At 52.9% G+C, this 370,458-nt stretch carries 336 protein-coding genes, 10 tRNA genes and 2 pseudogenes (1 of these 348 only partly in view); 126 read left to right on the forward strand and 222 right to left on the reverse strand.

Annotated features, from left to right (window positions below; translation table 11 throughout):
• The 4 genes from OGX96_RS08510 to narP all read left to right on the forward strand — a co-directional run.
• Positions 1–26 carry the 3' end of a YejL family protein gene (locus OGX96_RS08510; RefSeq protein ID WP_003027506.1) on the forward strand. 202 nt of this gene lie to the left of the window's left edge, so the window shows 26 of its 228 coding nt (coding positions 203–228); the start codon falls outside the window, past its left edge; the stop codon is at positions 24–26.
• 31 nt (positions 27–57) lie between these two features.
• Positions 58–1,818: an LPS biosynthesis-modulating metalloenzyme YejM gene (yejM, locus tag OGX96_RS08515; protein WP_057066518.1), complete on the forward strand. Its 1,761-nt coding sequence runs from the start codon at positions 58–60 to the stop codon at positions 1,816–1,818.
• A gap of 74 nt (positions 1,819–1,892) precedes the next feature.
• Positions 1,893–1,969 (forward strand) — tRNA-Pro (locus tag OGX96_RS08520).
• Positions 1,970–2,177: 208 nt separating this feature from the next.
• Positions 2,178–2,825, forward strand: coding sequence for a nitrate/nitrite response regulator protein NarP (gene narP / locus OGX96_RS08525; protein ID WP_003834605.1), 648 nt, complete (start codon positions 2,178–2,180; stop codon positions 2,823–2,825).
• Positions 2,826–2,921: 96 nt separating this feature from the next.
• On the opposite strand, the gene OGX96_RS08530 is transcribed toward narP, so the two are convergent.
• The 15 genes from OGX96_RS08530 to napF form a co-directional block, all read right to left on the reverse strand.
• Positions 2,922–3,971, reverse strand: coding sequence for a cytochrome c-type biogenesis protein CcmH (locus OGX96_RS08530; protein ID WP_125112613.1), 1,050 nt, complete (start codon positions 3,969–3,971; stop codon positions 2,922–2,924).
• Complete coding sequence (gene dsbE / locus OGX96_RS08535; protein ID WP_096889796.1) at positions 3,968–4,525, reverse strand: thiol:disulfide interchange protein DsbE; 558 nt, start codon at positions 4,523–4,525, stop codon at positions 3,968–3,970. Before dsbE ends, OGX96_RS08530 begins: the two co-directional genes overlap by 4 nt.
• Positions 4,522–6,477 carry a heme lyase CcmF/NrfE family subunit gene (locus OGX96_RS08540; protein ID WP_079937667.1) on the reverse strand — a complete coding sequence of 652 codons (1,956 nt, stop codon included), beginning with the start codon at positions 6,475–6,477 and terminating at the stop codon, positions 4,522–4,524. The genes dsbE and OGX96_RS08540 overlap by 4 nt, the downstream gene beginning before the upstream one ends.
• The gene (ccmE, locus tag OGX96_RS08545) at positions 6,474–6,953 is read right to left on the reverse strand and encodes a cytochrome c maturation protein CcmE (RefSeq protein WP_003834619.1); all 480 of its coding nucleotides are present in this window, start codon (positions 6,951–6,953) and stop codon (positions 6,474–6,476) included. The genes OGX96_RS08540 and ccmE overlap by 4 nt, the downstream gene beginning before the upstream one ends.
• Positions 6,950–7,162, reverse strand: coding sequence for a heme exporter protein CcmD (gene ccmD, locus OGX96_RS08550; protein ID WP_048215892.1), 213 nt, complete (start codon positions 7,160–7,162; stop codon positions 6,950–6,952). Before ccmD ends, ccmE begins: the two co-directional genes overlap by 4 nt.
• Positions 7,159–7,896 carry a heme ABC transporter permease gene (locus tag OGX96_RS08555; protein ID WP_003027538.1) on the reverse strand — a complete coding sequence of 246 codons (738 nt, stop codon included), beginning with the start codon at positions 7,894–7,896 and terminating at the stop codon, positions 7,159–7,161. The genes ccmD and OGX96_RS08555 overlap by 4 nt, the downstream gene beginning before the upstream one ends.
• Positions 7,897–7,972: 76 nt before the next feature.
• Positions 7,973–8,632 carry a heme exporter protein CcmB gene (gene ccmB / locus OGX96_RS08560; RefSeq protein WP_048215891.1) on the reverse strand — a complete coding sequence of 220 codons (660 nt, stop codon included), beginning with the start codon at positions 8,630–8,632 and terminating at the stop codon, positions 7,973–7,975.
• Positions 8,629–9,249, reverse strand: a complete 621-nt coding sequence (ccmA, locus tag OGX96_RS08565) for a cytochrome c biogenesis heme-transporting ATPase CcmA (RefSeq protein WP_008785298.1) — start codon at positions 9,247–9,249, stop codon at positions 8,629–8,631. The genes ccmB and ccmA overlap by 4 nt, the downstream gene beginning before the upstream one ends.
• 20 nt (positions 9,250–9,269) lie before the next feature.
• On the reverse strand, positions 9,270–9,872 hold the full coding sequence (napC, locus tag OGX96_RS08570) for a cytochrome c-type protein NapC (RefSeq protein WP_003027548.1): 603 nt from the start codon (positions 9,870–9,872) through the stop codon (positions 9,270–9,272).
• 9 nt (positions 9,873–9,881) lie between these two features.
• A complete protein-coding gene (napB, locus tag OGX96_RS08575) occupies positions 9,882–10,331 on the reverse strand; it encodes a nitrate reductase cytochrome c-type subunit (RefSeq protein ID WP_003834627.1) in 450 nt (149 codons plus the stop codon).
• Entirely contained in the window at positions 10,328–11,191 is an 864-nt protein-coding gene (napH, locus tag OGX96_RS08580; RefSeq protein ID WP_286582728.1) for a quinol dehydrogenase ferredoxin subunit NapH, read from the reverse strand. The genes napB and napH overlap by 4 nt, the downstream gene beginning before the upstream one ends.
• Positions 11,178–11,873, reverse strand: a complete 696-nt coding sequence (gene napG / locus OGX96_RS08585) for a ferredoxin-type protein NapG (RefSeq protein WP_003834629.1) — start codon at positions 11,871–11,873, stop codon at positions 11,178–11,180. The genes napH and napG overlap by 14 nt, the downstream gene beginning before the upstream one ends.
• A 6-nt stretch (positions 11,874–11,879) precedes the next feature.
• Complete coding sequence (gene napA / locus OGX96_RS08590; protein ID WP_286582730.1) at positions 11,880–14,366, reverse strand: nitrate reductase catalytic subunit NapA; 2,487 nt, start codon at positions 14,364–14,366, stop codon at positions 11,880–11,882.
• Positions 14,363–14,626 carry a chaperone NapD gene (gene napD / locus OGX96_RS08595; RefSeq protein WP_048215888.1) on the reverse strand — a complete coding sequence of 88 codons (264 nt, stop codon included), beginning with the start codon at positions 14,624–14,626 and terminating at the stop codon, positions 14,363–14,365. Before napD ends, napA begins: the two co-directional genes overlap by 4 nt.
• Complete coding sequence (napF, locus tag OGX96_RS08600) at positions 14,616–15,107, reverse strand: ferredoxin-type protein NapF (RefSeq protein ID WP_003027564.1); 492 nt, start codon at positions 15,105–15,107, stop codon at positions 14,616–14,618. The genes napD and napF overlap by 11 nt, the downstream gene beginning before the upstream one ends.
• A 413-nt stretch (positions 15,108–15,520) precedes the next feature.
• Between napF and eco the strand changes: the two genes are divergently transcribed.
• Entirely contained in the window at positions 15,521–16,018 is a 498-nt protein-coding gene (gene eco / locus OGX96_RS08605) for a serine protease inhibitor ecotin (protein ID WP_048216405.1), read from the forward strand.
• Positions 16,019–16,114: 96 nt separating this feature from the next.
• Here the strand turns inward: eco and mqo are convergent, their stop codons facing one another.
• Complete coding sequence (mqo, locus tag OGX96_RS08610; protein WP_003834639.1) at positions 16,115–17,776, reverse strand: malate dehydrogenase (quinone); 1,662 nt, start codon at positions 17,774–17,776, stop codon at positions 16,115–16,117.
• Between the two features lie 278 nt (positions 17,777–18,054).
• Between mqo and OGX96_RS08615 the strand changes: the two genes are divergently transcribed.
• On the forward strand, positions 18,055–19,302 hold the full coding sequence (locus OGX96_RS08615; RefSeq protein WP_198801528.1) for a SulP family inorganic anion transporter: 1,248 nt from the start codon (positions 18,055–18,057) through the stop codon (positions 19,300–19,302).
• Here the strand turns inward: OGX96_RS08615 and mgtE are convergent.
• From mgtE to OGX96_RS08645, 6 genes are all read right to left on the reverse strand, one after another.
• On the reverse strand, positions 19,265–20,701 hold the full coding sequence (mgtE, locus tag OGX96_RS08620; RefSeq protein ID WP_057066402.1) for a magnesium transporter: 1,437 nt from the start codon (positions 20,699–20,701) through the stop codon (positions 19,265–19,267). The genes OGX96_RS08615 and mgtE overlap by 38 nt on opposite strands.
• Before the next feature lie 105 nt (positions 20,702–20,806).
• A complete protein-coding gene (locus OGX96_RS08625) occupies positions 20,807–22,450 on the reverse strand; it encodes a multidrug ABC transporter permease/ATP-binding protein (protein ID WP_003834645.1) in 1,644 nt (547 codons plus the stop codon).
• A 75-nt stretch (positions 22,451–22,525) separates the two neighbouring features.
• Complete coding sequence (gene alkB, locus OGX96_RS08630) at positions 22,526–23,176, reverse strand: DNA oxidative demethylase AlkB (protein WP_198801526.1); 651 nt, start codon at positions 23,174–23,176, stop codon at positions 22,526–22,528.
• Entirely contained in the window at positions 23,176–24,240 is a 1,065-nt protein-coding gene (gene ada / locus OGX96_RS08635) for a bifunctional DNA-binding transcriptional regulator/O6-methylguanine-DNA methyltransferase Ada (protein WP_198801525.1), read from the reverse strand. The genes alkB and ada overlap by 1 nt, the downstream gene beginning before the upstream one ends.
• A 79-nt stretch (positions 24,241–24,319) precedes the next feature.
• A complete protein-coding gene (gene apbE / locus OGX96_RS08640; protein WP_079934557.1) occupies positions 24,320–25,372 on the reverse strand; it encodes an FAD:protein FMN transferase ApbE in 1,053 nt (350 codons plus the stop codon).
• 114 nt (positions 25,373–25,486) lie between these two features.
• The gene (locus OGX96_RS08645; RefSeq protein ID WP_057066398.1) at positions 25,487–26,587 is read right to left on the reverse strand and encodes a porin OmpC; all 1,101 of its coding nucleotides are present in this window, start codon (positions 26,585–26,587) and stop codon (positions 25,487–25,489) included.
• 737 nt (positions 26,588–27,324) lie between these two features.
• Here OGX96_RS08645 and rcsD point away from each other — a divergent pair.
• Both rcsD and rcsB read left to right on the forward strand, forming a co-directional pair.
• A complete protein-coding gene (gene rcsD, locus OGX96_RS08650) occupies positions 27,325–29,994 on the forward strand; it encodes a phosphotransferase RcsD (protein WP_060683514.1) in 2,670 nt (889 codons plus the stop codon).
• Between the two features lie 16 nt (positions 29,995–30,010).
• A complete protein-coding gene (gene rcsB, locus OGX96_RS08655) occupies positions 30,011–30,661 on the forward strand; it encodes a response regulator transcription factor RcsB (protein ID WP_003027592.1) in 651 nt (216 codons plus the stop codon).
• A 118-nt stretch (positions 30,662–30,779) separates the two neighbouring features.
• Here the strand turns inward: rcsB and rcsC are convergent, their stop codons facing one another.
• A complete protein-coding gene (gene rcsC, locus OGX96_RS08660) occupies positions 30,780–33,626 on the reverse strand; it encodes a two-component system sensor histidine kinase RcsC (RefSeq protein WP_008785313.1) in 2,847 nt (948 codons plus the stop codon).
• A gap of 54 nt (positions 33,627–33,680) precedes the next feature.
• On the opposite strand from rcsC, the gene OGX96_RS08665 reads away from it, so the two are divergent.
• Both OGX96_RS08665 and OGX96_RS08670 read left to right on the forward strand, forming a co-directional pair.
• On the forward strand, positions 33,681–33,944 hold the full coding sequence (locus tag OGX96_RS08665; protein WP_198801524.1) for a hypothetical protein: 264 nt from the start codon (positions 33,681–33,683) through the stop codon (positions 33,942–33,944).
• Positions 33,945–33,994: 50 nt separating this feature from the next.
• On the forward strand, positions 33,995–34,750 hold the full coding sequence (locus OGX96_RS08670) for a MurR/RpiR family transcriptional regulator (protein ID WP_048224672.1): 756 nt from the start codon (positions 33,995–33,997) through the stop codon (positions 34,748–34,750).
• A gap of 94 nt (positions 34,751–34,844) precedes the next feature.
• Here the strand turns inward: OGX96_RS08670 and OGX96_RS08675 are convergent, their stop codons facing one another.
• From OGX96_RS08675 to gyrA, 5 genes are all read right to left on the reverse strand, one after another.
• Complete coding sequence (locus OGX96_RS08675) at positions 34,845–35,861, reverse strand: Gfo/Idh/MocA family protein (protein WP_048224675.1); 1,017 nt, start codon at positions 35,859–35,861, stop codon at positions 34,845–34,847.
• An 11-nt stretch (positions 35,862–35,872) separates the two neighbouring features.
• Positions 35,873–36,889, reverse strand: a complete 1,017-nt coding sequence (srlE, locus tag OGX96_RS08680; protein WP_048224678.1) for a PTS glucitol/sorbitol transporter subunit IIB — start codon at positions 36,887–36,889, stop codon at positions 35,873–35,875.
• Positions 36,870–37,268 (reverse strand): PTS glucitol/sorbitol transporter subunit IIA, encoded by a 399-nt coding sequence (locus OGX96_RS08685; protein WP_048224679.1) that lies wholly within the window; start codon positions 37,266–37,268, stop codon positions 36,870–36,872. Before OGX96_RS08685 ends, srlE begins: the two co-directional genes overlap by 20 nt.
• A 9-nt stretch (positions 37,269–37,277) precedes the next feature.
• Entirely contained in the window at positions 37,278–37,799 is a 522-nt protein-coding gene (gene srlA / locus OGX96_RS08690) for a PTS glucitol/sorbitol transporter subunit IIC (RefSeq protein ID WP_006683705.1), read from the reverse strand.
• 358 nt (positions 37,800–38,157) lie between these two features.
• On the reverse strand, positions 38,158–40,797 hold the full coding sequence (gene gyrA / locus OGX96_RS08695) for a DNA topoisomerase (ATP-hydrolyzing) subunit A (protein ID WP_128317415.1): 2,640 nt from the start codon (positions 40,795–40,797) through the stop codon (positions 38,158–38,160).
• Positions 40,798–40,955: 158 nt separating this feature from the next.
• Here gyrA and ubiG point away from each other — a divergent pair, with 158 nt between their 5' ends.
• The 4 genes from ubiG to yfaE all read left to right on the forward strand — a co-directional run bounded on the left by ubiG (position 40,956) and on the right by yfaE (position 45,884).
• The gene (gene ubiG / locus OGX96_RS08700) at positions 40,956–41,684 is read left to right on the forward strand and encodes a bifunctional 2-polyprenyl-6-hydroxyphenol methylase/3-demethylubiquinol 3-O-methyltransferase UbiG (protein ID WP_048234860.1); all 729 of its coding nucleotides are present in this window, start codon (positions 40,956–40,958) and stop codon (positions 41,682–41,684) included.
• A 419-nt stretch (positions 41,685–42,103) separates the two neighbouring features.
• Complete coding sequence (gene nrdA, locus OGX96_RS08705) at positions 42,104–44,389, forward strand: class 1a ribonucleoside-diphosphate reductase subunit alpha (RefSeq protein WP_286582740.1); 2,286 nt, start codon at positions 42,104–42,106, stop codon at positions 44,387–44,389.
• A 110-nt stretch (positions 44,390–44,499) separates the two neighbouring features.
• Positions 44,500–45,630, forward strand: coding sequence for a class Ia ribonucleoside-diphosphate reductase subunit beta (gene nrdB, locus OGX96_RS08710; protein ID WP_003834668.1), 1,131 nt, complete (start codon positions 44,500–44,502; stop codon positions 45,628–45,630).
• Positions 45,630–45,884 carry a ferredoxin-like diferric-tyrosyl radical cofactor maintenance protein YfaE gene (gene yfaE, locus OGX96_RS08715; RefSeq protein WP_003027609.1) on the forward strand — a complete coding sequence of 85 codons (255 nt, stop codon included), beginning with the start codon at positions 45,630–45,632 and terminating at the stop codon, positions 45,882–45,884. Before nrdB ends, yfaE begins: the two co-directional genes overlap by 1 nt.
• Before the next feature lie 3 nt (positions 45,885–45,887).
• Here the strand turns inward: yfaE and OGX96_RS08720 are convergent, their stop codons facing one another.
• A complete protein-coding gene (locus OGX96_RS08720; protein WP_048234859.1) occupies positions 45,888–47,078 on the reverse strand; it encodes an MFS transporter in 1,191 nt (396 codons plus the stop codon).
• 160 nt (positions 47,079–47,238) lie between these two features.
• Here OGX96_RS08720 and OGX96_RS08725 point away from each other — a divergent pair.
• A pseudogene (locus tag OGX96_RS08725) lies at positions 47,239–48,116 on the forward strand (LysR family transcriptional regulator).
• A gap of 61 nt (positions 48,117–48,177) precedes the next feature.
• On the opposite strand, the gene glpQ reads toward OGX96_RS08725, so the two are convergent.
• Both glpQ and glpT read right to left on the reverse strand, forming a co-directional pair.
• Positions 48,178–49,245, reverse strand: a complete 1,068-nt coding sequence (glpQ, locus tag OGX96_RS08730; RefSeq protein ID WP_008785318.1) for a glycerophosphodiester phosphodiesterase — start codon at positions 49,243–49,245, stop codon at positions 48,178–48,180.
• A 3-nt stretch (positions 49,246–49,248) separates the two neighbouring features.
• Entirely contained in the window at positions 49,249–50,607 is a 1,359-nt protein-coding gene (glpT, locus tag OGX96_RS08735) for a glycerol-3-phosphate transporter (protein WP_286582742.1), read from the reverse strand.
• Positions 50,608–50,877: 270 nt separating this feature from the next.
• Here glpT and glpA point away from each other — a divergent pair, with 270 nt between their 5' ends.
• The 4 genes from glpA to OGX96_RS08755 all read left to right on the forward strand — a co-directional run bounded on the left by glpA (position 50,878) and on the right by OGX96_RS08755 (position 56,043).
• Entirely contained in the window at positions 50,878–52,506 is a 1,629-nt protein-coding gene (glpA, locus tag OGX96_RS08740; protein WP_032944055.1) for an anaerobic glycerol-3-phosphate dehydrogenase subunit A, read from the forward strand.
• Entirely contained in the window at positions 52,496–53,755 is a 1,260-nt protein-coding gene (gene glpB, locus OGX96_RS08745) for a glycerol-3-phosphate dehydrogenase subunit GlpB (RefSeq protein ID WP_071445255.1), read from the forward strand. Before glpA ends, glpB begins: the two co-directional genes overlap by 11 nt.
• Positions 53,752–54,942 (forward strand): anaerobic glycerol-3-phosphate dehydrogenase subunit GlpC, encoded by a 1,191-nt coding sequence (gene glpC / locus OGX96_RS08750; RefSeq protein WP_286582745.1) that lies wholly within the window; start codon positions 53,752–53,754, stop codon positions 54,940–54,942. Before glpB ends, glpC begins: the two co-directional genes overlap by 4 nt.
• A gap of 183 nt (positions 54,943–55,125) precedes the next feature.
• The gene (locus OGX96_RS08755) at positions 55,126–56,043 is read left to right on the forward strand and encodes an Rpn family recombination-promoting nuclease/putative transposase (protein ID WP_198801520.1); all 918 of its coding nucleotides are present in this window, start codon (positions 55,126–55,128) and stop codon (positions 56,041–56,043) included.
• Between the two features lie 38 nt (positions 56,044–56,081).
• Here the strand turns inward: OGX96_RS08755 and OGX96_RS08760 are convergent, their stop codons facing one another.
• Together OGX96_RS08760 and OGX96_RS08765 are read right to left on the reverse strand one after the other, a co-directional pair.
• Positions 56,082–57,278 carry a nicotinamide mononucleotide deamidase-related protein YfaY gene (locus tag OGX96_RS08760; RefSeq protein ID WP_286582749.1) on the reverse strand — a complete coding sequence of 399 codons (1,197 nt, stop codon included), beginning with the start codon at positions 57,276–57,278 and terminating at the stop codon, positions 56,082–56,084.
• Between the two features lie 79 nt (positions 57,279–57,357).
• Positions 57,358–57,900: a YfaZ family outer membrane protein gene (locus tag OGX96_RS08765; protein WP_048215871.1), complete on the reverse strand. Its 543-nt coding sequence runs from the start codon at positions 57,898–57,900 to the stop codon at positions 57,358–57,360.
• A gap of 317 nt (positions 57,901–58,217) precedes the next feature.
• Here OGX96_RS08765 and nudI point away from each other — a divergent pair, with 317 nt between their 5' ends.
• The 8 genes from nudI (at position 58,218) to arnF (ending at position 66,314) form a co-directional block, all read left to right on the forward strand.
• Positions 58,218–58,643, forward strand: a complete 426-nt coding sequence (gene nudI, locus OGX96_RS08770) for a nucleoside triphosphatase NudI (protein ID WP_198801611.1) — start codon at positions 58,218–58,220, stop codon at positions 58,641–58,643.
• Positions 58,644–58,937: 294 nt separating this feature from the next.
• Positions 58,938–60,077 carry a UDP-4-amino-4-deoxy-L-arabinose aminotransferase gene (arnB, locus tag OGX96_RS08775; protein WP_198801518.1) on the forward strand — a complete coding sequence of 380 codons (1,140 nt, stop codon included), beginning with the start codon at positions 58,938–58,940 and terminating at the stop codon, positions 60,075–60,077.
• A gap of 2 nt (positions 60,078–60,079) precedes the next feature.
• Complete coding sequence (arnC, locus tag OGX96_RS08780) at positions 60,080–61,063, forward strand: undecaprenyl-phosphate 4-deoxy-4-formamido-L-arabinose transferase (protein WP_008785329.1); 984 nt, start codon at positions 60,080–60,082, stop codon at positions 61,061–61,063.
• Positions 61,060–63,042 carry a bifunctional UDP-4-amino-4-deoxy-L-arabinose formyltransferase/UDP-glucuronic acid oxidase ArnA gene (gene arnA / locus OGX96_RS08785; RefSeq protein WP_128611962.1) on the forward strand — a complete coding sequence of 661 codons (1,983 nt, stop codon included), beginning with the start codon at positions 61,060–61,062 and terminating at the stop codon, positions 63,040–63,042. Before arnC ends, arnA begins: the two co-directional genes overlap by 4 nt.
• A complete protein-coding gene (arnD, locus tag OGX96_RS08790; RefSeq protein ID WP_103285577.1) occupies positions 63,039–63,941 on the forward strand; it encodes a 4-deoxy-4-formamido-L-arabinose-phosphoundecaprenol deformylase in 903 nt (300 codons plus the stop codon). The genes arnA and arnD overlap by 4 nt, the downstream gene beginning before the upstream one ends.
• Positions 63,938–65,596 carry a lipid IV(A) 4-amino-4-deoxy-L-arabinosyltransferase gene (gene arnT, locus OGX96_RS08795; RefSeq protein ID WP_137377523.1) on the forward strand — a complete coding sequence of 553 codons (1,659 nt, stop codon included), beginning with the start codon at positions 63,938–63,940 and terminating at the stop codon, positions 65,594–65,596. Before arnD ends, arnT begins: the two co-directional genes overlap by 4 nt.
• Entirely contained in the window at positions 65,593–65,928 is a 336-nt protein-coding gene (gene arnE, locus OGX96_RS08800; protein WP_003834709.1) for a 4-amino-4-deoxy-L-arabinose-phosphoundecaprenol flippase subunit ArnE, read from the forward strand. The genes arnT and arnE overlap by 4 nt, the downstream gene beginning before the upstream one ends.
• Positions 65,928–66,314: a 4-amino-4-deoxy-L-arabinose-phosphoundecaprenol flippase subunit ArnF gene (gene arnF, locus OGX96_RS08805; RefSeq protein ID WP_153687463.1), complete on the forward strand. Its 387-nt coding sequence runs from the start codon at positions 65,928–65,930 to the stop codon at positions 66,312–66,314. Before arnE ends, arnF begins: the two co-directional genes overlap by 1 nt.
• Positions 66,315–66,316: 2 nt before the next feature.
• On the opposite strand, the gene pmrD is transcribed toward arnF, so the two are convergent.
• From pmrD to OGX96_RS08850, 9 genes are all read right to left on the reverse strand, one after another.
• A complete protein-coding gene (pmrD, locus tag OGX96_RS08810; protein ID WP_128611958.1) occupies positions 66,317–66,580 on the reverse strand; it encodes a signal transduction protein PmrD in 264 nt (87 codons plus the stop codon).
• A 95-nt stretch (positions 66,581–66,675) separates the two neighbouring features.
• Positions 66,676–68,100 (reverse strand): o-succinylbenzoate--CoA ligase, encoded by a 1,425-nt coding sequence (gene menE, locus OGX96_RS08815; protein WP_198801517.1) that lies wholly within the window; start codon positions 68,098–68,100, stop codon positions 66,676–66,678.
• Entirely contained in the window at positions 68,097–69,059 is a 963-nt protein-coding gene (gene menC / locus OGX96_RS08820) for an o-succinylbenzoate synthase (RefSeq protein ID WP_198801516.1), read from the reverse strand. The genes menE and menC overlap by 4 nt, the downstream gene beginning before the upstream one ends.
• Positions 69,059–69,916 carry a 1,4-dihydroxy-2-naphthoyl-CoA synthase gene (gene menB / locus OGX96_RS08825; protein ID WP_003027671.1) on the reverse strand — a complete coding sequence of 286 codons (858 nt, stop codon included), beginning with the start codon at positions 69,914–69,916 and terminating at the stop codon, positions 69,059–69,061. Before menB ends, menC begins: the two co-directional genes overlap by 1 nt.
• Before the next feature lie 14 nt (positions 69,917–69,930).
• On the reverse strand, positions 69,931–70,689 hold the full coding sequence (gene menH / locus OGX96_RS08830) for a 2-succinyl-6-hydroxy-2,4-cyclohexadiene-1-carboxylate synthase (protein WP_186413144.1): 759 nt from the start codon (positions 70,687–70,689) through the stop codon (positions 69,931–69,933).
• Positions 70,686–72,356, reverse strand: coding sequence for a 2-succinyl-5-enolpyruvyl-6-hydroxy-3-cyclohexene-1-carboxylic-acid synthase (menD, locus tag OGX96_RS08835; protein WP_286582758.1), 1,671 nt, complete (start codon positions 72,354–72,356; stop codon positions 70,686–70,688). Before menD ends, menH begins: the two co-directional genes overlap by 4 nt.
• Positions 72,357–72,443: 87 nt before the next feature.
• Positions 72,444–73,742, reverse strand: coding sequence for an isochorismate synthase MenF (gene menF / locus OGX96_RS08840; protein WP_057066387.1), 1,299 nt, complete (start codon positions 73,740–73,742; stop codon positions 72,444–72,446).
• A 104-nt stretch (positions 73,743–73,846) separates the two neighbouring features.
• Positions 73,847–74,152 carry a stress response protein ElaB gene (elaB, locus tag OGX96_RS08845; protein ID WP_003027683.1) on the reverse strand — a complete coding sequence of 102 codons (306 nt, stop codon included), beginning with the start codon at positions 74,150–74,152 and terminating at the stop codon, positions 73,847–73,849.
• 63 nt (positions 74,153–74,215) lie between these two features.
• Entirely contained in the window at positions 74,216–74,677 is a 462-nt protein-coding gene (locus tag OGX96_RS08850) for a GNAT family N-acetyltransferase (protein ID WP_008785342.1), read from the reverse strand.
• 67 nt (positions 74,678–74,744) lie between these two features.
• On the opposite strand from OGX96_RS08850, the gene rbn reads away from it, so the two are divergent.
• Together rbn and OGX96_RS08860 are read left to right on the forward strand one after the other, a co-directional pair.
• Entirely contained in the window at positions 74,745–75,662 is a 918-nt protein-coding gene (gene rbn, locus OGX96_RS08855) for a ribonuclease BN (RefSeq protein ID WP_198801515.1), read from the forward strand.
• A gap of 64 nt (positions 75,663–75,726) precedes the next feature.
• A complete protein-coding gene (locus tag OGX96_RS08860) occupies positions 75,727–76,731 on the forward strand; it encodes a chemotaxis protein (protein WP_032944079.1) in 1,005 nt (334 codons plus the stop codon).
• Positions 76,732–76,789: 58 nt separating this feature from the next.
• On the opposite strand, the gene nuoN is transcribed toward OGX96_RS08860, so the two are convergent.
• From nuoN to lrhA, 14 genes are all read right to left on the reverse strand, one after another.
• Positions 76,790–78,247 carry an NADH-quinone oxidoreductase subunit NuoN gene (nuoN, locus tag OGX96_RS08865; RefSeq protein ID WP_003027689.1) on the reverse strand — a complete coding sequence of 486 codons (1,458 nt, stop codon included), beginning with the start codon at positions 78,245–78,247 and terminating at the stop codon, positions 76,790–76,792.
• A gap of 6 nt (positions 78,248–78,253) precedes the next feature.
• Positions 78,254–79,783 (reverse strand): NADH-quinone oxidoreductase subunit M, encoded by a 1,530-nt coding sequence (gene nuoM, locus OGX96_RS08870; RefSeq protein WP_003027692.1) that lies wholly within the window; start codon positions 79,781–79,783, stop codon positions 78,254–78,256.
• Positions 79,784–80,034: 251 nt separating this feature from the next.
• Positions 80,035–81,876 (reverse strand): NADH-quinone oxidoreductase subunit L, encoded by a 1,842-nt coding sequence (nuoL, locus tag OGX96_RS08875; RefSeq protein WP_003834744.1) that lies wholly within the window; start codon positions 81,874–81,876, stop codon positions 80,035–80,037.
• A complete protein-coding gene (gene nuoK, locus OGX96_RS08880; protein WP_000612644.1) occupies positions 81,873–82,175 on the reverse strand; it encodes an NADH-quinone oxidoreductase subunit NuoK in 303 nt (100 codons plus the stop codon). The genes nuoL and nuoK overlap by 4 nt, the downstream gene beginning before the upstream one ends.
• Positions 82,172–82,726 (reverse strand): NADH-quinone oxidoreductase subunit J, encoded by a 555-nt coding sequence (nuoJ, locus tag OGX96_RS08885; RefSeq protein WP_003028059.1) that lies wholly within the window; start codon positions 82,724–82,726, stop codon positions 82,172–82,174. The genes nuoK and nuoJ overlap by 4 nt, the downstream gene beginning before the upstream one ends.
• 11 nt (positions 82,727–82,737) lie before the next feature.
• Entirely contained in the window at positions 82,738–83,280 is a 543-nt protein-coding gene (gene nuoI / locus OGX96_RS08890) for an NADH-quinone oxidoreductase subunit NuoI (RefSeq protein WP_003028062.1), read from the reverse strand.
• Between the two features lie 14 nt (positions 83,281–83,294).
• The gene (gene nuoH, locus OGX96_RS08895; protein ID WP_003028063.1) at positions 83,295–84,272 is read right to left on the reverse strand and encodes an NADH-quinone oxidoreductase subunit NuoH; all 978 of its coding nucleotides are present in this window, start codon (positions 84,270–84,272) and stop codon (positions 83,295–83,297) included.
• Complete coding sequence (nuoG, locus tag OGX96_RS08900) at positions 84,269–86,995, reverse strand: NADH-quinone oxidoreductase subunit NuoG (RefSeq protein ID WP_071445283.1); 2,727 nt, start codon at positions 86,993–86,995, stop codon at positions 84,269–84,271. Before nuoG ends, nuoH begins: the two co-directional genes overlap by 4 nt.
• 80 nt (positions 86,996–87,075) lie before the next feature.
• Positions 87,076–88,413 (reverse strand): NADH-quinone oxidoreductase subunit NuoF, encoded by a 1,338-nt coding sequence (gene nuoF, locus OGX96_RS08905; protein WP_003834753.1) that lies wholly within the window; start codon positions 88,411–88,413, stop codon positions 87,076–87,078.
• Positions 88,410–88,910, reverse strand: a complete 501-nt coding sequence (gene nuoE / locus OGX96_RS08910) for an NADH-quinone oxidoreductase subunit NuoE (protein ID WP_003028069.1) — start codon at positions 88,908–88,910, stop codon at positions 88,410–88,412. The genes nuoF and nuoE overlap by 4 nt, the downstream gene beginning before the upstream one ends.
• 2 nt (positions 88,911–88,912) lie before the next feature.
• Complete coding sequence (nuoC, locus tag OGX96_RS08915; RefSeq protein WP_003834757.1) at positions 88,913–90,715, reverse strand: NADH-quinone oxidoreductase subunit C/D; 1,803 nt, start codon at positions 90,713–90,715, stop codon at positions 88,913–88,915.
• An 85-nt stretch (positions 90,716–90,800) separates the two neighbouring features.
• Positions 90,801–91,463 carry an NADH-quinone oxidoreductase subunit NuoB gene (gene nuoB / locus OGX96_RS08920; protein ID WP_003028075.1) on the reverse strand — a complete coding sequence of 221 codons (663 nt, stop codon included), beginning with the start codon at positions 91,461–91,463 and terminating at the stop codon, positions 90,801–90,803.
• A gap of 15 nt (positions 91,464–91,478) precedes the next feature.
• Positions 91,479–91,922, reverse strand: coding sequence for an NADH-quinone oxidoreductase subunit NuoA (gene nuoA, locus OGX96_RS08925; protein WP_003028077.1), 444 nt, complete (start codon positions 91,920–91,922; stop codon positions 91,479–91,481).
• Positions 91,923–92,549: 627 nt separating this feature from the next.
• Positions 92,550–93,488, reverse strand: coding sequence for a transcriptional regulator LrhA (gene lrhA, locus OGX96_RS08930; RefSeq protein ID WP_003834760.1), 939 nt, complete (start codon positions 93,486–93,488; stop codon positions 92,550–92,552).
• Between the two features lie 927 nt (positions 93,489–94,415).
• Between lrhA and alaA the strand changes: the two genes are divergently transcribed.
• The gene (gene alaA / locus OGX96_RS08935) at positions 94,416–95,633 is read left to right on the forward strand and encodes an alanine transaminase AlaA (RefSeq protein ID WP_003028082.1); all 1,218 of its coding nucleotides are present in this window, start codon (positions 94,416–94,418) and stop codon (positions 95,631–95,633) included.
• An 83-nt stretch (positions 95,634–95,716) separates the two neighbouring features.
• Positions 95,717–96,316, forward strand: a complete 600-nt coding sequence (gene yfbR / locus OGX96_RS08940) for a 5'-deoxynucleotidase (RefSeq protein WP_003028083.1) — start codon at positions 95,717–95,719, stop codon at positions 96,314–96,316.
• A gap of 63 nt (positions 96,317–96,379) precedes the next feature.
• Here yfbR and OGX96_RS08945 read toward each other — a convergent pair whose 3' ends face one another.
• From OGX96_RS08945 to yfbV, 4 genes are all read right to left on the reverse strand, one after another.
• Entirely contained in the window at positions 96,380–98,212 is a 1,833-nt protein-coding gene (locus OGX96_RS08945; protein ID WP_286582764.1) for an SLC13 family permease, read from the reverse strand.
• A 77-nt stretch (positions 98,213–98,289) separates the two neighbouring features.
• A complete protein-coding gene (locus OGX96_RS08950) occupies positions 98,290–98,967 on the reverse strand; it encodes a sugar phosphatase (RefSeq protein ID WP_008785348.1) in 678 nt (225 codons plus the stop codon).
• Entirely contained in the window at positions 98,960–99,454 is a 495-nt protein-coding gene (locus OGX96_RS08955) for a YfbU family protein (protein ID WP_003028086.1), read from the reverse strand. The genes OGX96_RS08950 and OGX96_RS08955 overlap by 8 nt, the downstream gene beginning before the upstream one ends.
• Before the next feature lie 83 nt (positions 99,455–99,537).
• On the reverse strand, positions 99,538–99,993 hold the full coding sequence (gene yfbV, locus OGX96_RS08960; RefSeq protein WP_198801514.1) for a terminus macrodomain insulation protein YfbV: 456 nt from the start codon (positions 99,991–99,993) through the stop codon (positions 99,538–99,540).
• 339 nt (positions 99,994–100,332) lie between these two features.
• On the opposite strand from yfbV, the gene ackA reads away from it, so the two are divergent.
• The 3 genes from ackA to yfcC all read left to right on the forward strand — a co-directional run bounded on the left by ackA (position 100,333) and on the right by yfcC (position 105,475).
• Positions 100,333–101,535: an acetate kinase gene (gene ackA / locus OGX96_RS08965; protein WP_003834770.1), complete on the forward strand. Its 1,203-nt coding sequence runs from the start codon at positions 100,333–100,335 to the stop codon at positions 101,533–101,535.
• Between the two features lie 75 nt (positions 101,536–101,610).
• Complete coding sequence (pta, locus tag OGX96_RS08970; RefSeq protein ID WP_008785351.1) at positions 101,611–103,755, forward strand: phosphate acetyltransferase; 2,145 nt, start codon at positions 101,611–101,613, stop codon at positions 103,753–103,755.
• A 199-nt stretch (positions 103,756–103,954) separates the two neighbouring features.
• Positions 103,955–105,475 carry a putative basic amino acid antiporter YfcC gene (yfcC, locus tag OGX96_RS08975; protein ID WP_198801513.1) on the forward strand — a complete coding sequence of 507 codons (1,521 nt, stop codon included), beginning with the start codon at positions 103,955–103,957 and terminating at the stop codon, positions 105,473–105,475.
• A gap of 56 nt (positions 105,476–105,531) precedes the next feature.
• Here the strand turns inward: yfcC and yfcD are convergent, their stop codons facing one another.
• From yfcD to yfcF, 3 genes are read right to left on the reverse strand one after another with little or no spacing between them, the layout of a single operon-like run.
• Positions 105,532–106,086 carry an NUDIX hydrolase YfcD gene (gene yfcD, locus OGX96_RS08980; protein WP_003834775.1) on the reverse strand — a complete coding sequence of 185 codons (555 nt, stop codon included), beginning with the start codon at positions 106,084–106,086 and terminating at the stop codon, positions 105,532–105,534.
• A gap of 56 nt (positions 106,087–106,142) precedes the next feature.
• Positions 106,143–106,694 carry a phosphodiesterase gene (yfcE, locus tag OGX96_RS08985; protein ID WP_048215855.1) on the reverse strand — a complete coding sequence of 184 codons (552 nt, stop codon included), beginning with the start codon at positions 106,692–106,694 and terminating at the stop codon, positions 106,143–106,145.
• A gap of 55 nt (positions 106,695–106,749) precedes the next feature.
• On the reverse strand, positions 106,750–107,394 hold the full coding sequence (gene yfcF, locus OGX96_RS08990; protein ID WP_003834778.1) for a glutathione transferase: 645 nt from the start codon (positions 107,392–107,394) through the stop codon (positions 106,750–106,752).
• A 134-nt stretch (positions 107,395–107,528) separates the two neighbouring features.
• On the opposite strand from yfcF, the gene yfcG reads away from it, so the two are divergent.
• From yfcG to OGX96_RS09010, 4 genes are all read left to right on the forward strand, one after another.
• A complete protein-coding gene (gene yfcG, locus OGX96_RS08995; protein WP_020996685.1) occupies positions 107,529–108,164 on the forward strand; it encodes a GSH-dependent disulfide bond oxidoreductase in 636 nt (211 codons plus the stop codon).
• A 54-nt stretch (positions 108,165–108,218) separates the two neighbouring features.
• On the forward strand, positions 108,219–108,581 hold the full coding sequence (gene folX, locus OGX96_RS09000) for a dihydroneopterin triphosphate 2'-epimerase (RefSeq protein WP_003028107.1): 363 nt from the start codon (positions 108,219–108,221) through the stop codon (positions 108,579–108,581).
• Between the two features lie 20 nt (positions 108,582–108,601).
• The gene (locus tag OGX96_RS09005; protein ID WP_286582770.1) at positions 108,602–109,495 is read left to right on the forward strand and encodes a TIGR01777 family oxidoreductase; all 894 of its coding nucleotides are present in this window, start codon (positions 108,602–108,604) and stop codon (positions 109,493–109,495) included.
• A gap of 71 nt (positions 109,496–109,566) precedes the next feature.
• A complete protein-coding gene (locus tag OGX96_RS09010) occupies positions 109,567–110,082 on the forward strand; it encodes a GNAT family N-acetyltransferase (RefSeq protein WP_071845290.1) in 516 nt (171 codons plus the stop codon).
• 33 nt (positions 110,083–110,115) lie between these two features.
• Here the strand turns inward: OGX96_RS09010 and hisP are convergent, their stop codons facing one another.
• The 15 genes from hisP to pdxB all read right to left on the reverse strand — a co-directional run bounded on the left by hisP (position 110,116) and on the right by pdxB (position 124,396).
• A complete protein-coding gene (gene hisP, locus OGX96_RS09015; protein ID WP_003028114.1) occupies positions 110,116–110,889 on the reverse strand; it encodes a histidine ABC transporter ATP-binding protein HisP in 774 nt (257 codons plus the stop codon).
• Between the two features lie 13 nt (positions 110,890–110,902).
• On the reverse strand, positions 110,903–111,610 hold the full coding sequence (gene hisM, locus OGX96_RS09020; RefSeq protein WP_003028116.1) for a histidine ABC transporter permease HisM: 708 nt from the start codon (positions 111,608–111,610) through the stop codon (positions 110,903–110,905).
• A complete protein-coding gene (locus tag OGX96_RS09025; protein WP_003028118.1) occupies positions 111,607–112,293 on the reverse strand; it encodes a histidine ABC transporter permease HisQ in 687 nt (228 codons plus the stop codon). The genes hisM and OGX96_RS09025 overlap by 4 nt, the downstream gene beginning before the upstream one ends.
• A 186-nt stretch (positions 112,294–112,479) precedes the next feature.
• Positions 112,480–113,262: a histidine ABC transporter substrate-binding protein HisJ gene (hisJ, locus tag OGX96_RS09030; RefSeq protein WP_003028120.1), complete on the reverse strand. Its 783-nt coding sequence runs from the start codon at positions 113,260–113,262 to the stop codon at positions 112,480–112,482.
• 247 nt (positions 113,263–113,509) lie between these two features.
• Positions 113,510–114,292 carry a lysine/arginine/ornithine ABC transporter substrate-binding protein ArgT gene (argT, locus tag OGX96_RS09035; RefSeq protein WP_006683634.1) on the reverse strand — a complete coding sequence of 261 codons (783 nt, stop codon included), beginning with the start codon at positions 114,290–114,292 and terminating at the stop codon, positions 113,510–113,512.
• A 287-nt stretch (positions 114,293–114,579) separates the two neighbouring features.
• A complete protein-coding gene (locus OGX96_RS09040) occupies positions 114,580–115,149 on the reverse strand; it encodes a UbiX family flavin prenyltransferase (RefSeq protein WP_003028125.1) in 570 nt (189 codons plus the stop codon).
• A gap of 96 nt (positions 115,150–115,245) precedes the next feature.
• Positions 115,246–116,763 (reverse strand): amidophosphoribosyltransferase, encoded by a 1,518-nt coding sequence (purF, locus tag OGX96_RS09045; RefSeq protein WP_003028127.1) that lies wholly within the window; start codon positions 116,761–116,763, stop codon positions 115,246–115,248.
• 33 nt (positions 116,764–116,796) lie between these two features.
• Positions 116,797–117,285: a colicin V production protein gene (gene cvpA, locus OGX96_RS09050; protein WP_003028129.1), complete on the reverse strand. Its 489-nt coding sequence runs from the start codon at positions 117,283–117,285 to the stop codon at positions 116,797–116,799.
• A 213-nt stretch (positions 117,286–117,498) separates the two neighbouring features.
• Positions 117,499–118,167 carry a cell division protein DedD gene (dedD, locus tag OGX96_RS09055; RefSeq protein WP_003834793.1) on the reverse strand — a complete coding sequence of 223 codons (669 nt, stop codon included), beginning with the start codon at positions 118,165–118,167 and terminating at the stop codon, positions 117,499–117,501.
• Positions 118,157–119,425, reverse strand: coding sequence for a bifunctional tetrahydrofolate synthase/dihydrofolate synthase (folC, locus tag OGX96_RS09060; RefSeq protein ID WP_137377455.1), 1,269 nt, complete (start codon positions 119,423–119,425; stop codon positions 118,157–118,159). Before folC ends, dedD begins: the two co-directional genes overlap by 11 nt.
• A gap of 192 nt (positions 119,426–119,617) precedes the next feature.
• Complete coding sequence (gene accD, locus OGX96_RS09065; protein ID WP_167820162.1) at positions 119,618–120,532, reverse strand: acetyl-CoA carboxylase, carboxyltransferase subunit beta; 915 nt, start codon at positions 120,530–120,532, stop codon at positions 119,618–119,620.
• Positions 120,533–120,681: 149 nt separating this feature from the next.
• Positions 120,682–121,341, reverse strand: a complete 660-nt coding sequence (locus OGX96_RS09070; protein ID WP_003028140.1) for a DedA family protein — start codon at positions 121,339–121,341, stop codon at positions 120,682–120,684.
• Positions 121,342–121,365: 24 nt separating this feature from the next.
• A complete protein-coding gene (gene truA / locus OGX96_RS09075) occupies positions 121,366–122,178 on the reverse strand; it encodes a tRNA pseudouridine(38-40) synthase TruA (protein WP_003028142.1) in 813 nt (270 codons plus the stop codon).
• On the reverse strand, positions 122,178–123,191 hold the full coding sequence (locus tag OGX96_RS09080; RefSeq protein ID WP_008785360.1) for an aspartate-semialdehyde dehydrogenase: 1,014 nt from the start codon (positions 123,189–123,191) through the stop codon (positions 122,178–122,180). Before OGX96_RS09080 ends, truA begins: the two co-directional genes overlap by 1 nt.
• Before the next feature lie 68 nt (positions 123,192–123,259).
• A complete protein-coding gene (gene pdxB, locus OGX96_RS09085) occupies positions 123,260–124,396 on the reverse strand; it encodes a 4-phosphoerythronate dehydrogenase PdxB (protein ID WP_198801511.1) in 1,137 nt (378 codons plus the stop codon).
• A 108-nt stretch (positions 124,397–124,504) separates the two neighbouring features.
• Here pdxB and flk point away from each other — a divergent pair, with 108 nt between their 5' ends.
• Complete coding sequence (gene flk / locus OGX96_RS09090) at positions 124,505–125,506, forward strand: flagella biosynthesis regulator Flk (RefSeq protein WP_008785362.1); 1,002 nt, start codon at positions 124,505–124,507, stop codon at positions 125,504–125,506.
• Here flk and OGX96_RS09095 read toward each other — a convergent pair.
• On the reverse strand, positions 125,503–126,681 hold the full coding sequence (locus OGX96_RS09095; protein ID WP_198801510.1) for an MFS transporter: 1,179 nt from the start codon (positions 126,679–126,681) through the stop codon (positions 125,503–125,505). The two genes, flk and OGX96_RS09095, sit on opposite strands and share 4 nt — an antisense overlap.
• A 230-nt stretch (positions 126,682–126,911) precedes the next feature.
• A complete protein-coding gene (fabB, locus tag OGX96_RS09100; protein ID WP_008785363.1) occupies positions 126,912–128,132 on the reverse strand; it encodes a beta-ketoacyl-ACP synthase I in 1,221 nt (406 codons plus the stop codon).
• 159 nt (positions 128,133–128,291) lie between these two features.
• Here fabB and mnmC point away from each other — a divergent pair, with 159 nt between their 5' ends.
• Entirely contained in the window at positions 128,292–130,292 is a 2,001-nt protein-coding gene (mnmC, locus tag OGX96_RS09105) for a bifunctional tRNA (5-methylaminomethyl-2-thiouridine)(34)-methyltransferase MnmC2/FAD-dependent 5-carboxymethylaminomethyl-2-thiouridine(34) oxidoreductase MnmC1 (RefSeq protein ID WP_198801509.1), read from the forward strand.
• Between the two features lie 114 nt (positions 130,293–130,406).
• On the opposite strand, the gene OGX96_RS09110 is transcribed toward mnmC, so the two are convergent.
• Genes OGX96_RS09110 through prmB form a run of 6 tightly spaced genes read right to left on the reverse strand, consistent with a single transcriptional unit; the run spans position 130,407 to position 134,957 of the window.
• Complete coding sequence (locus tag OGX96_RS09110) at positions 130,407–130,682, reverse strand: YfcL family protein (protein WP_003028163.1); 276 nt, start codon at positions 130,680–130,682, stop codon at positions 130,407–130,409.
• Between the two features lie 32 nt (positions 130,683–130,714).
• The gene (locus tag OGX96_RS09115) at positions 130,715–131,263 is read right to left on the reverse strand and encodes an elongation factor P hydroxylase (RefSeq protein ID WP_003834819.1); all 549 of its coding nucleotides are present in this window, start codon (positions 131,261–131,263) and stop codon (positions 130,715–130,717) included.
• Positions 131,263–132,072 (reverse strand): sulfite exporter TauE/SafE family protein, encoded by an 810-nt coding sequence (locus tag OGX96_RS09120; protein ID WP_003834821.1) that lies wholly within the window; start codon positions 132,070–132,072, stop codon positions 131,263–131,265. The genes OGX96_RS09115 and OGX96_RS09120 overlap by 1 nt, the downstream gene beginning before the upstream one ends.
• Entirely contained in the window at positions 132,072–132,896 is an 825-nt protein-coding gene (gene mepA / locus OGX96_RS09125; RefSeq protein WP_032944099.1) for a penicillin-insensitive murein endopeptidase, read from the reverse strand. Before mepA ends, OGX96_RS09120 begins: the two co-directional genes overlap by 1 nt.
• Before the next feature lie 3 nt (positions 132,897–132,899).
• A complete protein-coding gene (gene aroC, locus OGX96_RS09130) occupies positions 132,900–133,985 on the reverse strand; it encodes a chorismate synthase (protein WP_003834825.1) in 1,086 nt (361 codons plus the stop codon).
• A gap of 39 nt (positions 133,986–134,024) precedes the next feature.
• Complete coding sequence (prmB, locus tag OGX96_RS09135) at positions 134,025–134,957, reverse strand: 50S ribosomal protein L3 N(5)-glutamine methyltransferase (protein WP_003028173.1); 933 nt, start codon at positions 134,955–134,957, stop codon at positions 134,025–134,027.
• A 166-nt stretch (positions 134,958–135,123) separates the two neighbouring features.
• Between prmB and smrB the strand changes: the two genes are divergently transcribed.
• Positions 135,124–135,675: an endonuclease SmrB gene (gene smrB / locus OGX96_RS09140; RefSeq protein ID WP_003839296.1), complete on the forward strand. Its 552-nt coding sequence runs from the start codon at positions 135,124–135,126 to the stop codon at positions 135,673–135,675.
• A gap of 74 nt (positions 135,676–135,749) precedes the next feature.
• On the opposite strand, the gene sixA is transcribed toward smrB, so the two are convergent.
• The 4 genes from sixA to OGX96_RS09160 all read right to left on the reverse strand — a co-directional run bounded on the left by sixA (position 135,750) and on the right by OGX96_RS09160 (position 140,363).
• On the reverse strand, positions 135,750–136,235 hold the full coding sequence (gene sixA / locus OGX96_RS09145) for a phosphohistidine phosphatase SixA (protein ID WP_003028179.1): 486 nt from the start codon (positions 136,233–136,235) through the stop codon (positions 135,750–135,752).
• Positions 136,236–136,443: 208 nt separating this feature from the next.
• A complete protein-coding gene (gene fadJ, locus OGX96_RS09150; RefSeq protein WP_198801508.1) occupies positions 136,444–138,591 on the reverse strand; it encodes a fatty acid oxidation complex subunit alpha FadJ in 2,148 nt (715 codons plus the stop codon).
• Positions 138,591–139,901, reverse strand: coding sequence for an acetyl-CoA C-acyltransferase FadI (fadI, locus tag OGX96_RS09155; protein ID WP_063940574.1), 1,311 nt, complete (start codon positions 139,899–139,901; stop codon positions 138,591–138,593). Before fadI ends, fadJ begins: the two co-directional genes overlap by 1 nt.
• 177 nt (positions 139,902–140,078) lie before the next feature.
• A complete protein-coding gene (locus OGX96_RS09160; RefSeq protein WP_003834838.1) occupies positions 140,079–140,363 on the reverse strand; it encodes a YfcZ/YiiS family protein in 285 nt (94 codons plus the stop codon).
• Between the two features lie 371 nt (positions 140,364–140,734).
• On the opposite strand from OGX96_RS09160, the gene fadL reads away from it, so the two are divergent.
• Positions 140,735–142,066 (forward strand): long-chain fatty acid transporter FadL, encoded by a 1,332-nt coding sequence (gene fadL / locus OGX96_RS09165; RefSeq protein WP_020996688.1) that lies wholly within the window; start codon positions 140,735–140,737, stop codon positions 142,064–142,066.
• 59 nt (positions 142,067–142,125) lie between these two features.
• On the opposite strand, the gene mlaA is transcribed toward fadL, so the two are convergent.
• Complete coding sequence (gene mlaA, locus OGX96_RS09170; protein ID WP_003028190.1) at positions 142,126–142,881, reverse strand: phospholipid-binding lipoprotein MlaA; 756 nt, start codon at positions 142,879–142,881, stop codon at positions 142,126–142,128.
• 288 nt (positions 142,882–143,169) lie between these two features.
• Here mlaA and OGX96_RS09175 point away from each other — a divergent pair, with 288 nt between their 5' ends.
• Positions 143,170–144,111: a formate/nitrite transporter family protein gene (locus OGX96_RS09175; RefSeq protein WP_003834842.1), complete on the forward strand. Its 942-nt coding sequence runs from the start codon at positions 143,170–143,172 to the stop codon at positions 144,109–144,111.
• Between the two features lie 75 nt (positions 144,112–144,186).
• Positions 144,187–144,261, forward strand: a tRNA-Arg gene (locus OGX96_RS09180).
• A gap of 46 nt (positions 144,262–144,307) precedes the next feature.
• On the opposite strand, the gene OGX96_RS09185 is transcribed toward OGX96_RS09180, so the two are convergent.
• On the reverse strand, positions 144,308–144,940 hold the full coding sequence (locus tag OGX96_RS09185) for an ECs1377 family protein (RefSeq protein ID WP_186413131.1): 633 nt from the start codon (positions 144,938–144,940) through the stop codon (positions 144,308–144,310).
• A 186-nt stretch (positions 144,941–145,126) separates the two neighbouring features.
• Positions 145,127–147,025, reverse strand: a complete 1,899-nt coding sequence (locus OGX96_RS09190; RefSeq protein WP_267445400.1) for a methyl-accepting chemotaxis protein — start codon at positions 147,023–147,025, stop codon at positions 145,127–145,129.
• A gap of 372 nt (positions 147,026–147,397) precedes the next feature.
• Between OGX96_RS09190 and OGX96_RS09195 the strand changes: the two genes are divergently transcribed.
• Positions 147,398–147,937, forward strand: coding sequence for a DUF2058 domain-containing protein (locus OGX96_RS09195; RefSeq protein ID WP_020996692.1), 540 nt, complete (start codon positions 147,398–147,400; stop codon positions 147,935–147,937).
• Between the two features lie 105 nt (positions 147,938–148,042).
• Here OGX96_RS09195 and pgtA read toward each other — a convergent pair whose 3' ends face one another.
• The 3 genes from pgtA to pgtC are packed head-to-tail and all read right to left on the reverse strand — an operon-like array spanning position 148,043 to position 152,485.
• Positions 148,043–149,290 (reverse strand): two-component system response regulator PgtA, encoded by a 1,248-nt coding sequence (gene pgtA / locus OGX96_RS09200; protein ID WP_286582779.1) that lies wholly within the window; start codon positions 149,288–149,290, stop codon positions 148,043–148,045.
• Entirely contained in the window at positions 149,280–151,274 is a 1,995-nt protein-coding gene (gene pgtB, locus OGX96_RS09205; protein WP_172111188.1) for a two-component system sensor histidine kinase PgtB, read from the reverse strand. Before pgtB ends, pgtA begins: the two co-directional genes overlap by 11 nt.
• An 11-nt stretch (positions 151,275–151,285) precedes the next feature.
• Positions 151,286–152,485 (reverse strand): phosphoglycerate transport regulator PgtC, encoded by a 1,200-nt coding sequence (gene pgtC, locus OGX96_RS09210; protein WP_286582941.1) that lies wholly within the window; start codon positions 152,483–152,485, stop codon positions 151,286–151,288.
• Between the two features lie 415 nt (positions 152,486–152,900).
• Here pgtC and pgtP point away from each other — a divergent pair, with 415 nt between their 5' ends.
• Positions 152,901–154,292 carry a phosphoglycerate transporter PgtP gene (gene pgtP, locus OGX96_RS09215; RefSeq protein ID WP_286582782.1) on the forward strand — a complete coding sequence of 464 codons (1,392 nt, stop codon included), beginning with the start codon at positions 152,901–152,903 and terminating at the stop codon, positions 154,290–154,292.
• A gap of 109 nt (positions 154,293–154,401) precedes the next feature.
• On the opposite strand, the gene OGX96_RS09220 is transcribed toward pgtP, so the two are convergent.
• Positions 154,402–154,644, reverse strand: a complete 243-nt coding sequence (locus OGX96_RS09220) for a DUF2545 family protein (RefSeq protein WP_008785383.1) — start codon at positions 154,642–154,644, stop codon at positions 154,402–154,404.
• Between the two features lie 440 nt (positions 154,645–155,084).
• Here OGX96_RS09220 and lpxP point away from each other — a divergent pair, with 440 nt between their 5' ends.
• Positions 155,085–156,005 carry a kdo(2)-lipid IV(A) palmitoleoyltransferase gene (lpxP, locus tag OGX96_RS09225; protein WP_020996694.1) on the forward strand — a complete coding sequence of 307 codons (921 nt, stop codon included), beginning with the start codon at positions 155,085–155,087 and terminating at the stop codon, positions 156,003–156,005.
• Between the two features lie 41 nt (positions 156,006–156,046).
• Here the strand turns inward: lpxP and OGX96_RS09230 are convergent, their stop codons facing one another.
• Positions 156,047–156,661 (reverse strand): lysozyme inhibitor LprI family protein, encoded by a 615-nt coding sequence (locus OGX96_RS09230; protein ID WP_286582784.1) that lies wholly within the window; start codon positions 156,659–156,661, stop codon positions 156,047–156,049.
• 343 nt (positions 156,662–157,004) lie between these two features.
• On the opposite strand from OGX96_RS09230, the gene ypdK reads away from it, so the two are divergent.
• Positions 157,005–157,076, forward strand: a complete 72-nt coding sequence (ypdK, locus tag OGX96_RS09235; RefSeq protein ID WP_010723117.1) for a membrane protein YpdK — start codon at positions 157,005–157,007, stop codon at positions 157,074–157,076.
• 67 nt (positions 157,077–157,143) lie between these two features.
• On the opposite strand, the gene alaC is transcribed toward ypdK, so the two are convergent.
• Positions 157,144–158,382 (reverse strand): alanine transaminase, encoded by a 1,239-nt coding sequence (alaC, locus tag OGX96_RS09240; RefSeq protein WP_008785386.1) that lies wholly within the window; start codon positions 158,380–158,382, stop codon positions 157,144–157,146.
• A 387-nt stretch (positions 158,383–158,769) separates the two neighbouring features.
• Here alaC and OGX96_RS09245 point away from each other — a divergent pair, with 387 nt between their 5' ends.
• The 3 genes from OGX96_RS09245 to OGX96_RS09255 all read left to right on the forward strand — a co-directional run bounded on the left by OGX96_RS09245 (position 158,770) and on the right by OGX96_RS09255 (position 162,386).
• Entirely contained in the window at positions 158,770–160,467 is a 1,698-nt protein-coding gene (locus tag OGX96_RS09245; protein ID WP_008785387.1) for a sensor histidine kinase, read from the forward strand.
• Positions 160,468–160,481: 14 nt separating this feature from the next.
• On the forward strand, positions 160,482–161,216 hold the full coding sequence (locus tag OGX96_RS09250) for a LytR/AlgR family response regulator transcription factor (protein ID WP_003834866.1): 735 nt from the start codon (positions 160,482–160,484) through the stop codon (positions 161,214–161,216).
• A gap of 123 nt (positions 161,217–161,339) precedes the next feature.
• The gene (locus OGX96_RS09255; RefSeq protein WP_286582787.1) at positions 161,340–162,386 is read left to right on the forward strand and encodes a hypothetical protein; all 1,047 of its coding nucleotides are present in this window, start codon (positions 161,340–161,342) and stop codon (positions 162,384–162,386) included.
• A gap of 2 nt (positions 162,387–162,388) precedes the next feature.
• On the opposite strand, the gene glk is transcribed toward OGX96_RS09255, so the two are convergent.
• A complete protein-coding gene (gene glk, locus OGX96_RS09260; protein ID WP_286582789.1) occupies positions 162,389–163,354 on the reverse strand; it encodes a glucokinase in 966 nt (321 codons plus the stop codon).
• A 204-nt stretch (positions 163,355–163,558) separates the two neighbouring features.
• Between glk and OGX96_RS09265 the strand changes: the two genes are divergently transcribed.
• Positions 163,559–164,794, forward strand: a complete 1,236-nt coding sequence (locus OGX96_RS09265) for an ion channel protein (protein ID WP_286582792.1) — start codon at positions 163,559–163,561, stop codon at positions 164,792–164,794.
• Here OGX96_RS09265 and OGX96_RS09270 read toward each other — a convergent pair whose 3' ends face one another.
• On the reverse strand, positions 164,795–166,447 hold the full coding sequence (locus tag OGX96_RS09270) for an alpha-keto acid decarboxylase family protein (protein WP_286582795.1): 1,653 nt from the start codon (positions 166,445–166,447) through the stop codon (positions 164,795–164,797).
• 183 nt (positions 166,448–166,630) lie between these two features.
• On the opposite strand from OGX96_RS09270, the gene mgrA reads away from it, so the two are divergent.
• Both mgrA and ypeC read left to right on the forward strand, forming a co-directional pair.
• Positions 166,631–167,620 (forward strand): L-glyceraldehyde 3-phosphate reductase, encoded by a 990-nt coding sequence (gene mgrA / locus OGX96_RS09275; protein WP_128316372.1) that lies wholly within the window; start codon positions 166,631–166,633, stop codon positions 167,618–167,620.
• 137 nt (positions 167,621–167,757) lie between these two features.
• Positions 167,758–168,084: a DUF2502 domain-containing protein YpeC gene (gene ypeC, locus OGX96_RS09280; protein WP_003028268.1), complete on the forward strand. Its 327-nt coding sequence runs from the start codon at positions 167,758–167,760 to the stop codon at positions 168,082–168,084.
• A gap of 32 nt (positions 168,085–168,116) precedes the next feature.
• Here the strand turns inward: ypeC and OGX96_RS09285 are convergent, their stop codons facing one another.
• Positions 168,117–169,355, reverse strand: coding sequence for an Nramp family divalent metal transporter (locus OGX96_RS09285; protein WP_137377444.1), 1,239 nt, complete (start codon positions 169,353–169,355; stop codon positions 168,117–168,119).
• Positions 169,352–169,426: a hypothetical protein gene (locus OGX96_RS22675; RefSeq protein WP_418219455.1), complete on the reverse strand. Its 75-nt coding sequence runs from the start codon at positions 169,424–169,426 to the stop codon at positions 169,352–169,354. The genes OGX96_RS09285 and OGX96_RS22675 overlap by 4 nt, the downstream gene beginning before the upstream one ends.
• A gap of 273 nt (positions 169,427–169,699) precedes the next feature.
• Here OGX96_RS22675 and nupC point away from each other — a divergent pair, with 273 nt between their 5' ends.
• Entirely contained in the window at positions 169,700–170,902 is a 1,203-nt protein-coding gene (gene nupC / locus OGX96_RS09290) for a nucleoside permease NupC (RefSeq protein ID WP_003834893.1), read from the forward strand.
• A gap of 139 nt (positions 170,903–171,041) precedes the next feature.
• Here the strand turns inward: nupC and OGX96_RS09295 are convergent.
• Together OGX96_RS09295 and OGX96_RS09300 are read right to left on the reverse strand one after the other, a co-directional pair.
• Positions 171,042–171,117, reverse strand: a tRNA-Ala gene (locus OGX96_RS09295).
• A 42-nt stretch (positions 171,118–171,159) separates the two neighbouring features.
• Positions 171,160–171,235, reverse strand: a tRNA-Ala gene (locus OGX96_RS09300).
• Positions 171,236–171,456: 221 nt separating this feature from the next.
• Here OGX96_RS09300 and OGX96_RS09305 point away from each other — a divergent pair.
• Together OGX96_RS09305 and OGX96_RS09310 are read left to right on the forward strand one after the other, a co-directional pair.
• Positions 171,457–171,819 carry a YfeC-like transcriptional regulator gene (locus tag OGX96_RS09305; RefSeq protein WP_003028277.1) on the forward strand — a complete coding sequence of 121 codons (363 nt, stop codon included), beginning with the start codon at positions 171,457–171,459 and terminating at the stop codon, positions 171,817–171,819.
• A gap of 1 nt (position 171,820) precedes the next feature.
• A complete protein-coding gene (locus tag OGX96_RS09310) occupies positions 171,821–172,213 on the forward strand; it encodes a MerR family transcriptional regulator (protein WP_003834896.1) in 393 nt (130 codons plus the stop codon).
• A gap of 56 nt (positions 172,214–172,269) precedes the next feature.
• Here the strand turns inward: OGX96_RS09310 and gltX are convergent, their stop codons facing one another.
• Complete coding sequence (gltX, locus tag OGX96_RS09315) at positions 172,270–173,685, reverse strand: glutamate--tRNA ligase (RefSeq protein ID WP_008785393.1); 1,416 nt, start codon at positions 173,683–173,685, stop codon at positions 172,270–172,272.
• Between the two features lie 258 nt (positions 173,686–173,943).
• Here gltX and OGX96_RS09320 point away from each other — a divergent pair.
• From OGX96_RS09320 to OGX96_RS09345, 6 genes are all read left to right on the forward strand, one after another.
• Positions 173,944–174,019 (forward strand) — tRNA-Val (locus OGX96_RS09320).
• Between the two features lie 46 nt (positions 174,020–174,065).
• Positions 174,066–174,141, forward strand: a tRNA-Val gene (locus OGX96_RS09325).
• A gap of 47 nt (positions 174,142–174,188) precedes the next feature.
• Positions 174,189–174,264: transfer RNA gene (locus tag OGX96_RS09330), tRNA-Val, on the forward strand.
• 47 nt (positions 174,265–174,311) lie between these two features.
• Positions 174,312–174,387, forward strand: a tRNA-Val gene (locus OGX96_RS09335).
• A 47-nt stretch (positions 174,388–174,434) separates the two neighbouring features.
• Positions 174,435–174,510, forward strand: a tRNA-Val gene (locus tag OGX96_RS09340).
• 4 nt (positions 174,511–174,514) lie between these two features.
• Positions 174,515–174,590 (forward strand) — tRNA-Lys (locus OGX96_RS09345).
• Between the two features lie 150 nt (positions 174,591–174,740).
• Here the strand turns inward: OGX96_RS09345 and OGX96_RS09350 are convergent.
• The 7 genes from OGX96_RS09350 to OGX96_RS09380 form a co-directional block, all read right to left on the reverse strand.
• A complete protein-coding gene (locus OGX96_RS09350; RefSeq protein ID WP_032944129.1) occupies positions 174,741–175,625 on the reverse strand; it encodes a LysR family transcriptional regulator in 885 nt (294 codons plus the stop codon).
• Between the two features lie 98 nt (positions 175,626–175,723).
• Positions 175,724–176,980, reverse strand: a complete 1,257-nt coding sequence (locus OGX96_RS09355; RefSeq protein ID WP_286582810.1) for a nucleoside permease — start codon at positions 176,978–176,980, stop codon at positions 175,724–175,726.
• A 57-nt stretch (positions 176,981–177,037) separates the two neighbouring features.
• Positions 177,038–177,871: a xanthosine phosphorylase gene (gene xapA / locus OGX96_RS09360; protein ID WP_286582814.1), complete on the reverse strand. Its 834-nt coding sequence runs from the start codon at positions 177,869–177,871 to the stop codon at positions 177,038–177,040.
• A 325-nt stretch (positions 177,872–178,196) separates the two neighbouring features.
• A complete protein-coding gene (locus OGX96_RS09365; RefSeq protein ID WP_008785396.1) occupies positions 178,197–178,466 on the reverse strand; it encodes a YdgH/BhsA/McbA-like domain containing protein in 270 nt (89 codons plus the stop codon).
• 230 nt (positions 178,467–178,696) lie between these two features.
• Positions 178,697–179,092 carry a DUF302 domain-containing protein gene (locus tag OGX96_RS09370; protein WP_174771266.1) on the reverse strand — a complete coding sequence of 132 codons (396 nt, stop codon included), beginning with the start codon at positions 179,090–179,092 and terminating at the stop codon, positions 178,697–178,699.
• Positions 179,093–179,169: 77 nt separating this feature from the next.
• Positions 179,170–180,261: a YVTN family beta-propeller repeat protein gene (locus tag OGX96_RS09375; RefSeq protein ID WP_286582821.1), complete on the reverse strand. Its 1,092-nt coding sequence runs from the start codon at positions 180,259–180,261 to the stop codon at positions 179,170–179,172.
• Positions 180,262–180,689: 428 nt separating this feature from the next.
• Positions 180,690–181,616 (reverse strand): LysR family transcriptional regulator, encoded by a 927-nt coding sequence (locus OGX96_RS09380; protein WP_003834913.1) that lies wholly within the window; start codon positions 181,614–181,616, stop codon positions 180,690–180,692.
• Positions 181,617–181,705: 89 nt separating this feature from the next.
• Here OGX96_RS09380 and OGX96_RS09385 point away from each other — a divergent pair, with 89 nt between their 5' ends.
• Positions 181,706–182,704, forward strand: a complete 999-nt coding sequence (locus OGX96_RS09385) for a bile acid:sodium symporter family protein (protein ID WP_286582825.1) — start codon at positions 181,706–181,708, stop codon at positions 182,702–182,704.
• On the opposite strand, the gene OGX96_RS09390 is transcribed toward OGX96_RS09385, so the two are convergent.
• From OGX96_RS09390 to zipA, 3 genes are all read right to left on the reverse strand, one after another.
• Positions 182,701–182,919, reverse strand: a complete 219-nt coding sequence (locus tag OGX96_RS09390) for a DUF3820 family protein (RefSeq protein WP_003038102.1) — start codon at positions 182,917–182,919, stop codon at positions 182,701–182,703. The two genes, OGX96_RS09385 and OGX96_RS09390, sit on opposite strands and share 4 nt — an antisense overlap.
• 1 nt (position 182,920) lies before the next feature.
• Positions 182,921–184,936 (reverse strand): NAD-dependent DNA ligase LigA, encoded by a 2,016-nt coding sequence (ligA, locus tag OGX96_RS09395; protein WP_286582827.1) that lies wholly within the window; start codon positions 184,934–184,936, stop codon positions 182,921–182,923.
• A 71-nt stretch (positions 184,937–185,007) separates the two neighbouring features.
• Complete coding sequence (gene zipA, locus OGX96_RS09400) at positions 185,008–186,021, reverse strand: cell division protein ZipA (RefSeq protein WP_286582829.1); 1,014 nt, start codon at positions 186,019–186,021, stop codon at positions 185,008–185,010.
• A gap of 230 nt (positions 186,022–186,251) precedes the next feature.
• Between zipA and cysZ the strand changes: the two genes are divergently transcribed.
• The 5 genes from cysZ to crr all read left to right on the forward strand — a co-directional run bounded on the left by cysZ (position 186,252) and on the right by crr (position 191,112).
• A complete protein-coding gene (gene cysZ, locus OGX96_RS09405; protein WP_057066948.1) occupies positions 186,252–187,013 on the forward strand; it encodes a sulfate transporter CysZ in 762 nt (253 codons plus the stop codon).
• A gap of 163 nt (positions 187,014–187,176) precedes the next feature.
• Positions 187,177–188,148 carry a cysteine synthase A gene (cysK, locus tag OGX96_RS09410; protein WP_003038091.1) on the forward strand — a complete coding sequence of 324 codons (972 nt, stop codon included), beginning with the start codon at positions 187,177–187,179 and terminating at the stop codon, positions 188,146–188,148.
• Positions 188,149–188,531: 383 nt separating this feature from the next.
• A complete protein-coding gene (gene ptsH / locus OGX96_RS09415; RefSeq protein ID WP_002913505.1) occupies positions 188,532–188,789 on the forward strand; it encodes a phosphocarrier protein Hpr in 258 nt (85 codons plus the stop codon).
• Positions 188,790–188,834: 45 nt separating this feature from the next.
• On the forward strand, positions 188,835–190,562 hold the full coding sequence (ptsI, locus tag OGX96_RS09420; RefSeq protein WP_008785405.1) for a phosphoenolpyruvate-protein phosphotransferase PtsI: 1,728 nt from the start codon (positions 188,835–188,837) through the stop codon (positions 190,560–190,562).
• Positions 190,563–190,602: 40 nt separating this feature from the next.
• The gene (gene crr, locus OGX96_RS09425; RefSeq protein ID WP_000522253.1) at positions 190,603–191,112 is read left to right on the forward strand and encodes a PTS glucose transporter subunit IIA; all 510 of its coding nucleotides are present in this window, start codon (positions 190,603–190,605) and stop codon (positions 191,110–191,112) included.
• Positions 191,113–191,260: 148 nt separating this feature from the next.
• On the opposite strand, the gene OGX96_RS09430 is transcribed toward crr, so the two are convergent.
• Positions 191,261–191,500, reverse strand: a complete 240-nt coding sequence (locus OGX96_RS09430; protein ID WP_008785406.1) for a hypothetical protein — start codon at positions 191,498–191,500, stop codon at positions 191,261–191,263.
• Complete coding sequence (pdxK, locus tag OGX96_RS09435; RefSeq protein WP_286582834.1) at positions 191,497–192,363, reverse strand: pyridoxine/pyridoxal/pyridoxamine kinase; 867 nt, start codon at positions 192,361–192,363, stop codon at positions 191,497–191,499. The genes OGX96_RS09430 and pdxK overlap by 4 nt, the downstream gene beginning before the upstream one ends.
• A gap of 82 nt (positions 192,364–192,445) precedes the next feature.
• Between pdxK and ptsJ the strand changes: the two genes are divergently transcribed.
• Together ptsJ and OGX96_RS09445 are read left to right on the forward strand one after the other, a co-directional pair.
• Entirely contained in the window at positions 192,446–193,738 is a 1,293-nt protein-coding gene (gene ptsJ / locus OGX96_RS09440; protein ID WP_286582836.1) for a MocR-like B6 salvage transcription factor PtsJ, read from the forward strand.
• A gap of 13 nt (positions 193,739–193,751) precedes the next feature.
• Positions 193,752–194,468: a type 1 glutamine amidotransferase gene (locus OGX96_RS09445; RefSeq protein ID WP_286582839.1), complete on the forward strand. Its 717-nt coding sequence runs from the start codon at positions 193,752–193,754 to the stop codon at positions 194,466–194,468.
• Positions 194,469–194,549: 81 nt separating this feature from the next.
• Here OGX96_RS09445 and cysM read toward each other — a convergent pair whose 3' ends face one another.
• From cysM to OGX96_RS09495, 10 genes are all read right to left on the reverse strand, one after another.
• Positions 194,550–195,461, reverse strand: a complete 912-nt coding sequence (gene cysM / locus OGX96_RS09450) for a cysteine synthase CysM (protein WP_048215810.1) — start codon at positions 195,459–195,461, stop codon at positions 194,550–194,552.
• A gap of 67 nt (positions 195,462–195,528) precedes the next feature.
• Positions 195,529–196,626 carry a sulfate/thiosulfate ABC transporter ATP-binding protein CysA gene (gene cysA, locus OGX96_RS09455; protein WP_003038066.1) on the reverse strand — a complete coding sequence of 366 codons (1,098 nt, stop codon included), beginning with the start codon at positions 196,624–196,626 and terminating at the stop codon, positions 195,529–195,531.
• Positions 196,616–197,491, reverse strand: coding sequence for a sulfate/thiosulfate ABC transporter permease CysW (gene cysW / locus OGX96_RS09460; RefSeq protein WP_003038064.1), 876 nt, complete (start codon positions 197,489–197,491; stop codon positions 196,616–196,618). Before cysW ends, cysA begins: the two co-directional genes overlap by 11 nt.
• Positions 197,491–198,324, reverse strand: coding sequence for a sulfate/thiosulfate ABC transporter permease CysT (cysT, locus tag OGX96_RS09465; protein ID WP_003038061.1), 834 nt, complete (start codon positions 198,322–198,324; stop codon positions 197,491–197,493). The genes cysW and cysT overlap by 1 nt, the downstream gene beginning before the upstream one ends.
• Positions 198,325–199,341 carry a thiosulfate/sulfate ABC transporter substrate-binding protein CysP gene (gene cysP, locus OGX96_RS09470; protein ID WP_003835019.1) on the reverse strand — a complete coding sequence of 339 codons (1,017 nt, stop codon included), beginning with the start codon at positions 199,339–199,341 and terminating at the stop codon, positions 198,325–198,327.
• 157 nt (positions 199,342–199,498) lie between these two features.
• Positions 199,499–200,290: an SDR family oxidoreductase UcpA gene (ucpA, locus tag OGX96_RS09475; protein WP_003835020.1), complete on the reverse strand. Its 792-nt coding sequence runs from the start codon at positions 200,288–200,290 to the stop codon at positions 199,499–199,501.
• Positions 200,291–200,462: 172 nt separating this feature from the next.
• Entirely contained in the window at positions 200,463–201,362 is a 900-nt protein-coding gene (yfeX, locus tag OGX96_RS09480) for a porphyrinogen peroxidase (RefSeq protein ID WP_048215808.1), read from the reverse strand.
• A gap of 93 nt (positions 201,363–201,455) precedes the next feature.
• Entirely contained in the window at positions 201,456–202,031 is a 576-nt protein-coding gene (locus OGX96_RS09485) for an RpoE-regulated lipoprotein (protein ID WP_032944164.1), read from the reverse strand.
• Between the two features lie 59 nt (positions 202,032–202,090).
• The gene (locus OGX96_RS09490) at positions 202,091–202,540 is read right to left on the reverse strand and encodes a DUF2919 domain-containing protein (protein WP_003835027.1); all 450 of its coding nucleotides are present in this window, start codon (positions 202,538–202,540) and stop codon (positions 202,091–202,093) included.
• Positions 202,527–202,952, reverse strand: coding sequence for a GNAT family acetyltransferase (locus OGX96_RS09495; RefSeq protein ID WP_003038048.1), 426 nt, complete (start codon positions 202,950–202,952; stop codon positions 202,527–202,529). Before OGX96_RS09495 ends, OGX96_RS09490 begins: the two co-directional genes overlap by 14 nt.
• A 212-nt stretch (positions 202,953–203,164) precedes the next feature.
• Between OGX96_RS09495 and amiA the strand changes: the two genes are divergently transcribed.
• Together amiA and hemF are read left to right on the forward strand one after the other, a co-directional pair.
• A complete protein-coding gene (amiA, locus tag OGX96_RS09500; protein ID WP_003038046.1) occupies positions 203,165–204,034 on the forward strand; it encodes an N-acetylmuramoyl-L-alanine amidase AmiA in 870 nt (289 codons plus the stop codon).
• A gap of 2 nt (positions 204,035–204,036) precedes the next feature.
• Positions 204,037–204,936: an oxygen-dependent coproporphyrinogen oxidase gene (gene hemF / locus OGX96_RS09505; protein ID WP_048224960.1), complete on the forward strand. Its 900-nt coding sequence runs from the start codon at positions 204,037–204,039 to the stop codon at positions 204,934–204,936.
• 95 nt (positions 204,937–205,031) lie between these two features.
• On the opposite strand, the gene eutR is transcribed toward hemF, so the two are convergent.
• The 18 genes from eutR to maeB all read right to left on the reverse strand — a co-directional run bounded on the left by eutR (position 205,032) and on the right by maeB (position 222,331).
• Positions 205,032–206,084, reverse strand: coding sequence for an HTH-type transcriptional regulator EutR (eutR, locus tag OGX96_RS09510; protein WP_003835032.1), 1,053 nt, complete (start codon positions 206,082–206,084; stop codon positions 205,032–205,034).
• 48 nt (positions 206,085–206,132) lie between these two features.
• Entirely contained in the window at positions 206,133–206,663 is a 531-nt protein-coding gene (gene eutK, locus OGX96_RS09515; protein WP_137378136.1) for an ethanolamine utilization microcompartment protein EutK, read from the reverse strand.
• A gap of 11 nt (positions 206,664–206,674) precedes the next feature.
• Positions 206,675–207,334, reverse strand: coding sequence for an ethanolamine utilization microcompartment protein EutL (eutL, locus tag OGX96_RS09520; RefSeq protein WP_003838537.1), 660 nt, complete (start codon positions 207,332–207,334; stop codon positions 206,675–206,677).
• A 9-nt stretch (positions 207,335–207,343) separates the two neighbouring features.
• Positions 207,344–208,240, reverse strand: coding sequence for an ethanolamine ammonia-lyase subunit EutC (eutC, locus tag OGX96_RS09525; RefSeq protein ID WP_008785418.1), 897 nt, complete (start codon positions 208,238–208,240; stop codon positions 207,344–207,346).
• A 20-nt stretch (positions 208,241–208,260) separates the two neighbouring features.
• Positions 208,261–209,622 carry an ethanolamine ammonia-lyase subunit alpha gene (eutB, locus tag OGX96_RS09530; RefSeq protein ID WP_003038029.1) on the reverse strand — a complete coding sequence of 454 codons (1,362 nt, stop codon included), beginning with the start codon at positions 209,620–209,622 and terminating at the stop codon, positions 208,261–208,263.
• Positions 209,623–209,633: 11 nt separating this feature from the next.
• Complete coding sequence (eutA, locus tag OGX96_RS09535) at positions 209,634–211,037, reverse strand: ethanolamine ammonia-lyase reactivating factor EutA (RefSeq protein WP_153752511.1); 1,404 nt, start codon at positions 211,035–211,037, stop codon at positions 209,634–209,636.
• Entirely contained in the window at positions 211,034–212,266 is a 1,233-nt protein-coding gene (gene eutH, locus OGX96_RS09540; protein WP_286582846.1) for an ethanolamine utilization protein EutH, read from the reverse strand. The genes eutA and eutH overlap by 4 nt, the downstream gene beginning before the upstream one ends.
• Before the next feature lie 119 nt (positions 212,267–212,385).
• The gene (gene eutG / locus OGX96_RS09545) at positions 212,386–213,573 is read right to left on the reverse strand and encodes an ethanolamine utilization ethanol dehydrogenase EutG (RefSeq protein WP_008785420.1); all 1,188 of its coding nucleotides are present in this window, start codon (positions 213,571–213,573) and stop codon (positions 212,386–212,388) included.
• A complete protein-coding gene (gene eutJ / locus OGX96_RS09550; RefSeq protein ID WP_286582849.1) occupies positions 213,563–214,402 on the reverse strand; it encodes an ethanolamine utilization protein EutJ in 840 nt (279 codons plus the stop codon). Before eutJ ends, eutG begins: the two co-directional genes overlap by 11 nt.
• 12 nt (positions 214,403–214,414) lie before the next feature.
• Positions 214,415–215,818, reverse strand: a complete 1,404-nt coding sequence (locus OGX96_RS09555) for an aldehyde dehydrogenase family protein (RefSeq protein WP_003835050.1) — start codon at positions 215,816–215,818, stop codon at positions 214,415–214,417.
• 11 nt (positions 215,819–215,829) lie between these two features.
• The gene (eutN, locus tag OGX96_RS09560; RefSeq protein WP_003038011.1) at positions 215,830–216,117 is read right to left on the reverse strand and encodes an ethanolamine utilization microcompartment protein EutN; all 288 of its coding nucleotides are present in this window, start codon (positions 216,115–216,117) and stop codon (positions 215,830–215,832) included.
• A 114-nt stretch (positions 216,118–216,231) separates the two neighbouring features.
• Positions 216,232–216,525 (reverse strand): ethanolamine utilization microcompartment protein EutM, encoded by a 294-nt coding sequence (eutM, locus tag OGX96_RS09565; RefSeq protein ID WP_003835054.1) that lies wholly within the window; start codon positions 216,523–216,525, stop codon positions 216,232–216,234.
• Positions 216,526–216,561: 36 nt separating this feature from the next.
• Positions 216,562–217,578 carry a phosphate acetyltransferase gene (gene pta, locus OGX96_RS09570; RefSeq protein WP_032944169.1) on the reverse strand — a complete coding sequence of 339 codons (1,017 nt, stop codon included), beginning with the start codon at positions 217,576–217,578 and terminating at the stop codon, positions 216,562–216,564.
• Complete coding sequence (gene eutT, locus OGX96_RS09575) at positions 217,575–218,378, reverse strand: ethanolamine utilization cob(I)yrinic acid a,c-diamide adenosyltransferase EutT (RefSeq protein ID WP_286582853.1); 804 nt, start codon at positions 218,376–218,378, stop codon at positions 217,575–217,577. Before eutT ends, pta (OGX96_RS09570) begins: the two co-directional genes overlap by 4 nt.
• 9 nt (positions 218,379–218,387) lie before the next feature.
• The gene (gene eutQ / locus OGX96_RS09580) at positions 218,388–219,086 is read right to left on the reverse strand and encodes an ethanolamine utilization acetate kinase EutQ (protein WP_103285614.1); all 699 of its coding nucleotides are present in this window, start codon (positions 219,084–219,086) and stop codon (positions 218,388–218,390) included.
• Positions 219,064–219,543: an ethanolamine utilization acetate kinase EutP gene (gene eutP / locus OGX96_RS09585; protein WP_003037998.1), complete on the reverse strand. Its 480-nt coding sequence runs from the start codon at positions 219,541–219,543 to the stop codon at positions 219,064–219,066. Before eutP ends, eutQ begins: the two co-directional genes overlap by 23 nt.
• Before the next feature lie 12 nt (positions 219,544–219,555).
• Positions 219,556–219,891 (reverse strand): ethanolamine utilization microcompartment protein EutS, encoded by a 336-nt coding sequence (gene eutS / locus OGX96_RS09590; RefSeq protein WP_286582857.1) that lies wholly within the window; start codon positions 219,889–219,891, stop codon positions 219,556–219,558.
• 160 nt (positions 219,892–220,051) lie between these two features.
• A complete protein-coding gene (gene maeB / locus OGX96_RS09595; RefSeq protein WP_003835063.1) occupies positions 220,052–222,331 on the reverse strand; it encodes an NADP-dependent oxaloacetate-decarboxylating malate dehydrogenase in 2,280 nt (759 codons plus the stop codon).
• A 280-nt stretch (positions 222,332–222,611) separates the two neighbouring features.
• On the opposite strand from maeB, the gene tkt reads away from it, so the two are divergent.
• The gene (tkt, locus tag OGX96_RS09600; RefSeq protein ID WP_286582861.1) at positions 222,612–224,606 is read left to right on the forward strand and encodes a transketolase; all 1,995 of its coding nucleotides are present in this window, start codon (positions 222,612–222,614) and stop codon (positions 224,604–224,606) included.
• Here the strand turns inward: tkt and OGX96_RS09605 are convergent.
• From OGX96_RS09605 to aegA, 3 genes are all read right to left on the reverse strand, one after another.
• A complete protein-coding gene (locus OGX96_RS09605; protein ID WP_008785425.1) occupies positions 224,596–225,639 on the reverse strand; it encodes a DUF1176 domain-containing protein in 1,044 nt (347 codons plus the stop codon). The genes tkt and OGX96_RS09605 overlap by 11 nt on opposite strands.
• 123 nt (positions 225,640–225,762) lie before the next feature.
• Positions 225,763–226,338 carry a GDP-mannose pyrophosphatase NudK gene (gene nudK, locus OGX96_RS09610; protein WP_008785426.1) on the reverse strand — a complete coding sequence of 192 codons (576 nt, stop codon included), beginning with the start codon at positions 226,336–226,338 and terminating at the stop codon, positions 225,763–225,765.
• Between the two features lie 156 nt (positions 226,339–226,494).
• A complete protein-coding gene (gene aegA, locus OGX96_RS09615) occupies positions 226,495–228,474 on the reverse strand; it encodes a formate-dependent uric acid utilization protein AegA (protein ID WP_008785428.1) in 1,980 nt (659 codons plus the stop codon).
• 260 nt (positions 228,475–228,734) lie between these two features.
• Here aegA and narQ point away from each other — a divergent pair, with 260 nt between their 5' ends.
• Positions 228,735–230,432: a nitrate/nitrite two-component system sensor histidine kinase NarQ gene (gene narQ, locus OGX96_RS09620; protein ID WP_286582863.1), complete on the forward strand. Its 1,698-nt coding sequence runs from the start codon at positions 228,735–228,737 to the stop codon at positions 230,430–230,432.
• A 184-nt stretch (positions 230,433–230,616) separates the two neighbouring features.
• Entirely contained in the window at positions 230,617–233,730 is a 3,114-nt protein-coding gene (gene acrD / locus OGX96_RS09625) for a multidrug efflux RND transporter permease AcrD (RefSeq protein WP_079935150.1), read from the forward strand.
• 75 nt (positions 233,731–233,805) lie between these two features.
• Here the strand turns inward: acrD and ypfM are convergent, their stop codons facing one another.
• On the reverse strand, positions 233,806–233,865 hold the full coding sequence (gene ypfM / locus OGX96_RS09630) for a protein YpfM (RefSeq protein ID WP_001386977.1): 60 nt from the start codon (positions 233,863–233,865) through the stop codon (positions 233,806–233,808).
• 389 nt (positions 233,866–234,254) lie between these two features.
• On the opposite strand from ypfM, the gene OGX96_RS09635 reads away from it, so the two are divergent.
• The 3 genes from OGX96_RS09635 to OGX96_RS09645 are packed head-to-tail and all read left to right on the forward strand — an operon-like array spanning position 234,255 to position 235,970.
• A complete protein-coding gene (locus tag OGX96_RS09635; protein ID WP_003835078.1) occupies positions 234,255–234,611 on the forward strand; it encodes an ArsC family reductase in 357 nt (118 codons plus the stop codon).
• Positions 234,612–234,614: 3 nt separating this feature from the next.
• On the forward strand, positions 234,615–235,742 hold the full coding sequence (gene dapE / locus OGX96_RS09640; protein WP_003037976.1) for a succinyl-diaminopimelate desuccinylase: 1,128 nt from the start codon (positions 234,615–234,617) through the stop codon (positions 235,740–235,742).
• A 27-nt stretch (positions 235,743–235,769) separates the two neighbouring features.
• Positions 235,770–235,970, forward strand: a complete 201-nt coding sequence (locus OGX96_RS09645) for a YpfN family protein (protein WP_003835080.1) — start codon at positions 235,770–235,772, stop codon at positions 235,968–235,970.
• 103 nt (positions 235,971–236,073) lie between these two features.
• On the opposite strand, the gene ypfH is transcribed toward OGX96_RS09645, so the two are convergent.
• From ypfH to dapA, 6 genes are all read right to left on the reverse strand, one after another.
• The gene (gene ypfH / locus OGX96_RS09650; RefSeq protein WP_219988388.1) at positions 236,074–236,772 is read right to left on the reverse strand and encodes an esterase; all 699 of its coding nucleotides are present in this window, start codon (positions 236,770–236,772) and stop codon (positions 236,074–236,076) included.
• A gap of 73 nt (positions 236,773–236,845) precedes the next feature.
• A complete protein-coding gene (locus OGX96_RS09655; RefSeq protein ID WP_286582867.1) occupies positions 236,846–238,861 on the reverse strand; it encodes a tRNA(Met) cytidine acetyltransferase TmcA in 2,016 nt (671 codons plus the stop codon).
• Positions 238,862–238,876: 15 nt separating this feature from the next.
• The gene (gene ypfJ, locus OGX96_RS09660; RefSeq protein WP_003037967.1) at positions 238,877–239,743 is read right to left on the reverse strand and encodes a KPN_02809 family neutral zinc metallopeptidase; all 867 of its coding nucleotides are present in this window, start codon (positions 239,741–239,743) and stop codon (positions 238,877–238,879) included.
• A 128-nt stretch (positions 239,744–239,871) separates the two neighbouring features.
• On the reverse strand, positions 239,872–240,585 hold the full coding sequence (gene purC, locus OGX96_RS09665; RefSeq protein WP_003835086.1) for a phosphoribosylaminoimidazolesuccinocarboxamide synthase: 714 nt from the start codon (positions 240,583–240,585) through the stop codon (positions 239,872–239,874).
• Positions 240,586–240,696: 111 nt separating this feature from the next.
• Positions 240,697–241,731, reverse strand: coding sequence for an outer membrane protein assembly factor BamC (gene bamC, locus OGX96_RS09670; RefSeq protein WP_003835088.1), 1,035 nt, complete (start codon positions 241,729–241,731; stop codon positions 240,697–240,699).
• A gap of 16 nt (positions 241,732–241,747) precedes the next feature.
• Positions 241,748–242,626 (reverse strand): 4-hydroxy-tetrahydrodipicolinate synthase, encoded by an 879-nt coding sequence (dapA, locus tag OGX96_RS09675; RefSeq protein WP_003037957.1) that lies wholly within the window; start codon positions 242,624–242,626, stop codon positions 241,748–241,750.
• Positions 242,627–242,771: 145 nt separating this feature from the next.
• Between dapA and OGX96_RS09680 the strand changes: the two genes are divergently transcribed.
• Both OGX96_RS09680 and bcp read left to right on the forward strand, forming a co-directional pair.
• Positions 242,772–243,344: a glycine cleavage system transcriptional repressor gene (locus OGX96_RS09680; RefSeq protein ID WP_003037954.1), complete on the forward strand. Its 573-nt coding sequence runs from the start codon at positions 242,772–242,774 to the stop codon at positions 243,342–243,344.
• A complete protein-coding gene (bcp, locus tag OGX96_RS09685; protein WP_003835095.1) occupies positions 243,344–243,814 on the forward strand; it encodes a thioredoxin-dependent thiol peroxidase in 471 nt (156 codons plus the stop codon). The genes OGX96_RS09680 and bcp overlap by 1 nt, the downstream gene beginning before the upstream one ends.
• 107 nt (positions 243,815–243,921) lie before the next feature.
• Here bcp and iadA read toward each other — a convergent pair whose 3' ends face one another.
• The 4 genes from iadA to OGX96_RS09705 all read right to left on the reverse strand — a co-directional run bounded on the left by iadA (position 243,922) and on the right by OGX96_RS09705 (position 247,450).
• Positions 243,922–245,085 carry a beta-aspartyl-peptidase gene (gene iadA / locus OGX96_RS09690; RefSeq protein WP_286582869.1) on the reverse strand — a complete coding sequence of 388 codons (1,164 nt, stop codon included), beginning with the start codon at positions 245,083–245,085 and terminating at the stop codon, positions 243,922–243,924.
• An 11-nt stretch (positions 245,086–245,096) separates the two neighbouring features.
• A complete protein-coding gene (locus OGX96_RS09695) occupies positions 245,097–245,558 on the reverse strand; it encodes a YjiG family protein (protein WP_003835099.1) in 462 nt (153 codons plus the stop codon).
• A 1-nt stretch (position 245,559) separates the two neighbouring features.
• Positions 245,560–246,219, reverse strand: a complete 660-nt coding sequence (locus OGX96_RS09700; protein WP_198802781.1) for a nucleoside recognition domain-containing protein — start codon at positions 246,217–246,219, stop codon at positions 245,560–245,562.
• 166 nt (positions 246,220–246,385) lie between these two features.
• On the reverse strand, positions 246,386–247,450 hold the full coding sequence (locus OGX96_RS09705) for an AI-2E family transporter (protein WP_003037941.1): 1,065 nt from the start codon (positions 247,448–247,450) through the stop codon (positions 246,386–246,388).
• A gap of 226 nt (positions 247,451–247,676) precedes the next feature.
• Between OGX96_RS09705 and bepA the strand changes: the two genes are divergently transcribed.
• The gene (bepA, locus tag OGX96_RS09710) at positions 247,677–249,140 is read left to right on the forward strand and encodes a beta-barrel assembly-enhancing protease (protein WP_008785438.1); all 1,464 of its coding nucleotides are present in this window, start codon (positions 247,677–247,679) and stop codon (positions 249,138–249,140) included.
• Positions 249,141–249,262: 122 nt separating this feature from the next.
• Positions 249,263–249,622 carry an arsenate reductase (glutaredoxin) gene (gene arsC, locus OGX96_RS09715; protein ID WP_003037937.1) on the forward strand — a complete coding sequence of 120 codons (360 nt, stop codon included), beginning with the start codon at positions 249,263–249,265 and terminating at the stop codon, positions 249,620–249,622.
• 35 nt (positions 249,623–249,657) lie between these two features.
• Here the strand turns inward: arsC and OGX96_RS09720 are convergent, their stop codons facing one another.
• From OGX96_RS09720 to OGX96_RS09735, 4 genes are all read right to left on the reverse strand, one after another.
• Positions 249,658–250,359 carry a DnaA inactivator Hda gene (locus tag OGX96_RS09720; protein ID WP_233097529.1) on the reverse strand — a complete coding sequence of 234 codons (702 nt, stop codon included), beginning with the start codon at positions 250,357–250,359 and terminating at the stop codon, positions 249,658–249,660.
• Between the two features lie 95 nt (positions 250,360–250,454).
• Complete coding sequence (gene uraA / locus OGX96_RS09725) at positions 250,455–251,744, reverse strand: uracil permease (protein WP_003835107.1); 1,290 nt, start codon at positions 251,742–251,744, stop codon at positions 250,455–250,457.
• Positions 251,745–251,840: 96 nt separating this feature from the next.
• On the reverse strand, positions 251,841–252,467 hold the full coding sequence (gene upp / locus OGX96_RS09730) for a uracil phosphoribosyltransferase (RefSeq protein WP_003835110.1): 627 nt from the start codon (positions 252,465–252,467) through the stop codon (positions 251,841–251,843).
• 183 nt (positions 252,468–252,650) lie between these two features.
• Positions 252,651–254,081, reverse strand: coding sequence for a 6-phospho-beta-glucosidase (locus OGX96_RS09735; RefSeq protein ID WP_198802785.1), 1,431 nt, complete (start codon positions 254,079–254,081; stop codon positions 252,651–252,653).
• A 295-nt stretch (positions 254,082–254,376) separates the two neighbouring features.
• Between OGX96_RS09735 and purM the strand changes: the two genes are divergently transcribed.
• From purM to ppx, 4 genes are all read left to right on the forward strand, one after another.
• Positions 254,377–255,414 carry a phosphoribosylformylglycinamidine cyclo-ligase gene (gene purM, locus OGX96_RS09740; RefSeq protein WP_286582872.1) on the forward strand — a complete coding sequence of 346 codons (1,038 nt, stop codon included), beginning with the start codon at positions 254,377–254,379 and terminating at the stop codon, positions 255,412–255,414.
• Complete coding sequence (gene purN, locus OGX96_RS09745; protein WP_008785442.1) at positions 255,411–256,052, forward strand: phosphoribosylglycinamide formyltransferase; 642 nt, start codon at positions 255,411–255,413, stop codon at positions 256,050–256,052. The genes purM and purN overlap by 4 nt, the downstream gene beginning before the upstream one ends.
• A 216-nt stretch (positions 256,053–256,268) precedes the next feature.
• Positions 256,269–258,335 (forward strand): polyphosphate kinase 1, encoded by a 2,067-nt coding sequence (gene ppk1, locus OGX96_RS09750; RefSeq protein WP_032944192.1) that lies wholly within the window; start codon positions 256,269–256,271, stop codon positions 258,333–258,335.
• 4 nt (positions 258,336–258,339) lie between these two features.
• On the forward strand, positions 258,340–259,881 hold the full coding sequence (gene ppx, locus OGX96_RS09755) for an exopolyphosphatase (protein WP_032944195.1): 1,542 nt from the start codon (positions 258,340–258,342) through the stop codon (positions 259,879–259,881).
• On the opposite strand, the gene OGX96_RS09760 is transcribed toward ppx, so the two are convergent.
• Positions 259,861–262,131: a bifunctional diguanylate cyclase/phosphodiesterase gene (locus OGX96_RS09760; RefSeq protein WP_125363141.1), complete on the reverse strand. Its 2,271-nt coding sequence runs from the start codon at positions 262,129–262,131 to the stop codon at positions 259,861–259,863. The two genes, ppx and OGX96_RS09760, sit on opposite strands and share 21 nt — an antisense overlap.
• Before the next feature lie 350 nt (positions 262,132–262,481).
• On the opposite strand from OGX96_RS09760, the gene OGX96_RS09765 reads away from it, so the two are divergent.
• The 7 genes and pseudogenes from OGX96_RS09765 (at position 262,482) to OGX96_RS09795 (ending at position 268,398) form a co-directional block, all read left to right on the forward strand.
• Positions 262,482–262,685, forward strand: coding sequence for a YfgG family protein (locus tag OGX96_RS09765; protein WP_198802787.1), 204 nt, complete (start codon positions 262,482–262,484; stop codon positions 262,683–262,685).
• 363 nt (positions 262,686–263,048) lie between these two features.
• On the forward strand, positions 263,049–263,927 hold the full coding sequence (gene mscS / locus OGX96_RS09770; protein ID WP_008785447.1) for a small-conductance mechanosensitive channel MscS: 879 nt from the start codon (positions 263,049–263,051) through the stop codon (positions 263,925–263,927).
• 281 nt (positions 263,928–264,208) lie between these two features.
• Positions 264,209–264,724, forward strand: coding sequence for an outer membrane lipoprotein (locus OGX96_RS09775; protein ID WP_198802789.1), 516 nt, complete (start codon positions 264,209–264,211; stop codon positions 264,722–264,724).
• A 15-nt stretch (positions 264,725–264,739) separates the two neighbouring features.
• On the forward strand, positions 264,740–265,279 hold the full coding sequence (locus tag OGX96_RS09780) for a DUF5384 family protein (RefSeq protein ID WP_198802791.1): 540 nt from the start codon (positions 264,740–264,742) through the stop codon (positions 265,277–265,279).
• 374 nt (positions 265,280–265,653) lie between these two features.
• Positions 265,654–267,123, forward strand: coding sequence for an AAA family ATPase (locus OGX96_RS09785; RefSeq protein WP_198802793.1), 1,470 nt, complete (start codon positions 265,654–265,656; stop codon positions 267,121–267,123).
• Positions 267,124–267,207: 84 nt separating this feature from the next.
• A pseudogene (locus tag OGX96_RS09790) lies at positions 267,208–267,534 on the forward strand (integrase core domain-containing protein); the annotation flags it as partial.
• 93 nt (positions 267,535–267,627) lie between these two features.
• Positions 267,628–268,398, forward strand: a complete 771-nt coding sequence (locus OGX96_RS09795; RefSeq protein ID WP_198802795.1) for a response regulator — start codon at positions 267,628–267,630, stop codon at positions 268,396–268,398.
• Between the two features lie 301 nt (positions 268,399–268,699).
• Here the strand turns inward: OGX96_RS09795 and guaA are convergent, their stop codons facing one another.
• Both guaA and guaB read right to left on the reverse strand, forming a co-directional pair.
• Complete coding sequence (guaA, locus tag OGX96_RS09800; RefSeq protein WP_198802797.1) at positions 268,700–270,277, reverse strand: glutamine-hydrolyzing GMP synthase; 1,578 nt, start codon at positions 270,275–270,277, stop codon at positions 268,700–268,702.
• Between the two features lie 63 nt (positions 270,278–270,340).
• Positions 270,341–271,807 (reverse strand): IMP dehydrogenase, encoded by a 1,467-nt coding sequence (gene guaB, locus OGX96_RS09805; RefSeq protein WP_003037756.1) that lies wholly within the window; start codon positions 271,805–271,807, stop codon positions 270,341–270,343.
• 160 nt (positions 271,808–271,967) lie between these two features.
• On the opposite strand from guaB, the gene xseA reads away from it, so the two are divergent.
• A complete protein-coding gene (gene xseA / locus OGX96_RS09810; protein WP_198802799.1) occupies positions 271,968–273,341 on the forward strand; it encodes an exodeoxyribonuclease VII large subunit in 1,374 nt (457 codons plus the stop codon).
• On the opposite strand, the gene OGX96_RS09815 is transcribed toward xseA, so the two are convergent.
• The 13 genes from OGX96_RS09815 to OGX96_RS09875 all read right to left on the reverse strand — a co-directional run bounded on the left by OGX96_RS09815 (position 273,338) and on the right by OGX96_RS09875 (position 293,065).
• Positions 273,338–273,553, reverse strand: a complete 216-nt coding sequence (locus tag OGX96_RS09815; protein WP_198802801.1) for a zinc ribbon domain-containing protein — start codon at positions 273,551–273,553, stop codon at positions 273,338–273,340. The genes xseA and OGX96_RS09815 overlap by 4 nt on opposite strands.
• Positions 273,554–273,605: 52 nt before the next feature.
• Complete coding sequence (locus OGX96_RS09820) at positions 273,606–274,688, reverse strand: Gfo/Idh/MocA family oxidoreductase (RefSeq protein ID WP_198802841.1); 1,083 nt, start codon at positions 274,686–274,688, stop codon at positions 273,606–273,608.
• A 63-nt stretch (positions 274,689–274,751) separates the two neighbouring features.
• Entirely contained in the window at positions 274,752–276,293 is a 1,542-nt protein-coding gene (locus tag OGX96_RS09825; protein ID WP_003835166.1) for a peptide MFS transporter, read from the reverse strand.
• A gap of 300 nt (positions 276,294–276,593) precedes the next feature.
• Entirely contained in the window at positions 276,594–278,066 is a 1,473-nt protein-coding gene (gene der / locus OGX96_RS09830; protein ID WP_286582881.1) for a ribosome biogenesis GTPase Der, read from the reverse strand.
• Positions 278,067–278,184: 118 nt separating this feature from the next.
• The gene (gene bamB, locus OGX96_RS09835; RefSeq protein ID WP_008785453.1) at positions 278,185–279,363 is read right to left on the reverse strand and encodes an outer membrane protein assembly factor BamB; all 1,179 of its coding nucleotides are present in this window, start codon (positions 279,361–279,363) and stop codon (positions 278,185–278,187) included.
• A 10-nt stretch (positions 279,364–279,373) separates the two neighbouring features.
• Entirely contained in the window at positions 279,374–279,994 is a 621-nt protein-coding gene (locus OGX96_RS09840) for a YfgM family protein (RefSeq protein ID WP_003835172.1), read from the reverse strand.
• Between the two features lie 13 nt (positions 279,995–280,007).
• The gene (gene hisS / locus OGX96_RS09845) at positions 280,008–281,282 is read right to left on the reverse strand and encodes a histidine--tRNA ligase (protein WP_003835173.1); all 1,275 of its coding nucleotides are present in this window, start codon (positions 281,280–281,282) and stop codon (positions 280,008–280,010) included.
• Between the two features lie 110 nt (positions 281,283–281,392).
• On the reverse strand, positions 281,393–282,511 hold the full coding sequence (gene ispG, locus OGX96_RS09850; RefSeq protein WP_003037720.1) for a flavodoxin-dependent (E)-4-hydroxy-3-methylbut-2-enyl-diphosphate synthase: 1,119 nt from the start codon (positions 282,509–282,511) through the stop codon (positions 281,393–281,395).
• A 26-nt stretch (positions 282,512–282,537) separates the two neighbouring features.
• Positions 282,538–283,536 carry a cytoskeleton protein RodZ gene (gene rodZ, locus OGX96_RS09855; protein ID WP_286582883.1) on the reverse strand — a complete coding sequence of 333 codons (999 nt, stop codon included), beginning with the start codon at positions 283,534–283,536 and terminating at the stop codon, positions 282,538–282,540.
• A 283-nt stretch (positions 283,537–283,819) separates the two neighbouring features.
• Positions 283,820–284,986 (reverse strand): dual-specificity RNA methyltransferase RlmN, encoded by a 1,167-nt coding sequence (gene rlmN / locus OGX96_RS09860; protein ID WP_008785455.1) that lies wholly within the window; start codon positions 284,984–284,986, stop codon positions 283,820–283,822.
• Positions 284,987–285,237: 251 nt separating this feature from the next.
• Positions 285,238–285,669 carry a nucleoside-diphosphate kinase gene (ndk, locus tag OGX96_RS09865; protein ID WP_003037710.1) on the reverse strand — a complete coding sequence of 144 codons (432 nt, stop codon included), beginning with the start codon at positions 285,667–285,669 and terminating at the stop codon, positions 285,238–285,240.
• A gap of 148 nt (positions 285,670–285,817) precedes the next feature.
• Entirely contained in the window at positions 285,818–288,130 is a 2,313-nt protein-coding gene (pbpC, locus tag OGX96_RS09870; protein ID WP_286582887.1) for a peptidoglycan glycosyltransferase PbpC, read from the reverse strand.
• Positions 288,131–293,065, reverse strand: a complete 4,935-nt coding sequence (locus OGX96_RS09875) for an alpha-2-macroglobulin family protein (RefSeq protein WP_286582889.1) — start codon at positions 293,063–293,065, stop codon at positions 288,131–288,133.
• A 206-nt stretch (positions 293,066–293,271) separates the two neighbouring features.
• On the opposite strand from OGX96_RS09875, the gene sseA reads away from it, so the two are divergent.
• A complete protein-coding gene (gene sseA, locus OGX96_RS09880) occupies positions 293,272–294,117 on the forward strand; it encodes a 3-mercaptopyruvate sulfurtransferase (RefSeq protein WP_048234730.1) in 846 nt (281 codons plus the stop codon).
• Between the two features lie 43 nt (positions 294,118–294,160).
• Here the strand turns inward: sseA and sseB are convergent, their stop codons facing one another.
• The 11 genes from sseB to trmJ form a co-directional block, all read right to left on the reverse strand.
• The gene (gene sseB, locus OGX96_RS09885; protein ID WP_198802808.1) at positions 294,161–294,937 is read right to left on the reverse strand and encodes an enhanced serine sensitivity protein SseB; all 777 of its coding nucleotides are present in this window, start codon (positions 294,935–294,937) and stop codon (positions 294,161–294,163) included.
• Positions 294,938–295,007: 70 nt separating this feature from the next.
• Positions 295,008–296,291, reverse strand: a complete 1,284-nt coding sequence (pepB, locus tag OGX96_RS09890; RefSeq protein WP_008785461.1) for an aminopeptidase PepB — start codon at positions 296,289–296,291, stop codon at positions 295,008–295,010.
• Between the two features lie 61 nt (positions 296,292–296,352).
• Positions 296,353–296,553, reverse strand: a complete 201-nt coding sequence (iscX, locus tag OGX96_RS09895) for a Fe-S cluster assembly protein IscX (RefSeq protein WP_198802810.1) — start codon at positions 296,551–296,553, stop codon at positions 296,353–296,355.
• A gap of 11 nt (positions 296,554–296,564) precedes the next feature.
• Positions 296,565–296,900: an ISC system 2Fe-2S type ferredoxin gene (gene fdx, locus OGX96_RS09900; protein ID WP_003037690.1), complete on the reverse strand. Its 336-nt coding sequence runs from the start codon at positions 296,898–296,900 to the stop codon at positions 296,565–296,567.
• Position 296,901: 1 nt separating this feature from the next.
• Positions 296,902–298,752, reverse strand: a complete 1,851-nt coding sequence (hscA, locus tag OGX96_RS09905) for a Fe-S protein assembly chaperone HscA (RefSeq protein WP_286582893.1) — start codon at positions 298,750–298,752, stop codon at positions 296,902–296,904.
• A gap of 15 nt (positions 298,753–298,767) precedes the next feature.
• Positions 298,768–299,283, reverse strand: coding sequence for a co-chaperone HscB (gene hscB / locus OGX96_RS09910; protein WP_003835201.1), 516 nt, complete (start codon positions 299,281–299,283; stop codon positions 298,768–298,770).
• A gap of 108 nt (positions 299,284–299,391) precedes the next feature.
• Positions 299,392–299,715: an iron-sulfur cluster assembly protein IscA gene (iscA, locus tag OGX96_RS09915; protein ID WP_003835203.1), complete on the reverse strand. Its 324-nt coding sequence runs from the start codon at positions 299,713–299,715 to the stop codon at positions 299,392–299,394.
• A gap of 20 nt (positions 299,716–299,735) precedes the next feature.
• On the reverse strand, positions 299,736–300,122 hold the full coding sequence (gene iscU, locus OGX96_RS09920; RefSeq protein ID WP_002913991.1) for a Fe-S cluster assembly scaffold IscU: 387 nt from the start codon (positions 300,120–300,122) through the stop codon (positions 299,736–299,738).
• A 26-nt stretch (positions 300,123–300,148) separates the two neighbouring features.
• A complete protein-coding gene (iscS, locus tag OGX96_RS09925; protein WP_003835233.1) occupies positions 300,149–301,363 on the reverse strand; it encodes a cysteine desulfurase in 1,215 nt (404 codons plus the stop codon).
• Positions 301,364–301,475: 112 nt separating this feature from the next.
• Positions 301,476–301,967 (reverse strand): Fe-S cluster assembly transcriptional regulator IscR, encoded by a 492-nt coding sequence (iscR, locus tag OGX96_RS09930; RefSeq protein ID WP_003037674.1) that lies wholly within the window; start codon positions 301,965–301,967, stop codon positions 301,476–301,478.
• Between the two features lie 239 nt (positions 301,968–302,206).
• Positions 302,207–302,938 carry a tRNA (cytosine(32)/uridine(32)-2'-O)-methyltransferase TrmJ gene (gene trmJ / locus OGX96_RS09935; protein ID WP_153687424.1) on the reverse strand — a complete coding sequence of 244 codons (732 nt, stop codon included), beginning with the start codon at positions 302,936–302,938 and terminating at the stop codon, positions 302,207–302,209.
• Positions 302,939–303,056: 118 nt separating this feature from the next.
• Here trmJ and suhB point away from each other — a divergent pair, with 118 nt between their 5' ends.
• The gene (gene suhB, locus OGX96_RS09940) at positions 303,057–303,860 is read left to right on the forward strand and encodes an inositol-1-monophosphatase (protein WP_003835237.1); all 804 of its coding nucleotides are present in this window, start codon (positions 303,057–303,059) and stop codon (positions 303,858–303,860) included.
• Between the two features lie 103 nt (positions 303,861–303,963).
• Here suhB and OGX96_RS09945 read toward each other — a convergent pair whose 3' ends face one another.
• Both OGX96_RS09945 and OGX96_RS09950 read right to left on the reverse strand, forming a co-directional pair.
• Positions 303,964–304,944, reverse strand: a complete 981-nt coding sequence (locus OGX96_RS09945) for a nickel/cobalt transporter (RefSeq protein WP_048234728.1) — start codon at positions 304,942–304,944, stop codon at positions 303,964–303,966.
• On the reverse strand, positions 304,935–305,573 hold the full coding sequence (locus OGX96_RS09950) for a DUF1007 family protein (RefSeq protein WP_032944224.1): 639 nt from the start codon (positions 305,571–305,573) through the stop codon (positions 304,935–304,937). Before OGX96_RS09950 ends, OGX96_RS09945 begins: the two co-directional genes overlap by 10 nt.
• Positions 305,574–305,993: 420 nt before the next feature.
• Between OGX96_RS09950 and OGX96_RS09955 the strand changes: the two genes are divergently transcribed.
• The 7 genes from OGX96_RS09955 to csiE all read left to right on the forward strand — a co-directional run bounded on the left by OGX96_RS09955 (position 305,994) and on the right by csiE (position 314,962).
• Positions 305,994–306,977 carry an autoinducer 2 ABC transporter substrate-binding protein gene (locus OGX96_RS09955; RefSeq protein WP_003037665.1) on the forward strand — a complete coding sequence of 328 codons (984 nt, stop codon included), beginning with the start codon at positions 305,994–305,996 and terminating at the stop codon, positions 306,975–306,977.
• Between the two features lie 103 nt (positions 306,978–307,080).
• Complete coding sequence (locus OGX96_RS09960; protein ID WP_008785466.1) at positions 307,081–308,589, forward strand: sugar ABC transporter ATP-binding protein; 1,509 nt, start codon at positions 307,081–307,083, stop codon at positions 308,587–308,589.
• The gene (locus OGX96_RS09965) at positions 308,582–309,571 is read left to right on the forward strand and encodes an ABC transporter permease (RefSeq protein WP_008785467.1); all 990 of its coding nucleotides are present in this window, start codon (positions 308,582–308,584) and stop codon (positions 309,569–309,571) included. Before OGX96_RS09960 ends, OGX96_RS09965 begins: the two co-directional genes overlap by 8 nt.
• A 1-nt stretch (position 309,572) precedes the next feature.
• A complete protein-coding gene (locus tag OGX96_RS09970; protein WP_003037658.1) occupies positions 309,573–310,526 on the forward strand; it encodes an ABC transporter permease in 954 nt (317 codons plus the stop codon).
• A gap of 17 nt (positions 310,527–310,543) precedes the next feature.
• Positions 310,544–312,181, forward strand: coding sequence for an FGGY-family carbohydrate kinase (locus OGX96_RS09975; protein WP_286582897.1), 1,638 nt, complete (start codon positions 310,544–310,546; stop codon positions 312,179–312,181).
• Entirely contained in the window at positions 312,178–312,780 is a 603-nt protein-coding gene (locus OGX96_RS09980) for a KpsF/GutQ family sugar-phosphate isomerase (protein WP_125363479.1), read from the forward strand. Before OGX96_RS09975 ends, OGX96_RS09980 begins: the two co-directional genes overlap by 4 nt.
• A 904-nt stretch (positions 312,781–313,684) precedes the next feature.
• A complete protein-coding gene (gene csiE / locus OGX96_RS09985; RefSeq protein WP_032944230.1) occupies positions 313,685–314,962 on the forward strand; it encodes a stationary phase inducible protein CsiE in 1,278 nt (425 codons plus the stop codon).
• On the opposite strand, the gene OGX96_RS09990 is transcribed toward csiE, so the two are convergent.
• The gene (locus OGX96_RS09990; protein ID WP_153687423.1) at positions 314,957–316,105 is read right to left on the reverse strand and encodes a 3-phenylpropionate MFS transporter; all 1,149 of its coding nucleotides are present in this window, start codon (positions 316,103–316,105) and stop codon (positions 314,957–314,959) included. The genes csiE and OGX96_RS09990 overlap by 6 nt on opposite strands.
• Before the next feature lie 493 nt (positions 316,106–316,598).
• Between OGX96_RS09990 and OGX96_RS09995 the strand changes: the two genes are divergently transcribed.
• The 4 genes from OGX96_RS09995 (at position 316,599) to OGX96_RS10010 (ending at position 321,564) form a co-directional block, all read left to right on the forward strand.
• Positions 316,599–317,177, forward strand: a complete 579-nt coding sequence (locus tag OGX96_RS09995) for a fimbrial protein (protein WP_153687422.1) — start codon at positions 316,599–316,601, stop codon at positions 317,175–317,177.
• Between the two features lie 83 nt (positions 317,178–317,260).
• Positions 317,261–317,953: a fimbrial biogenesis chaperone gene (locus OGX96_RS10000; RefSeq protein ID WP_153687421.1), complete on the forward strand. Its 693-nt coding sequence runs from the start codon at positions 317,261–317,263 to the stop codon at positions 317,951–317,953.
• Positions 317,954–317,995: 42 nt separating this feature from the next.
• The gene (locus OGX96_RS10005; protein WP_286582902.1) at positions 317,996–320,491 is read left to right on the forward strand and encodes a fimbria/pilus outer membrane usher protein; all 2,496 of its coding nucleotides are present in this window, start codon (positions 317,996–317,998) and stop codon (positions 320,489–320,491) included.
• Positions 320,482–321,564: a fimbrial protein gene (locus OGX96_RS10010; RefSeq protein ID WP_118262731.1), complete on the forward strand. Its 1,083-nt coding sequence runs from the start codon at positions 320,482–320,484 to the stop codon at positions 321,562–321,564. Before OGX96_RS10005 ends, OGX96_RS10010 begins: the two co-directional genes overlap by 10 nt.
• A gap of 4 nt (positions 321,565–321,568) precedes the next feature.
• Here the strand turns inward: OGX96_RS10010 and hcaR are convergent, their stop codons facing one another.
• Complete coding sequence (gene hcaR / locus OGX96_RS10015; RefSeq protein WP_270423334.1) at positions 321,569–322,450, reverse strand: DNA-binding transcriptional regulator HcaR; 882 nt, start codon at positions 322,448–322,450, stop codon at positions 321,569–321,571.
• A 135-nt stretch (positions 322,451–322,585) separates the two neighbouring features.
• Between hcaR and hcaE the strand changes: the two genes are divergently transcribed.
• Genes hcaE through hcaD form a run of 5 tightly spaced genes read left to right on the forward strand, consistent with a single transcriptional unit; the run spans position 322,586 to position 326,803 of the window.
• Entirely contained in the window at positions 322,586–323,947 is a 1,362-nt protein-coding gene (gene hcaE / locus OGX96_RS10020; protein ID WP_032944240.1) for a 3-phenylpropionate/cinnamic acid dioxygenase subunit alpha, read from the forward strand.
• Entirely contained in the window at positions 323,944–324,462 is a 519-nt protein-coding gene (gene hcaF / locus OGX96_RS10025) for a 3-phenylpropionate/cinnamic acid dioxygenase subunit beta (protein ID WP_128611200.1), read from the forward strand. Before hcaE ends, hcaF begins: the two co-directional genes overlap by 4 nt.
• Complete coding sequence (hcaC, locus tag OGX96_RS10030; protein ID WP_032944244.1) at positions 324,462–324,782, forward strand: 3-phenylpropionate/cinnamic acid dioxygenase ferredoxin subunit; 321 nt, start codon at positions 324,462–324,464, stop codon at positions 324,780–324,782. Before hcaF ends, hcaC begins: the two co-directional genes overlap by 1 nt.
• Positions 324,779–325,591, forward strand: a complete 813-nt coding sequence (hcaB, locus tag OGX96_RS10035; protein ID WP_286582909.1) for a 3-phenylpropionate-dihydrodiol/cinnamic acid-dihydrodiol dehydrogenase — start codon at positions 324,779–324,781, stop codon at positions 325,589–325,591. Before hcaC ends, hcaB begins: the two co-directional genes overlap by 4 nt.
• Positions 325,592–325,600: 9 nt before the next feature.
• Entirely contained in the window at positions 325,601–326,803 is a 1,203-nt protein-coding gene (hcaD, locus tag OGX96_RS10040; RefSeq protein ID WP_286582910.1) for a phenylpropionate dioxygenase ferredoxin reductase subunit, read from the forward strand.
• A 92-nt stretch (positions 326,804–326,895) separates the two neighbouring features.
• Here the strand turns inward: hcaD and glyA are convergent, their stop codons facing one another.
• Positions 326,896–328,149, reverse strand: coding sequence for a serine hydroxymethyltransferase (glyA, locus tag OGX96_RS10045; protein WP_003835277.1), 1,254 nt, complete (start codon positions 328,147–328,149; stop codon positions 326,896–326,898).
• A gap of 326 nt (positions 328,150–328,475) precedes the next feature.
• Between glyA and hmpA the strand changes: the two genes are divergently transcribed.
• Entirely contained in the window at positions 328,476–329,666 is a 1,191-nt protein-coding gene (gene hmpA, locus OGX96_RS10050; protein ID WP_003037624.1) for an NO-inducible flavohemoprotein, read from the forward strand.
• Positions 329,667–329,767: 101 nt separating this feature from the next.
• On the opposite strand, the gene glnB is transcribed toward hmpA, so the two are convergent.
• The 5 genes from glnB to purL form a co-directional block, all read right to left on the reverse strand.
• Entirely contained in the window at positions 329,768–330,106 is a 339-nt protein-coding gene (gene glnB, locus OGX96_RS10055) for a nitrogen regulatory protein P-II (protein WP_002914032.1), read from the reverse strand.
• Positions 330,107–330,166: 60 nt separating this feature from the next.
• Entirely contained in the window at positions 330,167–331,501 is a 1,335-nt protein-coding gene (gene glrR / locus OGX96_RS10060; RefSeq protein WP_304502732.1) for a two-component system response regulator GlrR, read from the reverse strand.
• On the reverse strand, positions 331,501–332,244 hold the full coding sequence (qseG, locus tag OGX96_RS10065; RefSeq protein WP_286582912.1) for a two-component system QseEF-associated lipoprotein QseG: 744 nt from the start codon (positions 332,242–332,244) through the stop codon (positions 331,501–331,503). Before qseG ends, glrR begins: the two co-directional genes overlap by 1 nt.
• A gap of 22 nt (positions 332,245–332,266) precedes the next feature.
• The gene (gene qseE / locus OGX96_RS10070; protein WP_103286014.1) at positions 332,267–333,697 is read right to left on the reverse strand and encodes a two component system sensor histidine kinase QseE/GlrK; all 1,431 of its coding nucleotides are present in this window, start codon (positions 333,695–333,697) and stop codon (positions 332,267–332,269) included.
• Between the two features lie 649 nt (positions 333,698–334,346).
• Positions 334,347–338,234 (reverse strand): phosphoribosylformylglycinamidine synthase, encoded by a 3,888-nt coding sequence (gene purL / locus OGX96_RS10075; RefSeq protein WP_137377899.1) that lies wholly within the window; start codon positions 338,232–338,234, stop codon positions 334,347–334,349.
• 257 nt (positions 338,235–338,491) lie between these two features.
• Between purL and mltF the strand changes: the two genes are divergently transcribed.
• Positions 338,492–340,042: a membrane-bound lytic murein transglycosylase MltF gene (mltF, locus tag OGX96_RS10080; protein ID WP_286582915.1), complete on the forward strand. Its 1,551-nt coding sequence runs from the start codon at positions 338,492–338,494 to the stop codon at positions 340,040–340,042.
• 40 nt (positions 340,043–340,082) lie between these two features.
• On the opposite strand, the gene tadA is transcribed toward mltF, so the two are convergent.
• The 4 genes from tadA to murQ are packed head-to-tail and all read right to left on the reverse strand — an operon-like array spanning position 340,083 to position 343,554.
• Positions 340,083–340,619: a tRNA adenosine(34) deaminase TadA gene (gene tadA / locus OGX96_RS10085; protein WP_071941323.1), complete on the reverse strand. Its 537-nt coding sequence runs from the start codon at positions 340,617–340,619 to the stop codon at positions 340,083–340,085.
• Positions 340,620–340,647: 28 nt separating this feature from the next.
• Positions 340,648–341,283 carry a phosphatidylglycerophosphatase C gene (gene yfhb, locus OGX96_RS10090; RefSeq protein ID WP_286582918.1) on the reverse strand — a complete coding sequence of 212 codons (636 nt, stop codon included), beginning with the start codon at positions 341,281–341,283 and terminating at the stop codon, positions 340,648–340,650.
• Positions 341,284–341,286: 3 nt separating this feature from the next.
• Complete coding sequence (locus OGX96_RS10095) at positions 341,287–342,651, reverse strand: PTS transporter subunit EIIC (RefSeq protein ID WP_008785492.1); 1,365 nt, start codon at positions 342,649–342,651, stop codon at positions 341,287–341,289.
• 9 nt (positions 342,652–342,660) lie between these two features.
• Complete coding sequence (murQ, locus tag OGX96_RS10100; protein WP_032944255.1) at positions 342,661–343,554, reverse strand: N-acetylmuramic acid 6-phosphate etherase; 894 nt, start codon at positions 343,552–343,554, stop codon at positions 342,661–342,663.
• A gap of 117 nt (positions 343,555–343,671) precedes the next feature.
• On the opposite strand from murQ, the gene OGX96_RS10105 reads away from it, so the two are divergent.
• Positions 343,672–344,520, forward strand: a complete 849-nt coding sequence (locus OGX96_RS10105) for a MurR/RpiR family transcriptional regulator (protein ID WP_032944256.1) — start codon at positions 343,672–343,674, stop codon at positions 344,518–344,520.
• A gap of 55 nt (positions 344,521–344,575) precedes the next feature.
• Positions 344,576–344,836 (forward strand): YfhL family 4Fe-4S dicluster ferredoxin, encoded by a 261-nt coding sequence (locus tag OGX96_RS10110; RefSeq protein WP_003037590.1) that lies wholly within the window; start codon positions 344,576–344,578, stop codon positions 344,834–344,836.
• 106 nt (positions 344,837–344,942) lie between these two features.
• On the opposite strand, the gene acpS is transcribed toward OGX96_RS10110, so the two are convergent.
• The 12 genes from acpS to rseD form a co-directional block, all read right to left on the reverse strand.
• The gene (gene acpS, locus OGX96_RS10115; RefSeq protein WP_003037588.1) at positions 344,943–345,323 is read right to left on the reverse strand and encodes a holo-ACP synthase; all 381 of its coding nucleotides are present in this window, start codon (positions 345,321–345,323) and stop codon (positions 344,943–344,945) included.
• Positions 345,323–346,054, reverse strand: coding sequence for a pyridoxine 5'-phosphate synthase (gene pdxJ, locus OGX96_RS10120; RefSeq protein WP_008785494.1), 732 nt, complete (start codon positions 346,052–346,054; stop codon positions 345,323–345,325). The genes acpS and pdxJ overlap by 1 nt, the downstream gene beginning before the upstream one ends.
• Positions 346,055–346,069: 15 nt before the next feature.
• Positions 346,070–346,780: a DNA repair protein RecO gene (recO, locus tag OGX96_RS10125; protein ID WP_008785495.1), complete on the reverse strand. Its 711-nt coding sequence runs from the start codon at positions 346,778–346,780 to the stop codon at positions 346,070–346,072.
• Between the two features lie 134 nt (positions 346,781–346,914).
• Positions 346,915–347,820 carry a GTPase Era gene (gene era / locus OGX96_RS10130; RefSeq protein WP_032937937.1) on the reverse strand — a complete coding sequence of 302 codons (906 nt, stop codon included), beginning with the start codon at positions 347,818–347,820 and terminating at the stop codon, positions 346,915–346,917.
• Complete coding sequence (rnc, locus tag OGX96_RS10135) at positions 347,817–348,497, reverse strand: ribonuclease III (RefSeq protein WP_003037579.1); 681 nt, start codon at positions 348,495–348,497, stop codon at positions 347,817–347,819. Before rnc ends, era begins: the two co-directional genes overlap by 4 nt.
• A gap of 269 nt (positions 348,498–348,766) precedes the next feature.
• On the reverse strand, positions 348,767–349,741 hold the full coding sequence (gene lepB / locus OGX96_RS10140; protein ID WP_003835329.1) for a signal peptidase I: 975 nt from the start codon (positions 349,739–349,741) through the stop codon (positions 348,767–348,769).
• 15 nt (positions 349,742–349,756) lie between these two features.
• On the reverse strand, positions 349,757–351,556 hold the full coding sequence (lepA, locus tag OGX96_RS10145) for a translation elongation factor 4 (protein WP_003037577.1): 1,800 nt from the start codon (positions 351,554–351,556) through the stop codon (positions 349,757–349,759).
• A gap of 270 nt (positions 351,557–351,826) precedes the next feature.
• A complete protein-coding gene (gene rseC, locus OGX96_RS10150) occupies positions 351,827–352,291 on the reverse strand; it encodes a SoxR-reducing system protein RseC (protein ID WP_003037576.1) in 465 nt (154 codons plus the stop codon).
• Positions 352,288–353,244 (reverse strand): sigma-E factor regulatory protein RseB, encoded by a 957-nt coding sequence (gene rseB / locus OGX96_RS10155; protein WP_003835334.1) that lies wholly within the window; start codon positions 353,242–353,244, stop codon positions 352,288–352,290. The genes rseC and rseB overlap by 4 nt, the downstream gene beginning before the upstream one ends.
• A complete protein-coding gene (gene rseA / locus OGX96_RS10160; RefSeq protein ID WP_008785497.1) occupies positions 353,244–353,894 on the reverse strand; it encodes an anti-sigma-E factor RseA in 651 nt (216 codons plus the stop codon). Before rseA ends, rseB begins: the two co-directional genes overlap by 1 nt.
• A 31-nt stretch (positions 353,895–353,925) precedes the next feature.
• Complete coding sequence (gene rpoE, locus OGX96_RS10165; protein WP_003037573.1) at positions 353,926–354,501, reverse strand: RNA polymerase sigma factor RpoE; 576 nt, start codon at positions 354,499–354,501, stop codon at positions 353,926–353,928.
• Positions 354,498–354,662, reverse strand: coding sequence for a rpoE leader peptide RseD (gene rseD / locus OGX96_RS10170; RefSeq protein ID WP_122973798.1), 165 nt, complete (start codon positions 354,660–354,662; stop codon positions 354,498–354,500). Before rseD ends, rpoE begins: the two co-directional genes overlap by 4 nt.
• 263 nt (positions 354,663–354,925) lie before the next feature.
• On the opposite strand from rseD, the gene nadB reads away from it, so the two are divergent.
• The gene (gene nadB, locus OGX96_RS10175) at positions 354,926–356,548 is read left to right on the forward strand and encodes an L-aspartate oxidase (protein WP_003037572.1); all 1,623 of its coding nucleotides are present in this window, start codon (positions 354,926–354,928) and stop codon (positions 356,546–356,548) included.
• Here nadB and trmN read toward each other — a convergent pair.
• The gene (trmN, locus tag OGX96_RS10180; RefSeq protein WP_198802833.1) at positions 356,533–357,270 is read right to left on the reverse strand and encodes a tRNA(1)(Val) (adenine(37)-N(6))-methyltransferase TrmN; all 738 of its coding nucleotides are present in this window, start codon (positions 357,268–357,270) and stop codon (positions 356,533–356,535) included. The genes nadB and trmN overlap by 16 nt on opposite strands.
• 130 nt (positions 357,271–357,400) lie before the next feature.
• Here trmN and srmB point away from each other — a divergent pair, with 130 nt between their 5' ends.
• Positions 357,401–358,729 (forward strand): ATP-dependent RNA helicase SrmB, encoded by a 1,329-nt coding sequence (gene srmB, locus OGX96_RS10185; protein WP_003835340.1) that lies wholly within the window; start codon positions 357,401–357,403, stop codon positions 358,727–358,729.
• Positions 358,730–358,746: 17 nt separating this feature from the next.
• Here srmB and OGX96_RS10190 read toward each other — a convergent pair whose 3' ends face one another.
• Positions 358,747–359,643: a LysR family transcriptional regulator gene (locus OGX96_RS10190; RefSeq protein ID WP_100247265.1), complete on the reverse strand. Its 897-nt coding sequence runs from the start codon at positions 359,641–359,643 to the stop codon at positions 358,747–358,749.
• Between the two features lie 102 nt (positions 359,644–359,745).
• Here OGX96_RS10190 and eamB point away from each other — a divergent pair, with 102 nt between their 5' ends.
• Positions 359,746–360,333, forward strand: a complete 588-nt coding sequence (gene eamB, locus OGX96_RS10195) for a cysteine/O-acetylserine transporter (RefSeq protein WP_008785502.1) — start codon at positions 359,746–359,748, stop codon at positions 360,331–360,333.
• Between the two features lie 79 nt (positions 360,334–360,412).
• Here eamB and grcA read toward each other — a convergent pair whose 3' ends face one another.
• Positions 360,413–360,796 (reverse strand): autonomous glycyl radical cofactor GrcA, encoded by a 384-nt coding sequence (gene grcA, locus OGX96_RS10200; RefSeq protein WP_003037563.1) that lies wholly within the window; start codon positions 360,794–360,796, stop codon positions 360,413–360,415.
• Between the two features lie 317 nt (positions 360,797–361,113).
• Here grcA and ung point away from each other — a divergent pair, with 317 nt between their 5' ends.
• Positions 361,114–361,803 carry a uracil-DNA glycosylase gene (ung, locus tag OGX96_RS10205; RefSeq protein WP_286582921.1) on the forward strand — a complete coding sequence of 230 codons (690 nt, stop codon included), beginning with the start codon at positions 361,114–361,116 and terminating at the stop codon, positions 361,801–361,803.
• 33 nt (positions 361,804–361,836) lie between these two features.
• On the opposite strand, the gene OGX96_RS10210 is transcribed toward ung, so the two are convergent.
• Positions 361,837–362,916 carry a tRNA/rRNA methyltransferase gene (locus tag OGX96_RS10210; RefSeq protein WP_071446854.1) on the reverse strand — a complete coding sequence of 360 codons (1,080 nt, stop codon included), beginning with the start codon at positions 362,914–362,916 and terminating at the stop codon, positions 361,837–361,839.
• Between the two features lie 207 nt (positions 362,917–363,123).
• Between OGX96_RS10210 and trxC the strand changes: the two genes are divergently transcribed.
• From trxC to OGX96_RS10240, 5 genes are all read left to right on the forward strand, one after another.
• The gene (gene trxC / locus OGX96_RS10215; protein ID WP_008785506.1) at positions 363,124–363,543 is read left to right on the forward strand and encodes a thioredoxin TrxC; all 420 of its coding nucleotides are present in this window, start codon (positions 363,124–363,126) and stop codon (positions 363,541–363,543) included.
• A 69-nt stretch (positions 363,544–363,612) separates the two neighbouring features.
• A complete protein-coding gene (tapT, locus tag OGX96_RS10220; protein ID WP_003835347.1) occupies positions 363,613–364,311 on the forward strand; it encodes a tRNA-uridine aminocarboxypropyltransferase in 699 nt (232 codons plus the stop codon).
• A 36-nt stretch (positions 364,312–364,347) separates the two neighbouring features.
• Positions 364,348–367,008, forward strand: coding sequence for a bifunctional acetate--CoA ligase family protein/GNAT family N-acetyltransferase (locus OGX96_RS10225; RefSeq protein WP_137377893.1), 2,661 nt, complete (start codon positions 364,348–364,350; stop codon positions 367,006–367,008).
• Positions 367,009–367,122: 114 nt separating this feature from the next.
• On the forward strand, positions 367,123–368,478 hold the full coding sequence (gene pssA, locus OGX96_RS10235) for a CDP-diacylglycerol--serine O-phosphatidyltransferase (RefSeq protein ID WP_003835350.1): 1,356 nt from the start codon (positions 367,123–367,125) through the stop codon (positions 368,476–368,478).
• A 32-nt stretch (positions 368,479–368,510) separates the two neighbouring features.
• Positions 368,511–368,846: a YfiM family lipoprotein gene (locus OGX96_RS10240; protein ID WP_153687927.1), complete on the forward strand. Its 336-nt coding sequence runs from the start codon at positions 368,511–368,513 to the stop codon at positions 368,844–368,846.
• Here OGX96_RS10240 and OGX96_RS10245 read toward each other — a convergent pair.
• Positions 368,843–370,141 carry an MFS transporter gene (locus tag OGX96_RS10245; protein WP_186413089.1) on the reverse strand — a complete coding sequence of 433 codons (1,299 nt, stop codon included), beginning with the start codon at positions 370,139–370,141 and terminating at the stop codon, positions 368,843–368,845. The two genes, OGX96_RS10240 and OGX96_RS10245, sit on opposite strands and share 4 nt — an antisense overlap.
• Positions 370,142–370,458 lie beyond the last annotated feature (317 nt).

Raw genomic sequence — 370,458 nt, forward strand, 5'->3', positions numbered from 1 at the left:
CGGTAAACGACGACCAAGCGCATTAAGAGCCTGCTCCGGGGAAACGAACAACAGTTTATGGTAACTCATCGTCAGCGCTACCGTGAGAAAGTCTCCCAGATGGTTAGCTGGGGGCACTGGTTTGCCTTGTTCAACATTCTGTTGGCCATGGTTCTCGGTAGCCGTTACCTGTTTGTCGCCGACTGGCCGACAACCCTTGCAGGTCGTGTTTATTCCTACCTGAGCGTTGTCGGGCATTTTAGCTTTCTGGTGTTTGCCACCTATCTGCTAATCCTGTTTCCCCTGACGTTTATCGTCATGTCCCAGAGGCTGATGCGATTCTTATCAGCTATTCTGGCGACAGCTGGCATGACGCTGTTGTTAATCGACAGCGAAGTTTTCACCCGCTTCCACCTGCACCTTAACCCGATAGTCTGGGAACTGGTCATTAATCCTGACCAGAACGAAGCGGCGCGTGACTGGCAACTGTTGTTTATCAGCGTGCCGGTTATCCTGCTAATAGAAATGTTGTTTGCGACCTGGAGCTGGCAAAAGCTGCGCAGCCTGACGCGTCGTCGCCATTTCGCCAAACCGTTAGCGGCATTCTTCTTCGTTTCTTTTATCGCCTCGCATGTGGTGTATATCTGGGCAGATGCCAATTTCTATCGCCCAATTACCATGCAGCGCGCAAACCTGCCGCTCTCCTACCCGATGACGGCGCGTAAGTTTCTGGAAAAACATGGCCTGCTGGATGCGCAAGAGTATCAGCGTCGCCTGATCGAACAGGGTAATCCGGAAGCGGTTTCCGTGCAGTACCCTCTCAGCGAACTGCACTATCGCGATCTGGGCACCGGCCAGAATGTTCTGCTGATCACCGTAGACGGCCTGAACTACTCACGCTTTGAAAAACAGATGCCTGCGCTGGCTGAGTTCGCCGGGCAGAATATCTCCTTTACGCGTCACATGAGCTCAGGCAACACCACGGATAACGGGATCTTTGGCCTGTTCTATGGCGTATCACCAAGCTACATGGACGGCATTTTGTCGACCCGAACGCCTGCGGCGCTGATCTCTGCACTGAACCAGCAGGGTTATCAGTTAGGGCTATTCTCCTCGGATGGCTTTACCAGCCCGCTTTATCGTCAGGCGCTACTGTCAGATTTCTCCATGCCGAGCGTGCAAACGCAATCAGACGAACAAACCGCAAGCCAATGGATTAACTGGCTGGGACGCTACGCGCAGGAAGATAATCGCTGGTTCTCCTGGGTCTCCTTTAACGGGACAAACCTTGATGACAGTAACCAGAAGAACTTTGCCAAACGCTACGCCAGCGCCGCTCAGGATGTGGATGCCAATATTAACCGTGTTCTTAGCGCCCTGCGCGACTCGGGTAAACTGGACAACACGGTGGTGATTATTACCGCTGGCCGCGGTGTGCCACTGACTCAGGAAGAGAACAACTTTGCCTGGTCGCGCGGTCATCTACAGGTTCCTCTGGTGATTCACTGGCCGGGAACACCTGCCCAGCGTATCAATAGCCTGACCGATCATACAGACCTGATGACGACGCTGATGCAGCGCCTGCTGCATGTCAGCACGCCGGCTAACGAATACTCGCAGGGGCAGGATTTGTTCAATGCTACACGTCGCCATTACTGGGTGACCGCCGCTGACGGCAGCACGATGGCAGTGACTACGCCAGAGATGACGCTGGTGCTGAACAACAACGGAAATTATCAGACCTATGATTTACGTGGCGAGAAAATAAAAGATCAGAAACCGCAGCTCAGCCTGCTGCTACAGGTTCTGACGGATGAGAAACGATTTATTGCTAACTGATTAATTATAAATCAGTTAGTGAGGCATCCTCTTGCATTCTTAGCGGAAAGCAGTAGTATTAACAGCCATAGCGTCGGCACGTAGCGCAGCCTGGTAGCGCACCGTCATGGGGTGTCGGGGGTCGGAGGTTCAAATCCTCTCGTGCCGACCAAAAATCCCTAAAAAAACCAACCCTTGTGGTTGGTTTTTTTATGTCTGCGATTCCGCATTCCTGAGTTTTACAGCAGCCTTCAGCACAGGTTTTACTACTTACCCATGCACAAATTGGGGTAAAATTCATCCTCTCATCAGCGCGATGAATCTGGACGATTGATGCGCTGAAAACAATAATGATACTAATAAAAGCTCAGGAGAATAGTATGCCTGAAGTAACGCCTTTTCGGGTGCTGATTGTCGACGACCACCCACTCATGCGGCGGGGAATTAGTCAATTATTGCAACTGGATCCCGCATTTGACGTAGTCGCTGAAGCTGGCGACGGCGCAAGTGCTATCGATCTGGCAAACCGTCTGGACCTTGATGTGATCCTGCTGGATCTCAATATGAAAGGTATGAGCGGGCTGGACACCCTGAATGCGCTGCGTCGGGACGGCGTCACCGCGCAAATTATTATTCTTACCGTATCGGATGCCGCCAGCGATGTGTACGCCTTAATTGATGCCGGCGCGGATGGTTATTTACTGAAAGATAGCGATCCTGAAGTCTTGCTGGAAGCCATTCGTAACGGTGCCAAAGGTGGTAAAGCGTTTAGCGCTCGCGTTAGCGAATATCTGCGCGAACGTGACCTATTTGGTGCGCAGGAAGATCCATTCAGCATTCTCACCGAACGTGAACTGGATGTATTGCATGAACTTGCTCAGGGACTGTCGAACAAACAGATTGCATCAGTGCTGAATATTTCTGAACAGACGGTGAAGGTGCATATTCGCAACCTGCTGCGCAAACTCAATGTGCGTTCTCGCGTTGCTGCCACCATCCTGTTTTTGCAAACGCGCGGCATGCAGTAATCAATGAGATGCCGGATGACGACGCAGCAGCGTCTTATCCGGCCTACAAAGCTCGCACAGGCCCGAAAGCAGCACGCCTTCGGGTAATCTGGACTCTTACTTCTCCTGCGGCGTTAGCTGCTCCATCGCCTGCTTAATGCTGCGTTCTATCACCGCCCGACGGGTATCATTGGCCGGTAATAATTTCAGCATCATCTCCCATGCCGCAACCGCCTCACCAAAGCGTTGCTGTTCAAAAGCGTTAAACGCGTACATGCTGAGAACCCGCACGTTGGCATGCTCGCCGCGCACCAGCTGGCGTAACAGCTCCCCTCCCCGGCGGTTATCGTCAGGATCGGATGAACGGGTCAGTGCTTCCGCATAACCCAGCGCCGCATCGCTGTTTTTAGGATCCAGTCGATAGGCATTGGCATAGGCTTCAGTGGCCGTACTGGCGTTACCGAGTACCATGCCAATACGCCCAAGCATGATCCAACCTTCAACGTTTGTAGGATCGGCTTGTAAACGCGTGCGCAGCCCCAGCGCCAGACGTGTCATATCTTCTTCATTGAGCGGGTCAGCTTTCGGATCCAACGCGCGTTCCAGCAGCGCCGGTGCCTGAGCGGTGGCCTGATGCCAGACCTGAACCTGCTTATAGCTGCCGGTTTCATAATAGCTCACCGCGCCAACGATCAGCGCCACCACGATGCCGGGCACAAACAACCCAAATCCACCGCGTTTGCCATCCGGGATAACGTCGTCAGGAAACTCTTCCAGCTTCACCCGGACGCGTCGGCGAGTACGGGCAAAAATAATCCAGCCGCCCAAACCAATCGCTACCACCGGCATCACCCACAAAAGCACTGTAAGCGGCGTCAACGGTGGATCGTAGGTGACGAAGTTGCCGTAGCGCGCCACCATGTAGTCGACAATCTCTTTCTGACTTTTTCCTTCCTGCATCAGTTCGTACACTTTCTGGCGCAGGTCAGTGGCAATCATCGAGTTAGAATCGGCGATACTGTTGTTCTGACATTTAGGACAGCGCAGCTGTTCGGTAAGCTGACGGAACTGCTGCTCCTGCGCTTCATCCTTAAACTGCATCACATCGATGGTCGCCAGCGCAGATCCCGAGATAACCAGCATCAGCAGGCCCAGTAAAAATCTCATTGCGCAGCCTCCTTACTGTACTTATCCCACAACGGTTTGATCTCGCTCTCCCACACCCTGGCATTCAAATCACCGGCATGGCGATAGCGAATAATACCTTTACCGTCGATCAGGAACGTTTCCGGCGCGCCGTACACGCCAAGATCCAGACCGAGCATACCGTCGCCGTCAAACAGGCTTAATGAGTAAGGATTGCCCAGCTCTTTCAGCCAGACAATGGCTTTCTGACGATCGTCTTTATAGTTCAGACCCACCACCCGCACGCCTTGTGCAGACAGCTGGTTCAGATACTGATGTTCGGCGCGACAGGTCGGACACCAGGTCGCCCAGACGTTCAGCAGTACCGGTTTGCCCTGGGTCAGCACATCGGCCTGATAATGCTGACCCGGATTTTCCAGCGACTCCAGGCGGAATGTCGGAACGGGTTTGCCGATCAGCGCCGATTCCAGATTCGTGGGATCGTCTCCCTGAGCGTTACGCGCCAGCTGCCACAGCAGCGCCGCCGCAATGACCAGAAAAATAATAAACGGAATTAACAGTGCGTTGCGCTTCATACAGCCTCCGACGCATTTTTTTGCACCGCGGCGCGAGGACGCGTGCGCTGACGATAGCGTGGATCAAACAGGCAGAACAATCCGCCCAGCGCCATCAGCAATCCTCCGGCCCAAATCCAGCGAATAAACGGTTTGTAGTACAGACGCACAGCCCATGCGCCGTTATCCAGTTCTTCACCCAACGCGGCGTACAGATCGCGCGTAAACCCGCCGTCAATTGCCGCTTCGGTCATCATCGAACTGGTGCTGTTATAGAAGCGTTTTTCCGCATGCAGCGTGGCTTCCGGTTTACCATCTCGGGTAACGCCAATAATGGCGACACCGCCCCGGTAGTTAGGTCCGGTAATATCTTTCACTTCGCGGAACGTGAACTGATAGTTATGGATACTAACGCTATCACCTGCTTTCATGCGCACATCGCGTTCAACGCTGTAGTTCTGGCTGAAGGCAATACCGACAATAGTAATCGCCAGCCCAACGTGGCCCGACACCATGCCCCAATAGCTTGGTGTTAATTTCGTTCCGCGGGAAACACGCAGGAACGCTTCGGACATCGCCAGCACAAATATCCAGCATGCCATCGCCAGCCCTACCACCGTCATAGCGGCAATGCGATCCTCAAACAACCACGGCAGCAGCAGCGACAGAACAAGCGTGGTGACAAACGCGATAATCAGTAACGTTTTCAGTTTACGCGGTCGGTCACGGCCCCAGCGCACTAATGGCCCAATTCCCAGCAACAGCGCGAACGGCGCCATCAGCCAGGTAAACATGGTGTTGAAGAACGGTTCGCCAATCGAAATGCTGCCCAGACCCAGCTGTTTGTGCACCAGCGGCAGCAGCGTGCCCAAGAGCACTACCAGCATGGCGGCAATCAGCAGAACGTTGTTGCCCAACAGCAGAGATTCACGCGACCACAGCGCGTTGTTTACCCGTGAACGGACCTTGTGACCGCGCACCGCAAACAGCAGCAGGGAGCCGCCAATCACCAATACCATAAAGGCCAGAATAAACATCCCGCGCGACGGATCGGAGGCGAAGGCATGCACTGATACCAGCACGCCGGAGCGCACCAGGAAAGTACCTAACAGGCAAAGCGAGAATGCGCAAATTGACAGCAGCAGCGTCCAGGCTTTAAAGCTGGCACGCTGTTCGGTTACCGACAGCGAGTGCATCAGCGCCGTTCCCACCAGCCATGGCATAAACGAGGCGTTCTCAACCGGATCCCAGAACCACCAACCGCCCCAGCCCAGCTCGTAATAGGCCCAGGCCGAACCGAGCACAATACCCAGCGTCAGGAACACCCACGCCGCCAGCGTCCACGGACGCGAAAAACGGGCGAAGGTACTGTCCAGTCGTCCGCTCATCAGCGCGGCAATCGCAAACGCGAAGGCTACCGAGAAACCGACATACCCCATGTACAGCAACGGCGGATGGAAAATCAGCCCCGGATCCTGCAACAGCGGGTTCAGGTCGCGCCCTTCAATAGGGAAGTTGGGCAACGTACGGGCAAACGGGTTGGAGGTAAACAGAATAAACAGCAGAAAGCCAACGCTTACCATCCCCATTACCGCCAGCACGCGGGCAACGATGTCCAGCGGCATACGCTGGCTGAATGCCGCAACGGCGAACGTCCAGCCGCTCATCAGCAGCACCCATAGCAACAGCGAGCCTTCATGGGCCCCCCAGGTTGCTGCCACCCGATACCAGACCGGAAGCTGGGTATTGGAGTTGCTGGCAACGTAGGTGACGGTAAAGTCATTAACCACGAAGGCGTTGACCAGAATCAGGAACGCCCCCATCACACAGATAAACAGAACCCAGGCAAAAGGCCGCGCGGAGGCCATCATTCGCACGTCGCCGCGCGCTACGCCCCACAGCGGATAGACTGACAGTAGTAACGCCACGCCGAGCGCAAGGCACAACAGCGCATTGCCAATTTCAGGCATCATGACGTTTTATCCTTATAAACACTTTCCGGGCGACGATGGTTTTCCTGCATCGCTTTTTCGACTTCCGGCGGGGTGTAATTCTCATCATGTTTGGCAAGAACCTCTTTGGCCTGCACATGATTTCCCTCGTCCAGTTCGCCCTGAACAACAACACCCTGCCCTTCGCGGAACAGATCCGGCAGAATGCCTTCGTAGGTGACATCCACCACACCTTCGGCGTCATAGATACTGAAATTCACCTTCAACGACTGCGGATCGCGCTTTACGCTACCGGGCATCACCATTCCGCCCACGCGCAGGCGCTGACCGACTTCGGGCATCTGCTGCGTTTCGCGCTTACCGTAGAGTATCTCTCCCGGCGTATAAAACAGGTCAATATTAGAACGCAGCGCATAAAGCACCAGCGTAATGGTCAACGCCAGACCCGCCAGTACCGCACAGGCTATCCATAACCGATTTTTACGTCGAATATTCACGCCGCCTCCCGTTGCACTTGCGCCGCACGCATACGCGCTTCTCTCGCCCGCTGCTGCGCCACACCGCGTAAAATTGCGCGATGTTGTAACGTGGAATGCAGTACCAGCACCACCAGCGGGATAACACTCATCGCTACGGCAAGCCAGACATACAAGGCGTAGCCGCCCATCGCGAAAAAATCACTCCATGATGCAAATGCAGGGGTCATTGTCGGCCTCTTTTTAAGATCAGTTCGCTCACCCACGGGCGGCGTTTTTCCATCATCAAAATCAGGTTACGCATGCGCATCAGCGCCAGCGTGACAAACAGTAACAGGTAGCCGACGATCGCCAGACGCAGCGGCGTACGCATCGCCGGATCGATGCTTTGCTGCATGCGGGTAGAACCCTGATGCAGCGTATTCCACCACTCAACCGAGTAGTGGATAATCGGTAAGTTGACCACGCCAATCAGCACCAGAATACCGGCGGCACGACCTGCCAGACGGCGGTCGTCAAAGGCATGCCACAGCGCAATGGCGCCCACGTAGAGAAACAGCAGCACCAGTTCAGAGGTGAGTCGGGCATCCCAGACCCACCAGGTTCCCCACATCGGTTTGCCCCATGCGGAGCCGGTCACCAGCGCAATAAAGGTAAACACTGCACCAATCGGCGCCATCGCAGCCAGCGCCAGATTGGCCATTTTCATCTGCCAGACCAGGCCGATAAACGCGGCAACAGCCATCGAGGCATAAATGCCCATCGACCAGATTGCCGCCGGAACGTGCAGATAAATAATGCGATAGCTCTGCCCCTGCTGATAGTCTGCAGGCGCAAAACCAAAGCCCCAGACCCATCCCGTTATCAGTACCACCGCGCTGGCAATCGCCAGCCACGGGATAAACCAGCCACAGATCTGATAGAGCCGAGGGGGCATCGCCAATTGATGAAGTGTTTTCCACATAGTTCAGTCACCAGACTCCATAAATTAAAATCCGTTGTGCCAGAGCACCTTGCCCGGCCTACACATCTAATTCTCGTTACTGCACGCTTATCCGTAACGCCGCAGCTGTGGCAAACGGGCTTAACGTGGCGCTGCCGACCAGCAACGCGCCCAGAATTGCCATGTACCCTTCAACCGGTAAGTGCATAGAAGCCGCATCCATCGCGGCGGTTGCAAAAATCAGTAAGGGTATGGTGAGCGGGAGCACCAGCACGCTTAACAACACGCCGCCGCGCTTTAAGCCCACCGTCAGCCCCACACCCGGCGCACCGAGGAAGCCCAGCGTCGGCGTTCCGAGTAACAACGTCAGCGCCATAATTTTCCAGCTGTACATATCCATGCCCAGCAGCAGCGCCACTAGCGGCGAGAGAATCAACAGCGGCAGGCCGGTCACGACCCAGTGCGCCATCACTTTCGCCAGCACCACGGCCGGTAGCGGTAACGGCAGCAGCATCAGTTGCTCAAGGCTGCCGTCCTGCAGATCATCACGAAACAGGCGTTCCAGCGCCAGCAATGACGCCAGCAGCGCCGCAACCCAAATGATGCCCGGCGCAATGCGCGCCAGTAGCTGCGGCTCCGGCCCAATGCTCAGGGGGAACAGCGTAATAACAATCAGGAAGAACCATAAAGGATTGGCGATTTCCGCACTATGACGAAACGCAACTCGCAGTTCTAAACGGAAGATTCGCCACATCATTGCGTTGCCCTCTCGCTGGTCAGCGCAATACGTCGCACTTTATCGGTTTCGACATTGAGCGGTTGGTGGGTGGTGAGAATAACAATACCGCCCTGCTCCGTATGCTGCGCCATACGTTGAGTCAGTCGCTCAACGCCGTTCACATCAATGGCGGTAAAGGGTTCATCGAGGATCCACAGCCGGGCGCGGGTCAGCCACAAACGGGCCAGCGCTACGCGCCGCTGTTGTCCGGCGGAGAGCTGGTTCACCGGGATATCTTCATATCCGGCAAGTCCCGCCTGCGCCAGCGCAGCCAGACACTGTGCAATGTCGCCGTCATGATGAAAGAAACGCAGGTTCTCCAACGCCGAAAGCCGGGTTTTTATCCCCGGCTGATGTCCGATCCACAGCAGTTGCTGATGGTAGCTGTCCCGCACGTGATGCAGCGGCTGCTCTTGCCAGCAAACCTCCCCTGCATCGGGACGCGCCAGCCCGGTAAGCAACCGCAGCAGAGTGGTTTTCCCTGCGCCGTTGCTGCCGGTAATTTGTACCCATTCCCCTGCGTTGACGCGAAATGACAGATTGCTGAACAGTATTCTGTCATCTCGCTCGCAAAGTAATTCTCTGGCTTCAAGCATACCTGGTTATCTACATCCTGTTAAAAGCCCGGTTTGACTTCGCGCATATCAGGCAGTTTGTGCGCTATCCCTTTATGACAGTCAATACAGGTTTGCCCGTCTTTCACGGCCTGGTCGTGCATTTTGGCCGCAACGCCTTTCTGGGCGGTTAAATCCATAAACTCGAAGTTGTGACAGTTTCGGCACTCTTGCGAATTATTATCTTTCATACGCCGCCACTCATTTTGCGCCATCGTCAGACGATGGTCTTCAAATTTCTGCGGTGTATCTATCAGCCCCAGTGCTTTCGCGTACAGCTCTTTACTGGCCTTGATCTTACGAATCATTTTCGGGCCCCACTCATGCGGGACGTGGCAATCAGGGCAAGTCGCTCGCACACCACTGCGGTTGTTGTAGTGTACGGTTTCCATGTATTCCTGGTATACCGTATTGCGCATTTCGTGACAGCTAATGCAGAACTCTTCTGTATTGGCCTTTTCCATACCGGTATTAAAGCCGCCCCAGAAAATAATGCCGCCCACAAAGCCGATTAACAACAGCGTGCCGAGCGCCAGACGGCTGGGGCGACGCCACCATTGCCAGACGCGCTTAATCCAGCCTGGTTTACGGTTAGAATTTTCCATAATGACCTCTTATTTCCCGTAACCTTTCGAGGGGGTGAAGGTATTTTCAACAATCGGCGCGGCGTCAGCCTGCGGAACGTGACATTGCAGGCAGAAATAACGACGCGGCGCAACTTCAGCCAATACCTTGCCGTCGCTGTCCATAAAGTGCGTCGGACTGATGCGCGGCGCACCAGTAGTGCGATAGCTTTCCACACCGTGGCATTGCAGGCAGCGGTTAGTGTTAGTCGTCACCTGATACCCTTCAACGCTATGCGGAACCATCGGCGGCTGATTCACATAGTTCAGCGGCATGCGCTCTTGCTCTTTCGGCATGCGAATCGCCCCTTCCTGTGTTCCTGAGACTTCCGGTGACTGGCTCAGATCCACTCCATTTGCAGCCCAAACGGCCCCACTGACGACCAGGGCAAGCAGGGCCGTCCATTGACACAGCGTCTTAATCAGGTCATGGCTTTTCATGATTTCGCTCCCGAACTCCATCGTGTTGTTATTGTAAAAACATCCTCAGAACAGACATCCACGCAGCGACCGCAGGCCATGCAATCGCGGCTGGTTACCTGCACCGGACTTTGCTCATCCAGCACCGGCGCACGTAGCACATGCGGTTCCGGGCAAACATGAAAACAATCCATACAGCGGTTACATCTGTTACGTTCTTTTGCCGAAACGGTTAATGCCCCTTTGCTTCCCACCACGCTATACAGCGCACCCAGTGGGCAAAGATGCCCGCACCAGCCATGCTCAACGACCAGTAAATCAAATAAAAACAGCGCGAGGATCAGCAGCGCTCCGCTACCGAATCCCATTACCAGGCTCCGTCCAAGCAGAGAGACTGGATTTATCCACTCCCACAACAGCGTACCGGTCAGGGCGGAACCGACCAGGATAACCACCAGCAGGACGTACCGTATATGGCGTGGCAGGGTTGCGGACTGATTCAGGTCAAACCTTCTGCGCAACCAACTGGCTAAATCGGTAACCGGGTTCATGGGACAAGCCCAGCTACAAAACAGCCGCTTACCGGCCAGGGCATACAGCACCGTGATGATAGCTGCTCCCGTTAACGCCACCGTCGCCGGCAGATGCCCGCTGGCCAGGCTTTGCAGAGTAATCAGCAGATCGGTGAACGGGATAGCGTCCAGCAACAGGCTGCTACTGTAGTTGCCATGCAGGATCCACACGCCAAGCCACGGGCCGCTGAGGAACATCGCCAGTATCAGAAATTGACTCAAACGACGCAGCAGCAGCCAGCGATGACTCTTCCACCATCCTTTTTTTGCCTGAGCTTCACGCCCGGCATCACGTTTACGATTTGCCATTGTTCCCCTCCAGCCAACCGAAGCGGTAATGGTGTCCTAACTCCCCTTTCGCCAGCGACAGCGGCAGCACTTTTATTGCTGGCTGTTCCAGTACGCAGACTTTTTCGCATTTCCCACAGCCGGTACAGGCATCGCTGTGCACGGTCGGAATAAACCGCGCATGCTTGCCGGTACGCATGTTGCGGTCCAGCTCCAGGGTGATCGCCTCATCAATTTTCGGGCACTCGCGATAGCAAACGTCGCAGCGTAATCCCTGATAGTTGAGGCAGTTTTCGTGATCCAGCAGTACCGCCAGCCCCATACGCGAATCGTCAATGGATTCAATTTCCCTGTCCAACGCACCGCTCGGGCAGACTTTGGCACACGGAATGTCCTCACACATTTCGCAGGGAATATCACGGGCGACAAAATATGGCGTACCGGCCGCCAGCCCGGAGGCCAGCGTTGCCAGCTTCAGCGTGTCATAGGGACATGCCTGAACGCACTGACCGCAACGTACGCAGGCGCTGGCGAATGCCTCCTCGCTCAGTGCACCTGGCGGGCGCAACCGCACGCCGGTTGCGCGTGCGGTTTGTTGTTGCAACCCCAGCGCCACGCCAACGACGGCCAGCCCGCCCGCTGCGCGAACCATATCGCGCAGAAAGCGGCGGCGGCCATTTTGGGGTTTTGCTGACCGGGACATAACGCGTTACACCTTCGCCAGTTTCACGGCGCACTTCTTGAAATCCGTCTCTTTGGAGAGCGGATCCGTCGCATCCAGCGTCAGGTTATTCACCAGCTGTGCGGCATCGAAGAACGGCATGTACACCAGCCCCTGCGGCGGACGGTTACGACCGCGTGTTTCAACAATCGAAATCACTTCGCCACGACGGGAAATCACTTTGACCTTATCGCCACGGCGCAGATCGCGTGCTTTTGCATCCAGCGGGTGGATAAACAGCACGGCTTCCGGGAAAGCACGGTGCAGTTCAGGCACACGACGCGTCATACTGCCGGTATGCCAGTGTTCCAGCACACGTCCGGTAGACAGCCACAGGTCATATTCTTTATCCGGCGCTTCAGCAGCAGGCTCAAATGGCAGCGCGAAGATAACCGCTTTACCGTCCGGTTTACCGTAGAACTTGTAGCTTTCACCTGCTTTCACGTAAGGGTCGTTGCCTTCGCTGTAGCGCCACTGGGTCTCTTTACCCTCAACGACCGGCCAGCGTAAACCGCGCGCTTTGTGGTAATCGTCAAATGGCGCAAGATCGTGCCCGTGACCGCGGCCAAACCAGGCGTACTCTTCGAACAAGCCTTTTTGCAGATAGAAGCCCAGCTCGCGGGATTCATCGTTCAGTTGATCTTCAGCCAGTTCAGTCACTGGGAATTTCGTTACTGCTGGCGTAGCAAACAGCACGTCATACAGCGTTTTACCGCGCAGTTCCGGTTTTTGTGCCAGCAGCTCTTCCGGCCATACTTCTTCTGTTTTGAAGCGACGAGAGAACTGCACCAGTTGCCACAGATCCGATTTCGATTCGCCCGGCGCTTTAATTTGCTGACGCCAGAACTGTGTACGGCGTTCCGCGTTACCGTAGGCGCCTTCTTTCTCTACCCACATCGCGGTCGGCAGGATCAGGTCAGCCGACAGGGCGCTGATCGTCGGGTACGGATCGGAGACGATGATGAAGTTACGCGGATCGCGCCAGCCCGGCATACGCTCTTCGTTGATGTTCGGACCGGCCTGCATGTTGTTAGTACACATCGCCCAGTAGACATTGAGCTTGCCATCTTTCAGCGCACGGTCTTGCGCCACGGCGTGCAGACCAACTTTTGCCGGAATGGTCCCTGACGGAATATTCCAGTGCTTCTCGCAGATATCGCGGTGTTTTTCGTTCGTTACCACCATGTCCGCAGGCAGACGGTGGGAGAACGTACCGACTTCACGCGCGGTGCCGCACGCTGAAGGCTGGCCGGTCAGAGAGAACGGGCCGCAGCCTGGCTGGGAGATTTTGCCAGTCAGCAAGTGCAGGTTATAGACCAGGTTGTTGGCCCACACGCCGCGGGTGTGCTGGTTAAAGCCCATCGTCCAGTAGGAGATGACTTTTTTCTTCGGATCGGCATACAGCTGCGCCAGCTGTTCCAGCTGATCTTTCGGCACACCGGTCATTTCGGCGGTTTTATCCAGCGTGTACTCAGCAACGAAGGCTTTGTAATCCTCAAAGCTCATCGGTTCAGAAGCATCGGATCCCGGGTTTTTCGCCGCTTTTTCCAGCGGATGGGTTGGACGCAGACCGTAGCCGATGTCCGTCACGCCTTTACGCAAGTTAACGTGCTTGCTAAAGAAATCCTGGTTAATCGCATTGGTTTGAATAATGTAGTTCGCGATGTAGTTGAGGATCACCAGATCGGTTTGCGGCGTGAAGACCATACCGTTATCCGCCAGCTCAAAGCTGCGGTGCTGGAAGGTGGAAAGAACCGCGACGTTAACATTAGGATCGGACAGACGACGGTTGGTGATGCGCGACCACAGGATCGGGTGCATCTCCGCCATATTCGCGCCCCACAAGACGAAGGCATCCGCATGTTCGATATCGTCATAGCAGCCCATCGGTTCATCCATACCAAAGGTACGCATAAAGCCGACTACCGCTGAGGCCATGCAGTGACGTGCGTTCGGGTCGATGTTATTGGAACGGAAACCCGCTTTAAACAATTTGGCAGCGGCATAACCTTCCCAAATCGTCCACTGGCCAGAGCCGAACATACCGATAGACTCAGGGCCTTTCTCTTTCATCGACGTTTTGAATTTCTCTTCCATCACGTCAAAGGCCTGGTCCCAGCTAATCGGGGTGAACTCGCCTTCTTTGTGATACTTGCCGTCTTTCATGCGCAGCATCGGCTGCGTTAAACGGTCTTTTCCGTACATGATTTTCGGCAGGAAGTAACCTTTGATGCAGTTAAGCCCACGGTTAACCGGCGCATCCGGATCGCCCTGGCATGCCACAACACGCCCTTGCTGCGTTCCGACCAATACGCCACAGCCCGTCCCGCAAAAACGGCACGGGGCTTTGTCCCATTTGATGGCTTCTTGCTGACCGACTACCGCGCGGGCAACGCCCGGCACGCTTAACCCGGCAGCCGCCGCAGCGGCCGCAACGGCGTTAGCTTTCATAAAGCTACGACGACTGAGTTTCATGGTGTTTCCTCACCTTGCTCATCCTGCTGGTGGTAAACCAGCGACACCGCCAGTACGCCCGCAACGTTGCGTACTGACTCAATTGTTTTCATTAGCGTTTCACTTTGCTCAGCTTCCACCACCACAATCAACTGACCACTTTCCACATCGCTGAGTGCAACTTCGCAACCGGAAAAGGAACGCAACTGCGTGGCGATATCGTTGATATGCTGGCTTTTGGCCTGAACGACCAGGCTGCAGACCTGCCAGTTATTGTCCATGGTTGTACTCCGCGTTAATGGCTGATACCGGGCAGATAGCGACACAGGCGCCACATCCGTTACAGTCCTGATTGTCGAGCTGCGGCTGATAAATGCCGGAAAGCGTGGGGCGAAAGGTTATTGCCATGGGCTCACAGCTATCCTGACAGCGGTGACATTCAACGGACTGATGTGCGAGACAGTTTTCCCCAATCGTAAAATTCAGATCCCATGCCCTGGTGTGGCGCGGAAGAAAAAGTGATTCGGGACAGGCTTCTGCGCAGGCATAGCAAAAGCTGCACTCGCCGTGTTTGAAATTTACGCTCGGGTAACCACCCTGGCCTCGCTGCAGGATGTCGGTTTCGCACGCCTGGATGCAGGCGTCACAACGGAGGCAATGGGCCAGAAAGTGAGAGTCTTCCTTGCTCCACGGCGGACGAATCCCTGCGCTGGCGTTTCGCCAACTGCCTGTCAACATGCCTCGACGGGATAAATCAACCATGACATTGTCCTTCCATAATGACGCCCTCCCTCGGCGGGTTGAACGACATAAAAAACTGCACTATTTATGAGTAGTTATTTTTAGCCGTAAGATATTTCAGGATGTGTTAGAGGTGCATACCCCAATTGGGGTAAATGCTGTTGCCGGATCAAAGGAGTGTTGAGTTGGCGGGAAAAAATGCGCTTTTGCTCACATTTCAATGAGTTATATAACGATGTATATAACGACTTACTCAAAAAGACAAAGATCTCAATATTAGGATAATTCCTAGGATATATCGCTACCATGGAAACGAAACGCTACCTAATACACTTTAAATATAAGTAAATCCAGATTAATAGATTATCCAAATATGTTAACCTGCTACAGACTCGTTCATAAGACAGAAGAAAGGAAACACTGTGAACAATAAGATGAAGACAATTGTCCCTGCCGTACTTTTCGCCGCCTTTGCCAGCACCTCTGCATGGGCTGCCAGTAACGATACCGCCGCTCAGCCGCTGGAAAAAGTCGCCCCTTATCCCAAGGCGGAAAAGGGTATGAAGCGCCAGGTTATCCAGCTTACCCCTGAGAAAGATGAATCTACTCTGAAAGTAGAACTGCTGATCGGACAAACGCTGGAAGTTGACTGTAACCAACACCGCCTGGGCGGAGAACTGGACAGCAAAACGCTGGAGGGTTGGGGATATGACTACTATGTCTTTGACAAAGTTACGTCTCCGGTTTCAACCATGATGGCCTGCCCGGACGGTAAGAAAGAGAAGAAATTCATTACTGCGCATCTGGGTGATGACGGCATGCTGCGTTACAACAGCAAGTTGCCGATTGTGGTCTATACCCCGGAAAACGTGGACGTTAAATACCGTATCTGGAAAGCGGAAGACAAAATTCAGGACGCAGTCGCGCGCTAAGTGAGAATGTGCCGGATGGCAGCGTACCGCCTTATCCGGCCTACAGACGCATAAACAATGCCGGATAAGCGCAGCAGCGCCATCCGGCATTTTATTTTACAGCGCGATATCCGCGACGGCTTTCTGTTCAGGCTGCGGTTGTGCCTGAGGTTTCAGCTGTGGTTTCGGCGCTTCATCAGCAACCTGCGGCTTGTCATATTTCAGACCCAGAACCTCACTGGTGTACTGCAGCTCTTGTTCCGTAGCCTCAACGTTACCGTTCAGCTTAGTACCATAAGACGGAATAATGGTTTTCAGCTTCGCCTGCCACTCGGGGCTGGCTACTTTATCTTTAAACACTTTTTCCATCAGATGCAGCATGATCGGTGCCGCGGTTGATGCGCCCGGAGAAGCTCCCAGCAACGCAGCAATCGTGCCTTCTTTATCGCTGACGACCTCAGTGCCCAGACGCAGCACGCCGCCCTTCTCCGCATCGCTTTTGATGATCTGCACACGCTGGCCCGCCTGCCATAAACGCCAGTCTTCTTTTTTCGCCTGCGGATAGTACTCTTGCAGCGCAGCAAAACGGTCGTCGTCGCTGAGCATCACCTGGCTCACCAGATATTTCACCAGATCGAAGTTATCCAGACCCACGTTGACCATAGGCATAAAGTTCGAGGTGGTGGTCGAGCTGAGCAGATCCCACAATGAACCGTTTTTCAGGAACTTGGTGGAGAATGTCGCGAATGGCCCAAACAGCACAACGCGCTTGCCATCAAGGATACGGGTATCGATATGCGGTACAGACATCGGCGGCGCGCCAACGGAGGCCTGACCGTACACTTTCGCCAGGTGGCGATTGACCACATCCGGATTTTCTGCAACCAGGAACTGCCCGCCAACCGGGAATCCGGCATAGCCTTTCGCTTCCGGAATGTCGGTTTCCTGCAACAGCTTCAGCGCAGCGCCACCGGCACCGATAAAGACAAACTTCGCCTTGATATCGTGTTCCGCTTCGTTATTTTTCAGATCGGCGACTGTGACAGTCCAGCTATTGTCGGCATTACGCTTAAAGCCACGCACTTCGGTGCTCAACTGCAGCGCAAAGTTAGGCTTTTTCTGTAATGAGGTAATCAGTTGGCGCGTGATTTCGCCGTAGTTCACGTCAGTACCAATCTCGGTACGCGTTGCCGCGACTTTCTGCTGCGGATCGCGACCTTCCATGACCAGCGGCGCCCACTCTTTGATCTGCGCGTGGTCTTCGGAATAGCGCATACCACGGAACAGCGTGCTCTGCTGCAGTGCGGTGTAACGGGCACGCAGGAAGTTCACGTTCTCGTCACCCCAGACAAAACTCATGTGCGGAACGGTGGTGATAAACGAGCGTGGTTCATGCATTACGCCATTATTGACCTGATAGGCCCAAAACTGGCGGGAAATCTGGAAGGCTTCGTTAATTTCGACTGCCTTTTCAATGCTGATGCTACCGTCGGCCTTTTTAGGCGTGTAATTCAGCTCCATCAGTGCGGAGTGGCCGGTTCCGGCGTTATTCCAGCCGTTTGAGCTTTCCTGCGCTACACCATCCAGTCGCTCAACCATGGTCATTGACCATTGCGGCTCCAGCTCCTGTAAATAGGTTCCCAGCGTGGCGCTCATGATGCCGCCGCCAATCAACAGTACATCCGTTTCCTGCTCTTCCGCCGCTTTCGCTTTTGCCGCCATCGAGACAACATTCAGCCCAACGGCCATGGTGAAGAGCATGGCAGTCACTTTTTTCATAATGTTAATGCCTTACTTTTAGTATCGCTTTTTTGCTTTTAATGCAGGTGAAAATCGAGCGGCACCAACGGTAACACTTAAGTAAAAATAATTAAATAAAGTTTATAAATTATATTTAATTTTTAAAAATGTTATTAATACGTTGATAGTTTATGCGGTTATTGACAATCATTTCTGGAAACCGGTCCATCTGACGGGTACTATGCTGCGCTTTGCTATTCACCGCACGGATGCCTGTCGGTCTGCTGTATCAGGCCATTTTTGACCTGAGTGTAACTATGTCTGCAACTCAACATTCCTCTGCCGCAGTCGCTGAACACGCGACCCGTGCCGTGCTCCGCCAACCCCGTCTGCTGGTTCGCGAAACGCTGGCCGGTGTGGTAACCGCCCTGGCGCTGATCCCGGAAGTAATCTCGTTTTCCGTGATCGCAGGCGTTGATCCTAAAGTCAGTTTGATCGCCTCTGTCGTACTGTGCCTGGCGATGTCTTTTTTAGGCGGTCGTCCCGCAATGGTTACCGCCGCTGCAGGATCGGTCGCGCTGGTGATTGGTCCGATGGTGCATCAACACGGCGTGCAATACATCCTGCCTGCAGTGGTGCTGGCCGGGATGATTCAGATCCTGTTTGGTGTATTGGGAATGGCACGTCTGATGCGATTCATCCCTACGGCCGTGATGACCGGTTTTGTTAACGCGCTGGGTATATTGATTTTCTTTGCCCAGGTCCCGCATTTCTGGGGCAAAAGCCCGCTCATCTGGGGGCTGTTTGTCCTGACGCTGCTGATTGTGCTGTGGGTTCCGCGGTTTATTAAAGCAATTCCCGCACCGCTTATCGCCATCGTGCTGCTAACCGTGTTCACTGTCACCAGCGGGCAACTGTTACCGACCGTCGGTGATGAAGGTTCAATGAGCGGCGGCCTGCCGGGTTTCACCCAGTTGTTGGTTCCGCTCAACCTGCAAACGCTGGCGATTATCTGGCCCTGCGCGCTGAGTATCGCTTTTGTTGGTTTGATGGAGTCGCTGTTAACCGCCCGTCTGGTGGATGACCTGACGGTGACGCCGTCGAATAAAAATCGCGAGAGTGCCGGGCTGGGGATAGCCAATATTCTGGCCGGATTTTATGGCGGCATCGCCGGGTGCGCGATGATTGGTCAAACTATCGTTAACGTCGAGATGGGCAAAGGACGCAGCCGCGTCTCGACGGTTGCCGCCGGACTGGTATTACTCCTGTTAGTCACAGGGTTAAGCGAAGTGATGGCAGAAATACCCATGTCGGTGCTGGCAGGTATTATGGTGATTGTGGCGGTAAAAACCTTCAGTTGGCACAGTATCCAGCCCGCCACGCTGACGAAACTCCCCGTCACTGAAACGCTGGTGATGCTGGTGACCGTCGCTGCCACGGTTTCTACCGGCAACCTGGCGATTGGCGTGGTTGCCGGGGTGATGACGATGCTCATTCTGCCGCGTATCATCAGACGCAAACGGGCGACTACATCAGAAACAGCGTTGCCAGACCGAGAAAAATAAAGAAACCACCAGTATCAGTGATAGCGGTTATCATGACGCTCGAGCCGACCGCCGGGTCGCGCCCGAGCTTCACCATCGTCATCGGAATGATAACCCCCATCAACGCCGCCATCAGCAGATTGAGCATCATCGCCAGAGTCATCACACCACCGAGCGCCATATCATCGTACAGCCACCAGGTAATGCCACCCATAATCCCGCCCCACACGAGGCCGTTGATTAGCGCCACGCCCATCTCGCGCAGGATGAGAAACGTCAGGTTCCCCGGCTGAATATTTTGCAGCGCCAGCGCGCGGACGATCATAGTGATAGTTTGATTCCCGGTATTGCCGCCGATACCCGCCACAATCGGCATCAACGAGGCCAGCGCCACCAGTTGCGAAATCGTATGTTCAAAACCGTCGATCACCCGCGAGGCGATAAAGGCGGTACAGAGGTTAACGGCCAACCACGCCCAGCGGGTTTTTACCGCTTTCGTAACAGGCGCAAACACGTCCTCTTCAGCGCTTAAGCCCCCCATTCGACGCAGATCGGTGTCGGTTTCTTCATAAACCACATCAACGATCTCATCAATGGTTAAGCGGCCCATCAGTTTACCGGAAAGGTCAACCACCGCGGCGCTGACCAGGTTGTCGCGTTCGAAGGTACGCGCAGCGTTTTCGGCGATATCTTCAGGAGAAAAGGTGAGCGGGTCATCTTCCATCACCTCGCTGACTTTTCGCTGCACATCATTGAGTAAAATGCAGGTTAGCGTCAGTTCGCCAACCAGCACTTTATTGCGGTCGGTCACGAAAAGTTTATCGGTGTTCTCCGGCATTTTCCCCAGCCGCCGCAGATAGCGTTGCACCACTTCCAGCGTCACGTCCGGACGCACAGTGATGACCTCGAACTCCATGATCGCGCCGACGCTATTTTTCTCGTAGTGCAGCACCTGGCGGACGCGCGTCCTCTCCTCTGCCGGTAACGTCGCCAGCAGACGACCGGTAAGGTTACGAGGCAAATGCTGCACCAGGTAAATCTGTTCATCGATATCGAGATATTGCAGCGCATCCAGCAGCTCGCGGTCGCTCATCTCATCGATCAGGTCGTCCCAGACGTTTTCAGACGCCTCAAGCAAGACGTTACCGCGCTTTTCATTTTCGACCAGTCGCCACAGGGCGTGGCGCTCTTCAGAGGGCAAAGCTTCGAGGGTATCGGCGAGGTCAGGCGGTGGCAGGTGGGCCACCAGCGCCCCTACCTCAGCAATATCGTCGGCTAACGTACCGACGTCATATTGCTCAGCCAGGGTAAGCTTGCCCAACAGCGTTGAAATAATGGCTTTATCAGTGGTCAGCAGCCAGATGAGGCGCGCACGCTCTTCATCACGCAGTCTGGCGCTGTTTTTGTTTATTACGGACATTAATCATAAATCCATGATATGAAATATCATTAATCATGATGCCGATTTATGTAAATAACAATAAACAGTGCCGCCGGGTGGCTAAAAAACCGGCGGCACGATGGATCAGGCTGTGCGAGCCACCGCGTCGCGCGAGGCGGCGTCACGTTCATCGCCCAACAGTTCACTCAACTGTCCGTTGCGCATTTCCAGTAGACGATCGGCGTGAATAAAATAGTGATCGTCGTGGCTGATAGCGAAAATGGTTTTCCCCATTTCCTGCATCAATGGCAATAACACCTGATAGAACTCCCGGCGGAAATGGGGATCCTGATCGGCAGCCCACTCATCCAGCAGAATGATGTCGCGCTCCTCCGCCAGGGCCAGCAGCAGCGCCACGCGTTTCTTCTGCCCTTTCGACAGCTTCAGATTGAGGATACGACCATCGCTCAGCTCCAGCTTATGACCCATCTTCAGATGTTCCAGCCACTTCGCGACCAGCTGCGGATTAGCCTCTTTACCTTCCGGCCCCAGCAGTTTGTCGAACAGCCAGACGTCGGTAAACACGGCGGAGAAGAGCTTGCGGTAGTCTTCCGGTTTTTCAACGGCAACGGCCTTACCATCAAGCAATATTTCGCCTGACTGCGGCTGGTACAGACCGGTCAGTAACATCGCCAGCGTAGATTTCCCGCTACCGTTACCGCCAATCAGAAAGATCAGTTCACCGCGATGAATCGTCAGATTCACCGGCCCTACGGAAAACGCATTATCCTGATAGTGGAAAACCACGTTGCGCAGCTCCAGCGTTTGCCAGTTAGGAAACGCGGTTGGGCGTGGGAATTCGGCCTTAAAAGGTGCCAGTGCGAATTTATTCAGCTTGTTGAACGCCACCTGCGCGGTAAGCAGCGTCGGCAGCGCGCCAACGGCAGAAAGCAACGGTGTTCGCAGGAATAACAGCGTCAGAGAATAGGTCGCTGCCACGGCGGTATCAGCCCATCCCAGACTGTTAGCCATCCAGAACACCAGGCCAATGGCACCCAGCATCATAATGTTCGACCAGTTAACCGCGCTCAGGTGGAAGGTATCGGCACGGATAATATGGTGGCGATACTCTTTGGCATCCGGGACGTACATCTGATTAAAGATATGCTCGGCGCGCTCGCGGTTAAGCGTCAGCTCTTTGCGCCCTTCCAGCACCGTCTGATAATCGTTGTACAACTTGTCTTCAGTTTCGCGCAAGGTGGCCATGTGTTTATACACCCGCGCCACCAGCACAAATCCGCCCCAGATGGTGATTGCCATCCAGATTGCCGTTACCAGTAGCATTTTGGTCGACAGCATCGCCAGATACGCCGCCGATCCTATGGTCAGGATAATCCCCTGCACCAGCTCAGGCAGACGAACAAAGGCGATGGTGATGTTGCGGATATCACTGGTTAAACCGGCCAGCAACGAGGCGCTGCCAAGCTGTTCAATACGCTCGACGTGAGTATCCAGAATTCGTTTGATAAATTCGCTACGCAGGCGGTAGACAAAGTGGTGACCCAGCGTGGTCAACGCCAGCTGAGAACCGAGGGTGACAACCATCAACAACAGCAGCAGGCCAAGAAACTCCGGTAGCACCATCAGCGTGGTGTCGACCGTTTCGATCAAGCGCTGGTTGATAAACGCAATCAGCCCAATCCCCAACGCGGCGCTGGCGAGGCTGAGCGCCATCACGCTGATAAATGGCCAGCGATACTGCCGCCAGACAAGAAGTAAAAGTTCCATGCAAACAACCCGGACAAGTAATAACAGCCCGCAGTTTAAACATCTCTTCGTCGACAGCAATAATAATTCTTATTTTTATTCTTTTTTACCCGCCAGACGAAACGTCAGGTTGTAACGACAGTCTCCGGTTAATGGGTGATACCCTGTTTTAAGCGGCTGGATCCCATGATAAAACAGCCGCGAATTACCGCCCCATACCACGACATCGCCATGTTCCAGCAGCAAACGCTTTAAAGGGTCATTACGGCGCAATCCGCCAAATTGAAAGATGGCTGGTAGCCCCAGCGATACAGAGACAATCGGCGCCCGCAGGTCGGGCTCGTCTTTATCCTGATGTAAGGACAGTTTTGCCCCTGGCGTGTAGCGGTTAATCAGGCAGGCATCGGGTTGAAAATCAGCATAGCCCGCCGCCGTCGCCGCCTGTTGGCACAAATCAGCGAACGCATCCGGCAGCGGCGGCCAGTGCGTGTCGGTGAGTGGATCAAACGGAGAATAAAGATAGCCATGCTGATCCGTCGTCCAGCCCAGATGGCCGCAGTTGGTCATCGCCACCGACATTGTATAGCCGCTGGGCGTCACCATCTGGCGAAACGGCGACTGTCTGGCGACAGCCGCTATTGCCTGAAGTAAAGTGGGCGCGGAGTCAAAAGCGAAACGTCGCAGAATAACCGCACCTGACGCCAGCGGTTCCTGCCAGGGTTTAGCATCCGCAAAGAGATCGAGCATTATGTTTCCTCGCCAGTAGTTTCCCGTTGCAGTAACTGCGCCTTGCGCGCAATACCCCATCGGTAGCCCGAAAGTGCGCCATCGCTACGGATCACCCGGTGACACGGGATAACAATCGCCAGTTTGTTGGCCCCACAGGCACTGGCCACCGCGCGCACCGACTTCGGTTTGCCGATGGCGCTGGCCAACTGTTGGTAACTCACTGTTTCACCGCACGGAATTGCGCACAGCGCCTGCCACACCTGCTGCTGAAAGGCTGTTCCCCGAATATCCAGGGGTAGCGATAGCGACGCGTCACGCGAGTTGATCGCGACGATCACTTCGCGCACGCGCTGCTGAAAATCGGCATCTGCAGGTACATCCTGCGCGGCGGGAAACAGCGCATGAAGATCCGCAACCAACGTAGCGTCATCATCGCCAAGCAAGATCGCGCAGATACCCCGCTCGCTTTCCGCCACCAGACAGCGACCCAGAGCGCAATCTGCGAGGGTATAGCGTACAGATACGTTATCGCCACCTTTACGAAATTGCTTTGCCGTCATGCCTAATGCTTGATCGGCTTTGCGGTAGTAGCTGCTGCTGTCGGGGAATCCGGCGTTGAGAATCGCCTGTGTAACCGAAACACCTTTCGCCAGGGCATCACGCAGACGGCGAGCACGCCATGATTGTTGCCACACTTTCGGGGTCATGCCCGTCGTGGCTTTGAACAGACGATGCAAGTGATACGGGCTCATTGCCACCTGCTGTGCCAGCTCGTCCAACGTAAGAGGTGACTCTTGCTCCAACAACTGACAGGCGCGGGCAATTTTATCCAGCCGATGCTGTTGCGCGCTGTCTTTATCCGGCTGGCAGCGCTTACAGGGACGAAACCCGGCATCCTGTGCCTGCTGGGCATCGGCGAAAAAACGGACATTTTTGCGCAGCGCATGTTTTGCCCGACAGGACGGACGGCAGAAAATACCGGTAGTCTGGACGGCAAAAACAAACTGACCGTCGGCGTTAACGTCGCGATCCACAACGGACTGCCAACGGTCATCGTCAGTGATGCGTAAACGATTTTTCATTTCGGACTCCTTTGTTAAGCATAGCGCTTAGCCTCAGTGTGTCCCCATCGTCGGGCATAAAAACCCGCAATCTTGCTTTTTAATTTTTTTCGCTGACCAGAAAGCTATTAAACTGCGGCGACATCCAGGTTTTAAACCCCTCACCCTCTTTCACAATCATATAGACCGCCAGCCCTTCACGACGCACGACTTCTTTGGCCTTTTCCGGGCCGAGCACCATCAATCCGGTATCCCAGCCATCGGCTTCCAGCGCCGTTGGCGCAATCACCGTTACGGACACCAGATTATGTTCGATCGGGCGACCGGTTTGTGGATCGATAACATGGGAAAGGCGCTTACCGTCCAGCTCATAATAGTTCCGGTAGCTGCCGGAGGTGCTAATGCCGTGCCCGTTAATGTCGACAATCGCCTGCACCGCGTTTTCACGATCGGTGGGTTTCTGGATTGCCACTCGCCACGGATGCCCTTCAGCATTCATTCCCCTGCTGTTCAGCGCACCACCAACGGAAACCAGATAACGGGAGATCCCCTCTTGCTCCATCAATCGAGCCAGATGATCGGCGGCGTACCCTTCACCAACGGTAGAGAGATCAACATACAGATCCGGCAAGTCTTTTTGCAGGTAGTTCTGATGCGCTTCATTCACAACTTTCAGATGAGAAAGTCCGGTTTGCGCTTTTGCAGCGTCAATTTGCGCTTGGGTGGGAATATGCAACGGCTGCTGATCCGGGCCAAAGCCCCACAGGTTGACTAACGGCCCCACGGTGATATCCATGGCCCCATCGGTTTTTGCACCAATGCGTAGCGCCGAAGTCACGATATCCGCCATGGCGTCGTTAACCGGCCACGGCGACAGGCTTTTCGACAGGTTAAAGCGCATTAACGCAGAATCGTTTTTATAGGTGGAGAGCAGTTGATCATCGGCATCAAGCTGAGTCTGGATCTTGGCCTGCAGTTCCCTGGCGCGTTTGGCATCTACGCCTACCACACTGACCCGCCAGAAAGTGCCCATCGTTTTACCTTCCAGAACCGTGGCAGGAATTGTGGTCTGAGCAGGTTTCGGGGCCTCATCGCACCCGACAAAAAAGATCGTCACAGCCAGCAGTGCTGCGCGATAAAAATTCATTTCCATACGTAATTATCCTCATGCGAACGGGCGCAAGAGTACACCAAAAATCGTTGTTTGTACGGCGAAAAAACGGCATTAAAAAAGGCCCCGCAGGGCCTTTGATAGACATAATGTAGATTAGAACTGGTAAACCAGACCCAGTGCTACGATGTCATCGGTGCTGATGCCAGCATCACGAGTGAACTGGTTGTCATCCAGCAGGTTGATTTTGTAATCAACATAGGTGGACATGTTTTTGTTGAAGTAGTAAGTCGCGCCAACATCAACATATTTCAGGATATCTTCGTCGCCATAGCCGCGGCCCAGGTCTTTACCTTTGGACTGCAGGTAAGCCACGGACGGACGCAGACCGAAGTCGAACTGGTACTGAGCAACGGCTTCGAAGTTCTGTGCTTTGTTAGCCCAGCCCAGGGAGCCCGCACGCGTTGCGTTGTAGGTCTGGGTGTACTGTGCTGCCAGGTACACGTTGTTCGCGTCGTATTTCAGACCACCAGTGTAGGTTTCAGCACGGTCGCCAGTACCGAAGTTCAAACGGTTCTGCTCGTCAGTACGTTTGGAGCTGGTGACAGCAGTACCCAGTGCGAAGCCTTCACCGATATCATAAGTGATAGATCCGCCAACGCCGTCGCCGTTTTGACGCAGCGCATCACGACCGTTGCCGGTCACACCAGTCATACCTTCGCCTTCCGGGCTACCGTTTTTACCCTGGTACTGCAGGGCAAAGTTCAGGCCATCAACCAGACCGAAGAAGTCGGTGTTACGGTAGGTCGCGAAGCCGTTACCACGCTGCTGCATGAAGTTGTCAGAACCGTAGGTGTCGCCACCGAATTCTGGCAGGACGTCGGTCCAGGACGTTACGTCGTAAACTACGCCGTAGTTACGACCGTAGTCGAAAGAACCTACGTCAGCGAATTTCAGACCCGCAAACGCCACACGAGTCCAGGAGTTGTTCTCAGATTCAGGCGCGTTACCCTGAATCTGGTATTCCCACTGGCCGTAACCGGTCAGTTGGTCGTTAACCTGAGTTTCGCCTTTGAAGCCGATACGCATATAGGTCTGATCACCATCTTTAGAAGAGTCATCAGAGAAATAGTGCAGACCGTCGACTTTACCGTACAGATCTAATTTGTTGCCGTCTTTGTTATAAATTTCAGCCGCATTCGCTGCGCCTGCTACCAGCAGTGCTGGTACCAGGAGGGACAGTACTTTAACTTTCATGTTATTAACCCTCTGTTATATGCCTTTATTGCTTTTTTATGCCACTGCATACTGATTAAGGTCATTAACCAGTCGGCAACTTCATTCTCCGCAAAAACACAGAATAATCCAACACGAATATGATACTAAAACTTTTAAGGTGTTTCATTTATCGGCATAGATGTTTCTAAATGTTAATACAAGGGAACTTTTTTAAAATCAAAAAACAGTCGAAATAAGCACAAATAATCAAGAATCATTTCAATTTTCTTTAAAATCAATGCATTATACAAAAATATCTTATAGCACTGAATGACAAAACAAAATCTTCACTCGCAACTAAAATAGACCCGCTATCATCATTAACTTTATTTATTACCGTCATTCATTTATGAATGTCTGTTTACCCCTATTTCAGCCGAATGCTCAGCGTTCGGTTTTTTTTTACCCTTCTTTACACAAAGCTTACCTTTCTGTGCTACCGATGAAAAACTATAACGACTATTAACTATCTCGGGCGTCACGATCAGATATAAGTTTGATAAATAATTTCTTGTTATTTAATGCTAAATGTATACATTCCGTACGAATATTTGTACCCACCTTTATCCACTGTACACCTTTGCACCGCCATGACTGCAACAAAATCAGGCGCAAAGAATGCAGGCCAGGCGGCGCGGTGTAAGTGTGGTAATTCATACATTACCCTTTATACTGCCCTTTCATCTTTCGCGTCGTTTAACAGGTCATAAACACGAATGAGTCAGTCTGACACAACGGTTTCCACCCGATTCTCCCTGTTACCAGGAAGTATTACCCGTTTCTTCTTATTACTGATCGTTGTGCTGTTGGTGATGATGGGTGTTATGGTCCAGAGCGCCGTCAACACCTGGCTAAAGGATAAGAGTTATCAGATTGTCGATATTACCCATGCCATTCATAAAAGGGTCGATACCTGGCGATACGTGACCTGGCAAATCTATGACAATATTGCCGCTACAACCAGTTCACCAGGCGCAGATGGGCTACAGGAAACGCGTCTGAAACAAGATATCTATTATCTTGAGAAACCCCGCAGAAAGACTGAAGCGCTGATTTTCGGCTCGCATGACAGTTCTACACTGGAAATGACCCAGCGCATTTCAACGTATCTGGATACGCTGTGGGGCGCGGAGAATGTCCCATGGTCAATGTATTACCTGAATGGTCAGGATAACAGCCTGATCCTAATCTCAACGTTACCACTGAAAGATCTTACCTCCGGTTTTAAAGAATCGACGATTGGGAATATTGTCGATTCCCGACGCGCTGAAATGCTGCAACAGGCTAATGCGCTGGATGAGCGTGAAAGCTTCTCTTCTTTGCGCCGCCAGGTCTGGCAGAACGGACATTACTTCACGCTACGTACGACCTTTAATCAGCCAGGGCATTTGGCCACCGTTGTCGCCTTTGACCTCCCCATTAATGACCTGATCCCTCCCGGGATGCCGTTGGACGGTTTCCATCTGGAACCTGATGCCACCTCAACAACCGAGCATGTTACTGAAAAAGAGTCACCAGACAGCGTCAGTATCAGCTTCAACAATGGCAAGATTGAAATCTCTTCAGCGCTGAATTCAACGGATATGCGACTGGTATGGCAAGTTCCATTCGGTTCCTTGCTGCTGGATACGCTGCAAAACATTCTGCTGCCGCTGTTATTGAACATTGCGTTACTGGCCCTGGCGCTGTTTGGTTATACCACCTTTCGCCACCTCCCTGCCCGTTCGACTGAAGTGGCGCCAAACCTTGCGGCAAATAATGAGCTGCGTGTTCTGCGCGCAATCAATGAAGAGATTGTTTCCCTTCTGCCGCTGGGATTACTGGTACACGATCAGGAAGCAAACCGCACGGTTATCAGCAATAAAATTGCCGACCACCTGCTGCCGCATTTAAATCTGCAAAACATTACCAATATGGCAGAGCAGCATCAGGGAGTGATTCAGGCCACCATCAATAATGAACTGTATGAAATCAGACTGTTTCGCAGCCAGATCTCCCCGAGAACGCAGATCTTTATCATTCGTGACCAGGACCGCGAGGTGCTGGTCAATAAGAAACTGAAGCAAGCGCAGCGGCTGTATGAGAAAAACCAGCAGGCCCGCGCGGCCTTTATGCAGAATATTGGCAGCGCGCTGAAAGACCCCGCGAAAACGCTGGCTGCTAATGCCGCCGCGCTCAATACACCAGACAGCCAGAAACTGGCCAATCAGGCCGACGTTCTGGTGCGCATGGTGGACGAAATCCAGCTAGCCAACCTGCTGGAGAACGATGCCTGGAAAGGTGAATCCACACTGTTTTCCGTGCAGGCATTAATTGACGACGTGGTTCCGGAGGTTCTGCCGGCCATTAAGCGTAAAGGGCTGCAGTTGCTGATTAAAAATCACTTAAGCGCCCATGACGAACGCCGTGGCGATCGCGATGCCTTGCGCCGTATTTTGCTGCTGTTGATCCAATATGCGGTAACCACCACGCAGATTGGTAAAATCACGCTGGAAGTCGACCAGGATGAGTCAGAGGCCGAACGCCTGACCTTCCGCATTCTGGATACCGGGGAAGGCGTCACATTAAATGAAGTTGATAATCTCCATTTCCCATTCATTAATGACACGCAGGGCGATCGGTATGGCAAAGCCAACCCGCTGACGTTCTGGCTGTGCGATCAGTTAGCCCGCAAGCTTGGCGGACACTTGAATATTAAAGCGCGGGAAGAACTTGGAACACGTTACATCGTCCATGTTAAAATGCCGCTGCACGATCAACATGCTGATAGTGAAGAGCGCCTGTTGGATGACGTCTGCGTAATGGTTGATGTCACCTCAAATGACGTACGGAGCATTGTATTACGTCAGCTGGAAAACTGGGGGGCAACCTGCATCACGCCTGATGAACGGTTGAATAGTCAAGAATATGATCTCTTTTTAACGGATAATCCGTCTAATCTTACTGCCTCGGGCTTGCTTTTAAGCGATGATGAGTCTGGCGTACGGAAAATTGGCCCCGGCCAGCTGCGCGTCAACTTTAATATGAGCAATGCTATGCAGGAAGCTGTCCTTGAGCTGATTGAAGAGCAGCTGGCACAAGAAGAGTTCCAGGAACTCCCCCTCGGCGGAGATGAAAACGCCGAACTTCATGCCAGTGGTTACTACGCACTCTTTGTAGACACAGTACCGGATGATGTTAAGAGGTTGTATACTGAGGCGGCTATCAGCGATTTCGCTGCATTAGCCCAAACGGCCCATCGCCTGAAAGGCGTGTTTGCCATGCTTAATCTGGTACCCGGCAAGCAGTTATGTGAAGCGCTGGAACATCTTATTCAAGAGAAAGATGCTCCAGGTATAGAAAAATACATCAGCGACATTGACGTTTACGTCAAGAGCTTGCTGTAGCAAGGTAGCCCAATACATGAACACTATGAACGTAATTATTGCCGATGACCACCCGATTGTACTGTTCGGTATTCGTAAATCACTTGAGCAAATCGAGTGGGTAAATGTTGTCGGCGAATTTGAAGACTCCACTGCACTGATCAACAATTTGCCTAAGTTGGATGCGCATGTGTTGATTACCGACCTCTCCATGCCGGGAGATAAATACGGTGATGGGATCACGTTAATTAAATATATCAAGCGCCATTTCCCGAGCCTGTCGATTATCGTTCTGACCATGAACAACAATCCGGCTATCCTGAGCGCGGTACTGGATCTCGATATTGAAGGGATCGTACTGAAGCAAGGTGCGCCAACCGACCTGCCAAAAGCGCTGGCCGCGCTGCAGAAAGGTAAGAAATTTACCCCGGAAAGCGTGTCTCGTCTGCTGGAGAAAATCAGCGCCAGCGGCTATGGCGACAAACGTCTGTCACCGAAAGAGAGTGAAGTTCTGCGCTTGTTTGCCGAAGGTTTCCTGGTTACTGAAATCGCTAAAAAGCTCAACCGCAGCATTAAAACCATCAGCAGCCAGAAAAAATCGGCAATGATGAAGCTCGGTGTGGAAAACGATATCGCACTGCTGAATTACCTCTCCTCCGTGACGCTGAGTCCGTCAGACAAAGAATAATTCTTTATCACGTCAAAATGCCTGATGGCGCTGCGTTTATCAGGCCTACGAACACACAGCATCGTGCACTTTTCGTAGGCCGGATAAGACTAACGCCGCCATCCGGCTCTTTTATCCCCTATCCCCGCGTTTTTCTCACTCTTTCCGCATAGACCGCCAGCGTTTGCTTCAATACGTCTAAGGTCACCGGCTTGGACAGACAGCTATCCATACCTGATTCCAGACAACGCTGCTTCTCTTCGGCAAGCGCGTTTGCCGTTACCCCCACAACAGGCAGCGTTAACCCTAGCTGGCGGATACGCTGCGTCAGGCGATAACCATCCATATTTGGCATGTTGACGTCACTCAGCACGATATCGATATGGTTTTTGCTGAGTACGTTGAGCGCATCCACACCGTCATTCGCCGTTTTACACTGATATCCCAACGATCCCAGCTGATCGGCCAGTAAGCGCCGGTTGATAGGGTGATCGTCAACAACCAGGATCATCATGTCATCGTTCGTCGCACCGGCTTTATCCGGGGCTGGCAACGCCGTGGAGAGATCTTCACTCCCCAGCTCTACACTGTAGATATGCGCCAACAGCGCAGGCAGTTCGTGCGGTGACGCCACGCTGTGTACCCATTCTCCAGGCTCTCTTTCCAGCGGAATGCCAATATGGCGGCGGCAGAAAATTACCGCTGCCCGTCCCTGCCAGGCCTGTTCCAGCACATCGTCGGCCACCAGCAGGTCATCCGCATCGGGCTGTTGTCCCTCATATCGCAGCACCGTCATCCCGTTACGCGTCAGGCTGGATTCGAGAAATTGGTACAGTGACGCATTGCGTACTGCCAGCCAGCAACGCGTGCCAGCCAATCCTTCTACACCCTTTTTCAACGGATACTGTGCGCCATAAAGCGGAATACGCAGCGTAAACTGACTCCCCATTCCCGGCTCGGAATCGACGGAAATATCCCCATCCATCATGCTGATCAGTTTTTCACAAATCGCCAAACCGAGTCCCGTTCCCTGGAAATTACGCTGTACGCCAGTCCCCACCTGGAAGAAAGGATCGAACAACCGAACCACCTCTTTGGCAGGGATCCCTACACCGGTATCACGCACTCGAATGCTCAGGTAGTCGCCGCTGCACTGCACGTGCAGCACAATACAACCGGTATCGGTAAACTTGATTGCGTTACTCAGCAGATTAGAAATCACCTGTTGTAAACGCATCGGATCGCCATTCAGCGCCACGGGCACATCCGGGTCGATAAAGCAGTACAACCCCAACTGCTTGCGGACCACCAGCGGCAAATAGTTAGCCGTAATATGGTTCATGACTTCACGCGGTGAAAACTCTCGCGGCTCAATCTTCAGCTGTTCAGATTCAATTTTTGAGAAGTCGAGAATATCGCTGATAATTTTCAGCAGCAGGCTGGAAGAGTTATTCATCGCCGTTACCAGACGATCCACCCCACTCGGTAACTCTTTGGTTTGCAACAAATCAAGGTTTCCGATAATGCCATACAACGGTGTACGTAGCTCATGGCTCACCGTCGCAAGGAACATCGATTTGGACTGACTAGCCTGTTCCGCCGCCTGTGCCATCTCCTGCAACGACTCTTCCATTTTAACGCGCGCACTGACATCAACCAGGACACAAATTGCCACGTTTTCATTGCGATAGCGCGAGTGCACAAAGCTGATTTGCAGATTGGTATTGTTGCTGGTCAGTACATCAACAAAATTGACCTGTTGGCCGCAAATAATTTGCGTTAACCGCTGACGGTCTTCATGCGTCAGCATGTTCAGATAGGTGTGCGCCAGTTCGTTACTCAGGATGTTAATCCCATCCATCGTGCGCAGAATACAAATACCCACCGGCGCAGAAGCTACGATTTTACGGTTAAACTGCTCATGTTCTTCCAGCCGCTGAGCATCGCTTTCCGCTGGAATAAAAATGCGCCGTTCATACATGCGCGTGAGCATAAACAATGCCGCGCCAACCAGCACGTTCAACAAGATAGCGTTCAGGATCATCATGCGGATCCGCTCCAGCACCAGATCGACCGGAACGGAATAGACGATGCTCAGGGAGGACGGAGGCAGATTCTTCTTCAATACCAGCTCGCGGAAACCCGGCGTGTAACCAAACCAGGAGCGTTCCTGCATCCAGTGGGGCTCAGCCTTAATATTCCCTTCAGGGCCAGTGAGCGAAATCAGCGCATGCCCATTTTCGTCGAGGATGGTCACGCCCATCGGTAAACTGCCCGGCGTGAAGAAATTCTCCATACGAATAGGCTGCTCTACGCCCAACAGCGCCTGGAGGCGATTGGCGAGGTAAACCGGCGTCAGCGCATAGAAATACCCTACTCCCGGACGTGGCCCCTGGCTGATCCAGAACAGGTTGTTGCCGTTTTCATCTTGCGTAGCATTGCGATACTTAATAATGCGCTCATGCAACGCCTTCAGGGCCTCGTCACGTTCGACGGGCATATCACGCAAGCCGAAATTGGCCATACAGAGGTTGTCGCTGCCGATCAGGAACACTCGATTTAAATCATAGGCGGCGGAAAAGTTGTCGCGCCAGTAGCGCATAAACCAGGCCAGTGATTCCAGAGAACCTCGCCAGGCGTTGCCCATGACAGAACAGTCGGAGTCGGCAAACAGCGGCTCAAAATTTGGCACGACGGTTTTATCATCTCGCGCCCGCAGCGACATCACGCCGTTTTCTGCCGTTAAGCGATTCTCGGCAATGTATTTCAGTTCTTTAATGACATCAGATGTGCGCTGAATGTAGCGCTGGGCCTGATCGGAGCTGAGATTAAGCTCCTGATGGATCTCAGACTCTCGCTGATGCAGCGCATTCACAATGTAGAACACGGAGGCGAACGCAATCAGACACCAGATAACGAGCGCCAACGCTCTGAACAGGTAGCGTGAAACTTTTAGGGTTGAATGAACGGAAGCAAGGTATTTCAAAGGGGCGAAGCTCCGCCTCAGGGCATTAATAGAGTGTGGTTAAGGTAGCGGTAAATGTCCGGCGTCGCAATGCCCTCTCTTTACGGGAATATGATACACCGCTCTGAAACCCTTGCCTTAACCCCGCAATATTTACACAACCAAATGGTCATTGTGTCGATAATTCCACATGTTTATAGCGTAGAAATCACAGGCCGTTCAGCAGTCTTATCTGAAAATGAGAAAAAACGCTTTGCTGCTTGCCCTGCTCAACGTTATGCGGGGGAAGCGCCGTCAATCCTCTTCACGTTAACCACTCGCCAGGCAACACAGAGGTAACTTGAAGGAAAAAGTGTATATGTCATAATAAACAAAACCGAGGGACCTCAATGAACATTATCGAACAACTTCAGTTACTGGTGAAAACTGGCTCACACACGGAACAAACTATTAGTCGTTACATTCTGGCTACATTATCAGGCGCAGAAAAACTGACATCGACAGCAATTTCAAAAAAGACTCAGACCAGCCAACCTTCTATTGTTCGTTTTGCTCAAGCGCTCGGTTATACCGGTTTTACTTCTTTTAAATATGATTTAATTAAATGTCTACGCAGTGAACCTGCAGTGCTGCTTCCAGCACAGGCAACAAAGAACAATGTTATTCTCAGTGAATTTATCAACAATAATAACCCAGCAGCAATTAATACTTTCTTTGAAATTATCAGCTCCAGCCGCAACCTTTATTTTTGTCACTCCCGGGAACTAGGCTCTTTACTCAGTAATATCATTCAGGACTACAGTGATATTGGTAAGGTCTGTATTCCCGTTGAGTATCAAAATGCCGATTCGCTGTTAGCCAACAGCCTGACAGATTGTGATTCCGTAATCTTGCTACCGGGTCCCAAAGATGAACCGGATAACCAGTTGATTACATTGATTCGCGAGCATGAGGCTGCCTCGCTGGCTGTCGCCTGCCACCAGAGCGGCACATCGCTTGCCGATGTGACCCTGTACACTCCTCAATCCAGCGTCAGTCCTCTGAGTTTTGCCGCATTGAAAATGTCACTGCATACGCTTTTCTTTCATGCCCTGCAATATTGTTATCTGAATATGAATAATGAAAAGACGCCCCATAAGCGATGATCATTGGCAGGGTTGGGGGGAATAAGACACCCTACTTTAATCATAGAAATTTAAGTCAAAGAAAAATACTTATGAGACGTAAAAAAAAGATTAATTACAAGTGCACAATATTTCCTGTTGATAGTGAATGATGTACTGCCTCGCAAATTAACGTAGCCTGTAAGCCGTCTTCTGCCGTTGCCAGATAAGGTGTATCAAATAATATATGCTCCACAAAATCATGTATTGGCTGAATTCCGTATCCGCTGGCCTTGTTATTAACATAATTGATAAAGTTATAATTTGGTGTCGCGCTACGTTGTGGTGTAAACATTTCATAGCCGCGCAACTGCGCATCTGCTCGATAATAGTTATTTTCAGTAATAACAAAACTACGACCATCATTTGCTTTGGGGAACGTAGAGGGCAGACACCATCCCACCTCCACCGTCCATTGCGCACCATTTTCAAACGTAACAAAAGACTGAATGGTGTCCCAGGAGTCGATACCTTCAGCAACCAGTTTCTTTTTCTGCCCTATCGCATAGACGCTCACTGCGTTGGCACCGTTCATATAGTATCGAATTAAATCGAAACAGTGAGTGCCGAGAAAATGGACGGGTGAGCTTTCATTCGCCCACGATAACCAGTTTTTTGGCACATCGATGATGTCATCCATGCTCATATAGCCACGTAGTACCTGACCGGTTTCAGGCTTCAATAGCTCATGATGAATATGTTGCGCCATTCCGTCCCAACGCTTGTGGTAATCAACACCAATTTTCACCCCATACTCTGTAGCGCAACGGATAATCTCCCGACATTCCGCCGACGTTGTTGCCATCGGCTTTTCAATCAGCACATGTTTTCCAGCGGTAATGGACTCAATTGTTGCATCAAAGTGGAAAGGATCCGGGGTGGCTATCGATACCAGATCAACTTGCGTAGCGGCAAACAGTTCTGCCAGCGATGCAAAGCCGGGAATATGAAACTCCTGAGCTACGCTGGCCCGAATGTCCGGGTTGATTTCGCAAAACCCGACCAGATTCACCCACGGATTATAGTGGTAAGCATTGATATGGTGTTTGCCATAAATTCCCGCGCCAACCACCGCGGCATTGATTTTATTCATTACATGATTCCTCAGTTAAACAAACCAAAAGAAAACAGATAGCCGATAGCCACCGCCAGAGGAGCGGTAATCATTCGTGATAACAGGAAGGCAGGAACGCCAAGACGAATGGTCTTCTCTTTCGCCTCCTGCATGGAAAGCCCGACAGGAATAAAATCGGCCCCTACCTGAACATTTATCGCGAACAGTGCCGGCAACGCCATCAGTGGAGAAACCACTCCGCTACCGATTAATGTTCCCACCAACACACCCACAACCTGTGCTATGGCCGCGCCAGGAGCCAGAATGGGTGAGATAAACGGTAAGCCGCAGATAATCGCGATGACAAACAAGCCAGTTAACGACCCGGCAAGCGGTGATAGCGCATTCCCGGTCCACTGACCAATTGCCGTTTCCTGCACCAAAGCAATTAACACAGAGATAAAAGCCATAAACGGGATAACGTTTTTAATGCACAGCTCAACCGACTCACGCGCAGAGGTATACAGCAGGCTGACAAAATTACCGATACTCGTAGCAAATCGGGTCATCAACTCCAGCGCAGTGTTGGTTGCTGAACCGCTTGGTTTTGTGTCAACCTGGCGGCTGACAACCGCCGAAGCATCACCTGCGGGCAAAGGTTCAGCAAGATTAACCTCTTCGTGTGCATTGACCGGTTGGTTAAGCGTTTCAATCAACGATAGCGATTCGCTGCTGACATCAGAAATATAGATATCCTCAGTGATATACTTCGCCAGCGGTCCCATCGCGCCGGTAGGGAGGATGTTGATGGTCTTGATTCTTTTTTGCGGGTAGATGCCGCAGCGCAATGAACCACCGCAGTTGATCACCACGCAGAGGATTTTCTTATCATCTGGCATTGCATCAAAGCCGTTAACCACCGGCATCTCGAGCATTTCACCCAGTTTTTTTGCAATAGGGTCAATGCTTTTCCCGGTGAGCGACAAGATTACTTTGCTGGTATCGCGAGATAAATACATGTCATCGCCAATTCCTGAATGACCTTTTTTAATCAGCACGGTTTTCATTGGTTTTCCTCATTATTGTCAATGGGCCCGTTAATTCATTAACGGAAGGCGAGAAACCGCTTTTAACGTGTAATGAACCATAGGCAATTGGCTTTTCTGCCCCGTCAAATACCACTGTAATATGACCCAGCTCACATAGATTTTGCCACGCAGCATCTCCCCAGCAGGTGATATTCCATATCTGGTTATTAATCTGTAAAACATAGTTCGCTGTTTTTTGTAACGGTGCGCTATCAAAAACAATATTCTTTATAACCAGCACATAATCGAGATAATCTTCCGGTGCGCGATCGTTAAACGTTATGAGCATGCCATTAAGCAGCCCTTCTTCTACTTTCTTTCCAGCTTTTACGACATCAGCCGAAAATAGCACTTTCATTGTCTTTCCTTATTCCTGATTAAGTTCGCGTTTTTCCAACCTTGTGAAGATATATTCGGTAAGAAAACCGCGGATAAATCCAAGCAGAATACCTGCAGCGATATAACGCAATGCCAAGTCGGCAACAGGAAGGTCGAGTCGGGTAATCCCCGCCGCCACTCCCAGCCAGATAAAGAGTTCCGATGGTACGATGTGGGGAAACAGCGAGGTCAGTGGATGTACGGTACTGCCCAGTGCATCCTGATAAGCGGGCTTACACCGTTCAGGCAGGAACTTACCCATTGTCAGCGCGCCGGGGCTGCTAAGGAAGAACCAGGCAAAACTGGGCAATATTCCGTATGTTAATATTTTTGATTTCCCCATCAGGGTCGCGACTTTTTCCATTCGCTGTTGACCTATTAACTTCATAATGAAATTAACCGTCAGAATTAATGTTATCAACATCGGAATGGTACTGACGATCATCCCAGAGAATATCTTCCCTGCACTCTGAAAAAGATGGATAAAGCCTTCCGCAATTTCAACTATCATAGTTAACTCCCAACGCCGAGGTAAAAGTATATTCATCCGTCAGAGATGAACTGACAGACTGAGGCAGCCAACGCATTTTTCTTTCACACTTCAGGTGCTTTTTCTTAAATAGTTTGCAGGTCTCCTGTTCATAGCGGATGTTAAAAAATCTTTTATTGGGCAGAGAAAAGTTAGCGGTAAAAGAGTGAACAAACAGTGAGCACTCTCACAGAGTTATAATTATTCATTTATTTTTGTATTTTTATACAAGAAGCGGGTGGACGGTTAGAAAAAGATAATGAGCTGATGGGTAAGGGATTATTCAGGACGTAAAAAAGGGAGGCAAAGCCTCCCTTGTGCACAGTACTACAATGTTTAATTACTCGTCAGCGTCATCCGCTGCTACATCGTCATCGCTTTCCGCTTCAGGCGCGATATCCTCGTCGCCCTCAGCGGCACTTCCGTCGATGGAGTCGAGCTCTTCATCATCAACCGGTTCAGCAACGCGTTGCAGACCCACGACGTTTTCGTCTTCCGCAGTACGGATAAGGATCACACCCTGGGTATTACGCCCTACCACGCTGATTTCCGACACGCGAGTACGTACCAGCGTACCTGCGTCGGTGATCATCATGATCTGGTCGGTATCTTCAACCTGCACAGCGCCAACAACGGAACCGTTGCGCTCGGTAACCTTGATGGAGATAACGCCCTGGGTCGCACGAGACTTGGTCGGATACTCTTCCGCCGCCGTACGTTTACCGTAACCGTTCTGAGTAACGGTCAGGATAGCGCCTTCACCGCGCGGAACGATCAGCGATACCACGCTATCTTTTTCCGCCAGCTTGATACCGCGTACACCGGTCGCGGTACGACCCATTGCACGGACAGCATCTTCTTTAAAGCGCACCACTTTACCTGCCGCAGAGAACAACATGACTTCGTCACTGCCGGATGTCAGATCTACACCAATCAGTTCGTCGCCTTCGTTCAGGTTAACCGCAATAATACCTGCAGAACGCGGACGGCTGAACTCGGTCAGCGCCGTTTTCTTCACGGTACCGCTGGCGGTTGCCATGAAGACGTTCACGCCCTCTTCGTACTCACGTACTGGCAGAATTGCGGTAATACGTTCGTTAGCTTCCAGCGGCAACAGGTTGACGATTGGACGTCCACGTGCGCCACGGCTTGCTTCCGGCAACTGATAGACCTTCATCCAGTACAAACGACCACGGCTGGAGAAGCAGAGGATCGTGTCATGGGTGTTGGCCACCAGCAGGCGGTCAATAAAGTCTTCTTCTTTAATGCGTGCTGCTGATTTACCTTTACCGCCACGACGCTGCGCTTCGTAATCGGTTAACGGCTGATATTTCACGTACCCCTGATGAGACAAGGTTACGACTACATCTTCCTGGCTAATCAGATCTTCGATGTTGATGTCAGCGCTGTTCGCGGTGATTTCGGTACGACGAGCGTCACCGAACTGTTCACGAATCAGCTCCATCTCTTCACGGATAACTTCCATCAGACGATCGGCGCTGCCCAGAATGTGCAGCAGTTCAGCGATCTGTTCCAGCAACTCTTTGTATTCGTCGAGCAGTTTTTCGTGCTCAAGGCCGGTCAGTTTCTGCAAACGCAGATCCAGAATAGCCTGGGCCTGCTGTTCAGTCAGATAGTACTGACCGTCACGCACGCCAAATTCAGGCTCCAGCCATTCAGGACGCGCGGCGTCATCACCGGCACGCTCCAGCATGGCGGAAACGTTGCCCAGTTCCCACGAACGCGCAACCAGCGCAGCTTTCGCTTCAGCCGGGGTCGGCGCGCGGCGGATCAGTTCAATGATCGGATCGATGTTCGCCAACGCAATCGCCAGCGCTTCAAGGATGTGCGCACGGTCGCGGGCTTTACGCAGTTCAAAGATAGTACGACGGGTAACGACTTCACGGCGGTGACGTACGAACGCGGCAATAATATCTTTCAGGTTCATGATCTTCGGCTGGCCATGGTGCAATGCAACCATGTTGATACCGAAGGAAACCTGCAGTTGGGTCTGGGAATAGAGGTTGTTCAGAACCACTTCCCCGACCGCATCACGTTTCACTTCAATCACGATGCGCATACCGTCTTTGTCAGACTCGTCACGCAGCGCGCTGATGCCTTCAACGCGTTTGTCTTTTACCAGCTCGGCGATTTTCTCAATCAGGCGCGCTTTGTTTACCTGATACGGAATTTCGTGAACGATGATGGTTTCACGACCCGTTTTGGCATCCGCTTCGACTTCCGCGCGTGCGCGAATGTACACTTTGCCACGACCGGTACGGTAGGCTTCTTCGATACCACGACGACCGTTGATGATCGCGGCAGTCGGGAAGTCCGGACCCGGAATATGTTCCATCAGCCCTTCAATGCTGATGTCTTCATCGTCAATATATGCCAGACAGCCGTTGATCACTTCGGTCAGGTTGTGCGGCGGAATGTTGGTCGCCATACCTACCGCGATACCGGACGAACCGTTCACCAGCAGGTTAGGAATTTTGGTCGGCATGACGTCAGGAATTTGTTCGGTGCCGTCATAGTTGTCGACGAAATCAACCGTTTCTTTTTCCAGGTCAGCCATCAGCTCATGGGCGATTTTCGACATACGGATTTCCGTATAACGCATCGCCGCTGCGGAGTCGCCATCGACAGAACCAAAGTTACCCTGACCATCTACCAGCATGTAGCGCAAGGAGAATGGCTGCGCCATACGAACAATGGTGTCGTAAACGGCGGTATCACCATGAGGGTGGTATTTACCGATTACGTCACCAACGACACGGGCAGATTTTTTATAGGCTTTATTCCAGTCGTTGCCCAATACGTTCATGGCGTAAAGTACGCGACGGTGAACCGGTTTCAGGCCATCTCGGACGTCCGGCAGCGCACGGCCAACAATGACCGACATCGCATAATCCAGATAGGAGCTCTTCAGCTCTTCCTCAATGTTGACCGGTGTAATTTCTCTCGCAAGGTCGCTCATCTAACCGCTATCCCTCTACTGTATCCCGGATTCAAAGGTCGCAAATTATAACACATCCGTGCAGATTCAGGTAAATGGATTCCCCCTGACAGAGGCTTTATTCATCCCGTCAGGCTGATATACTCATTTGCAACGCAAATTTAGGAGTAGAAGCCCCAATGAATGCCGAAAAACCTCCGGTAGCTCACAACGTTGACCATGAAGAAATTGCCAAGTTTGAAGCAGTCGCGTCACGCTGGTGGGATCTTGAGGGTGAATTTAAGCCGCTGCACCGCATTAACCCACTGCGTCTGGGCTATATTACTGAGCGCTCAGGCGGCCTGTTTGGTAAAAAGGTACTCGACGTCGGATGCGGCGGCGGTATTCTGGCAGAGAGTATGGCGCGCGAAGGTGCCACCGTTACCGGACTGGACATGGGTTTTGAACCGCTGCAGGTAGCAAAACTGCATGCACTGGAAAGCGGTATCCAGGTAGAGTACGTACAAGAAACCGTCGAAGAGCATGCGGAAAAGCATGCACATCAGTATGACGTTGTCACCTGCATGGAAATGCTGGAGCACGTGCCAGACCCACAGTCAGTGGTCAGAGCTTGCGCCAGGTTGGTCAAACCGGGTGGTGAAGTATTTTTCTCCACGCTTAACCGCAACGGCAAATCCTGGCTGATGGCGGTGGTCGGAGCGGAATATATTCTGCGCATGGTGCCGAAAGGCACGCACGATGTGAAAAAGTTTATTAAGCCTGCTGAATTATTAGATTGGGTTGACCAGACCGTACTGAAAGAGCGCCATATGACCGGCCTGCATTACAACCCCATCACCAACACCTTCAAACTTGGCCCGGGCGTTGATGTGAACTATATGGTACATACCACCGCCAAGGTTGATTAACCGCTCCTGTAGGCCGGATAAAGCGTGCAACGCCGCCATCCGGCATGCTTACTGGAACCATGCCTGTTGACGTTTCGCTTATCAGGCCTACAAATCCTGTGCCAGATCATAAGAACTTTCCTTGCCTTAGATGAAGAAATCAGCACTCGATCAAATTTTCTATTTTTTTTCTCAATTATTGACATCCCCGCCAGGCCTTATAAGACGCGCACTTAGCGATTATCACCCTTTTGCAACCTCAATTTAACCTCAAAATCAACTCTTGTGCTGAAAAGAATCCCTACTAGAATACTCACCATATAGCGTCTATTTTATCAAACAACCCCTACATATAGTATTTATCCACAGACTTAGTCACAACATGACTCTGTGGATAATATGGGGGATATTTTTTCTTTCACGGACAGGTAAAAAACCACATGAATCAGAGTCTGCTGGTGACAAAGCGTGATGGTAGTACAGAGCGCATCAATCTCGACAAAATCCACCGAGTTCTGGATTGGGCGGCAGAAGGACTGAATAACGTATCGATTTCTCAGGTCGAGCTGCGCTCCCACATTCAGTTTTATGACGGAATCAAGACCTCCGACATCCATGAAACAATCATCAAAGCAGCCGCCGACCTGATCTCCCGCGAAGCGCCGGATTATCAATATCTGGCTGCCCGTCTGGCGATTTTCCATCTGCGTAAAAAAGCGTACGGTGAGTTTGAACCGCCAAAGCTGTTCGACCATGTCGTGAAAATGGTTCAAATGGGCAAATACGACAATCATCTGCTGGAAGACTACACGGAAGAAGAGTTCAAGCAGATGGACTCGTTCATCGTACACGACCGTGATATGACCTTCTCCTACGCTGCGGTGAAGCAGTTGGAAGGTAAATATCTGGTGCAAAACCGTGTTACCGGTGAGATCTATGAAAGCGCACAGTTCCTCTACATTCTGGTAGCGGCTTGCCTGTTCTCTAACTATCCGCGTGAAACACGTCTGCAATATGTAAAACGTTTCTACGACGCCGTTTCTACGTTCAAAATCTCGCTGCCGACGCCAATTATGTCCGGCGTGCGTACCCCAACGCGTCAGTTCAGCTCCTGCGTACTAATCGAGTGCGGCGACAGCCTGGACTCCATCAACGCAACCTCCAGCGCAATTGTGAAATACGTTTCTCAGCGTGCCGGTATCGGCATTAACGCTGGTCGCATCCGTGCGCTGGGTAGCCCGATTCGCGGTGGTGAAGCGTTCCACACCGGCTGTATCCCGTTCTACAAGCATTTCCAGACTGCGGTGAAATCCTGCTCTCAGGGTGGCGTACGCGGTGGTGCAGCCACGCTGTTCTACCCAATGTGGCACCTGGAAGTTGAAAGCCTGCTGGTCCTGAAAAACAACCGTGGCGTCGAAGGCAACCGCGTTCGTCACATGGACTATGGCGTACAGATCAACAAGCTGATGTACACCCGTCTGCTGAAAGGCGGCGACATCACCCTGTTTAGCCCGTCCGACGTCCCGGGTCTGTATGACGCGTTCTTCGCCGATCAGGATGAGTTCGAGCGTCTGTACACCCAATATGAAAACGACGACAGCATCCGCAAACAGCGCGTGAAAGCGGTTGAGCTGTTCTCACTGATGATGCAGGAACGTGCCTCGACCGGTCGTATCTACATTCAGAACGTTGACCACTGCAACACCCATAGCCCGTTTGATCCGGTTGTCGCGCCGGTACGCCAGTCCAACCTGTGCCTGGAAATTGCTCTGCCGACCAAACCGCTAACCGACGTTAACGATGAAAACGGCGAAATCGCACTGTGTACGCTGTCCGCATTTAACCTGGGCGCTATCGAAAGTCTGGACGAACTGGAAGAGCTGGCTGTACTGGCGGTACGTGCGCTGGATGCGCTGCTCGATTACCAGGATTATCCGATTCCGGCCGCCAAACGCGGTGCGATGGGTCGTCGTACGCTGGGTATTGGCGTGATCAACTACGCTTACTGGCTGGCGAAAAACGGTAAACGCTACTCTGACGGCAGCGCCAATAACCTGACTCACAAAACCTTTGAAGCGATTCAATATTACCTGCTGAAGGCTTCTAACGAGCTGGCAAAAGAGCAAGGCGCATGCCCATGGTTTAACGAAACCACCTATGCGAAAGGTATTCTGCCGATTGATACCTATAAAAAAGATCTTGATGCTATCGCTAACGAACCGCTGCATATGGACTGGGAACAGCTGCGTGAATCTATCAAGACTCACGGCCTGCGTAACTCCACGCTGTCAGCCCTGATGCCGTCCGAGACCTCTTCGCAGATCTCCAACGCCACCAACGGTATTGAACCGCCACGCGGTTACGTGAGCATCAAAGCATCGAAAGATGGGATTCTGCGTCAGGTCGTGCCGGACTACGAACACCTGCACGACGCATACGAACTGCTGTGGGAAATGCCAAACAACGACGGCTATCTGCAGCTGGTAGGCATCATGCAGAAATTTATCGATCAGTCGATTTCCGCCAACACCAACTACGATCCGTCGCGCTTCCCGTCCGGAAAAGTACCGATGCAGCAGTTGCTGAAAGACCTGCTCACCGCCTACAAATTTGGTGTCAAAACGCTGTATTATCAGAACACCCGTGACGGTGCGGAAGACTCTCAGGACGATCTGGTACCGTCCATTCAGGACGATGGCTGCGAAAGCGGCGCATGTAAGATTTAATCTTTTGCCGGGTGGCGTAACGCTTACCCGGCCTACAAATTAATTCGCGGTATTGTAGGCAGGATAAGCAAAGCGCATCCGGCAGTACATTCCAGACAGGATTCACATCAATGGCATACACCACTTTTTCACAGACGAAAAATGATCAGCTTCTGGAACCGATGTTCTTCGGCCAGCCGGTGAACGTCGCCCGCTACGATCAGCAAAAATATGACATCTTTGAAAAACTGATCGAAAAGCAGCTCTCTTTCTTCTGGCGTCCGGAAGAAGTCGATGTTTCTCGCGATCGTATCGACTTCCAGGCATTGCCGGAACATGAAAAACATATCTTCATCAGCAACCTGAAGTATCAGACGCTGCTGGACTCCATTCAGGGACGTAGTCCTAACGTCGCGCTGCTGCCGTTAATCTCGATCCCTGAACTGGAAACCTGGGTGGAAACGTGGGCGTTTTCTGAAACGATCCACTCCCGCTCTTACACCCACATCATCCGTAATATTGTTAACGATCCGGCGGTGGTGTTTGACGATATCGTCACCAACGAGCAAATCCAGAAACGCGCAGAAGGCATCTCCAGCTACTACGACGAATTGATCGAGATGACCAGCTACTGGCATTTGCTCGGTGAAGGTACGCATACCGTTAATGGTAAAACGGTTGTCGTAAACCTGCGTGAGCTGAAGAAGAAGCTGTATCTGTGCCTGATGAGCGTGAACGCGCTGGAAGCGATCCGCTTTTATGTCAGCTTCGCCTGCTCTTTCGCCTTCGCCGAACGTGAACTGATGGAAGGCAACGCGAAAATTATTCGTCTGATCGCCCGCGACGAAGCCCTGCACCTGACCGGTACTCAGCATATGCTGAACCTGCTGCGCAGCGGCGTGGACGATCCGGAGATGGCGGAAATTGCCGAAGAGTGCAAACAAGAGTGCTACGACCTGTTCGTACAGGCCGCGCTGCAGGAAAAAGAGTGGGCGGACTATCTGTTCCGTGATGGCTCAATGATTGGCCTGAACAAAGACATTCTGTGCCAGTACGTTGAGTACATCACCAACATCCGTATGCAGGCTGTTGGACTCGATCTGCCATTCCAGACACGTTCTAACCCGATCCCTTGGATCAATACCTGGCTGGTGTCTGACAACGTCCAGGTTGCGCCGCAGGAAGTGGAAGTCAGCTCTTATCTGGTCGGCCAGATCGATGCCGAAGTCGATACTGACGATCTGAGTAACTTCCAGCTCTGATGGGCCGCGTGACTCTGCGCATCTCTGGCACGCAGTTGCTGTGCCAGGATGAACACCCTTCCCTGCTTGCCGCGCTCGAGTCGCACGATGTTGAGGTCGAATATCAGTGTCGTGAAGGCTACTGCGGTTCCTGCCGTACCCGCCTGGTGGCGGGACAGGTTGACTGGATTGCAGAACCGCTGGCCTTCATTCAGCCCGGTGAAATATTGCCGTGCTGTTGCCGGGCAAAAGGCGATATTGAAATAGAGCTGTAGTGTTTAGTGAACTTCATGCGCGGAGACCAGTACCACGTCTCCGCGTTTTTTCATCTGCATGATATACAGCGCCCCGGCCAGTACCACCAGCAGCGCACCCACCAGATAAATCGCCCGATATCCCACGCCCTCGACCATCATCCCCATGATAAACGCGCCGATTGCCATTCCCGCATCCATCGCATTGAAAAACAGCGAATTGGCGATACCAATTTTATGCGGTTCCACCGAACTAATAATTTGTGTCTGAAATACGGGTGTGACCGAACCATAACCGATGCCAATTAATCCACCGGAAATAATCATCATAATGCTGCCGTTAGTATAGCCAAGCGCCACCAGCCCGACGGTGAAAGCCAGCAAACACGGATAGACCACGTATTTCGGCCCTTTTTTATCACAAACATTGCCGGTAAAGGTTCGACAGATCATCAGGCAAATGGCGTAGCACAGCAGGAAATTACTGGCGGCGGCCATCAGATCGAGCTCGCGTGCATACAGTGCGAGAAAAGCGGAAACGCCCGCGTAGGAAAAAGTCATGAAAAACGTCACCATTGCGAAAGGCAGTGCGGCGCGATCAAACATTGCAGCAAATCCCAGCTTCGGTTTTGAGCCGTCAGCATGACGGATAACCGGCGGTACGGCGACAATCAATGACAGGATAATACCCAGTACGGCAACCGCGCTACACAGCCAGAATGCAGTGGTAAAAGCTTCCCAGCGTGCCATGTTCAGCCCTACCCACGGCCCCACAACCATTGCCAGTCCCATGGCTAACGAGAAAAAACTGATGCCCTCCCCACGTCGGGAGGCCGGTATCAACCGCGCGGAAATCGTTCCTTTTACCGTGGTAATAACGCCAAACGTTACACCATGAAGCACCCGAATCAACAGCAGTGATTCAATTGAGTGGCAAACAGGATACAGCGCAGTGACCACCAAAAAGGCCAGAGAAGAGAGCACCAGAATTGTTTTATTCGAATATTTTCCTACCCATTGTCCCGCAAACGGGCGCACAACAATTGCGGCCCCCAAAAAGAAGGTGACTAATAATCCGGCCTTATCTGGAGTGGCATGCAGGCGATCCGAAATATAGATCGGTAACAGCGTGAGCAGGACATAAAAAACAAAAAATATAATAAAGCTGATTATCGTTATTGCCCAAAAATCTTTCGTCCACAGTTTTTCTTTCATATTCGACAACCTGTCCAGACGGCGCACGCAGGCAACGCTCAGCTCAACTGAACTACGGACAGGTGCGTCGAAGTGTGATTTTACGGTAGACCGCAAGTATAAACAGGTCCATTATATTAGAGAAATTAATCGTTTTAATATTGTTGATTAGAGGGAGCTAATGACATTAACCCAGATCCACGCCCTGCTTGCCGTACTTGAGTACGGTGGTTTTACCGAAGCCAGCAAGCGGCTGTACATGACCCAATCCGCCGTTAGCCAGGCAATTTCAGCGCTAGAGGAAGAGCTAGGGGTTGATATTATTATCCGCGAACGCCGCAAAGACATTCAACTTAGTCCGGCCGGGAGTCGGATCGTTTCACACCTGCGGACGATCGTGTCTGAAACCAACGCGGTGAAAGAGATTGCCGAGCAAGAGCGACAAAACCCGGCCAGAGCCCTGCGAATCGGCTGCTTTCCCAGCGCCTGTGCCTGTATTTTGCCCGGTATCATCCACCACTTCGAGCAGCACCACCCGCATATCAAAATTATCCCTTATGAGGAAAACAGCACGGCAATCGTTGATTCCCTGCGCAGTGGGGATATCGATGCGGGATTTGTACATTTCCCGGTAAATGGCATGTACTGCGTACCGGTGTATCGCGACAAATTTACCGTTGTAGTTCCTGAAAGCCACCCGCTGCGGCCAATAGAACGATTTCAGTGGAACAACTGGTTGGAGAACCGCTCATTATCAGCAAAGGTCGCTATGAATTAAGCATCATGGCGCTATTTAAAGAGAAGGGAATTGAACCGGTCATTAAATACGAGTTTAACCATCCGGATACCGCGATGAGCTTTATTCGTCAGGGGCTGGGTATAGCGTTATTACCGGAATTAACGCTGAAGGCGGTTGGTGGGAAAGTACGCTCAGTCCCGCTGGAACCGACGTTCTATCGACAGATATCCTTACTGGCAAAAGAGCCGCCGGTGGACGGCAGCCCTTTATTTCTCCTGCAGGCATGTATGGAAACGTTGACAGCAGACGGCCTTATCTAGCAGTTAAAACGTTTCATCCATTAAGGCCTGTGACCGGAGGTGCATCACAGGCCTTACGCCATCACTCTTTATTCAAGAATTTCACTGCTTTGTCGGGGAAGTCGGTGAACAGCCCGTCCACGCCCGCCTTGTTATAAAGAATGTCATACAGCTGGTTTACGTCAGTGGTGTAATCCGGCAGTTGATCGGCGCGAACGGTATAAGGATGCACAACCATCTTATTCTGATGTGCGTCCTGTACCATGCCAGTTAACGAGATATTGCCCTTCTTCGACTTCTCATCAATCAGCATGTGGTAGTCCGGCCCAATGCCGTCCGCATACTGCGCAACCTGCTTCATGGCACCCGGTTTAAACATCCAGTCGTAGTTGTAATTAACCCAACTACCGTCCGGCTTTTTCTCCTGGGTTTCATTCCAGTCAGTGTACGCAATCAACTGTACCAGATTGAGATCCATCCCCATCTTCGGTTCCAGTTCATTTTTAATGCGCTTCAACTCTGCAACATCAAAACACTGTAGATAGACCTTGTCGTTCTTGTCGGTATACCCGTACTTTTTCAGTACTTCCAGCGTTTTAGCCGCAATGTCCTTCCCTTCCTGGTGATGGAACCACGGCGCTTTCATTTCCGGGTAAATACCGATGTTTTTACCGGTGGAATGATTTAATCCCTGAACAAACTCAATCTCTTCTTCGAACGTGTGCACGCGGAAATCAGATTTACCCATCGGGAAGCGCCCTGGGTAGGTCTGGACCTTTTTGCCATTTTCGATATCGAAGCCTTCGGTAAATTTCAGCGATTTAATTTCATCCAGCGTAAAGTCGATGGCGTAGTAACGCCCATCTTTACGCGCACGATCCGGAAAACGCTCGGCAACATCGGTGACGCGGTCAAGATAGTGGTCATGCAGGACGACCAGATGGTCATCCTTGGTCATAACCAAATCCTGCTCCAGATAATCCGCCCCCTGGGCATAGGCCATCGCCTTTGCTGGCAGCGTATGCTCCGGCAGATAACCGCTGGCGCCACGATGCGCAATCACGATTTTATCTGCGGCAACAGCTGCACTGCTGACCACCATACCTGCGAGCATCAGCGCCACGCTGAGACTTTTCAATGTGGTTTTCATCTATTAGCCCCCGTTACGCTTCAGTTCCATCTCTTCGTGATGGCGTTTTTCGCCAATCATGACGACTACCAGCAGAATAACCGCCAGCACGCTACCGCCAATCATCACCATAAAGCCGCCGTCCCAACCGAAGAAGTCAACGGTGTAGCCAACAATGGCGCTCGCGGCCACAGAACCGCCGAGATAACCGAACAGACCGGTAAAGCCAGCCGCCGTTCCCGCCGCTTTTTTCGGTGCCAGTTCCAGCGCGTGCAAACCAATCAACATTACCGGACCGTAGATCAGGAAGCCGATGATGATCATACAAGCCATATCCACGTTCGGGTTGCCTGCCGGGTTCATCCAGTAAACGATGGTCGCAATAGTTACCAGCGTCATAAAGAACACCCCGGTCGCGCCACGGTTACCACGGAAGACTTTATCCGACATCCAGCCGCACAGCAGCGTGCCTGGAATACCCGCATACTCATACAGGAAGTAGGCCCAGGATGATTTGTCCAGTGCGAAATGCTTCACTTCTTTCAGGTAGGTTGGTGACCAGTCCAGGATGCCGTAGCGCAGCAGATAAACAAACACGTTGGCGATAGCGATGTACCACAACAGTTTGTTCGGCAGTACGTACTGCATGAAGATCTGCTTCGCAGTCAGCTCTTCTTCCGCTTTCTCGGTGTAATCGTCCGGATAGTCGTTCTTATACTCTTCGATAGGCGGCAGACCACAGGACTGCGGTGTATCACGCATCAGGGCAAAAGCAATCAGCGCGACGACGATCGCACCGAAAGCAGGCATATACAGCGCCGCTTTCCAGTCATTGAACCAGGCCATACCCAGCAGGAACAACAGCGGAGGCAGACCGCCACCCACGTTATGCGCACAGTTCCAGACGGAAACAATGCCTCCACGCTCTTTCTGCGACCACCAGTGCACCATGGTACGACCACACGGCGGCCACCCCATCCCCTGGAACCATCCGCAGAGGAACAGCAGCACAAACATTATCGCAATGCTCGATGTCGCCCACGGCACAAAGCCCATAAACAACATCACTGCGGCAGCCAGAATCAAACCTGCTGGCAGGAAAACGCGCGGATTCGAGCGATCCGAAACGGACCCCATGATGAATTTCGAAAATCCGTAAGCAATGGAGATACCGGACAACGCAAAACCCAGATCGCCACGCGAGAAACCTTGTTCAACCAGATACGGCATCGCAAGGGCAAAGTTCTTACGTACCAGATAGTACGCGGCATAACCAAAGAAAATCCCCAGAAAAATCTGCCAACGTAATCGACGATATGTCGGGTCGATCTCCGCTGCAGGTAAACGCGCCGTGTGTGACGCTGGTTTAAAAATGCTCAACATAGTGTAGCCTCCGTGGCCGTCTTTCATTCGAAGTAAACACTGCAGTTCGTCATTACTACCCTACCGCTCCCAGTGTGGCCGCGATGTTAAGGAAAGATACATAACAAAAATGTGAAACGCAGCACATATTGTTACAGATTTATGACAAATGTTCATAAAGGCGCACGAAATCACGTTTCATTTTCGAATAATGAGCGATTATGCGCGAAATCAAACAATCCATGTTTTTTATGTGGCTAAATGATAAAAAACGAACTGTGAGGAAAAACAATGAAAACTCGCGACTCGCAAACAAGTGACGTGATTATCATTGGTGGAGGAGCAACAGGTGCAGGGATCGCACGTGACTGTGCGCTGCGCGGGTTGCGCGTCATCTTAGTGGAACGCCACGATATCGCCACAGGTGCGACCGGACGCAACCACGGCCTGCTGCACAGCGGTGCACGCTACGCCGTCACCGACGCTGAATCTGCCCGTGAGTGCATCAGCGAAAACCAAATTCTGAAACGTATCGCCCGTCATTGCGTTGAGCCAACGGACGGTCTGTTTATTACTCTGCCGGAGGATGAGCTTTCCTTCCAGGCCACCTTTATTCGCGCCTGTGAAGAGGCGGGGATTCGCGCAGAAGCGATTGACCCTCAGCAGGCACGTATTATCGAACCTTCTGTGAATCCACAGCTGATTGGTGCAGTAAAAGTACCAGACGGCACGGTCGATCCTTTCCGCTTAACAGCAGCTAACATGCTGGATGCGCGTGAGCATGGCGCGGTTATCTTAACGGCGCATGAAGTGACGGGACTGATCCGCGAAGGCGCAACGGTTTGCGGCGTTAACGTGCGCAATCATCTGACAGGCGAAATGCAGTCCCTGCATGCACCGGTTGTCGTCAACGCCGCTGGGATCTGGGGTCAACGCATTGCGGAATATGCCGATCTGAGCATCCGTATGTTCCCGGCCAAAGGTTCGTTGCTGATTATGGATCATCGCATTAACCAGCATGTCATTAACCGCTGCCGTAAGCCCTCTGACGCCGATATTCTGGTGCCTGGCGATACCATTTCACTGATCGGTACCACCTCACAGCACATTGATTACGACGATATCGACAGCAACCGCGTCACCGCAGAAGAGGTCGATATTCTGCTGCGTGAAGGCGAGAAGCTGGCGCCGATTATGGCGAAAACGCGCATTTTACGCGCCTACTCCGGCGTACGCCCGCTGGTGGCCAGCGACGACGACCCAAGCGGTCGTAACGTCAGCCGTGGGATTGTACTGTTCGATCACGCTGAACGTGACGGACTGGAAGGGTTTATCACCATTACCGGCGGCAAACTGATGACCTACCGCCTGATGGCGGAATGGGCCACCGATGCCGTTTGCCGTAAGCTGGGCAATACCCAGCCTTGCACAACGGCAGACACCGCGCTGCCTGGCTCACAGGAATCTACCGAGCATACGCTTAAACGTGTGATCTCATTGCCAGCTCCACTGCGCGGCTCGGCGGTCTACCGTCACGGCGATCGCACCCCTGCATGGCTTAGCGAAGGCCGTCAGCACCGCAGTCTGGTCTGTGAATGCGAAGCAGTCACCGCAGGCGAAGTGCAATACGCCGTCGAGAATTTAACCGTCAACAGCCTGCTCGATTTGCGTCGCCGTACCCGTGTTGGAATGGGGACCTGCCAGGGCGAATTGTGTGCCTGTCGCGCCGCAGGTTTGCTGCAACGTTTCAATGTCACTACCGCAGCGCAGTCCATTACCCAGCTTTCCGACTTCCTCAACGAACGCTGGAAAGGCGTGCAGCCTATCGCCTGGGGAGATGCGCTGCGCGAAAGCGAATTCACGCGCTGGGTTTATCAAGGGTTGTGTGGTCTGGAAAAGGAGCACCAGGATGAAATTTGATACCGTCATTATCGGCGGCGGCCTCGCCGGACTGCTATGTGGCCTGCAACTGCAAAAAAGCGGACTGCGCTGCACGATTGTTACCCGCGGCCAAAGCGCCCTGCATTTTTCCTCCGGCTCACTGGATTTGCTCAGCAGCTTACCCGATGGTCAGCCGGTGACGGATATAGAAGCGGGTTTGAATGCGCTGCGCACTCAGGCACCCGCACATCCGTATAGCACCATCGGAACGCAGAACGTTCTGGAACTGGCCCAACAGGCGCAAAATTTACTGGAAGAATGCGGAACGCATTTGCAGGGCAAAGTGCATCAGGCACATCAACGTGTTACCCCGCTGGGCACCCTGCGCTCAACCTGGTTAAGTTCCCCGGAAGTGCCGGTCTGGCCACTGTCCGCGCAGCGTATCTGCGTTGTAGGGATTAGCGGGTTACTGGATTTTCAGGCGCATCTCGCCGCGGCGTCATTACGCCAACGCAATCTCAGCGTCGAGACGGCAGAAATCGAGCTACCGGAGCTGGATGTCCTGCGTGATAACCCAACCGAGTTTCGTGCCGTTAATATTGCGCGCCTGCTGGATAACGAAGATAAATGGTCGCTGCTCTATGACGCATTGCTGCCAATGGCAAAAACCTGCGACATGATAATCATGCCGGCATGCTTTGGTCTGGCCGATGAGCGGCTCTGGCAGTGGCTTAACGAGCGCCTCCCCTGCTCGCTGACACTATTACCGACCCTACCACCTTCGGTACTGGGCATGCGTTTGCACAACAAATTACAGCGCCAGTTTGTGCGCCAGGGCGGTGTGTGGATGCCGGGTGATGAAGTGAAAAAAATCACCTGTCAGGATGGCGTGGTCAGCGAAATCTGGACCCGAAATCATGCCGATATCCCCTTGCGGCCACGTTTCGCCGTGCTCGCCAGCGGCAGCTTCTTCAGTAGCGGGCTGGTCGCCACGCGTGAGGCAATCCATGAACCAATCCTGGGACTGGATGTACAGCAAACAGCGACCCGCGCCGAGTGGTATAAGCGTGATGTTTTCGATCCACAACCGTGGCAACAGTTTGGCGTAACAACCGATTCCGCATTGCGTCCATCACTGGCGGGAAAAACGATAGAGAACATGTATGCCATCGGTTCCGTCCTCGGCGGATTCGACCCTATCGCCCAGGGTTGCGGAGGCGGCGTGTGCGCAGTTAGCGCCTTACATGCCGCGCATCATATTGCGAAACGTGCAGGAGGACAGCAATGAGCGACACACGTTTTGAAAGTTGTATCAAATGTACGGTGTGCACCACCGCCTGCCCGGTAAGCCGCGTCAATCCGAGCTACCCGGGCCCTAAGCAGGCCGGCCCGGACGGTGAACGTCTGCGCCTGAAAGATGGCGCGCTATATGACGACGCGCTGAAATACTGCATCAACTGTAAACGCTGCGAAGTGGCCTGTCCGTCAGACGTGAAAATCGGCGATATCATCCAGCGCGCGCGCGCCAAATACGACACGACGCGCCCATCGTTGCGTAACTTTGTCTTAAGTCATACCGATTTAATGGGCAGTGTATCCACCCCCTTCGCCCCTATAGTGAATACCGCTACCTCATTAAAACCGGTGCGTCAACTGCTGGATTACGCGTTAAAAATCGATCATCGCCGTACGCTGCCGAAGTACTCCTTTGGCACCTTCCGCCGCTGGTATCGCAGCGTTGCCGCACAGCAGGCGCAGTACCAGGATCAGGTCGCCTTTTTCCACGGCTGTTTTGTGAATTACAACCATCCCCAGCTCGGCAAAGACCTGATCAAGGTGTTGAATGCGATGGGTACTGGCGTGCAACTGCTGAGTAAAGAGAAATGCTGCGGCGTACCGCTGATTGCCAACGGTTTTACCGATAAAGCGCGTAAGCAGGCAGTAAGCAACGTGGCCTCACTCAGAGAGGCGATTGATGGCAAAGGCATTCCGGTGATCGCCACCTCATCAACCTGTACCTTTGCGCTACGTGATGAATATCCGGAAGTGCTGGATGTCGACAACTCAGGCCTGCGTGAACACATTGAACTGGCAACCCGCTGGCTGTGGCGCAAGCTGGATGAAGGTAAAACGCTGCCGCTGAAAACGCTGCCGCTGAAGGTGGCCTATCACACGCCATGTCACATGGAGAAAATGGGCTGGACGCTCTATACGCTGGAGCTACTGCGACAAATTCCAGGGCTGGAGCTGACGGTGCTGGATTCTCAGTGTTGCGGGATTGCCGGGACTTACGGCTTTAAAAAGGAAAACTACCCGACATCACAATCGATTGGCGCACCGTTATTCCGCCAAATTGAAGAAAGCGGCGCTGATATCGTCGTCACCGACTGCGAAACCTGTAAATGGCAGATTGAGATGTCAACAAGCAAACGCTGCGAACATCCTATCACCCTGCTTGCCAAAGCGTTGGGTTAACTCTGTTGCCCGGTGGCGTTTGCTACCGGGCATTTTTGCGTAGCCCGTTCCGCTTAATTGAATACGTTGCAGTCGGACGTATTTATCTCTGATTCACCCACGCAAAGAACCCATTTCCCGCATGCAGCGCATATTAAAAGTGGATACCGTCACGCCATCTTCTCTTTCTGGTGACGGACTACCATGGCTAAATCCACTACATCTACACCACATGATGCCGTTTTTAAAAAGATAATGTCTTACCCTGAGATGGCTCGGGATTTTCTGGATATACACCTTCCTATCGCATTACGTGAGATATGTGATTTACAAACGCTGAAGCTGGAGTCCACCAGTTTTATCGAACAAGATCTCCGCGCATACTACTCCGACGTAGTGTGGTCACTAAAAACCCGCGAAGGTCAGGGCTATATTTATTGTGTTATTGAACATCAGAGTACCGCGGTACCGCATATGGCATTTCGCCTGATGCGTTATGCCACCGCGGCGATGCAGCATCATCTTGATGCCGGGAATAAAACGCTGCCGCTGGTGATCCCCATGTTATTTTATCACGGTCAACAAAGTCCCTATCCCTGGTCGCTCAACTGGCTGGATGAATTTGATAATCCGCAACTGGCGCGACAACTGTATTCAGAGGCTTTTCCGCTGGTCGACATTACCGTAATACCTGACGATGAAATCGCGCAGCATCGCAGGGTTGCGCTGCTTGAATTGATGCAAAAACATATCCGCGATCGTGACTTAATGGGGTTAGTGGATCGACTGGTCTCGCTATTAGTTACAAGCACTGCTAATGACAGCCAGCTACAAACGCTATTTAATTACCTGATACGGTACGGCGACGTTTCTCGCGTCAGCGAGTTTATCCGCGAAGTTGCCGAACGATCCCCCCATCACAAGGAGAAGCTGATGACAATTGCAGAGAGGCTCAGGCAGGAAGGCCACCAAAATGGACTGCAAGAAGGGATACAGCAAGGGGTGCAAAAAGGTATGCAAGAAGAAGCCTTACGTATCGCTCACATAATGCTGGAACAAGGTATTGATCGTGATTTAGTTCAGTTAATTACCGGGCTATTGCCTGGCGATACCACCGCATGAGCCAGATTGGGAAGGCATTTAGCCTTCCCAATCTGTGATTAAATCGTCAACGACTCAACCACTTCGATCCAGCCGTGTTCGCTAGCGATATCCTGATTGTTAAGCCAGCGGCGCAGCATATTTAGCGCCATCATCGCGCACACTTCCTGACGAATCGCCAGGCTGTAGCGATTTGCATTCAGCCGTACGCGCAAGGCGTGTGTCCCATCAGCTGTGGCCAGCGCAAAGTTAATATGTTCGTTTTCGAAAGCCGATATCGCGAGTGCTAATCCAGCATAATGCTTGCTGCGTCGCTCGGTTATCCAATGCGCCGTTTGCGCCAGCGTTTCTTCCTGAGGCGGAACCACTTCACTCGCCAACAGTGGCGCATTCGCACGAGAAAGCTGCAATGCCACCAGACCACCGGTGAATTGTTCGCTCAGCGTCAGGCTGAATTGCCGTTCTTGCAACGTGCGGGCGATTTGCGCGGGTAAGCCTTCCGTACCTTCAAAAATCATATTCTGCCCGGCAACCCGCTTAACTTCTGGCCACAGTGCCAGCATCGCTTCCCGTTGGGAGTCCGGCCCGGTCAGCTTCAGCTCAATAATTGGCATTGAGGAGCGATAACCCATTGTTACTCCCGGAGGCAACGGGAGCGGATCCAGGCTCTGCGCCAGGTCGCTTTCAGAACGGCCAAAGGTGGTTAATCGCAGGCATAACGGGGGCTGAGCCAAAGAGAAACGCTCACGCAAACGAGGCAGGATCTCATGCTCCACCATGACTTTGAATTCTGACGGTACACCCGGTGTAAAGAACATCAGGCAGCGGTTAAGCTTCAGGGCGAACCCACACGCGGTACCCACCGGATTATTGATAAACTCAGCGCTGGCCGGAAGTTCAGCCTGTTTGCGGTTGCTCGGCGCCATCACGCGGCCACGATCGCGGAAATATCGCTCCATCTCGGCCAGCCATGCTTCATGCAGCACCAACCCTTCGCCTTTTGCCGTTGCCGCTGCCAGCGCGCTCAAATCATCGCTGGTAGGTCCCAGACCGCCATTAACGATCAGTACATCGGCGTGTTCGCTACGCTCACGCAAAACGGTGACTAAATCGTTAAGATTGTCACCTACCGTGTTGCGGCGTGTTAGCGGTAAACCCTGATTAAAGAAAAAATCGGCCAGCCAGGCGGCATTGGTGTCGACGATTTGTCCGTGCAACACTTCATCCCCTGTGGATAGCATCTCCACGTTTAACATCGTGTTCTCCTGCTTTTATGATGAAAACACTATAACGCATGGAGGGGGGAAGGCGCGACTGAACGCCGCGCCAGAAATGTTAGAAGCTGGCGTTAACCCCAACGTACGGGCCATCAGCAATCGCGTTATCACGGTTGCCGTCTTTGCCTGCCAGGTTCAGGTAACGATAACCGGCTTCGATGCTCAGCGGACGCATAATGGTCAGACGCGCACCGGCATTCGCTTCTTCATAGCTGTCGATACCGCTGGAAAGTGAATCAGGAGAGTAATAATACTCACCAAACAGACGGAAGCTATCGCCAATTGGCCATTGTAAACCACCACCGACAGCAGCAGCATAACCTTCATCGCCATCGTTTGGATTAGTATAAACACCTTTACCACCAACGGTCGCCATCAGCGGCCCCAGTGGGATATTCAAACCTAAACCCAGCCCGGCAACATCACCGTCGTCATCGTTATGCATCCAGTTACCGCTGACGGCCAGACCAGTACTCTCAGTGCCCATACCGAAGCCCAGGTTGGTGTAGTCTTCGCCAGCCTGGCCGCTGATGCTAATCGCGCTAGCCGACGCGGAAACAAACAGCATTCCGGCAAAACCCAACATTAAACTTTTTTTCATTTTCTATCCTTTCCAGCAAGAATCAAAACATAGCCCCAAAACCGATGAATTGTACTGTCAGATGGCGAGGAATCAATGAGCTAAAAAAGCGATGCAATGACATATTGTAACTAAATACTACTCACAAGATTTATTTAAGGTTAAATTCTTGTGCCAATTACACAGTTGGACGTCCCAGAACGTCATTTTCAACAAACATCCTGTTTTCCCTGCCAAAGCGCTCTTAATCACCGATGAAACATTTTTTCTGCCGCCAGCAAAAGGTAAGATGCGTGCATGACGGAATTTTCTCTACTTCCCCAACAAGGACTCGAATGATGCGCCAAAGAACGATTGTATGCCCATTAATTCAAAACGATGGCTGTTATTTACTCTGCAAAATGGCTGATGACCGCGGTGTGTTTCCCGGCCAGTGGGCGCTTTCTGGCGGCGGTGTTGAACCAGGTGAACGTATTGAAGAAGCTCTGCGCCGTGAAGTGAGGGAAGAGCTGGGCGAACAATTGGTGTTATCAGAAATTACCCCCTGGACCTTCAGTGATGATATTCGCACTAAAACCTATGCTGATGGCAGTCAGGAAGAGATTTACATGATTTATCTTATCTTCGATTGTGTCGCGGCAAATCGTGAAGTGAAGATTAACGAAGAGTTCCAGGCATTCGTCTGGGTTAAACCAGAAGATCTCAGTGCCTACGATTTAAATATCGCCACACGTAAAACGTTGACCTTGAAGGGGTTACTTTAAGTTATCATTATAATAGCGACATAAATATTCCCCTCTTAATAGCGGCATTGCAGCCACCTGTCTACAGTAAGCAGCAGTGTCGCCAAGACAACATAATCCCCATAAAAGTTATTTACTATCAAATGTATATAGAGAGAATGTCGCTATTTTCTTGCCTCTCTCAAACCTTAAACTCTTAAGGATAAATTAACCTTCAGTCATTAACCTTTGTAGCCTGATGAAATAATTAACGACGCCCCTGTTTATCACTAAAAATAAAACTTCGGTGGCGTTAAATGGCTTGAAGGAATAATGATGTCTGACTTTTTGCCTTTCTCTCGCCCGGCCATGGGCGCTGAAGAACTTGCCGCAGTGAAGGCGGTTCTGGACTCTGGATGGATAACCACCGGCCCGAAAAATCAACAGTTGGAAGAGGCTTTTTGCCAACTCACGGGGAATAAGCATGCCATCGCCGTTTGCTCCGCCACGGCAGGAATGCACATTACGCTGATGGCGCTGGGCATTGGTGCAGGCGACGAGGTCATAACGCCGTCGATGACGTGGGTTTCTACCCTCAACATGATTGTGCTGCTGGGTGCATCGCCCGTCATGATCGACGTCGACCGCGATACGCTTATGGTGACACCTGAGCAAATTGAAGCCGCTATTACCCCACGAACCAAAGCCATTGTTCCAGTACATTATGCTGGCGCCCCCGCCGACCTCGACGCAATTTATGCCATTGGCGAGCGTTATGGAATCCCGGTAATAGAAGACGCAGCCCATGCCGTAGGGACATTGTATAAGGGCCGTCATGTCGGTGCTCGCGGCACGGCAATCTTCTCGTTTCACGCTATTAAAAATATCACCTGTGCGGAAGGTGGACTGATCGTTACCGACGACAGCCAGCTCGCTCAGCGGCTTCGCAGCCTGAAGTTTCACGGTCTGGGCGTTGATGCTTTTGATCGACAAACCTACGGCCGGGCACCACAAGCCGAAGTGCTTGCACCTGGATACAAATACAACCTGACGGATATTAACGCCGCTATTGCGCTGGTACAGCTCAATAAGCTGGAGCAACTGAACTCACGCCGGGCGCAAATTGCCCAGCACTATCAAAAAGCGCTGGCCGATACGCCATTCCAGCCGCTGAGCCTACCGCAGTGGTCGCACGTTCATGCCTGGCACTTATTCATCATTCGTGTTGATGAAACGCGCTGCGGGTTGAGCAGAGATGCCCTGATGGAAGCGCTGAAGACCAAAGATATCGGCACCGGTCTGCATTTTCGTGCGGCCCATACGCAAAAATATTATCGCGAACGCTTCACTACCCTTTCGCTCCCAAATACTGAATGGAACAGCGCGCGCATCTGCTCGCTGCCGTTATTCCCTGACATGACCGATGATGACACTCAGCGGGTCATTACGGCGCTTCGCGAGATAGCAGGACAATGAGCATGTTTGAAGCCACACCGATTAAAAAAGTCTCGGTTGTTATTCCCGTTTTTAATGAACAGGAAAGCCTGCCAGAGTTAATCAGACGCACCAGCGACGCCTGCGAGAAATTGGGCAAAGACTATGAAATTCTGCTAATCGACGACGGCAGCAGCGACCGTTCCGCTCAGTTGATGATGGACGCCTCTCAGGCACCGAACAGCCATATTGTCTCTATTTTACTGAATCGTAATTACGGACAGCACTCGGCGATTATGGCCGGTTTCAGCCATGTCACCGGAGACTTGATCATCACGCTGGATGCCGATTTGCAAAACCCGCCGGAGGAGATCCCTCGGTTGGTCGCCACTGCAGATGAGGGTTTCGATGTGGTAGGCACGGTACGCCAGAACCGTCAGGATAGCGTATTTCGTAAGACCGCCTCACGAATGATCAACCATCTGATCCAACGAACCACCGGTAAAGCAATGGGCGACTACGGCTGCATGCTACGCGCCTATCGCCGTCACATCGTCGATGCCATGCTGCATTGCCAGGAGCGCAGCACCTTTATCCCTATTCTGGCCAACATTTTTGCCCGTCGCGCCACGGAGATCCCGGTACATCATGCAGAGCGTGAATTTGGTGACTCCAAATACAGCTTCATGCGTCTGATCAACCTGATGTATGACCTGGTGACTTGCCTTACCACAACACCGCTTCGCATGTTGAGCCTGTTGGGCAGCGTGATCGCCGCCACGGGCTTTACCTTATCAGTCCTGCTTGTTGTTCTGCGCCTGACGCTCGGCCCACAGTGGGCAGCGGAGGGGGTATTCATGCTGTTTGCCGTCCTGTTTACCTTTATCGGCGCACAGTTTATTGGCATGGGTTTACTCGGCGAATATATCGGTCGCATCTATAACGATGTCCGCGCCCGCCCCCGCTATTTTGTTCAACACGTTATCCGCCCACAAACTACGCAGTCAACCGAGGAAAACCGCGCATGAAAGCCGTCGTATTTGCCTATCACGATATGGGATGTCAGGGTGTCCAGGCCTTGTTGGATGCAGGTTATGAAATCGCTGCCATTTTTACGCACACCGACAACCCGGGTGAAAAAGCGTTTTTTGGATCTGTTTCCCGCCTCGCGGCCAGCGCCGGTATTCCGGTTTACGCCCCAGACGAGGTTAATCATCCCCTGTGGATTGAGCGCATTAGCCAACTGGCACCCGATGTTATCTTCTCGTTCTACTATCGCCATTTACTGAGTGATGAGATCCTCAGTCTTGCCCCTAAGGGTGCATTTAATCTGCACGGCTCGCTGCTGCCGAAATACCGTGGTCGCGCGCCATTGAACTGGGTATTGGTCAATGGTGAAACCGAAACGGGCGTCACACTTCACCGCATGGTCAAACGCGCGGATGCTGGTGCCATAGTTGCCCAGCAGCGCGTTGCTATTTCACCGGATGATGTGGCGTTAACACTGCACCATAAATTGTGCCAGGCTGCGCGTCACCTGCTGGAGCAGACACTGCCGGCCATCAACGCGGGAAGTTACTCCGAATTCCCTCAACAGGATGCAGATGCTACCTGTTTTGGTCGCCGTACGCCGGAAGATAGCTTCCTCGACTGGAACAAACCTGCCGCGGAGTTACATAACCAGGTCCGTGCCGTCAGCGATCCGTGGCCGGGCGCATTTAGCTATGTTGGCACGCAAAAGTTCACCGTCTGGTCATCGCGCGTTTGCACAAACGACATTGCGGCCCAGCCGGGTACCGTCATCTCCGTGTCTCCTTTACTGATCGCCTGTGCCGATGGCGCACTGGAGATTATTACCGGACAAGCTGGCGATGGTATTGCAATGCAGGGTTCACAACTGGCGCAAGTTCTGGGTCTGGTGCCAGGTTCTCGCCTGAACAGCCAGTCAGTGACCACCAGCAAACGCCGTACTCGCGTACTGATCCTCGGCGTTAACGGCTTCATTGGTAACCATCTGACCGAGCGCCTGCTGCAAGAAGATAATTACGAAGTGTATGGACTCGATATTGGCAGCGACGCCATTGGGCGTTTCCTGCAACATCCGCGATTCCATTTCGTCGAAGGTGATATCAGCATTCACTCCGAATGGATTGAATATCATGTGAAAAAATGCGACGTTGTGCTGCCGCTGGTAGCGATCGCAACGCCTATCGAATATACCCGCAACCCGCTGCGCGTATTTGAGCTCGATTTTGAAGAGAACCTGAAAATCATTCGTTACTGCGTGAAATACCGCAAGCGCATCATTTTCCCGTCAACCTCCGAAGTCTACGGCATGTGTACCGACAAGGTCTTTGATGAAGACAGTTCGAATCTGATCGTCGGTCCGGTCAATAAACCACGCTGGATCTACTCCGTATCCAAGCAGCTGCTGGACCGTGTTATCTGGGCATACGGCGAAAAAGAGGGATTGCGCTTCACCCTGTTCCGCCCGTTTAACTGGATGGGACCGCGTCTGGACAGCCTTAACGCCGCGCGTATCGGCAGCTCACGCGCCATTACACAGCTGATCCTCAACCTCGTGGAAGGTTCACCGATCAAGCTGATTGAAGGCGGTAAGCAAAAACGCTGCTTTACCGACATTCGCGATGGTATCGAAGCCCTGTACCGCATCATTGAAAACGAAGGCGGCCGCTGTGACGGTGAGATTATCAACATCGGTAATCCGCAGAACGAAGCAAGTATTCAGGAACTGGCAGAAATGCTGCTTTCCTGCTTTGAAAAACATCCGTTGCGTAACCACTTCCCGCCGTTTGCCGGTTTCCGTGACGTCGAAAGCAGCAGCTACTACGGTAAAGGTTATCAAGACGTTGAGCATCGTAAGCCTAACATTCGCAATGCAAAACGCTGCCTGAACTGGGAACCGACCATTGAGATGCAGGAAACGGTAGAAGAGACGCTGGACTTCTTCTTACGCAGTGTGGATATCACGGAACACACATCATGACCAAAGTAGGCTTGCGCATTGATGTCGATACATTCAGGGGGACGCGCGAAGGCGTGCCCCGCCTGCTGGAGACATTAAACCGACATAACGTTCGGGCAAGTTTTTTCTTTAGCGTTGGGCCTGACAACATGGGACGCCATCTCTGGCGTCTTGTGAAGCCGCAATTTCTGTGGAAAATGCTGCGTTCAAACGCAGCATCGCTCTACGGATGGGATATTTTATTGGCGGGAACCGCATGGCCGGGAAAAGAGATCGGCCAGGCCAACGCGGCAATCATTGCACAAACCGCCCAGATTCATGAAACCGGTTTGCATGCCTGGGATCATCACGCCTGGCAGGCGCGAAGCGGAAACTGGAATGACAAACAGCTGATTGATGATATTTCGCAAGGTATCATCGCACTTGAAGCCATCATCGGTCAGCCAGTCACCTGCTCTGCCGTTGCCGGATGGCGTGCCGACAACCGTGTCGTCCATGCCAAAGAAGCATTCCATCTGCGCTATAACAGTGACTGTCGGGGAACGTCGTTATTTCGTCCGGTGCTGGAATCCGGGAAAACGGGGACGCCACAAATTCCCGTCACCCTACCAACATGGGATGAAGTGGTTGGTCAGGAGGTCCAGGCGGTGGACTTCAACTCCTATATTCTCTCCCACATCCAGATGAGCAGAGGAACACCGGTGTACACCATTCATGCGGAAGTTGAAGGTATCGCCTTTCATCAGAATTTTGACGAGTTGCTCATTCGTGCTGCCGATATGGGGATGACATTCTGCCCGCTTGGCGAGCTGTTACCTGACGACATCAGTACGCTGCCGTTAGGACAGATAGTACGTGGAAAAATACCCGGCAGAGAGGGATGGCTCGGCTGCCAACAACCGGTGAGTGTGACACCATGAAACCTGCTGCCCGCTACACTCTGGCATTTATCGCTTTAATCGCACTGTATTTTATTTTACCTATCAACAGCCGTATGCTCTGGCAGCCTGATGAAACGCGCTATGCTGAAATCAGCCGGGAAATGCTCAACTCTGGTGACTGGATCGTTCCACACTTTTTAGGGCTGCGTTATTTTGAAAAACCAATTGCCGGATACTGGTTGAACAGCATCGGACAATGGCTGTTTGGCGCAAACAATTTTGGTGTCAGAGCGGGTGCTATTTTTGCCACTTTGTTGACCGCATTACTGGTAGCCTGGCTTGCCATGCGGTTATGGCAGGATAAGCGTACCGCCGTACTCTCCTCCGCTATCTTTTTAACGTTTTTTTCGGTTTACAGCATCGGCACCTACGCGGTACTTGATCCCATCATAGCGCTTTGGCTGATGGCGGGCATGTGCTGTTTTTGGGAAGGCATGCAGGCCACCACCAGAACACGCAAAATCATCGCTTTTTTGCTGCTTGGGCTGACCTGCGGTATGGGTGTAATGACCAAAGGTTTTCTGGCACTCGCCGTCCCTGTGCTTAGCGTATTACCCTGGGTTTTTGCACAAAAGCGTTGGAAAGACCTCATTCTCTACGGTCTGCTGGCGGTGATCGGCTGCATCGCGATCGTACTACCGTGGGGTATAGCGATTGCACAACGCGAACCGGATTTCTGGCATTACTTCTTCTGGGTTGAACATATTCAGCGCTTTGCGCAGGATGATGCCCAGCATAAGGCTCCTATCTGGTACTACATCCCGATATTTGTGGCAGGCACATTACCGTGGCTCGGTCTGCTTCCCGGCGCGCTGCGTACGGGCTGGCGTGAGCGGGATGTTCCGCGCAGTGCTCTGTACCTGTTAAGCTGGATTATTATGCCAATCCTGTTTTTCAGCATCGCGAAAGGAAAACTGCCGACCTATATTCTTTCCTGCTTCGCGCCGCTGGCGATATTAACGGCGCGCTTCGGCCTGCAGGCTGCGGAAAAAGACTCAGCATCCCTGCGCATCAATGGCTGGATCAACGTGCTATTTGGTGTCGTCGGCATCGTCGCTACGTTTATTGTTTCCACGCTGGGACCATTGAAGACGCCGGTCTGGTCGCATATCGAAACGTATAAGGTTTTTTGTGCCTGGGGCATCTTTATCATCTGGACGCTTTTTGGCTGGTATACGCTAAATAACCGCGAGAAGAACTGGAAATTCGCAGCACTATGCCCATTAGGGCTGGCGCTGTTATTTGGCTTCTCCATTCCTGACCGGGTGATGGAATCTAAACAGCCGCAGTTTTTTGTCGAGATGACCAAAGAATCGCTGGAGCCGAGCCGTTATATTCTCACCGACAGCGTTGGCGTCGCTGCGGGACTGGCCTGGAGCCTGAAGCGCGACGACATCATGATGTACGGACAAACGGGCGAGTTAAAATACGGTCTCAACTACCCGGATGCTCAAGGCCGCTTTGTCAGTCGGGAGAATTTTGCCGACTGGTTAGCACAACATCGTCAACAAGGAAACATTACGCTCGTGCTCTCTGTCGGAAAGGATGAAGATATTAATCAGCTTGCCATCCCTCCCGCTGACTACATTGATAATCAGGGGCGTCTGGTCCTGATTCAGTATCGGCCCAAATGATCTGGATAGCCTTAGTCCTCGCCAGCCTGCTCAGCGTCTGCGGCCAGCTATGCCAGAAGCAGGCAACCCGACCGGTGTCTGTTCGTGCGCGAAAACGCTACATTACGCAATGGATTGGGCTTGCTCTGGCAAGCCTCGGTCTGGCCATGCTGCTATGGCTGGCGGTTTTACAAAACATTCCTGTCGGTATTGCCTATCCCATGCTGAGTCTTAACTTTGTATGGGTAACTCTCGCGGCCTGGAAAATCTGGCGCGAACCCGTCACAACCCGCCACTGGCTGGGCGTTGGGCTGATCATTACCGGCATATTTATTCTTGGGAGTGCAGTGTAATGGGCGTATTTTGGGGATTATGTAGCGTGATGATCACCTCCATCGCCCAGTTGAGCCTCGGCTTTGCGATGGATAATCTGCCGCCAATGCTGCAGCCGCTGACGTTCATCTCCGCCGTATTCTCTGTCAGTATCGGAGCGTTTGCTTTATATGCCGGGCTGGCAGGGTATTTGCTGTCGGTTATTTGCTGGCATAAAGCACTACACCAACTCGCGCTGAGCAAAGCCTATGCCCTACTCAGCCTGAGCTATGTGCTGGTGTGGGTTGCCTCAATGATCCTGCCCGGCTGGCAGGGAACATTTTCAGTGAAAGCGCTGGCAGGGGTACTGTGCATCATGGCAGGGCTAATGACGATTTTTCTGCCTTCACGCAAACACCAGCCCTGAGATTACTTATCTTCAGACAGTCGTAACAGACGTTCCCATTCATCACAGATGTACTGTCTGGCATCAATTACCTTAATGACACGGGATTTATCGCGGTTAATACAATACTGTGCATCCTTCAGCGGTGAAAGGAGATCGCCGGGCTTAATCCGCTCGGAAGATTGCGCCTCAGCAAGCATCTTGAGCGAACCACCGCTATCGCAAAGTACGATATAGAGCCTCCCTGCTTTTTTGTGACAGCAAGACTTCTTCACATGCCATTCCATAGCGCACCTTTTGTTAATAAATTTCACAATAGGTTACACTTTAGCAGATAAACAAAAGGACAATAGCTGCGGAATGACAATAACGAGAAATACTATTAATGTTTTCTTAATGTTAATGATGAAGCACTTACCCAATCCAATAACGCACGGCGCGAAATTTTAATTCCTCCTGCTTTGAGCTCGGGCGGCAATGTTAGCCAACAAATCGGCTGCTGAAAGCGGGCTAGCTTATCTTTTACCCACTCTGCGAGATTAGTTTCTCCAGCATTAGCGTCATACTCAATGACCGCCACCGGGCGATGGCCAAACTCTTTGTCTTCTATTGGCACAATAAAGGCTTGTAGAACATGCGGATGCGCTGCAATCACGCGTTCCACTTCTTCCGGCTGTATACCTTCCCCGCCGCTAAAAAACAGATTGTCCATACGACCGACAATCGTTAACTTGCCGTCCTTTAGCACGCCGCGATCGCGGGTTGCAAACCAGCCTTCCGCGTTCACTAAAGGAATAAGCTGTCCGTTACGCCAGTAACCTTGCGCCATGCTGGCGGCACGCAGCCAGACTTCATCATCAACGATTCTGACTTCTCTGCCCACCAGGGGGGAACCCACATCTGCCAGACCATCCGCCTCTTTCGCACAGACCGTAGAAGCAAACTCCGTTAATCCGTAACCGCACCAGCAACGAATCCCTTGCTCGCGCGCTTGCTCCGTCAATTCAACAGGAATTGCCGCACCTCCCAGCAGTACCGCTTTGAGCGTGACCGGCGTGTTGTTGACCAGCAAGCGCCACAGCTGCGTGGGCACCAGTGAAGCGTGGGTACATCCAGCCAGCATTTGCTCCAGCGGCTGCTTGTCGCGCACGGTCATTCGCGCTCCGGCGAACAACCAGCGCCACAAAATACCCTGACCGGAAACATGAAACAGCGGCAGCGAGAGCAGCCAGTCATCCTCAGCACCAAACGGCATTAATGACAGTACGCCCTGCGCGCTTGCCAGATGCGCCTGACAGGTATGAACAGCCGCTTTTGGCAATCCGGTAGAACCTGAAGTTAACGTCATCGTGCTCAAACGTTCAGGCAACCACGCAGCGGCGCGATCGCCTGGTAACGACCGCATCTGCAACGGGCTGAGTTCCGGAAGTGCGATAGCGGCCTCCAGATCCAGCGCAAAACGTAGCGTTAAGTCCGGGATCAGCGCATCAAGCAGCGGCTGAGGCAACTGTGGGTTCACAGGTAAAACCCGCGCCCCACATTGCAGCAGCGCGAGCCAGGCCAGCAAAGCGCGCGGATGATTCCAGGCGCGAAGCAGAACACCATCGCCCTCTTCCACGCCCTGAGCTGCAAAACCACAGGCCAGATGATCTACACGTGTGCAGAGATCGCTCCAGCTTAGTACCTCATCGTTGAGGCGTAAGGCTGGCGCCTTCGCACGAACCTGTCGCCAGTGACGCCACGGCCAGTCACTGAACTGCACCAGGCCCGATAAGCTCACGCTATCGGGCATTTCCTGCTGGGTCATAGCAGACGTTCCAGCGCATCAACGTCGATACACGGCAACGTGCTACCCGGCCAGGTGCGTACCTGCTGGCACTGCATCAGACTCAGGGTATCCAGACCCGGAATGGTCTGCGGCGTTAACCAGGCGGCAATTCTCGCCAGCTGGGTTAAGCCCAGACTCGACTCGATTGACGAACTGATAACGGCAGTCAGACCAAGCGCATGCGCCGCAGCCACCTGTTCGCGGACTTTATCGAGACTGCCAGTCAGCGTAGGTTTGATAACCACGGCCCTGACGCCTTCTTCGGCTTCGAAGGTGAAATCCGCTTCACGCAGACTTTCATCCCAGGCGATGGCAATGCCGGTTTCACGCGCGAAGGCACGAGAATCATCGCGGGTTTTGCACGGCTCTTCGAGAAAGGCAATGCGTCCGCGATATTCCGGATTAACGTATTTCGCGAACTGCTGTGCTTTCAACGGCGTCCAGGCCCGGTTGGCGTCAAGTCGCAAATGCAGCTCCGGGATCGCCTCAAGCAGCAGATTGGCTACCATGCCGTCGCGGACCGCTTCATACAGACCGACCTTGATCTTCGCCACTTTTTCGCCCGGCATATCCGCCAGTTGTAGCACCAGATCGTCAGGATCGCCGGTACACAGCGGCGCAGCACGATAGTCCGCGTCCTGTGGCAATACGCCAGCCAGTTCGGCAAGCGCACAGCTTACGCCAAAGGCGACCGAAGGCAGTTGCGGTAAGGAGTCATCCCCTTGCAGCCAGACTTTCACCCAGGCCAGCAGCTCGGTTTGTGCCTCTTCCCAGCTTTCCTGACTGAAGCCCGGCAGTGGGGAAATTTCTCCCCACCCTTCGCGCTCGCCGTCACAAAGACAAACGTACAGCCCGTCACGCGTTTTTAACCGCCTGTCGCGCAGAATCACCCCCGCGTCCATGGGGATCTGCCAGCGGTATACCTGCGCGCTACGCATTACGGATTCCGTTTGAATTTGCTGAAATCAGGCTGACGTTTTTGGTTAAAAGCGTTACGGCCTTCCTGACCTTCTTCCGTCATGTAGAACAGCATAGTGGCGTTACCTGCCAGCTCCTGCAGACCAGCCTGACCATCACAGTCGGCGTTCAGTGCGGCTTTCAGGCAGCGCAGCGCCATTGGGCTGTTTTGCAGCATTTCACGGCACCAGCGTACGGTCTCTTTTTCCAGATCCGCCAGCGGAACCACGGTGTTGACCAGACCCATATCCAGCGCCTGTTTTGCATCGTACTGACGGCACAGGAACCAGATTTCACGCGCTTTTTTCTGACCGACGATGCGCGCCATGTAGGAAGCGCCCCAACCGCCGTCGAAAGAACCGACTTTCGGGCCGGTCTGACCAAAGATGGCGTTTTCAGCCGCAATGGTCAGGTCACACATCATGTGCAGCACATGGCCACCACCAATGGAGAAACCTGCAACCATCGCTACTACCGGTTTCGGACAGGTACGAATCTGGCGCTGGAAGTCCAGTACGTTCAGGTGATGCACACCGGAGTCATCCTGGTATCCGCCGTAGTCACCACGCACTTTCTGATCGCCGCCTGCGCAGAACGCTTTGTCGCCAGCACCGGTCAGAATAATTACGCCGATGTTGTCATCATAGCGGGCATCCGCCAGCGCCTGGATCATCTCTTTCACGGTGACCGGACGGAAGGCATTGCGTACCTGTGGACGATTAATAGTGATTTTTGCGATACCGTCGGTGGATTTCTCGTAAAGAATGTCGGTATAGCCTTCAGAGCAATCGTGCCATTCTACCGGTGCGTAAAGCATTGTTTCATCAGGATAGATCATAAAATGTCCTATAGTCAGCGACGCAGAATCTGAGCCAGACAGTCCACTACGCCCGCGGGGTTGTCCCGATGCGCGTTGTGTCCGGCATTACGAATCACATGGTTTGGTACTGATATTTCCGCCGCCAGAGCGCGGAATTTTTCGTCACGTTCACCACATAAATAATAAAACGGAAATGTGCGCGTCGTGAGTTGCGCACGTAAATCAGGCTGTACGGCAAGCGAGGTGGCCTCCAGCATTGCCGCCAGCGTTTGCCCATTATTCTGGCTACGCAGAGCGACCAGCGCCTCTCTTTGTGCCGCGTTCAGCGAGGAAAAAACGGGCTGTTGATACCAGTCATTAAACACCTCACGTAGCGGCTCTGCGCGAAAACGTGCAGCCCAGCGGCCATCCGAGAGACGACGCTGAACGCGCGCCTCCTCGCTTTGCAAGCCGGGATGTCCGCCTTCAACCACCAGACCACAAAGCCCAGGCATCTCCTGACAGGCCGCCATCATGGCGACTCTGCCGCCAAGTGAGTATCCCACCAGCCAGTAGTTAAGCATGTTGTAACTAAGTAGAGTGTTACGCAGCAAAACGCTGACATCATCGAACCCACTCACGCCGATGTCAGCGGAGCCACCGTGTCCCGGCAAGTCGATGTATAGCCGCGAATAATCCTGAAACGCTTCGCCGACCGTCTGCCATTCCTGGCAATCGCCAGAGAAACCGTGCAGGAAAACCAGCCAGGGAAATCCCGTCTGCCCCTCTTTCGCCTGCGCATGCAGGATCATAGATGACTTACCTGCGCCAGCAGTTGCTGCAAGGTTTGCGCCCCGTCAGTTTCGTTCACCACCAGCTCAATCACCGTGGCCGCAGGTGTACGCCACGCGTTAGTCAACGCGCTCTCCAGCTGCTCCCAGTTTTCCGGGCGCTGGTATTTAAGGTTAAACATGGCGGCAGCATGCTCGAAATGTACGTTCTGCGGCATCAGATAGAACCGTTCGCGTTCGCTGGCTGGTGTCGGCAGCAGGGAAAAAATCTGCCCGCCGTTATTATTGACCACTATCAGGACAAACGGCGCGGATACCTGGCGCAATAACGCCAGCGCATTCAGGTCATACAATGCAGATAAATCGCCAACAATCGCCAGCGTCGATTTCGCGCTGGCACGCTGTACACCAGCTGCCGTTGACAGCAGGCCGTCAATACCGCTCGCGCCACGGTTGCTATAGACCGGGTAACCAGCCGGAAGCTGCGACAGCGCATCAATCAGGCGTACCACCAGACTGTTACCCACGAACATCTGCCCCTGCTCCGGCAAGTAGTCGCGGATACGGTGGGCTAATTGCGCTTCACCAAACGCCTCACGACGGGCTTCTACCGCCTGCCAGGCCTGTTGCGCCAGACGAGGGATCTCCATACACCAGGGCTGACGTTTCTCCGCCGGATGTAGCTCCAGCCAGTCGCCAACTTTCGCCACCAACCTGCGGCCGCGATGATGGGCCGGATCGAGGCGGCCTTCGATATTATCGACAATCCAGTATTCCTGCGGATCGCAGCTGGCCTGCCATTGCAGCAGACGTTTTCCAGTCAGGCTGCTACCAAGCTGCACCACAATCTGCGCCTGCTGCAATTCAGCTACAGCTTTCGCATTTCCCAGCCACAGGTCGGCGCACGGCAGCGGTTGTCCGGTTTGCGACAGAACATCGCCAATCAGCGGCCAGCCTAACGTCTGCGCCCACTGCGCAACCTTCTTACCTTCTTCCGCGCTCATGCGGCCCGCAATGACTACGCCGCGTTTTTGTCGCCAGAAAAACCAGTCGCGTTGTTTGTCGCTTTCCAGCCGACGCGCTTCTCGCAGCCAGGGCTTATCGTCCTGCCACCAGTCGCCGAGGCGCTGCTGCCAGGCAATCCCCGTTTCGTCCATATCGCCATACAGCGGTTCCGCAAACGGGCAATTGATATGAACCGCCCCGCTATGCAGGGCAGCTAACGCATTATCAATAGTGGACACCAGCCAGCTTGCCGGAATGTCCTGAGTCGGACGCGGTAAAGAGAGCGTTTGCGATGGATGCGAGGCAAACATTCCGGCCTGACGAATCGCCTGGTTCGCGCCACAGTCGATAAGCTCTGGCGGTCTGTCAGCAGTAAGTAAAATCAGTTTTTCACCGGTCAGGCCCGCTTCAATCAACGCGGGATATAAATTCGCCACCGCGGTACCGGACGTCACAATCACGGCGACAGGCTGACGGCTGACTTTTGCCAGACCTAAAGCCAGATGCCCAAGACCGCGCTCGTCAAAATGGGTGTGGTGGATGAATGCGGGGTTTTCCGCTGCCGCCAGCGTCAATGGTGTAGAACGAGAGCCAGGGGCAATGCAGACATGCCTGACGCCGTGGCGAGTGAGTGCTTCCAGAATGACCGCCGCCCAGCGTCGGTTAAATGCGCTTACTGACATGAGATTGTCCGGTATCAATATTGCGACACAGTATAGAGAATCGAATAAATGGATTTTTGATATGAATCGGAAATATACACGAAATCACTATCCTTCCATCTGTAATAAAGTACGTAACCCTGCCGCTTTATTGTCTATTTCTTGCCATTCCTGCTCAGGATCTGAGCCACGTACAATCCCTGCCCCGGCATACAGGCGTACCACGTTTGCACTAATTTTCGCCGAACGCAATGACACGCAAAACTCGCTTTGGCGCAAAGAAAGATAACCCGCTGAACCGGCATACCACTCGCGTTCAAAGGGTTCATTTTGCTGGATGAATTCACGCGCCAGCTCACGCGGAATACCGGCAACTGCCGCCGTGGGCTGAAGCTGCATCAGGCAAAGCGTATCGTCGGCCTGATTCAGTTCCGTCCAGATGCAACGGCGCAGGTGCTGCACTTTACGCAGCCTGAGCACCTGCGGTGGCAGCACATCGAGAGTTTGCGTACAGCCTTGCAGGCGCTGGCAAATATCTTCGACCACCAGCATATTCTCGCGCTGGTTTTTATCATCTTTCATTAGCCAGTCGCCCAATTGCCAGGCCCGATGATCCTCTGGGTGATTGGCCACGGTTCCGGCCAGCGCCTCGGTGCGCAGCGCCGTATCACGTCGTCGATACAGACGTTCAGGAGAAGAGCCAAGAAAAGCGGTGTCGGCGGAGAATGCCATAAAGAAATGGTAGCAGTTCAGATTTAAGCGACGGCTGGAAGCCATCACGGCAGCGGCATTAACCGACTGAGAAAACTGTAAATCGGTCGCCCGCGCCAGCACGACCTTGTCGAGGTCTTCTCCTGCGATCGTTTGAGTGGCGAGTTTTATCAGGTCTATCCAGCCAGCTTTCTCCGGCCAGTGCTGTTCTCCCGTCAAATTCAAACGCAATGCAGGGAGCGGTTTTACGGGAGCAAGCGATGAGATGAAGGCGATCGCTTGTGCAGCGTCTTCACGTAGCGACACGTCGCTATAGAGGTGTAAGCGTAAGCTCGCCACTCCGGCGCAACGTCGCCACTCCAGCCGCGGCAGCAGTAAATTGCCACGCTGAGGCTCAAAGGCATTCAGGCCCCAGATGCGCAGGTCGGGATGATTATCATGCTGATGTAAAAATTGCTGGGCTGATTCCAGCGAGGAAAATGCGGCCACGGCCCCTAATACGGCGGCTTCTTCATCGCCGTTACGCTGCTGCCAGTAAAACTGGGGCCAGACGGGTTGACTGGCCAGCCATCCTAAAGCGTCAAACGCATCATTCAGTGGGAAAGGTATATCGTAAATACGAATTCCAGGTGCTGCTGGCATCTCTTGCGATAAATGACGCATCAGACTTTCCAGCGCAGTAGTGATTGAATGCACGCGGACCTCTCCCTGTTAAAAACCTCTCATTATACGGGGTACTGAGCAGAAAAAGCAGTACCCCCAGTTAGGGAGTACGTACAAATGCGATGACAGAACGGAATTTATCGCCGCGCTAACAATAATCCCATCACTAAACCGACTGTGGCGCCAACGCCGATTCCGCGCCAGGGTTTTTCGTGCACATAGTCATCCGCCCGACAAACGGCTTTTTTCGCACGGTAATAGTAGCTGTCAGAAGCATGGCTGACGCGATTTCTCACCTCTTCTAACGCCCGCTCTGCCCGCGCTTTTAACTCAAGGTATTTTTGATCTGCTGGGTCGCCAGAAGAACGCAGCACCTCTTCCAGCGTTTCACTTAATAATTCCAGATCATCATCGATACGTGATTCATAAGAATGAAAAGACATTATATTCTCCCTTTCTATTGACGTACCCGCTAACTATAGACAACCAGGACTGATTGCGCCTGTTTACGCCTGATGTGCTTCCCGCGCCATTCCGACGTGTGGAATACCATCTTCGTCATAGATATCCGTCACCGGAACAAAGCCAAAGCGTGCATAGAATGATTGCAGATGCGCCTGCGCGCCCAGATACAACGCCTTGTGTGGCCAGTGTTGCGCGCAGGATGCCAGCGTCTGGGCCATTAGCTGTTGCCCCAGTTTTTCACCACGCAGCGCTTCGCTTACAATCACCCGACCAATCACTACCGGCTCCAGCTCGTCATCGCTTTTCAGAATCCTCGCATACGCCACCAGCTCATCGTTATGCCAGCCCAGAATATGCCGATTCTCTCCAGCCAGGTCATCGCCATCCACATCCTGGTACGGACACTGTTGCTCAACTACAAACACCGCGCATCGTAGCTGAAGTAGTGCGTACAGTTGTTGGGTACTCAGCTTTGCATGGTGGAGATCTTGCCAGTGAATCATTGTCTGCCCCTATGTTGTGATAACCTGAACACCCTGCCTTATTGATGGCGAAAAGTGTAACGCAAAGATGGAATTACTATTTTTAGGCACGTCTGCGGGAGTCCCCACGCGCTCACGCAATGTAACGGCAATTTTACTGAATCTGCAACACCCGACTCAGGCGGGGCTGTGGCTTTTTGATTGCGGCGAAGGGACGCAGCATCAGATGCTCACCACGCGTTTCAATCCAGGAAAACTCGATCGTATTTTTATCAGCCATCTGCACGGCGATCACCTGTTTGGTTTACCGGGGCTACTGTGCAGTCGCTCAATGGCCGGCAATGTCCAGCCTCTGACGCTCTACGGGCCAAAAGGGTTGCGAGAGTTTACCGAAACCGCATTGCGTCTGAGCGGCTCCTGGACCGATTATCCGCTGGATATTGTAGAAATCACCGCGGGTGAGATTGTGGATGACGGCCTGCGAAAAGTAACGGCTTACCCGCTGGCGCATCCGCTGGAATGCTACGGTTTTCGCATTCAAGAGCACGACAAACCCGGTGCGCTTGACGCCAATGCCCTGAAGGCGGCAGGTGTAAAAGCGGGCCCGTGGTTTCAGGATTTGAAAGCTGGGAAAACCATCGTGCTGGAAGATGGACGTACGATCCACGGTGCCGACTTCCTCGCCCCGGCCACCAGGGGAAAATCAGTCGCTATTTTCGGTGACACAGGACCCTGCGCGTCCGCCATTGAACTGGCTCAAGGTGTAGATGTCATGGTACACGAAACTACGCTGGACGCTTCAATGGAGGAAAAAGCAAACAGTCGTGGGCACAGCTCAACCCGACAAGCCGCACAGCTGGCGCTGGATGCCGGAGTGGGACGTCTGATAATGACCCACGTTAGCTCACGCTACGATGAAAAAGGCTGCCAGCGCTTACTCGCAGAGTGCAAAACAATATTTCCAGACACGGCACTGGCTCACGATTTCGCCATTTTCAGCGTTTAACGCTCTATTTTTCCGCCTCAGTGCCGATAACAGTGGAAAGGCTGGCTTTCACACTGAGGACAGGATGAACAATTTCCAGAAAGATATTGATGACAGGACAAACCTAACCCTGTCTAACCGTTTTGAACTGCTGCTGTTTCGCCTCGGCAAATCTGTTGAGGAGCAGAAATCAGAGCTGTTTGGCATCAACGTATTCAAGCTGCGTGAAATCGTGCCGATGCCGACCTTTACGCGTCCGGCGGGTATGAAGGCCCCGTTACTGGGTATGGTTAACATTCGCGATCAGGTGATCCCGGTGATTGACCTGCCCGCCGTCGCGGGCTGTAAGCCAGAGACCGGACTCAACATCCTGTTGATCACAGAATATGCCCGCAGCGTCCAGGCGTTTGCTGTGGAGTCAGTGGAAAACATTATGCGCCTGGACTGGCAACAGGTGCATACCGCCGAGAAAGCCGTTAATGGTCGCTATATCACCAGTATCGCTTGCCTGGACGACAACAAAGAGACCAACAACCTGGCGCTGGTGCTCGACGTTGAGCAGATCCTGTACGACATCGTACCGGCGAACCACGACCTGCGCGCAACCGATCTGAAAACCAATAAATTCAACATCACGCCGGGTGCGGTGGCGATTGTGGCTGATGATTCCAAAGTGGCCCGCGCCATGTTGGAAAAAGGTCTAAACGCCATGGAGATCCCGCATCTGATGCATGTAACAGGCCAGGATGCGTGGGAAAAAATTCAGCAGCTTTCCGCAGAAGCGCTGGCGGAGGGCAAGCCGGTCAGTGAGAAGATCGCTCTGGTTCTCACCGATCTCGAAATGCCGGAGATGGACGGTTTTACGCTTACCCGTAAGATAAAAACCGACGAACGTCTGAAGAAAATCCCGGTCGTTATCCACTCTTCGCTTTCCGGTAGCGCGAACGAAGATCACGTTCGCCGAGTAAAAGCGGATGGCTACGTGGCCAAATTCGAAGTCAATGAGCTTTCTTCAGTGATCCAGGAAGTGATGGATCGCACAGCGAAAGGCATCAGCGGTCCGCTGGTGAGCCGTCAGCTATTAAACTGACCGTATTTCACGCATAAAAAAACCCGCCAAGGCGGGTTTTTTCGTTTCTGCATTTCGTTTACATCAGCGGAGTCGCTAACTGCACAATGCTGATCAGCGGTTGCGGGTAAATACCCAGCACCAGTACCAGCAGAGCAGAAATCAGCACCACGATACCGCCCGCGCTGTACTGCCAGTTGGACGGCGCATCGCGGTTCAACTGCTGCGGTGCGCTCAGGTACAGGCTCACCGCAACACGCAGGTAGTAGTACAAACCAATCGCGGAACCGACCACTACCGCGGCAACCAGCCACCACAGGTTAGCCTGTACACCGACGGCCAGTACGTAGAACTTACCGATAAAGCCCAGCGTCATCGGGATACCTGCCAGAGACAGCATCATCACCGTCATCACTGCCGCGAGGATCGGACGATGCCAGAACAGACCACGGTAGGAGAACAGAGAGTCCGCATCCGGGCCGCGGTACGGGCTGGACATCAGGCTGACCACACCGAACGCGCCGAGGCTGCTGAACAGGTAACCAGCCAGGTAAACGCCAACCGCTTCCATCGACATCTCGCCGCTCTGCAGAGCAATCAGCGCCACCAGCAGGTAGCCGAGGTGAGAGATAGAAGAGTAACCGAGCAGACGTTTAATATTGGTCTGGCTCAGCGCCATCAGGTTACCGAAGATGATGGAAGCAAAGGCAATCACGCCCAGTACGATACGTACCGCTTCGCTATCCCCTACCGGTGCGTACAGGAACAGACGCATCACCACGCCGAAGATAGCGATTTTGCTCGCCGTCGCCAGGAAGGTGGAAACCGGAGCCGGAGCGCCCTGGTATACGTCTGGCGTCCACAGGTGGAACGGAACCAGCGAGAGTTTAAAGCCGAGGCCAACAATCATCAGACCGAAGCCCGCCAGCAGCAGCGGTTCGTGCAGCATGCCGTCGCCGAGGCTCTTACCGAGTGCAACAAACGACAGATTACCAGACTGCGCGTACACCAGCGCCATACCGAACAGCAGGAAGGAAGACGCTGCGGCAGACAGAATGGTGTATTTGATACTGGCTTCCAGCGAACGTTTCTGACGGAACGCATAGCCAACCAGACCAAACAGCGGCAGAGAGATCAGCTCAATACCAAGGAACAGCGCCGCCAGATGGTTAGCGTTAGCCAGCAGAATACCGCCGAGCGCGGCAATCAGCACCAACAGGTAGAACTCTTCCCGGTTGTCATCGTAGCCTTCCAGCCACGGGTAAGCGAAGGTACAGGTGGCAAGACTCGCCAGCAGCACCAGCCCGGTGTAGAGCATGGCGAAACCGTCAACCCGCATCAGCGGGGTGACGTCCATGGCGCCCGCCTGGCCAACAAACCAGAGCGAAACCAGCGCGGCGTTAAGCCCAATGACCGACAGCGTGGCATTGAGGAAGTGATTGCGTCGCCACGCAATGGAGAGCATCACAACCACCACCGTCAAGCCGACGATCAGCAGCGGTAGCAGCGCAATCAGGTGTTGTGGAGTTATTGTCATGGCGATTTACGGCCTTGTAGTAGTAACGGAATTAACAAACCACTGCTGGATGTTGCTCATCGCAGAATGCGAGGTATCCAGAATCGGCTGCGGATAGAAGCCAAGCAGTACCAGAAGCACGACCAGCAACAGGATGATAAACAGCTCACGCAGCGACATCCCTGGCAGTTCAACACTGGCAATCTGGCTCTTCGCTTTACCGAAGTAAGCGCGATGCAGCATCGCCAGCGAGTAAACAGAGGCAAACACCAGACCAAAGGTCGAGATCACGGTAATGACCGGAACCACCTGGTAGCTGCCGAACAGAATCATAAATTCGCCAACGAAATTACCTGTACCCGGCATACCCAGCGTACACACTGCGAAGAACATCGACAGCGCAGGCAACCATTTCATTTTGCCCCACAGGCCGCCCATCATACGCATATCACGCGTGTGCAGACGTTCGTACAGCTGACCACACAGAATGAACAGACCGGCTGCGGACAGACCGTGCGCAATCATCTGGATAACAGCACCCTGGTACGCCAGCTGGCTGCCGGTGTAGATAGCAATCAGTACGAAGCCCATGTGCGATACGGAGGTGTAAGCGATCAGACGTTTGATATCGTACTGATTAAAGGCCATCCACGCGCCGTAGAAGATACCGATAACGCCCAGCCACATTGCGATAGGTGCAAACTCAGCCGACGCGTTCGGGAACAGCGGCAGAGAGAAGCGCAGCAGACCGTAAGCCGCGGTTTTCAGCAAGATCCCCGCCAGGTCAACGGAACCTGCGGTCGGCGCCTGGGAGTGCGCATCCGGCAACCAGCCGTGCAGCGGAACTACCGGCATTTTCACCGCGAAGGCAATGAAGAAGCCCAGCATCAGCAGATATTCCACACCGTGGGACATCGGGGTATTCAGCAGCTCTTCATAGTTGAAGGTCCACACACCGGTCGCTTTATAGTGCACAAACACCAGCGCCAGGATGGCAATCAACATCACCAGACCACTCGCCTGGGTATAAATGAAGAACTTGGTCGCCGCCGTGATACGCGTTTTACCGTCAGAGGCTTTATGCCCCCACAACGCGATCAGGAAGTACATCGGCACCAGCATCATTTCCCAGAAGAAGAAGAACAGGAACATGTCGATGGCAAGGAACACGCCGATCACGCCGCCTAAGATCCACATCAGGTTCAGATGGAAGAAGCCCTGGTATTTTTCGATTTCATTCCAGGAGCAAAGTACCGCCAGAACACCGAGCAGACCGGTCAGCACTACCATCAGCAGCGACAGACCGTCGATAGCCAGATGAATAGAGATGCCAAAACGTGGGATCCACGGCAGGACAAATTCAGACTGCCACTGCGGAATGCCAGCGGATTGCGTCAGTGAATAGCCGCCCTGCAACCACAGTTGCAGGCCAAGCGCCAGCGTCAATCCCATGGTAATCAGCGCAATCCAGCGCGGCACCTTCACGCCAAAGCGTTCGGTCTGCCAGCACAGGAAGCCACCGATAAAGGGAATTAATATCAACCAGGGTAATAACATAGCTAAGTATGTCCCTTATATTTACTCCTGCTCAGGCTATCTCACTCGTCAGCCCAAATCCCGGCAGTGCTCGCAATCCTCACGTACTTCAGTACGCTCCGGTTGCTCTGCGCTGGCGGTCTCCGGTCTGACTTCGCCGATGACGCCTGTACATCAGGAACAGATTTTCAACGAATTCTAAAAATTATTTTTGGGTTTGTAGGCCGGATAAGCGCAGCGCCATCCGGCAATCGTTCATCCAGCCAACAAACTCAACGCAGTACCATCAACAGTGCCAGCACAACGACGGCGCCGATGCTCATTGATGCAACATACCAGCGCAGATAACCGTTCTCGCTCAACAGCAGGCCTTTACCTGCAAAGCGGGAAAGGATCGCCGGGATGTTCATCATTGAGTTGAGCGGATCGCGTTTCAGCAACCAGGCAACACCCAGGAACGGCTTGACGAACACTTTGTCGTACAGCCAGTCGAAGCCCCAGGCGTTATACCACCAGGTACCCAGCAGGCGGCCCGGCGCACTGTTCGCAATCGACGTCACCAGCGTGCGTTTACCCAGCCACAGCCATGCTGCGATCAGGATGCCCGCAATCGCTACGATACCGGAGGTAATTTCCAGCGTCATGACGCGACCATGCTCAAGCTCGGTCGTCGCAGGCAGTACACCCTGCAGCGGCGGCACAATCAGCGCGCCAACGAAGGTGGACAGGATCATCAGCACAATCAGCGGCAGATGATGGGTAATCCCCTTCCCTGCGTGGGCGTGAATTTGTTCTTTACCGTGGAACACGATGAAAATCATACGGAAGGTGTACAGAGAGGTCATGAATGCACCGACCAGACCTGCAACCATCAGATTAATATGACCATTCGCCATTGCACCGGCCAGAATCTCATCCTTACTGAAGAAGCCAGCGGTAATCAGCGGCAGAGCCGACAGCGCCGCGCCACCGATCAGGAAGCAGAGATACACCAGCGGAATTGACTTACGCAGACCGCCCATCTTGAAGATGTTCTGTTCGTGGTGGCAAGCCAGGATAACCGAGCCGGATGCCAGGAACAGCAGCGCTTTAAAGAAGGCGTGCGTCATCAGGTGGAAAATCGCCGCATCCCACGCCTGTACGCCGAGAGCCAGGAACATATAACCAATCTGGCTCATGGTGGAGTACGCAAGAACGCGTTTGATGTCGGTCTGTACCAGCGCAGCAAAACCCGCCAGCACCAGAGTGATAGCACCGATAATCCCCACCAGGTGCAGGATTTCAGGCGTCATCAGGAACAGGCCGTGCGTACGGGCTATCAGGTAGACACCAGCGGTAACCATCGTCGCGGCGTGGATCAACGCGGAGACAGGCGTCGGGCCGGCCATCGCATCAGCAAGCCAGGTCTGCAACGGCAGCTGTGCAGATTTACCGACCGCACCGCCCAACAGCATCAGGGTTGCCCACATCAGCATGTTGTTACCGTCTGCAAAGTGCGCAGGCGCCAGTTCCACCATTTCGCGGAAGTTCAGCGTGCCCAGCTCGTTGTAGAGGATGAACAGCGCGAACGCCAGGAATACGTCACCAACGCGGGTTACCACGAAGGCTTTCATTGCCGCAGCGCCATTCTTCGGATCGGTGTAGTAGAAACCAATCAGCAGATAGGAGCACAGACCCACGCCTTCCCAGCCGAGGTACATCAGCAGCAGGTTATCCGCCAGCACCAGAACCACCATGCTGGCGATAAACAGGTTGGTGTAGGCGAAGAAACGAGAATAGCCCTCTTCTCCGCGCATATACCAGGAGGCGAACATGTGGATCAGGAAACCAACGCCGGTCACCACAGAGAGCATGGTCAGCGACAGGCCGTCCAGCACCAGGTTAAAACCGATGTTGAAGTCGCCGACTGACATCCACGTCCACAGCGGCTGGCTGTAAGCCTGCTGGCCATTGGCAAAGAAATCAACGCCAACAAACGCAGTAACCAGCGCAGCCAGACCGATCGACCCGACACCCACGGTAGCGGACAGATTTTCTGACCAACGACCACGAGAAAACGCCAGTAATACAAAGCCAATAAATGGCAGAATAATGGTTAAGGCAAGCATGTTCATCCACGCATCTCACTTACTGAATCGATGTTCAGGTTCTGGCGACGGCGATGAAGTTGCAGCAACAGCGCAAGCCCAATGCTCGCTTCGGCAGCCGCAAGGCTGATGGCGAGAATATACATCACCTGACCATCGGTCTGGCCCCAGTAGCTTCCGGCGACCACAAAGGCCAGCGCGGAGGCGTTAATCATGATTTCCAGTCCGATCAGCATAAACAGCAGATTGCGGCGGATAACCAGACCGGTTAAGCCCAGCACGAATAAGATCGCAGCGAGGATCAGTCCATGTTGTAAGGGGATCATGCGTGCTCCTCCGTTTTTCTTTTCGCGCGGTCATCGGTGCGATTGCTCAGCACTTCACCAGAACGCTCTTCGCGCCCCACGTGGAAGGCCACAACCAGACCCGCCAGCAGCAGCATCGAAGCCAGTTCAACCGCCAGTACATACGGTCCGAACAGGGAAATACCGACTGCTTTCGCGCTAATTGGCGTGCCGTCGATGCCCTGATCGTTAACGCCCAGAATGGCGTAAACAATAACCACCAGCATAATGGCCGACAGAATCGCCGGACCAATCCACACCTGCGGTTTCAGCCACTGACGTTCCTGTTCAATTTCAGAACCACCAAGGTTGAGCATCATCACCACGAACACGAACAGCACCATGATGGCGCCCGCGTAGACGATAATTTCCAGCGCACCAGCGAAGTAAGCGCCTAACGAGAAGAACACCCCAGAAATCGCCAGCAGCGAAATAATCAGGTACAGCAACGCGTGTACCGGATTGGTGTGGGTGATCACCCGCAAGGTTGCGAGAATGGCTATCAGGCCACAGATATAAAAAGCGAACTCCATTGCCCCTCTCCTTACGGTAACAGGCTCTTGACGTCGATAGGCTTAGCTTCGTTCTCTGCTTCGCCCTTATCTTTGCCGTCGATTGCCATACCTGCCATCCGGTAGAAGTTATATTCCGGGTATTTGCCCGGACCGGAGATCAGCAGATCCTCTTTCTCGTAAACCAGGTCCTGGCGCTTGTACTCACCCAGCTCGAAATCTGGAGTCAGCTGAATAGCCGTAGTCGGACAGGCTTCTTCGCACAGGCCGCAGAAAATGCAGCGTGAGAAGTTAATGCGGAAAAACTCCGGATACCAGCGGCCGTCTTTGGTCTCTGCTTTTTGCAGAGAAATACAGCCTACCGGACACGCTACCGCACACAGGTTACAGGCAACGCAGCGCTCTTCACCATCTGGATCACGAGTCAGAACGATACGACCACGAAAACGGGGCGGTAGATAGACCGGCTCTTCCGGATACATCTGCGTTTCGCGTTTCGCGAACGCATGCAGGCCGATCATCCAGATACTACGAACCTGGGTGCCGAAACCTACGAACAATTCTTTTAAGGTCATGGTCTTTGTGTCCCTTATTGCGCCTGCCAGAGAATGACAGCCGCCGTTACCAGCAAGTTGACGAGCGTCAGCGGCAGACAGACTTTCCAGCCGAAGGACATTACCTGGTCATAACGAGGACGCGGTAACGACGCACGAATCAAAATGAACATCATCATGAAGAACGCGGTTTTCAGCGCGAACCAGACGAATGGCGGTAAGAACGGGCCATGCCAGCCACCGAAGAACAGGGTAACCATCAGTGCAGAAATGGTGACGATACCGATGTATTCACCCACGAAGAACAAACCGAATTTCATACCGGAATATTCAATGTGGTAACCGTCGGCCAGTTCCTGCTCGGCTTCAGGCTGGTCAAACGGGTGACGGTGGCACACCGCCACGCCCGCGATGGCAAAGGTGACAAAACCAAAGAACTGCGGAATAACGTTCCAGATATCAGCCTGGTTGTTGACGATGTCGGTCATGTTAAATGAACCGGCCTGCGCCACCACGCCCATCAGGGAAAGCCCGAGGAACACTTCGTAGCTCAGCGTCTGCGCAGACGCACGCATCGCACCGAGCAGGGAGTATTTGTTGTTACTGGACCAGCCAGCGAACAGCACCGCGTATACCGCGAGGCCCGCCATCATCAGGAAGAACAGGATCCCGATGTTCAGGTCAGCAACCACCCAGTTCGGACTCACCGGCACGATGGCGAAAGCCAGCAGCAGCGAGGTGAAGGCGATCATCGGTGCCAGGGTAAAGATGACGCGATCCGAGAATTTCGGGATCCAGTCTTCTTTAAAGAACATCTTGATCATGTCCGCAACCAGCTGGAGCGAACCGCCCCAGCCAACACGGTTCGGTCCGTAACGGTTCTGGAACAGACCCAGCAGACGACGTTCGCCAAAGCTCATGAATGCCCCGCAGGTGACCACCACCAGCAGGATCACGACCGCTTTGAGAATGCTCAGCAGGATCTCAATCAGATCAGGTGTAATCCAACTCATTGTTGTGCCTCCTGCAGATCCTCAAGACGCGCACCTGCCAGAACCGGCGCGATGCCAGGCATACCCATCGGCAAACCAACCTGCCCTGCCGTTAATCCTTCAGCGATTTCAACCGGCAGCGTAACCGTGTTGCCATCGTAGCTGAAAGAAACGCGCGTACCGGCATTAACACCCAACTTCGCGGCATCAGCCGGGTTGAGTTTGATGTACGGCTGCGGCATACGGGTCTGGAAGACCGGCGCACGCTGGGACATTTCGTCGCTGCCGAACAGATGGTAGTACGGCGCGATACGCCACTGCCCATCCTGAGCCTGGAAGCTCGCCGGAACGGTAGTGAAGTAATCCATACCATCTGCAGAAGCTTCGATCAGACGCACGCCCGGATCGCCATGACGCAGTTTACCGCCCACTTCATCCTGGAACTTGTTCCACGCCTGTGGGGAGTTCCAGCCCGGAGCCCAGGCAAACGGAATTTGTGAACGCGGCGCAGACGGTTGGTTGTTCCCTTCCATAGAGAAGGCGAACATTGTGTCTTTGTCCTGCGGCTGGCGCGGTTCGTGTACGCTGATGTTGGCGCGCATTGCGGTACGACCGCTGTAGCGGTGCGGTTCACGAGCCAATTTCTGTCCACGGATACGGAAGCTTGCGTCCGGAGCGGCATCTTTGATACCCGCCAGTTGCGGCAGCTGCTCAACGACCGCGTCGATAACGTGGTCGAGCTGCGTCCAGTCCACTTCGCGGCTCTGCACGGTGCTGTGCAGCGAGTGCAGCCAGCGCCAGCTTTCCAGCATCACGGTGTTACTGTCGTAGTAGGACGGGTCGTAGACCTGGAAGAAACGCTGAGCGCGGCCTTCGTTGTTAATCACCGTACCATCGCTTTCGGCGAAGCTTGCGGCGGAAAGCACCAGATGGGCGTTTTCCATAATTGCCGTACGCTGATGGTCAATGACCAGTACCAGCGGCGCTTTCGCCAGCGCTGCGTTCACACGGGTTGCTGAAGCATGGCGATGCAGGTCATTCTCCAGCACCACAACGGCGTCAGCACGACCTGTTTCCAGCTCGGTCAGCGCATCGTCAAGGGAACCACCGCCAATCATACCCAGGCCCATGCTGTTAACAGAGCGAGCAATCATGGTGATGCCGACGTCTGCGCCACGGCCTTTCAGCGCCTTCGCCACGTTGGCAGCCGCCTGAATCACTTCGGCGCTACCGGCGTTGGTGCCGGAAATAATCAGTGGTTTCTTCGCCCCGGCCAGTGCCTGAACGATAACGTCAATTTTGTTTTGCAGGTCACGGTCGATACCGTCAACCGCCGGAGCGTTGTTATCCAGCGCATGAGCGATAGCGAAACCTAAACGCGCCTGATCTTCAACCGGTGCACGATAGGTCCATGCGGCGATGTCATCCAGACGGGTGTTATCGACGTTGGTAACGAACAGCGGGTGCTTAGCACGCTGGCCGATGTTAAGGATTGCTGCGATTTGCCAGTCAGCCACTTTCTGTGCCGCCGCCATTTCACGCGCTTTACCTTTCACCGCCTGACGCACTGCCAGCGCAACGCGTGCGCCGGTCTGGGTGACATCTTCGCCCAGCACCAGAACCGCATCATAAGATTCGATTTCGCGCAGTGCCGGAGTATGAATCCCGCCGTCACGCAGCACGCTCAGTGCCAGTTGCAGACGTTCCTGCTCGCCCTGGGCGATACCGGTATAGAAGTTATCCGCACCCACCAGTTCACGCAGCGCGAAGTTACTTTCAACGCTGGCGCGCGGGGAGCCGATACCAATTACTTTCTTCGACTGACGCAGAATATCTGCCGCGCCCTGCATCGCCTGCTCGGCGTTCAGCGTGATCAGGTCATCGCCACGACGCTGTACTGGCTGACGCGGACGGTCTTTCAGGTTCACGTAACCATAGCCAAAACGACCACGGTCGCAGAGGAAGTAGTGGTTAACGGTACCGTTATAACGGTTTTCGATACGACGCAGTTCACCGTAGCGTTCGCCCGGGCTGGTGTTACAGCCGATGGAACACTGCTGGCAGATGCTCGGCGCAAACTGCATGTCCCACTTACGGTTATAACGCTCGGAGTGCGTTTTATCAGTGAAGACGCCGGTCGGGCAAATTTCTACCAGGTTACCAGAGAACTCGCTTTCGAGCGTACCGTCTTCCGGGCGACCGAAGTAGACGTTGTCATGTGCGCCATAGACGCCCAGATCCGCGCCATCGGCGTAATCTTTGTAGTAACGTACGCAGCGATAGCAGGCGATGCAGCGGTTCATTTCGTGAGAGATGAACGGCCCCAGGTCCTGGTTACGGTGAGTACGCTTCGTGAAGCGGTAGCGACGGAAGCTGTGACCGGTCATGACGGTCATATCCTGCAGGTGGCAGTTGCCGCCCTCTTCACAGACCGGACAGTCGTGCGGGTGGTTAGTCATCAACCACTCCACGACGCTTTCGCGGAACTGTTTCGCTTCTTCGTCATCAATAGAAATAAAGGTGCCTTCGGTGGCCGGTGTCATACAAGACATCACCAGGCGACCACGCGTGTCTTCCGCGTTTTGATATTGCTTCACCGCACACTGGCGGCAAGCACCGACGCTTCCCAGCGCCGGGTGCCAGCAAAAGTACGGAATATCAAGGCCGAGAGACAGACAAGCTTCCAGCAGGTTGTCCGCTCCGTTGACCTCATATTCTTTGCCGTCTACATGAATCGTAGCCATAGTCAGCATGCTTCCAGTTGGCTCGGTCGTAACCGAGCGTTAATCGAATTTCTTATCGCGACACAGGGCTAACCCTGTAATCACCAGCGCTCTTTCAGCAGGTTCGGCTGAATACCACCAATCTGATGGGTATTGCTGAAGGACTGCTTGATGCCAGCTTCGAATTCTTCGCGGAAATATTTAATGGCGCTCTGCAGCGGTTCCACTGCGCCCGGTGCGTGTGCACAGAAGGTTTTACCCGGGCCGAGGAAACGACACAGTTGCTCAAGTGTCTCGATATCCCCTGGCTGGCCTTCGCCACGCTCCAGCGCGCGCAGAATTTTCACACTCCACGGCAGACCGTCACGGCACGGCGTACACCAGCCGCAGGACTCGCGGGCAAAGAACTCTTCGAGGTTGCGCACCAGAGGAACCATGCCAATCTCGTGATCGACAGCCATGGCCAGCGCGGTGCCCAGACGGCTACCTGCTTTACCAATGCTTTCGAATTCCATCGGCAGATCGAGGTGTGCTTCGGTCAGGAAGTCAGTCCCTGCGCCGCCTGGCTGCCAGGCTTTGAACTTCAGTCCATCGCGCATGCCACCCGCGTAATCTTCGAGGATCTCACGCGCGGTAGTACCGAAAGGCAGTTCCCACAGGCCAGGATTCTTCACGCGACCAGAGAAGCCCATCAGCTTGGTGCCCGCGTCTTTGCTCTTCGAAATGTTCTGGTACCACTCCACGCCGTTCGCGAGGATAGCCGGTACGTTACACAGGGTTTCGACGTTGTTTACGCAGGTCGGTTTGCCCCATGCGCCAGAGCTTGCCGGGAACGGCGGCTTGGACCGTGGGTTAGCACGGCGACCTTCGAGGGAGTTGATCAGCGCGGTTTCTTCACCGCAGATGTAACGCCCTGCCCCAGTGTGGACAAACAGTTCGAAGTCGAAACCGGTGCCCATGATATTTTTACCAAGCAGACCGGCTTCGGTCGCTTCGGCAATCGCACGACGCAGATGCACGGCGGCTTCGATATATTCACCGCGCAGGAAGATGTATCCACGGTACGCTTTCAGCGCAAACGCGGAAATCAGCATGCCTTCCACCAGCAGGTGCGGCAGCTGTTCCATCAGCAGACGGTCTTTATAGGTGCCCGGCTCCATTTCATCGGCGTTACACAGCAGGTAACGGATGTTCATGGATTCGTCTTTCGGCATCAGGCTCCACTTCAGACCGGTGGAAAAGCCCGCACCGCCGCGCCCTTTCAGGCCAGCGTCTTTTACCTGATTAACGATTTCGTCCGGTGACAGCCCTGTCAGGGCCTTACGCGCACCTTCGTAGCCGTTCTTGCTACGGTATTCGTCCAGCCAGACCGGCTGTTTGTCATCACGCAGACGCCAGGTCAGCGGATGGGTTTCGGGAGTACGGATAATGTCTTTCATTTATACCGCTCCAGTAGTTCGGGAATGCCTTCCGGGGTCAGGTGAGCATGAGTATCTTCATCGATCATCATGTTTGGCCCTTTATCGCAGTTCCCCAGGCAACAGGTCGGCAGCAGCGTAAAGCGACCATCAAAGGTCGTCTGCCCCGGCTTGATGTTGAGTTTTTTCTCAAGCGCGGCCTGGATCCCCTGGTAGCCGTTGATATGGCACACCACGCTGTCGCAATAGCGGATCACGTGGCGACCTACCGGCTGGCGGAAGATCTGGCTATAAAACGTAGCAACACCTTCTACGTCGCTTGCCGGAATACCCAGCACATCAGCGATCGCATAGATCGCCCCATCCGGCACCCAGCCACGCTGTTTCTGAACGATTTTCAGCGCTTCAATGGACGCCGCACGCGGGTCTTCGTAGTGGTGCTTCTCGTGCTCAATCGCTTCACGCTCAGCCGCACTCAGCTCAAAAGCCTCGGTTTGTGGTTGTTGATTCTCGTGCATAATTAGCGGTCCACATCTGACATAACAAAATCGATACTACCCAGATGGACGATTAAGTCGGACACCAGGCTGCCACGTACCGCTACCGGGATCTGCTGCAGGTGCGCATAGCTCGGGGTACGGATACGGGTACGGTAACTCATGGTGCTGCCATCGCTGGTCAGGTAGTAACTGTTGATACCCTTGGTCGCTTCCACCATCTGGAAGGACTCGTTTGCCGGCATAACCGGGCCCCACGAAACCTGCAGGAAGTGGGTGATAAGGGTTTCGATATGTTGCAGCGTGCGCTCTTTCGGCGGCGGCGTCGTCAGCGGGTGATCCGCTTTGAACGGGCCTTCCGGCATGTTATTGAGGCACTGCTCAAGGATGCGCAGACTCTGGCGCAGCTCTTCAACTTTCAGCATCACGCGGGTATAGCAGTCAGAAACGCCGCCGCCAACCGGGACTTCAAAGTCAAAGTTTTCGTAGCCAGAGTACGGACGCGCTTTACGCACGTCGAAATCAATACCGGTCGCGCGCAGCGCAGCACCGGTACAACCCCAGTCCAGCGCCTCTTTCTTACCGTAAGCGGCAACGCCCTGCGAACGGCCTTTCAGGATGGTGTTACGCAGTGCGGCTTTCTCGTAAGAATCCAGACGTTTTGGCATCCAGTCGAGGAAGTCACGCAGCAGCTTGTCCCAACCGCGCGGCAGATCGTGTGCCACACCGCCGATACGGAACCAGGCCGGGTGCATACGGAAACCGGTGATCGCTTCCACCACGTCATAGATTTTCTGACGGTCGGTAAAGGCGAAGAAAACCGGGGTCATCGCGCCGACGTCCTGAATGAACGTGGAGATGTACAGCAGGTGGCTGTTGATGCGGAACAGTTCGGACAACATCACGCGAATCACGTTGACGCGATCCGGCGTGGTGATACCAGCCAGCTTCTCAACGGCCAGAACGTAAGGCATTTCGTTTACGCAGCCGCCGAGGTACTCAATACGGTCGGTGTACGGAATGTAGCTGTGCCAGGACTGACGTTCACCCATTTTTTCAGCGCCACGGTGGTGGTAGCCGATGTCAGGTACGCAGTCGACGATTTCTTCGCCATCAAGCTGCAGCACAATACGGAAAGCACCGTGAGAAGACGGGTGGTTAGGACCGAGGTTGAGGAACATGAAGTCCTCATTTTCGGTGCTACGCTTCATACCCCAATCTTCTGGTTTGAAGGTCAGCGCTTCCATTTCCAGATCCTGTTTGGCTTTAGTCAGCTCAAACGGATCAAATTCGGTCGCACGCGCCGGGTAGTCTTTACGCAGCGGATGACCTTCCCAGGTATGCGGCATCAGCAGACGCGTCAGGTGCGGGTGACCTTCGATATCGATGCCAAACATTTCCCAGGTTTCACGCTCGTACCAGTTGGCGTTCGGGAACAGTTTGGTGAAAGTCGGTACGCGCAGATCGTTTTCAGACAAAGCCACCTTGAGCATGATATCGCGATTGCGTTCAATGGAAATCAGGTGATAGAAAACGGAAAAATCCGCGGCAGGTAACCCTTCGCGGTGCGTACGCAGACGTTCGTCCATGCCGTGTAAGTCAAACAGCATGACGTAAGGTTTCGGCAGTCTCTTTAAGAAATCGCCAACTTCCAGTAATTGTTCACGCTTGACCCAAACAACGGGTACCCCGGTGCGAGTCGCCTGAACGGTAAAGGCATCCGGCCCAAAACGGTTGCGCAGTTCGCCAATGACCGGGTCATCAAGGTGATCCCGTGTTTGCCATACGGCGTCTTGCGCGGTTAAGTCGGTCATATTGTTCACCATTGCAAATGGTCCGTGGTGGTCGGCAGTGCTTCGCGCTATTTATGTAGTGATAAGCGAAGGAAGTGCTGCTGCCGACAGGCGCAAATTAAATCTCGTCTGGTGTACGAAGATTCGTTACAGCAATACGTTCGCCGCGTTTACGCTCGCGTTCTGACTGCATATTGGCGCGATAAACGCCCTGATCGCCAACCACCCAGGAGAGCGGACGGCGTTCTTTGCCAATGGAATCTTGCAGCAGCATCAGAGCCTGCATATACGCTTCTGGGCGCGGCGGACATCCCGGGATGTACACATCGACCGGAATAAATTTATCAACGCCCTGCACCACAGAATAGATGTCGTACATACCGCCGGAGTTGGCGCATGCGCCCATGGAAATAACCCATTTCGGTTCCAGCATCTGATCGTAGAGGCGCTGAATAACTGGCGCCATTTTGGTAAAGCAGGTTCCGGCTACGACCATCAGGTCAGCCTGACGCGGCGATGCACGCAGTACTTCCGCACCAAAACGGGCCACATCGTGCACGGCGGTAAACGAGGTCACCATCTCAACGTAGCAGCAGGAAAGGCCAAAGTTATATGGCCAAATTGAGTTTTTACGGCCCCAGTTAACCATGTCATGCAGTTTGCCCATGAACACGTTTTTGTTAACTTCTTGTTCCAGGGGGTCGGTTACGATCTCCTGTTTTTGCAGGGGGTAACGGTCGTTCTCACCGTTAGGATCTATGCGGGTGAGCGTATAATCCATCTTAATGCCTCGCGGTTAGCGTTGACGATTAGCGATACTGTTCGTTTCCGGGTTCATACGCTCGCGGCGTGAACGCGCGGGCGTCCAGTCCAGCGCGCCAATACGCACCAGATAAACCAGACCTGCCAGTAACACAAAAATAAAAATTGCAGCTTCCACAAAGCCAATCCAACCGCTTTCACGGATAGAAGTTGACCATGCGAACAGATACAGCGCTTCAACGTCGAAGATAACGAAGAACATGGCTACCAGATAAAACTTGGCAGACAGGCGCAGGCGGGCGGTGCCGACCGAGTCGATACCTGATTCAAACGGCACGTTTTTAGATCTCGCGCGTGCGCGACCCCCTAAAAACCAGCCGCCGACGAGCATCAGGCAGCACAGGCCAATGGCAACGATAAGAAAGATAGCGAATGCCCAGTGATGAGCGATGATTTCAGTGGATGTTGACATACTCATTGCTTACTCATCAAAAGTAGCGCCAAATTCTCTGCTCTTTTCGGCAGATGAACGCCACATCGATTCATGGGGAGGAATAAAAAAAACCTTACAATCACTGTGAAAAATCATTTTATACAGCTAATTGATGGGGTTTTTTACTCCTTTCTATAACCTTTTGTCAACTTTAACAAAAGTTTCCTCACATTATTTTACACTGTTCCAACTTCATTAACATAAAGTGCTCTTTAGACCCATTTCGATTGCATCATCGGTCATTTTTAATGTTGTTGAATCGTGTCCGTAGTGAAGTAAAAAAGATAATACACGTCTATTTTGACAGGAATTCACCCAGATGCCTCCCCCTAAATGGGAGTATTTTCTTGATCTGTGACACGCTTTTGTTAATTCACCATAAAAAACAGCAACAATTTCTCTAGTTTTTTAACATGGAAACATTTAGCAACTCAGCTGATTATTTTTCATCCTATTGTCAGTCTGTTTTTTTACCTGCTGATTTTGTTAAGTTTTAGTATATGAATGAACAGAAAGCAGTAATATTTGCATAAAAAAAGAGCCGCTGGATGTTTTTTCATCATCAGTGGCTCTTTTTTACACTTACATTTTAAAACGTTTTTTTGTGACGCTTTACTCAAAGTCGCCTTCAACAATCAGCGAGTCATCTCCCCCTTCAGGGGTAAACTGATTGTATTGCCAAGGATTTTGATATGTCTGCATCGACTTAAAGATAACCTGAGCTAATTCATTTTGCGTGGCCGGATCGCTGCACAACAGATACTCGGTATCAGGCAGAGGTGGCAATCCGTCCGCCGCACCCAGTACGCGTAAATCCGGGCTCATCATTTCGACAGGACGGGCAGTAACGCCCAGCCCTGCTTTTACCGCCGCGCGGACCGCAGGCAATGTTGAAGCGACATAAGCCAAACGCCACGGGATCTGTGCGGCATTCAACGTCGCCAGCACGATATCGCGAAACGGGCTGGGATCGTCCAGCAGAACTAACGGCACCGGTTCCCCTTTTTGCAGGATATATTCGGCTGCGCAATACCAGTGCGTCGGTGAAGTTCGCAAATTCAGGCACTCAAAATCGCCAGGTCGGTTAGTGGTGACCACTAAATCCACTTCTTGCGACTTAAGCATCTCCACCATGTAGGCGTTGCGTTTCACTCTGACATCCAGTGCAAGTTTCGGATAAACCGAACTTATACGGTTAAGCAGAAAAGGGAGTATGGTATCGGCGGATTCATCAGAAGCACCGATAGTTAACACCCCCTGAAGATTGTTAAACATCAATGATGAGCATGCCTCATCATTAAATCGCAGTATTTTCCTGGCGTAACCCAACAGCTGGATACCATGCTCGGTCAGCAGTTTGTTGCGTCCATGGCGCGCGAACAACTCTTTCCCCACAAGTTGTTCAAGACGCTGCATTTGCTGACTTACCGCAGACTGAGTTCGACATACCGCAGCTGCCGCAGCCGCAAAGGTATTCAGGTCGGCAACAGCAACAAAGGTTCTCAGCAGATCGAGGTCGAGGTTAATTATCGGACGATTTGCATTTATCATAGTTTTTCACTTACTCGCGGGTCATACCGGGTTAATGCTGTGCATTCAGAATCAAACAACTCCATTTGTAATGTGCCTCCCTTCAGTTTCGCTTAGTGTAACCAAGTGAAAATAAGGATGTATTTGGTTTAACAAACGAAACAATTCTCTTTCTGAGCTATTTTAATACCCGTGATATTCATCGGAATATAGCAACGAGAAAGAGCCGTATTTTTAGCTGCTGGATGATTCTGACTAATGGGAAACATGTAAATTTTGTAAATTTAAAAAATAGTTAACGAACAATAATTTACACATTAAAAACTAACTTTTCAGGATGTTAGGAACAACCAACAAACATTTGAATTATCGTAAAATTCGTACTACACACCATTTCATAGGAGTTATCTTAACCTAAAACCACTATATTTATAAGTGTTATCGCGAATAATTCCGGGCAAATTGGTGTTATGTCAGTGCAACGGTTTTCGTATTATTGGCCCACTCAATTTGATGTCGTTTAAATAATAAATAATAATTAATTAAGAATCTCTCAATTCATTAATTATGCTTAACAATGGATTCACACCGTATCACGCAGGGATCAGACCGATAACAGATTTCGCAGGCAAAACCTCAGTATTTTCGAATTACGCCATTCAGCTGAGATCTCGGCTACCTTTTTCTTTACAGGCCTAACTTTTTTTGACCAGACAAATCACCATACCTACGCTAACAAATCAAAATATAAACCACAAAAAACACAACAATCCAGATTATTACTCTACAAAAATCACATTATTTAGTTATTAACAGTGAATTATAATCCTCCTGCTTTCCAAAATCTTCTACTAAAGACCCTTCAAAACTCACCGTTGTGGGAGTACATTGTGCTGGGCTGACTTCCACGGCAGGGAGTGGCATTCACAGCTAAAAAGGTCAACGTTCATGTCCCCCATTGAAAAATCCAGCAAATTAGAAAACGTCTGTTATGACATTCGCGGCCCGGTTCTGAAGGAAGCAAAGCGCCTGGAAGAAGAAGGCAACAAAGTTCTGAAACTGAACATCGGCAACCCTGCGCCTTTCGGGTTTGAAGCGCCAGATGAAATTTTGGTGGATGTGATCCGCAATTTGCCAACTGCGCAAGGATATTGCGATTCCAAAGGCCTTTATTCAGCCCGCAAAGCAATCATGCAGCATTACCAGGCCCGTGGGATGCGCGACGTAACCGTGGAAGATATCTATATCGGTAACGGCGTATCTGAATTGATTGTGCAGGCCATGCAGGCATTGCTAAACAGTGGGGACGAAATGCTGGTTCCTGCACCTGATTATCCACTGTGGACGGCGGCGGTTTCGCTCTCTGGTGGTAATGCCGTGCACTACCTGTGTGACGAATCGTCAGACTGGTTCCCGGACCTGGATGATATCCGCGCCAAAATTACGCCGCGTACCCGTGGGATCGTCATCATCAACCCAAACAACCCAACCGGCGCGGTGTATTCTAAAGAGCTGCTGATGGAGATTGTTGAGATTGCCCGCCAAAACAATCTCATCATCTTTGCGGACGAGATTTACGACAAAATTCTTTACGATGACGCCGAGCACCACTCGATTGCGGCAATGGCCCCTGACCTGCTGACTATTACCTTTAACGGCCTGTCAAAAACCTATCGCGTTGCTGGTTTCCGCCAGGGCTGGATGGTACTGAACGGACCGAAGAAACATGCCAAAGGGTATATCGAAGGCCTTGAGATGCTGGCTTCTATGCGCCTGTGTGCCAACGTTCCGGCACAACATGCCATTCAGACCGCACTGGGTGGATATCAGAGCATCAGCGAATTCATCATGCCAGGCGGACGTCTGTATGAGCAACGTAACCGCGCCTGGGAACTGCTTAATGACATCCCCGGCGTCTCTTGCGTAAAACCGCGCGGTGCCCTGTATATGTTCCCGAAAATTGATGCTAAACGCTTCAATATTCATGACGACCAGAAGATGGTTCTCGACTTCCTGTTGCAGGAAAAAGTACTGCTGGTCCAGGGGACGGCATTCAACTGGCCGTGGCCGGATCATTTCCGCATCGTCACGCTACCGCGTATTGACGATATCGAAATGTCGCTGAGTAAATTTGAGCGTTTCCTGTCAGGGTATCGCCAGCTGTAACCACGCAAAGTGCTGCCGGGTTTGCATCCGGTAGCACTCTCTGCGCAAAATACCGTTACTGAAGTCACTGAGTAAGGGTCGTTATGAAGCAGAGCCACTTTTTTGCCCACCTCTCCCGTCTGAAACTCATTAACCGCTGGCCGCTGATGCGCAACGTGCGCACCGAAAACGTGTCCGAACACAGTCTGCAGGTTGCCATGGTTGCCCATGCGCTGGCCGCAATTAAAAACCGTAAATTTGGTGGTCAGGTTAATGCTGAGCGTATTGCCCTGCTGGCGATGTATCACGATGCGTCAGAGGTGTTAACCGGCGATCTCCCTACCCCAGTGAAATATTTCAACTCGCAGATTGCCCAAGAATATAAAGCGATAGAGAAAATTGCCCAACAAAAACTGGTCGATATGGTTCCCGATGAGCTGCGCGATATTTTTGCGCCGCTCATTGATGAACATGCCTTAAGTGAAGAAGAGAGGTCGATTGTTAAACAGGCCGATGCCCTGTGCGCGTATCTGAAGTGCCTGGAAGAACTCTCCGCCGGTAACAACGAATTTCTGCTGGCGAAAACACGTCTGGAAAAAACGCTGGAGTCACGACGCAGCGAAGAGATGGACTACTTTATGGACGTGTTCGTCCCGAGTTTTCACCTCTCATTAGATGAAATCAGTCAGGATTCTCCATTGTAAGTTTGCGGCGACATTGCCTTTGTAGGCCGGATGAGGCGTTAGCCGCCATCCGGCACATAAAAATCAAAACGGAAACAGCATCGGGATCATCACCACGCACACCACCATCACAATGATGGTAAACGGCACGCCAATTTTTACGAAATCGCTAAAGCTGTAGTTACCCGGCCCGAGTACCAGTGTGTTTACCGGTGAAGAAACTGGCGTCATAAAGGCTGCGGAAGCCGCCATCGCAATCACCATCGCAAAAGGATACGGCGAAACGCCCATCGACTTTGCTGCCGCCAGCGCAATCGGCGCCATCAGTACCGCCGTCGCAGTGTTAGAGATAAATAACCCAATGGTCGCGCACAGCACGAACAGGCAGCCCAGCATCATATACGGGCCGTACCCTCCACCAACGTCCATTAGCCCTTTAACCACCAGATCAACACCGCCCGTTTTCTGTAATGCCAGCGCAAAGGGCATCATTCCGACAATCAAAATAATACTTGGCCAGTGAATGGCTTTATAGGCGCTTTCGGCATCGATGCAGCGGAATTTTCCCATCAGCAAACAGGCGATAATCGCGGCAACCGTATTAGGGATTTCATCGGTGAGCATTAACGCGACCATCAGCACCAGACAGAAAATCGCATGCGGCGCCTGGCTGTGCGCCGGAGAAGCTTCACTGACTTCCACGGGCATATTCAGCACCACGAAATCGCGCCCTTTTTGCCCCAACAAAGTGATGAGTTTCCAGTTGCCCACCACCAGAATGATATCGCCCATCAGCAGTGGTTCATCCACCACCGCTCCGGCCAGTGCCGTACCATCACGCTTCAGTCCGACGACATTCAGGCCATAACGCGTACGAAAAGCGATTTCCCGTACCGTTTTGCCGATCAATTCCGATTCAGGGATTAATGAAATCTCGGCCATACCCACGTCAAGCGCCTGCTCGGAGAAGTATTCACCGCGCAGCACCATCGGCTCCAACAGTTGCCCGCTGCAAAATTCACGCAGGTCGACGTCGGCCGCTGACATATCAATCAGCAACACGTCACGGGCACGGAACTCAGAAACCCCGTTAACATCGACAATCACGCGGCGAAAACGCCGCCAGCGTTCAACACCAATCACGTTTGCCCCGTAGCGCTCACGCAATTTCAGGTCATCCAGACGTTGGCCAATCATGGGAGAACCGGGGCGAATCGCCAGGCGACGGGCACGCCCTGTCAGGCGATATTCTTTGATCAGATCGCGAAAGGTCCGGCGCTTCCAGCCGTCTCCCGGCTGCCCGGAGTCTTCACCTTTCAGCATAAAACGCATCACCAGCATATAAATTATGCCGAGTACCAACACCACCAGTCCCAGTGGGGTTACGCTAAAAAAGCTAAAACCGTTAAGTCCTTCACGTAACAATTCACTGTTGACGACCAGGTTCGGCGGCGTTGCCACCAGCGTCATCATGCCGCTTATCAATCCGGCAAAGCTCAACGGCATCATCAGCCGTGAGGGGGAGATTTGCATGCGCATAGAAACGCTTAAGACAACCGGAATAAAGATGGCGACCACACCGGTCGAACTCATGAAGGCACCGAGTCCGGCTACGGTTATCATCAGCAACACCAGCATTTTGACTTCACTGCTGCCAGCGACCTTCACCAGCCAGGCACCCATTACCGTCGCCACGCCGGTACGCACCAGGCCGTCGCCGATAATGAATAAAGCCGCTATCAAAATAACGTTAGGATCGCTGAACCCGGAAAAAGCCTCTGTGATGCTCAATGTTCCACTCAGAACAAAGGCAATAATGACCAGCAAAGCGACCGCGTCCATACGCACTCTGCCAGTTGCAAACAAGACGACGGCAATCGCCAGCAATGAGAGAACCCATATCAATTCACCGTTCACAACATATCCTTGTTAAATGAGAGGGATGGACTGATTCTGCCATAAAAAAGCCCCAACAATCTGGGGCTAAATCATGATCAGGTATTTCTTATAACGACCACATTTCCGTTGGGTTGTTTGGTCACAGAAATATGTTCCAGACTGGTCAGCGAAAAATCAACTTCGTCCAGACGCGGCGTATCCGCTGGCGCGTTAACCGCGATGACATGACACCCAGCAGCCAGTCCTGAGAGCACCCCGGCGGGGGCATCTTCCACGACTGCACATTCCTGCGGTGCCAGGCCCAGAAGCTGAGCACCTAACAGATACGCGTCTGGCTCTGGTTTCCCTCTTTTTACCCGCTCGGCGGTGACAAACACTTCAGGAGCAGGAAGCCCGGCAACACGATGACGCGCACGTGCGACCGGCATGGAGCCGGAGGTCACAATCGCCCATGGAATACCCGCTTTATTGAGATGGTTAAGTAAATCAACCGCCCCCGGCAGCGCGGTGATCCCGGCGGTTTCCGTCGCTTCGATCTGCTCCAGACGGGTAAATTCCGCGGCGATCTCTGCCTCAGACTTGCCCACCATAAAGTGTCGCAGGGAGGTAATGGCCTGCTTACCATGAATAAAGCCGAGTACCTCGGCGTGATCGAGGCCGAAGCGATCGGCCCAGTTGCACCACGCGCGCTCTACTGCGGGTAAGGAATCGACCAACGTTCCATCCAGATCAAACAGAAAACCTTTGCACTGCACGCTCGCCCCCTCAGGCATTAATGATTTGGTTAATTTCATTCGCGCTCAGGTGATACTGACGCGGGCAAGAGTGCCAAACATTCAGCATACGCTGATATTTTTCCCACATTGGGGTCTGGGCGTTGAAGCCATGCGTACCCGCATCAAAGTGAGTGTAACGACCTTCCACATTGACCATAAAACGAACGTACCCGAGGAAACGGGCTTCCGTTGCGGCGTCAAAACCGAGGAAGGTCACGCGACGCTCATCAATAGCCTGCGCATCCTTAAGATTAGTCCAGGACACATGTAATGCGTGATACATCTCCATAATATCGATAATCGTACGACAGGTTTCTTCCGTCAGTTCACCAAACTCACGATCCAGCTCACGCATCTGCAAGCCGTAACCGCGTTCAATAATCGTCTGCAAACGACGATAACGCTCGGCGTTAGTTGGATCGAGCATAGTCATCATTTTGTACTGATTCGACAAAATCAGACGTTGAGCGTTGGTCATTTCCATTTGGGACTCCTGTATCACTACTACTGCGATGAAAAAAAAGAAGGTATCTTGTGCCTTCTTTTATATGCGTAATCAGGGGTCAATTACAAATCATCAAGGAAAGTTTTATCCAGTTGTTTGAAGGCGCGCTTAAGCGTGTCAGCCAGCGCCTGGTAATCCGGCTTTCCTTCTACCGGAGAGAGCGCCTGCCCAGCTTCTTGCAATTTACCCCGAACTTCGTAGAACCAATTGAGAATTGAAGGGGGCAGCGGCGTTACGGAACGTTTTCCCAGCCACCACATCCCCTGCATCGGCAGGCTAAGCGCAAACAGCGCAGTCGCCACGGCCGGGCCCAACTGCCCCCCTAACGCAATTTGCCAACATAAGGTGAAGATGGCGATAGGCGGCATAAAACGGATCGCGTAACGCGTCATGCGGATCACGCGGTTCTCAACAAACACGGGCGCAAGGCGCTTTTCCATTGGCCACGTCTTTGCATAGTGCTGCCCCCGGCGAAACAAGCTGAAAAAATTGACGGAGCGATTATCCGGTGTCGACATGGCGGTTACCTCAACTTCACATATAAAAATTAAAAAATTTGTGCAAAACAACAACTACAAGGGACATCGTTCAAAACATTTTGTCTTTGATACCCACATTCAGGTATCCTGTGCCGGCCTGTAAGGCCTGTAGTCCAAAATCATTGAGTCGTCAAATTGGCATACATTATGCCATTGCCTGAAAAATACGCAAAATGACATAGACTCAAAGGTATTTATTCCATCGTGCCCAAAAAGACTATGGCGCATGATGTTAATCATAAACGTCGGTGTCATCATGCGCTACGCTCTATGACTCCCTGACGTTTTTTTAGCCACGTATCATAAATAGGTACTTCCATGTCGAGTAAGTTAGTACTGGTTCTGAACTGCGGTAGCTCCTCACTGAAATTTGCCATCATCGATGCAGTAAACGGTGAAGAATACCTCTCTGGTTTAGCCGAATGTTTCCATCTCCCAGAAGCACGTATCAAGTGGAAAATGGACGGCGGTAAACAAGAAGCGGCTTTAGGTGCAGGCGCCGCTCACAGTGAAGCGCTGAACTTTATCGTTAACACTATTCTGGCACAAAAACCAGAATTGTCTGCGCAATTGACCGCTATTGGTCACCGTATCGTACACGGCGGCGAGAAGTACACCAGCTCCGTGGTTATCGATGATTCCGTTATTCAGGGCATCAAAGATTCTGCCTCTTTCGCGCCGCTGCATAACCCGGCTCACCTGATCGGTATCGCAGAAGCGCTGAAATCCTTCCCTAATCTGAAAGACAAAAACGTGGCTGTATTCGACACCGCGTTCCATCAGACTATGCCGGAAGAGTCTTACCTCTATGCTCTGCCGTACAGCCTGTACAAAGAACATGGCGTTCGTCGTTACGGCGCGCACGGTACCAGCCACTTCTTCGTCACTCAGGAAGCGGCAAAAGTGCTGAACAAACCGGTTGAAGAGCTGAACATCATCACTTGCCACCTGGGCAATGGCGGTTCTGTATCTGCTATCCGTAACGGTAAATGTGTTGATACCTCCATGGGTCTGACCCCGCTGGAAGGTCTGGTGATGGGTACGCGTTCCGGTGACATCGACCCGGCGATCATCTTCCACCTGCACGATACCCTGGGCATGAGCGTTGACCAGATCAACAAAATGCTGACCAAAGAGTCCGGCCTGCTGGGTCTGACCGAAGTCACCAGCGACTGCCGTTATGTTGAAGATAACTACGCTACTAAAGAAGACGCTAAACGTGCAATGGACGTTTACTGCCACCGTCTGGCGAAATACATCGGTTCTTACACTGCGCTGATGGATGGTCGTCTGGATGCAGTTGTCTTCACCGGTGGTATCGGTGAAAACGCAGCGATGGTTCGTGAACTGTCTCTGGGCAAACTGGGCGTTCTGGGCTTTGAAGTTGACCACGAACGTAACCTGGCCGCACGTTTCGGCAAATCTGGTTTCATCAACAAAGAAGGTACCCGTCCTGCGCTGGTTATCCCAACCAACGAAGAACTGGTTATCGCGCAAGACGCGAGCCGCCTGACTGCCTGATTTCACACCGCCAGCCTAGCTGGCGGTGCTGTTTTGTAACCCGTCTAAATTGGCGGTAACGAAAGAGGATAAACCGTGTCCCGTATTATTATGCTGATCCCTACCGGAACCAGCGTCGGCCTGACCAGCGTCAGCCTTGGCGTGATCCGCGCAATGGAACGCAAAGGCGTTCGTCTGAGCGTCTTTAAGCCGATCGCTCAACCGCGTGCCGGTGGCGATGCGCCAGACCAGACTACCAGCATCGTCCGTGCTAACTCTTCTCTGCCAGCCGCTGAGCCGCTGAAGATGAGCCACGTTGAATCTCTGCTGTCCAGCAATCAGAAAGATGTGCTGATGGAAGAGATCATCGCGAACTACCACGCGAACACCAAAGACGCTGAAGTTGTACTGGTTGAAGGCCTGGTCCCAACCCGTAAACATCAGTTCGCGCAGTCTCTGAACTACGAAATCGCGAAAACGCTGAACGCGGAAATCGTCTTCGTTATGTCTCAGGGTACCGACACCCCGGAACAGTTGAACGAGCGTATTGAACTGACTCGCAGCAGCTTCGGCGGCGCGAAAAACACCAATATCACCGGCGTAATCGTTAACAAACTGAACGCACCGGTTGATGAGCAGGGCCGTACTCGCCCGGATCTGTCCGAGATTTTCGACGACTCTTCCAAAGCGAAAGTGATCAAAGTTGATCCGGCTAAACTGCAAGAATCCAGTCCGCTGCCGGTTCTGGGCGCGGTGCCATGGAGCTTCGATCTGATCGCTACTCGTGCAATCGATATGGCGCGTCACCTGAACGCCACCATCGTTAACGAAGGCGATATCAACACCCGTCGCGTGAAGTCTGTGACGTTCTGCGCACGCAGCATTCCACATATGCTGGAACACTTCCGCGCAGGCTCCCTGCTGGTAACTTCCGCAGATCGTCCTGACGTGCTGGTTGCAGCATGCCTGGCGGCCATGAACGGCGTGGAAATCGGTGCCCTGCTGCTGACTGGCGGCTACGAAATGGACGCGCGCATCACTAAACTGTGCGAACGTGCATTTGAAACCGGCCTGCCGGTATTCATGGTAAACACCAACACCTGGCAGACCTCTCTGAGCCTGCAGAGCTTCAACCTGGAAGTTCCGGTTGACGATCACGAGCGCATTGAGAAAGTTCAGGAATACGTTGCTAACTACATCAACGCTGACTGGATTGAATCCCTGACTGCAACCTCTGAGCGTAGCCGTCGTCTGTCTCCGCCAGCGTTCCGTTATCAGTTGACCGAGCTGGCGCGCAAAGCGGGCAAACGCGTTGTTCTGCCGGAAGGCGACGAACCGCGTACCGTTAAAGCGGCAGCCATCTGTGCTGAACGTGGTATCGCAACCTGCGTACTGCTGGGTAACCCGGATGAGATCACCCGCGTTGCAGCCTCTCAGGGCGTTGAACTGGGCGCTGGCGTAGAAATCGTTGATCCAGATGTGGTTCGCGAAAGCTACGTTGCTCGCCTGGTCGAACTGCGTAAAAACAAAGGTATGACCGAAACCGTTGCCCGCGAACAGCTGGAAGACAACGTGGTTCTCGGTACCCTGATGCTGGAACAGGACGATGTTGACGGTCTGGTTTCTGGTGCAGTACACACCACCGCAAACACCATCCGTCCGCCGCTGCAGCTGATCAAAACTGCACCGGGTAGCTCTCTGGTGTCTTCCGTGTTCTTCATGCTGCTGCCGGATCAGGTTTACGTTTACGGCGACTGCGCGATCAACCCGGATCCGACTGCAGAGCAACTGGCAGAAATCGCGATTCAGTCCGCTGATTCCGCAATTGCCTTCGGTATCGAACCGCGCGTAGCGATGCTCTCCTACTCCACCGGTACTTCTGGTGCAGGTAGTGACGTAGAGAAAGTTCGCGAAGCAACCCGTCTGGCACAGGAAAAACGTCCTGACCTGATGATCGACGGTCCGCTGCAGTACGACGCCGCCGTTATGGCTGACGTAGCGAAATCCAAAGCGCCGAACTCTCCGGTTGCAGGTCGCGCTACCGTGTTCATCTTCCCGGATCTGAACACCGGTAACACCACTTACAAAGCGGTACAGCGTTCTGCCGACCTGATCTCCATCGGGCCAATGCTGCAGGGTATGCGCAAGCCGGTGAACGACCTGTCTCGTGGCGCGCTGGTAGACGATATCGTCTACACCATCGCACTGACCGCGATCCAGTCTTCCCAGCAGCAGCAGTAATCTGCCGAGTGTGCCGGATCTCTTATCCGGCAACACATCTGCTTATCAAACCGGAAATAGCTGATATTTCCGGTTTTTTTATGTCTATTTCCCTTTTGGCATAATCTGAAACATTTGCCTGGATGCGCTGCATCAATGAATAACTATTCTTCTGTTCGCATACTTACTCTCTTTTGCGTTGCAACAGGGATAGTCTTTCATGTCAGCAGTAACAGAATCACAGCCAGCTAAAAAATGGGCGATGCCCGATACGCTGGTGATTATTTTTTTCGTCGCCGTTTTAACCAGTCTGGCGACATGGGTTGTTCCCGTCGGGATGTTCGACAGCCAGGAAGTGCAGTATCAGATTGATGGACAAACCAAAACCCGTAAGGTGGTTGACCCCCATTCCTTTCGTATTCTGACCAACGACGCAGGTGAAGAGCAGTATCACCGGGTGCAGTTATTCACCACCGGAGATGAACGCCCAGGCCTGATGAATTTCCCGTTTGAAGGATTAACCTCCGGCTCGAAATTCGGCACTGCTGTCGGCATCATTATGTTTATGCTGGTCATTGGCGGTGCATTCGGCATCGTTATGCGTACCGGCACCATTGATAACGGCATCCTGGCGCTCATTCGCCATACGCGGGGCAACGAGGTCCTGTTTATCCCAGTGCTGTTTATTCTCTTCTCCTTAGGCGGTGCGGTGTTTGGCATGGGGGAAGAGGCTGTTGCCTTTGCCATTATCATCGCGCCTTTGATGGTACGGCTAGGTTACGACAGTATCACCACCGTGCTGGTTACCTATATCGCGACTCAGATTGGTTTCGCCAGTTCATGGATGAACCCATTTTGCGTGGTGGTCGCGCAAGGTATTGCGGGGGTACCGGTGCTCTCTGGTTCCGGGCTACGCATCGTGGTCTGGGTGATCGCTACACTAATCGGGCTGACCTTCACGCTGGCCTATGCGGCGCGTATCAAAAAGAATCCGCTTTTGTCCCGGGTACATGAATCCGACAGCTTCTTTCGCGAGCAGCAGGACGAGGTCGTGGAACGACGCTTCACGCTGGGCGACTGGTTAGTGCTACTGGTGCTAACCGCGGTGATGATTTGGGTTGTCTGGGGCGTTATCGTCAACGCGTGGTTTATTCCTGAGATCGCCAGTCAGTTCTTCACGATGGGTCTGGTGATTGGCATTATCGGCGTCGTGTTTCGGCTCAACGGCATGACGGTCAACATCATGGCCTCCTCATTCACTGAGGGTGCACGAATGATGATTGCACCTGCCCTGCTGGTTGGTTTTGCCAAAGGCATTTTACTGCTGGTCGGTAATGGAGAGGCGGGTGAAGCCAGCGTGTTAAACACTCTGCTGCACAGCATTGCCAATGGCATCAGCGGGCTGGATAACGCCATCGCGGCGTGGTTTATGCTGTTGTTCCAGGCAGTTTTTAATTTCTTCGTCACTTCCGGCTCTGGTCAGGCTGCGTTAACCATGCCGCTACTGGCACCGCTGGGCGATTTGGTTGGCGTAAACCGTCAGGTCACAGTCCTGGCCTTCCAGTTTGGCGACGGATTCAGTCATATTATCTATCCGACGTCAGCATCTCTGATGGCTACGTTAGGCGTTTGTCGGGTGGATTTTCGTAACTGGCTGAAGGTAGGTGCTACGCTGTTGGGACTGCTGTTTATTATGTCCAGCGTGGTGGTGATTGGCGCGCAGATGATGGGTTACCATTAAAAAGTGTGCGTCCGGCCTACTCGATTTCTCGACGCAGTAGGCCGGATGAACAGAGTTTACTCAGCTTCTTCCTGCTTTTCGGCTTTCGCCCCTTCATTCTTGGCGTTGCGGGTCATCCACAGCGCCAGGGCTTTCAGGGAGTCCGGTGTAAATTCGTCGCAGCGCGCGGTAATTTCTTCCGGCGTCAACCAGCAAACTTCACTGACCTCATCTTCCTGAAGCGCAAACGGTCCGTGGGAAACGCAGCTAAACAACCCACCCCATACGCGACAGTTCTGGTCTTCAAAGTAAAACTGGCCATGCTCGGCAAACGGCACGCCCGCAATCCCCAGTTCCTCTTCTGCTTCACGACGCGCTGATTCCAGCATCTGCTCGTCAGCCTGAACCACACCGCCTGCGGTGGCATCCAGCATGCCGGGCAAAAAATCTTTTGTCTCAGTGCGGCGTTGAACCAGAATTTTGCCCATACCATCATGCACAACGATATACGTTGCACGATGGCGTAAGCGTTGCGCCCGCATTTGTTCCCGGCTGGACTGTGCAATGACTTCATTGTCTTCATTCACAATATCCACCCATTCAGTACTTGCCAAACGACGCTGTTCCACCATCAGGAAACCTTCTTTTTTCTGGCGCTCTTACGGCGCGTTTATGTTTGTGGGGTAAATTACGGATTAATCTCGACCTGTGCAATAACACTTTGATCATTGAGTGCCATTACGCTGAGAACATTATCATCCAGAATCCCGTAACTTGCCGCAAAGCCCCCTTTCGGGATGCTTACCGAGCCGGGATTGAAATGATAGATACCCTCGCGCCGCTCAGCAACCGGCAGATGAGTATGCCCATAAACCAGAACATCGCCCGCATTGAGCGCCGGCAAATTTTGCGGGCCAAAAAGATGTCCGTGCGTCAAAAAGAGTCGCTGGTTTTCTGTCAGAATTTGCTGCCACGGCGCAGTCATCGGAAAATGCAGGAGCATCTGATCCACTTCGCTGTCGCAATTACCACGCACCGCAATAATTCGCGATGCCAGCTCATTCAGCCGTTCAGCAACCTGCGCAGGTGCATAGCCTTCTGGAAGCGCATTACGCGGCCCGTGGTTTAAAACATCACCCAATATCACCAGCCATTGCGCGCCGCTTGCAGCAAACCGCTCGAGTACGCGTTCCGTGGCTGGCAACGAACCATGAATGTCCGATGCGAACATCAGTTTCATCACTCACTCCTCGCTGAAAATTACCTTGTAATGATACTGGATTACGGCCCGTTTTTCAGCAGGAACGCTTCGCTGAAAGCGCGATAAAACGCTGTACTGAAGCGCGCTGCCACTGGAAGGTGGCGTATTCCGCAAGCGCTTCTGGAACCTCATCGCCGTTAAGGACCAGGCGATTAAGCATTAGCGCTAAATCGCAGTCAGCGATACACCATTCGCCAAATAAATTCTGCTTACCGTGGCTCAGTAAACTGCTCGCAGTAGCGAACAGTTTTTCCGCACTGGCTTTTCCCGCTTCGCTTAACGGGCCTTTCTTCACGCCAGCAAAAACGACATCTGTTGATCGTTCCTCACGGATAGGCATTAAATCGCTGCGGATCCACGCCTGAACCTGGCGCGCCCGCGCGCGCTTTTGTACATCGTGTGGGTAGATACGCTCCCACTGTGGCGGTGCAAAGCTCTCTTCCAGGAATTCCGTAATCGCTGATGATTCGCTCAGTTCAAAACCATCGATCTCAAGAACCGGTACGCGGCGCGTCAAGGCGTAACCTTGCCATGAAGGATGCAAGTGTTCACCACTATTGAGATCAACGGTTTTCAGCGTGAAAGGTAGCCCCTTCTCTTGCAGAGCGACATAAACAGACAGCACGTAGGGGGAGAAAAAATTGGCATCTGACCACAGCGTAATTGCAGATTTGCTCATAATGTCCTCTGAAGTGTATTGGCTTGCCTTCAAAATATAGAGTCTTTCTCTCGCTGTCACTTGATGAAAACTCACGCACGCCAACAGGCTCTATACTTGTAATGACCCGGTTCATGACAAAACGGATGCTGAAAATGATCGATCTCTATTACACGCCATCGCCAAACGGTCACAAAATCACGCTGTTTCTTGAAGAGGCACAGCTGCAATACCGTCTGATTCATGTCGATATCAGCAAAGGCAGCCAGTTTCGCCCCGATTTTCTGCTGATCTCGCCGAACAATAAAATCCCGGCCATTATCGATCATGCGCCGGAAGATGGCGGAAGGCCCATCAGCTTGTTTGAGTCCGGAGAAATTTTACTCTATCTGGCGGAGAAGAGCGGTAAGCTGCTCAGCGGTGAATTACGCGAACGCCACACCACACTGCAGTGGCTATTCTGGCAGGTCAGCGGTCTGGGTCCCATGCTGGGGCAGAATCATCATTTCAGTCATTACGCTCCGCAAACGATCCCTTACGCTATTGAAAGATACCAGGTTGAAACCCAGCGCCTGTACAACGTGATGAATAAACGTCTGGAAACGTCACCCTGGCTGGGAGGCGATCACTACAGCATTGCTGACATTGCCTGCTGGCCGTGGATCCACGCCCATCAGCGTCAGCGCATCGACCTCGACAATTACCCGGCGGTCAATAACTGGCACGAACGCATCCGTACGCGTCCTGCCACGGAACGCGCCATGCAGCAAGCACTGAGTGAGAAGCGGTGACGCAATTCGGTTCTCGTGTATCATGCAGAGGTTCATACATGGAGGAAACCTGCAATGTCACAACCTGACGCCATTATTCGTATAAAAAACCTTCGTCTGCGCACCTTTATCGGCATCAAAGAAGAGGAGATCCTTAATCGCCAGGATATCGTCATCAACATTGCCATTCACTATCCGGCAGACAAAGCCCGTACCAGCGAAGATATCAACGACGCGCTGAATTATCGCACTATAACCAAAAGCATCATTGCCCACGTGGAGGGTAACCGCTTCTCATTGTTAGAAAAATTAACTCAAGATGTGCTCGATATCGCACGCGAACATCACTGGGTCACTTATGCTGAAGTGGAGATAGATAAACTTCACGCATTGCGTTACGCCGACTCAGTATCAATGACGCTGAGCTGGCAGCGCTAAAACGTAACCCGGGAGGCGACATGCAGATTCTGATTACCGGCGGTACTGGCCTGATTGGACGTCATCTGATCCCCTGCCTGCTGGAACTGGGGCATCAGATAATCGTAGTGACACGTACCCCTGATAAGGCTCGTCAGATTCTCGACTCTCGGGTCACGTTATGGAAAGGACTGGAAGAGCGGCAACATCTCAATAATATTGATGCCGTGATTAACCTTGCCGGAGAGCCTATTGCAGATAAGCGCTGGAGCGCACAGCAAAAGGAACGCTTGTGCCAGAGCCGTTGGGGCATTACGCAGAAACTGGTCGATTTAATCAATGCCAGCGAGACGCCGCCCTCAGTGTTACTCTCCGGTTCCGCTACCGGTTACTACGGCGATTTGGGCGAAGTTGTGGTTACGGAAGAAGAGCCACCGCATAACGAATTTACCCACAAGCTGTGCGCCCGCTGGGAGCAAATTGCCAGCACTGCGCAAAGCGACAAAACCCGCGTGTGTATGCTGCGTACCGGCGTGGTACTGGCCTCAGCAGGCGGCATTCTGGCAAAAATGGTCCCGCCGTTTCGTCTTGGCTTAGGCGGCCCGATCGGTAACGGACGCCAGTATATGGCCTGGATCCATGTTGATGATATGGTCAACGGAATTATCTGGCTGCTGAATAACGATCTACGCGGTCCCTTCAATATGGTTTCGCCATACCCTGTGCACAATGAGCAGTTTGCCCACGCGCTGGGTCACGCTCTGAACCGCCCTGCAATTCTGCGCGTTCCCGCCACCGCTATGCGACTGCTGATGGGGGAATCGTCAGTACTGGTCCTTGGTGGACAACGCGCATTGCCCAAACGTCTGGAAGCTTCCGGTTTTACGTTTCGCTGGTACGATTTAGAAGAAGCGCTGGCGGATGTCATCCGATAACCCCAATGCACTATTCACAGTCGCCGTTGTGGTGGTAAGGTTATAGACCAGATTTCCGCAATGGCGACGTTATGGCGATAATATCGACTCCCCGACTTACCCTCTCTTTGTTTCAATTTTCTGACTGGTCATTTTTCCAGAAACTCCGTGAATGTCCTGAAGTCATGCGCTATATGGGCAACATCGCCCCGGCGAAAGATACGCGGCTGTTATTCGCCAGACGTCTGGCCGCACAGCACACTTTCGTCATCCGCGAACATAACAGCCCGACTCCACTTGGCGATATTGGTCTGCAAATCAGCCATCTTTACCCGCAGGAAGCCGACCTCGGCTACGCCATCATGCCACAGGCTCAGGGGAAAGGTATTGCCAGCGAAGCCGTGCGTGCGGTGTGCCAGTATGCCTTCGAGCATGCAGGTGTGACGGCGATAAACGCATACGCGCTGGCGGATAACAAGGGTTCAATCCGTATTCTGGAAAAGACAGGCTTTGTACGTACGCAGGTACTGGAAAAGGCGTATGAGATTGACGGCATCGCTTACGACGACTGGGTGTTTCGGCTGGAGCGCGACGCGCTAAAATTGTAAGCCCGGAAAGCGTAGCGCCTCCGGGCTGTTGACTTACTTCAGCGATCCTTTAAGGAACTGCTGCAAACGCGGGCTTTGCGGATTACCAAATACCTGCTCCGGGTCACCCTCTTCCTCAATTTTCCCCTGATGCAGGAAAATCACGTGCGTGGAAACATGACGGGCAAACCCCATTTCGTGGGTCACCACCACCATGGTTTTCCCCTCTTCAGCCAGCTGTTGCATAATGCGCAGCACTTCACCCACCAGCTCAGGATCAAGCGCCGACGTAGGTTCATCAAACAATAACACTTCCGGTTCCATCGCCAGCGCACGGGCAATGGAAACACGCTGCTGCTGACCACCGGACAGGTGCACCGGATATTTGCCCTGTGCGCGCTCATCAATGCCCACTTTAGCCAGATACTTCACCGCACGGTCGCGGGCTTCCTGCTTGCTCAGCCCCAACACCTGAATCGGCGCTTCCATGACGTTTTCCAGCACTGTCATGTGGCTCCACAGATTAAAGTGCTGAAAGACCATCGTCAGACGCGTACGCAGCAGGCGTAGCTGATTTTTGTCCGCAACTTTCAACTGGCCGTCTTTGTCGCGCACCAGACCAATGTTCTGACCGCTGACGACAATCGACCCGGCACTCGGTTTCTCAAGAAAGTTAATGCAGCGCAGGAAGGTACTTTTACCGGAACCTGACGAGCCAATAATGCTGATAACATCACCCGCGTTGGCCTGCAGCGATACCCCTTTCAGCACTTCATGTTCGCCGTAGTGCTTATGTAAATCGATAACGTTTAATTTATTTTCAGACATCGTGTTACTCGAATCATTTAGAGGATACATGCTGCAACCAGCGTTTTTCCGCTTTACGGAACAGACTGATCAGGACATACGAAATAATCAAATACAGCACAGCGGCAATACCGAAGGCGGTAAACGGCTGATATGTTGCCGAGTTGATATCGCGAGCGATTTTCAACAAATCAGGTACCGTTGCAGTAAATGCCAGCGCCGTGGAGTGCAGCATTAAAATGACTTCATTGCTGTATGCCGGCAGCGCAATACGCAGCGCGGAAGGTAAAATAATGCAGCGATACAGTTTGAATGACGAGAAACCGTATGCGCGCGCAGCCTCAATCTCACCGTGAGGCACGGAACGAATAGCCCCGGCGAAAATCTCCGTGGTATAGGCGCAGGTATTCAGCGTCAGCGCCAGCACGGTGCAATTCAGCCCGCTGCGGAAAAACGCGTTGAGGAAGTCCGTGCCTTTAACTATCTCCAGCGTATACATCCCGGAATAAAACACCAGTAGCTGAACGTACAGCGGCGTCCCACGAAAAATATAGGTGAACAGCCAGATGGGAAACTGGATAAATTTATTACTGGAAACGCGACCAATCGCCAAAAAGAGTGCCAGTATTCCGCCCATCACTACTGACGAAATCAAAAGCCACAGGGTGATAGCGACGCCAGTATAGCGATATCCGTCGGTCCACAGCAGGGACTTCCAGTATTCCTGAATAATCTCGATCACAGGTCAGCCCTCTTCACACCCACGGAATAGCGGCGCTCAAGGTACAGCAGCACACCATTAGAAACAGTGGTAAACACCAGATAGATGACCCCGCACACGACGGCAAAATAGAACGGCTCCCAGGTACTCTTCCCGGCAAGCTGAGTCGCTTTCACCACGTCTTCAAGTCCAAGCAACGATACCAGCGCCGTAGCCTTAAGAATAACCTGCCAGTTATTACCGATTCCCGGTAAGGCATAACGCATCATCGCCGGGAACATAATGCGACGAAATATTTGTGAGCTGGTAAAGCCAAACGCCGTCGCGGCTTCAATATGGCCTTTTGGTACAGCCATAAATGCACCGCGAAAAGTTTCGGTAAAGTAGGCGCCGTAGATAAATCCAAGGGTGATAATGCCCGCAACCATCGGATCAATATCAATCTGGCCGATACCGATGGCATCGGTAATGGTATTCAGCGCGATTTGTAATCCGTAGAAGATGAGCAGCATTAAGACCAGATCGGGCACGCCGCGGATTAGCGTTGTGTACCCTTCGAAAATAAGCCCCATTGCCCGGCTTTGCGACAGCTTTGCTGCTGCGCCGACAAGACCTATCAGAACCGCCAGTACCACCGAGCTGAGTGCCAGCTCCAGCGTAACAATTGCGCCCTGTAAAATAACACCTGAAAAGCCATACAACATGCTGCCTGTCCTGTCGTGTGTGGTGGAGTAGTAAGCCTCTTTTGATTTCAGACTAACCGTTAAATGCCGGATGGCGGCCTTGCCTTATCCGGCCTACAAAATCACCGTAGGCCGGATAAGCGCGGTGCCATCGGGCATAAATTCAACGCGTCAAAAATCTACGGGCTTTATCAGCACCTGCGGTAATTAACCGCCGTAAACATCAAAATCGAAGTACTTTTTCGCCAGCTTCTCGTAAGTACCGTCAGCTCGCATTTCGGCAAAGGCTTTATTCAGCGCTTCGCGCAGTTCATTATCGTCTTTGCGCAGCCCCATACCGGTACCCACGCCGAACAACTTCTCGTCTTTCACAGACGGGCCGCCGAATTTGTAATCTTTACCGACTGGCTGTTTCAGGAAGCCTTCGCTGGCCGCAACTTCATCCTGGAACGCGGCGTCAATACGCCCGGCAGTCAGGTCAGAATAGATATTGTCCTGCCCCTGATAAGAGACAATCTCAATACCTTTTGGCGCCCAGTGTTCGTTGCCGAAGGTTTCCTGGGTAGTGCCCTGCAGCACACCAACACGTTTGCCTTTCAGCGACTCAATGGTCGGCTGAATAGCAGAATCTTTAGCGACAACCAGACGCGAATCGGCTGCATAAAGCTTGTCGGTAAATGCGATTTCCTGCTGACGTTTTTCAGTAATGGAAAGCGAGGACATGATGGCATCGATTTTCTTCGCTTTTAGCGAAGGGATCAGCGCGTCCAGCGGGTTTTCCACGAAGGTACATTGCGTATTGATACGTTTGCACAGTTCTTTAGCCAGATCGATATCAAAACCGACTAATTCACCCTGCGCATTCTTCGATTCGAACGGCGCATAAGTAGGATCGGTACCGATACGAATTTTTTGCGGAATGGCTGCAAATGCTGCGGTAGCACTGGAGAAAGCCAGAACCAGAGAAAGAGACAACACCAGTTTTTTCATAACTATCCTCAACAGACTGTCTTTTATAGGGGATCTTTACAGGACCAGGTGCAGTTATCGTGCCATTAATCAGGCCGACAAGGCAAAGCATTCTACCCTGTCGGCGGTATTTATTTGCATGAAAAGCGCTTAAGTATGCACTCATGCTTATTAAGTCAGCGATAAAAGCACCAAAACAGTGCACTGAATTTATTATGCACCGAAATGGTTACCCGCAATGGTGCAGTCAATTCCCCACGCCGCTGTATTAATCGCCGTAGACATTAAAATTAAAATATTTGCTCGCCATTTTGTCGTAGGTGCCGTCTTTACGCAGTTCGCCCAGCGCTTTGTCGAAAGCGGCTTTCAGCTCTGCATCATCCTTGCGCAAGCCAATCCCAGTTCCGTCACCAAAGTATTTTTTATCTTTCACAGACGGACCGGCAAAAGCGTAATCCTTACCAGCAGGCTGCTTCAGGAAGCCTTCGCTGGCCGCGACTTCATCTTGCAATGCCGCGTCCAGACGGCCTGCCGTCAGGTCAGAATAGATGAGGTCCTGGTTCGCATAGGCCACCACGTCCACGCCTTTGCTGCGCCAGTTGTCATTGGCATAGGCTTCCTGAGTAGAGCCTTGCAGGACGCCAACGTGTTTACCCTTGAGGGAATCCAGAGTCGGCTGAATTGGGGAACCTTTCGCGGCGATCAGACGTGAGTCTGCAGCGTAAAGTTTGTCTGAGAACGCAATCTCTTGCTGACGCTTTTCGGTGATAGAAAGCGAGGAGATGATGGCATCAATTTTTTTCGCTTTCAGCGATGGGATCAGCGCATCAAAGTCACTGGCAACCCAGGTGCATTTGATCTGCATGCGCTTACACATCTCATTTCCCAGATCGATATCGAAGCCGACAAAGTCGCCTTTGGCATCTTTAGAGGAAAAAGGAGCGTACGTTGTATCTGTACCAATACGAACCGTCTGCGGAAGTGCTGCGTAGCTGGCCGCGGTGGCGGAGAGTCCTACCAGCAAAGACAAAGCAAGAACCGTCTTCTTCATACATAACCCTCAAGTGGCGTAATTTTATTATGTTTTACGTTGTGTTGTGTGTTTGCAGACTTTTTCATGCATGTCTTATGCCATTTTCACGTCGATGAGGATATTCGACGTTAAATATGTTAATAAAACGTTGCAATAATGTCCTGATTTTGAAGATAGCAGGTCTGGCGGTTGAACCGCAGCGTTTCGTTGAGTTTTAACGAATTAAATGTTGAGGATATGATCGCGGTTACAAAATTGCCCTGAAACAGGGCAACGGATGATTCTTTGCACGCTGATGGAACGGCTTACGCCCCTTGCCAGCGGGTGAACAGGTCCTGCGGAAGGGTAATATCAAACTGGTCAAGCACGCGATTAACCGTTTGATTAATCACATCATCGAGCGTTTGCGGACGATGATAAAACGCCGGGACAGGTGGCATAATTACCGCCCCAATTTCTGCCGCCTGCGTCATCAATCGCAAATGCCCCAGATGCAGCGGCGTTTCGCGTACACACAGCACCAGCGGACGACGTTCTTTCAACACCACATCTGCCGCACGGGTAAGCAACCCATCGGTGTAACTGTGGACGATGCCAGAAAGCGTTTTGATTGAACAAGGCAGAATAACCATTCCGGCAGTCTGAAAAGAGCCGGAGGAGATACTGGCGGCGATATCACGGGTATCATGATTCACATTTGCCAGCGCCTGCACGTCGCGCACAGAGAGGTCCGTTTCCAGCGCCAGCGTCTGTCGGGCAGCGGCACTCATCACCAGGTGGGTTTCCACATCAGTGACGTCACGCAATACCTGCAACAGGCGCACGCCGTAAATTGCCCCGCTTGCACCAGAAATACCAATGATGAGTCGTTTCATGTGTAATCGCCCTTACTTGCTCAGGGCCGACTTTGCAGGAAATTACGGTGAGTTGCAAGCAAGGGCGCAGGTTGCGCCCTTGCTTGCGAGCAAACATTAACCTTCGTTGTGCATCTCAAGGTTTTCCGCTTCGTTCTGACGCAATACCGCTTTGGCATCGTCATTACGCAGGGAGTCGAGGAAATCGAGATATTGCTGGTCGACATCTTTGGTAACGTACACGCCGTTAAACACTGAACATTCAAACTGCTGAATATCCGGGTTCTCAGCACGGACAGCTTCAATCAGATCGTTCAGATCCTGGAAGATCAGACCATCTGCGCCGATTATCTGGCGAATCTCGTCCACTTCACGACCATGCGCAATCAGCTCCGTCGCCGTAGGCATATCGATGCCATAAACGTTCGGGAAGCGAATTTCCGGGGCGGCAGAGGCCAGATACACCTTTTTCGCGCCAGCTTCACGCGCCATCTCGATAATCTGTTCTGAGGTGGTGCCACGCACGATGGAGTCATCCACCAACAGCACGTTTTTATCACGGAATTCCGCACGGTTAGCGTTCAGCTTACGGCGCACAGATTTACGACGCAACTGCTGGCCCGGCATGATAAAGGTACGGCCCACATAGCGGTTTTTCACAAACCCCTGGCGGTACGGCTTACCGAGAATACGAGCAATTTCCAGCGCGATATCACAGGAGGTTTCCGGGATTGGGATTACTACGTCGATGTCCAGATCTTCCCACTCACGGGCAATTTTTTCGCCAAGCTTAGTCCCCATATTCACACGGGCGCTGTAGACGGAAATTTTGTCGATAAAGGAGTCAGGACGTGCGAAGTAAACGTATTCAAACAGACATGGATTGCTCACCGGGTTATCGGCACACTGACGGGTAAACAGCTGGCCTTTTTCGGTGATGTACACTGCTTCGCCAGGTGCTACGTCGCGCAGGAATTCAAAGCCCAGCGTATCCAGCGCTACGCTCTCAGACGCCACCATGTACTCGGTACGGCCATCGCCAATATCGCGTTTGCCCATCACCAGCGGACGGATACCGTTAGGGTCGCGGAAGGCAACCATACCGTGACCGATAATCATCGCCACGCAGGCATAGGCGCCGCGAATCTGGCGGTTGGTTGCCGCAATGGCCGCAAAAATATTGTCGGCTTCCAGCGGGTAATGGCGGAAGTTATCCAGCTCGCTGGCGAAAATATTCAGCAGAATTTCAGAATCTGAAGTGGTATTGATGTGGCGGCGCTTTTCTTCAAACAGCTTTTTACGCAACTCATGTGCATTGGTCAGGTTGCCATTGTGGGCAAGCGTAATGCCATACGGTGAGTTGACGTAAAAAGGTTGAGCTTCGGAGGCGCTGGAGCTGCCAGCCGTTGGGTAACGCACATGACCGATGCCCATATTGCCCTGCAAACGCTGCATATGGCGCGCTTCAAAAATATCGCTCACCATTCCGTTTGCTTTACGCAAGCGGAAGCAGTTGTTGGCATCAATGGTGATGATGCCCGCAGCATCCTGACCACGATGCTGGAGCACCGTTAACGCGTCATAAATCGACTGGTTTACCGGCATAACACCGGCGATACCGACAATACCGCACATACGTCTTTTCCTCGTTCAGCAACGACCCAAAGTTTATACTTTGGGCAAGAAACTTGACGAGCTTTGCAGATAGTCAAAGAACCATCTGATGATGAAACTGAACTGCGGGATCAGCTGTGACTTACCCCAGTCTTCACTTTTCGACAGACCGGTAAAGGTATCGAGAAAGAACAGTATGGCGGCGACGATCAACGCTCCACGCAAAGCACCGAAGCAAATCCCCAACACTCTGTCGGTACCCGACAGTCCTGTTTTCTCTACCAGTTGGCCTATCACAAAGTTAACGATAGCGCCGACGATAAGTGTCGCGATGAACAGTATCGCGATAGCAATCCCATTTCGAACCAGTTCGTCTTCAAAGCCCGTAAACCAGACAGACAGGTAAGTGTAGTAATGGCTGGCGACAAAGAAAGCACAACCCCAAGTCACCAACGATAATGCTTCACGAACAAAGCCACGGATCAGGCTAACCAGACAGGAAAAACCAATCACCGCGATAATGGCGTAATCAATCCAGACCATATGTGTCCCACGATTTTACGCCCTGTCGTCCTGTTCGGGGCGCATTCTAACAGAAAAAGAAAACGTTTGCGTAGGGATTTCCTTTCCACGCGTAAATAAAAATGGCGCTGAAAAAATCTTCAACGCCATACGATTTTATGCCTCTTCGGACACTGCCGGATGGCGGTGTAAACACCTTGTCCGGCCTACATCAGAGCAACGTAACGCAATCCCTTAGTTAGGGGTATACCCCATCACCACCCCGCTCAAACCAGAGATCTTCTGCAGCTCGCCCAGCGAGTTCTTCAGCTTATCTTTGGAGGCGTCAGGCCCTACGAGAATGCGGGTTATTTTACCCTGCACCGGCGTTGACGGGGAAGTATATACCCGGAAGCCCGCGCCACGAAGTTTACCCACGATCTCATTGACCTTATCCGCGTTTTTCAGCGCACCGAGTTGTACAACGTACGCTTTGCCGGTTGGCGCTGGCGCTTCCTCAGCGGCCGGTTTCGGCGCTGGAGTCGGTGCCGGTGTTGGCGTCGGGGCGACGGCAACAGGCTGCGGTTTCGGTTTAGGTTTCGGTGGTTCCACAGGCGCAGGGACAGGATCTAACTCCGCGCTGTTTGCCGTCGTCAAACGTGATGGATCCAACGATGGCGCGGCAGCATCACCCGCACGCACCTCTTCTGCCGCCCCTTCCGGCGGCTGAGTCGGCAGTGCCTGCGTTGCTGCAGGCATCATGTCTGGTTCATCGCGATCGCCGGGTTTAGGCACCAGTGGGATCGCTGCAAATTCATCCTGATAATGCTTTTTCTGCCCGTCAAGCAGCCCGGGAAGCACAATCACCCCGAGCGCGACCAGCACAATTGTGCCGACTAATCGATTCTGAAACTTACTCGCCACCGCTTCTCCCCACGTCTATTACTTCCATGACATGTGCGACAGTGTGAAACGATCCACACACCAACACGGTATCTTCTGGCTTCGCCTCAGCAAGTGCCGCAGCCCATGCCTGCGCCACGCTGTCATAAGCGTTGCCTTTGCCCAGGTGCTCCAGCAGCTGTTCTGCCGTTGCACCACGCGGCCCTTCCAGGGGCGCACAGTACCAGTCGTCAACCACACTTTTCAGCCAGGCCAACGTACCTGCAATATCTTTATCATGTAGCATACCGATAACCGCAAGTACACGCCCGCTTTTCACTAACTTTTTCAGACGTCCGGTCAGATACTCCGCCGCATGCGGGTTATGGGCAACATCAAAAATCACCCGCGGCGACTCGCTCACAATCTGGAAGCGTCCCGGTAAAATCGCTTGTTCGATACCGTCACGAATGGCCTGCTCGCTGACGTTAAGACCGCTTGCGCGCAGTGCGGCCAGTGCGGTTGCAGCGTTAGGTTGTGGCACCTGCGGCAACGGCAGGTGCGTCAACGTTCCATGAGCGTCCGTAAACGACCAGTCATTCTCCGTGACCGCATAGCGCCAGTCCACACCGCAGCGCTGCAAAATCGCCCCGCTCTCCTGAGCGACATCCGCGATGGTGTAAGGCATTTCCGGTTCGCCGACGATGGCCGGTTTCTCTGCGCGGAAAATCCCTGCCTTCTCACGACCAATACTTTCGCGATCCGGGCCCAGCCAGTCAGTATGGTCAAGCGCAATACTGGTGACTACTGCGACATCGGCATCGACGATATTGGTGGCGTCAAGGCGGCCGCCTAACCCCACTTCCAGAATAACAACATCCAGTTGGGCCTGTTTAAACAGCCAGAGTGCCGATAACGTACCGTATTCAAAGTAAGTCAGGGAAATGTCACCACGTGCGTCTTCAATCTCAGCAAACGAGGCGGTATGAGCTGATTCCGGCAGTTCACGCCCCTGCACGCGCACGCGTTCCGTGTAGCGCACCAGATGAGGCGAACTGTACACCCCAACTTTATAGCCTGCCGCAGTCAGCACAGATTCCAGCGTACGACAGGTTGTGCCTTTCCCATTGGTTCCTGCCACCGTAAAAACAAATGGCGCAGGTTTCAACACACCCAGTTTACGCGCCACCTGGCTGACGCGTTCAAGGCCCAGATCGATGGTTTTACTGTGCAGGTTTTCAAGATAAGAAAGCCACGACGCCAGGGGCGACGCGGCTTGAGGGATACGTTTATTGTCCATGATGCCTGTAGATTCTTTACGTTGAGAAAAGCAAAAGGGCAGCGCCAACCGGCCTGCCCTTTTTTACACGTCGTTTTCCACGTTGCAGATGTGTTGGCTGTACTCGCTCTCCCGAATCACTTAACGGTGTAAGTTCATCGGGATTAACACTCTTGTCGCCTGCCTGCAACCCGAAACCCATAGCGTAAACTATCAGGCCTCTGGTTCATGATCGGGAACCGGAGGTACCACTTCGCCTTCACGCGGCTCATCCGGATTCGGCGCAGGAAGATTCATCAGCTTCGCCAGGATGCTTGCCAGTTTCAGGCGCATTTCCGGACGGCGAACGATCATATCGATAGCGCCTTTTTCAATCAGGAACTCGCTGCGCTGGAATCCCGGCGGCAGTTTCTCACGTACGGTTTGCTCGATAACACGCGGACCAGCGAAGCCGATCAATGCTTTCGGTTCTGCAATGTTGAGATCGCCCAGCATCGCGAAGCTTGCGGAAACACCACCCATTGTTGGGTCGGTCAGTACAGAAATATACGGTAAACCGCGTTCCTGCATTTTCGCCAGCGCAGCAGAGGTTTTCGCCATCTGCATCAAAGACATCAGCGCTTCCTGCATACGCGCCCCGCCAGAAGCGGAGAAGCAGATCAGCGGACAGTTGTCTTCCAGCGCCTGCTCAACGGCACGGACAAAACGCGCGCCGACCACAGAGCCCATGGAGCCGCCCATAAACGCGAACTCGAATGCCGCAGCAACGACCGGCATACCGTGAAGTGTGCCTTTCATCACCACCAGCGCATCTTTCTCGCCAGTTTCTTTCTGCGCAGAAGCCAGTCTGTCTTTGTATTTTTTGGAGTCACGAAACTTCAGCACGTCTTTCGGCTCAAGCTCGCTACCCAGTTCCACAAGAGAACCTTCATCTAACAGGCTATGCAGGCGATTGCGCGCCGACATGCGCATATGATGGTCACACTTCGGACAGACCTCAAGATTACGTTCCAGCTCAGCACGGTATAAAACCTGACCGCAGCTATCACACTTGGTCCACACCCCTTCAGGAATGCTTGCCTTGCGGGTGGGAGTAATGTTGCTTTTAATTCGTTCAATCCAGCTCATTGGTGACCTTTCTGCCTGAACCCTAGTCAGCTTTGTTATAAGGGGCGCATAATGCCATTTTTGCCCCTAACAGACCATGAATGTTGCACATTAAAACATAACAGCCCGAAACTTTGGATAAAAAAGTGGTCGAACCGCTGAGTTACTTTCTATTTTGCAGCCCGTGACGCAGCACGCTTATGGCGAATTACTTCAATCACCCCCGGCAATACGGAAAGGACGATAATCGCCACAATCAATAATTTCAGGTTTTCCTGGACGATCGGCAGATCGCCGAACAGGTAGCCTGCGTAGGTGAACAACAATACCCACAGCAATGCGCCTACGACGTTATACATCGCAAAGTGACGGTAGGACATATGTCCCATACCGGCAACAAACGGCGCAAATGTACGCACGATTGGCACGAAACGCGCCAGGATAATCGTCTTACCGCCATGACGCTCGTAGAACGCATGGGTTTTATCCAGGTAGCTGCGGCGGAAAATTTTGGAGTTCGGGTTACTGAAAAGTTTTTCCCCGAACAATCGGCCAATAGTGTAGTTCACCGCATCGCCTACAATCGCCGCCACAATCATCAGTGCCACCATCAGATGAACATTAAGATCGTTGGTTGGCAGCGCAGAAAGCGCACCCGCAACAAACAGCAGCGAGTCCCCTGGCAGGAATGGTGTCACCACCAGCCCGGTTTCACAGAACAGGATCAGAAACAGAATGGCGTATACCCAGATACCGTATTCCGCAACCAGCTCCGCCAGGTGCACATCAATGTGCAGGATAAAATCGATAAGAAAGTAAATCAGGTCCATAGTTTTGCCTTTATACGACTCAAATTAGTCCGCCAGAAATAGCGGGCCCATTGGCGGTTTTGGCAGGTCGAACCGGTCCGGGTAATCTACCGCAACCAGATACAATCCTTCCGCTTTCGCCGTTGCCGCTGCCAGCGTTCTGTCCTTTGCCGCTAACAGTTCTGCTATCCAGCTCTCCGGCTGGTTGTTGGCGCCAACTTCCATCAGGCTGCCGACAATATTCCTGACCATATGATGTACAAAGGCATTCGCTTTAATATCCACCACCACATATGCACCGAAACGTTCGACGTTAATGTGCATCACGTTTCGCCACGGCGTGCGCGACTGACACTGCACCGCTCGAAACGAGGTAAAATCATTTTCGCCAATCAGACACTGGGCCGCACGATGCATACGCTCAGCGTCCAGCGGTTCATAGTAATGGGTTACCCCTTTACCCAAAACCGCAGGGCGCAACCGATGATTGTAGATGATGTAGCGATAACGGCGAGCCGTGGCGCTAAATCGGGCATGAAAATCATCGGGTACAGCTTTAACCCAGCGCACGGCGATGTCACCAGGTAAATTCGCATTTACCCCCAGTGTCCAGGCCGCATCTTTACGCTGGGCAGTGGTTTCAAAATGCACGACCTGCCCAGTGCCATGAACGCCCGCATCCGTGCGTCCTGCACAAAAAACATTGATGCGTTCATTCGCCACCTGAGAGAGCGCTTTTTCCAGTTTTTCCTGAACGCTACGCACTTCGTTCTGGCGCTGCCAGCCATAATATTTGCTGCCGTCATACTCAATGCCCAGCGCAATTTTATGGGTTGACGGCTGTTGCTGGTCAGACATTAGTACAGGTACTCCTGCACCAGTTTTTCCGCTATTTTCACCGCCATTAACGCGCCGCCAAAGCGTACGTTGTCCGCCACAGACCAGAACTGAACCTGCTCTGGCATACCGTAATCATTATGCACGCAGCCAATAGAAAGGTGCGGCGTGCCCGATGCATCGCCAACCTGGGTCGGGAAATCGGTCTCTTCCGACAACACCACGTCTTCACCGCGTGAAAACGCATCGCGCGCTTCTTCCGCCGCCAACGGGCGCAGGGCCTCAAAATTCACCATCTGCGCGTGGCCATAAAATACCGGGGACTGCACGATGCTGGCAGAGATGAGCAGACCGTCATCCTGCATAATTTTGCGCACTTCATCAACGATACGACGTTCTTCACGCACGCTACCTTCACGATCGGGCAGCAGCGGCAGCATGTTGAATGCCAACTGACGGCCAAAGAAATCATCTTCGTCAATCGGGATACCGTTAAGCAGTTTTGCACTCTGTCCGGCCAGCGCATCCACCGCTTTTTTGCCATGAGCGGAAGCTGAGATAATATTGGTCACCGTAATACGCGAAAGCCCACCGTCATCAATCAACGGTTTCAGTGCAGACAGCAGTTGGCTGGTCAGACTGTTAGGCACCGCAATCACATTGCGGTTACGGTAATCCGCCAGCACGAACGGGTTAACGTCCGGAACCACCAGCGGAACGTCTGGCTCAAGCGCGAACAGACCGCTGCTGTCAATCACCAGGCAACCTGCATTAGTGGCTTCTTCTACCCAGGCGGCGGTGGCTTCAGCGCCCGCAACAAAAAATGCCAACTGTGCCTGCGTCCAGTCAAAGTCTGCAACGTCCTGCACTATGACCGATTTACCGTTAAAACGCAGATGTTCACCGGCGCTTTCATTACGCGCCAGCGCATAAATTTCACCGACCGGGAACTGGCGTTCAGCCAGCGTATCGAGCAGGGCTTCGCCTACGGCGCCCGTTGCGCCCAGAATGGCAATATTCCAGCCTTCAGACATGGTGATTTACTCCAAGAAATACGTAAGCGTCCCTGTCGCATTATTCGACAGGGAGCATTAAGAAGACATTAATGTGCCGGATGATGAACAGCGTTAAAACCCAGCTTACACAATAAGGCAGCAGCCGTTGCGTCGTCACACATCACATATAAAGACGACCATTCACGACGCTCAAGGTAATTTTTACGCAGTTTATCAAACTCACCCGGAATTCCAGCGACTTTGCGCAGCGGCGCATCATCGCGGCGCACATCATACACTAAATGCACCAGCCTTTTCAGCGTTGGCTGATCTAACGGGCCATGCAGGGTGATACGACCAAATTCCGGCGCGGGTAACAGGGTACTGAGCGCAACGTGCTGCTCGTGACCAATAAACTTACTATAGGCCTCAAAGACCTGCGTGGTGCCACGCGCTTTTCCTTCGAGGGTATACCCGGCAATGTGCGCCGTGCCGATATCGACTTTCTCCAGCAACGCCACATTGAGATCCGGCTCTCCTTCCCAGACATCCAGCACAACGCTCAGCGACTGACCGGCATTCAATCGGTTCAGCAATGCCGTATTGTCGATGACCGCCCCACGGCAGGCGTTGATCAGAATAGTGCCCGACTTCAACCGGCTAATCAGCGCGTCATCCGCCATGTGCAGCGTTTTGTACGGCCCGTCTTTAAACAGTGGGGTATGGAAAGTCAGCACATCGGCTTGCTCAACCAGTTCATCCAGCGAGCAGAAATTGCCTTCGTCACCGCGATCGGCTCGCGGTGGATCGCACAGCAGCGTGCGGATCCCCAGCGCTTCCAGACGCGCCTGCAAACGCCCGCCCACGTTACCCACACCCACAATGCCTACGGTGCGATCGCGTAACGCAAACCCGTCGCGCTCCGCCAGCATCAGTAACGCTGAAAAAACATATTCTACGACCGCTATTGCGTTACAACCGGGCGCGGCGGAAAAACCGATCCCCGCCTGCGCAAGCCAGGCGTCATCCACATGGTCTGTGCCAGCGGTTGCCGTACCGACAAATTTAACCGGTTTTCCGCCAAGCAGTGATTCATTTACTTTCGTCACCGAGCGCACCATTAAAGCATCCGCATCATCCAGCTCAGCAACGGGAATCGGACGACCGGGAACCGCTTTGACCTCCCCCAAACGACTGAACAGTTCGCGGGCATAGGGCATATTTTCATCAACGAGGATTTTCACGTCTTTCGCACCTGTTTGAGAACGAGAGTTAACCGGGCAAGTGTGCCATAATCTCGCCGCCAGGCATACTGCGAGACCTGGTCAGCACAGATTTAAGGAACAGAGATGATGCAGCCCATTTCAGGTACGCCCGCACGCCCTCCCGGCGAAGGCCAAAATGCCCCTTCCGCTGCGGGTGAACAACCGCTATCCACGCAACAACGTACTGTGCTGGAACGGCTAATTACCCGTTTGATTTCACTCACCCAGCAGCAAAGCGCTGAAGTGTGGGCCGGAATGAAGCACGATCTGGGCGTCAAAAGTGATACGCCGCTGCAATCACGTCACTTTCCTGCCGCTGAGCAAAACCTTAACCAACGACTGGGGGTTGCTCAGCAAAATCATGTTAATCGTCAGGTGCTTTCGCAGCTCACTGAATTACTGAGCCAGGGAAATAATCGCCAGGCGGTGAGTGATTTTATCCGTCAGCAGTATGGGCAAACGGCGCTCAGCCAGCTCACGCCTGAGCAGTTGAAGAACGTGCTCACGCTGCTGCAACAAGGACAGCTGTCGATACCGCAGCCGCAGCAGCGCCCGGCTACCGATCGCCCTTTGCTCCCCGCAGAGCACAATACGCTGAACCAGTTAGTTACCAAACTGGCGGCGGCCACGGGAGAATCCGGGAAGATGATCTGGCAGTCGATGCTGGAGTTGTCTGGCGTAAAAAGCGGTGAGCTGATCCCTGCCAAACAGTTTACGCACCTGGTCACCTGGCTGCAGGCGCGCCAGACGCTCAGCCTGCAAAGCGCACCGACGCTACAAACGCTCCAGGCGGCGCTGAAGCTGCCATTAGAGCCGAATGAGCTGACAGCGATAAAAGAATACGCACAGCAAACGTATCAGATCCAACCACAATCGATTCTGACCACGGTGCAGGTGCAGGACTTGCTCAATCAAATTTTCCTGCGTCGCGTGGAACGAGAACGTGAGCTCAGCGAGCCGCGTCATCTGCAGCCCATTTACAGCCCGTTCGCGCCGATGATTGAAACGGTTAAATCTCTGTCGGCACGACCGGGACTGCTGTTTGTTGCGTTGATAATTGCGTTAGCCATTTTCTGGCTGGTCGCTTAACCTTTACGCAGCGTAAGCAACGTTACAATAATCCCCACCACGGCGGATATCGCCCCGGCAAGGAACACTGAGGGATAACCGTACGCGGTGGCCAGCACCCCGGCGACCGGACCGCTTATACCGTAGGAGATATCCTGAAACGCGGCGTAACCGCCCAGCGCCGTACCGCGAACCTGCGCGGGCACTCGCTTCACCACTTCGACGCCCAATGCCGGGAAGATAAGCGAACACCCGGCCCCGGTTAATGCCGCCCCGAGCAGCGCAATCCAGGCCGATGGGGCCTGCCACAGCAAAATCAGCCCCGCAGTTTCCACCAGCAAAGAGACAACGGCGACCTTCACACCGCCGAAACGGTCCGGCATCCAGCCAAACAGAATGCGCATCAGCACAAACGCCCCACCAAACGCAGTCAGGGTGAACCCCGCCATCGTCCAGCCGTTGCTGACAAAATAGAGTGAAATAAAGGTACCGATCACCGCAAAGCCAACGCCCTGCAGCGCCAGGCCTAGGCCCGGTTTCCAGATAAGCCCCACCACGCTCCATAACGAAGGACGTTCTCCTGCATGCGCAGGCACTTTACGCACGGAGCCGTTGAATGCCCATGCCAGCAACGGTAATACCATCGTCGTTCCCGCCAGCGCCGCGAAGCCAAAGTGGCTGTGGATCAACAGGCCCAGCGGTGCACCAGCGGCCAGCGCACCGTAAATCGCCATTCCGTTCCACGACATCACCTTACCGGAGCGTGTTGGGCCGACCAGCCCCAACCCCCAGGTCAGCGTACCGGTGAGCAGTTGGCTTTCGCCAAAGCCGAGGATCAAACGCCCGACGATTAACAACGCAAATTTTACAGGGACAGAAACAGGCAATAGCGCGGCTAAAAGCCACGCCGCTCCCGCCAGCCCACAGGCAAACATCCCCTGTAGCGCCGAGCGTTTAGCACCATATTGATCGGCTAAGCGCCCGGCGTAGCCGCGCGTTAATACCGTTGCCAGAAACTGTACACCTACGGCGATACCGACCATGGTGTTGCCATAGCCCAGTTCCTGATGCACAAACAGAGGAATCACGGGCAAAGGGAGACCGACCGTCATATAGGTCAGGAAAACTGCAAAAGCGATACGAAACAGCGAAAAGTTCGCCGAAGGTGTTTTTTCTTGTTGGGTTACAGCTGTCATGCGTTACTCCAAAATGCAGAGTAAGGCGAGGAATGTCCACGCCCCCTCTACCTGACTATCAGGATTAAGGTGCGTTGGATAACGTTAAACGCTTACGCATTATCAAGAGGATAATGTTGAAGCTGGAGTCTGCCTGTAAACCCGATCGATTGTCAACGATATAAAAAAGGGAGACTGACGGCTCCCTTTACTGTACAGCATGAGCCGGATATAAGATCCGGCACACTGTCTTATGCTTTCAGCTTACGCATAACCAGCGTTGCGTTAGTGCCGCCAAAGCCGAAGCTGTTGGACATCACGGTAGTCAGCGCCTGCTCGGTCGGTTTGGTCACGATGTTCAGACCTGCCGCCTGCTCATCCAGCTCTTCAATGTTGATGCTCGGCGCGATAAAGCCGTGTTCCAGCATCAGCAGAGAGTAGATAGCTTCCTGTACGCCAGCTGCGCCCAGGGAGTGGCCGGTCATGGCTTTAGTCGCAGAGATTGCCGGGCTGTTGTCGCCAAACACTTCACGAATTGCCCCCAGCTCTTTCACGTCGCCTACCGGGGTAGAGGTACCGTGAGAGTTCAGGTAGTCGATCGGGGTGTCTACACCGTGCATCGCCATTTGCATGCAACGTACTGCGCCTTCGCCAGACGGAGCAACCATGTCTGCGCCATCGGATGTTGCGCCGTAACCGACGATTTCCGCATAGATGTGCGCGCCACGTGCCAGCGCGTGTTCCAACTCTTCAACCACGACCATACCGCCGCCGCCTGCAATAACGAAACCGTCACGGTGTGCGTCATAGGTACGGGAAGCTTTTTCCGGTGCATCGTTGTATTTGGTAGACAGCGCGCCCATGGCGTCGAATTCACACGCCATTTCCCAGCACAGCTCTTCGCCGCCGCCAGCAAAAACGATGTCCTGTTTGCCCAGCTGAATTTGTTCTACCGCGTTACCGATACAGTGCGCAGATGTCGCACAGGCAGAGCTGATAGAGTAGTTTACGCCGTGGATTTTGAACGGCGTTGCGAGGCAGGCAGAAACGCCGGACGCCATCGCTTTGGTGACCACATACGGGCCAACCGCTTTCAGACCACGCGGGCTACGCATTGCGTCAGCACCGAACACCTGAAAACGCGGGGAACCGCCGCCGGAACCTGCAATCAGGCCAACGCGCGGGTTGTTCTGGTAATCTTCTGCTGCAAGGCCGGCATCAGCCACTGCCTGTTCCATAGAAAGGAATGCATAGATGGATGCGTCGCTCATAAAGCGCACTACTTTGCGGTCAATGAGGCCAGTGGTATCCAGTTTTACGTTGCCCCAAACGTGGCTACGCATGCCGGAGTCCTTCAGCTCCTGAGAGAAAGTGATCCCTGAACGTCCTTCACGCAGAGATGCCAGGACTTCCTGCTGGTTATTACCGATGCTGGAAACGATGCCCAAGCCAGTAATCACTGCACGTTTCATTCAATACCTCTGTAAGTCGCACTATTTTAAAGTTTCGAGTGGCACAATAGCGTACACTTGTACGCCGAACAAGTCCGATCAGCCATTTAATGTGGAAATTTGCGCAGCCAGGCACTCATCGCTAAGATCGGGGCACAGCCTGCCAGACGAGTAACTTACGTGAAACAATACGCTATACAACCTGCAAACCTTGAATTCAACGCTGAGGGTACACCTGTTTCCCGAGATTTTGACGATGTCTATTTTTCTAATGATAACGGGCTGGAAGAGACACGTTACGTCTTTCTCGGCGGGAATCATCTCGCCCAGCGATTCCCTGCGCATTCACGTCCCCTCTTCGTGGTGGCAGAAAGCGGGTTTGGCACCGGACTTAACTTCCTGACGCTCTGGCAGGCATTTACCGATTTTCGCGATACCCATCCTGAAGCTACCCTGGAAAGATTACATTTCATCAGTTTTGAAAAATATCCGCTAACACGTGAAGATCTCACCTTAGCTCATCAGCACTGGCCAGAACTTGCCCCATGGGCCACGGCGCTGCAAGAGCAATGGCCGCTGCCGTTGGCGGGATGCCATCGCCTGCTCCTTGATGAAGGACGAGTCACGCTGGATCTGTGGTTTGGCGATATTAACGAACTGACCAGTAAGCTCGATGACTCCCTGAATCAAAAAGTGGACGCCTGGTTTCTGGACGGTTTCGCACCGGCAAAAAATCCGGATATGTGGACGCCAACGCTGTTTAACGCAATGGCCCGTCTGGCTCGTCCCGGCGGTACGCTGGCGACCTTTACCTCAGCGGGCTTTGTGCGTCGGGGGTTGCAGGAAGCCGGGTTTACGATGCAAAAATGCAAAGGCTTTGGTCGCAAACGTGAAATGCTCTGTGGCGTAATGGAACAGACGCTGACGCTCCCTTCATCGGCTCCCTGGTTTGCACGTTCCGGAACAGATAAACGCGAAGCCGCCATTATTGGCGGGGGGATTGCCAGCGCATTGCTGTCGTTGGCGTTACTGCGTCGCGGCTGGCAGGTCACACTCTATTGCGCCGACGATAATCCAGCCGGGGGTGCCTCCGGCAATCGCCAGGGCGCGCTTTATCCGCTACTCAGCAAGCATGACGCGGCCATTAATCTCTTTTTCCCCACCGCGTTTACCTTCGCTCGTCGACTGTATGACGCCCTCCCCGTTGAGTTCGCGCATGACTGGTGCGGTGTGACGCAACTGGCGTGGGATGATAAAAGCCAGCAGAAAATCGCTCAAATGCTGTCCCTTGAATTGCCCGATGCGCTCGCCGTCAGCGTTAACGCAGAGCAGGTTTTACAAACGACCGGCGTAGAAACCGGATGCGGCGGGATTCAGTACCCTGCCGGAGGATGGCTGTGTCCGGCACAATTAACCGCCGCCGTATTCGACTACGCCGCAACGCTGGGATTACGCACCCGGTATCAACATACGCTGGCCTCGCTGTCTCGGCAGACAGAACACTGGCAATTGACGTTTGCCAGTGGCGAAACCGCCACTCACGCTGCGGTGGTTCTGGCTAACGGGCATCGCATTAACGGCGTTGAGCAGACGCAGTCGCTACCGGTCTACTCCGTAGGCGGTCAGGTGAGTCACATTCCTACCACGCCTTCGCTTTCAGCGCTGCGTCAGGTGCTGTGCTATGACGGCTACCTCACGCCGCACAACCCGCAAAACCAGCAGCACTGCATTGGCGCCAGCTATCATCGCGGAAGTGAAGAAACGGTGTATCGCGCGGACGATCAGCAGCAAAACCGTCAGCGCTTAATAGATTGTTTCCCGAATGCCTCGTGGGCAAAAGAAGTAGACGTTAGTGGCAATGCTGCCCGTTGTGGAGTGCGCTGCGCCACGCGCGATCACATGCCAATGGTCGGCAACGTCGCGGATTATGACGCTACGCTCAGCCAGTATGCCACTCTTGCCGAAGACAAAGAGCACGCCGTAAACGCCCCGGTGTATTCCGATTTATTTATGTTAGGTGCACTGGGCTCGCGCGGGCTGTGTACTGCCCCGCTGTGTGCAGAAATTCTGGTATCGCAAATGAGCGATGAACCTATACCCATGGATGCCAGCACGCTGGCAGCGCTGAATCCGAATCGTCTGTGGGTGAGGAAGTTATTGAAGGGTAAAGCGGTGAAATAAGATACCATCTCGCCATTGCCTGATGGCGCTACGCTTATCCGGCCTACAACCCCCGTCCGCGTAGGCCGGATAAGACGCCTTCGCGTCGCCATCCGGCACAATCCACTGCAATTATTATTGCGTTGCCTTCTGGAACAGTGTGTCCCACATCTCTTTCACTAACGCCTGGTCACGCGGCGAGAGTTCGCCTGCGCTGATGGCTTTTTCCAGGCTGCTGGTCACATTGGCGTACAATGCCTCAGCGGAATGGTCCTCGCCAGCATCCAGCTCAGCCACAGCCAGCGTCAGGTGCCCACGCAAATAGCCACTGGCAAACAACTCATCATCGCTGGCGTGCTCTACCATATCGTCGATTAATGCCAGAATGCGTGATTCAAACTCCGCGATCATCTTATTTCCTCATTGTAAACGTGGCAGCGGCTTCAGTTGAGCGCTTCGGGCCACGGGAATTGTTCCGCCGTAAGTTCAGGCGTGTGATAATAATTCTGTAACGCGTTAATGAAACGCGCCGGACGTTCAGGGATCCCCTTTTCCAGGTACTCCATCACCTGAGCATGAACACGGCGCTGGAATACCACGCGATCCGGTTCAAAGTCCCCTTCCAGATTGTCGCAACTGACGTTAAACGGGTAGCCCGCCGCCATGCAAAACAACCAGTCAAACGCCTGCGGCTTCACTTCCACATCTTCAAACTGGCATTGTGTCTTCGCGTCGCGTCCGTCCGGGCAGTACCAGTAACCGAAATCGACCAGTTCACGACGGGCTTTACCGGCGATACACCAGTGTGAAATTTCGTGTAACGCACTGGCGTAATAACCATGCGCAAAAACGATACGGTGATACGGTAATTCCGCATCCGCTGGAAGATAGATCGGTTCGTCGTCGCCTTTAATCAGACGGGTATTAAATTCATCGGCAAAGCAGCCGTTAAAAATCTCAATTAACTGTTCGTAGTGATGCGTATTATTCATTAGTTCATCCCCAGCCAGTGGAGAATCTCCTGTCCATGATTATCATAAAGTAGCTTGGCGCTCATCACGGCGGAGACAATAACGATCATTGGCCGAATGAGTTTTTGTCCTTTGCTGAGTACCAGTCGAGAGCCCATCCGTGCGCCAATAAACTGGCCAATGAGCATCACAAAACCTGTCGCCCAAATCACTTTGCCGCCGAGGGCAAACAGCAACAACCCACCGATATTCGATGTGGCATTTAATACTTTGGCGTGGGCCGTCGATTTCGCCAGGTTGTATCCGCACAGCATGACAAAGGCCAGCGCGTAGAATGACCCTGCCGCCGGACCAAAAAAGCCATCGTAAAAGCCGACGCAGCCCCCGGCCACCAGCGCGAAAGGCAAACCGTGCAGTCGGCGCTGTCGGTCCTCTTCCCCGATTTTCGGCATCAACAGAAAGTAAAGGCCAATACAGATAACCAATACTGGCAGGATCTGGCGCAGAACATCTGACTGCACGTGCTGAACCAACAGCGCGCCACTCATTGAGCCGATAAAGGTCATGAAGATGTTGAGCTTCTGATCCGCCAGATTAACCACACCCCGACGAATAAAATAGAGGGAGGAAGAGATAGATCCCCCGCAGGCTTGCAGCTTATTGGTTGCCAGCGCTTGCGCAGGTGGCATCCCGGCCGCCATCAATGCCGGGATGGTGAGTAGACCACCACCTCCGGCCAGAGAATCAATAAAACCTGCCAGCATCGCCACAAAAAAAAGCACACCTAACAGCAGTGGCGACACCATAAACAGAGAGGCAAAATGATCCATTAGAGTACATGCTCGTCCAGTAGCGCCTGGCAGGAAGGCGGCAACGGCGGCGGTGTCTTCTTCTCAGGCTTGGTGGTTCCAGGTTTTGGAGGTTCGAACCAGCTTTGCAGCTCTGCGCCACAGCCGTCACCCGGTGGCGGTAACGGTTGATCTTCGCACTCAAGGCTGTCGGCAGGGCAACGTAACCGCACGTGCATATGCGCACGATGCTGGAACCACGGCCGCACTTTACGCAACCAGTCCCTGTCGGTCCCTGCATCCAGACAAAGTTGTTGCTTAATCGCCGGATTCACGAAAATACGCGTTACTTCATTATCTTTTGCAGCCAGCCTGATCAGGCTGAAAATCTCCGGTTTCCACAGTGACGGCACAACACGTTTGCCATCCTGTGAGACCAGATCTAACGCCTGCGGCCGCAGCAGTTGCGACTGGGTCCAGCGCGTTTTCGGCAGTTGCAGGAAAATATCCACATCCAGTCCCGTCTGGTGGCTGGCGTGACCGCCATTGAAACGCCCACCGGCCGGCATCCCCATATCGCCGATTAACACCGTGCCCAGTCCCTGACTATTGGCCTGATAACTCAGACGCTGGATAAACCTCACCAGATCCGGATGGCCAAAGTAACGACGCTGATCGGTACGCATCACCTGATAATGTTCTGACTGTACAGGCAGCGTATCAGCGCCAACAATACAGCCATTGGAAAATGCGCCGATAGACTGCGCACTTCCTGCAACCGGATGGGTAATTTTCTGCCAGGGCGTCGCCGCCAGACAGGCGGTACTGGCAAACAGAGCCAGCGCCGCAAGTGCCGTTTTTTTCATTTCTTACCAGCGTGGAATATCGGTCTTCACGTCCGCATTTTGCGCCCGCTGACGCAGCAGGTGATCCATCAATACGATCGCCAGCATCGCCTCGGCGATCGGTACGGCGCGGATCCCAACGCACGGATCGTGGCGACCTTTAGTGATCATTTCGACTTCTTCACCAAAGCGGTTAATAGTGCGCCCAGGAACGGTAATGCTGGACGTCGGTTTCAGCGCCATATGAGCAATGATTTGTTGCCCGCTGCTGATCCCGCCCAGAATGCCGCCCGCATGGTTACTCTGGAAACCTTCTTTGGTGATTTCGTCACGGTTCTGACTGCCGCGCAGCGCAACAACGTCAAATCCATCGCCAATCTCAACGCCCTTAACGGCGTTAATGCTCATCAGCGCATGGGCGATGTCGGCATCCAGGCGGTCGAATACAGGTTCGCCGAGACCCGCAGGTACACCGCGTGCAACAACGGTCACCTTCGCTCCGATTGAGTCACCTTCTTTCTTCAGCCCGCGCATCAGTTCGTCCAGCGCTTCGAGTTTATCCGGGTCCGGGCAAAAGAACGGGTTAAGTTCCACCTGGGACCAGTCTTTGATCTCCAGCGGAATATCACCCATCTGCGTCAGGCAGCCACGAATCTCAACGCCGAATTTTTCCGCCAGATATTTTTTGGCTATCGCTCCGGCCGCCACGCGCATCGCCGTTTCACGTGCGGATGAACGTCCGCCGCCACGGTAGTCGCGCAGGCCATATTTTTGCTCATAGGTATAGTCGGCGTGTCCCGGACGAAAAACGTCCTTAATCGCGCCATAATCCTGTGAACGCTGATCGGTATTTTCGATCAGCAGGCCAATGCTGGTGCCAGTGGTAACGCCCTCGAACACCCCGGAGAGGATTTTCACCTGATCCGGCTCACGACGCTGCGTAGTGTAGCGCGATGTGCCCGGACGGCGTCTGTCGAGATCGTGCTGCAGGTCAGCTTCTGTCAGAGAAATGCCCGGCGGAACACCATCGACAATACAACCGAGCGCCAGCCCGTGTGATTCGCCGAAAGTGGTTACGCGAAAGAGTTGCCCAATTGTGTTTCCTGCCATCACGGCTCCGTTATGCGTGTTGTGTATGTGCGCGTGTAATTAGTCTTTATAAATGCTGAAGTGCTCGCGAGCAGCAACTAACTGCTCTTTGGTCAGCATGAATACGCCGTCACCGCCGTTGTCAAACTCCAGCCAGGTGAACGGTACATCCGGATATTGCTCTATCAGATGTACCATGCTGTTTCCGACTTCACAAATCAGAATACCGTTATCTGACAGGTAGTCCGGGGCGTTCCCCAGAATGCGGCGGGTAAGTTTCAGCCCATCGCTGCCGGACGCCAGACCCAGCTCAGGTTCGTGGCGATATTCGTTTGGCAGATCGGACATATCTTCCGCATCGACATACGGCGGGTTGGTCACAATCAGGTCATACTGGACTTTCAGCAGATCGCGGAACAGATCGGAACGGATCGGCGTGACGTGATGGATCAGGCCGTGTTCTTCAATATTGTGTTCGGTCACCGCCAGCGCGTCAGTGGAAATATCCACCGCATCGACTTCGGCTTCCGGGAAGGCATACGCGCAGGCAATGGCAATACAGCCGCTGCCAGTACACATATCGAGGATATGCTGCGGTTGCTCATTAATAAGGCCCGCAAAGCGGTTATTGATAAGCTCGCCAATCGGTGAACGTGGAACCAGCACGCGTTCATCAACATAAAATTCATGCCCGCAGAACCAGGCTTTGTTGGTCAGATAAGCAACCGGAATGCGCTCGTTGACGCGGCGAATCACGCGTTCAACAATACGATGACGCTCGCTGGAGGTCAGACGCGCGGTACGCATATCTTCTGGAATATCCAACGGCAAATAAAGTGACGGCAGCACCAGTTGTACGGCCTCGTCCCATGGGTTATCCGTACCATGGCCATACCAGATGTTCGCCGCGCTAAAACGGCTGACCGCCCAACGCAACATGTCCTGAATGGTATGCAGTTCACTCACTGCTTCATCGACGAAAATTTTATCCACGTATTCCTCCAGGGCATGCTCGTATTAATTTCGGCGGCTAGTTTGCCACGAAGACGGCGATAAATCAGCATTCACACGGGGCCTGAACGCGAAAATTGCGTTTTAAGCGATCGGATGCCCGCCGAGTCGGGTTAAACTAACGGAAAATAAAAGTTGAGACTCTCGAATGAAAAAGAAAACATCGCTCAGCGAGGAGGATCAGACGCTGTTTCGCCAGCTGATGACCGGCACGCGTAAAATTAAACAGGACACCATTGTTCACCGACCTCCACGTAAAAAAATTGCCGAGGTTCCGGTTAAAAGACTGCTACAGGAGCAGGCTGATGCCAGCCACTATTTCTCGGATGAGTTTCAGCCGCTGCTGAATACGGACGGCCCGGTAAGATACCTGCGCGCCGACGTCAGCCATTTCGAGCTGAAGAAAATGCGCCGTGGCGATTACTCTCCGGAGCTGTTTCTCGATCTGCATGGGCTGACCCAGCAACAGGCCAAACAAGAGTTAGGCGCGCTGATTGCCGCCTGTCGCCGTGAGCATGTATTTTGCGCCTGCGTGATGCATGGCCACGGAAAACATATTCTGAAACAGCAGACGCCGCTCTGGCTGGCCCAGCATCCGCACGTAATGGCCTTTCATCAGGCACCGAAAGAGTACGGTGGCGACGCCGCGCTGCTGGTGCTGATTGAAGTGGAAGAGTGGCTACCGCCCGAACTTCCGTGATGCAAAAAAACAAAAAGAGCCGCATTTGCGGCTCTTTGATTTTCCGGGTGGCGGCTGCGCCTTATCCGGCCTGTTTAAATCGCTTTTGCCATTTTCAGGTTACACGGGCTCATCTGCCAGTTAAAAGTACCCTTCCCGCTCTCATCAAGCGTAACGCTGGCAATCGCTGATGTGGTAAACATCGGCGGTGTTTCACCTGGGCAAAGCTCAGACACCAGATATCCCACTAAAGGCAAGTGAGAGATAACCAGTGCCGTGGCGATACCTTCATTGGCCAGAGCCTGTAAATAGGCGCTGACCAGACCGACATCGCCGCAGGGAGTCAGCTCCGGCAAAACATCAACACCGGTTGGCAGGTTCATACACTCCCCCACCACATCCAGCGTTTGTTCGGCTCGTAGGAACGGGCTCACCAGAACACGTTCGATATCCACTTTTTGACCTTTCAGCCAGTTCGCCATCAGGCGAGATTCGTCACAACCACAGGAGGTTAAGGGACGAACCGAATCACTGGCGGCATCGAGGGCCGCGTCGCCGTGACGCATGATAAAAACTTGCATATTGCACCGCTTTTGTTAACCAGAATCACCACTACCTTTATTCACAGCCCCTATTGGCTGTGGTAACGATATGGTGGCCGGCATTGTGCCTTATCCATTCACCGAATGAAACGCTGTTTTTTACCTCAACGGCGTAAGTATAGTCAATCTCTGTTTACATTTTGAGCGCGACCCATACATTCAGTGCGGATTCATCCTACCTTTGACCTCATGAATTCAGGTCAGTTTCCCCAATATTCCAGAATCTTTCACTGCGTTCCGCCATCTGCAATAACTGCTCACACGGTGTAAACCGCGAGCCGTACTGCGTGGTCAGCCGTTGCAGAACCGCAACCACTTCACCCGCGCCGAGAGAATCCATATACCGGAACGGGCCGCCGAGGAATGGCGGAAAACCAATACCAAATACAGCGCCGATGTCGCCATCACGTGCGCTGCGGACTATCTTCTCGTCGAAACAACGGGCTGCTTCATTGAGCATTAACATAACGCACCGCTCTGCTATCTGCGCAGCGGTAAGTCGGCCCTGACCCTGGACGCCAATAAGCGTATAAATTGCAGGGTCGACCTGTTTTTTGCTTTTACGCCCTTTCGCACCATAAAGATAGAAACCCCGACCATTTTTTCTACCTTTGCGATCGTCATTCAAAATTGAAGCAACAACATTTGCAGGCGCGCTAAAACGTTCTCCATATGCAGCCTCAAGCACTGGTATAATTTTAGTGCCCGTATCAATTCCGACCTCATCCAAAAGTTGGATTGGCCCAACTGGAAAACCAAACTTAACCAGCGCGGCGTCTATGGTTTCGACCCGCTCGCCTTCGGTCAACATGCGAATCGCTTCGTTAATATAAGGCGCTAAAATGCGGTTAACGTAAAAGCCGGCCTTATCTCTGACCACTATCGGCGTTTTACCCTGTTTTTTCGCTAACTTAACGGTAGTTGCAATCGTCTGCTCAGAGGTCGTGGCATGCGGGATCACTTCGACCAACGGCATTTTTTCCACCGGACTAAAAAAGTGTAAACCAATCACTTGTTCGGGCCTTGCAGCGTTCGCAGCAATATCGCCAATGGGCAAAGATGAGGTGTTAGAAGCAAAAATGGTATGAGGTGCGCAATTTTGCTCAACTTCTGCCACCATCCGTTGTTTTAGCGACAGATCTTCAAACACGGCTTCAATAATTAGATCGCGATGCGCAAAGCCACGGTAGTCGATTGATCCCGAAATCAGCGCCAGCTGTTTATCGCGTTCGCTGGCTTTGATATGACGGCGGCGAACCTTCGTTTCAAGCTGATCCCAGCTGTACTTCAGCGCGTGGTTGATTCCCTTAGCGTTTATATCTTTGATGCGCACAGGCAAGCCGCCTTTACAGGCCGTCACGTAGGCAATACCGCCGCCCATCAGACCGCCGCCCAAAATACCTACGCTGTTTAGCGGGCCAGGTTTCGCATCACTTCCGGGATCTTTTTTCACATCGGTGTTGGCAAAAAAGATGTGCCGTAGCGCCTGAGACTGGGATGTCATAGCCAGTTCACCAAACGCACGTGCCTCAGCGTCGTAACCGCTACTGCTGCCTTGCGCTAGCCCGGTTTCTATAACCTCAAGGATACGTTCTGTTGCAGGGTAGTTACCTTGCGTTTTTTGCGCCGTCTTTTTACTGGCCATGCGGAACAACAGCGCCCGCCCCAGCGGCCCCGCCAGCACTCGCTCTCTCACGGGCAGTGTTCGATGCGCAGAACTGTCCTTTTTAGCCAGTTCAACGGCTGCTTCCAGCAAAATGGAATGCGGTACAACTTCATCCACTAAACCAACTTTCAGCGCCTGTTTTGCGCGTAATTGTTTTCCGGTGAGGATCATATCCAGTGCGGTACTTACGCCAATCAAGCGCGGCAGCCGCTGCGTACCACCGGAGCCGGGCAACAAGCCAAGCTGTACTTCCGGTAAACCCAGAACGGTTTTAACATCATCGGTACAAATACGGTTGTGGCACGCCAGCGCCATCTCCAGGCCACCGCCGAGGCATGCGCCATGAATCGCGGCGATAACCGGGATCGGCAAGGCATTAATTTCCGCCATCATCTGCTGCCCCTGACGGGCCAGCGTTTCGGCTTCCTGCGCGCTGCGACAGCTACCAATCATGTTGATATCTGCCCCGGCAATGAAGTTATCGGGTTTAGCCGAAATAAACACCACACCACGCAATGCTTTGTTATCGCGGATTTGTTTCAGAATGGCCCGTACCTGAGAAGCAAACTCCGCTTTCAGGGTGTTCATTTTCTCTCCGGGCACATCAATAGTGACAACAGCAACGTTATCCAGACGTACGTTTAGTGTAAAAGCCGATGCCATTTCCATTATTCCGCCTCCAGAACCATGGCTGCACCCAAACCACCAGCTGCACAGGCGGTCACTAAACCAAAACCACCGCCACGACGTCGTAACTCATGGAGGGTTTGGGTAATCATGCGCGCACCGGTAGCGGCGAAGGGGTGTCCATAGGCAATCGATCCACCCAGCACGTTAAATTTACTGTCATCAACTTCGCCAGTGGCATGTGCTCTGCCCAGCACGTCGCGGGCAAAACGTTCGCTACCCAACAACTGAAGATTCGCCAGCGTTTGTGCGGCAAAAGCTTCATGCATGTCGATCAGCGTTAAATCTGCCATCGTCAGACCCGCTCTCTCCAGGGCTAGCGGCGTTGACCACGCTGGTCCCAGCAGCATGTCCTGCCAGACATCGATGGCGGTAAAAGCAAAACTACGCAAGTATCCCAGCGGCACCAGCCCCAACTCTTTCGCACGCGACTCCGTCATCATGATCACGGCGGCTGCACCGTCCGTTAGCGGGGTACTGTTTGCTGCGGTGACAGTGCCGTGCTTGCGGTCAAACGCCGGACGTAGTTTGGCGTAATCGGCCAGCGTAGAGTTACCGCGAATATTGTTATCTTCTGAAAAAGGATCTTTAAACGGTGGCGCGTAGGTAGTCATTACCTCATCTGCCAGCTTTCCCTCAGCCCACGCCTGAGCGGCACGCTGATGAGAGCGGTGCGCCAGAGCGTCCTGCTGTTCTCGGGTAATACCATAGGTTTTGGCCATTTGCTCAGCCGTATCCCCCATACGCAAACCGGTGGAATACTCAGCGACGGCTGGCGGCACAGGCATCAGGTCACGTAAACGCAGTCGGGAAAAGAGTTTAAGGCGTTGACCGGTAGTCCGGGCCTTATTAACATCCACCAGCACCCGCGCCAGCTTTTTACTAACGCCAATAGGCAAGACTGACGAGGAGTCCGCACCACCCGCAATTCCCGCACGAATAGACCCCGCCATCAGGCTTTCCGCGACATTCGCCACTGCCTGAAAACTGGTCGCGCAGGCTCGGCTTACGCTATAGGCATCCGTATGCACATTCATGCCGGTTCCCAGCACGATTTCACGAGCAATATTTGGCGCTTCAGGCATTTGCACTACCTGACCAAAAACCAGTTGCTCAATCACATCAGCAGGTATTTCGCTGCGCGCCAGCAGCTCACCGACGACCATTTTTCCTAAATCAACGGCGGGAATGCCATGAAACGCGGTAGCCTGACGAGCAAATGGCGTACGCAACCCACTTACAATGGCAATACGGTCGCCCTGGCGGGTAACCAGCGGTAAAGCCTGACTCATAACACTCCCCTGTAAAAAAATAAAATAAGTGGTCTGACCTGATCATAGTCTTAACCAATTATTTACATTTAGCCAAGCGGAGAGAAAAGAAAGTGGGAGCTAAGACACAGTGAATAATCACTGACAGTTACGAAAAAGCCCTTGCTATCTGATAGCAAGGGCTTTTGCAGAGGGGGATTAACGCAGGCCCAGCTGGAAGATCAGCGTTTCAGCTTCACAGGCAAAAACAAAGTCGATATCCAGACGCACACCTTCTGACTCTTCAGTAAAGGTCGAGGTGATTTGGCAAGGCTCAGATTCCACGCCACGCGCCTTTTCGGTCAGAGCAGCCAGCGTTTCTTCTGCCTCTGCGCGGTTCGCGAACACACGGCTGTAGGACGCGGTGCAATCGGAGTTGTCCATGATGGTTCCAACATCCATACAGCAGCAAACCGGGGTTTCATCAGCACTGCATTTACTCATTGTAGATTTCCTCTGTATTCGCACCTGAGGTGCCAGATAAACGATAGGGATATTTTACGCTCCCATTATTCGCCTCTCCAGTCGTTAATTGTATGAAATGCGATAAGTGACCGAAATCACACTTAAAAATGATCTAAAACAAAAATCGCCCAAACAGGTGAGTGCGCACCCCCGCAATTTTGCCAGCTGGATCGCGTTTCTCTGATCAAATTTGAAAATATTTATAAACATACTTGCAACATTCCAGCTGGTCCGACCTATACTCACGCCACTGGTCTGATTTCTAAGTCGTACCTCAGACCCTACACTTCGCGCTCCTGTTACGGCATGTAACATTGTTTGTATAAAAATAAATCTATGAGGTTATGGTCATGAGCCAGAAAACCCTGTTTACAAAGTCTGCTCTCGCAGTCGCAGTGGCAATTATCTCCACACAGGCCTGGTCTGCAGGCTTTCAGTTAAACGAATTTTCTTCCTCTGGCCTTGGCCGGGCATATTCGGGTGAAGGCGCAATTGCAGATGATGCAGGTAACGCCAGTCGTAACCCGGCGCTGATTATGATGTTCGATCGCCCTACTTTCTCAGCAGGTGCAATTTTCGTTGACCCGGATGTAGATATTTCCGGTCGCTCGCGTATTGGCAATGACGCCAGCCAGGATAATATCGCCCCAACAGCCTGGATACCGAACGTGCATTTTGTTGCTCCGATTAACGATCAGTTTGGTTGGGGGGCCTCAGTCACCTCTAACTACGGCCTGGCTACGGAGTTTAACAATAATTACACAGCAGGCTCGATGGGCGGAAAAACCGATCTGGAAACGCTCAATCTAAACCTGAGCGGTGCTTATCGCCTGAACAATCATTTTAGCTTCGGTCTCGGTTTAAACGCCGTCTATGCAAAAGCGAAGCTTGAACGCTATGCTGGCGATTTACCACAGCAGATCGTTGCAGGCTCCGGGGGCAGAATTCCTCCATCACTGGCCGCGCAATATCCGGCAGATACACAGATTGCGCGCCTGAAAGGTGACGAGTGGGGCTTCGGTTGGAATGCTGGCCTTCTTTATGAAGTAGATAAAGATAACCGCTACGGTTTCACCTACCGTTCTGAAGTAAAAATTGACTTCAACGGTGATTACCGCAGCAATCTGCCATCAATGGACCGTATTCCTGCGCAGTTGCGTCCGGTGTTCGCCAGCCTGCCAGCAGGAACCAACGGCAGTACGATCGATGGTTCACTTGATCTGAACCTGCCAGAAATGTGGGAGTTTTCAGGCTATAACCGCGTTGCACCACAGTGGGCGGTTCACTACAGTATGGCTTATACCAGCTGGAGTCAGTTCCAGGAGCTGAAAGCAAAAGGCAACAACGGCCAAACCTTGTTCTATAAAGAAGAAGGCTTCAAAGACTCTTATCGCATCGCGCTCGGTACTACCTATTACTATGATGATACCTGGACGTTCCGTACCGGTATCGCCTTTGATGATAGCCCGGTTCCGGCAAACCGTCGTTCCATCTCTATTCCGGATCAGGACCGCTTCTGGCTGAGCGCGGGTACAACCTACGCCTTTAATAAGGATGCATCGTTGGATGTTGGCATCTCTTATATGCACGGTCAGAAAGTGAAATTCGAAGAAGGCCCATACTCCTTTGAATCTGAAGGGAAAGCCTGGTTGTACGGTATGAACTTGAACTACGCATTCTGATTTTCTTCAGACGTAAAAAAGGTGAGCTTTTTAGCTCACCTTTTTATTTGCCCAATTCCTTACTCAGAATCGATCTCTTTTAAATCATCCTGAATATCTTTCGCGTTCGGGTTTTCTTCTGGTTTGAGTTTCCCGCCGTTCGCAATAAAGTCATGACGCTGGAAGTAAGCTTCACGCACCATGATGTAAGGATCGGAAGACTGACGCAGCAGACCGTCAGAGTCGAGCAATTGCGCGCGAGTTTCAATCCCTTCAACCGTCCATTTGCCTATCGACAACGGCCAGGTCAGCCAGGACAGTACCGGATACAGCGTATCGACCATATCACCACCGTCATCACGCAGCGTGAAACTACCGTAGAACGGAAGCTGCATATACGGCCCGTAACCAACATCATAGTGGCCTAACGTGCTGCCAAAGCGGTGTGGTTCAACGCGCTGCAACTTCGGATTAGCCATACCTGCCACATCGATAAAGCCGCCCATACCTAACAGGGTATTCAGGAAGAAACGGGTAAAGTGCACCATCCCCTGATAAGGATCGCCTTGCAGGAAATAGTTGACCATGACGGCCGGCTCTTCAAGGTTCCCCGTAAAGTTGCTTAAACCATTACGCGCCGGCTGCGGAACATAGTCACGCCAGGCAACAGCTACGGGTCTTACAACGTATGGATCTAAAACATTAAAGTTGAAGTTGTACATGGTGCGGTTGAACCCTTCAAATGGGTCCGAACGCCCCTGCTGTTCAGTACCGGAGCTCGCACACCCCACCAAAAGTGTGGTTCCCAGCGCAAGCGCCGACAGGCGAAGCTTCATAAGTGTCTCCCTGTGTTTTATGGCTATCGCTGATTGCCATCCATGACGGAACGATGACGTATCCGCCTGTTTAGATGTGAGCGATTGTAACAGCACGTCAAATGATGTCTATATACCCTGTCTTACTGATTTGATCATAGCCTGGTAATGCGCACTCCGCGGCGGTTCTATTCTAACTAACCCGATAAAAACAAACGTTACTATTTTTGCTATCTCAGACTTTCTCCCGCTGATTTTCAGACAAAAGCCGCTACGCTTTAGCAATACGTGCTTATTCAGGATTCGGCCATGAATGACATCAAGAAAGATAAGATCGATCGACACAGCGACGAACTCGAGGTGGAAAGCGATGAAAAGCTAACAGGGAAAAAGATAGAGCTTGATGAGGACAGACTCCCCTCCCGCGCCATGGCAATCCATGAACATATTCGCCAGGATGGGGAGAAAGAGATGGAGCGTGATGCGATGGCGCTACTGTGGTCAGCAATCGCAGCAGGACTGTCGATGGGCGCCTCGCTACTGGCAAAAGGGATTTTTCACGTACAGCTGGAAGGCGTGCCAGGGGGATTTTTACTCGAGAACCTCGGTTATACCTTCGGCTTTATTATTGTCATTATGGCCCGCCAGCAACTCTTTACCGAAAATACCGTCACCGCTGTACTGCCGGTGATGCAAAACCCTACCCTCGGCAATTTTGGCCTGTTGATGCGCCTGTGGAGCGTGGTTCTGCTGGGTAATATTATTGGCACCGGGGTTGCCGCATGGGCCTTTGAACATATGCCGATTTTTGATGAAGAGACCCGCGATGCTTTTGTCAAAATCGGCATGGATGTGATGAAAAATACGCCAACAGAGATGTTTTCCAACGCCATCATTTCTGGCTGGTTAATTGCCACCATGGTGTGGATGTTTCCCGCCGCCGGAGCGGCAAAAATTGTGGTCATTATTCTGATGACCTGGCTGATTGCCCTCGGTGATACCACACATATCGTCGTCGGCTCGGTGGAAATTCTCTATTTGGTCTTTAATGGCACGCTGCACTGGAGTGATTTTTTCTGGCCCTTTGCGCTACCAACGCTCGCCGGGAATATCTGTGGCGGAACGTTTATTTTCGCGCTAATGAGCCATGCGCAGATCCGCAATGATATGAGCAACAAACGCAAGGAAGAAGCCAGGTTGCAAGCAAAGCGTGATGAGCAAAAGCAGAAAAACCAGAAAAAACAGGCCTGAATGGTGACTGTTTGAGCAGTCGGGCGGCCTGAGACTTACCGTTGTGAGTAAAAAACGCTATACTCGTGCCGCTTCGTCCCCTTAGTTAAATGGATATAACGAGCCCCTCCTAAGGGCTAGTTGCAGGTTCGATTCCTGCAGGGGACACCATGAATTCTTAGGCATCCAGTCAAAATTCTTTCATTTACCAGTCAGTTCATCCCTGGGCCAGGCGGTAAAACGGCACATTCCTCACTGTTGCAGTAAGATTGTCGGACACCATTGTCTGCTTTGTCGCTATCCGCATCCCTGCTTTTCTCAGCCTCAACACATCAGCGGCAATACGCTGGCTGCCAAACCAGAAAAGCCCGTCCAGCGCAGTAACATCAAGGCCCGATTCCAGTGCCAGCTTCAGACGTTCACGCGGCGCTTTTACTGTTTTAGCAATCTGCTGATATGGCGCTTCGCTTGAACCTGCAGGACTAATGCGCCGGATGCGATGTGACAGGTGGTACTGAAATTCATCCGGTATCCCACCGAGACTCGCTTTCAGGCTGTAAACACAACCAAAGCGTTTGCCGTTAAAGATGACGTTTTTCTGACTAAGCTGCAGCTCTTCACGCACGCTGGCAATCAGTTGTGGAGTACGGAGTAATAACAAGCGGAAAGGCAGCTCAAAGCTGGTCACGTAGTCCACATTCAATAAAGCAATACGCAGACGTTCTTGGGGCCCCGCCTTCATTTCCCGGCATTCAGCAATAACATCAGCCCACTGGCCGGTAAGACGGGAACACTCTGTCGCCTCAGTAAAACTGTATTTTTCAGCCTGATAATCAATACGCTCGGTCACACTGAATTCCCTTCTGGCCAGATCTCGGTATTGGTTGCTCACTTTACCAGCGACGACATCCCTGTGTCAGAAATCTTTTTCTAACCCACTGAAAGTGCCTGACCAATCTTCCCTCGTATCCTCACCATGAGGATACGACAACTAACCGACCCGGTATGTTGTCCGGGTCGGTTAAAGGGCGTCACGTCAGACAACAAAACGGTTAACCAGATCCTTCATGGTTGCCGACAGATTGTCCAGCCGCTGGCTGTCGCTCGCAGCCTGAGATACCAACGCCGCATTTTGCTGTGTGACCTGTTCCATCGGTCGCAATGCCAGGTTTATCTGGGTTACCCCTTGTGACTGCTCCGTCGCCACACGAGCGATATCCGCAATATATTGCTTCATACTGGTGGTATTATCCGCCGCGGCTTCCAGCGCGGTAGCAGATGCAGTAACCCGCTCAACACCCTCACTAATTTTGACCATATTCTGCGCGACCAGCTCACGGATTTGGTTAGCCTCTTTGGCGCAACGCTGCGAAAGATTTCTCACTTCACTGGCTACGACAGCAAACCCCCTGCCCATCTCTCCAGCACGTGCAGCTTCCACTGCCGCATTCAGCGCCAGTAAGTTAGTCTGAAACGAAATATCATCAATCGAGGTCACAATATTCGAGATTTTCTCACTGGAAGCGCGAATATCCCCCATGCTCTGGTTCGCCGCACTGGCAACGTTACTGGCCTGTCGGACCTCTTTTTCCAGTCTGATTGTCAGATGCTCAGCTTCGCGGGCATTATCCGCTGTTTGCGTAATCGCAGTTGATAGCTGCTCCATACTGGCCACAGCTTCTACTATTGATGCAGCCTGTTCATCTGTACGTTGAGCCAGATCCTGATTTCCCGCCGTAATACTGCTGCTGGCATCGGACAAAACCACAGAGCCTTGCTTAATCTCCTGTACGATATGCTGAATACTTTCCAGCATCGTGTTATAGGCACGATTAAGTGAGGAAAGCTCATCTTTGCCCGGGGTCGCCAGACGTTGAGTCAGATCGCCATTCATACCCGCAATCTTGCGTAGCGTGTCACTAAACTGACGGTGCATATTGATTGCGATGGCCCCAGCGAACGTCAATGATGCCAGGAGCGCTAACAGGCTAACAGCCATATATATTTGCCAGTTTTTTCGTGCATCCTGCGCGAGTTTTTCTGCATTCGCCAACAGACGATTCGCCGTCACATTTTCTATCTGCCGCATCACTTCAATACGCTGGGTTTGTACTTTAAACCAGGTAGTAGGATCGACACCAAATCCACCGTTCTCGACATGGTTAAACGCGATCTCGCGAAATGAGAGGGCTTTTGACGCTTCTGCTGACTGTAAGCGGCTTTTCAACATGGTCGCCTGTTCCGGTGAACTCAGGCGTAACGATTCTGCCAACCAAACGTTCTGTTTACTGACGACATCACTGAGTTGATGTAACTGTCCGTCGGCGAAATGACCGGAGGAAAAGATATTTGATAACAGCGCCCGTTCAATACCCGCCTGTTCTTTCAAATTCAGCAGGTTGTAGTAGGCGGCGAATGCGTTTGCCATCTCACCAGAATCCGTCAACTGCCCCAATCTACCCACAAAATTCAGCACATCAGCAATGACGTTGGTATAAAACTTAACCACATCTGAAGCCGGAAGCCCCAACTGCGTGACGTTTTCGCGGATGGTAGCGAGCGAAAGAATATTTTTCTTAAACGCAGCGACAGAAGTGGCGACATCCCCTTCCGGTAAGGCAGTATCGGACAGTGACCGCACAAATATCTCGATCTCGCGATCGGTCAAAGTCCGCTGTGCGTTTAACTCATCTTTGAACGTCTTCCCTTCAGCCCCCAGAAACCCGACACTCATGCCGCGTTCTTTTTGCAATTCATGCACTACATTTCCGGCACTGCGTGCGAGCGCTGTCAGTTGGGCAATATTCTCCATCTGCCGTTCTGTCTCAATGCGCGTTAATATTCCTGAACCAGCAAACCAACATAACGCCAGTAATAATGGTTGTAGCGCAATTATTAACTTCATTTTCATCGGCATTCGATAAACCCACCACATGCCACTTCCCTCCATTATCCACATATTCATTACGGTTATCGGCGTAAAGAAGCGGCTCTTTAAATTTGAACAATGGGCAACTGTTTGTTTTTTAGATTAAATTTTTGCCAAGATAACTCTATTTAATTACTTCAATTAGAATAAAACTCTAAATAATTAACACATGCGAATCTATGCTCCATTTTGCTAACTTATTTGGCATATTATTTTTTATTAAAGAATCAGGTAATCATCAACTGATTCAGATAGAGAGAGAAGCACAGGACAATGACAGCAGCCCGAGATAACAGCCATGGCGCGGCCATCATTCTGGCGTCCCGCCGAACGTTAAGGTTATAATCCTTACAACGATTTTTTGGATTAGAAGCGACAATGACAAAACTTACCCTACAAGAACAGATGCTTAAAGCAGGTCTGGTCAGCAGCAAAAAAATGGCGAAAGTGCAGAGAACGGCGAAAAAATCGCGCGTTCAGGCTCGTGAAGCCAGAGAAGCGGTTGAAGAAAATAAAAAAGCACAGGTCGAGCGTGATAAGCAGCTCAGCGAACAGCAGAAGCAGGCCGCATTGTCTAAAGAATACAAAGCGCAGATCAAGCAACTGATTGAAATGAACAAAATCACCATTTCCCGTGGCGATATTGGTTACAACTTTACCGATAATAACCTGATCAAAAAAGTTTATGTTGATAAAGTAACCCAGTCTCAGTTGATCAAGGGCCGTCTGGCCATTGCCCGCCTGACGGCTGAAAGCAGCAGCGAGAGCGAATACGCCATTATCCCGGCTGTTGTCGCCGACAAGATTGCCCAGCGCGATGCAAGCTATATTGTTCTCAATTGCGAACTGAGCCAGGAAGCGAAGGACGAAGACGATCCGTATGCTGATTTTGTCATTCCTGACGATTTGATGTGGTAAGAAAAACACCCCGATAATCACCCGGAGTTCCGTCGCGTATTTCGGTGAACGCTAGCGCCGCCACCGAAATACCGTCAACCGCTCTTCTTCCCCACACGCCATCTGCTAAAACTTATAGTGTTCCTTGCTCAGTCCGTATTTTCTCATGCGCAAATACAGTTTCTTACGCGGAATTTGTAAATACTCCGCCACTTCATTAATACGTCCCTGATGAATATTAAGCGCTTCGGTAATGATCTGTCGCTCGTACTCGTCGACCCGACGATCGAGCGGTGACGGTTCGGGCAAATGTAGCTGTGGATTCGCGGTTTCAGCCAGTGGCAATAACCCAACTGCAAAAAGCTCGGCGGCATTGGCCAGCTCTCGAACATTGCTTAACCACACGCGACGCCGCATTCCTTTTAGTAATTCCCCGTCAACCTCGGGCACGGGATGATTCAGGCGCAGACAGGCTTTCTGCAGATAATGGCGAAACAGCGGCTCAATATCATCCGGGCGCTGAGACAACGGCTGGCAACCAATTTGCGTCATCGCAAAACAGTAATAAAGTTCGGCCACAATCTGATTAGTTGCCGCCAGTTCCACCAACGAAGTGGCGCCAATGCCAATTAAGCGAAACGGACGCCGCTCCTGGCTTTGCAAATGTACCAGTTGGTGCTGCTGTTCGCGCGTCAGGCACTCAATATGGCTCAGGACCAGCGTTCCCCCTTGCGCCTGGGCAATAAGGTCATTGAGTTGCCCCGCATTCTCTAACGTCAACTCCCCACGAATAAACGGTCCTTCAGCGCTGCGCCCAAGCTGATGCAAATAACGGGCTCCGGTCATACGCCCCGTTCCCGGCTCGCCATAAAACCAGACGGCAATATCCGTTTCAGCCAGTTGCCGTAAGCGCTGGCGGTACTGATTAACCCAGTCACTGTAGCCGACCAGTTCAACCTGGAGCTTTTGCTGGCAATAGTGACGACGTGCAATCACAGATTTTCTCTGACGCAACGCATCCTCTACCAACACCAGCAGTTTGCCTGGATCAACCGGTTTTTGCAGAAAATCCCACGCACCTTTCTTCACCGCGTCCACCGCCATCGGGACATCGCCATGTCCAGTGATCAACAGGATCGGAAGCTGATTGTCATCCTGATGAAACAACGTCATCAGGTCAATTCCATTACAGCCAGGCATGCACACGTCGCTCAGGACAATCCCTGGCCAGTCGGCCTGCAGCCAATTTCGGGCATCAAAAGGGTTACTGCATGCGAATACATGATATCCCTCCTGTTCAAGCAACAAGGTGTAAGCGTCAAGAACATCGGCATCATCATCAATAAGCAGAACAGAATATTCATCACTCAACATCGTTTACATCCGTCAGATTAAATTGCAGAACGACGCAGGCATTGCGCCCCGGGGTCGACGCCAGGCGCAGTTCGCCGTTCATTTGCATCATTAACGATACACAAATCGATAAGCCAATACCGAGGCCAACATCCTTACTGGTGGTAAACGGTTTTAACAGTGATGGTAATAATGCTCCAGGCCAACCGGGGCCGTTATCGCTGATAAATACGCACAACCGGCTGCCTTCGGTCTGCCAGTGAACCTCTATTTTCGCCGCAACCGGACAGGCATCCAGCGCATTTGCCAGGACGTTTACCAGCACCTGCTGGATACGCACTTCATCACCAGCCACCCACACGCCCCGGTCTGGGAGCGTCAGCGTACCCTGCTGTGGCTTGTGTCGCATGGCCAACAGTTCCCAGGCAGCGTTGAACGTTTGTCGGAGATCGACAGGATGCAGAGGCGTGCCAGGCTCGGCCCGGCGCGCAAACTGACGCAGTGAACGGATAATGGCATCGATGCGAGTAATCAGCCCTTCCGCTTTGGTTAATGTGCTTCTGGCCTGAGCGGGTTGCCCCTGTTCGATTGCCCTCCCTGCCGTAAACAGGTACATCGACAGCGCATTCAGCGGTTGATTAATCTCGTGCGCCAGCGTGGTCATAGTCTGGCCGACCACCGCCAGTTTTGCCGTCTGGATCAGCTCATCCTGCGTTGCACGAAGATCGGATTCAATCTCCTTGCGCTCGGTCACTTCCTGCTCCAGCTGATTTTTTTGCGCGCTCAACTGGCCCAGGGTATGACGCAGTAAGCCTGCGATACGCCCCAACTCATCGCGTCCATATACCGGGATAGAGGCATCCGTTCTGCCAAGACCAATTTGCACCACGGCCTGGTTGAGCGCAGTAAAACGCTTCACCAGACGCGAGCGAATGAAGTAGTGGTTAAGCCCCCAGGCGAGAAGTAGCGCCAGCAGCGTCGCCAGCAGGATAAGTCCACCGCTGACGCGAACAATTTGTTCCAGCCGCTGGTTAAACGTCTGCATTTGCTGATGGCTACTCCCCAGTTGCGCTTCCAGCAGTGTTCGAAAGCGCCCAAGCGTGGCCTCTCTGGCATGGCTGGCATCAACCAGCGCTTTTTGCGCTGCGACATAATCGCGCATCGTATCGGGCATTTTATTTTTCATCATCCCGATTTCCAGCAGCTCATCGATAGTTTGTCGCAGTGTGATAGTACTGGGCCAGTCATCGAGGGTGCGGATATTTTCATCCGCCGTTTTCTTCAGATTTTCCAGGTAGCGGATGTGATTCTCCACCAGCATGCCATCGTCGCTACCCGATTTCAGTTCATTGAGCCTGTCGCGTAAATCATCAACGATCTGGTTTTCAATTCTTGCCAGGGTGTAGACCTGCTGCTGCTCGTTTTGCACCTCTCGGGCACGTTTGAGATACAGCGCCGCATCACCATTTTTGGCCTCGATTTGATCCAGCAACGTCCCCTGCTGCCAGGTAAAATCCTGCACCAGTGAATTCAGCTCAGTAGTAAAATCATCATGTAGCCAATCAATGCGCGCGGAAAGCTCGCTCACTTTTTCGCGTACAAGGAACATGTTGTAGAGCACCCGGTCCAGTTCCGCCATCAGCGCCCGGCTGTCCTGCAAAATCACCGCCAGTTGCTGCTGTTCTGCTGGTTGCAACCCCCTGCTCAGCACTTCGATTTTATCCAGATGCGAGATTATCTGATTGCGCAGTTGCAGCCTAACCGTCGTATTGGGAGCCAGCAGGAATTCATTTAGCTGGTCCACAACCAGGTTAAGATTTCCTTCAATCAAGAAAGCGGAATGCACGCGCGGGAAGTAATCATCAAGCGAATAGCGTATCTGCGAGCTCTGCTCATGCCAGGAGTACAAACTGACGCAGCTTACGCTCAACGTCAGTAATGCGCCCGTTAGAAAGGCTCCCCGCAGGCTGCTGCTGATGCTGAGTTGGCGAAGGCGTTGCAGTATCGATCCACCTTTCATTTTAATTCTTCCAGTTTTGATATCGCCTGACGCTGGTTTTTAAGAAACCAGAGCTGCCACTCCATCATCTGCTGTTCGGCAACGCTTTTATTATCAAACTGCGCAAGCCAGGCTTCATCTTCACTACTTTTGGCATCTATCGGAACGCTGGTCAGTAAGGCTCTGATTTCGGGTAGCGGGCGTTTCAGGCGTGCTTCCGCACTGTATAGTGCCCGCCATGCATCCTTCAGTTGCGCAAGACGGAAACTGATGGCGGTATCAAACATCCGCTGGACTAACTGTTGTCGCTTAAGGATCAGCCGATAATTAAGCGGAGGCTGGTTCAGTAAAATAGCCTGCTGAGCAGCGCGGGGATTATCAGATGCGAGGTGCGTTACCGGATATTTCCCCGTATTCGCATCAGCAAGGATCCGCTGTCCCTCCGGGCTTAACAAATAGCGGATAAAACGACGCGCTTCATTGGGGTGCTGGCTGTTCTTGAGAACAGCCACATAGGTTGGCGATACCGCCGAGCGTGGAAAATAGGTAAAAGCCAGGTGAGGATCGTTAAGCAACAAGTTGGCATAATTATCAATGACCGGCCCCGCCACGCCCAGGCCACTCTTAATTTTGTCGGCTACGCCAAAACTGCGTGATGAAATCGTCACCAGATTTCCAGCACTCGCCAGCAGCGTCGCCCACCCCGCTTCCCACCCTTTTTGCTGTAGCAATGACTCAACCATCAGATGGTTGGTATCCGAACGCGATGGGCTACTCATCAACAGCGCGTTCTGATATTTGGGCAGCGTTAAATCCCCCCAGTCGGCAGGAGGCGACAGATGTCGTGCCACCAGCGCAGAACGATTAATCAACAGACCAAAACCAGATATCGCCACTGCCACTGAGGTCGAACGGATAGAGTCTGGCACCAGCCGCTGGCTTTCCGGCAACGCATTTTCGAAAGGCGCCAACTTCTGATGTTCCTGCAGATGCTGCAACAGCATAGGGGATGAGGTCAGAATCAGATCAACATTTTCCGCATTCGCGGTATCCAGCAGCTGTTCAAGCGAGCTACTGGTCCGGTTTAATGTGCGAATCATCACCGACCCCGGTTCAGTCTGCCAACGCTGAATAATCCAGGCCGTTGCCCCCGGTGAAAAGGTTGTCGCCATTACCAGCTCTTTACCCTGCGCCAGGCAACTCACCGACAACGACATAAAACAGAGCGAGATCGCCCAACAACGCCCCCGGCCCAAAAGTCTGTTTGTGATCCCGTTCATAAATACCAACATGTGCAAAAAATAATATTGAGACAAAACTTACCCGTTTATCACCGACTGGGGGAAGAATAAGGTTATTCGTAGAATAACCAAACGGAAAGTGACGACATCGGTAAAGAATACCCGAAAACGCAGTCTGAATTTGTTAATATCCGCACACGCCGATGATAAAAGCGTCCGTAAAAGAATAGAATTGAAAATCCATTATTTAAAAAGAGTCAAAATCAGCCACGCAATCCACAAATTGTGTCAATAGTGACACATTTCATCTATTTGAGTTTCTCGCCCGCCTATTTCACTCTTCACTGAGAAAAATCCTGATATTCACATCAATATAAATTTAGGTGATGATATGTTATCCATATTTAAGGCAGGGCCTTCAGCAAATAAAGTCCCGACGGAGAAAGTCCAGGAAACTTATGGCCGATACCGCATTCAGGCATTACTCAGCGTATTTCTTGGCTATCTCGCGTACTATATTGTGCGCAATAACTTCACGCTCTCAACACCGTACCTGAAAGAACATCTGGATCTCAGTGCCACGCAAATTGGTCTACTCAGCAGTTGTATGCTTATTGCCTATGGGATCAGTAAAGGCATTATGAGTAGTCTGGCAGACAAGGCCAGCCCTAAGGTCTTTATGGCATGCGGCCTGGCTCTGTGCGCCATCGTAAACGTCGGTTTAGGATTCAGTACCGGATTCTGGATTTTTGCCGCTCTGGTCGTTTTCAACGGATTGTTCCAGGGAATGGGCGTTGGTCCTTCATTTATTACCATTGCCAACTGGTTTCCGCGTAAAGAACGTGGACGCGTCGGCGCATTCTGGAATATTTCTCACAACGTTGGCGGTGGTATTGTCGCTCCGATTGTTGGTGCCGCCTTTGCCATTTTAGGGAGCGAGCACTGGCAAAGTGCCAGCTATATTGTCCCGGCCGGTGTTGCCGTACTGTTTGCTTTTATTGTGCTGATGCTGGGGAAAGGTTCACCGCGCCAGGAAGGCTTACCGGCTCTGGAACAAATGATGCCGGAAGAAAAAGTAGTATTAAATTCCCGACACACTGACCAGGCGCCAGAAAATATGAGCGCCTTCCAGATCTTCTGCACCTATGTGCTGCGTAATAAGAATGCCTGGTATGTTTCACTGGTAGATGTGTTCGTCTATATGGTGCGTTTTGGCATGATTAGCTGGTTGCCTATTTATCTGTTAACCGAAAAACATTTCTCGAAAGAGCAAATGAGCATCGCTTTTCTGTTTTTTGAATGGGCGGCAATCCCTTCCACATTACTGGCGGGCTGGCTTACCGATAAACTGTTTAAAGGCCGTCGCATGCCGCTGGCCATGATTTGTATGGCGCTGATTTTCGTCTGTTTGATCGGCTACTGGAAAAGTGAATCCCTGCTGATGGTCACTATTTTTGCCGCCATTGTGGGTTGCCTGATCTATGTTCCACAGTTCCTCGCTTCTGTTCAGACGATGGAAATCGTCCCCAGCTTCGCAGTAGGTTCTGCAGTAGGACTGCGCGGATTTATGAGCTACATTTTTGGCGCATCGCTGGGCACCAGTCTGTTTGGCGTAATGGTCGACAAAATGGGGTGGCACGGCGGCTTCTATCTGCTGATGGGGGGTATTGTTTGCTGCATCCTGTTCTGCTACCTCTCTCATCGCGGTGCGCTGGAACTTGAGCAACAGCGAAAAAAAGCTCAGCAAGAGGAAGCATCACTCCAGTTGGCGGATGCACGGTAATTCATTTCGGTCTCACAAAAAAGTGCCAGCGATGCTGGCACTTCAATAAACTCAAATAAATAATAAATAACCCAAAGTGATAATTTATTGCTAAACGTAACATTGCAAATTATTGCTTACCATCCGCGACCATAAAGCGAATGATCAAACCACATGTCGGAGCAAGAAACAGGAATAATCCAGTTACCATTTCGTTACCATTGGTCAGCCGCATAGTAAAAACGTAAATTAATGCCGTAAGGATGGCCATGCCGAGAAAAGCGCTAATTGACGCCGCAGCGCCTATAACCTGCCAGATATAGCAACTGACGCACAGAATGCTCAGTATGAGAAAGGTCCAGAAATAGAGCATAGCGATACCTCCTGTCTGCCGTAAACTTAACGTAAGTCCTTACACTCCCTTAACTTTATATTCTAAGACAATTCCTATCTGCATGCAATTTGAGCAACATTTTATTCACAAAAATCATTCGACCGCTTACTATTACACTGTTTCTCCGTCGTTTATTTAATCATCATAAAAACAACGAATTATATATAGGCGAAATTTTGCCCTTAATCGCCCTAAAAACATTTACGAATCTTGAGTAATTATTTCTGGCTGACATTAATTTTCGGGTGTACATTGTGCGTCCGATCATTCATGCCCCCTCGTGGTTTTGTCCTGACTCAGTTTTACACTCTTAACAGGAACCAATGTCGTTCATGGCGGCCTAACGATCAGTGCAGAGTGTAAAGCGACAGGCAAAGAATCTTCGCGATACATCTATTTCGTATCAACAACAGGTGCTTATGTTCCCCCAATGTAAATTTTCACGCGCGTTTTTGCATCCGCGCTACTGGCTCACATGGTTTGGTGTTGGTGTGCTCTGGTTACTGGTACAGCTTCCCTATCCCGTATTGTGTTTTCTTGGTACCCGTACAGGAACGCTGGCTCGTCCATTTTTAAAACGCCGTGAATCTATTGCACGTAAAAATCTCGAACTCTGTTTCCCAAATCTGTCACAGGAAGAAAGAGACAAACTGGTCGATGAGAATTTCCGTTCGCTCGGCATGGGGCTGCTTGAAACAGGTATGGCCTGGTTCTGGCCGGACCGTCGGGTGCGTAAATGGTTTGATGTAGAAGGGCTGGACAACCTGAAGCGCGCTCAGATGCAAAACCGTGGCGTGATGGTCGTTGGCGTACACTTTATGTCGCTCGAGTTGGGTGGTCGCGTAATGGGGCTTTGCCAGCCAATGATGGCAACCTATCGTCCGCACAATAATAAGTTGATGGAGTGGATCCAAACCCGCGGTCGTATGCGCTCCAACAAGGCGATGATCGGCAGAAATAATCTGCGTGGTATTGTCGGCGCCCTGAAAAAAGGCGAGGCAGTGTGGTTTGCCCCCGATCAGGACTATGGTCGTAAAGGGAGTTCTTTCGCCCCCTTCTTCGCAGTCAAAGACGTGGCGACCACCAACGGTACCTACGTGCTGTCACGATTATCGGGCGCAGCAATGCTGACCGTAACCATGGTGAGAAAAGCAGATAACACCGGTTACCGCCTGTTCATCACCCCAGAAATGGAAGGTTACCCGGCAGATGAAAGCCAGGCTGCGGCGTATATGAACAAAATTATCGAAAAAGAGATCATGCGTGCACCCGAGCAGTATCTCTGGATCCACCGTCGCTTCAAAACTCGCCCGATGGGTGAAGCTTCGTTGTATATCTAAAAAGAAAGGCCGTAAGGCCTTTCTTTTTTTCTACGGTTGAATTACTTAACGCCCCATTTGCTGTGCAGCTCAGCCATTCGCTCGTTGTAGTTGCGGGCGATGCAGGCTGATTTATCCTGTTCCTTCCAGCACTCGTTACGCCCTTTCACCCAACCGCGCTGCTCTGCTTTCAGCGTCGGGTTATTGCTCGATTTAACCAGCGCCTGCTTGTAGGCCCCGTTTAACGCTAAATCCATTTCTGAGAGCGAAGGACTCTGGCAGATAATCTCTTCGATACTGCCCTTTGCAACCGCAGCGCAGGAAAAAGAGGGTCCAGTGCTGGTCGATTTTTTGGCCCCAGAAAAGTCAATATTATCTTCAGGCAGGCATACCCCGTGCTTTCGATTCGGCCCACTCCAGGAAACGTCCGGATTTCCGTCATCTTTACGAGAAATAGAAACCGTATTGTTCCCGCTTTTGGCTTCCCAGTAATTTTCATTGAAGGCCTTCACCGTCGCCTTCGAGCCATCAATCCAAACATTGCCTTTGCCATCACCATTCACACCACCAATACTTGCGCAGCTGAAATTAAACGCCAACGGTGAGGCCGCCATCGACGTCAGTGGCGTAAAAACGAGTGCTAACATCATTAATCTGGTCATTTTTAACCTTTTCATTATCTCATTCCGCGAAAAATTAACCGCATAAACATCATGGCGATATGAGAATTCTCCGAGTAACCATTCCGTCGCTCAATAGCAATTTATTACCGGCAGAAATTAAACTGTCGCCGAATCACGACAGTTGTAAGTTATTAAAATTAAATAAAAAAATGCCTCTTGTCTCTCCTCATTTTTAGGCGTACATTAGCGCCGTCTGGAGCATTAAAGCTCAGAATTCTGAGGTGATGCAGCCAAGCAAATGAGGGGTATTCTCCCTTTCGTTCGCGAGTGCATCAGCTCTCTGTCAGGTAAGCATATGTTCATTTAGACGTACCCCAGGTACGCGGAGAGATGAAAAGTGAAATATTTCTTTATGGGCATTTCTTTTATGGTCATCGTTTGGGCCGGTACTTTCGCCCTGATGATCTAAATTAAAAGACGCAGCAAAAAAACAGGAGCCATCAGGCTCCTGTTTTGCATTTTGGGGGAACATTCTGTCAGTCGGTACTTTCAGAAGTCGATTTTGCACTGGTCGGTAACAGGCCATCTGCGCGAAACATCGCCTTGATGCCGCGAATAGCCTGGCGGGTACGGTCACGGTTTTCAATCAACGCAAATCGCACATGCGTATCACCATAATCACCAAACCCAATCCCTGGCGAAACGCATACCTTCGCTTCGTTCAGCAACTTCTTGGCAAACTCAAGTGATCCCATCCCGGCGTATTGCTCTGGAATTTTCGCCCAAACGTACATTGAGGCCTTTGGCATCTCGACCATCCAGCCTGCTTCATGCAGTCCTTTGACCAGCACATCGCGACGACGTTTATATTGCTCAGCGATATCCCGCACACATTGCTGATCGCCTTCCAGCGCGGCAATTGCCGCAACCTGCAGTGGCGTAAAGGTCCCGTAATCGTGATAGCTCTTGATTCGCGCCAGCGCGTTCACCAGCGTTTTGTTGCCCACCATAAACCCGATACGCCATCCCGCCATGTTGTAGCTTTTCGACAGGGTAAAAAATTCAACAGCGACGTCGCGAGCGCCGGGTACCTGCATAATCGATGGTGCCTTCCAGCCGTCATAAACAATATCAGCGTAGGCCAGGTCGTGAACCACCAACACGTCATAGCGTTTAGCCAGGGCCACCACTTTCTCAAAGAATTCCAGCTCGACGCACTGCGCGGTCGGGTTGGATGGGAAACCTAAGATCATCATCTTCGGCTTCGGGTAACTTTCGCGTATTGCGCGTTCCAGCTCATTAAAGAAGTCGACACCCTCAACCAGCGGCACTGAACGCACCTGCGCGCCGGCAATCACCGCGCCATAGATATGGATGGGATAACTTGGGTTGGGCACGAGGACCGTATCACCGTGATCGAGCGTTGCCAGCATCAGGTGCGCCAGCCCCTCTTTGGAACCGATGGTCACAATGGCTTCAGATTCAGGATCGATCTCAACATCATAGCGTTCCTGGTACCAGCGGGAAATCGCCCGACGCAAACGCGGAATGCCGCGTGAGGTGGAGTAACCGTGAGTATCCGGGCGCTGAGCCACGGTACACAGTTTTTCGACAATGTGAGGAGGCGTGGCCCCATCCGGGTTCCCCATACTGAAATCGATAATATCTTCGCCGCGCCGACGCGCAGCCATCTTCAGTTCAGCGGTGATGTTAAAAACGTACGGGGGAAGGCGATCAATACGCGTAAAGCGACGTTCAGGGCGGGAGTCAGCCATAATATCCTCAGATTAACGTTAGCGCCCGGACCGTCCGAGCGACGCTGCCACGATGGTGGCACGTTTAGAAAATAGCCTGAATAATTTCCTTCTGTCGAGAGGCAAAACAAAATATTTTTTCCTGACGAAAAAGAGGAACAGCCGAGTAAAATGAGGAAATAACCATTTTCACAACCCGCCAAAAATTACCATCCTTTAACATTTTGTTGTTAAATACATTACCTTGAACGCAGTGCTCACAGGACAGGTATTGTAAATACAACAATCATGCAACAATCCCCTTTTAATATTATGGTTTTTCCCCATTAGCTCTGAACTGCGGGGGTGCTGGTCATCCTGCCTCAGGTTACCTATCATAGTGGTTTAACCCTTGCGCAAGAGTCACCCGTGCACGAAATATTCAATATGCTGCTGGCGGTATTTGACCGGGCAGCACTGATGCTGTTCTGTCTGTTTTTCCTGATTCGTATCCGCCTGTTTCGCGAACTGTTGCACAAGTCAGCCCACTCCCCAAAAGAGCTGCTCGCCGTTACCGCGATTTTCTCCATGTTTGCCCTGTTCAGTACCTGGTCAGGCGTACCGGTAGAAGGTTCTCTGGTCAATGTGCGTATTATCGCGGTCATGTCAGGAGGGATCCTGTTCGGTCCATGGGTTGGCATTATTACGGGGCTGATCGCAGGCACCCACCGTTACCTGATCGATATTGGCGGCGTAACTGCCCTACCCTGCTTTATTACCAGCATTCTGGCTGGCTGTATTGCCGGGTGGATCAACCGTAAGATCCCCAAAGCGCAGCACTGGCGCGCGGGTATTTTAGGCGGAATGCTGTGCGAATCACTGACCATGATACTGGTCGTCGCCTGGGCACCCACCACCGAACTGGGGCTGGATATTGTCTCAAAAATCGGTATTCCAATGATCCTAGGCAGCGTCTGTATTGGTTTTATCGTGATGCTGGTACAAAGCGTTGAAGGTGAGAAAGAAGCCAGCGCTGCAAAACAGGCCAAGCTGGCGCTGGATATCGCCAACAAAACGCTGCCGCTCTTTCGCCAGGTCAACAGCGAGTCGTTACGTCAGGTGTGCGAAATTATTCGCCACGATATCCACGCTGACGCGGTTGCCATCACCAATACTCAGCACGTTCTGGCCTATGTTGGCGTCGGAGAGATCAACTACCGCGATAACGATGACTTCGTCAGCCCCACCACGCAAGAAGCCATAAATCACGGTAAAATCATCATAAAAAACAATGATGAAGCGCATCGCACCCCGGAAATCCACTCTATGCTGGTGATCCCGCTTTGGGAGAAAGGCGTCGTGACCGGCACGCTGAAGATCTACTACTGTCACGCTCATCAAATCACTTCCTCGTTACAGGAAATGGCGATCGGTCTGTCGCAAATCATCTCCACCCAGCTTGAAGTCTCCCGCGCAGAGCAACTACGAGAAATGGCAAATAAGGCAGAGCTACGCGCGCTGCAAAGCAAAATAAATCCCCATTTTCTGTTTAATGCCCTGAACGCGATTTCATCGTCGGTACGCCTTAACCCGGACACCGCACGTCAGCTCATTTTTAATTTGTCGCGCTATCTTCGCTATAATATTGAATTAAAAGACGATGAGCAGATCGACATCAAGAAAGAGCTGTATCAAATCAAGGATTACATCACCATCGAACAGGCCCGCTTTGGCGACAAGCTGACCGTTATTTATGATATCGATGAAGAGGTAAGCTGTTTTATTCCCAGCCTGCTGATTCAGCCGTTGGTCGAGAACGCTATCGTCCATGGGATCCAGCCCTGCAAAGGGAAAGGTGTGGTCACTATCAGCGTTGCGGAGTGCGGCAACCGGGTACGGATTGCCGTACGAGACACGGGTCATGGTATCGACCCAAAAGTGATTGAACGGGTCGAGTCCAATGAAATGCCGGGCAATAAAATTGGTCTGTTGAATGTGCACCATCGCGTTAAGCTGCTCTACGGTGAGGGATTACATATCCGCCGTCTGGAGCCAGGCACAGAGATTGCCTTTTATGTACCTAATGTGCACTCGCCCGCAGCCGCGCCAACTACATTATTGCTTTAACCAGGAGTGAAGTCGTGAAAGTCATCATTGTTGAAGATGAATTCCTGGCCCAACAGGAACTGAGCTGGCTGATAAAAGAGCACAGCCAGATGGAGATTGTCGGCACGTTTGACGATGGTCTGGACGTGCTGAAATATCTCCAGCACAACCGCGTTGACGCCATTTTTCTGGATATTAATATTCCCTCGCTGGACGGCGTATTGCTGGCACAAAATATCAGCCAGTTCGCACATAAACCCTTTATTGTGTTTATTACCGCGTGGAAAGAGCATGCTGTTGAAGCCTTCGAACTGGAAGCTTTTGACTACATTCTGAAGCCGTACCAGGAATCACGCATTGTCAGCATGCTGCAAAAGCTGGAAGCCGCCTGGCAGCAACAGCAAACGGGAACGTCCCCTGTAAGTCCGGTGGCCCGCGAAAACGATACGATCAACCTGATCAAAGATGAGCGGATCATCGTGACCCCAATCAACGACATCTACTACGCTGAAGCGCATGAAAAGATGACGTTCGTCTATACGCGACGAGAATCATACGTCATGCCGATGAACATCAGCGAATTTTGCAGCAAACTGCCGGCTTCGCATTTCTTCCGCTGCCACCGCTCGTTCTGCGTAAATCTGAATAAAATCCGCGAGATCGAACCCTGGTTTAACAACACTTATATTCTGCGTTTAAAGGATCTAGAATTTGAAATCCCGGTTAGTCGGAGCAAAGTGAAAGAATTCAGACAATTAATGCATTTATAGTGCTGAAAAAGCGTGACGAATGGAGAGTACAGCGCACGCTTTCAGTCGTTTCCGCGACGAACGGGATAGCGGAACTAAGTTTGTAGTATATTGGTCGTCACTCTATTTTTTACAGGTGATGTCATGGCGAAGCTGAGCGAAAAATATCAACGTACATATCTACGCGAATACGCAAAAGAAGCGGAAAAAAATGCCCTGATATGGATAAGTACGGACGATTATTTAGCTGAGTGCCTGGATATTCATGAACAATGCCATCTGGATTATTCACTGCAACAACAGCTGAGTTCATGGTTTTTTATGCTGCGCATGAAGCGCAGCCCGGAGTTATTAGGATATAAAACCGCGATACAGTCAAATGATATGGAATCTCTACACTTATCCCTGCGACAGTCTGCGATGATTAAACATGTGACGCAGGGTGTGGACTCAGGCTGCGATCACAGTATTAATGTATGGACGACACTAGAGATTCTTGCCGCGGGTTTATTTGACCGAGTACCACTCTTATTGCCTGAAAAATTGGGTATGAGTGATAACGGTCACCCTGTTAACCTGGCCATGACGAATTTAATGATGGCGTTGTGGTACAAACGTGCAGATTTTGCAGTGGATGCCAGAAAAAGAGCGCAAAAGGTACTTACCACGAAGCAAACGGTAAGCGATATGTTCATCCTCCGCTATCTGATGGCGCTCCTGGATGAGGATGTGACAGAAGCAGGCACGCAACTCGATTTATATTGTAAAAGCGTGTCTGCATTGAGAGAACCAGGGCTCACTAAGCTCCATAAAATGTTCTGGCCATACGCGCACGGATTATACAACCTGGCTTATATTGTGTTGGGCAAAGATAAAGCCAGCGCGATGCCGAAACCAACCGCAGAGTGTTTTATGGACGATCTGGCGGAATGGCAAAATAAACATAACTATCGCCATGGCCCGCAATTTGTTGAATACCCTAAACCAATTGACCTTATTAACACCCTGATCTCATGCACGCCGCCAGAATGTTGTTTGCATCAACCCTATCTGAATACCGATAAAAAATATAAAAACACAAGATACCTGCATGCCGATTTATTTGAACAACAGATGATCAAGATAATTTTAGAAAATATGAACAGCCAGAACGACAAGGCCGGAGAAGCGCTGAGCGCCATCCGGCCCTGACCTTACAAAATATGGCCCAGCGTCTGACGTAAATGCGCACCAGCGCCAAGTAGTCCAGGATTATCGTGCACGATCAGATACACCGGAATATCCTGCACGTAGGCTTTAAAACGGCCTTTATCTTCAAAACCACCGCGGAAGCCCGACGCTTTAAAGAAGTCGAGGAAGCGCGGCACAATACCGCCGGCGATGTACACACCGCCAAATGTGCCCAGCGTTAACGCCAGATCGCCACCAAAACGTCCCATGATGACGCAGAACAGCGACAGCGCACGACGACAGTCAATGCAGGAATCTTCCAGCGCCCGTGCGGTGATATCCTTCGGCTGCAGATTTTCCGGCAGGCGTCCGTCAGATTTGACGATCGCGCGATACAGATTCACCAGTCCCGGACCAGACAGCACGCGTTCTGCGGACACGTGACCTATTTCCGCGCGCAGAACCTCAAGGATAATTCCCTCTTCCTCGCTGTTAGGCGCAAAATCCACGTGGCCGCCTTCACCAGGGAGACTTACCCAGCGTTTATCCACGTGGACCAGATGCGCCACGCCAAGCCCGGTTCCTGCGCCATAAACCGCAATAGGTTTACCTTCAACAGGTTCCGCGCCACCAAACTGGATTAAATGCTCTTTTTTCAGCATCGGGATCGCCATCGACACAGCGGTGAAATCATTGATGATTTCCAGATGGCTGAAGCCCAGGTTTTTTTTCATCTCAGCAATAGAGAACGCCCAGGTATGGTTGGTCATTGCCACCCAGTCGCCGGTGATCGGACAGGCAATGGCAATACAACCATCTTCAACGCTAACGCTATGCTCATCCAGGTACACGCGCACCACCGCCTCCAGACTTTGATAATCCAACCCGGAATAGGTTTTTGCCTGCGAAATCTCGCCGCTGGCAATATCGCACAGAGCAAGACGCGCGTTGGTGCCGCCAACATCCCCTACTAAAGCATATTTTGTCATTCTTCCACTGCTCCGCTAAAGTCAGAATAAATCTTTGCCACACTGTAAATTCATGGGGACATAACAACAACGGTCTGAAGGCTGATGCCCGTGGAAAATCGATCCAGATCACACAATTACTTTATCGTTTCAGCACCATTTGCAGCGATGTCGTCAGGCAGGCTGTGCAAACTATGTCTATGACTCTGTTTTAAGGAATAGAAAATGCTCCATCCGCGAGCCAGAACGATGCTCTTGCTATCAACCCCAGCGCTAATCATTGGCATAGCGTCCAGCCTGGTGTTGATCGTTGTGATGAAAGTGGCTTCCGTTTTACAGCAGTTTTTGTGGGAACGCCTGCCTGTTAGCATCGGTATAGCCCAGGACTCTCCGGTCTGGATTATCGGTATGCTGACACTCACGGGGATCATGGTCGGGTTAGTTATCCGTTACAGCCATGGCCACGCAGGCCCGGATCCGGCCTGTGAACCGTTAATTGGTATGCCGGTGCCAACGTCAGCAATACCGGGCCTGCTGGCAGCGCTAATCCTCGGCCTCGCGGGTGGCGTCAGTCTGGGTCCGGAACATCCCATCATGACCGTGAATATCGCACTGGCAGTGGCACTTGGTAGCCGCATGTTTCCGCGCATTGCGAAGCTGGACTGGACCATTCTCGCCTCTGCCGGCACTATCGGCGCGCTATTTGGTACCCCCGTTGCCGCCGCGCTGATATTTTCGCAAACGCTAAATAGCTCAAACGATGTGCCCTTGTGGGATCGCCTGTTTGCACCGTTAATGGCCGCCGCCGCGGGTTCGCTAACCACCAGCCTGTTTTTTCACCCCCATTTTTCACTGCCCATCGCGCACTACACGCAGATGCACTTGATCGATATCCTCAGCGGCGCGGTTGTTGCTGCCATCGCCATTGCCGCTGGGATGGTTGCCGTCTGGTGTCTGCCGCGTTTGCACCATTTAATGCATCGATTAAGACACCCGGTGCTGATCCTCGGGGCTGGCGGTTTTATCCTTGGTATTTTGGGTGTTATCGGCGGGCCGCTTACCTTGTTTAAGGGACTGGACGAAATGCAGCAGATGGCGTTTAGCCAAACGCTGGGGACATCAGATTATTTCATGCTCGCCGTGATCAAACTAACGGCATTAGTGGTAGCAGCGGCGAGTGGTTTTCGCGGCGGACGAATCTTCCCGGCGGTATTCATTGGCGTCGCGCTTGGCCTGATGCTGCACGCCCATGTTGAAGCGGTGCCGGCTGCCATCACGGTTTCTTGCTCTATTCTCGGGCTGGTGCTGGTCGTCACCCGTGACGCCTGGCTGAGCCTGTTTATGGCAGCAGTGGTGGTGCCAGATTCCACCCTGCTGCCGCTGCTGTGCATCGTCATGCTGCCCGCCTGGCTGCTGCTGGCGGGCAAACCGATGATGGTCGCTGAGCGCCCTGATAAATAGCTATCCGCCGTTGCGAGATTCCAGCGCACGGGTCACCGTGCGCAATAATTCAGGAAGATCGGCTTTCGGTAGCACCACCTCAATTAACGACAGTCGTTGCGGATGGGACAACCGGGCCAGCACCTCTTCCAGCTGTACCGCCTGCTTCACCCGCCAACATTCGGCCTGACATTCACGACTAAACGCCTGCGGCACCGACGTCCAGCTCCAGGCGGCGATGTCGTTATAGCGCTGATTTGCCCCGTGTATGGCCCGCTCCACGGTATAACCGTCATTGTTGAGCAGTAAAATAACCGGCGATTGCCCGTCTCTGAGCATGGAACCCAGCTCCTGAATGGTGAGCTGCGCCGCACCATCGCCAATAATCAGGATCACCCGACGGTCCGGACAGGCCGTTTGCGCACCGAATGCCGCCGGGAGCGCGTAGCCGATAGATCCCCACAACGGTTGAACCAGTACTTCCGCCCCGCAAGGTAGTGAGAGCGCAGCCGCGCCAAAGGCGGCGGTTCCCTGATCGACGAGGATAATGTCATCAGGCTTCAGAAACTGCTGCACCGTGTGCCAGAAGTTTTCCTGCGTCAGTGGGCCCTTCTCAACCTGAACATGCCTAATTGGCGGACGTTCTGGCGGTAGAGAAAACGACATTTCCAGGCACAGCTCACGTAATGTGGTGACCGCCTGCTCCATCGGGATGTTAAACCAGTGGGATCCAATTCGTGACGCATGGGGCTGAACGTCAATGGTGCGATCCAGCGGTAGCTGTTGTGTAAACCCAGCTGTCAGGGTGTCGACAAATTGTGTGCCGACACACATTATCGTATCGGCATCTTCTATCGCCTGACGTACATAATCGCTGCTGGCTCCAGCGCTGTACGTGCCAACAAACGCCGGGTGACGCTCATCAAACAGTCCTTTGCCCATCAACAACGTGGCATGAGCCATCGGCGTTTCCGCCATCCAGCGCTGTAAAACCGGCTGCAGACTAAAACGCAGCGCGAGGAAGTCGGCCAGCAACGCTACGCGTGGGCTGTCCAGCAATCGTTCACGGGCATGGTAGCGAAATGCCTCTATCACGCTGCTTTCCGGCTCGCTCAGAGGAACACTCATAATATCATTCGGTGGCGTAGCAGGCTGTTTAGCCACATCAGCAGGTAGCATCAGATAGCCCGGCCTGCGCTCGCTGAGCATCATTCGCAACACACGGTCAATCTCATAGCAGGCATTTTGTTCATCCAGTATCGCGCTGGCCGTCGTTACCGCCTGCTGCATGCGGTAAAAATGCTGAAAGTCACCGTCACCCAAAGTGTGATGCATCAACTCTCCGCGACGCTGCGCGCCGCGACAGGGTGCGCCGACAATATGCAAAACAGGAACATATTCCGCGAAGCTACCCGCGATACCGTTAATTGCGCTTAACTCCCCCACACCAAACGTGGTGAGCAGCGCCCCAACCCCGGATACCCGGGCATAGCCATCTGCCGCATAAGCCGCATTCAATTCATTCGCACACCCGACCCAACATACGTTGGGATGTTCAATCACGTGGTCAAGAAACTGCAAATTATAATCGCCCGGCACACCAAAGAGATGGCCGACGCCACAGCCTGCCAGCCTGTCCAGCAGATAATCAGCAACGGAATACGGGGTTTGCATGACAGCTATCCTTCTGACGGTAACCTCATGTTGAGTATCGAAGAACTGTGATGACTGTCCAGGAAAGTCGCTGTGAAGGGGTGGAAAGCAGGATTTACAGTTTTGGCGGTAAAAATTCATTGAAGAATCGACGGTGTAACCGTATACACTGAAAGGCACACGCATTGTGGAAGGGGGGGTGACATGGTTTATCACGCAGATGAAAATCGTTATCAGACAATGGAGTACCGCCGCTGCGGTCAGAGCGGCCTTAAGCTCCCGATTGTCTCTCTGGGTTTGTGGCACAATTTTGGCGATACCACACAGGTCGAGAACAGTCGCGCATTGTTACAGCGCGCATTCGATCTGGGAATCAACCATTTTGATCTGGCAAATAACTATGGTCCACCACCGGGTTCGGCAGAACGGAATTTTGGTCGGATCCTGCAGGAAGATTTTTTACCGTGGCGAGATGAGCTTATTATCTCCACAAAAGCGGGCTACACCATGTGGGAAGGCCCCTACGGTGACTGGGGTTCACGCAAATATCTGATTGCCAGTCTCGATCAAAGCCTGAAGCGTCTGGGGCTGGAGTATGTCGATATCTTCTACCACCATCGCCCCGACCCTGAAACACCGCTCAGAGAAACCATGCGCGCGCTGGATCACATCGTCCGTCAGGGCAAAGCGCTGTACGTCGGGTTGTCTAACTATCCGGCAGATCTTGCCAGGCAGGCGATTGAAATACTCGACGATTTAGGTACGCCATGCCTTATTCACCAGCCCAAATATTCCATGTTTGAACGTTGGGTCGAAGGTGGCTTGCTGTCACTATTGCAGGAAAAAGGTGTCGGCAGTATCGCCTTCTCACCGCTGGCTGGAGGACAGTTAACCGACCGCTATCTGAACGGCATTCCTGCGGATTCTCGTGCGGCAAGCACCAGTCGCTTTCTAAATCCGGACCAGATCACTCCACAAAAGCTGGAAAAAGTGCGGGCGCTGAATGTGCTGGCAGAACGACGCGGGCAAAAGCTTTCCCAGATGGCGCTGGCATGGGTGTTACGGGATGACAAAGTCACGTCAGTGCTGATTGGCGCCAGTAAACCAGCACAAATTGAAGATGCTGTCGGCATGCTGGCAAACCGTCACTTTACGTCTGAAGAGTGCGCGGAGATTGATGCTATCCTGAGTTGATTGAAATAAAGACACATTTATTAACAAAAAGTGCTCTCACTTGCGATTTAAGAGTTAAGGCGATGAAACGGGGCTTTACTGCCCCGTAATATTACGTTAACAGGCCGGCTACGGCTCGATCGTGAAGGAGAGAAAACATGTTCAGGTCACTGATTCTGGCGGCAGTCTTATTGGCTTTTACACCGCTGGCCGCGAACGCTGGCGAAATCACCCTGCTGCCATCAATAAAATTACAAATTGGCGATCGCGATAACTACGGTAACTACTGGGATGGCGGCCGCTGGCGCGACCGGGATTACTGGCACAATAACTATGAGTGGCGCAAAAATCGCTGGTGGCGTCATGACAATGGCTACCATCGTGGCTGGGACAAACGCAAAGCTTATGAGCGCGGTTATCGTGAAGGCTGGAACGATCGTGACGACCATCGTGGTCGCGGACGAGGTCACGGACACCACCATTAATGTAACAAAAGGGTCTACGGGCCCTTTTGTTTTTACAAACCGAGTGCGGTTCCTACCAACAGCCAGATATTGAGCGCCACCACCAGCACAACAATCACCCAGCCTAACTGTTTTACCCAACGGGTATTCACCAAATCGCCCATCAGCTTACCGTCACTGGTAAAGATCAGTAGCGGCACCAGCGCCAGTGCAATACCAAAACTGAGCAATACCTGGCTCATCACCAGAATACGCGTCGGATCCAGTCCCATCAAAATCACAATAAATGATGGCATCATAGTGACGGTACGGCGTACCCAAAGCGGAATGTGAAAGCGGATAAACCCTTGCATCACCACCTGCCCGGCCAACGTACCGACCACGGTAGAAGAAAGTCCCGCAGCCACCAGGCTTAAACCGAATACCGTCGCCGCAGCGTGACTCAACAGCGGTTCAAGTGTCAGATACGCTTGATCGAGATCGGCAATACCGGTATGCCCGCTAAAGTGAAATGCAGCGGCAGCCGTCGCCATCATCGCCAGATTGACAAATCCAGCAATCGTCATGGCGATTGCCACATCCCATTTCGTGGCCGCATAGCGCTGTTGACGTGTTCCGCCGTGCAGATGCTGAGTTAAGGAAGAGTGCAGATAAATGACGTGTGGCATGATAGTCGCGCCGAGCACGCCAGCCGCCAGGAACACCGCTTCGGAATTAGGCAGGCTCGGGATAACCATTCCCTTGCTAAGTTGCGCGAAGTTCGGCTGGGAAAAGATCAGTTCCACAATGTAAGCCGCAGCCACAAACAGCAGCAAGCCGCCAATCACTTTTTCCAGCGGTTTTTGCCCACGGCGCTGCAACATCAGAATCAAAAAAGTCGCGATACCGGTGAGCACGGCCCCCTGCAATAACGACACGCCGAGGATCAATTTGAAACCAATCGCGGCACCAATGAATTCAGCAAGGTCTGTCGCCATGGCGATAATTTCGGCCTGCACCCAGTAGAACCACACCACCGGACGAGGATAGTGATCGCGAATTTGCTCCGCCAGGTTTTTACCCGTGGCAATACCCAGCTTTGCCGACAGCACCTGAATCAGCATCGCCATCAGATTTGCCCAGACCACCACCCACAACAGTTTATAGCCAAAGCTGGCCCCTGCCTGGATGTTGGTGGCGAAGTTGCCCGGATCGATGTAGCCGATCGCCGCGATGAACGCAGGTCCCATTAATGCGAGCTTCAACTTGCGCGCTGCCCGTCCACTGCTACTCTCAACGCGATCGTTAGTCATTTTAGTGCCTCAGAAACATAGCCTTTGCTATGTTTCAAGCTACGCCTATTGAGAATGATTATCAAATTCATTTTAATGGGTGAAGTTGATTTCTCTGATAGAGTTTGTCTATGGATCGATAAGGATTCTGGAAATACCGGTGAGATGTTTAATTATTGTTATGAGATTAGCACAATGACATAACTTTTCACTTCCATACTAAACATAACAGAAGTGTATCACCGATCACTAATTTTGAATCTCGTCACAGGTCCTTATTATAGTGTGTGTTTGATCTCGTTTTCTTTATGGTTGTTACATAGAATGTGCACGAAAACTAAACCTGCCTCATATTTGGAGCAAATATGGACCGCGTTCTTCATTTCGTCCTGGCCCTTGCCGTGGTTGCGGTACTCGCACTGCTGGTAAGCAGTGACCGTAAAAAAATCCGCATTCGTTATGTTATTCAATTGCTTGTTATTGAAGTGTTACTGGCATGGTTCTTCCTGAACTCTGATGTCGGTCTGGGCTTCGTGAGAGGCTTCTCCGAGATGTTTGAAAAACTCCTCGGATTCGCTAATGAAGGGACAAACTTTGTCTTCGGCAGCATGAACGACAAAGGCCTGGCATTCTTCTTCCTGAAAGTGCTGTGCCCAATCGTCTTCATTTCCGCCCTGATCGGTATTTTGCAGCATATCCGCGTTCTGCCGGTTATCATCCGCGCGATTGGTTTCCTGTTATCCAAAGTGAACGGTATGGGCAAGCTGGAATCCTTCAACGCCGTCAGCTCCCTGATCCTGGGTCAGTCCGAGAACTTTATCGCCTATAAAGATATTCTCGGCAAAATGTCTCGCAACCGTATGTACACCATGGCTGCAACGGCGATGTCGACCGTTTCCATGTCTATCGTCGGCGCGTACATGACCATGCTGGAACCGAAGTACGTGGTTGCGGCGCTGGTTCTGAACATGTTCAGCACCTTTATCGTGCTGTCGCTGATCAACCCGTACACCGTTGATGCCAGCGAAGAAAACATTCAGATGTCTAACCTGCACGAAGGCCAGAGCTTCTTCGAAATGCTGGGTGAATACATCCTGGCAGGTTTCAAAGTGGCAATTATCGTTGCGGCGATGCTGATTGGTTTCATCGCGCTGATCGCAGCCCTGAACGCCCTGTTCGCCACCGTGACCGGCTGGTTTGGTTACAGCATCTCCTTCCAGGGCATCCTGGGCTACATCTTCTACCCGGTTGCATGGGTAATGGGTGTGCCGTCCAGCGAAGCGCTGCAGGTGGGCAGTATCATGGCAACCAAACTGGTTTCCAACGAATTCGTTGCGATGATGGATCTGCAGAAAATTGCCGCCACGCTCTCTCCGCGTGCAGAAGGTATCCTGTCCGTGTTCCTGGTCTCCTTCGCTAACTTCTCTTCCATCGGTATTATCGCCGGTGCGATTAAAGGTCTGAACGAAGAGCAAGGTAACGTGGTTTCCCGCTTCGGTCTGAAGCTGGTGTACGGCTCTACGCTGGTGAGCGTACTGTCTGCATCTATCGCAGCACTGGTGCTGTAAGCGTAAGACAACATCGTATTGATAAGACCGGGGAGATTCTTCTCCCCGGTTTTTTTATGCCTGCTATTCAGCGAACCGAAGAGATACAGGGTGGAAACAGAAACAAAAAACCCCCGCTTTTCAGCGAGGGTTTAAATTTTGGTGGAGCTAAGCGGGATCGAACCGCTGACCTCTTGCATGCCATGCAAGCGCTCTCCCAGCTGAGCTATAGCCCCACGATGCTATTACGTACGTACCAAATTTATTGGGATTAAATTTGGTGGAGCTAAGCGGGATCGAACCGCTGACCTCTTGCATGCCATGCAAGCGCTCTCCCAGCTGAGCTATAGCCCCATTACGTAAAGCTTGTCGAGTTGACGGGCGGCATCATATGAATTCCCTTCGCGTGTGTCAACGGCAAAATTAACTCATAGAATTCAATCGCTGAAAAAGCAGTCAAATGAAGAACATTGCGTAACAACTCGCATTCAGTAGTTAAACGCGTCACGGTTTCTACTAAAATGGTGCTATAAAATGAGCCACTAATTAACCCCACGACTATTCAGGGAATCGTTATGTTCAAGGAACGGATGACGCCAGAAGAACTTGCTAATCTGACCGGATACAGCCGACAGACCATCAATAAATGGGTGCGCAAGGAGGGTTGGGCTACATCACCAAAACCAGGCGTACAGGGCGGTAAAGCGCGTCTGGTTCACGTCACCGAACAAGTTCGTGAATACATTCGCAGTGCTGAGCGTTCAGCCGAAGGTTTATCAGATAATTTATCGTTATCCGGCGATACCTCTATCGAAGCTCTACTGATTAGGCTCGCCAAAGAGATGACTCCGTCAGAACAAAAAATGTTTACGTCACTGATCCTGCGTGAAGGCATTACGGGTTTGTTACAACGCTTAGGGATCCGCGACAACAAATAATATGAAAAAATTACGCAGCAAAATGACGACCGAAGAACTAGCGGAATGTCTCGGGGTTGCCAAACAAACCGTCAATCGTTGGATCAGAGAACAAAACTGGACCACCGAAAAGTTTCCCGGCGTTAAAGGGGGTCGTGCAAGGCTGATCCATATCGACTCCAGCGTCCGTACGTTTCTGCTCAATATTCCGGCTTTTCGCAAAGTCCCTGAAATTTATCAGGCTGAGGAACCGCTGGCAGAATATACCCACGTGGTGCGTAGCCACGCCTGTCGCCAGATAATTAGCGCACTGGACAACATGTCCCCAACGGAACAAGAAAAGCTGGCAATGTATATTTCGCGCGAAGGTATTCGCACTTTCCTTACCCGTCTGGGTATTGATGAGTCTGAATAACAGGCAAAAAAAACGGCAGGATGCGCTCCTGCCGTTGTTTCATCGCTCAACCGGTCTTACTGCTGGCTTTCACGCTCAGCAATAAACGCCAGCGCTTTATTAATACGCTCAATGCTGCGTGATTTACCAATCGCATGCACCGTTACGTCTAACGCCGGAGACTGACCCGCGCCGGTTACGGCTACGCGCAGCGGCATCCCAACTTTACCCATACCCACTTCCAGCTCATCAGCGGTTGCCTGAATCGCGTGGTGCACGTTTTCTGCCGTCCACTCGCTGATAGCAGCCAGCTTATCGCGAACCACTTCCAGCGGCTGACGCGCTACCGGACGCAGGTGTTTCTTAGCTGCATCCGCGTCGAACTCAGCAAAGTCTTCGTAGAAGTAGCGGCAGCTCTGCGCCATCTCTTTCAGCGTTTTGCAGCGCTCACCCAGCAGTTTAACCAGCTCAGACAGCTGCGGGCCGACGCGAGTATCGATATTTTCCTGCTCAATATGCCATTGCAGATGCGTTGCCACATATTCAGGTGCCAGCGAATTAATGTAGTGATGGTTCAGCCACTGCAGTTTTTCGGTATTGAACGCACTGGCAGACTTGCTCACCGCACCAAGGGAGAACAGTTTGATCATCTCTTCACGGGTGAAGATTTCCTGATCGCCGCTGGACCAGCCCAGACGCACCAGATAGTTCAGCAGCGCTTCCGGCAGGTAACCGTCGTCGCGATACTGCATAACGCTGACCGCACCGTGACGTTTAGAGAGTTTTTTACCGTCGTCGCCGTTGATCATCGACACGTGTGCATAAACCGGCACCGGCGCATTCAGCGCTTTCAGGATGTTAATCTGACGCGGAGTGTTGTTGATATGGTCTTCACCACGAATAACGTGGGTGATTTCCATATCCCAATCGTCGACAACAACACAGAAGTTGTAGGTCGGGGAACCGTCAGTACGGCGGATGATCAGATCGTCCAGCTCCTGGTTGCTGAATTCGATCGGCCCACGGATCTGGTCGTCAAAAATAACGGATCCATCCTGCGGGTTGGCAAAACGCACCACGCATGGTTCATCAGCAGCATGATGTTCATGCCCGTGGCGGCAGCGACCGTCGTAACGTGGCTTCTCACCGTTTGCCATCTGCTCTTCGCGCAGTGCGTCCAGACGCTCTTTGGAGCAGTAGCATTTATACGCGGTACCGGCTTCCAGCATCTCATCAATCACGGCGTTGTAGCGATCAAAACGTTTGGTCTGGAAGTACGGGCCTTCATCCCATTCCAGATTCAGCCAGTTCATGCCATCCATAATGGCTTCAATAGCTTCCGGAGTGGAGCGTTCGAGATCGGTGTCTTCAATACGCAGCACAAACTCACCGTCATGGTTACGTGCAAAAAGCCAGGAATATAGAGCAGTACGCGCACCACCGACGTGCAGGTAACCTGTCGGGCTTGGCGCGAAGCGAGTTTTGATTTTCATGAAATGGCCTTACGTTTATAAAGATGCCGACAACCGGCAAATCCTGGAAAGATTATCAGGCTCGTATTCTATCACTGTGGTCTGATTCCTCAATGTTGTTCAGGTTGGAACATCACGCTTTGCCATTTTCGTATACAAATCATGCTGCATGGATTGATTTGCGATCGTTTTGTTTAAATTTACGACGAACGAACAAATTCTTTAGAAAATGCGTTGACTCATTTTCAACTCTCCCTATAATGCGACTCCACACAGCGGGGGTGATTAGCTCAGCTGGGAGAGCACCTCCCTTACAAGGAGGGGGTCGGCGGTTCGAACCCGTCATCACCCACCAACTACTTTATGTAGTCTCCGCCGTGTAGAGTAAGAAATTGAGAAGTGGGTGATTAGCTCAGCTGGGAGAGCACCTCCCTTACAAGGAGGGGGTCGGCGGTTCGATCCCGTCATCACCCACCACTTTCTCGCCAGCTGGATTTCTTACAATAAAATTGAAGTACCGAAGTGGGTGATTAGCTCAGCTGGGAGAGCACCTCCCTTACAAGGAGGGGGTCGGCGGTTCGATCCCGTCATCACCCACCACTTTCTCGCCAGCTGGATTTCTTACAATAAAATTGAAGTACCGAAGTGGGTGATTAGCTCAGCTGGGAGAGCACCTCCCTTACAAGGAGGGGGTCGGCGGTTCGATCCCGTCATCACCCACCACTTTCTCGCCAGCTGGATTTCTTACAATAAAATTGAAGTACCGAAGTGGGTGATTAGCTCAGCTGGGAGAGCACCTCCCTTACAAGGAGGGGGTCGGCGGTTCGATCCCGTCATCACCCACCACTTCGGGTCGTTAGCTCAGTTGGTAGAGCAGTTGACTTTTAATCAATTGGTCGCAGGTTCGAATCCTGCACGACCCACCAATGTAAAAAGGCGCCCTAAAGGCGCCTTTTTGCTATCTGCGATTTATAAGATTCGAACCTGCATCGCCTGATGCGCTACGCTTATCAGGCCTACAGACAATACCGCACACGTAGGCCGGATAAGACGTCAGTCGCCATCCGGCACAGACATCACATCGTCAATGCCGCTACCAGTTTCTCCAGCGCGGGTGTCGCCTGCAGTTGGTCATACACAATATACAAATCCGCCGGAATACGTTCCTCTAACGGTCGAAATACCACGCCAGGCCAACTCATCTGCGCATAGCTGTCAGCAATTAACGTAATACCAATCCCCATGCTGATCATCGCCAGCACCGTTTGCGGCTCCCTCACCTCACGAATAATCATCGGGGAAAATCCAGCACTCAGGCAAACTCGCTGCAAAAATGCCCAGTCAGTATGAATGGAAGGCATTGTGACAAAATATTCATTTCTCAACGCCTCCAGCGGTATGGACTCACAGGCAGTAAGAGGATGTTCTTCCGGCATGGCAACCAGAAAAGAGGACTCATGTAAACGCAAACTGGTAAACCCGGGAGAAAGCTCCGTAGCCATCCGCCAAATTCCCGCATCCAGTTCACGCCGTTCCAGCATCGTCATCTGCATCGCGGGCATGTTCTCGCGAAACAGCACCTCAACATTGGGATTATCCTTCATAAAACGCCGCATCACCGGACGCATTTTTCCCCACATCGCTGTACCGATAACGCCAAGCTCAATTCGCCCTGCCTCACCACGACCAATTTGCTCCACTCTCGCCAGCGCCTGATTAGCACTGGATAACAGTCGGCGCGACTCTTCCATCAATATCTTTCCCGCGTGAGTTAACGCTACGCTGCGGGAATGACGGATAAATAGCAAAGTGCCGAGCTGTTGCTCCAGCTCTTTAATATGGGTACTGAGCGGCGGTTGCGACATATTCAGGCGAGCAGCAGCACGTCCAAAATGCAGTTCTTCTGCGACAGCAAGAAAATAACGCAGTAACTTCAGATCGATGCGGTGCGTGCGTTCCATGGATAATGCGTTCCTGAAATAAGGATAATGCGCAAAGTTACCACATTGCCTCGCAGAAAATGAAACGGCGGGTATCAGAACCCGCCGCCAATGGAGTATTAATGTGCCGGTGCTTTCTGTGCCAGTCGTTCAGGCTCATGCCTGTATTTAAAGAACAATGCAAAGATAACCGCCAGAGCCAGCGCATACGCGGCAAACACCAGCCAGATAGTTTGCCAATCCTTGACGCCATCGACAGAAAAATAGTCCACCGCCATACCACTCAGAATTGATCCCACCCACGCGCCAACGCCGTTTACCATCGTCATAAACAGCCCCTGCGCGCTGGCGCGAATGTTAGAGCTAACCTCCTGCTCGACAAATACCGATCCCGAGATATTGAAGAAATCAAACGCACAGCCGTAGACGATCATCGACATCAGCAGCAGCACAAAACCAAACGGCGACGGATCGCCAAAGGCAAAGAAGCCAAAGCGCAGCGTCCATGCCAGCATGCTCATCAGCATCACCGTTTTAATGCCAAAGCGTTTAAGGAAGTACGGAATAGTGAGAATAAAGCCCACCTCCGCCATCTGTGAAACGGAAAGCAATATGGAGGGGTACTTCACCACAAAGCTGTCGGCAAATTCCGGGTTACGGGCAAAATCATGCAGGAACGGATTGCCAAAGACGTTGGTGATTTGCAACACCGCCCCCAGCATCATCGCAAACAAAAAGAAGATTGCCATCTGCGTTTTTTTAAACAGGACAAAGGCGTCCAGACCGAGCTTGCTGGCAAGCGTGGTGTTTGCTTTCTTCTCAGCAACCGGAATTTTCGGCAACGTAAGCGCATACAGAGCCAGCAGCAGCGATGCGCCTGAAGCGATATACAACTGCGCGCTGCTCAGTTCCAGTCCCATCAAGCTGACAGTCCACATCGCCACAATAAACCCAATGGTGCCAAATACACGAATTGGCGGGAACGCGGTGACCGGATCCTGACCTGATTGCGCCAGGCACGAGTATGAGACGCTATTCGATAACGCAATCGTCGGCATATACGCCATTGCGTTAACCAGCATCACCCAAAACATGGTCTGCGGATCGGTAACGGTTGTGGCATATAGCAACACGCCCGCACACACCAGATGACAAAGCATATAGGCGCGCTCGGCGCGTAGCCATTTATCGGCAATGATGCCCATAATGCCCGGCATGATAATCGCCGCCAGCCCTTTCGAACTGTAAATCATACCGACGTTCGCGCCGGTAAAATCCAGGGTATTAATCATGTAGGAACCCAGGGTTACCAACCAGCTTCCCCAGATGAAATATTGCAAAAACGACATGAGCTTTAAGCGAGATGCGATACCCATTTTTCCGTTACCTTGCCATAAAGTAAGACCCCGCAAGCGGGGTCATTTTTTAGTTATTCAGGCCAGTTTGCGCAAGAATCCGCAGATCAAATTGATGAAATTCTGCCGGGAGAGTTCCGCCGCAGCCAGCGTCTGCGCGTGAGATAATTTAACATCACCCAGACCTTCCGCCAGGTTGGTGATGGCCGCCACCGCAACCACTTTCAAACCGCAGTGGCGCGCAGAGATAACTTCAGGCACCACCGACATCCCCACCACGTCACCACCGATAATTTGCATCATGCGGATTTCTGCCGCGGTTTCAAAGTTCGGCCCCGGATAAGAGACAAAAACCCCTTCACTCAGCGGGAATCCTTCCTCAGCGGCAACAGTTTGCAGGATCGCGCGGTAGTCAGCATCATAGGCATTCGCCAGTGAAAAGAATCGCTCGCCAAAACGCTCATCGTTTGGCCCTACCATCGGCGTACCCGGCATCGTATTGATGTGATCGCTAAGCGCAACGAGGCTACCCGGTCCGACTTCGGGACGCAAAGAGCCTGCAGCATTGGTGCAAAACAGCAGCTCACAGCCCAGCAGCTTCAGCGTACGAATGGCATCCGTCATCACCGTCATACCGCGACCTTCATAGAAATGTCCACGTCCTTTCATACAGGCCACCGGAATTCCCGCCAGATTTCCCAACACCAGTTCACCAGCATGACCGTGTACGGTACTCACCGGGAACCCTAGTAGTTTCTCGTAAGAGATGGCAACCGCATCCTCAATTTGATCCGCCAACGCCCCCAGGCCTGAGCCGAGGATAAAGGCTACGCGCGGCGTAAAATCCGGTTTGTAACCACGAATGATATCAGCGCTATACCAGGGATTTTGCGAGAAAAGAGAGTGGCTCATGAGATGTCCTTAATACTGAGTAATCGAAATAACGTAGCGTACCGCATTGTTATAGCGAGACTACGCAATCGATTACCAATACCGTTTATCCCGATAACCGATAGTAAATCGGTATAGATGGCATGTGCTAAATCGGCCTGAACTCACATTTTTTTTCTGCCAGAAATGGCAAGGAGTACCAACACATCAGGAATTCGTCAGACGAGTGGGCTGACAAAGCCCGCCTTGCAAATGACTGACAAACATTTGTTGATTATTAATAAGCGAAAGCAGGTACAACAACGCACTTTCGCTAATCAATAATTAAAACGGGGGAAACAGCTGTTTACTTCTTATAGAGTTCGCTGGTCACTACAGCCTGAGAACCATTGCCTATAGAAGAGAAGTTCTTAATAACAAAGAAATCAGCACCTTCTTTATCTGCCATTTTCGAAATTTTGTGCATACATTGATTCACCGTATTTTCCGTTACGGTGATTGACTTGACATGCTTTAAACTATTGGCTTCTTGTTGCGAGATTTCTGTAGCAGCAAAGGCAGACAGACTGAGAAAACACAAAGAAGCGGCCAATGATGTGACTAATGTCTTTTTCATAACTATCCTCATAACTTTCATATTAATATTTGAGCGTCAAGATATACTCTTCACATAATATTGCAAACAAAAACTCTTCTATTTATAAAATAGACGAATTGACAAACATTGAAGAGTAATGAACATCATATGTATTGTTCAATAGGTTTATTATAGCGGGTTAAATACTTGCATAATAAACGCAGAAAAATAACACTAAATATCCACGAGGCATTTAGTGTTATTTGCAATTAATTACCGGCCACTTCGTTAAGAAGGGTTGCCAGGATGCTAACTGGAGCAACAATATTATGTGCAACACCATAATCAAACTCCAGAACAGTACTTGCATCCTGATAATCTATATGGGTATCACCATTATCATCCTGCCAAATAACCACCCGTAGGGGTAACTCTATTGCCGCATGAGGATTTGCTTGCATGGCAGGAGTACCACCCTTTGGGTTACCAAACAGAAATAACATCGTCGGTCGCAGAGCAAGACCTACTTCCGTTGCCGCTTGCTGTTGATCAACCTGCACAAAAATACGAATATTTTTAGCATTCAATACGCTGACGAGTCTATTTACAGTATCATCAAAATTGAACTTACTAGGCAGCGTTTTTGTCCGCTCCGGCTTTCTCATCTATCGTTCCTTTATTTATAGAATATTCATGAAAATACCCGCCAGCGAATGACGGGTATTGATAATAACTAGCACAGTTATTTAGGCGTCACTTCGACAGAGCCCCAGCTGATACCATTTGGGTTGTTGTCTACCGGGAGCGTGTTCACTACCTTACGCTCATTAATGTCAATCATCGAAACAGAGTTTGCAAATGAGTTAGTTACGTAAGCATATTTGCCATTTTTATCAACAACTACGCCATGGGCCCCATTGCCAGTGGTGATGGTTTTCGCTACCGTAAGGCTTGCGATATCAATCATGTTTATTGTGTTACCCGGCTTGCTCTTCGAGCCCTGATTGGTTACCAGCATGCTTTTACCATCCGGAGTGCCAAACAGCTGGATTGGTACGGTACCGACATTAATTTTCTTCACAACTTTACGCGTTGCTGTATCAATCACCGCTACAGCGTCTTCACCAGACAGGGAAACAAACACCCGTTTTCCGTCCGGTGAGAAACCTACCTGGGCTGGCATTTTACCTAATGGGATCTGCGCGACTTCTTTATTACTGGCTGTATCGACAACGGATACCGAGCCCCCTTTCATATTCGCGATATAAACTTCTTTACCGTCAGGACTCACTCTGAGGCCATGAGGGAATTTACCTACATTAATTGTCGTTAAATTTTTCAAATGTTCTGCATCAATCACGCTGATGGTGTTATCTGCACTATTTGAGATATACGCCATTTTCCCATCAGGGGTGACGACAACATGCGCAGGATGTGCGCCAACCGGAAGTTTTGCAATAACCGTATCATTTTCCGCATTAATAACCCAAACTTCGCCATGTTCCTTTTTGCCTGCATGAGAATCTTTGCCCATATCCATTTTCTCAGAATGGGCATCTTTACTCATATCCATATGTTCAGAGCCTGATGAATGTGTCCCGTTAGCACCAAGGTTGGTTACCCAAACTGTTTTATTGTCTGGTGACACCTGAACGTTATGCGGCATTTTACCAACATGTACTTTATCTACAGTCTTTAAAGACGCAGCATCAAGTACATTAACTGAATCTGCACCTTCATTTGCTACATACACTCTGTCTGCTGCAAACGTATAACCAGACCATGCCAGCATACTAATTTGCATTGCAATTAAAATTTTATTTTTGCTTATCATCGCCGCCAATACCCCATTAGTTAAATATATTTACCGGATTAGTTTCAGCAACCAGCTATTGTAGGATTATTTAACATTTCACTAATATTACTCCATCGGGATCGTGTTAATTCTACCTATAACGAGTTACTGTATAAATTGCTTAGTCATTTCATTAATCAATCGCCATACATCATTGTATTAGATACTGCTATCCGTACTTGCGTATAAAGAGTATCAACCTTCCAGCAAGTGGAAGGTCAAGAAAAAAAGTAATAATTTAAAATAGCCTTACAAATCCGCAAGCTGAGCAATTGCCTAAGAATATCGCAGGAGAAGTTATAAATATAAAGAGGTAGTCCGGTGCCGGGTAAAAATATAAAAGTTAACGATCAGTTCATCGATACTGAAAGCCAAACTTAACGACATGACAAACACCAGCCATATCGTTAAAGCTGGTACAAAGGATCCCGTGCCCGACCGGCGGTTAATTCACTGGCCTGCATCCGTACTACGTCCCACAGCGCCTGAGCCGCAGTCGATAAAGAACGATTTTTACGTCGTGCCAGCATCAATTGTCGTTCCACAACCGGCGTCAGGCGTTTAACCTGCAAATGGCTGCCCTGTGGCAGAGGAAGCGCCAGCGCAGGCAGCACGCTGATACCAATCCCCGCCTCAACCATCGGGAAAAGCGTGGCAGGGTGACCTATCTCCTGAACGATATTGGCCTCAATGGAAAAGTGAGCCAGTGCCGCATCGATCAACGGTCGACTGCCGGAAGCGTAATCCTGTAATACCAGGCGCTCATGATATAAATCCTGCCAATTTACCCATTCGCGTTGGGCTAGCGGATGATCCTCTCGACACAACAGCAGGAACGGTTCGGATAACACCGCTTCACACTGTAGATCGGTCACAGCACCTGGATCTATCACAATGCCAAAATCCACCTCGCCCTGACGAATACTCTCCAGCACCCACTGTTGCGGACGATCGTGCAGCACAAAATCGATTGCTGGATAAAGCTGATTACTCTGGGCAATACACTGTGGAATAAGGTGAGCAGATATTGTCTGGCTGGCGGCAACGCGCACCGTTCCGGTTAACTGCGTTCCCACCTGGCCTGCTTCGCGCAGCGTGCTGTGCAGTTCATCCAGAATACGTTCCAGCCGCGCCGCCAACTGGTGCCCTGCTTCTGTCAGCACCACTTCCCGCGTTGTTCTATCTAACAACCGCACACCCGTCTGCCCTTCCAGCTCTTTAACGCTGTGGCTGACCGCAGACTGGCTTAAGCCAATGATATCCCCCGCCCGGCTAAAGCTTTTGGCCTGAGCGACGGTAACAAAAATACGGAGCTGACGCAGAGAGTAATTCATCTATTCGATTCATATATGGATGCAATAAATCAATTTTATTTCTCAAACAGAAAAACGCAAAATGTTCCTACCGAATTTCAGGAGCTTTTATGAAACTTTTTCGTATCCTTGATCCGTTCACGATAACGTTGATTACGGTCGTTTTACTGGCGTCCTTTTTCCCGGCCGAGGGTGGCTTTGTACCCTTCTTTGAAGGCTTAACCACCGCTGCCATTGCCCTACTGTTTTTTATGCACGGGGCGAAGCTTTCGCGTGAAGCCATTATTGCCGGCGGTAGTCACTGGCGTTTACATCTGTGGGTGATGTGCAGCACGTTTGTTATTTTCCCGGTACTGGGCGTTCTGTTCGCCTGGTGGGCACCGGTAAATGTTGACCCGATGCTGTACACCGGTTTCCTGTACCTGTGTATTTTGCCAGCCACGGTGCAGTCGGCAATCGCTTTTACGTCGCTGGCGGGGGGTAACGTTGCTGCCGCCGTGTGTTCCGCTTCGGCCTCCAGCCTGCTGGGTATTTTTCTCTCGCCATTGCTGGTTGGCCTGGTAATGAATATGCACGGCGCAGAAGGCAGTCTGGAGCAGGTGGGGAAAATCATGCTGCAACTGTTGCTGCCGTTCGTACTGGGACATCTTTCACGTCCGTGGATTGGTAACTGGGTATCCCGACATAAAAAATGGATCGCCAAAACGGACCAATCCTCCATCTTGCTGGTGGTGTACTCCGCCTTCAGTGAAGCCGTGGTTAACGGGATCTGGCACAAAGTGGGGATTGGCTCACTGCTGTTTATCGTGGTGGTCAGCATCGTATTGCTGGCAATCGTGATTGGCATCAACGTCTTTGTTGCGCGGAAATGCGGCTTCAACAAAGCCGATGAGATCACCATTGTCTTTTGTGGATCGAAAAAGAGCCTGGCGAATGGGATCCCAATGGCAAATATTCTGTTCCCGACGTCAGTGATAGGAATGATGGTGCTGCCGTTGATGATCTTCCATCAAATTCAGCTGATGGTGTGTGCCGTGCTGGCACGTCGCTACAAGCAACAAACGGACGCATTGCAGGCGCAGCAGAAAAGCCACGCCGCAAAGGCTTAGAGCGGGCGTTTCAGGGGCTGCACCAGTTGCGTCAGCCCTTCAGTTTTAATCAGCAGCGTGATTTGCATCAGCTCGCCGAGCTTGCCCGGCGGGAATTCATCTTTACGGGCAAACCACAGCAGATACTCTTCCGGTACATCAATCAGCCGACGCCCTTTATATTTGCCAAAGGGCATCACGGTATTGGCGATTTCAACCAGCTGCTCTTTTTCCATCTCAGGCACCCAGTAAGCGGATCATTTCAGCTTCATCAATCACGGTAATACCCAGTTCCTGCGCTTTTGCCAGTTTCGAACCCGCCGCTTCGCCGGCAATAACCAGATCGGTTTTCTTCGACACGCTACCGGCTACTTTCGCGCCCAGTTCGGTCAACCGTGCTTTGGCGTCATCACGCGACATCAGGCTCAAGCTTCCGGTCAGCACCACCGTTTTGCCCGCGAAGGGGCTGTCGATTTCGTCAGCGTTGATGACCACCGGCGCAGGCCAGTGAATGCCCTGCGCCAGTAACTGGCCTATCACCTCGCGGTTGCTCTCTTCGGCAAAGAAATTAAACACGTGCGTCGCCACCACAATGCCGACATCCGGCACTTTTTGCAGCTCGTCAATAGAGGCCGCTTCCAGCGCTTCAAGCGTGCCGAAATACGCCGCCAGACCAGCGGCTGTGGCCTCGCCGACTTCACGAATGCCCAGCGCGTAGAGGAAACGGGCAAACGTCGTTTCTTTCGCTTTTTCCAGCGCATTCACCACGTTTTGAGCCGATTTCGGCCCCATACGATCAAGACCGGTCAGCTTACCTGCGGTCAGTGTGAAGAGATCCGCTGGCGTGTGGACATACTCCTTCTCGACCAGTTGATCGATAATTTTGTCGCCCATGCCGTCAACGTCCAGCGCGCGGCGGGAAACGAAGTGTTTCAGCGATTCCTTACGCTGCGCTCCGCAGATTAAACCACCGGTACAGCGAGTAACCGCTTCGCCTTCCACACGCTCAACGTCTGAGTTGCATACCGGACAGTGGGTGGGAAACTCAATTTCACGCGTATCGTCCGGGCGCTCGGAAAGCACGACGTTTACTACCTGCGGGATGACATCGCCCGCACGGCGAATGACGACTTTATCGCCAATACGCAAACCAAGACGCTCAATTTCATCCGCATTGTGCAAGGTGGCGTTACTGACCAACACCCCGGCAACCTGAACTGGCTCAAGGCGAGCGACAGGCGTAATCGCCCCGGTGCGTCCAACCTGAAACTCAACATCACGTACGAAGGTCATCTGCTCTTGCGCCGGGAACTTAAAGGCCACCGCCCAGCGCGGCGCGCGGGCAACAAAACCCAGTTGCTCTTGCAATACCATGGAGTTGACTTTGATCACCACACCGTCGATATCGAATCCCAGCGTCGGTCGGTCTTCTTCAACCTTGTGATAGTAAGCAAGTACTTCCTCCGGAGAGTCGCAAAGTGTAACTCTGTCGCTCACCGGCAATCCCCACTCTTTAAATTGCAGTAGACGGCCCAGGTGGGTATCAGGCAACACACCACCTTCCAGCACACCAACGCCATAGCAGAAGAAAGTAAGCGGTCGCTTCGCTGTAATACGCGGATCGAGCTGGCGCAATGACCCGGCCGCTGCGTTACGCGGGTTAGCAAACACTTTGTTGCCAGTGCGGCGGGCCTCTTCGTTAATTTTTTCAAATCCGGCCTGCGGCAGGAACACTTCACCGCGCACTTCCAGACGCGTCGGAATGTTATCGCCACGCAGTTTTAACGGGATCGCACGGATGGTGCGCACGTTCGAGGTAATATCCTCACCCGTAGTACCATCACCACGCGTTGCGGCACTGACCAGCACACCGTTTTCATACAGGATACTGACCGCCAGCCCGTCCAGCTTCAGTTCGCAGCACCAGGTTAGTTTATCCGTACTCTTCAGTCTGTCCTGCACGCGCTTGTTGAAGGCGAGAAAACTCTCTTCATCAAACACGTTATCCAGCGACAGCATTGGCACTTCATGGCGAATCTGGCTGAACGCTGCTAACGGGGCGGCGCCAACACGTTGGGTTGGCGAGTCGGGGGTGATAAGTTCCGGATGCTGCGCTTCCAGCTCGCGCAGTTCACGCATCAGGCGATCGTATTCCGCATCGGGAATTTCCGGCGCATCCATCACATGGTAGAGATACTCATGATGGCGAAGCGTGGTTCGCAGTTCTGTCAGTTGTTGTTCGATTGATTCCATATCGCACCATCAATGATAAAAAACCCCCGACAGGCGGGGGTTTAGCAAGGATATGTCACGCCAGAGGAAAATCAGGCGTGAGATTCTTTAACTTCGCGGATGCGGTCCTGATACTCGCGCAGTTTCTGCGGCGTCATCATGCGACGTTGATCGTCGAGCACCACACCACCCACTTCATCGGCAATGTGCTGTGCGGACTGCAGCATCAGCTTAAAGTTTTGCAGCTCGTCACCGTAGGACGGAACCTGCATAAAAATAGTCACGCCAGGGGTGCTGAAATCACCCGTCATTTCGGGGTCAAACGTTCCTGGGTTAACCATATTGGCAAGGCTGAACAGCGAAGGACCGCTGCCATCCGGGCTCAAATGACGATGGAAAATATTCATATCGCCAAATTTAAAACCGGCTTGCTGAATGCTGTTGAGCAGCACTTCACCGTTGAGCTCACTACCGTGATGCGCCGCAACGTTCATAATAATGACCGCTTCTTTACGCTGCGGTTTTTCAGCAACAGGCGCTTCTTCAACTACTGGCTCAGGCTGCGGTTGATGTTCAACGGCAGGCTCTGCGGGCTGGAAAGCCTGCGGTGCAGGTTGCGGTGCTTGCTGCACGGGCTGCTGAACCTGCAGAGCAACGGGCTGATGCTGCATCGGCTGCTGCACAGGTTGTTGCTGAACAGGCTGATGTTGCACCGGCTGCTGCGGTTGCACGGGCTGCGGCTGCTGCTGAGCATGCGGCGGCGGTACCGGCGCTTGTGCAGGCTGCGGCGCGGATTGACGCGGCTGAGCAGACGCATAAGGCGGCTGGTACTGGTGTTGCGGCGACTGAGGAGGAACACCATGTTCCTGCGCGTTACCGGGAGCATGATTCACACGATGAACGCGAACTTCGCCCACGCCTTCGTCTTCCTCGACGTTGTCGTCGAACGAATCCTCGTCTTCACGTTTAGACTTCATGCGTTTCAGTGGGCGATCGCGGAATATAGAAGACCGCTCTTTACGGCTAGTCCAAAAACCATGTACCAGTAAAGCGATTATGGCGATCGCGCCAACAATGATTAATATCAGACGCAAATCCTGCATCATTATATTCTCTGTTGTTCTAACACCTTGCCACCACGGCAAACATTTACTCACTAAGAGTATTTGTCGATTACGCCAAGTGCAAGTGCACTCTTGGCTTTCACGGCATAAAGATGAACAAAATTGTGCTTTTTGCTGTTTTTTCGAACATTTCTGAACAGCTTAACGCTCAACAACCCGGTAAGATACGCAAAGTTTACCAGAGCTTATATAACAAGGAGTATGTCCTGACCATGGTTTCATCATCTGCAGTCGTACCTCGCAGCGGCCTTTATTACTTTTCACAGGGATGGAAGCTCATCACCCAACCGGGCATTCGTCGCTTTGTCATCCTGCCTTTGCTGGTGAATATCCTGCTGATGGGCGGCGCATTCTGGTGGCTATTCACACAACTCGATAGCTGGATCCCTGCGCTGATGAGTCACGTCCCTGACTGGCTTCAGTGGCTCAGCTACTTGCTGTGGCCGATTGTCACTATCTCCGTACTACTGGTGTTCGGCTACCTGTTTTCCACCATAGCCAACTGGATTGCAGCGCCGTTTAACGGTCTGCTGGCTGAACAACTGGAAGCGCGCTTAACGGGCGCAACACCGCCTGACACCGGCGTTCTCGGCATAATGAAAGATGTTCCCCGTATTATGAAACGTGAATGGCAAAAGCTGGCGTGGTATCTCCCGCGCGCCGTCGTGTTGCTGATCCTCTATTTCATTCCGGGTATTGGGCAGACCGTCGCCCCGGTGCTGTGGTTCCTGTTCAGCGCGTGGATGCTGGCCATTCAGTACTGCGATTATCCGTTTGATAACCATAAGGTGCCTTTTAAGGAGATGCGCGTCGCGCTGCGCACACGCAAGGTCACCAATATGCAATTTGGCGCATTGACCAGCCTGTTCACCATGATTCCGGTGCTCAATCTGTTCATCATGCCGGTCGCGGTTTGTGGTGCCACGGCGATGTGGGTAGACTGCTATCGTGCTAAGCACGCGTTATGGAAGTAATGCAAAAATGTGTAAAAGCGGGCTGGCTTATGCCCGCTCTTATTCCATACTGCAACGCATTATTTCCTGGTGGCATATAGATATACGAATTCCTTACTTCCCCATACTTTCTCAACAGGTATGCTGAAGCGGTATCCCAATTTCATACAGTTAAGGACAGGCCATGAGTAAGATTTTTGAAGACAACTCGCTGACTATCGGTCATACGCCGCTGGTTCGACTGAACCGTATCGGTAACGGACGCATTCTGGCGAAGGTGGAATCACGCAACCCAAGCTTTAGCGTCAAATGCCGTATCGGTGCCAACATGATTTGGGATGCCGAAAAACGTGGTGTACTGAAACCGGGTGTAGAGCTGGTCGAACCAACCAGCGGCAACACAGGGATTGCGCTGGCCTACGTTGCCGCAGCTCGCGGCTACAAACTGACTCTGACCATGCCTGAAACCATGAGCATTGAGCGCCGCAAGCTCTTAAAAGCGCTGGGCGCGAACCTGGTGCTGACCGAAGGCGCAAAAGGTATGAAGGGCGCGATTCAGAAAGCGGAAGAAATTGTGGCCAGCGATCCGGAAAAATTCCTGCTGCTGCAGCAGTTCAGCAACCCGGCAAACCCGGAAATCCACGAAAAAACCACCGGCCCGGAAATCTGGGAAGATACCGATGGCCAGGTTGATGTCTTTATTTCCGGCGTCGGTACCGGCGGTACGTTGACTGGTGTGACCCGTTACATTAAAGGCACTAAAGGCAAAACCGATCTGATCACCGTCGCGGTTGAACCTACCGACTCCCCGGTTATCGCCCAGGCGCTGGCTGGTGAAGAACTCAAACCAGGCCCGCATAAAATTCAGGGTATTGGCGCAGGCTTCATTCCGGGTAACCTTGATCTGAAGCTTATCGATAAAGTCGTTGCCATCACTAATGATGAAGCTATTTCTACTGCGCGTCGTCTGATGGAAGAAGAAGGTATTCTGGCTGGGATCTCTTCCGGTGCTGCGGTTGCTGCCGCGCTTAAGCTCCAGGAAGATGAAACCTTTACCAATAAGAATATAGTGGTTATTCTACCGTCATCGGGTGAGCGTTATCTGAGCACTGCACTGTTTGCCGATCTCTTTACAGAGAAAGAACTGCAACAGTAGTGCCAGCATGTTAAAAACGCGTAAAAAAGCACCCTTTTGGGTGCTTTTTTGTGGCCTGCTTCAAAGTTTCAACTCGCCTGGCATTGATTCAGCCCGCCGGAACTGGTATTTAACCAAACTAATTATTTTGATGCGCGAAATTAATCGTTACAGGAAAAGCGCTAGCTGAATCGATTTTATGATTTGGTTCAACTCTTCCTTTCGCGGCATAATGTTTAATGACGAACGAAACGTCAGCGGCAAGAAGTTGCCAGCAACGGATTGCACCGAACTCCTTTTGTGTCGCGTCCAGTTTACGCCGATGCTAACAATACAGGCTAAAGTTGAGCCGCCAGGCTAGACTTTAGTTCCACAACACTAAACCTATAAGTTGGGGAAATATAATGTTCCAGCAAGAAGTTACCATTACCGCTCCGAACGGTCTGCATACTCGCCCTGCTGCTCAGTTTGTTAAAGAAGCAAAAGGCTTTACTTCTGAAATTACTGTGACTTCCAACGGCAAAAGCGCTAGCGCCAAAAGCCTGTTTAAACTGCAGACTCTGGGCCTGACTCAGGGTACCGTTGTCACCCTGTCCGCAGAAGGTGAAGACGAGCAGAAAGCAGTTGAGCATCTGGTTAAACTGATGGCTGAACTCGAGTAAGTTCAACGAGTTCTTTTAAATATCAGTCACAAGTAAGGTAGGGTTATGATTTCAGGCATTTTAGCATCCCCGGGTATCGCTTTCGGTAAAGCATTGCTGCTGAAAGAAGACGAGATCGTCATTGACCGGAAAAAAATTTCTGCCGACAAGGTTGATCAGGAAGTTGAACGTTTTCTGAGCGGTCGTGCCAAGGCATCTGCGCAACTGGAAGCGATCAAAACCAAAGCTGGTGAAACGTTCGGTGAAGAAAAAGAAGCCATCTTTGAAGGGCATATCATGCTGCTCGAAGATGAGGAGCTGGAGCAGGAAATCATAGCCCTGATTAAAGATAAGCACATGACGGCTGATGCAGCTGCGCATGAAGTTATCGAAGGTCAGGCCACAGCCCTGGAAGAGCTGGATGATGAATACCTGAAAGAACGTGCGGCTGACGTACGTGACATCGGTAAACGCCTGCTGCGTAACATTCTGGGTCTGGCAATTATTGATCTGAGCGCTATCCAGGACGAAGTTATCCTGGTTGCCGCAGACCTGACCCCGTCAGAAACCGCACAGCTGAACCTGAACAAGGTGCTGGGTTTCATCACTGACGCGGGCGGACGTACCTCTCATACCTCTATCATGGCGCGTTCTCTGGAACTGCCTGCCATCGTAGGTACGGGTAGCGTCACCTCTCAGGTGAAAAACGACGACTATCTGATTCTGGATGCCGTAAACAATCAGGTTTACGTCAATCCGACCAACGACGTTATTGAGCAACTGCGTGCCGTTCAGGAGCAGGTTGCAACCGAGAAAGCGGAACTCGCTAAGCTGAAAGATCTGCCGGCTATCACGCTGGACGGACATCAGGTTGAAGTTTGCGCCAACATCGGTACCGTTCGTGACGTTGAAGGCGCCGAGCGTAACGGCGCTGAAGGTGTGGGTCTGTACCGCACCGAATTCCTGTTCATGGACCGTGAATCGCTGCCAACTGAAGAAGAACAGTTTGCTGCGTATAAAGCCGTTGCTGAAGCCTGTGGCTCTCAGGCGGTCATCGTCCGTACCATGGACATCGGCGGTGATAAAGAACTGCCGTACATGAACTTCCCGAAAGAAGAGAACCCGTTCCTGGGCTGGCGAGCTGTGCGTATCGCCATGGATCGTAAAGAGATCCTGCGTGACCAGGTTCGCGCTATTCTGCGCGCCTCTGCTTTCGGCAAACTGCGCATCATGTTCCCAATGATCATCTCTGTTGAAGAAGTGCGTGCACTGCGCAAAGAGATCGAAATCTACAAACAGGAACTGCGCGACGAAGGTAAAGCATTTGACGAAAGCATTGAGATTGGCGTGATGGTGGAAACACCAGCTGCGGCAACAATTGCGCGTCATTTAGCCAAAGAAGTTGATTTCTTTAGTATCGGCACCAATGATTTAACGCAGTACACCCTGGCAGTTGACCGTGGTAATGATATGATTTCACACCTTTACCAACCGATGTCGCCATCTGTGCTGACGCTGATCAAGCAAGTTATTGATGCTTCTCATGCTGAAGGCAAATGGACTGGCATGTGTGGTGAGCTTGCAGGCGACGAACGTGCTACACTTCTGTTGCTGGGGATGGGTCTGGACGAATTCTCTATGAGCGCCATTTCTATCCCGCGCATTAAGAAGATTATCCGTAACACGAACTTCGAAGATGCGAAGGTGTTAGCAGAGCAGGCTCTTGCTCAACCGACAACGGACGAGTTAATGACGCTGGTTAACAAGTTCATTGAAGAAAAAACAATCTGCTAATCCACGAGATGCGGCCCAATTTACTGCTTAGGAGAAGATCATGGGTTTGTTCGATAAACTGAAATCTCTGGTTTCTGATGATAAGAAAGACACCGGAACTATTGAGATCGTTGCTCCGCTCTCTGGCGAGATCGTCAACATCGAAGACGTGCCGGATGTAGTTTTTGCTGAAAAAATCGTTGGTGATGGCATTGCTATCAAACCAACCGGTAACAAAATGGTTGCTCCTGTTGATGGCACCATCGGCAAAATCTTTGAAACCAACCACGCTTTCTCTATCGAATCCGACAGCGGCATTGAGCTGTTTGTTCACTTCGGTATTGATACCGTTGAACTGAAAGGCGAAGGCTTCAAACGCATCGCTGAAGAAGGTCAGCGCGTGAAAGTGGGCGACCCGGTTATTGAATTCGATCTGCCGCTGCTGGAAGAAAAAGCCAAGTCTACCCTGACTCCGGTTGTTATCTCCAACATGGACGAAATCAAAGAGCTGATCAAACTGTCCGGTAGCGTGACAGTGGGTGAGACTCCGGTTATCCGCATCAAGAAGTAATTCTTTTTGCAGAGAAAGATGGCGCCATCAGGCGCCATTTTTTTTATCTGATGGATATCAAAACCCTGCCGGATGGCGCTACGCTTATCCGGCCTACAGCAAACTCCGTAACGTAGGCCGGATAAGACGTTCTCGTCGCCATCCGGCATTAAATCTGTGAGGTGACCGGTCGGTAACACGCCTCGCGCATCAGAATCTTCATCCCTTCCGGCCCGCTTTCCAGCATCCGTCGCTCCGAGTCTGCCACTAACAATTCACAGTCGTAGCCACCCGCAATACCAAACATGGCCCGCGCTACACAGATATCTTCCAGCGCTGCTGCCCCGTTGGTGTCAAAATGTCCAACCATACGCCCATTCTGGCGAACTACCAGCCGGTAACTCTTCATCGCGCCTCCCCTGCCGGTGGCAGAATTAATTCATCACAACCGCACAGGTGCGTCCACGTCATCACGTCCAGCACCCGCTGCGCGGCGTCGTGAGTCGCGGTCGTCAGCGCTTTCCCCAGTACAAGGCCGCTCACCATCTCTGCACAAAACAGATCGCCAGTCCCCTTCAGATCCGTTTTCACCCGCGGATGGGCTAACACCTCAACCGTTTCAGCCGTCACCACCGCAACGTTAATAATCTCTTCGGTGTCCCCCGGCGCGCTGGTAATCACCACCCATTTCAGGGTGTCAGTGAGTAGTGATTGTGCCGCCGTAATGGCTTCATCAAGCGTTCGACACGGCTTTCCGCTTAGCATTTGCAGCTCGAACACGTTCGGCGTCAGCCCCTGTGCCAACGGCAGCAGGTGCTGACGATAAGCTTCCGGGATTTCGGCTTTCACATACATGCCGCTATCCGTATCGCCTATCACGGGGTCGACCAAAATGCATAGGTCCGGATGCGTGGCCCGAACGGTTTCCAGCCACTGTGCCAGCAAGGCGATTTGCTCCGCGCTGCCCATGTATCCTGTTGTCACCGCCTTTAGCTCACGCAAGGCATCACGCTCGCTTAAGGCGCGGAGATAGCCGCTAAACCAGTCAGACGGAATAACGCCGCCGTAAAAGGTTTCATAATGCGGGGTATTACTGAACAGCACCGTGGGTACTGCCGTCACGCGTAACCCCTGCGCTTTAATGGCCGGGACGGCGATGCTGTTACCTACGCTGCCATACACCACCTGTGACTGGACGGCGACGATATCGGTCTGTAACGCCCGATTCGTGTCGTCAAAGAGCACTGACTGGATATCACTCTCCTGCTCCATAAATTTCTCCTCTCGCTGGACAGCGGGCCTACGCCTCACTATTATCGTCATATGCTAAAATTCATTTTGTCATAGGTCAATAATGATCGACGGAAAAACCGCTAACGAAATTTTTGACAGTATCCGTCAACATGTCACTACAGGCACGCTGGCAGCAGGCGAAACGTTGCCGCCAGTGCGGGAACTGGCAACGGCATTAAACGTGAACCGCAATACTGTCGCGGCGGCTTACAAACGCCTGGTCACCTCCGGGTTGGCGCAGAGCCTGGGACGCAACGGCACGGTGATTAAGGGGATTACTGCCCCCGTTGCGCTGGAAGGTGGTAATCCGGATACCCCGCTTATCGATCTTTCCGGCGGTAATCCAGCGCCCTCGCGTCTTCCTGACCTGAGTAGTTATTTCGCAAAGATAAATAAGAATCCGCGTTTGTACGGCGATGCCGCTGTGTCACCAGGGCTTAAGGTATGGGCATCACAATGGATGCAAAATGCAATGCCCGGCAAAGGGGAAATTGATATCACCAGCGGCGCTATTGATGCTATCGAACGGCTACTGTGCGCCCATTTACTGCCTGGTGATAGCGTTGTCGTAGAAGATCCATGCTTTTTGAGCAGCATCAACATGCTGCGTTATGCTGGTTTCTCCGCCAGTCCGGCCAATGTTGACCACGAAGGCATGCTGCCGGACCAACTGGAACTCGCGCTACAGAAAGGTGCGCGGGCGGTAATTCTGACACCGCGCGCGCATAACCCCACAGGATGCAGCCTGAGCGTCTCACGGGCGGCGCAATTGCAGGAAATCCTGGCCCGCTATCCGCAGACGCTGGTGATCGTCGACGACCACTTTGCGCTGCTATCTGCTTGCCACTGGTATCCGGTGATTGCGAAGGAAACCACGCATTGGGCGATTGTCCGTTCGATGTCGAAAACCTTAGGCCCGGATTTACGCCTGGCCATTGTGGCCAGCGATCCCGTCACATCCGGGAAACTGCGTTTACGGCTCAACTCCGGTAGTCAGTGGGTCAGCCACCTGCTGCAGGATTTGGCCTGCGCCTGCCTGAGTGACGAGACTTATCAACACACGCTGGCGCAAACTCAGCAGTTTTACGCCGCCCAGCAGCAAACGTTGGCGGCAGCACTGCGGCGACATGGCATTGAGTTGCCCGTTGGTGACGGTCTGAATATGTGGCTACCGCTGGAAGATAACAGCCAGGCGATCGCTTTTGCGCTGGCAAAGTCCGGCTGGCTGGTGCGGGAAGGCGAAGTGTTTGGCGTCAACACGCCTGCCCACGGCCTGCGTATTACGCTGTCAACCTTAACTGACAGCGACATTGATAAGCTGGCGGCTGATATTCATCAGGCGCTAAAACGCTAACAGGAGAGAAAAAGTGCGAGTTCATTTTGTTATTCATGAGTCTTTCGAATCTGCTGGCGCGTATCTGCCGTGGGCCGAATCACGCGGCTATAGCGTCAGTTGGTCGCGCGTTTATGCCGGAGAAGCGGTCCCTGCGAACGCCGATGATTTCGATATATTGGTGGTGTTTGGCGGTCCGCAGTCACCACGAACCACACTGGCAGAGTGCCCGTACTTTGATTCTCAGGCCGAGCAGCATCTGATCAACCAGGCGATTGCGGCACGTAAAATTGTGGTAGGGATCTGCCTGGGTTCACAGTTAATCGGCGAAGCGCTGGGTGCGAAGGTGTGCCAGAGTCCGGAAAAAGAGATTGGTCACTACCCCATCGTTCTGACCGAAGCCGGTCAACAGCACCCGCTGTTCAGCCATTTCGGCTCACCGCTTACCGTCGGTCACTGGCACAACGACATGCCAGGATTAACCGACCAGGCGACCATTCTTGCTGCCAGCGAGGGCTGCCCACGACAAATCGTGCAATACGGTAATTTTGTTTATGGTTTTCAGTGCCATATGGAGTTCACTGCTGACGCGATTGAAGGATTAATTCAGCACTCAGAGCAAGAGTTGGCTGAAGCTGAAGGGAAACGCTTCATCCGCCCGGTTGAAGAGATGCGCGCCTGGGACTACCAGCAGATGAATGAGAAGCTGTGGCAATTCCTGGATAAGCTGGTGGAAAAACGTAACGATTAATCATCCCTGGCCGGATAAAACATTATCCGGCCATCGTGCCAGGCAGTTACCTGATGGCGCTGCGCCTATCAGGCCAAAAAGTTAAATTCCCAGCCCCTGATTAAAGTGCTCTTCACCAAAGACGCCGGTCGAAAGGTAGCGATCGCCGCGATCGCAGATGATCGCCACAACTACCGCGCCGGGCGTAGCACGTGCAACGCGTAACGCGCCCGCGACCGCGCCGCCAGAGCTGACACCGCAGAAAATTCCTTCACGCACGGCCAGTTCACGCATGGTGTTTTCCGCATCGTTCTGATGAATATCCAGCACTTCATCCACCAGCGAGGCGTTAAAAATGCCCGGCATATATTCCGCAGGCCAGCGGCGAATTCCCGGAATACTACTGCCCTCTTCCGGCTGCAGGCCAACGATAGTGACCGCTTTTTCTTGCTCACGCAGAAAACGCGACACACCGGTAATGGTGCCTGTCGTTCCCATACTGGAGACAAAGTGGGTAATACGACCTGACGTCTGCTGCCAGATTTCCGGTCCGGTGGTGGTGTAATGCGCGTACGGGTTATCCGGATTATTAAACTGATCCAGCAACTTACCTTCTCCACGCTGCGCCATTTCAAGAGCTAAATCGCGCGCGCCTTCCATCCCCTGCTCTTTGGTGACCAGAATCAGCTCGGCACCATAGGCGCGCATCGCCGCACGGCGCTCCTGACTCATGTTGTCTGGCATCAACAGCTTCATACGGTAGCCCTTCAGCGCGGCGATCATTGCCAGCGCAATTCCGGTATTACCGCTGGTAGCCTCAATCAGCACGTCGCCTGGCTTAATTTCTCCGCGCTTTTCCGCTTCGACGATCATCGACAACGCGGCGCGGTCTTTCACCGAACCTGCGGGATTATTGCCTTCCAGCTTGACCCAAATTTCACTACCGTTATCCGGCGCCAGACGTTGTAATTTCACCAGAGGCGTATTGCCAATTGTTTTTTCTAATGTGTTCACGTTTTCAGCTCGTAAAAAAGCCCGGTAAGCGTAGCGCCACCGGGCGATAACTATGCAAATTAACCTATCAGGCTGATTGCGCCAGGGCAAGTTCCTCTTCACGCGTTTCAATACGCTGATCGCCGTTATACAAACGTGCATTTTGCAGCCCGACAAACAGCCGTTCACCGCGGCTCGGGGAATCATCGCCTTGCATGATGACCGTCAGCGGTTCGTTGTACCACCCGAGGGGTTGTACAACTAATTGGGTGTAGTGCCCCTTCGGACTAGCTTCCAGCACCTGCACCGGCAGCGGCGAATCCAGGCTGGTACGACGGCTCACGTCCACTTCCCACGGGCGCAGGAACAGATCCACCGGTCCCTGATAGCCAGGCGTATAACCCAGCGGCCAGCGGTGTGCGCCCACATGGAATTGGCCGCCACGAATCGTCCCCTGCAGGCGGTTAACCTCACCCATAAATTCCAGGACGAAACGAGTAGCCGGTTCGCGCCATACCTGATCCGGCGCATCAGCCTGTTCGATATGACCCTGACTCATCACCACCACGCGGTCTGCGACTTCCGTTGCTTCTTCCTGATCGTGGGTAACAAACACGCTGGTAAATTTCAGCTCTTCATGCAGCTGGCGCAGCCATCGACGCAGCTCTTTGCGCACCTGCGCATCAAGCGCGCCAAACGGTTCGTCGAGCAGCAGGATCTGCGGCTCTACCGCCAGCGCACGCGCCAACGCCACGCGCTGTTTTTGCCCGCCGGAGAGCTGTGCCGGGAAACGGTCCGCCAGATGAGCCAGTTGAACCATTTCCAGCAGTTTGGTCACTTTTGCTTTGATGGCCGCCGCATTCGGGCGCTCACGCCGTGGCAGGACCGTCAGACCAAACGCGATATTGTCGAAAACGGTCATATGACGAAACAGCGCATAGTGCTGGAACACGAACCCCACCTTACGGTCGCGGGCGTGCAATCGGCTGACGTCGGTACCGTGAAAACGGATATGCCCGCTGGACTGATGCTCCAGCCCGGCAATAATGCGCAGCAGCGTGGTTTTACCCGAGCCGGATGGCCCCAACAGCGCGACCATCTGACCTGAAGGAATATCCAGCGAGATATCGTTCAGCACCTGGGTGCGACCAAAAGACTTCTTAATATTGGCAATCTCAATGCTCATGATTTTCCTCCTGCTGCGCGCGTTTTTCCTGGTTCTCCAGACGCCATTGCAACATGCTCTTCAAAAACAGGGTAATAATCGCCATCAGCGTTAATAGCGCCGCGGCGGTAAAGGAGCCGACCGTGTTGTAGTCCTGCTCCAGTAATTCAATCTGTAGCGGCAGCGATAAGGTTTCGCCGCGAATCGAGCCGGAAACCACTGACACCGCGCCAAACTCACCAATCGCACGGGCGTTGGTCAACACCACACCGTACAGCAATGCCCAACGGATATTCGGCAGCGTAACGCGGCGGAACATCTGCCAGCCGGACGCGCCCAACAGAACCGCGGCTTCATCTTCATTGCTGCCCTGGCTTAACATCACCGGCACCAGCTCACGCACCACAAACGGACAGGTCACGAACACTGTCACCAGCACCATCCCCGGCCAGGCAAACATAATTTGCAGGTTATGCTCATCCAGCCACCCACCAAGCGGGCCGTTAGAGCCGTAAAACAGCAGATAGACCAGACCGGCGACCACCGGCGAGACAGCAAATGGAATATCCAGTAACGTTAGTAGTAGTTGGCGTCCTGGGAAGTTAAAACGGGTCACCAGCCAGGCCAGCAACACACCAAACACCAGGTTCACCGGGACCGCAATCAGCGCAATCAGCACTGTCAGCCAGATGGCATGCAGCATGTCCGGATCCGCCAGGTTCTGTAATACCGGCATTAATCCCTTGCTGAACGCCTGCACGAAGATGTAAATCATCGGCACCAGCAAAATAAACGCGGAGACCAGCATGCCCGTGCCGATCAGAAACCATTTCCCCCAGTTGATGCGGGGTGCGCCATAGCGTTTCAATTGGGTAATGTCTGCCATCAGTGACCTACCACACGTCGACCAAAGCGACTTTGCAGAGTGTTAATTGAAAACAGCAGCAACAACGAAGCCCCGAGGATCACAGAAGCAATCGCGCTGGCGGCCGGGTAGTCAAACTCCTGCAAGCGAACAAAAATCATCAGCGAGGTCACTTCCGTCTTCCATGCGATGTTTCCGGCGATAAAAATAACCGCGCCAAACTCACCGAGGCTGCGGGTAAACGACAGCGCAACGCCCGCCACCAGCGCAGGAGACAGCTCCGGCAGCACTACTTTACGGAAACTTTGCCAGCGCGTAGCACCGAGCGTTTCAGCTGCTTCTTCATATTCCGGGCCTAACTCTTCCAGTACCGGTTGCACGGTACGCACCACAAACGGAATGCTGGTAAAGGCCATCGCTACCGCGATACCGAGCCAGGTGTAGGTCACCTTGATATCCAGCTTCGCCAGCCACTCGCCGTAGAAGCCATTAACCGAAAACAGTGACGCCAGCGTCAGACCTGCCACCGCCGTAGGCAGTGCGAACGGCAGGTCCATCAGCGCATCCAGCAGCGTACGACCCGGAAAGCGATAGCGGGTTAAGATCCACGCCATCAGCAAACCGAACACGCCGTTAAAAATCGACGCCACAAACGCTGACAGCAGCGTCACTTTATAAGCCGCCACCACCTGCGGATTGGTAATCACATCCCAGTATTGCGCCCAGCTCATTTGCGCCAGTTGCATCACCAGCGCGCTCAGCGGCAGCAGCAATATCAGGCAGACAAACAGTAAGCTGGTGCCCAGGCTCAAAGTGAAGCCGGGCAGCACGCGTCGGGAAGAAACAGCAAACATTTACTTACGCCCCGCCGCCAGCAGTTTGTCCAGCTCACCGCCGCTGACAAAGTGCGTTTTCATCACTTCAGGCCACGAGCCAAACTTATCTTCCACACGGAACAATTCGGTCTGCGGGAATTTATCTTTCAGCTTGTCCATTACCTGCGGGTTATTCACGCGGTAGTAGAAATCGGTAATGATGGTTTGCGCCTGCGGGCTGTACAGCCAATTCAGGTAAGCTTTCGCCGCTTTTTCAGTACCGTTGGCCTGCACATTTTTATCTACCCAGGCCACCGGGAACTCCGCCAGAATGTTGACCTTCGGCACCACCACTTCGAAGCCCTGGTCTTCGTACTGTTTACGGATATTGTTCACTTCCGATTCAAAGGTAATCAGTACGTCGCCCAGACCGCGCTCCACGAAGGTGGTAGTTGCACCACGACCGCCGGTATCAAATACTTCCACGTTTTTCAGAAACTGGGTCATGAACTGTTCGGTTTTAGCTTTATCCCCACCGTCCGCTTTATCTGCCGCGCCCCACGCAGCCAGATAGGTATAGCGTGCGTTACCGGAGGTTTTCGGGTTCGGGAAAATCAGCTTCACGTCCGGGCGAACCAGATCGTTCCATTCGTGGATATTCTTCGGGTTGCCCTTACGCACCAAAAACGCCATGGTGGAATAGAATGGCGAACTGTTATTCGGCAGGCGGCTTTGCCAGTCGGCAGGGATCAGCTTGCCTTTGTCATGCAGGATCTGCACGTCGGTCACCTGGTTATAGGTCACGACGTCAGCTTTCAGCCCCTGCAAAATCGCCAACGCCTGTTTTGATGACCCGGCATGAGATTGTTTAATCGTCAGTTTGTCGCCGCCGTTATCCTTCGCCCATTGCTGTTCAAACGGCGGATTAAGGGCGGCAAACAGCTCGCGGGAAACATCGTATGAACTGTTCAGCAGTTCCGTTGCCTGCGCCTGCCCCACCAGCAACAGCATGGCTGCCAGCGTCAGTGTTCTTTTTTTCAGTAAGTTAACGGCCATTGCGCACCCTTATAAATTAAATGACTTTCTTATGGTCATCATATTTATAACCAGTGCTAAAGGAGTAACGGTTTTATATACCGTTTGATGATTTGAAAGTTGAAAAGAGAATAAGGGGTACCTCCTCCCCAGCACATGGGGAGGAGACCGGCATCAATCAGACGCCGACGCTTACGCTTTCAGGCAAAGTGCTGCCGCCATCAATCACGTTTTGCGTGCCAGTTAAATAACTGGACTCATCCGATGCCAGGAACGCCGCCAGTTCACCGACCTCAAGCGGGCAGGCCAGACGACGCATCGGGATCGCTTTTGCCATTTCGACTAAAACGGATTCAGGATCTTCCGGGTTAGACTGTCGCGCAATGCTTTCCGCCATCGGCGTACGAACGTAGCCAGGGCAAATGGCGTTCACGCGAATGCCGGACTGCGCATATTCTACCGCCAGGGATTTGGTCAAACCGATGATCGCGGCTTTCGACAGCGCGTAGGCCGTTTCGCCCGGGTCAGCAACCATATCGCCGGTCACCGATGACATCATCACGATGCGCCCATCTTTGCGCGCAATCATCTCCGGCAGAACGGCTTTCGTCACGTTCCAGACGCCTTTAATGTTGATATCAATGTGGAAATCGCGATCTTCATCGCTCATATCAAGGAAGTTGCCGAGGCGGCATACGCCGGCATTGTTCACCAGAATATCGATTTTGCCTTCAATCTGCTTCGCGCGCGTCACCGCTTCCTTGACCGACGCAAAATCTCTGACGTCAGCGTGAACGGCTGTGCAACGGTGCCCACGCCCAGCCAACTCATCCGCCAGTTTTTCAATCTCATCGGAGATATCCAGCAGGATTAAGTTCGCACCATGGCGGGCAAACGTTCTGGCGATACCCTCGCCAATACCCTGAGATGCGCCCGTAATCAATGCTGTTTTGCCCGTGAGTTTTCCCATTTCAATATTCTCCTTTTGAATATGAAGCCTTCGCTTCATTCACGCAGAAGATACAGCAATAACAAATTAGTGCTGAGGAATAGCTCACTAAATCAGGTTAATCTCAGGTAAAAAAAATCCCCGACGATGCGGGGATGTCTATTTCGTGGCCGATAACAGGATCAGCTCACCATTACAGCGCCATTAAACGGTCCAGCGACGGTGCAAAGTAATAGCCGCCGGTTACCGGTTTGGTGAAGCGCAGCATCGCATCACGCTTACCGTCAGTGTCACCAAACATGCTCAGCAATTGTTGTTCAATGTTGTACAGACGAGCGCAGTAGGCGCAGAAATAGAGACCATGCGTGCCGCTGGCAGTACCGTATGGCAGGCTCTGGCGCACAATTTTCAGCCCTTTACCGTCTTCTTTGAGGTCAACACGGCTCAGGTGAGAGGTGACCGGACGGTCATCACCGTCGATCTCTTCGTTGGCTTCCTTGGTGCGACCAATCATCATTTCCTGGTCATGGATGCTCATGCGATTAAGCTGCTTCAGGTTATGTTCCCAACGCTGCACAAACACATAGCTGCCACCGGCATCCACACCATCTTTGATAACGGCAACTTCACGGCGCGTTTCTTCGCCTGCCGGGTTTTCCGTACCGTCAACAAAGCCGCTGAGATCGCGCTCTTCGACCCAACGGAAACCGTGGATTTCTTCTTTAACTTCAATACAGTCGCCAAATGCTTCCATTGCCGCCTGCGCAACGGAGAAATTCACGTCATGACGCAAAGAGAGAATATGGATCAACACGTCATATTGGGTTGCTGGTGCCAGACCTTTACCGTAAGGGATAAAGTCTTTTAACTCTTCAGCACCGACGCCGCCACTCAATGCACGCCAGGTGTTGTTGCCAAAAGCGACAACCGCGCCCAGATGCGCATCCGGGAACTTAGCTTCAAAGGTCGCCAGCTTATCGGCGAAGGTTTTGCTGGCCGCACGCAGGGCATCAACGTCGCCTTTAACATTGGCTTCAATCCAAATCGCCGCACGGCAATGTTCTGGCAAAATGCCACTCTGAACCTGAGACATTGTTCCTCCTGAAAAAAAGATGCCACGACATCGTGGCATTGATGGGCGCTATTCTACCTGTTTTTTTAACAAGCCGATTTGTTCAGACGCAAATTAACGCCGCCAGATAATTTTGCTTACTTTCCACGCTTTCAGCGTGTCGTCAGACGGCATTATATCCTCAGGTCCGCTCCATTCACCGGAAAAAATATAGCTAATATGTTGACTTCCCTCAGCTTTACACTCAACGCCCGCGCTGTCATCGCCGGTTGCTTTTTGGCAATTACCATAAGCTTTAGTGTAAAGGTCGCTAAACGGTGTACCGATTTCGACACCCGCGGCTGACGAAATATCGTGATCTAATACATCAATACGACTGATGGTTCCCTGGCTGCCGTTGATGACTATCGCCAGCTTGTCGTCTTTCATCGCTTCATAGAAGCGCACCACATTACCGTTATCGGTCTTCATTCCGCTACGCAGGCGGTAATCACCGTCCAGCGCATCAGCAATGGCTTTTTCATCCAGCGGCGTAGCGCCCGTTAACGCTCCGACGCCCTGCTCTGTGACCTGCGTTGAAGAACCAAACCAGTTCCACGGATTGGCGGCAGACCAGTTCACCGAGGACAACGTTGAACACCCGGCCAGTAGCAGCGGCATCGCGCATAAAGTCAAACGCAGTGATTTCATTTCACTTCCTTCCTTATTTATCAACGGTGCTTGGAGTCCAGTTTCCCCAAAAAGTGCCGTTATTCTTTCTCAAGGGAAAAACAGGCGCGCAGACGTTGATTGGTTAACAGCCAGATCAGCGCGACGATATCCGCCACCAGCAGCGCCAGCCCGACGCCGTTGAGCGGATCGCCTGCCAGCCACATCACCGGCTGCCAGCACAGCAGCACCAGTTGAGCGAGAATCAATAATCCTCGCAGCCAGCGCCAGATCACCGGAAACGCAAAGCGTCGCCCGCTGAGTAAAAACGCCAACACGGCGGGAACGCCGGGAAGCAACCCCAGCCAGAATGCGTCATGATCGGGATAAAACAGATTCAGTAAGGTGTTGCCCTGCTCACGGGAAGAACCGGCAATCACAAACAAAACCCAGGTGCGTGCCTGCAACAGCAGTACGCACCAGAAGAGAAAAGGCAGGCGCAGACGCCCATGACCATCATAGTCGGCCGGATGAAACTCAGTACTCTTCATCTTCGATCAAACGCTTGCCCAGATTGAGTACATCCGCATGTTCATAGCCCAAACGTTCATACATGCCCTGTACGACGTCGTTATCGTCACGCACCATGATTTGAATCTTCGGACAACCGCGGGCAATGAGCTTTTTCTCCAGCCGGTTGAGCAGCGCATTGGCGATGCCGCGACCGCGAAACTCAGGATGCACGCCCAGGTAATAGGCGGAACCGCGATGCCCGTCGTATCCGCCCATCACCGTGCCGACCACCTCGCCGTTCACTTCAGCAACGAGGAACAAGCTGACGTCATGATTGACTTTACGTTCGATGTCCATTTCAGGGTCGTTCCATGGACGCAGCAAATCACAACGCTCCCAGAGGGTGATCACCTCTTCGAAATCTTCCTGGCGAAAAACGCGTATTTCCATGGTATTGGGTACCTTTTCAGGACGTTAAAAAGCGATTATGGCGCGAACGGCTGATTTAGCCAATATCTGACGCGAAGCGGCGGAAAAAATGGCATAATACGGAATTGTCACGTATTGAAATGAAAAGTAAAACAATTCTTATCTCGATCCGTCGCAACGGACTACGCGATACGATATAACGTTTAGAACCTTTTTTTTACAACTCAGGCCGTATGAGCACTTTTAAACCACTAAAAACACTCACATCGCGCCGCCAGGTGCTGAAAGCCGGGCTGGCCGCCCTGACGCTGTCAGGCATGTCACAAGCCATCGCTAAAGAAGAAGCGCTAAAGACCAGCAATGGACACAGCAAACCGAAAGCGAAAAAATCCGGTGCTAAGCGCGTTGTTGTCCTTGATCCGGGGCACGGAGGGATTGATACCGGCGCAATTGGTCGCAACGGCTCGAAAGAAAAGCACGTTGTGTTGGCTATTGCCAAAAACGTGCGCTCGATCCTACGTAACCAAGGGATTGATGCACGCCTGACCCGCTCCGGCGATACGTTTATTCCGCTCTACGATCGCGTCGAGATCGCCCACAAACATGGTGCCGATCTGTTCATGTCGATCCACGCCGACGGTTTTACCAATCCGAGCGCTGCGGGTGCTTCGGTCTTTGCCTTATCCAATCGCGGTGCCAGTAGCGCCATGGCGAAATATCTGTCCGATCGTGAAAACCGGGCCGATGAAGTCGCCGGAAAGAAGGCCACTGATAAAGATCATTTGTTGCAGCAGGTGCTGTTCGATCTGGTGCAAACTGACACCATAAAAAACAGCCTGACGTTAGGCTCGCATATTCTTAAGAAGATCAAGCCGGTACACCGTCTGCACAGTCGCAGCACGGAACAGGCCGCCTTCGTGGTGCTAAAATCACCTTCGATTCCGTCGGTCCTGGTCGAAACCTCGTTCATCACCAACCCGGAAGAAGAACGATTGCTGGGTACGGCGGCGTTTCGTCAGAAAATCGCCACCGCTATCGCCAATGGCATCATCAGCTATTTCCACTGGTTTGATAACCAGAAAGCACACTCGAAGAAACGTTAACCATGAAGCCCGATGCACAGCGCGTAAAACAGTTCCTGCTCAGCCTGCAGGATGAAATTTGTCAGCAGTTATCCACCGTAGACGGCAGCGAATTTGTTGAGGATAACTGGCAACGCGAAGCGGGCGGCGGCGGGCGCAGTCGGGTGTTGCGTAACGGCGGTATATTCGAGCAAGCAGGCGTCAACTTCTCCCACGTCCACGGCGATGCAATGCCGGCCTCGGCTACCGCACATCGCCCGGAGCTTGCCGGGCGCAGCTTTGAAGCGATGGGCGTCTCGTTGGTGGTGCACCCGCAGAATCCCTACATTCCAACCAGCCATGCCAACGTACGGTTTTTTATCGCGGAAAAACCGGGGGCCGATCCCGTGTGGTGGTTTGGCGGCGGCTTTGACTTAACGCCCTACTACGGCTTTGATGAGGATGCGGTTCACTGGCATCGCACGGCGCGGGATCTGTGCCAGCCGTTTGGCGATGACGTTTATCCACGTTACAAAAAGTGGTGCGATGACTACTTCTTCCTCAAGCACCGCAACGAGCAGCGCGGCATTGGCGGGCTGTTTTTCGATGATTTGAATACCCCTGATTTCGACCACTGCTTCGCTTTTATGCAGGCAGTAGGTCAAGGTTACACCGAGGCGTATCTGCCCATTGTCGAACGCCGCAAAATGATGAGCTGGGGCGAGCGCGAGCGTAATTTTCAGCTTTATCGTCGTGGGCGCTATGTGGAATTTAATCTGGTGTGGGATCGCGGCACGTTGTTCGGTTTGCAAACCGGCGGACGCACGGAGTCGATTCTGATGTCGATGCCGCCGCTGGTACGCTGGGAGTATGACTGGCAGCCGGAAGCGAACAGCCCGGAAGCTGCCCTTAGCGAGTTTATTCAGGTCCGCGACTGGGTGTAATTGCCTGATGGCGCTACGCTTATCCGGCCTACAACAAAGGCAAACCCGTAGGCCGGATAAGACGCGTTAGCGTCGCATCCGGCACAATAATCTCATCATGCCCACTGGCGCATACGCTGATGCAGCGTCAACGATGGTTTCTCCGCAAACAGCTGCTGGTAGTCGGTGGCAAACTGCCCTAAATGCCAGAATCCCCACTGCATGGCGGCGTCTTTCACCGTCGCACTCTGCGACCATGGGCTTATCAACTCACGGCGCACGGCGTTCAGCCGAATACGTTTCAACCAGGCATTCGGGCCAATACCGAGGATCGCGTGAAAGGCGTTTTGCAACGTCCGGCGGCTAACGTGCAGCTGATTGCATAAGTCGAGCACGGTCAGCGGCTCTGACATATTTTCCAGCACATATTCGCGCGCACGTGACAGCAAGCGACGATAGCTCTGATGGCTGATGCTCTCCGCAGTCATAATCGGCTGCGCTTCTTCCAGCATGGTGCCCATCGCCAGCAGCAGGTTATCCCCCAACACTTTACGCACCGCGGGTTGGTGAAGGTTTTCAGGATTCTCACTAAACGTCGCCAGCGCCTGCTGCACAAAGCCCCATAGCGCGGCTTTGTGTTGTTCTTTAACTTCCAGCGCCGACTGATTGCGCAGCATATGCAACACCCTTTCCGGGTTATGCAGGAAGTTGGCCTGACGAGCTATTGCCTCTTCCGAAATGACGACACCCAAAATGGTGTAATCATCCGGCGTACTCAGTTCAAACTCCGTCCCGCCTGGGCGGGTGGCAATTTCAGCGCTACCCAAACACTGGGTACCAATAAATCCCTGCTCGCCGCGCGTGGCCGGAATGCCAAACCAAAATGAGTTTGGCCAGACAAGGCACGACTGACGCAGCGCCAGTCCGGTGTATTCACGGAACACCTGAATATCATCGAGCAGGATTTCCGTGAACTCGCCATGAAATTTTCCCGGATGCAGCTGGTCGTAGATCTGCTGCCAGGCGGTAATCGTCAGCGCGTGCTCATACACATCCGTTGTTCGCCGTTGGTGAACGTTGTCCACTTCCACTTTCGGCGTCAGTTTAACGTCTTCGGGTAATACTTCATGATAAAGATGGTGCAAGTTTGCAGTACGGTTCTTTTTCATGATCTTTTAAGCCGGAAGCTTCAACGAAGCCCCCGGCCCTCCGACAGGTTAATTTTTTAAGCGGTAGCGACTACTGCGTTTACGCAACGCTCCATCAGAAAAGAGCTGTTCCAGCGCATTTCTGGCTTCATCAAGTGACCAGCCAAAGTGGGCCGCCACTTCCCCTGCCGTCATTCCTTGACGGACCGATGCTAACAGCGTCAGAAGTTGTGCAGAGGATTCAGACGTCACTGGGGCGTCCTGTGTCTTCTCTGGTTTCGCTTCTGTTTTCGCTTCTGGCTTCTGTTCAGGTTTCTTCGGCTGGCGTTTAAAACCGCCGATCAGCCACTGGGTGTCATCGTCCGGCCGGCCTATTTCCTTACGGCTGATAACACGGCCCGTACGCGCTGCGGCTGCACTGCCAGCATCCAGCGCTGCGCGGCATGCCGCCAGATCGCCTTCCACCACCAGCGTCAGTCGACCAGGATCGAGCACTTCGTGGCTAAGCAGACGCACGTTCGCGGCTTTCAGCATGGCATCGGCCGCGTCCACGGCAGCCACCATGCCATCCACTTCCAGTAATCCCAGTGCATTGATCATCACTACCTCTCTTACGCGCGCTGGATTGGATTACGGGCAATATCCAGAACGGCATCGGCAAAGGCGTTACATGCGGCTTTACAAGCGGCCTGGCTACCGGTCAAAAATGCGGCTGAATAGTTAGTTTCTGACGGCGGTGGTACATAGGTCACCAGTTGTACATCGGCAGATTTCAGCGCGGCATCAATACCAAATGTCGCTTCCAGCGGCGGTGCTACCAGATACGCCATCGGATCGCCCAGTCGGCATCCCGCAGTTGCGGAGAGATACGAACCGGTACGCGAAACCACATGCGCCAGGAAGGCGGTATCTTCTGCGTCATTCGCCCACTGGAATGCCGCCCCGCTTTCAATATTGGCCACCATCGCGTCCAGACCCGCGCGAACTTCGGCCGGGTTTGGTCCACCGAGCATAATCAGCACTTCGCCCGATGTTGGAGAGGGACTGTGCGCCGCACCGGCATACAGCGAGCGGCCATAAACCACTTCGACCATTGCCTGTTTTGTCGCTTCGTCTGCGGCAATATACGCCACGTCATCAGAATCTGCTGTGATGAGTCCGAGGCTACGTATATGTGGCGGTAATTTAAGTTCGCGGGCAAAACCGTCATTTACCGAGGCAATCACACGCATTGCGGTGACTGAAGGTCTAATTAAATCTAATGCTGGCATGATGCCTCCTTAACGGGTCATATTGATGCCGGATGCTTTTTGCTCCAGCATGCGCTTGGCCAAATCCACAATCACCGCCGCCGCTTCAACCGGTGGCGTACCGCCCTGGTGAATGTTCGAGATACAGGTACGATCAGCCTCAACGGTGGTCGCCACACGCGGCGAATAGACGGCATAGCATGAAAGACTTTCCGACTGGCCGAGGCCCGGACGTTCACCAACCAGCAGGATCACCGCTTTTGCACCCAGCAGTTCGCCGATCTGATCTTCGATTTTCACGCGCCCATAGCGAACAAAGAACGGCGTCCCGACCTTCAATCCGGCCTGTTTTAAGCCCGACAACAGCGGCGGCAGGATCTCTTCATAGTTAGCGGTAATCGCGTCGGTAGACAGGCCATCAGAAATAATCACCTGCACATCCGGATTCATTACACACTGTGATTTCAGTGCTTCAATGGCTTCCGCACTCAGACGACGCCCCATATCCGGACGCGTCAGATACAGGTTTTTGTCGCTGATTTCCGAGCGCACTTCCAGCAGCCCCTGGGCTTTTACCCACTCTTCCGGCACTTCTTTCAATACCGTATCTTTCGAACGCGAGTGGTCAGCCAGGAAACGCAGCAGCGCCTGGGTACGCGGACGAGGACCGGCACGACCGGTACATACACGCGCAGCGGTGCTACGGCGAAGTTCAGTCAACACCTCTGCACGGTGCGGATTCTCAACGCCAATCCACGCTTTGGCTTCGGCTGAGCCTAAGTCCATCGCGCAGCTTTCACCGGTCGGCGCGGCGCACTGCGTGGTGCTGCATTTTGCTGGTGCTGACGGTTCTTGAGCCTGCGGTTGAGACTCACCCATTGACGCCATTACGCTGCGTACAATTTCTTCAATCTGTTTTTGATCCATCGTGTGTCATCCCCGCGTCATCAGAAGAACAGTGACGGATCGCCCGCCCGTTTGGTCAGGCGACCGTTTGCCATAATGCCCATGGTTTCCAGCCAGCGTTCAAACTCCGGCGACGGACGCAGGTTCAGCAGCTGACGCACGGTCGCGGTGTCATGGAAGGCGGTGGTCTGATAGTTGAGCATGATGTCGTCACCGAGCGGCATGCCCATGATGTAGTTGCAGCCAGCGGTGGCGAGCAGAATCATCAGGTTTTCGTTAAGGTTCTGGTCAGCATCAGCATGGTTGGTGTAGCAGCAGTCGCAGCCCATTGAGATGCCGCTCAGCTTGCCCATAAAGTGATCTTCCAGACCCGCGCGAATAATCTGACGGTCGTTGTAGAGATACTCCGGCCCGATAAAGCCCACCACGGTGTTCACCAGGAACGGATCATAGTGGCGTGCCAGCCCGTAGTTGCGCGCTTCCATCGTCACCTGATCGGCGCCGAAGTTCGCGCCCGCGGAAAGTGCAGACCCTTGCCCGGTTTCGAAGTACAGGCAGTTTTCCCCGGCGATACGGTTGAACTCAGCGCCCACTGCGCGCGCTTCATCCAGCATGGCCAGCTCAACGCCAAACTCTTTTAAGCCTTTTTCGCTACCGCAGATACTCTGGAAAATCAGCCCGCCCGGCGCGCCGCGACGAATCGCTTCTATCTGGGTAGTCACGTGTGCCAGTACGCAGCCCTGGGTCGGGATGTTGAATTTGTCGATAACGCCGTACACGGTATCCAGTACGCGGCTTAAGTTTTCCACGTCATCCGTTACCGGGTTTACGCCGATCACCGCATCGCCCGCCCCGAAGGACAGCCCTTCGTAGATTTGTGCGGCAATACTCTGCACGTCATCACGGGTGTCGTTCGGCTGCAAACGGCAGCTGAAGGTGCCCGGCAGACCGATGGTGGTATTGGCCTTTTTGATCACCGGCATTTTCTTACCGCCGTAGATCAGGTCCGCGTTAGAGCAGATTTTTGCTACCGCAGCGACCACTTCCGACGTTAACCCTTTGCGCGTAAACGCAATGTCATCAACGGAGGTTTCATCGCTCAGCACGTACTCGCGCAGCTCGCTGATACTCCAGTTTTTGATACGGTTATAGGCCGTCTCGTTGACGTCATCCTGAATCAGACGAGTAACACAGTCCTCTTCATAGGAAATCACCGGGTTATTGCGGATATCCGCCACCGTCATTTCCGACAGTACCTGCTTGGCCGCCACGCGCTCCTGCGAACTGGTTGCGGCCACTCCTGCCAGCACATCCCCCGAACGCAGTTCGTTGGCTTTTGCCAGCACCTCTTTAACATCCTTAAACTGATAAACATTGCCGAACAATGTGGTCTTTAGTTTCATAAGTCGTTCCCTCAGGAAGGAAATGCGAGTGATTTCACCGTCACCGGCACAACCGATCCGCCAAAAAGAGGCGTACCAATGTCGATATAGTCCCCCGCCCGGACAACCACCTCATCGATGACTGCCAGCGGGTGTTGCTGTAACTGTGGGCGTAACAGCATGCCCAGGGCCTTACCAAAATCCTGCTCGGCTACCACCAGCAGGGGATGCGGATTCGGATAGCGCGCGACAAAGGCCAGCAGCGCATCAATCACCGTTAACAGCGCGGCATAGCGCACCGGCAGCGAACCGGGCAGCGCCAGCACGTAGGCGTCCGTTTGCGGGTCCAGATCGAGCTGCATTAGCGCCTGTTGCCAGGCGGCCACCAAATCAGCCTCATTAACCGGAATCGCCACCGGCAGATTGCGCAGCGGAAGCGCCACGCCTTCCAGCCAGATGGTGCTGCCCGAAAGCGACAGCGTATGTGCACCGGCGCCAATCACCGTGGCGCGCACGGTTTGCGCCGGGAACTGCACGTTCATCTCACGCAGGCGCGGATGTTCATGCAGTGCCGTTGCTAACAGAGGGCCAATGTCGGAAAAACAGAACGGATCGGCTGGTTGGTTGCGGTAGCACTCGCCCACCCCGCCGGACAACGTAATCACTTCCGGTTTCACACCCGCCGGTAACAGGCCGGTTTGCATCAGCGCCTGCGCCAGCGGTGATAACGTGCCGTCAATCACCTCCACAATCAGCGCCGCCATCCGTCGGGCTACCTGAACAAGCTGCGCCGCATTGAGGGTTCGGGCGTCGGTGCCCGGACCAAATACGTCATCAACAATCATCTGCCCCGGCTGATGCGCATGTACTACTCGCCCCTGGCCGTCCGTTTCCAGCAGTCGTCCGCCGACGTTCAGGCAAGCCGAACCGCTGACCTTTCCGGCATCAAACAGAACGTAGTTCGACGTACCGCCACCAATGTCGATATTCAGTACGCGGCACAACTTCTGCTCGGACAGGGTTTGTGCCCCCGCACCGTGACCGGCAATCACCGATTCCAGATGCGGACCGGCGCTGGCCACCACAAAATCCCCCAGCGACTGAGAGAGCGCCATCACCGCCGGACGCGCATTACGGGTTTTGGCACTTTCTCCGGTGATGATGATCGCGCCGGAATCAACAGTCTCAGGCGCAATACCCGCCGCCTGATACTGGGCGAGGATCAGCGCCTTAAGTTCGGCCTCTTTCAACCCGCCCTGCTTATCAACGGGGGTAAAGAACACCGGGCTTTGCCAGCTAATTTCGCGTTTGATGAATTCGTAGCGCGGCACCTGCGACACTGCCGCACGGTTGACTAACTCAAGGCGCGAGAAAATCACCTGAGTGGTAGTGGTGCCGATATCGATACCGACGCTCAGTAGCTGGCGAGTATTCACGATTGCGCCTCCGGGTTGGTTTCTACTTCTGCTGGCACATCTTCATCTTTCGGTACCAACAGCATAGCCACACCAATCGCCGTCACGCCGCCAATCAACTTGCCGACAATCATCGGGAAGATCATCGCGTTCATGTTGGCAGCGGCGAAGCCTAAGTGGTCACCCAGTGCAAAGGCCGCGGAGACCGCAAAGGCGCAGTTGATCACTTTGCCGCGGGTATCCATATTCTTCATCATGCCGAACATTGGGATGTTGTTCGCCAGCGTCGCAACCATACCGGCAGCCGCAATATTATTGATTTTTAACAGGTTACCGACGCTCATCAGCGGTTTTTCAAACCAGCGGGTCAGCAGCAGTACCATTGGGTACGCACCGAGCAGTACGCAGGAAATAGAACCGATAACTTCGATGGCGCGCATCACTTCACCCGGCTTGTCACCCGGAGCCATGAAGATAGGATCAAGACCTGGGATCAGCTCCCAGCCGAGCAGGAATTTGACCACTGCTGCTGCGAGGCCGATGGTGATCAGCGCCACCAGGAATTTCGCGAAGATCTGGAAGCCGTTGATCATTTTTTCCGGGATGAATTTCAGTCCCAGCGCCACCAGCACAGCCACGATCAGCACGGGAATCATATTCATCAGGATCAGCGCGAAGGTGAATTCCACCGGCTGTCCGTTGATTTCGACGCCGGAGTACATCGCAATCAAACCGCCCGCAATACAACCAATCGGAATGGTGACAATACCCGCCAGCACGCCCAGCGCCAGATAACGACGGTCAGACGGTTCAATAATCCCCAGCGCAACCGGAATGGAGAAGACCAGCGTCGGCCCCATCATCGCCCCGAGGAGCAGGCCAGAGTACAGCCACGCCGCAACGTCGCCGCCCGCCAGTTCTTTCGCCAGGAAGAAGCCGCCCATATCGCACGCCAGCAGCGTTCCGGCAAACATCGACGGGTTCGCGCCCAGCATTTCATACAGCGGAATAATTACTGGCCCGAGCACATGCGCCAGAACCGGTGCCAGCGCGGTCATACCGACCATCGCCAGACCCAGCGCGCCCATCGCCATAAAACCTTCTTCAAACTGGCCGCCCGATCCCTCAATACTCTTACCGAACTTACCGAGGAAGCGTGCCGAACCGCCGAACTGCGACAGGATCCTGTCCACGGCGGCAATCAGCATAAAGAACATCATGATGTACATGATGATTTCGTTAATTCCCATAGCCCCTACTCCCTGTCATTTGTGATTTGTAGGCCGGATAAGACGTTTACGTCGCCTCCGGCATTAACGCCGTGTTATTGCCGGATGCTGGTGCGAGCACCTTATCCGGCCTACAGGCATTACCCGGCAGCCGCGTACAGGTCGATGATCTGTGCCTGCGTGGCGGTGCGTGGGTTACTGCGAATACAAATATCCTCCAGCGCGGCGTGAGCCCATGCGCTGTACTGCTCGGGCTTTGCCCCAACGTCAGAGAGTCGTTTGGTCTGGCCCACTTCGCTAATCAACTCGCTGACCGCGTTGATAGCATCACGATCGTCCGATTTCTTGTTGGTTAACGCGCGTCCGATATGGCTAAAGCGCTCACGACACACCATGCGGTTGAACCCCATTACCGTGGGAAGCAGCATGGCGTTAGCCTGTCCGTGTGGAATGTGCAATGTCGCCCCCGGCTGGTGCGCCATCGCATGGCACAGGCCAAGCCCAGCGCTGGAAAACGCCATCCCGGCCATACAGGAAGCCAGCAGCATGCTTTCGCGCGCCGCCAGATCCTGACCGTAGCCGACGGCCTTCGGCAGCGATTTACCGATCATCGCTATCGCACCAATCGCCAGGCTGTCGGTAAACGGCGTCGCGTTCAGTGCGCTATACGCTTCAACGGCGTGCGTCAGTGCATCAATCCCGGTCATCGCCGTTACGTGCGCAGGCACACCTTCCGTCAATGCGGCGTCAAGGATCGCCACATCCGGCATCAGGGTTGCGTGGGCCAGTACTTTTTTGAGTCCGGTCGCGGCGTCGATAATCACCGTGACGTTCGTGGTTTCTGAGCCCGTTCCGGCGGTAGTCGGTACGGCAATCAGCGGCAGACGCGGGCGTAACACGCTACGCTCGTCCATGTCAGCCAGCGTCTGGGTAGGGTTGGTCACCAGCAACGCCACTGCCTTGGCGGCATCCAGCACGGAACCGCCACCGAAAGCCACGACGCCGTCGCACTTTGATTCACGCAGTTGCGCGACTGCCGCGCAGACGTCCGTAATGCACGGTTCACCTACCGGACATGGCCACAGCGTCATTGCCACACCTTTCATCGCCAGGCTGCGCTCCAGTGCGGCGGTCATCCCCGCCTGATGCAGAAAGCTGTCAACCATGACGAACATATGCGTCAGTCCGCGCGTTTGTGCTTCCTGTCCACAGGTACTAAGCGCTCCCAGTCCACATAACGTAACCGGGGGAACGCTAAACGTTTTTACGCGTTGCAGATTCAGGGTATCGAATGCCTGAAAGAGCGCGGTCTGCAATTCAGCTTGCATAGATTCCTTCCGCTTTTTCTTTTCCGCTGTTTGCAATCGCCAGCGGAGTCATAAACAGGCTGTGTTGGGGTAAATGCACCTGCAGTTCCGGGAAACGCTTACGGAACAGTTCATCAACGCCTGGCTGCATACAGGAGCCACCCGCCAGCCACAAATCAGCGACATCCTGTCCGGCAATATGGTGCGCCACGATTTCCGCCATCTTTTCGTAGACAGGCTTCACCACCGGCCAGATTTCTTTGCCATTGCTGCGCTTGTACTGCTCGGCTTCTTCCAACTGGATACGACGGTTCCCGGCCAGCGTCAGAGAGATATGGTGCCCGCCAGTCGCTTCATCAGCGGAGTAAGTCACTTTGCCCTGTTTAACAATCGCAATCCCGGTAGTGCCACCACCAATATCCACCACGCCGGCGTTATCAAGCTGCAACAGATCCGCCACCGCGGTTGGTTCGTCGAGGAAATGGCTCACTTCAAGACCGGCAGACTCCAGCACGTTAATAGAGATGCGTGGGTCAGTTCCCGGTGGAAACGAGGTTGCCGCATGGGTAAAACGGCAACCCAGTTGTTGTTCGAGCGTATCGAGATGGCGACGAACGATGGTCACCGCACCAAAGAAATCCCAAACGATGCCATCGCGCACGACATCGGCCCAGTCCAGGCAAACCGCGACCGGCTGTCCGTCACTGTCCACAACCATCGACACCACATCACACGTTCCCAAATCAATGCCCAACCACAGCGGTGAATCGCTCTTTGCGGGCGTCTGGTTACATAGCGTTGCCGCTTTTAGCAGTCTGGGTGTCAACCAACGTTGTTCGTCGTGCGCCATCTCATTTACTCCTTATACAATTCTGAAGGCGTCTACCAACACACAGCGACGCAGGCGCACAAACGTACGCGCACTGGTCACCCCTTCCCCGGTTGGTGTGGTAATGGTCATCGTGGTCCAGCCTTCACCGCCCAGTCCAAGACCGGCAATGCACGGTCCGTTCTTAACGAAGATGCTGGTATCAATGGCGTTTGCCATACGGTTCATATTTTCGATATTGCGTGAGTGCATCGCCGCCGTATGGTGGCAGCCGCCTTCCAGCTTGACCGCCAGTTCAATGGCTTCATCGACGTTGGCAACCCGCACGACCGGCAGCACCGGCATCATCAGTTCGGTAACGGCAAACGGATGCGTCGCGGAGGTCTCTACGAATAACAGACGGGTTTGCTCCGGTACGTTCAGACCAATCGCCGCAGCGATTTTTCCGGCATCGCGCCCGACCCAGTCGCGACTGACCGTGCCTTTACCGCGCTCATCGATATTTTTCAGCAGCACCGGCTGCAGCTGTTCGGCCTGAGCCGCGGTCAGTTTCACCGCATGCTGGCTTTCCATCAGACGCATCAGTTCATCAGCGACGCTATCGACCACGATCAACACTTTTTCGTCGGCGCAGATGATGTTGTTGTCAAACGATGCACCTTTGACTATCGACTGCGCCGCGCGTGCCAGGTCAGCCGTTTCATCAACCACCACTGGCGGATTACCCGCACCAGCGGCAATCAGACGTTTGTTGGTGTGCTTACGCGCGGCGTCCACTACGGCTTCACCACCGGTCACCACCAGCAGGCCGATACCTGGGTACTTGAACAGACGCTGGGCAGTCTCGATATCCGGGTTGGCAACCGTCACCAACAGGTTTGCCGGACCGCCTGCGGCAACTACCGCCTGGTTAAGCAGAGTGATAGCGCGCTGAGAGACTTTTTTCGCCGCCGGATGCGGTGCGAAGACCACGCTGTTACCAGCGGCAATCAGGCTAATGGCGTTGTTAATGACGGTCGCGGCCGGGTTGGTGGATGGGGTTACCGAGGCCACCACGCCCCACGGTGCGTTTTCAATCAGCGTCAGACCGTTATCGCCGGTCAGAACCTGTGGAGACAGGCATTCCACACCCGGCGTGCCGCGCGCCTGCGCCACGTTTTTGGCAAATTTATCTTCGACGCGTCCCATGCCGGTTTCAGTGACGGCAAGTTCCGCTAATTCTCTGGCGTGCTTTTCGCCCGCCTCACGTAGGGCCGTGATAGCCAGTTGGCGCATGGCAACGCTTTTCAACCCCTGCTGGGCCAGTTTTGCTGCCGCCACTGCGTCATCCAGGGAGGCAAAAACGCCCATTTCTTGAACGGCACTGACGGGTTGGCTGCTGTCTTTCATTTTCAGCAGTACCGCTTTCACGACCTGTTCAATATCCTGTTGATTCATGATTTTCTGCCTTATTTATGGAAGATCACCTGACCACCTGCCACCACTTCATCGACAATGCCAATCACGCACAGATCGACAGGCGATGATTCATTCCGGTGCGCCTGACGGGCGGAGCTTCCGCTGACCAGCAGCACCCACTCTCCGGTTCCCGCCCCGATGCTGTCGATAGCAACAGCACATTGCCCGTCGGGATTTCCCTGGGCGTCAATCATTTCCACCATCAGCAACTTGTCGTGCGCGAGCCCCTGATGGCGTACGGTACAAACAATTTGTCCTGTAACGATTGCCAGTTTCATACGCGCCTCCGTGGCATATTTCAGGTAAAACCTCCCCCTACCCTCCGCAGAAGGTAATGTGAAAAGGAGAGAGGGTGACGCCAGCAATGAAGTCTGTGGCGTCACATGGACGACTTACATGTCGTTGCTGTCGCCTTTAAAGCTGATCGGGAACACTTCTTCCAGATCGCCGTGCGGACGTGGGATCACGTGTACTGAAACCAGCTCGCCAATACGCTGTGCTGCCGCAGCACCTGCGTCCGTTGCAGCTTTACATGCCGCTACGTCGCCACGGACCATGGCAGTGACCAGACCGCCACCGATCTGCTTCACGCCAACCAGTTTCACGCGTGCCGCTTTAACCATTGCGTCAGAAGCCTCAATCAGTGCAACCAGGCCCCGGGTTTCAATCATTCCTAATGCTTCCATTGTGTTTTCCTCTCATTAAGGGGTCCAGAACGGGACCTAAACAACCAGTGTTTGTGAGGCGTTTTCACGACTCACGTCAGTCTGGCGCGGCACTGCTGCCACCAACGCCAGTTCGATAATTTCCTGTACGCTACAGCCACGAGAGAGATCATGAAGCGGTGCGGCAAGCCCTTGAATCAACGGACCTACTGCACGATACCCTCCCAGACGCTGAGCGATTTTGTAGCCAATATTGCCTGCCTCGAGCGATGGGAAGACCATCACATTGGCATTGCCCTTTAACGGACTGGCGGGCGCTTTTTGCGCTGCGACATCCGGAACAAAGGCGGCATCAAATTGCAGTTCTCCGTCCACGGTAAGCTGCGGGGCACGCTCACGAACGATCTCGGTTGCCTGCTGCACGTTAGCGACGTTAGGATGGCGAGCACTGCCATTACTTGAAAACGACAGCATAGCCACGCGCGGCTCTTCACCAGTGATCGCCTGCCATGTCTGCGCGCTGGCAATCGCAATATCCGCCAACTGTGCAGCGGTGGGCTGCGGCACGACGCTGCAATCGGCAAAACCTAATGACGGACCAAGGTACTGCGGCAGCATCAGGAAAATTGACGACAGCGTTTTACAGCCAGGCTGTAGCCCGATAATGCGTAATCCGGCACGCAGCACGTTCGCTGTTGATGAGAGATTGCCCGCAATACAGACGTCAGCTTTACCCGCGCTGACCATTGCAGCGGCGAACATCAGCGGATCGTTGAGTTTTTCCAGCGCATCCGCAGGCGTTTTATCTCCCGCGCGAGCCAGCCAGCGCAGCGCAAACTCTTCGCGCATTGGCTGATTGCTTTGCGGATCGATAACCTGAATGCCATCCATTGCCACCCGGTGGCTGAGGGCAAACTGGCGCAGCGCAAACGGACTGGCGACGAGAATGGGATGTGCCAGACCGTGCTGATGCAGGTAATTCGCCGCCTTCAGCACCCGGACATCCAGCGCATCCGGGAACACCACACGTGCCGGTGAGCGTTGGGCGAGTTGACGAGCACGTTCAATGATCATTGCTTCTCCCCCAGTCGCTGTTGAATTTGGTTAACCGTCAGCGGATGCTTCGCAACGCTCAGAATCATCATCACGTAGACCGTACTGGAAAGGCGGTTGAGCGCCTGCATAATGTCCGGTCGCATAACCTCAAAACTGCGAGTGATGAACACCTGGGCCGCCACCGTCTCCGTTTCACGGACTTTGGTACGCAGCAGATTAAGCAGCGCGCAATCACGTCCGTGGCTGGCTTCAGGCACCAGATGGTCGTGGTCCAGATAGCGCAGCGGTTGATGCGAAAGACGGTGTAAATCTTCGTCACTTAAACCCACGACAGCTTGTGCTGCCAGCGGCTCATCCATGGCGTCAGCGCGCATAATATTGCCCAGGCGCGAGCGGATATCCGCCAGCCACGGCTGCCACGGTTCTGCCATCTCAATCTGCAACCACACAGCCAGGGCGATGGTGCTGTCCAGCGCGGCGCGAAATCCCAGCCGAGGGTCACTTTTGGCGACCATCTTGTCCGCCGTCAGATGCGTCAGGGTGTCCGGTTTCTTCGCCACCGGTTGATGGCACAGTTCGCAGTTGGCCTGTGGATGCGTATCGCTGCTGGTTAATCCATGCACCGGCTGCGGCTGCTGTTCTTCGTCATCAATAAACAGGCTGCCCTGCTCGTCGATAAACTTAATACGCAGATGTCGGCTTTCCAGTAATTCCCGGGCAGACGGCGTCAGGCGAGCGTCAGCGGGGAGATGAATTTCAGCCCCTTCGCTGAGCGTATGATTCGCTCTGAGCCATGCTTCGGTAATGAAATCCTTCATACATCCGCCTTAGCAGGACTGCCAGTTCGCAGGCCAGGCCACATACAGAAACTTCACCGTCGATGGCGTACCAAATTCGATGCTGGAACCTTTCGGGATAAACATGACGTCCCCGGCTTTTGCAATCATGGTTTCGCCTTCGTGGCGAACGTGCAGCTCACCTTCCAGAATCATGTCGATTTCGTCGTAGTTCAGCGTCCATGGGAAAAAAGCGTTATCCCACTGCATGAACCCGGCGGCCATGCTGCTACCGTCCTGGTCGGTCACCAGATCGGTTAAGCCCACGCAGTGCGGCTGCGCGCCGTCAAAACGACCAAACTTCACGCTGCTGCCGTCGATGACTTTGACGCCGCCTTTGCCGGTTACCGAGCTAAAACTCGGCTGCATTCCGCCCTGCTCCAGCGACTGCTTCTCCTTCATAACTTTGTCCATCAGCTGGGCGACCAGGCTTTCGGTAAACTGCCCTTCCGGTAACTGCGCAATGATGGTTTCGCGAATGCGCTGGCTTTCCGTTTTGCCATCATCAACCGCCGCCGGTACAGCAGCAGTTGGCGCGGATTCATCGCATTCACTGATGGTAACGCCCAGCAGCTCCGCAACTTCGCGCGCCTCCGGGGTGATGATGCTGGCGCGCAGAACAACAGACATTTCCTGTTCGCCGCGTGCGTGGGCCGCACGAATATCGTTAGCTGTGATGAGTTTTTTCACCTGCCCTTTCCTCCTTTTGGCTGAGCTCAGTCAGATAATCCACCAGGTGCTGCACGCTGCGCGGGTCATGGCTATTGAGCTCAAAAATCGGCTCCTGAAACCCCATCCCGCGAAGTAGTTGTCGCGTTGCGGCGACGTCGGCATCCGGCATGTCCGTTTTACTGATAACGGCGATTTGTCGTTTACTGGCGCCGATATCCAACAGCCCGGCAGGTAAGCGACTTTCTTTATCATTTGCCGCGTGTATATAAATCAACGTATCGACATCCTGCAGCGTGGTAATTAAGGCGTGATACCAGCGCGGATGGCTAAAATATTCCCCTGGCGTATCGATATCGCCATTTTCATTAAACTCCACGGCCTGTGTTTTTCTGGCGAGGGAATAATTCCCCTGTAGCGCATTAAAGAGCGTTGTTTTCCCCGCCCCCACCGTACCGACAAATGCAATACGTTTCATCGCCGCCTCTGATTAACTTTTTGTCAGGTTGCACAAAGTGAAATTTAATAATCGACCCAGACCACTTACCGTCTGTAATAACGCTTCTTCTACTGCGCCTACCGAACCGTAGATCACCAGAGCGCCGCTGAATCTATCGAGAAAACCGATATGTACATCCGCCGCCTTCATGGCTAAGTCACCGGCAATCATCGCGGTTTCGCCTGGCGTCAGCGTCATGATGCCGATAGCGCCCGCTTCGGGTACGCCGATCTTTTTCGCTAATTCCTCGCCGGGGTGCGCAATGAGATGCGCCAGCGTGACCTGTTTCCCCGGCACAAATTCCTGAATAATGCGTTTTTTTTCCATTGCTCACCGCCTCCGCTAAAACTGCCCTCATCGTGGCAATTTTTTGTCAGAGTAAATAACAAAATTCGGCAACCAAGTTTAAAAGGTGAAGTAGATCACTAAGAAAGGGAAAATAAAAAGGCGCGGGAGAAACCCGCGCCGGAAATAAATTAAAGTGAAATTACAGCGGCTGCGTTTGGGCTTCTACAACCGCCAGCGCCACCATATTAACGATACGACGAACAGAGGCGATCGGCGTTAATACGTGAACCGGTTTCGCAACCCCCATCAGCACCGGGCCAACCGTTACGCCTTCAGAACTGGAAACGCGTAGTAAGTTGTAACTAATACGGGCCGCTTCCATATTTGGCATCACCAGAATATTCGCTGAGCCTTTCAACGGACTGTCCGGCATGCGGTCATTACGGATGCTTTCCACCAGCGCGGCGTCGCCGTGCATTTCGCCGTCAATCATCAACTCTGGCGCGCGCGCCTTAATCAGCTCCAGCGCGTCGCGCATTTTGCTGGCCGACGGACAGTTAGAGGAACCAAAGTTGGAGTGCGACAGCAACGCCACCTTCGGTTCGATACCAAAGCGACGCACGGTCTCTGCCGCCATCACGGCGATTTCCGCCAGTTGCTCAGGCGTAGGATCGTCGTTGACGTAGGTATCGGCGATAAAGGTGTTACCGCTTGGCAGCAGCAAGGCGTTCATCGCCCCGGCAGTATGCACGCCGTCGCGATGACCAAATACCTCTTTCACCACGCTGAAGTGCTCATGGTAGTCGCCAATCGTACCGCAGATCATCGCATCCGCTTCGCCGCGCTGTACCATGATTGCGCCGATCACCGTAGTGTTGGCGATCACCGCACGCTGCGCCTGCTCCTGGGTAATCCCACGACGCTTCATAATCTGGTAGTACTCGCTCCAGTACTCTTTAAAGCGCGGATCGGACTCATTGTTGACGATTTCAAAATCGACGCCCGCTTTGATCTGCAGACCCAGTTTCTGGATGCGCATCTCGATCACGCTCGGACGACCGATCAGGATCGGTTTTGCCAGCCCTAACGTGATCAGCTCCTGGGTAGCGTGCAGTACGCGCGCTTCTTCCCCTTCGGTCAGCACCACGCGCTTCGGCGCTTTGCGTGCCAGGGAGAAAATCGGCTTCATGAACAGGTTGGTTTTGTAGACGAATTCAGTCAGCTTATCGATGTAAGCGTCAAAGTCGGCAATCGGACGCGTTGCCACGCCGGAGTCCATCGCCGCTTTCGCCACAGCAGGGGCGATTTTGACGATCAGACGCGGGTCGAACGGTTTCGGAATGATGTATTCCGGGCCGAAGCTCAGGTCCTGATCGCCATAAGCAGAGGCCACCACTTCACTCTGCTCGGCATGCGCCAGCTCAGCAATGGCGTGCACCGCCGCCAGTTTCATCTCTTCGTTGATGGCCGTCGCACCAACGTCCAGCGCACCGCGGAAGATGAACGGGAAGCACAGGACGTTGTTAACCTGGTTCGGGTAGTCTGAACGACCGGTACAGATGATGGCGTCGGAACGCACCTCTTTTGCCAGCGGCGGCAGGATTTCCGGCTCCGGGTTGGCGAGTGCCAGAATCATTGGCGCACGCGCCATCTTCTTAACCATTTCCTGCGTCAGCACTTTCGGGCCCGAGCAGCCGAGGAAAATATCTGCGCCGTCAATGACATCATCCAGCGTACGCTTACCGTCATCCACCACCGCGTAAGCCGCTTTGGTTTCCGCCATGTTCGGTTCGCGGTCTTTGTAAATCACACCTTTGGAGTCACAGACCACAATATTGTGTTTCTGCATACCCAGCGCTACCAGCAGGTTCATACAGGCAATCGCCGCCGCACCTGCACCAGACACCACCATGCGCACGTCAGAGATATTTTTCTCAACCACCCGCAGACCGTTCAGAATAGCGGCAGTACTGATGATTGCCGTACCGTGCTGATCATCGTGGAAGACCGGAATATTCATGCGCTCGCGCAGTTTTTGCTCAATGTAGAAGCACTCCGGCGCTTTAATATCTTCGAGGTTGATACCGCCAAACGTGGGCTCCAGGGCCGCAACCACATTGATAAACTTATCCGGATCGAGTTCATCGACTTCAATGTCGAACACGTCGATCCCGGCGAATTTCTTAAACAGAACGCCTTTACCTTCCATCACCGGTTTGCCGGCCAACGCGCCAATGTTGCCGAGACCCAGCACCGCTGTGCCGTTGGAAATAACCGCAACCAGGTTGCCGCGCGCGGTGTATTTGTAGGCTGCCAGCGGGTCCTTTTCAATTTCAAGACACGGTGCAGCCACGCCCGGCGAGTAGGCCAGCGCCAGGTCGCGCTGCGTTGCCAGAGGCTTGGTCGGAGAAACCTGGATTTTACCGGGTACCGGAAATTCGTGGAAATCGAGGGCGCTTTGTTTTAACTGGTCATCCATCTTGTTGTTCCTTTCACGTATCTATCAAAAAAGTGGCGCGGGTAACCATTCTACTGAGCCGCACATTATCACCTCAGTCAACGGTACAAACTTTGAAGGTCCCCAAACTCTCACCATTCAAAGAAAGAGTTTGTTATCAATTTATAACAACCATGTTACCTGCTTAATCCAGCAATACCATGCCTGTCTGCTATGCTTTTTGCTGACAACGCCCGCAATTTTCCCAAAAGTGTGAATCACAACACGCATCTAACACTTTACTTTTCAAGGAGTATTTCCTATGACCCGTAAAGAGCTTGCCAATGCCATTCGTGCGCTAAGTATGGATGCCGTCCAAAAAGCTAACTCCGGCCACCCTGGAGCACCAATGGGGATGGCCGATATCGCCGAAGTTCTGTGGAACGATTTTCTACGCCATAACCCGACCGACCCCACCTGGTACGATCGTGACCGGTTTATTCTGTCCAACGGCCACGCCTCAATGCTGCTTTACAGCCTGTTGCATCTTTCCGGTTACGACCTGCCGATCGAAGAATTAAAGAACTTCCGTCAGCTCCATTCGAAGACGCCAGGGCACCCGGAAATTGGCTACACGCCGGGCGTGGAAACCACGACAGGACCGCTGGGTCAGGGTTTAGCCAACGCCGTCGGCATGGCTATTGCCGAGCGTACGCTGGCAGCGCAGTTTAACCAGCCGGACCATGAGATTGTTAACCACTTTACCTGGGTCTTTATGGGCGACGGCTGTCTGATGGAGGGTATTTCACACGAGGCTTGTTCGCTGGCGGGCACGCTGGGGCTTGGCAAACTCATTGGCTTCTACGATCACAACGGCATCTCGATTGATGGTGAAACCGACGGCTGGTTTACCGACGATACTGCAAAACGCTTTGAGGCTTATCACTGGCATGTGGTACACGACATTGACGGTCATGACCCAGAGGCGGTGAAAAAAGCCATTCAGGAAGCGCAGGCTGTTACCGATAAACCATCGCTGATTATCTGCCGCACGGTGATTGGTTTTGGCTCACCAAATAAAGCCGGAAAAGAAGAAGCGCACGGCGCTGCGCTGGGCGAAGAAGAGGTGGCACTGACCCGGCAGAAGCTGGGGTGGCATCATCCTGCTTTTGAGATCCCCAAAGAGATTTACCGGGCGTGGGACGCACGCGAGAAAGGCGAAAAAGCGCAACAGGGCTGGAAGGAGAAATTCGCAGCTTACCAACAAGCCTACCCGGAACTGGCGGCAGAGTTTTCTCGCCGGATGAGCGGTGGGCTGCCGAAAGAGTGGGAGGCAACAACCCAGAAATATATTACCGAGCTGCAGGCCAATCCGGCCAAAATCGCCACCCGTAAGGCCTCGCAAAATACCCTTAACGCCTACGGGCCTATACTGCCAGAGCTGCTTGGCGGATCGGCGGATTTGGCCCCCAGCAACCTGACCATCTGGAAAGGCTCCTCCTCTCTTAAAGAGGATCATGCAGGAAACTACATCCACTACGGCGTGCGTGAATTTGGTATGACGGCGATTGCCAACGGTATTGCCCATCACGGGGGCTTCGTACCGTACACCGCCACGTTCCTGATGTTTGTCGAATATGCCCGAAATGCCGCGCGTATGGCGGCGCTGATGAAGGCCCGACAAATCATGGTTTATACCCACGACTCAATTGGTCTGGGGGAAGATGGTCCTACGCACCAGGCCGTTGAACAGCTCGCCAGCCTGCGCCTGACGCCTAATTTCAGTACCTGGCGACCGTGCGATCAGGTGGAGGCGGCAGTAGGCTGGAAGCTGGCAGTCGAACGTCATGACGGGCCAACGGCGCTGATCCTCTCGCGGCAGAATCTGGCACAGGTTGAGCGCACGCCTGAGCAGGTGCAGCAAATTGCCCGCGGCGGTTATGTACTGAAGGATAGCGGCGGTAAGCCGGATGTTATTTTGATTGCTACCGGTTCAGAAATGGAAATCACGCTGCTGGCAGCGGAAAAACTGACCGGAGAAGGTCGTAACGTGCGAGTGGTTTCTCTGCCCTCAACCGATATCTTCGACGCCCAGGATGAGGCGTACCGGGAATCGGTCCTGCCAGCAAACGTCAGCGCTCGCGTGGCGGTAGAAGCAGGAATTGCTGACTACTGGTACAAATATGTCGGGCTGAAAGGGGCAATTGTTGGGATGACGGGTTATGGAGAGTCGGCTCCAGCGGACAAACTGTTCCCGTTCTTCGGCTTTACGGTAGATAACATCGTCGACAAAGCGCACAAGGTGCTTAACGCGTGATCCACAGCGTGGGCCAGGCATCTGGCCCATGCCAGTTATCGCAGCTTGGCTCCTGGGCATAGCGCACCAGGCGAAAACGTTGACCGTCGTAGCGCCAGCGGGTCTGGATACCGCAATCTGCCAACCCTCGTCCTTTAGCGAGGGTGACCAGCTCCCGCGACTTCTCGTCAAACGTAGCGTTGGTCAGCTCCATATCGCGACTTTCTGCATCCGTTTTAAACGGCAGGCTTAACCGTACCGCGCGTGAAGTCAACGGAGTCGTACGTGAAACCACCCACGCCAGATCGATGGTGTTATACGCCCCGGCCTCACAGCCAATCATCAGCAGCGCTTTATCGTCTGTTAGGGCCGTGACGCGCATCTCGCGACGCAGCGGATCGATAGAGCAACGAATACCGTTGATCCGCCAGTTACCATAGTCCAGCAGTTCACTGCGCTCCTGCTGCGTGAGAGGCGTTGGCGTTGGATTAATGACCGCTACACCTTTCAGCGCGGGGGCCGGAGGTACGCTGAGCGGAGGCTCGTCACCTTTTTCAATCCATGCGGTTTCGCTCCCCACCCGTTTTTGCTGGGCGTCGATAAACAACAATGCGGCTTTTAGCCCGACCAGCGAAAGGTTTTGCGCACCTTTTTGCAGGGTAATCGCCTTCGCGTCCTGTACGGTTTGTAAAAATGCGCTGATGGTGGCGGGATCATCGGTCGTCAGTTGCCAGGGAGTTATGCGCCAGTGCTCGCCGCTCAGCGAGAGTGGCGCACCATCCAACAGCAGACGCGGCGCAATATCGCTCTCTTTGACGCTGGACGATTCCAGCCCGCCCAGCTCAATACGCAACACGGCGTCGGTATGTGCCCCGGCGCTGCGGCTCAAGGTCATGACCAGGCCGTGGTGCTCTCCGGTATTACGCGCCACGCAAAAATTTTGGTTATTACACGTTACCTGCCAGTCAGAAAATGCCTGTTGCGCGGGCGCAGCCCACAGCAATCGGGCGGGTAGCAACCCGAGCAGGAAAAGGAGAATAACGCGATAGCGCATGGACGGTACAACCCCGAAGTCAAAACACACAGCCTAAGCGGTATCTTCCTTGCGCGACTGATGTGGCTCAATAAGAATCGTCGGATTGGCCGTAAATTTGTAAAGAAATATAAATCCCGCGCATTAGTCCATGAGATGCGATGACTGCAAATAGTTCAGCAATAGCACCGTTTTACCGTCACGGATCTCACCCGTTTTGATCATTTCCAGCGCCTGTGTGAACGGCAGTTCCAGAACTTCAATATCTTCATCTTCCACGCCGCCACCCGCGTTTGTCCGCTGACTGTCACGGTATTGCGCGATGAAGAAGTGGATTATTTCCGTCACACCGCCCGGCGACATGTATAGCTCAAACAGTTTACGTACTTCACCCACTTCAAAGCCGGTCTCTTCAATCGCCTCTTTTCGAATACATGCTTCCGGTTCGTCGTTATCCAGCAGCCCGGCGCAGGTTTCAATCAGTTGACCGTCTTCGTTACCGTTGACCCATGTCGCAACGCGAAACTGGCGGATGAGCACCACCGTTTTCTTCTCCGGGTTATACAGCAGGATTGTGGCGCCGTTGCCACGATCGTAAACCTCACGTTTGTGACGGATCACCTCTCCATTCTTACGGGTCAGGTCATAAGTGATATTGCGCAGGACGAAGTAGTTATCGGAAAGGACTTTATCTTTGATGAGGGTAATTTTTTGCGACATACCGGCTCCACAGCAAGAAGTGAGAAATAATACTACGCCGTGAAACCGGGTTTGTCTTGGAACAATGTAGGCCTGATAAGCAAAGCGCCATCAGGCATTCATGCGGCACATTGCCGGATGGCAACGCTAACGCGTTTTATCCGGCCTACTCGCCGATTAATGAGATTTGACTGATTTTACGCCCAGCCAGTCGACGATCCCCTGGGCGGCGTGCCGCCCTTCCGCCATAGCCGTAACCACCAGGTCTGCACCGCGTACCGCGTCACCACCGGCAAAGATTTTCGGGTTACTGGTTTGATAACGGTATGCACTTTCAACATCGGCGGCAATGCGCCCCCAGTTATCGACTTTAACGCCATGCGACTCCAGCCACGGCATGCCGTGTGGGTGAAAACCAAACGCCATAATCACCGCATCTGCGGGCATCACAAACTCACTCCCGGCAATGGGAACCGGGCGGCGACGGCCCTGCGCATCAGGTTCGCCAAGTTGAGTACGTAAGAAACGCACACCGCTGACTCGCCCATCGGCATGCAACACCAGCTCAACCGGCTGAACATTAAACTCGAAATTTGCCCCCTCTTCCCGGGCGTTCTTCACCTCTTTTTTCGAGCCGGGCATGTTGGCTTCATCACGACGATAGGCGCAGGTCACCTGGCTTGCGCCATGACGCAGGGCGGTTCGCACACAGTCCATTGCCGTATCGCCTCCGCCCAGCACAACCACGTTTAGTCCGGCGGTGTCGATAAACGGTTCTTCAGGCAGTTCCTCCAGCCCCATCACCTGCTTGGTGTTGGCAATCAGGAACGGCAGCGCATCATACACGCCTGGCGCGTCTTCATTTGGCAGGTCCGCCTTCATGGAACGATAGGTTCCTACGCCCACGAACACGGCATCGTAATCCTCCAGCAGCTTTTCAAGCGCGACATCCTTACCCACTTCACAGTTAAGTTCAAAATGAATGCCCATGGCGCTGAAGATTTCACGGCGACGCGCCAGCAGCGATTTGTCCAGCTTGAAGGCCGGAATACCGAACGTCAGCAAACCGCCAATTTCAGGATGGCGATCGTAAACGGTGGCGCTGACGCCGCTGCGCGCAAGCACATCCGCACAGGCCAGACCCGCCGGACCCGCACCGATGATGGCAACACGCTTGTCCACTTTCTGCACATGGCTTAAGTCCGGTCGCCATCCTTTACTCAGCGCCCGATCGGAGATGTAACGCTCAATATTACCGATGGTAACTGCGCCATGCTCGCTACGCACCGTACATGCCCCTTCGCAGAGTCGATCCTGCGGGCATACGCGTCCGGTCACCTCCGGTAGGCAGTTGGTCTGGTGAGAAAGCTCAACCGCCGCGTCGATATTCCCGGCTTTGACCAGTTCAATCCACTGCGGAATGTGGTTATGCAGTGGACAGGTCCATTCGCAAATACTGTGGTCGCCGCATTTCAGGCAGCGAGAGGCTTCGCGCTCCGCCTGCGCCGTACGAAACGGCAGATAGATCTCTTCAAAGCTGGTTTTCCGGGCCTCAATCGCCAGTTTATCCGGCTCCCCGCGCGCAGGCGTCGCCTGCATTTGCTCACGTTTAGTGATGACATGTGGAACAAAATCGGTAGTGCTGGCATGCCATGGCTGGCTTTCCAAACTTGCGGTACGCAGCCTGCGCGCTTTTGACAGACCGGTAAGCGAATTTTCCGTCACCAGCTGTAACGCCTGCGCCGGACAGTTCTCTACGCAGGCGGGCCCCTGTTCACGCCCCTGGCACAGATCGCATTTGTGCGCGGTAGCTTTCACCTTCCCTTTGGCGACGGGAGTGAGTACGATCTGCATCGTGCCGAAAGGACAGGCTACAACGCACGATTTACAGCCAATACACTTTTGCGGGTTCACCTGAACGCTGTCGTTATCATGGCTAATTGCCCCGTTTGGGCAACTTCTGGCGCAGGGTGCATCTTCGCAGTGGTGGCAGGTCACCGCGCTGCGCTGCTGCTGATGCTTAATGACGGTAATTCGGGGCTGAAAATGCCGTTGGCTCAGGACATGCTGTTCGCCATTGTGAGCCATGACGCAGGCGACCTCACAGGCATGGCATCCCAGGCACTGCTGGCTATTGACCATAATAAAACGATTCATGGCTTCCTTCTTTTTTGGTTGCAAAAACCTTATTCTTTATAAGAGTGTTATTAACCGACACGGAAGGAAGCGGCAATGTTCATTTGCCCAGGAAGCACAACTATTTATCCAGAACCTGTGGCAGATCAATTTATTTCATCGCATATGAAATTGTGTTTCAGTTACCATCCAGTTTCATGGCGTTTTATTAACATTTATCAAATACACCGCATCGTTCACGCTGTTTTCAGGCGCGACGTGTATTGTGTGAGGATGCACAAGTGACGGTAAAGCGTCCGGTCTCGGCCAGTCTGGCTAAAGCTTTTTTCTACATAGTGATGCTGTCGATTCTCTCAACGGGTATTGCGCTGCTCACGCTGACCAGCAGCTTGCGAGATGCCGAAGCCATCAACGTTGCTGGCTCATTGCGCATGCAAAGCTACCGTCTGGGTTACGATCTACAAAGCCAGAGCCCGCAGCTTAACGCCCACCGCCAGCTTTTCCAGCAGGCGCTAAACTCGCCAGCATTACAGAATCTGAACGCGTGGTATGTGCCACAAGCGGTAAAAAGCCGCTATGGACGTCTGCATGCTAACTGGCTGGAAATGAACGCCCGCCTGATCGACGGCGATTTAAAATGGTACCAGGCCAACATCAACAACTACGTCGATCAGATCGATCTCTTCGTGCTGGCGTTGCAGCATTATGCCGAGCGTAAAGTAATGCTGGTATTTGGCATCTCGCTGGCGGGCGGGATCGGCATATTCACCCTCGTCTTCTTTACCCTGCGGCGCATTCGCCAGCAGGTGGTGCGTCCGCTGAATAAACTGGTGATGGCCAGTCAGCAAATTGAACACGGTCAATTTGATATCCCACAGCTGGATACCGGTTTGCCTAATGAACTGGGGTTGCTGGGCAAAACGTTTAGCCAGATGTCGAGTGAATTACACAAGCTGTATCGTTCGCTGGAAGCGTCTGTGGCCGAGAAAACTCACGATCTGCACGAAGCCAATCGCCGTCTGGAGGTGTTGTATCAGTGCTCCCAGGCGTTAAATACCAGCCAGATTGACGTGCACTGCTTCCGCCATATTTTACAGATCGTCCGCGAACATGACGCCGCGTATTTCCTTGAACTCACCGTCGGTGATAACTGGCGGATTAGCGAAGGGACTAAAAGCCTCGAGCTACCGATGCAGATCCTGCCTGTCACCATGCAGGAAACCGTCTACGGCGAACTGCACTGGCAAAGTCCAAACGTCAATGCTTCTACTCCGCTGCTCAACAGCGTCTCCTCGATGCTGGGACGCGGGTTGTACTTCAACCAGGCGCAAAAACATTTTCAGCAGCTGTTGTTAATGGAGGAGCGAGCGACGATTGCACGCGAGCTGCACGACTCGCTGGCGCAGGTGCTCTCTTATTTACGCATTCAGCTCACGTTGCTTAAACGTTCAATCCCGGAGGATAACGCCCCGGCGCAAAGCATTATGGCGGATTTCTCCCAGGCGCTGAACGATGCCTACCGTCAGCTACGCGAACTGCTCACCACCTTCCGTCTGACCTTACAGCAGGCAGACTTACCCTCCGCCCTGCATGAAATGCTGGAAACGCTGCAAAATCAAACCTCAGCTAAACTCACACTCGACTGTCGGTTACCCACGCTGGCGTTGGATGCGCAAATGCAGGTGCACCTGTTGCAGATCATCCGCGAAGCGGTGCTGAACGCCATTAAGCATGCCAGCGCGAGCGAAATTGCCGTCAGCTGCGTAACGGCTCCGGACGGCAACCACACGGTTTATATCCGCGATAACGGCATCGGCATTGGCGAGCCGCATGAGCCTACAGGGCACTATGGACTCAATATTATGCGTGAGCGGGCGGAAAGACTAAGCGGCACGTTGACCTTCTCTCAACCTTCCGGAGGGGGAACGTTAGTGAGCATCAGTTTCCGTTCGGCTGAATCAGACAGTGAGCTAACGTAAAGAACCGCAAAGCGCCGTCGGGTCTGGATCCAGGCCTGACGGCGTTGGCACGAAAGGTATGCTGTAAACGGGCATGATAATTTACATTATCTTCTTTTTTTCTCCACGTTTGACCCGTACCTTGCCGCTAAAGTGAAGCAAGCCATACCCATAACGATACGCAGAAACACGAGGTCCTCTTTTAATGGCGAATTTTTTCATCGATCGCCCCATTTTTGCCTGGGTGTTAGCTATCCTGTTGTGCCTGACAGGAGCCCTGGCTATTTTTTCACTGCCCGTTGAGCAATATCCCGATCTGGCACCGCCAAACGTGCGGGTCACCGCCAACTATCCTGGCGCTTCGGCTCAGACTCTGGAAAACACCGTCACCCAGGTTATCGAGCAGAACATGACCGGTCTCGATAACCTGATGTACATGTCATCGCAGAGCAGCGGGACAGGTCAGGCTACGGTTACGTTGAGCTTCGTTGCCGGAACCGATCCTGACGAGGCCGTCCAGCAGGTGCAAAACCAGCTGCAATCGGCAATGCGTAAACTGCCGCAGGCGGTACAGGATCAGGGGGTCACGGTGCGTAAGACCGGGGACACCAATATTCTGACTATCGCCTTTGTCTCCACCGATGGCTCAATGGATAAGCAGGACATCGCCGACTATGTCGCCAGTAACATTCAGGATCCGCTCAGCCGTATTAACGGCGTGGGAGATATTGACGCTTACGGCTCACAGTACTCCATGCGTATCTGGCTTGACCCGGCCAAACTGAACAGTTTCCAGATGACCGCTAAAGATGTGACCGACGCTATCGAGTCACAGAATGCGCAGATTGCCGTCGGACAACTTGGCGGTACACCTTCGGTGGACAAGCAGGCGCTGAACGCGACGATCAACGCCCAGTCGCTACTGCAGACTCCGGATGAATTCCGCGCCATTACGCTACGCGTCAACCAGGATGGTTCAGAAGTTAAACTGGGCGATGTGGCAACGGTCGAAATGGGTGCTGAAAAGTATGATTACCTCAGCCGCTTTAATGGAAATCCTGCCTCCGGCCTGGGCGTGAAGCTGGCTTCAGGCGCCAATGAAATGGCGACAGCAACGCTGGTCATTAACCGTCTGAACGAGCTGTCACAATATTTTCCGCACGGGCTGGAATATAAGGTGGCTTATGAAACCACCTCCTTTGTCAAAGCCTCAATCATCGACGTGGTAAAAACCCTGCTGGAAGCTATTGCACTGGTATTCCTCGTGATGTACCTGTTCCTGCAAAACTTCCGCGCCACGCTGATTCCCACCATCGCCGTTCCCGTCGTCCTGATGGGTACCTTCTCCGTGCTTTACGCCTTTGGCTATAGCGTAAACACCTTGACGATGTTTGCGATGGTGCTGGCGATCGGTCTGCTGGTCGATGACGCCATTGTGGTGGTGGAAAACGTCGAGCGTATTATGAGTGAGGAAGGACTCTCACCGCGGGAAGCGACACGGAAATCGATGGGGCAAATCCAGGGTGCGCTGGTCGGTATCGCCATGGTGCTGTCAGCGGTGTTTATCCCGATGGCCTTCTTCGGCGGCACTACCGGGGCTATTTACCGCCAGTTCTCGATTACTATCGTCTCCGCCATGGTGCTGTCTGTTCTGGTGGCGATGATCCTGACCCCCGCACTGTGCGCCACCCTGCTCAAACCGCTGCATAAGGGCGAGCATCACGGACAAACCGGTTTCTTCGGCTGGTTTAACCGGATGTTTAATCGCAACGCCGAGCGCTACGAAAAAGGCGTTGCCAGAATTCTGCACCGCAGCCTGCGCTGGATACTGATCTACGGCCTGCTGCTCGGTGGCATGGTTTTCCTGTTCCTGCGCCTCCCAACCTCCTTCCTACCGCTGGAAGACCGCGGCATGTTTACCACCTCGGTACAGCTGCCCAGCGGTTCCACGCAGCAACAAACGTTGAAAGTGGTTGAGGAAGTGGAGAAGTATTACTTCACCCATGAGAAAGACAACATCATGTCCGTCTTTTCCACGGTCGGTTCTGGCCCTGGCGGGAACGGTCAAAACGTGGCACGTATGTTTGTCCGCTTAAAAGACTGGGATGAGCGCGACACCACTACCGGAACCTCTTTCGCCATCATCGAACGTGCGACCAAAGCCTTTAATAAGATTAAAGAAGCCCGCGTCTTCGCCAGCAGCCCTCCGGCTATCAGCGGCCTCGGAAGCTCTGCCGGTTTCGATATGGAGCTGCAGGATCACGCCGGTGCGGGCCATGATGCGTTAATGGCCGCGCGCGACAAACTCATTGAGCTGGCCGGGAAAGACACATCCCTGACCCGCGTTCGTCATAACGGTCTGGACGACAGCCCACAGTTGCAAATTGATATCGATCAGCGCAAAGCCCAGGCTCTGGGCGTTTCCATCGACGACATCAACGACACATTGCAAACGGCCTGGGGTTCCAGCTACGTCAATGACTTTATGGACCGGGGCCGCGTGAAGAAGGTTTACGTGCAGGCGGCAGCAAAATATCGCATGCTCCCGGACGACATTAACTTGTGGTACGTCCGCAATAACAACGGTGGCATGGTGCCTTTCTCGGCCTTTGCGACTTCACGCTGGGAAACGGGTTCTCCACGTCTGGAACGCTATAACGGCTACTCCGCAGTCGAGATTGTCGGCGAAGCTGCGCCCGGCGTCAGTACCGGTACGGCAATGGACGTGATGGAATCGCTGGTGCGCCAGTTGCCGACAGGGTTTGGCCTCGAATGGACTGCGATGTCTTATCAGGAACGGCTGTCGGGCTCTCAGGCCCCTGCCCTGTACGCCATTTCTTTGCTGGTCGTGTTCCTGTGTCTGGCGGCACTGTACGAAAGCTGGTCGGTACCCTTCTCCGTCATGCTGGTCGTGCCATTGGGGGTTATTGGCGCGCTACTGGCGACCTGGATGCGCGGCCTGGAAAACGATGTGTATTTCCAGGTCGGGTTACTTACCGTGATCGGGCTATCGGCGAAGAACGCAATATTGATTGTTGAATTCGCCAATGAGATGAACGAGAAAGGACACGATCTGCTCGACGCCACGCTCCATGCTTGTCGCCAACGTTTACGCCCAATTCTGATGACGTCACTGGCGTTTATCTTCGGGGTGCTGCCGATGACCATCAGCAGTGGCGCTGGTTCTGGCGGTCAACATGCGGTGGGGACAGGCGTAATGGGCGGAATGATTTCAGCCACTATCCTGGCAATTTACTTCGTTCCCCTGTTCTTTGTGCTGGTGCGCAGACGCTTCCCATTGAAGCCACGCCCAGAATAATCGGACACAAAAAAGGCGACTTACGTTGAGTCGCCTTTTTTTATCCTTTACAGGATATGAATTTCTTCCAGAAAATTATTTACGAAGCATCACTTCGATAAAGTCTTTCCAGTTCCCCAGTTCACGTTCAATCATAACAACCTCTCTTATTATTATGGGCATTCTACGAAATCATCATCATTAAAAGAAGGCAATTTAACCGATGGTTGCGATTGATTCCTCCAGTGTTTGGGGTTTATGTGATCACTATGCGCTATACCCATAAATTTTATGTGACTTACTGCAATATTTTGAAATATTCATACATCATCTACTACTTTTGCAATTCTGATGGAAAAACAGGCTGATGCAAACAGGCAGATTCTGATTTTTAGTTATACGGTATTTTTTGGAGCTTTCAGGAATCATTATTCACTGTTGTTCAACAATGTTATATTTTTCTATAACGATTGAATGACAATATGTATTATTCATTGCCACAGAATATAAGAATAAATATTCAAATTACGTCAATAAGGATTCAAATGATCACCCTTTACGGCATTAAGAATTGCGACACGATTAAAAAAGCCAGGCGCTGGTTGGAGGCTCAAGGTATTGACTACCGTTTTCATGATTATCGCGTCGACGGTCTGGACAACACGCTATTACAGTCCTTTATCAGCGAATTAGGTTGGGAGGCGCTGCTCAATACGCGTGGAACCACCTGGCGTAAACTCGATGAATCCACGCGCAGTCAAATCACCGATGCGGCTTCCGCCGCCGCGTTGATGATTGAAATGCCAGCAATTATCAAACGCCCATTGCTCTGCGCGCCGGGTAAGCCTATGCTGCTTGGTTTCAGTGAATCCAGTTATACTCTGTTTTTTAATGAGGTGTAGTCTATGTCGTGCCCGGTCATTGAGCTGACACAGCAGCTTATTCGCCGTCCTTCCCTGAGCCCGGATGATGCCGGGTGCCAGGCGTTAATGATTGAACGCCTGCGCGCGGTAGGTTTTACCGTTGAGCGAATGGACTTTGGTGACACACAGAATTTTTGGGCATGGCGCGGTAAAGGTGAGACCCTGGCATTTGCCGGTCACACCGACGTAGTGCCTGCCGGCGATGTCGATCGCTGGATCAATCCACCGTTCGAACCGACCATTCGCGATGGCATGTTGTTCGGGCGTGGCGCTGCCGATATGAAGGGTTCACTGGCGGCGATGGTCGTGGCCGCAGAACGTTTTGTCGCCCAGCATCCAAACCATCAGGGTCGTCTGGCCTTTTTGATAACGTCTGACGAAGAAGCCAGCGCCAAAAACGGCACCGTGAAGGTGGTTGAAGCGCTGATGGCGCGTAATGAACGACTGGATTATTGCCTGGTGGGTGAGCCATCCAGCACGGAAATCGTTGGCGACGTGGTGAAAAATGGACGTCGTGGTTCACTGACCTGCAACCTGACCATTCACGGCGTGCAGGGCCACGTAGCCTATCCGCATCTGGCCGATAACCCGGTACACCGCGCGGCCCCCATGCTCAACGAACTGGTGGCGATCGAGTGGGATCAGGGTAACGAATTCTTCCCGGCGACCAGCATGCAGATTGCCAATATCCAGGCTGGAACCGGCAGCAACAACGTTATCCCTGGAGAACTGTTTATCCAGTTCAACTTCCGTTTCAGCACTGAGCTGACCGATGAGATGATTAAAGCACGGGTTCACGCGCTGCTGGAGAAACATCAGCTGCGTTATACCGTCGACTGGTGGCTTTCCGGTCAGCCGTTCCTGACCGAACGCGGTAAACTGGTGGATGCAGTGGTGAACGCCATTGAGCACTATAATGAGATTAAACCGCAGTTACTGACTACAGGCGGGACGTCCGACGGGCGTTTTATTGCCCGCATGGGGGCGCAGGTAGTAGAACTTGGGCCGGTCAACGCCACTATTCATAAAATTAATGAATGTGTTAATGCCGCCGACCTGCAGCTGCTTGCCCGTATGTATCAACGTATCATGGAGCAACTCGTCGCCTGATGAGTGTTCCTGTAAGAGGAAATGAGCATGGACTGGCTGGCAAAATATTGGTGGATTCTGGTGTTGGTGTTTCTGGTAGGCGTGCTGCTGAACGTGATTAAAGATCTCAAGCGCGTCGATCACAAGAAATTTCTTGCCAACAAGCCGGAGCTTCCCCCGCATCGTGACTTTAACGATAAATGGGACGACGACGACGATTGGCCGAATAAGGACCAACCAAAGAAATAATTAGTAGGCCGATAAGTCCCGTAGGCCCGGTAAGCGTTAGCGCCACCGGGCATTACGTGCCGGATGGCAACGCTTCGCGTTTTATCCGGCCTACGGTGATCGATCAGATCATGGCAATCACATCATCATCGTGAGGCTTACCGCCGCTCAGCGCTTCATCAAAGTAGTGCTTCGGTACGGTAAAACGCAGATGATCGAGCGCAAACTGCATGCTGCGTTCATCAATGGCGTGCCCCAGATTTTCGACGATATCCAGCGTCACATCCCCACCGGCGCGAATTAACGCTTCCTGCGCGGCAACGGCATGAGATAACTCAATTACCCGGTCTTCACCACCGTGAATCAAATGCACCGTCGTCGCGGTGGTTGCAGCCTCTGGCAAGGTGGCATAGCGGCCATTGAAGGCGATGACCCGCGATGCCAGCCCCGGCTCAGCTTTGATGCTCTCAAGTGACATAATTGAACCCTGAGAAAAACCAATCAGCGCGGTTGCCTGCGGCGAAACGCCGCTTTGCTTCTGCCAGTAGCGCACGGTTTCGATAAATACCGGCATAATGGCGTCAACACGTTCCTGACGATTCTCTTCTGTTACGCCCTGCACCGAAAACCACTGACGTCCGGACGTCGTTCCGTAAGGCTCTGCTCCACCAATGCTAACGATTAGCGCATCCGGAAACAGCGGCGCAAACCAGGTGCCAATTTCGCCCATAGCAACCGGGTTATCGCCGACGCCATGAAACAGCAGCAGTAGCTGTTGAGCGGGTTTATCGGGACTTTGAACAACAAAATGGTCATGTTTCATGGCGATCTCCTTAACTGATGAGAATCATTCTACGCCGCTTAACCGCAATGACCATGCCAGGAAATTGAAGAAGTTAGTGAAAAAATTGCCATTGCATAATGCGATTATGTAGCCGTTGTTCACGCTCTGCATCTAACTGATTTAATGCCTGCGCCGCTTCGGCGCGCTGAATGATCAGCAACGCTTTACGACCAGAAATCTTGAGCTGTTGGCACAATTCGGCGTCGCTACGTTTAGCCTGGATGCGTCCGCGCAAGGCCGGAAGAGGTAACTCACTGTGCTCAAGCAGACGAGTCAGACAGCCAAGCGACGTCAATAATGGCCGATGCGCGAAGGCAAACCCAGCCAGCTCAGCCCAGTCATCCTCATTAAGCGTAGTCTCTTTCAGCGGGACCAGCGGAATGCTCTCACCGTTCCATCGCGCAAGGATTTCCGCATCACGACGCAAATGCTGGTGCTCCCGCTCGGCAAGGCGTTTCCCCGCTTCGCTAATGGGAAGTAACGCCATGGCGGTATAACAGCCGCTGCTGGCTTCCCGATGATTTCCCATTCGCACCAGCACAAAACCGCAGCGTTGCCAGAAACGCCATAGTTCAGCCGTATACCCAAAACTGACCGACAGATAGTCACACGATGTGGAATAGCGGTAGCCCAGCATAATCAGCTGTTGCCCAATACCTTCTCTTTGGCGCGCAGGATGAACCGCAATTCGACTGACCCGTCTCCCGATGAGCGTCGCCGCCAACGGGTCACCACCGTGCGCCGCCAGCGACTGCGCAACCAGATTCCCTCTCGGTCGACGATATCCGGCCCAGACGGCCTGGCTTAATTCCGCGGATAGTCCCCCTTCATCGACCAACCAGACAGCCCCCGCCACGGAGTCAGCGGTTGATGCCTGAAGAAAATGCTGTCCAGGCGCGTCCATCATTCGCCGCAGGTCCAATGGCGAGGTGCGATAATGCGCTCCAGAAAGCAGCTGGTATACCGCTAACGGCAGCGCCGGATTAGCATGCCAGGACTGTTGCTCAAATGCCGAGAAGTGAAGCTCCCCCAATGGGGCATGCGTGAACGTTTCATCATCAAACACCAGCGCATCGCTGACGATTTGCTCCAGCGGACATCCCTGCGCCCAGCGTACCGGTTGCTGCAACTCATAGCGTTGAAGATTGGGGAAGCGGGCACAGAATTTCAGCAAGAAGCCTCGCCCCGTTCCCTCGTAGCCTTGTACTGTAGTGGTTAACAGCGTACGAGGAAAACGCGCCACCAGTTGGTGCAGCAGCGGCGCGGGGATCGCGGCGGCTTCATCCACAATCAGCCAGTCTGCGATTGCAGAACTGCTTAACAGCGCATCCGGGGCCATAAAACGGTAACGCTCTCCGGCAAATTGCGCCAGCACATCGGTTGCCGCTTTGGCAGGCGCTGTCACAATCGCAGTGCCATTAATCCGCGCTATGAGTTGCCCTGCCAGAGCGGACTTGCCTCGACCCCGTGCGGCCGTCACCGCAACCACACCGGGAGGCATAGCCAGTAATTGATTTAATACCATCGCCTGTTCTGGCTGGGGTTCGCCGGTTGCCGCGTGCCAGGCTGCGCGAGCAGGAAAGTGCGGACAGGAAACCGGCTGATGCTGCTGCCAGTGCAGAGCCTGTCTATCGCGGGAAATCACCCGTTTGACGTGTTCAATAAAGTGCGGTGTAGGGATAGGTTCAGCACAATCGCTCCAGCGTAGTGAATCTGCGTCCGGATGCGTGTGCCAGGAATGCCAGGGTGGGGTCAGCAAAACCAGCCAACTGCCAGCAAGCAGTGTGCCGCTTAAGGCGGCAAACGCCGCAGCGTCAAAACCCTGCCCTGCGTCAAAAACCGCATGACGAAACTCGCGCCCTAATAATGTTTTTAGCGCCTGCGGCGTACAGCACGGCTCGGTAGGGGCTTGCTCCCCTACCCACAGCCAGTCGCCGGGTAACGTGCTACGTAGCGCTAATGCCTGTTCCTGACACCAGTTATCCTCGCCGCTGATAATCAGCAGACGACGGATCCCTTCGTGGGTCATTTGTTCGGTTAACGCGCTCAGCGCCGTGTTATCGGACATCCCTGCCTCAGTATCTTAGATACCTTTACCAAAAGTATTACATTGCCCCGGATCGCCGCTATCAAAACCGCGTTTGAACCAGGTAAAACGCTGTTCAGAGGTTCCGTGAGTAAAGCTGTCCGGCACGACGCGTCCTTGTCCCTGCTGTTGCAGACGATCGTCACCAATGGCCTGTGCGGCGTTCAGTGCCTCTTCCAGGTCACCAGACTCCAGTACGCCCTGCTGCTGCATGCTGTGGCCCCAGACACCGGCAAAGCAGTCTGCCTGCAGTTCCATTCGAACGGAAAGACGGTTCACTTCTGCCTGTGAGGCATTCTGCTGCATCTGACGAACTTTAGGTTCAATGCCCAGCAGTTTCTGCACGTGATGACCCACTTCATGGGCGATAACATAGCCCTGAGCAAAATCACCATCAGCGCCCAGCTTGTTTTTCATGTCGTCATAGAATGAAAGGTCGATGTAAACCGTACCATCTGCCGGGCAATAAAACGGCCCCATCACGGACTGACCCGCACCGCAGCCGGTACGCGTCGCGCCCCGGTACATCACCAGCTTCGGCTGTTGGTAGGTGCGGCCCATTTTTTCAAACTGCTGTCCCCAGGTATCTTCTGTTGTAGCCAGAATCACCGAGGTAAATTTTGCCGCTTCATCATCATTTGGGCTGATGGAGCGTGATGATTGCTGTTGGGAGACCGGCTGGCCAGTCATTAGCCCGGTGAGATCCACGCCATAATAACCCGCCACCAGCACCACAATCAGCAGGATGATGCCGCCTTTACCACTGGGCAGACGAAAACCAGGCCCACCCATAGAGGGGCCGCCGCCAGAGCTGTTTCGTCTGTCTTCCACATTGTCACTTTCACGACGCCCTTGCCAGCGCATAATCACCTCAACTTTTTATTCATTATGATGATGATCGTAGGCGGTTCGGAACAGGATTACCATAAGAAATAGTAATCAAATCAGGTGGGGTTAATGAGCCGGAGAGCGATCGCCGGCTCAGGGGAAGATTAGTCTAACTTCACACCCAGGCGATGCGCGACGGCTTCATAGGCTTCGATCAGGCCGCCCAGACTCTGGCGGAAGCGATCTTTGTCCATTTTATCCAGCGTTTCTTTGTCCCACAGGCGGCTACCGTCCGGTGAGAATTCATCACCCAGGACCACTTCACCTTTATACAAACCAAACTCAAGTTTGAAGTCGACCAGAATCAGACCAGCATCATCAAACATCTTTTTCAGCACGTCGTTAGCTTTGTAGGTCAGCTCTTTCATACGCGCCAGATTCTCTTTGCTCACCCAACCAAAAGTTTCGCAATAGGAATCGTTAATCATTGGATCGTGCATAGCATCGTTTTTCAGGAACAGATCAAACAGCGGCGGATTCAGTTCAATACCTTCCTCAACGCCTAAACGCTTAACCAGAGAGCCTGCCGCGCGGTTACGTACCACACATTCAACCGGTACCATCTCCAGTTTTTTCACCAGACATTCGGTATCAGAAAGCAGTCGCTCCATCTGGGTAGGAATACCCGCTTCTTGCAGTTTAGTCATAATGAAATGGTTGAATTTGTTGTTCACCATGCCTTTACGGTCAAACTGTTCAATGCGCGCGCCATCCCCTGCTGACGTATCATTGCGGAATTCGAGCACCAACAGGTCCGGGTTTTCCGTGCTGTATACGGTCTTCGCTTTACCACGATACAACTCAGCTTGCTTTTGCATCTTTATTACTCCTGGGTGTGAATTAACGATAAATATTGCGTTTTTCTGCCGACGCACACGTTTGCGTATCATATCAGAAAAAAAGGGCTGGAGTTATCCAGCCCTTTATTTTTACTTACTGAACGCTGCCTGGAAGACGGCGACCAGCGCGTCGTTCTGGCTTTGCGTCAGGGTATGCCCCTTCGGATCGATAAACTGCAAGCTGCTGCGGTTGTCTAAATCACCGACCTGCAGTTTATAGTCGCCGGATACCAGACCCGGATCGCTTGCGCCCAACTCCTGCCAGTTGCTATCGGACAGTGGTTTGTAGGTCACCGCGATGCTGCCCTGAGAACGGGTGCTGTCGGTTACCTTCATCCCCACTTTCTCAAGCGCTGCCGGCAGACGCTGCCACACCACGTTGAAAGGCCCACGTACAACCAGCATTGGTAAACCGGTGTCATCGGCGGCGCTCTGAACATCCATGGTGGCTGCAGAGCGGTTCTGCGCGGCATTCGCGGCGTCGGTGGCGTTTTTATCCAGACCAGCAGAGATAACGTTCATCATCTCAGCGCTGTAGCGCTGCATTGATGCCGCATCGGCTACGGGTTTACCCGCCTGCTCGAGGTTAACCAGTTTCACCGTTACCGCTTGCTGATAGCCCTGCGGTTTAACCGAGATTTGATAACGTCCACGGTACTGCTCGTCTTCATCCAGACGGTTCCAGTCAACCCAGTCGGTGGTCAACGTCTGGCTGGCATCATCACGTTTGGTGATCGTGTAGTTTTTAGACTGAATGACGCTAACGACCTGCGGCCACAGTGTGTTGCCACGACCGTTTTCCACCAGTAATGTCGACGTATCACCCGCGATCTGTGTGCGAGCACCGGTGACTAATGCTAACGGCTGAGCCGGTGGACGAATATCCAGCGCTTTACCCACGGCACCACTGCCGTTGGTTACCGGGATATTATAGTCGCCCGACATAACCGGCAAAATCATCCCAGCTGGAGCATGAAGCTCAGCAAGCGGTGCGGCCTCCAGATAGGATTCATCACCGCTCACCTGGCGCTTATAGCGCGAGTCAGAGCTACAGGCCGCGAGCAACATAACAAGCGAAACACCCGCAACCTTGGCCAGGCGCGACTTTTGTACTGAGTAAGCCATCAAATCTCCCTAAACTTTACAGCAAACCGGCATGCTTAAGCGCCGCTTTGACGATTTCACGAGCATTGTCCGTGATTGGCGTCATCGGCAGACGTAGCGTATCGGTCGCCACAAGTCCCAACTCCTTACACGCCCATTTCACGGGGATAGGATTGGGTTCGACAAATAGTTTGTTGTGTAACGGCATCAGACGCTGGTTAATCACCCGCGCCTCGGCAAATTGCCCGGCTGCCGCCAGTTTGCACATTTCAGCCATATCACGTGCCGCAACGTTAGACGTTACGGAAATCACGCCATGACCACCGAGCTGCATAAAATCCAGTCCGGTCGCGTCATCACCGCTGAGCAGAATAAAGTCGTCCGAAACCAGCTCTTTGATCTGGTGAACGCGACTTAAGTTCCCCGTGGCCTCTTTAATAGCGATAATATTTTTAACTTTCGCCAGACGACCAACGGTTTCCGGCAGCATATCGCAGCCAGTACGGGACGGCACATTATACAGAATTTGCGGCAGGTCAGTATGCTCAGCGATGGCTTTGAAATGCTGGAACAAACCTTCCTGGGTTGGGCGGTTGTAGTAAGGCGTCACCGTCAGGCAGCCGACAACACCGCTGTCGTTGAAACGCTGCGTCAGACTAATGGCTTCCGCGGTCGCATTGGCGCCGGTTCCGGCAATCACCGGAATACGCCCGTCAGCCAGTTCCAGCGTCATCATCACCACATCGCCATGTTCATCATGACTCAGGGTGGCGGACTCACCGGTGGTGCCAACAGAAACGATCGCCGAGGTGCCGCTGGCGACATGATAATCAATCAGTTTTTTCAGGCTCGACCGGCAGACTTTACCTTTCTCATCCATCGGCGTAACAAGCGCGACAATACTTCCCGTGAACATGGGCCATCCTCTGTGCAAACAAGTGTCTCAATGGTACGTTTGGTACGACAATAAAAGCAAGCGACCAGAGCCGTTCTGATTGTTGTATGCATGTTTTTTTTATGCTTTCCTTATGATTACCTCACCGCTCAAAGGAAGAACAGGTTTGACATCGTCATCGCAACACTATCTGGTCATTACTGCGCTGGGTGCCGATCGCCCAGGAATTGTGAACACCATCACGCGTCATGTCAGCAGTTGCGGCTGTAATATCGAAGACAGCCGACTGGCCATGCTGGGTGATGAGTTCACGTTTATCATGTTGCTGTCGGGAACCTGGAATGCCATCACCCTGATTGAATCAACCCTGCCATTAAAAGGCGCAGAGCTGGATTTACTCATTGTGATGAAGCGCACGACCGCGCGCCCCCGTCCGGCGATGCCTGCTACGGTATGGGTGCAGGTCGATGTCCCTGATTCTCCCCATTTGATTGAACGCTTCACCGCTCTGTTTGACAGCCACCAAATGAATATTGCGGAACTGGTTTCACGCACGCAACCGGCTGAGAATGGAAAGGCGGCGCAGTTGTTTATTCAAATTACCGCACATAGTCCTGCGTCACATGATTCGGCAAATATTGAAGATGCGTTTAAAGCACTCTGTACAGAACTCAATGCGCAAGGCAGTATTAACGTCGTCAATTACTCACAGCATGATGAACAGGATGGAGTTAAGTAATGAACCCACTGAAAGCCGGTGATATCGCACCGAAATTTAGCTTGCCGGATCAAGACGGAGAACAAGTAAATTTAACCGACTTCCAGGGACAGCGTGTTCTGGTTTATTTTTACCCGAAAGCCATGACACCCGGCTGTACCGTACAGGCCTGCGGCCTGCGCGATAACATGGATGAGTTAAAAAAAGCGGGTGTTGAAGTGCTGGGGATCAGCACTGACAAACCAGAGAAGCTTTCCCGATTCGCGGAGAAAGAAGTCCTGAATTTCACGCTCCTGTCCGATGAAGATCATCAGGTTTGCGAGCAGTTCGGCGTCTGGGGTGAGAAGTCATTTATGGGCAAAACCTACGATGGCATCCACCGCATCAGCTTCCTGATTGATGCCGAAGGGAAAATTGAGCATGTGTTTGATGACTTCAAAACCAGCAACCACCACGACGTGGTAATGAATTGGCTGAAAGAGAACGCCTGACCGTGAAATGCCGGATGGCGGCATGAACGCCTTATCCGGCCTACAAATGCACGCACGTAGGCCGGATAAGACGCGTTAGCGTCGCCATCCGGCAGATGACCGCCCGGTTACTCAAACGTCCCTTTCACGCACGCTTTCTGCTCCCTGACTACGGCTTTTCCCTTCGCCCACAGGTGATGAACTTCCAGCGCGTCGTTGAGCACCAGAATGTCCGCATCGCATCCCACCGCCAGACGCCCTTTATGCTCCAGTGCCAAAAATTCTGCGACCGTACGCGTCAGTGGGCACAGCGCCTGTTCCAGCGGTATGGCATGAATCTTCACCAACTGGCGCACCGTCTCAGCCAGTGATTCAAACCCCGCGACACCGATGCCGGTGAGATTGCCAAGCTCATCAAATTCCGGCTGGCTGCCGTTGCCATCCGAGCTAAGGGTAATGCGCGACAGCGGCACGTTCTGGCGCAGCGCCGTGGCGATAGCCGTGGCCGGGTCGACGGGCTCATCAATGCTGCTGGTAATGTCGATATAACCGCCTTTACGGGCATACTCCAGCGCCGCCTGGAACAGCGGTTCCGCACGGTTAACGTGTGTCGGCAACAGTTTAGTAATCGGCACATCGCAACAGTCAAGGATCTGGTACAACGGTTCCAGCATGCGCGGGCTGTCGCCCATATGGAAAACGCTGATCCCCGGTTTGCGCCCTAACAATCCGCCGACACGCGACTGCGCCGCCATATTTGCCAGCGCCGAAGTATCCGGGGCTGAAGAACGATGGTCCGAAACCGCACATTTCACGCCAATAACTTTATCAATCAGCGCCACATCGCGATCGATACTGCCGGTGATCGTCGGGGAAGGCAGAGAATACGCCCCGGTCAGCATCCATGCGCTGATGCCTTCAAACTCCAGCGCGCGGGTTTTTGCCAGCAGCGATTCCGGGTGACGGGTAATGCCATCGGTCCCCAGCAAACCCACCACCGACGTGACGCCAGCTTCAACCAGCCGTGACAAGCGCACTTCCGGCGTGCGGGTATGCGGCCCAGCTTCCCCACCACCGCCAACAAGATGGACGTGTTGATCGATAAACCCCGGACACACAATCGCGCCGTCAAGATTGATGCATGTGCAGCCGGGAAAATCTTCAGGGGAAATCAACGGCGCGATGGCAACAATTTTGCTGCCGGAGACCAGTATATCCTGTCGCCCTAAATCTTCCGGCGCATACACGTGTCCCTGCTGGAACAACGTCAAATCAAGAATTGAACAGTTCATAACCTTCCTTGTCAGGCAATAACCTGCATAACCCAAATAGAGAGCAGCGCATTAATGACGCATACCGCAATAATTAGCGGATAATAACGAGGATGAACCCCCGCGGTCCCCAGACAACGGCCCACATTTTGCACCGGATTTCCCATCAGGTAGATAGCCGGTAACAACACCGTGGCATCATGTCCCGAAAGCGTTCCGGCGACAACCAGGCTGGCGCACACGCCGACGCCGCCTCCCATACTCATCACCGCTGCCAGCAGCACAGTGGCAGATTCCCCTGGCAGCCCCCACAGCGCCATTACCGGCTCGCATACCCGCCCGACAACCTCGAGCAGCCCTGTCACCTTCAGCGCCTGAATAATCACAAACGCCATCACCACGTTAGGCAACAGACTGGTTGTTGCAATGGTAAACCCGCGCCGTGCGCCATCGATAAACATATCCATGACGTTTTTACGTACCTGCGTTGTCATCTCACGCCTCCTGCTGCATACGGCGATTTTCCAGCTGCGCGATCCACACACGCAACAGGTTCGCGCCCACAAATTTGAAGACAAGGATCACCGCCAGCGGCGTAATCACCGGAACGGTCACCATCGTAAACAGCGCTGCGCCAGAAGAAAAATAGTTGGTAATGCATGCGCTGCCGCTGGTTTGCCAGCAGGCAAAAATAGCGCGTTCCTGCTCTGTGATAATGCCCTCTTCCGCCATTTCTTTGGTCATCCCGGCCGCGGCATCGGTATTTTGCAAATTCGCAATCAACGCCAGCGAACAAATACCCGGAATGCCCAGTAACGGACGCAGGACCGGCGTCATCAGCTGTTGTGCCGCGCGCAACCCACCCAGCCCTTCGGTGACAGAAATAATCCCGAGCGAAAGAATGACGGAAGGCGCCAGCTCAAGCGCGAATAAGAAGCCGTCTTTTGCCCCCATCCCCCCTGTGCCACGAAAAGAGACCGCCGTGTCGCCCGCAGCATTAATCTGCCCAAACGCACCGTTGAGGACGGTGAAGTCAAAGACCCGCCACCATTCGGTACTTTTCGCAAACATGCCGGAAAAAAGAATAATCGTAATAAAAAAAGCGAGATAACCACCCCATCCCGCCTTTTGCTGCGTGTGTGTGCTGTGACCCATTTTGTTCTCCTGTTGGCCTTATTCCTTGCGTGACAGAAAGACATCACGCAGGTCAAGTTAAAGACAAATGCGGAGAAAAACGACAGCAGAAGAGATTATTCAGAAAGTGTGGATAGAGGTCAGACAAGTTCAGTTCCGGCGACATTGCATCGCCGGAACCTGTAGATTAGGGTTCGTCAACGACCTGACCATCCGGCCAGGCATGCATTACCGCTTTGATTAACGTCGCCAGAGGAATCGCAAAGAATACGCCCCAGAATCCCCACAAACCGCCGAAAATCACCACGGAGAGAATAATCACCAGTGGATGCAGATTGACCGCCTCGGAGAACAGCACGGGAACCAGCAAATTGCCGTCCAGTGCCTGGATTATCAGGTACACGGCAAAACAGCTCCAGAACTCGGTGCCAAGCCCGAACTGGAACAGCGCCACGCCAACCACCGGAATCGTCACCACAAAAGCGCCGATATACGGGATCAGCACCGAGAACCCGACCAACACCGCCAGCAGCAGCGAATAGTTGAGACCAAACAGCAGGAAGCCGAGCCAGGTCGCTACGCCGACCACCACCATTTCCAGCACCTTCCCGCGGATATAGTTGGTGATTTGCTGATTCATCTCTTTCCATACCTGCCCTGCCAGCCCGCGGTTACGCGGCAGCACCCGGCGCACGGCGTTCAGCATCTGTCCTTTATCTTTGATCAGAAAGAACACCATCAATGGGACGAGAACCAGGTAAACCGCCAGCGTCAGCAAACCGACCAGTGAGGCCAGCGAATATTTCACCACCGAATCGCCCATGGTGAGCATTCGCGAGCGCATATTTTCCGCCATCGCATCAATGATGCCCGCATCCATCAGCGCCGGGTAACGTCGTGGCAAGGTGGCGGCAAAATCAGACAATTTATTGAGCATGCCTGGCATGTCGCGGATCAGGTAAATTCCCTGCTGCCACGCAACGGGCATCACCACAAAGGCCATCAGCAGTAAAATACCGACAAACACCACCAGCACAATCGATGTCGCCCAACGCCGTGAACACCCAATATGTTCCAGCCGCACTGTCGGCCATTCAAGCAGGTACGCCAGCACAATGGCGACCAGCAGCGGCGCCAAAAGACCGCTAAAGAAAAACAGGATGCCAAAACCGGCAACAAGAATAATCAGCAGGGCGATGGCTTCGGGGTCGCTAAAGCGGCGACGATACCATTGCATCAACATTTCGAGCATAAAACCCTTCCATGAACCCAATAGCGGGATTGCGATCCCGAATTGTATCGAAATGTCACAAAAAAGACTTCGCTTTTTATGGCTGATTACGCAAAGTGAAAAGACATTTTTCCTGGGTGTTCATCGTCAGGTTTCGCAGTTACACTCCGTAAGCTTGCGGAGTGTGAACGATACTTCACAGCATCGGTCAAATGGCTATCTCAAAAAAGAATACAGGACAGAGGTTATGTTCAGGCAGTTGAAAAAAAACCTGGTTGCTACCCTCATTGCCGCACTGACTATCGGTCAGGTTGCGCCCGCATTTGCTGATACTGCGGACACCCTGCCTGATATGGGAACGTCGGCAGGCAGTACGCTTTCCATAGGACAGGAAATGCAGATGGGCGATTATTACGTACGCCAACTGCGCGGCAGTGCGCCATTAATTAACGATCCATTGCTCACCCAATACATTAATGCGCTGGGGATGCGTCTGGTCTCGCACGCCGACTCGGTAAAAACGCCCTTCACCTTCTTTTTGATTAACAACGATGAAATCAACGCCTTTGCTTTCTTTGGCGGCAACGTTGTCCTGCACTCCGCACTATTCCGCTATTCCGACAACGAAAGCCAGCTGGCATCGGTTATGGCGCACGAAATTTCCCACGTTACACAGCGTCACCTGGCGCGTGCCATGGAAGATCAGAAACGCAGCGCACCGCTAACGTGGGTTGGCGCATTAGGTTCAATTTTATTAGCAATGGCCAGCCCGCAGGCGGGTATGGCGGCGCTGACCGGTACGCTGGCGGGTACACGTCAGGGAATGATCAGCTTTACGCAGCAAAACGAACAGGAAGCAGACCGCATCGGTATTCAGGTGCTGCAACGCTCGGGATTCGATCCCCAGGCCATGCCAACGTTCCTGGAAAAACTGCTCGACCAGGCTCGTTACTCTTCGCGTCCGCCGGAAATTTTGCTGACTCACCCCCTGCCGGAAAGCCGTCTGTCTGATGCCCGTAACCGCGCCAACCAGATGCGCCCGGTGGTCGTCCAGTCGTCAGAAGATTTTTATCTGGCTAAGGCACGAACCTTAGGCATGTACAACTCTGGTCGTAACCAGTTGACCGATGACCTGCTGAGTAGCTGGTCGAAAGGCAACGTACGTGAGCAACGTGCGGCGCAGTATGGCCGGGCATTGCAGGCGATGGAAGCCAGTAAATACGACGAGGCGCGTAAAGCGCTGCAACCGCTGCTGGCGGCAGATCCTAACAATGCCTGGTATCTCGACCTGGCAACGGATATCGATCTCGGCCAGAAGAAAACCAGTGATGCCATTAACCGCCTGAAAAACGCCCGCGACCTGCGCACTAACCCGGTTCTGCAGCTCAACCTGGCGAATGCCTATTTACAGGGTGGACAAGCCAAAGAGGCGGCGACCATCCTGAATCGCTATACGTTTAACCATAAAGATGACCCTAACGGCTGGGATCTGTTAGCGCAAACGGAAGCCAACCTGAGCAACCGCGATCAGGAGCTGGCGGCGCGCGCGGAGGGGTATGCCCTCGCGGGACGTCTGGATCAGGCTATTTCGATGCTCAGCAGCGCAAGCTCTCAGGTGAAACTGGGTAGCCAGCAGCAGGCCAGATACGATGCCCGTATTGACCAGCTACGCCAGCTGCAAGAACGCTTTAAACCGTACACGAAAATGTAATTATCGAACCCTTGCCGGATGGCGACGCTGTAGCGTCTTATCGGCCTACGTCAGACGCAATATGTAGGCCGGATAGGGTCTTTTGGCCAGCATCCGGCAGTATTGTTATGCAAGGAGAAGTCATGTCAGACGCGATTAAAATCTACCATAACCCACGCTGCTCCAAGAGCCGTGAAACGCTGGAATTACTGAAGTCCAACGGCGTGGACCCGGAAGTGGTGTTGTATCTGGAAACGCCGGCTGACGCAGCAACCCTGCGTGAACTGCTGCAGATGCTCGGCATGTCCAGCGCGCGTGAACTGATGCGCCAGAAAGAGGATCTCTATAAATCGCTTAACCTGGCGGACAAAAATCTGAGTGAAGACGCGCTGATTCAGGCAATGGTGGAAAACCCGAAACTGATGGAGCGCCCGATTGTGGTTGCCAAAGGTCAGGCTCGAATTGGACGCCCGCCTGAGCAGGTACTGGAAATCGTCGGTTAACCTGCAACCTGCCGCAGTCTTCTCGGCTGCGGCGCTTACAGCTTCAGAATTTCTTTTACGAACGGAATGGTCAGCTTACGCTGGGCGGTGATCGACGCATGATCTAACTGATCCAACGTCATAAACAGCGTTCGCATTTCACGATCCAGACGTTTCAGCAGAAAACGTCCCACATCTTCCGGCAGTTCAAATCCACGAAGTCTGGCGCGTAATTGCAACGCCTGCAGCTTATCTTCATCGGAAAGCGGTTGTAGCTTGTAGATTTGCCCCCAGTCCAGGCGTGAGGCGAGATCCGGCAACCCCAGATTCAGCTGTCTTGGCGGACGATCGCCGGTGATCAGCAAGCGCGTTTTCCCCGACTCCAGGATACGATTGTAGAGATCAAAGATCGACATTTCCCACAGCGAATCACCGGCCACACATTCGATGTTATCAATGCAAACCAGCGATAAATGCTCCATCCCGTCGAGCACCTCGGGGACGAACCAGGTGCGTTTATCGAGCGGCACGTAGCCTACCGCATCGCCGCGCGCGGACAGTTCCGCACAGGCTGCATGCAGCAAATGACTACGGCCAGCGCCTTCACGCGACCAGAGATAAATATACCCGCTATGTTCCTGACGCAGCACGTTTTGCAGTGCAGCCAGTAAAGAGGAGTTATCCCCCGGCCAGAAACTTGCGAAAGTTTCGTCGTCAGGAAGATAAAGTGGCAAAGAGAGCTGTGCCGGTGTGTTCAGAGATACCTCAACCCAGGATTTCATAAAATCGCGTTGAGTTTAACACAGAAATACGTCGCGATAGAACCGGGCAGCGCTGCCGCCCGGTCAGAGATTTACTGTTGCGGACTGTCTGCATCTTTCGCGTCAAGCACGACTTCTTCCGGACGCAGCAGGCTGATAACTTTGAAAATCAGGCTCAGACAGACACCAACGATGGTCGCCAGCGCCATGCCTTTCAGCTCTGCGGCACCGATGTGAACTTTCGCGCCACTTACGCCGATGATCAAAATAACCGAGGTCAGGATCAGGTTCTGCGCCTTGTTATAGTCAACCTTCGACTCGATCAGTACGCGAATACCAGAAGCACCAATCACACCGTACAGCAGCAGTGATACGCCGCCCATCACCGGCAGTGGGATAATTTGGATCGCCGCCGCCAGTTTACCCACGCAGGAGAGCAGAATGGCGAAAATTGCCGCACCGCCGATAACCCAGGTACTGTAAACGCGGGTAATCGCCATTACGCCGATATTTTCGCCGTACGTGGTGTTCGGCGTAGAGCCGAAGAAACCAGAGATTACCGTAGACAGACCGTTGGCAAACATAGAACGATGCAGGCCAGGATCGCGAATCAAATCTTTTTTCACGATATTCGCCGTCACCACCAGATGCCCGACGTGTTCGGCGATGACCACCAGCGCCGCTGGCAGGATGGTCAGAATGGCAACCCATTCAAAACGCGGCGTGTAGAACGTCGGCAGCGCGAACCAGTGGGCCTGCGCAATCGGCGTAGTGTCCACAACGCCCATCACGAAGGAAAGCGCATAACCGGCCAGCACCCCGATCAGAATCGGGATAATCGCCATAAAACCGCGGAACAATACAGAGCCAAATACGGTTACCGCCAGCGTTACCATAGAAATGATGATGGTTTTTGAATCCGGTAATTGCCCCTCAGCAGGCAGTAACCCCGCCATACCCGCAGCAACGCCAGCCAGCTCCAGACCGATGACGGCAACGATTGCGCCCATCGCCGCAGGCGGGAACATGACATCCAGCCAGCCGGTTCCTGCCTTCTTAACAATGAAAGAAACCAGGCAGAACAGGACGCCACACATAATGAAACCGCCCAGCGCCACTTCATACCCTAACGGCAGCAGCAGCAGTACCGGGGAAATAAAGGCAAAGCTGGAACCCAGATATGCGGGAATTTTACCCTTACAAATAAAGAGATACAGCAACGTACCAATGCCGTTAAACAGCAGAACGGTAGCCGGGTTGATGTGGAACAGGACTGGCACCAGTACCGTTGCGCCAAACATGGCGAACAGGTGCTGCAAACTAAGCGGGATTGTCTGTAAAAGCGGCGGTCTTTCACTCACCCCGATAGCACGGCGCGTCATAGTGTTTTCCTCTGAGTGTTGTTTGTTATTAGCCATTGGGTTGTTTTATTCAAAAAAAAGCCGACTCTTAAAGTCGGCTTCTTTTCACTTATTCGTTTACTTAGTACCAAAAATCTTATCGCCGGCATCGCCGAGCCCCGGAATAATGTATCCGTGCTCGTTCAGTCCCTGATCGATGGAGGCGGTGTACAGTTCCACATCCGGGTGCGCTTTTTCCAGTGCCGCGATACCTTCCGGTGCCGCAACCAGGACCAGCACTTTAATGCTGGTGCAGCCTGCATTTTTCAGCAGATCGATAGTGGCGATAACAGAGCCGCCGGTTGCCAGCATTGGGTCAACGATCAGCGCCATACGCTCATCGATGTTAGAAACCAGCTTCTGGAAATACGGAACCGGCTCCAGCGTCTCTTCGTTACGGTACATACCAACAACGCTGATACGCGCGCTCGGAACGTTTTCCAGAACGCCTTCCATCATGCCCAGACCCGCACGCAGGATAGGCACAACGGTGATTTTTTTGCCTTTGATTTGGTCAACTTCAACTGGACCGTTCCAGCCTTCAATGGTCACCTTTTCGGTTTCCAGACCAGCGGTTGCTTCATAAGTCAGCAGACTGCCAACTTCCGAGGCGAGTTCACGAAAGCGTTTAGTGCTGATGTCGTTTTCACGCATCAGTCCCAGCTTGTGTTTGACGAGTGGGTGTTTGACTTCCACGATCTTCATACTCTTCTCCTTTCCTCAGACGAATGGCAACCACAAAAAAAATCGCCGGATTATACCGCTTTTCCTCTCTGGCGCAACACTGCATACGCTTGATATGGATCAACCAAAGTCATTTGCGTCTGAATGATGAGTATAAAACAAGCCCCGCACTGATGGCGGGGCTTGCTGTCAATGCTATGAATTTTAAAGATATTCAGCATTGGTCTGGATGACTTTTTGATACCACGAAAAAGATTTTTTAGGTGAGCGCGTTAATGTCCCGCTACCGTCATTATTTTTATCGACATAGATAAACCCGTAGCGTTTTTTCATCTCCCCTGTCCCGGCAGAGACTAAATCAATACAGCCCCACGGGGTATATCCCATCAGATCCACGCCATCTTCCACCACCGCTTTTTTCATCTCACGTATGTGGGCGGCAAGGTAGTCGATACGGTACTGGTCGTTAACTGTACCATCGTCCTCGCGCACATCAATGGCGCCAAATCCATTCTCCACAATAAATAGTGGCAGTTGATAATGATCCCAGAACCAGTTCAGTGAATAACGTAGGCCAACCGGATCAATCTGCCAGCCCCAGTCCGATTTCTGCACGTACGGGTTGGAAACCAGGCTTTTCGACTCGTCGTAATCCAGCTGTGGGTTGTCCGCCGTTGCCTGGGTCGCGAAAGACATATAATAGCTAAAGCCGATGTAATCAACGCAGCCCTTGGCCAGCGCCTGACGGTCTTCCTCGGTGATATCCAGTTCAAAGCCACGACGGGCAAAGTAGTTGAGAAGATGCCGCGGGTATTTGCCGCGCACATGGACGTCAGTAAACCAGTAACGCCGGTGCATGGCATTCATCGCCATCATCATATCGTCTGGCGCGCAGGTCAGCGGATAGATTGGACACATGGCAATCATGCACCCTATTTGTAATTCCGGGTTAATCTCACGCGCGACCTTTACCGCCAGCGCGCTTGCCACCAGCTCATAGTGCGCCGCCTGGTACATGACCGGCTCGCGGTCTTCGCCAGGCTGGTATTTCAGACCTGAGTTAGTAAAGGGCGCGAAATCTTCGTGATAATTTGCCTGGTTGTTAATCTCATTAAACGTCATCCAGTACTTCACTTTGTGCTGGTAACGAGTGAATACCACCCTGGCAAAACGGACAAAGAAATCGATAAGCTTGCGGTTGCGCCAGCCGCCGTACTCCGTCACCAGATGGTAAGGCATCTCAAAATGCGACAGCGTAATCACCGGCTCAATGCCATATTTCAGGCATTCGTCAAACAGGTCATCATAGAACTGTAGGCCAGCCTCATTGGGTTGTTCTTCATCGCCGAAGGGGAAAATACGTGTCCAGGCAATAGAGGTGCGAAAACATTTAAACCCCATTTCGGCAAACAGCTTTATGTCGTCTTTATAGCGATGATAAAAATCGATGGCCTCGTGGTTAGGGTAATTTTTACCGGCAATCACACCGTCGGTAATTTCACGCGCCACACCATGCGCTCCCGCGGTCATGACATCGGCAACGCTGACGCCTTTTCCGCCCTCCTGCCAGCCACCTTCCAGTTGATGAGCAGCGACAGCACCACCCCACATGAAATCTGCTTTAAATCCTGACATACCCTTCCCCTATCGTGATGACTCTGCGCAAAACGCTGTTGATGAGGTCCGCAACAGAAAACAGAAACCGGTTTCAGTACGATACTGTGCATTCGGCTAACAGGATTCAAGCACAAGACTGTACCCGGTTTCATTTTCGTGGCGCAGCTCAAACAAATAGATAAATGATTGTAAAATGCTGAAAAAACCAGCAGATAAAACTTGATGCAGAGCAGGCTCGCAAACGTTTGCTTTCCCTGTTAGAATTGCGCCGAATTTAACTTTTACTGCAAGTAAACATGTGGGGAAGCAGGCAGTGACCGATAAAACCTCTCTTAGCTACAAAGATGCCGGTGTTGATATTGATGCAGGTAATGCTCTGGTTGATCGAATCAAAGGCGTAGTAAAGAAAACTCGTCGTCCGGAAGTTATGGGTGGTCTGGGTGGCTTCGGTGCGCTGTGCGCATTGCCGCAAAAATATCGTGAACCGGTACTGGTTTCCGGCACTGATGGCGTTGGTACAAAACTGCGTCTGGCGATGGATCTGAAACGCCACGACACTATCGGCATTGACCTCGTCGCAATGTGCGTCAACGACCTCGTGGTTCAGGGCGCTGAGCCGCTGTTCTTCCTCGACTACTATGCAACCGGCAAACTGGATGTGGACACCGCAGCCAGCGTCATTAACGGGATTGCCGAAGGCTGCCTGCAGTCTGGCTGTGCGCTGGTCGGTGGGGAAACAGCTGAAATGCCGGGGATGTACCACGGCGAAGATTACGACGTGGCAGGTTTCTGCGTTGGCGTCGTCGAAAAATCAGAGATTATCGACGGTTCAAAAGTAGCTGACGGTGACGTACTGATTGCACTCGGCTCCAGCGGCCCGCACTCCAACGGCTACTCTCTGGTGCGTAAAATTGTAGAAGTCAGCGGTTGTGACCCAGAAACCACCGAGCTTGAAGGCAAGCCGCTGGCCGATCACTTACTGGCCCCTACCCGCATTTACGTGAAATCCATTCTGGAACTGATCGAGAAGGTTGATGTGCACGCCATTGCCCACCTGACCGGCGGCGGCTTCTGGGAAAATATTCCACGCGTTCTGCCAGACAACACGCAGGCAGTGATCGACGAATCTTCATGGCAGTGGCCAGCCGTCTTCAACTGGCTGCAAACGGCGGGTAACGTCAGCCAGCATGAGATGTATCGCACCTTTAACTGCGGTGTAGGTATGGTTATCGCCCTGCCAACTCCGGAAGTGGACAAAGCCCTTGCTTTGCTCAATGAGAAAGGTGAAAACGCATGGAAAATCGGTATCATCAAAGCTTCTGATTCCGAACAGCGTGTGGTCATTGAATGAAAAACATTGTGGTGCTCATTTCCGGCAACGGAAGCAATTTGCAGGCGATAATCGACGCCTGCGAACAGAAAAAAATCAATGGCACCATACGTGCAGTATTCAGTAACAAGGCCGATGCGTTCGGCCTTGAGCGCGCACGCGAAGCGAATATTCCGGCACACTCGCTGGAAGCCGCCCAGTTTGCCAGTCGCGAAGCATTCGACCGCCAACTGATACAAGAGATTGACGCCTATGCACCCGATGTTGTGGTGCTGGCCGGTTATATGCGTATCCTCAGCCCGGCGTTTGTCGCTCACTATGCTGAACGATTACTGAATATCCACCCGTCTTTATTGCCGAAGTATCCCGGCCTGCATACGCATCGCCAGGTACTGGAAAACGGCGATGAAGAACATGGTACCTCAGTCCATTTCGTGACGGATGAGTTGGACGGCGGACCGGTCATTCTCCAGGCCAAAGTTCCAGTATTTGAAGGCGACAGCGAAGATGATGTCACGGCACGGGTTCAGGCTCAGGAACATACCATTTACCCGTTGGTGGTAAGCTGGTTTATCGACGGTCGCCTGAAGATGCGTGATAACGCTGCATGGCTGGATGGCGTTCGTTTGCCTCCACAAGGCTACGCCGCCGACGAATAATAAAAAAACCAACCTGTAAGCCGAATGTCACCATCCGGCTTACAGGCATAACTACCTTTTCCGGTTAATACCACCGGTATTCATCTACGCTCCCCCTTTCTCTTTGCTATCAGACGGTTTATTGTCATATTTTTCTGGCACAGTTGGACATCTGAGAGCAATGCTCGCCATAATAAATCGGTAGTGTCCCGTGAATGAAACGGAGTAAAAGTGGTAATGGGTCAGGAAAAGCTATACATCGAGAAAGAACTCAGCTGGTTAGCGTTCAACGAACGTGTACTCCAGGAAGCTGCTGATAAGTCAAACCCGTTGATCGAACGGATGCGTTTCTTAGGCATCTATTCCAATAATCTCGACGAGTTTTATAAGGTTCGTTTTGCCGAACTGAAGCGCCGAATCATTATTAGCGAAGAACAGGGTTCAAACTCTCACTCCCGCCATTTGTTAGGCAAAATCCAGGCCCGCGTATTAAAAGCCGATCAGGAATTTGACGGCCTGTACAACGAGTTGCTGTTGGAAATGGCGCGCAATCAGATTTTCTTAATCAACGAACGCCAGTTGTCGGTCAATCAGCAAAGCTGGTTGCGTCATTACTTCAAGCAATATCTTCGCCAGCACATCACGCCGATCCTGATTAACCGCGAGACGGATTTAGTCCAGTTTTTGAAAGATGACTACACCTATCTGGCGGTAGAAATTATCCGTGGTGATACGATCCGCTACGCGCTGCTGGAAATCCCTTCCGACAAGGTTCCCCGTTTTGTGAATCTGCCGCCGGAAACCCCGCGCCGTCGCAAACCGATGATCCTGCTGGACAACATCTTACGTTACTGCCTTGACGACATTTTCAAAGGGTTCTTTGACTACGACGCACTGAACGCCTATTCGATGAAAATGACCCGTGACGCCGAATACGATTTGGTGCACGAGATGGAATCGAGCCTGATGGAGCTGATGTCATCCAGCCTGAAACAGCGTCTGACCGCAGAACCTGTACGTTTTGTCTATCAGCGTGACATGCCCAATGCACTGGTCGAAGTACTGCGTGAAAAACTGACGATTTCTCGCTACGACTCGATTGTTCCCGGCGGGCGTTACCATAACTTCAAAGACTTTATTAACTTCCCTAACGTTGGCAAAGCTAACCTGGTGAACAAACCGCTGCCGCGTCTGCGCCATATCTGGTTCGACAACGAGAAGTTTCGTAACGGCTTTGACGCCGTTCGTGAACGCGACGTGCTGCTGTATTACCCCTATCACACCTTTGAGCACGTTCTTGAACTGCTGCGCCAGGCCTCTTTCGACCCGAGCGTGCTGGCTATAAAGATCAACATCTACCGTGTGGCAAAAGATTCACGCATCATAGATTCAATGATCCATGCCGCGCACAACGGTAAGAAAGTCACCGTGGTGGTGGAATTGCAGGCCCGCTTCGATGAAGAAGCCAACATCCATTGGGCCAAGCGTCTTACCGAAGCAGGCGTTCACGTCATCTTCTCCGCGCCAGGCCTGAAAATTCACGCCAAACTGTTCCTTATCTCGCGTAAAGAAGGTGATGAAGTCGTGCGCTATGCGCATATCGGGACGGGGAACTTCAACGAAAAAACGGCACGCCTGTATACCGACTACTCGTTGCTAACTGCCGATTCGCGCATTACCAACGAAGTGCGTCGGGTGTTTAACTTCATCGAGAACCCGTATCGCCCGGTGACGTTCGATTATCTGCTGGTTTCCCCGCAGAACTCACGCCGTCTGCTGTACGCGATGATCGACAAAGAAATCGCCAACGCGCAGCAAGGACTGCCTTCCGGCATTACGCTAAAACTGAATAACCTGGTCGATAAAGGTCTGGTTGACCGCCTCTATGCGGCCTCAAGCTCTGGTGTGCCGGTCAATTTGTTGATTCGTGGTATGTGTTCTTTGATTCCGAATCTGGAAGGTATCAGCGACAATATTCGCGTTATCAGCATCGTTGATCGCTATCTTGAACATGACCGGGTCTATATCTTCGAGAACGGAGGTGACAAGCAGGTGTATCTCTCCTCCGCTGACTGGATGACAAGAAACATCGACTATCGTATCGAAGTTGCCACACCGCTTCTTGACCCGCGCCTTAAGCAACGCGTGCTGGATATTATCGATATCCTGTTCAGCGACACGGTGAAAGCCCGCTTTATTGATAAAGAACTGAGTAATCGCTACGTACCGCGCGGAAACCGCCGTAAGGTTCAGTCACAATTGGCGATTTACGATTACATCAAATCACTCGAGCAACCTGACTAAAGATATGCCAATACACGACAAGACTCCACGACCGCAGGAATTTGCTGCGGTCGACCTTGGTTCAAACAGTTTCCATATGGTCATTGCCCGCGTGGTTGATGGCGCAATGCAAATTATTGGGCGACTGAAACAACGCGTACATCTGGCGGATGGCCTCGGCGAAGATAACAAGCTGAGCGAAGAGGCCATGGAGCGCGGGCTAAGCTGTTTATCACTGTTCGCCGAACGTTTGCAGGGGTTTCCTCCATCAAGCGTATGTATCGTGGGAACCCATACTTTGCGTCAGGCACTGAATGCGACTGATTTTCTCAAGCGAGCGGAAAAAGTCATCCCCTACCCAATTGAGATTATTTCCGGCAACGAAGAAGCCCGATTGATCTTTATGGGCGTTGAACATACGCAGCCGGAAAAAGGTCGCAAGCTGGTTATCGATATCGGCGGCGGCTCAACAGAACTGGTGATCGGAGAAGATTTCGAGCCTAAACTGGTCGAAAGCCGCCGTATGGGTTGCGTCAGCTTTGCCCAGATGTATTTCCCGCGCGGTGTAATTAACCGCGAAAACTTCCAGCGTGCCCGCATGGCGGCTGCGCAAAAGCTCGAAACCTTAACCTGGCAGTTTCGCATTCAGGGCTGGAACGTTGCGCTGGGCGCATCGGGCACCATTAAAGCAGCCCATGAAGTGCTGCTGGAGATGGGTGAAAAAGACGGTTTTATCACCCCCGAACGTCTGGACAAGCTGACATCTGAAGTGTTGAAGCACGCGTCATTTGATGCGCTCAGCTTGCCGGGGTTGTCAGAAGAAAGAAAAGCTGTGTTTGTACCCGGACTCGCGATTCTGTGCGGCGTTTTTGACGCGTTAGCTATTCGCGAACTTCGCCTTTCTGATGGTGCGTTACGTGAGGGCGTGCTGTACGAGATGGAAGGCCGTTTTCGCCACCAGGATGTTCGTAGCCGTACCGCCAGCAGCCTGGCGAACCAGTACAATATTGACAGCGAACAGGCCCGGCGCGTACTAGAAACAACGATGCAAATGTACGACCAGTGGCATACGCAGCAGCCAAAGCTGGCCAATCCCCAACTGGAAGCGTTACTGCGTTGGGCAGCAATGCTGCATGAGGTTGGGCTGAACATCAACCACAGCGGTTTGCATCGCCACTCTGCGTATATCTTACAAAACAGCGATCTGCCTGGTTTCAATCAGGAACAACAGCTGATGATGGCAACATTAGTTCGTTATCATCGCAAAGCGATTAAACTCGACGACTTGCCCCGCTTTACGCTGTTTAAGAAGAAACAGTTTCTGCCGTTAATTCAGCTGCTGCGCCTGGGCGTGCTGTTGAATAATCAGCGTCAGGCGACCACCACACCGCCGACTTTGACCCTGATTACCGATGACAGCCACTGGACCTTACGCTTCCCGCATGACTGGTTTAGCCAAAATGCGCTGGTGCTGCTCGATCTGGAGAAAGAGCAGCAATACTGGGAAGCCGTAACAGGCTGGCGACTCAAAATTGAAGAAGAGAGCTCACCCGATATCGCCGCATAAGATCTCAGCAGGTGTCAGTTCATCTGGCACCTGCTTTTCCAGAGTTTCATTCAACGGCAGTGGCTCACCAATCAGATACCCCTGCATGTAATCAATCCCCAGCGAAATCACCGCACTGCGTATTTCTTCGCTTTCGACGTACTCCGCAACCACCAGCATTCTTTTCATCCGCGCCAGATGGCAAATAGAGGCCACGATTTGGTAGTCGAGGCTGTTCGAAACAATATTGCGAATAAAGCTACCGTCAATTTTCAGGATATCGGCATTCACATTTTTCAGCCGCGCATAGCTGGCATACCCAGTACCAAAATCATCAATCGCAATCTGACAGCCCAGTGATTGCAGCTGCAGCAACGTTGCCTGTGCCTGTTCCGCATTGGTCAAGGCATTGCTTTCCGTCACTTCAAAGATAAGTTGCCATGCTTCAACCTTGTACTTATTCAGTAACTGATTGATGTCATTAGGAAGTCGCGCGCGACATACTGAGGTAGGTGATAAGTTGATAGCAAACCGGTGGGCGGGCATTTTTTCCCGATTCTGCGCCATAAATTTCAACGTATTTTCAATCACCCACAGATCGATACGGGATGACAAACCAAACTCATGGGCTACCGGCAAGAAGCTATCAGGGGCGATAGTTTCACCGTCATCCCCCTCAAGCCGCAGGAGGATTTCGTGATAAACGTCGCCACGCACGCCAAAAATCGGCTGCGCCTTCAGGAAAAAACGATTGTTCTCCAGCGCCTGCTGAATACGGTTCATCATCGCAACTTTATCTTTCAGGTCGCGTTGCAGGTGCATCACACCACGCCGCTGCAAATTCTCTGGTGAATTGGTTGCCAGCGATAATTCGGCAATGGTACTTAACTCTCCCAGCAACAAATAGATATGGTTAACAGGAGAACGGACATAGCAAAAGCTGATCCCAACCTGCGGTTGCAAAGGCATTCCGTCCCAGACAAAACGAAACTGCTTGATATGCCTGTCCAGTGCTTCAATGCGTTCCTGGTGTAGCTCAGTGTTAAAACGCAGGATTAAATCATTACCTGACAATTGATAGACATGCTCATCCTGTTCAAGCAACGGTGTTATCCACTGAGCCAGTTTTTGCTTGTACTGGATACGCAGCATAATGCCGTAATTTTTCACCAGCAGCTCCATGCCCGGAACACCCAAAAAGCAAAGCACTGACCATGGCGCGTTTTTCAAATCCCGGTTCAAAGCGCGCAAATTCGGAATATGCACCATAGGGTCAAAGAAGGCCAGGCGATGATTGCGCCGGGTAACAAAACGTTGACGCGTTGCCAGGACAGCAATGAAATTCACGATGAAGGAAAAAACCAGATAACTTGATGAGGTAATGGCAAGCTGCGTATCGTAACCCGAATACCATGGCATATAGCGCTGATAATAATGAATTGCGGTAATAAGTACGACAGCCCATATCACCGAAATAAATCTATAACCGTAACGCATTGCCCCCCACAGCATGACGGGAAGTAACAGTGACAAGGTATAATTCGTGCTAAATATTGAGCTTTGTTCATTGAGCGGCATACACAACATTGCCATTAGCACAGTCAATATAATCAACCAGACCGCAAACTCTGTTTTAGTCACTTTGGTATCAAACTGCTGCTTTAACTGAGAAAAATAGCCTCTCAGATGCAAGGGGTTGCGAATTGTTCGAATGATGAAATAACACAGCGGCACACCTACAAGATTCCCCGCGAGTATGGACTGATAGTTGATCAATGTGCCTGTATTGAAGGGCATAACGCCCACCATGCCGGATTTGCTTTCATAAACACCCACAAATGCAGCAAACTGGAAGAGTATCAGAAACAGCGTTGCCGGGCAGAAGACCTGCCAGAACATACGCTGAAACATCAGGTGAGAATCCCCGTGGGAAACGTTGTTTCGTCGGGGAGAAAATACTTTATATCCTCCCCAGCTAAGCACGATTGTAACTATAAAGTGCGAAATTATTGAAAGTGTTTCAAATAACCCGACCTGCGGATATTTGTACCAGATAATGGAAATGATAATACCTGGCAATGCCGCCCAGCCAAAAAAAAGCATCAGGCTAATCATCAGCGCTAACGGCAGGTAGAAAAGAATTACGGTCCCCGTACTAATATGGGCATAGGTGGTGGCAGTGCTCAATATAGGCAACAACAAAGAAGGTAAGATGAGAGGTAATGCCCACCATCTATCTCTAATACCAATATAATTTTTATTGAGTTTCATAGATGCTCAGTAGAATCCCGCACATCCTGTAGGGGGTATTCAGACAGGCATCCCACCTGACCTTAAAACGATAAAGTAAAATACATCACAATGATTCATCGATTTTAGATGTCAGCAAAGTGTGATGCTTGATACATATCAAAAAACATGCCCCTCATTCATCAATTATTACTCTTTTCATTATTTTTTATCGTTAATACATTATTCATGCAAATAATAATATTAATTTCCATAACATAAGAAGATAAAACAACTGAAGCAATTTTACATAAGGAAGAATTGACCATTCCCTCTCAGTGTGCCTTAATGTGAGTATCGCCCTCAGTTGGGTACACTACAAGGAACCTTTTGTGAGCCAGGTTACCAGCCTACGCAAACGACACCGATTTAACAGTCGCATGATCCGGATCGTACTGCTTATCAGCTTTCTCTTCTTCTTCGGACGCTTCGTCTACTCCGCCATTGGTGCGTGGCATCACCACCAGGACAAAAAAGAACCTCAGCAGACCACTCAGCCGCAACAGACAGCTCCTGCACAAACCGACGAACATTGATCGCTCGCGCCTGTGATACCCCCAGCATTAAGATTCCTTACCGGATGGCTAATCGCCTGACATTTAACCATCCGGTAAGGGATTTGAGTGGCGAAACTTTACACATACCCCCCTCTCCCGCTTAATTATCAGATAATCGACCGTATTTTTCGCACAAATGCACAATCTTTTCATCCCACTTCACCGCACCATTCGCGCTGATTTTTACGTTCCGGTTTAGCGGACATAAAAAGACAAACAGTGCTCAAATAAACGCTAATTAATATCACCAGCAAATATCACTGACGCAAGCATTTATATTTCGCATGAAAATTAAATAGTTATTTGAATTGTTATCATTTTTAAATACTACAGGGTAATACCATGAGTGGTTTTTTATTATTCCCGAAAATAAGAAGCGGCCTTGAGTGGATCGCCGGGCACAGCGATGCTGTCATTCAATTCGGCTGGAATATCGTTGCCGCCGTGATCTTATTGTTTATCGGTAAATTTATCGCTCGTCTGCTCTCTCGTGGGCTGGAAAAGTTACTGCTTAAACGTAAAGTCGACAGAACGATCATTCAGTTCTTCACCGCGCTGGTACGTTACATTACCCTCGCCTTTTCCGTCGTCGCCGCATTAGGTCGCATCGGTATTGAAACATCCTCCATTATTGCCGTCATCGGTGCCGCCGGACTGGCCATTGGCCTCGCGTTACAAAGCTCGCTTTCCAACTTTGCCGCTGGCGTGCTGTTGGTTTCCCTGCGGCCTTTTCGCGCCGGAGAAGTAGTGCAGATTGGTGCAGTCACCGGAACAGTAGAAAAGGTGCACATCTTCTCCACCACCCTGCTAACCGCGGACAGCAAAGAAGTGGTGATTCCAAACGGTAAGATCATCGCTGACAACATCATTAACTATTCCCGTCACCCTTTTCGTCGTATCGATCTGGTGATTGGTGTGGGTTATCAGAGTCGGATTGCAGAGGTTAAACAAGTTATTAATCACATTATCGAGCAGGACAGCCGCATCGATAAGCAACGTGGGGTAACCGTTCGTCTGGGCGAATTGGGCGCTTCAGCGTTGAATTTTTACGTGCGCGTATGGGTGCCCAATATCGAATACTGGAATACCTATTACGATCTGCTGGAAAACATTAAAGAGGCATTGGACGCCAACCATATCGACCTACCCTATCCACAGATGGATGTGCGTATTCAGAATGTCGCACCTCAGCAGCAGCCCCAGCTGCAACTGGTCGATTAATCTATTGCTTTCTCTATTTCAGTAGAGAAAGCATTGATACAACAATTGGATTGAATCAAAAACCACCCACTATTTCAGCCCATTCACCCTCAATCATAAAGTGCACCTATAAAATACACAGAGCGGATTTGCACTCTCAAAGACAGACATGACTAAAATCATATATCACATTGTTATATAACAAAAAAATAGGCTTTAAATGAAAAAAACGATAGGTTTACTTTTATTAACGGGCAAGATTAAATGCATTGCTTTTTCGATGTGATTAACAAGGAATAGTAATGAACTTTAAAAAATGCGCCCTACCTTTAGCACTCATTGCCTGCTTCTCAATTGCTGGCTGCCAATCTAACGCTGACGAGCATGCGGCGGATGTTTATCAAACCGACCAGCTTAATTCAAAGCAAGAGACAAAAACGGTCAACATCATCTCGGTTTTGCCCGCGAAAGTGGCAGTAGACAATACGGCAAATAAACGTGCAGCGCAGGCTACTGGCGCTATTCTTGGCGCAGTTGCAGGCGGAGTCATCGGCCATAATGTGGGATCACGCGGTAATACCAACACTACGACTGGTGCCGTTGCTGGGGGTACAGCGGGTGCTGTGGCCGGCTCAATGGTCAATGATAAAACGTTAGTTGAAGGCGTATCTTTAACCTATAAAGAAGGTACTAAGGTTTACACTTCAACGCAGGTCGGTAAGGCTTGCCAGTTTAGTACTGGTCTGGCAGTAGTCATCTCCACCAACTACAACGAGACCCGAATTCAGCCAAACGCGAAATGCCCTGAAAAAAGTTAACGATTGAGGGGACACATGAAAAAAATCGTTCTGGCGACCTTTCTCAGTATCTTTAGCAGCGCGGCGTTTTCATCGTCTTTGCAGGATCAGCTTTCGGCAGTCGCTCAGGCTGAACAGCAAGGGGCTAACGAGGAAAAAAAACAGCACGACGACTGGGTAGCTGAGCGCAATAAGCAGATCCAGCAAGATAAACAGCGGCGCGCTAGTGCCCAGGCAGCCGCTAATAAAAAAGCCGCTGCCGCGGCCGCTGAAAAGCAAGCCCGACAAGATAAGCGCGACGCCGAAGCTTTGCAGGATAAGAAAAGAGATCAGGGTTATGAAGATGAACTTCGCAGTCTGGAAATTCAAAAGCAGAAACTGGCTCTGGCTAAGGAAGAAGCGCGGGTCAAAAGGGAAAACGAATTTATCGATCAGGAATTGAAAAGTAAGGCCGCGCAAACCGACGTGACGCAGTCTGAAGCCGATGCCAATAGAAACATTTCTGAAGGCGGACGCGATCTCATGAAGAGTGAAGGTAAAGCTCGCGAAGATAAAGCTGATAGTTGGTTTAACTGATTTTTACCTTAACCGCTCTTGCCTAAACAAAAGCCCTCTGTCATATAGAGGGCTTTTAGTATTTACCAATTCAAATTAAGGTAAAATATGGCGCGATTATTCCCACCCAGCTATCAATGAGAAAATAAAATCTAAACAAATCAATGCTTTGAAACAGACCACTTAGCAGATACCACGAAAAATACCATGTCTCAATAATAGAGCTGTCTACAGGCTGTTCAGACGAACAATATGGCCGCTCTACTCCTACTAGAGTCCTTAGCTCGGTAACATCACTAATTTCAACATAGATGTGAACAAAATGAGGCATCAACGCACCTATTCAGTTAGTGTATTTGATATCGTATGTGGCAACGAAAAATGGAGTTACAATCTTGAAAGTAAGCGAGTTATCTAGCCAAATTGGCCGACTTTACGGCTTAAACAACATCAACATAATTATGGGCCGAAACGGTGCGGGAAAAAGTCGTTTCCTTCGCGATATCGAACAAACAATCAGCCAGAACAAGCAGCAATTTTATGTCCGGTATGTAAGTCCAGAGCGAGCAGGGTCGTTCAAGCGTGATGGCACCATCCTCACAAATATGAGCGACAACCCCGAATGGCTGAGGCACACTCGGGCAGTTAATCAGGCAAGCAACTTCAAAGCTGCATCGGCTATGCTATTTCGCGAGGCCGAGACGCTTTACTTACGTCGACTTGCCAATACTCCGGAAATTCGAACTGATCTAACGCGAAACTTTCAGACAGACCGATTAAGTAAAATTAATCAGCTTCTCACTAACATTTCGCTCGAGATGGGTAATGCTGATTATGAGTTTCGATCACTTGTAGATGGTCAGATTATTGATCCGGCCCAAATCAGTAGCGGTGAATCGGAAGCGGTTGCATTAGCCGCGGAAATCATCTATTTCTTCGACACAATAGATCCGGAGAAATTCAACGTACTCCTCCTCGATGAGCCTGATGTACATCTGCACCCCGACCTCCAAGCTAGACTGGGCAAGCTGATAATCAGTATGCTCGACGAATTCAGAACACACGCGAACAGTATTGCCATATGCTTATCCACCCATAGTTCCCCGCTCGTCTGTTCTCTTGCCGCCTCCCCATATGTATCAATCGGCACGAAGAGCTTTGCAGTGAATGAAATCTCATTGATACCGGCCAGCGATGAACTTCGAAAGATTGCACCATTCTTCGGGCACCCCCTATCGCTTTCTCTTAGCGAAGACGCTGCATTAATTTTGGAAGGAGAGGACGACGAACGAGTCTGGCAACAAGCAGCCAGAACATCACAGGGTCGAATAAAAATCTTTCCCGTACTAGCAGGTAGCGTAGATCAACAGAGTCAACTTGAGGATTTCTGCGTAGACCTCCTTAGTACACTCTATGACAATCCAATCGCCTTTTCCCTTCGTGATGGCGATGGTGTAATCAACGAGTCGCTTGAACATCGCCTACCTCTTAAACGCTATCGCTTACGATGCTACGCTATCGAAAATGTTCTTTTGACTGATTCATGCCTTGCAGTAATGAATGTTGCATGGGCGGAATTTGTAGACGCAGCCAAAAAATGGGTTGAGGATAATCAAACACACTCCGACATAGCGTTGATTGCAGAACTAATGGAATCGAGCGACCGATTGCGTCACAAGAAGATCAAGAAAATCCGCCAACTCGTCTGTGCTATTGTTGAGTGTAAAAAACCTTGGGAGGTAGTAGTTGGACAAGCAATCGGGGCATTGACCAGAGAAGACCTTGAAAACTCAAATATGTTGATCGATTTTCTTGGAGGAGAGATGGTCAGCGACGTCATCTTCAGGGACGCAATAAACCCATGAGAATGACCTGATACCATGACCACGATTGATCCGCCCTCATGGTATCAGTATTTATTTTATAACCCGCCTCTCAATACACCAAGATATTGCGGTAAAGTGGAGCAGCATGATTACCAGCTTTATCTGGCGATAAATGATATTGAGCATACGAAAACGAAGGCAATGTCATCTAAGACCAATAGTATCTGCGAGCAGTTCCATAAAACGATACTGAACGAGTTTTATCAGGTGACGTTCCGCAAAAAGTTATATGATGATCTTGAAGCATTACAATCGGTTCTTGATGAATGGCTGGTTCACTATAATAATGAGCGAACCCATCAGGGAAAAATGTGCAGTGGCCGAACACCGATGGAAACGTTACTTGATGGAAAGCACATCTGGGATGAGAAAAACTCAAGCCAGATGTAATCTGACAGATACCTTTATAAATAGCCGGTAATTGTCAGATCAGGTCCGATCTAATACAACTTAACTGTGTTATGAGCAATACTGAGGATGGATATGGAACCAGAGAAATTTGCTGAAACTGCAATAGGATTTACCAAAAGCCCTCTTGGTATCATTGCACTCTTTATTGTTCTCGTTTATGGATTTGCCTCTTTCGTCGTTGGCTTTGGTAATGGCTTATCAGAGCATATAGCTCCCCTTATTTATTTCATGGTTTTCTTTCCTGTCATTGTGTTTCTTGGCTTTCTCTGGCTTGTTGCGAAACATCATAATAAGCTTTACGGGCCGTCAGATTTCAAAGATGAAAATAATTTTTTAAGAGCGCAAATAGCTACAGCAGCATCATTGACCGCCGCCACAGCAAAACAGTCTGAAAATAGTGCAGGGGTCACTGAAAGCCAACTGCGAAAAATCGTCAACGTTGTATCCAATGCAAAACGGCAGAGTAAGCATGAAAAATGGCGAAATCGTATTTTATGGGTGGATGATCGACCAGAAAATAATGTTTACGAAAGACAGGCATTTGAGGCACAGGGAATAGAGTTCGCTTTAGCTCTTTCAACTGACGAAGCCTTGGAATTGTTAAAAACAAATAAGTTTGCAGCTATTATTTCGGATATGGATCGCAAAGAAGGGGCGCAAGAAGGTTATGTCTTACTAGAAAGATTACGCGCAATGGGAGACAAAACTCCTTTTATGATCTATGCGTCCTCAGATCTACCAGAGCACAAGAGAATGGCGAGAGAAAGAGGTGCAATTGGCTCCACTAATCGAGCAGAAGAACTCTTTCAAATTGTCATGGGTGCGATTACCAATGGCTCATAACAAAGCCATTAAATTCGCCCCCTACGGCTACGGTTGCCGGACGCTCACAACGGCCAGTATCTCATTTGTCGATTTGATCGATCTCATCATACCCTTGTAAGCACTTCCGGCTAGACTGTTTTGGAATACCGCCATTTTGTTGGTAATGGCTTTTATCTTTAGGCCATAGCCGATGTTATAGAGTTACGGCCTTAGAAATAGAAGTCATACACTCAATGAAAAACCAATAAAAAATGCCAGTCAGAAAACTGACTGGCATTAAAGTTAGTTGAAAAAGCTTAATTACTATTTATAGCCAGTCCTACTCCCACTCAATGGTAGCCGGTGGCTTACCGCTGATGTCATACACCACGCGGGAAATACCGTTCACTTCGTTGATAATGCGGTTGGATACGCGGCCTAAGAAGTCATACGGCAGGTGTGCCCAGTGCGCGGTCATAAAGTCGATGGTTTCAACCGCACGCAGGGAAACAACCCAGTCGTACTTGCGACCATCGCCCATCACGCCAACGGAACGTACCGGCAGGAACACGGTGAACGCCTGGCTTACCTTGTTGTACAGGTCAGCTTTGTGCAGCTCTTCAATGAAGATAGCATCCGCGCGACGCAGCAGGTCGCAGTACTCTTTCTTCACTTCGCCAAGCACACGCACGCCCAGACCCGGTCCCGGGAACGGGTGACGGTACAGCATGTCGTACGGCAGGCCCAGCTCCAGACCAATCTTACGCACTTCGTCTTTGAACAGCTCACGCAGCGGTTCAACCAGACCCATCTTCATCTCTTTCGGCAAACCGCCCACGTTGTGGTGAGATTTGATAACGTGCGCTTTGCCGGTGGCAGATGCCGCGGATTCGATCACGTCCGGGTAGATGGTGCCCTGCGCCAGCCACTTAACGTCTTCCAGCTTCAGCGCTTCTTCATCGAATACTTCCACGAATACGCGGCCAATGATTTTACGTTTAGCTTCTGGGTCGTTCTCGCCTTTCAGCGCGTCCAGGAAACGCTTTTCGCCTTCCACGTGAACGATGTTCAGGCCAAAGTGGTCGCCGAACATATCCATCACCTGCTGAGCTTCGTTGAGACGCAGCAGACCGTTGTCGACGAACACGCAGGTCAGGTTTTTGCCGATTGCACGGTGCAGCAGCATCGCGGTCACGGAGGAGTCAACGCCGCCGGACAGACCGAGGATAACTTTATCATTGCCAACCTGCTCACGAATGCGGGCAACGGCGTCATCGATAATTTTTGCCGGCGTCCACAGCGCTTCACACTGGCAGATGTCGCGCACAAAACGCTCCAGCATGCGCATGCCCTGACGGGTGTGGGTAACTTCCGGGTGGAACTGCACGCCGTAGAAGCGTTTTTCTTCGTGCGCCATGATAGCGAACGGGCAGCTGTCGGTGCTGGCAACGGTCACGAAACCTTCCGGAATGGCGGTCACTTTGTCGCCGTGGCTCATCCACACGTCCAGCAGCGGTTTGCCGTCTGCGGTCAGGGAGTCTTCAATACCGCGGATAAGCGCGCTGTCGGTCTGAACTTCAACCTGCGCATAGCCGAATTCACGTTCGTTAGAACCTTCAACATGGCCACCGAGCTGCATTGCCATGGTCTGCATGCCGTAGCACACGCCGAACACCGGCACGCCCGCATTGAAAACGTATTCCGGCGCACGCGGGCTGTTTTCTTCGGTGGTACTTTCCGGACCACCGGAAAGAATGATACCGCTTGGGTTGAATTCGCGAATTTGTGCTTCCGTAACATCCCATGCCCACAGTTCACAGTAGACGCCCAGTTCACGTACGCGACGTGCAACCAGCTGAGTGTACTGCGAGCCGAAATCGAGGATGAGAATGCGATGTTTATGAATATTGTCTGTCATTGACGCTAATTCCGAGGCAAGTGAAACAAATTCGCCCGGCATATAGCCGGGCGCGGAAACTTATCAGGAGCCCATGCGGTAGTTAGGGGACTCTTTGGTGATGGTCACATCGTGAACGTGACTTTCCTGAATACCCGCACCGCTGATGCGTACAAACTCTGCTTTCGTTCGCAGCGCGTCGATAGTACCACAGCCGGTCAGACCCATACAGGAGCGCAGGCCGCCCATCTGCTGGTGAATGATCTCTTTCAGGCGACCTTTATAGGCAACGCGACCTTCGATACCTTCCGGGACCAGTTTGTCAGCAGCGTTATCGCTCTGGAAGTAACGGTCAGAAGACCCTTTGGACATCGCGCCCAGAGAACCCATACCGCGGTAAGATTTGTAAGAACGGCCCTGGTACAGTTCGATTTCGCCCGGGGATTCTTCAGTACCCGCCAGCATGGAGCCAACCATCACTGCGGCAGCACCAGCAGCAATCGCTTTAGCGATGTCGCCGGAGAAACGAATACCGCCGTCGGCGATAACCGGAATACCGGTGCCTTCCAGCGCTTCAACGGCATCAGAAACGGCAGTGATCTGCGGAACACCGACGCCGGTCACGATACGGGTAGTACAGATGGAGCCAGGGCCGATACCCACTTTAACTGCGCTGCAGCCAGCTTCAGCAAGCGCGCGAGCACCTGCGCCCGTAGCAACGTTACCGCCGATGATCTGCAGGTCAGGATATTTAGCGCGAGTTTCACGGATACGCTGCAGAACGCCTTCAGAGTGGCCGTGAGAGGAGTCAATCAGCAGAACGTCTACGCCAGCGGCAACCAGCGCGTCTACACGCTCTTCGTTACCTGCGCCAGCACCTACCGCTGCACCAACGCGCAGACGACCATGCTCGTCTTTACAGGCGTTAGGTTTACGTTCTGCTTTCTGGAAATCTTTTACGGTGATCATGCCGAGCAGGTGGAAGCTGTCATCAACAACCAGCGCTTTCTCAACGCGTTTTTCGTGCATTTTGGCAAAAACGACATCGCGCGCTTCGCCTTCACGAACGGTCACCAGACGCTCTTTTGGCGTCATATATACGCTAACCGGCTGGTTCAGGTCAGTCACAAAACGCACGTCACGGCCGGTGATGATGCCGACCAGTTCGTTATCTTCAGTCACTACCGGGTAGCCAGCAAAGCCGTTACGCTCGGTCAGTTCTTTCACTTCGCGCAGAGTAGTGGTTGGCAGTACGGTCTGTGGGTCAGTTACCACGCCAGATTCGTGTTTCTTCACGCGGCGAACTTCTTCAGCCTGGCGCTCGATGGACATGTTTTTGTGGATAAAACCGATGCCGCCTTCCTGGGCCAGGGCAATTGCCAGGCGCGCTTCCGTCACGGTGTCCATTGCTGCGGAGAGCATAGGAATGTTCAGGCGAATGGTTTTCGTCAACTGGGTGCTGAGGTCAGCAGTATTCGGCAGAACGGTAGAATGAGCGGGAACGAGGAGGACGTCGTCAAACGTCAGGGCTTCTTTTGCGATACGTAGCATGGGCAATATCTCACCTGGGAGGTTATTAAATATTGCCGCGGCATTATACAGAGCGTAACCGATTGCATCCACACTTTTTTGCAAAAAAACCTTGCGCTCCTCTGTGAGCATGTTACTTTCGACTGAATAACTTGCTGATTTAGAATTTGATCCCGCTCACATGTTATCCTCTCAGACCACCTCAATTTTTACCGTAAGCCGCCTAAATCAGACGGTTCGTTTGCTGCTTGAGCAGGAAATGGGACAAGTTTGGATCAGCGGTGAAATCTCGAATTTCACTCAGCCGTCCTCCGGTCACTGGTATTTCACGCTCAAAGATGACACCGCCCAGGTACGCTGCGCGATGTTTCGCAACAGCAATCGACGGGTAACGTTCCGCCCGCAGCACGGTCAGCAGGTCCTGGTACGCGCCAACATTACGTTGTACGAACCGCGTGGCGACTATCAGATAATTGTTGAGAGCATGCAGCCAGCTGGTGAAGGCTTGTTGCAGCAAAAATATGAGCAACTCAAAGCCAAACTGCAGGCTGAAGGGCTATTCGATCAGCAGTTCAAAAAATCACTACCCTCTCCGGCTCACTGCGTTGGGGTCATTACCTCGAAAACCGGGGCTGCACTGCACGACATTCTCCACGTGCTGAAGCGCCGTGACCCATCCCTGCCCGTTATTATCTACCCGACCGCGGTCCAGGGCGACGATGCGCCAGGACAGATCGTTCGCGCCATTGAGCTGGCGAACGCGCGGGGCGAGTGCGATGTGCTTATCGTCGGGCGCGGCGGCGGTTCTCTGGAAGATTTGTGGAGTTTTAACGACGAACGCGTAGCACGGGCAATCTTTGCCAGCCGCATTCCGGTAGTAAGCGCCGTCGGCCACGAAACAGATGTCACTATTGCCGATTTTATTGCAGATTTACGGGCGCCTACGCCATCAGCAGCGGCGGAAATTGTTAGCCGCAATCAACTGGAACTGCTGCGTCAAATTCAGCATGGCCAGCAGCGTCTGGAGATGGCGATGGACTACTACATCGCCAACCGTACTCGTCGCTTTACCCAGCTTCATCACCGTTTGCAACAGCAACATCCGCAACTGCGTCTGGCCCGTCAGCAGACCGTGCTGGAGCGGCTGCGTCAGCGGATGAATTTCGCTCTTGAGAATAAGATTAAGCAGGCCAATCAGCGCCAACAGCGCGTAAGCCAACGCCTGAGCCAGCAAAACCCACAGCCGCGAATTTATCGGGCGCAAACCCGTATTCAGCAACTGGAGTACCGTCTGGCAGAAATTATCCGCGCGCGTTTAAGCGCACAGCGAGAACGCTTCGGTAATGTGGTGACGCACCTTGAAGCGGTGAGTCCTCTCTCGACGCTCGCTCGCGGCTATAGCGTCACTACCGCGACCGACGGCAAAGTGCTGAAGCAGACCAAACAGGTAAAAACCGGTGATGTGCTCACTACCCGCCTGTCAGACGGCTGGGTAGAGAGCGAAGTGAAAGGCGTAACGACGGCAAAGAAAACGCGTAAGAAAAAGCCAGATTAAACCGGCACAAATTCCACACGTTTCTTCGAGATCAGACCATGGCCATTCTGACAGAAGTAATCCACCGCACCGCAGGCTTTTAACACCTGGAGTGGCTGATTGCACTCCGGGCAGCGCGCTTCTAACGGAATATCTTTTTTACAGTTTTCACAGTGTGCCACACCGTTTTGTGGTTCCAGTTCTGCATGACAATCCGGGCAGGTCATCGACATGGTGACTCCTTTAAATGGCGTTCAATTCTGCGCTAATTTTACCATGATACGCTTAGTGTGAACCACGCAACTGTTGCTGTAGGATCAGTAATCGTTCTACCTCATCCAGCCTGCGCTGCGTCGTGCGGCTCACCTCCTGCGGGCTGCGTTCAAACAGACTTTGCGTCCCCAGAATATGTTCCGCCAGACAATGGGCATAAATAGTACCAGGCAGACACCAGCGTTGCACAACATCACCGTCAATCAATTCGAGCACATCGTCGGCACCCCGTCGGTCGTAGCTGATGATACGCCCATCACGCAGATAAAGGCGCAGACCTTTTTGTCCGCCAGCAGGCCCCGCGTATTTATTCAGCCAGATATCCAACGGTACACCGCTAATCAGTCCTTGCAGATGCGCCTCTCCTTCAGCCGTGGTCAGGTCCCCCTGGATGATGTTACGTCCCAGACGGTCTTTAGCGCTCTTCACCTGCAGGGTCATGCTGTCATTACCGCCCAGGTAACGCACTGTTTCACGCAGCATGGCCAGTACGTGTGTGCCAATGTCCAGAATCACACCGTCCGGGTGGCGAAGCTCACGCGTATCTGGCTCACCAGTGGCAAAGTTGAGCGCGATCGGCTCTCCTGTAGCGTTATATCCGCTCGGCTCCTGCAAAAAACCGTCGATTTTAACAACGTCTGAAAAGTGAGAGACAAGTGCCTGTTGTGGGTTATCGCCCTGCCACTGCGCACCGAGTTTTCCCAATGCCAGCTGCATTGCGCCATTACGCGCCATCCAGTGGTCGAGCGCCAGCACACGATCGGCAGCGTCGGGTTGCTCCAGCAGCGTTTTCAGTTTTTTAATTTGGGAAAGCGTGGCAACAATCGGTTTTTCAACCACGATTCGTGCGATGGGAGCGGCCAGCGCCTGTTCAAGCACATCGAGATGATGCAGAGAAGCGGTGGTGATAAACAGGGTATCAAGCGGTGTTGCAAGAAGTTCAGCGAGCGATGCACAGCGTGTCACACCAGCGGGCTGTTTTGCGGGTTGCACGTCAAATCCCACACAGCACAGGGAATCACCGTAAAGTTTACGCAATGCGGGCAAGTATGCCGTTTCAACGACTGCGCCAAGCCCAACAAACCCTAACAGCATGTTCTCACCTCGTAAATGAATTGGCCGGGACATCACGTCTGCCCCGGCACAATCGAGGTGTTATCAGGCGCTAGTAGCCGGTTTAGTTTGCGTATTCTCCAGCATGCGACGGATCGGCACAATGAGGACGATCAGTACCGCGGCGCAGATAAGCAATGCAATCGAGCAACGAGCGAAGAGATCCGGCAGCATATCCAGTTGGTCGGCCTTCACATGACCACCAATCAGACCTGCGGCCAGGTTACCCAGCGCACTGGCGCAGAACCACAGGCCCATCATCTGCCCGCGCATTCTTTCCGGAGCCAGCAGCGTCATGGTCGCCAGACCGATCGGGCTCAGGCACAACTCACCAAGCGTCAGCATCAGGATACTGCCCACCAGCCAGAATGGGGAGACGCCTGCGCCACCGTTACTGAGAACGTTTTGCGCTGCCAGCATCATCAGACCAAAGCCTGCAGCGGCACAGAGAATACCGATAACGAACTTGGTGATGCTGCTCGGGCGAATGTTCATGCTCGCCAGTTTCGGCCACGCCCAGCTGAATACCGGTGCCAGCAGAATGATAAACAGTGCGTTTATCGACTGGAACCAGACCGCCGGGATTTCAAAATCGCCGATCATACGGTTAGTGTAGTCGTTAGCGAACAGGTTGAACGAGGTTGGCTTCTGCTCAAACGCAGACCAGAAGAACGCGGCGGAAACCAGCAGGATAAAGCAGACCAGCAGTCTGGCGCGCTCTTTGCGGTTCAGACCAGCAAAGACAAACAGGTAGATAAAATAAAGCGCGACGGAGGCGGCAATCACATACACCAGCATACTGGCAACCGCGACCGGATTTATCACAATCACGCCCTGCGCAATCAGCGTAACGATAACAGCTACGCCGACGGCCAGCGCCAGCAGCCACGCGCCCACACCGTTACGTTTCACTACCGGGCTGTTCCAGGTTGAGTCCAGACCCACTTCGCTGTCATAACGTTTCATCGATGGAACGGCAAACACGCGGAAGATGATCAACGCCACCAGCATCCCGATACCACCGATGCCAAAGCCCCAGTGCCAACCGTGGGATTTAATCAGCCAGCCGGAGATCAGCGGCGCGATAAACGATCCCATATTGATGCCCATATAGAACAGCGAGAAACCGCCGTCGCGACGCGCATCGCCTTTTTTATACAGCGTGCCAACCATCACTGAGATACAGGTTTTAAACAGACCGGAACCGAGCACGATAAACATCAGGCCGATAAAGAACAGGTTGTTCCCCATAATGGCCGAGAGCGCGATCGACAAGTGACCGAGCGCAATCAAAATGGAACCGTACCACACCGCTTTCTGTTGGCCGAGCCAGTTATCCGCCAGCCAGCCACCAGGCAGCGCGGCGAGATACATCGTACCGGCAAAGATACCCACAATCGCCGAGGCATTTTCACGCGCCAGCCCCATGCCGCCGTCATAAACGGTAGCAGCCATAAACAGGATCAGTAACGGGCGAATGCCGTAAAACGAGAAGCGCTCCCACATCTCTGTGAAGAACAGCGAGCCGAGCGGGTAAGGATGACCGAAGAAAGTTCGGCTTTCTTTTTGATTAACAGAGGATTGCATAATTCTCCCGAAAGTTATGTCGTCGTGCGTGTAAACACCGCGATGTACGCCAGCCAGTTACGTATCTGACCGATTTTTTACATGCGGCGAAAAGTTATTTAACCATTTGATAACCTAAGGCTAGTTTTGTCTAGTACCAGCCCCCGGACTTTAAGATGAAAACTCGACAAATGTCTACTTTCTTAGATTTAAACTTGGCAAAAAACGAATAGTGATTGACATCGCACGGGCTGAGGCTGGCGATGGAATATCGAAAAAAAACCCGCGACAAGCGCGGGTTTTTATCAACATCAGCAACGATTATTTGCTTTTTTTAATGTGCTTAATCAAACGTTTACGTTTACGCATCTGGGTCGGCGTCAGTGTATTACGTTTATTCGCAAACGGGTTTTCCCCTTCTTTGAACTGAATACGGATCGGCGTCCCCATCACGTCCAAAGACTTGCGGAAATAGTTCATCAGATAGCGCTTGTAGGAATCCGGCAGGTCTTTGACCTGGTTGCCGTGAATCACCACGATTGGCGGGTTATAACCACCGGCATGGGCATATTTCAGCTTCACACGACGACCACGCACCAGCGGCGGCTGATGATCTTCTACTGCCATGGTCATGATGCGCGTCAGCATCGCGGTGCTCACTCGACGTGTGGAGCTATCGTATGCTTCACGGACCGATTCAAACAGATTACCCACGCCGCTACCGTGCAGCGCAGAGATAAAGTGTACGCGCGCAAAATCAATAAAGCCCAGACGGAAGTCCAGCGTCTCTTTGACCTGCTCTTTTACTTCCTGCGTCAGGCCATCCCACTTGTTGACTACGATAACAAGTGAGCGCCCACTATTGAGGATAAAGCCCAGCAGCGACAGGTCCTGATCGGAAATCCCTTCACGCGCGTCAATCACCAGCATCACCACGTTAGCATCTTCAATTGCCTGCAGCGTTTTGATTACTGAGAATTTTTCTACCGCTTCGGTAATTTTGCCGCGCTTACGCACGCCCGCGGTATCGATGAGCACATATTCGCGTTCATCGCGCTGCATCGGAATATAAATACTGTCACGCGTGGTTCCCGGCATGTCGTAAACCACCACGCGGTCTTCGCCGAGAATACGGTTAGTAAGCGTGGACTTACCTACGTTCGGACGGCCGACGATTGCCAGTTTAATCGGCAAATCCTGCGGGTTGAAATCGTCCTCAGGCTCTTCTTCGCCGTTTTCTTTGGCTTCAAGCTGCGCCCAGTATTCTGCGTCTTCATCCACTTCTTCCTGAGGAGCAACGTCATCCATCCACGGCAGTAGAACATGCTCCAGCAGGCTGAGAACGCCACGACCATGGGACGCCGCGATCGGATGAATTTCACCCAGACCCAATGAGTAGAAATCAACAACCGCCTGGTCAGGATCGAGTCCGTCAGTTTTGTTGGCGACCAGGAACGTCGGTTTCTGGCGCGAACGCAGATGTTTAGCAATAGCTTCATCCGCTGGCATCAGGCCAGCACGCGCATCCACCATGAACAGCACAACGTCTGCTTCTTCGATAGCCAACAGCGACTGTTCCGCCATACGGGTTTCAACACCGTCTTCGGTGCCATCAATACCGCCGGTATCAATACAGATAAACTCACGGCCTTCAATTTCCGCACGACCGTACTTACGGTCACGAGTCAGACCCGGGAAATCCGCAACCAGCGCATCTCGGGTGCGAGTTAGACGGTTAAATAACGTGGATTTGCCAACGTTAGGGCGCCCGACAAGCGCGACCACAGGTACCATGTTTAAAGCCTCATTTAAAAAATCATCAGACAACGGGCACATTTTTTGCCCCGTTGTTAAAAACAGTAAAACGGCCCCTGCACCAGGAGCCGTTTTTCAAAGCGAGCGGCCGGGACGATTAACGCGTAATGGAGTACAGCGTACCGTCTTTCGCCTGGATCAGCAGTTTACCATCAGCAGAGACCGGCTCGGTCAGGAAACCTGAGCTGTCGACTTTCTGCTGGGCAACAAAACGACCATCGTCAACGTTAATCCAGTGCAGGTAGCCTTCGCTATCACCGACGACCAGATTGCCATTATACAATACCGGGGACGTCAGCAGACGGTGCAGCAGATCGCTTTGCGTCCACAGCGTCACGCCGCCATCGGTGGTCAGCGCCAGTACGCGGTCATTCTGGTCAACCAGGTAGATACGGTTACCGTCGACGATGAAATCATTCACCGAGCCCAGTTCGCGTTTCCACATAATCTGACCGCTGCGCAGATCCAGCGCCGTCAGGTTACCATTATAAGCCAGCGCGTAAACAACGCCATTGACGATAACCGGCGTGGTATCAACGTCGCTCAGACGATCGATTTCCGTTGGGCCTGTCGCCTGAGAGATACGCTGCTGCCAAATCATCTGGCCTTGCTGCATCAGCACGGCGCTCACGCGACCGTTATCACCGCCGACAATAGCTGCGCCAAAGGCGGTTGCCGGAGCGGATTCACCACGCAGAGACAGGGAAGGCATGTCGAGGTTAACGGTCCATTTGATGGCGCCATCAGCTTCGTTTAATGCCTGCAACTGGCCGTTGCTGGTGTGGATCAAAACTACGCCATCGCTCACAACAGGACGAGACAGCGCTTCACCGGCGACTTTCGTCTGCCATGCGGTGGTACCGTCGCTGGTATTCAACGCATAAACCTGTGCTTTTTCGCTGCCAATGTAAACATGTCCGCCGGACACGGTTACGCCGCCAGAAAGCTGTGCAGATGCACGGGAGAACCAGCCGTCTTTCTCTCCCAGATTCACAGACCAGACTTCTTTACCGTCGCCTGCGTTCAATGCTTTCACTACACCAGCGCGATCGGCTGCATAGACAACGTTATCCGCCAGCGCAGGGTGAAGATTGGAATAGAAATCACCAATACCGTTACCTACGGAGGTGCTCCATTCCGTAGACGGAGTAAACTGGTTTTCAACCACCGGTAATGGGGACATCTTAACGACATCTTCTTCGCCACTAAACAGTGAACAGCCGCTCAATAGGGTAACGGAAAGCAGCCCTGGCAGAAGTAATTTACGCAATTGCATCGGGTCCCTCTCAGATGGACAAATTATTGATTTTCATCTGCATCATTTCGCTCAGAGCAGGAGAGGCATCGCTTTTCACACCCGCTTCCCATGCGCTACGCGCACCTTGTTTGTCGCCTTTGCTCAGCAACGCTTCACCGCGCAGATCGGCAACAATGGCCGTCCACCCTTCACCTTTAATGGTGTCGAGTGTTTTCAGCGCGGTATCAGCCTGTTTAAGCTGAACCTGAACACGAGCCAGACGCAGGTTAATCACCGCTTTGAGATTTTCATCGCTGGTCGCAGCCAAGCCCTGTTGCAGCTGACTTGCGGCTTTCTCAAGTTCATTTTGGTCAACAAACTGCTGCGCAAGTTCCAGTGAAGCTAGCGCGCCGTAGGTATTTTTATTCTCTGCAGCAAATTTCTCAGCGGCAGGAATGCTGTCCGGTTTACCCGCGCTAACCGCAGTCACCGTATTTTGATATGCCAGAGAAGCAGAGCGTGCGGACTCCGTCTGATGGCTGGTCCAGTAACGCCAACCAACCAGCGCGCCAACCCCTAAAATGATCCCAACAGCCAGCGCCTTGCCGTTTTCAGCAAAGAAGCGTTTTACCGCATCAACCTGGTCGTGTTCGTTCTCGTAAATTTCCACGCTGTCCTTCTCCTTAGCCCAGTAAAGTGCGCAAATGCGCGGCAACGCTATCCTGCGCTACTGCCGTTTGCTCACCAGAGCGCAAATCCTTCACTACAACAGTACCGTCAGCCACTTCGGACTCGCCCAGTACCAGTGCAACGCGGGCGCCCCACTTATCGGCACGGGCAAACTGTTTCTTAAAGTTGCCGCCACCGTGGTTTGTCATCAGTTTCACACCAGGAACTTCATCGCGCAGACGTTCTGCAAGCGTCATTGCCGCCGACTGCGTGTCCGCCCCTGAAGCAACCAGGTATATATCGACAACAGGATCTGCGTTAAATTCCGGATTAACTGCCTGAACTAACAAAACAAGTCGTTCCAGCCCCATAGCAAAGCCCACGGCTGGCGTTGCACGACCGCCAAGTTGCTCTACCAGACCGTCGTAACGACCACCGGCACACACGGTGCCCTGAGAGCCAAGGCTGCTGGTGACCCACTCAAATACGGTGCGGTTGTAGTAATCAAGACCACGAACCAGACGCTGATTGACGGTGTAGGCAATGCCTGCGGATTCCAGCAGTTTGCACAAGCCCGCGAAGTGCTCGCGAGAGTCGTCATCAAGATAGTCGCCCAGTGCAGGCGCGTCGTTGAGCAGCGCCTGTACTTCCGGGTTTTTGGAGTCGAGAACGCGCAGCGGATTGGTGTACATACGACGCTTGCAGTCTTCGTCCAGTTTCTCTTTATGCAGTTCCAGGTAGGCGACCAACGCATCACGGTAGTTAGCGCGGGCTTCAAGCGAACCGATTGAGTTCAGCTCAAGGCTAACATGCTGAGAAATACCCAGCGCGCGCCACCAGCGAGCGGTCAGCATAATCAGCTCCGCATCGATGTCCGGGCCTTGCAGGCCAAATACTTCGACACCCAACTGATGGAATTGACGATAGCGTCCTTTCTGCGGACGTTCGTGGCGGAACATCGGCCCGATATACCACAGACGCTGTTCCTGATTGTACAGGAGACCATGTTCGATGCCGGCGCGTACGCAGCCCGCAGTCCCTTCAGGACGCAACGTCAGGCTGTCGCCATTACGGTCCTCAAAGGTATACATCTCTTTTTCAACCACGTCGGTAACTTCACCGATCGCGCGTTTGAATAACGGGGTCTGCTCTACAATCGGCAAGCGGATTTCACTGTAACCGTAGCTACCGAGCACGTTTTTGAGAGTGCCTTCAATGCGCTGCCAGATGGCGGTTTCGCCAGGCAGATAATCGTTCATGCCGCGAATGGCTTGAATGTTTTTTGCCACGTTTATTCTCTTTATGAATATAAAAATGAACCCTCAGCGCTAACCCGAACAATGCGGGCGCCATGCGGGTTCAATCATACACGGGAAGCACGCCGCTTCCCATCACGTTGTTATTTTTCAAGCTGCTGCACGTCGATACGACGCGCTTCGTCCAGAATACTCGCTTTAGCGCGGATGCGGGCTTCAAGCTGCGTAATCATGTCGTCGTTATCGAGTCTGTCCTTACGCACGCCGTCTTCATACAGGCCGCTTTTCTTGTTACCGCCCGTCACGCCCAGCGTAGAAACCAGCGCTTCACCAGGACCGTTTACCACGCAACCGATGATCGAAACGTCCATTGGCGTAATGATATCTTCCAGGCGTTGCTCCAGCGCGTTAACCGTACCAATAACGTCAAACTCCTGACGCGAACAGGTTGGGCAAGCGATGAAGTTGATCCCGCGCGCGCGAATGCGCAGCGATTTCAGGATATCGAAACCCACTTTGATCTCTTCCACCGGATCGGCTGCCAGAGAAACACGCAGCGTATCGCCGATCCCTTCAGATAACAGCAGGCCAAGGCCGATCGCGGACTTCACCGAACCACTACGCAGGCCACCGGCTTCGGTGATCCCCAGATGCAGCGGTTGATCGATCTGTTTCGCCAGCAGGCGATAGGATTCTACGGCGAGGAAAACGTCAGACGCTTTAACACTGACTTTGAATTGATCGAAGTTCAGACGATCGAGGTGATCCACATGGCGCATAGCGGATTCCAGCAGCGCCTGCGGCGTCGGTTCACCGTATTTTTCCTGCAGATCTTTTTCCAGCGATCCGGCGTTGACGCCGATACGGATAGGAATATTTTTATCACGAGCGCAATCCACCACCATGCGAATACGCTCTTCACTGCCGATATTACCTGGGTTAATACGCAGGCAATCAACACCGTATTCCGCTACCTTCAGCGCGATACGATAGTCGAAGTGAATATCGGCAACCAGCGGGACGTTAACCTGCTGTTTGATAAGCTTGAACGCTTCTGCGGCATCCATTGTCGGTACAGAGACACGAACAATGTCTGCGCCTACGCGTTCCAGCGCTTTAATCTGATTAACCGTCGCTTCCACATCCGTGGTACGCGTATTAGTCATAGACTGTACGGCGATGGGCGCACCATCGCCGATCGGCACGTTCCCAACGTAAATGCGTGTCGATTTTCTACGTTGAATTGGAGCCTGGTTATGCATTAAAAAATCTCCCGCATTGCCGTCTGTTACTGAGCCGGTGATTGTTCGGCATTAACGGTCAGACGCGCAACCTGGTTAGTTCTGATAAAACGACTCAGATCGACAGGTTTACCCTGGAACTGAATCTGCACTGCCGCCGGGGCGCCAATTTTCAGTTTGTACGGCGCTTGACCGGTCAGGTTTAGATTGCCGTCTTTACGCTGCATCCCGCTGAACAGTTTTTTACCGGTCGCATCGGTTACTTCCAGCCAGCAATCGGCGGTAAAGTTCATCACCAGCGCGTTAGGATCGGCTGCAGGTGTAGTCACACCTGCCTGATCGGTCGGCAGAGGAGCCGCTGTAGCTGGCGCTGTTGGCGCTGCGGTTGCGGTATCGACGTTAGCCTGAGATGGGGCAACAACGGCGTTCTGTTGCGCATCAGCGGCGGGTGCCGGGGTCGCAGCAACGTCTGGCGTTGACGCTGCGTCCGCTACCGCACCATCGTCAGGAGCCGGAGGGGTATCCTGCCCTGCTGCTGCGCTGGTATCTAACGGTACGTTCTGCGCACCCTCTTTACCGGCATTCAGCTCAGCAGAGGATTGATCGGCCATAGTGGTGATCTCTTCCTGCTGCGCTTTATGGTTCTGCCACCACCAGGCACCAGTCAGTCCGACAACGACAAACAGTACCAGCCAGGTAAAGGTCATTAACCAGCCGTCACGTTTCTTACGACGTTTACCGAGCGAGAAGCTCTGCATCGGTGCGACTTTAGCTGGTCGAATCGGAGCCTGTTTTTCCAGCCCTGGCAACAGTTCTTCTTCAGGAATATGCACCAGACGCGCATAAGAACGGATATACCCGCGCAGGAATGTTGAAGCAAGATCGGCTGGCGCCTTATCCTCTTCAATATCGCGTACCGTGGAGACCTTCAGGCAAAGTCGCTCCGCGACTGCCTGCTGGCTGAATCCGAGTTGTTCACGGGCATTGCGCAGACGAACGCCGGTGGATAGTGTTTCATTTTTGTCGTGCGTGGCTTCAGTATTCATTCGCTACAGCTGCGTAAATTTGGGTTCTGATGCCGGCGAGCCACAATGCTCACCCACACCGCGAAACATCTGGTCAGTTAACCTTCGTCAGACAGTATAAAACGGTCAGACTTTCAATGACAAAACGGCGTAAACCTGAGGGCTAAACACTTGTTACGCCGTTACATACTGCCTTAAAGTCGACAAAAACGCACCGTTATTATTGACCTGACGACGACAACAAAAAACCTCATATGGCTTACGTTGCACTACGGTACAGGAATTATACCGTAGTGCGCCAACATCAAACGGTCTTAATCTCGATAGCGTCGCCCTGCATACGCTTACGCAGAGTACGCTTGGTACGGTCGATAACGTCGCCCGCCAGCTGACCACAGGCTGCATCGATGTCATCGCCACGTGTTTTACGCACAATGGTGGTGAAACCATAGCTCATCAACACTTTGGAGAAACGATCGATACGGCTGTTAGAACTACGGCCATACGGCGCGCCCGGGAACGGGTTCCACGGGATCAGGTTGATCTTACACGGCGTATCTTTCAGCAGTTCTGCCAGCTGATGCGCGTGTTCAGTGCCATCATTGATGTGATCTAACATCACATACTCAATGGTTACACGACCCTGGTTAGCGTTGGATTTCTCCAGATAGCGACGAACCGCGCCAAGGAATGTTTCGATATTGTACTTCTTGTTGATAGGCACAATTTCGTCACGAATTTCATCGTTCGGCGCATGCAGAGAAATCGCCAGCGCGACGTCAATCATATCACCCAGCTTATCCAGCGCAGGGACAACGCCTGAGGTGGAGAGCGTGACGCGACGCTTGGACAGCCCAAAACCGAAGTCATCGAGCATGATTTCCATCGCCGGAACCACGTTGGTCAGGTTGAGCAGCGGCTCGCCCATCCCCATCATCACCACGTTGGTAATAGGACGCACGCCCGTAGCCTTCACCGCACCGACGATCTTCGCCGCGCGCCAGACCTGACCAATGATCTCCGATACCCGTAGGTTACGGTTAAAGCCCTGTTGCGCCGTAGAGCAGAATTTACACTCTAATGCGCACCCGACCTGTGAAGAAACACACAGGGTCGCACGATCGTCTTCCGGGATATACACCGTTTCAACGCGCTGATCGCCAACCGCGATAGCCCATTTGATCGTACCGTCAGAAGAACGCTGCTCTTCCACCACTTCCGGGGCGCGAATTTCAGCCACTTCTTTCAGCTTGTTACGCAGCACCTTGTTGATGTCAGTCATGTCATCAAAGTTGTCGCTGCAATAGTGGTACATCCACTTCATGACCTGATCGGCACGAAACGGTTTTTCGCCCATCTCTTTGAAGAATTCGCGCATTTGCTGACGGTTCAGATCCAGCAGGTTAATTTTTCCATTTTTATTTGGAACCGCAGGAATGACGACTTCAGAGGTGTTAACTAATTCAGACATAATTTTTTCCGGCCTCGTTGTTACACGTTGTGGCCCGTGGAGGGTTAAAAAGAAACGCCCCGGCAAGCGATCTGCTCTTCCGGGGCGTTGCATTGTACAAAGTCTGGCGCAGGGATGCCACGTTTGCACGAAGCATTAGCGAAAATAATATGTAAAGGAAGATCGTAGGCCTGATAAGACGCATCAGCATCGCCATCAGGCAAAGCAGAGCCGGATGCGCAAATGCTTATCCGGCCTACCCCACGAGCTTATTAGCGAGTGCGCGGGCAAACCTCACCTTCACCAAAGAAATAGGCGATTTCGCGCGCCGCTGACTCAACGGAGTCGGAACCGTGAGTACCGTTCTCGGTGAAGCTGTCAGCATAGTCTGCACGCAGAGTACCGGCCAGCGCATTCGCCGGGTTGGTTGCGCCCAGCAGATCGCGATGACGCTGTACGGCATTTTCGCTTTCCAGAACAGAAACAACGATCGGACCGGAGGTCATGAATTCAACCAGACCGTCAAAGAACGGTTTGCCATCGTGCTCAGCATAGAAGCCACGTGCCTGCTCAACGGTCAGGTGCAGCATTTTAGTGCCGACAATTTTGAACCCTGCTGCTTCAAAGCGCGCAAAGATGCTCCCAATAACGTTTTTTGCCACCGCGTTTGGTTTGATGATGGAAAAAGTACGTTCAATAGCCATGATAACCTCTGTAATGTGTTCTGTTGTTGTCTATATAGATGTACGACCTGGCGCGGATTATAAAGAGCATCCCGGCAATTGACTATTGATGAAGGTAACATTTCTTTAAAATAAGATGAATTTTAGCAACAAACAGTCACCAACTGGTCTACTGCATCGAAAATCTCACCGTCGCTACCTGACCAGCGTCATCCATCACTAGCAGTTGATAATCCCCTTTAGTCGCCAGCCGTAGCGTAAGACGACGTCCTCGTTCTTCCAGCCTTTCACCGTTAAGAAACCACCAGCGTTCACCGCTCCCACCACTGGTTTGCACCGGCAATGAGGCTTGAGCAGAACCGGGTAAACGCTTCACAATCGCGCCATCACGAATGCCTGTCAACTGCAATGGCTGCGAAGCGTCTTGCCCCAGCGGCTGACACGTGGCAGAAACTGGCGGTAACCTCGCCCCACGGCGTTCTGATTCCGGTAGCCATGGCTCCAGCGGCAACGGCCAGACGATTAATGTTTGCTCGTGCGCCTGCGGGCAATCCGCCGCCACACGTTTGCCTTCATCATCCAGCCAGACAGGAAAACGAATGCCATTAACCCCTTCCTGCTCGGGCAATAATAACGTTGGCGGCTGACTGCCATCCAGTAACCAGGTTGCCAGACGGCGACGGCAGTTGCTGTCTCCTGGGGCAAGGGATTGCCCGCCCGGCCAGCACACCACGCCGCGACTCACGGAATCAGGACGTGGATCTTCCGGCTGATTTGTCCCGCGAGAGAGCAAAAGATTGTTGACCTGAGTGAGCAGCGGCACGGCGCTGGCAAATCCAAACTGGCCCACCACCGGCGTTCCGTCTGGTCTGCCAGTCCAGATACCGATCACATAACGGGCGTTAACGCCAATCGCCCAGGCATCGCGATAGCCATAGCTGGTGCCCGTTTTCCACGCCAGCGGAACCACTCTGCTCAGCGAGTTATCCGGCAGCGGTTGCGCTTCGTCGGCCATGATACGGCGAATAATCCACGCCGCGCCCGCCGACATCAACGGACGTTCAAGCAGTGGGTCACCCGGCTGCAGACGCAGTTTTCCCGCTTTTCCCTTACGGGCAAAGGCGCTGTACGCTGCGGCCATATCTTCCAGCCTTGCCCCCGCGCCACCTAAAATCAGCGACAGATTCGGCGCAGCCCCTGCGGGCAGATACAGCGGTAAGCCGACGTTACGTAACGATGCGGCAAAGCGCTTCGGACCATAGGCTTCGAGCACCTGCACGGCAGGTAAATTCAACGACCTTACCAGCGCTTCGCTCATACTCACCGGGCCATGAAAACCGCTGTCAAAATTCCCCGGTCGATAATCTCCGGTTCGCCGCGGGACATCCTGCAACAACGAAGCGGGATGAATGAGTCCGTCATCCAGCGCCAGACCGTAAACAAACGGCTTCAGCACCGAGCCTGGCGAACGGATCGCATTCACCATATCCACATGACCAAAGCGGGTGTCGTCATTCATATCTACCGACCCCACCCAACCACGCACACTCATATCGGTGTGATCGACCACAATCATTGCCAGCGAACTGCGTGCAGGTAAGCGCCCCTTCCAGTTCTGCGCCAGCTCTTCCAGTTGACGCTGCAATCCGGCTTCAAGGGTAGTCACGATTTTATCGCTCCGGCTTTTTCCCAGCATCATGCGCGAGAATAACGGCGCTAACTGCGGCATTTGCCGGGGTGACAGCCAGACTGGCTCTTCACGCGACTCCTGTACCTGTTTGGCAGGCCAAATACCCTGGCTCGCCATACGTTCGAGTACTTTATTACGCGCCGCTTCAGCACGGTCCGGCCAGCGATCCGGACGCAGGCGACTCGGTGCCTGTGGCAAAACAGCCAGTAGCGCGGCATCGGAGTAACTCAAATGCGCGGGTGATTTACCAAGATAGGCCCAGCTTGCCGCCCCGACGCCCTGCAGCGTACCGCCAAACGGCGCACGGTTGAGATACAGTGTCAGGATGTCGCGTTTGGAGAGATGCCATTCCAGCTGCAATGCGCGCCAGAGCTGGCGAAACTTGCCGCCGAAGGTTCGCGGATGGGGATCGAGTAATCGTGCGACCTGCATGGTGAGCGTACTGCCGCCCGAAACCACACGCCCAGAGGAGAGGTCCTGCCATGCTGCGCGCAGTACTGAAAACGGATTGACGCCGGGATGCTTCCAGAACCAGCGGTCTTCATAGTTAATTAACGCCTCAAGGTAGCGGGGCGACACCTCATCAATCGTTACCGGATACCGCCAGATACCTTCGGCATCGGCAAAGCGCCAGAGTGGCGTACCATCATGTGCCACCACGACCCGTGCCGGATCGACTTCGTGCAAGGGCAGCGGCCAGATTTTATCTGCCGCCCAAACTGCCGCCACAATCAATAGCGCAACGGCTGCCAGCCAGAGCCAGCAGCCGCGTTTACCCAACCCGCGCATCATTTACGGTCTGACAATCAAAAGTCCCTCTGTCGCACCGGTCGCGCGCCACTGCGGAACATACATTGATTCCACCTGCGGGACGGGAACCTGGTAGGTCCCCGGCGTTACCGCTCGCGCCAGATACACCAGCGTAACCGGTTGTCCTTCATTGACCGCCACCGCAGCGACAAAGCGATCGTCACGGAACTCAACGTGCTGGATATCTGCCTGCTGCATCTGATTAAGCAGATTCGCCACTTCGCTACCGCTATCCTGCAGGCTGGCGCTGCCGTTGGCCAGATTCTGGTTTTCCAATTCCAGTCCTGCTGGCAGTAAGTCAACCACCAGCGCATCCGGCACGTTCTGGCTGGCTTTCACCTCCAGCCAGACCAGCACCAGCTCGCCGCTGCGCAGAGAATCCAGTGATTTACTGTTTCCGTCGAGCCCCAGGATTTGACGCTCAATATGCAGAACGTTGCTGGCAGGTGTCGGTGAGGTTTGCGGATAACCGCTCACATCCAGACGCAGCCACAGCGGTTGATTACCGGTATTGGTGACGCTCAGCGTAGACAGCGCATCGGCATCCAGATTACGCGTCTGTGATTTCTCCCCGGCTAACGGTTGCTCCGAGAGTGACGTTTGCGCCTGCCATGTGCCTGGCAAGTCCTGTAACGTACGGGCGGCAAGGAACAACGCATTATTTTCCTGAGTCGAGAGCCAGCGCTGCCCAAAGGCCTGTTCTGACAACGTGTTCAGCAGCGTATTCTGCACGTCAGGTTTGAGCTTGTTCTCTTCGAGCAAGGCCATCATCAACGCGTTATCCCGTAACGCACTGCCGTAATCCGCCATCCACTGTTGCGTATCGCGGCGCGGCGTATTCAGCGCCAGCGTCAACGCCTGTTCACTGCGGTTAGCATCGCCCATATTTTTCAGCGCGATCCCCAGTTGCAACAGCGGTAAACCAGAAGCCGCCTGAGCGCGTCGCTCCCAGATTTCACGCAATGCGCCGAGCGGGGCTTTTTGCTGACGCGCCAGAACCAACGCGGCGTAGGCTTGTACGGCAAACCGGCTTGCTGAAGAGTCGTCGGTATAGCGAATCGACAACATTCCAGGATCCTGCAAATAGCGCAGCAGCCGCTCGTTGCCACGGTTAATGACCTCTACCGGGACGCTGTAGCCCTGTTCATTTGCCCTAACAAGGAAATCCATGACATACGCAGTCAGCCAGTACTCTTCCGACCCGTTTTTATCCCACAGCGCGAAACCGCCGTTATCACGCTGCATCTGCACTAAACGAGAAATCCCAATATCGACTGCAGCACGGCGTTTTTCATCGCTGTCACCCACAATACCTAACGCCTTCAATTGCGCAGCATTGGTGTATAAGGATGGGAACAACCCGCTCGCCGTTTGCTCCAGGCAGCCGTAAGGGTAAGCCTTCAGTTCGCGGATATAACGCGCCAGATTCAGCGGCGGCTTACCGCTGAACAGCAGTTGTCCCTGCATCGTTGCAGGGGAGAAATTGGTCAGTTCTTCGCCCGGAAGCTGCCAGGTTGCGCCCGGTTGAAGTGCGACACCGTTATTAACGGTTTGCGCCGGGAACGCCGGACGCACGCCAATCTTCCACTGTTTATGCTGAACTGGCAGCGTTTCACCCGGTAAAGTCAGACCGCTAATTTCTGCCTGAATTTCGCCATCGCCAAACCCCTCCCGCGCACGCACCGGAATAAACAACGTAGTCCGTACGCCTGGTGCCAGATTCAATGGAGCAGGATCTTGTCCCATCAGCTCCAGTAAACCGCTGGCCGCGAGCTTAATATTCAGTGTTTGCGGTTTGTCAGTCAGGTTAGTCACGTCCAGCGTCAGTCGCGAGGTATCGCCTCCCGCCAGAAAACGCGGCATATTCAGTTCAGCAATTACCGGCGCGGCAACAATCACCTTGCTTTCACTGCTGCCAAAGTCATCCGCCGTCCAGGCCTGTGCCATTACCCGTAGCTCGCCGTTGAAATCACCAATCGGTAGCGTCACCGTACCTTCGCCCTGCTCGTTGAGCGTGACCGGCAGCGCCTGTTGCGCCACGATATTGACGTGATTGACCGGTGGCTTACCGCCGCGTTTTAATTCATCGCCATCACCACCAAAACGCAGTGCCGCCAGCCGCCCTTGCCCTTCGATCACCTGGCCGTAAATATCATAAATATCCGCGCCATAGCGTTTTTGTCCGAAAAATGCCTGCCACGGATCTGGCGTGGCGTAATCGGTAATGTTCAACACCCCGCTATCAACGGCAGAGACCAGCACGTTAACCTGTTTTGGTACGTCGCCATTTTTGACGCTGGCTTTAATCTTGACGGTCAACGACTGGTTTGGACGTATTTTCGCCGGGTTTTCCAGCGCCAGCGCCAGACGACGGTTTTCATCACCTAACGGCAAATGCAGTAAACCAACCGCCCGTTTTGGCGTGGCCGAACGGGACTTGTCGCCAGGACGAACCACCAGTGCACTGAGATACAAATCGTGGCGATTCCAGGTTTTATCAATCGGGATGGAGATATCGAGACCATCCGCCGGTACGTCTATTTCTTTCCACCACAGCGGGCCTTCGCTGGATTCCACCATCGCATAACCTTTGCCAGCAGCAGGAGCGGCAACGTGCAGCTTCATGGTATCGCCAGGACGATAGCTGGGTTTGTCCAGTTTCAGAGTCACGCGATCGGGACGCACAGCCCCACTGCCGTCGCTGTTATCCTGCCAGCTATAACCTGCCCAGAAGCGTACGCTGCTCACCGCATCATTCGGGGCTTTCACTTCCAGACGATAGGCACCCCACTCAACCGGGAAGCTGACTTTACCGGTTTCATCGGCCTTAAGATCCAGAGTCTGCTCACCTTCAACCAGATCCTTTTGATCGAACTGTGATTGCCAGCCCTCGCCTTCAGACCAGTTCCAGTAATAATCCCGGCGCTCGCGGATCAAACGCACCTGCAAACCGGACACCGCTTTTTTCTCGCCCTGCGCATCGGCATAAACAATGTCGAAAGCGGCGTTGCTGTTTTCATCAACGATAGGCTGATTCACAGTGGTATCAGTGCGGTAGTCATAGACGGCTTTTGCCGCAAACTGCGGACGAATACCCGGCAGCATGTCCGCAGGCCAGATGGCTTGTTCAGCCCGACGCGTCACCGGGCGGCCACCTGACTCCAGCAGGCTGGCTTGCAGGATCACCTGTAACGGGGAATGCGTCTCCTGCCATTGGCTGTTAGTGGTCACTTCGCCGCGACCGTGTTCATCCAGCGTAAGCTGAACTTCATCGAGGCTGCGGGACAGGTTTTCTTCGGCAATATTACCAAACTGGAACCCCGGCAATGCCTGCACCGCTTCGCGCAGCGGGCGCAGGAAAAGCTGCCCTTGCAGAGCATTGCCGTTAGCGGGCGCGCCGTACAGGTAGTAGCCCACTACCGAGAACTTCACTTCATCAGCCGGAGCCACCGGAATCTTATTAGCGGAGAGATTGAGCGCCATCCGCTCAGGCATAAAATCTTCGACGTGGAAATCCCACATACGTGACTGGTTGTCGCCCGTATTAGCACGAATATGCCACATACCGGTTGGCGCGTTGGTGTCCAGCGGCCAGCTAAAACGGTACAGACCGTTCTCCGGCTGGCTAACCACCGAACGTAACACTTGCCCGTCGGGCTTCACGACTTCCAGCTTCACCGGCTGGTCGGGCAACGTTTTGCCGTCGCTGTCACGCAGTAATCCGTTGAGGATCACCGTTTCGCCAGGACGATAGAGGTCACGGGGACCAAACATAAAGAACTGTTTGCTGTATCCCGGTGCACCGGCAATATCAAATTCAGCCAGATCCAACGCCGGGAGTTTCAGATCCAGCAGCGTGGTTTGCCCGTCTTTGCGGGCCAGCAATAAAGCCGCGTCTTTATCAGTCTCCAGTTTGACATGACCCTGCACGTCGCTGGTAGCCTGCGCCAGCGTCTGCCCTTTTTCGTTGAGTAACGTGACCTCAATACCCTGCTGCGCAGCGCCGTTTTCCAGACTCTGCGTAAAGACATCCAGTTGATTATGGTAACGGTGCGCAGACACACCAATATCGCTGAGCGTGAACAGCGTAGCGGCATTACTGTAGTTGTATTGTCCAGCCTGATTCATCACCGCGATGTAAACTCCTGCTTGCTGCAACGGCTTGATATCGCTCAGCGGCAGCAGCAGCTTCTCACGGGTGTTACGCGCAGGATTGAGGTCAAAGCGTCCGGTATACACCAGTTCCGCCATTTTCAGTAAATTGTCAGATTCCCAGTTCGTCAACGAATTGCGGTATTCCCACTGGCTGACAAATGCGCCGAGCGATTCAGGCTTCACACGAAAGAAGTTCACATCCACGCTGTTAACGTTGAGGGCCATTACCGGCAGGCCTTCAATTACTTTTCCCGGCAACAGCGAGCCGCGACTGGCAAACCCAACGCTTGGCTGTACATCGCGGGTGGTAATGTTTTTTTCATAATCAATAGCGAACGTCGCTTTATTCAGCGCCAGCAAATCACGCTCAATGGTCACCACCAGTTCCCGGTTAGGTTCCAGATGGCGTAAGCGCAGCTCTTTCAGATTTGGCGCCAGCTCCCAGGCACCATCCACTTTGCCGCTTTTTTTATCAACAACGTGCACGACGCGGGAAAAATCTTGTTCTGGATCGAGGGGAATGGAGAAGGTCAAAACGAGCGTTGCCGCACCGTCGAGCTGGACCTCTGAGGCATCCAGCAGCGTCAGCGACTTGCCCTGGCTTTGCTGCATCAGCTTTTGTAATTGAGCTTTATCTTTTGCTGGCGCAGTCTGTGCCGCAGGCGCATCAGGTTTCGCAGCCGTCGGTGATTTTTCGTTATTATTATCGCACCCGACCAGTGCCAGCATCAGCATGCAGGCCGCTACGCGTAAATGTTTCATTTTTCATCCCTGGCCGTAGTGGCCCGTTAGCTACGTAGAACAACTATTATGCGTCAGATTTCCGGCTGTGGAAGTCAGTAACTGAACAACGTTGTCTTAATTTAAGTGATTAATGTGGATTCACCTGACAAATCAGCCTGTTTTACTTGTCGCTTTACGGTAAACATCCGACAATTTGCCAAAACCTGGTAAAAATGGAGATGCCTATGACCACCGCCTTCTTTGTCGCTGCCGACTGGCTTGCCGAACACATTGACGACCCGGAAATACAAATTCTTGATGCCCGGATGGCACCTCCAGGACAGGAAGATCGCGATGTTGGCGAGGAGTATCGTGCGGGCCATATTCCTGGCGCAGTATTTTTTGATATTGAAGCGCTTTCCGATCATACCTCACCGCTACCGCATATGATGCCACGCCCCGAAGCCTTTGCCGTTGCGATGCGCGAGCTGGGCGTTAATCAGGATAAGCATCTGGTTATCTACGATGACGGTAATCTGTTTTCCGCGCCACGCGCATGGTGGATGCTGCGGACATTTGGCGTCGAAAATGTCTCCATTCTGGCAGGCGGTCTGGCAGGCTGGAAGCGCGATGAGTTAATGCTCAAGGAAGGCGATGAGGATTTACCTGAAGGTGAATTTAACGTGGCCTTTACGCCTGACGCAGTTGTGCGCGTTACCGATGTACTGCTGGCCAGTCATGAAAAAACGGCGCAGATCGTCGATGCCCGTCCGGCTGCGCGTTTTAATGGCGAAGTTGACGAGCCGCGTCCTGGTCTGAAACGTGGTCATGTGCCGGGTGCGCTTAACGTACCGTGGACAGAATTGGTTCGTGACGGCGAACTGAAAACCACCGATGAGCTGGATGCTATTTTCTTCAGCCACGGCGTGAGCTTTGACCGCCCTATTATCGCCAGCTGCGGCTCCGGCGTAACGGCTGCCGTCGTCGTGCTGGCACTTGCCACGCTGGGCGTTTCTGACGTCGCATTGTATGACGGCGCATGGAGCGAATGGGGAGCGCGCAACGATTTACCGGTAGAACCGCAATTATAAAGCTGGAAAAGCCGGATAGCGCTACGCTTATCCGGCCTACAATTTAGATAATCCGGTTCTGTTTAAAGTCGCGCAGGAAACCGCCCCAGCGGCGTTCGTAGAACGGTGCGATATGCTCAGTGATAAAGTGGCTCACGCCCTTCTCACCCTTCTTCACCTGGCAGATATCAATAGGTTCATCGCCCGGCAGCGTATCGGTCGCGACGCTGCCAGCAGCGTGGATGATCTCTTCAATATCCCCTTCCGCTTCAATACCAATCAGCAGATTCGGCTGGGCTTCCGCGCTTTCTTTGATTGAGCAGAGAAACGCGCGTTTTACCGGCTTAATGGTTTTAAACAGCGTAGTCAGCGAGTCAATCATCTGCGCCGGAGGTTCAGCGACTTCAGAGAGGATCAGCGATTCACCGCCTTCCAGTACTTCCTGGGTGCTGAGCGGATTCCCCTCTTCCCCCATCAGCAGGCTGATTTCACGCGGCATAAATTCTTTGCCGGTCGGCAGTTTCGCGTTGAGAAAGAGCGTTTCGCCGAGCGTCATTTCAAACAACGTACGCACCGGCATAACGACAAATGCTTGCTCATCTTCCACCGCCTGCTGCAGGGCTTCCAGAGAAGTGAAGAACGGGATCACGGTCGTGCCGTCTTCTTTTTCCCAGTGCTGCAGGTCGAGAGCGCAGTCTTCAACCACCGCCTCGCCTTCTGCGGCAGTACCCGGCACCCAGACTGTGGATTCCAGTAAAGTACGAAAAAATGCCGGACGATGCGCAGGCTCTGTTGCCGCTTGTTCCAGCAATGTTTCTAATTCGTTTTTTGTTTCGGACATAAGTATCACAAATTGGATGAATACATGTAGGCCGGATAAGCGTAGCGCCATCCGGCAATACAGTAATAAATTATGCGGTCAGCAGATTCGCAATCGTGCGCACACCCAGACCGGTTGCGCCCGCAGACCACTGCTCAACCGGCGCTTTGCGATAGGTTGCGGAGCAGTCGATATGCAGCCAGCCCTGCTGGTAGTTTTCCACGAAATGGGACAGGAAGCCCGCCGCGGTGCTTGCGCCAGCCGGGTAAGCCGCGCTACCGGTGTTATTCAGTTCGGCAAAGTTCGACGGCAACTGGCTACGGTGAAACTCTGCCAACGGCAGACGCCAGAACGGTTCGTTTTCTTGCGCCGCACTTGCCAGCAGGCGAGCAGCCAGCTGATCATCAAAGCTAAACAGCGCGTGGTAATCGTTGCCCAGCGCGGTTTTCGCCGCGCCGGTCAGCGTGGCAGCATCAATGATCAGTTCCGGTTTCTGCGCGCTGGCATCGATCAGGCCATCGGCCAGCACCAGACGTCCTTCGGCATCGGTATTCATCACTTCAACTTTTTTACCGTTGCGATAGTGAATAATGTCGCCGAGCTTAAAGGCGTTGCCGCTAATCAGGTTATCCGCGCAGCACAGATACAGCTTCACGCGCTTGTTCAGACCACGGGTGATGGCAAATGCCAACGCGCCGGTGACCGTTGCCGCACCGCCCATGTCGGACTTCATTGAGTCCATAAATGCGCTTTGCTTGATGCTGTAACCACCGGAATCAAAAGTAATTCCCTTACCAACCAGGCAGGCATAAACCGGGGCTTCTTTGTCGCCTGTTGGGTTGTAGTCCAGCGCCAGCAGCACTGGAGGACGTTCAGATCCGCGACCCACGGTATGCAGGCCCATGTAGTTCTGCTCGCGCAGATCTTCACCTTTGGTGATGCGGTAAGAGACGTTATCGCACGCGACGGAGCACAGCAGATCAACAGCGCGCTGCGCCAGCTGTTCCGGGCCCAGCTCTTCTGCCGGGGCATTAATGGTATCGCGCACCCAGTCAATAATCTTCAGACGGCTATCCAGCTCTTTGCGCTGCGCTTCGTCCAGAGCGGCCCACTCAACTTTGCGGGTGCCTTTTGGTCCCTTGTAGCCCTGCCAGAACGCCCAGCTACGTTCGGTATCCCAGCCTTCACCGTCCAGTTGAACGTGTTTAATACCCAGGCCGTCGATTTTACGCGCGGCACGCTGGATAAGGCCGAGGTCATCTTTTCCGTTCAGGTGCAGGGTAATGCCGTCATTATTAATGCTGTATGTCGCCTTTTCACCCCAGCGGGCATCGGCGGGTTGCGTGGAAAGCGTAATTTTCATGGCTTCTGTCATTTTATTTATCCTTATTTTCGCGCATACAGGAAAACGGGCCACCCGTGGGCAGCCCGTTGACTTATTCGGCTTCGTCCAGCCAGACCAGCAAAATGGCCTCAAGGATTTTTTCGTTCGATGCATGAGGATCATCATCGAACTCTTCCAGGTCACAGATCCACTGGTGCAGATCGGTGAAACGAACGGTCTTGGGATCGAGATCGGGGAAAGCGTCATACAGCGCCTCGCCGATTTCGCGGCTATCGGTCCACTTCAGTCCCATACTACCCTCTGTTAATGCTCACGCGCATGATTGATTGTGTAACGTGGGATTTCGACCACTAAATCGTCCTCGGTTACCCGCGCCTGACAGCTTAAACGGCTCTCCGGCTCCAGTCCCCAGGCTTTATCCAGCATGTCGTCTTCTTCTTCTGTGCTTTCCGGCAAAGAATCAAAACCTTCACGCACGATGCAGTGGCAGGTAGTGCAGGCACAGGATTTTTCACAGGCGTGTTCAATCTCGATCCCGTTACGCAGGGCAACGTCGAGAATGGTTTCGCCGGTCTCAGCTTCCAGAACTGCGCCATCGGGACAGAGATCCTGATGAGGCAAAATAACAATCTTTGGCATATTAAACCTCGTCCACGGAATGGCCTTTCAGCGCACTACGGACAGATTTGTCCATGCGGCGAGCGGCGAATTCCTGGGTTTGTTTGTCTACGTTTTTAATGGCTTGTTCTATCGCGTCAACATCGTCACCCTGTGCAACCTCGCTCAAGTGCGCGGCGGCGGTGTCGATAGCCTGACGTTCTGCGGCGCTTAACAGCGCGGCATCAGCGTTCAGCGCACCGGTTAAACTCTCCAGTACGCGTGCCGCTTCGACTTTCTGTTCTGCCAGCATACGGGCTTTAACGTCCTGCTCGGCAAAACTCATCGAATCCTGAATCATGGAGGCGATTTCACTGTCGGTCAGACCGTAGGACGGTTTAACCTGGATTGAGGACTCAACGCCTGTGGATTTCTCCATGGCGGTGACGCTCAGCAGCCCATCGGCATCCACCTGGAAGGTCACGCGGATATGTGCGCCGCCTGCCGGCAATGCCGGGATGCCGCGCAGCGCAAAACGCGCCAGTGAACGACAGTCCTGCACCAGCTCACGCTCGCCCTGCATCACGTGAATGGACATCGCGGTTTGGCCATCTTTAAAGGTGGTAAAGTCCTGCGCGCGCGCCACTGGGATAGTGGTGTTACGCGGGATCACTTTCTCCACCAGACCGCCCATGGTTTCCAGTCCCAGAGACAGCGGGATAACGTCCAGCAGCAGCATTTCGCTGTCCGGTTTATTTCCGACGAGAATATCCGCCTGGATTGCCGCACCGATAGCGACCACTTTGTCCGGGTCAATAGAGGTCAGCGGCGTGCGGCCAAAAAATTCACCGACGCGTTCACGTACCAGAGGCACGCGCGTTGAACCGCCAACCATCACCACTTCCAGCACATCTTGCGGCTCCACGCCCGCATCTTTCAGCGCGCGACGGCAGGCCAGCAGCGTACGCTTGATCAGTGCGGAAATGAGTTCATTAAAGGTTTCACGGGTGATTTCACCCTGCCATCCTGCCACGTTAACCGTTACAGAATCAGCGTCGCTAAGTGCGATTTTCGCTGCAATCGCGGCATCCAGCAGTTCACGCTGTACGCGGTTATCGCTGCGATCGGCCACGCCCGCCTGCTCGCGAATGTAATCGGCCAGCAGATGGTCAAAATCGTCGCCGCCGAGCGCGGAATCACCACCGGTCGCCAGCACTTCAAACACGCCACGGCTCAGGCGCAGAATAGAAATATCAAACGTACCGCCGCCAAGATCGTAGACTGCGATCACGCCTTCCTGACCGGAGTCCAGACCATACGCGATCGCCGCTGCGGTCGGTTCGTTCAGCAGACGCAATACGTGCAGGCCCGCCAGACGCGCGGCGTCTTTGGTCCCCTGACGCTGTGCATCGTCAAAGTAAGCCGGAACGGTGATTACCACGCCGTCCAGTTCGCCGGACAGCGATTCGGTAGCCCGCGCGGCCAGCGCTTTCAGAATATCAGCGGAGACGCGCACCGGATTAAGCAAACCGGCAGCGGTTTCAATCATCGGCAGACCGTTTTCGCTCGCCTGGAACGTATATGGCAGATGCGGGTAACGCGCCTGGATATCCGCCAGAGAGCGGCCCATCATGCGTTTTACCGAGCTAACGGTGTTTGCCGTATCCAACGCTGCATTGGCGCGGGCATCGTAACCGACAGAGTAGCCCTGCTGCTGATAGTGAACCACTGACGGCAACAGGTGGCGACCTTCATGGTCTGCCAGCGTTTCGGCCTGGCCGCTGCGTACGGTAGCAACCAGGGAGTTGGTGGTGCCTAAATCGATACCTACCGCCAGACGACGCTGGTGCGGCGCGGCGCTCAGACCAGGCTCACTAATTTGTAATAAGGCCATTTTCGCTTCCGGAAATTAAAAATCGAGCAGTTTTTCTTCGAGTTGTTCTGCACTGCTTCGCAGTTTATCGAGAAAACGCAGCTTACGCACGGTATCTGCCGCTGCGTCCCACGTCTCGCTATCCAGCTGTTCCACCATCAGTTGATGGCGAACGTTATACATTTCGCTGACGCGTTTCATAAACGCATCTAAACGTTGACTGTCTTTTGCCTGTTCAATCTCGTCCAGCTCTTCACGCAGCTCAAGTTGCTCCATCAGGAACGCGGTATCGCGCACCGTGTGCTGCTCGCTGCGGATATCAAAACCGTGTAAAGACAATAAGTATTCGGCGCGCATCAAAGGATGACGCAGCGTTTGCCAGGCCTGGTTGATAGTGGCGGACTGCGAAACCGCAGCAAGTTGTTCCGCCTGGGAACCGCTGGCGAATTTATCAGGATGATACTGACGTTGTAGATCCTGAAAACGTAGGCTCAGCGCCTGAGTATCGAGCTGATAACGGGCCGGTAAGCCAAAGAGGGTGAAGTAGTCCATAACATTCTCAGGGCATCGATTCTCTGTTGTTCGATGAGGCAAAACCAGAGAGTCAGGTAAAACAAACCCCACGCGCAGGCGACCACGGTGGGGTTATCAGTAAGCGCGTTACACGTGGAAGCTTTCGCCGCATCCACATTCGTCTTTCACGTTCGGGTTAGTGAACTTAAACCCTTCGTTCAGACCTTCTTTGACGAAGTCTAACTGCGTACCGTCGAGGAATTGCAGGCTCTTACCGTCGATCACGACTTTTACGCCTTTGTCTTCAAACACGGTATCTTCAGCCGCCGGCTCGTCAACAAATTCCAGTACATAGGCCATACCTGAGCAGCCGGAGGTTCTCACGCCCAGACGCAGACCAAACCCTTTACCGCGGTTTGCCAGGAAGGTATTTACACGCGCTGCTGCACTGTCGCTTAAGGTAATCGACATAATAAAACCTCAACTCTTAATTATTTTGCTTCACGTTTGCTTTTGTAATCCGCAATCGCGGCTTTAATCGCGTCTTCAGCCAGAATAGAGCAGTGAATTTTCACCGGTGGCAGTTCAAGCTCGTCGGCGATATCGGTGTTTTTAATCGCCTGTGCTTCGTCCAGAGATTTCCCTTTTACCCATTCGGTAACCAGAGAGCTGGAAGCAATAGCGGAACCGCAGCCGTAAGTCTTGAAACGCGCGTCTTCAATGATACCCTCATTGTTGACTTTGATCTGCAACTTCATCACGTCGCCACAGGCTGGTGCACCGACCATGCCGCTACCCACGTTCTCGTCGCTGTTGTCAAAAGAGCCCACGTTACGTGGATTCTCGTAATGATCGATAACTTTTTCGCTGTAAGCCATGTTGAATTCTCCTTATCGGTGCCGAATTAGTGATGTGACCATTCAATGCTGTTCAGATCCACACCCTGTTTGAACATTTCCCACAGTGGAGAAAGGTCGCGCAGACGGCCAATGGAGTTGCGAACCAGATTGATGGCATAGTCAATCTCTTCTTCGGTAGTGAAACGACCTAAAGAGAAACGAATTGAGCTGTGTGCCAGCTCGTCGGTCATCCCCAGCGCGCGCAGCACGTAGGATGGCTCCAGGCTTGCAGAAGTACATGCAGAACCGGAGGATACAGCCAGGTCTTTCAGCGCCATAATCAGCGACTCGCCTTCAACAAAGTTGAAGCTGACGTTGAGAATGTTCGGTGCGCCCTGCTCGAGGTCACCGTTGAGGTACACCTCTTCCATATCTTTCACGCCGTTCCACAGACGGTTACGCAGACTGCGCAGGCGCGCCATCTCGGTTTCCATCTCTTCTTTAGCGATACGGTATGCTTCACCCATGCCGACGATCTGGTGCACAGGCAGCGTACCGGAACGCATACCGCGCTCGTGACCGCCGCCGTGCATCTGCGCTTCAATACGAATACGCGGTTTACGACGAACGTACAGCGCGCCGATACCTTTCGGACCATAGATTTTGTGGCCGGAGAAGGACATCAGGTCAACTTTCAGTTGGCTCAGATCGATAGGCAGTTTGCCCACGCTCTGGGTCGCATCAACGTGATAGATGATGCCGCGAGCACGGCACATTTCGCCGATAGTCGCGATATCCTGCACCACGCCGATTTCGTTGTTCACGTGCATGATGGACACGAGGATGGTGTCGTCACGCATTGCCGCTTCAAGTTCTTTCAGGTCGATAATGCCGTTACGCTGCGGGGCGAGGTAGGTAACTTCAAACCCTTCACGCTCCAGCTGACGACAGGTATCCAGCACGGCTTTGTGTTCGGTTTTGCTGGTGATGATGTGCTTGCCTTTTTTCTGATAAAAGTTGGCTGCACCTTTAATCGCCAGGTTATCGGATTCAGTCGCACCGGAAGTAAATACGATTTCACGCGGGTCAGCGCCCACGAGGTCGGCAATCTGGTTACGGGCGATATCTACCGCCTCTTCAGCCTGCCAGCCGAAACGGTGTGAACGAGACGCTGGGTTACCAAAGTTTCCGTCCAGGGTCAGACACTGCATCATTTTCTCGGCAACACGCGGGTCCACCGGCGTGGTTGCGGAGTAGTCGAGATAGATCGGTAATTTCATTGCTCTATAAACTCCGTACATCGCTTCAATGCAAGGAATCAGGCAACCGGCTGGATGTACGACCGAGTTAACGGGGTGTGTAGCACCCCGGCCTGATTCTAAAATACTTTTATTATGCGCGTAACTTAACGTCGATCGCGTCTTGAGCACGATTAGTGCGTGGAGCGTCATGGGTATGCTGGCGACCAGACACATCCAGGACTTCCTGATTATTTACCAGTTCGCCCAACGTAATGTTGTTGAGGAAACCGGTCAGACGATCGCTCAGATCGCGCCACAGCGCGTGGGTCAGGCATTTATCGCCGCCCTGACAACCGCCTTTGCCCTGGCAACGGGTCGCATCTACAGACTCGTCAACAGCGCTAATCACTTCACCTACTGCGATGCTGCCGGCATCTTTACCCAGCAGATACCCGCCGCCTGGTCCACGTACGCTGGAAACCAGACCGTTTTTACGCAAACGGGAAAACAGCTGCTCCAGATATGACAGGGAAATTCCCTGACGTTCAGAAATATCAGCCAACGGTACCGGGCCCGTTTCGGAGTTGAGCGCAACGTCCAACATTGCGGTCACGGCATAACGCCCTTTTGATGTCAGTCTCATGTCTTACTTAGCCTCAAACTCGCCCCTGCCCGGGGTTTTTTATTGTAAAATGGGGGTATTGCATAGCAGGGGCAAGTCTGACATTCCCGACTAAATCAGTCAACTATTTACTTGACTAATTTAGTCAGGTATTTAACCTTCAGTGCCATTTTCACTTGCCGGATGCGCTTCGTTTATCCGGCCTGCAAATCGTGCGGCCTGTAGGCCGGATAAACGAAGCGCATCCGGCATTCGTACAGTTACTTGCTTTTATTCTGCTGCTCGATTGAAGCTAAAATCCCGCGCAGGATGTTCAACTCCTGGCTCTCTGGACGCGCACGGGTAAACAGACGGCGCAGCTTATTCATCACCTGCCCCGGGTGCCCTTCGCGGATAAACCCGGTCGATAGCAGCGTTTGCTCCAGATGACCGTAAAAACGCTCTAAATCATCGACCAGCGGATACTCTGCTTCTTCGTAATCTACGGTCTTGTCGCTTTCCTGCATCGCCAGCCAGGCCATGCGCACTTCATAAGAGATGACCTGCACTGCCATCGCCAGGTTGAGCGAACTGTATTCCGGGTTCGCAGCAATGGCGACGTGATAATGGCACTTCTGTAGCTCTTCGTTGGTCAGACCAACACGTTCACGACCAAAGACCAGCGCCACCGGCGAGTTCGTCGCTTCAGAGACACTTTTTAAACCGCATTCACGCGGATCCAGCATCGGCCACGGCAGCGTGCGGGAACGCGCACTGGTGCCTACCACCAGGCTACAGCCCGCCAGCGCTTCATCGAGCGTATCGACGATCTGCGCGCTGCCGATCACATCACTGGCACCCGCTGCCAGGGCGATGGCCTGGGAGTCCGGTTTAACCAGTGGATTTACCAGCCACAGATTGGTTAAACCCATGGTTTTCATTGCGCGGGCTACAGAGCCCATGTTGCCAGTGTGAGAGGTTTCCACCAGCACGATTCGAATATTTTGCAGCATTGTATTTCTTCGGCTAAAGATTATTCGGGCATATTATCATAAAACGAAGACATATTCCGAACTCGCTGCTATACTCTGCGCCGTTTTCCCGTTCTTTAACATCCAGTGAGAGAGACCGATGCATCCGATGCTGACCATCGCCGTGCGCGCAGCGCGCAAGGCGGGTAATGTAATTGCCAAACACTACGAAACCCCAGACTCTGTAGAAACCAGCCAGAAAGGCAGCAATGATTTCGTGACTAACGTCGATAAAGCCGCCGAAGCGATTATTATCGAAACGATTCGCAAATCTTACCCACAGCACACCATCATCACCGAAGAAAGCGGTGAACATGTTGGTGAAGATTTGGATGTTCAATGGGTTATCGATCCACTGGATGGCACCACCAACTTCGTAAAACGTCTGCCGCACTTCGCGGTATCCATCGCAGTACGCATCAAAGGCCGTACTGAAGTCGCCGTTGTTTACGATCCAATGCGTAACGAACTGTTCACCGCAACCCGTGGCCAGGGCGCACAGCTGAACGGCTACCGCCTGCGTGGCAGCACCGCCCGCGATCTGGATGGCACCATCATCGCCACCGGTTTCCCGTTCAAAGCCAAACAGCACGCCGCTTCTTACATGAAAATTCTGGGCAACATGTTTACCGAATGCGCGGACTTCCGCCGCACCGGTTCTGCTGCGCTGGATCTGGCCTACGTTGCCGCAGCCCGCGTTGACGGTTATTTCGAAATTGGCCTGCGCCCGTGGGATTTCGCCGCAGGTGAGCTGATTGCCCGTGAAGCTGGCGCACTGGTTTGCGACTTTACCGGTGGTCATAACTACATGGCGACCGGCAACATCGTTGCAGGTAACCCGCGCGTAGTGAAAGCCATGCTGGCTAACATGCGTGACGAACTGAGCGATGCGCTGAAGCGCTAATCGTTGATGCCGGATGGCGGCTAGCGCCTTATCCGGCCTACCAGGGAAGTTCCCCGTAGGCCTGATAAGCGAAGCGCCATCAGGCATTCATCCTACAACAGTGCTAAAACGGTCTTATCCCTCGCCCTACCGGCACCGCACTCATCCACATCACTACCGCAGCAGCAATCAGCACCGCACCACCGGCTAACGCCAGCGTCGTCCAGCCAATCTGTCGCCACAATACCGGCGCTTTATGCCCGCTAAGTTTCACCGCCAGCGAGCGGAAACTGTGTACCAGCAGAGCCAGTGACGTAATCGTCAAAGATGTTCCTGCCGCCATCGCCAGCGCCGACGCCATACCCCAGCTAAACACGCCAACCACTTTGCTGAACAGTAAAACCATGATGGCCCCCGAGCACGGGCGCATCCCCATAGACAGCACGATCATCAACCGGGCACGCCAGTCATCACCATTTTGCAGCTGTTCAGGATCGGGCAAATGCTGATGCCCGCAGCCGCAACCCTCGTGATGCACATGATGCGGCGTGAAGGCAGTGAATTTTGGACGGCGCAGCAGCTGGCGCAATTTCTTCAGCGCACGGACGCACAATAAAACACCCAACACGCCAACCAGAGCATAACTCCCTTTCTCCAGCCAGAAACTACTCATATGTAGCTGTCGTGCAGGCAACTGCAAGATGGTAAGCACCACAACCACCAGTCCGATGGCGACCAGCCCCTGTAATAAAGATGAGGCTAGCGTCAGGCCAATACTCGACTTCAGCTTCGAGGGGTGCGTTGCCAGCCAGGTGGTAATGACGACTTTTCCATGTCCCGGCCCCAGCGCATGCAGAACGCCGTAGAGAAAACTAAACAGCAGCAGCGATCCCCCGGCCTGGGCCGGCCTGGCAGCAACTGCTTTCAGCAACCCGCTCATCTGTTGGTTAACGTCGCGCTGCCAGACGACACTTTTCATCATCACCTGCGGCCAGGCCTGCCATAGCCACAGTATGCCGCCTGCCGCCAACAGCAAAAAGACAGCCAGCGGCCATAGCGTCAGCCAGCGACGTCTGGCTGCACGTTGTTGATAAACTACTGACATTGCAGCGTTACCGTCTGTGCAAACTGTTTACCCAACTCCATATCCTCCGGCGGTGCGTCTTCTTTATCCAGCGACTGCGCAAAGCTCAGCGTTTGTTCATTGGGCGTCGGCGTATGTACTGAAATCCGGCATTTCTGGCTTATGGCCTGCCCCAGCCTGGCGTCGCTGTCTTTGTCATAGCTCATATCAACGTAGTAGGTCGGGTCGAAGGTTGAAATGGTATATTTTTGACCACTCAGCGGCTGAGCTTCGGCCAGCGGCAAAACGAACGTCAGCACTGCCTGGTGTTCCTCCCGCGCCATGCCATATTCCGTCGGCCTGTTTTTAAACTTTACCTTTTTCCCGTCGTGCCACACTTCGGTGAAATAGTGCTGCCCGAGAACGTTGGCCATCACTTCCGCCGCCAGTTTCTTCCAGATCTCATCACCAGGTTTGGCATTCCCCGCATCGTAAAGCAGATCCGCCGAGGTAATTTCATCCATCGTCCAGCGCATTTTCAGCGCGACGAACTGGTCATTCTCGCTCACTATCTCAGTTTTCAGATGGATAAAGCTGTGGGGATGCGCGCCTGCGCCAAAGGACAGGACAGCGAGAAACAACGTGATAATGATACGTTTAACGCCTTGCATGAGTTCTCCACGATGAAAATCTACACCGCCACAAATAATGATGCCTGGTTTGGCGAAAGTGTGCTGAGGATACCATTGAACGAAAAAATATCGAGCACCCTTTTCCGGTATCGATTCAGTTCTCAGTTTCGATAATTTCTTCTTCGGGAAATTCCCCCCAAACACCTTTTCGGCGTCAAAACTTAAGCCAAATGATAACGATATGTTAATTAATGGTTTCATTTTAATATTTAATTAACACTTAATTTGAACGACTGAATGTAAAACCATGCAAATTTAACTAATTATTAACCATTTTATTTCCATAAATTCACAAAAATGGGCATAGATCACATTCGCAAAACTTATGATTCATTCCCTCTTCCATTCATTGTTAACTTCACGCCGTGACATGTCCTGCCCCCTACGAAAGGTACAACTATGAAATTCAAACTCGCATTACTCAGTGCAACCCTGGTTTCTGCATGCATGTTGTCCGGCACGTCCTTTGCGGCGGAAAAATATGAAATTGCTGTGGTTGCCAAAGTCACCGGGATCCCATGGTTTAACCGGATGGAAACCGGCGTAAATGAAGCAGCAAAAAAACTGGATGTGAATGCTTACCAGACCGGACCTTCAACGCCGGACCCGGCGCAGCAGGTGAAAGTGATTGAGGATCTGATCGCCAAAAACGTTAATGCGATCATCGTGGTGCCGAATGATGCCAAGGTCCTTGAGCCGGTACTGAAAAAAGCGCGCGATAAAGGCATCGTGGTGTTGACGCACGAATCCCCGGATGAGCAAATTGGCCAGTGGGATATCGAAACCATCGATAGTGAAAAATACGCACAGGCTAACGTCGATGAGTTAGCGAAAAATATGGGCGGCAAAGGCGGATATGCCATCTATGTTGGTTCGCTGACGGTCCCACTGCATAACGCGTGGGCGGATTATGCAATTAAGTACCAGAAAGAAAAATATCCGGAAATGTTCGAAGTCACTTCACGTCTGCCGGTCGCGGAAAGCATCGATAAATCCTACGCCACAACGCTGGATCTGATGAAAACCTACCCGCAGATGAAGGGCATTATCGGCTTCGGCTCACTGGGTCCAATCGGTGCGGGTCAGGCTGTGCAGAAAAAACGCGCCAAAGATAAGATCGCCGTCGTCGGGATCGCCATGCCAGCGCAGGCAGCACCTTACCTGATGCGCGGTGATATCAAAAAAGCGCTGCTGTGGGATCCAAAAGACGCGGGCTACGCGCTGGTCACCGTTGCCGATCAGCTGTTGCAGGGCAAAGAAGTGAACGCCGATCTGAGTATCGATGGTTTAGGGAAAGCCGATATCGACACGGAGAAGAAAGTGATCCGCTTTAACAAGATCCTCGAAGTCACCAAAGACAACGCACAATCACTTGGTTTCTAAGGCTTTAGCCAACACCAGGGAACCTTAACGCCGACCGTCTGGTCGGCGCTATCAACCAAACTAACACTCAGCGTCCCCCCGGACGCGCGCAGGGGTATTGTCCATGGCAGACACCACCGCATTTATCACTCTTGAGAATATCAGCAAACAATTCCCGGGCGTGCTGGCGCTGGATAACGTGAATCTGACGCTGAGAAAAGGCGAAGTTCACTGTCTGGCGGGTCAAAACGGCTGTGGTAAAAGTACCATTATTAAAGTGATCTCCGGGGTTTATCATCCGGAAAAAGGCGCGCAGATTTTACTCGACGGAAAATTGTTCCATCATCTGACGCCGCAGCTCTCTTCCCATTATGGCATTCAGGTTATTTATCAGGACCTGTCGTTGTTCCCCAACTTTAGCGTCGCAGAAAATATCGCGGTCAACCGCTATCTGCCGGGTGGCGATATCTGGGTGCGTCGCGGCGCCATGAAGCAGCAGGCGCTGGCAGCCATGAAACGTATTGGGGTGAATATCGATCCCGATAAAAAAGTTGAAAAACTCTCAATTGCTGATCGACAGCTGGTCGCCATTTGCCGGGCGATTGCCGCCGATGCGCGTCTGGTGATTATGGACGAGCCCACCGCCTCGCTAACCCGCCAGGAGGTTAATGGCCTGCTGCGGGTAGTTAATGAACTGAAAGCGGCCGGAATTTGCGTCGTGTTTGTCAGCCATCGTCTGGATGAGGTGATGGAAGTGGCTGACCGCATTAGCGTAATGCGCGACGGCAAACTGGTGGGTACATACCCTGCCAGCGAACTCGACAGCCACGAGCTGGCCTTCCTGATGACCGGACAACGCTTCCACTACAGCCCGTTGCCGGAAAGGCCCGCGATTGAGCAAGAGCCGCTGCTTGAGCTGCGCAATCTGAGCCGCAGAGGCAAATACCAAAACATTAATCTGTCGCTGCACGGCGGCGAGATCGTCTCCATTGTTGGTCTGCTGGGTGCCGGGCGCACTGAGCTTTGTCTGAGCCTGTTTGGTATGACGCACCCGGAAAGCGGCGAGATTCGCATTAACGGTCAGCCGGTTACTCTGCGCAATAACCATGATGCCATCCAACACGGGATCGGCTATGTCTCAGAAGATCGCCTGACGCAGGGGCTGATCATGGAGCAGTCGATCTACGACAACACCATCGTCACGGTGTTTGATCAACTGCACACCGGTAGCGGTCTGCTCGATCATCGTAAAGCGCAAAAGTTGGTCGCCGATTTAATCCGCGAACTGAATATCAAAGTGTCCGATCCGCACCTGCCGGTCAAAACCCTTTCCGGCGGTAATGCCCAGCGTATCGCCATTGCCAAATGGGTGGCGACCAATCCCCGCATCCTGATCCTCGACTCGCCTACCGTCGGCGTGGATATCGCCAACAAAGAGGGTATTTACCAGATAGCCCGCGATTTGGCTGAACAAGGTATGGCGGTGCTGATGATTTGCGATGAAATCCCGGAAGCGTATTACAACAGCCACCGTGTGCTGGTAATGCGTCGCGGCAAGCTGGTGGCGGAATTTAATCCTCATCAATGCCGTGAAGAGGAGATTGCTGAAGTGGTCGAGGTAATCAATGAATAAGATGCATCTCTCCCGTTTAATCGGGCAACATGAGTTCTGGCTGGGCCTGCTGGTTGTAGCCCTTGCCGTTGGGCTGAGCATCAGCACCGACGAGTTCTTGTCTTTGGGGAACCTGACGGATGTGGCCACCAGCTACGCGATTCTCGGCATCCTGGCCTGTGGGCTGTTTGTGGTGCTGATTTCCGGCGGGATCGACATCTCATTTCCGGCGATGACCGCGATAGCCCAGTATGCAATGGCCAGTTGGGTTATCGGTCACGGCGGCAACTTCGCGCTGGCGTTAATCATCGCCATTGCGGTGGGCCTGCTGCTTGGGCTGATCAACGGTTTTCTGGTCTATTGGCTACGCGTTCCGGCAATCATCATTACCATCGCCACGCTGAACGTCTACTACGGTCTGCTGGTTTACGCCACCAAAGGCACCTGGCTGTACGGCTTCCCGGACTGGTTTATGAACGGCATTAACTGGTTCTCGTTCACCGCGGCGGATGGCTACGACTACGGTTTGACCCTCCCCCTGCTGTGCCTGGCGGCGGTGATCATTTTTACCGCCGTGCTGATGAACTATACCCGTCTTGGCCGTCAGGTTTACGCCATGGGCGGCAACCGCGACGCGGCCTCGCGCCTGGGGCTGAATCTGCTGAAGCTGCATTTTTACGTCTATGGCTACATGGGCATTCTGGCAGGCGTTGCCGCCGTGGTTCAGGCGCAAATCACCCAGTCAGTTGCGCCCAATTCGCTGCTCGGCTTTGAGCTGACGGTGCTGGCGGCGGTAGTACTCGGCGGAACCAGCATGAGCGGCGGGCGCGGTACGTTGACCGGAACCCTGCTCGGCGTGGTTCTGCTGGCCTTCTTACAAAATGGCCTGACGCTGCTCAGCGTCTCCTCTTACTGGCACACCGTGTTCAGCGGCGCCATTATCCTGGTCAGCATTAGCGCCACGGCCTGGAACGAAAAACGCAAACTGGCAAGGGAGCTTTGAGATGAAAACAATCGCCAGATTTTTACCCGGTGATGCCATCATTCGTCTGCAATGCGTGATTATTGTGGTCGTCGCCCTGGTCTTCTCAGCCCTGCTCGGCAGCCGTTTCTTCAGCGTCGCTAACTTCCAGTCGATTGGCTCACAGCTACCAATCCTCGGCATGCTGGCCCTCGGGATGGGCATGACCATGCTGACCGGCGGCATTAACTTGTCGATTATTGCCGGGGCGAACGCATGCTCGCTGGTGATGGCGGCGATTATCGTCACCCATCCGGATAACCCGCTGTTTCTGGTGCTGGCGCTGCTGGCAGGCGCTGCCGTGGCGGTGGCTATCGGCACGCTCAACGGTGCGCTGATTGCCTGGGTCGGGGTCTCGCCTATTCTCGCCACGCTCGGCACGATGACGCTTATCTCCGGGCTGAATATTCTGCTTTCCAACGGGACGGTGATTTCCGGTTTCCCGACCGCCATTCAGTACCTTGGTAACGCCACGATTGCCGGTATTCCGGTGGCGCTACTGCTCTTTTTCCTGGTGGCAATCCTGCTGTGGGTACTGCTGGAACACACCACGCTTGGGCGTAGCCTGTATCTCGTTGGTTCCAATGAACAGGCTACCCGCTACAGCGGCGTAAATACCGTACGGGTACAAATTTCGGTGTACGTGATTTCTGCCCTGCTCGGCTGGGTCGCCGCCATTTTGATGATGGCGAAATTCAACTCAGCTAAAGCCGGATACGGTGAATCCTACCTGCTGGTCACCATCCTTGCCTCCGTCCTCGGCGGTATCAACCCGGATGGCGGCTTCGGGCGCATTATCGGCCTGGTGCTGGCACTGATTGTGCTGCAAATGCTGGAAAGCGGCCTTAACTTGCTGGGGGTCAGCAGCTATCTGACGATGGCGCTGTGGGGCGCGGTGCTGATCCTCTTTATCGCATTACAGAATCGTAAAGCCTGATTTCAGGAGAAAAAATTATGGCAAGTTACTTTATTGGTGTGGATGTCGGAACCGGAAGCGCCCGTGCTGGCGTGTTTGATCTCAACGGCAGAATGGTCGGTCAGGCCAGTCGGGCCATCGAGATTTACCGCCCGCAGGCCGATTTTGTTGAGCAGTCTTCCGATAACATCTGGCAGGCGGTGTGTAACGCGGTTCGCGATGCGATTAACCAGTCGGATATCAACCCTATCCAGGTGAAAGGTCTGGGCTTTGACGCGACCTGTTCACTGGTGGTGCTGGACAAAGAAGGTAAACCGCTGACCATCAGCCCGTCCGGGCGCAGCGAACAGAACATCATTGTGTGGATGGATCACCGCGCCATTACTCAGGCCGAGCGCATCAACGCCCTGCATCATCGGGTGCTGGACTACGTTGGCGGCATTATCTCCCCGGAAATGCAGACGCCAAAACTGCTATGGCTGAAGCAACATATGCCCAACACCTGGGCCAATGCGGGATACTACTTTGACCTGCCCGATTTCTTGACCTGGCGCGCAACGGGCGATGACACGCGCTCATTGTGTTCGACGGTGTGTAAATGGACCTATATGGGCCATGAAGACAAATGGGATGCCAGCTATTTCCGCCAGATTGGGCTGGAAGATTTGCTGGAGCATGATGCTGCCAAAATTGGTCGCTACGTGAAAACCATGGGCGAACCGCTCGGTCACGGGCTATCCGCGCGCGCCGCCAGCGAAATGGGGCTGATTCCGGGGACCGCAGTCAGCGTCTCGATCATCGATGCCCACGCAGGTACCCTCGGCACGCTCGGGGCAAGCGGTGTTTCCGGCGAGGTGGCGGATTTTGACCGTCGTATCGCGCTGATTGGCGGCACTTCCACTGGACACATGGCGATTTCCAAAGAGCCGCGTTTTATCGGCGGCGTCTGGGGTCCTTACTACTCAGCCGTGCTGCCAGAATACTGGCTCAACGAAGGTGGACAGTCAGCAACCGGGGCGTTAATCGACCACGTTATTCAGTCGCATCCTTGCTACGAAACCCTGCTGGCGCAGGCTAAATCTCAGGGGCAGACCATTTACGAAGTGCTGAATGCGCTGTTGCGTAAAATGGCCGGTGAACCGGAAGATATCGCATTTTTAACCCGCGATATACACATCCTACCCTATTTCCACGGCAACCGCTCGCCGCGCGCTAACCCAACGCTCACGGGCGCCATCACCGGACTGAAACTGTCACGTACGCCGGAAGATATGGCGCTACAGTACCTTGCGACCATCCAGGCCATTGCGCTGGGAACCCGCCATATCATTGAAACGATGAATCAAAGCGGCTACACCATCGATACGATAATGGCCAGCGGCGGCGGGACGAAAAACCCAATCTTCGTTCAGGAACATGCCAACGCCACCGGCTGCGCGATGCTGCTGCCTGAAGAGAGCGAAGCCATGCTGCTGGGTGGCGCCATGATGGGAACTATCGCCGCGGGCGTATTCGAAACCTTCCCGGAAGCGATGTCGGCGATGAGTCGGATTGGTAAAACGGTTACCCCGCAAACAAATCGCATTAAGCAGTACTACGATCGCAAATATCGGGTATTCCACGAGATGTATCAGGATCATATGAAATACCGCCAGTTGATGCAGGAGGACGCATGAGCGACTCCTGGTCTCAGGCCACCGGCGTATTTCAGCTCTATAGCGATGCCCTGGCGGGTCTGGGGCAGCATCTGACTGAACCGCTCTGGCAGTCGCTGATGGCGGAGCTGCGCGGCTGTCAGGGGAAAATCGTCGTCACCGGCGTAGGTACCTCCGGCATCGCAGCGCGTAAAGTGGCGCATATGCTTGCGTGCGTGGAACGTCCGGCGATTTACCTCAACGCGACGGACGCGGCGCATGGCGATCTCGGTTTTTTACGCGCCAACGACCTGGTGATTATGCTGTCGCGTGGGGGGAATTCGGACGAACTCACCCGGCTGCTGCCCGGGCTGAATGCGCGAAATGTGCCGATTCTGAGCGTGACTGAAAACGCCGATTCAGCCATTGCTAAAGCGTCGAGACTGGTGATTTCCACCGGCGTCCAGCGTGAGGCCGACCCGCTGAACATGTTGGCCACCACCTCAATTTTACTGGTGCTGGCTATCTTTGACGCCGCCTGCGCCTGCCTGATGAGCGAAAGCGGTTACTCAAAGGAGACGCTGTTGTCTGTGCATCCCGGCGGTGATGTGGGATTAACGCTGAGCCGTGGGCAGCCGTGATGGAGAACATGTAATTCCGCTATGGGGTTCCGTTCACCTCAGCGCTGTCATTTCTCTGAAATTCAGATACCCGTGAACGGGCAAGAGAGGCTCACCGCCGCCTCCCTTGCAACCCAGGCTCCCGGCACGGAAAATCGTCGCTGCGCGATTCATTCGTCTTATTCCGTCTGCCTATCGGGTCAGGGCCGAGCCTGCATCCATGCAGGCCGCCCCCTCTGCCCGCATCCCTGCGGGCAGACCCGGTCAGCCGTCAACGCCTCATCGATTTTCAGCCGGACCGGAGGCATCGCTTCAACTCTCTGGTTTTCAGTTAAATTCGTTTTGCTGTTCAAACATGTTCAAAAAAAAACACAGGTGGTGAGGCGTGGCTGGTCCGGCTGAAAATTGCCGACGTGTTTCCGTAAGGCCGGGAGAGCCAGCATGGATGCTGGCTCAGGGCGCGCTTTACAGGGACGTTACATCGCGCCCGGCCCGGTAGCCTGGAGGAATAAGCGGAGGGAACCGCGGAGCGGCAATTTTCCCGCCGGGAGCCGGGATTGTTAAGGGTGCGGCGATAGCACCCTTAACACGTTCACTGGCGTTCAGTGTACAGAGAAGCGATGAACATAAGGTGAACGGAACCTTTTCTCGGAGAAAACATATTCATTATGCTCCGCCAACATATGTTGATACAGGAGCATTAACAGTACGTCATTGCGCAACCTGCCGGTTTATTTATATCTAACCAAAAGATAAAACAGTGAAAAAGCGGATTAACGCGCTGCGTTCCACTACCGCTATCTGTTCCGCACGTTAAAAATTCTGTGACGCTCCCCAGCATTCCTGGTGGAAAGCATTCCATTCTCAAAATCTATGAGCAAACTTTAGCTATTCTTATCAAACATACTCACGGGAGAATCTACAGATGATGTCAACGCTTGCCCCACCATCTGTACTTTCCGCTCCCCAGCGCCGTTGCCAGGTGCTGCTGACGCTTTTTCTGCCGGGGCAAATCGCTACTACACAAACCTTCAGCAGCCTCAACGGTGTCGATGATGCCACGGTTCAGGAAGATATTATTGGCGCAGGACTCGAAATCCAGCGCTATCACCGGCTCGCGATAGCCACCGCGCAGAATGGTGGCTATACGATCGAAGGAACCCCGCTAAATCAGCGTCTGTGTCTGTTGCAGTGGCTGCGCCGTGGCCTGCGGATTTGCCCTGCCTTTATCGCCCAGCAGTTTACCCCGGCGTTAAAAGCAGAACTTAAACAACGGGGGATCGCACGTACGCTGTATGACGACACCAATCTGCATGCGCTCATTAATCTGTGCTCCCGGCGCTTGCAGAAGCCGTTTGAGTGTCGTGACATCCAGTTCCTGCGCCTGTATTTACAGTATTGCCTGCTACAGCATCACGCGGGGATCACCCCGGAGTTTAACCCACTCCAGCAACGCTGGGCGCAATCCTGCGCGGAATATCCGCTCGCAGAGGAAATTGGCCGTCATTGGCAGCGCCACGTCATGCAGAGTGCACCGCTGGGCGAATCGCTGTTTATGGCGTTGCTGTTCTCAATGCTTCGTATCCCCGACCCGATTCGCGATAATCACCAGCAGGATCGCCGCTTGCGTCTTGCTATTGCGCGGCTGGTGCTACGTTTTCGTGAGTATGGCAATGTGCGCTTCAGCGATGAGCAAGGGCTGAATGACCAGTTGTATATCCACCTGGCTCAGGCACTGAACCGCAGCGTGTTTGCCATCGGCATCGATAACACGCTGCCGGAGGAGTTCAGCCGCCTTTATCCCCGGCTGGTTCGTACTACCCGCGAGGCGATTCACGGCTTCGAGGCCGAATACGATGTGCAATTTTCCGAAGAAGAGATCGGGCTGGTGGCCGTTATTTTCGGCGCCTGGCTGATGCAGGAGAAGGATTTACACGAAAAGCAGATTATCCTGCTGACCGGTAGTAACGAACAACTTGAAGTGCATATAGAGCAACAACTGCGCGAACTGACGCTGCTGCCGCTCAACGTAAAACATATGCCGATGCAGGACTTTCAAAAAGAGGGTGCCCCGCGCGGCGTAACGCTGATTATTACGCCGTACACCACGCCGTTACCGCTATTTTCACCCCCGTTGATTCATGCGGATCTGGCGCTTACGCCGCATCAGCAGCAGCAGATCCGCAAAATCCTCGAATCATAACGTTGCAGGCTGCGCAACCACCTTCGGGCGCAGAACGATTGCCGGGAGCGCCACCAGCGCCATCACCCAGAACACGCCGCTGCCCAGATTCTGGTACAGATAGCCCGCGAATACGGTCATGATGGCGATACTGCCGCCCATCGCTATCGCGGAATACACCGCCTGCAAACGAATAACTTCGCTCCCCTGGCGTGCCGCGATATAACGCATTGCCGCCAGGTGGCAGACGGTAAAGGTTCCGCAATGGAGGATTTGCACCACGATCAGCCACGGCAGCTCGGTGCTCCAGCCCATCAATCCCCAACGCACCACCCCGCAAATGGCGGAAAGCAGCAGCAGATCGCGGGCGCTGAAGCGACGGAACAGCTTGTGGCTAAGTGCGAAAATAATCACCTCCGCCACCACACCTAGTGACCATAAATAGCCCACCGCCGAAGCGGAATATCCGGCAGACTGCCAATAGATGGCGCTGAAACCATAATACGCAGCATGCGCCCCCTGTAGCAGACTCACGCAAGCAAGAAAACGCCAGCTCTGGGTTATCAGCGCGCGCCAGGCGGGCCATCCCGCACTCTCCTGCTGACGGTTTTCACCCGCTGGCTGCACGCTCGGGCGAATCATCATGCCCAGCAGCATCGAGGCGACGCCAAGCGATAGCAGGATCAGGATCACCCGATAGTCAAACAGGCTCACCAGTTTGCCGGTTAGCGCGGAGCCGATCACAAAAGCCACGGATCCCCACAGTCGCACCCGACCGTAATCCATGGTTATCTGTTTCTGCCAGGTGTTGGCCAGCGCATCGGTCAGCGGTACCAGCGGTGAGAAAAACAGGTTGAAGCCGACCATCACCACCATCAGCCACGCCACGTTGGTTCCCGCCCAGAAGGCCAGCGCAAACACCAGCGTCAACAGGGCCAGAATACGTAACGCTGAGATCAGCCGAGAGGGATCGCTCACACGCGGCGCAATCAGCAAACTACCGAGAAAACGGGCAATCAGCCCCGCACCCAGCAGTAAACCGATGGTTTCCGGCGTCAGCCCTAGCCCTTCGAGCCAGACGCTCCAGAAAGGCAGAAAGATACCGTAGCTAAAGAAGTAGGTGAAATAACCGAGCGCCAGCCAGCGCGTGGAATGCAAAGCCATGGGTCCTCCCGTTTTGGAAGCCCTAGTCTAATGACTCAAACCACATTCTGAAGAGTACTACCGTTCACATTTACGAAATAATTGTGACAAACATCACCTTTAACCAACACGATTGGTCATCCGCATCCGCAATCGTTTACATCTGTATGATTTTACAGCAGGAAACATGATGGGATGAATAAACAGTAATGCAAGGAATTGAATGGATTTTGCGAAAAATACTCAGCTGAATACCAAAAGCCTTAATATCATCACAAGTATATCATTTAGCAGCCAATATTCGTGATTGCAATATTTTGACTCCGCACCAATTTAAAATTATTTAAATGTAATAGCAGTTAGCTCGTTCATTTTTAATAAATATAATCTGAAAATCTCGCTTATTAATATGACTACCAGCGCATATCGAATACTATTGCCCAGCAATTAATTTTGATCTTTGTCTTTTCATTAATTTAATTGCTAACAGGTTTATCAAATAAGAGGGACTTTAATGAACAAAATTGCAAAATCTATAGCGGTTAGCTTGCTGGCGCTTTCTGCGGGAAACGCATGGGCGACGGACGGTAAAATTGAATTTACGGGTGAAATTCTAACCAGCACCTGTGAATTCGCCGATGGTGACGTCATCAACGTGGAACTGGGTCATTACGCCGCCGCGCAGTTTAAAACTGTCGGTGATACCAGCCCGGCGATTCCGGTTAATATTCCGTTGGAAAACTGCCCAGCCACCCCGTGGGAGCACGTTGATGGCACAACGGACAACTCGTTCCAGCTGTGGCTGGAAACGCGCGCTGGCGGCACCGTAGCCGATCACGACGATCTGGTCGCCGTTAGCAGCATGGATACCGCCGCAACCGGCGTGGGCATCCGTATCGCAAGAGCCAGCGACAACGCAACGATGGTGCTGAATAAGCTGCCCGCGGCTGATTCAAAAATCAGCTTTGCCCCGGAAGCCGATGGCACCACTATCGTAGGGCTACAAGCCTATTACGTCTCCACTGTTGATCCTAAAGAGATCTCCCCAGGCGAAGCCAACGCCAGCGTTGACGTCACCATCGACTACCGCTAATCCCGTATACCGTCTCTTTCCATCCCTTCTTCCCGCTGGGATGGAAAGAGACGTTTTTTGACATCAGGTTAAGGATAACAGCGATGAAAAAAAACACCGCGCTCGCTTTGGCATTGGTGCTGGGCAGTTGGGTCAGCCAAAGCCTCGCTGGCGGTATTGTGCTACAGAGAACCCGTGTCATCTACGATGCCGGGAAAAAAGAGGCCGCGCTGCCGGTGGCTAACCACAGTGAAGGTCTGCCTTATTTATTGCAGTCGTGGGTCGACAATGCACAGGGAACCGCACGAGGCCCCTTTATTATTACACCGCCGCTTTTTCGCCTCGATGCTGATAACGATTCATCATTACGAATTATAAAATCATCTGAAAACATTGCTAACGATAAAGAATCGTTGTTCTTTATTAATGTGCGCGCTATTCCTGCCAAAAGCCAAACCACCGATGCGAATAATAATACGCTAACGCTGGTATTTAAAACACGAATAAAACTATTTTATCGCCCGACAAATTTAGTCGGCAAGCCGTACGATGCTTATAAATCTCTTGAATATAAATATAGCAATAATGAGTTAGATATATATAACCCATCGGCTTATCACGTCGTATTCGCCGGTCTTGCGTTAGGGAAAACCGATCTCACGAATAAAATCGATTACATCGCTCCCGGCGAGCATAAACGGCTGGCGATCCCCGCAGCCGCAGGGAAAACGGTGCGGTGGGCCGCGATCAACGACTATGGCGGTACCACCAAAACAGAAACCCAGACACTGCAATAAGCCACGCCTCACGATGATAGCTCTCAGGGAATGACAAGCGATATGACGCAAAGAACGCCGAATTTATCAACCGTGAAGCCACTTGCCTTCTGGTTGCACTGCGCAATCGCCAGCGGATGCCTGGCCTCCGGCCATGCCTGGGCCGGTGACTTCTACTTTGACCCAGCCCTTCTGGAAACAGAGAAAAGCGGCCAACAGGCGGTGGATCTGGCGGTATTTTCGCAGAATAACGCCCAGCTTCCCGGCGAGTATATTGTTGATATTTATATTAACAACAAGAAAACCGGCCAGCGTAAGCTGCCGTTCGTTGCAGGTAAAGACCACCAGTTGATTCCTCAGTTCACCCTCGGGCAACTGCGTGAGCTGGGCTTTAAAATCGACAACTATCCACAGTTGGCGGAGCAGGACAACGCCACGACGGTAGCCGACCTGACGCAGGCGATTCCCGGCAGCATCTCACAGTTTGATATCAACCACAGCCGACTGAATCTCAGCGTGCCGCAGATTGCCCTTTACCGTGACGCCCGCGGCTATGTAGATCCTGCACGCTGGGACGACGGGATGCCGGTTTTGTTCACCAACTACAACTTTAGCGGTTCGCAAAACCAGTACGACAACGACAGCGATCGGCGTCAGTATCTGAATATGCAAAATGGTGCCAACATCGGCCCCTGGCGACTGCGCAATTACTCGACCTGGACGCACAGCGATAATGACACGCGTTGGGATAGCATTAATAGCTGGCTACAACGGGATATCAAAAGCCTGAAATCGCAGTTGGTGATAGGCGAGAGCGCCACCGAAGGCACGGTGTTCTCCAGCTATCAGTTTACCGGCGTGCGGCTGTACTCTGATGAAACCATGCTGCCCAACAGCCAGCGCGGCTTTGCGCCGACCATTCGCGGCATCGCCAACTCCAGCGCTATCGTGACGGTACGGCAAAACGGCTACACCCTGTATCAAAGCAACGTTCCGGCTGGGGCTTTTGAAATCAACGATCTCTACCCTTCGGCGTTTAGCGGCGACTTAGACGTCACTATCGAAGAAGCCGACGGCAGCATACGTCATTTCGTCCAGCCGTTCTCCGCGCTGCCGCAGATGCAAAGACCGGGTTATCTAAAATACAGCGTCACCGCGGGGCACTTTCGCGCTGCCAGCTCGCAGGACAGCCACGAGCCGGAGTTCCTTGAAAGCACCGCCAGCTATGGTCTGAACAACGCGTTCACGCTTTACGGCGGCCTGAACGCCTCGCAGGACTACCGAGCGCTGGCGCTGGGCCTCGGCTCTACGCTTGGCGTTCTGGGGGCAGTATCGATGGACGTCAGCCGCGCGGACACTCAGCTTGATAACGATGAAAGCTATCATGGCTACAGCTGGCGCACCCAGTACATCAAAGACCTACCGGAAAGCGGCACCAGCGTGTCGCTAAGCTACTACCGCTACACCAGCAGCGGTTATTTCAACTTCTCCGACGCCAACCAGAAGGGTATCAACGGCGGCGATCACCTGCGCAATGAAGCTCAGTTCACTGTCAGCCAGACGTTGTTTTCTGGTATCAGTTTCTACGCCTCTGGCTCGCAGCAGGAGTACTGGGATCGCGAGCAGCAGGATAAAAATCTGTCCATTGGCCTGAACGGCAATCTGTGGGGCGTGAGCTATAACCTCAGCGGCCAGTTTACCGACTCACATGACAGCGACAACGACCGTACGCTGTCGCTCAGCCTGAGCGTGCCGTTGGATCGCTGGCTGTCGCATGCGCAGGCAACCTGGCGCACCACCGACCAGCGCGATCGCGCTACTCAGCACGAAGTGGGCATCAATGGCTCGCTGCTGGAAGACCGTCGGCTGACCTATAACCTGAAACAACGGCAAAGCGAAGGCGGCGATCCGGGCAGCAGCAGTCTGTACGGCAGCTACCGTTCTGCCTACGGCACCGTGAATGCCGGTTACGACTACAGCAGCGATAACCGCCAACTGAGCTACGGCCTCTCTGGCGGTATTGTCGCCCATCGTCACGGCGTGACCCTGTCGCAGTCACTGGGCAATGCCTTTGCGCTGATTGACGCCAACGGCGCGGCAGGGATCCGGGTGAAAAATTACCCCGGCATCGCCACCGACTATTTTGGCTATGCCGTGATCCCCTATCTGACCGCGTATCAGGAAAACGCCATCTCTCTCGATACCACAATGATGCCGGATAACGTCGACGTCACCGAAACGGTGCGCACCGTAGTGCCTAATCGCGGTGCCGCCGTAACGGCACACTTTATTGCCCAGACCGGCTACCGCGTACTGCTGAAACTCACCGATGCGCGCGGAAAAGCACTGCCCTTCGGCGCCATCGCCAGCAGTAAGACGCAGCAGAGCATCGTCGATGAAGGTGGCGTGCTGTATATCACTGGTGTAAACAGCCAGCCGCAGATCTGGTCCGTGCGCTGGGGTAATCAGCCAGATCAACAATGCCAGTTTACCTTCAGCCTGCCGGAAGATGCTGCTCGCAACACCGCAATACAAAATGGGAACGCGCTATGTCAATAAAGAGTCCGTGGATGAAAAATGGGATTACCGCCGCGCTACTGGCGCTATCTATCACCCCGGTCTACGCGGTGACCGGGGCCTGCTCCGCGACGGGAAGCTTTAACGTCAATATAGCCAGCGACTGGACGCAAGCACAGAACGTCACGGGAACCTCGCTGGAACTGCCAACGCCGCTCTCAGGCAATGCTTATCAAATCGATTGCAGCTGTAGCGCGGGTAGCAAAGTGGCGTTGTACTATACGGTCACCAGCGCGCTATCTAAAAACGGTAAACTCAGCGGCTTTTACCAGTTGAATGATAATCTGGATATTAAAACTGAAGTTGATGACATTCCCGGGAAGACGGCGGTCACGCCGCAGAACACTAAACCTATCCAGGAAAGTGGCTCTTACAGCCCCAGCAGCAGCAAAGGTAGCGTGTGCACGGCTGACCCAGCGGAGATCCGCGCCGCGCCAGTAAACATTGGCGCGAGCACCCGTTTTACGCTGTACGTCACCAAACCCTTCCTGGGGGAACTGGTAATTCCAGACACCCTGGTCGCCTCAGTACAGGCCGGATGGACCAGTTCGGCCACCCCACCATCGGTGAGCAGCATGGAAGATATCGCCGAACTGCGCATCCAGGGGAGCATCACCGTGCCCCAGGATTGTAAAATCAACCAGGGCGACGTGATTCAGGTCGATCTCGGTTTTATCAACGCCAACCGTTTCACCACCAAGGACCAGATGCCGGACGGCTATACACCGGTCAATTTTGACATTCACTATGACTGCGGTGATACCTCAACCATCAAAAATAGCATGGAAATGAGGATTGATGCTGATGATGTGATTGAGCAGTACACGTTAGTCGCCCGCCGCCAGGAAGCCAATAACGTCCCGGACATCGGTGTGAGAATGGCCCGTATCGACGGCACCCATGTCAATGTCCCGTTCACAAATGGATTGATCAATATCGATCCTTCCGGCAAGGGAGTAATCAACCTGGAAGCCTGGCCGATTAATATGCTCGGCGGCACGCCCGCGCCGGGGAAATTTAGCGGTACCGCGACCATCACCGTTCTCGTGAAATAATGGCTCACAACATCGGCTGGCGCTGAGCCAGTTCGATAAAATGCTGCAGGGCGGGCTTTAGCTCGCCTTTTTTCCACGCCATCAACAGCGCAATGGTCGGAACATCGCCAACAATAGGGCGGAAAACCACCTGTCCGGTATTAAAATTATTCATATAACCGGGTATCAAAGTCACCCCCAGCCCCATGCCGACCAGGTTCATGGTCACCAGAATGTTGGTTGCCACCTGCACAATGTTGGGCTGGCTTTTTTGCTGCTGAAACCAGTTTTTGACAATCATCGCTAACGCGCCAGAGTAGGCCGGATCGGTGCTGACAAAATTCACGCCGTGTAGTTGTTCTGCGGAGATTGCTTGCTCATTAGCTAACGGATGATTCACCGGTAAAACCACGACTAACGGCTCATGAATCAGCTCCAGATAATCGAGATCCGGGCTGTACACCGGGTGGCGCATTAAGCCCACATCCAGCTCTCCACTCAGGATCTTCTCTTCCTGTTCGGTGGTGATCAGACTCACCAGCTCAATGTGCGTATCAGGCTGTTTTAAACGAAACAAAGGCAGCACCTTCGGCAGCAGATTTACCTCTGCGGAAGGGACAAAACCGATGGCGAAATGATTATCTTCCTGCACCGTTTTACGGGCACGAACTTTGGCGTTTTCCGCCTGTTCGAGGATCGCCTGCGCATCTTGTAAAAAGCACTCTCCCGCCGCCGTCAGCGCAACTTTTCGTTTATCCCGCACCAGCAACGGAACGCCCACGCACGTTTCCAGATCGCGGATCTGGCTGCTTAACGACGGCTGAGAGGTATGCAGCTTTTCTGCCGCTCGGGTGAAATTCAGCGCCTGCGCCACCGCTACGAAATAGCGTAAGTGCCTCAGTTCCATGCCCTTCTCCTTGTTATCGAAAAAATGTCTCAACTGGTAGAAATTTACTATTTCACAGATTGATAACTAACCAGCAACATCCTTAGGGTACAAAAAAAGAAGGTCAATACATCTTAGCTTTCAGGATTAAAAAATATGACCACACCCTCAAATTTAGACATCTACCAACTGATCGACACGCAAAACGGTCGCGTAACCCCACGAATTTATACCGACCCTGAAATTTACCAACTGGAGCTGGAACGCATCTTCGGACGCTGCTGGTTATTTCTCGCCCACGAAAGCCAAATCCCCAAACCCGGTGATTTTTTTAACACCTACATGGGCGAGGATGCGGTTGTGGTGGTTCGCCAGAAAGACGGCAGCATCAAAGCGTTTCTCAACCAGTGTCGCCACCGCGCAATGCGCGTCAGCTACGCCGACTGCGGTAATACCCGCGCCTTCACCTGCCCGTATCACGGCTGGTCGTACGGCATTAACGGCGAGCTGATCGACGTGCCACTGGAACCGCGCGCCTACCCGCAAGGGCTGTGCAAATCGCACTGGGGGCTGAACGAAGTTCCTGGCGTAGAGAGCTACAAGGGACTGATTTTCGGCAACTGGGATACCTCCGCGCCTGCGCTACGCGATTATCTCGGCGACATCGCCTGGTATCTCGACGGTGTGCTGGATCGTCGTGAAGGCGGCACCGAAATCGTCGGTGGCGTACAAAAGTGGACCATCGATTGTAACTGGAAATTCCCCGCCGAACAGTTTGCCAGCGACCAGTATCACGCGCTGTTCAGCCATGCCTCGGCCGTGCAGGTGCTGGGGGCAAAAGACGACGGCAGCGACAAACGCCTGGGCGACGGACAAACCGCCCGCCCGGTGTGGGAAACCGCCAAAGACGCGCTACAGTTCGGTCAGGATGGGCACGGTAGCGGATTTTTCTTTACCGAAAATCCCGATGCCAACGTCTGGGTCGACGGCGAAGTCTCCAGCTATTACCGCGACACCTACGCGGAAGCCGAGCAGCGTCTGGGTAAAGTTCGCGCCCTGCGTCTGGCCGGTCACAACAACATTTTCCCAACGCTTTCCTGGCTCAACGGTACTGCCACCTTAAGGGTCTGGCATCCGCGCGGGCCGGATCAAGTTGAAGTATGGGCATTCTGTATTACCGATAAAGCCGCCTCTGATGAAGTGAAAGCCGCGTTTGAAAACAGCGCAACGCGGGCTTTTGGCCCCGCCGGATTCCTGGAGCAGGACGACTCGGAAAACTGGTGTGAAATTCAAAAACTGCTGAAGGGTCATCGCGCACGCAACACCAAATTGTGTCTGGAAATGGGGCTGGGCCAGGAGAAACGTCGTGAAGACGGCATTCCGGGGATCACCAACTACATCTTTTCGGAAACCGCCGCGCGCGGCATGTATCAGCGCTGGGCCGATTTACTCAGCAGCGAAAGCTGGCAGGAAGTGCAGGAAAAAACCGCCGCTTACCAGCAGGAGGTGATGAAATGAGCACCTTAGTTTCTCAGGAACTACACCACCTCATTACACAGTTTCTCTACCATGAAGCCAGCCTGCTGGATGACTGGAAGTTTCGTGACTGGCTGGCACAACTGGATGAAGACATTCGCTACACCATGCGTACGACGGTCAATGCCCAGACGCGCGATCGTCGCAAAGGCGTGCAGCCGCCGACCACCTGGATTTTCAACGACAACAAAGACCAGCTCGAACGTCGTATCGCGCGGCTGGAAACCGGCATGGCCTGGGCGGAAGAGCCACCGTCGCGTACCCGGCACCTGATCAGCAACTGCCAGGTCAGTGAAACTGGGGTTCCTGACGTCTTTGCCGTGCGCCTTAATTATCTGCTGTATCGCGCGCAAAAAGAGCGCGATGAAACCTTTTACGTCGGCATGCGCATAGACAAAGTGCGCCGTTTGCCGGGCGATGAGTGGCGCTTACTGGAGCGTGAGATCGTGCTGGATCAAGCGGTGATCACCTCCCATAACCTGAGTGTACTGTTCTGATGAGTCGTGTTTATGCCTGCCCCGTAGGGGATTTGCCGGAGGGTGAAGCGCTCCGGCTTGATACCTCGCCCGTCATCGCGCTGTTCAACGTTGGCGGCGAGTTCTATGCCATTAACGATCGCTGTAGCCACGGTAACGCCTCGATGTCGGAAGGCTATCTGGAAGACGACGCTACGGTGGAATGCCCGCTGCATGCCGCCAGTTTTTGCCTGAAAACCGGCAAGGCGTTGTGCTTACCCGCGACCGACGCGCTCACCACCTACGCGGTATATGTAGACGGTAGCGATGTGTTTGTTGATATTCCAGAGGACGCAAGATGAGCGATTTACGCGATAACGTGGTCTTTATCACCGGCGGCGGCTCCGGTCTTGGTCTGGCACTGGTCGAGCGTTTCATCGAAGAAGGTGCGCGGGTCGCCACGCTGGAGCTGTCGCCAGCTAAAGTTGCCAGCCTGCGTCAGCGCTTTGGCGAACATGTGCTGGCAATCGAAGGCAACGTCACCTGCTACGCCGACTATCAGCGCGCGGTAGATCAAATCCTGACGCATTACGGTACGCTGGACTGTTTTATCGGAAATGCGGGGATATGGGATCACAACGCCTCGTTGGTCAATACGCCTGCGAAGGCGCTGGAGAGCGGCTTCCACGAGCTGTTTAACGTTAACGTCCTAGGCTATCTGCTGGGCGCGAAAGCCTGCGCTCCCGCACTTATCGCCAGCGAAGGCAGCATCATCTTTACCCTGTCCAATGCGTCGTGGTATCCCGGCGGCGGCGGCCCGCTGTATACCGCCAGCAAACATGCGGCTACCGGGCTGATTCGCCAGCTGGCATACGAGCTGGCACCAAAGGTTCGTGTTAACGGTGTCGGTCCATGCGGTATGGCGACAGATCTACGCGGCCCGCAGGCGCTGGGACAAAACGATACATCGATTATGCAGTCGCTGACGCCGGAAAAAATCGCCGCTATTTTGCCACTACAATTTTTCCCGGAGCCGGCGGATTTTACCGGCCCATATGTGATGCTGGCGTCAAAGCGCAACAACCGCACATTGAGCGGCGTGATGATCAATGCCGACGCCGGTCTGGGTATTCGCGGTATTCGTCACGTCGCCGCCGGACTGGATCTCTGAGGAGGCGTTATGAACCCAAAAACTATTGCTATCGTCGGCGGCGGTCAGGCGGCGGCTATGGCTACCGCTGCACTGCGCCAACAAGGTTTTGACGGCGAATTACACCTGTTTTCCGATGAGCAGCATCTGCCCTATGAACGCCCACCGCTCTCCAAAGCGATGCTACTGGACGACAATCCGCAACTTCAGCCGATACTCCCCGCTGACTGGTGGCGGGAACACAACGTACAGCTGCATCTGGGGGTTACTGTGCAGACGTTCGGCCGCCAAACGCATCAGTTGGTGCTGGCTAATGGGCAGAGTTATCCATGGGATCGGCTACTGATTGCGACGGGCGCTGCGGCACGCCCCCTTCCGCAACTGGATAAGCTGGGCGATCGTTGCTTCACCCTGCGCCACGCGGGCGATGCCGAGCGCCTGCGCGACAATTTATTGCCGGGCAAGTCGATTGTCATTGTCGGTGCGGGCACCATTGGTCTGGAACTGGCGGCCAGCGCGACTCAACGCGACTGTCAGGTGACGGTGGTGGAGCTGGCGCCAACGGTCATGGGCCGCAACGCGCCTGCTCCGGTGCGCGACTACCTGCTAGCCCGCCACCAACTTGCGGGCGTGCGGGTATTGCTTAACAGCGCGATAGAGCATGTCGAAGCAGGAGAGTCTCTCTCGCTCACGCTACAAAACGGCGAAACTCTCACCGCTGATGCGGTGATCTATGGCATCGGTATCGTGGCGAACGATATGCTGGCCCGCGAAGCGGGGCTGGAGACGGCGAACGGCATTATCGTTGATACCGCCTGCACCACCTCCGATCCCGCGATTTTCGCCGCCGGTGACGTAGCGATAACACGCCAGGCTGACGGTTCGTTAGTACGCGTGGAAAGCTGGGAAAACGCCAATTTTCAGGCACAGGTTGCCGCCGCCGCGATACTCAATCAACCGCAGCCAGCAGCAACGCCGGGCTGGTTCTGGACCGATCAGTACCGTGATAATCTACAGTTTGTCGGCGAAATGCAGGGTGAGAACTGGCTCCTACGCGGCGATCCTGATGCGCAGAAAGCAATATGGTTTAACCTACAGGATGGCGTGATTGTCGGCGCAGTAACGTTGAATCAGGGCCGAGAAATACGTTTATTGAGAAAATGGATTCAGGCAAAGAAAAAGCCGCCAGTGGCGACTTTAATCAATGAAACAATCTTGCTTAAGTCAATATAACTGCCGGATGGCACTTCGTTTATCTGGCCTACATGTGAGTTACCTGTAGGCCGGATAAGGTGTTTACACCACCATCTGGCAATCCGTATTACTTACGCGTAAACCGGGAAACGTGCACAGATATCCAGCACTTTACCTTTGACGCGCTCGATAACAGCTTCGTCATTGATGTTGTCCAGAACGTCACACATCCAGCCAGCCAGCTCTTTCACTTCAGCTTCTTTAAAGCCACGGCGAGTCACAGCCGGAGAACCGATACGGATACCGGAAGTCACAAACGGGCTCTTCGGATCGTTCGGTACGCTGTTTTTGTTAACGGTGATGTTAGCACGGCCCAGCGCGGCGTCAGCTTCTTTACCGGTCAGGTTTTTATCAACCAGATCCAGCAGGAACAGGTGGTTTTCAGTACCGCCAGAAACCACTTTGTAGCCACGGTTCAGGAACACTTCCACCATCGCTTTGGCGTTTTTGGCAACCTGCTGTTGGTAAACCTTGAACTCAGGCTCCATCGCTTCTTTCAGCGCCACAGCTTTCGCCGCGATCACGTGCATCAGCGGGCCACCCTGCGCACTTGGGAACACAGCAGAGTTCAGTTTTTTGTACAGCTCTTCGTCACCGCCTTTCGCCAGGATCAGGCCACCGCGTGGACCCGCCAGGGTTTTGTGGGTGGTGGTGGTCACAACGTGTGCGTGTGGAACCGGGTTCGGATAAACGCCTGCGGCAATCAGACCTGCAACGTGCGCCATATCGACGAACAGATATGCACCGATGCTGTCGGCGATTTCGCGCATTTTTGCCCAGTCAACAACGCCGGAGTAAGCAGAGAAGCCACCGATGATCATCTTCGGTTTGTGCTCTTTGGCCTGCTTCGCCATGTCTTCGTAGTCAATTTTGCCGGACTCATCAATACCGTAAGGGATGATGTTGTACAGTTTGCCGGAGAAGTTAACCGGGGAGCCGTGAGTCAGGTGGCCGCCTTGTGCCAGGTTCATACCCAGAACGGTATCGCCCGGTTGCAGCAGAGCGGTGTAAACAGCAAAGTTAGCCTGAGAGCCGGAGTGCGGTTGTACGTTAGCGTAGTCAGCGCCAAACAGCTCTTTTGCGCGATCGATAGCCAGTTGCTCAACGATATCAACGTACTCGCAACCGCCGTAGTAGCGCTTGCCCGGATAACCTTCAGCATATTTGTTGGTCAGCTGAGAACCCTGCGCCTGCATAACACGCGGGCTGGTGTAGTTTTCGGAGGCGATCAGTTCGATGTGCTCTTCCTGACGTACTTTTTCCTGCTCCATAGCCTGCCACAGTTCGGCATCATAATCGGCAATGTTCATTTCACGCTTTAACATCCGCATCTCCTGACTCAGCTAACAATAAAATTTTCGGCCTTAAAAGGCGGTCCGTAGGACAACGGCGAACAGTATAACCGAATCATTCTTCGATAACAGGTCTTGACAAAGGATTTTACGCAAACGATTACCTTCACGGTACGCAAGGCTTTGGAGAACAAAGGTCTGCTGAATTTCAACGGATTTCTTTTCAGGTTTGTGATGCAGATTTTTCACGATGTAACCTTTACAACGCAAAGTTACAAAGAACCATTTACAATGCAGGGGTATTTTTTATAAGATGTATTTGACATACATCATTAAAGTCTCAGATAAAGGAAGACCGTATGCTTGACGCACAAACCATCGCTACAGTGAAAGCCACCATTCCCCTGCTGGTTGAAACAGGCCCGAAGCTGACCGCCCATTTCTACGACCGCATGTTTACGCATAACCCAGAGCTGAAAGAAATCTTCAACATGAGTAATCAGCGTAATGGCGATCAGCGTGAAGCGCTGTTTAATGCTATTGCCGCGTATGCCAGCAATATCGAAAATCTGGCGGCACTGTTGCCGGCTGTTGAGAAAATCGCACAGAAGCATACCAGCTTCCAGATTAAACCCGAGCAGTACAACATCGTGGGTGGCCATTTACTGGCAACGCTGGACGAAATGTTCAGCCCAGGCCAGGAAGTTCTGGATGCGTGGGGCAAAGCATACGGCGTACTGGCGAACGTTTTCATCAACCGTGAAGCGCAGATTTACAGCGAAAATGCCAATAAAAATGGCGGCTGGGAAGGTACCCGTCCTTTCCGTATCGTGGCAAAAACCCCACGCAGTGCACTTATCACCAGCTTTGAATTTGAACCTGTCGACGGTGGCGCAGTAGCTGAATATCATCCGGGGCAATATCTGGGCGTCTGGTTAAAGCCGGAAGGTTTCCCGCATCAGGAAATTCGTCAGTACTCACTGACCCGTAAACCCGATGGCAAAGGCTACCGTATTGCGGTTAAGCGTGAGGACGGTGGTCAGGTTTCAACCTGGCTGCACAACCATGCGAATGTTGGCGACGTTGTTCACCTGGCCGCACCTGCGGGCGATTTCTTTATGGACGTCGCGACCGACACCCCGGTATCTCTGATCTCCGCGGGCGTGGGACAAACCCCAATGCTGGCGATGCTGGATACGCTGGCAAAAGCGAAGCATACGGCGCAGGTTAACTGGTTCCACGCGGCAGAAAATGGTGACGTGCATGCCTTCGCTGATGAAGTCAACGAACTCGGCAAAACGCTGCCACGCTTTAGCGCACACACCTGGTATCGTGAGCCAACCGAAGCCGATCGTGCGAAAGGTGCGTTTGATAGCGTAGGTCTGATGGATTTGAACAAACTGGAAAGCGCAATCAGCGATCCTGCGATGCAGTTTTATCTGTGCGGTCCGGTTGGTTTCATGCAGTTCGCCGCGAAGCAGCTGGTCGGTCTGGGCGTGAAAAACGAGAACATTCATTACGAATGCTTCGGTCCGCACAAAGTCTTGTAATATGTTACGCGAGTAGGCCGGATAAGGCGTTTACGCCGCCATCCGGCAATCACTCTGCCTGATGCGCTACGCTTATCAGGCCTACAAATTAACGGCGCGGCTTAGATTGCCGCGTCGTCTTCTTCACCGGTACGAATACGAATAACGCGTGCCACGTCGAATACAAAAATCTTACCGTCGCCGATCTTGCCGGTTTGCGCCGTACGGATAATGGTGTCGACGCAGGTATCGACGATGTCGTCGGTAACCACAATTTCAATTTTTACCTTCGGCAGAAAATCCACCATATATTCCGCACCACGGTACAGCTCGGTATGGCCTTTCTGACGGCCAAAACCTTTCACTTCTGTCACAGTCATACCGGTAATGCCGACTTCTGCCAGCGCTTCGCGGACGTCGTCCAGCTTGAAGGGTTTAATAATCGCATCAATCTTTTTCATGCTATTCCTTGAAAAGGTCGCCTGTCTTTTGATCGAATAAAGCTAACATAATCCGCAGATTTATTCTTTGAAATCGTTTGCATCCAGCTCGTGCCGAGAAAGCAATTTATAGAATTCGGTGCGGTTGCGCCCCGCCATTCTTGCCGCGTGGGTCACATTGCCCTTGGTGATTTGCAGCAGCTTACGCAGATAGTTGAGCTCAAACTGGTTACGCGCCTCAACAAAGGTCGGCAGCGCGGTGTTTTCCCCTTCCAGCGCCTGCTCCACCAGCGCGTCGCTGATCACCGGCGAAGAGGTCAACGCCACGCACTGCTCAATTACGTTGACCAGCTGACGCACGTTGCCCGGCCAACTGGCGGTCATTAACCGCTTCATGGCATCGGTTGAAAAGGCGCGTACGAACGGTTTGTGCCGTTCAGCAGACTGGCGCAGCAGATGGTTCGCCAGCAGCGGAATATCTTCCGTACGCTCGGCCAGCGCAGGGATCTTCAGGCTCACCACATTGAGGCGATAGTACAAATCCTCGCGAAATTCGCCCCGTGCCATCGCTTTGGGTAAATCGCGGTGGGTCGCAGAAACGATCCGCACATCAATGTCGATATCGCGGTTACTGCCCAACGGTCTGACTTTTCGTTCCTGCAATACGCGCAGCAGTTTCACCTGTAACGGCGCAGGCATATCGCCAATCTCATCGAGAAACAGCGTACCGCCTTCTGCGGCCTGAAACAGCCCTTCACGATTGCTCACCGCACCGGTAAAAGCACCGCGCGCATGACCAAACAGTTCTGATTCCAGCAGTTGTTCCGGCAACGCGCCGCAGTTAATGGCAATGAAAGGTTTTTGGCTGCGTGGGCTGGCGTTGTGAATAGCCTGAGCGAAAACTTCTTTCCCGGTTCCGCTTTGACCGTTGATCAAGACGCTAACGTCCGATTGCGCCACCATCCGCGCCTGTTCCAGCAGGCGTAGCATCAGCGGGCTGCGGGTAACGATAGATTCGCGCCAGCTGTCATCGGTGGCGGGCGCAGACTGTTCCAACGCCCCGTCAATCGCATGATATAACGCGTCCTTGTCGACTGGTTTAGTGAGGAAACTGAACACCCCTTGCTGGGTCGCCGCAACGGCGTCCGGGATGGAGCCGTGAGCGGTCAGGATAATCACCGGCATCCCAGGCTGTACTTTCTGGATTTCAGTAAACAGCTGCATGCCGTCCATTTCATCCATGCGCAGATCGCTAATAACCAGATCCACTTTTTCACGGTTCAGCACCCGTAACCCTTCCTGCCCACTTTCCGCGGTCACGACGCTGTAGCCTTCGCTGGTCAGTCGCATTCCAAGTAATTTCAACAGTCCCGGATCGTCATCCACCAGCAGCAGATGCGCGGGCTTACGGCTTATCATGGCATAACCTCATCGGCAGACGGCGCTGTGCCTTCTTCGTTATCAGGCGTAGTGAGTTTATCGTTCCCGTGCAGCGCATCAGGATTGTAGTTACCGCCAGGTTTGCGCGTGGAAAGCTGGCGCTCAATATCGGTCAGATTCTCCAGCTTGCGGGTCGTGAGATCGAGCTGGGACTGCAAATGCTGCTGCTGTTGGCGCAGCGTATCGAGATCGCTGTCGGACGCCTGCTGGAGTTTACTGTAGCGCATACGCTCTTCGGCAAGCTGCAACTGCAATGTTTGGCTGCTGCGCCAGACCTGATACAGCGGGCGTACCTGCGGCGGAATTTGCGGGCTTAACGCATCGAGGCGCGTAACAGCCTCCCGCCTTTCAGGCGGCGTAATGTTGGCGTTATCGAGCAGGATCCCACGCCTGAAAGCGCCCTGCCAGGTATCTGTCATCAGGGTGCTGGCTTCACTACGCGCCTGCACCGGCATCAGGCGATTGGCACAATCCATCGCCCGCAGCCAGTACAACGGATTGGTTTCTGTAGAATGGCCAGACAGCGACCAGATATCCGTACAGTCGGTTGCAAGGTAGTCCGCCAGTTGATTAGGCGGAATTTTCTCCTGCGAGGGATCGCCGATAATATGATTCACCGCGTTCGGGACACAACCAACCAGCGCCAGGCACGGCAGGCTTGCGAGGATGACGCGACGAAGAAAATGTCGTTTAAGCATTCGGACAACAACGTATGGCATACTCACCAGACTTAGGTTTATTTTAGTGATTTTTCGCAGCAGCTAGCGGCAGTTCTATGCGAAAACAAACGTTTTGCGCATGGTCATCAACCAGATACAGCTTGCCCCGCATACGGCGGATGCAATCTCTGGCAATGCTTAGCCCCAACCCGCTTCCTTTTACCGCCCCTTTTCGCTGATGACTCCCCTGGAAAAAAGGCTCGAAGATCATGGTCTGTTCTGCTTCTGGAATCGGTGTGCCGGTATTCATTACATCGATGTATACCGTTGAGCCATGCAAACTGCTGCGGATCCAAATGTTACCGGATTCAGCACCATAGTGCACCGCATTGGAATAAAGATTGTCCAGCACGCTCATCAACAGCATCGGTTCTGCCAGGCAGGTGTTCACCGCAAGCGCAACATCAGTATGTATCATTTTGGCGCGAGCGGGCAGGCTATGCGCAGAAACAACGCTCTCCACCAACGGCGCGATTTCCACACTTTCAAGTTCTACCTCGTCATCAGCCAGCTTGCGGTTGTAATCAAGGAGTTGTTCAATCAGCTTTTGCAGGTTGCGGCTGCTGTCATCCAGAATACCGACCACCTCTTTTTGCTCCGGTGTTAACGGGCCAACCACCTGATCGGCCAACAATTCGGTACCTTCGCGCATGCTCGCCAGCGGTGTTTTCAGCTCATGGGAAAGATGGCGTAAAAACTGATGCCGTTGCGACTCAAGCCAGGAGAGACGTTCGCTTAACCAGATGATACGCTGCCCCACGGATCTCAGCTCCCGTGGCCCAGTAAATAATACGCTATCCCCCAGCGAGCGCCCTTCTCCCAGACAGTTGATCATCCGTTCAATGCCCTTCACCGGACCGATAATCATGCGGGTAAACAGCAAGACCATCGCCAGGCTGACGAGAAACAGCACCAGTGCCTGCCAGCCAAAAAACTGCCCGCGTTCGGCTATTTCCTGCTGTAACTGCTGCCCACGAGAAAAGACCACGGTACGCGTCGCTTGCACCATCTCGGTATTGGCATTGGCGAACGCTTCCAGCCGTGCAGCCGACACACTGTCAGGACCACTGTTTTTACACTGCAACTGCGCGAGATCGTTAAGATCCTGACGCAACGCCTGGTAGAGCTTGGTATCCGGCAACACCCCCGCATGCGCATCCAGCATGTCGCTGTAGCGTTTACGCTGGCTTTGGTAGACCCTGGCCAATGTTGGGTCATCAAGCACGCAGTATTGCCGATAGCTGCGCTCCATCTCCAGCGCGACGTTGGTCATCGCCTCGCTGCGTCTGGCATCAATCAGCGTGGTGCGGTTTGTCAGCGCAGCCTGCGCGCTCAGGGCATTCAGACTTTGCCATGCCTGCCAGGCCAGAACTAACAACGGCAGCAGGATAAGCAAGAAGGCCAACGTCACCAATTGACGTAAAGATCGGGGAAAAACTGACCAGCGCTTCAAGGCGTTACTCTCAATGGACAGGAAAAGATTGATGCTAACTGAGGGGAACGCCAGATACAACAAAGCCGGGATTAACCCGGCTTTGTTGTGGAATAAGGCGGTGCCTAACTCGACGTTTCGCCCGGAGGTTGATATGAGCAATACTAATATCAGATGTTGGACGGCAGGCACCTTGTTGTGCGTCATTCGAAGTTTATGTAGCACGTCCCGAAGGGGCTGACATAAGAAGGTGAATGAGCCACTGGTTAATATTATGCAGCATCTGTGCCAATATTCAAAACACTTTATTAACACAATGATAAGTATGAAAAATATTATTATTTTCACAAATAACAATTCTGGCTGTTTTTTGTTCTCCCTGTCGCCAATCAGCAACACTTGCAGCACTTAAAAACAAATTACTATTAAATCAAATAATTAAACGTCTCTTTTTGACGACACCGCAACCCTGTCCATGTCGGCATTTCCCGACACTTTACTTTTAGGTGCAAGCGCTGAGTTTATTGCCGGATGGCGGCGTGAACGCCTTATCCGGCCTATAACCGCATTTTCCCTGTAGGCCTGATAAGCGTAGCGTCATCAGGCGGGTTTCATCCGGCAGACAAAAAAAAGCCCCTCGCGAAGAGGGGCTTGATGACTATTGAGCGAATTAACCGAGCTGTTTACGCGCGTTGCGGAAAATACGCATCCACGGGCTATCCTCGCCCCAGTTTTCCGGGTGCCAGGAGTTGCTCACGGTACGGAACACACGTTCCGGGTGCGGCATCATAATGGTGACGCGACCATTTTCAGTGGTCACTGCAGTAATACCGTTCGGCGAACCGTTCGGGTTAGCCGGATAGGTCTCGGTCACCTTACCGAAGTTATCAACGTAGCGCAGCGCCACCAGACCTTTGCTCTCAAGCTGAGCCAGATGCGCACCGTCACGCACTTCCACACGACCTTCACCGTGAGAAACGGCAATCGGCATCATCGAACCCACCATATCAGCAAGCAGTAAGGATGGGCTTTGCGTCACTTCGACCAGACTGAAGCGGGCTTCAAAACGATCGGAGTGGTTACGTACAAAGCGCGGCCACAGGTCGCTTCCTGGGATCAGCTCACGCAGGTTAGACATCATCTGACAACCGTTACACACGCCGAGTGCCAGCGTTTGCGGGCGATGGAAGAAGGTTTCGAACTCATCACGGACGCGGTTGTTGAACAGAATCGACTTCGCCCAACCTTCACCAGCGCCAAGCACATCGCCGTAAGAGAAGCCGCCGCAGGCCACCAGTGCCTGGAAGTTACCCAGGCCGATACGTCCGCCCAGCAGGTCGCTCATGTGCACATCGATGGCGTCAAAACCCGCACGGTGGAAGGCAGCTGCCATTTCAACGTGGGAGTTCACACCCTGCTCGCGCAGTACGGCCACTTTGGGACGTGCACCGGTGGCGATGTACGGAGCGGCAACATCTTCGTTGATATCAAACGACAGTTTAACGTTGAGACCAGGGTCCGCATCGTTGGTTTTAGCGTCGTGTTCTTGATCGGCGCATTCCGGATTGTCACGCAGACGCTGCATCTGCCAGGTGGTTTCCGCCCACCACATACGCAGGGTTGTACGGCTTTCGCTAAACACCGGCTGGCCGTTAGCGGTCAGGTTGAAGCGGTCACCTTCAACGGCTTTACCGAGGAAGTGTACGCAGTCTGCCAGGCCGTGGGCAGCCAGAATCGCTTCCACCGCCTCACGCTCAGCAGCACGAACCTGAATCACCGCACCCAGTTCTTCGTTAAACAGCGCCGCCAGACGATCTTCACCCAGAGAGTGGATATCAGCGTCAATACCGCAGTGACCGGCGAAGGCCATTTCCGCCAGCGTAACCAGCAGACCGCCGTCAGAACGGTCATGATAGGCCAGCAGCTTACGCGCAGCGACCAGCGCCTGAATCGCATCGTAGAAGCCTTTCAGTTGCTCAACGTTACGCACGTCGGCAGGCTTATCGCCCAGTTGACGGTAAACCTGCGCCAGCGACGTAGCGCCCAGCGCATTGTGACCAAGACCGAGGTCAATCAGCAGCAGGGCGTTGTCTTCAGTAGAGAGCTGCGGGGTAATGGTGTGGCGCACATCTTCTACGCGGGCAAAGGCGGTGATCACCAGCGACAGCGGCGAGGTCATTTCACGCTGCTCGTTACCTTCCTGCCAGCGGGTTTTCATCGACATAGAGTCTTTGCCCACTGGAATGGTCAGGCCGAGCGCCGGGCATAGCTCTTCCCCGACGGCTTTTACTGCTTCGTACAGGCCAGCATCTTCACCAGGGTGACCCGCAGCCGCCATCCAGTTTGCCGACAGCTTAATACGTTTGATGTCACCAATCTGCGTTGCCGCAATGTTTGTCAGCGCTTCACCGACCGCCAGACGCGCAGAGGCAGAGAAGTCCAGTAGTGCAACCGGCGCGCGTTCGCCGATAGACATCGCTTCGCCGTAGTAGCTATCGAGGCTTGCGGTAGTGACCGCGCAGTTAGCGACCGGGATCTGCCACGGACCAACCATCTGGTCACGCGCAACCATGCCGGTAACGGTACGGTCACCGATGGTCACGAGGAACGTTTTCTCCGCGACAGTCGGCAGATGCAGCACGCGGTTAACCGCATCTGCAATCGAGATTTCACCACGATTCAGGGCATCGCCTTTGGCTTTCAGCGTCTGCACATCGCGGGTCATTTTCGGTGTTTTACCCAGCAGCACATCAAGCGGCATGTCGATCGGCTGGTTGTCGAAGTGGCTGTCGCTCAAGGTCAGATGCTGTTCTTCGGTAGCTTCACCAATCACCGCATACGGCGCGCGCTCGCGCTTACACAGTTCGTCAAACAGCGGCAATTGATCGGCAGCAACCGCCAGCACGTAGCGTTCCTGGGATTCGTTACACCAGATTTCCAGCGGGCTCATACCCGGCTCGTCGCTGAGGATATCGCGCAGCTGGAACTTACCGCCACGACCGCCATCGCTTACCAGCTCCGGCATAGCGTTAGACAGTCCACCCGCGCCAACATCATGGATAAACAGAATCGGGTTCGCATCACCCATCTGCCAGCAACGGTCGATAACTTCCTGGCAACGACGTTCCATTTCCGGGTTGTCACGCTGTACGGAAGCGAAATCAAGATCGGCATCAGACTGGCCGGAAGCCATAGAGGAGGCTGCCCCGCCGCCAAGGCCAATGTTCATCGCCGGGCCGCCGAGGACGATAAGCTTAGCGCCAACGACGATCTCGCCCTTCTGCACGTGATCGGCACGGATGTTACCGATCCCGCCTGCCAGCATGATCGGTTTATGGTAACCGCGCAGCTCTTCGCCGTTGTGGCTGTTGACCTTTTCTTCATAGGTACGGAAGTAGCCGGTCAGCGCCGGACGACCAAATTCGTTGTTAAACGCCGCGCCGCCCAGCGGGCCTTCGGTCATGATATCAAGCGCGGTAACAATACGGTCCGGCTTACCGAAGTCTTCTTCCCACGGCTGTTCAAAGCCAGGAATACGCAGGTTGGAAACGGAGAAACCCACCAGCCCGGCTTTCGGTTTTGCACCGCGACCTGTTGCGCCCTCGTCGCGGATTTCGCCACCGGAGCCGGTTGCAGCACCTGGCCACGGAGAGATGGCCGTCGGGTGGTTGTGAGTTTCAACCTTCATCAGGATGTGGGCTGGTTCCTGATGGAAATCGTAGCGGCCGGTTTTGTGATCGGCAAAATAGCGGCCCACTTCAGAGCCTTCCATTACCGCAGCGTTGTCTTTATAGGCAGACAGCACGTGGTCCGGCGTGGTTTCGAAGGTATTCTTGATCATCTTGAACAGCGACTTAGGCTGCTGTTTACCATCGATAACCCAGTCGGCGTTAAAAATCTTGTGACGGCAGTGCTCAGAGTTGGCCTGCGCAAACATGTACAGTTCAATATCGTTCGGGTTACGTCCCAGTTTGGTGAACGCATCCTGCAGATAGTCAATTTCGTCTTCCGCAAGCGCCAGACCCAGACGCAGGTTAGCGTCGATTAGCGCCTGACGCCCCTCACCCAGTAGATCAACGCTGGAGACCGGCGCCGGTTGGTGATGGGCAAACAGTTTTTCGGCATCGTTCAGCGCAGAGAAAACCGTTTCCATCATGCGGTCGTGCAGTTCGTCGGCCACCATCTGCCATTGCTCAGCGGTCAGCGTAGAGGCTTCTACATACCAGGCAATGCCACGTTCCAGGCGGCTAATCTGGTGCAGACCGCAGTTGTGGGCAATATCAGTCGCTTTAGAAGACCACGGGGAGATGGTGCCTGGGCGAGGCGTAACCAGCAGCAGTTTGCCTTCCGGGGCGTGGCTTTGCAGAGCAGGACCATATTTCAGCAGGCGTGCAAGCTGCGCGTGCTCATCTTCATTTAACGGTGCATTCAGATCGGCAAAATGGACGTACTCGGCGTAAATGTTGTGGACCTGGAGGTTGGCAGCCTGAAAACGTGCCAGCAGTTTGTTAATACGGAATGCAGACAGTGCAGGTGAACCACGCAGAATTTCCATCATAAGTCTCTCGTCTTCTAAGCTTTCGGTGTGCCCAAGTGGGGGAAACGGGCGTCATTATAAAGAATCTACCGCGCCGACGAAACCGTTTGCGTCGAAATAAAATCACGACCGTCACTTATCATCAAATGCGGTCAGATTTCTGAATAAGTTGCCAACTGACGCAAGTTTAAGCAAAATGCCGTTCATTAATGACGACTTCACTTCTTAATCAACACCACAGCAGACAGAGACAACGTACGGTTCAGAGAATTAACTAATTGAAAAAATTAAAGATTAATTATCTGTTCATCGGCATATTGACGCTGTTGTTGGCAGCGGCCCTTTGGCCATCTATCCCCTGGTTCGGTAAAGCCGAAAATCGTATCGCCGCCATTCAGTCGCGGGGAGAGCTGCGCGTCAGTACCATTGATTCGCCATTAACTTACGCGACCCTCAACGGCAAAAAATTCGGCCTGGATTATGAACTGGCCCAGGAATTTGCCGACTACTTAGGCGTGAAGTTAAAAGTTACCGTACGCCAGAACATCAGCCAGCTTTTTGACGACCTGGATAACGGCAATGCCGACCTGTTAGCCGCAGGCCTGGTCTATAACAGCGAGCGGGTTAAAAATTACCAGCCCGGCCCGACCTATTATTCGGTTTCACAACAGTTGGTGTACCGGGTTGGGCAATACCGTCCGCGCACGCTTGCCACGGTGAACGAAAACCAACTGACTATCGCCCCGGGGCACGTGGTGGTTAATGACCTCCAGCAGCTAAAAGAGAAAAAATTTCCCGATCTGAGCTGGAAAATCGATGACAAAAAGGGCACCACCGAACTGCTTGATGATGTAATCGCCGGAAAGCTGGATTACACCATTGCCGATTCTGTTGCCATCAGCTTATATCAACGCGTGCATCCTGAGCTGGCCGTAGCGCTCGACGTCTCTGACGAACAACCGGTGACATGGTTTAGCCGGCTGGACGATGACAACACGCTGTCTGCCGCCCTACTGGATTTCTTCAACACCATGAATGAAGACGGTTCTCTGGCACGGCTGGAAGAGAAATATCTCGGGCATGGCGATGATTTTGACTATGTTGATACCCGCTCCTTTTTACGCGCCGTAGACAGCGTGTTGCCGGACCTCAAGCCGCTGTTTGAGAAATATGCGCAAGAGATAGACTGGCGACTACTGGCCGCTATCTCATATCAGGAATCACACTGGGACGCGCAGGCCACCTCTCCAACCGGCGTACGCGGGCTGATGATGTTGACCAAAAATACTGCCCAGAGTCTCGGGCTGACCGACCGTACCGATGCCGAACAGAGTATCAGCGGCGGCGCGCGATACTTGCAGGATATGATGAGTAAAGTACCGGATACCGTCCCCGAAGGAGAGCGCATCTGGTTTGCCCTTGCAGCCTATAACATGGGTTATGCACACATGCTGGATGCGCGGGCGCTGACGGTGAAAACCAAAGGCAATCCGAACAGTTGGTCCGACGTAAAACAGCGATTACCGTTGCTCAGCCAAAAGCCGTATTACAACAAGCTGACTTATGGCTATGCGCGCGGCCACGAAGCTTACGCCTATGTGGAAAATATCCGTAAGTACCAAATTAGCCTGGTGGGATATCTGCAAGAGAAAGAAAAACAGGCGCTAGAAACACAGCAACTGGCGCAGGATTACCCGACGGTGACGCCCGCAGAGTTATTAGGTAAAGAGAAATTCCCGCTTTCGGCGTTTCTGTCTCAAACGTCGTCAAACTACCTGACGCACTCCCCTTCCCTGCTGTTTTCACCGCATAAAAAAGAGGAGAAGTAGTCTTGTACGCCTGATAAGCGCACTGCCATCAGGCTGAGAGTTACTGATTAGCGGATTTTTTCAGGGCCTTGATTTCCTGCCGGCGCATGCGGAAGAAATCACTGAGCAACGTGGCACATTCATCCCGCAGTACCCCCTCTGTCACTTCAACCCGATGATTCATTCCAGGGTGATGCAGTACATCCATTAATGACCCGGCAGCGCCCGTTTTCGCATCGCGCGCGCCAAAAACGACCCGACCGATACGGCTGTGCACCATCGCGCCAGCGCACATCACGCACGGCTCCAGAGTGACGTACAGCGTGGCATCTAACAGACGGTAGTTTTGCAGCACCAGGCCGCCCTGACGCAGCGCCATAATCTCAGCGTGGGCAGTCGGATCATGATGTCCAATAGGGCGGTTCCAGCCTTCGCCAATCACTCGGTTGTGATGTACCAATACCGCACCCACCGGGACTTCACGCTCATCCCAGGCGCGCTTAGCCAGCGTTAAAGCATGACGCATCCAGTATTCGTGGCTAAATTCAACATCTGACAAAGGGGTAACTCCAGTAATCAAAGCGGGCGCATTATACACGTCATACTTCAAATTGCATGTGCGTTAGCTATTCGAGTTGCTGAAGCTCTCCGCGCGGCGTGACGCGCCAGCGATGCTGGCAAAAAGAGAGCAGCGGATTGTCCTGATTACTGTCACTATAACCACTGTAAAGCTGTAGCGGCGCGCCAATGTGGCGTTCCAGTTGTGTCACTTTCTCATGGCCCAGACAGCGCAAAGTCAGTACCCAGCCGCCGTATTCCCGCGCCATTTTGCTGGCAATCAGATTGACTCGCGGTAGCCATGGAGTATCAAAGTAAACCTGCTCGACCAGTGACTGCGGAGAGCCGGTAATAAGCCAGATATCAGCGTCAGAGCTTAACAGGTAGGTTGTCAGCCGCTGCTGCACGAGCGGAAACGCCGTCACGTTACTGCGAAACCAGCGCACAAAGTCGGCCTGATGCGCTTTCAAACGCGCTTCGCTGCGGCCAAAAGTGCATCCCCATAACAGCAGGCTCATTGGCCAGCGAGCGGCACGTCCTTTTATCAGCAACGCCAGCGCAATCACCGGTAACAGAGGCAGCACAAGCAACGCATTCAGCGGCTGGCGACGCAGCAGATAACGAATAAAACTACCGAACATATCCTGCTGGTGTAACGTGCCATCCAAATCAAAAAAGACAACGCGGCGCTGGTGATTGGTCAAACCTTATTCCTCTGGATCAGTGAATCCCAATAGCCAGGTAAACAGGAACCCGGCGATAACTGCTACCAGATAGCCTAACAGATAGAACATCACTTTTCCGGCAACAATCGTCAGTGCCAGCGGTAACCCGGAGATGCCAAAGGTGATGACCGTCGCCACCTTCCAGTAGCTAATCAGCGCCCCACCTACCGCGCCGCCAAGACAGGCACCGATAAACGGCTTACCCAACGGCAGCGTTACGCCAAAAATCAGCGGCTCGCCAATCCCCAGCAGTCCGACCGGTAGCGCCCCTTTGATCACTTTCTTTAGCCGCGCATTACGAGTTTTCATCAGAACCGCGATCGCAGCACCTATTTGCCCAACGCCCGCCATCGCCAGGATCGGAAAAAGCGCGTTATAACCGTGTGCCTGAACCAGCTCAACGTGGATGGGCACCAATCCCTGATGAAGTCCGGTGAGCACCAACGGCAGAAAGGTTCCTGCCAGCACGGCACCGACCAGAAAACCGCCGCGATCGATAGCCCATGATGCGCCGTGAGCGATAGATTCAGAAATCCATCCGCCAAGCGGTTGCAGCGCCACAATCGCGATTACGCCGGTAATGATGGTGGTTAGCAGCGGGTTAAGGATAAGCTCCAGTGATTCCGGCAACAGCGTGCGGAATTTACGTTCGATCCAGCACATCAGCGCAACCACCAGCAATACCGCGATCACCCCACCGCGCCCCGGCTGCAACGCTTCGCCAAACAGGGTAATTTGTGCCAGTTGAGGGCTGGAAAGGATCCCCGCCATCACCCCGCCCATTGCCAGGGAGCCACCGAAAACTTTGGCGGTATTCACCCCGACCAGAATATTCATAATGGCAAACACGGCGCTGCCAAATATGCCCATCAACCCCAGCATATTTGGATAGTGGGTCGCAAAATCCCCCACGATATCCGGGCGCTTAAGGATGTTAATAATCCCGGTAATCAAACCGGAGGCGATAAACGCCGGAATAAGAGGGATAAAGACGTTCGCCAGCTTGCGCAGCGCATCGCTCATCGGCGCTTTGTACTTCGCTTTGGCCTCTGACTTGGTGCGCTCAATATCATTGGCACCTGCTCGCTCGCCGCCATCGGCAATCAGGGAACGCATGGCATCCACCACTTTGGCTGCTTTACCGGGGCCGACAATAATCTGGTGCTGTGCGCCCTGCTTCACGTAGCCGCTAACGCCGGGCAGTTGCCTGAGGCGGGGAATATCGATCTGCCCGTCATCCTGAACTTCCACCCTGACACGGGTCATACAGTTTTCCAGACGCAGAATATTGTTCTCTCCGCCAACGCCCAGCAGGATGTCGCTGGCCAGCAACGCCGTCTTATCCATATACACCTCTTAGTGTTCTAACGCCGCGCGTAAAAAACCCTGGTGAGCGGCAAGCTTTTCGCGGGCGGCAGCGGCATCCAGGCCGGTGAGCGCCATTAAAATAGCTGGCTTAACATCATAATCCGTCTGCTTCAGCAGCGTTTCAGCTTGAGCCCGCGCAATACCGGTGGCTTCAACCACCATACGGCACGCCCGATCGACCAGTTTGACGTTGGTTGCCTGCATATCCACCATCAGGTTCTGGTACACCTTGCCAAATTTCACCATCGCGCCGGTGGAGATCATATTGAGCACCAGCTTTTGCGCGGTGCCGGATTTCAGTCGTGTTGACCCGGTCAGCGCCTCAGGCCCCACTACCGGAGAAATAGCAATATCCGCTTCATGCGCGATAGGGGAATCCGGATTGCAAGAAATAGCCGCCGTTGTACAGCCCACCGAACGCGCATATTTCAACCCGCCAATTACATACGGCGTGCGACCAGAAGCTGCCAGCCCCACCACCAGATCCTGTGCGGTAAGATTGAGCCCACGCAGATCGTCTTCGCCTAGCTGCGGGTTGTCTTCTGCGCCTTCTACTGCCTTCAGCAAAGCGCCCGGTCCCCCGGCAATCAGCCCAACCACCAGACCGTGCGGGACGCCGAAGGTCGGCGGGCATTCAGACGCGTCCAGCACCCCAAGACGCCCGCTGGTACCTGCTCCCATGTAAATAATGCGTCCACCGGCTTTTAGCGCGTCAGCTGCCGCATCAACCGCGCGCGCAACTTCAGGAAGAGTTGCTTTTACTGCTTCAGCTACCAGCGTATCCTGTTGATTAAAACGATGAACCAACTCCAGAGTGGAGAGCGCATCCAGATCCATGGTCTGAGGATTGCGGGTTTCTGAAACTAACGCACCGAGATTCATTTTTTGTTCCTTAGGAATTTTTAATTCATAATAATCTGTCATAATGGAATATTATATTCACTAAGGCGAGTGATATTTTGTTTTGTAATCGCCATCACATTTTCGCCAGGAGAAAGCATGAACTGTTTAATTCGCATTCGTCAGCGTTATCCGGATCTCGCGCAAAGCGATAAAAAACTTGCGGATTATCTTCTTGCTCAGCCGGATACTGCGCGTCATCTCAGTTCACAACAGCTGGCCTTTGAAGCGGGCGTCAGCCAGTCCAGCGTGGTGAAATTCGCGCAAAAGATGGGCTTTAAAGGATTCCCGGCACTCAAACTGGCGATTAGCGAAGCATTGGCCAGCAATCCCAACCCCCATTCCATTCCGGTACATAATCAGATTCGCGGTGACGACCCGATGCGAATGGTAGGCGAGAAACTGATTAAAGAGAACGTGGCGGCGATGCATGCGACGCTGGACGTCAACAGCGAAGAGAAACTGATGGAGAGCGTCACGATGCTGCGTTCAGCCCGCCGCATTATCGTGACCGGGATTGGCGCATCGGGTCTGGTAGCGCAGAATTTTGCCTGGAAGCTGCTGAAGATTGGTTTTAACGCGGTGGTGGAACGCGATATGCACGCCCTACTGGCGACGGTGCAGGCGCTTTCGCCCAACGATCTACTGCTGGCCATTTCGTATACCGGAGAGCGTCGCGAGCTCAACCTGGCTGCGGATGAAACGTTGCGCACCGGCGCGAAAATCCTCGCCATCACCGGATTTACACCGAACGCACTGCAGCAACGGGCAAGTCATTGTCTGTACACCATTGCCGAGGAGCAGGCCACGCGCAGCGCAGCGATTTCCTCCACCCATGCGCAAATGATGCTCACTGATTTACTGTTTATGGCGCTGGTACAGCAGGATCTGGAGCATGCCCCGGAACGTATTCGCCACAGTGAGGCACTGGTAAAAAAACTGGTCTGAGCAAAGAATGCGCGTATAATGCCCGCCCGATTTGTGATGTTTTGAGAGTTTCCTGATGGCCCTGTTAATCACTAAAAAGTGTATCAATTGCGATATGTGCGAGCCCGAATGCCCGAATGAGGCGATTTCGATGGGTGATAGCATTTACGAGATTAACAGCGACAAGTGTACGGAATGCGTAGGCCATTACGACACGCCAACCTGCCAGAAGGTGTGCCCGATCCCCAATACTATTTTGAAAGATCCGGCGCATGTCGAAACAGAAGAGCAGCTGTGGGATAAGTTTGTGCTGATGCACCACGCCGATAAACTTTAGCCGCGTCGCCATCTGGCGATGAAGCCCCTACCCTGCCCCTGCAACAAACGCATAACCCATAGGCCGGATAAGACGCTACGCGTCGCCATCCGGCATCGTCCTGAATCTAACTTTCGATAATCACCGTGGCGCAGGCGTAGTGACGCTCATCGGCCAGCGTCACATGCATGTGCGCAACGCCGAGTTTTTCCGCCAGTTTTAACGCCTCTCCCCATAATCGCAGACGCGGCTTACCGAGTTCATCGTTAAAGACTTCAAACTGATTAAACGCCAGCCCATTGCGAATACCCGTGCCAAAGGCTTTTGCTGCCGCCTCTTTGACTGCAAAACGCTTCGCCAGAAAACGCACCGGCTGCTGATGCGTTTCCCAGATTGCCCATTCGTTGTCGCTGAGCACACGTCTTGCCAGGCGGTCGCCGGAACGGGAGATCACCGCTTCGATGCGGGCAATCTCCACGATATCCGTACCTAATCCCAGAATCGCCATTAGCCACGCGCTTCCAGCATCAGGCGCTTCATTTCGACTACGGCCTCTTTCAGGCCGCTCATCACCGCACGTCCAATAATGGCATGGCCAATGTTCAGCTCGTGCATTTCCGGGATCCGCGCGATAGCTTTAACGTTGTGATACGTCAGACCGTGACCCGCATTCACCTTCAGGCCAAGACTTGCAGCATAGGTTGCCGCTTTGGCGATACGCGCCAGTTCGCTGGCCTGTTCTGCGTCGGTTTTCGCATCGGCGTAACAGCCGGTGTGAATCTCAATAAACGGTGCGCCAACTTCCGCAGCGGCCTTAATCTGTTCTTCATCGGCATCGATAAACAGCGAAACCAGAATGCCTGCGTCCGCCAGCCGTTTGCAGGCATCGCGCATCTTGTCACGCTGACCGGCGACGTCCAGCCCACCTTCAGTGGTAACTTCCTGACGTTTTTCCGGCACCAGGCAGCAAAAATGCGGCTTAGTCTCAACGGCAATCGACAGCATCTCTTCGGTGACTGCCATTTCCAGATTCATGCGCGTATCCAGCGTCTGGCGCAAAATACGTACGTCACGGTCGGTGATATGACGACGGTCTTCACGCAGGTGTACGGTAATACCGTCCGCGCCCGCCTGTTCAACGATAAACGCTGCCTGAACCGGGTCCGGATATGCGGTACCGCGTGCATTACGTAAAGTGGCAATGTGGTCAATGTTGACGCCTAACAGTAATTCGGCCATGACAATCCTCGTTTTTTATTTTCGCTTCGGCATAAACTGCCGGAATAATTCGCGGCTCTTTAAGGGCTTACCACCAAGATACGGCTTTAACGCCATGCGGGTAAAGCGTTTCGCGGCGCGAAGCGTATCAGCATCCGGAAATTCCCGCGATTCGAGTGCTTTCAGATGGCGTCCGGTAAAGGTGGCGTTATCAATCACTACGCTTGCGATAAACCCTTTTTCTTCCCGGTAGCGATAGGTCATGGTGTCGTCTACCGGCTCGCCGCTGCCCGCACAGTGGGTAAAATCGACGCCATACCCCAGATGACCAAGTAAGGCCAGCTCAAAGCGACGCAATGCAGGTTCTGGCGAACCCGTCGCGCCAGCCAGCGCCTGAATACAGTTCAGGTAATCGAAAAAGAGTGCAGAAAAGCGGGTTTCGTATTCGAGTACGCGCGAGATAAGCTCGTTAATATACAAGCCGCTGTACAGCGTGATTCCGCTAAGGGGGAGTGCCAGAGAAACGGCTTCGGCGCTGCGCAAGGTTTTGACCTCGCCACGTCCACCAAAGCGAAGCAACAACGGGGTAAAAGGCTGGAGTGCGCCTTTAAGATTGGAGCGTTTGGAACGTGCGCCTTTAGCCACAAGGCGCACGCGACCCGACTCTTCCGTGAAGACGTCCAGCACGAGACTGGTTTCGCTCCAGGGGCGACTGTGCAGGACAAAAGCGCGTTGCCATCCTTCCATCATAATACTCGTCGTCTTTCAAGTTGCAGGTGCGTTGGCTGCGCCCGTTCACCCCAGTCACTTACGAGAGTAAGCTCCCGGGGATTCACGGACTTGCCGCCTTCCTGCACCTCGAAAGCCATAGAGTATTAAAACTACTGGTCGTCGCCGTAACCGAGGCTACGCAGCGCGCGTTCGTCATCGGCCCAGCCGGATTTCACTTTCACCCACAGTTCGAGGTGAACGGGCGCTTCGAACATCTCCTGCATGTCTTTACGCGCTTCGATGCCGATGGTTTTAATCTTGGCCCCTTTGTTGCCAATAACCATCTTCTTCTGCCCTTCACGTTCAACGAGGATCAGACCGTTGATGTCGTAGCCACCGCGCTCGTTAGAGATAAAACGCTCAATCTCCACGGTAACGGAGTACGGCAGTTCAGCACCCAGAAAACGCATCAGCTTTTCACGGATGATTTCAGAGGCCATAAAGCGCTGAGAACGGTCGGTGATGTAATCTTCCGGGAAGTGATGAATAGCTTCCGGCAAATGCTTACGCACGATGCCCGCAACGGTATCGACATTCAAGCCGGTTTCGGCAGAAATCGGTACGATATCAAGGAAGTTCATCTGGCTTGCCAGGAACTGCAGGTGTGGCAGCAGATCGGCTTTTTCCTGAACGTTGTCGACTTTGTTGACGGCCAGAATAACCGGGGCTTTGCCATCACGCAGCTTGTTGAGCACCATTTCGTCGTCCGGCGTCCAGCGGGTGCCTTCGACAACGAAAATAACCAGTTCAACATCACCGATCGAGCTGCTCGCCGCTTTGTTCATCAGACGGTTAATAGCCCGTTTTTCTTCCATATGCAGACCCGGGGTATCAACATAAATCGCCTGATACGCGCCTTCGGTATGGATGCCAACAATACGGTGACGTGTTGTCTGAGCCTTACGTGAGGTAATAGAAATCTTCTGCCCAAGCAGATTATTCAACAGGGTGGATTTGCCGACGTTCGGGCGACCGACGATAGCAATAAATCCGCAGTAAGTTTTCTCTTCGCTCATTCCAGCTCCAGTTTTTTCAACGCCTGTTCGGCGGCAGCCTGCTCAGCCTTACGACGGCTCGAACCTGTGCCAACCACCGGTTCACTCAGGCCGCTGACCTGGCAGTGGATAGTAAATTCTTGATCGTGTGCTTCACCACGGACCTGCACCACCAAATAAGACGGCAGAGGCAGGTGGCGACCCTGCAAATATTCCTGCAGGCGCGTTTTCGGATCTTTTTGTTTGTCGCCTGGGCTAATTTCATCCAGACGAGTTTGATACCAGTTCAGGATCAATTGCTCAACGGTTTGAATATCGCTGTCGAGGAAGACGCCGCCGATCAAAGCTTCAACGGTATCCGCCAGGATTGATTCACGACGGAAGCCGCCGCTTTTCAGCTCACCTGGCCCCAAACGTAAACATTCACCGAGGTCAAACTCACGGGCTAATTCAGCCAGCGTATTGCCGCGAACCAGCGTCGCGCGCATGCGGCTCATATCACCTTCATCCACACGCGGGAAACGGTGATACAGCGCATTAGCGATAACAAAGCTCAAAATAGAGTCGCCTAAAAATTCTAAACGCTCGTTATGTTTGCTGCTGGCGCTCCGGTGAGTTAATGCCTGCTGCAACAGCTCCTGATGATTAAAAGTGTAGCCCAGCTTCCGTTGAAGCCGATTAATTACGATGGGGTTCATGCGATACCAATAAATGAATGCGTCAACAATTCAGCACACGAAACAGACCTGATATACGCACTTCGCTGAGCCATCTGGCTTCGCCTGCATGCATTTATATACAAACCAACGCTGTTTCGTGTGCCGTGGCAACCTGTCGGTGCCAACCTAAAACTTCGGGGGAATATTCTATACACAACGACAAGGGATGTCGTTAGTCTGCGGGAATTTATCCGAGAAATAATTCACGCTGCCGTCGTAATGACGACAACGTGAACGATTATCGGTGATTAGTGAATGCCACCAATACGGCTTAAACGCACACCGGTCGGCCATTCACCTTCTTGCTTATCGAAACTCATCCAGATAGCGGTCGCTTTACCAACCAGATTCGCTTCCGGTACAAATCCCCAGTAACGGCTGTCCGCGCTGTTATCACGGTTATCACCCATCATGAAGTAGTGTCCCGGCGGAACGATCCATGTTGCCAACGGCTGACCAGGTTGACGGTAATACATCCCCACCTGATCCTGCGCAATCGGCACGGTCAGAATGCGGTGCGTAACCTCACCCAGCGTTTCTTTACGCTCAGAGAGGCGAATACCGTTCTCTTTCGTTTCGTTCAGCGGAACTTCAAAGAAGCCGCTGGTCGCTTCACCGCCGTTACGACGAGCAAAGGTCTGTACAAAATCACTTGGCTGAACATCAGAGTACGTTACCGGCAGCGCGTTTTCACACGCCTGACCGGAACGGCATCCTGGCTGAATAGTCACCTCTTTCGCCACTGGATCGTACGTTACTTTGTCTCCGGGTAAACCGACAGCACGTTTAATGTAGTCCAGACGCGGATCTTCCGGGTATTTAAACACCACGATATCACCGCGTTTCGGATGACCGGTTTCGATCAACGTTTTCTGGTAAATCGGATCTTTAATCCCGTAGGCGAATTTCTCCACCAGGATAAAGTCACCGATAAGCAGCGTCGGCATCATCGAACCTGACGGGATCTGGAATGGTTCATAGATAAATGAACGCACCACCAGCACAATCGCCAGTACCGGGAAAACGGACGCCCCGGTTTCCAGCCAGCCTGGCTTAGGTGCCACTTTTTTCAGCGTAGCTTTATCCAGTGAATCACCTGCAGCAGCTTGCGCTGCTGCCTGACGCTCCCGGCGCTTTGGCGCGAAGATGAATTTATCTACGCACCATAAAATGCCCGTCACCAGTGTGGCAATCACCAGAATCAGGGCAAACATGTTCGCCATGCCAACTCCTTAAGATTATTTGCTGTCTTTACCGACATGCAGAATGGCGAGGAACGCTTCCTGCGGCAGTTCGACGTTACCGATCTGCTTCATGCGCTTTTTACCCTCTTTCTGTTTTTGCAGCAGCTTTTTCTTACGGCTGATATCGCCACCGTAGCATTTCGCCAGAACGTTTTTACGCAGCTGCTTAACCGTTGAACGCGCGATGATGTGCGTACCAATGGCCGCCTGGATCGCGATATCAAACTGCTGGCGAGGGATCAGATCTTTCATCTTCTCAACCAGTTCACGGCCACGGCTCTGGGAGTTGTCGCGGTGGGTAATCAGCGCCAGCGCATCGACACGTTCGTTGTTGATAAGGACATCAACACGCACCATGTCAGACGCCTGGAAGCGTTTGAAGTTATAGTCCAGCGACGCGTAGCCGCGAGAGGTCGACTTCAGACGGTCGAAGAAATCGAGTACGACTTCCGCCATTGGAATCTCATACGTCAGCGCCACCTGGTTACCGTGGTAAACCATGTTGGTCTGGACGCCACGCTTCTCGATACACAGGGTGATGACGTTGCCAAGGTAAGCCTGCGGCAGCAGCATGTGACACTCAGCGATCGGCTCACGCAGTTCGTAGATGTTGTTCAGCGGCGGCAGCTTGGACGGGCTATCGACGTAGATAGTCTCTTTCGCCGTGGTTTCGACTTCGTAGACTACGGTCGGCGCGGTGGTGATCAGATCCAGATCGTATTCACGCTCCAGACGTTCCTGAATGATCTCCATGTGCAGCAGACCAAGGAAGCCACAACGGAAGCCGAAGCCCAGCGCGGTAGAGCTTTCCGGTTCGTAGAACAGGGAGGCGTCGTTCAGACTCAGTTTGCCAAGCGCGTCACGGAAGTTTTCATAGTCGTCAGAGCTCACCGGGAACAAACCGGCGTAAACCTGCGGCTTCACTTTTTTAAAGCCTGGCAGCGGTTTGTCTGCCGGGTTACGCGCCTGCGTCAGGGTATCGCCAACCGGTGCGCCGAGGATGTCTTTAATCGCACAAACCAACCAACCTACCTCGCCGCATTTCAGCTCGGTACGGTCAACCTGTTTTGGCGTGAAGATGCCCAGACGGTCAGCGTTATAGACCTGACCGGTGCTCATTACTTTAATTTTGTCGCCTTTACGCATGGTGCCGTTTTTAATACGCACCAGTGACACCACGCCAAGGTAGTTATCGAACCAGGAGTCGATGATCAGCGCCTGCAATGGGCCTTCCGGATCGCCTTCCGGCGGCGGAATGTCGCGTACCAGACGTTCAAGAACGTCAGTGACGCCAACGCCGGTTTTCGCCGAGCAGCGAACGGCATCTGTCGCATCGATACCGACGATATCTTCGATCTCTTCCGCTACGCGTTCAGGATCGGCGGCTGGCAGGTCAATTTTATTCAGTACCGGTACTACTTCCAGATCCATTTCCATGGCGGTATAGCAGTTAGCCAGGGTCTGCGCTTCTACGCCCTGTCCGGCATCAACCACCAGCAATGCGCCTTCACAGGCAGCAAGCGAGCGGGAAACTTCATACGAGAAGTCAACGTGGCCCGGGGTGTCGATAAAGTTAAGCTGATAGGTTTCACCATCAGATGCTTTGAAATCGAGCGTCACGCTCTGCGCTTTGATAGTAATACCGCGCTCACGCTCAAGATCCATCGAGTCGAGAACCTGCGCTTCCATTTCACGGTCAGACAGGCCACCGCAGATCTGGATAATACGGTCAGACAGCGTCGATTTACCGTGGTCGATGTGAGCTATGATTGAAAAGTTACGTATGTTCTTCATATAGTGTAATTATTGTGCCTTACGCCCGCCGAAGCAGGCTCTGAGAAGTCGCTGATCTGAGCTTAACGTCTGTTTAAGTGAAACGCCGCATTCTACACTACAACGCTGAGGCGAGGAAACGTTCATAGAGCAAGGATAGCGGGAACTGGAAACAACCTTGCAAAGTCGGTGAAACTTTTGCCGGATGGCGGCATAAACGCCTTATCCGGCCTACGCCTGCATCTGAGCACGCTGTAGACCTGATAAGCGCAACGCCATCAGGCAAAGATATCACTGCTGGGTTTCGACGCGAATAAGATCGGGTGGGAGAGCAACGTTCAGAATGACCGGCTGCCAGGCTTCGCGCTCAGCAAGCTTACGAGAGTATCCACGAGCAATCAGGAATCCGCCCACGCCCCCCAGCACTGCGCCGCTTAATGCCGCAAGATCGGAACCAAACAGCACCTGGAACAGCGCCGCGAAAAGAAACAATCCAGCCAACGGAGACATGTAGACCAGCATCGCCGATCCCAACAGGCTACCTTCGGCAATGCCCAGTTCAACTTTTTGACCAGGGGTCAAGGGTTCGTCGCAGGGCACCACGATAGTGTGTGTGGTCTGTGGTCCCAGTTTGTTCAGCACGCGGCTCCCGCATCCGGCCCGGGAAGCGCAACTGCTACATGATGCTTTAACATCACAGCTGACCGTCGCCAGACCATTTTGCCAGGAGACGACCGTCGCCCACTCTTTAATCATTGTGCTGCCCTGAACTTGATATTGTCCGCGATACGCTTCGCCGTTTGTGGCGGAAGCTCGCCCACAATCGTAATTTCCGCGTTATCACGCACGCTGGTGCTGACTGTTCTACGGCCAGTACGCAGCAGTTGATCGGCGCTGTTCTGCGTCGCACGGTTTACGTTCACGGAGAAACTAAACAGGCCATCAGAATAAAGGCGTGATTCAATCGGCATGTTATCCATCGTCGGCAGCGGACGTCGACTGCTTGAGACCTCACTGAAACCTTGTGGCAACCACGACGGACTCCAGTTGAAGTTGGTTTTCTCGCCTGCAGGAACCGACAGCAACGGTGGTAAATTCGCTTTTGCTAACGTCTGCATGCTGTCGCTAACACCGTTATTCACGGTAAAGGAGATCACACGGAACTGTTCCAGCGTTTCGCCATCACGATCGAGGAGATCGACACGCATTGGCAGTTTGGTCTCCGTGTCCATCCAAACGATATAGCTGTAACGGGTGCCGTCACGCGCCACAACGCGGATCACTTCACAGAGCCGATCGGCAATACGGGTGCGGCCTACTGAGATAAAATCATAGTAGGGAGCAAGGCGTTTGAAATCGGTGTAAATCAGGGATGGCAGAGAGTCAACGATATAATCGCCGTTCAGCGTGAACGGTTCGAGACCAGGCTCAAAATAGCTAATTTCGTTGCCGCGTTGCACCACTTCCCGGCGCGGTCCATCCATTTGTAATAGTTGCGCGAGTGGACGGTTATCCTGGCGGGCATGACGATAACGTAGGGATTCAACACCCTGCTTATTGATGCTGACAAATGACAGCTCATAGGTTAGCGACTGGCTGGCCAGATTCATCTGCTGCAACAACGCCCCGGACGCAGGATTGGCCGAGGCGTTTACAGAGAAGAACAGGCTACCAGCCACAAGTGACATGGCAAACCAAAGTTGCTTCATTACTGCGATTGCGTTCCTAAAGTTTGAATTCCTGGCACCTGCACAGCGGCTTGCTGTGTTTGGGCCTGCTCAAACTGAAGCTGTTCAGAGTGCAGTCGACGTTGCAATTCGTAATCCTGCAACATGGCATTAATACGACGACGCTGCTCCTGTACCTGCTGTTGTTGACCGCCGCTGGCCGTCGCGTCAGAAGGTACACCCAAGCTAACCGGACTGGCTTTACCCATCATCGGTAATGTATTAAATACCGGTGTTTCGGGCTGCTGGGACGTTTCAGATTGCCCATTATAGTGCTGGACGCCAACGATAACTGCAAGTGATACGCACGCGGCCACACCCATTTGGGTAAGCTGCGCGGCCCACGGACGCATTTTCTTCCAGAATGGCATTTTCTGCCACTGGTGCGGTGCTGGCTGGGCCTCAGGAATCAATGGCGCCGTCTGGCGTACTGGCTCATCCTGGATGGCGGCCATTACGCGGGCGGAAATATCGAAATGGAGAACGTCGGCGGTATCACCTCGCATGGAATCGCGAATCAGGTGATAACTCTCCCAGGTTTTTTGCATTTCCGGGTCGTGAGTTAGCTCTTTGAGTAACTCAGTATCCAGCGTTTCGCCATCCATTAAAGCGGAAAGTTTCTCTTTCTGCATGCCTAATACCTTTTCCAGTATCCCGCTATCGTCAACGCCTGATAAGCGGTTGAACTTTATTATCAATAGCTTCCCTCGCTCGGAAGATACGTGAACGCACCGTACCTACCGGACAATCCATGATAGCGGCTATCTCTTCATAGCTCAGGCCATCCAGCTCCCGCAAGGTTATTGCCATGCGTAAATCTTCCGGGAGGGACTCAATAGTTCGGAAAACTATCTGTCTCAGTTCTTCTGACAACATTAAGTTCTCAGGGTTCGAAATTTCTTTCAGCGCACCGCCACTTTCGTAATTTTCTGCTTCAATCGCATCAATATCACTGGAAGGTGGACGACGCCCCTGAGCGACCAGGTAATTCTTCGCTGTATTGACTGCAATACGATACAGCCAGGTATAAAAAGCACTATCTCCCCGGAACGAGTCCAGCGCACGATAGGCTTTGATAAATGCTTCTTGTACTACATCGGGTACATCACCCGACGGTACATAGCGAGAAACCAGACTCGCCACCTTATGCTGATAGCGCACTACCAGTAGGTTAAAGGCTTTCTGATCTCCCTTCTGGACCCGTTCTACCAGGACCTGGTCCGTTAACTGCTCGCTCATCCGAGGTAAAGTCTCCCCAAACCAAATTTCCACGCGCTTTCGAAACGCCACTCCATCAGCTTCACTATGAGCAAGCAAATGCTTAGAGTGCTCAAGTTTCGTAAAGTTCCGTTACGCATTGTTTTTTGTTTGTCATGTTGTAGACAGGTCTTATCTCTCATTATAAGTCTACATAACCCGATCAACGCACTATCTGTACAGAAATGCCCATTTCACCGCTTGCAGAGTAACCCAACGGGCACTTTATTTCATCACATAATCTGATGCTAACGGCCTGCTTCACAAAATATTTTTGCCTATTTCGCCCTCATCATGCTTTTCCTTCATGTTTAGTCATTGCAACACATTTAAAAATAAAACGTGCAGTATCGCGCAATGTGGTGCTATGGTGACCAAACACTGTTTAGTAAATTAAACAAACATCATGAATACGACTCCTGAATTATCCTGTGACGTGCTGATCATTGGCAGCGGGGCTGCCGGACTCTCACTGGCGCTGCGCCTGGCTGAAAAACATCAGGTTATTGTCCTGAGCAAAGGGCCGGTCAGCGAAGGCTCGACATTTTATGCCCAGGGGGGTATTGCCGCGGTTTTCGATGAAACCGACAGTATCGACTCCCACGTTGAAGATACGCTGATTGCCGGGGCCGGGCTGTGCGATCGCCATGCGGTTGAATTTGTCGCCAGCAATGCCCGCACCTGCGTTCAATGGCTTATCGATCAGGGCGTCTTATTTGATACACAGGTTCAGCCTAACGGCGAAGAGAGCTATCACCTGACCCGTGAAGGCGGTCACAGCCATCGACGCATCCTGCACGCTGCGGATGCTACCGGCAAAGAAGTCGAAACCACACTCGTCAGCCAGGCACAAAATCACCCCAATATCCGGGTTCTTGAGCGTAGCAACGCCGTCGACCTGATTGTCTCCGATAAAATCGGTCTGCCGGGAACGCGTCGGGTTGTCGGCGCATGGATCTGGAATCGTAATAAAGAAGCCGTCGAAACCTGCCATGCGAAGTCGGTAGTGTTGGCCACCGGCGGCGCGTCAAAGGTGTATCAATACACCACCAATCCGGATATTTCCTCGGGTGACGGAATTGCAATGGCCTGGCGCGCAGGATGCCGCGTCGCCAACCTGGAGTTTAACCAGTTTCACCCGACAGCGCTGTATCATCCGCAGGCGCGCAATTTTCTGCTGACCGAAGCGCTGCGCGGCGAAGGAGCGCACCTGAAGCGCCCGGACGGTTCACGCTTTATGCCCGATTTTGACGAACGTGGCGAATTGGCTCCCCGCGATATTGTCGCCCGCGCCATTGATCATGAAATGAAGCGCCTTGGTGCAGATTGCATGTTCCTCGATATCAGCCATAAGCCGGAAGAATTTGTTCGTCAGCATTTCCCGATGATTTATGAAAAGTTGCTGGGATTGGGCATTGATTTAACCAAAGAGCCGGTTCCCATCGTGCCTGCCGCGCACTATACCTGCGGCGGTGTGATGGTGGATGACTTTGGCCGTACCGATGTCGACGGGCTGTATGCGATCGGCGAAGTGAGTTACACCGGCCTGCATGGTGCCAACCGGATGGCATCAAACTCATTGCTGGAGTGTCTGGTTTATGGCTGGTCCGCGGCTGAAGATATCGACAGGCGCATGCCTTATGCTCGCGGCGTTAGCACGCTCCCGGGCTGGGATGAAAGCCGGGTAGAAAATCCGGATGAGTTGGTTGTTATCCAGCATAACTGGCATGAGCTACGGCTGTTTATGTGGGATTACGTCGGTATTGTGCGTACGACCAAGCGCCTGGAGCGCGCTCTGCGCCGTATCACCATGCTGCAACAGGAAATCGACGAGTATTACGCCCATTTCCGCGTGTCGAACAATTTGTTGGAACTGCGCAATCTGGTACAGGTTGCCGAGCTGATTGTCCGCTGCGCAATGATGCGCAAAGAGAGTCGGGGCCTGCACTACACGCTGGATTACCCAGAGCAGCTTCCAGAAGCCGGCCCGTCCATTCTCTCGCCGCTAAGTCATCACATAAACAGGTAAAACGCCTGGGTCAGCGCCGTATAACCTTCAGAGTAACGTTGGTCTGGCCCACGAATCACCAGCCTGTCGCTAAAGCACTCCCCGGCCTGCGGGGAGAATGCCAGCAATACCCGATGCGGTAGTCGGGCTTCCGTTTCTGCTACATCCGTACGTAATCGCAGATGCCAGCCCATACTTAATGCCTGCTGGGTAAACGCGTTCCCAATCTGTTCCGGCAGCACGACACAAAAAAAACCTTCTTCCGTAATGCTGTCCGCCGCCAGCGTAAGCAACGCCTGGTGATCGAGCATGGTGGTATAGCGCGCCTGCTCGCGCTGCGGTGTAGCACATTCCACGCCCTGTTCATAATAGGGAGGGTTGCTGATTATCAAATCAAAACGCACGGTCTGACGCGGTATCCACTGCTGTGCATCCTCTGTATGAACACTCACGCGATGCATCCACGGAGATTGCGCGATGTTCTCCTGCGCCTGCTGCGCGGCATCGACATCAAGCTCCACGGCGTCAATGATGACGTTTTCATCCGTGCGCTGGGCCAACATCAGCGCCAACAGGCCACTCCCGGTACCAATATCCAGGATCCGCTTTACGCCCGCAACGGGGGCCCAGGCCCCCAATAAAATGCCGTCTGTTCCGACTTTCATTGCACAGCGATCGTGTGCCACAAAAAACTGCTTAAAAGTAAATCCATTACGTCTCAGTACGGATGTAGACTGGGGCATGAAGAACAACCTTCCTGGAAAAAAAACGATAACATAGGATAAAAACAATACCTGAGAAGGTATATCCATACAAACAGATGAAGATTGCAGCCGTAACGTCTATAATCAGCGCCCCACTCAGAGGTAGAACATGACTGTAACGACTTTTTCCGAACTTGAACTCGATGAAAGCCTTCTGGATGCCCTCCAGGAAAAAGGTTTCACTCGCCCGACCGCCATTCAGGCTGCCGCCATTCCGCCTGCGCTCGATGGCCGTGATGTACTCGGTTCTGCGCCGACAGGCACCGGTAAAACGGCGGCATATTTGCTGCCAGCGTTGCAGCACCTGCTCGACTTCCCGCGCAAGAAATCTGGTCCGCCGCGCATTTTAATCCTGACGCCAACGCGCGAACTGGCGATGCAGGTTGCCGAACACGCTCGTGAACTGGCGAAGAATACGCATCTGGATATCGCTACGATTACCGGCGGCGTGGCTTACATGAACCACATGGAAGTCTTTAGCGAAAACCAAGACATCGTGGTCGCCACCACGGGTCGTCTGCTGCAATACATTAAAGAAGAAAACTTCGACTGCCATGCGGTTGAAACGCTAATTCTCGATGAAGCAGACCGTATGCTGGACATGGGCTTTGCCCAGGACATCGAGCATATCGCCGGTGAAACACGCTGGCGTAAGCAAACCATGCTGTTTTCCGCCACGCTGGAAGGCGATGCGATTAAAGATTTTGCCGAGCGTCTGTTGGAAGACCCGGTCGAAGTCTCAGCGGATCCGTCCACCCGTGAACGCAAGAAGATCCATCAGTTTTACTACCGTGCCGATGACATCGAGCACAAAACTGCCATGCTGATCCACCTGTTAAAACAGCCGGAAGCGACTCGCTCGATTGTCTTCGTACGCAAACGTGAGCGTGTGCACGAACTGGCAGGCTGGCTGCGCCAGGCAGGCATTAATAACTGCTATCTCGAAGGCGAGATGGTGCAGAACAAACGTAACGAAGCGATCAAACGCCTGACCGATGGTCGTGTGAACGTGCTGGTAGCAACCGACGTCGCCGCTCGCGGGATCGATATTCCTGACGTCAGCCACGTGTTTAACTTCGACATGCCGCGCAGTGGCGATGCCTATTTGCACCGTATTGGCCGTACCGGTCGTGCTGGCCGTAAAGGCACTGCGATCTCTTTGGTTGAAGCGCACGACCACCTGCTGCTCGGCAAAGCGAGCCGCTATATTGACGAACCGTTGAAAGCTCGCGTCATTGACGAACTGCGTCCAACCACGCGCGCGCCAAGTGAGAAATCTAACGGTAAGCCATCCAAGAAAGTGCTGGCGAAGCGCGCTGAGAAAAAGGCGAAAGAGAAAGAGAAGCCGCGGGTGAAAAAACGTCACCGCGACGCCAAAAATATCGGCAAACGTCGTAAGCCGAGCGGCGCTGCTACCCAGCAGTCCGACAAAGAGTAAACCGAATGCCGGGCCATTTAGCCCGGCATTTTTTCACGTGATGCAAAACTCTCTTCAATGCACTCAAGAAACACCCGCATCGCCGGGCTAACGACTTTTCCGGCATGATAACCACACAATGCCGTAATTAACTCAGGTTGTTCACTGAACGGTAATTCAATCAACTCCCCTGAACGTAACTCCTTCTCGACGGCAAAATGCGGCAAAAAGCTGATCCCAAGATTTGCCGATACGCACTGCTTAATGCTTTCAATGCTCCATAACTCAATGGTATTTTCCAGCGTAATCTGTCGTTTACGCAGTAGCCCCTCGAAGCGTTGTCTGAAAATACATTGCGGCTCATTAATGATAAAACTGCAGGGAATGTGCTGGTTATGCTGAGTAAAATCAACGTGCTGAAGCAGTGGCGAAGCAACTAATGCCAGTGACTGATCGCCAAGCGGCATCAACTCCAGGGCATCGTCATTACCCACCCGATAAAAGACCCCCAGATCAACATCATCACTGAGCAATGCATCGCGAATGACATAACAGTTGAGCGACTGTAAAGACAGCCGCACATGGGGCGCACGTTGTTTAAATCGCTGTAGAACCTGCGGCATTTTATACGCCAGCAGCGTTTCGCCTGTTGCGACACGTAGATCGCCGCTCGGCTGCGCATCCTGATGTGCCGACTGTCGAATCGATGCCATCACGCGCGTCAGGTCATGGATATGCGGCATCAGCCGTTTTCCCTCACTGGTGAGACACATCCGGCGACCAATTTTTTCAAACAACTGCACCGAAAGCTCTTGCTCAAGCTGTTGAATATGAAAGGTAACCGTTGATTGCGTACAGCACAGTTTTTGTGATGCCCGCAGAAATGAACCCTCTTCCACCACCGTTTTTAGCGTAATAAACCGACGTAAATCCATCCGCACCAACCCATCGAAAATATCGAATTCAGAATGCAAAAACATTCATTTTTTTTAATGTTTTGCCTCGGGTACTGTCTACCAAAACAGAGGAGATAACAAGTGACCCCCACGCTTTTAAGTGCATTCTGGACCTATACATTGATTACCGCGCTAACCCCCGGACCAAACAACATCCTTGCGCTCAGCGCCGCGACGTCACACGGTTTTCGTCAGAGTACACGCGTACTGGCCGGAATGAGTCTGGGCTTTTTAATCGTCATGATGATGTGCGCCGGGATTTCATTTTCACTGGCGGTCATGGATCCAGCCATCATCCATTGGCTTAGTTGGGCTGGGGCCGCTTATATCCTGTGGCTGGCGCTGAAGATCGCCACCAGCCCGACCTCGAACGATAGATTGCAGTCAGAGCCGATTAGCTTCTGGGCAAGTTTTGGCTTGCAGTTTGTTAACGTGAAAATCATTTTGTACGGCATTACCGCGTTATCCACGTTCGTATTACCGTACACTCAGGACGCCCACTGGCTGATTGGGGTGAGTATTCTGTTAGCGCTGATCGGCACCTTCGGGAATGCCTGCTGGGCGCTGGCGGGCCATCTTTTTCAGCGCGTTTTTTGCCGTTACGGTCGACAGTTGAATATCATTCTGGCGCTGCTGTTGGTGTATTGCGCGGTGAGGATCTTTTACTAACAGATGCAAAAAAGCGGAAGACGCACTGGCATCTTCCGCTTTTTGATTCTCTACTAAACGGGGTTATTCCCCGTGAGCCTTACAGGCTCTCAGTAAAGGTACGAGCAATAACGTCGCGCTGCTGTTCTGGGGTCAGAGAGTTGAAACGCACTGCATAACCCGAAACACGGATGGTCAGCTGCGGATATTTTTCCGGATGCTTAACTGCATCTTCCAGCGTTTCGCGACGCAGAACGTTCACGTTCAGGTGCTGACCACCTTCTACGCGGACTTCCGGCTGTACGTCTACCGGTACTTCACGGTATTCGATTTCGCCCAGTTTGCTGACTGCAACGACTTCATCAGCATTGAAACCTGCTTTCGCAACGATGCAGCGAGCTTCGCCTTTTTCGCTGTCCAGCAGCCAGAAAGAGTTCAGCAGGTCGTCGTTTGCAGCTTTAGTAATCTGGATACCTGTAATCATTTGATGCCTCCCCGGCAAAATTATTTGATCTCGGTTGGCCGTCATCCGGCCAATTGGTAAAACCATTGTTGCTTGAGTGTATATATACCCCTCACACACCCTTGAATCTTTGATTTAAATCAATAAAAACCACACATGAAAAGTGGTGATAGGTGGATTTTATTGTTTTACATCAACTTACGCCATGTGCGCAGCTAAACTTTTTACATAAATTTTCAACTATCTTTAAGGGGTAGACCATTGAGTAACGTACAGAATTTTGCGACGTCGAAAGAAGCAGTTAAGCTAGGGGGATTGAAAATTCGCAGGAGAGCGAGATGGCCACCGAATTAACCTGGCACGATGTGCTGGCTGAAGAGAAACAGCAGCCTTATTTTGTTAACACACTGCATACTGTTGCCGGCGAGCGTCAGTCAGGTATGACAATTTATCCACCGCAAAAAGATGTGTTTAACGCTTTTCGCTTTACCGAGCTTGGTGACGTGAAAGTCGTTATCCTGGGTCAGGATCCTTACCACGGTCCAGGCCAGGCACACGGTCTCGCGTTCTCTGTTCGCCCCGGCATTGCCACTCCACCCTCGTTGCTGAACATGTACAAAGAGCTGGAGGCAACGATTCCAGGCTTCACGCGCCCAACGCACGGATATCTGGAAAGCTGGGCACGCCAGGGGGTACTGTTACTCAACACCGTACTCACCGTCCGCGCCAGCCAGGCACATTCTCACGCCAGCCTTGGGTGGGAAACATTTACCGATAAAGTCATCAGTCTGATTAACCAACATCGGGAAGGTGTGGTTTTCCTGCTCTGGGGTTCTCACGCACAGAAGAAAGGCGCGATTATTGATACGCAGCGTCACCATGTGTTGAAAGCGCCCCACCCATCACCGCTCTCTGCGCATCGCGGTTTCTTTGGCTGCAATCACTTTGTACTGGCGAATGAATGGCTGGAACAACGAGGTGAAAAGCCAATTGACTGGATGCCGGTATTACCCGCAGAAAGCGAGTAAAAAAATGCCAGCGATTCGCTGGCATTTTTATTATCAGGCTTTGTTTTGACGCCACCACTCCGCGAGCAGCACGCCTGTTGCCACAGAAACGTTGAGCGTTTCTACCTTGCCAGTGCCGTCAATCGCTATGCACAGATCGTCGGCTGAGCATGCTGCTTCTGGCAGAGCTTCACGCTCACGCCCTAATACCAGCACCATTTTTTCCGGCAGCGTGGTAGTAAACAGCGGTTTGCCTTTCGCGCTTGAGGTCATCACAACCGTGTAACCCGCATGGCGGAAGTCGTCCAGCACATCAACAATGCTGTCGCCGGTAATCGGCTGAACGTGCTCTGCACCACCTTCAGCGGTACGGATGGCCGCACCTGATTCCAGCAGCGCCGCATCCTGAACCACTACGCCTTTCACACCGAAGTGCGCGCAGCTACGCATCATGCCGCCCAGGTTATGCGGGTTAGCGATATCTTCCAGTGCCAGCACACAATCCTGCGCCCCTGCCTGACCGACCCACTGCTTAACGGTAGTACCGTTACGTTTTTTGATCAGGAAACAGACGCCACCGTGGTGTTCTGTGCCAGAGGCTTTCGCCAGCTCGGCTTCGTCAACCACGTGATAGGCTTTGCGGTTTGCCGCCATCCAGCGTAATGCTTCTTTAAAGCGCGGGGTTACGCTCTGAACAAACCAGGCGCGGACGATGGCGTCCGGACGACTCTGGAACAGAGCCTGACAGGCATTCTCACCGTAAACGCGGGTTTCTTCCGCACGCTGACGGCGTAATACTTCAGGATCGATAAAGCTCTTACCGCTAATACCGCCGTGATCGGCTTTATCCGCTGCGTCATCATTCGGTGCGCGGGACACGGTACGCCACGGTGAATCTTCACGTCTGCGGTCACGTTCTACATCGCGGTCACGACCACGTTCACGACCGCGTTCGCTGTTCGGACCCTTTCGGTCATCACGGGCAGGGCGACGACCGCCTTCGGCTCGGGAAGTACCGGGGCGACCGCCGCCTTTGCCAGTACGTGGATTTTGGGTGCGTTTATCCGAGTCATCGTCACTGCGGACGTACATCACTTTGACCTTGCCGTTTTTGTTCTTCAGTTCGTCGCTCATGTTTTTCTCCACCTGCTCTGCGCGAAGCGCGCAGATTACCCGATGTGCACGTCGTTAGCCATTATTTCATTTAAAAGCTAAGGACTATTGTACTCATTGAATAAAACGCATTGTTGTTTAGAACAGACTCCCCGATAATATGTAACATAATAGAAACATACTGGCGTTCCTGCCGTGAAGTCCACTCCACTCATCCAGAGGTTAGTTATGAATACCGTTTGTACCAGCTGCCAGGCTATCAACCGCATCCCCGACGATCGTGTCCAGGAAGCGGCTAAATGCGGACGCTGTGGTCACGACCTGTTTGATGGGGAGGTGATCAATGCGACCGGTGAGACACTGGATAAACTGTTAAAAGACGATCTCCCGGTGGTCGTTGACTTTTGGGCCCCCTGGTGTGGTCCATGTCGTAACTTCGCCCCGATTTTTGAAGATGTCGCGGAAGAGCGTAGCGGTAAAGTGCGTTTTGTTAAAGTGAATACGGAAGCCGAGCGTGAACTCAGCGCCCGTTTCGGTATCCGCAGCATTCCGACCATTATGATTTTCAAAAAAGGGGAAATCGTCGACATGCTTAACGGCGCTGTACCAAAAGCCCCATTTGATAGCTGGCTTAACGAATCATTATAATCTCTACGGGGCGCATCTTGTGCCCCGTTTTCACCTCTGCGACAATAGCGTTTTTCAACGTGTTTCCCCATGACCGATAACGCTGTTCTTCAGTTACGCGCTGAGCGCCTCGCGCGCGCCACGCGTCCTTTCCTTGCCCGAGGTAATCGCGTTCGCCGCTGTCAGCGTTGCCTGCTGCCGCAGAAACTCTGCTTGTGCGCAACGCTGGCACCCTCTGAGGCAAAAAGTCGCTTTTGTCTGGTGATGTTTGATACCGAGCCGATGAAGCCCAGCAACACGGGGCGTTTGATTGCTGATATTCTGCCCGATACCACGGCTTTTCAGTGGTCACGCACCGAGCCGCCGCAGGCGCTGCTGGAACTGGTGAAAAATCCGGATTACCAGCCGATGGTTGTATTCCCAGCCTCCTATGCGGGTGAAGAGCGTGAAGTGATTTTCACGCCACCAGCCGGTAAGCCCCCATTGTTTATCATGCTCGACGGTACCTGGCCTGAGGCGCGTAAAATGTTCCGCAAAAGCCCGTACCTCGATAACCTACCGGTGATCTCCGTTGATTTATCACGCCTTTCTGCTTACCACCTGCGTGGCGTTCACGCTGAAGGGCAATATTGCACTGCCGAAGTGGCCATCGCCTTGTTGGATCTGGCGGGAGATACGCAAGCCGCAGAAGGGTTAAGCGATCATTTCACTCGCTTTAAAACCCGCTACCTGGCAGGAAAAACTCAACATCAGGGAAGCGTCACAGCAGATTCATCAGAAAACGTTTAAAATCATTCGGTCACTGGTGTCATTAAGGAAGCCGATATGAGTCAGCGTGGTCTGGAAGCACTACTGCGACCGAAATCCATTGCGGTGATTGGGGCGTCAATGAAGCCTAATCGCGCGGGTTACCTGATGATGCGTAACCTGCTTGCCGGCGGTTTCAATGGACCTGTTTTACCGGTGACGCCCGCATGGAAAGCGGTGCTGGGCGTACTGGCATGGCCCAATATCAACAGCCTGCCCTTTAGCCCGGATCTCGCCGTGTTGTGCACCAATGCCAGCCGTAACCTGGCGTTACTCGAAGCGCTTGGCGAGAAAGGCTGTAAAACCTGCATTATTCTCTCAGCTCCCGCGGCGCAGCACGCAGAGCTGCTGGCCTGCGCATCACGCTACAACATACGTTTGCTGGGCCCCAACAGCCTGGGACTTCTCGCGCCCTGGCAAGGGCTTAACGCCAGCTTTTCCCCCGTCCCGATTAAGCGCGGCAAGCTGGCTTTTATCTCTCAATCCGCTGCCGTATCCAACACCATACTCGACTGGGCACAGCAGAGAGAAATGGGCTTTTCTTACTTTATCGCGCTGGGTGATAGCCTGGATATCGACGTTGATGAGCTGCTGGATTACCTGGCGCGCGACAGCAAAACCAGCGCGATATTGCTGTATCTCGAGCATTTAAGTGATGCCCGACGCTTTGTTTCCGCCGCCCGCAGCGCCTCGCGCAATAAACCTATTTTGGTGATTAAGAGCGGTCGTAGTCCAGCGGCGCAGCGTTTACTGCATACCAGCGCCGGGATGGACCCTGCGTGGGATGCCGCTATTCAGCGTGCCGGTTTATTACGCGTGCAAGACACTCACGAGCTGTTTTCGGCGGTCGAAACCCTGAGCCACATGCGTCCACTACGTGGCGACAGGCTGATGATCATCAGCAATGGGGCCGCGCCTGCCGCACTGGCATTAGATGAACTGTGGTCAAAAAATGGCAAGTTGGCGACGTTGAGTGAAGACACCTGCCAGAAATTACGCGATGCATTGCCTGAACATGTTGATATCGCCAACCCGCTGGATCTGCGTGATGACGCCAGCAGCGAACACTACGTTAAGACGCTGGATATTTTGCTCGCCAGCCAGGATTTCGACGCGCTGATGGTGATTCATTCACCCAGCGCAGCCGCTCCCGGAACCGAAAGCGCACTGGCATTGATTGAAGCGGTAAAGCATCACCCCCGAGGAAAATTCGTCTCGTTGCTGACCAACTGGTGCGGAGAGTTTTCCTCTCAGGAAGCCCGCAGACTGTTTAGCGAAGCCGGACTGCCCACCTACCGCACGCCGGAAGGTACCATCACCGCATTTATGCATATGGTGGAGTATCGGCGAAACCAGAAGCAGCTACGAGAAACGCCTGCGCTGCCTGACAGCCTGACCTCCAACACCGCCGAAGCGCATAATCTGTTACAGCGGGCGATTGCTGAAGGAGCGACATCGCTTGATACCCATGAAGTGCAGCCGATTTTACAGGCTTATGGCTTACACACGCTGCCAACGTGGATCGCCAGCGACAGCGCGGAAGCCGTACACATCGCGGAGCAAATCGGCTACCCGGTGGCGCTCAAGCTGCGTTCTCCTGATATTCCGCATAAATCAGAAGTTCAGGGGGTGATGCTCTACCTGCGTACAGCCACTGAAGTGCAACAGGCCGCCAATGCAATTTTCGATCGGGTAAAAATGGCCTGGCCGCAGGCACGCATTCACGGCTTATTAGTGCAAAGTATGGCGAATCGCGCCGGCGCTCAGGAGCTTCGCGTTGTCGTTGAACACGACCCGGTATTTGGCCCGTTGATTATGCTGGGTGAAGGTGGTGTTGAGTGGCGACCGGAAGAGCAAGCCGTGGTGGCATTGCCGCCATTGAACATGAATCTGGCGCGTTATCTGGTGATCCAGGGGATCAAAAATAAAAAGATCCGCGCGCGCAGCGCACTGCGCCCTTTGGATATCGCCGGGTTGAGCCAACTTCTGGTGCAGGTCTCCAACCTGATCGTCGATTGCCCGGAAATTCAGCGTCTGGATATTCATCCGCTGCTGGCCTCGGCCGGAGAATTTACCGCGCTGGACGTTACGCTGGATATTGCCCCTTTCACGGGAGATAACGAAAGCAGACTGGCTGTACGTCCCTACCCTCATCAGCTTGAAGAGTGGGTGGAGTTGAAGAACGGCGAGCGCTGTCTGTTCCGCCCCATTTTGCCGGAGGATGAACCTCATCTTCAGCAGTTCATTTCTCAGGTGACAAAAGAAGATCTTTATTATCGCTATTTCAGTGAGATCAACGAATTTACCCACGAAGATTTAGCCAATATGACGCAGATCGACTACGATCGGGAAATGGCCTTTGTTGCGGTGCGTTGTAAAGATAATCACGAAGAGATCCTCGGCGTAACGCGAGCAATCTCGGATCCTGATAACGTAGACGCTGAGTTTGCCGTACTGGTTCGTTCCGATCTCAAGGGGCTTGGACTGGGTCGCCGATTGATGGAAAAATTAATTGCCTATACTCGAGATCACGGACTTATACGTTTGAATGGTATTACGATGCCGAACAATCGTGGGATGGTCGCCCTGGCCCGAAAACTCGGGTTTGTTGTTGACGTCCAGCTCGAAGAGGGAATTGTTGGGCTAACGCTTGATCTGGCCCAATGTGAGGAATCGTGAGTAAGGTACTGGAAATGTTGACCACATTAATGGGTACTGGTGGTATCATTGCCCGCTTATGTCGTCTGCATAGCACAGAGGACCCTTCAATGAACAGAGAAGAAATGCACTGTGATGTTGTCAAAATTTAAGCGTAATAAACATCAACAACACCTTGCCCAACTACCCAAGATTTCTCAGTCAGTTGATGATGTAGATTTCTTTTATGCTCCCGCTAATTTCAGGGAGACTCTGCTGGAAAAAATAGCCAGCGCGACGCGACGGATCTGCATTATTGCGCTGTACCTGGAACAGGATGACGGTGGTAAAGGCATACTTGACGCTCTCTATGCGGCAAAACGGCAGCGTCCTGAACTGGATGTCCGGGTGCTTGTCGACTGGCACCGAGCCCAGCGCGGTCGTATTGGTGCTGCGGCATCCAATACCAATGCTGACTGGTATTGCCGAATGGCGCAAGAAAACCCTGGTATCGATATTCCTGTCTATGGCGTTCCGATTAACACCCGCGAAGCGCTTGGCGTCCTGCATTTCAAAGGCTTTATCATTGATGACAGCGTCCTGTACAGCGGGGCCAGTCTGAACGATGTTTACCTGCATCAGCATGATAAATATCGCTATGACCGTTATCAGTTGATTCGCAACGCGCAAATGGCCGATATCATGTTCGATTGGGTGACGCAAAACCTGATGAACGGTCGCGGCGTTAACCGTCTTGATGATATCAACCGCCCTAAAAGCCCAGAAATTAAAAATGACATCCGCCTGTACCGTCAGGAACTGCGCGATGCGTCATTCCATTTTCAGGGTGATGCTGATAACGAACAGCTTTCGGTTACGCCTCTGGTGGGCCTTGGGAAATCCAGTCTGTTAAATAAGACCATTTTCCATCTTATGCCCTGCGCAGAGCACAAGCTCACAATCTGTACCCCTTATTTCAACCTGCCCGCCATACTGGTGCGCAATATCATTCAACTGCTGCGTGAAGGGAAAAAGGTTGAAATCATTGTCGGTGATAAAACCGCCAACGACTTTTTCATCCCGGAAGATGAGCCATTCAAGATCATCGGTGCGCTGCCTTATCTGTATGAAATAAATCTGCGCCGTTTCTTGAGCAGATTGCAGTATTACGTGAATACCGACCAGTTGGTCGTGCGCTTATGGAAAGATGATGACAATACCTATCATCTGAAAGGTATGTGGGTTGATGATAAATGGATGCTGCTCACCGGCAACAACCTTAACCCTCGTGCCTGGCGTCTGGATCTGGAAAACGCCATCCTTATCCACGATCCTAAGCAAGAGCTCACCCCTCAGCGCGATAAAGAGCTGGAGCTTATCCGTACGCATACTACCGTCGTTAAGCACTATCGCGACCTGCAAAGCATTGCTGACTATCCGGTCAAAGTGCGTAAGCTCATCCGTCGACTACGCCGTATTCGTATCGACAGATTAATTAGCCGTATTCTGTAATCAAGACCCCGTCCAGTGACGGGGTTTTTCATATGGAGGCAACGGTGCGCCTGTTCATTCTTACCAGTATCCTTGCCATTTCGGGCTGCAGCCATATGGCTAACGACCAGTGGAGCGGGCAAGACAAAGCTCAACACTTCATCGCCTCCGCCATGCTTGCCGCAGCCGGCAATGAATATGCCCAACATCAGGGCAACAGCCGCGATCGCAGTGCGGCTATCGGCCTGATGTTCTCAGTCAGCCTGGGTGCGTCAAAAGAGCTATGGGACAGCCGTCCCGCAGGGAGCGGCTGGAGCTGGAAGGACTTCGCCTGGGATGTTGCAGGCGCATCTACCGGCTATGCGGTCTGGCAACTGGCACATTACTAGAGGCGCAGACCTTTCCCTTTCCCATGCAGCATTAGCGATACTAAAAACGCAACTACTGCCAGCGCAGTGACGTACCAGAAGAATGTCGTTTCCATACCGACAGACTTCAGGGACAACGCGACATATTCGGCTGAACCGCCAAACAGCGCATTGGCCACCGCATAAGATAAGCCGACCCCAAGAGCGCGTACCTGTGCCGGGAACATTTCGGCCTTCAGAATACCGCTAATTGACGTATAGAAACTGACGATTAACAGAGCACACATCACCAGAGCAAACGCCATATACGGGGATGTTACGCTTTGCAATGCTGTCAGAATGGGAACGGTGAAAATCGCGGCCAACGCGCCAAAACACAGCATTGAAGTACGCCGGCCAATTTTATCTGACAAGGCGCCGAACAGCGGTTGTACCAGCATGAACACACACAGTGCCGCCGTCATAATCCCACTGGCTACGTTGGCATGCATACCTGCTGTATTAACCAGGTACTTCTGCATATAGGTTGTGAACGTATAAAAACACAATGATCCCGCGGCGGTAAAACCAAGCACCATGACAAAAGCTTTGCGATTACGCCACAGACCTTTCAGGGAACCCGCTTCTTTCAGCGCGCGAACATCCTGTTTCGAGGTTTCATCCAGTTGGCGACGCAGCCATAGCGCAACAATAGCCAGCACGGCGCCCAACGCAAATGGAATACGCCAACCCCACTCTCTGAGCGCTGAGTCTTCTAACGTGTGCTGTAATATGACCACAACCAGTAATGCCAGTAACTGTCCGCCGATTAACGTTACGTACTGGAATGAAGCATAAAAACCTTTCTTACCTTCAACGGCGACTTCACTCATATAGGTCGCGCTGGTTCCGTATTCACCACCGACAGATAACCCCTGGAATAGCCTTGCCAGCAGTAATAGCGCAGGCGCCCAGGTACCGATAGTTTCATATCCCGGTAGACAAGCGATCACCAACGATCCCATGCACATCATACAAACGGACAGCAACATGGACTTTTTACGCCCGTGCTTATCCGCGATACGGCCAAACAGCCAGCCTCCAATTGGTCGCATCAAGAAGCCAGCGGCAAAAACGCCAGCGGTTTGTAAGAGTTGTGTGGTGGTATTTCCTGATGGAAAAAAGATATGAGCAAAATAAAGAGAGCAGAATGAATAGATATAGAAATCAAACCATTCGACCAGATTCCCTGATGATGCTCCGACAATCGCCCATATACGACGACGGGTATCGCCGTCTGCCAGCACCCCGTTCTCAGTTACACTACTATCAGCCATTAGAATTGTACCCCTGCCAACGATCGCGTGAATTTATCAATGATGGTTGTGTGTTTTTTGGTGAACAGAATGTTATATAATTGTTATATCTTATTGTGCGGTAAAGATCACGATTTTAATTAGCAGAGAAAGGATTCAGATATGTTCGAGGGAGAGATCCGTGTAGTAGATCGAGACAGTGTGCTTTTGTTGGTCGATTAAGGCTGTTACGCCGCATCCGGCAATGTACCGCCGCGTTGCCTGATGCGCTGCGCTTATCAGGCCTACAAAATACATTCAGCCCGGCCCCTGCAGGCCGGATAAGGCGGCACGCCGCA

The sequence above is a fragment of the Citrobacter sp. Cpo100 genome, from assembly GCF_030332595.1.
In the GTDB taxonomy this organism is placed as follows: Bacteria; Pseudomonadota; Gammaproteobacteria; order Enterobacterales; family Enterobacteriaceae; genus Citrobacter; species Citrobacter portucalensis.

Coding starts and splice junctions, on each gene's coding strand:
- yfcD (WP_003834775.1), bottom strand. CDS start 106,086: ATGGTGGAACAGCGTCGTTTGGCAAGTACTGAATGGGTGGATATTGTG.
- argT (WP_006683634.1), bottom strand. CDS start 114,292: ATGAAGAAGACGGTTCTTGCTTTGTCTTTGCTGGTAGGACTCTCCGCC.
- sseA (WP_048234730.1), top strand. CDS start 293,272: ATGACCACCGCCTTCTTTGTCGCTGCCGACTGGCTTGCCGAACACATT.
- mgtE (WP_057066402.1), bottom strand. CDS start 20,701: ATGTCCGTAATAAACAAAAACAGCGCCAGACTGCGTGATGAAGAGCGT.
- OGX96_RS09495 (WP_003038048.1), bottom strand. CDS start 202,952: ATGGAAATACGCGTTTTTCGCCAGGAAGATTTCGAAGAGGTGATCACC.
- zipA (WP_286582829.1), bottom strand. CDS start 186,021: ATGATGCAGGATTTGCGTCTGATATTAATCATTGTTGGCGCGATCGCC.
- amiA (WP_003038046.1), top strand. CDS start 203,165: ATGAGCACTTTTAAACCACTAAAAACACTCACATCGCGCCGCCAGGTG.
- rcsB (WP_003027592.1), top strand. CDS start 30,011: ATGAACACTATGAACGTAATTATTGCCGATGACCACCCGATTGTACTG.
- ccmB (WP_048215891.1), bottom strand. CDS start 8,632: ATGATGTGGCGAATCTTCCGTTTAGAACTGCGAGTTGCGTTTCGTCAT.
- csiE (WP_032944230.1), top strand. CDS start 313,685: ATGATGTCAACGCTTGCCCCACCATCTGTACTTTCCGCTCCCCAGCGC.
- pgtP (WP_286582782.1), top strand. CDS start 152,901: ATGTTATCCATATTTAAGGCAGGGCCTTCAGCAAATAAAGTCCCGACG.
- nuoL (WP_003834744.1), bottom strand. CDS start 81,876: ATGAACATGCTTGCCTTAACCATTATTCTGCCATTTATTGGCTTTGTA.
- nudK (WP_008785426.1), bottom strand. CDS start 226,338: ATGTCGCAAAAAATTACCCTCATCAAAGATAAAGTCCTTTCCGATAAC.
- menB (WP_003027671.1), bottom strand. CDS start 69,916: ATGATCTATCCTGATGAAACAATGCTTTACGCACCGGTAGAATGGCAC.
- OGX96_RS10110 (WP_003037590.1), top strand. CDS start 344,576: ATGGCCCTGTTAATCACTAAAAAGTGTATCAATTGCGATATGTGCGAG.
- cysZ (WP_057066948.1), top strand. CDS start 186,252: ATGGTTTCATCATCTGCAGTCGTACCTCGCAGCGGCCTTTATTACTTT.
- ucpA (WP_003835020.1), bottom strand. CDS start 200,290: ATGGGAAAACTCACGGGCAAAACAGCATTGATTACGGGCGCATCTCAG.
- OGX96_RS08670 (WP_048224672.1), top strand. CDS start 33,995: ATGAACATTATCGAACAACTTCAGTTACTGGTGAAAACTGGCTCACAC.
- rseD (WP_122973798.1), bottom strand. CDS start 354,662: ATGAGAGATAAGACCTGTCTACAACATGACAAACAAAAAACAATGCGT.
- cysP (WP_003835019.1), bottom strand. CDS start 199,341: ATGGCCGTTAACTTACTGAAAAAAAGAACACTGACGCTGGCAGCCATG.
- glnB (WP_002914032.1), bottom strand. CDS start 330,106: ATGAAAAAGATTGATGCGATTATTAAACCCTTCAAGCTGGACGACGTC.
- hisJ (WP_003028120.1), bottom strand. CDS start 113,262: ATGAAAAAACTGGTGTTGTCTCTTTCTCTGGTTCTGGCTTTCTCCAGT.
- OGX96_RS10240 (WP_153687927.1), top strand. CDS start 368,511: ATGGAGGCAACGGTGCGCCTGTTCATTCTTACCAGTATCCTTGCCATT.
- hcaD (WP_286582910.1), top strand. CDS start 325,601: ATGAACCCAAAAACTATTGCTATCGTCGGCGGCGGTCAGGCGGCGGCT.
- purC (WP_003835086.1), bottom strand. CDS start 240,585: ATGCAAAAGCAAGCTGAGTTGTATCGTGGTAAAGCGAAGACCGTATAC.
- rcsD (WP_060683514.1), top strand. CDS start 27,325: ATGAGTCAGTCTGACACAACGGTTTCCACCCGATTCTCCCTGTTACCA.
- iadA (WP_286582869.1), bottom strand. CDS start 245,085: ATGAACTGTTCAATTCTTGATTTGACGTTGTTCCAGCAGGGACACGTG.
- bamB (WP_008785453.1), bottom strand. CDS start 279,363: ATGCAATTGCGTAAATTACTTCTGCCAGGGCTGCTTTCCGTTACCCTA.
- srmB (WP_003835340.1), top strand. CDS start 357,401: ATGACTGTAACGACTTTTTCCGAACTTGAACTCGATGAAAGCCTTCTG.
- iscS (WP_003835233.1), bottom strand. CDS start 301,363: ATGAAATTACCGATCTATCTCGACTACTCCGCAACCACGCCGGTGGAC.
- OGX96_RS09010 (WP_071845290.1), top strand. CDS start 109,567: ATGGCGATAATATCGACTCCCCGACTTACCCTCTCTTTGTTTCAATTT.
- aegA (WP_008785428.1), bottom strand. CDS start 228,474: ATGAATCGTTTTATTATGGTCAATAGCCAGCAGTGCCTGGGATGCCAT.
- OGX96_RS09965 (WP_008785467.1), top strand. CDS start 308,582: ATGAATAAGATGCATCTCTCCCGTTTAATCGGGCAACATGAGTTCTGG.
- ccmA (WP_008785298.1), bottom strand. CDS start 9,249: ATGCTTGAAGCCAGAGAATTACTTTGCGAGCGAGATGACAGAATACTG.
- OGX96_RS09355 (WP_286582810.1), bottom strand. CDS start 176,980: ATGGGTATCGCATCTCGCTTAAAGCTCATGTCGTTTTTGCAATATTTC.
- OGX96_RS09370 (WP_174771266.1), bottom strand. CDS start 179,092: ATGAGAAAGCCGGAGCGGACAAAAACGCTGCCTAGTAAGTTCAATTTT.
- ung (WP_286582921.1), top strand. CDS start 361,114: ATGGCCACCGAATTAACCTGGCACGATGTGCTGGCTGAAGAGAAACAG.
- pdxJ (WP_008785494.1), bottom strand. CDS start 346,054: ATGGCCGAATTACTGTTAGGCGTCAACATTGACCACATTGCCACTTTA.
- alkB (WP_198801526.1), bottom strand. CDS start 23,176: ATGCTCGATCTCTTTGCGGATGCTAAACCCTGGCAGGAACCGCTGGCG.
- nuoC (WP_003834757.1), bottom strand. CDS start 90,715: ATGGTGAACAATATGACCGACTTAACCGCGCAAGACGCCGTATGGCAA.
- nuoF (WP_003834753.1), bottom strand. CDS start 88,413: ATGAAAGACATTATCCGTACTCCCGAAACCCATCCGCTGACCTGGCGT.
- srlA (WP_006683705.1), bottom strand. CDS start 37,799: ATGATAGTTGAAATTGCGGAAGGCTTTATCCATCTTTTTCAGAGTGCA.
- hisP (WP_003028114.1), bottom strand. CDS start 110,889: ATGTCTGAAAATAAATTAAACGTTATCGATTTACATAAGCACTACGGC.
- ptsH (WP_002913505.1), top strand. CDS start 188,532: ATGTTCCAGCAAGAAGTTACCATTACCGCTCCGAACGGTCTGCATACT.
- OGX96_RS09385 (WP_286582825.1), top strand. CDS start 181,706: ATGAAACTTTTTCGTATCCTTGATCCGTTCACGATAACGTTGATTACG.
- OGX96_RS09040 (WP_003028125.1), bottom strand. CDS start 115,149: ATGAAACGACTCATCATTGGTATTTCTGGTGCAAGCGGGGCAATTTAC.
- nupC (WP_003834893.1), top strand. CDS start 169,700: ATGGACCGCGTTCTTCATTTCGTCCTGGCCCTTGCCGTGGTTGCGGTA.
- OGX96_RS09095 (WP_198801510.1), bottom strand. CDS start 126,681: ATGACAGCTGTAACCCAACAAGAAAAAACACCTTCGGCGAACTTTTCG.
- cysK (WP_003038091.1), top strand. CDS start 187,177: ATGAGTAAGATTTTTGAAGACAACTCGCTGACTATCGGTCATACGCCG.
- nuoM (WP_003027692.1), bottom strand. CDS start 79,783: ATGTTATTACCCTGGTTGATATTAATTCCCTTTATCGGTGGCTTCCTG.
- alaC (WP_008785386.1), bottom strand. CDS start 158,382: ATGGCTGACTCCCGCCCTGAACGTCGCTTTACGCGTATTGATCGCCTT.
- OGX96_RS09485 (WP_032944164.1), bottom strand. CDS start 202,031: ATGAAATCACTGCGTTTGACTTTATGCGCGATGCCGCTGCTACTGGCC.
- OGX96_RS10010 (WP_118262731.1), top strand. CDS start 320,482: ATGTCAATAAAGAGTCCGTGGATGAAAAATGGGATTACCGCCGCGCTA.
- OGX96_RS09005 (WP_286582770.1), top strand. CDS start 108,602: ATGCAGATTCTGATTACCGGCGGTACTGGCCTGATTGGACGTCATCTG.
- murQ (WP_032944255.1), bottom strand. CDS start 343,554: ATGAATCTCGGTGCGTTAGTTTCAGAAACCCGCAATCCTCAGACCATG.
- OGX96_RS09775 (WP_198802789.1), top strand. CDS start 264,209: ATGAACTTTAAAAAATGCGCCCTACCTTTAGCACTCATTGCCTGCTTC.
- sixA (WP_003028179.1), bottom strand. CDS start 136,235: ATGCAAGTTTTTATCATGCGTCACGGCGACGCGGCCCTCGATGCCGCC.
- arnT (WP_137377523.1), top strand. CDS start 63,938: ATGAAACCTGCTGCCCGCTACACTCTGGCATTTATCGCTTTAATCGCA.
- fadJ (WP_198801508.1), bottom strand. CDS start 138,591: ATGGAAATGGCATCGGCTTTTACACTAAACGTACGTCTGGATAACGTT.
- pta (WP_032944169.1), bottom strand. CDS start 217,578: ATGATCATTGAACGTGCTCGTCAACTCGCCCAACGCTCACCGGCACGT.
- arsC (WP_003037937.1), top strand. CDS start 249,263: ATGTCAGACGCGATTAAAATCTACCATAACCCACGCTGCTCCAAGAGC.
- OGX96_RS08765 (WP_048215871.1), bottom strand. CDS start 57,900: ATGAAAAAAAGTTTAATGTTGGGTTTTGCCGGAATGCTGTTTGTTTCC.
- era (WP_032937937.1), bottom strand. CDS start 347,820: ATGAGCGAAGAGAAAACTTACTGCGGATTTATTGCTATCGTCGGTCGC.
- ccmD (WP_048215892.1), bottom strand. CDS start 7,162: ATGACCCCTGCATTTGCATCATGGAGTGATTTTTTCGCGATGGGCGGC.
- OGX96_RS09070 (WP_003028140.1), bottom strand. CDS start 121,341: ATGGACCTGATTTACTTTCTTATCGATTTTATCCTGCACATTGATGTG.
- OGX96_RS09255 (WP_286582787.1), top strand. CDS start 161,340: ATGGCGAAGCTGAGCGAAAAATATCAACGTACATATCTACGCGAATAC.
- OGX96_RS09350 (WP_032944129.1), bottom strand. CDS start 175,625: ATGGAACGCACGCACCGCATCGATCTGAAGTTACTGCGTTATTTTCTT.
- yfbV (WP_198801514.1), bottom strand. CDS start 99,993: ATGTCGACACCGGATAATCGCTCCGTCAATTTTTTCAGCTTGTTTCGC.
- rnc (WP_003037579.1), bottom strand. CDS start 348,497: ATGAACCCCATCGTAATTAATCGGCTTCAACGGAAGCTGGGCTACACT.
- eutG (WP_008785420.1), bottom strand. CDS start 213,573: ATGCAAGCTGAATTGCAGACCGCGCTCTTTCAGGCATTCGATACCCTG.
- OGX96_RS09705 (WP_003037941.1), bottom strand. CDS start 247,450: ATGCTCGAAATGTTGATGCAATGGTATCGTCGCCGCTTTAGCGACCCC.
- eutK (WP_137378136.1), bottom strand. CDS start 206,663: ATGATCAATGCACTGGGATTACTGGAAGTGGATGGCATGGTGGCTGCC.
- OGX96_RS09820 (WP_198802841.1), bottom strand. CDS start 274,688: ATGCTGTTAGGGTTTGTTGGGCTTGGCGCAGTCGTTGAAACGGCATAC.
- OGX96_RS09605 (WP_008785425.1), bottom strand. CDS start 225,639: ATGCGCTATCGCGTTATTCTCCTTTTCCTGCTCGGGTTGCTACCCGCC.
- cysW (WP_003038064.1), bottom strand. CDS start 197,491: ATGGCAGACATTACCCAATTGAAACGCTATGGCGCACCCCGCATCAAC.
- ndk (WP_003037710.1), bottom strand. CDS start 285,669: ATGGCTATTGAACGTACTTTTTCCATCATCAAACCAAACGCGGTGGCA.
- hemF (WP_048224960.1), top strand. CDS start 204,037: ATGAAGCCCGATGCACAGCGCGTAAAACAGTTCCTGCTCAGCCTGCAG.
- glyA (WP_003835277.1), bottom strand. CDS start 328,149: ATGTTAAAGCGTGAAATGAACATTGCCGATTATGATGCCGAACTGTGG.
- narP (WP_003834605.1), top strand. CDS start 2,178: ATGCCTGAAGTAACGCCTTTTCGGGTGCTGATTGTCGACGACCACCCA.
- OGX96_RS09995 (WP_153687422.1), top strand. CDS start 316,599: ATGAACAAAATTGCAAAATCTATAGCGGTTAGCTTGCTGGCGCTTTCT.
- OGX96_RS09970 (WP_003037658.1), top strand. CDS start 309,573: ATGAAAACAATCGCCAGATTTTTACCCGGTGATGCCATCATTCGTCTG.
- hcaB (WP_286582909.1), top strand. CDS start 324,779: ATGAGCGATTTACGCGATAACGTGGTCTTTATCACCGGCGGCGGCTCC.
- alaA (WP_003028082.1), top strand. CDS start 94,416: ATGTCCCCCATTGAAAAATCCAGCAAATTAGAAAACGTCTGTTATGAC.
- nadB (WP_003037572.1), top strand. CDS start 354,926: ATGAATACGACTCCTGAATTATCCTGTGACGTGCTGATCATTGGCAGC.
- fadI (WP_063940574.1), bottom strand. CDS start 139,901: ATGAGTCAGGCTTTACCGCTGGTTACCCGCCAGGGCGACCGTATTGCC.
- OGX96_RS09780 (WP_198802791.1), top strand. CDS start 264,740: ATGAAAAAAATCGTTCTGGCGACCTTTCTCAGTATCTTTAGCAGCGCG.
- nuoH (WP_003028063.1), bottom strand. CDS start 84,272: ATGAGTTGGATTACACCTGATCTGATTGAGATCCTGCTGAGCATTCTC.
- OGX96_RS09980 (WP_125363479.1), top strand. CDS start 312,178: ATGAGCGACTCCTGGTCTCAGGCCACCGGCGTATTTCAGCTCTATAGC.
- hcaF (WP_128611200.1), top strand. CDS start 323,944: ATGAGCACCTTAGTTTCTCAGGAACTACACCACCTCATTACACAGTTT.
- ligA (WP_286582827.1), bottom strand. CDS start 184,936: ATGGAATCAATCGAACAACAACTGACAGAACTGCGAACCACGCTTCGC.
- ptsI (WP_008785405.1), top strand. CDS start 188,835: ATGATTTCAGGCATTTTAGCATCCCCGGGTATCGCTTTCGGTAAAGCA.
- OGX96_RS08685 (WP_048224679.1), bottom strand. CDS start 37,268: ATGAAAGTGCTATTTTCGGCTGATGTCGTAAAAGCTGGAAAGAAAGTA.
- trmJ (WP_153687424.1), bottom strand. CDS start 302,938: ATGCTGCAAAATATTCGAATCGTGCTGGTGGAAACCTCTCACACTGGC.
- hcaE (WP_032944240.1), top strand. CDS start 322,586: ATGACCACACCCTCAAATTTAGACATCTACCAACTGATCGACACGCAA.
- acpS (WP_003037588.1), bottom strand. CDS start 345,323: ATGGCGATTCTGGGATTAGGTACGGATATCGTGGAGATTGCCCGCATC.
- nuoA (WP_003028077.1), bottom strand. CDS start 91,922: ATGAGTATGTCAACATCCACTGAAATCATCGCTCATCACTGGGCATTC.
- OGX96_RS08625 (WP_003834645.1), bottom strand. CDS start 22,450: ATGGAACTTTTACTTCTTGTCTGGCGGCAGTATCGCTGGCCATTTATC.
- nuoB (WP_003028075.1), bottom strand. CDS start 91,463: ATGGATTATACGCTCACCCGCATAGATCCTAACGGTGAGAACGACCGT.
- accD (WP_167820162.1), bottom strand. CDS start 120,532: ATGAGCTGGATTGAACGAATTAAAAGCAACATTACTCCCACCCGCAAG.
- OGX96_RS10005 (WP_286582902.1), top strand. CDS start 317,996: ATGACGCAAAGAACGCCGAATTTATCAACCGTGAAGCCACTTGCCTTC.
- OGX96_RS10225 (WP_137377893.1), top strand. CDS start 364,348: ATGAGTCAGCGTGGTCTGGAAGCACTACTGCGACCGAAATCCATTGCG.
- xapA (WP_286582814.1), bottom strand. CDS start 177,871: ATGAGCCACTCTCTTTTCTCGCAAAATCCCTGGTATAGCGCTGATATC.
- glpT (WP_286582742.1), bottom strand. CDS start 50,607: ATGTTGAGCATTTTTAAACCAGCGTCACACACGGCGCGTTTACCTGCA.
- OGX96_RS09960 (WP_008785466.1), top strand. CDS start 307,081: ATGGCAGACACCACCGCATTTATCACTCTTGAGAATATCAGCAAACAA.
- ypfH (WP_219988388.1), bottom strand. CDS start 236,772: ATGAAACATGACCATTTTGTTGTTCAAAGTCCCGATAAACCCGCTCAA.
- fabB (WP_008785363.1), bottom strand. CDS start 128,132: ATGAAACGTGCAGTGATTACTGGCTTGGGCATCGTTTCCAGCATCGGT.
- lrhA (WP_003834760.1), bottom strand. CDS start 93,488: ATGATAAATGCAAATCGTCCGATAATTAACCTCGACCTCGATCTGCTG.
- glpC (WP_286582745.1), top strand. CDS start 53,752: ATGAGCGACACACGTTTTGAAAGTTGTATCAAATGTACGGTGTGCACC.
- hscA (WP_286582893.1), bottom strand. CDS start 298,752: ATGGCCTTATTACAAATTAGTGAGCCTGGTCTGAGCGCCGCGCCGCAC.
- napB (WP_003834627.1), bottom strand. CDS start 10,331: ATGAAAAGCCATGACCTGATTAAGACGCTGTGTCAATGGACGGCCCTG.
- eutJ (WP_286582849.1), bottom strand. CDS start 214,402: ATGGCGCACGACGAACAACGTTGGTTGACACCCAGACTGCTAAAAGCG.
- OGX96_RS09950 (WP_032944224.1), bottom strand. CDS start 305,573: ATGCAAGGCGTTAAACGTATCATTATCACGTTGTTTCTCGCTGTCCTG.
- srlE (WP_048224678.1), bottom strand. CDS start 36,889: ATGAAAACCGTGCTGATTAAAAAAGGTCATTCAGGAATTGGCGATGAC.
- eutC (WP_008785418.1), bottom strand. CDS start 208,240: ATGGATCAAAAACAGATTGAAGAAATTGTACGCAGCGTAATGGCGTCA.
- pbpC (WP_286582887.1), bottom strand. CDS start 288,130: ATGATGCGCGGGTTGGGTAAACGCGGCTGCTGGCTCTGGCTGGCAGCC.
- grcA (WP_003037563.1), bottom strand. CDS start 360,796: ATGATTACAGGTATCCAGATTACTAAAGCTGCAAACGACGACCTGCTG.
- qseG (WP_286582912.1), bottom strand. CDS start 332,244: ATGCCATACGTTGTTGTCCGAATGCTTAAACGACATTTTCTTCGTCGC.
- yfbR (WP_003028083.1), top strand. CDS start 95,717: ATGAAGCAGAGCCACTTTTTTGCCCACCTCTCCCGTCTGAAACTCATT.
- pmrD (WP_128611958.1), bottom strand. CDS start 66,580: ATGGAATGGCATGTGAAGAAGTCTTGCTGTCACAAAAAAGCAGGGAGG.
- OGX96_RS09375 (WP_286582821.1), bottom strand. CDS start 180,261: ATGATAAGCAAAAATAAAATTTTAATTGCAATGCAAATTAGTATGCTG.
- menH (WP_186413144.1), bottom strand. CDS start 70,689: ATGATCCTGCATGCGCAGGCGAAAGAGGGGCAGACGGGATTTCCCTGG.
- OGX96_RS09310 (WP_003834896.1), top strand. CDS start 171,821: ATGAAAAAATTACGCAGCAAAATGACGACCGAAGAACTAGCGGAATGT.
- OGX96_RS09160 (WP_003834838.1), bottom strand. CDS start 140,363: ATGAGTAAATGCAGTGCTGATGAAACCCCGGTTTGCTGCTGTATGGAT.
- ppx (WP_032944195.1), top strand. CDS start 258,340: ATGCCAATACACGACAAGACTCCACGACCGCAGGAATTTGCTGCGGTC.
- purL (WP_137377899.1), bottom strand. CDS start 338,234: ATGATGGAAATTCTGCGTGGTTCACCTGCACTGTCTGCATTCCGTATT.
- pdxK (WP_286582834.1), bottom strand. CDS start 192,363: ATGGAGCAGGAGAGTGATATCCAGTCAGTGCTCTTTGACGACACGAAT.
- OGX96_RS09190 (WP_267445400.1), bottom strand. CDS start 147,025: ATGTGGTGGGTTTATCGAATGCCGATGAAAATGAAGTTAATAATTGCG.
- eutT (WP_286582853.1), bottom strand. CDS start 218,378: ATGAAGGATTTCATTACCGAAGCATGGCTCAGAGCGAATCATACGCTC.
- iscA (WP_003835203.1), bottom strand. CDS start 299,715: ATGTCGATTACCTTAAGCGACAGTGCAGCAGCGCGTGTAAATACCTTC.
- gltX (WP_008785393.1), bottom strand. CDS start 173,685: ATGAAAATCAAAACTCGCTTCGCGCCAAGCCCGACAGGTTACCTGCAC.
- ypeC (WP_003028268.1), top strand. CDS start 167,758: ATGTTCAGGTCACTGATTCTGGCGGCAGTCTTATTGGCTTTTACACCG.
- OGX96_RS08720 (WP_048234859.1), bottom strand. CDS start 47,078: ATGAAAGAAAAACTGTGGACGAAAGATTTTTGGGCAATAACGATAATC.
- OGX96_RS09305 (WP_003028277.1), top strand. CDS start 171,457: ATGTTCAAGGAACGGATGACGCCAGAAGAACTTGCTAATCTGACCGGA.
- OGX96_RS08530 (WP_125112613.1), bottom strand. CDS start 3,971: ATGAGATTTTTACTGGGCCTGCTGATGCTGGTTATCTCGGGATCTGCG.
- yfeX (WP_048215808.1), bottom strand. CDS start 201,362: ATGTCTCAGGTTCAGAGTGGCATTTTGCCAGAACATTGCCGTGCGGCG.
- mepA (WP_032944099.1), bottom strand. CDS start 132,896: ATGAAAAAAACGGCACTTGCGGCGCTGGCTCTGTTTGCCAGTACCGCC.
- guaA (WP_198802797.1), bottom strand. CDS start 270,277: ATGACAGACAATATTCATAAACATCGCATTCTCATCCTCGATTTCGGC.
- gyrA (WP_128317415.1), bottom strand. CDS start 40,797: ATGAGCGACCTTGCGAGAGAAATTACACCGGTCAACATTGAGGAAGAG.
- recO (WP_008785495.1), bottom strand. CDS start 346,780: ATGGAAGGATGGCAACGCGCTTTTGTCCTGCACAGTCGCCCCTGGAGC.
- menE (WP_198801517.1), bottom strand. CDS start 68,100: ATGACCCAGCAGGAAATGCCCGATAGCGTGAGCTTATCGGGCCTGGTG.
- tapT (WP_003835347.1), top strand. CDS start 363,613: ATGACCGATAACGCTGTTCTTCAGTTACGCGCTGAGCGCCTCGCGCGC.
- nudI (WP_198801611.1), top strand. CDS start 58,218: ATGCGCCAAAGAACGATTGTATGCCCATTAATTCAAAACGATGGCTGT.
- eutH (WP_286582846.1), bottom strand. CDS start 212,266: ATGGGAATTAACGAAATCATCATGTACATCATGATGTTCTTTATGCTG.
- fdx (WP_003037690.1), bottom strand. CDS start 296,900: ATGCCAAAGATTGTTATTTTGCCTCATCAGGATCTCTGTCCCGATGGC.
- glpQ (WP_008785318.1), bottom strand. CDS start 49,245: ATGAAAACCACATTGAAAAGTCTCAGCGTGGCGCTGATGCTCGCAGGT.
- ispG (WP_003037720.1), bottom strand. CDS start 282,511: ATGCATAACCAGGCTCCAATTCAACGTAGAAAATCGACACGCATTTAC.
- OGX96_RS09795 (WP_198802795.1), top strand. CDS start 267,628: ATGGAACCAGAGAAATTTGCTGAAACTGCAATAGGATTTACCAAAAGC.
- arnD (WP_103285577.1), top strand. CDS start 63,039: ATGACCAAAGTAGGCTTGCGCATTGATGTCGATACATTCAGGGGGACG.
- glpB (WP_071445255.1), top strand. CDS start 52,496: ATGAAATTTGATACCGTCATTATCGGCGGCGGCCTCGCCGGACTGCTA.
- guaB (WP_003037756.1), bottom strand. CDS start 271,807: ATGCTACGTATCGCAAAAGAAGCCCTGACGTTTGACGACGTCCTCCTC.
- OGX96_RS08760 (WP_286582749.1), bottom strand. CDS start 57,278: ATGTTAAACGTGGAGATGCTATCCACAGGGGATGAAGTGTTGCACGGA.
- OGX96_RS09430 (WP_008785406.1), bottom strand. CDS start 191,500: ATGAAGAGTTACCGGCTGGTAGTTCGCCAGAATGGGCGTATGGTTGGA.
- rbn (WP_198801515.1), top strand. CDS start 74,745: ATGGAATTACTATTTTTAGGCACGTCTGCGGGAGTCCCCACGCGCTCA.
- nrdB (WP_003834668.1), top strand. CDS start 44,500: ATGGCATACACCACTTTTTCACAGACGAAAAATGATCAGCTTCTGGAA.
- OGX96_RS09655 (WP_286582867.1), bottom strand. CDS start 238,861: ATGTCCGATAACACGGCGCTGAGCGCGTTAACCGAACAAATGACCCAC.
- yfaE (WP_003027609.1), top strand. CDS start 45,630: ATGGGCCGCGTGACTCTGCGCATCTCTGGCACGCAGTTGCTGTGCCAG.
- OGX96_RS09490 (WP_003835027.1), bottom strand. CDS start 202,540: ATGAAGAGTACTGAGTTTCATCCGGCCGACTATGATGGTCATGGGCGT.
- rpoE (WP_003037573.1), bottom strand. CDS start 354,501: ATGAGCGAGCAGTTAACGGACCAGGTCCTGGTAGAACGGGTCCAGAAG.
- eutR (WP_003835032.1), bottom strand. CDS start 206,084: ATGAAAAAGAACCGTACTGCAAACTTGCACCATCTTTATCATGAAGTA.
- hscB (WP_003835201.1), bottom strand. CDS start 299,283: ATGGACTACTTCACCCTCTTTGGCTTACCGGCCCGTTATCAGCTCGAT.
- uraA (WP_003835107.1), bottom strand. CDS start 251,744: ATGACGCGCCGTGCTATCGGGGTGAGTGAAAGACCGCCGCTTTTACAG.
- purF (WP_003028127.1), bottom strand. CDS start 116,763: ATGTGCGGTATTGTCGGTATCGCCGGTGTTATGCCGGTAAACCAGTCG.
- rodZ (WP_286582883.1), bottom strand. CDS start 283,536: ATGAATACTGAAGCCACGCACGACAAAAATGAAACACTATCCACCGGC.
- yfcG (WP_020996685.1), top strand. CDS start 107,529: ATGATCGATCTCTATTACACGCCATCGCCAAACGGTCACAAAATCACG.
- eutL (WP_003838537.1), bottom strand. CDS start 207,334: ATGCCAGCATTAGATTTAATTAGACCTTCAGTCACCGCAATGCGTGTG.
- sseB (WP_198802808.1), bottom strand. CDS start 294,937: ATGTCCGAAACAAAAAACGAATTAGAAACATTGCTGGAACAAGCGGCA.
- eco (WP_048216405.1), top strand. CDS start 15,521: ATGAAGACAATTGTCCCTGCCGTACTTTTCGCCGCCTTTGCCAGCACC.
- napA (WP_286582730.1), bottom strand. CDS start 14,366: ATGAAACTCAGTCGTCGTAGCTTTATGAAAGCTAACGCCGTTGCGGCC.
- rseA (WP_008785497.1), bottom strand. CDS start 353,894: ATGCAGAAAGAGAAACTTTCCGCTTTAATGGATGGCGAAACGCTGGAT.
- lpxP (WP_020996694.1), top strand. CDS start 155,085: ATGTTCCCCCAATGTAAATTTTCACGCGCGTTTTTGCATCCGCGCTAC.
- yejM (WP_057066518.1), top strand. CDS start 58: ATGGTAACTCATCGTCAGCGCTACCGTGAGAAAGTCTCCCAGATGGTT.
- mqo (WP_003834639.1), bottom strand. CDS start 17,776: ATGAAAAAAGTGACTGCCATGCTCTTCACCATGGCCGTTGGGCTGAAT.
- OGX96_RS09735 (WP_198802785.1), bottom strand. CDS start 254,081: ATGTCAGGATTTAAAGCAGATTTCATGTGGGGTGGTGCTGTCGCTGCT.
- OGX96_RS08950 (WP_008785348.1), bottom strand. CDS start 98,967: ATGCCTGAGGGGGCGAGCGTGCAGTGCAAAGGTTTTCTGTTTGATCTG.
- suhB (WP_003835237.1), top strand. CDS start 303,057: ATGCATCCGATGCTGACCATCGCCGTGCGCGCAGCGCGCAAGGCGGGT.
- OGX96_RS10105 (WP_032944256.1), top strand. CDS start 343,672: ATGAACTGTTTAATTCGCATTCGTCAGCGTTATCCGGATCTCGCGCAA.
- OGX96_RS08955 (WP_003028086.1), bottom strand. CDS start 99,454: ATGGAAATGACCAACGCTCAACGTCTGATTTTGTCGAATCAGTACAAA.
- iscX (WP_198802810.1), bottom strand. CDS start 296,553: ATGGGACTGAAGTGGACCGATAGCCGCGAAATCGGCGAGGCGCTGTAT.
- ppk1 (WP_032944192.1), top strand. CDS start 256,269: ATGGGTCAGGAAAAGCTATACATCGAGAAAGAACTCAGCTGGTTAGCG.
- lepB (WP_003835329.1), bottom strand. CDS start 349,741: ATGGCGAACATGTTTGCCCTGATTCTGGTGATTGCCACACTGGTGACG.
- OGX96_RS09365 (WP_008785396.1), bottom strand. CDS start 178,466: ATGAAAAAGACATTAGTCACATCATTGGCCGCTTCTTTGTGTTTTCTC.
- bcp (WP_003835095.1), top strand. CDS start 243,344: ATGAACCCACTGAAAGCCGGTGATATCGCACCGAAATTTAGCTTGCCG.
- mscS (WP_008785447.1), top strand. CDS start 263,049: ATGAGTGGTTTTTTATTATTCCCGAAAATAAGAAGCGGCCTTGAGTGG.
- napD (WP_048215888.1), bottom strand. CDS start 14,626: ATGGACAATAACTGGCAGGTCTGCAGCCTGGTCGTTCAGGCCAAAAGC.
- OGX96_RS08615 (WP_198801528.1), top strand. CDS start 18,055: ATGTCTGCAACTCAACATTCCTCTGCCGCAGTCGCTGAACACGCGACC.
- xseA (WP_198802799.1), top strand. CDS start 271,968: ATGTTATCCTCTCAGACCACCTCAATTTTTACCGTAAGCCGCCTAAAT.
- upp (WP_003835110.1), bottom strand. CDS start 252,467: ATGAAGATCGTGGAAGTCAAACACCCACTCGTCAAACACAAGCTGGGA.
- acrD (WP_079935150.1), top strand. CDS start 230,617: ATGGCGAATTTTTTCATCGATCGCCCCATTTTTGCCTGGGTGTTAGCT.
- OGX96_RS08555 (WP_003027538.1), bottom strand. CDS start 7,896: ATGTGGAAAACACTTCATCAATTGGCGATGCCCCCTCGGCTCTATCAG.
- OGX96_RS08860 (WP_032944079.1), top strand. CDS start 75,727: ATGAACAATTTCCAGAAAGATATTGATGACAGGACAAACCTAACCCTG.
- OGX96_RS08540 (WP_079937667.1), bottom strand. CDS start 6,477: ATGATGCCTGAAATTGGCAATGCGCTGTTGTGCCTTGCGCTCGGCGTG.
- fadL (WP_020996688.1), top strand. CDS start 140,735: ATGAGCCAGAAAACCCTGTTTACAAAGTCTGCTCTCGCAGTCGCAGTG.
- dapA (WP_003037957.1), bottom strand. CDS start 242,626: ATGTTCACGGGAAGTATTGTCGCGCTTGTTACGCCGATGGATGAGAAA.
- purN (WP_008785442.1), top strand. CDS start 255,411: ATGAAAAACATTGTGGTGCTCATTTCCGGCAACGGAAGCAATTTGCAG.
- OGX96_RS09635 (WP_003835078.1), top strand. CDS start 234,255: ATGATCACCCTTTACGGCATTAAGAATTGCGACACGATTAAAAAAGCC.
- arnB (WP_198801518.1), top strand. CDS start 58,938: ATGTCTGACTTTTTGCCTTTCTCTCGCCCGGCCATGGGCGCTGAAGAA.
- OGX96_RS09955 (WP_003037665.1), top strand. CDS start 305,994: ATGAAATTCAAACTCGCATTACTCAGTGCAACCCTGGTTTCTGCATGC.
- ackA (WP_003834770.1), top strand. CDS start 100,333: ATGTCGAGTAAGTTAGTACTGGTTCTGAACTGCGGTAGCTCCTCACTG.
- crr (WP_000522253.1), top strand. CDS start 190,603: ATGGGTTTGTTCGATAAACTGAAATCTCTGGTTTCTGATGATAAGAAA.
- yfcE (WP_048215855.1), bottom strand. CDS start 106,694: ATGAAACTGATGTTCGCATCGGACATTCATGGTTCGTTGCCAGCCACG.
- OGX96_RS09220 (WP_008785383.1), bottom strand. CDS start 154,644: ATGCTCTATTTCTGGACCTTTCTCATACTGAGCATTCTGTGCGTCAGT.
- bamC (WP_003835088.1), bottom strand. CDS start 241,731: ATGGCTTACTCAGTACAAAAGTCGCGCCTGGCCAAGGTTGCGGGTGTT.
- eutM (WP_003835054.1), bottom strand. CDS start 216,525: ATGGAAGCATTAGGAATGATTGAAACCCGGGGCCTGGTTGCACTGATT.
- nuoI (WP_003028062.1), bottom strand. CDS start 83,280: ATGACCTTAAAAGAATTGTTCGTAGGTTTCGGCACCCAGGTTCGTAGT.
- arnA (WP_128611962.1), top strand. CDS start 61,060: ATGAAAGCCGTCGTATTTGCCTATCACGATATGGGATGTCAGGGTGTC.
- hcaR (WP_270423334.1), bottom strand. CDS start 322,450: ATGGAACTGAGGCACTTACGCTATTTCGTAGCGGTGGCGCAGGCGCTG.
- mlaA (WP_003028190.1), bottom strand. CDS start 142,881: ATGAAGCTTCGCCTGTCGGCGCTTGCGCTGGGAACCACACTTTTGGTG.
- folX (WP_003028107.1), top strand. CDS start 108,219: ATGTCACAACCTGACGCCATTATTCGTATAAAAAACCTTCGTCTGCGC.
- trmN (WP_198802833.1), bottom strand. CDS start 357,270: ATGCCCCAGTCTACATCCGTACTGAGACGTAATGGATTTACTTTTAAG.
- eutN (WP_003038011.1), bottom strand. CDS start 216,117: ATGAAACTGGCAATCGTTACAGGACAAATTGTTTGTACCGTACGCCAT.
- arnE (WP_003834709.1), top strand. CDS start 65,593: ATGATCTGGATAGCCTTAGTCCTCGCCAGCCTGCTCAGCGTCTGCGGC.
- ada (WP_198801525.1), bottom strand. CDS start 24,240: ATGAAAAATCGTTTACGCATCACTGACGATGACCGTTGGCAGTCCGTT.
- OGX96_RS08675 (WP_048224675.1), bottom strand. CDS start 35,861: ATGAATAAAATCAATGCCGCGGTGGTTGGCGCGGGAATTTATGGCAAA.
- OGX96_RS10095 (WP_008785492.1), bottom strand. CDS start 342,651: ATGGATAAGACGGCGTTGCTGGCCAGCGACATCCTGCTGGGCGTTGGC.
- OGX96_RS09825 (WP_003835166.1), bottom strand. CDS start 276,293: ATGCAATCCTCTGTTAATCAAAAAGAAAGCCGAACTTTCTTCGGTCAT.
- cvpA (WP_003028129.1), bottom strand. CDS start 117,285: ATGGTCTGGATTGATTACGCCATTATCGCGGTGATTGGTTTTTCCTGT.
- yfcC (WP_198801513.1), top strand. CDS start 103,955: ATGTCAGCAGTAACAGAATCACAGCCAGCTAAAAAATGGGCGATGCCC.
- flk (WP_008785362.1), top strand. CDS start 124,505: ATGCAGCCCATTTCAGGTACGCCCGCACGCCCTCCCGGCGAAGGCCAA.
- OGX96_RS08850 (WP_008785342.1), bottom strand. CDS start 74,677: ATGATTCACTGGCAAGATCTCCACCATGCAAAGCTGAGTACCCAACAA.
- OGX96_RS09390 (WP_003038102.1), bottom strand. CDS start 182,919: ATGGAAAAAGAGCAGCTGGTTGAAATCGCCAATACCGTGATGCCCTTT.
- truA (WP_003028142.1), bottom strand. CDS start 122,178: ATGTCTGACCAGCAACAGCCGTCAACCCATAAAATTGCGCTGGGCATT.
- pepB (WP_008785461.1), bottom strand. CDS start 296,291: ATGACAGAAGCCATGAAAATTACGCTTTCCACGCAACCCGCCGATGCC.
- apbE (WP_079934557.1), bottom strand. CDS start 25,372: ATGGAAATGAATTTTTATCGCGCAGCACTGCTGGCTGTGACGATCTTT.
- OGX96_RS09380 (WP_003834913.1), bottom strand. CDS start 181,616: ATGAATTACTCTCTGCGTCAGCTCCGTATTTTTGTTACCGTCGCTCAG.
- maeB (WP_003835063.1), bottom strand. CDS start 222,331: ATGGATGACCAGTTAAAACAAAGCGCCCTCGATTTCCACGAATTTCCG.
- OGX96_RS09990 (WP_153687423.1), bottom strand. CDS start 316,105: ATGGCTTTGCATTCCACGCGCTGGCTGGCGCTCGGTTATTTCACCTAC.
- pssA (WP_003835350.1), top strand. CDS start 367,123: ATGTTGTCAAAATTTAAGCGTAATAAACATCAACAACACCTTGCCCAA.
- dsbE (WP_096889796.1), bottom strand. CDS start 4,525: ATGAAGCGCAACGCACTGTTAATTCCGTTTATTATTTTTCTGGTCATT.
- OGX96_RS10245 (WP_186413089.1), bottom strand. CDS start 370,141: ATGGCTGATAGTAGTGTAACTGAGAACGGGGTGCTGGCAGACGGCGAT.
- nrdA (WP_286582740.1), top strand. CDS start 42,104: ATGAATCAGAGTCTGCTGGTGACAAAGCGTGATGGTAGTACAGAGCGC.
- OGX96_RS10210 (WP_071446854.1), bottom strand. CDS start 362,916: ATGAGCGACGAACTGAAGAACAAAAACGGCAAGGTCAAAGTGATGTAC.
- OGX96_RS09025 (WP_003028118.1), bottom strand. CDS start 112,293: ATGTTGTATGGCTTTTCAGGTGTTATTTTACAGGGCGCAATTGTTACG.
- OGX96_RS09815 (WP_198802801.1), bottom strand. CDS start 273,553: ATGTCGATGACCTGCCCGGATTGTCATGCAGAACTGGAACCACAAAAC.
- tkt (WP_286582861.1), top strand. CDS start 222,612: ATGACCCGTAAAGAGCTTGCCAATGCCATTCGTGCGCTAAGTATGGAT.
- glk (WP_286582789.1), bottom strand. CDS start 163,354: ATGACAAAATATGCTTTAGTAGGGGATGTTGGCGGCACCAACGCGCGT.
- lepA (WP_003037577.1), bottom strand. CDS start 351,556: ATGAAGAACATACGTAACTTTTCAATCATAGCTCACATCGACCACGGT.
- eutS (WP_286582857.1), bottom strand. CDS start 219,891: ATGGAAAAAAAACGCATTATTCAGGAATTTGTGCCGGGGAAACAGGTC.
- folC (WP_137377455.1), bottom strand. CDS start 119,425: ATGGACAATAAACGTATCCCTCAAGCCGCGTCGCCCCTGGCGTCGTGG.
- OGX96_RS09875 (WP_286582889.1), bottom strand. CDS start 293,065: ATGAAACATTTACGCGTAGCGGCCTGCATGCTGATGCTGGCACTGGTC.
- OGX96_RS09695 (WP_003835099.1), bottom strand. CDS start 245,558: ATGACAACGCAGGTACGTAAAAACGTCATGGATATGTTTATCGATGGC.
- napH (WP_286582728.1), bottom strand. CDS start 11,191: ATGGCAAATCGTAAACGTGATGCCGGGCGTGAAGCTCAGGCAAAAAAA.
- OGX96_RS09700 (WP_198802781.1), bottom strand. CDS start 246,219: ATGGGTCACAGCACACACACGCAGCAAAAGGCGGGATGGGGTGGTTAT.
- OGX96_RS09555 (WP_003835050.1), bottom strand. CDS start 215,818: ATGAATCAACAGGATATTGAACAGGTCGTGAAAGCGGTACTGCTGAAA.
- arnC (WP_008785329.1), top strand. CDS start 60,080: ATGTTTGAAGCCACACCGATTAAAAAAGTCTCGGTTGTTATTCCCGTT.
- hcaC (WP_032944244.1), top strand. CDS start 324,462: ATGAGTCGTGTTTATGCCTGCCCCGTAGGGGATTTGCCGGAGGGTGAA.
- OGX96_RS10190 (WP_100247265.1), bottom strand. CDS start 359,643: ATGGATTTACGTCGGTTTATTACGCTAAAAACGGTGGTGGAAGAGGGT.
- aroC (WP_003834825.1), bottom strand. CDS start 133,985: ATGGCAGGAAACACAATTGGGCAACTCTTTCGCGTAACCACTTTCGGC.
- cysT (WP_003038061.1), bottom strand. CDS start 198,324: ATGTTTGCTGTTTCTTCCCGACGCGTGCTGCCCGGCTTCACTTTGAGC.
- OGX96_RS09230 (WP_286582784.1), bottom strand. CDS start 156,661: ATGAAAAGGTTAAAAATGACCAGATTAATGATGTTAGCACTCGTTTTT.
- OGX96_RS09975 (WP_286582897.1), top strand. CDS start 310,544: ATGGCAAGTTACTTTATTGGTGTGGATGTCGGAACCGGAAGCGCCCGT.
- OGX96_RS09645 (WP_003835080.1), top strand. CDS start 235,770: ATGGACTGGCTGGCAAAATATTGGTGGATTCTGGTGTTGGTGTTTCTG.
- elaB (WP_003027683.1), bottom strand. CDS start 74,152: ATGTCTTTTCATTCTTATGAATCACGTATCGATGATGATCTGGAATTA.
- ubiG (WP_048234860.1), top strand. CDS start 40,956: ATGAATGCCGAAAAACCTCCGGTAGCTCACAACGTTGACCATGAAGAA.
- rseB (WP_003835334.1), bottom strand. CDS start 353,244: ATGAAGCAACTTTGGTTTGCCATGTCACTTGTGGCTGGTAGCCTGTTC.
- nuoG (WP_071445283.1), bottom strand. CDS start 86,995: ATGGCTACGATTCATGTAGACGGCAAAGAATATGAGGTCAACGGAGCG.
- smrB (WP_003839296.1), top strand. CDS start 135,124: ATGAAAAAGAAAACATCGCTCAGCGAGGAGGATCAGACGCTGTTTCGC.
- ptsJ (WP_286582836.1), top strand. CDS start 192,446: ATGATCGACGGAAAAACCGCTAACGAAATTTTTGACAGTATCCGTCAA.
- OGX96_RS09195 (WP_020996692.1), top strand. CDS start 147,398: ATGACAAAACTTACCCTACAAGAACAGATGCTTAAAGCAGGTCTGGTC.
- OGX96_RS09175 (WP_003834842.1), top strand. CDS start 143,170: ATGAATGACATCAAGAAAGATAAGATCGATCGACACAGCGACGAACTC.
- OGX96_RS09080 (WP_008785360.1), bottom strand. CDS start 123,191: ATGTCTGAAGGCTGGAATATTGCCATTCTGGGCGCAACGGGCGCCGTA.
- arnF (WP_153687463.1), top strand. CDS start 65,928: ATGGGCGTATTTTGGGGATTATGTAGCGTGATGATCACCTCCATCGCC.
- menC (WP_198801516.1), bottom strand. CDS start 69,059: ATGCGTAGCGCGCAGGTATACCGCTGGCAGATCCCCATGGACGCGGGG.
- napC (WP_003027548.1), bottom strand. CDS start 9,872: ATGGAAAATTCTAACCGTAAACCAGGCTGGATTAAGCGCGTCTGGCAA.
- dapE (WP_003037976.1), top strand. CDS start 234,615: ATGTCGTGCCCGGTCATTGAGCTGACACAGCAGCTTATTCGCCGTCCT.
- ypfJ (WP_003037967.1), bottom strand. CDS start 239,743: ATGCGCTGGCAAGGGCGTCGTGAAAGTGACAATGTGGAAGACAGACGA.
- nuoJ (WP_003028059.1), bottom strand. CDS start 82,726: ATGGAGTTCGCTTTTTATATCTGTGGCCTGATAGCCATTCTCGCAACC.
- nuoK (WP_000612644.1), bottom strand. CDS start 82,175: ATGATCCCCTTACAACATGGACTGATCCTCGCTGCGATCTTATTCGTG.
- menD (WP_286582758.1), bottom strand. CDS start 72,356: ATGTCAGTAAGCGCATTTAACCGACGCTGGGCGGCGGTCATTCTGGAA.
- der (WP_286582881.1), bottom strand. CDS start 278,066: ATGGTACCTGTGGTCGCGCTTGTCGGGCGCCCTAACGTTGGCAAATCC.
- hmpA (WP_003037624.1), top strand. CDS start 328,476: ATGCTTGACGCACAAACCATCGCTACAGTGAAAGCCACCATTCCCCTG.
- OGX96_RS10000 (WP_153687421.1), top strand. CDS start 317,261: ATGAAAAAAAACACCGCGCTCGCTTTGGCATTGGTGCTGGGCAGTTGG.
- OGX96_RS09760 (WP_125363141.1), bottom strand. CDS start 262,131: ATGAAACTCAATAAAAATTATATTGGTATTAGAGATAGATGGTGGGCA.
- glpA (WP_032944055.1), top strand. CDS start 50,878: ATGAAAACTCGCGACTCGCAAACAAGTGACGTGATTATCATTGGTGGA.
- OGX96_RS08645 (WP_057066398.1), bottom strand. CDS start 26,587: ATGAAAGTTAAAGTACTGTCCCTCCTGGTACCAGCACTGCTGGTAGCA.
- OGX96_RS09265 (WP_286582792.1), top strand. CDS start 163,559: ATGCTCCATCCGCGAGCCAGAACGATGCTCTTGCTATCAACCCCAGCG.
- mgrA (WP_128316372.1), top strand. CDS start 166,631: ATGGTTTATCACGCAGATGAAAATCGTTATCAGACAATGGAGTACCGC.
- OGX96_RS09115 (WP_003834819.1), bottom strand. CDS start 131,263: ATGAATAATACGCATCACTACGAACAGTTAATTGAGATTTTTAACGGC.
- rlmN (WP_008785455.1), bottom strand. CDS start 284,986: ATGTCTGAATTAGTTAACACCTCTGAAGTCGTCATTCCTGCGGTTCCA.
- rseC (WP_003037576.1), bottom strand. CDS start 352,291: ATGATTAAAGAGTGGGCGACGGTCGTCTCCTGGCAAAATGGTCTGGCG.
- napG (WP_003834629.1), bottom strand. CDS start 11,873: ATGTCCCGGTCAGCAAAACCCCAAAATGGCCGCCGCCGCTTTCTGCGC.
- iscU (WP_002913991.1), bottom strand. CDS start 300,122: ATGGCTTACAGCGAAAAAGTTATCGATCATTACGAGAATCCACGTAAC.
- cysA (WP_003038066.1), bottom strand. CDS start 196,626: ATGAGCATTGAGATTGCCAATATTAAGAAGTCTTTTGGTCGCACCCAG.
- OGX96_RS08665 (WP_198801524.1), top strand. CDS start 33,681: ATGTCCGGCGTCGCAATGCCCTCTCTTTACGGGAATATGATACACCGC.
- iscR (WP_003037674.1), bottom strand. CDS start 301,967: ATGAGACTGACATCAAAAGGGCGTTATGCCGTGACCGCAATGTTGGAC.
- napF (WP_003027564.1), bottom strand. CDS start 15,107: ATGGTTGATTTATCCCGTCGAGGCATGTTGACAGGCAGTTGGCGAAAC.
- eutP (WP_003037998.1), bottom strand. CDS start 219,543: ATGAAACGTATTGCATTTGTCGGTACGGTGGGGGCGGGGAAAACAACG.
- pgtC (WP_286582941.1), bottom strand. CDS start 152,485: ATGTCGTTGTCGGTGAGTTGCCTGGCGCAGGGTAAAGAGCTGGTAATG.
- OGX96_RS09270 (WP_286582795.1), bottom strand. CDS start 166,447: ATGCAAACCCCGTATTCCGTTGCTGATTATCTGCTGGACAGGCTGGCA.
- OGX96_RS08755 (WP_198801520.1), top strand. CDS start 55,126: ATGGCTAAATCCACTACATCTACACCACATGATGCCGTTTTTAAAAAG.
- yfcF (WP_003834778.1), bottom strand. CDS start 107,394: ATGAGCAAATCTGCAATTACGCTGTGGTCAGATGCCAATTTTTTCTCC.
- nuoE (WP_003028069.1), bottom strand. CDS start 88,910: ATGCACGAGAATCAACAACCACAAACCGAGGCTTTTGAGCTGAGTGCG.
- bepA (WP_008785438.1), top strand. CDS start 247,677: ATGTTCAGGCAGTTGAAAAAAAACCTGGTTGCTACCCTCATTGCCGCA.
- trxC (WP_008785506.1), top strand. CDS start 363,124: ATGAATACCGTTTGTACCAGCTGCCAGGCTATCAACCGCATCCCCGAC.
- OGX96_RS09120 (WP_003834821.1), bottom strand. CDS start 132,072: ATGGATCATTTTGCCTCTCTGTTTATGGTGTCGCCACTGCTGTTAGGT.
- eutB (WP_003038029.1), bottom strand. CDS start 209,622: ATGAAACTAAAGACCACATTGTTCGGCAATGTTTATCAGTTTAAGGAT.
- OGX96_RS09945 (WP_048234728.1), bottom strand. CDS start 304,944: ATGTCAGTAGTTTATCAACAACGTGCAGCCAGACGTCGCTGGCTGACG.
- OGX96_RS09285 (WP_137377444.1), bottom strand. CDS start 169,355: ATGACTAACGATCGCGTTGAGAGTAGCAGTGGACGGGCAGCGCGCAAG.
- nuoN (WP_003027689.1), bottom strand. CDS start 78,247: ATGACAATAACTCCACAACACCTGATTGCGCTGCTACCGCTGCTGATC.
- pgtA (WP_286582779.1), bottom strand. CDS start 149,290: ATGTTGAGTGATGAATATTCTGTTCTGCTTATTGATGATGATGCCGAT.
- OGX96_RS09110 (WP_003028163.1), bottom strand. CDS start 130,682: ATGATCGCGGAGTTTGAATCACGCATTCTGGCATTAATCGACGATATG.